General features: G+C 57.3%; 383 protein-coding genes, 3 tRNA genes, 2 other RNA genes, 1 pseudogene and 2 riboswitches (2 of these 391 running past the window's edge). Of the genes and pseudogenes, 186 read left to right on the top strand and 203 right to left on the bottom strand.

Annotated features, from left to right (window positions below; all coding sequences use genetic code 11):
- Nucleotides 1–2,586, top strand: partial view of an efflux RND transporter permease subunit gene (locus AM218_RS08400; protein ID WP_054413462.1) — the 3' portion only. The gene continues 522 nt to the left of window position 1, outside the view; the window shows 2,586 of its 3,108 coding nt (coding positions 523–3,108); the start codon falls outside the window, past its left edge; its stop codon occupies nt 2,584–2,586.
- 11 nt (nt 2,587–2,597) lie between these two features.
- Here the strand turns inward: AM218_RS08400 and AM218_RS08395 are convergent, their stop codons facing one another.
- Both AM218_RS08395 and AM218_RS08390 read right to left on the bottom strand, forming a co-directional pair.
- Complete coding sequence (locus tag AM218_RS08395) at nt 2,598–3,014, bottom strand: EamA family transporter (protein WP_054413461.1); 417 nt, start codon at nt 3,012–3,014, stop codon at nt 2,598–2,600.
- Between the two features lie 139 nt (nt 3,015–3,153).
- Nucleotides 3,154–6,924 (bottom strand): DUF8693 domain-containing protein, encoded by a 3,771-nt coding sequence (locus tag AM218_RS08390; protein ID WP_054413460.1) that lies wholly within the window; start codon nt 6,922–6,924, stop codon nt 3,154–3,156.
- Nucleotides 6,925–7,270: 346 nt separating this feature from the next.
- On the opposite strand from AM218_RS08390, the gene AM218_RS08385 reads away from it, so the two are divergent.
- From AM218_RS08385 to AM218_RS08355, 7 genes are all read left to right on the top strand, one after another.
- Nucleotides 7,271–7,921 (top strand): (2Fe-2S)-binding protein, encoded by a 651-nt coding sequence (locus AM218_RS08385; protein ID WP_054413459.1) that lies wholly within the window; start codon nt 7,271–7,273, stop codon nt 7,919–7,921.
- Nucleotides 7,918–8,898 carry an FAD binding domain-containing protein gene (locus AM218_RS08380; RefSeq protein ID WP_054413458.1) on the top strand — a complete coding sequence of 327 codons (981 nt, stop codon included), beginning with the start codon at nt 7,918–7,920 and terminating at the stop codon, nt 8,896–8,898. Before AM218_RS08385 ends, AM218_RS08380 begins: the two co-directional genes overlap by 4 nt.
- A gap of 78 nt (nt 8,899–8,976) precedes the next feature.
- On the top strand, nt 8,977–11,289 hold the full coding sequence (locus AM218_RS08375; RefSeq protein ID WP_054413457.1) for a xanthine dehydrogenase family protein molybdopterin-binding subunit: 2,313 nt from the start codon (nt 8,977–8,979) through the stop codon (nt 11,287–11,289).
- A 43-nt stretch (nt 11,290–11,332) separates the two neighbouring features.
- On the top strand, nt 11,333–12,520 hold the full coding sequence (locus tag AM218_RS08370; protein ID WP_054413456.1) for an XdhC family protein: 1,188 nt from the start codon (nt 11,333–11,335) through the stop codon (nt 12,518–12,520).
- Between the two features lie 139 nt (nt 12,521–12,659).
- Nucleotides 12,660–13,262, top strand: a complete 603-nt coding sequence (locus AM218_RS08365) for a nucleotidyltransferase family protein (protein ID WP_054413455.1) — start codon at nt 12,660–12,662, stop codon at nt 13,260–13,262.
- A gap of 76 nt (nt 13,263–13,338) precedes the next feature.
- Entirely contained in the window at nt 13,339–14,739 is a 1,401-nt protein-coding gene (locus AM218_RS08360) for an MFS transporter (protein WP_054413453.1), read from the top strand.
- A gap of 59 nt (nt 14,740–14,798) precedes the next feature.
- A complete protein-coding gene (locus AM218_RS08355; RefSeq protein WP_054413451.1) occupies nt 14,799–15,320 on the top strand; it encodes a DinB family protein in 522 nt (173 codons plus the stop codon).
- Between the two features lie 194 nt (nt 15,321–15,514).
- Here AM218_RS08355 and AM218_RS08350 read toward each other — a convergent pair whose 3' ends face one another.
- The 3 genes from AM218_RS08350 to AM218_RS08340 all read right to left on the bottom strand — a co-directional run bounded on the left by AM218_RS08350 (nt 15,515) and on the right by AM218_RS08340 (nt 18,514).
- Nucleotides 15,515–17,173, bottom strand: coding sequence for an amidohydrolase (locus AM218_RS08350; protein WP_054415428.1), 1,659 nt, complete (start codon nt 17,171–17,173; stop codon nt 15,515–15,517).
- 37 nt (nt 17,174–17,210) lie between these two features.
- Nucleotides 17,211–17,642 carry a hypothetical protein gene (locus AM218_RS08345; RefSeq protein ID WP_054413450.1) on the bottom strand — a complete coding sequence of 144 codons (432 nt, stop codon included), beginning with the start codon at nt 17,640–17,642 and terminating at the stop codon, nt 17,211–17,213.
- A gap of 98 nt (nt 17,643–17,740) precedes the next feature.
- Nucleotides 17,741–18,514, bottom strand: coding sequence for an AMP nucleosidase (locus AM218_RS08340; RefSeq protein WP_054413448.1), 774 nt, complete (start codon nt 18,512–18,514; stop codon nt 17,741–17,743).
- A 104-nt stretch (nt 18,515–18,618) separates the two neighbouring features.
- Here AM218_RS08340 and AM218_RS08335 point away from each other — a divergent pair, with 104 nt between their 5' ends.
- From AM218_RS08335 to AM218_RS08325, 3 genes are all read left to right on the top strand, one after another.
- Entirely contained in the window at nt 18,619–19,068 is a 450-nt protein-coding gene (locus AM218_RS08335; protein WP_054415426.1) for a type I restriction enzyme HsdR N-terminal domain-containing protein, read from the top strand.
- Between the two features lie 184 nt (nt 19,069–19,252).
- On the top strand, nt 19,253–21,139 hold the full coding sequence (locus tag AM218_RS08330) for a PAS domain-containing sensor histidine kinase (protein ID WP_054413446.1): 1,887 nt from the start codon (nt 19,253–19,255) through the stop codon (nt 21,137–21,139).
- A complete protein-coding gene (locus AM218_RS08325) occupies nt 21,120–21,521 on the top strand; it encodes a response regulator (RefSeq protein WP_197273932.1) in 402 nt (133 codons plus the stop codon). The genes AM218_RS08330 and AM218_RS08325 overlap by 20 nt, the downstream gene beginning before the upstream one ends.
- 27 nt (nt 21,522–21,548) lie before the next feature.
- Here the strand turns inward: AM218_RS08325 and AM218_RS08320 are convergent, their stop codons facing one another.
- The 4 genes from AM218_RS08320 to AM218_RS16935 all read right to left on the bottom strand — a co-directional run bounded on the left by AM218_RS08320 (nt 21,549) and on the right by AM218_RS16935 (nt 26,334).
- Nucleotides 21,549–23,501, bottom strand: a complete 1,953-nt coding sequence (locus tag AM218_RS08320) for an LTA synthase family protein (RefSeq protein ID WP_071843735.1) — start codon at nt 23,499–23,501, stop codon at nt 21,549–21,551.
- A gap of 13 nt (nt 23,502–23,514) precedes the next feature.
- Nucleotides 23,515–24,114: an SMI1/KNR4 family protein gene (locus AM218_RS08315; RefSeq protein WP_054413441.1), complete on the bottom strand. Its 600-nt coding sequence runs from the start codon at nt 24,112–24,114 to the stop codon at nt 23,515–23,517.
- A gap of 169 nt (nt 24,115–24,283) precedes the next feature.
- Nucleotides 24,284–25,411: an alanine dehydrogenase gene (ald, locus tag AM218_RS08310; RefSeq protein WP_054413439.1), complete on the bottom strand. Its 1,128-nt coding sequence runs from the start codon at nt 25,409–25,411 to the stop codon at nt 24,284–24,286.
- 149 nt (nt 25,412–25,560) lie between these two features.
- The gene (locus tag AM218_RS16935; protein WP_071843734.1) at nt 25,561–26,334 is read right to left on the bottom strand and encodes a DUF1573 domain-containing protein; all 774 of its coding nucleotides are present in this window, start codon (nt 26,332–26,334) and stop codon (nt 25,561–25,563) included.
- 273 nt (nt 26,335–26,607) lie between these two features.
- On the opposite strand from AM218_RS16935, the gene AM218_RS08300 reads away from it, so the two are divergent.
- A complete protein-coding gene (locus AM218_RS08300; protein ID WP_054413437.1) occupies nt 26,608–29,025 on the top strand; it encodes an alpha-ketoacid dehydrogenase subunit alpha/beta in 2,418 nt (805 codons plus the stop codon).
- A gap of 74 nt (nt 29,026–29,099) precedes the next feature.
- On the opposite strand, the gene AM218_RS08295 is transcribed toward AM218_RS08300, so the two are convergent.
- A complete protein-coding gene (locus AM218_RS08295; RefSeq protein WP_054413435.1) occupies nt 29,100–29,663 on the bottom strand; it encodes a hypothetical protein in 564 nt (187 codons plus the stop codon).
- 96 nt (nt 29,664–29,759) lie between these two features.
- On the opposite strand from AM218_RS08295, the gene AM218_RS08290 reads away from it, so the two are divergent.
- A complete protein-coding gene (locus AM218_RS08290; RefSeq protein WP_054413433.1) occupies nt 29,760–30,761 on the top strand; it encodes an acyl-CoA synthetase family protein in 1,002 nt (333 codons plus the stop codon).
- Between the two features lie 43 nt (nt 30,762–30,804).
- Nucleotides 30,805–32,415 carry an ArnT family glycosyltransferase gene (locus AM218_RS08285; RefSeq protein WP_157547584.1) on the top strand — a complete coding sequence of 537 codons (1,611 nt, stop codon included), beginning with the start codon at nt 30,805–30,807 and terminating at the stop codon, nt 32,413–32,415.
- A 96-nt stretch (nt 32,416–32,511) separates the two neighbouring features.
- Here the strand turns inward: AM218_RS08285 and AM218_RS08280 are convergent, their stop codons facing one another.
- The 9 genes from AM218_RS08280 to AM218_RS08245 all read right to left on the bottom strand — a co-directional run bounded on the left by AM218_RS08280 (nt 32,512) and on the right by AM218_RS08245 (nt 44,241).
- Nucleotides 32,512–33,738, bottom strand: a complete 1,227-nt coding sequence (locus AM218_RS08280; RefSeq protein WP_054413429.1) for a S8 family serine peptidase — start codon at nt 33,736–33,738, stop codon at nt 32,512–32,514.
- Between the two features lie 211 nt (nt 33,739–33,949).
- On the bottom strand, nt 33,950–35,107 hold the full coding sequence (locus AM218_RS08275) for a sigma-54-dependent transcriptional regulator (RefSeq protein WP_054413427.1): 1,158 nt from the start codon (nt 35,105–35,107) through the stop codon (nt 33,950–33,952).
- Nucleotides 35,108–35,417: 310 nt separating this feature from the next.
- Nucleotides 35,418–38,057 carry a cellulase family glycosylhydrolase gene (locus AM218_RS08270; protein WP_054413426.1) on the bottom strand — a complete coding sequence of 880 codons (2,640 nt, stop codon included), beginning with the start codon at nt 38,055–38,057 and terminating at the stop codon, nt 35,418–35,420.
- A gap of 76 nt (nt 38,058–38,133) precedes the next feature.
- Nucleotides 38,134–38,536, bottom strand: an RNA gene (gene rnpB / locus AM218_RS16220) — RNase P RNA component class A.
- On the bottom strand, nt 38,533–38,997 hold the full coding sequence (locus AM218_RS08265) for a hypothetical protein (protein WP_054413424.1): 465 nt from the start codon (nt 38,995–38,997) through the stop codon (nt 38,533–38,535). Before AM218_RS08265 ends, rnpB begins: the two co-directional genes overlap by 4 nt.
- Before the next feature lie 2 nt (nt 38,998–38,999).
- Nucleotides 39,000–40,862 carry a M1 family metallopeptidase gene (locus tag AM218_RS08260; RefSeq protein ID WP_054413422.1) on the bottom strand — a complete coding sequence of 621 codons (1,863 nt, stop codon included), beginning with the start codon at nt 40,860–40,862 and terminating at the stop codon, nt 39,000–39,002.
- A 200-nt stretch (nt 40,863–41,062) separates the two neighbouring features.
- Nucleotides 41,063–41,980 carry an alpha/beta fold hydrolase gene (locus tag AM218_RS08255; RefSeq protein WP_054413420.1) on the bottom strand — a complete coding sequence of 306 codons (918 nt, stop codon included), beginning with the start codon at nt 41,978–41,980 and terminating at the stop codon, nt 41,063–41,065.
- Between the two features lie 145 nt (nt 41,981–42,125).
- Nucleotides 42,126–43,226: a Smr/MutS family protein gene (locus AM218_RS08250; protein ID WP_054415424.1), complete on the bottom strand. Its 1,101-nt coding sequence runs from the start codon at nt 43,224–43,226 to the stop codon at nt 42,126–42,128.
- Between the two features lie 106 nt (nt 43,227–43,332).
- A complete protein-coding gene (locus AM218_RS08245; RefSeq protein ID WP_071843733.1) occupies nt 43,333–44,241 on the bottom strand; it encodes a DUF2279 domain-containing protein in 909 nt (302 codons plus the stop codon).
- Between the two features lie 191 nt (nt 44,242–44,432).
- On the opposite strand from AM218_RS08245, the gene AM218_RS08240 reads away from it, so the two are divergent.
- On the top strand, nt 44,433–47,309 hold the full coding sequence (locus AM218_RS08240) for an alpha-amylase family glycosyl hydrolase (RefSeq protein WP_071843732.1): 2,877 nt from the start codon (nt 44,433–44,435) through the stop codon (nt 47,307–47,309).
- An 86-nt stretch (nt 47,310–47,395) separates the two neighbouring features.
- On the opposite strand, the gene AM218_RS08235 is transcribed toward AM218_RS08240, so the two are convergent.
- Nucleotides 47,396–48,244 carry an N-acetylglucosamine kinase gene (locus AM218_RS08235; protein ID WP_054413417.1) on the bottom strand — a complete coding sequence of 283 codons (849 nt, stop codon included), beginning with the start codon at nt 48,242–48,244 and terminating at the stop codon, nt 47,396–47,398.
- A 724-nt stretch (nt 48,245–48,968) separates the two neighbouring features.
- Between AM218_RS08235 and AM218_RS08230 the strand changes: the two genes are divergently transcribed.
- The gene (locus tag AM218_RS08230) at nt 48,969–49,721 is read left to right on the top strand and encodes a T9SS type A sorting domain-containing protein (protein WP_197273931.1); all 753 of its coding nucleotides are present in this window, start codon (nt 48,969–48,971) and stop codon (nt 49,719–49,721) included.
- Nucleotides 49,722–49,796: 75 nt separating this feature from the next.
- On the opposite strand, the gene AM218_RS08225 is transcribed toward AM218_RS08230, so the two are convergent.
- From AM218_RS08225 to AM218_RS08215, 3 genes are all read right to left on the bottom strand, one after another.
- Entirely contained in the window at nt 49,797–50,849 is a 1,053-nt protein-coding gene (locus AM218_RS08225; RefSeq protein WP_054413415.1) for a SusE domain-containing protein, read from the bottom strand.
- A 111-nt stretch (nt 50,850–50,960) separates the two neighbouring features.
- Nucleotides 50,961–52,520: a RagB/SusD family nutrient uptake outer membrane protein gene (locus AM218_RS08220; RefSeq protein ID WP_231717464.1), complete on the bottom strand. Its 1,560-nt coding sequence runs from the start codon at nt 52,518–52,520 to the stop codon at nt 50,961–50,963.
- 47 nt (nt 52,521–52,567) lie between these two features.
- Complete coding sequence (locus AM218_RS08215) at nt 52,568–55,579, bottom strand: SusC/RagA family TonB-linked outer membrane protein (RefSeq protein WP_054413413.1); 3,012 nt, start codon at nt 55,577–55,579, stop codon at nt 52,568–52,570.
- A gap of 739 nt (nt 55,580–56,318) precedes the next feature.
- On the opposite strand from AM218_RS08215, the gene AM218_RS08210 reads away from it, so the two are divergent.
- The 12 genes from AM218_RS08210 (at nt 56,319) to AM218_RS08155 (ending at nt 68,730) form a co-directional block, all read left to right on the top strand.
- Entirely contained in the window at nt 56,319–56,909 is a 591-nt protein-coding gene (locus AM218_RS08210; RefSeq protein ID WP_157547583.1) for a hypothetical protein, read from the top strand.
- A gap of 47 nt (nt 56,910–56,956) precedes the next feature.
- Nucleotides 56,957–58,375, top strand: coding sequence for an alpha/beta hydrolase-fold protein (locus AM218_RS08205; protein WP_197273930.1), 1,419 nt, complete (start codon nt 56,957–56,959; stop codon nt 58,373–58,375).
- 289 nt (nt 58,376–58,664) lie between these two features.
- Nucleotides 58,665–60,080, top strand: coding sequence for an anthranilate synthase component I family protein (locus tag AM218_RS08200; protein ID WP_054413410.1), 1,416 nt, complete (start codon nt 58,665–58,667; stop codon nt 60,078–60,080).
- 66 nt (nt 60,081–60,146) lie between these two features.
- The gene (locus AM218_RS08195; RefSeq protein ID WP_054413409.1) at nt 60,147–60,716 is read left to right on the top strand and encodes an anthranilate synthase component II; all 570 of its coding nucleotides are present in this window, start codon (nt 60,147–60,149) and stop codon (nt 60,714–60,716) included.
- Between the two features lie 164 nt (nt 60,717–60,880).
- The gene (gene trpD, locus AM218_RS08190) at nt 60,881–61,873 is read left to right on the top strand and encodes an anthranilate phosphoribosyltransferase (RefSeq protein WP_054415420.1); all 993 of its coding nucleotides are present in this window, start codon (nt 60,881–60,883) and stop codon (nt 61,871–61,873) included.
- A gap of 131 nt (nt 61,874–62,004) precedes the next feature.
- Nucleotides 62,005–62,817 carry an indole-3-glycerol phosphate synthase TrpC gene (gene trpC / locus AM218_RS08185; protein ID WP_054413408.1) on the top strand — a complete coding sequence of 271 codons (813 nt, stop codon included), beginning with the start codon at nt 62,005–62,007 and terminating at the stop codon, nt 62,815–62,817.
- A complete protein-coding gene (locus AM218_RS08180) occupies nt 62,817–63,473 on the top strand; it encodes a phosphoribosylanthranilate isomerase (RefSeq protein ID WP_054413407.1) in 657 nt (218 codons plus the stop codon). Before trpC ends, AM218_RS08180 begins: the two co-directional genes overlap by 1 nt.
- Nucleotides 63,470–64,666, top strand: coding sequence for a tryptophan synthase subunit beta (gene trpB / locus AM218_RS08175; RefSeq protein WP_054413406.1), 1,197 nt, complete (start codon nt 63,470–63,472; stop codon nt 64,664–64,666). Before AM218_RS08180 ends, trpB begins: the two co-directional genes overlap by 4 nt.
- A gap of 122 nt (nt 64,667–64,788) precedes the next feature.
- Entirely contained in the window at nt 64,789–65,568 is a 780-nt protein-coding gene (trpA, locus tag AM218_RS08170) for a tryptophan synthase subunit alpha (RefSeq protein ID WP_054413405.1), read from the top strand.
- Nucleotides 65,569–65,717: 149 nt separating this feature from the next.
- Nucleotides 65,718–66,731 carry a 3-deoxy-7-phosphoheptulonate synthase gene (aroF, locus tag AM218_RS08165; protein WP_054413404.1) on the top strand — a complete coding sequence of 338 codons (1,014 nt, stop codon included), beginning with the start codon at nt 65,718–65,720 and terminating at the stop codon, nt 66,729–66,731.
- Nucleotides 66,732–66,994: 263 nt separating this feature from the next.
- Complete coding sequence (locus tag AM218_RS08160; RefSeq protein ID WP_054413403.1) at nt 66,995–67,738, top strand: phenylalanine 4-monooxygenase; 744 nt, start codon at nt 66,995–66,997, stop codon at nt 67,736–67,738.
- A gap of 215 nt (nt 67,739–67,953) precedes the next feature.
- Nucleotides 67,954–68,730 carry a phenylalanine 4-monooxygenase gene (locus AM218_RS08155; protein ID WP_071843731.1) on the top strand — a complete coding sequence of 259 codons (777 nt, stop codon included), beginning with the start codon at nt 67,954–67,956 and terminating at the stop codon, nt 68,728–68,730.
- 199 nt (nt 68,731–68,929) lie between these two features.
- Here AM218_RS08155 and AM218_RS08150 read toward each other — a convergent pair whose 3' ends face one another.
- The 6 genes from AM218_RS08150 to AM218_RS08125 all read right to left on the bottom strand — a co-directional run bounded on the left by AM218_RS08150 (nt 68,930) and on the right by AM218_RS08125 (nt 74,600).
- Nucleotides 68,930–69,403 carry an Mpo1 family 2-hydroxy fatty acid dioxygenase gene (locus tag AM218_RS08150; RefSeq protein WP_054413402.1) on the bottom strand — a complete coding sequence of 158 codons (474 nt, stop codon included), beginning with the start codon at nt 69,401–69,403 and terminating at the stop codon, nt 68,930–68,932.
- A gap of 130 nt (nt 69,404–69,533) precedes the next feature.
- Entirely contained in the window at nt 69,534–70,421 is an 888-nt protein-coding gene (locus AM218_RS08145) for a dienelactone hydrolase family protein (RefSeq protein WP_054413401.1), read from the bottom strand.
- A gap of 89 nt (nt 70,422–70,510) precedes the next feature.
- A complete protein-coding gene (locus AM218_RS08140) occupies nt 70,511–71,818 on the bottom strand; it encodes an ABC1 kinase family protein (RefSeq protein WP_054413400.1) in 1,308 nt (435 codons plus the stop codon).
- Between the two features lie 32 nt (nt 71,819–71,850).
- Nucleotides 71,851–72,480, bottom strand: coding sequence for a TetR/AcrR family transcriptional regulator (locus AM218_RS08135; RefSeq protein ID WP_054413399.1), 630 nt, complete (start codon nt 72,478–72,480; stop codon nt 71,851–71,853).
- Between the two features lie 47 nt (nt 72,481–72,527).
- The gene (locus AM218_RS08130) at nt 72,528–73,850 is read right to left on the bottom strand and encodes a cryptochrome/photolyase family protein (RefSeq protein WP_054413398.1); all 1,323 of its coding nucleotides are present in this window, start codon (nt 73,848–73,850) and stop codon (nt 72,528–72,530) included.
- Between the two features lie 36 nt (nt 73,851–73,886).
- On the bottom strand, nt 73,887–74,600 hold the full coding sequence (locus tag AM218_RS08125) for an SDR family NAD(P)-dependent oxidoreductase (protein WP_054413397.1): 714 nt from the start codon (nt 74,598–74,600) through the stop codon (nt 73,887–73,889).
- Nucleotides 74,601–74,800: 200 nt separating this feature from the next.
- On the opposite strand from AM218_RS08125, the gene AM218_RS08120 reads away from it, so the two are divergent.
- The 3 genes from AM218_RS08120 to AM218_RS08110 all read left to right on the top strand — a co-directional run bounded on the left by AM218_RS08120 (nt 74,801) and on the right by AM218_RS08110 (nt 80,872).
- Nucleotides 74,801–78,325, top strand: coding sequence for a pyruvate carboxylase (locus AM218_RS08120; protein WP_054413396.1), 3,525 nt, complete (start codon nt 74,801–74,803; stop codon nt 78,323–78,325).
- Nucleotides 78,326–78,470: 145 nt separating this feature from the next.
- Nucleotides 78,471–79,247, top strand: coding sequence for a hypothetical protein (locus tag AM218_RS08115; protein ID WP_157547581.1), 777 nt, complete (start codon nt 78,471–78,473; stop codon nt 79,245–79,247).
- Nucleotides 79,248–79,537: 290 nt separating this feature from the next.
- Nucleotides 79,538–80,872 carry a M20/M25/M40 family metallo-hydrolase gene (locus AM218_RS08110; RefSeq protein WP_054413394.1) on the top strand — a complete coding sequence of 445 codons (1,335 nt, stop codon included), beginning with the start codon at nt 79,538–79,540 and terminating at the stop codon, nt 80,870–80,872.
- 504 nt (nt 80,873–81,376) lie between these two features.
- Here the strand turns inward: AM218_RS08110 and AM218_RS08100 are convergent.
- Complete coding sequence (locus AM218_RS08100; RefSeq protein ID WP_054413392.1) at nt 81,377–82,195, bottom strand: transporter; 819 nt, start codon at nt 82,193–82,195, stop codon at nt 81,377–81,379.
- 214 nt (nt 82,196–82,409) lie between these two features.
- Nucleotides 82,410–82,673, bottom strand: a complete 264-nt coding sequence (locus tag AM218_RS08095) for a hypothetical protein (RefSeq protein ID WP_157547580.1) — start codon at nt 82,671–82,673, stop codon at nt 82,410–82,412.
- A gap of 439 nt (nt 82,674–83,112) precedes the next feature.
- Here AM218_RS08095 and AM218_RS08085 point away from each other — a divergent pair, with 439 nt between their 5' ends.
- Nucleotides 83,113–84,168 carry a cobalamin B12-binding domain-containing protein gene (locus AM218_RS08085; protein ID WP_054413389.1) on the top strand — a complete coding sequence of 352 codons (1,056 nt, stop codon included), beginning with the start codon at nt 83,113–83,115 and terminating at the stop codon, nt 84,166–84,168.
- 7 nt (nt 84,169–84,175) lie between these two features.
- On the opposite strand, the gene AM218_RS08080 is transcribed toward AM218_RS08085, so the two are convergent.
- A complete protein-coding gene (locus AM218_RS08080; RefSeq protein ID WP_054413388.1) occupies nt 84,176–84,514 on the bottom strand; it encodes a hypothetical protein in 339 nt (112 codons plus the stop codon).
- 76 nt (nt 84,515–84,590) lie between these two features.
- Here AM218_RS08080 and AM218_RS08075 point away from each other — a divergent pair, with 76 nt between their 5' ends.
- The 9 genes from AM218_RS08075 to AM218_RS08035 all read left to right on the top strand — a co-directional run bounded on the left by AM218_RS08075 (nt 84,591) and on the right by AM218_RS08035 (nt 95,944).
- On the top strand, nt 84,591–85,331 hold the full coding sequence (locus AM218_RS08075) for an electron transfer flavoprotein subunit beta/FixA family protein (protein WP_054413387.1): 741 nt from the start codon (nt 84,591–84,593) through the stop codon (nt 85,329–85,331).
- Nucleotides 85,332–85,454: 123 nt separating this feature from the next.
- A complete protein-coding gene (locus AM218_RS08070; protein WP_054413386.1) occupies nt 85,455–86,432 on the top strand; it encodes an electron transfer flavoprotein subunit alpha/FixB family protein in 978 nt (325 codons plus the stop codon).
- A gap of 182 nt (nt 86,433–86,614) precedes the next feature.
- On the top strand, nt 86,615–87,232 hold the full coding sequence (locus AM218_RS08065) for a bifunctional nuclease family protein (protein ID WP_044513275.1): 618 nt from the start codon (nt 86,615–86,617) through the stop codon (nt 87,230–87,232).
- 116 nt (nt 87,233–87,348) lie between these two features.
- Nucleotides 87,349–87,888 (top strand): YfiT family bacillithiol transferase, encoded by a 540-nt coding sequence (locus tag AM218_RS08060; protein WP_054413385.1) that lies wholly within the window; start codon nt 87,349–87,351, stop codon nt 87,886–87,888.
- A gap of 186 nt (nt 87,889–88,074) precedes the next feature.
- Nucleotides 88,075–88,743: a metallophosphoesterase gene (locus AM218_RS08055; RefSeq protein ID WP_197274039.1), complete on the top strand. Its 669-nt coding sequence runs from the start codon at nt 88,075–88,077 to the stop codon at nt 88,741–88,743.
- Between the two features lie 1,048 nt (nt 88,744–89,791).
- A complete protein-coding gene (locus AM218_RS08050) occupies nt 89,792–90,958 on the top strand; it encodes a serine/threonine-protein kinase (protein WP_082318128.1) in 1,167 nt (388 codons plus the stop codon).
- A 64-nt stretch (nt 90,959–91,022) separates the two neighbouring features.
- Nucleotides 91,023–93,419 carry an ABC transporter transmembrane domain-containing protein gene (locus tag AM218_RS08045; RefSeq protein ID WP_054413382.1) on the top strand — a complete coding sequence of 799 codons (2,397 nt, stop codon included), beginning with the start codon at nt 91,023–91,025 and terminating at the stop codon, nt 93,417–93,419.
- 1 nt (nt 93,420) lies between these two features.
- Nucleotides 93,421–94,623: an HlyD family secretion protein gene (locus AM218_RS08040; RefSeq protein ID WP_054413381.1), complete on the top strand. Its 1,203-nt coding sequence runs from the start codon at nt 93,421–93,423 to the stop codon at nt 94,621–94,623.
- Entirely contained in the window at nt 94,613–95,944 is a 1,332-nt protein-coding gene (locus AM218_RS08035) for a TolC family protein (protein WP_054413380.1), read from the top strand. The genes AM218_RS08040 and AM218_RS08035 overlap by 11 nt, the downstream gene beginning before the upstream one ends.
- Before the next feature lie 498 nt (nt 95,945–96,442).
- Here the strand turns inward: AM218_RS08035 and AM218_RS08030 are convergent, their stop codons facing one another.
- The gene (locus tag AM218_RS08030; RefSeq protein WP_054413379.1) at nt 96,443–97,252 is read right to left on the bottom strand and encodes an ABC transporter ATP-binding protein; all 810 of its coding nucleotides are present in this window, start codon (nt 97,250–97,252) and stop codon (nt 96,443–96,445) included.
- Nucleotides 97,253–97,343: 91 nt separating this feature from the next.
- Nucleotides 97,344–98,075, bottom strand: coding sequence for an MlaE family ABC transporter permease (locus AM218_RS08025; RefSeq protein ID WP_054413378.1), 732 nt, complete (start codon nt 98,073–98,075; stop codon nt 97,344–97,346).
- A 113-nt stretch (nt 98,076–98,188) separates the two neighbouring features.
- On the opposite strand from AM218_RS08025, the gene AM218_RS08020 reads away from it, so the two are divergent.
- Entirely contained in the window at nt 98,189–98,902 is a 714-nt protein-coding gene (locus AM218_RS08020) for an SDR family oxidoreductase (protein ID WP_054413377.1), read from the top strand.
- A gap of 50 nt (nt 98,903–98,952) precedes the next feature.
- On the opposite strand, the gene AM218_RS08015 is transcribed toward AM218_RS08020, so the two are convergent.
- Entirely contained in the window at nt 98,953–99,654 is a 702-nt protein-coding gene (locus AM218_RS08015) for a GIN domain-containing protein (RefSeq protein ID WP_197274038.1), read from the bottom strand.
- A 90-nt stretch (nt 99,655–99,744) separates the two neighbouring features.
- On the opposite strand from AM218_RS08015, the gene AM218_RS08010 reads away from it, so the two are divergent.
- The 4 genes from AM218_RS08010 (at nt 99,745) to gldG (ending at nt 104,092) form a co-directional block, all read left to right on the top strand.
- Nucleotides 99,745–100,440 carry an SDR family oxidoreductase gene (locus AM218_RS08010; RefSeq protein ID WP_054413375.1) on the top strand — a complete coding sequence of 232 codons (696 nt, stop codon included), beginning with the start codon at nt 99,745–99,747 and terminating at the stop codon, nt 100,438–100,440.
- Nucleotides 100,441–100,542: 102 nt separating this feature from the next.
- Nucleotides 100,543–101,451, top strand: a complete 909-nt coding sequence (gene gldA / locus AM218_RS08005) for a gliding motility-associated ABC transporter ATP-binding subunit GldA (RefSeq protein ID WP_054413374.1) — start codon at nt 100,543–100,545, stop codon at nt 101,449–101,451.
- Nucleotides 101,452–101,628: 177 nt separating this feature from the next.
- Nucleotides 101,629–102,354, top strand: a complete 726-nt coding sequence (gene gldF / locus AM218_RS08000) for a gliding motility-associated ABC transporter permease subunit GldF (protein ID WP_054413373.1) — start codon at nt 101,629–101,631, stop codon at nt 102,352–102,354.
- A 16-nt stretch (nt 102,355–102,370) separates the two neighbouring features.
- On the top strand, nt 102,371–104,092 hold the full coding sequence (gldG, locus tag AM218_RS07995; RefSeq protein WP_054413372.1) for a gliding motility-associated ABC transporter substrate-binding protein GldG: 1,722 nt from the start codon (nt 102,371–102,373) through the stop codon (nt 104,090–104,092).
- A gap of 209 nt (nt 104,093–104,301) precedes the next feature.
- Here gldG and AM218_RS07990 read toward each other — a convergent pair whose 3' ends face one another.
- On the bottom strand, nt 104,302–104,628 hold the full coding sequence (locus AM218_RS07990) for a thioredoxin domain-containing protein (protein ID WP_071843729.1): 327 nt from the start codon (nt 104,626–104,628) through the stop codon (nt 104,302–104,304).
- 167 nt (nt 104,629–104,795) lie between these two features.
- On the opposite strand from AM218_RS07990, the gene AM218_RS07985 reads away from it, so the two are divergent.
- The gene (locus tag AM218_RS07985; protein WP_054413370.1) at nt 104,796–106,409 is read left to right on the top strand and encodes a sensor histidine kinase; all 1,614 of its coding nucleotides are present in this window, start codon (nt 104,796–104,798) and stop codon (nt 106,407–106,409) included.
- Complete coding sequence (locus tag AM218_RS07980; protein ID WP_054413369.1) at nt 106,387–107,439, top strand: response regulator; 1,053 nt, start codon at nt 106,387–106,389, stop codon at nt 107,437–107,439. The genes AM218_RS07985 and AM218_RS07980 overlap by 23 nt, the downstream gene beginning before the upstream one ends.
- A gap of 11 nt (nt 107,440–107,450) precedes the next feature.
- Here AM218_RS07980 and AM218_RS07975 read toward each other — a convergent pair whose 3' ends face one another.
- Nucleotides 107,451–107,891: a BLUF domain-containing protein gene (locus tag AM218_RS07975; protein ID WP_071843879.1), complete on the bottom strand. Its 441-nt coding sequence runs from the start codon at nt 107,889–107,891 to the stop codon at nt 107,451–107,453.
- 219 nt (nt 107,892–108,110) lie between these two features.
- Here AM218_RS07975 and dnaN point away from each other — a divergent pair, with 219 nt between their 5' ends.
- Nucleotides 108,111–109,235 carry a DNA polymerase III subunit beta gene (dnaN, locus tag AM218_RS07970; RefSeq protein ID WP_054413367.1) on the top strand — a complete coding sequence of 375 codons (1,125 nt, stop codon included), beginning with the start codon at nt 108,111–108,113 and terminating at the stop codon, nt 109,233–109,235.
- A gap of 159 nt (nt 109,236–109,394) precedes the next feature.
- Nucleotides 109,395–109,733 carry a gliding motility protein GldC gene (gldC, locus tag AM218_RS07965; protein WP_054413366.1) on the top strand — a complete coding sequence of 113 codons (339 nt, stop codon included), beginning with the start codon at nt 109,395–109,397 and terminating at the stop codon, nt 109,731–109,733.
- A 70-nt stretch (nt 109,734–109,803) separates the two neighbouring features.
- Here gldC and AM218_RS07960 read toward each other — a convergent pair whose 3' ends face one another.
- The 5 genes from AM218_RS07960 to AM218_RS07940 form a co-directional block, all read right to left on the bottom strand.
- Complete coding sequence (locus tag AM218_RS07960; protein WP_157547578.1) at nt 109,804–110,343, bottom strand: DUF4890 domain-containing protein; 540 nt, start codon at nt 110,341–110,343, stop codon at nt 109,804–109,806.
- A gap of 179 nt (nt 110,344–110,522) precedes the next feature.
- The gene (gene dcd / locus AM218_RS07955; protein WP_054413364.1) at nt 110,523–111,059 is read right to left on the bottom strand and encodes a dCTP deaminase; all 537 of its coding nucleotides are present in this window, start codon (nt 111,057–111,059) and stop codon (nt 110,523–110,525) included.
- Between the two features lie 21 nt (nt 111,060–111,080).
- The gene (locus tag AM218_RS07950) at nt 111,081–111,941 is read right to left on the bottom strand and encodes a hypothetical protein (RefSeq protein ID WP_157547577.1); all 861 of its coding nucleotides are present in this window, start codon (nt 111,939–111,941) and stop codon (nt 111,081–111,083) included.
- A gap of 120 nt (nt 111,942–112,061) precedes the next feature.
- The gene (gene hemL, locus AM218_RS07945; protein ID WP_054413362.1) at nt 112,062–113,387 is read right to left on the bottom strand and encodes a glutamate-1-semialdehyde 2,1-aminomutase; all 1,326 of its coding nucleotides are present in this window, start codon (nt 113,385–113,387) and stop codon (nt 112,062–112,064) included.
- A 51-nt stretch (nt 113,388–113,438) separates the two neighbouring features.
- A complete protein-coding gene (locus tag AM218_RS07940) occupies nt 113,439–115,436 on the bottom strand; it encodes an ABC transporter substrate-binding protein (protein ID WP_082318125.1) in 1,998 nt (665 codons plus the stop codon).
- 51 nt (nt 115,437–115,487) lie between these two features.
- On the opposite strand from AM218_RS07940, the gene dgt reads away from it, so the two are divergent.
- Entirely contained in the window at nt 115,488–116,894 is a 1,407-nt protein-coding gene (gene dgt / locus AM218_RS07935; protein ID WP_054413360.1) for a dGTP triphosphohydrolase, read from the top strand.
- Here dgt and AM218_RS07930 read toward each other — a convergent pair.
- Both AM218_RS07930 and guaA read right to left on the bottom strand, forming a co-directional pair.
- Complete coding sequence (locus tag AM218_RS07930) at nt 116,891–117,586, bottom strand: type 1 glutamine amidotransferase (protein WP_054413359.1); 696 nt, start codon at nt 117,584–117,586, stop codon at nt 116,891–116,893. The two genes, dgt and AM218_RS07930, sit on opposite strands and share 4 nt — an antisense overlap.
- Nucleotides 117,587–117,801: 215 nt before the next feature.
- On the bottom strand, nt 117,802–119,334 hold the full coding sequence (guaA, locus tag AM218_RS07925) for a glutamine-hydrolyzing GMP synthase (RefSeq protein WP_054413358.1): 1,533 nt from the start codon (nt 119,332–119,334) through the stop codon (nt 117,802–117,804).
- Between the two features lie 289 nt (nt 119,335–119,623).
- Between guaA and AM218_RS07920 the strand changes: the two genes are divergently transcribed.
- From AM218_RS07920 to AM218_RS07900, 6 genes are all read left to right on the top strand, one after another.
- A complete protein-coding gene (locus AM218_RS07920; protein WP_054413357.1) occupies nt 119,624–120,151 on the top strand; it encodes a carboxypeptidase-like regulatory domain-containing protein in 528 nt (175 codons plus the stop codon).
- A 237-nt stretch (nt 120,152–120,388) separates the two neighbouring features.
- Nucleotides 120,389–120,485: signal recognition particle sRNA small type (gene ffs, locus AM218_RS16315), an RNA gene on the top strand.
- A gap of 83 nt (nt 120,486–120,568) precedes the next feature.
- The gene (gene fsa / locus AM218_RS07915) at nt 120,569–121,225 is read left to right on the top strand and encodes a fructose-6-phosphate aldolase (protein ID WP_054413356.1); all 657 of its coding nucleotides are present in this window, start codon (nt 120,569–120,571) and stop codon (nt 121,223–121,225) included.
- A gap of 101 nt (nt 121,226–121,326) precedes the next feature.
- Nucleotides 121,327–121,530 (top strand): hypothetical protein, encoded by a 204-nt coding sequence (locus tag AM218_RS07910; protein ID WP_054413355.1) that lies wholly within the window; start codon nt 121,327–121,329, stop codon nt 121,528–121,530.
- 89 nt (nt 121,531–121,619) lie between these two features.
- Nucleotides 121,620–122,327: a cell division ATP-binding protein FtsE gene (locus tag AM218_RS07905; protein WP_054415416.1), complete on the top strand. Its 708-nt coding sequence runs from the start codon at nt 121,620–121,622 to the stop codon at nt 122,325–122,327.
- A gap of 36 nt (nt 122,328–122,363) precedes the next feature.
- Nucleotides 122,364–123,275: a glycosyltransferase family 2 protein gene (locus AM218_RS07900; protein ID WP_054413354.1), complete on the top strand. Its 912-nt coding sequence runs from the start codon at nt 122,364–122,366 to the stop codon at nt 123,273–123,275.
- Between the two features lie 60 nt (nt 123,276–123,335).
- Here the strand turns inward: AM218_RS07900 and AM218_RS07895 are convergent, their stop codons facing one another.
- Nucleotides 123,336–124,193, bottom strand: a complete 858-nt coding sequence (locus AM218_RS07895) for a DUF6565 domain-containing protein (RefSeq protein ID WP_054413353.1) — start codon at nt 124,191–124,193, stop codon at nt 123,336–123,338.
- Between the two features lie 157 nt (nt 124,194–124,350).
- On the opposite strand from AM218_RS07895, the gene AM218_RS07890 reads away from it, so the two are divergent.
- The 7 genes from AM218_RS07890 to AM218_RS07860 all read left to right on the top strand — a co-directional run bounded on the left by AM218_RS07890 (nt 124,351) and on the right by AM218_RS07860 (nt 131,653).
- Nucleotides 124,351–125,496: a DegT/DnrJ/EryC1/StrS family aminotransferase gene (locus AM218_RS07890; protein WP_231717576.1), complete on the top strand. Its 1,146-nt coding sequence runs from the start codon at nt 124,351–124,353 to the stop codon at nt 125,494–125,496.
- Between the two features lie 73 nt (nt 125,497–125,569).
- Nucleotides 125,570–126,598: a Gfo/Idh/MocA family protein gene (locus tag AM218_RS07885; RefSeq protein WP_231717575.1), complete on the top strand. Its 1,029-nt coding sequence runs from the start codon at nt 125,570–125,572 to the stop codon at nt 126,596–126,598.
- Between the two features lie 141 nt (nt 126,599–126,739).
- Complete coding sequence (locus AM218_RS07880) at nt 126,740–127,192, top strand: hypothetical protein (protein ID WP_054413351.1); 453 nt, start codon at nt 126,740–126,742, stop codon at nt 127,190–127,192.
- 15 nt (nt 127,193–127,207) lie between these two features.
- The gene (locus tag AM218_RS07875) at nt 127,208–127,939 is read left to right on the top strand and encodes an EcsC family protein (protein WP_054413350.1); all 732 of its coding nucleotides are present in this window, start codon (nt 127,208–127,210) and stop codon (nt 127,937–127,939) included.
- A gap of 301 nt (nt 127,940–128,240) precedes the next feature.
- Nucleotides 128,241–128,567 carry a hypothetical protein gene (locus AM218_RS07870; RefSeq protein ID WP_157547576.1) on the top strand — a complete coding sequence of 109 codons (327 nt, stop codon included), beginning with the start codon at nt 128,241–128,243 and terminating at the stop codon, nt 128,565–128,567.
- Between the two features lie 198 nt (nt 128,568–128,765).
- Nucleotides 128,766–128,879: riboswitch (SAM riboswitch) on the top strand.
- A gap of 330 nt (nt 128,880–129,209) precedes the next feature.
- Complete coding sequence (locus AM218_RS07865) at nt 129,210–130,667, top strand: amino acid permease (RefSeq protein WP_054413348.1); 1,458 nt, start codon at nt 129,210–129,212, stop codon at nt 130,665–130,667.
- Between the two features lie 119 nt (nt 130,668–130,786).
- Nucleotides 130,787–131,653: a CPBP family intramembrane glutamic endopeptidase gene (locus tag AM218_RS07860; protein ID WP_082318123.1), complete on the top strand. Its 867-nt coding sequence runs from the start codon at nt 130,787–130,789 to the stop codon at nt 131,651–131,653.
- 117 nt (nt 131,654–131,770) lie between these two features.
- On the opposite strand, the gene AM218_RS17180 is transcribed toward AM218_RS07860, so the two are convergent.
- The 17 genes from AM218_RS17180 to pseB all read right to left on the bottom strand — a co-directional run bounded on the left by AM218_RS17180 (nt 131,771) and on the right by pseB (nt 152,959).
- A complete protein-coding gene (locus tag AM218_RS17180; protein ID WP_071843876.1) occupies nt 131,771–133,258 on the bottom strand; it encodes a TSUP family transporter in 1,488 nt (495 codons plus the stop codon).
- A gap of 93 nt (nt 133,259–133,351) precedes the next feature.
- Nucleotides 133,352–135,061: an NADPH-dependent assimilatory sulfite reductase hemoprotein subunit gene (locus AM218_RS07850; protein ID WP_054413345.1), complete on the bottom strand. Its 1,710-nt coding sequence runs from the start codon at nt 135,059–135,061 to the stop codon at nt 133,352–133,354.
- Nucleotides 135,062–135,110: 49 nt separating this feature from the next.
- Nucleotides 135,111–135,827 (bottom strand): DUF2490 domain-containing protein, encoded by a 717-nt coding sequence (locus AM218_RS07845; RefSeq protein ID WP_082318122.1) that lies wholly within the window; start codon nt 135,825–135,827, stop codon nt 135,111–135,113.
- A gap of 16 nt (nt 135,828–135,843) precedes the next feature.
- Nucleotides 135,844–137,685, bottom strand: a complete 1,842-nt coding sequence (locus AM218_RS07840) for an assimilatory sulfite reductase (NADPH) flavoprotein subunit (protein ID WP_054413343.1) — start codon at nt 137,683–137,685, stop codon at nt 135,844–135,846.
- A 52-nt stretch (nt 137,686–137,737) separates the two neighbouring features.
- Entirely contained in the window at nt 137,738–138,535 is a 798-nt protein-coding gene (gene cobA, locus AM218_RS07835; RefSeq protein ID WP_054413342.1) for a uroporphyrinogen-III C-methyltransferase, read from the bottom strand.
- Nucleotides 138,536–138,693: 158 nt separating this feature from the next.
- A complete protein-coding gene (locus AM218_RS07830; RefSeq protein ID WP_054413341.1) occupies nt 138,694–139,980 on the bottom strand; it encodes a sulfate adenylyltransferase subunit 1 in 1,287 nt (428 codons plus the stop codon).
- Between the two features lie 60 nt (nt 139,981–140,040).
- Complete coding sequence (cysD, locus tag AM218_RS07825; RefSeq protein WP_054413340.1) at nt 140,041–140,952, bottom strand: sulfate adenylyltransferase subunit CysD; 912 nt, start codon at nt 140,950–140,952, stop codon at nt 140,041–140,043.
- A 65-nt stretch (nt 140,953–141,017) separates the two neighbouring features.
- Entirely contained in the window at nt 141,018–141,839 is an 822-nt protein-coding gene (locus tag AM218_RS07820; protein ID WP_054413339.1) for a phosphoadenylyl-sulfate reductase, read from the bottom strand.
- A gap of 309 nt (nt 141,840–142,148) precedes the next feature.
- Nucleotides 142,149–142,240: riboswitch (SAM riboswitch) on the bottom strand.
- Between the two features lie 321 nt (nt 142,241–142,561).
- The gene (locus AM218_RS07815) at nt 142,562–144,043 is read right to left on the bottom strand and encodes a lipopolysaccharide biosynthesis protein (RefSeq protein WP_054413338.1); all 1,482 of its coding nucleotides are present in this window, start codon (nt 144,041–144,043) and stop codon (nt 142,562–142,564) included.
- Nucleotides 144,044–144,066: 23 nt separating this feature from the next.
- Nucleotides 144,067–145,443 carry a DUF7033 domain-containing protein gene (locus AM218_RS07810; RefSeq protein ID WP_157547575.1) on the bottom strand — a complete coding sequence of 459 codons (1,377 nt, stop codon included), beginning with the start codon at nt 145,441–145,443 and terminating at the stop codon, nt 144,067–144,069.
- Between the two features lie 5 nt (nt 145,444–145,448).
- The gene (locus AM218_RS07805; protein ID WP_231717574.1) at nt 145,449–146,750 is read right to left on the bottom strand and encodes a glycosyltransferase family protein; all 1,302 of its coding nucleotides are present in this window, start codon (nt 146,748–146,750) and stop codon (nt 145,449–145,451) included.
- The gene (gene pseI / locus AM218_RS07800; RefSeq protein ID WP_054413336.1) at nt 146,747–147,781 is read right to left on the bottom strand and encodes a pseudaminic acid synthase; all 1,035 of its coding nucleotides are present in this window, start codon (nt 147,779–147,781) and stop codon (nt 146,747–146,749) included. Before pseI ends, AM218_RS07805 begins: the two co-directional genes overlap by 4 nt.
- A 68-nt stretch (nt 147,782–147,849) precedes the next feature.
- Nucleotides 147,850–149,337 carry a UDP-2,4-diacetamido-2,4,6-trideoxy-beta-L-altropyranose hydrolase gene (gene pseG / locus AM218_RS07795; protein WP_054413335.1) on the bottom strand — a complete coding sequence of 496 codons (1,488 nt, stop codon included), beginning with the start codon at nt 149,335–149,337 and terminating at the stop codon, nt 147,850–147,852.
- Entirely contained in the window at nt 149,337–150,062 is a 726-nt protein-coding gene (locus AM218_RS07790; protein ID WP_054413334.1) for a cytidylyltransferase domain-containing protein, read from the bottom strand. The genes pseG and AM218_RS07790 overlap by 1 nt, the downstream gene beginning before the upstream one ends.
- Nucleotides 150,062–150,718, bottom strand: a complete 657-nt coding sequence (locus AM218_RS07785) for a pseudaminic acid biosynthesis-associated methylase (protein WP_054413333.1) — start codon at nt 150,716–150,718, stop codon at nt 150,062–150,064. Before AM218_RS07785 ends, AM218_RS07790 begins: the two co-directional genes overlap by 1 nt.
- On the bottom strand, nt 150,719–151,909 hold the full coding sequence (pseC, locus tag AM218_RS07780) for a UDP-4-amino-4,6-dideoxy-N-acetyl-beta-L-altrosamine transaminase (protein WP_054413332.1): 1,191 nt from the start codon (nt 151,907–151,909) through the stop codon (nt 150,719–150,721). It lies immediately after the preceding gene.
- A gap of 24 nt (nt 151,910–151,933) precedes the next feature.
- Nucleotides 151,934–152,959: a UDP-N-acetylglucosamine 4,6-dehydratase (inverting) gene (pseB, locus tag AM218_RS07775; protein ID WP_054413331.1), complete on the bottom strand. Its 1,026-nt coding sequence runs from the start codon at nt 152,957–152,959 to the stop codon at nt 151,934–151,936.
- Between the two features lie 225 nt (nt 152,960–153,184).
- Here pseB and AM218_RS07770 point away from each other — a divergent pair, with 225 nt between their 5' ends.
- Entirely contained in the window at nt 153,185–155,002 is a 1,818-nt protein-coding gene (locus AM218_RS07770; RefSeq protein ID WP_054413330.1) for a hypothetical protein, read from the top strand.
- Between the two features lie 173 nt (nt 155,003–155,175).
- Here AM218_RS07770 and AM218_RS07765 read toward each other — a convergent pair whose 3' ends face one another.
- Nucleotides 155,176–156,492, bottom strand: a complete 1,317-nt coding sequence (locus AM218_RS07765; protein WP_231717573.1) for a glycosyltransferase family 4 protein — start codon at nt 156,490–156,492, stop codon at nt 155,176–155,178.
- Nucleotides 156,493–156,637: 145 nt separating this feature from the next.
- On the opposite strand from AM218_RS07765, the gene ffh reads away from it, so the two are divergent.
- A complete protein-coding gene (ffh, locus tag AM218_RS07760; RefSeq protein WP_054413329.1) occupies nt 156,638–157,990 on the top strand; it encodes a signal recognition particle protein in 1,353 nt (450 codons plus the stop codon).
- Between the two features lie 178 nt (nt 157,991–158,168).
- Here the strand turns inward: ffh and AM218_RS07755 are convergent, their stop codons facing one another.
- Nucleotides 158,169–158,645, bottom strand: coding sequence for a nucleoside deaminase (locus AM218_RS07755; protein WP_054415407.1), 477 nt, complete (start codon nt 158,643–158,645; stop codon nt 158,169–158,171).
- Nucleotides 158,646–158,946: 301 nt separating this feature from the next.
- Nucleotides 158,947–159,330 carry a hypothetical protein gene (locus AM218_RS07750; RefSeq protein ID WP_054413328.1) on the bottom strand — a complete coding sequence of 128 codons (384 nt, stop codon included), beginning with the start codon at nt 159,328–159,330 and terminating at the stop codon, nt 158,947–158,949.
- Nucleotides 159,331–159,428: 98 nt separating this feature from the next.
- Here AM218_RS07750 and AM218_RS07745 point away from each other — a divergent pair, with 98 nt between their 5' ends.
- Entirely contained in the window at nt 159,429–160,151 is a 723-nt protein-coding gene (locus tag AM218_RS07745; RefSeq protein ID WP_054413327.1) for a class I SAM-dependent methyltransferase, read from the top strand.
- A 19-nt stretch (nt 160,152–160,170) separates the two neighbouring features.
- Nucleotides 160,171–160,629 (top strand): acyl-CoA thioesterase, encoded by a 459-nt coding sequence (locus tag AM218_RS07740; protein WP_054413326.1) that lies wholly within the window; start codon nt 160,171–160,173, stop codon nt 160,627–160,629.
- A gap of 14 nt (nt 160,630–160,643) precedes the next feature.
- Here the strand turns inward: AM218_RS07740 and AM218_RS07735 are convergent, their stop codons facing one another.
- The 3 genes from AM218_RS07735 to AM218_RS07725 all read right to left on the bottom strand — a co-directional run bounded on the left by AM218_RS07735 (nt 160,644) and on the right by AM218_RS07725 (nt 164,189).
- On the bottom strand, nt 160,644–161,195 hold the full coding sequence (locus AM218_RS07735; RefSeq protein ID WP_054413325.1) for a DinB family protein: 552 nt from the start codon (nt 161,193–161,195) through the stop codon (nt 160,644–160,646).
- Between the two features lie 174 nt (nt 161,196–161,369).
- On the bottom strand, nt 161,370–162,362 hold the full coding sequence (locus AM218_RS07730; RefSeq protein WP_262489785.1) for a pyruvate dehydrogenase complex E1 component subunit beta: 993 nt from the start codon (nt 162,360–162,362) through the stop codon (nt 161,370–161,372).
- Between the two features lie 99 nt (nt 162,363–162,461).
- On the bottom strand, nt 162,462–164,189 hold the full coding sequence (locus tag AM218_RS07725) for a tetratricopeptide repeat protein (RefSeq protein WP_054413323.1): 1,728 nt from the start codon (nt 164,187–164,189) through the stop codon (nt 162,462–162,464).
- Nucleotides 164,190–164,432: 243 nt separating this feature from the next.
- Between AM218_RS07725 and AM218_RS17205 the strand changes: the two are divergent.
- Nucleotides 164,433–164,543: pseudogene (locus AM218_RS17205) on the top strand (PspC family transcriptional regulator); the annotation flags it as partial.
- On the opposite strand, the gene AM218_RS07720 reads toward AM218_RS17205, so the two are convergent.
- The 13 genes from AM218_RS07720 to AM218_RS07660 form a co-directional block, all read right to left on the bottom strand.
- Nucleotides 164,544–165,692, bottom strand: a complete 1,149-nt coding sequence (locus tag AM218_RS07720) for a glycosyltransferase family 2 protein (RefSeq protein WP_071843726.1) — start codon at nt 165,690–165,692, stop codon at nt 164,544–164,546.
- Nucleotides 165,682–166,017, bottom strand: coding sequence for a YbaB/EbfC family nucleoid-associated protein (locus tag AM218_RS07715; RefSeq protein WP_044513373.1), 336 nt, complete (start codon nt 166,015–166,017; stop codon nt 165,682–165,684). Before AM218_RS07715 ends, AM218_RS07720 begins: the two co-directional genes overlap by 11 nt.
- 150 nt (nt 166,018–166,167) lie before the next feature.
- Entirely contained in the window at nt 166,168–168,102 is a 1,935-nt protein-coding gene (locus AM218_RS07710; RefSeq protein ID WP_157547573.1) for a T9SS type B sorting domain-containing protein, read from the bottom strand.
- Nucleotides 168,103–168,177: 75 nt separating this feature from the next.
- Nucleotides 168,178–169,674 (bottom strand): histidine ammonia-lyase, encoded by a 1,497-nt coding sequence (hutH, locus tag AM218_RS07705; RefSeq protein WP_054413321.1) that lies wholly within the window; start codon nt 169,672–169,674, stop codon nt 168,178–168,180.
- Between the two features lie 105 nt (nt 169,675–169,779).
- A complete protein-coding gene (hisS, locus tag AM218_RS07700) occupies nt 169,780–171,177 on the bottom strand; it encodes a histidine--tRNA ligase (RefSeq protein WP_054413320.1) in 1,398 nt (465 codons plus the stop codon).
- Between the two features lie 204 nt (nt 171,178–171,381).
- Entirely contained in the window at nt 171,382–171,735 is a 354-nt protein-coding gene (locus AM218_RS07695; protein WP_054413319.1) for a hypothetical protein, read from the bottom strand.
- Nucleotides 171,736–171,987: 252 nt separating this feature from the next.
- Nucleotides 171,988–172,626 (bottom strand): DUF2459 domain-containing protein, encoded by a 639-nt coding sequence (locus tag AM218_RS07690; RefSeq protein WP_054413318.1) that lies wholly within the window; start codon nt 172,624–172,626, stop codon nt 171,988–171,990.
- A gap of 148 nt (nt 172,627–172,774) precedes the next feature.
- Entirely contained in the window at nt 172,775–173,212 is a 438-nt protein-coding gene (locus AM218_RS07685) for a carboxypeptidase-like regulatory domain-containing protein (protein WP_054413317.1), read from the bottom strand.
- Between the two features lie 716 nt (nt 173,213–173,928).
- Nucleotides 173,929–176,334 carry a TonB-dependent receptor gene (locus AM218_RS07680; protein WP_054413316.1) on the bottom strand — a complete coding sequence of 802 codons (2,406 nt, stop codon included), beginning with the start codon at nt 176,332–176,334 and terminating at the stop codon, nt 173,929–173,931.
- 602 nt (nt 176,335–176,936) lie between these two features.
- Nucleotides 176,937–178,343, bottom strand: coding sequence for a toxin-antitoxin system YwqK family antitoxin (locus AM218_RS07675; RefSeq protein ID WP_054413315.1), 1,407 nt, complete (start codon nt 178,341–178,343; stop codon nt 176,937–176,939).
- A gap of 184 nt (nt 178,344–178,527) precedes the next feature.
- Nucleotides 178,528–179,709: an acetyl-CoA C-acyltransferase gene (locus AM218_RS07670; RefSeq protein ID WP_316937433.1), complete on the bottom strand. Its 1,182-nt coding sequence runs from the start codon at nt 179,707–179,709 to the stop codon at nt 178,528–178,530.
- Nucleotides 179,710–179,864: 155 nt separating this feature from the next.
- Nucleotides 179,865–180,857, bottom strand: a complete 993-nt coding sequence (locus AM218_RS07665; RefSeq protein WP_054413314.1) for a hypothetical protein — start codon at nt 180,855–180,857, stop codon at nt 179,865–179,867.
- Nucleotides 180,854–181,828: a vWA domain-containing protein gene (locus tag AM218_RS07660; RefSeq protein WP_054413313.1), complete on the bottom strand. Its 975-nt coding sequence runs from the start codon at nt 181,826–181,828 to the stop codon at nt 180,854–180,856. Before AM218_RS07660 ends, AM218_RS07665 begins: the two co-directional genes overlap by 4 nt.
- Before the next feature lie 156 nt (nt 181,829–181,984).
- Between AM218_RS07660 and AM218_RS07655 the strand changes: the two genes are divergently transcribed.
- The 3 genes from AM218_RS07655 to AM218_RS07645 all read left to right on the top strand — a co-directional run bounded on the left by AM218_RS07655 (nt 181,985) and on the right by AM218_RS07645 (nt 182,318).
- Nucleotides 181,985–182,072: transfer RNA gene (locus AM218_RS07655), tRNA-Ser, on the top strand.
- A 47-nt stretch (nt 182,073–182,119) separates the two neighbouring features.
- Nucleotides 182,120–182,193: transfer RNA gene (locus AM218_RS07650), tRNA-Pro, on the top strand.
- Nucleotides 182,194–182,244: 51 nt separating this feature from the next.
- Nucleotides 182,245–182,318 (top strand) — tRNA-Arg (locus AM218_RS07645).
- A gap of 166 nt (nt 182,319–182,484) precedes the next feature.
- Here the strand turns inward: AM218_RS07645 and AM218_RS07640 are convergent.
- From AM218_RS07640 to AM218_RS16745, 5 genes are all read right to left on the bottom strand, one after another.
- Complete coding sequence (locus AM218_RS07640) at nt 182,485–182,751, bottom strand: hypothetical protein (RefSeq protein ID WP_054413312.1); 267 nt, start codon at nt 182,749–182,751, stop codon at nt 182,485–182,487.
- 1,154 nt (nt 182,752–183,905) lie between these two features.
- Nucleotides 183,906–184,238, bottom strand: coding sequence for a KGG domain-containing protein (locus AM218_RS07635; protein ID WP_197274037.1), 333 nt, complete (start codon nt 184,236–184,238; stop codon nt 183,906–183,908).
- Between the two features lie 266 nt (nt 184,239–184,504).
- On the bottom strand, nt 184,505–185,167 hold the full coding sequence (locus AM218_RS07630) for a response regulator (RefSeq protein WP_054413311.1): 663 nt from the start codon (nt 185,165–185,167) through the stop codon (nt 184,505–184,507).
- Between the two features lie 112 nt (nt 185,168–185,279).
- Entirely contained in the window at nt 185,280–187,460 is a 2,181-nt protein-coding gene (locus AM218_RS07625; protein ID WP_054413310.1) for a PAS domain-containing sensor histidine kinase, read from the bottom strand.
- Between the two features lie 613 nt (nt 187,461–188,073).
- The gene (locus tag AM218_RS16745; protein WP_231717572.1) at nt 188,074–188,268 is read right to left on the bottom strand and encodes a hypothetical protein; all 195 of its coding nucleotides are present in this window, start codon (nt 188,266–188,268) and stop codon (nt 188,074–188,076) included.
- Nucleotides 188,269–188,580: 312 nt separating this feature from the next.
- Here AM218_RS16745 and gyrB point away from each other — a divergent pair, with 312 nt between their 5' ends.
- The 3 genes from gyrB (at nt 188,581) to ppk1 (ending at nt 193,386) form a co-directional block, all read left to right on the top strand.
- The gene (gene gyrB, locus AM218_RS07620; protein WP_054413309.1) at nt 188,581–190,557 is read left to right on the top strand and encodes a DNA topoisomerase (ATP-hydrolyzing) subunit B; all 1,977 of its coding nucleotides are present in this window, start codon (nt 188,581–188,583) and stop codon (nt 190,555–190,557) included.
- Nucleotides 190,558–190,644: 87 nt separating this feature from the next.
- Nucleotides 190,645–191,031 carry a RidA family protein gene (locus AM218_RS07615; RefSeq protein WP_054413308.1) on the top strand — a complete coding sequence of 129 codons (387 nt, stop codon included), beginning with the start codon at nt 190,645–190,647 and terminating at the stop codon, nt 191,029–191,031.
- 60 nt (nt 191,032–191,091) lie between these two features.
- Nucleotides 191,092–193,386, top strand: a complete 2,295-nt coding sequence (ppk1, locus tag AM218_RS07610; protein ID WP_082318120.1) for a polyphosphate kinase 1 — start codon at nt 191,092–191,094, stop codon at nt 193,384–193,386.
- Between the two features lie 85 nt (nt 193,387–193,471).
- On the opposite strand, the gene AM218_RS07605 is transcribed toward ppk1, so the two are convergent.
- Both AM218_RS07605 and AM218_RS07600 read right to left on the bottom strand, forming a co-directional pair.
- Nucleotides 193,472–194,470, bottom strand: coding sequence for a Ppx/GppA phosphatase family protein (locus AM218_RS07605; protein ID WP_054415401.1), 999 nt, complete (start codon nt 194,468–194,470; stop codon nt 193,472–193,474).
- Nucleotides 194,471–194,624: 154 nt separating this feature from the next.
- Nucleotides 194,625–198,347 carry a metallophosphoesterase family protein gene (locus AM218_RS07600; protein ID WP_054413307.1) on the bottom strand — a complete coding sequence of 1,241 codons (3,723 nt, stop codon included), beginning with the start codon at nt 198,345–198,347 and terminating at the stop codon, nt 194,625–194,627.
- 154 nt (nt 198,348–198,501) lie between these two features.
- On the opposite strand from AM218_RS07600, the gene AM218_RS07595 reads away from it, so the two are divergent.
- Nucleotides 198,502–200,055, top strand: a complete 1,554-nt coding sequence (locus AM218_RS07595) for an FAD-dependent monooxygenase (protein WP_082318119.1) — start codon at nt 198,502–198,504, stop codon at nt 200,053–200,055.
- On the opposite strand, the gene AM218_RS07590 is transcribed toward AM218_RS07595, so the two are convergent.
- The 4 genes from AM218_RS07590 to topA form a co-directional block, all read right to left on the bottom strand.
- Nucleotides 200,052–200,744, bottom strand: coding sequence for an SIR2 family NAD-dependent protein deacylase (locus AM218_RS07590; protein WP_054413305.1), 693 nt, complete (start codon nt 200,742–200,744; stop codon nt 200,052–200,054). The two genes, AM218_RS07595 and AM218_RS07590, sit on opposite strands and share 4 nt — an antisense overlap.
- Nucleotides 200,745–201,162: 418 nt before the next feature.
- Entirely contained in the window at nt 201,163–202,311 is a 1,149-nt protein-coding gene (locus AM218_RS07585; RefSeq protein ID WP_054413304.1) for a TlpA disulfide reductase family protein, read from the bottom strand.
- Between the two features lie 294 nt (nt 202,312–202,605).
- A complete protein-coding gene (locus AM218_RS07580) occupies nt 202,606–203,433 on the bottom strand; it encodes a DUF4846 domain-containing protein (RefSeq protein ID WP_231717571.1) in 828 nt (275 codons plus the stop codon).
- A gap of 329 nt (nt 203,434–203,762) precedes the next feature.
- Nucleotides 203,763–206,225 (bottom strand): type I DNA topoisomerase, encoded by a 2,463-nt coding sequence (topA, locus tag AM218_RS07575; protein WP_054413302.1) that lies wholly within the window; start codon nt 206,223–206,225, stop codon nt 203,763–203,765.
- Between the two features lie 360 nt (nt 206,226–206,585).
- Between topA and AM218_RS07570 the strand changes: the two genes are divergently transcribed.
- The 8 genes from AM218_RS07570 (at nt 206,586) to AM218_RS07535 (ending at nt 217,155) form a co-directional block, all read left to right on the top strand.
- Nucleotides 206,586–210,947, top strand: a complete 4,362-nt coding sequence (locus tag AM218_RS07570) for a methyl-accepting chemotaxis protein (protein WP_231717570.1) — start codon at nt 206,586–206,588, stop codon at nt 210,945–210,947.
- A gap of 61 nt (nt 210,948–211,008) precedes the next feature.
- A complete protein-coding gene (locus tag AM218_RS07565) occupies nt 211,009–211,548 on the top strand; it encodes a chemotaxis protein CheW (protein ID WP_054413301.1) in 540 nt (179 codons plus the stop codon).
- 51 nt (nt 211,549–211,599) lie between these two features.
- A complete protein-coding gene (locus AM218_RS07560) occupies nt 211,600–212,061 on the top strand; it encodes a response regulator (protein WP_231717569.1) in 462 nt (153 codons plus the stop codon).
- A 61-nt stretch (nt 212,062–212,122) separates the two neighbouring features.
- A complete protein-coding gene (locus tag AM218_RS07555; RefSeq protein WP_197274036.1) occupies nt 212,123–213,199 on the top strand; it encodes a chemotaxis protein CheB in 1,077 nt (358 codons plus the stop codon).
- Nucleotides 213,196–214,824 carry a chemotaxis protein CheA gene (locus tag AM218_RS07550; RefSeq protein ID WP_054413299.1) on the top strand — a complete coding sequence of 543 codons (1,629 nt, stop codon included), beginning with the start codon at nt 213,196–213,198 and terminating at the stop codon, nt 214,822–214,824. The genes AM218_RS07555 and AM218_RS07550 overlap by 4 nt, the downstream gene beginning before the upstream one ends.
- Nucleotides 214,825–214,883: 59 nt before the next feature.
- Nucleotides 214,884–215,522, top strand: coding sequence for a chemotaxis protein CheC (locus AM218_RS07545; RefSeq protein ID WP_231717567.1), 639 nt, complete (start codon nt 214,884–214,886; stop codon nt 215,520–215,522).
- Between the two features lie 39 nt (nt 215,523–215,561).
- Nucleotides 215,562–216,647, top strand: coding sequence for an agmatinase family protein (locus AM218_RS07540; RefSeq protein ID WP_054413298.1), 1,086 nt, complete (start codon nt 215,562–215,564; stop codon nt 216,645–216,647).
- A gap of 172 nt (nt 216,648–216,819) precedes the next feature.
- Entirely contained in the window at nt 216,820–217,155 is a 336-nt protein-coding gene (locus tag AM218_RS07535; protein ID WP_054413297.1) for a phage holin family protein, read from the top strand.
- Between the two features lie 71 nt (nt 217,156–217,226).
- On the opposite strand, the gene AM218_RS07530 is transcribed toward AM218_RS07535, so the two are convergent.
- The 4 genes from AM218_RS07530 to AM218_RS07515 form a co-directional block, all read right to left on the bottom strand.
- Nucleotides 217,227–218,078, bottom strand: coding sequence for a DUF4349 domain-containing protein (locus AM218_RS07530; protein WP_054413296.1), 852 nt, complete (start codon nt 218,076–218,078; stop codon nt 217,227–217,229).
- A 161-nt stretch (nt 218,079–218,239) separates the two neighbouring features.
- Entirely contained in the window at nt 218,240–219,544 is a 1,305-nt protein-coding gene (gene murA / locus AM218_RS07525) for a UDP-N-acetylglucosamine 1-carboxyvinyltransferase (protein ID WP_054413295.1), read from the bottom strand.
- An 87-nt stretch (nt 219,545–219,631) separates the two neighbouring features.
- On the bottom strand, nt 219,632–220,360 hold the full coding sequence (locus tag AM218_RS07520) for a DUF4290 domain-containing protein (RefSeq protein ID WP_054413294.1): 729 nt from the start codon (nt 220,358–220,360) through the stop codon (nt 219,632–219,634).
- 259 nt (nt 220,361–220,619) lie between these two features.
- Nucleotides 220,620–222,881 (bottom strand): ATP-dependent helicase, encoded by a 2,262-nt coding sequence (locus AM218_RS07515; protein ID WP_054413293.1) that lies wholly within the window; start codon nt 222,879–222,881, stop codon nt 220,620–220,622.
- Between the two features lie 173 nt (nt 222,882–223,054).
- On the opposite strand from AM218_RS07515, the gene AM218_RS07510 reads away from it, so the two are divergent.
- The gene (locus AM218_RS07510; protein ID WP_054413292.1) at nt 223,055–223,633 is read left to right on the top strand and encodes a DUF3109 family protein; all 579 of its coding nucleotides are present in this window, start codon (nt 223,055–223,057) and stop codon (nt 223,631–223,633) included.
- 306 nt (nt 223,634–223,939) lie between these two features.
- On the opposite strand, the gene AM218_RS07505 is transcribed toward AM218_RS07510, so the two are convergent.
- Nucleotides 223,940–224,164 carry a hypothetical protein gene (locus AM218_RS07505; RefSeq protein WP_054413291.1) on the bottom strand — a complete coding sequence of 75 codons (225 nt, stop codon included), beginning with the start codon at nt 224,162–224,164 and terminating at the stop codon, nt 223,940–223,942.
- Between the two features lie 198 nt (nt 224,165–224,362).
- Here AM218_RS07505 and AM218_RS07500 point away from each other — a divergent pair, with 198 nt between their 5' ends.
- Both AM218_RS07500 and AM218_RS07495 read left to right on the top strand, forming a co-directional pair.
- Nucleotides 224,363–224,728, top strand: coding sequence for a hypothetical protein (locus AM218_RS07500; protein ID WP_054413290.1), 366 nt, complete (start codon nt 224,363–224,365; stop codon nt 224,726–224,728).
- A 372-nt stretch (nt 224,729–225,100) separates the two neighbouring features.
- Entirely contained in the window at nt 225,101–225,817 is a 717-nt protein-coding gene (locus tag AM218_RS07495) for a carboxypeptidase-like regulatory domain-containing protein (protein ID WP_157547571.1), read from the top strand.
- Nucleotides 225,818–225,908: 91 nt separating this feature from the next.
- Here AM218_RS07495 and AM218_RS07490 read toward each other — a convergent pair whose 3' ends face one another.
- The 3 genes from AM218_RS07490 to AM218_RS07480 form a co-directional block, all read right to left on the bottom strand.
- Nucleotides 225,909–227,375, bottom strand: a complete 1,467-nt coding sequence (locus AM218_RS07490; RefSeq protein WP_054413288.1) for an APC family permease — start codon at nt 227,373–227,375, stop codon at nt 225,909–225,911.
- Nucleotides 227,376–227,999: 624 nt separating this feature from the next.
- A complete protein-coding gene (locus AM218_RS07485) occupies nt 228,000–229,442 on the bottom strand; it encodes a TlpA family protein disulfide reductase (RefSeq protein ID WP_082318116.1) in 1,443 nt (480 codons plus the stop codon).
- A gap of 553 nt (nt 229,443–229,995) precedes the next feature.
- Nucleotides 229,996–233,475: a class I SAM-dependent DNA methyltransferase gene (locus tag AM218_RS07480; protein WP_157547570.1), complete on the bottom strand. Its 3,480-nt coding sequence runs from the start codon at nt 233,473–233,475 to the stop codon at nt 229,996–229,998.
- Between the two features lie 186 nt (nt 233,476–233,661).
- Here AM218_RS07480 and AM218_RS07475 point away from each other — a divergent pair, with 186 nt between their 5' ends.
- The 3 genes from AM218_RS07475 to AM218_RS07465 all read left to right on the top strand — a co-directional run bounded on the left by AM218_RS07475 (nt 233,662) and on the right by AM218_RS07465 (nt 237,320).
- Nucleotides 233,662–234,738 (top strand): NHL repeat-containing protein, encoded by a 1,077-nt coding sequence (locus tag AM218_RS07475; protein WP_054413285.1) that lies wholly within the window; start codon nt 233,662–233,664, stop codon nt 234,736–234,738.
- 148 nt (nt 234,739–234,886) lie between these two features.
- Nucleotides 234,887–235,522 carry a flavin reductase family protein gene (locus AM218_RS07470; protein WP_054413284.1) on the top strand — a complete coding sequence of 212 codons (636 nt, stop codon included), beginning with the start codon at nt 234,887–234,889 and terminating at the stop codon, nt 235,520–235,522.
- Between the two features lie 589 nt (nt 235,523–236,111).
- Nucleotides 236,112–237,320, top strand: coding sequence for a porin (locus AM218_RS07465; protein WP_054413283.1), 1,209 nt, complete (start codon nt 236,112–236,114; stop codon nt 237,318–237,320).
- Between the two features lie 259 nt (nt 237,321–237,579).
- On the opposite strand, the gene AM218_RS07460 is transcribed toward AM218_RS07465, so the two are convergent.
- Nucleotides 237,580–238,656, bottom strand: a complete 1,077-nt coding sequence (locus AM218_RS07460) for a family 16 glycosylhydrolase (RefSeq protein WP_071843724.1) — start codon at nt 238,654–238,656, stop codon at nt 237,580–237,582.
- A gap of 957 nt (nt 238,657–239,613) precedes the next feature.
- Between AM218_RS07460 and AM218_RS07455 the strand changes: the two genes are divergently transcribed.
- On the top strand, nt 239,614–242,343 hold the full coding sequence (locus AM218_RS07455; RefSeq protein ID WP_054413282.1) for a hypothetical protein: 2,730 nt from the start codon (nt 239,614–239,616) through the stop codon (nt 242,341–242,343).
- Between the two features lie 187 nt (nt 242,344–242,530).
- Here AM218_RS07455 and corA read toward each other — a convergent pair whose 3' ends face one another.
- Nucleotides 242,531–243,727, bottom strand: a complete 1,197-nt coding sequence (gene corA, locus AM218_RS07450) for a magnesium/cobalt transporter CorA (protein WP_082318115.1) — start codon at nt 243,725–243,727, stop codon at nt 242,531–242,533.
- Nucleotides 243,728–243,810: 83 nt separating this feature from the next.
- Nucleotides 243,811–244,734, bottom strand: coding sequence for a hypothetical protein (locus AM218_RS07445; RefSeq protein ID WP_054413281.1), 924 nt, complete (start codon nt 244,732–244,734; stop codon nt 243,811–243,813).
- Nucleotides 244,735–244,882: 148 nt separating this feature from the next.
- Here AM218_RS07445 and AM218_RS07440 point away from each other — a divergent pair, with 148 nt between their 5' ends.
- From AM218_RS07440 to AM218_RS07430, 3 genes are read left to right on the top strand one after another with little or no spacing between them, the layout of a single operon-like run.
- Complete coding sequence (locus AM218_RS07440; RefSeq protein WP_054413280.1) at nt 244,883–245,911, top strand: GNAT family N-acetyltransferase; 1,029 nt, start codon at nt 244,883–244,885, stop codon at nt 245,909–245,911.
- A 15-nt stretch (nt 245,912–245,926) separates the two neighbouring features.
- Nucleotides 245,927–247,240 carry an MATE family efflux transporter gene (locus AM218_RS07435; protein WP_054413279.1) on the top strand — a complete coding sequence of 438 codons (1,314 nt, stop codon included), beginning with the start codon at nt 245,927–245,929 and terminating at the stop codon, nt 247,238–247,240.
- On the top strand, nt 247,237–248,184 hold the full coding sequence (locus AM218_RS07430; protein WP_054413278.1) for a glycosyltransferase family 2 protein: 948 nt from the start codon (nt 247,237–247,239) through the stop codon (nt 248,182–248,184). The genes AM218_RS07435 and AM218_RS07430 overlap by 4 nt, the downstream gene beginning before the upstream one ends.
- Here the strand turns inward: AM218_RS07430 and AM218_RS07425 are convergent.
- A complete protein-coding gene (locus AM218_RS07425) occupies nt 248,166–249,800 on the bottom strand; it encodes an ArnT family glycosyltransferase (RefSeq protein ID WP_054413277.1) in 1,635 nt (544 codons plus the stop codon). The genes AM218_RS07430 and AM218_RS07425 overlap by 19 nt on opposite strands.
- Before the next feature lie 191 nt (nt 249,801–249,991).
- Here AM218_RS07425 and AM218_RS07420 point away from each other — a divergent pair, with 191 nt between their 5' ends.
- Nucleotides 249,992–251,584 (top strand): hypothetical protein, encoded by a 1,593-nt coding sequence (locus tag AM218_RS07420; RefSeq protein ID WP_054413273.1) that lies wholly within the window; start codon nt 249,992–249,994, stop codon nt 251,582–251,584.
- Between the two features lie 129 nt (nt 251,585–251,713).
- Nucleotides 251,714–252,691, top strand: coding sequence for an acyl-ACP desaturase (locus tag AM218_RS07415; RefSeq protein ID WP_054413271.1), 978 nt, complete (start codon nt 251,714–251,716; stop codon nt 252,689–252,691).
- 94 nt (nt 252,692–252,785) lie between these two features.
- On the opposite strand, the gene AM218_RS07410 is transcribed toward AM218_RS07415, so the two are convergent.
- Entirely contained in the window at nt 252,786–253,406 is a 621-nt protein-coding gene (locus AM218_RS07410; protein WP_054413268.1) for a hypothetical protein, read from the bottom strand.
- Nucleotides 253,407–253,487: 81 nt separating this feature from the next.
- Complete coding sequence (locus tag AM218_RS07405) at nt 253,488–253,769, bottom strand: DUF427 domain-containing protein (protein ID WP_054413266.1); 282 nt, start codon at nt 253,767–253,769, stop codon at nt 253,488–253,490.
- Between the two features lie 140 nt (nt 253,770–253,909).
- Here AM218_RS07405 and AM218_RS07400 point away from each other — a divergent pair, with 140 nt between their 5' ends.
- Complete coding sequence (locus AM218_RS07400; RefSeq protein ID WP_054415395.1) at nt 253,910–255,016, top strand: vWA domain-containing protein; 1,107 nt, start codon at nt 253,910–253,912, stop codon at nt 255,014–255,016.
- A 92-nt stretch (nt 255,017–255,108) separates the two neighbouring features.
- Here the strand turns inward: AM218_RS07400 and AM218_RS07395 are convergent, their stop codons facing one another.
- Nucleotides 255,109–256,068: a cytochrome c gene (locus AM218_RS07395; RefSeq protein WP_054413263.1), complete on the bottom strand. Its 960-nt coding sequence runs from the start codon at nt 256,066–256,068 to the stop codon at nt 255,109–255,111.
- A gap of 277 nt (nt 256,069–256,345) precedes the next feature.
- The gene (locus tag AM218_RS07390; protein ID WP_054413261.1) at nt 256,346–257,320 is read right to left on the bottom strand and encodes a c-type cytochrome; all 975 of its coding nucleotides are present in this window, start codon (nt 257,318–257,320) and stop codon (nt 256,346–256,348) included.
- Between the two features lie 328 nt (nt 257,321–257,648).
- On the opposite strand from AM218_RS07390, the gene AM218_RS07385 reads away from it, so the two are divergent.
- Entirely contained in the window at nt 257,649–259,178 is a 1,530-nt protein-coding gene (locus AM218_RS07385; protein ID WP_054413259.1) for a sigma 54-interacting transcriptional regulator, read from the top strand.
- A 266-nt stretch (nt 259,179–259,444) separates the two neighbouring features.
- Here AM218_RS07385 and AM218_RS07380 read toward each other — a convergent pair whose 3' ends face one another.
- Entirely contained in the window at nt 259,445–259,906 is a 462-nt protein-coding gene (locus AM218_RS07380) for a peptidylprolyl isomerase (RefSeq protein ID WP_054413257.1), read from the bottom strand.
- Between the two features lie 179 nt (nt 259,907–260,085).
- On the opposite strand from AM218_RS07380, the gene AM218_RS07375 reads away from it, so the two are divergent.
- Entirely contained in the window at nt 260,086–260,712 is a 627-nt protein-coding gene (locus tag AM218_RS07375) for a fasciclin domain-containing protein (protein WP_082318114.1), read from the top strand.
- A gap of 59 nt (nt 260,713–260,771) precedes the next feature.
- Here the strand turns inward: AM218_RS07375 and AM218_RS07370 are convergent, their stop codons facing one another.
- The 8 genes from AM218_RS07370 to AM218_RS07335 all read right to left on the bottom strand — a co-directional run bounded on the left by AM218_RS07370 (nt 260,772) and on the right by AM218_RS07335 (nt 268,233).
- On the bottom strand, nt 260,772–261,671 hold the full coding sequence (locus tag AM218_RS07370) for an NAD(P)-dependent oxidoreductase (protein ID WP_054413255.1): 900 nt from the start codon (nt 261,669–261,671) through the stop codon (nt 260,772–260,774).
- 137 nt (nt 261,672–261,808) lie between these two features.
- Nucleotides 261,809–262,735: a ribosome small subunit-dependent GTPase A gene (rsgA, locus tag AM218_RS07365; protein WP_054413254.1), complete on the bottom strand. Its 927-nt coding sequence runs from the start codon at nt 262,733–262,735 to the stop codon at nt 261,809–261,811.
- A gap of 62 nt (nt 262,736–262,797) precedes the next feature.
- Nucleotides 262,798–264,057: a 3-deoxy-D-manno-octulosonic acid transferase gene (locus tag AM218_RS07360; RefSeq protein ID WP_054413251.1), complete on the bottom strand. Its 1,260-nt coding sequence runs from the start codon at nt 264,055–264,057 to the stop codon at nt 262,798–262,800.
- A 176-nt stretch (nt 264,058–264,233) separates the two neighbouring features.
- Nucleotides 264,234–264,872: a peroxiredoxin gene (locus tag AM218_RS07355; RefSeq protein WP_054413249.1), complete on the bottom strand. Its 639-nt coding sequence runs from the start codon at nt 264,870–264,872 to the stop codon at nt 264,234–264,236.
- A gap of 62 nt (nt 264,873–264,934) precedes the next feature.
- Nucleotides 264,935–265,411: a Fur family transcriptional regulator gene (locus AM218_RS07350; RefSeq protein ID WP_197274035.1), complete on the bottom strand. Its 477-nt coding sequence runs from the start codon at nt 265,409–265,411 to the stop codon at nt 264,935–264,937.
- Nucleotides 265,412–265,562: 151 nt separating this feature from the next.
- Nucleotides 265,563–266,336: an enoyl-CoA hydratase-related protein gene (locus tag AM218_RS07345; protein ID WP_054413245.1), complete on the bottom strand. Its 774-nt coding sequence runs from the start codon at nt 266,334–266,336 to the stop codon at nt 265,563–265,565.
- A 43-nt stretch (nt 266,337–266,379) separates the two neighbouring features.
- A complete protein-coding gene (locus AM218_RS07340) occupies nt 266,380–266,910 on the bottom strand; it encodes a GNAT family N-acetyltransferase (protein WP_082318112.1) in 531 nt (176 codons plus the stop codon).
- A gap of 12 nt (nt 266,911–266,922) precedes the next feature.
- Nucleotides 266,923–268,233, bottom strand: coding sequence for an aspartate kinase (locus AM218_RS07335; protein ID WP_054413241.1), 1,311 nt, complete (start codon nt 268,231–268,233; stop codon nt 266,923–266,925).
- 150 nt (nt 268,234–268,383) lie between these two features.
- Between AM218_RS07335 and fbp the strand changes: the two genes are divergently transcribed.
- On the top strand, nt 268,384–269,409 hold the full coding sequence (gene fbp / locus AM218_RS07330) for a class 1 fructose-bisphosphatase (protein ID WP_054413239.1): 1,026 nt from the start codon (nt 268,384–268,386) through the stop codon (nt 269,407–269,409).
- A gap of 84 nt (nt 269,410–269,493) precedes the next feature.
- Here fbp and AM218_RS07325 read toward each other — a convergent pair whose 3' ends face one another.
- From AM218_RS07325 to yihA, 3 genes are all read right to left on the bottom strand, one after another.
- Complete coding sequence (locus AM218_RS07325; protein WP_054415391.1) at nt 269,494–270,099, bottom strand: DUF5606 family protein; 606 nt, start codon at nt 270,097–270,099, stop codon at nt 269,494–269,496.
- Between the two features lie 26 nt (nt 270,100–270,125).
- Nucleotides 270,126–270,593: an energy transducer TonB gene (locus AM218_RS07320; RefSeq protein WP_082318306.1), complete on the bottom strand. Its 468-nt coding sequence runs from the start codon at nt 270,591–270,593 to the stop codon at nt 270,126–270,128.
- Between the two features lie 63 nt (nt 270,594–270,656).
- Nucleotides 270,657–271,274, bottom strand: coding sequence for a ribosome biogenesis GTP-binding protein YihA/YsxC (yihA, locus tag AM218_RS07315; protein ID WP_054413237.1), 618 nt, complete (start codon nt 271,272–271,274; stop codon nt 270,657–270,659).
- 454 nt (nt 271,275–271,728) lie between these two features.
- Between yihA and AM218_RS17025 the strand changes: the two genes are divergently transcribed.
- The 5 genes from AM218_RS17025 to AM218_RS07295 all read left to right on the top strand — a co-directional run bounded on the left by AM218_RS17025 (nt 271,729) and on the right by AM218_RS07295 (nt 276,527).
- On the top strand, nt 271,729–272,079 hold the full coding sequence (locus tag AM218_RS17025) for a tetratricopeptide repeat protein (RefSeq protein ID WP_231717566.1): 351 nt from the start codon (nt 271,729–271,731) through the stop codon (nt 272,077–272,079).
- 65 nt (nt 272,080–272,144) lie between these two features.
- Complete coding sequence (locus AM218_RS07310; RefSeq protein ID WP_071843719.1) at nt 272,145–274,160, top strand: OmpA family protein; 2,016 nt, start codon at nt 272,145–272,147, stop codon at nt 274,158–274,160.
- 126 nt (nt 274,161–274,286) lie between these two features.
- Complete coding sequence (gene ubiE / locus AM218_RS07305) at nt 274,287–275,015, top strand: bifunctional demethylmenaquinone methyltransferase/2-methoxy-6-polyprenyl-1,4-benzoquinol methylase UbiE (RefSeq protein WP_054413235.1); 729 nt, start codon at nt 274,287–274,289, stop codon at nt 275,013–275,015.
- Entirely contained in the window at nt 274,964–275,761 is a 798-nt protein-coding gene (gene porT / locus AM218_RS07300) for a type IX secretion/gliding motility protein PorT/SprT (RefSeq protein WP_054413233.1), read from the top strand. Before ubiE ends, porT begins: the two co-directional genes overlap by 52 nt.
- A gap of 7 nt (nt 275,762–275,768) precedes the next feature.
- A complete protein-coding gene (locus tag AM218_RS07295) occupies nt 275,769–276,527 on the top strand; it encodes an SDR family NAD(P)-dependent oxidoreductase (protein ID WP_054413231.1) in 759 nt (252 codons plus the stop codon).
- 59 nt (nt 276,528–276,586) lie between these two features.
- On the opposite strand, the gene AM218_RS07290 is transcribed toward AM218_RS07295, so the two are convergent.
- The gene (locus AM218_RS07290) at nt 276,587–277,264 is read right to left on the bottom strand and encodes an alpha/beta hydrolase (RefSeq protein WP_054413228.1); all 678 of its coding nucleotides are present in this window, start codon (nt 277,262–277,264) and stop codon (nt 276,587–276,589) included.
- An 8-nt stretch (nt 277,265–277,272) separates the two neighbouring features.
- Nucleotides 277,273–277,767, bottom strand: a complete 495-nt coding sequence (gene cdd / locus AM218_RS07285; protein WP_054413225.1) for a cytidine deaminase — start codon at nt 277,765–277,767, stop codon at nt 277,273–277,275.
- Between the two features lie 240 nt (nt 277,768–278,007).
- Between cdd and AM218_RS07280 the strand changes: the two genes are divergently transcribed.
- Nucleotides 278,008–279,354, top strand: a complete 1,347-nt coding sequence (locus AM218_RS07280; protein ID WP_054413223.1) for a saccharopine dehydrogenase family protein — start codon at nt 278,008–278,010, stop codon at nt 279,352–279,354.
- A gap of 13 nt (nt 279,355–279,367) precedes the next feature.
- Here the strand turns inward: AM218_RS07280 and AM218_RS07275 are convergent, their stop codons facing one another.
- The 5 genes from AM218_RS07275 to aroQ form a co-directional block, all read right to left on the bottom strand.
- Nucleotides 279,368–280,090 (bottom strand): tRNA1(Val) (adenine(37)-N6)-methyltransferase, encoded by a 723-nt coding sequence (locus AM218_RS07275; RefSeq protein WP_054413221.1) that lies wholly within the window; start codon nt 280,088–280,090, stop codon nt 279,368–279,370.
- Between the two features lie 66 nt (nt 280,091–280,156).
- Nucleotides 280,157–280,627 (bottom strand): ribonuclease HI, encoded by a 471-nt coding sequence (rnhA, locus tag AM218_RS07270; RefSeq protein ID WP_054413218.1) that lies wholly within the window; start codon nt 280,625–280,627, stop codon nt 280,157–280,159.
- A gap of 51 nt (nt 280,628–280,678) precedes the next feature.
- A complete protein-coding gene (locus AM218_RS07265; RefSeq protein ID WP_054413216.1) occupies nt 280,679–281,242 on the bottom strand; it encodes a MarC family protein in 564 nt (187 codons plus the stop codon).
- Between the two features lie 111 nt (nt 281,243–281,353).
- On the bottom strand, nt 281,354–282,415 hold the full coding sequence (locus tag AM218_RS07260) for an aminotransferase class V-fold PLP-dependent enzyme (protein WP_054413215.1): 1,062 nt from the start codon (nt 282,413–282,415) through the stop codon (nt 281,354–281,356).
- A gap of 107 nt (nt 282,416–282,522) precedes the next feature.
- Nucleotides 282,523–282,969, bottom strand: coding sequence for a type II 3-dehydroquinate dehydratase (aroQ, locus tag AM218_RS07255; protein WP_054413213.1), 447 nt, complete (start codon nt 282,967–282,969; stop codon nt 282,523–282,525).
- A gap of 162 nt (nt 282,970–283,131) precedes the next feature.
- On the opposite strand from aroQ, the gene xerD reads away from it, so the two are divergent.
- A complete protein-coding gene (xerD, locus tag AM218_RS07250; RefSeq protein WP_044513454.1) occupies nt 283,132–284,031 on the top strand; it encodes a site-specific tyrosine recombinase XerD in 900 nt (299 codons plus the stop codon).
- Here xerD and AM218_RS07245 read toward each other — a convergent pair.
- Nucleotides 284,028–284,468, bottom strand: a complete 441-nt coding sequence (locus AM218_RS07245) for an STAS/SEC14 domain-containing protein (protein ID WP_054413211.1) — start codon at nt 284,466–284,468, stop codon at nt 284,028–284,030. The genes xerD and AM218_RS07245 overlap by 4 nt on opposite strands.
- A gap of 120 nt (nt 284,469–284,588) precedes the next feature.
- On the opposite strand from AM218_RS07245, the gene AM218_RS07240 reads away from it, so the two are divergent.
- From AM218_RS07240 to AM218_RS07205, 8 genes are all read left to right on the top strand, one after another.
- Entirely contained in the window at nt 284,589–286,298 is a 1,710-nt protein-coding gene (locus AM218_RS07240) for a DUF6044 family protein (RefSeq protein WP_157547568.1), read from the top strand.
- Nucleotides 286,299–286,410: 112 nt separating this feature from the next.
- Nucleotides 286,411–289,287 carry an FtsK/SpoIIIE family DNA translocase gene (locus AM218_RS16500; protein ID WP_054413207.1) on the top strand — a complete coding sequence of 959 codons (2,877 nt, stop codon included), beginning with the start codon at nt 286,411–286,413 and terminating at the stop codon, nt 289,285–289,287.
- Between the two features lie 131 nt (nt 289,288–289,418).
- Nucleotides 289,419–290,063, top strand: coding sequence for an outer membrane lipoprotein periplasmic chaperone LolA1 (lolA1, locus tag AM218_RS07230; RefSeq protein ID WP_054413204.1), 645 nt, complete (start codon nt 289,419–289,421; stop codon nt 290,061–290,063).
- Between the two features lie 131 nt (nt 290,064–290,194).
- Nucleotides 290,195–291,502, top strand: coding sequence for a DUF2851 family protein (locus tag AM218_RS07225; RefSeq protein ID WP_054413202.1), 1,308 nt, complete (start codon nt 290,195–290,197; stop codon nt 291,500–291,502).
- A gap of 8 nt (nt 291,503–291,510) precedes the next feature.
- The gene (locus AM218_RS07220) at nt 291,511–292,770 is read left to right on the top strand and encodes a hypothetical protein (protein ID WP_231717565.1); all 1,260 of its coding nucleotides are present in this window, start codon (nt 291,511–291,513) and stop codon (nt 292,768–292,770) included.
- A 77-nt stretch (nt 292,771–292,847) separates the two neighbouring features.
- Complete coding sequence (locus tag AM218_RS07215) at nt 292,848–293,480, top strand: NeuD/PglB/VioB family sugar acetyltransferase (protein ID WP_054413199.1); 633 nt, start codon at nt 292,848–292,850, stop codon at nt 293,478–293,480.
- 82 nt (nt 293,481–293,562) lie between these two features.
- Entirely contained in the window at nt 293,563–294,519 is a 957-nt protein-coding gene (gene trhO / locus AM218_RS07210; RefSeq protein ID WP_054413198.1) for an oxygen-dependent tRNA uridine(34) hydroxylase TrhO, read from the top strand.
- Between the two features lie 173 nt (nt 294,520–294,692).
- Nucleotides 294,693–295,565, top strand: coding sequence for a nucleoside phosphorylase (locus tag AM218_RS07205; protein ID WP_054413196.1), 873 nt, complete (start codon nt 294,693–294,695; stop codon nt 295,563–295,565).
- A gap of 127 nt (nt 295,566–295,692) precedes the next feature.
- On the opposite strand, the gene AM218_RS07200 is transcribed toward AM218_RS07205, so the two are convergent.
- Entirely contained in the window at nt 295,693–295,992 is a 300-nt protein-coding gene (locus AM218_RS07200) for a hypothetical protein (RefSeq protein WP_054413193.1), read from the bottom strand.
- A gap of 126 nt (nt 295,993–296,118) precedes the next feature.
- The gene (locus tag AM218_RS07195) at nt 296,119–297,132 is read right to left on the bottom strand and encodes an acyl-CoA reductase (RefSeq protein WP_054413191.1); all 1,014 of its coding nucleotides are present in this window, start codon (nt 297,130–297,132) and stop codon (nt 296,119–296,121) included.
- A gap of 142 nt (nt 297,133–297,274) precedes the next feature.
- On the opposite strand from AM218_RS07195, the gene AM218_RS07190 reads away from it, so the two are divergent.
- The 3 genes from AM218_RS07190 to AM218_RS07180 all read left to right on the top strand — a co-directional run bounded on the left by AM218_RS07190 (nt 297,275) and on the right by AM218_RS07180 (nt 302,927).
- The gene (locus AM218_RS07190; RefSeq protein ID WP_054413189.1) at nt 297,275–297,628 is read left to right on the top strand and encodes a 4Fe-4S dicluster domain-containing protein; all 354 of its coding nucleotides are present in this window, start codon (nt 297,275–297,277) and stop codon (nt 297,626–297,628) included.
- 146 nt (nt 297,629–297,774) lie between these two features.
- On the top strand, nt 297,775–300,405 hold the full coding sequence (locus AM218_RS07185) for a valine--tRNA ligase (RefSeq protein WP_054413187.1): 2,631 nt from the start codon (nt 297,775–297,777) through the stop codon (nt 300,403–300,405).
- A gap of 410 nt (nt 300,406–300,815) precedes the next feature.
- Nucleotides 300,816–302,927: a S9 family peptidase gene (locus AM218_RS07180; RefSeq protein WP_054413185.1), complete on the top strand. Its 2,112-nt coding sequence runs from the start codon at nt 300,816–300,818 to the stop codon at nt 302,925–302,927.
- Between the two features lie 74 nt (nt 302,928–303,001).
- On the opposite strand, the gene AM218_RS07175 is transcribed toward AM218_RS07180, so the two are convergent.
- From AM218_RS07175 to AM218_RS07165, 3 genes are all read right to left on the bottom strand, one after another.
- Nucleotides 303,002–303,508 (bottom strand): hypothetical protein, encoded by a 507-nt coding sequence (locus AM218_RS07175; protein ID WP_157547567.1) that lies wholly within the window; start codon nt 303,506–303,508, stop codon nt 303,002–303,004.
- 81 nt (nt 303,509–303,589) lie between these two features.
- Nucleotides 303,590–304,972 (bottom strand): dihydrolipoamide acetyltransferase family protein, encoded by a 1,383-nt coding sequence (locus AM218_RS07170; protein WP_054413178.1) that lies wholly within the window; start codon nt 304,970–304,972, stop codon nt 303,590–303,592.
- Between the two features lie 213 nt (nt 304,973–305,185).
- Nucleotides 305,186–306,439, bottom strand: coding sequence for a competence/damage-inducible protein A (locus AM218_RS07165; protein ID WP_054413176.1), 1,254 nt, complete (start codon nt 306,437–306,439; stop codon nt 305,186–305,188).
- Between the two features lie 98 nt (nt 306,440–306,537).
- Between AM218_RS07165 and AM218_RS07160 the strand changes: the two genes are divergently transcribed.
- Nucleotides 306,538–307,305, top strand: coding sequence for a DUF4197 domain-containing protein (locus AM218_RS07160; protein ID WP_054413174.1), 768 nt, complete (start codon nt 306,538–306,540; stop codon nt 307,303–307,305).
- Between the two features lie 105 nt (nt 307,306–307,410).
- Here the strand turns inward: AM218_RS07160 and AM218_RS07155 are convergent, their stop codons facing one another.
- The 6 genes from AM218_RS07155 to AM218_RS07130 form a co-directional block, all read right to left on the bottom strand.
- Nucleotides 307,411–307,770, bottom strand: coding sequence for a hypothetical protein (locus tag AM218_RS07155; protein ID WP_054413172.1), 360 nt, complete (start codon nt 307,768–307,770; stop codon nt 307,411–307,413).
- 186 nt (nt 307,771–307,956) lie between these two features.
- Nucleotides 307,957–308,589: an ABC transporter ATP-binding protein gene (locus AM218_RS07150; protein ID WP_054413169.1), complete on the bottom strand. Its 633-nt coding sequence runs from the start codon at nt 308,587–308,589 to the stop codon at nt 307,957–307,959.
- On the bottom strand, nt 308,579–309,376 hold the full coding sequence (lpxA, locus tag AM218_RS07145; RefSeq protein WP_054413167.1) for an acyl-ACP--UDP-N-acetylglucosamine O-acyltransferase: 798 nt from the start codon (nt 309,374–309,376) through the stop codon (nt 308,579–308,581). Before lpxA ends, AM218_RS07150 begins: the two co-directional genes overlap by 11 nt.
- A 128-nt stretch (nt 309,377–309,504) precedes the next feature.
- Nucleotides 309,505–310,899, bottom strand: coding sequence for a bifunctional UDP-3-O-[3-hydroxymyristoyl] N-acetylglucosamine deacetylase/3-hydroxyacyl-ACP dehydratase (locus AM218_RS07140; RefSeq protein WP_054413165.1), 1,395 nt, complete (start codon nt 310,897–310,899; stop codon nt 309,505–309,507).
- Nucleotides 310,900–311,022: 123 nt separating this feature from the next.
- The gene (lpxD, locus tag AM218_RS07135; protein ID WP_054413163.1) at nt 311,023–312,063 is read right to left on the bottom strand and encodes a UDP-3-O-(3-hydroxymyristoyl)glucosamine N-acyltransferase; all 1,041 of its coding nucleotides are present in this window, start codon (nt 312,061–312,063) and stop codon (nt 311,023–311,025) included.
- A 97-nt stretch (nt 312,064–312,160) separates the two neighbouring features.
- Nucleotides 312,161–313,390: an HD domain-containing protein gene (locus AM218_RS07130; protein WP_054413162.1), complete on the bottom strand. Its 1,230-nt coding sequence runs from the start codon at nt 313,388–313,390 to the stop codon at nt 312,161–312,163.
- A gap of 388 nt (nt 313,391–313,778) precedes the next feature.
- Between AM218_RS07130 and porX the strand changes: the two genes are divergently transcribed.
- Nucleotides 313,779–315,344: a T9SS response regulator signal transducer PorX gene (porX, locus tag AM218_RS07125; RefSeq protein WP_054413159.1), complete on the top strand. Its 1,566-nt coding sequence runs from the start codon at nt 313,779–313,781 to the stop codon at nt 315,342–315,344.
- Nucleotides 315,345–315,405: 61 nt separating this feature from the next.
- Nucleotides 315,406–315,870 (top strand): hypothetical protein, encoded by a 465-nt coding sequence (locus AM218_RS07120; RefSeq protein WP_157547566.1) that lies wholly within the window; start codon nt 315,406–315,408, stop codon nt 315,868–315,870.
- A 68-nt stretch (nt 315,871–315,938) separates the two neighbouring features.
- On the opposite strand, the gene AM218_RS07115 is transcribed toward AM218_RS07120, so the two are convergent.
- The 6 genes from AM218_RS07115 to AM218_RS07090 all read right to left on the bottom strand — a co-directional run bounded on the left by AM218_RS07115 (nt 315,939) and on the right by AM218_RS07090 (nt 323,234).
- A complete protein-coding gene (locus tag AM218_RS07115) occupies nt 315,939–318,410 on the bottom strand; it encodes an outer membrane beta-barrel protein (protein WP_082318111.1) in 2,472 nt (823 codons plus the stop codon).
- 1 nt (nt 318,411) lies between these two features.
- On the bottom strand, nt 318,412–318,849 hold the full coding sequence (locus AM218_RS07110; RefSeq protein ID WP_054413155.1) for a MarR family winged helix-turn-helix transcriptional regulator: 438 nt from the start codon (nt 318,847–318,849) through the stop codon (nt 318,412–318,414).
- 197 nt (nt 318,850–319,046) lie between these two features.
- Nucleotides 319,047–320,291 (bottom strand): hypothetical protein, encoded by a 1,245-nt coding sequence (locus tag AM218_RS07105; protein WP_054413153.1) that lies wholly within the window; start codon nt 320,289–320,291, stop codon nt 319,047–319,049.
- A gap of 108 nt (nt 320,292–320,399) precedes the next feature.
- The gene (locus tag AM218_RS07100) at nt 320,400–321,656 is read right to left on the bottom strand and encodes a pyridoxal phosphate-dependent aminotransferase (protein ID WP_054413151.1); all 1,257 of its coding nucleotides are present in this window, start codon (nt 321,654–321,656) and stop codon (nt 320,400–320,402) included.
- A 91-nt stretch (nt 321,657–321,747) separates the two neighbouring features.
- On the bottom strand, nt 321,748–322,524 hold the full coding sequence (locus AM218_RS07095; RefSeq protein ID WP_054413149.1) for a molybdopterin-dependent oxidoreductase: 777 nt from the start codon (nt 322,522–322,524) through the stop codon (nt 321,748–321,750).
- Nucleotides 322,521–323,234 (bottom strand): cytochrome b/b6 domain-containing protein, encoded by a 714-nt coding sequence (locus tag AM218_RS07090; RefSeq protein WP_082318110.1) that lies wholly within the window; start codon nt 323,232–323,234, stop codon nt 322,521–322,523. The genes AM218_RS07095 and AM218_RS07090 overlap by 4 nt, the downstream gene beginning before the upstream one ends.
- Before the next feature lie 176 nt (nt 323,235–323,410).
- On the opposite strand from AM218_RS07090, the gene tsaE reads away from it, so the two are divergent.
- The 4 genes from tsaE to AM218_RS07070 all read left to right on the top strand — a co-directional run bounded on the left by tsaE (nt 323,411) and on the right by AM218_RS07070 (nt 326,711).
- Entirely contained in the window at nt 323,411–323,839 is a 429-nt protein-coding gene (gene tsaE / locus AM218_RS07085) for a tRNA (adenosine(37)-N6)-threonylcarbamoyltransferase complex ATPase subunit type 1 TsaE (protein ID WP_054413148.1), read from the top strand.
- Nucleotides 323,840–323,938: 99 nt separating this feature from the next.
- Nucleotides 323,939–325,165, top strand: a complete 1,227-nt coding sequence (locus AM218_RS07080; RefSeq protein WP_054413146.1) for an alanine dehydrogenase — start codon at nt 323,939–323,941, stop codon at nt 325,163–325,165.
- A 79-nt stretch (nt 325,166–325,244) separates the two neighbouring features.
- On the top strand, nt 325,245–325,772 hold the full coding sequence (locus tag AM218_RS16740; RefSeq protein ID WP_071843718.1) for a hypothetical protein: 528 nt from the start codon (nt 325,245–325,247) through the stop codon (nt 325,770–325,772).
- An 84-nt stretch (nt 325,773–325,856) separates the two neighbouring features.
- Nucleotides 325,857–326,711 (top strand): GNAT family N-acetyltransferase, encoded by an 855-nt coding sequence (locus AM218_RS07070; protein ID WP_054413141.1) that lies wholly within the window; start codon nt 325,857–325,859, stop codon nt 326,709–326,711.
- Nucleotides 326,712–327,061: 350 nt separating this feature from the next.
- On the opposite strand, the gene AM218_RS07065 is transcribed toward AM218_RS07070, so the two are convergent.
- Nucleotides 327,062–327,994 carry a flavin reductase family protein gene (locus tag AM218_RS07065; RefSeq protein WP_054413139.1) on the bottom strand — a complete coding sequence of 311 codons (933 nt, stop codon included), beginning with the start codon at nt 327,992–327,994 and terminating at the stop codon, nt 327,062–327,064.
- 87 nt (nt 327,995–328,081) lie between these two features.
- Here AM218_RS07065 and AM218_RS07060 point away from each other — a divergent pair, with 87 nt between their 5' ends.
- The 10 genes from AM218_RS07060 to acs all read left to right on the top strand — a co-directional run bounded on the left by AM218_RS07060 (nt 328,082) and on the right by acs (nt 341,799).
- Nucleotides 328,082–328,624 carry an RNA 2'-phosphotransferase gene (locus AM218_RS07060; RefSeq protein WP_054413137.1) on the top strand — a complete coding sequence of 181 codons (543 nt, stop codon included), beginning with the start codon at nt 328,082–328,084 and terminating at the stop codon, nt 328,622–328,624.
- 109 nt (nt 328,625–328,733) lie between these two features.
- Nucleotides 328,734–329,669 carry a M28 family peptidase gene (locus AM218_RS07055; RefSeq protein ID WP_082318109.1) on the top strand — a complete coding sequence of 312 codons (936 nt, stop codon included), beginning with the start codon at nt 328,734–328,736 and terminating at the stop codon, nt 329,667–329,669.
- 693 nt (nt 329,670–330,362) lie between these two features.
- On the top strand, nt 330,363–330,785 hold the full coding sequence (locus AM218_RS07050) for an IS1/IS1595 family N-terminal zinc-binding domain-containing protein (RefSeq protein ID WP_054413133.1): 423 nt from the start codon (nt 330,363–330,365) through the stop codon (nt 330,783–330,785).
- 141 nt (nt 330,786–330,926) lie between these two features.
- Nucleotides 330,927–332,453: a hypothetical protein gene (locus tag AM218_RS07045; RefSeq protein ID WP_231717564.1), complete on the top strand. Its 1,527-nt coding sequence runs from the start codon at nt 330,927–330,929 to the stop codon at nt 332,451–332,453.
- A gap of 112 nt (nt 332,454–332,565) precedes the next feature.
- Nucleotides 332,566–334,083: an MFS transporter gene (locus AM218_RS07040; RefSeq protein ID WP_082318108.1), complete on the top strand. Its 1,518-nt coding sequence runs from the start codon at nt 332,566–332,568 to the stop codon at nt 334,081–334,083.
- Between the two features lie 239 nt (nt 334,084–334,322).
- Entirely contained in the window at nt 334,323–334,538 is a 216-nt protein-coding gene (locus AM218_RS07035; protein ID WP_054413131.1) for a hypothetical protein, read from the top strand.
- Between the two features lie 19 nt (nt 334,539–334,557).
- A complete protein-coding gene (locus AM218_RS07030) occupies nt 334,558–337,326 on the top strand; it encodes a sensor histidine kinase (protein WP_054413129.1) in 2,769 nt (922 codons plus the stop codon).
- Nucleotides 337,327–337,413: 87 nt separating this feature from the next.
- Nucleotides 337,414–337,794, top strand: a complete 381-nt coding sequence (locus AM218_RS07025) for a response regulator transcription factor (RefSeq protein ID WP_054413126.1) — start codon at nt 337,414–337,416, stop codon at nt 337,792–337,794.
- A gap of 63 nt (nt 337,795–337,857) precedes the next feature.
- On the top strand, nt 337,858–339,795 hold the full coding sequence (locus AM218_RS07020; RefSeq protein WP_054413124.1) for a propionyl-CoA synthetase: 1,938 nt from the start codon (nt 337,858–337,860) through the stop codon (nt 339,793–339,795).
- 78 nt (nt 339,796–339,873) lie between these two features.
- Nucleotides 339,874–341,799 carry an acetate--CoA ligase gene (gene acs, locus AM218_RS07015; RefSeq protein WP_054413123.1) on the top strand — a complete coding sequence of 642 codons (1,926 nt, stop codon included), beginning with the start codon at nt 339,874–339,876 and terminating at the stop codon, nt 341,797–341,799.
- Between the two features lie 302 nt (nt 341,800–342,101).
- On the opposite strand, the gene fahA is transcribed toward acs, so the two are convergent.
- The gene (gene fahA / locus AM218_RS07010; RefSeq protein ID WP_197274034.1) at nt 342,102–343,388 is read right to left on the bottom strand and encodes a fumarylacetoacetase; all 1,287 of its coding nucleotides are present in this window, start codon (nt 343,386–343,388) and stop codon (nt 342,102–342,104) included.
- Nucleotides 343,389–343,646: 258 nt separating this feature from the next.
- Between fahA and AM218_RS07005 the strand changes: the two genes are divergently transcribed.
- Entirely contained in the window at nt 343,647–344,222 is a 576-nt protein-coding gene (locus AM218_RS07005) for a DUF4256 domain-containing protein (protein WP_054413120.1), read from the top strand.
- An 84-nt stretch (nt 344,223–344,306) separates the two neighbouring features.
- Here the strand turns inward: AM218_RS07005 and AM218_RS07000 are convergent, their stop codons facing one another.
- Together AM218_RS07000 and AM218_RS06995 are read right to left on the bottom strand one after the other, a co-directional pair.
- Nucleotides 344,307–344,603 carry a NifU family protein gene (locus AM218_RS07000; protein WP_054413118.1) on the bottom strand — a complete coding sequence of 99 codons (297 nt, stop codon included), beginning with the start codon at nt 344,601–344,603 and terminating at the stop codon, nt 344,307–344,309.
- 151 nt (nt 344,604–344,754) lie between these two features.
- Nucleotides 344,755–345,858 (bottom strand): Mrp/NBP35 family ATP-binding protein, encoded by a 1,104-nt coding sequence (locus AM218_RS06995; RefSeq protein WP_054413116.1) that lies wholly within the window; start codon nt 345,856–345,858, stop codon nt 344,755–344,757.
- A gap of 149 nt (nt 345,859–346,007) precedes the next feature.
- Here AM218_RS06995 and dnaG point away from each other — a divergent pair, with 149 nt between their 5' ends.
- The 12 genes from dnaG to AM218_RS06935 all read left to right on the top strand — a co-directional run bounded on the left by dnaG (nt 346,008) and on the right by AM218_RS06935 (nt 361,458).
- The gene (gene dnaG / locus AM218_RS06990) at nt 346,008–348,068 is read left to right on the top strand and encodes a DNA primase (protein WP_231717563.1); all 2,061 of its coding nucleotides are present in this window, start codon (nt 346,008–346,010) and stop codon (nt 348,066–348,068) included.
- A gap of 26 nt (nt 348,069–348,094) precedes the next feature.
- The gene (locus AM218_RS06985; RefSeq protein WP_054413113.1) at nt 348,095–349,156 is read left to right on the top strand and encodes a potassium channel family protein; all 1,062 of its coding nucleotides are present in this window, start codon (nt 348,095–348,097) and stop codon (nt 349,154–349,156) included.
- Between the two features lie 77 nt (nt 349,157–349,233).
- Entirely contained in the window at nt 349,234–350,445 is a 1,212-nt protein-coding gene (locus tag AM218_RS06980; RefSeq protein WP_157547565.1) for a glycosyltransferase family 4 protein, read from the top strand.
- Nucleotides 350,442–351,641 carry a glycosyltransferase gene (locus AM218_RS06975; RefSeq protein ID WP_054413109.1) on the top strand — a complete coding sequence of 400 codons (1,200 nt, stop codon included), beginning with the start codon at nt 350,442–350,444 and terminating at the stop codon, nt 351,639–351,641. Before AM218_RS06980 ends, AM218_RS06975 begins: the two co-directional genes overlap by 4 nt.
- A gap of 130 nt (nt 351,642–351,771) precedes the next feature.
- Nucleotides 351,772–352,575 (top strand): pyrroline-5-carboxylate reductase, encoded by an 804-nt coding sequence (gene proC, locus AM218_RS06970; protein WP_054415373.1) that lies wholly within the window; start codon nt 351,772–351,774, stop codon nt 352,573–352,575.
- Nucleotides 352,576–352,706: 131 nt separating this feature from the next.
- Nucleotides 352,707–353,921 carry a bifunctional 3,4-dihydroxy-2-butanone-4-phosphate synthase/GTP cyclohydrolase II gene (locus AM218_RS06965; RefSeq protein ID WP_054415372.1) on the top strand — a complete coding sequence of 405 codons (1,215 nt, stop codon included), beginning with the start codon at nt 352,707–352,709 and terminating at the stop codon, nt 353,919–353,921.
- Nucleotides 353,922–354,215: 294 nt separating this feature from the next.
- Entirely contained in the window at nt 354,216–354,890 is a 675-nt protein-coding gene (locus tag AM218_RS06960; RefSeq protein ID WP_054413108.1) for a TetR/AcrR family transcriptional regulator, read from the top strand.
- A 94-nt stretch (nt 354,891–354,984) separates the two neighbouring features.
- Entirely contained in the window at nt 354,985–356,715 is a 1,731-nt protein-coding gene (locus AM218_RS06955; protein WP_071843870.1) for a peptidase domain-containing ABC transporter, read from the top strand.
- 58 nt (nt 356,716–356,773) lie between these two features.
- Nucleotides 356,774–358,162 carry an HlyD family secretion protein gene (locus AM218_RS06950; RefSeq protein WP_054413104.1) on the top strand — a complete coding sequence of 463 codons (1,389 nt, stop codon included), beginning with the start codon at nt 356,774–356,776 and terminating at the stop codon, nt 358,160–358,162.
- A 32-nt stretch (nt 358,163–358,194) separates the two neighbouring features.
- Nucleotides 358,195–359,652 carry a TolC family protein gene (locus AM218_RS06945; RefSeq protein ID WP_197274033.1) on the top strand — a complete coding sequence of 486 codons (1,458 nt, stop codon included), beginning with the start codon at nt 358,195–358,197 and terminating at the stop codon, nt 359,650–359,652.
- 160 nt (nt 359,653–359,812) lie between these two features.
- Entirely contained in the window at nt 359,813–360,571 is a 759-nt protein-coding gene (locus AM218_RS06940; protein WP_054413100.1) for a hypothetical protein, read from the top strand.
- An 89-nt stretch (nt 360,572–360,660) separates the two neighbouring features.
- Nucleotides 360,661–361,458: a hypothetical protein gene (locus AM218_RS06935; RefSeq protein ID WP_157547563.1), complete on the top strand. Its 798-nt coding sequence runs from the start codon at nt 360,661–360,663 to the stop codon at nt 361,456–361,458.
- A 12-nt stretch (nt 361,459–361,470) separates the two neighbouring features.
- On the opposite strand, the gene AM218_RS06930 is transcribed toward AM218_RS06935, so the two are convergent.
- The 5 genes from AM218_RS06930 to AM218_RS06910 all read right to left on the bottom strand — a co-directional run bounded on the left by AM218_RS06930 (nt 361,471) and on the right by AM218_RS06910 (nt 366,488).
- A complete protein-coding gene (locus AM218_RS06930) occupies nt 361,471–362,238 on the bottom strand; it encodes a DUF2705 family protein (protein WP_054413095.1) in 768 nt (255 codons plus the stop codon).
- A gap of 25 nt (nt 362,239–362,263) precedes the next feature.
- Nucleotides 362,264–363,166 (bottom strand): ABC transporter ATP-binding protein, encoded by a 903-nt coding sequence (locus AM218_RS06925; protein WP_054413094.1) that lies wholly within the window; start codon nt 363,164–363,166, stop codon nt 362,264–362,266.
- A gap of 208 nt (nt 363,167–363,374) precedes the next feature.
- Nucleotides 363,375–365,144, bottom strand: coding sequence for a M14 family metallopeptidase (locus AM218_RS06920; RefSeq protein WP_054413092.1), 1,770 nt, complete (start codon nt 365,142–365,144; stop codon nt 363,375–363,377).
- Nucleotides 365,145–365,274: 130 nt separating this feature from the next.
- A complete protein-coding gene (locus AM218_RS06915) occupies nt 365,275–365,709 on the bottom strand; it encodes a DoxX family protein (RefSeq protein ID WP_054413090.1) in 435 nt (144 codons plus the stop codon).
- 104 nt (nt 365,710–365,813) lie between these two features.
- Nucleotides 365,814–366,488 (bottom strand): hypothetical protein, encoded by a 675-nt coding sequence (locus AM218_RS06910; protein WP_157547562.1) that lies wholly within the window; start codon nt 366,486–366,488, stop codon nt 365,814–365,816.
- A 107-nt stretch (nt 366,489–366,595) separates the two neighbouring features.
- On the opposite strand from AM218_RS06910, the gene surE reads away from it, so the two are divergent.
- The 4 genes from surE (at nt 366,596) to AM218_RS06890 (ending at nt 370,265) form a co-directional block, all read left to right on the top strand.
- Nucleotides 366,596–367,420, top strand: coding sequence for a 5'/3'-nucleotidase SurE (gene surE, locus AM218_RS06905; protein ID WP_054413086.1), 825 nt, complete (start codon nt 366,596–366,598; stop codon nt 367,418–367,420).
- Between the two features lie 198 nt (nt 367,421–367,618).
- Nucleotides 367,619–368,143 (top strand): histidine phosphatase family protein, encoded by a 525-nt coding sequence (locus AM218_RS06900; RefSeq protein WP_071843869.1) that lies wholly within the window; start codon nt 367,619–367,621, stop codon nt 368,141–368,143.
- Between the two features lie 110 nt (nt 368,144–368,253).
- Nucleotides 368,254–369,648 carry a M20/M25/M40 family metallo-hydrolase gene (locus tag AM218_RS06895; RefSeq protein ID WP_197274032.1) on the top strand — a complete coding sequence of 465 codons (1,395 nt, stop codon included), beginning with the start codon at nt 368,254–368,256 and terminating at the stop codon, nt 369,646–369,648.
- 71 nt (nt 369,649–369,719) lie between these two features.
- On the top strand, nt 369,720–370,265 hold the full coding sequence (locus tag AM218_RS06890) for a 2'-5' RNA ligase family protein (protein ID WP_082318106.1): 546 nt from the start codon (nt 369,720–369,722) through the stop codon (nt 370,263–370,265).
- A 63-nt stretch (nt 370,266–370,328) separates the two neighbouring features.
- Here the strand turns inward: AM218_RS06890 and AM218_RS06885 are convergent, their stop codons facing one another.
- Nucleotides 370,329–371,141 carry an OmpA family protein gene (locus AM218_RS06885; RefSeq protein WP_054413080.1) on the bottom strand — a complete coding sequence of 271 codons (813 nt, stop codon included), beginning with the start codon at nt 371,139–371,141 and terminating at the stop codon, nt 370,329–370,331.
- Nucleotides 371,142–371,331: 190 nt separating this feature from the next.
- On the opposite strand from AM218_RS06885, the gene AM218_RS06880 reads away from it, so the two are divergent.
- From AM218_RS06880 to AM218_RS06870, 3 genes are all read left to right on the top strand, one after another.
- Nucleotides 371,332–373,056 (top strand): S8 family serine peptidase, encoded by a 1,725-nt coding sequence (locus AM218_RS06880; protein WP_197274031.1) that lies wholly within the window; start codon nt 371,332–371,334, stop codon nt 373,054–373,056.
- Nucleotides 373,053–373,769: a hypothetical protein gene (locus AM218_RS06875; RefSeq protein ID WP_054413076.1), complete on the top strand. Its 717-nt coding sequence runs from the start codon at nt 373,053–373,055 to the stop codon at nt 373,767–373,769. Before AM218_RS06880 ends, AM218_RS06875 begins: the two co-directional genes overlap by 4 nt.
- Before the next feature lie 154 nt (nt 373,770–373,923).
- Nucleotides 373,924–374,523, top strand: coding sequence for a hypothetical protein (locus AM218_RS06870; protein WP_157547560.1), 600 nt, complete (start codon nt 373,924–373,926; stop codon nt 374,521–374,523).
- 81 nt (nt 374,524–374,604) lie between these two features.
- On the opposite strand, the gene AM218_RS06865 is transcribed toward AM218_RS06870, so the two are convergent.
- Nucleotides 374,605–375,966 (bottom strand): M23 family metallopeptidase, encoded by a 1,362-nt coding sequence (locus AM218_RS06865; protein ID WP_197274030.1) that lies wholly within the window; start codon nt 375,964–375,966, stop codon nt 374,605–374,607.
- 132 nt (nt 375,967–376,098) lie between these two features.
- Here AM218_RS06865 and AM218_RS06860 point away from each other — a divergent pair, with 132 nt between their 5' ends.
- The gene (locus tag AM218_RS06860) at nt 376,099–376,950 is read left to right on the top strand and encodes a hydroxymethylglutaryl-CoA lyase (RefSeq protein ID WP_054413070.1); all 852 of its coding nucleotides are present in this window, start codon (nt 376,099–376,101) and stop codon (nt 376,948–376,950) included.
- Nucleotides 376,951–377,067: 117 nt separating this feature from the next.
- On the opposite strand, the gene AM218_RS06855 is transcribed toward AM218_RS06860, so the two are convergent.
- Nucleotides 377,068–377,973 carry a cyanophycinase gene (locus AM218_RS06855; RefSeq protein ID WP_231717562.1) on the bottom strand — a complete coding sequence of 302 codons (906 nt, stop codon included), beginning with the start codon at nt 377,971–377,973 and terminating at the stop codon, nt 377,068–377,070.
- Between the two features lie 220 nt (nt 377,974–378,193).
- Here AM218_RS06855 and AM218_RS06850 point away from each other — a divergent pair, with 220 nt between their 5' ends.
- Complete coding sequence (locus AM218_RS06850) at nt 378,194–378,934, top strand: (Fe-S)-binding protein (RefSeq protein ID WP_054413066.1); 741 nt, start codon at nt 378,194–378,196, stop codon at nt 378,932–378,934.
- Between the two features lie 183 nt (nt 378,935–379,117).
- Here AM218_RS06850 and dapA read toward each other — a convergent pair whose 3' ends face one another.
- On the bottom strand, nt 379,118–380,029 hold the full coding sequence (gene dapA, locus AM218_RS06845; RefSeq protein ID WP_054413064.1) for a 4-hydroxy-tetrahydrodipicolinate synthase: 912 nt from the start codon (nt 380,027–380,029) through the stop codon (nt 379,118–379,120).
- 123 nt (nt 380,030–380,152) lie between these two features.
- Between dapA and AM218_RS06840 the strand changes: the two genes are divergently transcribed.
- Nucleotides 380,153–381,055 carry a polysaccharide deacetylase family protein gene (locus tag AM218_RS06840; protein ID WP_054413062.1) on the top strand — a complete coding sequence of 301 codons (903 nt, stop codon included), beginning with the start codon at nt 380,153–380,155 and terminating at the stop codon, nt 381,053–381,055.
- A 2-nt stretch (nt 381,056–381,057) separates the two neighbouring features.
- On the opposite strand, the gene AM218_RS16285 is transcribed toward AM218_RS06840, so the two are convergent.
- Nucleotides 381,058–383,592 carry a glycosyltransferase gene (locus AM218_RS16285; protein ID WP_071843717.1) on the bottom strand — a complete coding sequence of 845 codons (2,535 nt, stop codon included), beginning with the start codon at nt 383,590–383,592 and terminating at the stop codon, nt 381,058–381,060.
- A gap of 284 nt (nt 383,593–383,876) precedes the next feature.
- Here AM218_RS16285 and AM218_RS06830 point away from each other — a divergent pair, with 284 nt between their 5' ends.
- Nucleotides 383,877–385,190 carry a glycoside hydrolase family 2 TIM barrel-domain containing protein gene (locus tag AM218_RS06830; protein WP_197274029.1) on the top strand — a complete coding sequence of 438 codons (1,314 nt, stop codon included), beginning with the start codon at nt 383,877–383,879 and terminating at the stop codon, nt 385,188–385,190.
- 43 nt (nt 385,191–385,233) lie between these two features.
- Here the strand turns inward: AM218_RS06830 and AM218_RS06825 are convergent, their stop codons facing one another.
- The 3 genes from AM218_RS06825 to AM218_RS06815 form a co-directional block, all read right to left on the bottom strand.
- Nucleotides 385,234–385,635 carry a rhodanese-like domain-containing protein gene (locus AM218_RS06825; RefSeq protein WP_054413058.1) on the bottom strand — a complete coding sequence of 134 codons (402 nt, stop codon included), beginning with the start codon at nt 385,633–385,635 and terminating at the stop codon, nt 385,234–385,236.
- An 89-nt stretch (nt 385,636–385,724) separates the two neighbouring features.
- Nucleotides 385,725–387,857: an NAD-dependent DNA ligase LigA gene (gene ligA, locus AM218_RS06820; protein ID WP_071843716.1), complete on the bottom strand. Its 2,133-nt coding sequence runs from the start codon at nt 387,855–387,857 to the stop codon at nt 385,725–385,727.
- A 180-nt stretch (nt 387,858–388,037) separates the two neighbouring features.
- Complete coding sequence (locus AM218_RS06815) at nt 388,038–388,871, bottom strand: TapB family protein (RefSeq protein WP_054413056.1); 834 nt, start codon at nt 388,869–388,871, stop codon at nt 388,038–388,040.
- A 213-nt stretch (nt 388,872–389,084) separates the two neighbouring features.
- Between AM218_RS06815 and AM218_RS16735 the strand changes: the two genes are divergently transcribed.
- The 4 genes from AM218_RS16735 to AM218_RS06800 all read left to right on the top strand — a co-directional run bounded on the left by AM218_RS16735 (nt 389,085) and on the right by AM218_RS06800 (nt 392,584).
- Nucleotides 389,085–389,324 (top strand): hypothetical protein, encoded by a 240-nt coding sequence (locus AM218_RS16735; RefSeq protein ID WP_157547559.1) that lies wholly within the window; start codon nt 389,085–389,087, stop codon nt 389,322–389,324.
- Nucleotides 389,317–389,643: a hypothetical protein gene (locus AM218_RS06810; RefSeq protein WP_054413054.1), complete on the top strand. Its 327-nt coding sequence runs from the start codon at nt 389,317–389,319 to the stop codon at nt 389,641–389,643. Before AM218_RS16735 ends, AM218_RS06810 begins: the two co-directional genes overlap by 8 nt.
- A gap of 138 nt (nt 389,644–389,781) precedes the next feature.
- On the top strand, nt 389,782–390,426 hold the full coding sequence (locus tag AM218_RS06805; protein WP_054413052.1) for a cytochrome c oxidase subunit 3: 645 nt from the start codon (nt 389,782–389,784) through the stop codon (nt 390,424–390,426).
- A gap of 178 nt (nt 390,427–390,604) precedes the next feature.
- The gene (locus AM218_RS06800) at nt 390,605–392,584 is read left to right on the top strand and encodes a M1 family aminopeptidase (RefSeq protein WP_054413050.1); all 1,980 of its coding nucleotides are present in this window, start codon (nt 390,605–390,607) and stop codon (nt 392,582–392,584) included.
- 68 nt (nt 392,585–392,652) lie between these two features.
- Here the strand turns inward: AM218_RS06800 and AM218_RS06795 are convergent, their stop codons facing one another.
- Entirely contained in the window at nt 392,653–393,234 is a 582-nt protein-coding gene (locus AM218_RS06795; protein ID WP_157547558.1) for a hypothetical protein, read from the bottom strand.
- Between the two features lie 149 nt (nt 393,235–393,383).
- Between AM218_RS06795 and AM218_RS06790 the strand changes: the two genes are divergently transcribed.
- A complete protein-coding gene (locus tag AM218_RS06790) occupies nt 393,384–393,866 on the top strand; it encodes a hypothetical protein (RefSeq protein WP_054413046.1) in 483 nt (160 codons plus the stop codon).
- Between the two features lie 72 nt (nt 393,867–393,938).
- Here AM218_RS06790 and AM218_RS06785 read toward each other — a convergent pair whose 3' ends face one another.
- Both AM218_RS06785 and AM218_RS06780 read right to left on the bottom strand, forming a co-directional pair.
- Complete coding sequence (locus AM218_RS06785) at nt 393,939–394,379, bottom strand: DUF2147 domain-containing protein (RefSeq protein ID WP_054413044.1); 441 nt, start codon at nt 394,377–394,379, stop codon at nt 393,939–393,941.
- A 705-nt stretch (nt 394,380–395,084) separates the two neighbouring features.
- Nucleotides 395,085–395,684 (bottom strand): C40 family peptidase, encoded by a 600-nt coding sequence (locus tag AM218_RS06780; protein ID WP_054413042.1) that lies wholly within the window; start codon nt 395,682–395,684, stop codon nt 395,085–395,087.
- 181 nt (nt 395,685–395,865) lie between these two features.
- Here AM218_RS06780 and AM218_RS06775 point away from each other — a divergent pair, with 181 nt between their 5' ends.
- A complete protein-coding gene (locus AM218_RS06775; RefSeq protein WP_231717561.1) occupies nt 395,866–397,677 on the top strand; it encodes a M61 family metallopeptidase in 1,812 nt (603 codons plus the stop codon).
- Between the two features lie 396 nt (nt 397,678–398,073).
- Here the strand turns inward: AM218_RS06775 and AM218_RS06770 are convergent, their stop codons facing one another.
- The 11 genes from AM218_RS06770 to AM218_RS06725 all read right to left on the bottom strand — a co-directional run bounded on the left by AM218_RS06770 (nt 398,074) and on the right by AM218_RS06725 (nt 409,154).
- Nucleotides 398,074–400,023, bottom strand: coding sequence for a KUP/HAK/KT family potassium transporter (locus tag AM218_RS06770; protein ID WP_054413040.1), 1,950 nt, complete (start codon nt 400,021–400,023; stop codon nt 398,074–398,076).
- An 85-nt stretch (nt 400,024–400,108) separates the two neighbouring features.
- A complete protein-coding gene (locus tag AM218_RS06765; RefSeq protein WP_054413037.1) occupies nt 400,109–400,741 on the bottom strand; it encodes a hypothetical protein in 633 nt (210 codons plus the stop codon).
- Nucleotides 400,742–400,743: 2 nt separating this feature from the next.
- A complete protein-coding gene (bamJ, locus tag AM218_RS06760; protein WP_054413034.1) occupies nt 400,744–401,385 on the bottom strand; it encodes a BamJ family beta-barrel-assembly machinery protein in 642 nt (213 codons plus the stop codon).
- Nucleotides 401,386–401,591: 206 nt separating this feature from the next.
- Nucleotides 401,592–401,777 (bottom strand): hypothetical protein, encoded by a 186-nt coding sequence (locus AM218_RS16730; RefSeq protein ID WP_157547557.1) that lies wholly within the window; start codon nt 401,775–401,777, stop codon nt 401,592–401,594.
- 232 nt (nt 401,778–402,009) lie between these two features.
- Nucleotides 402,010–402,396 (bottom strand): DUF3037 domain-containing protein, encoded by a 387-nt coding sequence (locus AM218_RS06755; protein WP_054413032.1) that lies wholly within the window; start codon nt 402,394–402,396, stop codon nt 402,010–402,012.
- Nucleotides 402,374–403,174 carry a HipA family kinase gene (locus AM218_RS06750; RefSeq protein WP_054413030.1) on the bottom strand — a complete coding sequence of 267 codons (801 nt, stop codon included), beginning with the start codon at nt 403,172–403,174 and terminating at the stop codon, nt 402,374–402,376. Before AM218_RS06750 ends, AM218_RS06755 begins: the two co-directional genes overlap by 23 nt.
- A 174-nt stretch (nt 403,175–403,348) precedes the next feature.
- Nucleotides 403,349–404,218: an aldo/keto reductase gene (locus AM218_RS06745; protein ID WP_054413028.1), complete on the bottom strand. Its 870-nt coding sequence runs from the start codon at nt 404,216–404,218 to the stop codon at nt 403,349–403,351.
- Between the two features lie 155 nt (nt 404,219–404,373).
- Nucleotides 404,374–405,342 carry a hypothetical protein gene (locus AM218_RS06740; protein ID WP_054413026.1) on the bottom strand — a complete coding sequence of 323 codons (969 nt, stop codon included), beginning with the start codon at nt 405,340–405,342 and terminating at the stop codon, nt 404,374–404,376.
- Between the two features lie 228 nt (nt 405,343–405,570).
- Nucleotides 405,571–406,650, bottom strand: a complete 1,080-nt coding sequence (locus AM218_RS06735) for an OmpA family protein (RefSeq protein WP_054413024.1) — start codon at nt 406,648–406,650, stop codon at nt 405,571–405,573.
- Between the two features lie 72 nt (nt 406,651–406,722).
- Nucleotides 406,723–408,549 (bottom strand): peptidoglycan D,D-transpeptidase FtsI family protein, encoded by a 1,827-nt coding sequence (locus AM218_RS06730; RefSeq protein WP_082318103.1) that lies wholly within the window; start codon nt 408,547–408,549, stop codon nt 406,723–406,725.
- A gap of 56 nt (nt 408,550–408,605) precedes the next feature.
- The gene (locus AM218_RS06725; RefSeq protein ID WP_054413020.1) at nt 408,606–409,154 is read right to left on the bottom strand and encodes an REP-associated tyrosine transposase; all 549 of its coding nucleotides are present in this window, start codon (nt 409,152–409,154) and stop codon (nt 408,606–408,608) included.
- Nucleotides 409,155–409,462: 308 nt separating this feature from the next.
- Between AM218_RS06725 and AM218_RS06720 the strand changes: the two genes are divergently transcribed.
- Nucleotides 409,463–410,524 (top strand): RelA/SpoT domain-containing protein, encoded by a 1,062-nt coding sequence (locus AM218_RS06720; protein WP_054413018.1) that lies wholly within the window; start codon nt 409,463–409,465, stop codon nt 410,522–410,524.
- Between the two features lie 116 nt (nt 410,525–410,640).
- On the opposite strand, the gene AM218_RS06715 is transcribed toward AM218_RS06720, so the two are convergent.
- Both AM218_RS06715 and AM218_RS06705 read right to left on the bottom strand, forming a co-directional pair.
- Nucleotides 410,641–414,114 (bottom strand): methylmalonyl-CoA mutase family protein, encoded by a 3,474-nt coding sequence (locus AM218_RS06715; protein ID WP_054413015.1) that lies wholly within the window; start codon nt 414,112–414,114, stop codon nt 410,641–410,643.
- 305 nt (nt 414,115–414,419) lie between these two features.
- Nucleotides 414,420–414,788 carry a hypothetical protein gene (locus tag AM218_RS06705; protein WP_231717560.1) on the bottom strand — a complete coding sequence of 123 codons (369 nt, stop codon included), beginning with the start codon at nt 414,786–414,788 and terminating at the stop codon, nt 414,420–414,422.
- Between the two features lie 191 nt (nt 414,789–414,979).
- On the opposite strand from AM218_RS06705, the gene lepA reads away from it, so the two are divergent.
- From lepA to AM218_RS06670, 7 genes are all read left to right on the top strand, one after another.
- Nucleotides 414,980–416,767 carry a translation elongation factor 4 gene (gene lepA, locus AM218_RS06700; protein ID WP_054413009.1) on the top strand — a complete coding sequence of 596 codons (1,788 nt, stop codon included), beginning with the start codon at nt 414,980–414,982 and terminating at the stop codon, nt 416,765–416,767.
- Between the two features lie 79 nt (nt 416,768–416,846).
- Entirely contained in the window at nt 416,847–417,038 is a 192-nt protein-coding gene (locus tag AM218_RS06695; RefSeq protein WP_054413008.1) for a hypothetical protein, read from the top strand.
- A 23-nt stretch (nt 417,039–417,061) separates the two neighbouring features.
- The gene (locus tag AM218_RS06690; protein WP_054413007.1) at nt 417,062–417,973 is read left to right on the top strand and encodes a bifunctional 5,10-methylenetetrahydrofolate dehydrogenase/5,10-methenyltetrahydrofolate cyclohydrolase; all 912 of its coding nucleotides are present in this window, start codon (nt 417,062–417,064) and stop codon (nt 417,971–417,973) included.
- Between the two features lie 210 nt (nt 417,974–418,183).
- Nucleotides 418,184–418,765 (top strand): 7-carboxy-7-deazaguanine synthase QueE, encoded by a 582-nt coding sequence (locus AM218_RS06685; RefSeq protein ID WP_082318303.1) that lies wholly within the window; start codon nt 418,184–418,186, stop codon nt 418,763–418,765.
- A 9-nt stretch (nt 418,766–418,774) separates the two neighbouring features.
- Nucleotides 418,775–420,712 carry an OmpA family protein gene (locus AM218_RS06680; RefSeq protein ID WP_054413006.1) on the top strand — a complete coding sequence of 646 codons (1,938 nt, stop codon included), beginning with the start codon at nt 418,775–418,777 and terminating at the stop codon, nt 420,710–420,712.
- A gap of 319 nt (nt 420,713–421,031) precedes the next feature.
- Nucleotides 421,032–421,406 carry a hypothetical protein gene (locus tag AM218_RS06675; RefSeq protein ID WP_054413004.1) on the top strand — a complete coding sequence of 125 codons (375 nt, stop codon included), beginning with the start codon at nt 421,032–421,034 and terminating at the stop codon, nt 421,404–421,406.
- A 246-nt stretch (nt 421,407–421,652) separates the two neighbouring features.
- Nucleotides 421,653–422,045, top strand: coding sequence for a hypothetical protein (locus AM218_RS06670; protein ID WP_157547556.1), 393 nt, complete (start codon nt 421,653–421,655; stop codon nt 422,043–422,045).
- Nucleotides 422,046–422,097: 52 nt separating this feature from the next.
- Here AM218_RS06670 and AM218_RS06665 read toward each other — a convergent pair whose 3' ends face one another.
- The 9 genes from AM218_RS06665 to AM218_RS06625 all read right to left on the bottom strand — a co-directional run bounded on the left by AM218_RS06665 (nt 422,098) and on the right by AM218_RS06625 (nt 430,608).
- Nucleotides 422,098–423,384 carry a citrate synthase gene (locus AM218_RS06665; RefSeq protein ID WP_054413000.1) on the bottom strand — a complete coding sequence of 429 codons (1,287 nt, stop codon included), beginning with the start codon at nt 423,382–423,384 and terminating at the stop codon, nt 422,098–422,100.
- 202 nt (nt 423,385–423,586) lie between these two features.
- Nucleotides 423,587–424,978, bottom strand: a complete 1,392-nt coding sequence (mnmE, locus tag AM218_RS06660) for a tRNA uridine-5-carboxymethylaminomethyl(34) synthesis GTPase MnmE (protein ID WP_082318101.1) — start codon at nt 424,976–424,978, stop codon at nt 423,587–423,589.
- A 79-nt stretch (nt 424,979–425,057) separates the two neighbouring features.
- On the bottom strand, nt 425,058–425,717 hold the full coding sequence (locus tag AM218_RS06655; protein WP_054412998.1) for a metal-dependent transcriptional regulator: 660 nt from the start codon (nt 425,715–425,717) through the stop codon (nt 425,058–425,060).
- A gap of 121 nt (nt 425,718–425,838) precedes the next feature.
- A complete protein-coding gene (locus AM218_RS06650) occupies nt 425,839–426,849 on the bottom strand; it encodes a 3-oxoacyl-ACP synthase III family protein (RefSeq protein ID WP_054412996.1) in 1,011 nt (336 codons plus the stop codon).
- A 101-nt stretch (nt 426,850–426,950) separates the two neighbouring features.
- Nucleotides 426,951–428,096 (bottom strand): glycosyltransferase, encoded by a 1,146-nt coding sequence (locus AM218_RS06645; RefSeq protein ID WP_157547555.1) that lies wholly within the window; start codon nt 428,094–428,096, stop codon nt 426,951–426,953.
- A 128-nt stretch (nt 428,097–428,224) separates the two neighbouring features.
- Nucleotides 428,225–428,665 (bottom strand): CHRD domain-containing protein, encoded by a 441-nt coding sequence (locus AM218_RS06640; RefSeq protein WP_054412993.1) that lies wholly within the window; start codon nt 428,663–428,665, stop codon nt 428,225–428,227.
- Nucleotides 428,666–428,705: 40 nt separating this feature from the next.
- Nucleotides 428,706–429,632 (bottom strand): DUF5777 family beta-barrel protein, encoded by a 927-nt coding sequence (locus tag AM218_RS06635; protein WP_054412991.1) that lies wholly within the window; start codon nt 429,630–429,632, stop codon nt 428,706–428,708.
- An 11-nt stretch (nt 429,633–429,643) separates the two neighbouring features.
- Nucleotides 429,644–430,222 (bottom strand): YceI family protein, encoded by a 579-nt coding sequence (locus AM218_RS06630; protein WP_054412989.1) that lies wholly within the window; start codon nt 430,220–430,222, stop codon nt 429,644–429,646.
- Nucleotides 430,223–430,245: 23 nt separating this feature from the next.
- Complete coding sequence (locus AM218_RS06625; protein WP_054412987.1) at nt 430,246–430,608, bottom strand: hypothetical protein; 363 nt, start codon at nt 430,606–430,608, stop codon at nt 430,246–430,248.
- A gap of 301 nt (nt 430,609–430,909) precedes the next feature.
- On the opposite strand from AM218_RS06625, the gene AM218_RS06620 reads away from it, so the two are divergent.
- Complete coding sequence (locus tag AM218_RS06620; RefSeq protein ID WP_054412985.1) at nt 430,910–431,725, top strand: 2,3,4,5-tetrahydropyridine-2,6-dicarboxylate N-succinyltransferase; 816 nt, start codon at nt 430,910–430,912, stop codon at nt 431,723–431,725.
- A gap of 186 nt (nt 431,726–431,911) precedes the next feature.
- Here AM218_RS06620 and msrA read toward each other — a convergent pair whose 3' ends face one another.
- Nucleotides 431,912–432,442, bottom strand: coding sequence for a peptide-methionine (S)-S-oxide reductase MsrA (msrA, locus tag AM218_RS06615; protein WP_054412982.1), 531 nt, complete (start codon nt 432,440–432,442; stop codon nt 431,912–431,914).
- Nucleotides 432,443–432,658: 216 nt separating this feature from the next.
- Nucleotides 432,659–433,552 (bottom strand): 3-hydroxyacyl-CoA dehydrogenase family protein, encoded by an 894-nt coding sequence (locus tag AM218_RS06610; RefSeq protein ID WP_054412980.1) that lies wholly within the window; start codon nt 433,550–433,552, stop codon nt 432,659–432,661.
- A 336-nt stretch (nt 433,553–433,888) separates the two neighbouring features.
- Here AM218_RS06610 and AM218_RS16725 point away from each other — a divergent pair, with 336 nt between their 5' ends.
- Nucleotides 433,889–434,050 carry a lmo0937 family membrane protein gene (locus tag AM218_RS16725; RefSeq protein ID WP_157547554.1) on the top strand — a complete coding sequence of 54 codons (162 nt, stop codon included), beginning with the start codon at nt 433,889–433,891 and terminating at the stop codon, nt 434,048–434,050.
- A gap of 96 nt (nt 434,051–434,146) precedes the next feature.
- Here AM218_RS16725 and AM218_RS06605 read toward each other — a convergent pair whose 3' ends face one another.
- Nucleotides 434,147–434,932 carry a hypothetical protein gene (locus AM218_RS06605; protein WP_157547553.1) on the bottom strand — a complete coding sequence of 262 codons (786 nt, stop codon included), beginning with the start codon at nt 434,930–434,932 and terminating at the stop codon, nt 434,147–434,149.
- Nucleotides 434,933–434,947: 15 nt separating this feature from the next.
- A complete protein-coding gene (locus AM218_RS06600) occupies nt 434,948–436,570 on the bottom strand; it encodes an ABC-F family ATP-binding cassette domain-containing protein (protein ID WP_054412976.1) in 1,623 nt (540 codons plus the stop codon).
- Between the two features lie 343 nt (nt 436,571–436,913).
- Between AM218_RS06600 and AM218_RS06595 the strand changes: the two genes are divergently transcribed.
- Together AM218_RS06595 and AM218_RS06590 are read left to right on the top strand one after the other, a co-directional pair.
- Nucleotides 436,914–437,384 (top strand): DUF4199 domain-containing protein, encoded by a 471-nt coding sequence (locus AM218_RS06595; protein ID WP_054412974.1) that lies wholly within the window; start codon nt 436,914–436,916, stop codon nt 437,382–437,384.
- 228 nt (nt 437,385–437,612) lie between these two features.
- Nucleotides 437,613–438,017, top strand: a complete 405-nt coding sequence (locus AM218_RS06590; RefSeq protein WP_054412972.1) for a hypothetical protein — start codon at nt 437,613–437,615, stop codon at nt 438,015–438,017.
- Nucleotides 438,018–438,083: 66 nt separating this feature from the next.
- Here AM218_RS06590 and AM218_RS06585 read toward each other — a convergent pair whose 3' ends face one another.
- Nucleotides 438,084–438,479 (bottom strand): hypothetical protein, encoded by a 396-nt coding sequence (locus tag AM218_RS06585; protein ID WP_054412971.1) that lies wholly within the window; start codon nt 438,477–438,479, stop codon nt 438,084–438,086.
- A gap of 110 nt (nt 438,480–438,589) precedes the next feature.
- Between AM218_RS06585 and AM218_RS06580 the strand changes: the two genes are divergently transcribed.
- Complete coding sequence (locus tag AM218_RS06580; RefSeq protein ID WP_054412969.1) at nt 438,590–439,402, top strand: murein L,D-transpeptidase catalytic domain family protein; 813 nt, start codon at nt 438,590–438,592, stop codon at nt 439,400–439,402.
- Between the two features lie 88 nt (nt 439,403–439,490).
- On the opposite strand, the gene AM218_RS06575 is transcribed toward AM218_RS06580, so the two are convergent.
- Entirely contained in the window at nt 439,491–439,685 is a 195-nt protein-coding gene (locus tag AM218_RS06575) for a hypothetical protein (RefSeq protein ID WP_044513557.1), read from the bottom strand.
- A gap of 222 nt (nt 439,686–439,907) precedes the next feature.
- Here AM218_RS06575 and AM218_RS06570 point away from each other — a divergent pair, with 222 nt between their 5' ends.
- Nucleotides 439,908–440,720 carry a M48 family metallopeptidase gene (locus AM218_RS06570; protein WP_197274028.1) on the top strand — a complete coding sequence of 271 codons (813 nt, stop codon included), beginning with the start codon at nt 439,908–439,910 and terminating at the stop codon, nt 440,718–440,720.
- A gap of 109 nt (nt 440,721–440,829) precedes the next feature.
- On the top strand, nt 440,830–441,732 hold the full coding sequence (locus AM218_RS06565; RefSeq protein ID WP_054412967.1) for a diacylglycerol/lipid kinase family protein: 903 nt from the start codon (nt 440,830–440,832) through the stop codon (nt 441,730–441,732).
- Here the strand turns inward: AM218_RS06565 and AM218_RS06560 are convergent.
- Both AM218_RS06560 and AM218_RS06555 read right to left on the bottom strand, forming a co-directional pair.
- Nucleotides 441,680–442,936, bottom strand: a complete 1,257-nt coding sequence (locus AM218_RS06560; RefSeq protein WP_082318301.1) for a metallophosphoesterase family protein — start codon at nt 442,934–442,936, stop codon at nt 441,680–441,682. The two genes, AM218_RS06565 and AM218_RS06560, sit on opposite strands and share 53 nt — an antisense overlap.
- 70 nt (nt 442,937–443,006) lie before the next feature.
- Nucleotides 443,007–443,642 (bottom strand): LON peptidase substrate-binding domain-containing protein, encoded by a 636-nt coding sequence (locus AM218_RS06555; RefSeq protein WP_054412964.1) that lies wholly within the window; start codon nt 443,640–443,642, stop codon nt 443,007–443,009.
- 117 nt (nt 443,643–443,759) lie between these two features.
- Here AM218_RS06555 and mtgA point away from each other — a divergent pair, with 117 nt between their 5' ends.
- Both mtgA and AM218_RS06545 read left to right on the top strand, forming a co-directional pair.
- Nucleotides 443,760–444,497, top strand: a complete 738-nt coding sequence (gene mtgA, locus AM218_RS06550; protein ID WP_054412962.1) for a monofunctional biosynthetic peptidoglycan transglycosylase — start codon at nt 443,760–443,762, stop codon at nt 444,495–444,497.
- A gap of 95 nt (nt 444,498–444,592) precedes the next feature.
- Nucleotides 444,593–445,030, top strand: coding sequence for a YybH family protein (locus AM218_RS06545; protein WP_054412961.1), 438 nt, complete (start codon nt 444,593–444,595; stop codon nt 445,028–445,030).
- On the opposite strand, the gene AM218_RS06540 is transcribed toward AM218_RS06545, so the two are convergent.
- Nucleotides 445,027–446,229: an App1 family protein phosphatidate phosphatase gene (locus AM218_RS06540; protein ID WP_082318100.1), complete on the bottom strand. Its 1,203-nt coding sequence runs from the start codon at nt 446,227–446,229 to the stop codon at nt 445,027–445,029. The two genes, AM218_RS06545 and AM218_RS06540, sit on opposite strands and share 4 nt — an antisense overlap.
- Before the next feature lie 136 nt (nt 446,230–446,365).
- Nucleotides 446,366–447,178: a M48 family metalloprotease gene (locus AM218_RS06535; RefSeq protein WP_054412959.1), complete on the bottom strand. Its 813-nt coding sequence runs from the start codon at nt 447,176–447,178 to the stop codon at nt 446,366–446,368.
- A 362-nt stretch (nt 447,179–447,540) separates the two neighbouring features.
- Here AM218_RS06535 and AM218_RS06530 point away from each other — a divergent pair, with 362 nt between their 5' ends.
- Nucleotides 447,541–448,677, top strand: a complete 1,137-nt coding sequence (locus AM218_RS06530; protein ID WP_054412957.1) for a DNA topoisomerase IB — start codon at nt 447,541–447,543, stop codon at nt 448,675–448,677.
- 24 nt (nt 448,678–448,701) lie between these two features.
- Here the strand turns inward: AM218_RS06530 and AM218_RS06525 are convergent, their stop codons facing one another.
- Nucleotides 448,702–450,303, bottom strand: coding sequence for a hypothetical protein (locus AM218_RS06525; protein ID WP_054412956.1), 1,602 nt, complete (start codon nt 450,301–450,303; stop codon nt 448,702–448,704).
- Between the two features lie 246 nt (nt 450,304–450,549).
- On the opposite strand from AM218_RS06525, the gene AM218_RS06520 reads away from it, so the two are divergent.
- Nucleotides 450,550–452,064, top strand: coding sequence for a hypothetical protein (locus AM218_RS06520; RefSeq protein ID WP_157547552.1), 1,515 nt, complete (start codon nt 450,550–450,552; stop codon nt 452,062–452,064).
- Between the two features lie 12 nt (nt 452,065–452,076).
- Here the strand turns inward: AM218_RS06520 and AM218_RS06515 are convergent, their stop codons facing one another.
- The 5 genes from AM218_RS06515 to AM218_RS06495 form a co-directional block, all read right to left on the bottom strand.
- Complete coding sequence (locus AM218_RS06515; RefSeq protein ID WP_054412953.1) at nt 452,077–452,508, bottom strand: hypothetical protein; 432 nt, start codon at nt 452,506–452,508, stop codon at nt 452,077–452,079.
- Between the two features lie 68 nt (nt 452,509–452,576).
- On the bottom strand, nt 452,577–453,044 hold the full coding sequence (locus AM218_RS06510) for a hypothetical protein (protein WP_157547551.1): 468 nt from the start codon (nt 453,042–453,044) through the stop codon (nt 452,577–452,579).
- A 150-nt stretch (nt 453,045–453,194) separates the two neighbouring features.
- A complete protein-coding gene (locus tag AM218_RS06505; RefSeq protein WP_054412949.1) occupies nt 453,195–454,676 on the bottom strand; it encodes an exonuclease domain-containing protein in 1,482 nt (493 codons plus the stop codon).
- 174 nt (nt 454,677–454,850) lie between these two features.
- On the bottom strand, nt 454,851–455,324 hold the full coding sequence (locus AM218_RS06500; protein ID WP_054412947.1) for a ferritin-like domain-containing protein: 474 nt from the start codon (nt 455,322–455,324) through the stop codon (nt 454,851–454,853).
- 101 nt (nt 455,325–455,425) lie between these two features.
- Nucleotides 455,426–456,613, bottom strand: a complete 1,188-nt coding sequence (locus tag AM218_RS06495; RefSeq protein ID WP_082318098.1) for an AI-2E family transporter — start codon at nt 456,611–456,613, stop codon at nt 455,426–455,428.
- A 194-nt stretch (nt 456,614–456,807) separates the two neighbouring features.
- Between AM218_RS06495 and AM218_RS06490 the strand changes: the two genes are divergently transcribed.
- Entirely contained in the window at nt 456,808–458,727 is a 1,920-nt protein-coding gene (locus AM218_RS06490) for a DNA topoisomerase IV subunit B (protein ID WP_054415355.1), read from the top strand.
- Between the two features lie 352 nt (nt 458,728–459,079).
- A protein-coding gene (locus AM218_RS06485; RefSeq protein ID WP_231717590.1) for a DNA gyrase/topoisomerase IV subunit A crosses the window boundary here: on the top strand, nt 459,080–461,373 show its 5' portion. The gene runs 394 nt beyond the window's last position; the window shows 2,294 of its 2,688 coding nt (coding positions 1–2,294); it begins with the start codon at nt 459,080–459,082; its stop codon lies beyond the right edge, outside the window.

The raw sequence follows: 461,373 nt of genomic DNA, 5'->3' as shown, positions 1-461,373 counted from the left end.
CAGGGCGGGCGTACCAAGGAATACCAGGTTGAGCTGCAGCCCGATCAGCTGGCAGCGCTGGGCCTTTCGCCCTCCGATGTCAGCACCAGCCTGGGCCAGACCAACTTCGTACAGAGCAACGGCTACCTCACCGACTACCGCCGCCTGTACCTCACCGTAACCGATGCCTCTTTGGTGTCGAAGGCAGACATTGAAAATGTAGTGCTGCGTAATGATAACCGCCGCATTGTGCGCCTCGCGGATGTGGCCACGGTGCAGGTGGGCGAGCAGCCGGAATACACCCGCATCAACGCCAACGGTCACGCGGCCGTGCTGATTGCAGTGTCGCGGCAGCCCGATGCCAACGTGGTACAGGTATCCGAAGGCGTGAAGGCTAAGGTGAAGGCGCTGCAGGCCGGCCTGCCCCGCGGCATCCGGCTCAGCCCGTACTATGATCAGGCCGATTTTGTGTCGGAAGTGGTGCGCTCTGTGCAGGACTCGCTGTGGATTGGGCTAGCGCTGGCGCTGGTAGTTACGGGCCTGTTTCTGCGCTCCTGGCGGGCCACGCTCACCATTCTGCTGGCCATTCCCATTGCCCTGGCCCTCACGGTGGCGGTGCTGTATTTTGGCCTGGGCTATTCCTTCAACATCATGACGCTGGGCGCCCTGGCCGCCGCCATCGGGCTGATGATTGACGATGCCGTGGTGATGGTGGAGCAGCTGCACCGGGTAGGCGAGGAGCACCCGCGGGCTTCCGTTAATGAAATTGTGAGCCGCTCGGTGCAGCACCTGCTCCCGTCGCTCATCGGCTCTTCCCTGAGCACCATTGTTATATTCCTGCCGTTTGCGCTGCTTAGTGGGGTGGCGGGGGCCTACTTTAAGGTGCTGGCTACTACCATGGTGGTAGCCCTGCTCTGCTCGTTCGTGGTGGCGTGGCTGGGCTTGCCGGTGCTGTATCTGCTGCTTTCCCAGTTGGGTTTTGGGAAGAAGAAGGCAGTGGCGGCTGATACGGTATCAGTTGAAACGCAGGAGGAGATAGAGGAAATTGAAGAGCCGGGTTTGGTGGAGGTCCGGCACCACGAAATTCCGTGGGTGCGCTCGGTCATCCGGCATCCGCTCTGGAGTTTGATTGGAGTAGCGGTGCTGGTAACAGTGCTGGTGCTGGTGATTCCGCGCCTGGCCACTGGTTTCCTGCCCGAAATGGATGAGGGCGCCATCGTGCTCGACTACAACTCGCCGCCCGGCACTTCCCTGGAAGAAACCGACCGCATGTTGCGGCAAGCCGAAAAGCTGATTCTGCAGGTGCCGGAAGTAGCCAGCTACTCGCGCCGCACCGGTACACAAATGGGCTTTTTTATCACGGAGCCCAATACCGGTGATATCCTGATCCGCCTCAAAACCAGTCGTAAGCGCACCACCGATGAAGTGATTGACGACATCCGCCAGCGCATTGAAAGCACGCAACCGGCCCTCACCATTGACTTTGGTCAGGTAATTGGCGACATGCTGGGAGACCTGATGAGCACCGTGCAGCCCATTGAAATCAAAGTGTTCGGGCCCACGGCCGAAATCCGCTACGGGCTGGCAGAACAGGTAGCCGGCATCGTAGAGAAAACGGCCGGCACGGCCGATGTCTTCGACGGCATTGTGCGCATGGGCCCGGCCGTGGACGTGCGCCCCGACCCGCGCCGCCTGGCCCAGTTCGGCCTCACGGCTACGGATTTTCAGAGCCAGCTGCAAACCCAGCTGGCGGGCGTAGAGGCCGGGAGCGTGCTGGAAGGCGAGCAGCTGCTCACCATACGGCTGCGCTACCCGCGGGCGGCCCAGGCCTCGCTGCAGCAGGTGCGTGCCCAACCCATTTTCCTGCCCAACGGCCAGCGTCGGCGCCTAGATGAGCTGGCCGAAGTGCGGGTTTCGGCCGGCGAGGCGGAGCTGGAGCGCGAGAATCTGCAGGCCATGACGGCCGTAACGGCCCGCCTCAACGGCCGCGACCTGGGATCAGCCATGCAGGAAATCCGCCAGAAGCTGGACCGGCAGCTCAACCTGCCGCCCGGCTACTTTATCCAGTTTGGGGGCAGCTACGCCGAGCAGCAGCAGTCGTTTCAGGAGCTGCTGACCATTCTGGCTACGGCTTGCTTGCTGGTGTTTGCAGTGGGCCTGTTTCTGTTTAAAGATCTGAAAGCCGCCGGGCTGATTCTGCTGGTGGCGGTGCTGGGCCCGGCTGGGGGCAGCCTGGCCCTGTTTCTCACGAATACTCCCCTGAATGTAGGCTCCTACACCGGCCTGATTATGGTGGTGGGCATCATCGGCGAAAACGCCATTTTCACCCTACAGCAGTTTAATGATGCAAGGCGCGATTCCCCGGTGGAAGCGGCCATCGGCTATGCCATTGCGGCCCGCCTGCGCCCCAAGCTGATGACGGCACTGGCCGCCATTGCCGCGCTGCTGCCTTTGGCGTTAGGCATCGGGGCTGGCGCTCAGCTGCATCAGCCCCTGGCCATTGCCGTCATTGGGGGGCTGATTCTGGCCCTGCCCTTGCTGCTGGTCGTGCTACCTAGTCTGTTGCGGCTGGTCTATGCGAAAGCGGAGGTGCAGCCTGCCTTGTAGTAAGGGAAGGGCTACTGCCAGATCAAAACCAGGGTGCCCAGAATGATGAGCCCGGCGCCGAGGCCGCCCTGCCAGGTAAGCTTTTCGCCCAGAAACACCACGGAAAGTAGAATGGCTAAGGCCACACTCAGCTTATCTACCGGCGCTACTTTGGATACTTCTCCCAGCTGCAGGGCCCGGAAATAGAATACCCACGACAAGCCCGTGGCCACCCCGGACAGGACGAGGAACGTCCAGTTGGTGCGGGTAAGGCTGCCGAGCTGCTCCAGCCCGCCCCGGAAATACACAATGCCCCAGGCCAGCACCAGAATCACCACCGTGCGAATGGCCGTGGCCAGGTTCGAATCAACCCCCTTGATACCAATTTTGGCGAGTACCGCCGTGAGGGCCGCAAACAGGGCCGAGAGCAATGCATAAAGCCACCACATAGCAAGGGAGAAAGAAAGCCGAAAAGGATGCTGCCATAACGGGTTGCGGGCGTAGGGCGTTGTGCAGGCGGCCGGCACAAAAAACAGCTACCGCTGCCGGAGCTGGCAGACGGGGTGTTTTAGCAAAAGCTACGGAAAGTTATTCCAGGATGATGCGCTGGGTCATGCAGCCTTCTGCCACCGTAAGGCGTAGCAGATACACGCCCGGTGCCAGGCCCCGCAGCGGTAGCTGTTTTTCCCCGGCGGTACCCCTTGGGAAATGTCGTTGCATTACCTGCTGGCCCAGCGGATTAAATAACTGCACCTGCGCGCCCTGGCGCGCCAGCTCACGGCCCAGTTGCAGGCTCAGCTGGCCATGCGCCGGGTTGGGATATACGGCAACCTGACTGCGCAGCTGTTCCGGTAGTGTGGCCGTAATGGCATTGCGGGTGAACACCAACGAGAAGCGCGTCTGGTTGAGGCCGGCGGCCGCTACGGTGAAGCTGTAGGTAGGCAGGAGCTTGAGGTCTATATTTTTGCCCGTTTGCGCATCCCGCAGGTAGACAAAAGTGGTAGCGGGCATATTGAGCAGGTGCTTGGCCCGGAACAAATAGCTGCCGGCTTCGGGCGCGTTAACAGCCAGCGGTATTTCCACATCCGTGGCCCCCAGAGCCGGGCGCCCATCAATAGCCAGCTGCGCGGCCCCGGCTACGGAGGCCAGCTGCGGCACATCTGCTGCGGGCACTTTGTAGGCATCAAAAGTGCGGTCGAAACCAGCGGTAGCGCCCTGCTGGAAGTAGACAAACAGTGTATCGCCGATACCGTTGCGGCTGAGGCCCAGCTGCAGCAAGGGCCGGGTTTCCGTGACGGGCGGCGTAGAAGTGCGCGTTGCGAAAGTGGTAACGCGGGCCGCATTGGTAAACGAAACACTGCCCGGCGTGCCTGCCGCGCTAACGTGGGTCAGAAACCCTTCGCCGCTTTCAACAATGGGGCTGCCACCCACCCCGTTTACCGAGGCGCTATAAGCTCCGGATGGCTTCAGTACATACACGGCGGCATCCAGGCCGGTGGTAGCCGGGTACAGCTTGGTCCAGTCGATGGGCGAAGGATAGGGGTTGCCGAGCAGGTGCCAGCCTGCCTGCGGCTGCGTGCCCCGGGCCAGGTTGTTTACCGTGAGGGAGCCGTTGGTCAGGGTACCTACAAAATCCATGTTGCTGGCATTAGACCCAATGGTAGCCACGTAGCCTTTGCCCGGTGTGAGCACCTCGGTGGTGGCGGTGGGCGAGAACCAGCCTTTCCGAAAATCAGCAGCGCCGGTGCCCGTGCTGGTTACGCGGGCCTGGTCGTAGCGGAAAACGGTGGGGTAGGGCGTTACTTTGCTGGGGTCGGCAGCCGTGTTGTAAGCCGGGTTTACCACGGGCGTAAAGCCGGGCGTAGTCAGGTCGGCCACCGTGGCGCTTTGCACCGGCGAAGACAGGAAATGTTCGGTATCCGTGCCGTTGGGGTGGGCCGGCAAAAAATGCTGCACCACGGCAGAGCCCACTACAGTGCCGCCATTGTTGTACACCACCGCCGAGCCGGCGGCCGAGGAGCGCAGCGTGAGGGTTTTGCCGTTGGTCACCAGGTTCTGTTTCAGGCTCAGCAGTTGCAGCACGTTCAGCTCGCGGGTAAGCGTGAGTGGCGCCGTACCGCTCACCTGCAGGCTGCGTACCTGCTGGGGCAGGCCCAGGCCGGTAACCTGAGCGGCGCTGCCGTTATACACGTAGTTGGCGTTGGGGCTGAAGGTGAGGGTGGTGCCCCGTACACTGCCCGTGGTGCCGTTGGCTGAAATGCCCTCTGCTGCCCCAATTTCCAGGGTAGCGCCTTCCGCCAGGTTAAACGTGGTGGCACTGGCCAGGAAAGCGCCCGTCCGCAAAACTCCGCCTGCCTGTACCGTCATATTCTGAGCGGCCGTGAGCGGGCCCGTCAGGATGGCCGTGCCGGTGCGGGTTACGGTTACGTTGTTGTAGCTGCCCTGCACGTTCATCAGCCTGTCTACAATAAGGTCGCCCAGCGCCAGTGTTTTAAAGGCCATGGGGCCGGCTACCGGGCTATCTATTCCGGGTCCGCAGTTCTGGCGCACGTAGAACTGGTAGGTGGTATTGGGCGTCAGGCCGGTAACCGGCTTGCTGCTGGCGCCGGTTACGGTGAGCACCGTGCCGGTGCCCGGCGTAAAGCCCTGCTTGCCATACTCCACGCGGTAGGAGGCCACGGTGCCCGCCCCCGCCGACCAGTTGAGGGTAGCGCCAGAGGTGGTAATACCGGTTGTATTCAGGTTGGTAGGCACCGCGCACACCGCCGCGGTGGTGCTGAAGCTCTTGGGGCCCACCCGCACACTGGTCAGGCCATTGGAGCAGGTTTGCGTCACGTAGAAATCATACTGCGTGCCGGCAGTTAGTCCGGAAATGGTAGTAGGCGAGGTGCTGATGGTTTTCACGGTACCGGCGCCGGGTGTGAAGCCTTTTGCGCCATACTCCAGCTTAAAGGAAGCCCCGCCGGCGCTGGCGGTAAAACCCAACGTAGCAGTGGTGGCGGTCAGGTTGGTGGCCGTTAGGGCCGTTGGTGCGTCACATACCTTGGGGGTGGTCAGGCAGATGGTAAAAGTGCCCGTGGTTTCTGTCGTCGGGGAATCAGAGTAGGAATACACCCGCACGTAGTAGGTGGCGCCGGGGGTCAGGTTTTTGGCGCTAATGGAATCAGTGAGGCCGGCGCCGGCCTGGTCTTTGCAGCGCAGCTTGGTACCGGGACAGGCGCCCGAACGTAGCTCCAGGGCTATATCCAAGGCACTGTTAGGGTCCACGGAAATGCCTTGCGTAAAAGCCGCAGCTACAAAGGAGTACCACACGTCATCATCCGGCTTGCCGCAGGCCCCATCGTTGGGCAGGGTAGTCTGCGTAGCGCTGAAGAGCGTGCCGCTGGTGGGCTGGCAGGTGAGGCCCGGCGTCAGGCTGATAGCACTGGCGCAGTTATCATTCACGGGCGGCGCGTCGGGCTTATCGATGCAGATAGTAAACCGGGCATCGTTGCCCCCATACTGCGCATTAAAGTAGGAATACACCCGCACGTAATAGGTGGCTCCCGGCGTGAGGTTGGTGGCCGTCATGGCCTTATTATCCGAAGAGAACAGCGGCGTAAGCGCGCCGCAGCTGCCCCGGAAAAGCTGGTGCACCATATCGGTGCTGCCGGTGGGGTTTACCGTAATGATATGCTGCGTGGAGGTGGCCACAAACGAGTACCACACGTCATCGTTGGCTTTGCCGGTGGTAGCATCCGGGTCGGAGGGGGTGGCTCCGGCTACCGTGCCGGCCAGGCCGGTGCAGGTTTTGGCGGGCGTTACCACAACGGCACTGGCGCATTCATCATTGGCGGGCGCAGGCCCGGGGTTATTCAGGCAAATGGTGAAGGCGCCGCTGGCTGCCGTAGTCGGGCTGTTGTAGTAAGAATACACCCGCAGATAATAGGTAGCCCCAATGGTGAGGCCGGGCACCACCATCGTCTCAGGGTCTGAGGATTTGATGGCTACCAGGCTGCCGCAGGTGCCGGAAAATAGCTGCTGTACCAAATCAGAACCGCCGCTTGGCTGCAGGGTAATGGTGTGCTGGGCCGAGGTAGCCACAAACTTAAACCACACATCATCATCGGCCTGGCCTACGCTGGCAGCCGGGCCCGAGCCACTGGCCTCAAACAGCGTGGCCGACTGCGGCGAGCAGCTGCCAGTGGCCAGGATGGTTGTGGCGTTGGTGCACAAGTCGTTAACTGGTACTGCATAGGCGCTTGCGCTCAACAGGCAGGCCAGTAAAAGGAGCCAAACTCGGGTAGTCAGGCTGGTTGTTCGTGCGGCGGGCAGCCCGGTGCTGGCCTGGGGCATGCCGGCATAGTAAGCGTGTTTCATAGCAGGTAGTAGAAAAGATTGATAGAAAAGCAGCGGCTTCGGCGTAGCACCGTTATTAGGGAAGCAGGAAAAGCAGTACTGACAGGCACCGGGCAGGGAGTGGCCCGCCAACGGGCTGGGCTTCAATAGCATTTTCTTAGAATAGCGAGGCAAACATCGGAATCATTTTCAGGTAATTCCAGGGAATCACATCATCATGTGATCCTAAAAAATCATGGTATAGTCTGATGTAATAACCTTTTTCCTTCCTGAAGCTTTATTTTCTGGAACTCCCGGAATTCCTGCGTGGCGTCCTCTTTTTTGGCGAATGCCGTATCCTCTCTATCCGAAACCAGCCGCTTATTTTATGCACCCTGATTCTTTCGACCCTACGGGCAATGGCCTGCCGCCGGAGCAGCGCCCCAATGATGGCTCCCGCCGAACCTTTATCAAGCAGGCTTCCGGCATTCTGGGCCTGGCTGTAGCGCCGCCCTTCGTAAGCCAGGCGGAGCGGCTGGCCGCTTACACCAGCAAGGTGGAAGGCGCCACGGAAATGAAGCTGAAGGTGAACGGAGCCGTTCGCACCCTGCGCCTGGAGCCGCGGGTAACGCTGCTGGATGCCCTACGGGAAAATATGGGCCTCACGGGCTCCAAGAAAGGCTGCGACCAGGGCCAGTGCGGCGCCTGCACGGTGCTGATAGACGGCCGCCGCGTGAACAGCTGCCTCACGCTGGCCATCACCACCCAGGGCAAGGAAATTACCACCATCGAGGGCCTGGCGAAAGGGGAGGAGCTACACCCCATGCAGGCCGCTTTCCTCAAACACGACGGCTTCCAGTGTGGCTACTGCACCCCCGGTCAAATCTGCTCAGCCGTAGCCTGCGTCTTAGAAGGCCACACCAAAACCGACGCCGAAATTAAGGAGTGGATGAGCGGCAACCTGTGCCGCTGCGGCGCTTACCCCAACATTGTGGCCGCTATTAAGGAAGTAGCCGGGAAAGGAGCCAGCAAGTCATGAACAACTTCGCCTTTCAAACCGCGGCCTCGGCCAAACAGGCCACCGGCGCCTTCCGCGACGACAAGCAGGCCGCGTACCTGGCCGGCGGCACCACGCTGCTGGATCTGATGAAACTGTACGTGGTGCAGCCCAGTCAGCTCATCGATATCAACTCCTTGCCATATAAAGGCATTACTGAAACACCCGACGGCTTGCGTATCGGGGCTATGGAACGAATGAACGACGTGGGCGAAAACCCGCTGGTATTGCAGCAGTACCCGGCTGTGTCGGAGGCTTTGCTGCTCGCGGCCTCGCCGCAGCTGCGCAACATGGCCAGCATTGGCGGCAACCTGTTGCAACGCACCCGCTGCGGCTATTTCCGGGATACGTCCTTTCCCTGCAATAAGCGGGTGCCGGGCTCGGGCTGCCCCGCCATCAACGGTGAAAACCGCAACCACGCCATCCTGGGCACCAGCGAGCAGTGCATAGCCACGTACCCCGGCGACCTAGCCGTAGCCCTCATTGCCCTGGATGCCGTGCTGCACTTGGAAAGCGCCAAAGGCAAGTCCCGGCGAGTGCCGCTGCTAGACTTCTACCTCACGCCCGGCAGCACGCCCCAGCGCGAAACCACCCTGGAGCCCGGCGAGCTGATTACGGCCGTCACGGTGCCGGCCGCCGCGCACGCCCGCAAATCCAAATACCTGAAAGTCCGCGACCGGGCCAGCTACGCTTTTGCCCTGGTGTCGGCGGCGGTGGGGCTGGATGTGCAGGGCGGCATTATCCGCTCAGCCAGGGTGGCTTTGGGCAGCGTGGGCACCAAGCCCTGGCGGGCCCAGGCCGCCGAGCAGTTGCTGGTAGGCAAAGCACCCACGGAAGAGAACTTCCGGGCGGCCGCCGCGCTGGCGGTGCAGGGCGCTAAGCCCCAGAAGCACAACGCTTTTAAGGTAGAGCTGGCGCAAAATACACTGGTGCGGGCTCTGCAGGAAGTGGCTGGTTAAGGTGTTTAATAAAATGATAATCAGTAGGATGGGTGCGTTTGCTTCGCGACGTGCTTCAGATGCTAAAGGATTGATTACATGAGCAGTGAACCAAAGTTTTTTGAACAGCCCGCGGGCGGGGTAGTGGGTAAGCCCATGGACCGGGTAGATGGTCGGGCAAAGGTGACGGGCGCGGCCCAATACTCGGCGGAGTTTCCGCTGCCGGGCCTCACCTACGCCGTGCTGGTTACCAGTGCCGTAGCCAATGCCAAGGTGACGTTGGATTCCAACGAGGCCGGACGGGCACCGGGCGTACTGGCGGTATTCACCCACCAGACCATTCCGCCGCTGGCCGTACTGCCCAACAGTCCAGACAAGCCCAAAGGCTGGACACCGCCCATGAAGTACATGCCCCTCTCCAACAACGAGGTGCAGTACGCCAACCAGCCCATAGCCGTAGTAGTGGCTGATTCCCTGGAGCGCGCCCAGCATGCGGCCACCCTGGTGAAAGTAAGCTACCAGGCCGCCGAGCCCATTGCCAGCTTCCTGGACCCCAAAGCCAAGCTGTTTGACCCGCTGGCTATTCAGGATGGCAAAACGCCCGGGCGCACCGTGCGCGGCAATCCCAAGGCCGTATTTGCCCAGTCGGCGGTGCAGCACAAGGCCACCTATACGCACGCCATCAACCACCACAACCCCATGGAGCCCGGCGCCACCACGGCGGTGTGGGAAGGCAACCGCCTCACGGTGTACGATGCCACCCAGGGCATCACCCGCACCCAGACTTCCCTGGCCGCCACGTTTGGGCTGCCCCGTGACCAGGTGCGCGTGATTACCCAGTACCTGGGCGGGGGCTTTGGCTGCAAAGGTTCCTGCTGGCCGCACACGGTATTGGCCGCGCAGGTAGCGCGCGGGGTGGGGCGCCCGGTAAAGCTGGTACTTACCCGGCCCCAAATGTTTACTTCACTAGGCCACCGGGAAGACCAGACCCAAACCCTGCAGGTGGGCGCTACCAAAGAAGGTAAAATCACGGCCCTCATCCACGAAAAAACCTCTACTACTTCACCCTGGGATAATTACGCGGAGTCGAATAGCAAGATTATCGGGATGCTGTACGCCAGCCCCAACTTTGAGGCAACGTACCAGCTGGCCCGCGCCAATGTGATGCCCTCCACGTTTATGCGCGCGCCCGGTGAGGCGCCCGGCTCATTCGCCATTGAGTCTTCCCTGGATGACATTGCCTACCAGTTGGGCCTCGACCCCATTGAAATCCGGCTGCGGAACTATGCCGACAAAGACCCCAACGACGGCAAGGCGTGGTCGAGCAAAAGCCTGAAGGAGTGCTACGCCCGCGGCGCCGAGCTGTTTGGGTGGAGCAAGCGCAACCCCAAGCCGGGCCAGACCCGCGAGGGTCGCTACCTGGTGGGTATGGGCATGGCCACCGCCAGCTACCCGGTGCACAGCTCGCAGGGCACAGCCCGCGTCCGGCTGTTTGCTGATGGGCGCGCCGTAGTGCAGAGCGGCGCCACGGATCTGGGCACCGGCACTTACACCGTGATGACGCAAACCGCCGCCGATGTGCTGGGCCTGCCGCCGGAGCGCATCCGGTTTGAGCTGGGCGATACCACGCTGCCCACGGCGCCTAACTCCGGCGGCTCAGTGGCGGCAGGCACCGTGTCGTCGTCCATTTTTGTAGCTGCGCAAGATGTATGGCGCAAGGTAAAGGAGTTGGCTATCGGCGACAAAAAATCAGCTTTTTACCGGGCCAAGCCGGAGGATATTGTAGTAGAAGGCGGTAAGCTGATGCTGAAGAAAGACCGCAGCAAAGCGGAGCCATTTGCCGCCATTCTGGAGCGCGCCCGCCTCTCTGATATTGAAAGCACGGGCATGGGCCAGTACGGCGCGGGCTTTGAAGGTGACGATAAAACCACAGATCAGAACGGGCAGCCCAAAGAGTATTCCATGCACTCGTTTGGGGCGCATTTTTGCGAGGTGAAGGTAGACCCCGAGCTGGGCACTGTGCGCGTGACGCGCTGGGTAGGTGTGCACGGCGCCGGCCGCATCCTCAATGCCAAAACCGCCCGCAGCCAGATGATTGGCGGGGCCATTTTTGGCATTGGCTCCGCGCTGATGGAAGCCACCGAGCGCGACCAGAACTTTGCCCGCTACGTGAATTCCGACCTGGCCGGCTACCACGTACCCGTGCAGGCCGATATTCCAGACATGACCATTGAGTTTGTGGACGAAAAAGACCCTTACATCAATGCCATGGGCGTAAAAGGTATTGGCGAGTTGGGAATGGTGGGCGTGGCGGCAGCCGTGGCCAACGCTGTGTACCACGCCACGGGCAAGCGCATCCGCAGCCTGCCTATCACCCCGGACAAGATGCTGGAGGCTGCCCCCACGGTATAGCCCGCCCGTTTTTCATTCCAATAACTCAAAACTTAGTTTCTGCATGACGGAGCTGCAACGCCTGCTACAAGCCTACGATGCCTACCGGGCAGCGGGGCAGGCCTGCGCGCTGGCCTCGGTGGTGGCGGTGGCTGGCTCGGCCTACCGCCGCCCGGGCGCCCGCATGCTGGTGACAGACGACGGGCAGCTAACCGGCGCCATCAGCGGGGGCTGCCTGGAAGGAGATGCCCGCCAGCGGGCCCGCCGCACTATTCAGCAGGGCCGCCCCGCCCTCATCACCTACGATTCCACAGACCCCGATGACGACCTGCAGTTTGGGTCGGCGCTGGGGTGCCAGGGCGTGGTGCAGATCCTGCTGGAGCCCCTCGATTTCCAGAACCCCGATAACCCCATGGAGCTCCTGCGCCGCTGGGCTGCCGGCGAGGAAGAAGTGGGCGTGTTGGCTACCATCTATAGCGTGGAAGGCGCTGAAGGGGCCGCGCACGTTGGGCAGCGGCTTTTGCTGACCTCCAGCGGCCAGCTGACCGGCAACTTAGGAGTAGAAACTGCAGCATACGAAGCGGTACTGGCCGATGCCCGGGCGGCCTTGCAGGCCGGACAGCCGGCCACACGCCGCTATACGCTGGGTGCTGGTGGTATTCACGTTAGTCTGGAAGTACTGCGGCCTCCGGTTCGCCTTACGGTGTATGGGGCGGGCAATGATGTGCAGCCTTTGGTGCGGCTGGCGGCTGGTTTAGGCTGGCGGGTAGAAGTAGTGGATGGACGGCCGGCCCAGGCGCAGGCCGCGCGCTTTCCGGAGGCGGAATCAGTACGGGTACTACCTCTGGAGCAGGTGCCGCAACAGCCGGCCGCGGATAGCTTTGCGTTGCTGATGACGCACAATTACTACTATGATCTGGCGGTGCTGCGTCATCTGCTGCCCGGCCCGGCGCGCTACATAGGCCTGCTGGGACCCCGCAAGAAATACGAGCGGCTCCTATCAGACCTGCAGCAGGACTTTCCGGCGGCGGCGGGGCGGCTGGCGGGCCGGGTTTACAGTCCGGTTGGCCTGAATCTGGGCGCTGAAACGCCGGAAGAAATTGCCCTGTCCGTGGTGGCCGAAATTCAGGCGGTACTGGCCGGTCGCCCCGCCGGTTTCCTGCGGGATTCCCCACACCCTATTCACCCGCCCTTACAGGCCGATGCGCTGCATCTGGCGGATGGAAGGGTAGAGGCAGTATGCAGTCTATAGTCTGTTTCAATAGCTTTTATATCTGTCATCCTGAGCCCCGCGAAGGATCTTATCCTGCTGGAGAATTTATCGTCACAACAACTCGTTTTGGTGGGATAAGGTCCTTCGCGGGGCTCAGGACAACAATCAATTATATCCTATGCCTGCCATTCTGCTCCTTGCCGCCGGCTCTTCCTCCCGATTAGGGCAGCCCAAACAGCTCCTGCCTTACGCGGGTAAATCCTTGTTGCGGCGGGCAGCCGAAACGGCTGTTGCCGCCGACTTGGGCCCGGTAATAGTAGTGACGGGCGCTTTGCACGAGGAGCTGCTGCCGGAGCTGGACGGATTGCCCGTGACCGTAACGCACAATCTGGACTGGGCCCGGGGCATGGGCTCTTCCATAAAAGCGGGCCTTGTGGCCGCCGATGCCTTAGGCCCCGTTACCAGTGTGCTCATCATGCTCTGTGACCAGCCTCTCATCACTCCGGAGCTGCTGCGCTACCTGCAGCAGGCGCAGCAGCAAAGCCCATTGCCCATCATGGCTACGGCATACGCGGGCACCAGCGGGGTGCCGGTGCTGTTTGCCCCGCAAATGGTGCCGCTGTTGCGCGCCATGCCCGATGAAGCCGGCGCCCGGCAGCTTCTGCACCAGCATCCTGAATGGATTGCAACGGTGGCTTTTCCGGCGGCAGCCCTGGATGTAGACACCCCCGCGCAGTACGCCTGGCTGCTGCAACAGGCCCCAGCTGGCCCGGCGCATTGAACAACGCGCCTCCGGGAGAAAGCGCATGAGTAAAATCCCGCTATCTTGCCCGGTGTCATCCTCTCATTCTGCCTTCATGACTACTATTTCTGCCGCGTCGGCAGCTGCTCCGGTAGCAGTTCCCAAAAACAATAAGCGCATTACCAACGGCTGGACGATGTACGACTGGGCCAACTCAGTGTACCCGCTGGTTATCACCTCGTCCATCTTCCCCATTTACTGGAGCGGCGTAGTCAAATCTATTACGCACAGTGACAGTGGCAAGAGCCCCGTCGATTTTCTGGGGCTGCAGGTGCCGGGTTCTTCGTTGCTGACTTATGCTATTTCGGCGGCGTTTCTGCTCATTGCCCTGCTGAGTCCTTTCCTAACGTCGCTGGCAGATTATTCCGGGCGCAAGAAGCTGTTTCTGCAGTTTTTCTGCTACTTGGGGGCTGCTTCCTGTGCCGGCCTGTACTTTTTTACCGATAGTACGCTCACGGCCTCTACGTTCGTCTTTATTGCGGCTACGGTGGGCTTCTCGGGCTCCATCGTATTCTACAATTCCTACCTGCCGGATATTGCCTCCGAAGACCAGTACGACCGGCTTTCGGCCCGCGGCTTCTCCATGGGCTACATTGGCTCGGTTATTCTGCTGGTGATTTGCCTGGTTATCAATCAGTTTCATGATGCCGTAGGCGTTTCACAGGGGCAGGCCGCGCGCCTCTCGTTTCTGCTCACGGGTTTGTGGTGGGCCGGCTTTGCCCAGATTCCCTTTTTCACCCTGCCCAAAGACCCCGGTCGCGCTTTTGGTGCCTCCTCCGGCGACAGTGGCTGGGTGCTGAACGGCTTCCGGGAACTGGCTAAAGTTTGGAATCAGCTGCAGCACCTGCCCAACCTGAAGAAGTTTCTGCTGGCCTACTTCACTTACAATATGGGTGTGCAGACGGTAATGTACGTGGCCACGCTCTTCGGCACCGACGAGCTGCATCTGGACGACTCCTCCCTGATTATCACCATCCTGCTGCTGCAGGTAGTAGCTATTCTGGGCGCTTACCTGTTTGCGCGCTTGTCCGAAGCTATTGGAAATACCCGGGCGCTGAGCTGGTCGGTGGTAATCTGGGCCCTGATCTGCATTGCGGGCTACTTTGTGCAGGCGGGCTGGTCGTTCTACGCTTTGGCTTCCGTTATCGGGCTTACCATGGGCGGTATCCAGAGCCTTTCGCGCTCCACCTATTCCAAGATCATCCCCGAAAACACGCCCAACACGGCCTCCTTTTTCAGCTTTTTTGATGTGACCGAGAAGCTCAGCATTGTAATTGGCACCGCCGTATTTGGCGTCATTGCCCAAATCACCGGCTCCATGCGGTACAGCATTCTGGCGCTGATAGTGTTCTTTATCCTGGGTCTGTTTTTCCTGCTCCGGCTGCGGGGCCGGAAGCTGCGCGAAGTAAACGAGGCTGATCCACAGCTGGCTACCGGCCTGAGCTACGACCGGTAAAAACAGTAGGGCCTGGTCTGGTGTTGCTGCAGCACCTATCCATTCCACCCAATTCTTTTATGTCTACTACCTCAACCACTCCTTCCCTGCAATCGGCCCTGGGCCAGGAGCTCAAGCAGGAGCTTGCCATCACGCGCCGTCTGCTGGAGCGCGTGCCCACCGAGCAGTTTGACTGGCAGCCGCATCCCAAATCCATGAAGCTGGGCACGCTGGCCTCGCACATGGCCAACCTGGTCGGCTTCCTGGAAATATCGTTGCAGGGTGCAGAAACCAACATGGCGGCCTTAAAACGCCCGGACTCGCCCACCACCACCGACGAGCTGCTGCGCCACTTCGACGTTAACGCCGAAAGCATTCAGGCCGCTTTGTCGCAGGTAGATGATGCTACCTTCCACGATGTGTGGACGATGCGCAATAACGAAAAGGTAATCATGGCCATGCCCCGCACCATGGTGGCCCGCATTCTGGTGCTCAACCACCTGATTCATCACCGCGGCCAGCTCAGCGTGTACCTGCGCCTGCTGGACATTCCGGTGCCCGCCATCTACGGCGGCTCCGCCGACGAAGCGCCCCAGCGGTAGTAGCTTAAGGGCAAACCGGCCGTCAATCGGCTAATTAAAACGTGTCATCCTGAGCTTGCGAAGGACCTTCTCACAGCTAAACGGCAATCGTAACAACGATTCGTTTAAGCGTAAGAAGGTCCTTCGCAAGCTCAGGATGACACGTTTGTTTTTTTACTACTCCGTTTTCTGCGGATCTGCTCTGGAAGTTTATTCTACTTCTTCTCGAATACCTTTTCCCCCGCTATCCAGGTCTGCTGCACTTTGGCGTTGCGCAATTGCTCGTTTGGGGCCGTGAGCAAATCGGTTTTCATTACCACAAAGTCGGCCAGCATGCCGGGCTTGATTTGGCCTTTGCGCTTTTCCTCGAAGGCGGCGTGCGCGGCCCAGGTGGTCATGCCGCGCAGGGCATCCTCCCGGGAAATGGCGTTTTCCATTTGGAAGCCGCCCTTGGGGTAGTTTTTGGCGTCCTGCCGGGCCACGGCCGAGTGGAAGCCATAGAGCGGGTTGATGTCTTCCACCGGGAAATCGGAGCCCAGGGCCAGCTGGCCGTACTGCTTCAGCAACTCCTGGTAGGCATAAGCTGTTTTGATGCGTTGGGCGCCCAGACGCTCCCCGGCCCAGTACATATCGGAAGTGGCGTGGGTGGGCTGCACCGAGGGCACGATGCCGAACTGCCCGAACTTGGGCATGTCGGCCGGCGTGATGACCTGGGCGTGCTCGATGCGCCAGCGGCGGTCTTTCTGGCCCTTCAGCGCCTCGCCGTAGATGTTGAGGATAATGCGGTTGGCCGAGTCGCCGATGGCGTGGGTGTTCATCTGGAACCTGCTGGCCGCAATGTCCTTGGCCAAGGCGCGATATTCCTTTTCAGTCGACAGCAAGAAGCCAGTTTCCCTGGGCTTATCGGCATACGGTTTTACCAGGCAGGCCCCTCGGGAGCCCAGAGCTCCATCGGCGTACACTTTAAAGGAGTTTACCGTGAGCCGGTCCTGATGTACGGGGCCGTTTTTAAAGTAAAAATCCTTGTTGGCCTTGGTGGGATTCAGCATGGCGTAGAGGCGCAGCTTGAGCTTGCCCTGCTGCTGCAATGCTTCCATCTGGTCGATGTTTGGCTTGTCGAGGCCGGCATCGGCGAGGCTGGTGAGGCCCACGGCCACGCATTGCTGCTGGGCCAAGAGCAGAGCTTTGTCGGCTTCGGCCGGGGTAGGCTCCGGAATTTTAGCGGAAACCAGATCCACGGCATTATCCACCAGTAAACCAGTAAGCTTACCGTTGGCATCTTTGGTAATAACCCCGCCACTGATGGGCGTACGGGCCGTAATCCCCGCCAGATCCAGCGCCTTCTGATTCACCAGTGCCGCGTGCCCATCTACCCGGATGATAAACACCGGCGTATTGGGAAACAGCGCGTCCAGGGTGTCTTTGGAGGGAAATTGCTTGTTGGTCCAGTCGTTCTGGTCCCAGCCGCGGCCGGTTAGCCAGACGGCCTGGGGCTGCTCCTTGCGGTGCTGCTGCAGCTTGCTTACTACCTCGGCCCAGGAAGCAGTGCCTACCAGGTTGGCATCGCGCAGGCCCAGGGCGTAGCGGTAGAAGTGGCAGTGCGCATCGTAAAAGCCGGGGTACACAAACCGGCCCTTGGCGTCTATTTCCTGCGCCCCCTGGTATTTGTTGCGGATGTCATCGGCAGAGCCCACGGCCAGAAACCGGCCATCCTTCACGGCAAAAGCCTGAGCTTTGCTAAAAGCCGAGTCCACAGTGTATACCGTGGCGTTGTACACCACCAAATCGGCAGGCTGGCGGGTGGTGGAGGTAGACTGGCAGGCGGCGCTGCCAAGCAGGGCCAGAACGGGGAGGTAGCGGAGCAATCGGGTCATGCCGCGAAAGTACATAACTCCGCCGCATAAGGCGGCTTTAGCTGGTTACGGCATCGCGCAAAGCACACTGCTGCAGCCACTCCAGGGCCGCGGCTTCATCGGTAAACCGCTGCAGCTGGTAGGGGCGGCCATCTAACACGGAGAGGTGCGGAATGCTGGAATCGGTGAGGACGCCGGCCAGCTGGTGCGGCGCCATCAGGTAGGCCAGGTAGGTAGTGCGGCCCAAACGGGGCTGTACCTGCGGGTAAAACTTCTCCATCATCCAGGCCACATCGTTCCCATCTACAAAGGAACGACGGCGGATATCCACCAGCCAGTAGCGGCACTGGTGGTGCACGGCTTCATCCAGCAGTTGAGCATAGCCCCGGTGCATTTCAAACGGCATGACCGAGCGCATCCAGCGGCCTATGATAAACTGCAGGTCTGGACGGTACTCAATGGCCAGGTAGGAGGGGGCAGACGAAGGCATACGCACTGAAATTGGCTGCTACTGCCGTAAAAATAAGGAAGGCCACGGGGATTTGTCCCGTGGCCTCAAGAAATAATATACCGGAAAGTAAATATTCCTTATTCGAAGCGCATGTGTTTCACCGATTCGCCTGAGTTTTTCAGCTCCAGCAGCGAGTCGATGCCAATTTGCAGGTGAGCCGTTACGTAGTCGGTGGTCACTTTTTTGTCGCTCTCGGCCGTTTTCACGCCTTCGGGCGTCATGGGGTTGTCGCTCACCAGCAGCAGGGCGCCGTGGGGAATTTCATTCACGAAGCCCACCGTGAAAATGGTAGCCGTTTCCATATCGACGGCCATGGCCCGGATCTGGCGTAGATACTCCTTGAAGTTCTCGTCGTGCTCCCACACGCGGCGGTTGGTGGTGTACACTGTGCCGGTCCAATAGTCCTTCTCGTGCTTCTTGATCATGGAAGACACGGCGCGCTGCAAACGGAAGGAGGGCAGGGCCGGGATTTCTGCAGGCAGGTAGTCATCGGAAGTACCCTCGCCGCGAATGGCCGCGATGGGCAGGATCAGGTCGCCGAGCTTGGTTTTGTTTTTCAGGCCGCCGCACTTGCCCAGAAACAGGGCTGCTTTGGGCTTCACCGCCGAAATCAGGTCCATGACCGTGGCTGCCATGGGCGAGCCCATACCGAAGTTGATGATGGTGATGCCGTTGGCCGTAGCCGTTTGCATGGGCTTATCCAGGCCGCGCACCTCCACGCCAAACTGCTCGGCGAACATATTCACATAATTGATAAAGTTGGTAAGCAGGATATACTGACCAAATTCCTTTAAAGGTACCCCGGTATAGCGTGGCAGCCAGTTTTCTACAATGTCAGATTTTGATTTCATAGGCGAAGAATGTGGTGGGAATAGGTTGCAAAAAAGCCGTCGACCTTTACGAACGACGGCAGCCAGATGAAAAGCAAAACAGGGGGGCCGTACCTTTGGAGGTGATGCAAGAACTGAACCTGCCGCCTTTCGAATACAAAGTTACACAATCTGGCGTAAATTCGCTGATATGGGACGTTTTGCGCCGCAAAAACGTGGTGCTCACGCCCGAGGAATGGGTGCGCCAGCATGTGGTGCATTACCTGATCAACCACCTGGGCTACCCCAAAGGCTTACTGAGCCTGGAGCGCGGCCATCGCTACAACCAGCGCCAGAAACGCATTGATTTATGTGCTCTGGGCCCGGCCGGCCAACCGCTGCTGCTGGTAGAGTGCAAAGCGCCCTCCGTGCCTATTACGGCCGCGGTGGCCCAGCAGGCGGCGGTGTATAACCAAACCATTGGGGCCCCGCTGCTGCTGCTCACCAACGGCCTGCAGCACTTCTGCTGGCGCGTAAACTTTGAGGAGCGAACCAATGAGCGGCTCAGTGAAGTGCCGCCATATCCGGGGCTCTAACCGGGGCAAACTATCCACGGATAATTCGCGCCAATTTGCTTTATTAAGTAAACCGGCACCCGGCTTTAGGCGGGTGCCGCTGAGGTTGGCAGGCGCTGCAATGAAGTAGCGCGCCCAAACGGACTGGCAAAAGTTGCTGTGCTGGGGAAAAATGGTCAAAAGATGGTCATTAACAGGAAATGCCATGACGAAACAGGATCCTTCATCTGCCGGTCAATTCTTCGATTTCGAGAGTAGTGCAGAGGCCGTTTTTGCTTTAGATAAAGCGGGTAACTTCCAGTGGGCCAGTTCCCGCTTTTCCCGGCTGCTGGAGCAGCCGGCCGGGCAATTAACAGGCACCAGCCTGTTCCGGTACCTGCCGCCCGCCGAGGTGGAGCAGGCGCAGCAGCAGGTGCAGCGGGCAGCGGCCGGAGAGATAGTCTGCTACGAGGCCGGGCTGGTAGTGAATAACCGTTTCTTAATGGTAAGCTTACATCTGTTTCCCCAGTTGGCCGACCACCAGATTACTGGAGTGTATGGCTTTGCCAAACCCCTCACCGCTCACCAGCAGACCACCCATAAACTACGCGAGCGGGAGCATCAGCTCTCCGTTATTTTCGATACCATGGCCGATGTAACCTTTGTGCTGAATGTGGAACCCCAGGGCCGTTACCGGTTCACTTTCGTCAACAAAGCTTTTCAGAAAACAACCGGCCTGCCCCCGGAAAAAGTGGTGGGCAGCTACGTGCATGATATCATTCCGGAACCATCCCTCAGCCTGGTTTTAGAGAAATACAAACAGTCCGTTACCACGCTGCAGCGCGTAAGCTGGCTGGAAACCTCCGACTATCCCACGGGCCAGGTAACGGGCGAAGTCAGCGTGACGCCCGTGCTGGATGAGCGCGGCTCCTGCTCCCAGCTGGTCGGTATTGTGCACGATCTGACGGAGCAAAAAAAAGTAGAAGCCGCCCTGCAGCTCAGCAACGAGCGGTTTCAGTATGTATTGATGGCCACCTCCGAGGCTATTTATGACTGGGACATAGATACAGGGTACATTTATTGGGGTGAGGGACTGGAAACCCTGTTTGGCTATAAGCTTGACGAAAACCCCACCAACTTTAACCTGTGGTCTGCAAGCGTGCACCCCGATGACGTGGAGCCGGTGCTGGGCGGGCTGATGCAGGAGGTGAATGAAACCACCCACACGCTCTGGCAGGGCGAATACCGCTTCCGAAGAGAAAACGGCACCTGGGCAGTGGTTTTCGATAGAGGCTACATTGTGCGGGATGCGGATGGGCGGCCGCTGCGCATGATAGGCTCCATGCAGGACGTAACGGAGCGCCGGGAGGCCGAAGAGCGGCAGCGCCTGATGGCTGATAAGCTGTTGAAGCAAAACACTGACCTGCAGCAGTTTGCCTATATTGTGTCTCATAACCTGCGGGCACCGTTGGCCAATGCCATGGGGTATGTTGATTTGATGTCCCGGGTGGACAAGGGCTCCGAGGTGTTTGAAGCCTCCATGAAAAACATGCAGGCCAGCGTGCAGCAGCTGGATGAAATGCTGGCCGACGTAACCCGCATTCTGGCCGTGCGGGATAAACAGGGCGGCTACCGCCCTGAGCCCGTGGCCCTGGCGGCCGTATGCCGGCAGGCTTTGTTTGGGCTGGAAGAACCACTGCTGGAATGCGGCGGCGAGTTGATCTGTCACATCCCGCCGGAACTGGTAGTGCCGGGAAGCCGCGCCTATTTCCACAGCATCTTTCAGAATCTGATATCCAACGCCATTAAGTATCGCTCCGATGAGCGCCCCCTGCGCATTGAAATAAAAGCGGAGCACACCCCCGGCGAAGGCACAACCATCATCATCACCGATAATGGCTCGGGTTTTGACATGGAAAAAGCGGGCGAAGATATTTTTCAGCTCTACCGGCGCTTCCACACCAGTAAAAGAGGCCGGGGAATAGGCTTATTTCTGGTAAAATCCCATGTGCAATCCATGGGAGGTCAGATTACAGTTCGAAGCCAGATAAGCCAGGGTACCCAATTTATTCTTAATTTTAACCGCCATGCTGATGAAAACCTACCTGATTGACGACGACGACCTCGGCATTTACCTCACCGAGCAGCTGTTGCGGGCAGAAGGGTTTTCGAATTGCATTTCCACCTTCCAGTCGGCCACCGAAGCCTTAAATACCCTGGTGGGGGAAAAGAAAGTAGCGGCGCCCGATGTCGTGTTTCTGGACCTGAACATGCCCGTGATGAGTGGCTGGGACTTCCTGGATGCCCTGGCACCCTACCAGGACGAGCTGCGGGGCCGCTGCCACATCTACATTCTCACTTCGTCCCTGGCTTTGGCCGATATGGAAAAGGCCAAACAGTATGGCCTGGTAGCTGGCCTCATTCACAAGCCCATTGATAGTGAAGAAATCCGGGCTATCCATTCCCAGCTGGCTGGGGAGGCTGAAAATGGGTAAGAAGTACGAGCAGCTAACCTGCTCCAGCTATTGACTACCCTGTTTTGCTTTAGGATGCAGGTACAGCCGGTTGTCAATTAACCCATTAACGTAAAGCTGCACGCAGGCCTTCAGCTCGTTGCCGTACTGCCGGAGCTTTTGCGGATCGGGGTTCGGCAGCGGAACGGCGGGCAGTCGGTGGGTTTGATAGGGGTAAAGCCGGACCTGGTCATCGGCCGTTAGCTCCGTCACAAAGTCGGAGTGCACCAGAAACCACGAACCACCGCTCAGAAAAACTGCCCGGCCGGTATTGGTGCTATCAAAAACGGAGTAGCCAAAGGGGAGTAGCTTGCCCTGCGTGGGCACGTGTAGATAATCAAGCACAGTGGCGGGTACATCGGCCTGTTGCGTAATGCGGTGCACATTAGCTGCCGGCAAGGTCTGGCCGGGATGGAAAACCAGCAGGGGTGTTTTGTAGCTGCCCAGCGTGTTCTGGTAGCCGCGCCGGTCGGTTTGGGACGTGTGGTCGGCCAGCAGGATGAAAAGCGTATTCCGGTACCAGGGCTGCCGGCTGGCCGCTGCAAAAAACCGGCGCAGGGCAAAATCGGTATAGCCAATGGCGGCGTGAATGGGCAGCGTACCCTTGGGAAACCGCCCGCTGTATTGCGGCGGCACCGTGAAGGGCTCGTGTGAGGACAGCGTGAACAGCGTCGCAAAGAAAGGCTGCTTTTGCTGGCTGAGCTGCCGGCTGAAATACTGCAGGTAGGGCTCGTCAAAAATGCCCCAGTGCCCATCGTAATCGGGGCTTTGGCGGGCGCCGGGGTATTCGCTCAGGCCATAGTAGCGCTGTATGCCGGCCACCCCGGCAAAGGTATTAAAGCCCATGGAGCCATTCTCGGCGCCATGAAACACCGACGTCGTATAACCCTGCTTGCCCAGGATTTCGCCCAGTCCGTGCAGCTCGTTGGTCTGGAAGTTGGAGGTAATGAATGGGTTTTCCAGCAGGGCCGGCAGCCCCGCCAGCACGGCCGGCAAGGCCTCAATAGAGCGCCGGCCATTGGCATAATGCTCCCGAAAAAGCACCCCGCCGTGCGTCGCCAGCGAATCAAAGAAAGGCGTGTAGCCCCCACTGCCGCCATTTTCTACGCCGGTGTATTCCGAGGAGAAACTTTCTAGTAACAGTATTACTACGTTGTCGCGGCGCGGCGCTGCTTTAGCAGCCACGGCCGGCCGTACGCCCAATGCCTGCTGCAGTTCCATTTCAGAGGCAAAATACTGGCGGCGCTCCAGGTTCTCATATCCCAGGCTTTTGAGGAACGTGAAGGTGCTATTTAGGGCCAGGTGTCCCAGAATAGCAGGTTGCTGCGCGAAGGCTGCACCGGTGCGCAAGGGCTTCAGCTGCAGCCCACCCCGGATACCCAGCACGGTAAAGCCAGCTACCAGCAAGGCCTCCACCAGCAGCAGCCAACGCCTGCGGGCGGTTGAGCGGTTTTTGAAAGATGTTTTCTCGGCAGTGTCACTCTCCGGCTGCCTGCCTTTTGGCATAGGATAGAAGTACCACAGCGCCACCAGCAGCAACACAAACGGGAGCACCAGAAACCAGTAGTTCCCCACCAGCTGCCCGGCCTGCCGCTGTACATCGGCTCCAATGGTGGTTAGCTCATTGCTGGTGCGGCGGCCGATGAATTTGAAGTACTCCCAGTCCACAATGTTCAGGGCAATGCCCAGTGCATTCAGCAGCAGGTAGATACCCCACAAAAAGCGCTGCCACCCGCGCCCCAGCGCCGGAATCATTGATAGCACTACGAAAGGCAGATTCAGGAGCAGCAGTGCTGCAATATCAAACCGGAAACCGTGCCAGAAGGCCAGTGCTACCTGGCTCGCCGAGGCCTCTTGAAACGTATCGTAATTGAAAGCATAAAACCCCGCGCGCAGCAGCACATACACCCCCAGCAAGAGGGCAAACCGACGAAGCAGCAAACGCAGCGGGAGGGAAGGCATGAGGCAGAAAAAGCTATTCGGCCGGGCGGAAGCGGATGCGCTGCCCGCTGGGCAAATCCTTTATCTGCCGGTAGAAATCGGCCAGCCATTGCAGCCGCTCGGCCACCGTTTTGGGCTTGATGGTGGGCGTCTGCTTTTCAGTAGCCACGCACACCGGCGGGTACAGGCTCAGGAGCTGCCCGGGCTGCAGCACGCCGCCGCGCTGCTGAAAGCTGCGCAGGGGCTCCATGCCCAGGGCATCCAGCGGAAATTTCTCGGCCCCGAACAGGAAATGCTTGAAGTCGACTTCCAGGTCGGCCAGCTCCCCGGTTTCAGTATCCAGAAATAGGACCGCGTCGCCGCGCAGCAGAAACTGGTTGCCTACGCAGTCCTGCGCAAAGGGAATATCGGCTTCCTGCACGGTGTCATACACGCGCCAGAAGGCATGCAGACCCTGCCAGGCCTCGGCCAGGGAGTGCCACGCGGGCTCTGTAACGCAGCCCCGAATGTGCAGCCCGCCAAAGTAGGCTACCACGCCATTCTGCTCGCGCAAAAAAGCCTGCAGATAGGAGGGAAGCCGGGCAAACGTGACGAGGTCCGTCAGCTCGCCTCCGGTGTACATAATGCCCTTCATTTTCAATTAATTAGTAAATAGGAATTAGTAATGAAGAATTGGTTGAACCGGCTTTTGCATTGCTCTAAAGCAGTGGCTTTGCCGCAAAATTAAGAATTGGGCGTTCTGGCAGCTCCATGCCACCAAAACGCCCAATTCTTAATTGCTAATTCTTAATTACTAATTGTAGTTAAGCAACAGCCACTTCCATTACAGACTCTACCGACTCCAGGGGCAGGCCCCAGGCATCAGCAACGCCTTTATACACCACTTTGCCATTCACCACGTTCAGGCCGAGGCGCAGGGCTTCGTCGCGGCGGCAGGCTTCCTGCCAGCCCAGGTTGGCCAGCTTCACAGCGTATGGCAGCGTAGCGTTGGTCAGGGCCAGGGTAGAGGTGTAAGGCACTGCGCCGGGCATGTTGGCCACGCAGTAGTGCACAATATCGTCGATGATGAAGGTAGGATCTTCGTGGGTGGTAGGCTTGCAGGTTTCAATGCAGCCACCCTGGTCCACGGCCACGTCTACCAGCACGGTGCCGGCCTTCATGGTCTTCAGCATGTCGCGCGTGATGAGGTGGGGCGCTTTTGCACCCGGAATCAGGACCGCGCCAATAATGAGGTCGGCGGTTTTCACTGCGGCCCGGATGTTGTACTCGTTGGAGTACTGCGTTACCACGTTTTTGGGCATGAAGTCGTCCAGCTCGCGCAGACGGTTCAGGTTGATGTCCATTACGGTAACCTGAGCCCCCAGACCAGCGGCAATTTTAGCGGCCTGCGTGCCAACAATACCGGCACCCAGTACCAGCACTTCAGCTGGCTTTACGCCGGGTACGCCGCCCAGCAGAATGCCGCGGCCTTTCAGCGGCTTCTCCAGGTACTTGGCGCCTTCCTGCGGAGCCATGCGGCCGGCCACTTCGCTCATCGGGATGAGCAGGGGCAGGGCGCGGCTGGGCAGCTCTACGGTTTCGTAGGCCAGGCACACGGCTTTGCGCTCAATCATGGCGTGGGTCAGCTCCTCGCCGGAGGCAAAGTGGAAGTAGGTGAACAGCAGCTGATTTTCCTTGATGAGGGGATATTCCGAGGCAATCGGCTCCTTCACCTTCACAATCATTTCTGCCTTGCCATATACATCGGCAATAGTAGGCAGAATGGTAGCCCCGGCCTGCTCATATTCGGCGTCCTGGAAACCGCTGCCCAAGCCGGCAGTAGATTGCACGTATACCTCGTGGCCGTGCTTGCGGAATTCGGCTACGCCAGCGGGCGTCAGGCCCACGCGGTTTTCGTTGTTCTTAATTTCTTTCGGTACGCCGATGATCATGGCAGAAAGCTAAGGTGAGGGTGGGTGGAGAAATTTGCTGTTGAAAGCGGGGGCAAAGATAAGTCGGAATTAGATGTGGCGGCACGGTAAAAAAGAAACTGTCATCCGGAGCCCGCTCCGGATGACAGTTATCAGATGGTTTTGCCGGCTTACTTAAAAGGTACCGTGGAGTCACTTTCCTTCACCATGCTGCCGGCGTTCAGGTCCTTTACCACGTTGGCCTTCAGCTTCAGCTTGGTGTCGCCGTTCAGGTCGTTGGAGTTCAGGGTTACCTCATCGGCCATGGCGCCCAGCTTGCGCTGGCTGTAAATCAGCTCCAGCACGGCGCTTTGGCCCGGCTTAATAGGCGCGGGTGTGCTTTTCAAACCCACGCAGTTGCAGCTGCTGGCCAAAGCCCCCAGCACCAGGTCCGATTTGCCGGTGTTGCGCACCGTGAAGCGGGCAATTGGCTGTTGACCGGCTTCCATTTTGCCAAAATCATGCACGGTGCGGTCCAGCACCAGGCGCGGCGACTGCGCCAGCTGGGCCGGCGTCAGGGCCTTTTTCATTTCATCCTTAGCCAGCACCGTGCCCTGAATAGTGAGGGTTTTGCTGGGGGTAGCGGCGTTGCTGGTAATGGTGACGGTTTTGTTGAACACGCCCAGGTGGCCGGTGCTGTTGTACACGGCCTTCACCATGCCGCTTTTGCCGGGCAGCACGGGCGTTTTGGTCCAGTCCGGGGTGGTGCAGCCGCAGCTGGCCCGCACATCATTGATTACAATAGGCTGATTGCCGGTGTTCTTAAACCGAAACTCGTGGGTAGCCTGAGCACCTTCCGCCACTTTACCGAAGTCGTGCAGGTCTTTGTCGAAGGTGATTACGCCCTGTGCGCGGGCGCCCAACGTCAGCAACAGGGCAAACAGTAGTGTGCAAAGATGTTTCATGGCAGTATCAGCCCCAGGTGCGGGCTTTAGAGTGAGGTGAACAAGGAAGGCAGATGGCCGGCGCACCGGGTAGGCCCCCGGTTGAAATGGGCAGCCCGGCAGCGCGCTACTTCAAAGATAGCCAAAAACGCTTTGCGCCCGTACAGGGCAGGAAAAGACCGACGGTTGATGGTCGCGCCCAAATCCGTACTTTTGACCCGCCGACCGGATTAACCGCGGCCGCGGCGGCGCGTTTTTGCCGCACTCATTTCTTCCCCCGCCCACCCGACCCGTATGCCCACCCCTGCATCCGCCGAAATTACCGCTGCCGCTGCGCTCAGCAAAGAAGACCTGCTCCGCGACTATCGTCTGGGCTGGGAAAGCCGCCACGCCTCGCTGGCGGGCCGCAAGGAAGTATTCATGGGCAAAGCCAAATTTGGCATCTTCGGTGATGGCAAAGAGCTGCCCCAGCTGGCCATGGCCCGCGCCTTCCAGAACGGCGACTTCCGCTCCGGCTACTACCGCGACCAGACCTTTATGCTTGCCATTGGCGAGCTGACCCTGCAGCAGTACTTCGCCCAGCTCTACGCCCACCCCGACGTAGAGGCCGAGCCCGCCACCGGCGGCCGCGCCATGAACGGCCACTTTGCTACCCGCCTGCTGGATGAGGACGGCAACTTCAAGCCGCAGACCAACACCAAGAATTCCTCCGCCGATATTTCGCCCACCGCCGGCCAGATGCCGCGCCTGGTGGGACTGGCCTACGCCTCCAAGCTCTATCGCCAGAACCCGGAGCTGCATGACCGCACCGACTTTTCCATCAACGGCAATGAGGTAGCCTTTGGCACCATTGGCAACGCCAGCACCTCCGAGGGCATGTTCTTCGAGGCCCTGAATGCCGCCGGCGTGCTCCAGATTCCGATGCTGATGAGCGTGTGGGACGACCATTACGGCATTTCGGTGCCTGCCGAGTACCAGACCACCAAGCAGAACATCAGCGAAATTCTGATGGGCCTGCAGCGGGAGGGCGAAGGCCAGCAGGGCTTTGAAATTTTTGTGGTGCGCGGCTGGGACTACCCAGCCCTGGTAGACACCTACCAGCGCGCCGCCGAGATGTGCCGCACCCAGCACGTGCCCGTGCTCATTCACGTAACTGAAGTAACCCAGCCCCAGGGCCACAGCACCAGCGGCTCGCACGAGCGCTACAAGAGCAAAGACCGCCTCAGCTGGGAAGAAGCCCACGACTGCATGACCAAAATGCGTGAATGGATGCTCGCCGAAGGCCACGCCACGGAAGAGGAACTCACACAGATTGAGAATGAGAGCCGGGACTTAGTAAAGCAGGCCCGCGTAGCGGCCTGGGACGCTTTCTTCACGCCCATTAAGCAGGAGCGCGACGAAACCGTAGCCCTGCTGAATAAGCTGGTAGCCGAAACCGGCACCGAAAACAGCCTGCACGAGCTGGTAGAGCACCTGGAGCACAACACCACGCCCATTCGGGCTGATTTAGTGCGCACCGTGCGACGCGCCCTGCGCCAGGTACGCAGCCAGCGCAGCGGCGCCCGCCGCGAGCTGCAGAACTGGCTGGAGCAAGCCCTGGCCGAAAACGCCGACCGCTACAACTCCTACCTCTACAGCCAGAGCGAACAGGCTGTTGGCAACATTGAAGTGTTACCCGCTGAGTTTGCTGCCGATGCGCCGATTGTAGACGGCCGTGAGGTGCTGCAGGCCTGCTTCGAAGCCAACTTCCGCCGCGACCCCACCATCTTCGCTATTGGCGAGGACGTGGGCAAGATTGGCGACGTAAACCAGGCCTTTGCCGGCTTGCAGGACAAGTTCGGCGAGCTGCGCGTAACGGATACCGGCATTCGGGAGTGCACCATTGTGGGGCAGGGCATAGGCGCCGCCTTGCGCGGCCTACGCCCCATCACCGAAATCCAGTATCTGGACTACCTGCTTTACGCCATTCAGATTCTCAGTGATGACGTGGCCTGCCTGCAGTACCGTACCAAAGGCGGCCAGAAAGCGCCCCTGATTGTGCGCACCCGCGGCCACCGGCTGGAAGGCATCTGGCACTCCGGCTCACCCATTCAAATGATTCTGGGCTCTATCCGCGGCATGCACCTGTGCGTACCGCGCGACATGACCCAGGCGGCCGGTTTCTACAACACGCTGCTGCGCTCCGATGAGCCGGCCATTGTGATTGAGTGCCTAAACGGCTACCGCCTGAAAGAGCGGATTCCGCAGAACGTGGGCGAGTTTACCGTGCCCCTGGGCATGCCCGAAACCCTGCGCCCGGGTACTGATGTAACGGTAGTCACTTACGGCTCTATGTGCCGCATCGTGATGGATGCTGCCAAGCAGTTGGCCGAGGTGGGTATCTCCATTGAAGTTATCGATGTGCAGACCCTGCTGCCTTTCGACCTGGAGCACGTCATCACGGACAGCATCCGCAAGACCAACCGTGTGCTCTTCGCCGATGAAGATGTGCCTGGCGGCGCTACGGCCTACATGATGCAGCAAGTTTTGGATGAGCAGGATGCCTACCAGTACCTCGACTCCGCGCCGCGCTGCCTGGCCGCCCAGCCGCACCGCCCGCCCTACGGCTCCGATGGCGACTACTTCAGCAAGCCCAACGCGGAAGACGTCTTCGACGTGGTGTATGAGCTCATGCAGGAAACCGACCCCAAGCAGTTCCCGGCTATTTACTAAGCCACAAGAAAAAACGCCCACCCTTTCGACAGCCGAAGGGGTGGGCGTTTGCTTTGGAAACAAGTTGCGGCTCCTCAGGGAATGATGACAGAGGAAGTAGTCACCTTGTTGCTCTCGTGCAGGGCGCGGTCTACAATACTGACTTCAAACCGAACTTCGGAGCCGGAAGGGAAGGCCCCGCGGAAAAATGTCTGCGAAAAATTCAGGTCACCTTTGATAGGTTCTGACCGGTCTGAATTAGTCAGGCGTGGAAAGCGGCTGTCGTATGGAAACGCAAAATCAATGGGCCGGAATACACCATCTTCTCCTTTCAGTAAAGGCTGAAAGAAGTAGTTATTGTAGAAGCGGTTAGGTGTTCTGTTGGGGTCAGTGGAATTTGGATTGTACTGATTGTGAGGCGGGAGCGTGTCGGTAGGGCTCAGGCCCAGGTCACCGTCTCCATCCTTAAAGGATACTGTAACTGTGACGGAATCATAAACACCCGTTACCGGAGATTTACGCTGCAACTTTATTGCTTTGAACTCGATGCTAGGCGTATCCGGATAATCCGGGGGCGTGATACAGGCATTCAAGAGCAGCCCGCAGCTGAGAATCAGCCCTGAGAACTTTAAAAAGCGAAATGTAGCAGTGGTGGCCATACGAATAGAAATACCCTTTAATAGGCGGGAAAAGGTACGGATTCTCAACGAAGCACCCCGTACTTTGTTGCTTTCCCAAAACCCAGTTGTACGCTAATGAGTTTCCGCCAGCAGCATCTACAGGCGTTGGATAGTTTAACCCCGGCTTCTTTTAAAGATGCCGCGCTGGCGCTTTTCCGGCATCAGGCCGCGCATTGCTCGCCCTACCGGGAGTATCTGGCGCAGTTGGGCCGCCACCCGCAAGAGGTTCGGCAGCTCACCGACATTCCGTTTCTGCCCATTGAGTTCTTTAAAACCCACGAGGTGCGTACGCTGCCGCTGGAGTGGGAGCCCCAGGAATTGTATCTCAGCAGTGGCACCACGCTGCAGCAGCGCAGCCGGCATTTTGTGCGCGAACCGCAACTGTACCGGCACAATGCCGCCCGCATTTTTGAGCAGTATTACGGCCCGCTGACTGACTGGATTTTCCTGGCTTTGCTGCCTTCCTATCTGGAGCAGGGGCACTCCTCGTTGGTGGCCATGGTGGAGCATTTTGCGGCCGCCTCCGGGCAGCAGCAACCGGCTTTTTTCCTGCGCAATCATGCCGCGCTCCTTCAGGCGCTAAGTGAGGCGAAGCAAGTGCCCGGCCGCCGCATTATGCTCATCGGGGTATCGTATGCGCTGCTGGATCTGGTGGCTGAATATGCCGACGACGCGGCTTTGCAAAACCTCACGGTGCTGGAAACCGGCGGCATGAAAGGGCGTCGGCGCGAAATGATTCGGGAAGAATTGCATGGGGAATTGCAGCAGGCCTTTGGCCCGGCCGGCATTCATTCCGAATACGGCATGACGGAGCTGCTCTCCCAGGCCTACAGCCTCGGCGACGGCCGTTTCCACGCGCCCACGCAGCTGCGCATCCTCCTCCGCGACCCATCCGACCCTTTCTCCCTCAGCGAAATCCGCCCCGATGGCGCCATCAACGTAATAGACCTGGCCAACATAGACAGCTGCGCTTTCATCGAAACCAAGGACCTAGCCCGTATGCACCCCGATGGCTCTTTTGAAGTGCTGGGTAGAATGGATAATTCAGATATTCGCGGATGCAACCAGATGGCCTAACGCTACGCCTGTTTGCCTCTTCCCTCGCCACCGCCCGATTTTTATGCCCCCAGATTTGCAGAGTGACGCCTGGCGGATTTGGATAGTGGGCGGCTTCTTTGGGCTGCTGGTGCTGCTGGGCCTGCTGGTGCACAACGACTACGGTATTTCCACAGATGAGCCGGCCCACCACATGCACGGCATGGTGAACGTGAAGTACGTGGCTGACATGGTAGCCCCCGAGCTGGCCCGCCGTCAGCCTCAATATGCCCGGATTCCGCCCCTGCAAGGCTATTTCGATAACGGCCACGGCGTGCTGTTTGAAATACCGGTGAGCCTGCTGAGCCCACTACTAGCCCATGGCGACTCGGCCGTATACTACCGTATTCGCCACTTGCTGATCTTCCTGGTGTTTGTGGTTGGCGTGTGGGCGCTCTACCGGCTAGCGGAGCTGCGCTTCAGCAACTGGCGGTGGGGGTTGGTGGCGGCCAGTGCCCTGGTGCTCTCGCCCCGGCTGTTTGCGGAGGCTTTCTACAACGCCCAGGACGGCGTGTTTATGGCCCTTTTTGCAGTTGCCATGTTCACCCTGGTCCGGCTGACACAGCGGCCCACCGCCGGGCGGGTGCTACTCCACAGTATGGCCTGCGCCGCGGCCATTGATGTCCGTATTCTGGGTGTTCTGCTGGTGGCTTTCACGGTGGGGTGGCTGGGATGGCAGCTGATTTTTCCGGCCGAGCAGGGGCTGTCGCGCCGACGGTTGCTGCAGTATATTGGACTTTATCTGACTGCTACGGCCGTGGTGGTGGTAGCTGGCTGGCCGTATCTGTGGGAAAATCCGGTGGGCCATTTTTTGTATGCCTTCCAACGGCTGAGCCGCTACCCCTGGGAGGGCCGTAACTTTTACCTGGGCGAGCTGAAGCCCGGCAGTGCCACGCCCTGGCATTATGCACCCGTCTGGATTGCTATTACCACTCCCTGGCCTTATCTGGCAGCCGCGCTGGCCGGGCTGGTTATCTGGCTTAGAAACCTGATGCGCAGCCCCCGACAGTTAAGGAGCTGGGTGGGGCAGTTTGATGCCATGGTGGTAGCCTGGCTATTGGGGCCGTTGCTTATCGTCATTGTCCTTCACTCGGCGCTGTATAATGGCTGGCGACATATGTACTTCGTTTATCCGGCGCTGCTTCTGCTGGGCGTGGGCGGGGTGCGCGCCGTATTGTTTTGGGCCCGGCACCGCCCGGCAAGGCGTTTGGTGCAGTATGTGGTGGCGGGGAGCCTGCTGGCCGGCATGCTGCACACCGCCTACCGCATGGTGCAGGACCATCCACAGCAGCAGGTCTATTTTAGCCTGGTTCCTTCTGCCGTGGTAGCCAGGCAGTTCGACCGCGACTATTGGGGACTATCCTATCGGACGGGGCTGGAGTGGCTGCTGACCACTGATTCTTCGGCCCGCATCCGGGTTGGCTCTCCGCGCAGCGACCTGCTCTACCACAACTCCCTGATCCTGCCCGTTGCCCAGCGCCAACGCTTGCAGTTGGTGAGCCCGCCCTACGCGCCCGGTACCTACGTGCTGACCAATTACGCCCGCTATGGCCTGCAGGCCAGCGACACACTCGGCCGCAAGGTGTATGACCTGCACGTGCATGACTTGCCCACGCTCGGGATTTTTCGCCGCTGAGAGGCAGGCAAAACCCATATAAAAAAGCCTGACCAAATCCGGTCAGGCTTTTTTATGATTCTGTGTGTCACTGCTCTTTGGCAAGCGCCCTTATATCTACAAATGCGCAATCGGGTCAGGCTTGCCGTCGGGGTCTGCCTTCACGTAGCCGTTGCGGGTAAAGCTCTTGCCGCGCATCAGCAGTACCCCGGCCATATGTGGGGTAGCCATAGAAGTGCCACTCATGGTAGCGTACTGGCCGCCTTTGTAAGTAGATGTGATGCTCACGCCGGGCATGCAGTAGTCTACCGGCGGGTTGCCGAAGCAGGAGAACGAGGCCCAGGTATCCAGGTTGTTCATAGCTGAGATAGTGAATACATTGGCGTTGTTCACGCGGGCCGGGGAGTGCAAGGTGGCGCTTTTGGCATCGTTGCCGGCGGCCACGGCGAACAGGATGCCTTTGTTGGCGGCGCGGGTTACGGCGTCGTCCAGGGCCTGGGAAGTACCACCCCCCAGACTCATGTTGGCCACTTCACCGGCTTTGCCATTAGCCGACACATAGTCGATGCCGGCAATGACGCCGGAGGAGGTGCCGCTGCCATCGGCGGCCAGTACTTTAACGGCTACTACGGTAGCTCCAGAAGCCACGCCAATTACGCCTACCAGGTTGTTTTTGGCGGCAATGGTGCCGGCTACGTGGGTGCCGTGGCCGTTGCCATCATTGGCCGTGGTTGCATCGGTGCCGGAGGTGATGAACGTGCGGCTGCGGGTTTTGTCTACCGTCAGGTCAGGGTGGGTCAGGTCGATGCCTGTGTCGATAATCCAGGCTACTTTGCCCACGCCGCTGCCGTAGCCTACGCGCTTAATACCGTAGGGAATGGATTGTGTGGAGGTAGTGGTGGTAGTGCCGGTAGTTTGCTCTATGGTGATAACCTGGTCGGCTTCTACATAAGCTACGCTGGCATCCTGGGCCAGCTGGGCAGCTTCGTCGGCCGTTAGCTCAGCGGAGAAGCCGCGCAGGGCGTGTCCGTAGGCGCGGTCTACTTTCTCAGGCCGCAGGCCGCGCTTACGCAGCAGGCCTTGAGCCACTCCCTTCACCTTCTTGATTTTTTCCTCGTAGGCTTCGTTGCCCAGGGCCACGCTGCCGTCTTTCAGCACCACAATGTAGCGGCCGGGAATTACCTGGCCTACGGCTTTAGCATCGGCAGAAGCGCTAACGGTACCGGAAATAGCCGGCTCGGCGGGAGCTACGGTGTCTTTGGCGCAGCCGGCCAGCAAAGCTATGCTCAGCGTGGCCGCACTTACTACGGTTCCTACCCGGAAATTCAGCAAGGATTTCGACATGAAATGGGATTAGGGTGATAGAAAAACACTAATTCTGCACGGAATTAACCTCTACGTGGCCTCAGGCGCTTGAAAAGGTGCAATTCGCCATTTTGTTTTCTTCAGACAGCAACCTAATCCCAATGGTTCCGTAGCGCTTTCCTGAAAAAGCAAAACGCCCCTGCCGGTGGAAGGCAAGGGCGTTGGAAATCAAAGAATAAGCTTTAGTGATTTATTTGCCGGCATAGGCTTTGGCATCCTCCTCGGTTATGGTGTCGTCGCTCATGATAACCAGGCGCTCTACCACGTTGCGCAGCTCCCGGATGTTGCCGCGCCAGTCCAGACCCTGCAGGTACTTCAGGGCAGCGTCGTCTATTTTCTTGGGCTTGTTGCCGTAGTCGTTGGCAATGTCCTGCAGGAATTTCTGCACCAGCTCCGGAATGTCCTCGCGCCGCTCGTTGAGGGACGGTACTTTGATCAGGATAACGGAGAGGCGGTGGTAGAGGTCTTCGCGGAAGTTGCGCTCGGCAATTTCGTGCTGCAGGTCTTTGTTGGTAGCAGCCAGCACGCGCACGTTCACGGAAATTTCCTTTTCGCCGCCCACGCGGGTAATCTTGTTTTCCTGCAGAGCACGCAGCACTTTGGCCTGGGCCGAAAGGCTCATGTCGCCGATTTCGTCCAGGAACAGCGTGCCGCCATCGGCCTGCTCAAACTTGCCGATGCGCTGCTTTACCGCTGAGGTAAACGAGCCTTTCTCGTGCCCGAACAGCTCCGACTCAATCAGCTCCGAGGGAATAGCGGCGCAGTTTACCTCCACCAGGGGGCCGTTGTTCCGGTTGCTGAGCTCGTGCAGCTGCCGGGCCACCATTTCCTTACCCGCGCCGTTGGGGCCGGTAATAAGCACGCGGGCATCCGTAGGAGCCACCTTCTCAATAGCCTTGCGCACAGCTTCCAGGGCCTTGGAAGAGCCCACCATTTCGGAGCTCTTGGCCACTTTCTTCTTCAGCGTTTTGGTTTCGGCTACCAGCTTGGTGCGGTCCAGGGCGTTGCGCACGGTCACCAGCAGGCGGTTGAGGTCTGGTGGCTTTTGCAGGAAGTCGTAGGCGCCTTTCTTGGTGGCATCCACGGCCATTTCCACGTTGCCGTGGGCCGAGACCATGATGAAAGCGGCATCGGGGGCTACAATGCGGGCGCGCTCCAGCACCTCAATGCCATCCATCTTGGGCATTTTGATGTCGCAGAGCACTACATCGTACTTGTCTTTTATGAGCATATCCAGGCCGGTGGGGCCGTCCTCGGCCTGATCTACCTGGTAATTTTCGTATTCCAGAATCTCCTTGAGGGTATTCCGGATGGCTTTTTCGTCGTCAATTATGAGAATGCGGGGCATGTGCGGAGAAAGAGCGAATGAAGGAAATCAAAGTAACGAAAAGCCAGCCGCAAACAGGTGACTCTTCGCCGGAAACCCGGATGAATGTTAAAGAAGCTATTTAGGAATATGCCCAAAGTACTCCGGAACGTCATGTCGAGCGGAGCCGAGACATCTCGCGTGCTGACGTTGCTATACTAATTACCACACTAGCGAGATGTCTCGGCTACGCTCGACATGACGTTCTTTCGACCTCCTGAATAGTTTCAATGTAGTATGCTTACCAGCAGGTTCTACGCTTTTCAGGGAAAGAGTTGTGGCCTGCCAACTATCAGCGGAGCACTATCGATTCAAAATCCAGGAAAGGGCGGGCATCGGAGCCGGTGGCAGTACTGGGGTGAAGCAGCACCTGTAACACTTCTACTTCGGCAAGCGGCAGCGTGGCCGGGCCGGGAGCCTGGAAGGTGAAGGGCAGAAAGCCGGGGTAGGGGCGCGGCAATAGCACCTGGCTCCCCGGCTGGAAGGAGCTGAGCGGCACGCTTACTTCCTGCATATCAGCGCCTAGCTCTACGTTGGCCACGTAGGCGGCAGCATCCCGGGTAATAAGTACCAGTTGTACGCGGCCGGCGCCGGCGCCTTTCCGGCCCCGTACTACCAACTCCTTTATGTTAGCTAAGTCGCTGGCGCGGAGAGTCAGCCGGTCGCGGAAGTAGGTGCGGAGGAAGGCAATGGGGGCATTAGCAGGGGTGGTGGGGGCTGCCGCGCTGGTAGCGGGTGGGCTTTGCCTCAGGCGCAGGGCTATGGCGCCGGTTGGGGTGGTTACGTAATCGGCCCAGCCGCCACCGGTTATACCGCCGGCTTCTATCCTGGGCTGGTCCTGGGCGGCCTGGAACAGCGGCAGGGCGGCATCAGCTGCCACTATGGGCGCTTCCCAGTATTCCCGAGGCACAAAGTCCCAGTCTTTGGGCGAGCCGGTAAGGGGGCCGGGGAAAGTGGTGCTCTTGTCCTGGTGTTTTACTACCACCCAATAGCGCAGCAAGCCGGGGTACAGCTGCTCGGCTGGCACGGTAGCTTCGGCAGTGGTCAGGGTAAGGCGGCGCATGGGCAGCGTGCGGGTAGGGCCGTAGAAGTGCTGCGCCACCAGCAGCACGGAGTCAGCGGCCTCCACCCCCGCAATGGTAGCCTGCAGCGTAGCTGCCCGGCCAGCCTGCAGCTGCGCCGGGGCCGTGTGCACTACCTGCACCTGCTGGGTAGTGGGGGCTGGGGCCACAAACTCGCCCAGCTGGATGGCACCCAGCCTGGTTTGCGCGGTGAAGGAACCGGTGTTTTTGCCCCGGGTCGCTACCAGGTACACGCCTGGCTGCAGGCGCACGGTGCCGTTGCTGGCCTGAGCCTGCAAGGTGTTGCCCTGGTTCAGGCCGCGCACCATGAAATCTGCCCCTAAACCAGGCAGCGAAAGGCGCATGGGCTGGGTGTTCCAGAAGATGTGCGTGACGGTCTGGCGCAGGGAGGTTTTGTCAAACGGGTCGCGCACGGCAATGGCATCAGGCATCACTTCCAGCCGCCACACGCCGTTGGCCAGGCGGTCCAGAAAGTAAGCGCCGGTGCCTTCATAATTCACTACTGCCGAGGAGCCCGTGCCAGCTACGCGGCGCAGCGCTGCTGGTTTGCGTGGCCTGGTAGTAGTAGTGCCGGTGTACAGAAATTCCTCGTCAGCATTCAGCTCGCTCAGGCCGGCGCGGTAGCTCACCCGGAAGTTGTTGAACACGGAATCTTTGGGGAAGGCAGGAAATTGCTGGTCACGCTTTACCTGCCGGAAAACCCGGCCCGCAATCAGCAGGCTGATAGCTTTGGCTGGCGTGTAGGCTAGGTTCAGGTAGTGCGTCTGGTACTCGGTGTTGGCGTAGGCAATGGCCAGCGGATCGTAAGCAAACTGGGTGGCCCACTGGAAGCCTGCGCCCCGGAAGCTGCGCGCCATCATGGGGTACATCAGCGGCTGCAAAATATCACCGGATTCAAACTCATACACTAGGCGGGGCTTGCTGGTAAAGCGTGGGTCCTGGCGGTACGGAGTGGGGTACTGCTGTACATACGGCAAGGGGTTGCCGCGCAGCGTGTGCCCGTTTACCAGCCCCGAGGGGTACCACTGAAAGGTGAAGCCATCGACTGGGCTGCTGAGAATGGCGTTGGCCACCGCCGGGCTTTCGGCAATGTTGTAGAAGATGGGCTTGCGGTAACCGGTAGCCCGCATGGCTGCCACCATGCGCTGCACAAAGCTGCTTACTTCCGCTTCGGGCTGGCTGTAGTGTGGCTCGTTGCACACCTCGTAGGCAATGATGTCAGGGTCCTCGCGGTTGAGCTGCTTGGTGTAGGGGTTGCGGTGGTTGAGGAACTGCGTGAGGTAGTTTTCCTGAGCCTTAATGGCGCGCGGAATCCGGTAGGCTTTGTTCTTGGGATAAATGCTGGAGAAGCCCGTCATGGCCGTGTCGGGCTCGGGGTAGCCGTTGCCCCAGTAGGCAATGGGCGTAAGCAGGATTTTGATGTTGCGCTGCTTGAGCTTCTGAATCAGGTAATCAAAGAGGCGCAGGTGCTCGTTGTCCAGCAGGTTGCCGGCCGTGTCGGTTATTTCCACGTCCCAGACGTGCACCCGAAACGCATCAATGCCCAATCGGGAAAGGTGGTACACATCCTGGTCGATGGCCTGCTCCAGATTTACGCCCAGCTTTTTGTGCGCGCGGTAGGAGTAGGCAAAGGGCGTGGTGTAGTTCACCCCAAACAGGGCTACTTCCTGCCGGCTGCCCTGCCAGCGAATGACCCCGGCGGGGTCAATATAAATATCGGCGGTAGCGGGTGGGGCTTTTTGGGCGTAGGCTTTGGGCAGACCCAGGGTCAGAAAAAGGCCAGCCAGTAGATAGAATAGATAACTTTTACGGGGAAGGCCAACCGACCTGGAAGGGAATAAATAATTCATGAGCGAAAGCTACGCGAAGAAACACTGGGCTACAACGCAGAACGGCCGCCGCAGGATTGTGCGACGGCCGTTTGCTGTGGGTGATGAGTCTATAAGCCGGGTTTTGTCCGCGTTGCCGCGGCCCCACCATTTATCTAGGCCAGTCCTCGCGGAAAGGCTCCATCAACCTACCCGCTGGCGCCGGACGAGCCGCCCGGTGCAGGCCCGAAGGCCCACGTACCAGCTTATTTGGTCTTTCAACCCCTGAGGTTTACCCAGCCGACACGGTTGCCCGGCCGCTGGTGCGCTCTTACCGCACCTTTTCACCCTTACCGGCGGCCCCGAGGGGCCACGTAGGCGGTAGTTTTCTGTGGCACTGGCTGTCCTGGCTTGCTTTACGCTCACCAGTCCTTCCCGTTAGGAAGCAGGGTGCTCTGCGTTGCCCGGACTTTCCTCGTCGCCCTACTTGCGTAAGGCGCCGCGGTGGGGCGACCCATCACGGGGCAAAGGTACTAGTTTGGAGCTTGAAATTTTTGAAGCTCTTCTTTTTGGAAAGCCTGTCTAGCTCTTTAGCCATATCACTGAAATCTTCAACAATGGGGCTACATTGATTTATCCAAGAGCTATCAATTAGAAATAAATATTTGCCCCCTTTCACTAGAACTGATAGGTCATCATAGCGGGGTGTACTTTTCAATTGAATTGTATCTGGGCTGATACCTCGCCATATTCTATCAGGCAATTTATAGGTATTAACTTTTATTGAGTCATGAGAAAGGTCGCTTTTTTCTTTTGTCGTTGATACATTCAATAAAGTGGCTGAAAATATCATTGAAGCGGACTCAACATCATGCTTCAAATAATTAACAGAGTAAGGAATGCAAGTGGTGAATTTTTGGGGTTGATAGGAGCTTAGACTAAAAACCAAGAACAAAATTTGAGGGAAGAGCAAAACACTCATAATTACTTCCCCTCCCACAAATTATCCTTCGGGTTGCTGTCCGGCACCAGTGTAGCACCCATCTTCACCTTCGTCACCACTTTATCCGAAGGCACAGGAATAGTGACGGTCTTTGCGCCGGTTTCCCACACGGCAATGGTGCGGTGAATTTGCTGAGTGGAGTTATCGGCAAACGTTACGGTTAGGTCTACCGGCACGGGCTTGGTGCCTTTGGCTTCCACTACAATCTGGGACTCATTGCCTTGCTTGGTTACGCTGGCAATGGCCAAGTCGGGGTAGCCACCATCGAAGAACCAGCGCTGCCAGAACCAGTTGAGGTTGCGGCCGGCCCCGGCGTTCATGGAGTTGAAGAAATCGTAGGGCATGGGGTGCTTGCCGTTCCAGTTGCGGATGTAGGTGTGCAGCGCCTTCGTGAACAGTTCATCGCCCAGCAAATCCTTTACATACAGATAGCCCAGGCCGGGCTTGGGGTAGGAGTTGAGGAAAAACGGGGTGCCATTTTGCTGGGTCGTCAGCGTCACGATGGGCATATCCTGCTCCGTATGGGCGGCGCGGGCGTAGGGGGCAATGCCGTAGTCGTCGTCCAGGGTGGGGTCAATCATTTTGGAGATAATCCACTCGCCGATGGTGGCCCAGCCTTCGTCCATCCAGCCGTACTTGGTTTCGTTGATGCCCATGTAGAACGGGAACATCGTGTGGAATATCTCGTGGTCGGTGAGGGTAATGGCGTCGGCGCGGGATTCGGTGGGGTTGTCGTTCACCATCATGGGGTACTCCATCTGGTCGAGGCCATCGAAAATGGTTTCGTGGGAGTAGGGGAAGGGCCACTTGGGGAAGTCGTAGCTCATGGCCTGCACCGTTTTACGGGCGAAGTGAATCACCTCCTCGTAGTCCTTGTGCTTGGTGTTGTACACGGCATCTACACGGGTGCGGCGCTTGGTAGCGGGGTCCACTACCAGGCTGGTAGATTGCCACACGTAATGGTCGGCGGTGGCAAACACAAAGTCCGTGACGTTTTGCGCCTCAAACTGCCAGGTGTTGGTGGCGTTCTGGGCGGTGATGTCGCGGCGGTTGGCGTCAGCCTGGGTAATGATGCTGATAATGCCGTCTTTCTTCTCGGCGTCGCGCAGGCGCTTGGCGTACTTTTTCTGGAGGACCTGGTCGGTGTTTTTCAGGTCGCCGGTGGCCCACACTACAAAGTTTTTGGGCACCGTAATGGCGGCTTTGAAGTTGCTGAAGTCGTTGTAGAACTCCTGCGAGCCGATGTAGGGCAGACGGTTCCAGCCATCAATGTCGTCGTACACCGTGATGCGTGGAAAGAAGTACGCCACGAAATGCGCGCCTTCCTCCACCTCGCCGGTCCGCATGTGCGAGCCTTTGTTGAGCGTGTAGGAGTAGCTGAGAGCCACGCGGGCCGTTTGCCCCGGCGCCAGTGGCTTAATGCTCACGGGCATATTGGTGGCATCAATCTTCAACTTGGCTACATCTTCGGCCTCGCCATTGACGCTCATTTGGGCAATTTTTACTCCATCGTGCAGGTCTTCCGGCTTCACCGAAGAGGTGCGCGGCGCACCTTTCTGGTAATAGTTGGGGTATAGCTTAAACCAGATCTGCCGCAGTGAGTCGGGGCTGTTGTTCACGTAGGCAATATCCACCGTGCCCTGCACCAGGCGGGTGGCAGGGTCGAAGTTGATATTGAGGGTATAGTCGGCGGTGTTTTGCCAGTATTTGGGGCCGGGTTTACCGTCTTCGGCGCGGGTGCCTTTCTGGTAGGTGGCCTGCAGATTGCGCGGGATAGGCAAAGCTTGCTGGGCAAGAACGGGGGCGCTAGCCAACAGCAGCGCGGCAAGAAGCTTCAGAGTCATAAAAGGCAGAAGGTTTCTGCAAAGTAACACCCTGCACCTTTAGGCCTGATATGGATTATACTTTCTACCAAAACCACTCTGTCATCCTGAGCCCAGCGAAGGACCTCCTCACGTTGGAACGAGTCGTTGTTACGATAGTCGTTCTGCGGTGAGAAGGTCCTTCGCTGGGCTCAGGATGACTAATGTAATGATGCGGGAGGTTATAAAATGGATGTTGTAGAAGCTTGCTGCATTTGCGCACATATCTGCCGCAAAATCTCCTCCCAATGCTTCAGATACAGCATGTGGCCTTCGCCGGACAGCATCGTCATGTGGGTATGTGGGATGCGCTCCGTGAGGTAATGCAGGCTTTCCGGGGGCCAGATGGTGTCGGCGGTGCCGTGCCAGATAGTGGTGGGAGCGGTAATGGCCGATAGGGAAAAGGAGAGTGGCTGACAGATGGCCCGACTATCGAAATATACGCCCTGCCCCTCGTGGTTGAAGCCCTGCACGGCGGCGTCGCGCAGCAGGGCTCGGTTGGTGGGTTCAAAGCCCACTACTTGTTCTGGTGGGCCGAAGATGAGCTTCAAAAATTCGTCAATGGTAGCCTCGGGGTCGGTGTGCCACTTCTCGCTGATTTCGGCGAAGGCCAACTTGCCCAGCGAAGGCAAGTATTCGTTGGCGTAGCGCACGGCCTTCCAGCCTACTGTGAAGTCCTCATAAGCTGCCGGGTCGCCGAAGGGCAGAATCGTGCTCAGCAGATGCAGCGTATCTACCCGCGGGGGATAAAGCGCGGCCAGTGCCAGTGCGTGCAGCCCACCCGCCGACCAGCCCGTAACCCCCAGCCGCCCCGGCACCCGTAACGCCTCCACCGCATACACCACATCGGCCGCGAACGAAGCCAGCGTCAGGTTCTCATCCACATCCGACTGGCCTGCGCCCGGCCGGTCGGGTGCCAGCACCTGTAGTCCCAACTCCGCCAGCAACTCCGCACACCCCGGCACCGATAGTCCGGATGATGCGTAGCCATGGTGGAAAATAACCGCCGGGTGCGCCGGATTGCCATAGCGCGTAAGGCCCAGCCGGCGGCCATCGGGCAGGATAACGGTAAACGGTTGGGCGGTGGTAGGAATAGGCATTAAGTAAGAAATCGATAAAAAAATATCATCCTGAACTATGCGAAGGACCTTATTACGCTAAAATGACTCGTGGGTACGATTGTCGTTCTAACGTAAAAAGGTCCTTCGCACAGCTCAGGATGACAGAATTTTGAAGGGACTTAGCTTACTTCAAGCGTACCAGAGTAGCGCCGTAGCCGAATTTCTCCTTGCGGGCATCTTCAAAAAACTTGATGTCGCGGTTGCGGCTCAGGAGCTTGTGGATTTCCTTGCGCAAGGTGCCGTTGCCGGCGCCGTGGATGAAGACAATTTCGTGCATGTTGGTGGCCAGGGCCCGGCTCAGGGCATCTTCAAACGCATCCAGCTGCAGCTTTAGCATGGCGGTGTTGGAGAGGCCTTCGGCACCCTCGGGGCGCAGGGCTTCAATGTGCAGGTCCAGCTCATGCGGCGGGGCTACCAGGGACTTGGCGGGCTCCGGGATAGGTGCTACAGCAGCAGGCTTTGCGGGAGCATCACCGGAAAGCTGCTGTTTCAGAGCTTCGGCCAGCTTTTCGGGCGGCAGGGCCAGGGCTGCGGCAGGTTTTTCATCCAGCTGAAACAGGTAGGCTTCGCGCTGGAGCAGTGGGGCCTGCTGTCGGCTCTTGTAGAACGTAGCCGCCTTGAAGGCCACGCGCTTGGTGAGTAGCTCAAACGCCGAAGCGCCGTTTACCTGATGCGGCAGCACCTGCAGCACATAGGCGGGCCACTGTTCAAAATCCTTCAGGTGCAGGTGCGCCAATGGCTTGCTGGCCTGCTTGGGGCCCAGCTTGTCGGCCACCAGCCCGCGGTAGGGGCGGTCAGGGCGCTCCTCGCCGCAGGTGAACAGCACATCGGCCTCCGTATTATTCAGCAGCTGAACTGAAAGCAACTCCGGGGCCTGGTGCGTAAGCGCCAGGTAAAGTCCTTTCTGAGCAGCGGGCAGCGGGGCCGGAGCCTTGGGCGTAGCAGGCTGCTCGGTTCCATTGCTGGCCGGGGCCGTAGCGGGCGCGCTGGCCGGCCGGGCGGCCGCTGGCTTGGTGCCTTTTCCCATCTGGCCGGGTTTGAGAACAGGAGCGGTGCGGTCGAAAGCTTTGTTTTCTTCGGCGGCCACCACTACCACCTCGCGGCGCAGTACGGGAATGGTAAAATCGTTATCAATAGCTACTTCTACCAGGTCGTTGTCGAGGATGCGGGTAATAATGCCCTCTTCACGGCCGGTCAGTAGGCGGACTCTGTCTCCTACGTTCATATCAAAAAAGAAAAAAATCAGATGCAATAGGTACAACAAAGGTAACGCGCAAAAAACGCCCGCGGTTGAGCCGGGCATCAGCAACGCTCCTTTTAAACGGGCACGGCTACCAGTACAGCCCGTGCAGTACCATACCGTGCCGCTTGTTATACTCCAAAGCGGGGGCGGGGAGATGAAAAATACTGGCCACGTAGAATACCCGGCGCAGGAGCTTGCTGCGCGTGGGAATACGACGCAAATCAACATCCAGGGAGAGGTAGTACTGGCGGTAGGGGTGCAGGCCCAGGGCGGCGTTGGCATCCGCATCGTTGTACACCATTTGCTGGGCGCCGTAGCCCAGAGCGGGCTGCAGCCAGCGCGGCCAGCGGCTGGTGGCGGGCAGCCAGGCTCTGATATCGGCGCACAGCCAGTAGGTTTGGCCGTTGTAGTCTTTCAGGTGCTTTTCGGCCAGGCTGTGGCCCAGTACATTGGGGCGCAGGCCGGCGTAGCGGGTGGTATGAAAGGAGTACTTGGGCATGAGGCGCACCTCCTGCCAGGCCAGCTGCTGGGCCAGCACCCCCGCCGTGCCCAGAAAATTGGCCGCTAAGTCGGTAGCGGAAGCGCCGTATTGCGGGTCGCGGCCATCCAGCAACTCAATGGGGCTTTGCAGCAGAAAGCCCACCATGCTGCCGTACCAGATGGCTTTTTTGGCCGGCACGCCAGACCACTGCAGCATGTCTACGGCTCCACGGCTTTCGTGAAAGGCACCCCAGAAGTGGCCGGCTTTGTCCATCTGCTTCCACTCCGGTAAATCATTGAACCAGTGCAGGCTGGTGCGGGGCCCGGTGTACCAGCCTTCGCTGAGCAGGTAGAGCGTGCCGGCGTAGGCCGCCGTGCCCGCGCCCAGCAAAATGGGCAACCTTTTAGATGAAACAGGCTTTAGCGTATCGGGGGTAGCCAGCGGCACCTGCGCGGTGGTGCACAAAGCCGAAAGCAGCAGCAGGCATATACCAAAAGCACGCGTGCACCACGCCATAACACCTCATTTTGCCGGCACTACAGGGTACAGGCATCTCCCAAAACTACAATAAAACCGCCTCTGTCCTTTGGTCGCCGGGCTCAGCCGTGGTATCTTTAAGATTCAGAACCCTGCGTTTACGACGAATTTTCGCTGTTTTCGTCTGCTTCGCGAAATCTTCTTCTGTTTTTCCACTCAACTTCTGTTTAATGAAATCACTTCGACTTCTTATGCTCTGGCTGGTCAGCCTGGCTACGGTGCCTGTAGTGCAGGCTCAGGTAGTTACTGCGCAGTCTCCCTTCTTCACGGCCGATGATCAGGTCACGCTGACGTTTGATGCCACCAAAGGTGACGCCGGCCTGAAAGGCTTTACCGGAGATGTATATGCCTGGACGGGTGTTATAACCGATAAAAGCACCAGCACCTCCGACTGGAAATATGTGATTGGTAAGGCATGGACGCCGCCCATTACAAAGGAGAAAATGACGCGTAGCGCCACTAACCCCGACTTGTATACCATCACCTTCACGCCGCGTACCTTCTATGGGGTGCCAACGGCCGAGAAAATGCTGAAGCTGGCCATGCTGTTCCGCAGCACCGACGGCACCAAATCGGGCCGTGATACGGGCGGTAAGGATATTTTTGTGGATGTGGCGCAAACGTCTGCGCTGTCTGTGCGCATCACCAGCCCCACCACGGGCGTGTTCATCAATAAAAACGCCAGTGTAAGCGTATCGGGCACGGCCTCGGCCGCTTCTACGCTCACGCTTACCCTGAATGGGACCCAAGTAGATCAGAAAACCAGCGCTACCATCCTGACCAAGGATGTAACCCTGACCCAGGAAGGCAGCAATGTGCTGAAGCTGACGGCTACCAACGGTGGCACTACGGCCACAGACGAAGTAACTGTGTTTGTAAGCCCGGCTACTACCGTGGCCGCGCTGCCGGCCGGCGCCAAAAAAGATGGGGTAACCTATTTAAATGGAGGTACTTCCGTTATCCTGAGTTTGACGGCTCCCAACAAGACCAATGCCTACGTGCTCGGTGACTTCAACAACTGGCTGCCGGACACCAAGTACCAGATGAGCAAGACCAGCGCCACCGACGACATGAACACGCGCTGGTGGGTGAAGATTGACGGCCTCACTGCCGGGCAGGAATATGCCTATCAGTATCTGGTAGATGGCCTGCGCATAGCCGACCCCTACACTGAAAAAGTGCTGGACCCCAACAACGACCAGTACATTCCGGCCGTTACGTACCCCAATCTGAAGGCCTATCCCACGGGCAAAACCACCGGTATCGTATCGGTACTGCAGACCAACCAGACGGCTTACGCCTGGCAGGTAACCAACTTTGCCCGCCCCAAGAAAACGGACATGGTGGTGTATGAACTGTTGGTGCGCGATTTTGTAGCCCGCCATGATTACAAAACGGTAACCGATTCCCTGGACTATCTCAAGCGCCTGGGCGTGAACGTGCTGGAGCTGCTGCCGGTAAATGAGTTTGAAGGCAACGAAAGCTGGGGCTATAACCCATCATTCTTCTTTGCCCCGGACAAGTACTACGGCACGAAGAACGACCTGAAAAAGCTGGTGGACGAAGCCCACAAGCGCGGCATTGCCGTGGTGCTGGATATGGTACTGAACCATTCCTTCGGCCAGAGCCCCATGGTGCAGCTGTACAGCAGCAACAGCCCCTGGTTCAACGCTACGCCTACGCACCCTTATAACGTGGGTACTGACTTCAACCATGAAAGTGAGTATACCCGCTATTTCTCCAAGGAGGTAATCAAATTCTGGCTGCAGGAGTATCACATTGATGGCTACCGCTACGATCTGGCCGGCGGCTTTAGCCAAGTGCAGAAAACGGAAGCTACCTATGAGTCGGTTTTTGACCAGTCACGGGTGAATATCTGGAAAGACTACTATGCCACGCAGCAGGCTGCCAGCGCCGGCTCTTACGCCATTCTGGAAACCTTTGTGGCCAACGAAGAAGCCAAAGCACTGTCGGCAGCTGGTTTGATGCTGTGGGGCAAGATGACGGGCAACTACAACGAGGCCACCATGGGCTACCACGACGGCGGTAAATCTGACCTGAGCTATGGCTATTACAAGCAGCGCGGGTTTACGGAGCCTAACCTGGTGACATACATGGAAAGCCACGACGAGGACCGCCTGATGTATAAGAACCTGCGTTTTGGTAACAGCTCCGGCTCTTACTCCGTGAAAAACCTGAATACGGCCCTGGCCCGTCAGGAAGCGGCGGCCGCCTTCTTCTTTACTGTGCCCGGCCCTCGCATGATCTGGCAGTTTGGCGAAGTAGGCTACGACAAAGGCATCTTTATGTGCCCCGACGGCACCTACCCAGGTGATGATGGCACTGATCCTAAAAACTACGGGAAAGACCAGAGCTGCAAGCTCAGCAACAAGCCAGCCCTGTGGGACTACTACGACAACGCCAACCGTCGTCGCCTATACGATGTGTACCGCAGCCTGATTCAGCTGAAAAAGGACGAGCCGGTGTTTGAAAACTTCACTGCCTTCACGCAGGACGTGAGCGGCGCCGTAAAAACCATTCACCTGAACAACTCCGACCAGAACGTTACGGTGCTGGGCAACTTCGATGTGAAATCGGCGACGGTGAACCCCAAGTTCCAGAAAGCCGGCACCTGGTACAACTACCTGGATGGCACCAGCCTGAAAATCAAAAACACGGATAGCACCTTTACGCTGGCTCCCGGCCAGTACTTCGTGTACCTGTCGAAGAAAGTAGCCAAGCCGGCTGGTACGGTGCTGGCTACCCGTAATGAGCGGGCCGCTATGGCGCTGGGTTATTCAGTAGTACCAAACCCCACCAATGCGCAAGCGCTGCTGCGCTACACGCTGCCCCAGGCTACGGTAGTGCGCGTAACGGTGCAGAACCTGCTGGGGGCTACGGTTCGTACGCTGCCCACCACGGGCAAGCAGGCAGCCGGAGCCCATGAGCGGCTGTTGCCGGTAGAAAACCTGGCCAATGGTATTTACCTGGTTCGGCTGCAGGCCGGCGAGCTGCAGGTAACCACCCGCCTGCAGGTGCAGCACTAAGCTACCCCGCAGATGCCCACAAAAAAGGCCGCTTCCCATTGGGGAGCGGCCTTTTTTATATGGTATGTTTCTGGAAACTACCTGCCCTACTTGGTCAGTACGGTGTGGTAGTGAACCAGGTCATCGATAGGGGAGCGGATGATTTTGCCCACTTCCATGCCATGGCTTTTGGCTACCTGCTCCAGCACGTCCCGGAAGTTGTAGCCCACGGAGCCTACGCAGTTGAAGGAGTAGTTCTGGAAGTTGGGGTAATGCGTTACCAGGTTCCGGAAGAACGTTTCAAAGCCATCCAGCACAATCTCGCGGCAGTAGCTGATGTTGTTGTGGTCGTAGGCAAACTTGCTGAACGAGGCCAGGAAGCGGTTGGGCAGGGGCTGGTTGTAGAGGCGGTCAAAGATTTCCTCGTTGGTCAGGCCATACTGGTCTTTGAAGGCGTCCTGCAGACCATCGGGCAGGTAGCCGCGCATGAAGTCGCGTAGCAGGCGCTTGCCGATGAACGAGCCGCTGCCTTCATCGCCCAGGAAATAACCCAGCGAATCAATGTTTAGCTCTACGTCTTTGCCATTGTACAGGCAGGTGTTAGTGCCGGTACCCAAAATAGCAGCAAAGCCAATATCACGGCCCAACAGGGCCCGTGCTGCGGCCAGCAAATCGTGGCCCACATACACCTTTGAGCTGGCGAAGACCTGCCGCATGGCGCGTTCTACAATTTCTACTTTCTCGGGTACTGAGCAGCCGGCGCCGTAATAATATACTTCCGTCACTTCCGCGCGGGGCAGCGTGTCGGGCAGGCTCTTCTCCAAAGAGGCTACAATACCGGGCGTATCAATAAAATACGGGTTGTAGCCTTCCGTGTTGAAATAGATTTTGGTGCCTTCATTGTCAATCAGGCACCAGTTGGTTTTGGTAGAGCCGCCGTCGGCAATAATGATCATATGGGAAGGTTTGGACGTTTGCAGAAGTAGAGGAGGGGTAAAGATAACAGGACCGGAAAATTTATAACCGCAGTAGCTGAATTAGATTGTACAGATACCCTGATTTTCCAGTAGAGGGGCTTTCCGTTTCGTTTGTACATAATGATGGAAGGTTGTAACCTTTTTCTCGATAAGTTGCTAAAGCATAATCATAAAGCCTGCAAGCATATGCGCCAGGATTGTTAGATTTCGACCAGTAGCTCTCTGCCTTGATTTCTCATGTCCTGGCATTACCGATTCTGGCTCCTGCAACGTTGCCTCTGGCTTTTCCCGAATATTAAATTTTCCATTACCACCTTTTCATTTTTCATGTACTAAACCTTTACCCAATCCAATGAAAAAATTACTTACCCTAGCTGCGGCAGGCGCCTTAGCCTCCTCAGCCCTAACCGCACAAGCCCAGGTTGTATTAGACGGCCGGGTGCTAGCAACGGAGAACTACACGAAAATTGGAGAGTATACCAGCACCGTGCGTGGCTTCGGGCCTCATGGCTTGGCTGCACTCTACGCAAAAACCACGAGTACTAAATTGTACATTGCCCTTACCGGTGCTCTGGAGACTAATGGTAACTCTTTTCAGATTTATCTGAATATACCTGGCAAAGTTGGTGTAGCCTCTGGTACTGCATTACCCGCTAGTAACATTACAGGCACTTCCTTTCAGGCTGCTAAGCCGATAATGGAAATGGAAGTTGACTATGCTTTTGGGGTGAAAGGGGGGACTACTGCTTCCACCGGCAGTATTATCGACTACACCCGTTTAGTTGGCACCGGTGCCGATGCCAAAGCCACAGATCAAGTAATTGGAGACTTGCCTAACCTAGGTACAGTAGTAACAGTACCGGCAGCTACCACTGGTAATTTGAATAAAACCAGAATGGCTTTTCTCAACGTCAACTTGCTCACTGCTCATACCGGAACCGAAGGGTTGGAAATAGAACTGGATAAAGCTGACTTAGGCATTGCCAATGATGCCGTAATACAGCTATTCGCTGCTCAGAACAACGGCGACGGCGGCTTCTTTTCCTCTGATGTTATTCCTGAAGTGACAGGAAATACTGCCCCTCAAACCCCTCCAATAGGCACTAATAATGAAGGTAACCTAGGTACTAATCCCAATTTTACTACGCTTCCGGGAACCCAGGTTATTAACTATACGGCAACCATTACGGCTAACCGGGCCGCAGTAGCCCGCACCCTCGGCTTTGGTGTTTACCCAAACCCCGCCCGCGAGGCCAAAGTTGTTTACACGGTAAGCGGGCGGCAGAATGTAGCCCTGGAAGTGGTGAACCTGCTGGGCCAGCGCGTACGCACCCTGTCGGCGGCTGCTCAAACCGGTCCGCAGGAGTACAAGCTCTCGGATCTGCGTGCAGGCACTTATCTGGTGAAGCTGCGCGTAGGTGACCAGCTAACTAGCCAGAAAGTGGTGATTGACTAATTGCATAGCTGAATTAAAACAAAAAAGCCCCGCTGCTCAGCAGCGGGGCTTTTTATATGGTATAAGGCGAAGTGATTATTGCTTCGCTAAGGAATAGCTGTAGTTACCCTTGCCTTTGCTTAGGTCCAGCGTAATAGTATAGGTGCCAGCAGTCTCAATTTTGATGTTTTTGCCATCATAGTCGGGCATGCCATTAGGCTCGTTGTCACCGAAGTTCTTGTCGGCATCCCAGCTGTTGGTACGGAATTTCATCTCACCAGCTTTCAGCGCGGTAGTAATGGTCCATACACCTTTGGTTGCGTCATAGGTCATGGGCGTATCGCTGTTCCAGTCGTTAGCAGTAGCCGATCCAATGATGCCCCAGGAAGTCTTGAGCAGGGAATAGCTATTGGTATTCAGGTTTACAATGATTCTGTAATACCCGGCATCTGGAATCATCAGGTCACTGCCCTTGGGCTTCAGACCAAAGGCGCTACCATCACTACCATAGTCATTATCCCAGTTACGGGCCGGCGTAAACTTGAAACCACCAGCTTCGGTGAAGTTCACGTAACCTTCATAAACCTTGTCATCAGCTGGCGAAGCCAACAGAGGAGCCGTTTGTGGGCTCCAGCCCTGATGGTTACCTGGCACATAAAGCGCCGGATAGGTAATGAAAGAAAGATAAGGAGAACCTGCCAGCGTAGTAGAAGCCGACATCATGGCCTTCACAGGGTTTACGGGTGCGTTTGTTGCCAGATTAGAAACAACCCGTACCTCCACCTGCGAATCAGTACCCGGAGTTAAACCAAGCGCCAGCATAGCAGCGTTGATTTCGCTTACTGTGAAGGTTTTTGTCAGGCTGCTGCCAGCATTGTAGTTATACGGCTTGGCAAACTTGTTGTCCTTTTTGTCAAACTGGATAGTATACGTCTGGGCAGCCGCATAACCATAAGTGGCGGGTTTCCAGGTATACGTTACCGCAGGCGAGCCGGCATTTTCCTGCACCAGCGAAACACTGGCTACAGAAGCCGTGAGCGTAGGAGCATCACCGGGCTGTGCCGTTACTTGTACTTCATCCTTCTCGCAGGAAGAAAAAAGAAAGACGGCTGCACAGACCCCTATTAATTGGGTAAGCCAATTTTTCATGTTTGCAGATTGTTAAAACGAATGTGGGATGGGGAAAAATTTTCTCTAACTGGGTGTTGAACAGCAACTCAACTGCGCTTTGTTCAACACCCAGTTAGAAAAATTATCCGATTAATAACCTGGGTTTTGCTTCAGGTTGGGGTTGGCTATCAGGTCAGTAGTAGGAATTGGGAACAGCACACGGAAATTCTCCACGGCAGCACCCTCTTTCACACCACCTTTGAAAGGCCATACATATTCGCCACCGGTGTATTTACCGAAGCGGATCAAGTCCGTACGACGGTGACCTTCCCAGTACAGCTCACGACCACGCTCGTCCAGAATATCCTCCAGGTCAACTGAAGCCAGAGGAGTAGCACCGGCACGCTCACGAACCGTGTTTACTGCATCAAGCGCAGTACGGCCACCCACGGGAGCACCACCACGCAGAACAGCTTCCGCATACATCAGATAATCATCGGCCAGACGGAACATGGGGAAGTCCGTATCGGGGAAATTGCCTTCCGTATCGGAACCCTGAGCGCCGGTTGAAGTCACGTTCTTATACTTCGTAACAGCATAGCCATCCGTGAAGGTGAAGATATCGTTGATTTCCTTCTTCTGACCAGGCGTATAAAATAAGGCGCGCTCATCGGTGCTTGCAGCCTCACCGGGGAACAGCTCCACCAGGTTTTTCTTGGTGCGGTTACCGCCCCAGCCACCATTAATACCAAACTCAGCTGGGCTCATGCTACCACCTACTGCCGCATGTACCAGGAACGTCATGCCACCATAGGTTTTGGTGTGCAGGCCATCAAACGCTACCGGGAAAATAACTTCGTCACGGGCAGCCGTTTTGTCGTTATCAGCCAGGAAAAGCTCCTGATAGTTAGGAGCCAGAGTATACGTGTTAGCGTCAAGCACTTTAGCAGCGTAGATAGCCGCATCGTTGTTGCGCTCTTTGCCGGTGTATACCTGGGCATTCAGATACAGCTTGGAAAGCAGCATCCAGGCAGCCGCCTTATCGGCACGGGCATATACCGCTTTGGGAGCCAGCAACTCGCCGTCAATTGCCTTCAGCTCCTTCTCGATGTAATCGAAAACAAACTGGCGCGTCTGCTGCGGCGGAGGCGTGTTGCCTACGGTCGAAGTTTCATCAGCGAAAGGAATGTTACCGAACATGTCGATACCATGCCAGTAGCTGAGGGCACGCAGGAAGCGGGCCTCGGCGCGGTAGGTTCTGATCTTCGCCTGCTCGGTTTCCGAAATGCCACGCTCGTTCAGCTTTTCCGGCGTGGTCTGCCGGATGAACTCGTTGCAGAGGGAAATCTGATAGAAGATACGGTCATAAATGGCCCGTACAAACTCGTTGTTGGCATTCCAGGTCAGCTTGTTGTAGTCGGGAAGGTTGCCGTCGTTCCAGCCAATGATAGCTTCATCCGTGGTCAATTCCTGGGCACCCCAGTACTGACGCAGATAGTTGGAGAAGCCTTCATCAATACCGGTAATGTCGGGCAGGCCGGCCGGGCCTTCCTGGCCGCTTACGGCCAGTGTGGCGTACAGACGCGCCAGTACCTGCTGAATCTGGGCGGGGTCGCGGTAAACAACTTCCGTGTTCGTCAGGAAGTCCGGCGACTGGTCCAGCTCATTCACGCACGACGTGAGCGGTGAAAGAGAGGCAGCAAGTAGCATAGCTACTCCTATACTGCGTACAAATTTATTTTTCATGATGGGATTTTTTAGAAGCCGATGTTCAGACCAAGCGTGAACGTGCGGGGACGCGGATAGATAGTGTTGTCGATGCCGTTAAATACCTCCGGGTCAAGACCTTTATAGTTCGTTACCACGAATGCATTCTGAACAGACAGCGAGAGATTTATGTTCGCCTTGTCCTGGGCAATTTTGCCCACATTATAGCCAAGTGTAATGTTCTCCATGCGCAGGAAAGAAGCATTCTCGATGTAGTAATCCGAGAAGTACTGCGCCGTGCTGAACTTAGAATCCAGAACCTCTGGGGTAGTGTTGTTCAGGAAGCCGGTAGAACCCTGCGTGAAGGTGGAAGCGGACCGCAGGTTGTTGTACACATAGTTGTCAAGGCTGGAGCGCATAGTGAAGGCCAGGCTGGCCTTACCGTAGCTCACGTTAGAGCCAAAGCCCAGCAGCCACTTCGGACGTGAGGACTTATAACGGTAGCGGTCCAGGTTGTTAACAATACCGTCGTTGTTACGGTCTACATATACACCTTCCAGGGGCTTGCCATCCGTGCCGTATACCTGCTGGTATACATAGAATGATTGAGCAGGGAAGCCTACCGTGTTTACCTGAACCTGGTTGCCGGTACCACCACCAATTGCATCACCGGTAAGGTTACCAACGGAGTTGGCTACCTCCACGCTGTTGAGGCGGGTAATTTCATTCTCATTGTAGTTACCGTTGGCGTTCAACGACCAGTTGAATTTGTCGCCGCGTACTACGTCTACGTTCAGTACGGCTTCTACACCGCGGTTTGTCAGGCTACCTACGTTGAAGTTACCTTCGTTCGAGAGGTTGGCCAAGGCAGCTACCTGAATGAAGTTGAGCAGGTCTTTGGTGTCACGCTTGTAAACGTCTACCGAACCCGACAAACGGTTGTCCATGAAACCGTAGTCCAAACCTACGTTGTAGGTAGTAGTAGTTTCCCACTTCAGGCCTGCGTTATAGAAACCGGCACGGCTGGTAGTAATGAACTGGTTGCCCAGCTGATACTGCGCCGTGTTGCGGCTAGGCGTGTAAAGCGCCTGGTAGCCATACAAGCCGGAGTAGTTGGTGCCCTGGCCCAGGTCCTGCTGACCGGTCTGGCCGTAGCCGAAACGCAGTTTCAGGTCAGAAATAGCCGAAGAGCTGGCGAGGAAGTCCTCACCCTTGATGCGCCAGGCGAAGGCACCGGAAGGGAAGTAGCCCCAACGGTTGTTTTCTGGAAAGCGCGAAGAACCGTCAGCCCGGAAGGTACCGGTGAACAGGTACTTGTCCTTGATGTTGTAGTTGGCACGGCCGTAGAACGACAGCAGGCGGTAGCCCGGATCATAGTAGTCCTTACCGCTGATGGGCATGGTAGCAGGAGTGAAAACCTCTCCGGTTACGGTACGGTCATCAAATACGAAAGTCTTGTAGTCGAAAGCCTGGTAGGAGTGACCGGCCAGTAGTTCCAGACGACCAACACCCACTTCCTTGTCGTACTTCAGATAAGCTTCCAACAGCTTGTTGTCGTTGTCGGCAGCGTATTGGTTGCTCTGGCCTTTGCCCAGACGCGCACCTACGAAGGTAGCCGAGTTAGGAGCTACGTATACGGTACCGCGGCCACGCTGAATGTCGTAACCCAGGTTCAGGTTAGCGCTCAGACCATCAATATAAGGCAGGCGATAGTCCAGCTGAATATTGCCAATGCTACGCTTTACCGTGCTCCGGTCGCGGCGCTGATTGATCAGACCAACCGGGTTGCGGGGAGCCAGCGTGTTCACGTTGCCATCCTTATCCAGGAACTGGAAGTAGCCGCCGTACTTAGCCAAACGAGGGTCGTTGGAGTAAACAGGTTGGGTCGGGTCAAAGAAAACAGCAGACGAAACAGCGCTACCGGCCGAGAAGTTGTTGTCAATCCAGGAGCCTTTCAGGTTCAGGGAAACACGCAGCTTGTTGTCCAGCAGCATAGGCGTGAGGCTGATAGCACCCGTGTAGCGCTTCAGGTCGTTGTTCAGCAGCAGGCCTTCCTGGTCCAGGTAGCCACCCGAAACGCGGAAAGGAACGGCACCTGCAGAGCCACCAATGCTGATGTTGTTGTCGGTGGTATTGGCCGTGCGGAAAATCTCCTTCTGCCAATCGGTGTTGGCGTTGCCCACAATCGTTTTCTGCTCTGCGTTGCCGCGGGCGTTAACTAGGGCGCGGTACTCGGGGCCGTTCAGCACGTCCACGAATTTGGTAGCCTCCGAAATAGAGTTCTGGGAGCTAACAGTTACCGAAAGCTTCTCTCCCGAAACACCACGCTTGGTGGTAACTAGGATAACGCCGTTCGATGCACGCGAACCGTAGATAGCCGTAGCCGAAGCATCTTTCAGCACCGTAATGCTTTCGATGTCGTTCGGGTTAATCATCGACAGGGCGTTGGGCGCACCAGAAATGCTCTGGTTGTCAACGGGAACACCATCAATGATAATCAGAGGGTCGTTGGAGGCAGACAGCGAAGAGCCACCGCGGATGCGGATAGAAGAAGCCGTGCCCGGAGCACCACCACCGGTGGTAATCTGCAGACCAGCCACTTTACCCTGCACCAGCTGCTCGGGGTTAGTAACCTGACCTTTTACGAATTGCTTCTCCGAAATCTGCTCCACCGCACCCGTCAGGTCCTGCTTACGCGCAGTGCCGTAACCGATAACAACAGCTTCATTCAGCAGGGTGGTGTTTTCAGCGAGGTTAACGTCCACGGCGGTGTTTTGCCCGGCCTGAACCGTTACGTTACGGCGCGTAGTGGTAAAACCTACGAAGGAAGTAATAACCACATGCGGGCCAGCCGGAATGTTCTGAATAGAGAACTGACCATCCGAGTTAGTTGAGGTGCCCAGGGAGGTGCCTTCAATAAGCACTGTTACGCCTGGCAGCCCTTGGGCCTTTTCGTCCACTACCCGCCCACTAATGGAGCCGGTTTGGGCGAATGCGCTGGTAAAACCAGTGCACAAGAACAACAGCAGAAACAGTAGTTTCGGCAGATAATGGTGTTTCATTAAGAAAGGGGTTGAGTGTAAGGGAAAAAAAGTTGCATATCTCATCAGTTGAGTAGAGCGTCTGGTATCCTAGATAAGTACTATTTTTTTGGAAGAGTACTGATATTTAGACATCCTATTCTCCTGCCTCCGGGTTCAGATTTGTTAAGAATCTTCGCAAGATAAAGTTTTGAAAGGCACAAAAACAATGTCAGGCCTTCTTAGGCTCTGTATTGTAATAAGTCTATTTTGCCGGCGAAATTTCGCTGTTCCTCAATCGTTTGCTGTTCAGTCAGTCAGTTCTCACTTTCCGCCAAAGTAAAACCAGCCCCAGTCCCCAAGATTTTTCTGCTGCCTGCAGGTATCAGAATCTTGAAATTTATTCGTTTATAATGCCTGGGGCTTGATTTTATGATTGTTCACGTAGCCATAAAGGTAAGGTGTCTTCCCTAGTAAGCATAGGAGCAGCAGAGCTAACTTCCGGAGCGAAAAAGAAGGCAAAAGCGGGAGTAAATCCGATTTTGAAGCCCCTGAAGCAGGAGATTTTTTATCTGCATCTGGCAGATCAAAGGCCGGGGTTGGGTCGTTTTTAGAAATAACGGCTAAATCAGCCCTTAATAAGCGGCAGTCCAAAACCGACTTCTAAGCAAGGCAAAAACAGTGGGGGCAGGGCTCCGGTAAGCCGGTTCCCGCACTCCAGGGTATTATTATAGCATAAAGGATATACAGGATGCGGTTGGTTTGTGTAGCTTCGCATAGTATGAAACGTATTTTGTTCGCTCTTTTCGTGGGGGCGTTGCTTTCTGGTTTGGGAGCTATGGCTCAGGGGCGGGCAGGAGCCCGGGGTGGAAAAGCAGCCCCGGCACCCCGTATGCAAACCGTGCGGCTGGACGACCCGGTTCTGGTATTTTACCGCGAAAAGCCTCCCGGCAATGCGGCCCAGCAGCTGGTTATGGATGCCAAGGTGCTGCCCCAACTGGCCAAACTTAGCTTTGAGGAGCTACTTAACCGGCCCGATATCTACTTCGACGGCATTGACAGCCGGGAACTGCCGGGCTCCGCCAAAAACAAGGATAAACTACGCCTGGTAGGCTCCTATGGCCTGTCCAACTCCAAGCGCCAGCCGGCCGGTGATGGCCGCAGTCAGTATGTGCGCCTGCGCAAACCCAAGCAGGGCGTATTTTATGTTTTTCTGGATGATGCCAGCCAGTACCGCTCCCTGGTAAATGATGGGCATGGGGGCTCCCGGGTAGATTTCCAGGCCAATGTGCTGCCCGGAATCGACTCCGTGCGGGCCGTATATGTGCTGCGGCTTCTGGACCCCGCGCAACGCGGCGCCAGCATTCGGTGACCTTGCCCCAGAACTTATCCGGCCTATTGCCTGCCCAAATTATGCGTATGAATCCCCTATTGGCCCTTTCGGCCCTATTGCTCATGGTATCCAGCGCGCAAGCGCAGGTTACTTTTAAGCTTACCGTCGTTCCCGCCAGCACCCCCGCCAATGATATTATTTATCTAGCGGGCTCTTTTAATGGCTGGAACCCCGGCAGCACCGCCCTGGCGAAGAACCCGGATGGCACCTATCAGATAACCCTGCCTAAAAGCACCGGCGCCATAGAGTTTAAGCTTACCCGGGGCTCCTGGGACAAAGCCGAAACCGATGCCAGGAACAACGACGTAGCCAACCGCACTTATACCTTTGGGGCCGCCCCCGCCACAGTAGAGCTGCAGGTACAGAACTGGAAAGACCTGGGGGGCGGCACTGCCGCCTGCGCCAGCACCGCCCTGCAACCCAATGTGCAGGTAGTCAGCGCCAACTTTGCTATGCCCGAGTTGAACGGCCGCACCCGCCGCGTCCTGATTTATTTGCCTAATGATTATGCTACCACCGCGCGCCGCTACCCGGTGCTGTACCTGCACGATGGGCAGAATGTGTTTGATAAATGCACCAGCTACTCCGGGGAGTGGGGCGTAGATGAAGCCCTGAGCCAATTGCAGCAGGCGGGCCAGGATCCAACGGGCGCAATCGTGGTAGCCGTGGATAACGGGGACAATTCCCGCCTGGATGAATACTCGCCCTGGCGCAATGTAAAGTATAAGGCCGGAGGAGAAGGGGATAAGTATGTCGATTTTATGGCCCAGACCCTGAAGCCTTACATTGATGCTCATTTCCGCACCCTCACGGGCCGCGAGTATACCGGCCTGGCCGGTAGCAGCATGGGCGGATTGATTTCCGTTTACGCCGCTCTGAAGTACCCGGAGATATACAGCAAAGTGGGGGTGTTTTCGCCGGCTTTCTGGTTTGTCAAAGACCCACTGTTTGAATACGTGCGCAAAACCGGCTATAAACGGCCTACCAAGTTCTACTTCACATCTGGGACCACCGAAGACGAAACCATGGTGCCGCTCATGGCCGCTATGCGCGACTCCTTACAAAAGCTGGGCTTCGCTGCCGCTGATATGAGCTTCAAGCCCCTGGAAGATGGAAAGCATGCGGAGTGGTTCTGGAAGCGGGAGTTTCCGGCGGCGTACCAGTGGCTGTTTCCGGCGGCAATGCCTACCGCTACAAAGAGTAGCCGGCCAGCGCTGGCTTTCAGCGCCTATCCTAACCCTGCTCAGCAACAGCTGGCCATTCAGCTGCCCGCTACCGTGAAAGACGCCAAAGTGGAAATTCTGGATGGTACCGGCCGCCAGATAGCCAAGGCCAAAGTGCGGAGCGGCGGCACAGTAGATGTTAGCCGATTGGCCAAAGGCTGGTACGTGCTGCGCGTAGCGGCGGGCAAGGAGGTTGGCTCCCAGGCTTTTATGAAGCAGTAGCGTTCTGATTAAAATTTTGGCCTGAAAAGCACTTTCTGCTTGCTTCGTAAAAAGGCAGGCTTACCTTTGCACCCGCAGCCCCTCAGGCTGTCTTTTCTCTGATGACAACTCAATTGACTTTGCAGGCATGGTGGTGGCCCCTCGGAATCTCCGGACGGGACAACCTGTGCGTGCGTTAGAGTTGTATAGTAGCAACTTCGCATCGACCTAACAGAAAGCCCGGCCATCCCGCCGGGCTTTTTTATTGCTGCCCGGCGTTGGAGCCTTCTCTCAACCACCAACCCCGCATATGCAAACCTTCCAGCTTACCACCCGTTTCCAGCGCGTACTGGCCGATACCGTAACCCCCGTAGGCCTCTACCTGCGCCTCCGCGACCGGTACCCCAACTGCCTGCTGCTGGAAAGTTCCGACTACCACGGCCAGCAGAACGCCTTCAGCTACCTGGCTTTTGACCCGCTGGCCAGGTTTGAGCTGCGCGGCGGCGAACTGGCCCTGAGCTTCCCCGACGATACCACCCACACCGAAACGCTGGCTGAGCCCCGGCAGGCGCTGGCACGGCTGCAGCAGTTCTCCAACAGCTTCCAGACCGAAGAAACCGGCCACGACTTCATCACCGGCGGACTGTTCGGGTACATTGGCTACGAGGCCGTGCAATACTTCGAGGATCTGGAGCTGAACACCAAAAAGCTGCCGGCCGGCGAAATTCCGGATATCCTGTACAGCACCTACCGCTACGTTATTGCCGTTAATCACTTCCGCAATGAGCTGTTTGTATTTGAGCACACTCTGGCCGGCGAGCCGGCGGATGAAAGCGGCCTTACGCGCCTGGTAAACCTGATTCGCAACCCTTCGCTGCCGGATTTCAAGTTTCAGGCCGTAGGGGAGGAGCAGACCAACCAGACCGACGAGGAGTTTCTTCAAGTGCTGGCGCAGGGGCAGCAGCACTGCCGCCGCGGCAACGTGTTCCAGATAGTATTGTCGCGCCGCTTTCAGCAGGGTTTTTCGGGGGATGAGTTCAACGTGTACCGCGCCCTGCGTTCCATCAATCCCTCCCCGTACCTGTTTTACTTCGACTACGGCTCCTTCAAGATTTTCGGCTCCTCGCCCGAAACCCAACTGCTGGTGAAAGGCCGCCAGGCCAGCCTTTACCCCATTGCCGGCACCTTCCGCCGCACCGGCCACGATGCCGAAGACGCCGCCCTGGCCCAGAAGCTGGCCGATGACCCTAAGGAAAATGCCGAGCACGTGATGCTGGTAGACCTGGCCCGCAATGACCTAGCCCGCCACGGCGACAAAGTGGAAGTAAAGGTGTTCCGCGAAATTCAGTTTTACTCCCACGTCATTCACCTTGTAAGTGAAGTAACGGCCCAACTGGCCCCCAAGGCCAGCTCCCTGCAGGTGGTAGCCGATACCTTCCCGGCCGGCACCCTTTCCGGGGCCCCCAAGCACCGCGCCATGCAGCTTATTGATGGCCTGGAACCCACCGCCCGCGGCTACTACGGCGGCGCCATTGGCCACCTGGGCTTCAACGGCGACTTCAACCACGCCATCATGATTCGCTCTTTCCTGAGCACGGCCAATCAGCTCTACTTCCAGGCCGGGGCCGGGGTAGTGGCCGCCTCAGATATCAACTCCGAGCTGCAGGAAGTGCATCACAAGCTGGCCGCTCTGCGCAAAGCCCTGGAAGAAGCCGAGCTGGTATAATACTGCGTAGCGTCATGCTTCGGTCAGCCCGGCAGGACGTTCAAAAAATCAAAAGCCTACCCGATTATGAAACTCCTCGTTCTCGATAATTACGACTCCTTCACCTACAACCTCGTGCAGGTACTGCGGGAGCTGGGGCACACCGATAACGTCACCATCATCCGCAACGATAAGCTGACAGTGGAAGACGTGGCCGCATACGATGCCATCCTCCTTTCCCCCGGCCCAGGTCTGCCTTCCGAAGCCGGCCTGATGCCGGAAATCATTCGCCAGTACGCGCCCACAAAACGCATTTTAGGTGTATGCCTGGGGCACCAGGGCCTGGCCGAGAGCTTTGGCGGTGAGCTGTACAATCTGCCGCAGGTGCTGCATGGCCTGGCCACCGAAGCAGAAGTGGTAGCCGAAGACAGAATGTTCGCCGGCCTGCCCGCGCGCTTCAAAGTGGGCCGCTACCATTCCTGGAGCGTACGGCCCGAGTCAGTGCCCGATACGCTGGAAGTCACCGCGCTGGACGAAAACGGCCAGGTCCTGGCCTTCCGCCACCGCGAGTATGACGTGCGCGGCGTGCAGTTCCACCCCGAGTCTATTCTCACGGAGCACGGCCACCAGATGCTACGCAACTGGCTAACTTCATAAAAGGCCGTCATGTCGAGCGAAGTCGAGACATCTCGCTAGTGTGGTAAATAGTGATTAGCACTGCACCATCAGCACGCGAGATGTCTCGACTACGCTCGACATGACGCATAGGTGAAAAAAATCAGCGTAATCCCCTTTTAATCCGCATCATCTGCGGTTTGATTTTGAAACAGATACTCAATCAATTATTTGATCAGCAGCTGCTCTCGCATGGTGAGGCGCGGGAAGCCATGCTGCGCATCGGTCAGGGCGAAGCCAACGGGTCGGAAATGGCGGCCTTCATGACGGTGTACCGCATGCGCCCCATTTCGGTGCCGGAGCTGGCGGGCTTCCGCGACGCGCTGCTCAGCCTGAGCCGCGACCCGGAGCTGGGCACCCGCGACACAGTAGACATTGTAGGCACCGGCGGCGACGGCAAAGACACGCTGAACATCAGCACGCTGGCCTGCTTTGTGGTGGCCGGCGCGGGCTATAAAGTAACCAAGCACGGCAACATCGGGGTATCCTCGGTGTGCGGCTCTTCGGATGTGCTGGCACAGCTGGGCGTAGGGTTTGGGGCCAGTAATGAAGTACTGCAGCGTCAGCTGGAGCGGGCTAATATCTGCTTTCTGCATGCGCCATCCTTCCACCCGGCCATGCGCCACGCGGGTCCGGTGCGGCGGGAGTTGGGGGTGCGCACCTTCTTTAATATTCTGGGGCCGCTCGTAAATCCGGCCCGGCCTAAGTTTCAGGTGGCGGGCACTTTCAGCCTGGAACTGCTGCGGTTGTATAACTACTTATTGCAGCAAACTGATACCCGCTATGCCGTGGTGCACGCGCTGGATGGCTACGATGAACTCTCCTTAACTGCCACCGCCAAACTGGCCACGCCGTTAGGGGAGCGGCTGGTAACGGCAGCTGATTTCGGGCTGGCTACCACCCTGCCCGCGGAACTGGCCGGCGGCCGGACAGCCGCCGAATCGGCGCAGCTGTTTCTGGATGTGCTGGAAGGCCGGGCTACCCGCGCCCAGCGCGACGTGGTAACGGTCAACGCCGCCCTCGCCATTGGCTGCCTGGAACCTGACTTCAGCCTCGCCGCTGCCTTAGCCGCGGCGCAGGAGTCCTTGGACTCCGGCCGCGCCCGCCAGGCACTGCGTGAGCTGGTAGCCGCGCAGTAAATCAGTCATAAAAAAACAAAACTGTCATCCTGAGCTTGCGAAGGACCTTCTCACAACAGAACGACCATTGCGCTTACGCAAGAAGATAGCCCTAAATACTTAATCAAACAGAGCCCAGAGTTCATACAACCATGACCATTCTCGATAAAATCATTGCCCACAAACGGCAGGAAGTAGCTACCCGTCAGGGCCTAGTGCCCGCCAAATTGCTGGAGCAAAGTCTCTATATGAATGCCCAGCCGCTGAGCCTGCGCCGCTACCTGCAGCGCGACGATCTGAGCGGCATCATTGCCGAATTCAAGCGGAAGTCGCCGAGCAAAGGCGTGATTAATGCGCATGCCCCGGTAGAGCGTACCACGCTGGGCTACATGCAGGCCGGGGCTTCTGCCTTGTCTATTCTCACAGATACCGAGTTTTTCGGCGGCAAAAATGAGGACCTGACCACGGCCCGCCGCTACAATTTCTGCCCCATCCTGCGCAAGGATTTCGTGGTGGATGAGTATCAAATTCTGGAAGCCAAAAGCATTGGGGCTGATGCCGTGCTGCTGATTGCGGCTGTGCTCACCCCGGAAGAAGTGCTGCGCCTGGGCCGCCTGGCCAAAAGCCTGGGACTGGAAGTGCTGCTCGAAATCCACAACGCCGAAGAGCTGGACCGCACCCTGCACCCCGATGCCGTGAGCCTGGTGGGCGTGAACAACCGCAACCTGCACGACTTCTCCGTGAGCCTGGATACTTCCGGCGAGCTGGCCCAGCGCATTCCTGAAGAGTTTGTAAAAGTGACGGAAAGCGGGCTGACTTCGGCCGCCGAGATTGAAGCCCTGCGCGCCGTGGGCTACCGGGGTTTCCTCATCGGCGAAACGTTCATGCGCAACAGTCGGCCGGAGAAAGCCTGCGCCGCGCTGGTTCAGCAATTGCGCCACACCGAGGCCGTAACGCTACTCTAATGAGCCTTCGCCTGAAAGTTTGCGGCATGGCGCGGCCCGATAACCTGCGCACGGTGGCCGCGCTGGCCCCCGATTTTCTGGGCTTCATCTTCTACTCCAAGTCCAGGCGCTTTGCGGGCACCAATCTGCAGCCGGCTGACACGGCGGCTTTGCCCGCCGGGATTCAGAAAGTGGGGGTGTTTGTAAATGAAGAGCTGGAAGTGATGCAGGCCCGGGTACAGGAATTTAACCTGGACCTGGTGCAGCTGCACGGCGCCGAAACACCCAAAACCTGCGCCGCGCTGCAAGCCGTGGGCATCCCCGTCAGCAAAGCTTTTGCGGTAGGCGAGAGGTTCGACTTTTCGGTGCTGACGCCTTACGTGGGCCACGTTACCTACTTCCTTTTCGATACGGCCGGGGCTCAGCCCGGCGGCAACGGCACCCCCTTCAACTGGCAGCTGCTGGAACAATACCACCTGCCGGTACCTTATTTCCTGGCCGGGGGGCTGGCGCTGGAACATGCCGCCGAATTACGCAACCTCTGCCTGCCGGGCTTGTTTGCACTGGACCTGAACAGTCGGTTTGAAACCGAGCCCGGCGTGAAAGATGCCGGGCAGCTGCAGCAACTATTCCACGAAATCCGGACGCCTGGCGTCGCAACCTCCATACCGTCATGAAACCAACCTACCAGCAACCCACAGAGCGCGGCTACTATGGCCAGTTTGGCGGAGCTTTCATCCCTGAAATGCTCTACCCCAACGTAGAGGAGCTGCGCCAGCAATACCTCGATATTCTGGCCGAGCCGGAGTTTCAGGAGGAATACCAGATGCTGCTCCGGGACTATGTAGGTCGCCCCACGCCGCTGTTTGAGGCCAAGCGCTTATCGGAGAAATATAATACCCGCGTTTTCCTGAAGCGGGAGGACCTGTGCCACACCGGCGCCCACAAAATTAATAATACTGTGGGCCAGATTCTGCTGGCCAAACGTCTGGGCAAAACCCGCATTATTGCCGAAACCGGCGCGGGCCAGCACGGCGTGGCCACTGCCACGGTGTGTGCCCTCATGGGGATGCAGTGCATCGTGTATATGGGCGAGGTGGACATGGAGCGGCAGAAGCCCAACGTGTACCGCATGCGCCTGCTGGGGGCTGAGGTGCGCGCCGCCATGAGCGGCAGCCGCACGCTGAAAGATGCCACCAACGAGGCCATCCGGGACTGGATTTCCAACCCCGTGGATACGCACTACATCATTGGCTCCGTAGTAGGTCCGCACCCGTACCCCGATCTGGTGGCGCGGCTGCAGGCAATCATCAGCGAGGAGATGCGCAAGCAGCTGCTGGAAAAAACCGGCTCCGAGCTGCCGCAGTACGTGGTGGCCTGTGTGGGCGGGGGCTCCAACGCGGCGGGTGCTTTCTACCATTTTCTGGAAGAGCCTTCGGTGCAGCTGGTAGCAGTGGAAGCGGCGGGTCATGGTATTTATTCCGGCCACTCGGCGGCTACCTCGGTGCTGGGTACGCCGGGCGTTATTCACGGTGCCCGCACGCTTCTGATGCAGGATGAGGAAGGCCAGATTACCGAGCCGTATTCCATTTCGGCGGGGCTTGATTACCCGGGAATTGGCCCCCTGCACGCTTTCCTGGCCGATGCCGGCCGGGCCCGGTTTATCAGCATTGAAGACGAGGATGCCCTGCGTGCCGTCTCGGAGCTGAGCCGCCTGGAAGGCATTATCCCGGCCCTGGAAACAGCGCATGCCCTAGCCGCGCTGGACCAGTTGGGCGCCGGCCCCGATGACGTGGTGGTGGTAAACCTCTCCGGCCGCGGCGACAAAGACCTGGAAACTTACCTGAAGTACGCCGATACTATTCTGTAACCACTCACAACATCTGTCATCCTGACGAAGGAAGGACCTTATCACGTCAGGTCACGGCCGCACGCTATTGTTCACGCGAGACAAGGTCCTTCGCCAAGCTCAGGATGACAGAAAGAATTACAATGAATCGAATAAAAAACGTCTTCGATAAAAAGCAGAAAGGCCTGCTCAATATCTATTTCACGGCCGGCTACCCCACGCTGGATTCCACGGTGCCGCTGCTTACGGCCCTGACCACGGCCGGCGCAGACCTGATTGAAATCGGGATGCCTTTTTCTGACCCCCTGGCCGATGGTCCCGTCATTCAGCAGAGCAGCTCTGTGGCGCTGAAAAACGGCATGAACCTGCGGGTGCTGTTTCGCCAGCTGGCTGATATCCGGAGCCACGTGCCTGATACGCCAATTCTGCTCATGGGCTACCTGAACCCGGTGATGCAATTTGGGGTGGAAAACTTCTGCCGGGAAGCAGCGGCGGTGGGAGTGGACGGCATCATTCTGCCCGACCTGCCCCTGGACGACTACGTGGCCGAATACCAGGAAATCTTCCAGCGCTATAACATGCGCCCGGTTTTCCTCATCACGCCGCAAACCGCCCCTGAGCGCATCCGCCGCATCGATGACCTGACGGATTCCTTCCTCTACCTGGTATCCGGCCCTGGCACTACGGGTGGGGCCAATACCCAGGCCGAAGGGGTGCAGGATGCTTATTTTCAGCGCATCGAAGACATGAAGCTGCGCAACCCGCGCTTAATCGGTTTCGGCATCGGCGACAAATCTTCCTTCCAGCATGCCTGCCAGTTTGCCGAAGGCGCCATCATCGGCTCCGCCCTGATCCGCGCCCTCGATGACACCGAAGATGCCCCGGCCGCTGCCAGCCGCTTTGTGCAGTCGGTGCTTCAGTAATTCCCTATTACTCCTGTCATCCTGAGCTCAGCGAAGGATCTTCTCACGCAAGCACGAGTCGTTGTTACGATGGTCGTTCAACATGCAGAAGGTCCTTCGCAAGTTCAGGATGACAGATTGATTTTCCTTCTTGGTTTTCTTTTCTCCCGATGATCATCCAACTCGAACCCAATATTTCAGCCGCTGCTCAGGCGGATATTGAAGCCCGCATTCAGGCGCTCAAATACAAAGTAACCGATGTAAAAACCCAGCGCGCCCACTACCTGGTGGCTATCGGCAAAGCCGATATCGACCTGCGCGCCATCGGGCAGCTGCCGGGCATCCTCGATATTCATCGGGTATCCGACGACTACAAGCTGGTGAGCCGCAAATGGCGCGTGCGCCCCACCGTGCTGGACCTCGGCGACGGTGTGCGGATAGGAGAGGGGAGCCTCACGCTGGCCGCCGGCCCGTGCAGCATTGAGAGCGAAGCCCAGATGGAGCTGATTATGCAGCACCTGGTGGATAATGACGTGCGGATCATGCGTGGCGGCGTGTTTAAGCCCCGTTCCTCACCGTACTCTTTCCGCGGTTTGGGCATGGATGGCCTGAAGCTATTTCACCAGATGGCCCGGGCCCGCGGCATCAAGATTGTGACGGAGGTAATGCAGGTGTCGCAGGTAGAGGAGATGCACGATTACGTGGATGTGTTCCAGGTAGGCGCGCGCAACACCCAGAACTTCAACCTACTGGATGCCCTGGGCGGCGTAGATAAGCCCGTGATGATTAAGCGCGGAATTTCCGGCACCATTGAAGAGCTGCTCTCTTCGGCGGAATACGTGTTTTCCGGGGGCAATGAAAAGCTGATTCTCTGCGAGCGGGGCATCCGTACATTTGAAACGGCCTCGCGCAATACGCTGGATCTGAACGCCGTGCCCATCCTGAAAGAGAAAACCCATCTGCCCGTTATTGTAGACCCGTCGCACGGCATTGGCATTCGAGAGCATGTGGCCCCCATGGCCTTGGCCGGCGTAATGGCTGGTGCTGATGGCATCATCTACGAAGCGCACGAAAAGCCGGAAGAAGCCGCCTCCGATGGGCAGCAGACGCTGAACTTCGCGGAGTCGGAGCGCCTGATCCGGAACCTGCGCCGGGTGTATGCCCTGCGGCAGGAGCTGGAGTAACGGGCTTATTTTGAGCTGGAAGGGCTGTTTTAGCCTTCTCGAAAAAATAATTCCCTGTTTCAGATACAAGTAATTAGCTGTTGCCTATATATTTGCAATCAGTATGCAGAACCAATCCGTGAAATGCTTTTATCTAACCCCGATTCGCAATATGCGAAACGGAGTTGGGCTGCATTGCCGGTACGGAAGCTAAGAGCGCTACATGCTACTTACTCGCTGAAAACCTCAAAAGCCCGACTCCTTCCAGGAGCCGGGCTTTTTTTATGTCCAATACGATGTTCGCGCAACACTACGACCAGTACACTGCTCAGGACCAATTAGTATGGAAGGTTCTGTTCGACCGCCAGACTGCGCTGCTGCACAAGCGGGCCTGCTCCGCCTTTGCGCAGGGTCTCAAGCGCATTGGCTTTCACCGCAACGCCATTCCTAAGTTTGAAGAAGTGAACGAGCGGCTGCAAGCCTACACGGGTTGGGAGCTGGTAGCGGTGCCCGGTATGGTAGATGATGCCCCCTTCTTTGCCTTGCTGGCCGAGAAGAAGTTTCCCGCCACTACCTGGATCCGGCCCATGCGGCAGTTCGACTTCATTGAGGAAGCCGACCTGTTTCATGATGTCTTCGGGCACGTGCCGTTGCTGACGGACGCGGCGTTTGCCAACTTCCTCCACTTCCTGGGCCACGTAGCCCGCCTGCACCTGAACGATGTGCAGGGGTTGCAGCGCCTGCGCGCGCTCTACTGGTTCACAGTAGAATTTGGGTTGGTGATGGAAGAAGGCAAGCCGCGCATCTACGGGGCGGGTCTGCTTTCCTCGGCCGGCGAAACGCACCACTGCGTAGACGATGAAACCATCCGCCGCGACTTCGACCTTGCTTCCGTATTGCATACGCCTTTCACGGAAGTACGCTTTCAGGAGCAGTATTTTGTGCTCCCTAATTGGGAGCAGCTCACGGAAAGTGTAGCTGAGCTGGCCGCCCTGCTCTCTACCAACTGGCAGCTGAAAACCGTCTAGCGGCTTGTTTATTCCGGTTTCACCAATATCTTTACTTCCATGATTCGGTTTGTTACCCGCTATTACGCCTACGCTTATTACGCTCCCGCCAGGAGCGGAGCGGCTACGGCGTGTCAGCGAGGTTAAGCACTCACCTCCGACATGCTTCTCAAGCCTGCTTCCGCTCAGCGGAGGCAGGCTTTTTCTTTTTTCGCTCTTCTCTTTTTTAATTTTTTATGATGACTTCTTCCTCCGATTTTCTGCTTTCCGATACCGCCACCGCGCTGGCCGCGCTGCCGCTCATGGAGCAGCAATACGCCCACTACACCGCCGCCGACCAGCACGTGTGGCAATTGCTGTTCGACCGGCAGTCGGCGCTGCTGCCGGGGCGGGCGGCCGAGCCTTTCTTGGAAGGGCTGCGGCAGATAGGTTTTCACCGCCATGCCATTCCGGATTTTGCAGAGGTAAACCCGCGCCTGCGGGCCCTTACCGGCTGGGAATTGGTAGTAGTGCCGGGCATTGTGGATGATGCCGTTTTCTTTGGCCTGCTGGCTGATAAGAAATTCCCCGCTACCACGTGGCTGCGCAAGCTGGAGCAGCTGGATTACCTGGAAGAGCCCGACATGTTCCATGACGTGTTTGGCCATGTACCGCTGTTGATGAACCCGGAGTTTGCCTGCTTCCTGCAAGAGCTGGGTGAAGCCGCGGTGCAGCAATTTGAGCGTTGGCCCGCCACCCTGGAGCTGTTCACGCGCCTATACTGGTTTACCGCCGAGTTTGGCCTGCTGCGCCAGCCCGACGGGCTGCGCATCTACGGGGCCGGCCTGCTATCCTCACATGGAGAAGTGAAGTTCAGCCTCAGCGAAAAACCCACCCGCCTGGAGTTCAGCCTGGATGGGGTACTTACCACGCCCTTCGAGAAAGACCACTTTCAGGAGCTGTACTTCGTGCTGGAAAGCATGGACCAGCTGGCCGAAAGCCTGGTTCAACTTAAGGCCCGTTTAGCGCAATAAGCCAGAGCTATCCCCCCCACTAAATTTCCTGTCATCCTGAGTAAAGCGAAGGACCTTATCACGCTAGAACGAGTCGTTGTGACGATTATCGTTTCAGTGTGAGAAGGTCCTTCGCTTTACTCATGATGACAGTAAGGGTTTATATGACAGGCGTTTTAATGAGAGGGCGAAGGAAGCAGATACTTTGCCAGCTTTCATATTAATACTGCCATCCCAGTCGCCGGTATACAAAGTGCAGCAGCCACAGCGGGCCAATGAGCAGAAATTGCAGATCCTTCAGAAAGCTGGGCTTTTTGCCTTCTACTTTATGCCCCCAGAATTGTCCCACCCAGGCCAGCACGAAGATGATGAGGCTGATGGTCCAGAGCGGTAAACCAGATTCGGCATCAATCAGCCGGATGCCCATTGCCATTACTACAGTAATCAGCACCATGCCAATGGCCAGCGGCACGGAGAGCCGGAAATAATACACCACGGCCAGTACCATTACTACCGTAGCCAGGTTCAGCCACGGACTAAGTGCATGCACCCCCGCCGGCATAGGTACCGACCATAACAACCCCAAAAGGGAAAACATTATCAGCGGCACGCATATCCAGTGCACCAGCTTGTTGGTAGGGTTTTGGTGGCTTTCACCATATTCGGCCAATAAAGCATTCAAGGTGGTGGACATAGCGGGGAGGGATAGAGCAGTTTTGTTTAAAAATAGGCGTTTCACAATTCCTATAAAAGCAACACGCCTTCCCGGAATCCGGGAAGGCGTGTGCAAGGGTAATTTGAAATTTGAAAGTTGCCGCAGAGCGTTAGCCTTTCAGCTTGAAGTTTTTGCGCAGGTAAGCTACCGTCAGCGCGTGGGCGTCCTCGGCGTATTCCTGGCTGTATTTGGGGTTGGAGGGGTTGGCGAAGGCGTGGTCGGCATTGTAGTTTTTAATGGTCACCTTCTTCTTGGCCGTTGCCATGTCGCGTACAAATTCGGCCACTACCGTGGGGGAAATCCACTGATCCTGGGCGGCAAAAATGCCCAGAACATCGGTGTTCAGCGTTTTGAGGCGGTCTACGCTTTTCTCCGGCATGCCGTAGTACATCACGCAGCCTACCGCTTTGGGGCCGGCCAGCAGGGCCGTTTGCAATGACCAGCCACCACCGAAGCACCAGCCAACGCTGGCAATCTGCGCTTTGGGGCCGGCATGCAGGATAGCACCTTTAATAATGGCCTCGGCGCGGGCCGTTTGCACAGCCTGCATCAGCTTGCCGGCTTCATCTGCCGTTTCCGCCACTTTGCCATCATAAAGGTCGAGGGCAATAACGTTGACGCCTTTCAGCTCAGTGGCAAAGCGGGCGGCTTCCTTCTTGATGTAGTCGTTCAGGCCCCACCACTCGTGGATCACAAACAGATACTTATCGGAGCGCACGTTGCTTTTGATTTCGAAGCCGCGGGCAGTCTGGCCGTCGGTGGTTTTGAATTCAATCATCTCGCCGGGGCCCTGGTACTCATAGGGCAGGGGAGCATCGTGGCCGCCGGAGAATTCCTCGTTGGTGGCCAGCATGGCAAAGGCTTCAGTGGCTTGCTGGTTGGCCGCCGGCTTGGCGCAGCAGCTCATAACCGGTTTGGCGGCCGTGGTAGAAGTCTGCGCGGAGGCCAGGGTGGCTGTGCCCAGCAGCGCCAGGCAAAGCGTCCAGATTTTTTTCATGGAAAAAAGGAGAGTGGATTGTGAATAAGTAGTTAAGCGAAAACAGGTAAAAATGTTAGGCGGGGGTCTGTTAGAGGCTGATTATCCGTTTAGCGGGTGCGTACCCGCGCCCGTAGCTCGGTCAGGAAAGCATACAGCCCCACGTAGGTTCTGTTCAAGTAAATGAAATGCTCGGAGCCGCGCGGTTCCCGCTGCTGGCGCAGCTCAGGCTGCTGCATCAGGTCGTCGCCCAAGGCATAAAGTGCCTGCATATAGGCCGGGTCGCCGAAATCAAAGGTATCCTCCCGGAAAGGGCGGCCTACCAACTCCAGCGAGGCCTGCATCGTGCTGACGTAAAACGCCCGCTTGGCGGCGGTGTCTTCCGGACGCACCACGCCGGCTTCCTGCAGCAGGGACGTGAGCAAGGCCGGATCAGTGAGGGTTTCCGGGGCCAGCAGCGCCGTGAAGAGCCGGTGTACTTCGGCAGGAATTTCCTTTACGCAGCCAAAGTCCAGCACACCCAAGGTGCCGCCTTCATCAGTTCGGAGTAGGAAGTTGCCTGGATGCGGGTCGGCGTGCACCTGGCGCAATTCGTTAAGCTGATACATGTAGAAGTCCCAGAGTGCCTGACCCAGCTGGTTGCGCACTTCCTGCGCTGGAGCCGTGGCCAGAAACTCTTTCAAATGCTGACCCGGCAGCCAGTCCATGGTGAGGATGCGGGTCGAAGAAAGCTCGGGGTAGTAGCGCGCAAACTCCAGGTGGGGCAAGTGGGCACAGGCGGCCGCAATTTCTTGGCCCCGCCGCAGCTCCAGCGCATAATCGGTTTCCTCCAGTAGGCGCGTTTCCACTTCCTGCAGGTAAGGCCGCACGGTGGCTTCATCCAGCCCCAGAATACGAAGGGCAATGGGCTTCACCAGCCGGATATCTGAGCGGATGCTGTCGGCCACGCCGGGGTACTGCACTTTCACAGCCAGCTCCCGGCCTTCCTGGCGGGCAAAGTGCACCTGACCAATGCTGGCGGCCTGCCGGGCATTGATGTCGAACTCCTCAAACACCTCAAAAGGCGACTTCCCGAATGCATCCCGAAACGCCTTTACTACCAGCGGGCCGGACAGGGGCGGGGTTTGGTACTGGGCCTGGGCAAACTGGTCGGCATAGGCCGCGGGCAGAATGTTCTTTTCCATGGCCAGCATCTGGGCCACTTTCAGCACTGAGCCTTTCATCTCGCTCAGCGTACCGTAGAGCTCAGCGGCATTTGCCTCATGCAAATCCTGGGTGGTGCTTTCGGCGCCAACTGCCCGCTTGGCGTAGTGCTTCACGTAGTTGGCACCCACATTAAAGCCGGTTTTAGCGAAGCGCGCCGCCCGCGCCACTTTGGTAGTAGGCAGGGAGTCGAGGGACTTGGAGGTTTCTTCCATGAGCTTGAAACGAGAATAAGCAGGAAGACAAGCTAGCGGCGCACCAGAAAACGCACGAAATCCAGGGCGGAATCCAGGGTGTTGCGGCCTACCAGGTCGAAGCTCAGCGTTACGGCTTTTTCCACGGCGGCATCGGTGCGCGCAAAATCCACGGTATCATCTTTGGCGAAGAAGCCCAGCACAAACAGCATCTGCTGCCAGAAGGCGCGCGGGTACTGATCCTGAATGATGGGGCGGGCGGCTACTTCCTCCGTGCGGCGTCCTTCGCGCAGAATCTCCGTCACAAAGGCCTCAAACTCTTGCCGGAAATCATCGAGCACACGGGGCGTGAGGCCGGGCATACGGTGCAGGGAGCGGCGCAACGACTGCAGGGCATAGCTGCGGTTGCGCTTCAGAATCTCAAGTAGCGTGTAGTAGAAGCTGAGCAGCTTTTCGCGGCTGCCGTACTGCGCCCACACCGGCTCTTTCTCGGCCGTAGCAAGAGCCTGACGGCCAAAATCGGCCCACAGCTCCCGGTCAATGGCGTCGAAGTTGGCGTAGAAGCGGTAGAATTCCTGCTCCGGCAGGCCCAGCTTTTGCGTGAGCTTGTACACCGAGGCCGGCGGGCTGCCTTTGCGCAGTACGTAATCGAGGTAGGCTTGTTTGATGCGCTCCTTTTCCATAGTATGTCTATAACCGTGCGGGGCCTGCTTGGTTCCGGCTTTGGGGTTTACTCCATGGCTTTATAGGCCGTGCGCAGGGTAGTAATGGCCCGTTCGCGGGCAAATTTGTGGTCTACAATGGGTTTGGGGTATTCGCAAGTGCCAAACTCGGGTATCCATTGCCACACGTAGGCGAAGGTGGGGTCGTACTGTTCCTGCTGGCTTTGGGGGCTGTATACCCGGAACCAGGGGGCGGCCACGGCGCCGGTGCCGGCCATCCATTGCCAGTTGCCCACGTTCTGGGCCAGGTCGTAGTCCAGCAGCTTATCGGCGAAGTACCGCTCGCCCCAGCGCCAGTCAATGAGCAGGTGCTTCACCAGAAAGCCCGCGGCAGCAATGCGGGCCCGGTTGGGCATATAGCCGGTTTGGTTGAGCTCCCGCATACCGGCATCAACCAGCGGGTAGCCCGTGCGGCCTTCGCACCAGGCGGTAAACTCCGCTTCGTTGTTGCGGTAGGGCACGCGGCGCAGGCGCGGGTCGTAGCTTTCGGTGGCGGAGAAGGGAAAGTGCCAGAGCAGCATCATGAAGTAGTCGCGCCAGATCAGCTCGCCCAGCAGTTTGGGATTCAGCTCCCGGGCCTGCCGCATCAACTCCCGCACGCTCAGGGTGCCAAACCGCAGGTGCACCGAGCGGCGCGTGCTGCTATTCACCAGGCCGGGCTTGTCGCGGGTGTTATGGTAGTTGCGCACCAGGGCCTCCGCGGGCAGCTCGGCGGCGGGCACAAACTGCTCGAAAGGAATAAAGCCCATATCCGCCAAGGTCGGGCGGGCCGGCGTGGCGGGCAAGGCTTGCAGGTTCCCGGTCTGAAAAAGCTCGGCCGTGGGGTAGGGGGCTAAGTGCTCGTCGCGCAGCGCGGCCTGCCAGGCTTTGCTGTAGGCCCCAAACACTTTGGAGGGCGTGCCGGACTTGCTGAGAATCTCATTCTTGGCAAAGATTACCTGGTCCTTAAACGCGCGAAACTCCACCCCGCGGGCCTTCAGCAGTTCCGCCACGGCGGTGTCCCGGGCAGTGGCGTAGGGCTCGTAATCCTCGTTGGTATACACGGCGGCTACGTCCAGCTGCTGCAGCAATTGCTCAAAAACCTCCAATGGCTGGCCGTGGTAGGCTAGGAAAGTGCCCCCGGCTTGTTCCGTTTGCCGGGCCAGGCGCTCCACTTCCTGGTAGATAAACGTGACGCGCGCATCGCGGCGGCTGGGCAGGTTGTCCAGAATATCCCGGTCGTAGATGAACAGGGGCACTACCGGGTAGCCACTTTGCAGCGCCGCCGTGAGGCCCGCGTTATCATGCTGGCGCAGGTCGCGCCGATGCCAGAACAATACGATTTTAGCCATGCGCTGCGAGCGTAGATATCAGCGAAAAATACGGCATTACTTCAGGCGGCCCATACCACCATCTACCGGCAGTACCTGTCCGGTAATAAAGGAGCCGTGGTCGGAGAGGAGGAAAGTAGCCATATAGGCCAGGTCCTGGGGCTGACCCACGCGCTGCAGCGGGTGGCGCTTGGCGCTGGCCTCGGCTTTTTCCGGGGTGTTGAGCAGCGCCGCGGCCAAGGGCGTATCCGTAAGGGAAGGAGCAATGGCATTCACCCGAATGCCGCTGCCCGCATACTCGGAAGCTAGGGAGCGGGCCAGGCCTTCTACCGCCGCTTTGGAGGTGGCAATGCTGGCATGGAAAGCCATGCCGGTTTCGGCGGCTACCGTGCTGAACAGTACAATGGAAGCGCCGGAAGCCTTCTTCAGCCGCTTCATGGTAGCCTGCAGTACCTGCACCGCACCCAGCACGTTGAGCTCAAAATCAGCCCGAAAATCATCCATCGGAATGCGCTCAAACGGGCGGAGCTTGATGCTGCCGGGGCAGTACACCACGCCATGCAGCACCTCGGGTAGGCCATCCAGCGCGACACCAATGGGCTTGGTAACATCCAGCTCGAGGAACGTGGTATTCAGCTCGGCCAGCTCGGGAGAAAGGTGGCGGGAGGCCGTAAATAAATTGGCGTTTAACTGGTGCAGCAGGCGGGCCGTAGCCAGCCCGATACCCGAAGAAGCGCCCACAAGCAGGATGTTTTTATCCGCGAATTCCATGTGTGGAAGGTGAATGGAGAAAGGTCCTCTGCAAACTGCGGTTGGCAGAGAAGGTTTGCGCGTTTTTTACTTTATTCAAGAATCAGCAGGAGTATGCTCTTGGCGAAAAATAGCATTCCAGCAAAAATTCGCTAATACTTCGCGCGCCATTCCGTAGCTTGCAGCACCTTCCCTGTTCCACCCAAACCCCACGTTCCAAGATGAATATCCGCAAACTGCTGGTCGCCAACCGGGGCGAAATTGCCATTCGTGTATTGCGGGCGGCAACTGAGCTGGGCATTACCACGGTAGCTATTTATACCTACGAGGACCGCTACTCCCTGCACCGCTACAAGGCTGATGAAGCTTACCAGGTGGGCCGCGACGATGACCCTTTAAAGCCGTATCTGGACATTGAAGGAATTATTCGGACGGCTAAGGAGAATGGGGTGGATGCTATTCATCCGGGTTATGGCTTTCTGAGCGAAAATGCCACCCTGGCCCGCCGCTGCGGCGAGGAAGGCATCATCTTTGTGGGCCCGCGTTCCGAGGTGATGGAGGCGTTGGGGGATAAGGTAGCCGCGAAAAAAGTGGCAATGGCATGCCAGGTGCCCATCATTGAGAGCAGCATTCAGGACCTGACCACGTTTGAAATAGCGCAGGAAGAAGCCCACCGCATCGGCTACCCCGTGATGCTGAAAGCAGCTTCCGGCGGGGGCGGGCGCGGCATGCGCATCATTCGCGACGACGAGCAGATGGAGCGGGGCTTTTACGAAGCCCGCAATGAGGCCCTGAAAGCTTTCGGCGACGACACCGTGTTCCTGGAGAAGTTTGTGGAGCAGCCCAAGCACATTGAGGTGCAGCTGGTAGCCGATAACCACGGCGGGCTCACGCACCTCTATGAGCGGGACTGTTCCGTGCAGCGCCGCTACCAGAAAGTGGTGGAAGTGGCGCCCTCGCTCAACCTGCCCGACCACATGAGGGAGCTACTGTACGAGTATGCCCTGCGCCTGGGTCGGGCCGTGAATTACAACAACGTGGGCACCGTGGAATTCCTGGTGAACCCCGAATTAGACCGGATTTACTTTATCGAGGTAAACCCCCGCATTCAGGTAGAGCACACCGTAACCGAAATGATTACGGGCATCGACCTGATTAAAACCCAGCTGCACATTGCCGACGGCCGCCACCTCAGCGACCCGGAAATTGGCCTGGGCCCGGAGGTGAAGCCCCTGAAAATTGGCTATGCCATTCAGTGCCGCATCACTACCGAAGACCCTGAGCAGGACTTCAAGCCCGATTATGGTACCATTACCGCCTACCGCTCGGCGGGCGGTTTTGGCATCCGGCTGGATCAGGGCTCGGTGTATACCGGCGTGAAAGTGTCGCCGTTTTTCGACTCCCTCTTGGTGAAGGTATCCACCCACGCGCCCACGCTGCAGGACGCCGCTACCAAGATGGCCCGCACCCTGGATGAGTTCCGGATACGGGGTGTGAGCACCAACATTCAGTTTCTGCAGAACATCATTGCGCACCCGGTTTTCATGGCCGGCGAAGCCAATGTAGACTTCATCAAAGACCATCCGGAGCTCTTCAAATTTAAGCCGCGCCTAGACCGGGCCACCAAGGTGCTCAGCTTCCTGGGCGACGTAATTGTGAACGGCCACCCCGATGTGAGAGGGCTTATTGACGCCAAGCGGGACTTGCGCAAGCCGCGCCTGCCCGAGGTGAACCCGGCCACTGGCTGGCGCATGGCGCTGGATGCCCCAACTACTGTGGCGCCTGCCGGCAATGGGCAGATTGTGGCGCACAACGCGGCCTTCCCGCCCGGCACCAAGCAGAAGCTCACCGAGCTGGGGCCGCAGGAATTTGCCAAATGGCTGCGCGCCGAAAAGCATATTCACTACACCGATACCACCCTGCGCGACGCGCACCAGAGCCTGCTGGCCACGCGCATGCGCACCTTTGATATGCTGAAGGTGGCCGAAAGCTACGCCCGCATGCACCCCCAGACGTTTTCGCTGGAGTGCTGGGGCGGGGCCACTTTTGATGTGGCCCTGCGCTTCCTGCACGAAGACCCCTGGGAGCGGCTGGCCAAGCTGCGCCAGGCCGTGCCCAACATTCTGCTGCAAATGCTTATTCGCGGGGCCAATGGCGTGGGCTACAAAGCCTACCCCGATAACCTCACGGAACGCTTTGTGCAGCAGGCCGCGGAAACCGGTATCGACGTGTTCCGCATCTTCGACTCCCTGAACTGGATGCCGGGCATGGAAGCCTGCATTGGATTTGTGCGCAACAAAACCCAGAGCTTGGCTGAGGCCAGCATCTGCTACACCGGCGACATTTTAGACCCCAAGCGCAACCGGAAATACTCCCTGGAATACTACCTGCGCCTGGCCAAACAGATTGAGGACGCCGGTGCGCATATTCTGTGTATCAAGGACATGGCCGGGCTGCTGAAGCCGTACGCGGCCAAAGAGTTGGTTACGGCCCTGCGCGAAACTATCAGCCTGCCCATTCACCTGCACACGCACGATACTTCTTCCCTGCAGGCCGCCACTTATCTGAAAGCGGTAGAGGCCGGCGTAGATGTTATTGACGTGGCCCTGGGTAGCCTCTCAGGCCTAACCTCGCAGCCCAACTTTAACTCCGTTGTGGAGATGCTGCGCGGGCAGCCGCGCCACCGCGAGTTCGACCAACGCTCCCTCAACGAATTCTCGAACTACTGGGAAGCCGTGCGGGAGCATTACTATCCGTTTGAGTCGGGGTTGAAGGCGGGTACTTCCGAGGTATTTCAGCACGAAATTCCGGGCGGGCAGTACTCCAACCTGCGCCCTCAGGCCGCTTCCCTAGGTTTGCTGGACAAATTCGAAACCGTGAAAACCACCTTTGCCGATGTCAACCAGCTGTTCGGCGACATCATCAAAGTAACGCCTTCTTCCAAGGTGGTAGGGGACATGGCTTTATTCCTGGTTTCCAACAACCTGACGACGGACGATGTGCTGGAAAAAGGCCCGAGCCTGAGCTTCCCGGAATCGGTGCGGGAGCTGTTCCGTGGGGACATCGGGCAGCCCGAAGGCGGCTGGCCCAAAGACGTGCAGAAGGCTATTCTGAAAGACGAGCAGCCCTTCACCGACCGTCCCAACGAGCACCTTGCACCCATTGACTTTGATGCCGAGTGGCAAAAGTTTGAGGAGAAATTTGGCCAGCGCGGCAAGTTTACGGATCTGCTTTCCTGGCTGCTTTACCCCAAAGTGTTTGAGCAGTACTGGGCGCATCAGCAGCAGTACGGCGAAGTATCGGTTATTCCCACGCGGGTGTTTTTCTACGGCCTGCAGCCGGGGGAGGAAACCATCATTGATATTGCCCGGGGCAAAAGCATCATTGTGGGGCTGCAAAGCATCGGGCCGGTAAACGAGGACGGCTGCCGCACCATTTTCTTTTCCCTCAACGGCCAGACCCGCAACCTGGAAATCAGGGATACCAGCGTGGAGGTGAAGCGCGTGCAAAACCCCAAAGCCGATAAAGCCAACCCCCGCCAGATTGGCGCGCCCTTGCAGGGGCTGCTGTCCAAAGTGCTGGTGAAGGATGGGCAGCAGGTGAAGCGCAATGCGCCGCTGTTCATTATTGAAGCCATGAAAATGGAAACCACTATCACCGCTTCGGAGGACACCACGGTTCAGGCCGTAAACCTGCCTGAGGGTACCCTGGTACACGCCGATGATTTGGTGGTGACGCTGGGCTAAGGCATACAGGAGGCTATTGTCTCAAAACAGGACGTCCCTGCAGGCATTGCCTGCAGGGACGTCCTGTTTTGCAGGATTTTTACGTACTTACTCACGGAATGCTTATCGGAAGCATATCAGTAAAAACAAGTGCAATATTGGCCTTATGAAGAAGTGGGTTAAATCCGTTTTCCCGAAAGTGGCAGGTAGCCTGGCTTTGTTGCTTGCGGCAGCTCAGTCGCCGGCCTTGGCCCAGCAAGTGTCCAGCAACCCTTTGGCTGAGCAGGAAAATCTGCGCGTGCTGGGTGCCAACGGCCTCAATAATATAGTGATGGTGAAAAACAAACTATATGAGGGTGTAAAGGGTACCCCGTATTTTTTGCCGGCCTGGAGCACGGGCGACATTCTGCTGTCCACTAAACAGCGCGTTACTAACGTGCCGCTGAAGTATGATGTGTACAGCCGTCAGATCATGGCGCGCCGCCCCAAAGGAGACTCCGTCTGGGTGGATCAGGGCCGTATTGTGGAATTCACTCTGCAGGACGCCCGGGCTTTGCCGGGACAGCCGGCTATCCACATTTTTCGGCTTTTCGCCAATTTACCCAACCAGCCCAACCGGCCGGAGTTTCTGGAGGTGTTGCATCCTACCGGCCCCTACGTGCTGCTGAAGCGGCCAGTGAAGACACTATATAAGGCCAGCACCCAGCAGGCCTACAGCGCCGACCGCCCCTATGATGAGCTGGTAGATACGCCGGAATATTATCTGCTGAACCCCCAGGGGACCATGACCCTGGTGAAGCCCTCCCAGAAAGCACTACTGGCCGCGGTGCCCGCCCAATGGGCAGAGCCACTACGCGCCCAGCTGAAAAAAGCCAACCTTCGCACCGAGGACGACTTGTTTAATGCGGTATCACAATTAAATCTGCTGGCCTCGAAAAAATAACGCAGGCTGCCGGACTATCACAAAAGACAAACCCCGCTGGTATTTTCCCGCAGGGTTTGTTTTTTATGCTTGGCCTCATCTGTGCCACTGTTGAATTATCAAAAGAAAATGACGGCCAGCTTCACGCTCCAAACAGGCAGATAAGCGCATAATAATGCCTGAAATAGTTTAAATACAGCGTTTAGAAACACATTTGCTCCGGCCTTTGAATCAAAAACCGGAGGGGGTAGAAAAAGGGATAATGCCGCTATAAAGAGCAGCTTCCTGCTGTAAAATATCTACCTTGTGTTATGAAATCCATTATTTTCATACTTGTATTTGCGTGTTCTGCTTTCACCGGTCTGGGGCAGAAAAAGACCAAAGCCGGAGAAGCGGCCGTCATTTCGGCGGCCACGGTAGAGCGGGTGGCGAAAACGCTGTCTGCTGATGCTATGCAGGGCCGGTCCGGTCAGATAGGGGGAGTGTTGGCCGCCAAATTTCTGGCTGCTGAGTTCACCCGGATTGGCATAGAAAAATTTCCCGGCCTTACCACCTTCGAGCAAACCTTTACGGCCTACGAAACCCGCACCACTGCGCTTTATGTGCTACTGAACAACGTGCCGGTGGCCAAGGAAAAAACGGTGCTGGTTTCCGGCCAGCCCCACCTGAACTGGGCCGAGGATGATGACCCCGCGCCCCGCGTTATTGTGCTGGGGGCAGAGGCTAATTTTAGTAAAGCAATTCGGCCCCTGCTGGAGCCCACCGAAAACACCGTTGTCTTCATAGACCCGGCCCACGAAGAATCCTTTAAGAAGCTTAGTCGTCATCTGAAAGGCGGTCAGCTGCAGTCACAAAAGCCAGGGCCGTTTTCTACGGTGCTGGCGGTGGTAGCCGTAGGCAACAACCCTATTCACTACCGGGTTGCCGCTAATACTACGGTGCGGCCCGTGGAGATGCGCAACGTGGTAGGCGTTTTGCCGGGCCTGAACCCGGAGCGGGCCGATGAAACTGTAGTATTCTCCGCACACTATGACCACCTGGGTTTTTTACCCGCCGTAGCCGGCGACTCTATTGCCAATGGGGCCGATGACGATGCCAGCGGTACCTCCGCCGTGGTAGCCCTGGCCGAATATTTCAAGAAGCGAAATGACAATGCCCGTACGCTGGTGTTTGTTGCCTTCACCGCCGAGGAAATAGGCGGCTTTGGCTCGCAATACTTCTCCCGGCAGCTTCCGCCCCAAAAGGTGGCCGCCATGTTCAACATTGAAATGATAGGCAAGCCCGCCAAGTTTGGCCCTAAAACGGCGTTTATAACGGGATACGATAAGTCGGACTTTGGCAAAATCCTGCAGCGCAATCTGGCCGGCAGTCCTTTCCGCTTCGAGCCCGACCCATACCCCGAGCAGCAGCTATTTTACCGCTCCGATAATGCCACCCTGGCCCGTCTGGGCGTGCCGGCCCATACCATCAGCACCGACCAGATTCCGACCGATAAGCTCTACCACACCGTAGATGATGAAGTAGAAAGCTTGGACCTGAACAACATGGCGGCTGTTATTTCAGCCATTGCCCAAAGTGCCACCAGTATAGTAGCCGGGCAGGATACGCCCACGCGCATTACCAACGCGGGCAGTATCGTACGCTAAGCCCTGACCCTGAACGGCCTAGCGAGGTATCCCGGGCTGACTGCCGGCCGGGGTAGAATCCGGCGTATCTTTTCTTTCGGTAGCCTGCATTTGCTCCCGTATGGGTAGGCTTTCACTGCTGTCGGATAAACCTCCTTCGAGCAGCGTCTCCGGCTTAACCCCGGCAATAGAATTAGTGAAAATCCGGGGCATAGCGGGCTCAGGGTCGCCGAGGCCGGTAACGGTACGGGAGGGGTTGTCGTGTTTAGACTGGGCCCGCAGGGTAGCGTGCGCTGCTAAAAGGAGTGAGAATAGTAATAGGAGACGGTAAATATTCTTCATTGCTGACTTTATTAACTATTATAGAATTGATAAAACAAAACTAGGGATGCTGTCGGCTATTTCCTAACAATTAGTCTTTAAAGAAGAATTATTTTTATAAAAACTATAAAAATAAAAAAATCCCAGGGGTTCTTATTCAAGAACCCCTGGGAGCAGGAATGAGCGCAAAAATAAGTGAATGAGCTAGTTAGGTAGGCGTAGGCTTACGCCCGCCCCTAATTGCAGGCCGCCACCGGGGGCGTTAAACTGATGTCCGGCGTTGGCATCTACCCGGAAACCAGGCACCGGGCGCCAATACACCCCTGTTGTTACGCCTGGCTGCCAGGTTTGACGGCCCAGCACATAGGCTTCCGAAAAGAAGCCAAAATGGTTGCTTAAAGGCCCGTTCAGCGCCAGGGACCCCAGGTATTGTCCGCGTTTGGTGTCAGCGGCCCTAAACCCTTTTTGGGTAAACCCAAAGTTGCCCTCCAGGCCATACCGGTCCCCAATCATCTGTGAAATCAGCAGGCGTGCGGAAGGCTCATAGGTTTTGGCGGGAAAAGACGCGTCGCCGTTACGAAGCGTCATCTCGGCCAGCACTACTACCTGTGAGCGGGCATTCTGCACGGTAGAGGCCAAAAACTTAGCGCCTACCGTTAGCGGGGCAAAGCCAGCTACCGCGAGTGTAGTGGGGGTTTCCAGGGTAGAGGGCCGGGGCTGGGCATGCAGATAGTTCTGCGTGGCCCGAAGCTCGATGTGGTTGAAGAAGCCCACCCGCAGTGTGGCCGAAGACATGGTCCGTCTGGCCCCAAACCTACCGGTAGCTGGTAGCTGACTCATGCCGGCATCCAGCTGCACCTGGCCCGGGTAGAGCATGTTAGTGGTGATGGTGACACCCGGCCGGTCAGGGCGGATGTTTCGCACGAATGGCGAGTCAGTTAATTCGTCGCCCGATGTTTGGGCCAAGGTGCGGGTAGCGGTGCCTGTCAGCACGGCCAGCCCCAGCAGAATGGTCTTACGCATGGAAACGGGACAACCAAACTGCTCCTAAAGTTCAGTTTGGCCTGCGCAAAACTTTGGCTTTACGTCTTAACCAAGAGCAAGGTTGCAAACTGAAGCACTTTTTTTCAGATCCTTCGTGCTCAATTCCCAGCATATTTTGCTCCAAAAAAAAGCTGTTATTCCCGACTGCACCCTGCAGTGAGGAACAACAGCACCACTAAGCACCAGCTGCCGGCTACATGCTGGAGGACTCCGCTTTGTTGGCGAAACGCTGCAGAATAAATTCCGCATCGTCGGGGATGCCCGTAAGCAGGCGGCGCTCGGCGGCCTCGCACCAGTTGCGCAACAGCGCGGGGTCATTGCGCTGGTAGCGAAGCCGGTCGGGGTGAGTTGCCAGCCACGTATTAACAAAGTTGTGGGCCTGCTGATAATTGAAGGGTTGCATGTGCTGCCGCCAAGGCAGGAAGGTATGCTGCCCGGGCGGTTGTATAAGATACATAGTAATGATTTTAATGTCAATGAATTAAAGATGATGCATCCGGGGGTAATTGCTGAAAAGCATCAGCCCCTGAAGCTTCTCAAATGGGCAGATTCAATGAGCCGAGTAGCGGAACAAAGGGAGGCTGGGCTCGGACAGCCAATCATAATTTTCGGAAATCTGATTAAGGTTCTCCGGCCTTTTATCTGCCGCGTATGGAAACATGGCTGCATAACTGACTCCTAAATCTTTACGTATTCCTTGGGCCGTTATTGAATCTTAAAAATCATAAAGCCAAGACTATTCCGGTGATTTAGCCGTACCTGTCTTTAAGAGCCTGAAGAGGAGAGGAAACTGCCCGCAAAAGCAAGGCTTAGAAAGGAATTAGATGTGATTATAGGAATATTAATATGGTTTGTACAGGTTTTGGGAAACGCAATGATTTCGTAATTTTCGCCGCATGAGTGCCAAGCTTGCCCAAAAAACTGCCCGTACCCTCATCGAGACTACCGATGAAGTAGCCCACACTGCCCTTCGTGCCTATCAGGTGGCCGCCAATGGTAGTGCTACATTAGATGAAGCCGAGAAGCTGACCGAAATCCAGAATCAGATTTACCCGCTGGCCCTGGCCATTCAGATGGATAGTGCGCCGTTGTTTGATACCCATATCGAACAATTGCGCAAGCAGGACAGTAGCCCCGCCCGCGACCAGGAGCTGACTTCGCAGCTGGTTGCCCTGAAACAGGTGCTTTCCCAGCGCCTGCCCATTACGGCCTATATCCTGGCTGCCAAATACCTGAACGATGCCATTGGCTACCTGAGTGAGTCATTGCCATTGGTAGAGCAGACGCAGGTAACCTTTCCCATGGCTGATAATCCGCTGGGCGGGCTGGCCCAACGCTACCTGGCGGCCCTGATGGCCGCCGACCGGCAGGCCGCCATTCAGCTGATTGTAGAAGAAGCCCGCCGCGGCACCGATATTCATACCATTTATGAGCACGTGTTTGTGCCCGTGCAGTGGGAAGTAGGGGAGCGGTGGCACAACCGCACCATTAATATAGCACAGGAGCATTTTTGCACAGCCACCACCGAGCTGGCGGCCGCGCAGCTCTACCAGTTCCGGCAAATGCTGCCCCGCAACGGCCGCATGGCCGTAGTGACCACCGTAGCCGGCGACCTGCACGGCATGGGCGCCCGCATCATTGCCGACTATCTGGAGATGGAAGGCTGGAAAATCTACTACCTGGGTGTAAACACGCCCACGGAAAGCCTGCTGCACCTGCTGCAGGATCTGCAGCCCGATTTGCTGGCTATGGCGGCCTCCATGCCGCAGCACATTCCCGTAGTGCGTGAGCTGGTAGCTGCCAAGCAGCAAAACCTGCAGCTCAGCCAAATAAAGGTGCTGGTAGGCGGCGCCGCGTTCAGCACCGACCCGGAGCTTTGGAAAACTACCGGGGCCGATGCCTTTGCCGCTACCCCCGCCGCCGCCGTAGCCTGGGCGAAAGCAGTTTTTTAAGTCGGGCTTAGTCGTCTTCGTAATCCAGGCCCAGTACGTGGTTCAGGGCGCCCTGCAGCTCGCTGGCGGCATGCAGCTGGCCGGCGCGGCGGCTTACCTGCAGGCCCAGGCGGTAAACCTTTTCAGCTTCTTCCGGCTTTTCCAGCTGCTCCAGCAGCTTACCGGCGTGATAATACGTACCCACATAATCCGGGTGCTCATCCAGTAGTTTCTGGTAGAAGCCCAGCGCTTTCTGTGGATCAGTGGGGCGATACTCCGTGGCCAGCGCGTATATCGTGAAAGGGTCGTTGGGGTCGTCCTGATAAAAGGCGAGGAGTTGCTGCAGGCGGCTTGACGCGGTTTCCATAGGGAGTGAGTTTTCAGTATCTTCGCCCCAAATTTGGGGTTTTCCCGTAGTTATCCCTCCATATAAGCAGCCGTAGATGAAGTTTCTCGTTTGCATCAGCAACGTCCCCGACACGACCACCAAAATCACCTTCACCCCCGATAACAAGGAATTCAACAAAGCAGGGGTGCAATTCGTGATTAACCCTTGGGATGAATATGCCCTCACCCGTGCCATTGAGCTCAAAGAAGCGCAGGGCAGCGGCACCGTAACCGTGCTGAACGTAGGCGAGGCCGATACCGAGCCCAATATCCGCAAGGCGCTGGCCATTGGGGCCGACGACGCCATCCGCGTGAATGCTCATCCCAAGGATGCTTATTTCGTGGCGCAGCAGATTGCCAGCGTAGCCAAAGAAGGCGGCTACGATGTTATTCTGATGGGTAAGGAAAGCATCGACTACAACGGCTTCCAGGTGCACGGCATGGTAGGTGAGATGCTGGGCATCCCCACCGTAGCCCCGGCCATGAAGCTGGATATGAACGGCAACACCGCCACGCTGGAGCGCGAAATTGAAGGCGGCAAAGAAATTGTGGAGGTAAATACGCCTTTCGTGGCCTCGTGCCAGCAGCCCATGTGTGAGCCCCGCATTCCCAACATGCGCGGTATCATGACGGCCCGCACCAAGCCCCTGAAGGTTATTGAGCCCGTAGGCGAAGGTGCCCGCACCGAGGTAGCCGAGTATGCGCTGCCCCCCAAGAAGCAAGGCGTAAAGCTTATCCCCGCTGAAAGTGCCGGCGACCTGATCAAGCTCCTCCGCAACGAAGCCAAAGTCATCTAAACTTCGAATTATAAATTTTGAAGTTTGGCCTCTTTCTATTGTTAAACTTGCTGTAAGTCAGTTGGTTTAACTATTGAAACTGAACAATGGCTTCAGAAGGATGAATTCATAATTCCAGGAAATATGTCCGTACTCGTAGTAGTAGAATGTGATAACGGCGAAGTGAAAAAATCTTCGCTGGAAGTGGCTTCTTACGGGAGCCAGGTAGCCCAGATGCTCGGTACTTCCGCCACGGCCATTGCCGTAGGTGAGGCTACCGAAGCCAATCTGGCCAAGCTGGGAGAGCAAGGCATCAGCAAAGTGCTGTATGACGCCGAGCCCCGCCTGAAGGATTTCGTGAATGGTGCTTACACCAAGCTCATTGCCGCCGCCGCGCAGCAGGAAGACGCCAAAGTAATTATCCTGGCTAACTCCAACATTGGCGCGGCCGTTGGCTCGCGCCTGTCGGTGCGGTTGCAGGCCAGCCTGGCTACCAACGTGGTAGAGCTGCCCCAGATCAATGGTGGTCAGTTCCTGGTAAAGCGCGGCGCCTTCTCGGGCAAAGCCTTTGCCGACGTTACCCTGCAGGGTGAGCGGAAAATTATTGCCGTTAAGAAAAACTCTATTGAGCCGCTGCACGAAGCCGGTAAAACCGCTCCGGTTGTATCGTTCTCGGCCCAGCTTTCCGATGCTGACTTTGCCGATGCGCCCAAGCAGGTAATCATGCAGGACCAGGCCGGCGGCATTCTGCTGCCCGAAGCGGACCGTGTGGTATCCGGTGGCCGCGGCATGAAGGGCCCCGAAAACTGGCACCTCATTGAGGACCTAGCCAAGGCCTTGGGAGCGGCTACTGCCTGCTCCAAGCCGGTTTCCGACGTAGACTGGCGCCCTCACCACGAGCACGTGGGCCAGACGGGCATCACCGTTTCGCCCAACCTGTACATTGCCTGCGGTATTTCGGGCGCTATTCAGCACCTAGCCGGGGTAAACTCCAGCAAGGTAATTGTGGTTATCAACAAAGACCCCGAAGCCCCGTTCTTCAAAGCCGCTGATTATGGCATTGTAGGCGACGTATTCGATGTTCTGCCCAAACTGACCCAGGCTGTTAAAGAGCTGGGCTAGGTTTTAGGAGTTTAGGGTCTTGGGAAAAACCTGTTTCTAAGTAAACGGGTTTTCCCAGGGCCCTAAGTCTTTTTCAGGTTTTGTTAGTACAGGGGCGGAGCCTTTCTTTTCTTTGCACGTATCATCTACTCAGGCCTGCCCCCACATCCTTAAGACCCTACGTCCTCAAGACCCCAACAACCTTGAAAAAAATACAGCTCGAAATTCTGGGCCTTTCCTCCAGCCAGTCGCAATCCGGCTCGTTTGCCCTTATTCTGGGGGAGAAGACCGGCAACCGGCGGCTGCCGATTATCATCGGCATGTTTGAAGCCCAGAGTATTGCTATCCAGATAGAGAAAATCAGCCCCAACCGCCCGCTCACCCACGATTTGTTTAAGTCGTTTGCCGAGCACGTGCACGTGGTTATTCTGGAAGTAGTGATATCTGACCTGAAGGAAGGCGTATTCTACTCCAAGATTGTGTGCTCTGATGGGGCCAGTACCTTTGAGCTGGACGCCCGCCCTTCTGATGCCATTGCCATTGGTCTGCGTTTCGGCGTGCCGATTTACACCGTAGAAAGCGTGCTGAGCGAAGCCGGGATTATCCTTTCTGACCTCGACGAAACCGGCGAGGATACGGATGAGGACGACGAGGATGAGGACGATGACACCGGCACCCGGCCTACCCCCACGGAGCCGCGTGAGCCCACCGGGCAGGTTTCTCTGGATGAGCTGACTAAAATGCTGGCCCAGGCCCTCGAGAAAGAAGACTACGAAAAAGCCGCTAAAATTCGCGACGAACTCAATAAGCGGAAAGACTAATAGGCTTCCTGCATTTCCCGGCAATGGCTTCCTATAGAGGAAGCCATTGCTGTTTTAGGTTGATTCCCATCTTGAGGCAACCTTGTAACTTACCGCCCGCAACTGTTCTTTCGCTTATGTCTGAAACCGACCTTCGCTATCCTATTGGCCAGGCAGAACTACCTGCCGGCCCGCTTTCCTCAGGCGCCCGCATGGCTCTGATGGCCCAACTAGCTATGCTGCCCGACCAGGTACGCGCCGCCGCCGCTGGCCTGACGCCGGAACAGCTGAATACCCCGTACCGCCCGGGAGGCTGGACGGTGCGCCAGGTACTGCACCACCTGCCCGATTCCCACATGAATGCTTATATGCGTTTCCGGCTGGCTCTCACCGAAGATGTGCCCACTATTAAGCCCTATGATGAAGGTGCCTGGTCGGAGCTGCCAGATGTAGCGGCCACCTCCGTAGGCGTATCCCTGTCCCTGCTGAATGCCCTGCACTCACGCTGGACTACGCTCCTGCGCCAGCTAACTGAGGAGCAGTGGGCCCGCTGCTTCTACCATCCCGGCTCCCAAAAGGAATTCACCTTGGATCAGGCTCTGGCCATGTATGCCTGGCACGGGCGGCACCACCTGGCGCACATTTCCAGCCTGCGCGATAGGGAAGGGTGGTGGTAAAAGCTTCAGCATATACGTTGCAAGAAGTCAAAGGAAAGCACCGTGCAAAAGGAGCAGGCAGCTGTATACCCCGAGAAGCAGTGCCTTGCCCTTAAGCAGCATGAAACAATAATCCCGGCTTAAAGCCTCTCCGATACTGGTACCCGCTTTTTCTGTAATACCGTACAGATAAGCATGGAAACGTATGTGATAGGGGACATACATGGTGCTTATCGGGCCCTACAACAGGTGCTGGACCGCAGCCCTTTTCGTCTGGGCATTGACCGTCTGATCCAGCTGGGAGATGTGGCGGACGGCTGGCCTGAAACGCCGGCTTGCGTGGAGCGGCTGCTCAGTATTCCTAACAGCATTTGGCTGCAGGGCAACCACGACTGGTGGGCGGCTGAGTGGCTGGCCACTCAGCCGCCGGTAGAGGCCGTCAACAAAGCGTGGTATCGGCAGGGGGGGCAGGCTACTCTGGAGGCGTATCAGCAGCGGCCAAAGGAGGACCTGGGGCGCCACTTTTCCGCTTTCTTTGGCGAGCAGCGGCCTTACTTCGAAGACGAGCATAACAACCTCTACGTGCATGCCGGCTACGATCCGGCTGAGCCTATTGGGGCGCAGGACCCTTATGACCTGGTTTGGTCGCGGAGGCTGTGGAGGGAGGAGCAGGAGGCCCTGGGATACGAAGAATGCTTTATCGGCCATACACCTACCTGGAGCTGGAGCCAGGTGCCCTGTCAGCGGGCCAACGTGTGGAACCTGGATCAGGGCGCCGGCTTTTCCGGCCGCTTAAGTATGATGAATGTGCGCACCAAGGAGTTTGTACAGAGTGATATTGTAACTGAACTCTACCCAGGCATCCAAGGCCGCTGATTGACAGAGGAGCCTGTTGGGCTATTATAAAGCTGCATCCTGCTGGTGACTGTGATACACATTGGTAAGTGGGTGCAAGTCTTTGTGAATCAGACTGATTTAATAATTAACGCGGCAATAATTTAACTAAATCTTTGATTGCCTAATGAAACAAAAATAATTGTTGAGATTTTATAAAATTTCGGGAATTTAAAATCTAAAAACTTTATAAAAACATATCTTATATTAATAATTTAAAAATAATTAAAGCTCGACTAATTCTGCTATATTCTTTAATCTATAACGGCGGATTTAAGGTTTGCTTTAAAAGCTTTGTGTAATACTTACTAAGTAAAATCATATAAAATAATACTTAATTTATATTAAATTTAATTGGAATAATTATAAATTAAATAAACATGTTTATAAAAATTAGAAATTTCAACTCTGGCTTCTGTATCTTAGCAGACGCAGCTGCCAAAATATTTTTTTCACCTACTTAACCCTAATAACCATGCTTACTTTAGAAAACCTCGTGTCTGAGTTGCAAGTGCAGGAAGTAGAGTTAATTGTTGGCGGCCATCGTCGCCGCCGCTGGCATAGCAAGAGCTCTAGCTCTAGCTCCACCACTAGCTCAAGCAGCCACCGTCGTCGTCGTCGCCATTGCTAAGTTCGGAGCAATGCCCTAATGCTGCCTGACTAAAGATATGGCATGAGGGTGTTGGTAATTATTGATCATTATAAGGTGTGTTTTGTTTTGGTAATTAAACAAAAGCTGGAGAGTCCAGCGTAATTCTGTCTTTTCAGCTTTTGTTTAATTTTCCTTGAGCTGGATGAATTAAGTAGACCCCATATTATATAAACGTACTTTAGGAAAGAATAGAAAAATATAAGCCCAGCGAGGAATCAAAATTAGTGCTGCGCAGACTTGCGCAACGGTGGGGCTTATAGGCTTGCGCCCGGGCCACTTTTCCGCTACTACTTCCCAATTGTCTGACGATGAGCAGCAGTAGCTGCCAGGGTTGCTTATGCCGCTTCAATTACAATTATCTTCCAATCTTCTGCTTTTATGATAGACCAACGATTCTACCTTTCGCAAGGAGTTAGCGTGCTGGAACACGAAGAGGAATTTTATATCGAAACATTTAAACACGAGTATAAAATAAACCGGACAATTGCCACTTTCATCGGCCTTCTGGATAAACCTAAAACGGCTCAGGAGTTGGTTAGCGGCCTGCAAGCTCTGATTGAGGGCGCCAGTACGGCCGTAGTGGAGCCATTGGTAGCCAAATTTCTGAAAGACCTGCACCGGCTGGAAGTTGTGCGAAAAGAGGGCGAAGCGGAAATAACTCCTCTGCCACCGGCTTACGAAGCCGGCGCGCACCTTGGGCAGTATCTCATTACCGATTTACTGATGCAGCACAATAAGGTGCAGCTCTACCGCGCCACCGATGAAGAATCCGGTCAGGCGGTGGTGCTGAAAATGTTTTCCCATAAACCGGAGAGCATCCGCCGCAATACCCGGCTGGATGACGCCTTTGAAGAGTTCCGGCAAGAGTTTGATATCATGCGTTCCTTGCCGGCGCACCCAAGCATCTGCGCACTGCATGCCTATCATACTCAGCCATATCACTACGCTGTTCTTGAATATCTGCCGGGAGAATCATTGTCGGAGGCAGTGCGGAGCGGCAGCATTCAGGAGGCTGATAAAACGCTATTGGCTACGCAGATTCTGGCGGCATTGGCACATCTCCATACCCACGGTATTGTGCACGGCGACATTCACGCCCGCAACTTTATGGTGAATAAGGACCGCGCCACCATGATTGACTTTGGTTTTTCGTATCGGGTGGGCGTTTCTGATCGGGAGCAGTGCATCTGTGGTGGGGGCGTACCTACTTATATGCCTCCGGAGCGCATCCGGTATCACAATTACAAGTTCAGTAAGCAGGCCGCCGACTTCCGGGCGGAAGTGTACCAGATTGCCCTCGTGATTTTCAAGCTCTATCACACGGGGCTGCCCTTTACGGGCGAAACCTGGCTGGAGCGCGCCGCCTCCATTGCCAGCTATGATTTCAGCCAGCATTTCAGCGCCTCCGTGCCGCACGAGCAGGTTTTGTTGCGCGCGCTGGAGAAAGACCCGGCCGCGCGCTATGCCTCTGGCCAGGAGCTATTAAGCACGTGGCAGCACGCCCTGGCCGTTGAAAGCGCGGCTGCAATGGCGGAAGCTACCTAGCAAAATCCTCTGGGAAGACGCGGAAGCCAATTGCGACATACTATCCATTCTTATCCTGAATTATATGGTGGACTGTCAGCTAAAAAACAATGATTGTGGTGTAAGCGCGGTAAAAACCATCTTCAATATTTTCGATCAGGATATTAGTCGAAAGTATATCCAGCAGAACATCTTTTTAGATGAACAGGGGTCTAGCCTGACCGACTTACAGAATTTCCTGCAGCAGCATGAGTTTACCACTCGTTTGCGGGTGCTGGATGTGCATTATCTGCAAGCTACGCCCGCGGCCTGGCAGGAACTGCTGCCGTTTATTATGCCCATTGTGCACGAGGATGGGCTGCACTATGTAGTGGTAGATAAAGTAAAAGGCGACAAGCTGCGCGTACTGGACCCCGCCCGGGCCAATGAGTATTATGTGACGCTACCCGAGCTGAAGAACATGGCTTACTTCAGCAAGAGCTATTGGGACCTGGTGCAAATGGAGCAAAAGCTCATGGTGCTCTGCAATCAGGAATTAGCGCCCTACCATGTCAGAATTGAACAAGCCTTAACCACCAACGACGCCAGTACGCTCTTTAATAAGCTCTCTTATTTCTCTTATCTCAAAGAGAATTTTGGGCTGAAGGATCCCGAAGCCGAGCAAAAATTTCTGCACGACCTGCTCTTTAATCAGGAGGCCGGAGCGCTGCCCAAGCATTTCCGGGCGCTGCAGCAGGAAGAAACCCGCATGATGCTCCGGACGCCCCTGGTATTAACCGTGGCACCCCAACCGGAGAAGCCCCGGCAGGAGCCCCTTCAGCCGGCCGGCGTGCGGCCTGAGCAGAGCCCTTATCTGACCCTGCTGCAGGATCTGGGCCAGAACCGCCGCATTTGGTATATCTACATTTTCGTGGCCTTGTTTTCGGCCATGACGGCCCAACTGTCGGTTTTCATTAACCAGATCCTTATTGACTATATCCTGCCATCCTATCAGCTGAACACCCTGGTGGTATTTGCCATTGGGCTGGGGGTTTTCAAACTCTTTGATCTGGTAACCCGGCTCAATGTGTCCTTTGTGGGAGTACACATGGGGAATATCCTGGATAAGTACTTTCTGACCCGCTTTGATGAAAAGCTAAACCAATATTCCCTTCCCTACATCCAGTCCTTCAAGCGGGGAGACCTCACCGAAAGGATGAGTGATGCCTTTAGGCTAAAGACCTTTTTCCTGCGCTTTTTCACCAGCATTATTGTCGATGTATGCGTGTCGCTCTATTCGCTGGCCATCCTCTTTTATATCGATGCCAAGCTGACGCTGATTATCTGCTTTGTAATGGCGGTGTTTTATGTATGGTTTCGCGTGGTAACGCCCATACTCAAGAAAAATGAGCGCCTGCGCTTTTTGCGCAAATCCGAATTCTTCACCCGCATGATTGAGAAGCTGGACGGCATTCAGGTTCTGAAATCATTTCGCATTGAGGAGATATACTCCCGGAAGCTGCTGCAGATTGTAGATCAGTTGCTGAAGGTGCAGCTGAGGAATAAGTATGTGGACTTACTGAACAGCGCGGTGGTGTCCATCATTACCATGGCGGCCTCCCTGCTGATTATTATCATCCTGACTAAAAAGGCCATTGCGGCCAATGAAATTTCCCTGGGGCAAATTATTACCTATATAGCCCTCTCCGAAAGGGTGTTTTCTGCGCTGCGCGGTATCCTGTCCGAGAATCTGGAACTGCAGGAAAACGAGGTGGTTTTGCGGCGCTATCTGGATTTTGAAGAAACTCCCCGGCCGGCGGCTGCCGGCGGCATAGAGGACTTTTCAATAACCAGCCTGGAGCTGCAAAACCTGGAATTTGGCTATAATCCGCAGCATTTAGTCTTACAAAACGTCTCCCTGAAGGCGGTGCTGGGCGATAAGATCCGCATTGAAGGCCAAAATGGCTCGGGCAAGTCCACGCTGAGCAAAGTGCTGACCGGCCTTTATGAGCCAACCAAAGGCCGGATGCTGCTCAACGAGACAGACCGCCGCTTCTTCGACCCGGAAAAAGTAAAGGAAAAGCTGCTGCTGGTCACTAACGAAGATATTTTATTCAACGATAGTATCGAGTATAACATAGCTTTTGGCCGCAAGGTGTCGCCGGCCCGCATTATGAAGATGGCCAAGAAGATAGGCCTGTATGATTTCATAGCCACCAAAGAGGAGGGACTGGGCTTCCTCATCAATGAAAACGGGCGTAACCTCTCCACGGGGCAGCGCAAAAAGGTGCTGCTGCTGCGGGCCCTTTTCTCTACGGCCGATGTGCTGATTCTGGACGAAGTTCTTTCCGGAATTGACGCGGCCTCGCGCGTGCAGATTGAGGGTTTGTTGGATGAGTTTACCAATAAAATCCTGATTGTGATTTCACACGAGACGATAGACTATATCCATTTCACTAAGCACTATCACCTGGAGCATGGAACATTTGTCGCACCGGCCTAACATGGCTATCAGGCTGATTCAAATGTTTTGCGGCCTGTTGGTTGGCTTTCTGGTCCTGGGCGTGGGGCTGTTATGCTTTCTTAAAATCAACGAAACCATTGATTTTAAGGAGGGCGCCATTTACTCCCGTAACCCGCAATCCGTCATTCGGACGCCCATTGATGTGCGGGTGCTGAAGGTGTTTGCGCGTGAAGGCGACAACGTGCAGAAGGGGGATACCCTGTTCATTCTGGAAAACAAACGGGTGGAATACGACTATGCCACTACCCAGCAGGAGGTTGGTCTGACCGCTAAAAAGCTTGCGGTAGCGGAGCGCATGCTGGCCTATACCCGGGAGCGGCGCGCGGCTATTGAGCGGCAGCGCACCTTACTCAAACAGATATATGCCTCCGACTGCGAACAAAACAAACGCGAGCTGCGCGCCCTGGCGGCGGCCCGGCGCTTTGCCGAACAGCAAAGCGCCATTAGCCGCGACCAATACCGGACTGATTCTATTCTCTACAAACGCCAGGCGCTTTCCCGCCTGGATGCGGTAGAATCGAAAAGCCGGAGCCTTATCAAACGGAAGGAGGCTGCTGACAGCAAGGCCGCCTATGTGGAGAAACAGGCATATCAGACAACGCTGCAGCACAACTTTCAGCAGCAGCTTACCAGCCTTGAAATAGATCTTAACTCGCTGCATCAGGACGAGCAAAGTAAGCAGCGGGAGCTGCTGGATCTTCGCTCTCAGCTGGCCGGCATGCGTAACTCGGCCGTGGTTTTAGGCGATGCTGCCAACCAGCTCATTGTGCGGGCGCCCGTAGCCGGCCACATTATTAACCTCTACAACAGCCAGCAAAAAACGGAGCTGTTGGATCGGAATCAGCCGCTGGCAGTTATTGCGCCTAATCAGGAGCAGTTCTACGCCAAAGTGATATTACCCGAGCGGGAGCTGGCCTACGTGCGTCTGGGCCAACCCGTTAATCTTAAGATCAATGCCTATTACCACTATCAATACGGCGCCGTTCACGGGCGGGTGGCTTTCATTTCCTCGGCCAATGTAAATGACCAGTTTTTCACCATTGTTCAAATCACCGGCAAACCTCGCTTCCCTTTGAAAGCGGGCTATAAGCTGAAAGGGGAAATCATTACCAGTAAGTACACGCTGTTTCGGTACACGGTTAAAAAGCTATTTGATAAAATCGATACTTACAATGAAGCCTGATTATGCCTCTCATTTAGCCTTGCTGGTGCTGCTCCTGGCTATTGCCTGCCCCGGGAGAGGGCAGGATCGGCTTTCGTATGCGGAATGTATAGACCGGGCCTTTCAACAGAACCTGCAGCTCAAAAGGGCGCAGCTTGATATGGAAGTTGCCGGGGTGCAGCTCAAGCGTCAAAAAGCGGAGCTGCTGCCGGTTCTCAATGCCTCCTTAAATAGCAACAAGGTGGTGGGGCGCAGTATTGATCCGCTCACCAATGAGTACATTAATGAGCAATTCAGATATCATAATGGCACGGTAAATTCCTCTGTTTATCTATTTGAAGGGTTCAAAACCGCGCATGCTATCAAAGCAGCCAAGCAGGAAGTTGCGCAGAATACCTACCAGGTACAGGCCATAAAAAATGACATTATGGTGGATGTAGCGCTGGTCTATATTCGCATCAACTACCTCATGGAGCTGATCCAAAGCCGGGAGCAGCAAGTAGAAGCAAGCACGCGGCTGGTGGCGCTGACGAAGCTAAAGCTGAATGCCGGCCGAGTGCCGGCCAGTGCGTTGTTTAAGCTGTTGTCGCAGCAGGCTTCGGAGCAGTTAGAGCTGGTTAACAGTAAAAATGAGCTGACACTGGCTTACCTGGACCTATGGCAGCTTATTAATGCCAAACCCTCCGATAATATCATGATCAGCTCATTATCGGATACCGATTTATCGGATATAGATTTCCATCGTCCTGCTGCGCAGCAGGTGGAACAGGCCATTGAAGCACAACCCGCGCTAGCCTCTAAACGACATAATGCGGCCCGGCTTTACCATCAGATAGGGATGGCCCGCTCAAGTAAATTTCCCACCCTGCAGTTAGCTGGCAACCTGGACTCGGAGTATAGCAATACCGGCGACGGCTACGATTTCCGGAGTCAGCTAAACAACAACATGAAGTTTGAAATGGGGCTGTCCTTATCGCTCCCGCTGTTCAACAGCTTTCGAAATAATATGCTGATCCGGGAAAGCCGACTGCGTTATCAACAGGGTTTATTGGATACCGATATAGAGCGCAACCGGTTAACTAAAGTGGTACAACAAGCCATTGCCGATGCAGAGGCGGCTCGCCAAAGCTGGAAGGCGGCCCGCAAAGCAGAGGAGTTTGCCCGTAAAAGTTACGAGGCCGATAATTTAAAGTATGAATACGGCACCATTTCCGTTTTTGAGCTGAATCAAACGAAAGTGGTTTTTTTGAATGCCCAAACAGACTTATTTAAAGCAAAGTACGAGTTGATTTTGCGCACCAGACTAGTAGATTTTTACCAGGGCCTGCCACTGAATCTTTAATGGGTAATCCATTAAATCGATTAGGAAAAGGCAAGTAAAGTGTCCATTATGCCACTGGACTAAGTCTTTCAGAAAGTAGAATATGCGTGTTTTTCTTTTGTTTATTGGGGTATGTGTATGAACGGTGCTGCTCCTGTTTGTCTGGTCTGCGTGGGGGCCTCCGGCCTGGATTGGTTGGCGTAATGAACGGAATTCATACCGGATAAAGCTGGGCATGCCGCAAAAACAAGCCTTGGCTATTATGGGCACCGCAGAAGAGAAAGGCTCTTGCATTGATTCAATACATACCTGTTATACCTACCGGACTCACCCTTTCGCTTCGGATGATATCTGCCTCACCATTGGCCCTGACAGCGTTGTCACAGGCATCAGCCATGGGGACTAAAGAGTAACTGTTCGTATAAAGTAGCCGCAAAAAAAAAGCCCCTGACGCCAGCTGGTGTGTCAAGGGCTTTTTATCTGGATGAAGCAGGCTGAAAACCGGCCTATTTAGCTAAGCTATACTTCCGAAAGGGGTTCGTTGGCCAGAGCCTCCATACCACCGTCGCTGGTTTCTTCTACTTTCTTGGCGGCACGCACCAGGCTGCTACTGAAAATGAATTCGCGGAGCTCCGGTACCTGGGCATTCAGGATTTCGTCCTTGTTGCCGTCCCAGAGCTTTAAGCCTTTGTGCAGGAAGATGATATGGTCGCCAATTTCCACCACGGAGTTCATGTCGTGGGTGATGACGACGGTGGTGATTTTATACTCGTGGGTGATTTCATGAATCAGCTCGTCAATCTTAATGCTGGTAGCGGGGTCGAGGCCGGAGTTAGGCTCGTCGCAGAACAGGTAGGTGCAGTTGGGGGCAATGGCGCGGGCAATGCCCACGCGCTTTTTCATGCCGCCGGAAATTTCAGAGGGCATTTTGTTGCCGGCGTTTTCCAGGCCCACGCGCTTCAGGCAAAACTCCACCCGGTCCCGGCGCTCTTCTTTAGACATTTCCGGGGTGAGCATCTTCAGCGGAAACTCCGTGTTTTCATACACCGTCATGGAGTCGAAGAGGGCACCGCCCTGGAACAGCATGCCAATCTTGCGGCGGATTTCCTGCCGGATCTGCACCTTGTTGTTGGTGAAGATGGTGCCATCGAAGGTGATGCTGCCAATGTCGGGCTGCATAAGCCCTACAATGCATTGCAGCAGTACGCTTTTGCCGGTGCCGGAACCACCCAGCACCAGGTTGCATTTGCCCGTTTCGAACGTGCAGGTAATTCCCTTCAACACTTGGTTGCCATTGAAGGATTTCTGGACGTTATGAACTTCAATCATGAGAGAGGTAGCAGTGAACGGTGGGCTATGAGCGGCTTGTGGTTGTCAGATATCAGCAGGCTTCTAACCTAAACCAATACCGGCCATCCACTTATAAAAGCAAGGCGGCCAATACGTAGTCGGCAATCAGAATGGCAATAATGGAGTTGGTTACAGCCCCAGTGCTGGCGGCACCTACTTCCAGGGCACCGCCCTTGGTGTAGTAGCCTTTATAAGCAGAAATGGCGGAAACCAGAAAGGCAAAAACCACCGACTTAATCAGCGCGAAGGTGATGTTGTAAGGAATAAAGTCAGTGCGAATACCACCAATATATTCCTGCGCCGACATAGCACCCGACAGCGTGCCGGCCAGATAGCCACCAAAGATGGAAAGCCCCATGGCCATAATCACCAGCAGCGGAAACATCAGAATAGCGGCTACTACCTTCGGCAAAACCAGATAGGAAGCAGAGTTGATGCCCATTACTTCCAATGCATCAACCTGTTCGGTGATGCGCATGGTTCCCAAACCGCCCGCAATGCTGGAACCTACCTTGCCCGCCAGCACAATGCTGGTAATGGTGGGGGCCAGCTCCAGAATGGTCATTTCGCGCACCATAAACCCGATGGTGGATTTAGGAATAAGCGGGTTGGTGAGGTTATAAGCAATCTGCACGCAGGTTACGGCCCCAATAAAGGCCGAAACAATGGCTACAATGAAGATGGAGTCAACCCCAATCAGAATGGCCTCATCCAGCGTACGGGCCCAAAGCACTTTTACCCGCTCTTTGCGGGTAAGCATACTTTGCATGAAGAGAATAAAGGAGCCGAAGGTTTTGACCATACAATGTGAAACTATAGCAGAAAAGCGGAAACTTGCGCGAAGCTGGCGGCAGCAGGGGAGTTGCCCGTAGCGGTTGGCTCCCCTTACGTAAAACCGATTCAACTAGTAAAGGAATGCAAAAATTAATCGTAGTCACGGGTGGCACCAAAGGAATTGGCCGTGCCGTAGTGGAACGCTTTGCGCAGGCGGGCCATACCGTAGTAACCTGTGCCCGCTCGGCGGCCGATCTGCTGGTACTCAGTGATACTATGGCCCAGAAGTATCCGGATGTGAGCGTGTACACGCTGGCCGCCGATTTGAGCCGCCCCCGCGACACCGCCCGCTTTATTGATTTTGTGCGCAGCCTGGAAGGGGAGGTGGAAGTGCTGGTGAACAACACCGGTGGCTTTGAGCCCGGCCGCCTGCAGGACGAGCCCACCGATGGCTCCCAGCTGCGCCGCATGATTGACGTGAACCTGTACAGCGCCTACGATGTAACGCAGGGCCTGCTGCCGGCTATGATAGCGCGCCGCGGCGGCCATATCTTCAATATGTGCTCCACGGCCAGCATTACGGCCTATACCAACGGCGGCTCTTATTGCATTGCCAAATTTGCCTTGTATGGCATGACGAAAGTGCTGCGCGCCGAGCTGCGGGAGCACAACATCCGGGTAACGGCCGTGCTGCCGGGCGCCACGCTCACCAACAGCTGGGAAGGCACCGACCTGCCCCCCGAACGGTTTATGTGCCCCGAGGACGTAGCCGACGCTATTTTTGCCGCCTACTCCCTGTCACCCCGCGCGGTGGTAGAAGAGATTCTGATTCGTCCGCAGCTAGGGGATATCTAGCGGGCCGTGGTTGTGGCACAGTTTCCCTGCTAAAACAGCCGGCGCGGGCTCTACTCCATTTTTACTACTTTTCCTTTGCCGGTTACTGAAATATCTACCTTCCGGGGGGTGCCAAAGTAGAAGATAGTGCCCGCGCCGGCGTGGTAGCCAAATAATTGCTCCGTTACCAGCAGATGCGCATCACCGGCGGTGGCGCGGTTAATCTTTACAAAGCTGTAGCGCGTGGTCAGGTCTTTGGCATATACGGAGCCCAGCCCGCCCAGGGTTAAGTGCAGCGAATCGGTGCGGCCGGTAATGCGGATGTCGCCCAGCTCATATAGATCCAGCCAGAGGTAGCGGCTGTCCACCTGCAGATCGAAGTCGCCGGCGCCTACCAGGTGGCAAAAAAACTTTTCCGCGTGAAAAGTACCCTGGGTGCGTACCGTGTTCTGGCCTTTCTGGAAAAGGTTGAGCAGGGTGGGGAGATGCACAGTTACCTCGCGCGGAACATCATAGCGGCGCACCCAGTTGCAGCGGCTGGTATTCCGAATGGTGAGGCTGCCGTCCTGCTCAGTCAGCTCCAGGTCTTCCTGCAGGTTCTGGCCGGTGCGTACTTCCGCAAACGTGGCTGTATCCTGCACCAAGGTCACATCCACGTTATCGAAAACCGTGAGCGTGTGGATGGGAGCCAGCTCCCGGCGGGTGGTGGTTACCTTACCTGTGCTTTTAAAGCAGTCCAGCTCATGGTCGGGCTTGCAGCCGGACAGCAACACCAGGGCAAGGGTCAGCGTTAGCCAACTACTGAAAAGCGCCGTAGAGGCTCTATCTTGCGGCCGAAACGCAACCCGAAACATCTTTACACCATGGACCTGATTGGCAAGGTAGCTATTCTCACGGGGGTCAGCAAAGGAATTGGTCTGGCTACGGCCGAGGCCCTGCTGGCGCATGGTGCCATTGTGGCGGGCTGGGGCCGCACGGCACCCAAACACCTGAACCACGAGCGTTTTCACTTCTTTAAGTGCGATGTGCGCAAAGAAGCGTCCGTGATAAAAGCTTACGCCGACACCCGCGAAAAGCTGGGCGACGAAGTACACGTGCTGGTAAACAACGCCGGCCTGGGCGTAGCCGGCCCGGTAGATGGCTTCGATTCGGAAGACTGGCACCTCATGTTTGATACAAACGTGCACGGCATGTTCTACTGCACCAAAGCCGTGCTGCCGCAAATGCGCGAGCAGCAGCTGGGCCACATCATCAATATATCTTCCATTGCCGGTCAGCAGGGCATCGAGAAAATGGCCGGCTACTGCGCCACCAAATTCGCGGTGAAGGGCTTCTCGCAGTCCTTGTTTAAGGAGGTGCGGAATGATGGCATTAAGGTAACATGCCTGTATCCGGGCTCAGTGCAGACTAATTTCTTCGATGAAATTCCCGGCACCGAGGCCAACGCCTCCATGATGCAGCCCGAGGACATTGCCGCCACCATTGTGCACGCCATTGAAACGCCCTTCAACTTCCACATTGTGGATATTGAAATGCGCCCGTTACAACCCAAGAAATAGCCGTAGCGCGAAGCTCCAGCTTCGCGTATCGTTGGCCGATTCGCACCCGAGCCGGCCAACCTCAGCAACGATGCGCGAAGCTGGAGCTTCGCGCTACCCCTTATGGTAGAAGTTCAACACCTGACCAAGCTTTTCGGAACCCAGGCCGCCGTCAACGACATTTCGTTTAGCGTGGGCAAGGGCGAGATTCTGGGCTTTCTGGGGCCGAACGGGGCCGGCAAAAGCACCACCATGAAAATTGCCACCGGCTACCTGCCGCCCACCAGCGGCACCGTGCGCGTGGCTGATTTCGACGTGGTAGAGCACCCGCTGGAAGTGCGCCGCCGCGTGGGCTACCTGCCCGAGCACAACCCGCTCTACCTGGATATGTACGTGCACGAGTACCTCGATTTTATCGGCTCGGTGCACGGTCTGAAAGGGCAGGAGCGCCGGCGCCGTGTGCAGCTAATGGTAGACCGGGTAGGGCTGGGCCGCGAGCAGAACAAGCTGATTGGAGCCCTAAGCAAAGGCTACCGCCAGCGCGTGGGTCTGGCGCAGGCCCTGGTGCACGATCCGCAGGTACTCATCTTGGATGAACCCACTACCGGCCTCGACCCCAACCAGATTGGCGAAATCCGCCAGCTTATCCGCGAGCTGGGCCAGGACAAAACCGTCATCTTCAGCACCCACATTCTACCCGAGGTACAGGCCCTCTGCGACCGGGTAGTCATCATCAGCCGCGGCCAACTGGTAGCCGACTCGCCGGTGCGGGAGCTGGGTGCTTTGGCCCAGGGCGAAACCATTATCCGCGCCGAGTTTGAAGGCCCGATTGACGCGGAAGTGCTGCGCCGTCTGCCGGAAGTAAAAGCAGTAGAGCCCGGCCCCGGCAACACCTGGCGCATCCGCACCGCCGGCACCACCGACCAGCGCGGTGCCATTTCCCGCCTCGCCGCCCAGCAAGGCTGGATTCTGCTGGGCCTGCGCCAGGAAGAACAGTCCCTGGAGCAGGTGTTCGGCGAACTGACAAAGTGATAATTAGAACGTCATGTCGAGCGCAGTCGAGACATCTCGCGTGCTGACGTTGTGGTGCTAATCACTATTTACCACACTAGCGAGATGTCTCGACTGCGCTCGACATGACATTTCTTACATAATGCTCCTTCTCGCATCTGCGAAATCAGTTTAACATCAGCGTAAATCAGTGATTTAATGCTCGCCATCCTTCGCAAAGAATTTAACGCCTTCCTCAACTCGCCCGTGGCCTATGTGGTCATTGGGGTGTTTCTGGTGGCTACCGGCCTGTTCGTGTGGGTATTTCCCGACAGCTCCGTGCTCGACTACGGCTTCGCCGACCTGCAGACGCTCTTCAACCTGGCCCCCTGGATTTTTCTGTTCCTGATTCCGGCTATTACCATGCGCACGTTTGCGGAGGAGAAGAAAGCCGGCACCATTGAGCTGTTGCTCACGCGCCCACTCACCGATGGGCAGCTGGTAGGAGGGAAGTACCTGGCCTGCCTGCTGCTGGCGCTGCTGGCGCTGGTGCCCACGCTGCTGTATTACTTCTCCGTGTATCAGCTGGGCAACCCCGTTGGTAATATTGACTCGGCAGCGTTTGCCGGTTCTTTCCTCGGGCTGGCGCTGCTGGCGGCGGTGTTTGCGGCCATTGGCGTGCTGGCTTCGGCCCTCACCCGCGACCAGATTATTGCCTTTCTGGTGGCCGTGGTGGGCTGCTTTCTGGTGTATTCCGGGTTTGATTCGCTGGCTTCCCTGTTTGATGGGTCACTGGCCTACTACATCGGGCAGTTCGGCATTGCCGCGCACTACCGCGACATGAGCAAAGGCCTCGTAGACTCCCGCGACCTGCTCTATTTCTTCTCCATCGTGGCCCTGATGCTGGTTTCTACCCGCCTCGTGCTGCGCAGCCGCAACTGGTAACCGGACTTTCTGACGCATGGAAACTACTCCCAACGCCCTGCCCGCGCCCGTTGCCTCGGTTAAATCCCGCAAACAGCAGGACCTGCTCCGGTTCGGCCTGTTTGTGCTGGCCCTATTTGTCCTCAATTTCATTGCCCAGCTGTATTTCTTCCGCCTCGATTTAACCGAGGACAAGCGCTACAGCATGGCCCCGGCCACCAAGCAGCTGCTGGAGCAGATGCCCGAGCCCGTGACCGTAACGGTGTACCTGGCCGGCGACTTCCCGCCCGCCTTCCGCCGCCTGCAGCAGGCCACCCGCGAAACGCTGGACGAAATGCAGATCCACGCCGGCTCCAAGCTGCGCTATGTTTTCGTCGATCCTGCGGCCGCTTCTTCCGAGGAAGCCCGCAACAAGGAATACCAGCGCCTCATCCAGAAAGGGCTGAACCCCACTAACCTGGGAGCCAATGAAAACGGCAAGCGCGTCGAGAAAATCATCTTCCCCTGGGCCACCATTACCGTGGGCAGCAAAGAGCAGAACGTGCTGCTGCTGCGCGGCAACCAAGCCGCCGCGCCCGATGTGCGCCTCAACCAAAGCATTGAGGGCTTAGAGTACGAAATGGCCAGCGCCATTCGGCGGCTGCAGCCCAGCACCCGCAAAGTAATTGGTATAGTAGAAGGCCACGGCGAGCTGGATAACCTGCAAATGGCCGATATGATTGGCTCCCTGCAGCGCGACTACAACGTGTACCGCGTGGACCTGAGCAAGGTGCCCAGCCTCAAGCCGCTGGCCGCCGTTATCATCGCCAAGCCCCAGCGCCCCTATACCGAGGCTGAGAAGTTTAAGCTGGATGAGTACATCACCCAGGGCGGCCGGACCATGTTTTTCGTGGATATGATGCGCGTGAACCTGGACAGCGCCAACCGCGGCGGCATGCTCTCATTCCCTATCGAGCTGAACCTCACGGACCTGCTTTTCAAGTACGGCGCCCGCTTCAACGGCGACCTGATCCTGGATATCAACTCCGGGCTTATCCCCTTGGTAACGGGCGTTACCGGCAATAAACCGCAGGTAGAGCCCATGCCGTGGCAGTTTTACCCCATCGTCAACTCCTTCAGTCCGCACCCCATTACCCGCAACCTGGATGCGGTGTACTTCAAGTTTGTGGGCACTATTGATACGGTGAAGGCCGTGGGCATCCGCAAAACGCCGCTCATGTTCACCTCCCGCTACACCCGCGTGCTGCCCGCGCCGGTGCCCGTAAACCTGAACGATGCCCGCCTGCCGCCCGACCCCAAACTCTACACCAGCGGCCCCAAGCCCGTGGGCTACCTGCTGGAAGGCCAGTTCCGCTCCCTGTTCGCCAATCGTACCAAGCCCGGTACCAGCGAGTTTCAGCCCGCGCAAATTGCCAATGCCCGCCCCGGAAAGATTCTGCTGATATCGGATGGGGACTTTGTTCGCAATGATGTGGACACTAAAACCGGCCGCCCCCTGCGCCTGGGCTACGACCGAATGGCCACCACCGAATTCGCCAACCGTGAGCTGGTGCAAAACGCCACCGACTACCTCTTGGATGAAACCGGCCTGATAGCCGTGCGCGGCAAAGAAATTACCCTGCGCCCCCTGGATAAAGTGAAAGTAAACGAGGAAAAGCGCACTTGGCAGCTGCTGAATATCTGCGCGCCGCTGGTGTTGTTAGCCTTGTTTGGGGTAGTGCGGGCGTGGCTGCGCAAGCGGAAGTATGCCTCGTTTTAGTATAAATTATTTTTCAAATCCTGAAGCAGTTCAGGAAGTCTCCAGAACGTCATGCAGAGCGGAGCGAAGCATCTCGCTAGTGTGGTAAACCCATGCGAAGCGGTAGAGATGCTTCGGCTGCGCTCAGCATGACGTTCTGACAAGGATGATATGATTTCCTATACAACTTCAGTGTTATGTTGCCTTGGTAATATGCTGGCTGAATTAGTTTAGCCCTCCAACTTACTCAGCAGTAACGGCACAATAGTGTCGCCTTCCGGCAGGCCCTGCTGCCGCCAGAGCTCAATGCCGCGACGCACCAGCACAAAGGAGGGAAGCTGCGAGGCATGGAAGCTGCTGACCACCGCCGGATGACTGGCCCCGTCAATTTTAAGTACCCGAATGGCCGAGCCGAGCCGGCCCTGCAGCAGATCAAGGGCAGTAGTGATACTCGCCGCTTTTTGCTTGCCTTCGCTGTTCAGGGCCGGCGGCAGCAGCACCAGCAGAACTGGCGCATCAGGCGACGAAGGCAGCAATTGGGATTGGGAGACAGTCATGAGCGGTAAGAAAAATTGTTGGCGTAAAATTGCCAGTCTGGCGTATCTATGACCATGATATTTATCAGCTTGCCGCTCGCTATTTGTCATATTCGTTGGATTATTGACGAAATTTGACTGAAGCGCCCTTTTTCGATTCGTCCTTTGCACCGTATCCTGGCTAATTCATGCCCAACGATCCTTTCAAAAGCGCCCTGAATGACATTCTGATTAATCAGGCGGAGGAGTTCATTGGTATCTATGATGATGCCACCGCCCGTTTTACCCGCGTAAACCCTGCCGGAGCACATTTGTTGGGCTACGCCTCAGAAGCTGCTTTTTTAGAGGCTATAGATTATGCTCCGCGGCTACCAGCCCTGCCGCCCGAGTATTGGGCAACCCTGCTTTCAGAGGCACGCCAGGGGGGACGTACGGAGGTAGAGGCAGATATAAGCCGGCAGAACGGTGAAGTGTTCTGGGGCAGGTTGCAGCTCACGCATTTTGAAGTGGAAGGATGCTCCAGCTTTCTGGTGCGCCTGAGCGAACAAGAGCGCCTGCACCAGGCCGAGCGAGAGCTGGCCCACAGTGAGCGGCGCTTTGAGGCGGTATTTTCCAACGCCACAATCGGTATCATCGTCTGCGACCGGCAGGGCAGCATTATATCCGCCAACCGCCACTCCCAACAGCTGTTTGGCTACGCCGATAATGAGCTGGTGGGCCAGAAGATAGAAGTGCTGGTGCCCAACGCCATTGGCCGCCAGCACCAGAAGCTGCGCGAGTCCTTCAATGCCCACCCCTCCGTGCGGGCCATGGGCCAGCACAGCGGCGACCTGCAGGCCCAGCGCAAAGACGGCTCCGTGTTTCCGGTAGAAGTGAGCCTGAGCTATTTTTATGAGGAGCAGGACCTGTATGTGGTTTCCTACATTCTGGATATCACCTTCAAGAAAAACGCCGAGCAGGCCCTGATTAATGAGCGCCAGCGGGTAGAACGCCTCAATACCGAGCTGGAGCAGAAAGTAGCCGACCGCACCCACGCCCTGCTCAACACCCTGGAACAGCTGGAGCAGCGCTCCGAAGAGCTAACCATTGCGCTGGCCGCCGAGCAGGAGCTGGGCGAGCTGAAGTCGCGCTTTGTGTCCATGGCCTCGCACGAGTTCCGCACGCCGCTCACGGCCGTACTCACCTCGGCCACGCTCATTGAAAAGTACCCCGGCGGCGACCAGCAGGATAAGCGCCTGAAGCATCTGCAGCGCATCCGGTCCTCGGTAAACCACCTGAACGATATTCTGGAGGAGTTCCTGTCGGTAGGCAAAATTGAGGAAGGCAAGATAGAAACCCGCCCGGCCCGGCTGGATATGGCCGTGCTGCTCGCCGATACTGTTACCGATGTGCAGGGCATGCTGAAAGCCGGCCAGTCCATAGATAAGCAGGTAAGCTGCCGGGAGCATGTCTGGCTGGATCCTTCCCTGATGCGGAAGATTCTGGTGAACCTGCTGTCCAACGCTATTAAATATTCCGGCGAAAACTCCGTGGTTACGGTGCGCGCCGAGTGTAGCCAGGGCCAGTTGATCCTCTCGGTGCAGGATCAGGGCGTGGGCATTTCGGCGGATGATCAGGAGCACCTGTTTGAGCGGTTTTTCCGGGCCCGCAACGTCACCAATATTCCCGGTACGGGCCTGGGATTGTATATTATTGCTAAATATCTGGAGCTGATGCGGGGGACTATCTCCCTGGAAAGCCAGCTACAGGAAGGTACCACCGTCACTATCACCATTCCCTATGACCACCATTCTGCTGATTGAGGATAACGACTTCATCCGGGAAAACACCGCCGAGATTCTGGAGCTGGCCGGCTACACTGTAGTTACCGCCGAAAACGGGAAGGTAGGCGTGGAGCAGGCCCTGGCTGCCCGCCCGGATTTGGTGATTTGTGATATTATGATGCCCGTGCTGGACGGCTACGGGGTGCTGCAGATTTTCAACCAGAACCCGCAGCTTTCAGGGGTGCCCTTCATCTTCCTCACGGCCAAAACTGAGCGCACCGACATGCGCCGCGGCATGGAGCTGGGGGCCGACGATTACCTCACCAAGCCCTTTGACGATACCGAGCTGCTGAGCGCTATTACCAGCCGCCTGAAGCGCTTCCAGCACCTCAAGCCCGACTACGACCTGCAAGGGGAGGGCCTGCACGAGTTCCTGCAGGATGCCCGCACCGTAGGCAACATGGAAAGCCTCACCACCGACCGCAAAGTGTACCAGGTGCGTAAAAAGCAGGATATTTATTCTGAAGGCGACGAGCCTACGCGCCTATACTTCGTAAAATCGGGCCGCATCAAAACCATCCGGACCACGCCCGCCGGCAAGGAGCTGATAACCGGCATCTACAACCCCGGCGACTTTTTTGGGTACATGGCCCTGCTGGAGCAAACCCGCCACACAGACTCCGCCGTGGCCGTGGATGACTCCGCGCTGGTGTATATCCCTAAAGAAGATTTCACCCAACTGCTGCTGCGCAATGCCGAGGTGAGCAAGCACTTCATCCGGTTGCTGGCCGGCCGCGTGAGCGAGCGGGAGCAGCAGCTGCTGGGCATGGCCTACAACTCCATCCGCCGCCGCGTGGCCGATACGTTGCTGCAGATGCACGAGCAGTTGGGCAGCGAGCAGGAAACCCCCATTCAGCTCTCCCGCGACGATATGGCCGCCGTGGTGGGCACTGCATCAGAGTCGCTGATCCGGACGCTGAGTGAGTTTAAGCACGATGGGCTGATTGAGATGAATGGCAAAGGCATTCGGGTGCTGCAGCCCGAAAAGCTGCGGCGGGCCAACTGGTAGGGCGCTTCACCTCACAGGCGCAGCATTTCCTTCCGCACAAATGTGGTCAGTACCTCGTGCAGCGAGTCCTTGCCTTGTTCCGGCATGGTAGCCAGATGTTTTGTTTGCAGCGGGTTAAAGTAGCCGGCCAGCCGCTCGTAGTTGGTGGGCTGAATGGCCAGAAACCCCATTGACCACTCTGCAAAACTACGGTTCGCCAAGGGGCCATCCGCCAGCTTCACCACATTCAGGTGCCGATGATCCTTCTGAATTCTCTCAAAAATGGAATAAACTTCCTGCTGACTGCCTTCCAATACCTGCAGAATGTAGCCCTGGCTGTAGAGCAATACACCCGTTAGCTCATGGGCCGTGTTCCAGGCTCGGGATTTGGTAAGCAAGGCAAGCAGCTCCGGCTCCGTGAATTCCTTGGTAGCGGTACTCTGGTACACCACATGGTATAAGGTATGATTCATGGCGGTGGTAAGGGCGAGGCCTGTGGGCAAGGCTAGGCGGGTGGGGAAGTGCAAATAAACATTAGTTTTTTACCTATACAACCTCAAGTAATAACCCCCTTTCAATCTGGCCCTAAGCTAATTACTGATTCCGCCGGGGGCTTTTGAATCAGGCTGGAAAAGCCGCCGTCGTTTCCTATCTTTGTCCTCTTCCAAACACGCCAGACAACCCGCCACTTTATGAAGTTTATCGTCTCGTCTTCCGCCTTGCTCAAGCAGCTGCAGAGCATCAATGGCGTGGTCACGAACAACCCCGTAGTGCCCATTCTGGAGAACTTTCTCTTTGAGATTGAGGACGGCAAGCTGACGATTACGGCCTCCGACCTGGAAACCAGCATGATGACCGAGCTGCCCGTGGAAGCCCGCGAAAGCGGCCGCATTGCCGCCCCCGCCCGCATTCTGCTGGATACCCTCAAAAACCTGCCCGACCAGCCCGTTACCTTCACGCTGGACGAGGAAACCTACACCATCGAAATCAGCTCGGCCAACGGCCGCTACAAGCTGGCTGGCGAAAACGCCACCGATTTCCCCCGTGTGCCGGTGGTGAAAGGCTCGGCTCCCATCGAAATTCCGTCGTCGTCGTTGGCCCGCGCCATTAACAAGACCATCTTTGCGGTAAGCACCGACGAGCTGCGCCCCGCCATGACGGGCATTCTGGTGCAGCTGGCTGATAATCAGGTAACTTTTGTGGCTACCGATGGCCACCGCCTGTTGCGCTACCGCCGCCAGGATGTGGGGGCCGGCCAAACGGCTAACCTCATCATTCCGCGCAAAGCCTTCAACCTGCTCAAAAATGCACTGCCCTCCGAGGCTACGCCGGTGCGCGTGGAGTTCAACCACTCCAACGCTTTCTTCTCCTTCAACCAGATGCGCCTCGTGTGCCGCCTGATTGATGAGCGCTACCCCGACTACGAAAACGTTATTCCGGTCAGCAACCCCAACAAGCTCATCATCGACCGGGCCGCGCTGCTGAACTCGGTGAAGCGCATTGCCATCTACTCCAACAAAACCACTCACCAGGTGCGCCTGCGTCTGGCGGGCTCGGAGCTCACCATTTCGGCCGAAGACCTCGACTTCAGCAACGAAGCCAACGAAAAGCTGGCCTGCCAGTACGATGGCGAAGACATGGAAATTGGCTTCAACGCCAAGTTCCTCATCGAAATGCTTTCGAATATCGACTCCGAGGAAATTACCCTGGAGCTGAGCACGCCAAACCGTGCCGGCCTGCTCATGCCCACCATTGCCGACGAAAACGAAAGCATTCTGATGCTGGTGATGCCGGTAATGCTGAACAACTACGTGTAGTAGCTGTTGAGGCTACTTAATTATATTTTTTGGTACGTCATGTCGAGCGTAGTCGAGACATCTCGCTAGTGTGGTAAACAGTGATTAGCACTGCAACATCAGCACGCGAGATGACTCGACTACGCTCGACATGACGTTCTTTTTCCACTCTTACTTCCGATGAAAAAATCTGAAATCCGCTTCAGCATTGCCCTCGACGACCAGAAAGTGCCCGAGGCCATCAGCTGGACTGCCACCGATGCCGGCCCTGATATTCACTTTGCCAAAGCCATTAACGTTTCTATCTGGGACCGGGACCAGGACGGCACCATGAAAATCGACCTCTGGACCAAGGATATGCCCGTTGATGCCATGAAGTATTTCATTGTGGATACCATTGGCTCTATGGCCGAAACCATCCTGACGGCTACCAACGATACCGTAATGGCCACCAAAATGCGTGAGCTGTGCGCCGAGCTTTCCAAGCACATCGACCAGGAGCAGAAAACGCAGAAGTAGTAGTGCAGCAACCATAAAAAAGCCCCGCCTGATTTCTCAGGCGGGGCTTTTTTATGAAGTAAAGGCTGGCTTAACGGCCTCGCACAGTGCTGGCCGGGGTGCTACGACCTTGCGGGCGGCTAGGCGCAATAACGGAGCCTTTGCTGCTGGCGGGCAGCGGCTCCTGCACCGATTTTACGAGCATGATATTGCTGGAACGAGCCGCATAATCTTTATCATACTTATAGAACACGGATCGGGAATCGTAGTAGTTCGTGTACTGATCAGTAGATAGTACCGAGGCCAGCTCCTTGTCCCGTTCTTTGCAGACGCCTTTGCACTGCTCATCAATGAGCTTCTGGTTGCCGGCGTGCTTCTGCTCAATAGCAGCCATTTTAGCCACTTTATCCTCGTTAATGGTGCGCAGGCGGGAAGCCTGGTAGCCATTCAAACGCAGCTGGCGCACCATCTGGTCGGAGAGGCGGTCGGCCCGGAACTCTACGGCGGCCATGTTCAGGCGCGGAGAGGAGCGGAGATTATCCTGCGTGGTGGTTATAAACGATTTCTGCTGGGCCTGGGCACCAATGGTAGTGGCCAGGAGCAAAGCGGCAATGGCAAGTGTATTACGCATGGTCAAAGTTCGTTAGCTGTGGTCAATTCTCTACCAAAAGCAGCACCTGGGCTGGTGCAGTTTCCGATAAATTACTTTTCCTTAACGAAAAACTGTGCCAAGGAGTTCTGCCCGATGAGCTTTGACCAGCCTATGGCTTCTACCAACGCCCCCGGAAAGTAGACTAAACTGCCCGGCGGCTACCAGGTGTTCTTCCACATCATAGACTCCACCGGCTTGTCGGTGCGGTCGTTGTACTTGGCGTTGGCCTTGCGGTTGTAGAAGGTCTGCACATCGCCCTGCACTACAAAGTAAATCAGCTGGCCAATGGGCATGCCGGCATACACCCGCACGGGCATAGAAACGCTGATTTCCAGCGTCCAGGTGTTGCAGAAACCAATGTCGCCTTTGCCTGCAGTGGCATGAATATCAATCCCCAGGCGGCCGACGCTGCTTTTGCCTTCCAGGAAGGGTACGTGGGCGTGGCTCTCGGTATATTCCTCCGTTACGCCCAGGTAGAGGGTGCCGGGCTCCAGCACAAAGCCTTCCTCCGGGATTTCAAAGGTCTGAATCTGGTTGTGCTGGCGGGCATCCAGCACGGCGTCGCGGTAGGTGGCCAGGTAGCGGCCCAGGTGCACGTCGTAGGAATTGGTGCCGAGGCAGGTCCGATCATACGGCTGGATGACAATATTGCCCCGCTCAATCTCGGCGAGAATCTGCTGATCGGTGAGAATCATGGCTGACTGTTGATGTAATACTTACGCTTGTTCTTCTTCCTCTTCGTAGCGGTCCTCGCGCAGGCCGGATTTCTTGCGCGGCGCCACGGTTTCTTCCGCTTCCGGCTCCTCGTCGCCATAAGACGTTAAGGCATCCAGGCGGCCACGCAACTCCGGAATTGTCACCAGGGTAAGGCGTCCCACCAGGAAAAGGGAGGTGCCGGCCAGCATCAGCGTCAGATAGTCGAGCCAGCCATACTGTGAAGGGGCTGCCTGCGGGCTGGCGGCCGGGGAGGTTACGGTAGTGGTGGTAGTGGTTTCCTCCGGCTGGGGCGTAGCGTCCTCCAACGGAGCTGCTACGGTGGCTTCGGCATCTACATCGGCGGGCGGCACGGCAGCCCCATCCACGGTGGTTTCGTCGGGAGCAGGGTCTTCAGAGGCGTTAAACTGCGCTGTGGCCTGCTTTATTTCCCGCTGGAGTGACCGGATGAGCGCCACCCGCTCGTCGCGGGGGAGGTTGTGAATGAAAAACTCAAAGTTGCGGTCCAGCACAATGCTGTTCAGCTGCTTTTCAAATTCGGCCAGATCGGTGCGGCCTTTACCGAAGCGGGCTTTGTAGCGCTCGGCTACGCCGTTGTAATTCTGGAACAGCGTGTGCAGGTCGTCGCGGCCGGGAAAGTCGTCGAAAGCGCGCCGGTCTTTGGCTGTGCGCAGGTTCACCGGGAATTTGCGCCGCGTAAACGACTTGTCGTACACGGTTTCCATGGTGCGGAAATTCAGCTCGTCTACGGTGCGGTCGAAGAGGCGCTTGTTGTCAGCGGCCGGTCCGTTCAGCTGCGCCCATAGCAGGGAAGGCAGCAGAATCAGCAAAAAAACCGGGAAAAGAAAGCGGAAACGAGGCATAAGACGAAGCGGATTTGCCCGCAAAGGTAACCGGTTGCTGTCGTGGTTGGGAGCCATAGCAAAAAAACTGTCATCCCCAGCGTGGCTAAGGATGACAGTTTCAGAAGTGCCGCAGGAAAATTACAGCCCGTGGGCTTCTATCAGCGACTCGCGGCAGGCCGTCAGGTAGCGGTCGGCCAGCTCATCGGTAATAGATGTGGAAACAAACAGGGCCTCAAACTGCGCCGGCGCCAGATACATGCCGCGGTGCAGCATGGCCCGGAAATAGCGGCCAAAGGCCTCGGTGTCGGAGGTTTTGGCGCTGGCCAGGTCTGTTACGGGCTGCGCCGTGAAAAACAGGCTGAACATAGAGCCCACCTGGTTAACGGTGTAGTTCAGGCCCAGGTCGGCGGCAATCTGCCGGGTGCCGTCCGCAATGCGGGTGCTGATGCGGTTTAGCTCCGTATATAGCTCCGGGTGCTGCTGCAGGTAAGTGAGCTGGGCAATGCCGGCGGCGGTAGCAATGGGGTTGCCGGAGAGCGTACCGGCCTGGTACACTTTGCCTGCGGGCGCCACATTGTCCATAATATCCTGACGGCCGCCGTACGCGCCCACCGGCATACCACCGCCAATGATTTTGCCCAGCGTGGTCATGTCCGGCTTGATGCCATAGAGCTCCTGCGCGCCGCCGGGGGCCAGGCGGAAGCCCGTCATCACCTCATCAAAAATGAACACAATGCCGTGCTCGGTGCACAGCTCGCGCAGGCCCTGCAGGAAACCTTCGGCGGGCTCTACCAGGCCCATATTGCCGACCACGGGCTCAATGATGATGGCGGCAATCTGGTTGGGGTTGGCGGCAATGGCCCGGGCCACGGCTTCCAGGTCGTTGTAAGGCACGGTGAGGGTGTCTTTGGCAACGCCTTCGGTCACGCCAGGCGAGTCGGGCGCGCCCAGGGTAAGGGCGCCGGAGCCGGCGGCAATCAGGAAGGAGTCGCCGTGGCCGTGGTAGCAGCCTTCAAACTTGAGGATCTTGTCGCGGCCGGTATAGCCGCGCGCCACCCGAATGGCCGACATGGTAGCCTCGGTGCCGGAATTCACCAGCCGGACCTTCTCAATGCTGGGCACCATCTGCTTGATGAGCTCGGCCATTTCTACCTCGCGCTGCGTGGGCGCCCCGAAGGAAAGCGAGTTGGGAATGGCCTGCTGCACGGCATCCAGCACAATTTGCGGGGCGTGGCCCAGAATCATAGGACCCCAGGAGTTGATGAAATCGAGGTACTGGTTGCCGTCCACATCGGTCAGCCAGGCGCCTTTGGCCGACTTCATGAACACCGGATGGCCGCCCACGGCGCGGAAGGCGCGTACCGGCGAGTTGACCCCGCCGGGAATATGCTGCTTGGCCCGTTCGAATAACGCGTTGCTGGTAGAAAGCGTGAGCTCAGGAGCCGGAGAAACAGAAGGGTTCATATCAATAGTTAATGCAGGTTGCAAAAGAAAGCGGGCAGGAAGCAGGGAAAGCTAGCGGCCATCCACCGGGTTCAGGACTTCCACCTCCATGCGCTCCAGCTTGGTGATGGGCACATACTGGTTGTCGTGGCCGCCAGCGGGGTAGCCGATACCCTGAAACAACGTGCCCGATACCGGCCCGGAATTGGCCAGCTGGTTCTGGAAGGTAGAGCCATACTCGTGGAGGCGGGAGCCAAAGTAGTATAACAGCTCAAACCCAATACTGGAAAAAACGGAGGGCGGCAAATGCTGCTGCTGCAGGTAAAGCTGGCGGAAGCGCCGCACGCCAGGCGCCGTTTTGTCCAGGAAGTGCGGATACACAAAGTAGACGTCGCGCGCATCCAGCTGCCCCAACGAAACCCTGGGATTTTCGAGCCAGGAAGCAAACGTAATCAGCGGGAGCCGGGCGCCCTGGCTTTGCAGCAGGCTCAGCGTGTAAGGCCCAGCTTTCCGTCCTTCGGTGGCCATCACCAGGTGGCCCACGGTTTTCAGGTCAATGCCCGCAAAGCCCTGGGCCATGGACTCGTCTACATCTGAATTGATGCGGCGCAGTACCTGAACTTTGCCGCCCAGCGCCTCATAGGTAGTCTTATACGTCTCGCCGAAGGCCTTTTCGTCCTTACTGTCTTCATACAAAACCACGGCGGTGCGGCCGGGGAAGTTGTTGTAGGCAAATTGCGCCGCCTGCCGGGCCTGGGTCACGGAGCTGGGCTCGTAGAGGTAGTGCCAGGGGTTATCCAGCACCAGCTCGGCATCCTGTGATAATGGGTTGATGGTGATAATCTGATGCTCGCGGGCATACCGGGCCAGCAGCTTGCTGCCCGATTTATACACCGGGCCCACAATCATATCCATAGCGGCCAGCTCGGGCAGGGCCAGCAGGCGCTTAAGCTGCAGGGTATCTGAGCCGGTATCGTAGGCAAACAGCTGCAGGGGTCGGCCTTCGCGCTGCAGGGAATCCTGGGCCAGGCGCATGCCGGCGTACAGGTCCGTTACGAACTGGAGCTTGCGCTGCTTTTCCCAGCTGGGGTCATTCAACTCGAAGGGGAGGAGTACGGCCACATTGTAGCTGCTCTTTTTGAGGGGGCGCACGCGCGGCGCATAGCGGGCGCGGTCGAGGGAGAACTGGGAAATGAGCTGTTCCAGCTGGGCCTTGTCGGCCTCGGTATACCAGCCGCCCAGTACCAGCTTATCGGCATAGGCGGTGGCCAGCGTGGCATCCTGCGGGTAGCGGCGCACCATATTCTGAAACAGGGCTTTGTCTTTGATGCGCGGCAGGTAGGTGGCCTTCAGCGCCGTTCGCTCAGCCTCCAGCTTGCCGGCCGGAATCTGCCCCAATACGCGCAGGGCGTTGTCTACTTCGCCCTGCTCAAAGGAAATCTGGCCCTGCAGAAAATAGGCCTCGGCCAAAGCCGGCCAGGAAGGGTACTCGCTGCGCAGCAGGTTCAGCATCTGCTCGGCTTCCGCCCATTTCTTCGCCCGGGTAGCCGCTACGGCATACAGATAAGCCGCCTCCGGCGCATGCTTAAACTTGGCCGCCGGCACGGTAAGGGGTTGCAGCTCCTGCATGGCCAGCTCGTAGCGGCCCTGCTCAATCAGCAGCTTGCCGTTTTGGTAGCGGGTGTTTTGGTCCGTGGAGCGCAGGTTGCCTGGCAGGGGCGGCTTGGTGCTGACGGGCCGGGCCGGCGTAGCGGCCGGCTTTTTAGCTGCGCTTGGTTTAGCGGGAGTAGTGGGGGCCTTACTGGTTGCGGTGGGGGTACCGGGTTTATTGCCGGGAATGTCTTTTCGAACGGTAGATGGCTGAGCTTGTGCCGTGAAGGCCAGCCAAAACCCAATACCTAAGCTCGCGAACCGCAACGTCATAAAATGCCTCATGGGAGGACCGGAATGAAAGGATGAATCAACGGTAAACAGCTCGTCGATTAAAAGTGCCGGACAAAGGTACGTAGTATGCTGCAGGAAGATGGTGGGGGCGGGGCCTTGCTCAAAGTGGCCGGGAGCGGATGTCATATTTTCACCTTAGCTGAATACCTGTATTTTGCGGGGTAACTTCCCCGCTACATGCATCTTACTTCCTCTGCTTCGCCAGCTATGTCGTGGCAGCGCCTGCTGGCGCGCCGCCGCTACCCCGACCAGCCCCAGCTGCACCTGGTGGCGGATACGCCCGTGGTGCGCGGCGCCTTTGTGGCCGACTACGACCGGGTAGTGTTCAGCTCCGCCTTCCGGCGGCTGCAGCGCAAAACGCAGGTAATGCCCTTGCCGGAAACCGATTTTGTGCACACCCGCCTCACTCATTCCCTGGAAACGGCATGCGTGGGCCGCTCCCTGGGGCGGCTTAGCGGGCGGCGGCTGATGGAAGCCGATGCCGACCTGGCCGCCGCGCTGCCCACCCTGGACCAGGATTTCGGCGACATTGTAGCCGCCGCCTGCCTCAGTCATGATATCGGCAACCCGCCTTTTGGTCACTCCGGCGAGGATGCCATTTCGGCCTACTTCACCAGCCGGGAAGCCGAGCGGTTTATCACCGGCCTTTCCGCCGCGCAGCAGGCCGATCTGCAGCATTTTGAGGGCAATGCCGCCGGGTTTCGGGTGCTCACGCATACGTACCCGGCGCACAGCACCGGCACAGCGGGATTAGGGCTTACCTATGCTGTGCTGGGTGCCTTTACCAAGTATCCGCGGCCTTCGATAGTAGAAACCAAAGCACAGACGGGTGGAACCAGCGAGAAAAAGTACGGCTACTTTCAGTGCGAGAAAGGCCGCTTCCGGCATGTGGCCGACGAGCTGGGCCTGCTGCCGAAAGGGGAGGAGGGAGCCGGCTTTTACCACCGCCACCCGCTGGCGTTTCTGGTAGAAGCCGCCGACGACCTCTGCTACCGCATCATCGATTTTGAAGACGGCCTTAAACTGGGCCTCATCGACCACAACCACGGCCTGAAGCTGCTGCGCTGCATGCTCAACGACCCGCCCACCCGCCAGGCCAGCGTGCAGTGGCACGACTGGCGCGAGGAGCTGGGTTACATCCGCGCCCGCCTCATTGGCAAGCTGGTAGATGAAATATCTCAACGCTTTGCGGAGCACGTGCCCGCCATGCTCACGGGCCAGTATGACCAGCCGCTGGTAAAAGAGCTGGAGTGCTGGCACGAGTTGCAGGAAGTGCAGATGCTGTCCGTAGAAAAGCTCTACCGCAGCCGCCCGGTGCTGGAGATTGAAGCCGCCGGTTTCGAAGTGCTTGGCGGCCTGCTCGATGCCTTTCTGCACGCTACTTTTGATGCCCAGCGGAGCCACCGCAGCCGCAAGCTCCTGGACTTGCTGCCCATGCAATACCGCGCCCTGGGTCCGCAGGCAGAGTTGCCGGCTTACGAACAGATTGTGCTGCTCACAGATTTTATTGGCGGCTTATCAGACCAGAATGCCCTGGCGCTGTACCGGACTATTAAGGGTATTGATCTGCCGAAGGGCTTTTAGGAGCTGGCCCACGCATTCAGTAAGCTGTGCAGAAATTGATGACTGGCGGCCAGATGATGCTTGCCGGATCCTATGGCACTGGCTGATTGCACCCACTGCCCAGGCACAAGGTCCGCCGCTTCATGCGCCAGCATAGCTTCTAGGATATTCTCCGTGACTTCCGGATGAAATTGCAGGCCAATAATCCGCTGTTGCCAGCTAAAAGCCTGGTTGGCGCAGGCGGCGGAAGAGGCCAGCAGCCGGGCACCGGACGGCAGGGAAAATACTTCCCCATGCCAATGCAGCGGAGTAAGCGTTGAGGGTAGATTGGGGGCGGCGGGAAACGGTTTGGCCGTCTGGTGAAAATGAATCGGGAAGAAACCTATTTCCGCAGCAGGCGCATCAGTTACCGTAGCGCCCAGCGCTTCGGCAATAAGCTGGGCTCCCAGGCAAATACCCAGAACAGGATACCTTGCTACTATTGCCTGTCGGATGAATTGCTTTTCCTCCGATAACCAAGGCAAAGAGCCAGCATCGTGTACGCTCATACTTCCGCCTAGCACAACCAGCGCATCAAGCTCCTCCAGCCTGGGAAGGACCGGTTGCGCGGCATGAAAATGCGTGTAGGTGACCGAATATCCGTGCTCTGCGGCCCAGTGGGTAATGTAGCCCGGGCCTTCGAAGGAAATATGCTGAAGGATGTGTAAACGCATAGAGGCTAGCGCAAATTGGGTAATTCAAGATATAGCAACCCCATCACAGTATGCGGCTTGGGTGTCCTGGCTTTTAGGGCGCACTGGGTTAAGGCTTTTGATGGTCAATGTACTGCCGTGAATTGGGTTCATCAGCCTGCCATCATAATATGCTGTCATAAAACAAGCCGTTCCAGACAGCTGAAACGGCTTGTTTTTAAGATAAAGCCCAGAGGCTATTCCCACTCAATAGTGGCCGGGGGCTTAGAGCTGATATCATACACCACGCGGTTGATGCCGCGTACCTGGTTGATGATTTTGTTGCTGACGTCGGCCAGAAACTCGTAGGGGAGGTGGGCCCAGTCGGCCGTCATGCCGTCTACGCTGGTCACGGCGCGCAGGGCTACTACCTGCTCATAGGTGCGCTCATCGCCCATAACGCCCACGCTTTGGATGGGGAGCAGCATCACGCCGGCCTGCCATACCTGGTCGTAGAGGCCGTATTCTTTCAGGCCGTTGATGAAGATGGCGTCGGCGCGTTGCAGCAGGTCTACTTTGGCGGGGGTAATGTCGCCGAGGATGCGTATGCCCAGGCCGGGGCCGGGGAAGGGGTGGCGGTGCAGAATGTTCACCGGCAGCTCCAGCGTGTGGCCTACTTCGCGCACCTCATCCTTAAACAAAGCCCGCAGCGGCTCCACAATGCGCAGATTCATTTTCTCCGGCAGGCCGCCCACGTTGTGGTGGCTCTTGATGGTGACGGCCGGACCCTTCACCGACACCGACTCAATCACATCGGGATAAATGGTGCCCTGGGCCAGCCAGCGGGCACCTTCTACTTTCTGGGCTTCCCGATCGAACACCTCAATAAAGGTGCGGCCAATGGCTTTGCGCTTCAGTTCGGGGTCGGTGAGGCCTTTCAGGGCTTCGTAGAATTCCGGGGAGGCATCTACGCCACGCACATTCAGGCCCAGGTCTTTATAGGAGTGCAGCACCTGCTCGTACTCATCTTTGCGCAGCAGGCCATTGTTCACGAAGATGCCGTGCAGGCGCTTGCCAATGGCTTTGTGCAGCAGCAAGGCCGCTACCGAAGAGTCAACGCCGCCGGACAAGCCCAGAATCACCTGGTCCTCCTCGCCAATGGTGCGCTGCAGGGTTTCCACCATGCTGTCCACGAAGTGCTCCGGCGTCCAGCTCTGGTCCAGCCCGCAAATGCTTACTACAAAGTTCTGCAGCAGCGTTTTGCCATCAGTAGAGTGCGTTACTTCAGGGTGAAACTGAATACCATACGTGTCCTGACCCTGGATATGGAAGGCGGCCACGGCTACTTCCGGCGTGCCCGCAATGATGTCGAAACCGGCCGGCAGCGTCTTAATGGTGTCGCCGTGCGACATCCAGACCTGCGACTCCGTAGGCACACCGTGCAGCAGGGGAGAGTCGTGGTGCACGTGGGTGAGGCGGGCGCGGCCGTACTCGCGGATGGTGGCCGGCAGCACTTCGCCGCCGTTTTGCTGCGCCAGCAGCTGTGCGCCGTAGCACACGCCCAGCACCGGCACATGGCCCAGGTACTTGCTGAGGTCGGGGTTGGGTGCTTCCGGGTCGCGCACGGAGCAGGGCGAGCCCGAAAGCACAACGCCCCGGATGTCCTCAGTGAGGTCCGGGGCGTGATTATACGGATGAATTTCGCAGTAGACGTTCAATTCCCGGATGCGCCGGGCAATGAGCTGCGTGTACTGCGACCCAAAATCGAGAATCAGAATCTGTTGAGGCATGGGCAAAGGTAAGACCACCCCGCCTGCCGACAAAACACATTTAAAGAAAGCTATTCTTCGGAGGGCAAAGTAAAATTAGAAACCATAGATGTCACAAATTGACTATATAATGCAGGAGTATAAATGAAAATAGTACCATGTATATAGTTATTATACTGGATATAAAGGCGTAAAATACAATGTATTGTAATTGTCTTATAGGTCACAATTGAGTCACAATATGCCTTTTGTTGCCTGCTATTATCGTGCACCTTTGTCACAGTACCGCTCACTCAAACCCCGTGCTGTCATGCGTTACCTCTCCTCTTCGCTGGCATTCCTGACCTGGCTGACGCCAGCAGTTCTATTTGCCCAGGAACAACCTCAGGTCTCTGTAACGCCTGCCACTGCGCTGATTGCAGTGCAGATGATGCATCAGCCCACTCCAACTACCGAAGTACAGGCGGAAGAGCTGGCTCCACTCACCACGCCGGCTGCGGCGGCTCCCCAGGCGGCCCTCGCAGAAGAAGTGAAAACTCCCACCTCTACGGAAGTAGCGGCTGCCAGCCAGCCGGAAATGGTGGTTTTGAAAGGCAAAGTGCTGAATGAAGAAAGCCAGCCACTAGTAGGCGCTACCGTGTATGTGAAAGGCGCTGCCATAGCGGCCAGCACCAATGCCGATGGCGAGTATACTATTAAAGTACCGGCCGGTATCAACTCCTTACTGTTTAGCTACATGGGCTATGCTGATAAAGAGCTGAATGCCAGTAATAACCTCCCGCTGAACGTGTATCTGGAAGCTGCGGCTGCTGCCCGTAGCAAAGCCCGGGTAAAATAATATCCCATCCTCCGCTCCACCCCGACCTCTCTCTCTGCGCTATGAAAACAAAAAAAGAAGGAACGCCCAGGCGTTCCTTCTTTTTTTGTTAGTGAAGCAGGTAAAAAGGGTGGGGTGCTGATTTTTTTGTCAGCCGTTGCCGCTTGAGTGCTAGGTGGTTTGCTGTGCCAGGATGCCCTTAACAGGCAAAGAATGCAGAATTATTGCGCGGCCCACGAAAACCTGCGTATATTTGCAACGGCGAATCAGTACGACCAGCTCCCGCTGAACTCCCCCAGGACCGGAAGGTAGCAAGGGTAGGTGGTTGAGCGGTGCGATATTGGTTCGCTTTTTTTTGTCCATGCCCCAACGAAACCGCGCGGTGCGTTTGCCCGCAATCGGTTAGCTTTGGGGCATTGTTGTTTCCAATCTACCCGCATGAAATTCTTCATTGATACCGCCAACCTGAAGGAAATTCAGGAAGCCGTAGAGCTAGGTGTGCTCGACGGTGTAACCACCAACCCCTCGCTGATGGCCAAAGAGGGCATTAAAGGCACTGATGCCGTGATGTCGCACTACCGCCAGATCTGCGAAATGGTAGACGGCGACGTGTCGGCCGAAGTAATTGCCACCGACTACGAAGGCATTATCCGGGAAGGAGAGGCCCTGGCTGAGCTGCACCCCAACATCGTAGTGAAGGTGCCCATGATCCGGGACGGCGTGAAAGCCATCAAGTATTTCTCGGAGAAAGGCATCAAAACCAACTGCACGCTGATTTTCTCAGCCGGGCAGGCGCTGCTGGCCGCTAAGGCCGGTGCTACTTACGTGTCGCCTTTCGTGGGTCGTCTGGATGACATCGGAGCTGATGGCATGCAGCTTATTCAGCAGATTGTGGACATTTTCTCCAACTACGGCTATCCTACGCAGGTGCTGGCTGCCTCCGTGCGCCACGTGCCGCACCTGATTCAGTGCGCTGAGCTGGGCGCCGATGTGGCTACCTGCCCGCTGAGCGTAATTACCGGTTTGCTGCACCACCCGCTTACCGACAAAGGCCTGGCCACGTTCCTGGCCGACCACAAGCGCGTAAACGAATAATCTTTTCTGCCTGCTGATTGTATGCATTCTGAATGACGAAGAAGCGCGCTGGCGTTTTTCCGCATTCAGAATGCATTCAGTCAGATTAGCCAAGCACAGCGGTGTATATCATTAAAGTAAAAGGCAAGGCCAAGATTCCAGACTACATCCAGCTGCGGGATGAGAACTTCGTGCTCATAGCTTATTTCCGGGCCGACCGCCCCCTGAAAGATTTGCACCGCTACGGGCTGGAAGGCAAAGAAATTGCACTGGCCGGCGTTATTGAGGGCTTGGAGTTCGGTAAATTGCAAAAGCTGGAAGTATAGCGGCGGCCATTTGCCGCGCTTAGCTTCCGGTACTCTGGTTTTTTGAATTGTTGAACGAGCGGAGCCGTGCTTCGCGCTATCTTGCTTTTATGCCCACCGCTGCCAACCCGGTTATTGAGCTGCACGATGCCTACATTATGCAGGACGTGAACACCGTGCTGCAGAAAGTATCGTTTGCCCTGGATAAGGGTGAATTTGCGTACCTGGTAGGCCGTACCGGCTCGGGCAAAAGCTCATTGCTGAAAACCATTTACGCCGACCTGCCCCTGGGCGTGGGCGCCGGTACCGTAGCCGGATTTGCCCTGCCGCGCCTCAGCAGCGGCAAAGTACCCATGCTGCGCCGCAAGCTGGGCATCATCTTTCAGGACTTTCAGCTGCTCTTCGACCGCACCGTGGCCGATAACCTGCTATTTGTGCTGAACGCCACCGGCTGGAAAGGCAAGTCCCTGAAAAAGCAGCGCATCTCCGACGTACTCATGCGTGTGGGGCTGTCCAACGCCGGCAGCAAAATGCCGCACCAGCTTTCCGGCGGCGAGCAGCAGCGGGTAGTTATTGCCCGGGCCCTGCTCAACGAGCCTCTGCTGCTGCTGGCCGATGAGCCCACCGGCAACCTGGACCCTGACGTGACGGACAGTATTATGCGCCTGTTCATGGAAATCAACAATGCCGGCACCGCCGTGCTCATGGCCACGCACAATTATCAGCTAATCAAAAATTACCCCAAGCGCGTGCTCCAATGCAAGGACGGCCAGTTGCTGGACTCCACCGTGCTGCCCATGGAGCTGAGTGGCAACTAGCCCCGGGCTTTCTCTTTTCTGACCTTTCGCATTGCCATGCCCGGCCTGTCGGTTTTGCTGCCCATTTATTGCCGGGACGTAACCCCGCTGGTGCAGGCGCTGGTACAACAGGCCGCCAGATGGCCCGGGCCGGTAGAAATCCTTTGTTTTGATGACGCCTCCGATGAGGCTACGCGCCGGCTAAACCGCCCCGTAGCTGCCTGGCCAGGCGTTATTTATCGGGAGCTGCCGCGCAATGTGGGCCGGTCGGCTATTCGCAACCAGCTGGCCGCCGCGGCCCGGCACCCCTGGCTGCTGCTGCTGGATAACAACATCTCCCTGCCTCAGGCTGACTTTCTTGCCCGCTATGCCGCCTGTCTCGGCACGGCACCTGTAGTAGTAGGCGGTACGGTGTACGCCAAAACTGCGCCTGCCGCGCCGGAGCAGCGGCTGCGCTGGCAACACGGCCGGCTGCGGGAAGCCCGCCCGGCCCGGGTGCGGCAGCAACAGCCGTATGAGTCGTTTATCCTGAAAAATGTGCTGCTGGAGTCCGCCGTATTCCGACGGTTTGGGTTGGATGAAGCCCTGATGCACTACGGCCACGAGGATAGCAAGCTGGGCTGGCAGCTGCAGCAAGCGGGCATTGCCGTGCATCATGTAGATAACCCCGTGCTACATGATGGCCTGGAGTGTGCTGCCCATTTTCTGGAGAAAGCCCAGCAGGCCGCGCGCAATCTGGTCTACCTGTATCAAACCGAAGGGTGGGGCACCGGCACCAGGCTATTACAGACAGCCCTGTGGCTATGGCGCTTAGGGCTGGCCGGGCTGTATCAGGCGGGGTTTGGGCTGATTTACCAAAGGGTGCAACAAGCGCTGCTTTCCGGGACTCCTGACCTGCGGCAGCTGGATGCGCTCAAACTGTACTGGGCGTTGCAGGAGCTACAGCGCCTGCGCATCGGCAAAAAATAAAGCGCCAGCCTGGAGGAAGGCTGGCGCTTGTTGTTGCAATGGTTTAGTAACCGGGGTGGGTTAGTCGTTGTCGGTATTTTTTACTTCGCTCTTGACTTCTTTGTAGGCGCCTTTCACGGCGTTGCCCACTTTGCTGCCTACTTTTTTGGCGCCCTGGCCTACATCTTTACCTACTTCCTTGGCTCCGCCGGCTACATCTTTGGCCGCGCCACCAACGGCGCCGGCACCTTCTGCCACGCGGGCTTCAGTCTTATCAAACGACTTGAAGGCGGCGTACTTGGCCTTTTCCTTGGCAATTTCCTCGCGGTCGGCGGTGGATACCTGGTCTTTGATGGCGTCATAGCGCTCATCCAAGGTGCGCCAGTCGGCATTTACGTTGCGCCAGTCGTCGATATCGTAACGGTTCTCGTTGGCTTTTACCATGGCCGTGAAGGCCTCGTATTTAGCACGCACGTTCTGGGGCGTTACGGCCGCATACTCGCTGGTCATGGGCTTGTAGTACTTGCCCATTTTCACGGTAGTAGTTGTGGCGGTGGTACCGGTGGCCGAAGCCCGGTTTTTCCAGGCCATGTCGCGCTTGTCGTAAGCGGTAGTGTAGCGGGTGCGCAGCTGCTCAATTTCCTGACGGCGGGCGTCATCATACTGATCCGCATACTTATCAACGGCCGCCACTTTGGCATCGAAGTCTGACTTCAGCTGGGTGGTTTCCTGATTGAAGTCGGCTTCGGTTTCGTTGGCAGCGTTTTCAGCGCGGGTTTCGGCGTCAGTTACAAACGTTTTGAAGTCGTTATAGGCCTGTTCGCCTTCCTGCGAAACCTCCTTTTGTTCAGAGCGGGTGCAGCTGCTGTGCGTAAACGACACGCCGCCGGCTAATAGAATAGCAGCCAGCGCGTTTATAGTGAAGGTTTTCTTTATCATGGTAGTTGGGAAAAGATAAGGGAGAAACAAGAGTACTTGAGGGAGAGAGTATCCTTTCGCTGCTTAACGCAGGCTTTCAGGGCGGGGTTACGCTGGGCTTCCGCCCCGGGTTTCGCGCCTCCTTCTATCTTTGATGCCGCCCTGTTATTCTGCCTGCTTGTCCATTCCTGCTTTTACGCCCCCCATACTAATGCTGGACCTGGCGGCCCAGCACGCGCCCCTGCGCGCCGAGCTGGATGCCGCGCTGCGGCAATGCCTGGATGAAAGCGCTTTTATTCAGGGCCCGGCGGTTGCAGAATTTGTGCAGGAGCTAAGTCAGTACCTGGGCGGCCCGCACGTGGTACCCTGCGCCAATGGTACCGATGCCCTTCAGCTGGCCCTTATGAGCTTGCGCCTGCCCCAGGGAAGTGAAGTGCTGGTTCCTGCTTTTACCTATGTAGCTACGCTGGAAGCTGCCGCCTTGCTGGGGCTGGTACCAGTGCCGGTTGATGTGCTGCCAACCACCTTCGGGCTGGATCCGCATGCCGTGGAGGCCGCTATTACGCCGCGCACCGGGGCCATAGTAGCAGTGCATTTATTTGGACAGTGCGCCGATTTAGAAAGCCTGCGCCGTCTTGCCGACCACCATAACCTGGCGCTTATCGAAGACAATGCCCAGTCGCTGGGCGCTACGTTCACTACCAGCACCGGGGAAACCTGGGCGGCCGGCACCGTAGGAGAGGTGGGCACCACCTCGTTTTTCCCCAGTAAAAACCTGGGTGCTATGGGGGACGGGGGCGCCCTGTTCACCCACGATTCCAGCCGGGCCGAGCTGCTGCGCCAACTGGCCAACCACGGGCAAACGCGCAAGTACCACCACGAGCACATCGGCCTCAATTCCCGGCTTGATACCCTGCAGGCGGCCCTGCTGCGCGTGAAGCTGCGGCACCTGGAGCAGTGGACGGCCGCGCGCCAGCACATAGCAGCCCGGTATGATGCCGCTTTTGCCGGCATAGCGGGCCTGCTGGTGCCCGCCCGCGACCCTCGCAGCACGCACGTGTTCCACCAGTACACCGTTCAGCTAACGGACCCTACCCGCCGCGATGTGCTGCAAAAGCACCTGGCCGCCCTGGGAGTTCCCAGCGTGGTATACTACCCCTTGCCGGTGCACCGGCAGCCTGCTTATCATTACTTAGGCTACCAGGCCGGGCAGTTTCCCGTGGCTGAGCGGCTGTGCCAGAAGGTGTTATCGGTGCCCATTCATCCTACCCTCGCGCCGGAACAGGTGGCTTTCATAGGGGAGGCAGTGAGAAGCTTTTTCTAAATAGCGCCTGTCTGTGAAAGCAAAGCCATTCCGATAGCCCGGATTTACGCTGTTCCCGCTACATTCGCCTATTGTGAATGATTCCGCCCTTCCCGCCATTCGGTTTGTAATTTGTGGTGTAGGCCATATTGGCCGGCGGCACGCGGCGCTGGTTTCCCGGCAGCCCGGTGCCCGGCTGGTGGCCCTGATTGATGCGCAGCAGGAGCTGGCGCCCGGCTTGGCAGCCGAATTTCCCGGGGTGCCTTTCTTTACTTCGCTAGATCAGTACCTGCTTTCCGGACCCGGCGCTGATGTACTGACTGTGGCGACGCCCAATTACTTGCACGCGCCCCAGGCTATGCAGGGGCTGCACGCCGGCTTGCATGTACTGGTGGAAAAGCCCATTGCCCTGCGCACCACCGATGCGGAAGCCATTGTGCGCACGGCCGAGGCCACGGGCCGGCTGGTATTTGGGGTGATGCAGAACCGCTACTCCCCGCCCACCGCCTGGCTAAAGCAGGTTTATGATGAAGGCCGCCTGGGGCAGATATATCTGGTACAGCTCAACTGCTTCTGGAACCGCGACGCCCAGTACTACCGCCCCGGCGGTTGGCGGGGCACGCTGGCCCAGGATGGCGGCACGCTCTTCACCCAGTTCAGCCACTTCGTGGATTTGCTCTACTGGGTATTCGGCGACATTACTAATATATCTGCCCGCTTCCGCGACTTTAACCACCAGCAAATCACCGAGTTTGAAGACTCCGGCCTGATTACCTTTGATTTAGTGCGCGGCGGCAGCGGTACGCTGCAATACAGCACCGCCGTTTGGGGCCAAAACCTGGAAAGCTCCCTCACGGTGGTAGCCGAGCACGGCAGCCTCCGCCTTGGTGGCCAATACATGGATAAACTGGAGTACTGCCACCTGCGGAATTATCAGCGGCCAGAGTTGCCGCCCACCAATCCTGCCAATGATTACGGACCTTACCGGGGCAGCGCCGCCAATCATGTGCAGGTGATTGAAAATGTGATAAATACCTTTCGAAACCGATGCGCGGCAACCACCAATGCGCTGGATGGGCTAAAAGTAGTAGAGATAATTGAGCGGGTATATCAGTTAAAATAACCTCTGTTTAATGCTTCATTTCAAAAGCAGCTTTAAACCGTTTTATCTAATACTTCTGGTAGAATGCTGCTTGTTCTGCGTTAACTTTCTTACCCTGTTTAAGGCTGTCATAATTGACATTTGGCAGAATGAGACTTCATTATGCCGCTTATTCGTAGCCTGTTTTTTGTGGCTTGGTTTCTGGCAGCAATATGGGCGGCCTCAGAAATACTTTTTCTGAGCCACGTTCTTTTAACTGAGGGCAGTCTGGTTTTTCAAAGAGGGCTATTTGTTACACGAAGAATTTCCTTCCATACTATCATTCGTCTGAACACGAAAGAAGAGAAAATAGAATATTCTGCCCTGACCTCCTGGCAGAACAGCCTGCTGTATAGCGGCGAAAAACTAAGAATCAGTACTGAAGGCCATGAAGTAGTAATCCACTCTATATGGCTGAAGGATAATTTGACTTTCAGAAATAAATTAAGACAGTTAGCGGTTAATACTACGGTACATTGCTCTGGCAAATTCAACGAAAGAACAAGCCATTTTGCGTTACTGATTAGTGGCCTGTTTATTCTGGTAATGAGCTACGTAAATTTATTTGGTAAGTAAAATTCACCCATACACATGACCTCCGCTACTGCGCAAGCTTACTCCGAGCTAAAAACCTGGCAAAAACGCATGCAGGAGAAACCCTCGCTGCTTAACCGTTTAGCCCGGCGTGTGCAGGCCAAAATGAATGCGCTGCTGCCGGAGAAAGTGCATCTGGCTCTTACCGCGGCTATTAAGCAAATGGTGCGGGGGGTGTTGTTTGGCTCCATGCAAATGACGCGAAAACCCCTGGCCGAAAGTAGCCTGACTGAGCGGGAAGAGCTGATTCGTACGCGCATCCGGTACTACCGGAATACGGCCGCCGCCGAAGGGGCCGTAACCGGAGCCGGCGGCTTTCTATTAGGCCTGGCTGATTTTCCCTTACTGCTCAGCCTGAAGCTGAAGCTGCTCTTTGATATTGCCGCGCTTTACGGTCATGATGTGCGCGACTATACCGAACGGCTGTACCTGCTTCATATTTTCCAACTGGCCTTTAGCAGCCAGCAGACGCGCAATGAAGTGTACCAGCGCATAGCCAATTGGGAAACCTACCGCCTTACCCTGCCCACCGACGTGAATGAGTTCGACTGGCGCACCTTTCAGCAGGAGTACCGCGACTATATTGACCTGGCTAAAATGGCCCAGCTAATTCCTGTTATTGGGGCGGCGGTAGGGGCAGTGGCTAATTATCGGTTATTGGTGCAGTTGGGAGAAACTGCCATACAGTGCTACCGCCTGCGCTGGTTTGCAGTCAATAAACCTGAATAGATAACGCCCTGCTGGGTGTGATAAAGCTTCCTGTATAGCGGGGTATAGAAATCAGGGAAAGTATTGCGGAGGAAAAAGCGAAGCTATATGGTATGCTTATGGTAGGTGCCTGCTTATTTTATTAATAAAAAAAGTCATAACTCACTAACGGGTACCTTCTTGTTTAACTTTTATATAGGGTGCTTTATATTTATATCAACACAATTAACTCAAAAGCAAAAACTACTCGAAAAGAAGGTGGTTTCCCTGCTGATTAAAAATTATTAGCCGGGAATAGAATGTTGAATATTTTCTGTTAGGTTTGTATATAGTTTACCAAGAGAAAAATTATTTTTTCCTTCGTTTCTTTATTCCCACCTTATTTTCTTTACACATGGCATTTGATTTCGGTCAACTCGAAAACGCCCTCAACGCCGCTAAGAATAGCGAAATCGTGAAAAAAGATCTGCGCAAAGCAGTTCGCAGCGTTTCTTCGGCTATTACTGCACTCCAGGAAGCTGTTTCCCAAATGGAAACGGTTCTGGCAGATGACTACCAGCCGGCTCCTAAAGAGCGTAAGCCCCGCGTAGCCAGCACCGGTGGTGCAAAGCGTGGCCGCAAGCCTAAAAACGCCCAGCCAGCCAGCTAATTCCTGGTTCTGAGCTCAAGAAGGAGCGCCCCTGACTATCTGGTCAGGGGCGCTCCTTTTTTATTTATCCATCTGCTAAACGTTAATTTCAATTATAGAAAGTGCTATTGTGAGGGGTTTCTTTAAAGGTGTTTGTTTGCAAACCCATTAATCCGGTTTTACCTTTGAGGCATCAATTCTTTCTAGCCCAAAGGATTGTTTTTATACAGAGACGCTGAGAGAAAGGCTCTACGATGCGTCGGCAACCTCCGCCAATGGCCGGAACGGTGCCCAACCGAAGGTCAGTGAAGCTTCTTCCTGACAATATAAAAACAACACACCGTGGACTTTTTCCCCCGCTTTCCTGCCCCGCTTTTTGCTTCTCCCGCCTTCCAGCGCGTGCCTTTCCGTGCCGCCTGTTGTTGCGCCGGATGTTGTTGCTGTTAACCAGCATAAGCGCCATCCTTTCATAGGATAAGTGCCCTGAAGTTCAACTTCTCTTTTTCCTTTTCGGATTTCTGGCCTGCCTGGTTACGGAAGTGAGGTAACGCCCCATGGTTATGCGTGGCTCTCGCGGTCCCTTTCGTCACTGGCTACCCCCAGAAATCAATTAACCCTACGTGTTCCGAAGGCTTGACTCCGGCTGACACGACTACCCGATTTATGCTTAAAAAATCACTCGAACTGCTGCGGCAGGAAGCGGCCGAAACCGGCGCGCATACCTTAAAACGAAGCCTGAACGGCTTCAATCTGATTGCCATTGGCATTGGGGTAATTATCGGAGCGGGCTTGTTCTCGCTCACCGGCATTGCAGCCGCCAATAATGCCGGTCCGGCCGTTACTCTGTCGTTTATAGTGGCGGCCGTGGGCTGTGCTTTTTCGGCCTTGTGCTACGCTGAGTTTGCCTCCATGGTGCCGGTTTCCGGCTCTGCCTATACCTATGCCTATGCTACCATGGGCGAGCTGTTTGCCTGGATTATTGGCTGGGATTTGGTCCTGGAATATTCCGTGGGCGCGGCTACGGTAGCCATTAGCTGGTCGCAGTACCTGTTGAAATTCCTGAGCAAGTATGGCATTCATCTGCCGCCCCAGTTGGTGATGTCGCCGTTTGAAACGGCGGCTTTGGCCGATGGCAGCACGGTGCATGGCTTTGTGAATATTCCGGCCATGCTCATTGTGCTGGCTATCACGCTCATCATCATTCGCGGTACGGCGGGCTCGGCGTGGTTTAATGCGCTGGTAGTTACCCTGAAGGTGGCCGTAGTGCTGGTGTTCATTGCCCTGGGCTGGCAGTATATCGATCCGGCCAACTATCAACCTTACATTCCGCAGAATACCGGCGTGTTCGGGGAGTTTGGCTGGAGCGGTATTCTGCGGGGCGCGGGCGTGGTGTTCTTCGTGTTTATTGGCTTTGATATTGTGGCCACCATGGCCCAGGAAACCAAGAATCCGCAGAAGAATATGCCCATCGGCATTATCGGGTCCCTGCTGATCTGCACGGTGTTGTTTGTGCTGTTTGGCCACGTAATGACGGGTTTGGCCAACTACACGGAGTTTAAAAACAGCGCCGCGCCGGTAGCCATTGCCATTGAAAAAACGCCCTATGCCTGGCTGTCCTCGGCCGTTATTCTGGCTATTATCATCGGCTACACATCCGTTATTCTGGTGGATTTGCTGGGGCAGAGCCGGGTATTTTTCTCCATGGCGAAGGACGGGCTGCTGCCGCCGGTGTTCTCGCGCATTCACGAGCGGTTCCGCACGCCGCTGCAGTCTAATCTGCTGCTGGGGTTGTTTATTTCTGTGTTCGCGGGCTTTGTACCGATTTCAGTGGTCGGTGAAATGACGTCCATTGGCACGCTGCTGGCTTTCGTGATGGTGTGCATCGGCATTCTCATCATGCGCAAGAAAGAGCCCGATGCCCCGCGCGGCTTCCGCACGCCCTGGGTGCCGCTGGTGCCTATTCTGGGTATCGTCACCTGCCTGATTATGATGCTTTCCCTGCCGCTGGACACCTGGATTCGCCTGTTTGTATGGTTGGCCATTGGGTTGGCTATTTACTTCGGCTACGGCAAAAAGCATAGCAAACTGGGCCTGAAAGCAAAGGCCAGGCAAACAGCATAGCAACGCCGATAGTATGGACTAAACAGGCCGGGGCATCCGCTCCGGCCTGTTCTATTTTGTTTGATGGCTATCAGTAGCTTTGACCTCCCTTTATTTTTACTAATCTATTTTATCATCGAATGGAAACAACTGTATTGGAGCGGCCTATAGGAGTTTCTGATCAGCCGGCTTATCCAACCATTAGGGAAAGCTGGGCCTTTGTTGGCTGGTATCTGCTGGTAGTATTTGGAGTGGGCGTGCCACTCTTTCTATTGGGTGAAACAGTATTCTCATTTTCCCGATCTGTCACGGTCGTGGTAATAACCATTGCCGCTAATCTGAGCTTGTTAAGCATATTGCGCTGGCGGGCCGGCACGCGCTGGTTGCCCATTCGCCTACAAGGCCAGGAAAGCGCTTCGCTGTATGCGGTAATGCCTGTACTGATATTGACTGCCATACTGGTACTTTCTCTTCTGGATTTGCTGCACCTGCCCAATTGGGCAGATAAAACCTTCCAAAACCTGGCAAACACCCCGGTGTTGGCTTTCGTGATGCTATGCGTGGCGGCGCCGGTTCTGGAAGAGCTACTATTTCGGGGCGTATTGCTGCCGGGGTTGTTGCGAAATTACCCCCAGCGGCCCTGGGTGGCCATTGGCCAATCGGCGCTGGTGTTTGGCATTATTCACGGTAACCCGGCGCAACTGGTAGGAGCAGGACTGTTAGGCTTGCTATTGGGGTGGCTGTACTACCGGACCAGCTCACTAGGAATATGCATAGTCGTCCACGCACTCAATAATTTTGTAGCCTTTCTGGGTATGGTGGTGGGTGGCAAAGAACTGGTAGACAAATCGATAGTGGATATATTCGAATCCTGGTGGGTATATGCCGGGGTAGTGGCGCTGAGCGCGCTGGTGCTGTACTGGCTGCTGCGCCGGATATGGTTTATGACAGAGCCAGTGGTTACTGTGTCCTTACCTGAGGAAGCTGGTCAGGCCGCTTTGCTGTAGATAAAATTGTTGTAGATAAAGCGGATTCGTTGAACAGCACAAAGCCCCGTCGTGGAAACGACGGGGCTTTGTGCTGAAACACCCAGGGTTAAGTATATCCGCTGCCGGCAGCCCAGGCTACAGCAGCAGTTTACGCAACGACCACATACTCCACACAATCACCATCAGGCCCACGCCCACAAACATCCAGCGCACGGGAATGCGGCCGGACAAGCGGGCGGCCAGCGGAGCCGCGGCCACGCCACCCACAATCAGCCCTAGAATAATCTGCCAGTGCGAAATGCCAATGGTGGCAAAAAAGGTAACGGCGCTGGCAAACGTGACAAAGAACTCCGTGACGCTTACCGAGCCGATAACATACTGCGGCGTGCGCCCGCCGGCAATGAGCGTGCTGGTAACCAGCGGGCCCCAGCCGCCACCGCCAAACGAATCTAAAAAACCGCCGGCGGCCGCCAGCACCCCGAGCTGCTTATGCTTTTTACGCGGGCCGGGTTTGGAAAAGGCTTTGGAAATAATGCGCAGACCCAGCAGCAGCAGGTACACGGAAAGAAATGGCTTTACATACTGGGCATATTCGTCTCCAAACTTAGACAGCAGTAATGCCCCCACAATAGCGCCCAGCACCCCCGGAATCAACAGCACTTTAAACAGCTTGCGGTTCACGTTGCCGAAGCGGTAGTGATGGTAGCCCGAGGCGCCGCTGGCAAACATTTCGGCGGTATGAATGCTCGAACTAACGGCCGCCGGCGAAATATTGAGCGTCATCAGGCTGATGGCGGTAACTACTCCGTAGCCCATTCCCAGCAGTCCGTCAATGAGTTGCGCGCCAAACCCAATGGCTACAAAAATGTAGAACGTTTGGGAGGACGTAGCCATATCCCACACCTGCTGCCACGTAAAGTAGTAGGAGAGGATGTTGAAAATCAGCATCACTGCGAAGGACAGCAACGAGCCCGTAGCAATGTGCCGCCACCGCGCCGCTGCCGGCGACTCATACGCCGGCCCGCCGGCCAGCTCCGCCGTCACCTCATTCAACGACTTCACTTTCCGGGCGAAGTCGCCGCCTACTTTCTCCCGAATCACCGTCATGTGCTGCAGCACGTCGTGCAACTCGTGGGGTAGGGCATGGGTCAGCATTTCGCGCAGGCGCTTGGCAATCGTCGGCGACTTACCGTTGGTGCTGATGGCAATTTTCAAGTCGCCTTTCTGCACAATGGAGCCCATGTAAAAGTCGCAGGCCTCGGGGGTGTCGGCTACGTTGCACAGCAGGCGCTGGCGGGTGGCATCGGCTTTAATGCTTAGGTTGAGACCTTTATCGTTGGTGGCCACAATCACCAGGTCATGGCCTACCAGGTCGGTGGGGTGGTAGGGCTTTTCGCGCAGCTGTACAGAGGGGTGCTGCGCGGCCAAGCGCTGCAGTTCTGGTGAAAACCAGGTAGCCACCACCGTTACCGCGGCGCCGGGACTGTTCGCCAGCATGGCCGAGAGCTTCTCAAAGCCAACGGCGCCCCCACCAACCAGCAGGACATGCAGCTGCTCCAGCTTCAGAAACACCGGAAACAGCCGGTTGGTACCGGACAGCGGCGGCGGTTCTGGCTGGGGCATGGGATTATTAGAGGAGAGAGGCATTTTGGTTGTGTTCAGTGGAGAGAGGAGAGCAGAAATCAGGCAGCCGAATGGAAGACTGCAAAAGCGGACTTACTGATGAAAATCGAGTCCGTGGGTGGTGGGCTGTACATAGCCCTTACGTATCACAAAATCCCCAAACGACTCCTGGGGTTGGCGGTGTTGGGCGTAGTCGGCCAACAGAGGCGTAAGCTCCTGCACAATGCCGTCTTCATCCAACATTTCCTTGTAGAGCTTGTTCAGCCGCTCCCCGTTGAAAGCGGCGCCGAGGTACAGGTTGTAGCGCCCAACCGCGCGGCCCACCAACCCGATTTCGCCCAGGTAGGGGCGGGCGCAGCCATTAGGACAGCCCGTCATCCGCAGCAGAATATCATCCTGGCTAAGGCCTTGCTGGCGAATGACTTGCTCTAATCTATTTAAAAGTTTTGGAAGATACCGCTCGGCCTCGGCAAAAGCCAGGCTGCAGGTATTAAGCGCCACGCAGGCCAAAGCACCCCGCCGCAGGCCGGTGTGTACCTCGTTGGCCTCCACCGGCACGCCGTTTTCCGAGAGTGTGGCCTGAATGCTGAGCTGATGCTCGGGGGCTACGTTGGCCAGAATCAGGTTCTGGTTGCCAGTGAGGCGGAAGTCGCCGGTATGGAAACGGGCAATGTCGCGCAGGGCGGTTTTCAGGCGGCTGTTTTCCGTGTCCTGAATGCGGCCGCCCTCCACAAATAGTGTCAGATGCCGCGCCCCATTCGGACCTGTATTCCACCCGAAAGCGTCGCCTGATGAGCGAAAGGTATAAGGACGGGCAGGGTCCAGGTCGAAACCCAGGCGGCGGTTCAGCTCCTCTTTAAATACGTCCAGCCCTACACGGTCCAGAGTGTATTTGAGGCGGGAGAATTTGCGGTTTTCGCGGTTGCCCCAGTCTCGCTGAATGGTCACAATTTTCTCGCACACCTCCACTACTTTCCCCGCCGGAATGTACCCAATGATGTCGGCCAGGCGCGGGTAGGTGTCGGGCATACCAAAGGTCATGCCCATGCCGCCGCCCACCGCTACATTGAAGCCCAGCAGCTCGCCGTTTTCCTCAATGGCAATCAGGCCCAGGTCGTTGGCGAAGATGTCGGTGTCGTTGTAGGGCGGTACGGCCAGCGCAATCTTGAACTTGCGGGGCAGGTAGGTTTTGCCGTAAATCGGCTCCGCATCTTCCTCGCCTTCATTCGGCGCGCTGCTGTAGGTCGATTCCCCATCGAGCCATAATTCCCAGTAGGCGGAGGTGCGCGGTGTGAGGTACGCCCCAATGGCTTTGGTGATGTCATATACCTGCTCGTGCACCCGCGACTGGTACGGGTTGGGGTTGAACATGACGTTGCGGTTCACGTCGCCGCAGCCCGCAATGCTGCCCAGCAGCACGTCATTAAAGCCCTGAATGGTTTCTTTCAGATTGCGCTTCAACACGCCGTGCAGCTGAAAGGCCTGGCGGGTGGTGAGCTTGAGCGTGTGGTTGCCGTAGGTATCGGCCAGCTCATCCATGCGCAGCCACTGCGCCGAGGTGGCCACGCCGCCGGGTACGCGCACCCTTATCATAAAGGAATACAGCGGTTCCAGCTTCTGGCGTTTTCGCTCACTGTCCAGGTCGCGGTCCGTCTGCTGGTAGGAGCCGTGGAATTTGATCAGGTGGGTATCGTCGGGGAAGAGGGCGCCGGTAATGGGGTTTAGCACGCTCTCGGCCAGGGTGCCGCGCAGGTAGTTGCTGGCATCCTTCACGTGTTCTACTTCGGAGAGTTTCTGCGACATATTGCGGGAAGCCGGGCTACTGAAGCAAAGGAGCTCAGTTACCGTTTGGCTATGATTTTGGGGTAGAGGAGGAGGAAAAGTCCAGATCCTTGGAAAGGGTGAGGCGCAGGGCGTCGCGCTGGTAGTACTCGGCGCGGTGGAAACGGCGCTGATAGATATGCAGGTAGCCTAACTCAGCGGCCAGGCCGGACCGCACTTGGAACTCCGCGGCGGCATACACCCGGTTCTGATCGAAGCTATCGGTATTCAGCATCAGCTCATCTGCCGCGCGCAGCTTCCAGCGCGGCGTAGTTTGCCAGTCGGCTTGCACCCGGTAGCGCACCCGCTGCCGAAAGTCCCACGCCTCGGTCCGTTGCCCTTCCGCTGCCGTGGCCAGCCAGCGCTGCTCCACCCGCAGGCGGTTGTGCAGGCGAACATTGGTGCTGATCGGAATGGTGTAGGTAGCTTCTTCAAACACCCGCCATTCCGGCAAGACCAAGTCGCTGGTTTGCGGCTGGCGCGAATACGTGCCGCCCAGTGCCAACTCCAGCGGTAGGGCTATGCGGTAATGCAGATGCTGGTGGGCAATCAGCTGCCATTGCTTGTCGGGGCGGACATAGCGCCGCTCATCCAGCTCAATGTGCCACGTCCAGCGGGGTGCCAGTTTCACCCGGAGGTAGGACCGCAGCCAATAGCCCTGCTGGTGTGAGGTTACGGGAGCCGTCTGGGCCCAGCCCGACTGCGCGGCTAAGCAACCTACCAACAAGAAATAACGAGCAAACGACATCGGGAAGGCTGAGGGGTTAGTACACGTCTTCGAGGTAGCGGCGCTGCTTGCGGAGCTGTTTTACATACTCTGCGGCATACTCGGCATTCCGGCCGCTTTCCTGCGCTACAATGGTTAATAGCGCCTGGCGCACATCAGCCGCCATGCGGTTTTTGTCTCCGCACACGTAGAAGTAGCTGCCATTTTCGAGTTGGTCGTACACCCGCCGGCTTTGCTGCAGCAAGCGGTGCTGGATGTAGAGCTTCTCCTGCTGGTCGCGGGAAAAAGCCACGTCCAGGCGGTGGAGGGTACCGTGCTTGAGGTGCTGCTGCCACTCGGTCTGGTAGAGGAAATCGGTGGTGAAGTGCGGGTTGCCGAAGACCAGCCAGTTCTGTCCGGTGGCATTGGTTTCGGCCCGCTCTTCCACAAAGGCCCGGAAGGGTGCTATGCCCGTGCCGGCCCCTACCATGATGATATCTGCCGCGGAATCCTGGGGAAGCTTGAAGTACTCGTTGCGGTCTACCCACACCCGGGCAGTATCGCCCACGGTCAGCATATCGGCCTGGTAAGCGGAGCAGGCGCCGTGCTTGCGACGGCCGTGGGCCTCGTAGCGCACCGCCCCTACGGTGAGGTGTACTTCTTCGGGGTGCGCCAGCAGGGAGCTGGCAATGGAATAAGCCCGCGCCGGCAGAGGCCGCAGCACCGCCGCCAGGTGCTGCGCCGAAAGCTCCACTGGAAACTCGCGCAGCAAATCGGCCACATCACGGCCGTATAGGTAAGCAGGTAGTTGGGTTTTGTCCGCGAGGATTTCGCGGAGTTTGGGATGTTTCGGGGCCACGGCGGCGTAGCGCTCCAGCACGTCGCGCGTCAGTACCGATATTTCCAGGCGCTCCGTCAGCGCAGCTTGTAAGTCCAGCTCGATGCCGTTGAGTTGCACCGGGGCGCTGGTATCCAGGCAGCCGGCCAGTACTACTTCCCGCACCAATTGGGCCTGGTTTACGGGCTGTACCATCAGGGCGTCGCCGGCTTCATACTGAATACCGGAGCCGGCCAGAGAAAACTCCAGATGGTAGGTTTCCTTGGCTGAGCCGCGGCCGTTCAACTGAATTTTCTCCAGCAGCTCCGCGGCAAATGGGTTATGGCTGGTGTATTCTACCCGCTCTTCCAGTTCCGTTTCGCGGGCCGCTAGCAGGGGCTGCGGCGTCCGGGTTACATTCGCGGAAACCTGGTTGATAACGGGCGCGGTAGCAGCCACCGATTGGGCAATTACTTCCAGCACCTGACTGGCCCAGCGTTTGGTTTCGGCTTCAAACTCCACGTCGCAATCTACCCGCTCCACCAGCCGCTTGGCACCCAGCTCGGCCAGGCGCTGGTCGAACTCAAAGCCGGTTTGGCAGAACTGCAGGTAGCTTTTGTCCCCGAGGGCCAGCACGGCATAGCGCAGCTCGGGCAGCCGGGGGGCGCGGTTGCTGAGCAGGAATTGGTGCAGCTCTTCGGCCGCAATGGGTGGGTCGCCTTCGCCCTGGGTGCTGACTACTACCAGCAACTGCCGCTCATTTTTCAGCTCCTTGGTGGGGTAGTCGTTCATGTCGCGCACTGTTACCTGCAGGCCGCGCTGCCGGGCAGCATCAACCACCAGACCCGCCGCTTTCTTGCTGTTGCCGGTTTGCGAGCCGAACAGGATAGTAAGCGTAGCAGTGTCCGCCGCGGGAGCAGCGGCTGCGGCAGTTTGGCTGAATGGCAAGCTGCCCGCATCACCCGCGGCCCGACCATAAAAATAGCCGCTCAGCCAGAGTAGCTGCTGGTCGCTGAGGCCGGTAGAGAACTGCTGCAACGTAGCCTCATCAAAGCCGATAGGAAGCGTGATAGAAGATGACATAGCGGGAAGGGTTCAGGTTAGGGCCGGAAGTTGGGCTCCCGGAACAGTCAAATCAGGCTACTTCCGCGTAGGCGGTTGCCGTAGCAAACCCAGCGTTAGGCAGCACAGTACGTAGGATTTCAGGCGTGGCAAGCCGGGTTACTTCGCCAATGATGATAATGGCCGGGGCGCCAATACCGGCCGCCAGAGCGCGGGCCGGCAACTCGGCCACCGGCCCGGTCACTACCTGGGCATTAGGCAGGGTGCCGTTCTGGATAATGGCGGCCGGCGTATCGGCCTGCCCGTTTTCACTGAACAAACGCACAATGTTTTCCAGCTCACCCAGGCCCATCAGGATGACCGTGGTAGTGCGGGACCGGGCGGCTTCCATCACACTGGCCGCCAGCTCGCCGCTGGCGGTGGTGGCCGTTATCACCCGAAACCCTTCGCTGGCCCCGCGGTGCGTAACCGGAATGCCCACGCTGCCCGCCGCCGCTACCGCGCTGCTGATGCCGGGCACGTAGGCCGTGGTCAGGCCATGGGCTTCGGCAAAGAGCATTTCCTCCCGGCCCCGGCCAAACACAAATGGGTCGCCGCCTTTCAGCCGCACCACGTGGCCGTACCGGTGGGCGCACTCCACAATCAGGGCGTTGATTTCGTCCTGCGAGTGGCTGCGCATGCCCCGGCGCTTGCCCACGGGAATTAGCATTGCTTCCGGCCGGGTATGCTGCAGCAGTGCCCGGTTGGCCAGGGCATCGTAGAGTACCACATCGGCCTCGCCCAGCACCCGCGCCCCCTTGAGCGTAAGTAGCTCCGGGTCGCCGGGGCCGGCACCGAGGACCGTCAGACGGGGTTGGATTGGAAGTGACATAGCAGAGGAGAAAGGGAGGAAGAGCTGGCTGTCATGTCAAGTGTTGTCGAGACATCTCGCGTGCTGATTTTGCAGTGCTAATCACTATTCACCACACTAGCGAGATGTCTCGACTTCGCTCGACATGACGCTCTTTTCAACCCAAACTGTTTATCGTTTTAGATCGAAAAGGCAACCGGCGGCGACGTTGGCGCCGTGAAGTAGTTGGCATTGGCTTCGCCGATGAGGCCGGCCGCTACCGTGTCGCCGCTCAATTCATCTACCAGAATGAAAGAGCCGGTGGTGCGGTTCTGGTGGTAATTGTCCACGGCCAGCGGAACGGCCGTTTTCAGGCGCACCCGCACGATGTCGTTGAGCTGGGCTGAGTCGGTGGCGGCGCGGGCAAAGGTGTGCACGTTTACTTTGTGCAGGATGGCCGGAACGGCCGCTTTCACCAGCGCCGAATGATGCTGCAGCAACAACTTGCGGCCGGGCCACAGGGGCTGCTCACTCATCCAGCACAGCGTCGCTTCCAGCTCCCGCGTCAGGGTGGGCTCGTCGTGCAGCGGGACAATGGTGTCGCCGCGGCTCACGTCCACGTCATCGCGCAGCCGAATGACCACGGCCTGCGGCGCCGTGGCCGTTTCCACTTTCTGCTGGCTTACTTCAATAGCTTCAATGGTTGATTCCTGCTCCGAAGGCAGGATGCGCACTTTGTCGCCGCGGCGGTACTGGCCGCTCAGCACCTGGCCGGCATAGCCGCGGTAGTCGGGCAGCTCCGGCGTTTGCGGGCGAATAACATACTGCACCTGGAAGCGGGGAGCGGCGGCCACTTCCACCGCGCCGGGCACACTTTCCAGATGTTCCAGCAGGCTGGGGCCCGCGTACCACGGCAGTTGCCGGGAGCGGGTTACCACGTTGTCGCCGTTCAGGGCGCTTAGCGGAATGGCCGTGGCTTTGGGCAGCTGGAAGTGGTCGGTGAGGGCGGCGTAGTCGGCGGAAATCTGGTTGAATATCGTCTCATCATACTGCACCAGATCCATCTTGTTCACGGCCAGCACAAAGTGCTGGATGCCCAGGAGCGCGGCAATAAGCGTGTGGCGGCGCGTTTGCTCAATCACACCCTGGCGCGCATCCACCAGCACTATGGCCATGTCGGCGTTGCTGGCGCCCGTCACCATGTTGCGGGTGTACTGCACGTGGCCGGGCGCATCGGTAATGATGAACTTGCGACGGGGCGTGGTGAAGTACTTGTAGGCGACGTCAATCGTGATGCCCTGTTCCCGCTCGGCACGCAGGCCGTCCGTCAGCAGGGCCAGATCCACTACGCCGTTGGAAGCCTGGCGCTTTTCCAGCGCGGCCAGTACATCTAGGGAAACAGATTCAGAATCGTAGAGCAGGCGGCCAATCAAAGTGCTTTTGCCGTCGTCGACGCTGCCGCAGGTGATAAATCGGAGAAGGTCCATATTGGGGAAGCGTGCCAGGAGGCAGCCGGTAAATAGTAGTTTGAAAAGAACTGCCAGAGGCTAGAAATAGCCGTTGCGCTTCCGGTCTTCCATGCCGGCTTCCGAGATGTTGTCGTCGAGGCGGGTAGCGCCCCGCTCACTTACTTTAGCCAGCAACAGATCTTCAATAATGTCCTCCACGGTGGCCGCGTCGCTCTCCACGGCGGCAGTACAGGTGGAGTCGCCCACGGTGCGGAAGCGCACCTGACGGGTCACAATTTCATCGTCCTGATCCAGCCGGATGTGCTCCGTGAGGCCCAGCAGCTGGCCGGAGGGAAGCACCACACAGGTGCGCTCATGGCCGAAATAAATATCGGGGAGGGCAATGTTTTCGCGCTGGATATAGCGCCACACGTCCAGCTCCGTCCAGTTGGAAATGGGGAATACGCGCACGTTTTCGCCCTTCTGAATGCGGCCGTTGTAGATGTTCCACAGCTCGGGGCGCTGGCGCTTGGGGTCCCACTGGCCGAACTCGTCGCGCACGGAGAAGATGCGCTCCTTGGCTCGGGCCTTCTCTTCGTCGCGGCGGGCACCACCAATGCAGGCATCAAACTCAAACTCCTCAATAGTCTCCAGCAGGGTATAAGTCTGCAGCGGATTGCGGCTGGGGTATTTGCCGCCGGGCTCGCGCAGACGCTGCCGCTTGATGGTTTCCTCCACGCTGCGCACAATCAGCTTCTCTCCCAGCTGTTCGGCCAGCGCATCGCGGTAAGTCAGCACCTCGGGGAAGTTGTGGCCGGTATCCACGTGCACCAGCGGAAAAGGAAACCGACCGGGCCGAAAGGCTTTTTCTGCCAGACGCGTAAGCACAATGGAATCTTTGCCACCGGAAAACAGCAGCGCGGGCCGCTCAAACTGGCCGGCCACTTCCCGAAGAATATGAATGGCTTCGGCTTCCAGCCGGTCGAGATAATCGAAAGTTGGGGTACTCATGAGAAGGATAATAATTTGTCATGCAGAGGCGCAGCCGAAGCATCTCGCGTGCTGATGTTGAAAGGCTATTCAGACGTCAGCACGCGAGATGCTTCGCTGTGCTCTGCATGACGTTCTGAGTGCATCGGTTCTACCACCGGGTCGGGGCCATTGTGCGCGGCTGTGGTGTGCAGCCCGCATTCTTTGGCCGATAAGTCTTCCCACCACCAGCGGCCGGCGCGGAAGTCTTCGCCGGGGCCAATGGCGCGGGTGCAGGGCGCGCAGCCAATGCTGACGAAGCCCTGCTGGTGCAGTGTATTCACCGGAATGCTGTGCTGCTGGGTGAAAGCCACCGCCTCCTCCCAGGTCCAGTCGAACAGGGGGTGAACTTTGACGAGGTTGTGCGCGGCGTCCCACTCCACGGGGTCCATGGTCTGGCGGTTCTGGGACTGTTCGGCCCGAATGCCGGTTACCCATGCCTGCTTCCCGGCTAAGGCCCGATTCAAAGGCTCTACTTTGCGGATAAAGCAGCATTCCTTGCGGTTGTCCACGCTCTCGTAGAACGAGTTTGGCCCCTTTTCCAGGAGCAGATTTTGCACGCCGGCCTGCTGCGGGAAGAACACCTCAATGGGCTTCTGATACTTGAGCAGCGTCTTGTTCCAGGTAGCGTAGGTTTCCTGGAAATTGCGGCCGGTATCCAGCGTAAACACCTGAATGGGCAGGTCGAACTCAAAAATCAGGTGGCTGATAATCTGGTCTTCCAGCCCGAAGGAGGTGGAAAACACGGCCTGCCCGGGAAAGTATTGGGCCACGAGGCGCAGCCGCTCCAGAGCCGAAGCCTGAATCAGCCGGGGGCGCAGGTCGTCCAGCAAGGCAAGAACGGCCGGCGCAGCATTTACTGCGGACATAACAGGAAAAGGAAGGGGAGAACCGGGCAGCAAGCCCATGTTCCGGCCAAACAATGGCCCCGGCAGCGGGCGGCGTTACAGCGCAACGACGCGTAGTGCCCGGCGAGGCAGAAGGCGGGGTGTACAGCTACGGAGCACTAAGCGCACAAGCGCATCAGCGGGCCTTCAGAAGCACACAACCAGAAAAGCGGGAGGGGCGTGGTGCTAACAACAACAGGGCATACCCATCATGGCACAACACCCATGCTGTACAGCAGAGGCGGTGGCGGATGTGGTAGCGGAGTTGAGGAAGCGTTTCACAGTTTGTTGTTTTTATATGTTCAGGACTTGGCACCGTTTCGGATGGTCCGCTGGTTGCCGGCGCTTCGTAGAGCCTGTCTCTCCACGCCTCTGTATAAAAACAATCCTTTGGTAAAGAATTGATGCCCCAAAGTTAGGAGGCGAAATTTTATACTTCCAAATTTTATTTTTTCAGTTGCTGCTGAAAAGGAACGGATCAGCGGCTGTTTCAGGAATATAATGCTGGCCTAAAGTATAAAATAAAATATCCTGAAATTGTAGTTGACAGAACCATTATATCAAACTTGATATTTTGCTGGAAAAGTGGTCTTAAGTCACTTTATGGCAATAAATATTACTTGAGAGCAGCCTTAAAAATAAGAAAATGAACAAATAAAAAAATCAGGCTATGAGAAGTCTGATTCATGAAATGCTTCAATTTCTTAAGTCTTAAACCGGGTGCCTATTTTTTGCAAGAAGGGGAGGGCTTCCGGGGCTGAATTTGTCAGTAAAAGCAGGCCAACATATACCACAGTCAGCACACCGGAGCGGAGCAGCATCGTCAGAAACGGGGTGCCCAAATCTGGCATCAGCCAGCCACAAACTCCGGCAATAGCTGCTAAAAAGACGATGAGGGGAATGCGCCAGGTGAAGGGCTGCATGCGGTAGCTATACCACACAAACCAAGTGCGGGCCACATTAATACTGGTGAGGGAAAGCAGCGCGGCCAGGGCCGCCCCGGTAAGTCCCAGGGCTGGAATCAGCAGCAAATTGAGGCCCACCGTGACCAGCGCCAGGGAGATATTGAAGATTAAATCGTAGCGGTAGCGCGGGGACGTTACCACAATCAGCCCATTTACGCCCGTAATGCTGTCGAATAGCCGGCCCATGAGGAGGAGCAGCACGGCTGTGGTGCCAATGGCGTACTCGGGACGGTGAATAAGGTGGTAGATGAAATCCAGATTGAGGCTGATGCCCAGCGCCAGCCAGCAGCCCAGCGTAGTGAGCAGGCGCGTGGTATTGCGGTAGAAATCGGCCATGCGGGACTGGTCGTTTTCCTTCCAGTACTCGGCCAGCAGGGGGAAGGCAATTTTGCTGAGGGCCCGCCACGGAATAGTGAGGGCGGTGCTGATGTTGATGGCAATGGCATAAACGCCGGCCGCGGCCAGGTTTATTTTGGAGCCCAGCATCAGGGAATCCACCGTCATTATCACGGTGCCCGAAATATTGGAAAGCAGCGCAAAAGCCCCAAAGTTTACCAGCTCACGCACCGGCCGCACGCGGAATACCGCCCTGGTAGGCCGCAGATGCAGCTCCCCGATATAAGCCAGATAACCCGTGAGCAAAAGCGTAATCAGGCTGTTGACCCCAATGTAGGCCAGCACAAACTGGTGGAAAGTCAGGTAGCCGGTTCCGAATAAAAAGGCGGCGCCCGCAATGAGTATCCGCAGGAGAATTTCCTGCAGAAAGGAAGAAAACGCCGTGTGGTACAGCCCTTTCAGGTAGGCATCCTGCAGGGAGTATAGCAGCGTAAAAAAGGCCAGCGCAATGCCCCAGAGGTAATAAGGTCCCAGCAGGCCGGCATCGTGCGAATACAAACTCAGAATGACCGGCTGGCCCAACACGTAGAGGGCGGTAACCACCGCAAAGCCCACCAGGGGCAAGCCCAGCAGCAACGGCAAAAAACCGTGGTGGCGGTTTTCGGCGTCGCGGAAGTATGGGAAAAACCGGATGCCCATACTGGCAAACCCCACCGCCGATAGCTGCGCAAAAATGGTGGCAATGGACACCAGTACCTGCGTCAGTCCCAGCTGGCTGGGCGCCAGAAACCGCGGCAGCAGCAGCGTAGTATTCACAAAGCCCAGGGCCAGCCCAAGGTAAGAAATCAGGGTATTGCGCAGTCCCTGCCGCTGAACGATGCCCAAGTTGTTGGTTGCTTAGTAGTCTTCTATGAATTCTGTCGAGCGTGTATAGCAGTCAGAATTTCTGAACCGTTTACATATGCCGCGTTATGGCTGCGAAGGTACTCCATCAATTCGTGGAACTGACGTGGGCCGTTGTGCTTGTTAGCCGGGTCGAAATTCTCATTATGCCACAGCACCGTGCACACGCCGCCAAACCGTTCAATTTCCTGCAGCATGGGAGTTAAAGCGGGTAAGATTTCCTCCGGTGCCAGCTGTAAATAATTGGGATGGTGGAGCGTAGCGTCCATCACATTCAGCGGAATTTCGAGAAAATCTGCGGCCTTGCCGAGGGCAAAATTGAAGGGCTGAAAAGGCAGGCAGTAGGAGTTGCGGAAGCCAAAATGCTCGGCAAAGCCGAGCGTCGTGTCAAAAGCAAAAAGCAACTCATCTACTAACGCGGGTGTGGTCCGGGGCTCCCAACTCAGGTAGTGAAAGCGCAGTCCCTGGCCCGTGGGGCCAAAGTGACAAATTTGCTCTGCATCATAGTGCAGTTTATTGGCATTGGTAGAGGTGCCAATACTGCCGTGCAACTCTATACTAGTTCCGGCTTGCAGTACATTGTTTAGTAATGAACGCACCTGATGATACCGGTAGTCGGCATTAGGCGTCCCATTCGCGGCCTTCCGGTGCTCTGGCAAAAAGAAAAACGTGCTTTTAGCACCGTGAGCGGAAACGGTCTGCTGCACGTGGGCCAGATTGTCCCAAGCATCCGGCCGGGTAAAGTGTCGCCACATTTTACGTCCGAAACTCAGTAGATCGAATCGTCGCAGAGCCGCTTTCGCTGGCGCTTTCCACGCGCTGTACAGGTTATCAATATCGTGTGTGATGAAGGCGGCCCAGGCGGCCCCACCAGCCCAACGGCGCGTCTGTAACGGCTGGCCCGTTACGTGTTCAATTGCCGTTTTGAGGATATCGAAGTAATAGTTAACGACGGGCGTGTCTACGAACCCATAACGATACTGAACACTGGCTGAAAATGGAAAACGCCCGTGCTGGTCCCGTTCGTCAGAGAAATATTCCTGCCAGCCGCTTAGCAGGTAAAAAGCGGCGGAGATAAGGTCTACGCCAATAAGGGCCTTGCCTGACTTTAGCGTAAGGAGGGGCTCTTCCGGGAAACAGTCAAAGAAAAACGGGAGCATCTGGTGACGCCATTCCCGCCGCGTAGGCGTAGGTGGATAGGGGTTTTGCCCCTCGAAGAAACCCCGGTCGCCTCGCATCAACTGAATTGCATTCGTCTCTTCGTAGCCGATGGAAACGGTGACCATAGGTTCATAAGCCTGCTGAAAATGCCGCAGAACATACGCCAGTCGGGTTTCGGTGGATACAGGCGCCGGGTTTAGGGGAGGAAGGGCAGCAGACATACCGCTTAAGCTACATTTTCCAGCCAACCCGCCAGAATCCGCAGAGCCCGCTCCTGGCTATGCCCTTCGTCGGAAGTGCCCAGAGTGGCGTTGTAATAGGCAGCCCGTAGGTAAAGATCCGTGTGTTTGTGCTGGTGCAGTTGCCGCAAGAGTTTTTCCAACTCTGGTAGGGTGGCTGCGCGCTCTATCAGGCCCCGGGAGACATAGCCGTAATAATCATCGGGGAGCTGCTGGCCGAAGCGGTAGTAAATACTGGCCACGTTCAGCAGCACGGCTTCCAGATGGGTGGAAGTGTCGGCGGCAATCAGGGCGTCCTGGCGCTGGAGGAAGGCAAACACGCCCTCGGTGCGGGCATCGGAAAATTGCAACGCAGGCAGTTGCCGCCCCAGGTCCTGAAAGTTGCGCGTGTCGCTGGGGTGGGCGCGCAAAGTAAAGGTGAGTTCCGGGAAAGCGGGCAGCAGTGCCTGCAGCAGGCCGGCAATAGCATCCAACGGGTCGTGAATGTTGCAGGCTACGCCCACGCGCAACACGCGGGGACTGGTGTTTCGTTGATGCAAAAAGCCGTCGGCTTTAGGCATTCCTACCAGTTCTACCTGGCCCGCCACGGGGCCGCACTGGCGGTATTTGTCCAGGGCATCCTGACCTTCCAGCAAACTTAAATCGAAGCCCAACGGCGGGAAATAGGGGCTCACGCTGGCGTGCTGCACGTAGGTGGTGGGTACTCCTTCGGCCTGGCAAGCCAGCAGTAGGGCCCGGGTATCGTCGTTGTGGTCGTTGGCGAAAACCACGGCCCGCGGGCGGTAGTGGCGCAACGCCCGCCGATACACTTCATAATAGCCTACGGCGTAAAAAATGAGGTCGAAAAACCGCAGCGCCAGCTTGCCTTCGCGCCGCCAAAGCCCCAGCAAAACGCCGGGGAATTGCCAGTAGTACAAAAGCTTGCGGCGCAACGACAACCGGTTTACCTGCTGCTGATAACGCCCAATCTGTTTCTGCTGCCCGGCTACGAATACACTATCCTGCCGCGCCTCCCGGATAAAGCGCAAAGAATCATAGTTATTGGCGCTGACTACATACAGCCAAACCGCCCCGTGCAATTTCTCCGGGTTACGAATGGGCTGTACAATATTTCCCATAAGCCGCAGCACAGTATAGCCCGCCACCCGCAGGAGCCGCCGGCCGACACCGGCGGGCGAAATGCCCGCCAGCGCCGCCTCCGACATACCTGCGAATAGCGGCGTAAACCGCAGCTGCAGAATGTCGCGCAGCCGCTCCGTGCGGGAAAGCGCGGCTGGCTTTACACTCATAGCAAATCCCAAGTGAGGGGTGTGCCTGCCGGTAGACTCTGGCGGGCAGGCTTGCCCAGCAGCTGCTCATAGTAGCGTGGTGGCAAACCCAGACCAGGGCGCACCACCCGCAGATTTTCAGCGGTAAATAGCTCGCCGGCTTTAATGTCCTGGGCCACGTAAACGGAGCGTTTGTAGAGGCGGCTTTTCTCCTCGGCCCGCTGCACGCCATATTGAATCTGGCCCAGCGCCTGCCAGGCGCGCTCCGTTTCCGTCACCAGGGCGGCTACTTCTTCCGGCTCCAGCGAAAAAGCTGAGTCTACGCCACCATCGGCGCGGCGCAGGGTCACGTGCTTTTCCACTACGCAGGCCCCCAGGGCTACAGCAGCCACAGCGGCGCCTACGCCCATGGTGTGGTCGGAGAGGCCGATGGGGCACGCCGGGAACATCTGCTGCAGGTGAGGGATGGTGCGCAGGTTGGTGTTTTGGGGCGTGGCGGGGTAGGTGCTGGTGCACTTCAGCAAAATCAGGTCCCGGCAGCCGGCATCGCGCAGCACCTGCACGCCTTCCGCTACCTCGGCCAGGGTGCTTGCGCCAGTACTCATAATAACGGGCTTGCCGGTAGCGGCAACTTTCCGCAACAGAGGCCAGTCAGTATTTTCGAAGGAGGCAATTTTGTAGGCCGGCACGTCCAGCGTTTCCAAGAAATCAACGGCCGACTCGTCAAACGGGGAGCTGAAGGCCAGCATACCATGCTGTGTGGCCCGCTCAAATAGCGGCTGGTGCCACTCCCAAGGCGTGTAGGCTTCCTGATACAGCTCGTGCAGCTCGCGCCCGAACCACAGGGAGTTGGGGTCATCAATCCGATACGCGCCGGGCAGCGTCATGGTATCGGCGGTGTAGGTTTGCAGCTTGATGGCGTGGGCTCCGGCGGCGGCTACAGCATCCACAATGGCGAGGCCGCGCTCCAGATTTTGGTTGTGGTTGCCGCTGAGCTCAGCAATGATAAAGGGCGGCTGGTCGGGGCCAATAAGGCGGGAGCCAATCTGCATAATCGAAAACTACGAAGAGAGTGGGGCGGAAGCAAAGCGAAAGGAAGACAGCCGATAGTCAGCCGTCCTTAATTCACCCAGACAAAGGTAACTGAATCGGGCTGGCTGCTATTCGCTTCAGAAAGCAGCTGAAAGCCGGCCCGCCGGAATGCCCGGATAGATGCCTCATTCCGTTGCTGCACGTGGCCCAGCACCCTGCGTAGCGCGGGCCGTTCCTGCAGCACCCGCCGGGTGCCTTCCACCAGCAGCTGCGGGGCTAGGCCCTGGCCGCGGTAAGCGGCATCAAGCAGGTAGCTGAGCGTGGCATCTTCGCCTTCCAGACTAAACCGGATCAGGCCAATGGGCTGCTTGGAATCCTTGTCCTCGGCAATCAACAGCAAATGCTGTGGGTACCCCAGACGGGCTGTCAGCCACTGCTCATGCTCAGAGGGAGAAACCGGATTGGAGTTGAAAGAAAACTGCCGAACGGTGGGGTCGTTGGTCCAGGCAAGCAACTGGGCAGAATCGGCGGCCACTACTGGCCGCAGCTGGAAAGCAGATTGGGGAAGGAGCAGGGCCGTGAATTCCTGCTGCAGGCGGTGGGAAATCTGCCCATCAAACCAATGGCCCTGCTGCTGGCGGAGACGGTCAGCTATCCGGTCGGCTTCCGGTGAGGTGAGTACATTGGTTATGCTGGGATAGGGCAGGGCCATGCCTTCACCGCGCAGAAACCGGTCGATGTTCTGTTGATTATCAGCTACGGGCAGCAAAAACAGCAGGCCTCCACCGGCAGCGCAATACTCATAGCTCACGGTGCTAGGGGAGCACACCGCCGCGCCGCACTGCTGCATGAGCAGGCACAGCTCGGCTGCTGGCAGGTTACGGTGCAGCGTGATGCGCGGGTGGGTTTGGGCCCAATGGGTAAGCACCTCCCAACCTGCGAAGGCACTGCCTACTACCACATGCACCCGCTGCACGCTGCTTAGGGCCAGTAGCTCATCGGCTACGCGCTGGGTCTGGTGGGTGGGGTCAGCGCCGCCGAGGCACACCAGCACGGTATCGGAATCAGCAGTGCGTTCTGGTAGAGTGACTTCCCGAAAAGCCTGGCGGAGTGGGGCGTAGTGCGGCCCCAGCAGCAGCCGGGTGTGAGGGTTCTCCAACTCGTAGCTCGTGGGGGAAACGCCGCCGGCCGGGTTTAGCACCAAATCAGCCAGCTGCGGAAAAGCAAGCAAATCGTCAACATACACCAGCCGGGCTACCGCAGGGCGCACTGCTTGCTGGAAGCTATGCCCGAAGCCATAGCCATCCAGAACCAGTACATCCGTGGGCTGGAGCAGATTTTGGGTCAGCCAGGCCGGCTCGCCATCATAGGGCATGGGCGGCACTTCTACCACTTCCTCACACACCATTCGCAGCTGCTCTAACACGGCATCAGCCGGCTCCTGAATGGCAAAAACACAGGTAAACTGTTCGCTAAGTATTTCTCCCAAAGCCAGCAGCCGCATCACGTGGCCCAGCCCAATGCGCGGATTGCCATCGGCACGGAGAATGAGGCGGGGGCGGGCGGCAGTGGACATCAGACCTTCTTTTGCTCTACGTGGGCGTTGAGGGCTACCAATTCCGGGTGCACATCCAGCAGCGCAATCAGTTCATCTGCCGAAAGGGAAGCGGCATGGTACTCTTCAATCAAAATACGAATCAGCTCGAAATCCTCCGCGGTATCTACCGTCAGCCGGTATTCCTTCCGGTCTTCGGGGCGGCGGATATGCGCGAAGCGCACCTGGCCGGAGCGGTTCTGGTTGATGTACGGCGTAACATGTTCCCGTTCGCCGGGCAGGGTAGCGTTTTGGAAAGCTTCGGTTAGCAGCTCGCGGGAGAATATTTCGAAATCGAAGCCCCGGGGGAAGGTGCGCTCCAGTACGTTGGAGAGGTAGAGTCTGGGGTCATTCTGCCCTAGGTATTCTGCCACGCCCTGGGCTACCAGCGCACCATCCAGCAGGGGGCAGTCGGAGGTGACGCGCACAATCACGTCGAGGTCGTGTTCCTGGGCGCACTGGTAATAGCGGCCGAGCACGTCGTTTTCGTCGCCGCGGGTGCAGGGTAGGTTGTACTGCTGAGCAAAGGCCGCCAGTGGGTCGTCGGTGGCGTTGGTGGTGGTAGCCAGGTACAGGGGTAGGCCGCTCTGGCGCAGGCGCTCTACGTGGTAGTGCAGCAGCGGGTGGCTGCCCACGGGGCGCAGCACCTTGCCTGGCAGGCGGGTGCTGGTCATGCGCGCCTGCGAAATCACGCCCACCTTGCGCATTACCCGGCTACTTTTTCCAGCAGGTACATGCTGTCCACGTTGCCCTGCTCATTTGTGGTTTGATAAGGGTACAGCTCCTGCTTTACCAGGCGCAGCTCCGGGAACTGCTCCAGGAAGAGCTTGGCGTAATCGGCCTTCCACAAAAAGCCTTCGTTGTCACGGTATGGAATGGTGGTCAGCTCAGGACTGTAGTACTCAAAACCCCAGATGTAGCGGCGCGAGCAGCGCACCATCTCGGCCATGATGCGGGGCAGGTCGGCCGGAGCAATGTGGATGAGCACGCCGTTGGTGCACACCACATCAAAGAACTCATCCTTAAAAGGAATATCGAAGCCGCTGCCCTGCACAATGTTTACGTGCCGGGTAAATTCCTTGGCCCGCTCCACCGCATACGGCTGCAGCTCCACGCCATACAGCTGCTGAAAGCCCATATGCTGCAAACCCGCCAGCTGCATGCCCGTATTGCAGCCCACTTCCAGAATACGGCTTTCCCGGGCCAGAGTGCCCAGAAAGTCAGCATTCATTTCGGTTTTGGTGAGGCCCCAGGTGGTGCGGTAAAACTCGTCCCAATCAGCCAGGGGACGGGAGTTGCGGTCAGTGTACTCGCGGCCGAACTCGCCGGACCAGAAATTCTCTTGGGTAGTATGAGCAGCCATTTAGTTGCTTGTTGCTTCTGATTGAGTAGTGACGAACTCCTGCACGCAGTCAATAACATACTGCTGCTCTTCGTCAGTCAGGCTCGGGAACATGGGAATGCTGAGGCAGTGCGCGTAGTATTGCTCGGCTAAGGGGAAGTCGCCGGGTTTCCAGCCCAAGCCCTGGTAGTAGGGCATGGTGTGCACCGGGATGTAGTGCACCTGCGCAAAAATCTGCCGGGTGCGCAGGAAATCATAGAGGCCTTTGCGGTCCGCTACCTGAATGATATACAAGTGATACGCATGACCAGCTATGCCGGGAGCCAGCACCTGCACTCCATCAACTGACGCAAACGCGGCATCGTAGCGGGCGGCCAGCTCGCGGCGGCGGGCTAAGCCGGCATCGGCCCGCTGCAGCTGCGAGATACCTAGGGCCGTGAGCATATCGGGCATGCGGTAGTTGTAGCCCAGCTCCTGCATCTCCATGTACCAGCCACCCTCGTTACGGGTCATCTGGGCAGGGTCTTTGGTGATGCCGTGGGTGCGCAGCTTCAGCAGCTCCTGGTACAGGTCCTCGCGGTTAGTGGTAATCATGCCGCCTTCGCCGGTGGCAATGTGCTTCACGGGGTGAAAGCTGAAAATGGCCAAGTCGGCGTACTGCCCGCTGCCGCACAGCTGCTGCTCGCCCTTAGAATCGGTGAAAGAGCCGCCCGGGGCGTGGCAAGCATCTTCAATCATCCACAGGCCAAACTCGTTACAGAGCTGGCGGGCTTTCTCCAGATTCACGGGCAGACCCGCAAAATCAACCGGAATAAGGCCGTGAAAATAACCTTTGGGGTGGCTTTCCAGCAGACGGCGCACGGCCTGTAAATCAATCAGGGCCGTGGTGGGGTCGATATCGGCAAAATGCACCTCACCACCGCAGTACAGCACACAGTTGGCGGAGGCCGCAAAGGTGATGGGCGTGGTAATTACCCGCTGGCCCGGCTGCACCCCCAGCGCCAGTGCGCACAGGTGCAGCGCCGCCGTGCCGTTGCTCACCGCCACCGCATAGCGCGCCCCAATGTAGGCCGCGAATTTCTCCTCAAACTCGGCCACTTTGGGCCCCTGAGTCAGAAAGTCAGAAAGCAGCGTTTCGGTTACGGCCTGCACATCCTCGGGAGTAATGTGCTGCCGGCCGTAGGGTATGGGGCGGGTGGGTTGAAACGACATAGCGGAAAAGCCTAAGCGGGAAACTTAGCAGTCATGCGTGAATTCCTGGTCCACGTGCAGGCGAATCTCCTCCCGGATTTCTTCCACCGACAGCCAGTGGTCGTTGTTGGCGGAGTTGTAGTGGAAGCCCAGCGGGGTACGCTTGCCGCCGAAATGCGCAATGAATTTGTCGATATCCCACTGCGGAGTAGCAGGGAGAATGACGTAGTAGCGGTCCAGCTCCACGGTGCTCAGCGCATCGGTTTCGGTAATCATTTCCTCGTGTAGCTTCTCACCGGGCCGGATGCCTACAATCTCCTGTCGGCACTGCGGCCCAATGGCCTCGGCCACATCCGTGATTTTGTAGGAAGGAATCTTGGGTACGAAAATCTCGCCGCCCCAGGAGTGCTCCAGCGCATACAGCACCAGATCCACGCCTTCTTCCAGGGAAATGTTGAAGCGCGTCATGTCCGGGTGCGTAATGGGCAAAACCCCGTCCTTGCGACGCTGCAGGAAAAACGGCACTACTGAGCCGCGGGAGCCAATTACATTGCCGTAGCGCACAACAGAGAACCGCAGGTCGCGGGCCCCTTTCATGTTGTTGGCGGCTACAAACAGCTTATCCGAGCAGAGCTTGGTGGCACCGTACAGGTTAATAGGTGCCGCCGCTTTATCGGTAGAAAGTGCAACTACTTCCTGCACACCACAATCCAGCGCAGCGTTAATGACGTTTTCGGCGCCGAAGATGTTGGTCTTGATACACTCCATCGGGTTGTACTCGGCGGCGGGTACCTGCTTGAGGGCCGCGGCGTGCACAATGATGTCAATTCCCTCGCAGGCACGCTTCATGCGCTCTGCATCGCGCACATCACCAATGAAATAGCGAATAGCAGGATACTTGCTGTGCGGAAAGGTCTGCGACATTTCGAACTGCTTCAGCTCGTCGCGGGAGTAGACCACCAGGCGTTTCACCTGCGGATACTTTTCCAGTACCGTCCGAACGAACTGCTTGCCGAAAGAACCGGTGCCACCGGTTACCAGAATGGATTTATGATTGAGGTCGAGGGCCATGCGAGGAAAACAAGGCCGGCAAACGGGCCGGCCGGGTAAGGAGGGCAAAAGTAGGCATTCCGGGACGAGCTTGTGTACTTTTGTGTTCCGTACTTATCGTCCTGCGTCGGCGAAGGACATTATCCTGTTGGAAGACCCGCTTTGAGAGGATTCCTAATAAGACAAGGACCTTCGACAACGTAGGATAACCGCCGGTTATTTGTTCTACTGCTATCTGCTTTTTGTATGCCCGAACCCGTCAAAGTCGTTATCTGGGATCTGGACGATACGTTCTGGCGCGGCACCCTCTCTGAAGGGGCTATTGAAGCGCTGGAAGAAAATCTTGATTTGGTGCGGGCCACGGCGGCCCGCGGCATCGTGCATACTATCGTCTCCAAAAACGACTTTGCTGCTGCCGAGGCCCAACTCATCGAGTTGGGTATTCGCGACTTGTTCGTGTTTCCGCAAATCAGTTGGCAGCCCAAAGGCCCCATTATTAAGGAGCTACTGGAACAGATGCAGCTGCGGGCGCCCAACGCGCTGTTTCTCGATGATAACCCCATCAACCGGGCCGAAGCGCAATTCTATAACCCCGAGCTGCAGGTAGCCGACCCCGCCGACTTGGCCACGCTGGCCACGCTGCTCCGCGCCAGCGGCAAGCCTGATCCTGGCCTCTCGCGCTTGGAGCAATACAAATTGCTAGAGCGCCAGCAGCAGGCCCGCTCTACTTATCAGGATAACCTGGCCTTTCTGCGCGATTCGCAGGTGCGTATCCGTTTTCGCGAAGGCCTGGCCGTTCTGCCGGACCTCGACCGGATTGAGGAACTTATTAACCGCTCCAACCAGCTCAACTTTACCAAGCGCCGCGTCAAAAAAGAGGAGTTGCAAGCGGGTTTCACGGATGCCACCCGCCGGTGGGGCACCGTGCGCGTGCAGGACCGATTCGGCGAATATGGGCTGATAGGCGTGTACTGTCTGAACCTGGCCAACCATACGCTGGAGCAGCTGGTGTTTTCCTGCCGCATCCTGCATTTGGGCGTAGAGCAGTTTACCTACGCCTGGCTGGGCTTCCCCCAACTGGAAGCGCAGGGGGAAGTAGCCACGGAGCTCAACCAAACAGACCGGCCCGACTGGATAACCCTGGACGCTGACGACTCTGCCGCCTTCCCAGTCGGTTCAGAAAAAGTAGCAGCCACGAAGCTGCGCGTCTTGCTGAAAGGCGGCTGCGACCTGGGCCAGCTCACCCCATTTTTGCAGGCGTTTGATCTGGCAGTGGAAGAGGAGTTCAACTACGTGAATGAGCATCAGATTCCGGTTCACGTAGAGCACACCGCCCTGCTGGAAGGAGGCCGCGAATGGCCTGAAGCGGAGCAGAAGCGCCTGGCAGCCACCTTACCCTTTCTGGGTGAAGAAGCTTTCCAAACCCGGCTCTGGAACGAAGCCTATGATGTGCTGGTATATAGCCCCTTGATGGACTACACCCAGGATTTGTACCGCGAAAAGTCAACCGGCTATCTGATTCCCTTCGGCGGCTATAACAACCTGATTGCCGCTGACCCAGCCACCCAGGCGGCGAAGTTTGCCAAACGTCGTTTTCGCGGAATGGACGAAGCCTTCTTACAGCGCTTCCGGCAGAAATTCACTTACGAAGGCCAGCTCAGCCCCGAAAATTTTACGGCCAACCTGCGTTGGCTGCGGGCCCATGTGCCAGCGTACGTACCCATTTTCTTTCTCAACGGTACCGAAATAGAAGTGCCCGGCTCGGGCGAAACAGGCGCCAAAGCGCGCCACATTCAAATGAATAAGGCCCTGGCTGATTTTGCTGCTCAGGCTGATAACTGTTTTGTGCTCGATGTCCGGGATTTTGTGCGCACACCCGCCGATGTCACCAACAACCTGCGCCACTACCAGCGCCAGCACTACCGCACGCTGGCCCAGCGCGTGGCAGAGGCCATTGGCCAATGGCACGGCCGCCAGCTGGAACGCTCCAATTGGGTAGATTTAAAAGCCCGGGCCGTGAGTCTGGTGCCTGCCAAGCTACGCGGGCTGTGGCAGAAGCTTTAAATCAATTCGAACCCCTCTACCATAATACTCTGTCATCCTGAGCTTGCGAAGGACCTTCTCACCTAAGAACGACTAACGGAACAACGGCTCGTTCCAAAGGGAGAAGGTCCTTCGCTTTGCTTAGGATGACAAAAGTGCGAGAAGGCAGAAGTAAGGGAAAGGCTTTTGAAGGCTCATGATGACACTGGGGCTTTAATCAGTTTAGCCAGCTGCTTGGTGAGGGCACGGCGGGAGTAGCGGGTGTGCGTAAGCCTGGGCAGATCGAGGCTGGAGTTGGCGCGCCATAGCTCGCAGAGGTTGTTCAGGTGCTCCAGCATAGCACCGTAGGCATCATAGGGCAGCACGCGGCCGGCCCCGCATTCATCCAGCAGGTTGGCCGCATCAGAATCACAGGGGCCGATACAGATAATGGGCTTGTTGGCAGCCAGGTATTCAAATACTTTACCCGGCAGAATACCCAGATTATGCGGCACATCGGGAATGGCCATCAACAGCACCGTACTGCGCAGTAAATAGCTCACTGACTCATCGTGGGGCACAAAAGAAATCAGCTCGGTACGCTCGGTGAGGTCATTTTCTTCCAGCTGCCGGCGCACTCCATCCGATACTTTCCCCACGAAGCGCAGGCGCAGCGGCACATCCGGGTTCTGGCGGGCGCACTCATCCATCGCGCTCAGAAACAGCTCAATGTGGTAAGTCTCGGTGATGGTGCCGGTGTGCGTGATGAGCAAGGCATCGGCGGGTGGGGTGGAGGGCTCCCGGAAGTCACTTTCATCGTAGCCGTTGGGCAACACATGAAATTTCTCGCTGGAGAGGCTGGGCGACTTGCCCAGAAACAGGCGCTTGGTGTCGGGACTGGTGACTAGCACGGCATCGGCCTGCTCCAGCACCTGGCGCTCGTAACGGGCATCCAGCCAGCGGGCCAGGGGCGTTTGGTTCAGCTCATGGTGGTAGTAGATATCGGTCCACGGGTCGCGTAAATCGGCTAGCCAGCGCAGATTGTAGCGCTTTTTAAGCTCCAGGCCGATCAGCTGGGTGGAGTGGGGTGGGCTGCTGGTCAGCACGGCATCAAACCGCTCGCCCTTAGCATACAGCTCTGCCACGGCGCGCAATACATGGCGGTTCCAGCCCCGGCGCGGGTCCGGAATGAACACGTTGCCCCGCACAAACTTGAAAAACCGCTGCGTCAGGCTGGTTTTGCTTTCGTTGGCGAAGCCGCCATACGGAATCTGCTGGCGGCCCGTAAGCTTTTTGTAGCTGCCAAACGGCTCCGAGGTATCGGTGCGCAGCACGCGGACGGAGGGCGGAATATCGGCTGCCAATGACAAATCCAGCACCGGATAGGCACCTTTTTCGGGGTCTACGGTTATCACCGTAGGCTCTACGTCGAAGCTGGGCAGGTGCTTCACAAACTTCAGGCTGCGCTGCACGCCGGCCCCGCCGGAGGGCGGCCAGTAATAGGTAATCACAAGCAGGCGCAGCGTAGACACGGGCAATGGAAAGCAAAGGTGAAGCCGCGAAGGTAAGCAGTAGTCGGCTTTCGGGGTTTTCTGGTTATTTTTGGGAAAAATTGGCCGATGCGGAGCTTTTCTTTGAAAGCAGCAGCGGTAGAAATCAGCGCAAATCCGCGATTCAATGTTCGATAACCTCAGTACCAAGTTAGATAAGGCCTTCAAAACGCTGAAAGGCCAGGGCAGCATCACCGAAATCAACGTAGCCGCCACGGTGAAGGAAATCCGCCGGGCGCTGGTGGATGCCGACGTGAACTACAAGGTGGCCAAAGACGTCACCGACAAGATTAAGGAAGAGGCCATGGGCCGCGACGTGCTCATCAGCGTGTCGCCGGGTCAGCTGCTCACCAAAATCGTGTACGATGAGCTGACCCAACTCATGGGCGGCGAAAAGCAGGATATCGTTATCAAAGGCGACCCGGCCGTGGTGCTGTTGTCGGGTCTGCAGGGCTCGGGTAAGACTACCTTCGCCGGTAAGCTGGCCAGCTTCATCAAAAAGCAGAACCGCACGGTGCTGCTGGTGGCCTGCGACGTATACCGCCCCGCCGCAATTGACCAGCTGAAAGTGCTGGGCGAGCAGATTGGCGTGGAGGTGTACTCCGAAGTGGAGAACAAAAACCCCGTTCAGATTGCGCAGAACGCCATTGAGTTTGCCAAGAAGAACAACAAGAAAGTAGTCATCATTGACACCGCCGGTCGCCTAGCCGTGGACGAACAGATGATGCGCGAGATTGAGGCCGTAAAGCGTGCCATCAACCCCTCGGAAACGCTGTTTGTGGTCGATTCCATGACGGGTCAGGACGCTGTAAACACGGCCAAGACCTTCAACGACCGGCTCAACTTCGACGGCGTGGTGCTCACCAAGCTCGACGGTGACTCCCGTGGTGGTGCGGCCCTGTCCATTCGCGCCGTGGTAGAGAAACCCATCAAATTCATCTCCACAGGTGAAAAGATGGAGGCGCTGGACATGTTCTACCCTGACCGGATGGCCCAGCGTATTCTGGGCATGGGCGACGTTATTTCGCTGGTAGAGCGCGCCCAACAGCAGTTCGACGAGGAGGAAGCCAAGCGCATCAACCAGAAAATCCGCAAAAACCAGTTCAACTTCGATGACTTCCTCTCCCAGCTGGAGCAGATCAAGAAAATGGGCAACCTGAAGGACCTGGTGGGCATGATTCCCGGCATGAGCAAGGCCATCAAGGAAGTGGATATCGATGATGATGCTTTCAAGCCAATTGAGGCCATTATCAAGAGCATGACCCCAGCAGAGCGCGCCCAGCCCGAGTTGCTGAATGGCTCGCGCCGTCGTCGCCTGGCTAAAGGCTCCGGCACCGATATTCAGCAGGTAAACAACCTGATGAAGCAGTTTGAGGATATGCGCAAAGTGATGCGCACCATGAACAAAATGAGCCAGAGCAAAGGCGGCATGCTGCAAATGGCCCGCATGATGGGCATGCGCGGCGGCGGAATGCGCTAAATCACGGATTCGTCGGATTTTTTCGGATGCTCCGGATTTTGTAAACGATAAATTTCCAACGAAAAAGCCTCGCAAACTGCGAGGCTTTTTCGTTGGACTGGCTTGGGATCAATTCAATCCGTAGAATCTGTGATCCACAAAATCCGGAGCATCCGAAAAAATCTGACGAATCGGTGATTTAGTATTCCGTCTTACTCTCGTGTTGCTGCCAGGCCTGAAAGCCGGCCAGCGCTTCCTCGCGCAGCAATTGCTGCATGGGAATCTGGCGGTCGGGGAGGGGCTTTTCGAGTTCGTCGTAGATGAACTGGTCATCGAAGCCAATGGCGGCCGCATCCTGCTTGGTGTTGCCGTAGAACACGCGGCGCGGACGGGCCCAGTAAATGGCGCCCAGGCACATGGGGCACGGCTCGCAGGAAGTGTACAGGTCGCAGTCGTCGAGCTGGAAGGTGCCCAGCGTGGTGCAGGCTTTCCGAATGGCGTCTACCTCGGCGTGGCAGGTGGGGTCGTTGGTACTGGTAACCTGGTTGAAGCCCCGGGCGATAATCTGGCCGTCTTTCACAATAACGGCTCCAAACGGGCCGCCAAAACCGGCTTGCATCTTCTCTATTGAGAGGCGAATGGCCTCCCGCATAAACTCAGGATTGGGCTCTTGCATCATGGTTCTAATTAAGGGTGCAAGGTAGCCACGCCGAGTTTAAGGAGAAACTGTTGGCAAACGGTAGAGCTTGTAAATACCAGCTAAAACGCTTCAGAAAGCTTTTTCCAGTTAAGTGAGGATTCGTACTCAGCACATCGGGCTGCTGTAAACAATAAATATTTTACAGTTTTTTTAAACCTCATCAACTATGGCACCTTAATTGCTTTTTCTTCCTCGAAAGAATAGTTTTTTAGGTGTTTTGGTTGTGTGAAAGGGACGATACTATGTATCGTCCTTTTTTGTGCCTGATAGGGTAGCCCTATTGCACCACCCGCAGAATGTACTCGTCCTCGCCCTCGGGCAGCGGTTTTTTCTCGTTGCGGAAGGCCCCCACACGGCTGGGGCCGTAGCCCAGGTTTACTTTCACCCATTCATCGCGCACGGGCAGCATTCCAATAATTTCCCGGCGCAGGATGGCCAGGTCAGCCTGCAGATTTTCAACCGCATTTTCCACTTCATCTGCCTGCTGATCGAAGGAGCCGGCGGCAGAGCGCTGTTCAAACTCCTCCGGTACGGGTTGGCCTTCCCGGGTGTGGGCGGCTACAATGGCTTTCTGCAAGTCTTCTTTGGCGCTGAGGTAAGCTTCTACTTTCTCTTCCAGCGGAAGGAGGGCAGGGTCGAGGTAATCTAGATTAACGGACATGGCGAAAAGGCAAAAGGGAGGAATGCTGATGTCAACGAAGAGCCGGCGCGAAAGGATACGGTGCCCACTTTGGTCGTCAACCTTTCTATCTTCGCCCCATGTCTGCTACTGCTTCTCCCGACCCCCTGGGCCACGCCCTGCTTGCTTACCTCCACAACACCGATCCGAAGGCGGCGCTGGTGGTGCATTCCAACGTAGCCGATGACGAAGAGCTGCCGGCCCAGTACTTCTTTCGCAGCCTCTGGGAGATGCCGGAACTGGAGCGCACCGCCCTGGAGGAGTGCCGTGGCCGTATTCTGGATCTGGGCGCCGGGGCCGGCTGCCACGCCCTGGAGCTGCAAAGCCGCGGCTTTCAGGTAAAAGCCGTGGACGTATCGCCCGGGGCGGTGCAGGTAATGGAGGAGCGGGGCGTGCGCGAAGTAGCCTGCCACGATCTGTTCTCGGTGCCGGCCGCGCACTACGATACCATTCTGATGCTTATGAACGGCCTGGGCCTAGTAGGCACTCTGGATGGGCTGGAGCAGTTTCTGGCGTATGCGCGCACCCTGCTACTACCGGGCGGCCAGATTCTGGCTACTTCCTCCGATATAGCTTATCTGTTTGAGGACGAAGACGGTGCCCTGGTATTCAACCTGAACGGCCCCTACCACGGGGAGGTAGAATACCGCATGACGTATAAAGGCGAAACCGGCGCACCTTTTCACTGGCTTTTTGCCGGCGCCGGCATTGTGCAGGACTACGCGGAGGCCGCCGGTTACGAGGTGGAATTTGTGGCCGAGGACGAACAAGAACAGTACTTAGTGCGTCTAACCGTGCGCTAGCCGTATTAAACTACCGTTCATGACAGACTTCGCGAAAACCTACACCGTCCGTTGGGCCGACCTCGACCCCAACATCCACATGCGCCACTCGGCCTACACCGATTATGCCGCGCAGGTGCGCCTGGAGTACCTGGCCGAACATGGCTTTACCATGGCGCAATTTGCCAAGCTGGCCATTGGCCCCATTCTGTTTCGGGAAGACACCCGCTTCTTCAAGGAAGTGGGTTTGAGCGAGGTAATTCGCGTTACGGCCGAGCTGGCAGGCATCAACGAAGATGGCACCCGCTGGCGCATTGTGCACAGCATTTACAAAGCCGACGACCGGCTAGCCGCCACCGTAACCGTAGATGGCGCCTGGCTGGATTTGCGCGCCCGAAAGCTGGCAGTACCGCCGGTAGAAATAACCGCCGTTATGCGGCAGCTTTCCCGCCACGCTTCCTACGCCGACATCGTTCGAAAAAGCGAGGAAAAGGTCTAAGGCTGACTGCTACTCTACTTGACGGCTTTCTGAGCTACCTGCTTGGTAATGCGCTCCATCTGCTTTTGGTGATGCAGGATATGATCCAGCATGAAGTCCATGGTCTGGGTGATGGTGAGCATGCCGGAGCGGGGGTGCTTAAAAATGGCCCGGTCCATAAGTTTGCCGGGGTATTCGTTCAGCGTACGCTCCATACGGCGGCGGGTGGCTTCCCACTCAGCACGAAGCTCCGCCAGCGGCGGAACTGTTTCCGGGGTTAGCTTGGTAAGCGAAGTGGGCGCTTTAAAGCGGGTAAACGGCAGGCGCAGCAGCACCCGCAGCAGCCGTGACTTCAGAAACGAAGCCACCCCGCCTTTTTGCAATCCTTCGGCCTGCAATACTTTTTTCTCCACATACAGCCCAATACCCGTTTCGGCTACTACCAAATGCTGCACTACCTGGGCCGCCGACCAATGGCCCGGACCCGGCGACTGGTATGCCTGCTCTCCCAAAACGGCTGCCGAAGCCAGCAGGCGGTTTGTAGCCTGTTCCAACTGCTCAAAGCGTAAGTGTAAGCGGTGATTCATAAAAGGGCGGGGGTGATGGATAGGGATGCGTAAACTACAAATTTGGGCCCAAATCAAAGGATAATCCTCCTGCGCGGGGAACCCATTCCATAGCTAACGTCGCTTCTGCGAAATCAAACAAAAAGCCCCGCCGGAAAACACCAGCGGGGCTTTTTGTTAGTGGAATGCGGAAAGCTAGGCTTTCTGATAAGTTACTTCCTTAACAGCCGCTACGGTGCGGGCCACATTGGGCAGCGAGGCCTCAATGAGGGTAGGCGCATAGGGCAGGGGCACGTCCTGGCAGGTAATGCGCACTACGGGGGCATCGAGGTAGTCAAAGGCGCGGCGCTGTACCATGTAGGCCAGCTCCGAGCTGATGCTGGCCAGGGGCCATGCTTCTTCTACCACCACCATGCGGTTGGTTTTCTTTACTGATTCAATCAGGGTGTCGTAGTCGATAGGACGTACCGAGCGCAGGTCGATTACTTCGGCGTTGATGCCGTCTTTCGCCAGCTCATCGGCCGCAGCCAAAGCTACTTTCATCATTTTGCCGAAGCTCACCAGCGTCACACTGTCGCCCTGACGCACTACGTTGGCTTTGCCAATCGGAATCAGGTACTCTTCTTCCGGCACTTCGCCTTTGTCGCCGTACATCAGCTCCGACTCCATGAAAATCACCGGGTCGGCGTCGCGGATGGCGGATTTCAGCAGGCCTTTGGCATCGTAAGGGGTGGAGGGAACCACCACTTTCAGGCCGGGGCAGTTGGCGTACCAGTTCTCGAAGTTCTGCGAGTGCTGCGAGGAAAGCATGCCGGCGTTGCCGGTAGGGCCACGGAAAACGATAGGGCAGGAGTACTGACCACCCGACATCGAATAAATCTTGGCCGCCGAGTTAATCACCTGGTCAATAGCTACCAGGGAGAAGTTGAAGGTCATGAACTCGATGATGGGCAGCAGGCCGTTGATGGCCGCGCCTACCCCAATGCCGGCAAAGCCCAGCTCAGCAATAGGCGTATCAATTACGCGCTCCGGGCCGAATTCGTCGAGCATGCCCTGGCTTACTTTGTAAGCGCCGTTATACTCAGCTACTTCTTCGCCCATAAGAAATACGCGCGGGTCGCGGCGCATTTCTTCAGACATGGCTTCACGCAGGGCTTCCCGGAATTGGATGGTCCGCATAGTCGTCAGTTGACAGAAAGTCGAAAAATCAGAATGAAAAAAGCCGGAGGATTTCCGGCCCGTAAAGCTACAACGCTCAGACGGGACGGGCAAATGCCGGAGGCAACACTACTTCAAGGCCTCCACAAACGTTTTGCTGGCGACAAAATCCCGGAACTCCAGGTCTTCCACGGCCCGCTGGGCAAACTGGCGGTCCAACTGCACGGCCCGGCGCAGGTGTAGTCCCATTTGCGCTTCGTCTTTCTGACGGGCTGCTACCAGGGCCAGGCAATAGTACGCCATAGCATCGTTGGGCTTCAGGGTGAGGGCTTCCTGGTAAATCTGGGCTGCGCCTTCGTAGTTCTCCTTCAGCAGGTAAATCAGCGCGCGGTTCATGGTATTCTGGTAGGATTTGTCGCTGAAGCTGAGGCTGCGCAGGGCATCATCGGGCTGACCAACTTCAATTTCCAGCGCAGCTTTATCGGCAAATACCTTGTTCAGAATAGGGCGGGGGCCGCCCAGCTTAATGGCGTAGTCGTAGTTCTGCAGGGCCTCCAGCTTGTCGCCGGCGCGGTGGTAAGCGGTGGCGGTGCGGTAGAAGGTGAGGGCCGTGGGGTTGCGGTGTGCGGCCAGGGTAAAGTTAGTAGCGGCCCGGCGCTGATAGGCCCGCTTCACGCGCAGATTCACTTCCTTTTCGGCCCGGGCAGCCAGCACTACGCCCAGGTTATGGTAGGCTTCCCAGCGGCCCGTGGTGGCAATGGCCATTTCATAGATGCGCTGCTTTTCGGCCAGCAGCGGCGTGAGCGTGGCCGAATACCGCAGCTCCTCGGGCGTCAGCGCATCGGCTTCCATCTGCTTCTCCACAATCTTTTTGGAGAGCAGGTAGATTTCTGATTCGTAGCGTTTGGGGGCGCTGTACTTCACGGCCACCGTGCCAAAGCGCATTACCGGGTAAATGTATTGCTCCAGATAATCGAAGAAGGAAAGCTGGTGCAGCTGCAGCTCCCGCTCAGCAAACGTCCCTTCTGATTCGTTCAGAATGGTGAGCACCGAGTCTATCTGCGCCGGCTGCAGCGCCGACTCCTGCACCTTGTTCACGAACAAGTCCCAACGGTTGCGGTAGGCGCGGGTGTCAAATTGAATAGCTTTCACCGAGTTCAGATAGGAGCTGACGTCGACGCGGTTTTTATAGTACTTCACCAGGGCCTGCACGCGCTGGTCGGCCAGGTGCGGGTTTTTGGTTTCGGCCGGCTCCGGCGAGTTGCCGGCCACCACCATCACCAGCTCGGTTTTCTGATTGGCTTCGATGAATTCTTCCAGCGCGGCCACGTTGGTGCCCAGATAATTGCGGATTTTGCTTTCGCCGGTATCAAAAAAGAACGGCAACACGCGGGTGCCGCCCCCTTCCAGGCTGGCCGTTTCCGGCAGGTAAGGTATAAGTGTATCCTGGCGTACCACCAGCCGGCTGGTGGTGACGATGCCGCGGGCTATCTGGAAAGGCTTGCCGGTGCGCACTTTGCCACCCTTTCGCAACTGGCGGGCTTCGGGAGTGGCCAGCAGCTGGCCCGGGTTTTTGCGGGGCGTAAAGGGAAACGAAAACTGCCTGGTTGCTACCAGCTGGTCTTTGCGGTCCTCATCGTACACGTACTCGCCGGATACAAAGCTGAGGCGGCCCACGGTGTCTTCCCGCAGTCCATTATCGTAGCGGTAGCTAAGGTTCAGGTTGTAGGCTTTCCCCTTGCGCAGGTGCGCTGCGGGTACTTTCGCCTTCACCTCAAACAGAACATTTTCGCCGTTGGTGTCCAGCACCGAAGGCTGAACGGTAATTTGTTGACCCTCACCCGCAACCTTCATCATCCGGGTAAGCGTACAACCCGACAAGGTGACGCCAAGAGTGGCCGCTAGAATAAGTGGTACAATGCGCACAGATAGGCTGATCATGTATTGAAAACGTGGTAGGCTAATTTCAGACAACAAACGAAAAACTCCTGATAAGGGGCGTATCTTGGGGCAAAATGCCGGGAGAAGTTGCGCCATACGGCGTATCTTGTTACCTTAGACCGGGTTAGCCACTAAAGGCAGCTGTTGATAGTAAGGGCTATGAGACGACTAACCGACTTTATTGAAAAGCAAAGCTTCGGCGTTTGCAATGCGCTGGGCGAGCGGCTAGGGTTTTCTACCAGCAGTGTGCGCCTCTCGTTTGTGTACGCCTCATTCTTCACGTTTGGCTCCCCCGTGGTGCTCTACTTCGCGCTGGCGTTCTGGATGAACGTGCGCCAGGCTTTGCGCCGGCAGCGCAGCACCGTCTGGGATTTGTAGCTCCGCAAACGTCCGCTTTCCCTGTACAAAATATGCCCATACCAGACTGCCCTGGTAGGTGCCGGCCCGTTGGGCTACGGAAAGGTGTGGCCGGGCCGCCCGGCGCTGAGTTTTCCAATAGGAAAGCTTCCTGAGCACGTCCCGGTGTGCCCGTAGTACCGCTTTAAAATCCCCAGTAGCCCCCTGGGTCAGAAACCGGGCAGCAGCCACCCAGTCCAGTAACAGGCGTTGCACCATGGTGCTGGTTAGCTCTGTCGGCGCCGTGTTCTTGTACACCAAGGCCAGCCCGTTGCGGAAGTTGAGGTATGTTTTGCGCGGGTTGCTTTTGTGCAATGTGCCCCCGCCCACGTGGTAAACGGTGCTGCCGCCTTGGTACCAGACTTCATGGCCCGCATTCTGCAGGCGCCAGCACAGGTCAATTTCCTCCATGTGGGCAAAGAACTCCGGCTCCAGGCCGCCCAGCGCGTGCCAGGCGCTGGCGCGCACCATCATGCAGGCGCCGGAGGCCCAGGCTACCGGTCGGGCATCGTTGTACTGACCGTGGTCTTCCTCCAGGGTATCAAACAGGCGCCCCCGGCAGAAGGGGTAGCCCAGCCGGTCGAGGTAGCCCCCGCCGGCGCCGGCATATTCAAAATGCGTGGGCTGTAGCTGGGCCAGGATTTTGGGCTGACAGGCAGCCGCGGCCGGCCGCTCTTCCAGCAGCTGGCGCAGGGGGCGCAGCCAGCCCGGGGTTACGGCCACATCCGAATTCAGCAGCACATAGTACCGGAAATTCAGCTGGCGCAACGCCTGGTTGTAGCCTTCACAGAAACCGAGGTTGGTAGCGTGTACCAGCACCCGAACGGATGGGAACTGCACCCGCAGCCAGGCCACCGACTCATCGGTAGAAGCATTATCTGCTACTACAATGGTGGCTCCATCGGCCTGCGCCACTACCTCCGGCAGAAACTGCTGCAGCCAGCGCAAGCCATTCCAGTTCAGAATAACGACGGCTACATCAGCGCAGGATCCTACATTATCTGCGGGCTGACTAGAGGCCAAGGTTGCCGAAATCGAGGCCGGGAATGTTGGGCAGCAGGCCGGAGGTTTTGTTCTTGAGCTCTTCCTTGGCTTTTTCGCCTACTTCTTCCAGGGCTTTGTTCACGGCGGCTACCACCAGGTCGGCCATCATGTCGCGGTCGGGGCCGGAGAGCAGGCTTTCATCGATATCCAGCTTCAGTACGCGGCGCTGGCCATTCACCGTAGCCTTCACTAGGCCCCCGCCCGATTCGGCGGTAACCGTGAGGTGCTGCAGTTCGTCCTGCGCCTGCTTCATTTTATCTTGGAGCTCTTTTACCTTCCCCATCATGCCCATCATATCAAACATATGCTTCTCGTTTAGTTGCGTGGTTGTGTGTATTCTTAGATACCAGCCAGGTGCAGCCGGTTGCCTGCTTTAACGCGCAAAGGTAGTTCATGGTACCCGCCCGCCATAAATGAGCTGCTACACCCGCTTAGTGTCGCAGACAACCAGCCGTTAGCGCAGAATGGTGACGGAGCCTGTTTGGACAAAAGGCTGCCCCATTTCATCAGCGGCTTCAAACCGATATACGTACACGCCCGGCACTGGGGTAGCTCCCTTGATGCGCCCATCCCAACGCTGTGCCGGACTGGTGGAAGTAAACACTTCCTGCCCGTTTCGGTCCCGGATAACCAGCCGGTAGGTGGTAATGAACCGTCCTTTTATCTCTAATACATCGTTCAGACCATCCCCGTTGGGCGTAAAGGCCGTGGGAAGCACCACCCGTAAAGGCCGCGTCACGGATACTACATTGGAATAGCTGCGCCCGCCACCGGGCGCAGTGGCTTCCAGCCGGTAACGCAACACCTGCCGGTCCGTGGGTGGAGTCAGATCAACATACGTGAATCCAGAAACCGTTTGGGTACGCAAAACCTGTCCGGCGGGGCCCAGTAGCAGTAGTTGGTAAGTGGCCGTAGCAGCACCATTAAGCGCCGACCACCGCAGCTGCACGGCATCGGTATTATCTTTTGTAGGCGTTGCTTCCAGAATAACCGGGCATACCGACGCGCTAGCTACAGATGTATTACCACAAGGGTCCTGGAACCGGGCGGTGTAGCAGGGAGGCGTATCGACGGATAACAGCGCCAAGGAATCCAGCAGCTTACCGGAGGCGGTGCCCACCACAGTGCTGGTGCCATCCTGCAGGCGCGTGTACACCACCGAGCTACCCGGAGAAACAGGGTCGGTGGTCGTTAGCTCTACCCGGTTGCGTAAATCAAACGAGGCCAGAATAACGGGAGCGGGGGGAGTTTGGGTGGAAGCGGTTTTTAGCGTCCGGGCATCAGAAACAGAAGTCACGCCGTTGCTGCTTGCAGTTATGCGGTAAGTGTACTCCATGCCGCATACCACGTCTTTATCCAGGTAGGTGCCGCTGGTGCCAGCGCCCGTGCGAGCCAGCAGCGTGCCGTTGCGGGTAATTTCAAAGCCGGTGGCTGCTGCCCCGGTAGTCCAGCGCAGCTCGTTGCGGCCATCGGCGGAGGTAGCGGAAAGCTGCACGGTACAGCCTGTGGCAGAAACATACCGGGTGCCGGTAGACTGGCAGGCATCGGTGAGGCGCAGACGGTAGCAACCGGGCAGAGTAGCAGCGGGCAGCGTTAGGCTGGTGCTGGACGCCGGGATATTCGCCACCTGCCGAAAACCACCCGGACTGGCTGCATCTGCCACTTCCAGCACATATTGATATTCTGCTTGCAGGGTGCCCCATTGAAATTCCAGGGAGCTTCCCTGCACCGTTAGCTGCTTAAGCTGGGGTATCTGGGGCGCTGCGGCGGGCGTGAAGCTGATGGTGCGGGTGCCGCTGCACAAAGAGGCCGCCGCATAGCTGCCCTGCACGGTAACAGAGTTAGTGCCGTTGGGAACGGCATAGGTAGTGGTGCCCGCGCTGGCAGGCTGCGGTGTGCCATTGCCCAACTGCACGGTAAACCGGTCATAGGTGCGGTCGGTAATGGATACCTGCACAAAGCCGGGGGCACAGGTTGCCACGGTGAAAACCGGTTCCGGAGCAGCATATACCCGCAGGGTGCGCGAGTAGATAATGCCCGTGCCAGGTACCAGCAGGTTAGGGGTGTTTTGGGTGATGACGATATTGCCCGGGGTAGCAGGAACCGTTAGCGTGGTCACAGTATCCCCTTCGGCAAAGCTGCAGACGGTGGCCGTGGAAAGCCGGTAGTAGGTTTTTCGGGGGTCGAGGGGGCGTCCGCTGCAGTCCCGCAGGCGGATGCGCTGGCCCGTGCACAAGGCCGTTACCGGCTGCCGGGTATCGGCATCATACACCCGGAAACAGGCGCCGGAGTTAGGCGTGTCGGTACAGGGAGCCTGCGCATGGGCGGGCCACTGGGCCAGCAGCAGGGCCCAGAGCAGCACAAAATATGGGGTAAAAAGCTTCACCATGGGCATAACGCGGCCGGCACGGAGGCAGTATAGCAGCGGCCGCAAAAGCGGAAGGTAAGAGACGAAGGGCAAATTCTAGCGCCACTCGTAGGTGCGCACAAAGGCCGCGGCCGCGTGCAGGTCGGGGTAGAGCACCCGGTCGTGCCCGTTGAAGGGTACTTTCTGGCGGAAAGCCTCTACTACCTGCTCCAGCTGCGGGGAGGTGCGGGCCGGGCGGCGGAAGGCCAGGGCCTGGGCGGCGTTCAGCAGCTCAATGCCCAAAACCTGCTCCGTATTCTGGATAACGCGCAGGCCCTTGGTAGCGGCGTTGGCGCCCATGCTCACGTGGTCTTCCTGCCCGTTGCTGCTTACAATGCTGTCAACGGAAGCCGGAGTGCACAGCTGTTTGCTTTGGCTTACGATGCTGGCGGCGGTGTATTGCGGAATCATGAAGCCCGAGTTGAGGCCAGGCTCGGCCACCAGGAAGGGCGGCAGGCCGCGCTGCCCGGAAATCAGCTGATAGGTACGGCGCTCTGAGATGCTGCCCAGCTCGGCTACGGCAATGGCCATAAAATCAAGCGCCAAAGCCAGCGGCTGCCCGTGGAAGTTGCCACCGGAAAGAATAGTGTCGTCCTCGGGGAAGATGTTGGGGTTGTCGGTTACGGCGTTGCACTCCGTTTCCATCACCTGGGCCACGTAGGCCAGGGCGTCGCGGGAGGCGCCGTGCACCTGGGGCTGGCAGCGGAAGGAGTAGGGGTCCTGCACGGCCTTTTTGGGCTGCTGCTGCAGCTCGCTGCCCGCCAGCAATTCCCGAATGCGCGCAGCCACCGTGAGCTGCCCGGCGTGCGGCCGAATCTGGTGCAGCCGGACATCAAACGGCTCCGGCCGCCCATCAAACGCTTCCAACGACAGGGCCCCAATCACATCCGCGGCCTGGGCCAGGCGCTGGGCGCGCATCAGGCTGTGTACCCCGTAAGCCAGCATAAACTGGGTGCCATTCAGCAATGCCAGGCCTTCTTTGGCGCCCAACCGCACCGGTTCCCAGCTGAATAAGTGCAGCGCATCGGCGGCCTGCAGGCGGTAGCCCTGGTAGTTTACTTCTCCCAAACCCAGCAGCGGCAGGCACAAATGCGCCAGCGGAGCCAGGTCGCCGCTGGCACCCAAGGAACCCTGCTGGTAAACCACCGGCAGAATGTCGCGGTTATAGAAATCGAGCAGGCGCTGCACCGTGGCCACCTGCACGCCGCTGTGCCCGTAGCTGAGGCTCTGGGCTTTCAGCAGCAGCATCAGCTTCACCAGCTCACTAGGCACTTCCTCGCCCGTGCCGCAGGCGTGCGACATCATCAGATTCACCTGCAGCTGCTCCCGGTCGGCGGGCGGAATGCTTTTATCGCAGAGCGCTCCAAAGCCGGTATTGATGCCATAAATGGGGGCATCTGAATGCTCCAGCCGCTCCCGCAGGTAGGTGTGGCAGCTTTCGATGCGCTGGCGGGCTTCGTCGCTGAGGACTACGCGGCGGCCGCTGGCTACCAGCTGGCCCAGTTCCTGGAGGGTGAAATGGTGGGAGGGAGTAAGCGAAAAATCAGCAGACATGGGTGGGGGAGAACGGGGAAGCGCAGAAAAACTGGCGGGCCTGAGTGGGGAGGAGGCCCGCCGGTTTCAAAGTTGGGTAATTCAAACGGAGTTTTTGGTACCGGGCTAGTTACCGTTCGTCAGGAGTTGGATGACATCTTCCAGGGAGAGCTGCTGCTCCTGCCCGGTGCGCAGGTCTTTCAGCTTAAACTGCCGGGCGGCGCGCTCCTCCGAGCCCTGCAGCAGCACAAAAGGAATGCCTTTGGCATCGGCGTACTTAAACTGCTTGGCCAGCTTGGTGCTTTCTGGGTACAGCTCGCTGGGCACGTTGGCCTCGCGCAGCTGGCGCAGCACTGGCAGCATCCCGGCCATGGAGTCGGCATCGAAATTGGCCACCAGGCAGCGGGTGATGGCGGCCGCGCCTTCCGGGAACAGGTTCAGCTCGTCCAGGCAGTCGTAGAGGCGGTCTACGCCGAAGGAGAAGCCCACGCCGGATACGCCCGGCAGGCCAAAAGAGCCCGTGAGGTTATCGTAGCGGCCGCCGCCACTCACGCTGCCCATGTTCACGTTGTTGATCTTGATTTCGAAGATGCAGCCCGTGTAGTAGCTCAGCCCGCGGGCCAACGTGGGGTCAAATTCGAGGTGGTCGAACTGGGTGAAGCCGAAGCCTTGCAGTATCTCCTGCACCTGGCGCAGTTCCTGCAGACCTTTGTACTGGCCATCGGCCTCGGTGGGCACGCCGGCCTGCGCAAAGGCTGCCTGCAGGCGCTGCAGCTTTTCGCCAAAACCACCTTCCACTGTTAGCAGCTGAAACAGAGTATCAATGGCGCCGGCCGAGAAACCGCGCTCCAACAGCTCATTGCTTACGCCTTCCCGACCAATTTTGTCCAGCTTATCAATTGCTACAAACAGGTCGGTTTCGGTGCCTTCGCCGCTCAGAGCCTGGTAAAAGGCACCCAGTACGCGGCGGTGGTTTATTTTAATGGTGTGCTCAGTAAGGCCCAGCGTGTTCAGCACCTCGCTCATCATCAGCACAATTTCCGCCTCGCAGAGCAGAGAATCGGTGCCTACCACGTCGGCGTCGCACTGGTAGAACTCGCGGTAGCGGCCCCGCTGGGGGCGGTCGGCGCGCCACACCGGCTGAATCTGGTAGCGCTTGAAGGGGAAAGTGAGCGTGCCCCGGTTCATGACCACGTAGCGCGCAAAGGGCACGGTGAGGTCGTAGCGCAGGCCTTTTTCGGCAATTTTGGGCAGGATTTTTTTGGAGCCGGCCGCCAGGTCATCGGCGGTAACGTCTTTGGCGAAATCACCGGAGTTCACAATCTTAAACAGCAGCTGATCACCTTCGTCGCCGTATTTCCCCGTGAGCACCGATAGGTTTTCCATGGTCGGCGTTTCGAGCGGGGCATAGCCGAACTTCTCGAACACGGGCCGGATAACGCCGAATATATAGTTGCGGCGGGCCACCACGGCCGGGCCAAAATCACGGGTACCTTTAGGAATGCTGGGTTTCTGAACGCTCATCGTCTCGTCTCAGGATGCGAAAATTTGCCCGCGAAGGTACTCGCTAATTGCCGCAATCTGGTAGCGTTGCCGCGGGTAATGCAGGACAGCCCTTTTAGACTAGCCGCTCTGCAGCCAGGAAGCTGCCAGCCGGCAAAGCCCACAAAAAAGCCCGGGTAACTAACCGCCCGGGCTTCTCTTCTGGCTTAAGGGCTGCTATGGGTTTTAGCCCAGGGAGCCGTTGAAATATATGCCGTGGGCATCGAGCAGGTTGGCCGCCAAAGCCGGCCGCTGAGTAGGTGCAATGCCGCTAAAATAATTTAGTGCCGATTCCGGCAGGTGGCAAAGCACCAGCTCCCGGCTCTGCTGGCGCAAATGGAAATCATAAGCCAGCAGCAGGTCAATGGCTTCAATGGGTATCTCTTTCAGTAAGCTGCAGTCAACCCAAATAAGGCGCCGGCCACTCCGGGTAGCCCGGTGCAGGCCACGCGCCAGCTTATGCTCGGGAGCATCGGTTGTTTCCGGAGCTACAATGAGCAGGTAGCTATCCGGGAGTAATTCACGCTGTACATCTAGCATGGCCCTTTAACGTAAGCGCCATGAGAAAAGTGACAGTTAGGTTTGTAATTTCTGGATTATATATGTACATATGTTTTAACTAATATATAGTTAAAAAACATTATATATCAGCTATTTAAGTACAGAAAATGAAATTAAAAGAGGAGGTGAATCAGTGATAGTAAAATATAAATCATAATAATAAAGTTATATTTTATTTATGTTAAAACCAACTAATAATTTTAGATATAGGCTGGCAGTACTTCTCCCTGGCTAAGGGGAAAGTCGCCTTGCCCGGCGTAGCTGATACAGCACTGAAAAGGCGAAAGGAGCTTTCCAGGCTGCCCGCACACCAGCCGAACTGAGGGTCCGGTTGGTCCAGTCGTTACAGGTATGAAAAGCATGGTAGCGGCCGCTGCCCTGAAAGAAAACGTCCTGTGCGGTGCTGCGCCGGGGCGGCGTGGTGGCCGCGGCAAAAGTTGACCGCAGCCCGGCGCACAGCTGGCGGTATTCATCCTCCGAAATATGCAGGCTGATTACCCGGCGCGCAGGTTGCGGCGCCCCAGGGTAAAAGGAAACATGCACCAAGGTAGGAGCCGGCAGCAAAGCGCGCAGAATAATGCCCGGCCCGGGGAATCGGCCGCCGTAGGAGGCGCGGTAAAAGCCTTCGTTGCCCCAGCCAAAGCCGATGTACTGATTGGAGGTAAACTGCTGGCTCAGGCTGGTATCCTGTAAGCTCAGGAGCCAGTCCTGCCCGGTGCGCGGCTCCCGCAGGGGTACGATAATCTCAGTGTGAAACCCATTGGACACCACATAAACCGGAATGCCTTGGGGCGTTTCCCGGAACTGGTGGTTGCGCGGTACCAGAGTGCCCGTGAGCAGGAAAAGCAGAAAAGCCAGGGCCGCCGTCATGCCTATAAACCTAGCATACTTTCCACCGAAAACCCTATGCGCAGTTTGAATAGGGGGAAACGCAGGCCGCCCGCCGTGGGGTTTCGCGAGGGAAACACCAGGACGGGCGGCAGAGATGCCTGAGTGGGCGGAACGCCGGAAGGGAAGCTTAGGAGCCCTGACGGGTTGCTACCGGGGCTTTAACAGCCATTGCTTCAGGTTTCACGTGAGCATCTTTCCGGAACTGGCTGGCATATACCGGCTGCAGCGCTACGTTGCCCATGGCAATGCGGGTAGTAAGCCCATTCACCACAAAAGCAGGGTTGTGCTGGCGGAAGCCCAGTACCGTAGTGGTTACTTTGTATTTGCCGAAAGGAACCTTATCTACGCTAAAAGAGCCATCGGCATTGGTGGAAACCGTGCGGATAAGGGCGTTGTCTTCGGCACGCAGAATAGCTACTGTGGCGCTGGGAATGGGCTCGTTGGTCTCAGCATCACGGATAACGCCCGAAACTTTGCCGTTGTAGAAAGTGAGGGCCGATACCTGCAGGCCAGTAAGTGCCAGGATGATGCCCAAAGAAATGCGGTTCAAAAAGGAGGTTTTCATAGCTCAGAAAGGACAAAGAATGGAAGTGCGTGATAGGGCTGAAGAGTGCCGAAGCAGCCGCGGTTCCGCTGGGCGGGCTCCGCAGCCCTGTTGTTAGTGACAAGTTTTGCCGGCCAGTGCGGGACAGAAGCCCTTGGTTACCAACCGAACTATTCCAGCCCGAAGGCCGGGGCCCAGTCTCTGCCGTGACAGGTGTCAGCAGCGAGGGTGGGCTTGAAGTACAGATCAAAGATAATATTTAGTACTATGTTTTGCAAGGTACCTTTGATATTTTTTTTCTGCTTCTGTTTTTTACCCGTTCCAGAGGGGATGAAGTGGAGGAACGATGAGTATAAATCTGGGAAAGGAAGGAGGGAACAGGGTTTTAGTCTGCTAAAGCCGATTGGCTTTCTGTGGTATTAGATGAGCAACCGATGGGGAGGGTTGCCTGAAAACAGAAAAATATTTCTTCGAATCTTTCTGTCCAGCTGGCGGGTTGATTTCCCGCGCCCAAGGAGCAGGCCGCTGATGGTAGAACGCTCATCTCTGGTTTTTTATTGAGAAGTAGTTGCACAAAAGTACAGCTGGCTTCCCGGCGCGTCAACCGCATATTGATGTGATACAGGTGATTATCCGCTGAACGCCCCATGGGGACCAGCTGCTAAAAGCCCATAAGCATAGTGCCCCGGCTGGTTTATTACCGGCCGGGGCACTTTTGGGATTAATCACGCTGAAAATTAGCCACCGAAGCCGCCACCACCATTCTGCAGCTGCTCAATTTTCTTGGGGGGCTTGGTAGCCCCTATGTACCAGGTGAAGCCCAGCCAGCCCACGCGGGTTTCGTTTTTATAGCGTGCCGTGGTTTGCAAAGTCTCCGTGTCAATCTCGGAGCGGCTTACCTGGGTGTCAAACAAATCAGATACGCGCAGTGTGAGGGCGGCGCGGTCTTGGAACAGGCGCTGGCGCACGGCCACATCCAGGCCGCCGTAAGCCAGCTGCCGGCCCTGGGCCGTGAGCGTGGCCGAGCGCCAGGAGCCGGTGAGCTGTACATCCAGGGAGGGGCGGGGCGTGAAGCTGTTGTTCAGCCGCAGGGTGCCTGCCAGCGCGCTGCGCTGCTTGTCAACGGAAGCATTGCTGGCAATCTGGCTGCGGTAGAGGGAGCCGGTGAGGCCCACGCGCCACCATTTGGCCAGGGGCTGGTTCCAAGTCATTTCGGCTCCCAGGTTGGTGGTGCGGCCCACGTTGCGGTAAGTCTCGGCGGTTACAATGCCGGCCTGGTTCAGGCGCGTAGCCGTGGTATCAATGGTGCGGATGCGCTGAATCACATCATCCGTGAAACGGCCGAATAAAGTACCCGTGAGGGCAGTGCCATTGCTTAGGTTCAGCTGCTGGCCCAGCTCTACGTTATGGCTGAATTCAGCGCGCAGCGAGGGGTTGCCTAAGCGGTAGTTGCGGGCATCCTGGAAAAGCTGGAAGGGCAATTGCTGCATAAAGTTGGGCCGATTGATGCGGCGGGCATAGCTCAGCTGCAGGCGGTTCTGGCCGGGCTCCTTGCCCAGCTCCCGGCTAAGGGTGGCGGAAGGGAAAAAGCTCAGATAGTCCAGTTTCACCTGGCCCTGACCACCCTGCACGGCACCCGATAGATTGGTGTATTCGGCCCGCAGGCCGCCCTGCACGTTATAGTTTTTGCCCAGGGGGCGCTGGTAAGTCACATAACCCGCCGGCAGCACTTCCCGGAAGTCGTACTGAATGGCGCGGGCGGGGTTTAGCACGAAGTCGTTGGGACGGTCGGTGGGCGCGGTGAGCTGGTCGGCGGAGCCATCGTTCCAGGTGGTCTGCACCTTCAGGCCGGTTTCGAGGCGGCTTTTGCCATCGGCCAGGGGCCGCACATAATCCAGCGTGCCATAGGCAATAGTAGCATTCACGGCAAACTCCTGACGCTGCGAAGGCGCGTCGCTCAGCCGTTGCGTGAACGGTACATCGGCCGTTATCTTGACCCAACCGGCATTAGAGGACAGCTCCCGTCCTTTTTGCTCTTTCCATGTCCGGCGGTAAGAGGCATCGGCATTCCATACCAGCACATCCACATCTACTGCCTGCTGCCCCAGCTGGTTGGGCTGCTGCTCGTTGTTAATGGCTGTAGTCAGCGTTTGCTTGTTCAGATTCCGCTCACCTTCCATGGAGGGCGACAGGCTGAAGCTCAGGTTCTGCTCCTCATTCAGATCATACTCCACGCCCAGGTTGAGGGAGTGATTCATGCGCCGCTCAACGCCAGAGCCCTCCTGGCTGGTGCGTATGGTTTCGCCAGTGGGCAGCAAAGCCGTTTGCGTGCCGCGAGACTTGTCCGAGAAGCGCTGGTCGCGGCCGTTGTAGCTGAAGTTCCAGTTGGCCGCTCCCTGGCGGCGATTCAGGCTAAAGGTGGGAGCATACTTCTCCCCGTTGCCTACCACCAGCCCCACCTGCCCGTTTATACCGTTTTTGCGCTCTTTCTTGGTGATAATATTAATCACACCCGCCCCAGAGGCATCATACTTGGCCGAGGGGTTGGTGATGATTTCGACCTGCGAAATGCGCGAGGCCGGTATCTGGTCCAGCTTGGAGCCGCTGCCGCCGTTGCTCGTGCCGCTGGGCTTGCCGTCAATCAGAATAGTGAGGTTGGAGGAGCCGCGCAGGCTGATGGTGCCATTGGCATCCACCGCCACCGAGGGTACATTCTGCAGCACGTTAACTGCAGTGCCGCCCACGCTACTCAGATCCTTTTCCACGTTGATGACGCGCTTGCCCAACTCGTTTTGCACCGTTTCCTTCTGGCCCGTCACCGTCACCCCTTTCAGCTGGGTTACGATTGGGTTCAGTGCCAGCGTGCCCAACTGCAGGGACGGCGCTTCCGCGGCCAGCACTATGGTGCGCTTAATAGGCTGATAGCCGATAACTGTAGCGCGCAGCATATAACGTCCCAGCGCCACTTTCTCCAGCAGGAAAGCGCCATCTTCGGTGGTTTGCGCCCCGGTTACCAGCGTAGAGTCCTGGGCCCGCAGCAATACCACGTTCACAAACGGCAAAGCCTGCTTTGTGGCCTGGTCCATCAGTTTGCCCGAAACTGAGCCAGTATTCTGAGCGCGCAGACCCAGTGGAAAGAACATAAGCAGGAGCCCCAGGCACCAAAGTGCCCGGCCAGGGAGAAGTTGTGTTTTCATAAGTCAGAAAGGGAGTGGAGGGTAGAAACAGGCAATAAGGGGCTGTCCCAGTCGGCCGCGGTACCGCTGGAGCCCCGTACAGGGGTTCTAAAACTCAGAAGGGAAAGGAAGCTCTGGCGGTTAGCCCGGGCTGCAGCCAGCGGCTGCGGATGTTACCTCGGCGGCATGTCTCCCGTTTGGAAACTGGTCTACCTCAATGCTATAGTGAAGTTGATGGAACAAATATAGGATACAGTACTTTGTGACGCAAGGTACTGTATTGAAAAATTTTGCTAATCAGTATAATAATCTGTTAAGTTGTTGATTGACAAATAGTTGATTTTTGTGCTACCGCCGTGCGCTGAAAAATCAGAAACCTATTTTCCTGCTGCTGTTCTAGTTTTTGCAAGCATCATGCAGTGCGGAGATGCCTGCGGTGACAGAGTATAGAAGGCAGGCTCCGGCTGGCGTAGGTCAGATGAATGCCTCCTGCAAAGGGTTGCCTGAGTGCATAAAAAAAGCGGGCCTCCCCAGGAGGCCCGCTTACGAGGCAGAGGAAATGCTCCGGTTTATTTGGTGCCCGGGGTTACTACCTGCCCATTGCGGTAGGTTTTCTTTTCCTTCACGGTTTTGCCATCTGGCCCAAAATACGTCCAGAGGCCGGTTTCCCGGTCGTTGCGGAAGGAGCCGGTTACTTCCAGGGTGCCATCTTCGCGCAGCTGTTTGTAGGCACCCAGGCGAAGACCTTTCACATAGGTGGTTTCCGCTTTCAGCTTGCCCGAGGCATAGTATTCCTGCTTCAGGCCGGTGGCGTGGCCGTTTTCATTGGTTACCCGGCTCTCCACGGTACCCGTGGGGTAGTAAGAAAGCTGTTCTCCGCTCAAGCGGCCATTTACATAGCTGGTCTGGGTTTTTACCTGTTTGGTGCCGGGGTAGAAAGTGCGCCAGGTGCCGGCGGGCTGTCCGTTTTTAAACTGCTGCTCTTCGCGCACGGAGCCATCTTCCTGGTACATGGTCAGCTTCCGGTCGCGGGCCTGGTTGGCGTACTCAATTTCCTGCTCCAGCTTGCCGGAGGGATAGAAGTTCTGGGTACTGCCGGTGAGGACCCCGTTGCGGTAGTTCATCTTGCTTTTCACCGCCCCGCTTTCGTAGTAGGCCTTGGCCGGGCCATCCAGGTTGGAAGTAGGAGTGGAGAGGGCTGCCGTGTTTTTGGTCATATCATCGCCCAGCGGGTTTTTCACGGCCCGGTTGGCCTGCGCGGCCGCTACGTACGTGCCCTCGGTGCGGAGTTTTCCGGAAGGGTAGTAGCTCTTGTAAGAGCCCCGGCCTGTTTTGTCCGTCAGCACCTCGGTTTCTACCTGGCCGTTATCATAATAGGTTTTGTAGGAGCCGGTGAGCAGGCCACCGCGGTAGGTAGCTTCGCTCTGCAGCTGGCCGTTGGGGTGGTAGGTTTTCACCGGCCCGCTGGCCTGGCCATTGACATAAGTGATTTCCGACCGGGGCTTGCCCGAGGGGTACAGCTCCTGCACCACGCCGCTGGGCTGGCCCTTGGCAAGCGTGGTTTTCAACTTCACCTCGCCGTTGGGATGATAGTAGGTAAGCGTGCCGGAAGGCTGGTCGTTCTCATAAGTGCCCTCTTGGGCCAGCTGCCCGGTTTTATAATACGTTTTGAAAGGGCCCTGCCGCTGCCCTTGCTGGTAGGTGACCTCCAGCCGGGGCTTGCCGGTTTCAAAGAACTCCACGTAGGCACTGTCGCGCTTACCGGCTGTAAAGCGGGTTTGCGCCTCCAGCTTGCCCGAGCGGTAAAACCGCTTGTACGGACCCTCCATAACGGTATCGGCCCCTACCGTTGCCGAGTACACCTCCCGGATACGCTGGCGGGAAGAATCCTGATAGGTGATGATTCGGCGGAGCTTCTGGGCCTGTGCTGCCGTTGTAGAGAGCACCAGCAGGAAAGCAAAGGCAAGTAGTTTCATAGCCGCAAGAACGGAGGAAATAGAAAAGTATTTTTCAAGCTGTGCCTGGCCGAGTTAGTCCGTAGGGCCAGTCAGATTTAGAATGAAAACAAAAGCCCTGCCGCAAAAATTGCCGCAGGGCTTTTAACGCCGAAGATGAAAGCACGATATGCCGGACTATCCGCTCAGGCAGTGGAATTCAGGGTTAGATTTTCTCCAGTACAATGCTGCTGGCGCCACCGCCGCCGTTGCAAATACCTGTTACGCCAATCTTGCCGCCTTCATTCTGCAGCACGTTCAGCAGGGTAGTAACGATGCGCGCGCCGGAAGCCCCCAGTGGGTGGCCCAACGATACGGCACCGCCGTACACGTTTACCTTAGTGCCTTCCAGATTCAGTAGCTTGTTGTTAGCCAACGAAACCACGGAGAAAGCCTCATTGATTTCGTAGAAATCAACGTCTTTAGCATCTAGACCAGCATTTTTCAGCGCCTTTGGAATAGCCAGGGAAGGGGTGGTCGTAAACCACTCGGGTGCCTGCTCCGCATCGGCGAAGCCCCGGATAATAGCCAGCGGCTTAATGCCCAGCTGCTCGGCTTTTTCGCGGCTCATCAGCAGCACGGCGGCGGCGCCGTCGTTCAGGGTAGAGGCGTTGGCTGCCGTTACCGAGCCTTCTTTCGTGAAGGCAGGCTTCAGGGTAGCAAACTTGGCGAAGTCGGCTTTGGTGTACTCCTCGTCGTCTTCCACCACCGTGGATTTGCCGCGCACGGTTACCGTTACGGGCACAATCTCATCCTTCTTTTTGCCGGCTTTGGCCGCGTTGGCGCTGCGGGTGTACGACTCCTGCGCAAAAGCATCCTGCTCTTCGCGGGTAATGTTCATTTCCTTGGCCGTGTTATCGGCCGCGTTGCCCATGGCGTAGTCGTGGTAAGGGTCCCACAGACCGTCGCGCACCAGGCCATCAATCATCTGGCCGTGGCCGTACTTGGCGCCAAAACGGGCTTTATCCAGGTAGTAAGGCACATTCGACATGCTCTCCATGCCGCCAGCCAGAATCACATCGGCCTGACCCAGCATGATGGCCTGGGAGGCATACATAATGGCTTTGCTGCCGGAAGCGCATACTTTATTCACGGTAGTGCACTCTACGGTATCGGGCAGGCCGGCTTTCTTGGCGGCCTGGCGTGCCGGAGCCTGGCCCAGGTTGGCCGAAATAACGTTGCCCATGATAACCTGCTGCACTTCTTTCGGATCGACGCCGGCTTTCTCCAGCGCGCCTTTCAGGGCAATAGCGCCCAGATCAGTAGCCGAGAGGGAAGCCAGGCTGCCGCCAAAAGAACCGATGGGCGTACGCACCGCAGCAACGATTACTACTTCTTTAATTTGCATATAGAGGGTTGGGTGGGGGTGAGGGAATGCCGGAAAGGCCGCGTGGGCTCTTCCGGCGGATAAAAGTACGCTTCTGCGTCGGCTTAGCCAACGCACCCGATTACAAGCACCTGCGCCAGGGCATTTTTGGGCTATTTAATGGAAGCCGATACCAGCTACCAGGCTGGTTTATCCGAGGACGCTTTCGGGGGTGCTTTGCGGGGCAGCTGCTGAATATACTGCTGCTCAGTGGCGCGCAGTGCGTCCAGAATCTGCCGGGCCTGCGCGGGGTTTAGCTGCATTTGCTGGAGGCGCGCCCGCTGGGTTTTCATTTGAGCGGCGTCAGTGGCGGCATTTTCCGTGCCTGCCCCTCTATTTGCGCCTGGCGCGTCAGAGGAGCTGAGCCCGCGGGTATTGCCTGGCTGCTGGCCCTGGGCCATTTGCTTTTCGGGGCCCGCGCCGGGTTTCACGCTGCCATCGGCACCGGTTCCCGCCGGGTTGCCGGGCTGCTGCGCCTTAGGCTGGCCTTGCGCGTTGGGGCGGGACTGGGGCGGCTGGTCCGGGTTATCCGGCTGGTTTTCGTCATTCGCTTCGCCCGGCCGGTCCTGGCCCGGCTTCGGCTTGGATTGCTGGCTGGGCTCTTTGTCGTCGGCTTTCTTGTCGGCGGGTGGTTTTGGCTTGGGGGACTCCGGCTTATCGGTCTGCGGGGGCGGAATCGTAGGGTCGGGCTGGCGTTTCAGGAACCGGCTAACTATTTCGTAGTTGTAGCGGGCCGCGGCATTGGTAGGGTTGGCCACCAGCGCCAGCCGCAGGAGGCGCACGGCTTGGGCATAATCGCCCCGTTGCGCGCTCAGCACGCCCAACTGCTGATGCGCCACGCTGCGCACTCGGGGTACCGGGCTGGTTAATAGCCGACCGTAGTAGGCGCGGGCGGCCGGAAGCTGCTCGGCCCGGTTACTGGCATGGGCCAGGTTCAGGAGAATAGCTTCCGTAGGGCGAGAGGCTTTTTCGGCCACAAGGGCCTTTCGAAACTCCTGCGCAGCCCGCGCAAAATTCTGCTGGGCATAGGCCTGCGTACCGGCCCGCACGGCTTCGTTACGGTCGTGCACCCAGGTAAGGCCGCGCCAGCCCCCCAGCAGTACCAGCAGAAAAAGCAGCGTGGCTCTCATGGGCGAATCACTCTCACCGTTACTATTACATCCAGCATCATGAAAGCCAACGCCAGCAGGAGCGGGTATCGATACCGGTTATCGGCCACGGAAACCGTGCGTACCTGTTCTGCCTTGCCTTCTACGCGGTTCAGCGCATTTACCAGCTGCGGAAACTCATTGCGCTGGTCGCTCAGCTCAAAGTATTGCCCCTCGGCCTGCGCAGCCAGCCGGCGGAGCACCGTGGGCTGCAATTGGGTTACGGCATCCCGGCCTTTGGCATCCCGCACAAAGCCGCCGCCCGCCCTGGGAATGCGGCTGCCTTCTGTGGTGCCTACTCCCACGGTAAACAAATGCACCCCGGTGCGCGACAACTCCCGCAGCACGGGCTCCAGGTTCTCGCCAAAATCCTCACCGTCGCTCACCAGCACCAGCGTTAGCGCGCGGGGCGGGGCTCCCTGGGCCCGCGGATTGGCGGTAAAGCGCCTTAGGGCCAGCTGCAGCGCCGGTGCCAGATCCGTGCTGCCCCCGGGCACCAGATTGGTTTGCAGGGTAGAGAGGAAAAGCTGCAACGCGCCTTGGTCGTAGGTAAGGGGGCACTGCACATAAGCCGTATTAGAAAATACGATGAGCCCGATCCGGTCGGCCTGAAAGCGGCTGACCAGGCGGGAAAGCTCGGCCCGGGCTTTCTGTAGGCGGGTAGGGGCTACATCCGGCGCATCCATGGAGCGCGACAAGTCCACCAGCAGCCATACATCCTTGCCAGCTGTGCGCACTGCTTGCTTGGTCACGCCATAGGCGGGCCCCAGCAGTGCTATCAGCAGCAATGCAAAGTAAGTCAGGCGCAAAGGTAGTTTCCACGCCAGCCGCCAGCCCCGCTGCCCAAAGGGCGCAGCCAGTCGGCGGGTGCGCAGGACAAATCCGGTGTAGAGTACTACCACTAAAACGATGGCTACCACCTCCGGCCACCCCCAGGGATAGGCCCAATTCATATATGTACTGAGGTAAGCTGCACCATTGCGACAAATATAACAGCCTGATTGTGGCCGCAGAAGGAATATCTGAGGTAGATATTTTCAACCAAAGTATTGGTTTCTGTTACCTAGTCGTATATTTGTGCACTCTTTAACCGGAAGAGACTCATATCTGGAGAGATGGGTGAGTGGCTGAAACCAGTAGTTTGCTAAACTGCCGTAGCTCTAAAGGCTACCGGGGGTTCGAATCCCCCTCTCTCCGCACCATGTGTAGTTCAGGATTCCCACACCAGGGTTCTGAATTTTTTTCGGGGTGTAGCGTAGCCCGGTATCGCGCCTGCTTTGGGAGCAGGAGGCCGCAGGTTCGAATCCTGCCACCCCGACCCTTCGAATAGCCGTCAGCCCACCTTTGGGGCGGGCGGCTATTTGTTTTTGACCCCGTAGCTCAGCTGGATAGAGCAGCTGCCTTCTAAGCAGCCGGTCTTTGGTTCGAATCCAAACGGGGCCACGCCATTAAAAAAGCCACTTAGCTTATTTGCTGAGTGGTTTTTTTGTTGATCGTGCCCACGGTGGTACCCACAATGAACCCCGAATACGCCAAGGTAGTAAGGTAGATGTGCAGTAGATTCCGTACTCGTTTAGATGCCGAATACAGGCCGATAAGCTGGGAGTAATTAGCGGGTAAACTTCTCGCGGCGGACCGTGGCAGCCAGGGCCTGGGTGTCTGCTTCAGACGGGTTATACAACGCCATCAGGTCTTCCAGGCTTTGTTCGCCATCAATATAGCCTTGCAGGGCGTCCAGCACTATGGGGCTGGGGGCGGCTCCGGCTATGGTAGCAATGGCTACTCCCCACGTAACGTGGCTCTGCCGCTTGAGGCGCGCCTGGCGCTCGGCAGGGGGCAGATCGGGTGGAAAAGGAGTGAATTCAGGAGAAGCCATTTACTAGGGTAAAAGACGAGTCCGGCTTCTACGTGCCGACTACGCTTCAGGTTGTATGCTGCCGCCCGTGCGCATTCTGGACAGTAAGGCCTTTAATAAGGCAATATCAGGCTTCCCCGGATTAAGCACTAAACATATTTGAAGCCGTGCTCCGGTGACTATTCTGGTGTTAGCCCGAAGGAGATAAGAGGCCTGAAATTAGTAATCAGCCAACAAAAAAGCCTGGCTAACCCGCAATGTGTCAGTTGCGACTTAACCAGGCTTTTCTTCTAAATCATAAAGTGTTGCTTGGATAATTAACACATAAATATGCTGTAGAATAAGTAAGTAGGAGAGAGATTAATACAAGGGCTGATGCTTCTTCATCAGCTATACAACTCCATCCAGTTAAGCACATTCAGGCATTGGCAGCTCATAAAATCATTTGTGGATGAATTACCTGTAGCGCGTACCTAATGTGAACCAGGAAGAACAGCCGGCAAATGATTTGCCGACGCCGGGAGATCCATAGAAATAGGGTACTGTATTAAGCTCTAACACTCTCTTATCTTATTACATAAATATGCGGGAGGTAAAACAGAAAGCGGGTCAGGCTACCGCAAAACCAATGCCGAAACAGGCTTAGAAGTGGCAGCAGCATAAGGTAAATAAAATACTTCCCCAAACAGCCAGGCGGTACCGCCGGTACGCATCCGAATCAGGGAATACGTGTTAACGGCCCCCGATACAGAGTCAATCAATTGCAGGAGTAGCCGACCACTATTTAAGGCCTGCTGAAACCGCTGGGAGTGGGATCCTTCCGTGGCGGTACCGGGGAGAAAGCAGCGCCCCACACGGGCAGCTTCTAGTAAAGGCGGAGTTTCTTCTATTTGCTGCCAAATACCAGCAGTTGGCTTTTCTTCGCGGCAACCCCGCACGGGACGTGTGATTTGCCACTGTACTAGGCAACGATTGCCGGCAAAAACGGCTAAATAAAGTAAGCTGCCGGAGGTGGGACAAGCATACCAGGCATAGCGAAGAAACTGCATGAATAACTTATGAGAAAGAATTAGGAAAGCCCTGGGACGAAATCCCGGGGCTTTCCCCCTTGGGATTGAGCGTACATGCTATGCTGGTTCGGTAGTTGAGGCTTTAAAGGCAACGGTAGCTTTTAACTAGCGTCCGCCACCTTGGCTGCTGCCACCTTGTCTTCCACTGCTGCCGTGGTTGCCACCACCATGGCTGGCCATACCGCCTTTACGGCCGGCTTCGCGGGCTTCTGCTGAAGTCCATTCGTGGCCACGGCCACTTTCGTGCGAGGCCTTACCGCCTTCACTGGCGATGCGCCGCTGCTCTTCGGGGTCCATGGCGGCAAAGCCGCGGTTACTGCTGCCTTTGTTGCTGTTATTATGGCCATTACCACCACTGCTTGCCATGCCGCCTTTGCGGCTGGCTGCGGCATGCTGCTCAGAACTGCCGCCGCGCTTATTTCCTTTTGAGTTTGGCATGATAAAAAGGGATTTAAGGTGGAAAAACTTGTCTTACCTTAACGCCTTTCTTTCTCCGAATGGTTGCTCTTTTAGGTAGTAAAATGCCTCATTATAAGCAAAATACCGACTTTTACTGAGGCTGGACAGCGGGTTTTAGCTCATCATCAGGATAAATACGGACCTGAGCAGTGGCTGCGGAAAGTATCCCGTTATATAATAAATATACCTCACCAAAAGGGCCCTATTCCCAGCTTAACAAAACCTATTGCCAGACCAGAAATGGGTTACTCGGCCTTATCGTGCCGAATGATACCTTGTTCCATGGCATACCGGATGAGGGCCGCCGTGTTCTTTACTTTCGTTTTTTCAATCAGGTTTTGCCGGTGAGTTTCAATGGTGCGCCGGCTGGTGAAGAGTTTTTCGGCAATTTCATTGGTCGTCATGCCTTCGGCAATGAGCTGCAATACTTCCCGTTCCCGGAATGAGAGGCCTCCGGGCTTTTTTTCTTCTTCAGGGGTACTGGCTTCCATGGTCAGCACTTTGCGCAGCATGGTCAGGCCTACTTCACTGCACAGAAACTGCTTGCCGGCTGCCACGGTATGAATGGCCACAATAATTTCTCCCCGGTCGGCATTCTTCAGCACGTAGCCCTGGGCGCCGGCTTCCAGCAGCTGCCCAATGCTGCGTTCGTGGCTGATCATGGAGAGAACCAGAATCCGAACATCGGGAAACTCTTCCCGCAGGCGGGTAGTGGTTGCCAGGCCATCCAGTACGGGCATGTTCATATCCAGCAATACCACATCAGTGGGGATAGTGGGAAGCAGTTCTAAAAGCTCCTGCCCATTATTGGCTTCGCCTACTACCTCCAGCGAGGGCTCGGTGCTTAAAACAGCCCGCAGCCCTTCCCGAACAATAGTGTGGTCATCAACCAAAAATATCCTGATCATGGCAGTAGGTGAAAATAGGCGACTAAAGCTTAATGCCTGCGGGGAAACCGCGGTAGAATTGGCTGATATACTCATGTACGGTAGAAAGCGTGACCAGGGCGGCCTAAAAGGATTAAGAGATAATGGTAGCAAGGGGGTATAAAGGCCCGGTCAGCGGCACCTCAATGCGAATACTGGTACCGTGTTCCGAGGTAGAATCAATGTGCAGGGTGCCATTAAGCAGGTTTACTCGATCATGTAGTGTGCGCAGGCCAATGCCCTTGGCTTTGGTTTGCTCGGGAGTAAAACCGCGCCCGTTATCGGTAACTTCCAGAATAATATTGTCCTGCTCCATGCGCACGTGCATCCAGGCCTCCGTGGCATCGGCGTGTTTCACAATGTTGTTGGCCAGCTCCTGCGCCATGCGGTATATAGCCAGCTGCAGGGTGAGGTGCATTGCCGTGGGCAAGGCGGCTACCCAGCAGTGCATGCGTAGCTGGCGGTTGCTGTAATCGTGGCAGATGTCGCGCAGCACGGCTTCCAGTCCCAGCTCTTTGAGGGCGGTAGGGGTAAGCTGATGGGAGAGCGTGCGGGTTTGGGAAATAGCCGAAGACAGCAGATGCACGGTCTTGTGCTTGAGCTCGGTGAAGCGGGCAGCGGGAAGGGGTTGTTCCAGTTGATTCAGGTGCAGCTTGGTGGCATATAAGAGCTGGCCCAGGCCATTGTGCAGGTCTTCGGCAATGCGACGGCGCTCGGTTTCCTGGGCCTCCAGTACGGCATTTACCAAGTGTTGCTGCTGGGCCAGCTTGTTGGCCTCGGCCTGCTTACGGGCCGTAATATCCTCGGCGCTGGTTACGAGGAGGTCCCCGATTCGGCGCGCAGTTATCCGAAACCAGCTCTGCCCTGCTTCGCCCTGATAAGACTGCTCCATATCCAGCAACTCGCCGGTTTTCATCACGCGTTTAAAGTGGTCGAAAACTCCGTTTTTGCGGACGCCGGGGTGCATTTCTGCGTAGCGCATGCCCACCAGGTTTTTGTGGGGCTGCAGGTCGCGGGTGGCTTTGTTAACCACTATGTACACAAAGTCCATCAGCGCGGCGCCCTCATACACGGCCTGCAGCACCGCAAACGCCATGGTCGAAACATCGAAGGCGTTTTGCAGCAGCTCCTGGCTTTCCCGCAGCTGCAGCTCAGTTTGTTTGCGCTCGGTGATATCAGTAGTAGTAATCACTACGCCATCCTCCAGCTTTACCAGAGACAGATTATACCAGCCATTAAACTGCTCGTGCCGGTACTCAATATCGAACTGGGCCGGCACGCCGGTTTCCATAACGGCTACAAAGCGCTGAAAAAGCCCGGTGGGAATGACAGACGGATTATGTTCCAGCAGTGTTTTGCCAATAACCTGCCCCAAAGACTGCAGGCTGAGCGAGTTTAGTACCCGCCACTCGAAATCAATGATGGTACCCTGCTTGTCCCGCACCGCTTGCATCACCTGAATCATGTTGCGGGAGCTATCCAGAATGGCCTGCAGAAACTGCTGGCTTTGCTGAATCTCGACCTCGGCCTGCTTTAGCTCCGTAATCTCGCGGGCAATGGCCAGTACCGTATCTACCTTTCCGTCTACAAACTCGGGGACCAGCCGGGAGAAATAATGCTTGGTATCGGTAGCGGTTGCCACGCTGTTGTAGTGCTCCTGGGCCTCCTGGCTGTCAAAAGTGCGGCGCAGGCTGGCCATCCAGGGCCCGGCAATGTAGCCGGGATGCCCCATTTCCAGGTTGGTTTTGCCCAGCAACGAAAGCAGCGGCTGCCCAGACTTTTCTACCAGGGCTTTGTTGGCGTACACCAGTCGCAGGTTCCGGTCCCAGCGCGTAATTACATCCGGGGTGTTATTGGTAAGGGTGCGGTACTGGATTTCCTGCTGCTTAAAGTCCGTAACATCGTGGGCATATACCAGGAGGCCCCCGGCATAGGGAGCCGTTGAAACCTGGAGCCACAGTTTACGGTGAGGAAGCTGAAACTGGCCTTCCAAACGGCTGCCCTGCGCAATGGCCTCTTGCAGGCACTGCAGCAGCTCAGCGGGAAATTCGGCCGGTAGGTTTTGCCAAAGCTGCCGACCCATAAATTCAGCCGCAGGAATACCCCATAACTCTTCCGCCTTGGCGTTGATGAGCGTAAACGCCCCGGCGGCATCCAACGCAAATACCCCCCAGGGCATGGTGCTGCACAACTGTACCATGCCATCCGGCGGAAGCCCGTGGCCCGGTGCCGCTACGGCGTTGTCTGAACCAAAGGGGCGGCCATCCTGCTGCATGGTTTCAGGAAAAGGGAAGAAAAGGGGTATCAAGCCTTGAAGTTCCTACTTTCTCGGCACGAATAACATGGGGCCGGCAGAAGGCCGTGCTGGTGTAAAAACCAGAGAGAAAGACCTTACCTAAACCTCAACAGTAATCAACAGCCAACCCCGCGCTAAAACCTTAATTTTTAACGTTCTGCCACTTTATGTTAGTGAGGGTATACGTGTTTTTATCAAGAAATAAGAGTGTAACTGCGGAAAACCCGTAGCTCAAAAAACCGTGTTTTCCGCAGGCGCAAACCCCCGTGTTTTTTTCCTCGCCAATGGTAATCAGGACTGCTTTGCACCTGTTTGTTACTAACTGCGCCTAGGCTGGCAGCAGGCTTATAACTCCAGCCGGAGGGCGCCTCAGAAGTACTAACCCTGCTTTTGAGGCGGATTCGATAGTGCAGGAAGGCATAGGAGAAGTATCGGTTGCTTGCCAGTGGTAGACCCGGCTGAGTGGAGGGTAACAGGCATTCCGGACAGCCAATAAAATGACCGCCTCTTTATGCACACCGCTGTATTGATTGTAGCCTCTCCGCCGAAATTGAGCCTTCGCTTATTCTCGTGTTGAGCCTATCGTTGGCGTCTAGAAAATGGAGCCCATGGCCTCGCAGGCGCTAACCCAGGCGGTCGGAAAGTTAGGGTCCTCCGCGTCCGCGGAGGAACGGGCGGCGGGATGGGAGTTGTGTGAGGCAGGTGCCGGGGGAGGAGGCGTAGAGGTAACGCGCTGGCCACTGGTATTGGGTGTGGCCCAAACCCCGGGCTGTGGAGAAACAGGCATCTGCTGAGGTTTCATGGCTGCCGGAATAAGGTGTCCTTTAAGATAAGGAATTTTCGGCTTTCCATCAACTTCGGTAAGTAAAGTTAAATGGTTGAGGAGGAGCTTGTAACTATCAAAAAAGAGAGGAGGAATAGCACTTCTGCCAGAAGGTGGTTTTCTTGCTTTTCTCCCCAAAGCATCCGGAAAAGCCCAAGGGTTTTAGTGAGAAGCCCCATGAGGGAAAACAGGATTGGCAGGGGTTTTTTCTGGCAAAAACCGGATAAAATCGGTATCTTTGTTTAGTAATAAATAGTGCTGAACTAAGCGCCCCACATGAGCGAAACGAAAGAGAAAAAAGGCCCCTCCGAGTACTCCGCGGATAGCATTCAGGTTCTGGAAGGGCTCGAGGCCGTACGTAAGCGGCCGTCCATGTACATTGGCGATACTGGCGTCAAGGGTCTGCACCATCTGGTGTGGGAAGTGGTTGATAACTCCATCGATGAAGCCTTGGCCGGCCACTGTGACCGGATTGAAGTAACCATCAACGAAAACAACTCCATTACCGTCCGCGACAACGGCCGCGGTATCCCCGTTGATTTCCACCACAAAGAAGGCCGCTCGGCCCTGGAGGTGGTCATGACGGTGCTGCACGCCGGTGGCAAGTTCGATAAGGACTCCTACAAGGTGTCCGGCGGCTTGCACGGCGTAGGCGTGAGCTGCGTAAACGCGCTCAGCAAAGACCTGAAAGTAATTGTGCGCCGCAATGGCCACATCTACGAGCAGGATTATAAAATTGGTGTGCCTCAGTACCCGGTAAAGCAAATCGGTGATACCGATGAGCATGGTACCCAGGTAGAGTTCATGCCGGATGATACCATCTTCAGCGAGAGTGTTTACAAGTACGAAACCATTGCTAACCGCCTGCGGGAGCTGTCGTACCTGAACAAAGGCATCCGTATTCTGCTCACCGACCGCCGCGAGACCAACGACGACGGCTCCTATCTGTTTGAGGAGTTTTACTCCGTAGGCGGCCTGAGCGAGTTTGTGCAGTACCTGGACAACAGCCGTAACGTGCTGATGCCTGCCCCCATTCACGTGATAAGCGAGAAAGGCGGCACGCCCGTAGAAGTGGCCCTGGAGTACAACGACTCTTATCAGGAGCACATCTTCAGCTACGTAAACAACATCAATACCATTGAAGGTGGTACGCACGTAGCCGGTTTCCGCTCCGCCCTTACCCGCACGCTGAAAGCCTACGCCGATAAATCCGGCTTGCTGGAAAAGGCCAAGGTAGAGGTGCAGGGTGATGACTTCCGCGAAGGCCTTACCGCTGTTATTTCGGTGAAGGTGCAGGAACCGCAGTTTGAAGGCCAGACGAAAACCAAGCTGGGCAACTCCGATGTGAGCGGGGCAGTAAACCAGGCCGTAGGCGAAATCCTGAACCAGTACTTGGAGGAAAACCCCAAGGAAGCCCGCATTATTGTGGAGAAGGTAATTCTGGCCGCCAAAGCCCGTGTTGCCGCCCGCAAAGCCCGCGAGATGGTGCAGCGTAAATCGGTGCTGGGCTCTACCAGCCTGCCCGGTAAGCTGGCCGACTGCTCGGAATCTGACCCCGCTATCTGCGAGTTGTACCTGGTGGAAGGTGACTCCGCCGGTGGCACTGCCAAACAGGGTCGTAACCGCGCTTTCCAGGCCATTTTGCCACTACGTGGTAAAATCCTGAACGTAGAAAAAGCGCAGGAGCACCGCATCTACGAAAACGAGGAAATCCGGAACATGATTACGGCCCTTGGCGTGAGCTTCGAAAAGAAGACCGACGAGGACGATGGTAGCACCTCCCGTTCCCTGAACATGGACAAGCTGCGCTACCACAAAATCATCATCATGACCGACGCCGACATCGACGGCTCGCACATCCGGACGCTGATTCTGACCTTCTTCTTCCGCTACATGCGGGAGCTGATCGACAATGGCTACATCTACATTGCCCTGCCGCCCCTGTACCTGGTGAAGCGTGGCAAAGAAGAGCGCTATTGCTGGACCGAAGAGGAGCGGATGGCCGCGCAGGAAGAACTAGGCCGCGGTAAGCCGGAAACGGTGAACGTGCAGCGCTACAAAGGCCTGGGCGAGATGAATGCCGAGCAGCTCTGGACAACGACCATGCAGCCGGACACCCGCTCGTTGAAGCGTGTGGACGTAGAATCGGGCGTGGAAGCTGACCACCTGTTCTCCATGCTGATGGGCGACGAAGTGCCGCCCCGCCGCGAGTTCATCGAGAAAAACGCCAAATACGCCAAGCTGGATGTATAAGCTGCCTTCCGTTCCTTATTGGATCTGACAAAAGAAAGCTCGCCCCGGCGAGCTTTTTTTTGTCGGTATGCCGACCATTATTTCGCTATGACAACATCCCGACAACTCATTTCTTCCGGTGCTCCGTGGGAGGCAGTAGTAGGCTATTCCCGGGCCGTGCGGGTGGGCAACGTGGTGGAAGTGTCCGGCACCACCGCGCAGGATGGTGACTCCGTAGCCGGCGGCGACGCCTACCGGCAAACCGTGCGTATTCTGGAAAAAATTGCGGCGGCACTAACCCAGGCCGGCGCTACGTTGCAGGATGTAGTGCGCACCCGCATCTACGTCACCGATATTTCGGAGTGGGAAGCGGTAGGCCGCGCCCATGCTGAGGTATTCAGCCGGATTCGCCCGGCTACCAGCATGGTGGAGGTGCGCGCCCTGATTGATTCGCGCTTGTTGGTCGAAATTGAGGCCACTGCTATTATTTCCTGACCTGCATATGCGCCGGGGAGGCCGCCACGTACGTATCTTACCCCGGTTTTTTACTCCGCTATGAAAATCTTCAAATCCGCCGACCTCATCCGGAAAAGTAAATACATCAGCCGCGACCTGAGCTGGCTGCGGTTTAACTACCGCGTGCTGGATCAGGCCAAGGACACCAGCAAGTCGGTGTTCGACCGGCTGCGGTTCCTGAGCATCACCAGCAGCAACCTCGATGAGTTCTTCATGATTCGGGTGGGCTCGCTGTATAACTATATTGACTACGGCAAGGAGCGGGTAGACTACTCCGGGCTGCGGGAGCTGCCGTTCCGGCGCAAACTGCTGGACTTTGCGCACCGTTTTGTCAACGACCAGTCGCTGACCTATCTGCACGAGCTGAAGCCAAATTTCGAGAAGAATGGCTTCAACATTCTGCGCATGGATGAGCTCACAGAGCTGGAGCTGAAGAAAGCCGAGGGCTACTTCAAGCACACGCTCTACCCGCTGCTCACGCCCATGGTATACGACTCCTACCACGGCTTCCCGCTGATGATGAACCAGATGCTCATCTTTGGGGTAGTCACGCGTACGGGCCCGGATACCGATGCGGAGAAAGGGCAGGAGCGCCTCACGTTTGTGCAGATTCCGCAGAACCTCTCGCGCTTCTTTGAGCTCACGCGCAAAGACAAAGTCATCTTTGTGCCCATTGAGGAAATTGTGCGGGAAAACCTGCCCAAGCTGTTCCGCAACATTGATATCGTATCGGCCAATCTGTTCCGCATCACCCGCAACGGCGACTTTACGCTAGAAGAATCGGAAGACATTGACGTCGACTTCATCAAGGAAATTCAGGTGGGCCTCAAAACCCGCAAGAAGGGCCGCGTAGTACGCCTGGAAGTGGAGCGCGACGCCTCGCCGGTGCTGATGAACGTGCTTAAGGAGCGCTGGAAAATTGATAACGGCAACGTCTTCGTCATCAGCGCACTGATGGATATGCGGGGCTTCCTGCAGATTCTCAAGCACCCCAACCTGCGCGGCAAAAGCAGCAAACAGCCCTCGCCGGTTACGCCGCTTAGCCTGCCCGAAGGCGCCGAGGACAACCTTTTCGAATACCTGAAGCACCACGATGTGCTGCTGAACCACCCCTACAACAGCATTGAGCCGGTGGTACGCCTGCTGGAGCAGGCCGCCGAAGACCCGCACGTGCTGGGCATCAAGCAAACCATCTACCGCCTCGCCGATGATTCCCGCGTGACAGCGGCGCTGCTGAAGGCGGCGGAAAACGGCAAGCACGTTTCGGTGCTGTTTGAGGTGAAGGCCCGCTTTGATGAGGAGCGCAACATCCGGGAAGGCGGCCGTCTGGAAAAGGCGGGCTGCTTTGTCATCTATGGCGTGTCGAAATACAAGACGCACACCAAGATGCTGATGATCATCCGGAAGGAGGGCGACAAGGTGACGCGCTACGTGCACATCGGCTCCGGCAACTACAACGAGCAAACCAGCAAGATTTACACCGATGTGAGCCTGCTGACCACCAACGAGGTGTATGGCCACGATGTATCGGAGTTCTTCAACGTAATTACCGGTCACTCCCAGCCCGATAACTACGAGTACCTGATTACGGCGCCCAAGGACATGCGCCAGCAGCTCATTCACCTGATTCGGGAGGAAGGCAAGAATGCCAAAAAAGGCATTCCGAGCGGCATCGTGATGAAGATGAACTCCCTGGAAGACAAGGAGGTAATTGACGAGCTGTACAAAGCCTCCAAAGCCGGGGTTCCTATTCGGCTGGTGGTGCGGGGCATCTGTTGCCTGCGCCCGGGCCGCCCCGGCCTGAGCGACAATATTGAGGTGCGCAGCATTGTGGGCGAGTACCTGGAACACGCCCGCCTATTCTACTTCCACCACGCCGGCAATCCGCTGATGTATGCTGGTTCCGCCGATATCATGGTGCGCTCCTTCGACCGCCGCATTGAGGCGCTCTTCAGTATTGTAAATCCGCAGCTGAAGCGCGAGGCCATCAACATCCTCTACTTCAACCTGCGCGACAACCAGAACACCTACCTCATGCGCGAGGACGGGGCCTACGTGCGCCGCCAGCCCGGCCTAGATGAGCCCGTGTTTAACGTGCACAAGGAGTTCTATCACAAAAACTACAGCCTGGTAGATGAAGGAGGACTGTATCAGGACTACCTCACGCCCAAAGCCATAGCCAACACCGTGGTAGAGGAAGCCACGCCACCCGTCACGGCCTCCGACGAAGACTCCGAGGACGTAGTGGTGGAATGTCTGACGCCCATTGATACCGGTGAAGTGGAGGATGCGGAAACCGTAGAAACTCCCGGGACTACTCCTACCTGCGCGTAGCTGGCAAGTTCCTCGTAAACGATAAAGCCCCGCCCGATTCAAATCGGGCGGGGCTTTCTATTTTGGATGAAAGAGAAGCAGCGTTTTAGCTGGCTTCGTCGTTGTCGCGGCTTTGCACGGTGAGCTTGGGCTTAGGACCCTTGCGGAGCAGGGCTGAGGGCTCAATCTCATCGAAATGCTCTTCGAACAGGGACTGGAGCATGCCGTCTTTCAGGCCGATATCCGGGACCAGCATGGTATGGATGTTGGCCCATTCCATGGCCGCCAGGTAAATGTGGCCGGCGGGCACAATCACATCGGCGCGGTCGGGGTTCAGCATGGCTACGTTCACCCGCTCATCCATGCTCATGCTGGTGAGGTGGTCCAGCACGGTGGCAATGCGGGCGCGGGTAACGGGCTTGTCCAACTGGGGCTGGGCCATGCTGTAGAGCTTATTGATGTTGCCGCCCGTGCCAATGGCGCGCGTTACGTGGAAGCGACGGGCGTTTTCCGTTACCCAGTCTTCCATGCGCTTCCAGGTGCCGTTCAGGGCATCGGTATCCAGGCCGGATTCTTCCTGCTGCATGCGCCGGATAGAGCCTACCTCAAAGGACTGGGAGGCTACTTTGCGCCGGTCGTGGTAGATGTTGAACTCGGTGCTGCCTCCGCCTACATCTATGTGCAGGTAGTGCTTTTTATCTTCCAGCAGCTGCTCGATGACGCGGTTGATGAAGGCGGCTTCGGCCTGGCCGTCAATCACCTGTACCTTCATGCCCAGCTCGCGCTCAATCCGGTCGGCTACTTCCTGGCCGTTTTTGGCGGTGCGCATGGCGGAGGTGGCGCATATCAGGTAATGATTCGGGGCCACATCGTGCACCTCCATCAGCAGCTTGAGTGCGTGCAGCAGCTTTACAAACTTGTCCTGCCGGGGCTGGGAAATATTGCCCGAGGCGAAAACATCTTCGCCTAAGCGCAAAGGGTAGCGCACATATTCCACCCGCTTAAGCCGGTACCGGTCGCCGTAGTGGAGCACCGCCGAAATCTGACACCGTACGGCATTGGATCCAATATCAATAGCGGCCAGTTTCAGGAGCGGATACTGCATGAAGTAGGGGTAGAATGAATAGGGAAAATCAAAGATAGTTGATTGTGTTTTCTCCACTAGCAGCTATTCTCGATATACGCTGCTGCTATTCCATGCAAAAAGCCGCGGCGGGTTCACCCGGCCGCGGCTTTTTACAAACAATTGCTAGGCGGGTCTACTGATCAATATTGAAGCCGAGGCCAAATTGCAACAGGGCGCTTTCCTCCTTTGAAACCTGATAGGAAACGGACAACGCCAGCTGCTCAGATACGGGTGCTACGTAAAAGCCTGCCCCGTAGCCCGTATGCCAGCCGCCCGGTGAGTCGCCTTTGTAGTACACGCGGCCCCGGTCATAGAGCCCGAATAAGCCATAGTAGAACGGCAGAATGGAGTTGCTGCTGCGGCCCAGGGCTAGGCGCACCTCCGTGTTCAGGTACAGGCTGGCGTCGCCGGTGAAGCGGTTGCGAACGTAGCCGCGCAGGTTTTCGCGCTGACCCAGCAGTGCATATTTGTAGAAAGGAATGTCATCCTGGCTGCCGTAGTTTTTCGCGCCGCCCCCTTTTATCACCAGCGTAACGGGAATGGCAATGCGGGCGGTGGTATAGAACTCGCCGAAGGCCTGCGTAAGCCCGAAGTATGACTTGCTGCGGTTCAGCTGCCGGTAGCTGTCGTGCCGGGCCAGCAGCCGCACACCCCGCCGGGCATAGGTTTTCCGGTCGCGCAAATCCAAGTCTACCAACGCATTCAGGCCCACCAGGCGCTGGAAAGCGGTATTGGGGGTAGGCGTGTCAGAGTTTGGCTCCTGCTGCAGCTGGCCCAGGTAGCTGTTGCCGGCAAAATTGGTGGTGTACTGCTCATAGGTGGGACCAAAACGCACCAGGCTCCGATGCAGGAAAGTGTGCTCCGTGAAGGCATTGGCCGTAAAGCCTTTGTAGCGGGCCTTGTAGAAATTATCATTGTAAAGCCCGTCATTCTTCACGGTGTTATTACCCAGCCCAAAGAAATTGTAGAACTGGAAATAGTTGCCGTACTCCGTTCGAAGCCCGATATCCCACTTCTTGATGGCGTAGCGGTACCGGGAATTAAGCGCCACCTGAAAGTTGCCGTTGCTGGAGCCCTGAATATCGATGCCATACAGGTTCTTGAAGCCGGGCTTACGGAACCCCTGGTGCACTACATCGAACCCGACGCCAATTCCAAAACCGTCGCTCTGGTTGAAGATGAGCGTGGCCCGCGGGTTGTAACCATCATACTCAAAGGCTTCCCGGTCGTAGCGGTTGATGCCTTGCTTGTTGGAGGTGCGGTTATCGGTTTCGGAGCTGGCCTGCAGCTGGGTTTCCGGCACGTCATACACCTTGGTGAGGGTACGCAGACCCTGCACCTGGGAGTTATCGGTAATCCGGTCTTTGCCGTCGCCGCCAATGATGCGCACCAGAATGCTTTTGGGGGCGGAGCCGGTTACGGTAAAAATGTCCTGTTCATCGAGCCCGTACAGCGCAATTTCCTCGGTTTCTCCGCGCTTGAAGGTGCGGTCGAACAATGGCTCGCCTTCGGGAGCATCCGTGCCTTTGGCCTTATCAAACATGCGCACCCGCACGTTGCCGTCGGGCAGGCGGTCCACCTGAAATACCTCGCTTTTGTTGGAGCCTACTACGTCCACGCGCTTGGCCAGCATCAGATAATATTCATCCAAAGCCTTTGGCAATTCCTGAATGCGGGATTTCAGCTTGCGGTTGATTTCCTGCCCGGAAAGCGGCTGAATCTCGGCCGGAAACTGGGCCGTTGCCTGGTCGATGGCGGCCGGGGTAATTTTCTCCTGCAGGTAGTGGCCAATGTCCTGCCACTGCTCCCGCGTGAGAGACTGCAGCAGGAAACGGTCCAGGTGGCGAGCAGGCCAGTTCAGGCTTTCCAAATCGTGAAATTTGGCCTGGAAATCCTCAATGCTGGGCACGGCCCATTCCCGGTTAGCCGTCCACGTCAGCAGGCCATTCCACAGGGTAAAGCTCTGGTCCCGGTCGCGGGGAATGGGTTTGTAAATAGTTACGCCATCCTGCTTATAGCCCGCCCATTTCCAGTTGTCTTCGTGCTTGCCAAAGTCGGCAACCAGCATATCAAAGGCGCGGGCGCGGCCCAGGGCCTGCGCATCTACGCGGCTGTCGTGGTCTTTATAAAGCTGCCGAATGAAGCTGAAAGACCGGCGGATATCATTGGCCCCGCCAAACCCCGGCGTATTGGATTTCGGGTCCCAGGGGTCATCTTCCAGCGTGCCCAGCAGGCCGGCGTATTCCTCGCGGTAGGGGCCCAGCTGCTGGTTATCGGGCAGCACAAACAGGCGGGGCCGCGCGTGCAGAATATCAGTCTGATCAAGCAGGGAGCTGATAGCCAGCGCCGAGTAGGGGTGAGCCGTGGGGGTGATGTCGCGGAGCACATCACCGGCAATGGATTTGCGCAGCTCGGGCGGCAGAATCTTGGTAACGTCTTTATCTACGGACCGGAACACATATTCCGTGCTATCGGCCGCTATCAGCTTGAGGGAAGTGGTTTGCCGGCCACCGCCCCGGCCATACGGGAACAGGCCACCTTTTTCTGTGCTTAGATTAAGCGTGGGTACCTGCACCGGCTGGGCCCAGGTAGTCCGGTACAGCCGCCCCAGGAAGAAATTACGGGCGGCGCCATCCTTGTATTCCGGTCCGGCCGCTACGGTTACCGTGAGCTGAAAAGGGGCATCGGGTTTAGCCGCCGCCACGCGCGGCGAGGCGCCGGGGCATTCTGAAATAAAGGAATTAACCGGCACCTTAGGCAGGCGAGGCTCCGTGCAGGCCGATTGAAAAACCGTAGCAGAAAAGGCTTCCCGGGCGGTTTCGGCAGTAGGGCCAAAGGTGTAGAACACGGTCTTCACCGTGCCATCGGCAAAGTATTGAATCTTGGAGAAGCCTTGTTCGGCCTTATTATACAGGGCTTGGGCATTGGCGCCCACGTGTTGGGATTCCGTGAAGCTGCCGGCAATAAGCTGGTAGTTTGCCTGCTGCTGAATCTGGTTGAGCTGCAGACTGTACTCGTGCGAGGAAGCGTAAATAACGCCGGGGTTTTCGCGCAGGGTGCTGAGCATTTCCTTGCGGAAATCCTGGTAGGCCGGGTAGGCCATGTCGCGGGGGGTGCCTATGTTCTGGCGGAAGGCGGCGTAGAGCGTGCCAAATACCGGCGGCAGCAGGTGACGGGAGAGTGGCATGCGACCCCCATAGATACCGTTGCTGATAATGGGCTGATGACCTACCAGCAGCACATTGGTGCCCTTGGTATCAGTGAGAATATCCTGAAGCTGTTCGCGGAATTCTTCCCTGGTCAGGGTTTTGCACTCCGTGTCGGGGGCTTCGGGCCGGTCATAAGGGTGCGTCCACCAGGGCGAGTTAATGGCTACCAGCCGCACCAGCGGGGCCACATCAATTACCTCCGGGCCGGGGCAGCCGCCCGTAGGCGCAAAGGCGTTCTGGCCGGGCAGCTTGCTTTCAATGTATTTCTCCAGGCGCCGCACCCGCTTCAGGCCATCGGGGCCGGAATTTGCCCAGTCTTTATCCCCGGGTATAAAATAGAGCTTGCCGTTGGGCAGGCCGCTCACCAGCGCAATCAGGGCATCGGCGCGGGCGGTTTGGGCCGAGGCGCTATCCTGCTTGCTGCCCATACCATCCGGACCTACAATATCGCCCAGATGTACTACGGTGAAGGGGCCGGATTCCTGTTCCAGCGTGTGCCTAAGAGCCTGCAGATGCGCCGGGGAGGGAGCCGTGGTAGCGGTATTGCCCAGCAGATAAACCGTATGCGCCGGCCCTGGCGTTTGGGCATACAATGGGGTACTTATAAGCAGACCGGCCAGCAGCCAGAAAGAGGAGATTTTTCGCATAGAGCGTGGAGTGAATGCTCACATACGTAGTATCGGTGCAAAAGTATTCACCCCATAATCCAGTTAATTGACGCAGCCCGGTTTCAGTTGGAGCCCAGGGAATAACAATTGCATATTTTGCCAATATTGAGCTCCATCCCTCCCCAAAAATCCTATGAATATTCCGCTACCCGATAGGCCCGTGCTGGTGGTTGGGGCCGGCCCTACCGGCCTGATGCTGGCGCTGGAGCTGGTGCGCCACGGCATTGCCCCCAGAATTATTGACGCCCGGCCGGGGCCGTCTCCACTAAGCCGAGCCCTGGTGGTGCATGCCCGCACGCTGGAGCTGCTGGACCGGCACGGTCTGGCGGAGGCTTTTGGGCGGCAGGGGCAGCTGGTAGCAGGCCTAAACCTGCGGATAAGGGGTCGGGTGGTAGCACATGTGCCGCTGGGCCGGATAGGAGCCACCCTTAGCCCGTTTCCTTACCTGCTCATTGTCTCGCAAGACCAGACGGAGCGACTATTGCGCGAAGCATTGGCCGCGCAGGGAATACAGGTGGAGTGGCATACCGAGCTGACCTCGCTGCAGATTAATCCCCCGCCGGAGGAAGGCGTTACGGTACAGCTGCATCAGGAAACCCAGCCGGAAACCGCTCATTTTCGCTTTTTGGCGGGCTGTGATGGCGCCAACTCCGCTACCCGCCGGGCCTTGGATATCAAATTTCCGGGCGGCACCTACAAGCAGGTGTTCTTTGTAGCCGATACCCGGGTTTCGGGGCTGACCGGCAACCACGACAAGGAGCGGTATTTACAGGTGGCCGTGCAACCGGAGGCATTTTATGCCTTTTTCCCTATGCAGGAGCAGCGCACACGCATTATTGGGGTATTGCCGGATGGAGTAGCGCCGGAAGCCGCCACTTTTGAAGATGTGCGGCCCCGGCTGGAAACCTCGGAGAAGGTAAAAGTGGACGAGGTATTCTGGTTTTCCACCTACAAAGTCCATCATCGGGTAGCGGCCAGTTTTCAGCAGGGCCCGGTTTTTCTGGCCGGCGATGCTGCCCACGTGCATAGTCCGGCGGGTGGGCAGGGCATGAACACCGGCATGGGCGATGCCGTGAATCTGGGCTGGAAACTGGCGGCCGTGCTGCGCGGCGCATCCTCCAGCGCCTTGCTGCCAACGTATTCCCTGGAGCGGATTCCCTTTGCCCAGAAGCTGGTGGCCACCACCGACCGCGCCTTTTCCGTGGCAACGCGCCCTTCTAAAGCAGCCAACTTTGGGCGGTTACGGATTCTGCCCATTCTACTGCCATTGCTGGCTCGGCTTCCATTCATGCGGCAGTTGGTATTCCGTACTGTTTCTCAAATCAGCATTGCCTATCCTGATTCGCCCTTAAGCGTGGGGGCTGCTTCCCATGTTGATGCGGGCGAAAGGCTGCCCTGGCAGGCCGATGGGCGTTTTGAGGCACTGCGCCCAGCGGGCTGGCATCTATTCACGGTAGCGGAACCCTCAACTGAAATAAAGGAATGGGCCAGCCTGCGGGAGCTTCCCCTCACCGTTATCCGACCTATGCCCGCTGAAACGCCCGGCACCGTTTACCTGCTGCGCCCCGATGGTTACCTGGGCCTGGTAGCGCCTCAGTTTGAAGAAACCCAGTTTACGGCCTACGCTGACCAGTGGGGCGTAGGGAAAGCGCCCTTCCGGGTGCTGTCGGTGGGGGCCATGCGCTAGAGTTCTGCCAAGAGCTGTGCGGCCAGCCGGGGCACGCCGGTGGTGGCGGGCTCGGTTATAAAATGCAGGTTGCGGCGCGCCGTAAGCGGCGGCTGGTGCGGGTCAATTATGTAGAGTGGGCAATTGGTAGGGGCGTAGTGCACTAGGTTAGCGGCCGGATATACCTGCAGGGAAGTCCCGATTACCGCAAAAACGTCGGCGGTGGCGGCTTCTTCCATGGCGCGCTCCATGAGCGGCACGGCCTCCCCAAACCACACAATGTTGGGGCGCAGCTGCGAGCCTTTCTCACACAGCTCGCCCAGCTCAATCCGGTCCGAAGTCATAGGGTAAACCAGCTCTTCGTGCCGGGAGCTGCGGGCTTCAAACAGCTTGCCATGCAAATGAATAACGTGGCTGCTACCGGCCCGCTCGTGCAGCTCATCCACATTCTGTGTGATGATAACCACTTCGTAGGCTTGCTCCAGAGCCACCAAGGCTTTATGGCCCGCGTTAGGCTGGGCCGCCCGGGCCGCTGCGCGCCGCTGATTATAAAAATCGAGCACCAGTTCCGGGTTGCGCGCCCAGCCTTCCGGCGAAGCCACATCCTCCACGCGGTGCCCTTCCCACAGCCCATCAAAACCCCGGAATGTAGCCAGCCCGCTTTCCGCCGAAATACCGGCCCCGGTAAGGGCTACCAGTTTCTTTTTCATATACTCGATGTAATTTTTTGCTATTAAAAACAATCTTAGTAACGATACATAGTATAGGGAAGAGAATTATATCTAGTTCTAGACTCTTATCATAATGTACGTTATAAGCGGGATTTCGGAATAGTGGTGGTTTTTGCCCCATTGCCCCTATCCAATGAATGTGGTACTTTTCCGGTCGGGGCCTTGTTTGCGTTGCTGACTTTCGACCAAGGCCACCTCGGTCAGTGCAAAGTTCTTTGCGTGACGGGCGGCTTAGGCTGGGTCGAGTCGCCGCCTTTGACACTCCTAAAGCATCATGGCGTGAAAGCCCTTTTTTCAAGATGGGCATTAGACCAGTGATACCTAAAGTGCTGAGTTTTCACAAGCTTAATACTAAAAGACTAGCCAACTTCCGGCGTTAACTGTTTTGGCTGGCTTCCTACTTCAATAGCCGCGCCAGTGCCTCCGGCAGCGCGTCGCCGCGCAGGTTCAGGGCGATAATTTTACCCGTGGGGTCTACCAGGACATTCTGCGGAATGAACGTAATGGAATAGGCGGTGGCTGCCTGGCTGTGCCAGCCTTTCAGCTCGGCTACCTGCGTCCAAGGCAGCTGGTCAGCCTCAATGGCTTTCAGCCATTTGGCCCGGTCCCGAGCCTCGTCGAGCGAGACGCTGAGCACGTCGAAGTTCTTGGCTTTGTAGGCGTGGTAGGATTTCACCAGGTTGGGGTTTTCGGCACGGCAGGGGCCACACCACGAGGCCCAGAAGTCGACCAGCACGTACTTGCCGCGGTAGTCGCTGAGCGATACGGACCGGCCGTCGGGCGTGGTTTGGGTGAAGTCGGGGGCCAGTTGCCCTACCTGCAGGGCCGTATTTGCTTTCGACTCGGGCTTGAGGCCCAGCGCGTTCTGCCGGATGGTCCGCCGGAGCTCCTTGGCCCGCGGATTGTTGAACACTTCGGGTGACAGGGTTGGGAGCAGGGCCAGCACCAGCGCGGCGTTCTTTGGATCTCGGCTCATCGGGTTCAGGACCGTCAGGCTGATGAACGACGTAGGGTGGGCGCGGACGAAAACAGAATCCAGGCGGGTGCGCTCTTGCAGCAATGCCGCGCGCCGGGCCTGCAGGCCCGGCCGGAAGGCCGGCGACTCCTGCTGCGCCGGCGTAGCGGCCTGCCGCTCCTTCTCCAGCGCCTTGAGTTGCTTGTCTACCGGTTCATGAGACGCCCATAATTCCTGCCAGGCGTCGGTCAGCGGCGAGCCGCCCACCTGCGAGTTCCTGAGCGAATCGGGGCTGGTGAAGACGAGCGTGCCTAGTTCGAGCCAAAAGACCGCCTTGTGATCTGACATATCGTCCCTATGCCGCCGCATAGTGAGATATGCTTTCGTGGGTTCATCCACAGTACCCTTTAGTTTGAAGCGCCCGTTCTTGACCAGCGCAGAATCTGACATACTCCCACCACGCAAATACACGTAGGTCGGCTTGCCGCGGTACGTATCCGAACCCAGGCGCCCCTTCAGCATGAAGGGAATAGGCGTTTGCGCAGCGGCTAGGCTTGGTACCAGCAGCAGCAGGAGCAAGTAGTTCTTCATGGGGAATCAATGGAAGAATTTAAACTTTTGCAAGCATGGAGAAGACGACTAAACGAGGTGCTCTTACCAGCGAAGCGCCGAAAACACTCTAATACCTTTATTTCCTACGTGCTTACTCAACTGCCGCGGCTGTGTTGCTGCCCAGCTTGGCGTGTGTGCTGCTGGGCCACTTGGCGTTGCGCTGCCTACTCCAACTGCGGGTTGAGTTCTTTTACCAGCCGATTTGCTTTGACTTGATGACTAAAGTAAGTCGTCATATTGATAAACCCTTAAGGCAAATTATAGTCTGCCACGTTACTCAAAGCGGCCCAGCTCCTCCCGCCGGAACGTCCATTCCGGGGTACTGACATGGGCCGCCTGCGGGTCAAGCAGAAACCAGGCTCCCAGCCCGGTTTCATCCCACACATTTTCCAGCACGTGCATCTGCTGCGCGGGCATATAGCTTTGCGCCAGCAGCGCTGCCCGCCGCCCGGTTTCGGGCTGCACGGCCACGTCCAGCACCAGCACCGCGTGGCCCGGCGAACCGCCCCGGATTAAAATGTCGCCGGGCTGCACCTGGGCCAGCGGCATGGGCCGCAGTTCCTGGCTAAGGGAAAGGGTGCCGGCATACGTAAAAATCTGGTCCAGGTAGCGGCGCAGAACGGCGTGGGTGGGCTGCTCCACCGCCTTGGGCGCGGGTTGCGCGCTATTGCCGCTTATGCGAAAACCAGTGCCCGAGTACCAATCCTGAAACCGGATGTCGTCGCCGCTGGTCAGGTGAAAATGCACTTGATTGGGGTCCTGGCTGAATTGATATTCGGCCCGCAGGCGGATAACGGCATCGGCGCACTGCTGCAGGTCGCGGGTGCCTACGTCCAGGTCCAGCACAGCGGCATGTACATCCTGCCGGTCTTTGAGGTGGCCGTTGTAAAGCTTAACCGGAGTGCCGGCGGGCAGCAGCGGCAGGTAGCGCAGCCAGTTCCCGAAGGAGCCCGGCATAAGCTCCACCCGCTGGTAGCCTTTGGGGGGAAGAATGCGTGCGGCTACGGTCTGGCGGGGGTTATAGCGGCCGGCCGCCAGCCACGGATAAGTGTTCCGGCTGCCCTCCGCCAAATCCGGAGTTGGTGGAGCGGAGGCGGCCATCGTTTCAGATTCTGCCTTAGGACTGGAGCAGCAGAAGAGCAGGATGAGAAACGGAAAGGCAGCTTTCATCAAGATAAAAAATCGAATTAGGCATAGGATAGAGGCAACAAGAACGCCAATTCGGGATAAGTATTTTACGCCTTAAACCAAAAGAAGCCCCGGCCTTTTATGGCCAGGGCTTCTTTTTAAAAGAACAAATAAACCTTTGTCATCCTGAGCTCTGCGAAGGACCTTCTCACGCTAGAACATTAGTCGAAAAAACAACTCGTTCAGGCGTAACAAGGTCCTTCGCAGAGCTCAGGATGACACTTGTGTTTTTACGCCTGTCTCTACTTAGGCTTACCAGCAGCTTTCGTTGCGGCAGGTTTTTTGGCCGCCGGCTTTTTAGCGGCGGGTTTCTTGGCGGCGGCCTTTTTCACCGGCGTATCGGTCTTTTCGCTGGCGGCCGGAGCGGCTTTCTTGGCAAAGCGGCCGCCTTTGGCGGGCTTGTCGGGGGTAGCCTCTGCCAGCTCCAGGCAGCGTTCCAGCGTCAGATCCGCCGGCTCTTCGCCCTTCGGAATCTTTACATTTTTCTTGCCCACCACAATGTAGGGACCGAAGCGGCCATTGAGAACCTGCACGTCTTCGCGGCCGGGGAACTCCTTAATCAGGCGTTCCGCGTCGGTTTTGCGCTTGTTTTCAATGAGAGCTACGGCTTCGTCGGCAGTGATGGTGTGCGGATCCTGCTCCTTAGTGAGGGAGTAGAACTTGCTGTCGTGGCGGATGTACGGACCAAAGCGGCCGAGGGCGGCCGTCATGTCCTTGTCCTCAAACTGCCCCACGTTGCGCGGCAGCTTAAACAGCTCCAAGGCATCTTCCAGCGTGATATTCTCGATAAACTGGCCTTTGCGCAGGCTGGCGTACACGGCCTTTTCACCCTCCGGTGCACCTTCTTTGGGCTCAATCTGCACGTAAGGCCCAAAGCGGCCCAGGCGGGCCGTCAGCTTCTGGCCGGTTTCCGGGTGCAGGCCGATAACGCGGGTAGAGCCCAGCGTGCTGCGCTCAATATCCTGGCCGCGCTCCACGGTTTCGTGGAAAGTGCCATAGAACCCGGCAATCATCTTTTCCCACTGCTCATGGCCGTTGGCAATCTGGTCGAATTCGTCTTCCACCTTGGCCGTAAACTTATAGTCTACAATCACGGGGAAATGCTCCACCAGAAAGTCGTTTACCACCATGGCCGTATCCGTGGGGAACAGCTTGGCTTTGTCGGCCCCGTAGGTTTCCGTTTTCACTTCGGTTTTTACCGTGTCGCCATCCAGCGTCAGCACATGGAACTTGCGCTCCTTGCCCTCCCGGGTGTCTTTTTCCACGTAGCCGCGCTTCTGAATGGTGCTGATAGTAGGGGCATAGGTAGAAGGACGACCAATGCCCATTTCCTCCAGTTTTTTCACCAGCGAAGCTTCCGTGTAGCGGGCAGTCGGCGAAGCGTAGCGCTCCGTAGCGCGCAGCTGCTGCAGCGGCAGCACCTGGCCCACTGAAATTGGCGGCAAACCGCGTGAAAACGACGACTCGCCATCCTGCTCATCCTCGTCCTTCGACTCACTGTACGCCTTCAGAAAGCCCTCAAACGTAATGACTTCGCCGGTAGCCGTGAGCGTAACGCCCGGCTGCGTGCTGATGCCAATGGTGGCTACGGTACGCTCCACGGTGGCATCGGCCATCTGAGAAGCCATAGCCCGTTTGCGGATCAAATCATACAGGCGCTGCTCCGCCGAATCGGAGCCGGCCTTGGCCAGCGCAAAATCCGTGGGGCGAATGGCTTCGTGGGCTTCCTGCGCGGAGGCGGATTTAGTCTTAAACTGACGGGTGTGCGCATATTCAGTACCGTAGGCCCGCGTAATCTCCTCCTTGGCCGCTGCTATGGCGTCCTGCGAGAGGTTCAGAGAGTCGGTACGCATGTAGCTGATTCTACCTGCTTCATACAGCTTCTGGGCCACGCTCATGGTCTGCGCTACCGAGAAGCCCAGCTTGCGCGAGGCTTCCTGCTGCAGGGTAGAAGTGGTAAACGGTGGCGCCGGTGTGCGTTTGCCCGGCTTCTTCTCCAGGTTCTCAATGCGGTAGGCGGCGCCAACGCAGCGCGCCAGGAAGGCCTCGGCCTCTTCGCGGGTTTTGTAGCGGGTGGGCAGCTCGGCCTCCAATACGGCGCCCTGGCCGGCATCAAATTTGGCTACTACGCGGTAGGCCGAAGAGGTTTTGAACTGGTTGATTTCCCGTTCCCGCTCCACCACCAGTCGCACGGCCACACTTTGCACACGGCCCGCTGAAAGGCCGGCTTTCACCTTTTTCCAGAGCACCGGGCTCAACTCAAAGCCTACCAGGCGGTCCAGCACGCGGCGGGCCTGCTGGGCATTTACCAGATTCAGGTCGATTTCCCGGGGATTGGCAATGGCGTTGAGAATGGCATTTTTCGTGATTTCACGGAAAACAATGCGCTTGGTCTTGGCCTCCGTCAGGTTCAGCGTCTCGGAAAGATGCCAGGAAATGGCTTCGCCCTCCCGGTCATCGTCACTTGCTAACCACACCATTTCGGCTTCCTTGGCTAGCTTTTTCAGCTGGGAGATGATTTCCCGCTTATCAGGTGAGACTACGTAGGTGGGTTTGAAGCCGTTGGCAATATCAATAGCATTATTGTCCTTGGGCAGGTCGCGGACGTGCCCAAAGCTGGATTTGACGATAAAGTCCTTGCCCAAGTACCCTTCAATGGTTTTGGCTTTGGCAGGAGACTCTACTATGACTAGGTTCTTAACCATATGATGTAAAAGCAGGGCGGGATGCTGGGCGTGTTTCGGTAGAGAAACGAGAAGCAGCGCAAAGGAGTTGAATTTTGCCGCAAAGATGCTGGAATATTCCGGTCTTATTTTTAAAGCTCTATATAAAACAGGAGTGATAGCAATACACCAGTACGGGGTACTAGGTTCTTAAACGCTGATAAATAGGGCAGAAGCCTTTAAAACAGATCAGCAGAAAAGAAAAAGAAAGGAGCCGCCAGTAATCAGCAGTAGAGTATTACTTCTTAGTTGTTAACTTTGTCAGTACTGCGCTTAGCTTTTAGCCGCACAGTAACCTTTGCATCGCCTATTTTTATCTGGCTCGCTACCACCCGCTCCTTTATGGCATCCGGCAAAAATTCACGTTCCTCTTCTACTACGGCAAGCCCCGCGCAGCCTGCCGCCGCTGACCAGGCAACGGCAGCTGTCACCACCCGTCGGGGTGGTGCCCCAGCTTCCTCCGAACCTATTGTTCAGCTCAGTACCCCTGGGAGCAACAGTACCCGCAAGCGCGGGGTTGCCCGCGGCATTACCGATGAGCAGGATCCGGAGTACGTTAACGAGCAGCTGAACCGCGTGCTCTACGCCCTCGATGCCTTTAAGAAAGGGGACGTATCGGTACGCCTGACCAAGCAGAACGACGACATCTTCGCCGAAATTGCCGAAGCCTACAACTCCATGGTGGAGATGATTGGCGGGGTAGGAGGCGAGGTATCGCGCATTTCCAAGGTGGCCGGGGTGGAAGGCAACCTGAAGGCGCGGGCCTCGGCTGAGAATGCCGCCGGTTTCTGGCGCGACATGATCAACAATATCAACGGCCTGGTGGATAGCATTGCCGTGCCGGTATTGGAAGTAGGCAAAGTACTGAAGAACATCAGCAAGGGGAATCTGGATGAGTCCTTCCAGATTCCAGTGTCGGGTGACTTCAAGGTGATGGCCGAAACCATCAACAAAACCATCGACAACCTGAACGTATTCGCGGGGGAAGTAACCCGGGTGGCGCAGGAAGTAGGTACGGAAGGAAAGCTGGGTGGCCAGGCCTCCGTACCAAACGTGGGTGGTATCTGGAAAGAGCTGACAGACAACGTAAACAACATGGCCTCGAACCTGACCTCTCAGGTACGAGATATTGCCAACGTAGCAACCGCCGTGGCAAAGGGTGACCTCACCCAGAAGATTACGGTAGATGTAAAGGGGGAACTGCTGCAACTGAAGCAGAACCTGAACCAAATGGTGGACTCGCTCAACCTCTTCGCCGGCGAGGTAACTCGTGTGGCACAGGAGGTAGGTACTGAGGGTAAACTGGGCGGTCAGGCCAGCGTGCCAAACGTAGGCGGGGTTTGGAAGGACCTCACCGACAACGTAAACAACATGGCCAGCAACCTGACTTCTCAGGTGCGGGACATTGCCAACGTAGCAACCGCCGTAGCAAAAGGCGACTTGTCGCAGAAAATCACCGTTGACGTTAAAGGGGAGCTTCTCCAACTGAAGCAGAACCTGAACCAGATGGTGGACTCGCTCAACCTGTTTGCCGGCGAAGTAACCCGCGTGGCGCAGGAGGTAGGTACGGAAGGACGCCTTGGTGGTCAGGCCGTGGTACCGAATGTAGGCGGCGTATGGAAAGAGCTGACGGACAACGTAAATAACATGGCCAGCAACCTGACTTCTCAGGTGCGAGATATTGCCAACGTAGCTACTGCGGTAGCCCGCGGCGACCTAAGCCAGAAGATTACGGTAGATGTAAAGGGCGAGCTTCTGCAACTGAAGCAGAACCTGAACCAAATGGTGGACTCGCTCAACCTCTTCGCCGGCGAGGTAACTCGTGTGGCACTGGAAGTAGGGGCCGAAGGAAAACTGGGTGGTCAGGCATCGGTGCCCAACGTGGCCGGGGTTTGGAAGGAGCTGACAGACAATGTAAACTACATGGCCTCGAACTTAACGAGCCAGGTACGGGACATTGCCAACGTGGCAACGGCCGTAGCCCGCGGTGACTTGAGCCAGAAGATGACGGTGAACGTGAAGGGCGAAATCCTGGAGCTCAAGAATATCTTGAACCAGATGGTGGACTCCCTGAACATCTTCGCCGGCGAGGTAACTCGTGTGGCAAGGGAAGTTGGTACGGAAGGAAAGCTGGGCGGCCAGGCCAACGTGCCCCGCGTAGGTGGTACCTGGAAAGAGCTGACGGACAACGTAAACACGATGGCCTCCAACCTGACCTCTCAGGTACGAGACATTGCTAACGTAGCAACCGCGGTAGCAAAGGGTGACCTGACCCAGAAAATCACGGTAGATGTAAAAGGCGAGCTGCTGGATCTGAAGAACATTCTGAACCAGATGGTGGACTCCCTGAACATCTTCGCTGGCGAGGTAACTCGTGTGGCAAGGGAAGTAGGTACCGAGGGTATTCTGGGCGGTCAGGCCAACGTGCCAAACGTTTCGGGTACTTGGAAGGACTTGACCGACAACGTAAATACAATGGCCAGCAACCTGACCTCTCAGGTGCGGGACATTGCTAACGTGGCAACCGCGGTAGCCCGCGGTGACTTGTCGCAGAAAATCAAAGTAGATGTAAAAGGCGAGCTGCTCCAGTTGAAGGAAAACCTCAACCAGATGGTGGACTCCCTGAACACGTTCGGTGACGAAGTAACCCGCGTGGCCCGCGAAGTAGGCACCGAGGGTAAACTGGGTGGCCAGGCCGTAGTACCTAACGTACGCGGTACCTGGAAAGACCTCACCGACAACGTAAATACCATGGCCGCCTCGCTTACCTCTCAGGTACGGGACATTGCCAACGTAACCACCGCGGTAGCCCGCGGCGACCTAAGCCAGAAAGTTTCGGTAGATGTTAAAGGCGAGCTGCTCGACCTGAAAGACAACATCAACCGAATGGTGGACTCCCTGAACATCTTCGCCGGCGAGGTAACCCGTGTGGCGCAGGAAGTAGGAACGGAAGGCCGCCTCGGTGGCCAGGCCAATGTGCCAAGCGTAAGCGGCGTTTGGAAAGACCTCACCGACAACGTAAACACCATGGCCTCCAACCTGACCACTCAGGTACGGGGCATTGTGAAAGTAGTAACGGCGGTATCCAAAGGTGACTTGACCCAAAAGCTGACTCTGGAAGCCAAAGGCGAAGTGGCCGAGCTAGCCGACACCATTAACCGAATGGTGGATGACCTGAACCGACTGGCAGTAGAAGTTAGCCGCGTGGCCAAAGTGGCCGGTGTGGAAGGCAAGCTGACAGAACGGGCTACGGTAGGCGGCGTATCGGGCAGCTGGAAAGAACTGGTAGACACGCTCAACGCCCTGCTGGAATCCATTGCCTCACCGGTACTGGAAGTATCGCGCGTGGTGCGAGCCATCTCGGAAGGTGACCTGACCCAGCGCGTGGAAGTACCCACCGCCGGCGACATCCTGGCCATGTCCGACGCTCTTAACCTTGCCGTTGAAAACCTGAACGAGCTGCTGGGCGAAATCAACGATTCCTCGCTGGTAGTAGGAACTTCCTCGGAAGAAATGGCCGGTAAAGGTCAGGAAATGAGCCGGGTTACGGTTGATGTGGCTTTGGCCATGCAGCAGATGGCAGAAGGTGCTCAGAACCAGGCATTGAAAACAGACCAAGCCTTTAAGCTGATTGAAGAAATCATGCAGGCCACCAAGGAAACGGCCGGCAAAGCTGACGTGGTAAACAAATCGGCTATCCTGGGTGAGCAAACCTCGCAGCTGGGTCTGAAAACGGTGGCCGAGGTGGTAAAGAACATGGAGGAAATCTCCAACGCGGCTGCGCAAACGGCCCGTACCATTGAAGTACTGAGTACCCGTTCGGGAGAAATCAGCAAGTCGCTGGGTGTTATCACGGACATTGCCTCGCAAACCAACCTGCTGGCACTGAACGCGGCCATCGAAGCAGCCCGTGCCGGGGAAGCCGGCCGTGGTTTTGCCGTAGTAGCCGAAGAAATCCGGAAACTGGCCGAAGGCTCCCGCAAATCGGCCAACGAAATTGCCACGCTGGTAGAGGATGTTAAGAAAGACACCATCTCTGCCGCAACCGCTATTTCAACCATGGAAGGCCGGGTACTGAAAGGCAAGAACGCTACGTTTGAAGCATCCAGCGCCTTTAAGAACATTGCCACTTCCAGCGGTGAAACGCTGCGCACCTCCCGCGACATTCTCACAGCTACCGAGATTCAGAAAACCTCGATTGGCGACGTAGTAAAGTACGTAGAGGAAGTAGTAGCCATTGCCGAGCAAACGGCATCTGGTACGCAGCAAGTGGCTGGCACTGCCAAGCAGCTGTCGTCTTCCATGCAGGAGCTCACGGCTTCCAGCCAGAAGCTGACCGACATTGCGGATGACCTGCAGGTAGGTCTGTCGGCCTTCCAGCTGATTGAGTACGTGGAGCCTGAGCCCGCCCCGGTACTGCGCCGCACCGTTCGTCGGATTGAACAGCCCGTTGCCAAAGTAGAAGCTCCGGTGCGCACACGCCACATGGCGCGCGCTACGGCTCCGGTACCTGCTCCGGCCACGGTGAAGCGGGAGCGGACAGCCGCCCGGCCCCGGCCGGAGGCACCGGCCCCCGCAGCTCCACGGCAGGCCGTGGTAAAAGCCGAGCCTTCCAATAATGGCAAGGCAAAAGCAGCAGCGGCCAAGGAGGCCAAAGCAGCTCCCGCTCAGGCAGGCAAAGGCAAAAAATCAACGTCTAAATAAACCCGGATTCCTACGCTGCGCCTCTCATACGGCGGCAGCGTAGGTTTTCCTGTTTTCAGCTATGGTTCAAACAGAAAGCAGCGGCGAACGGAAGCCCATTGTGCAGGAAGCACTGGTGCAGCTGATTGTTTTCCGCCTAGGCACCGAGGAGTACGGCGTACGCATTGAGCAGGTGAAGGAGGTAACCATTACCCCGGATATTGCGCGCATGCCCAAAACCCCGGCCTTCGTGAAAGGCATTGCCAATCTGCGCGGCGACATCATTGCTATTATTGACCTGGAAGAGCGTTTTGGCCTGCGCCGGGGCAAAGGTGACCTCAGCACGGGTATTACCTACACACTGGCCATCGAAGCCCACGACTATACCATTGGTATTGTGGTGCGCGAGGTGCCCCAGCCGCTTTCCTTGCCGGTTTCTGCCATAGAGCGGGCCCCGGAGTTCCTGCAGGACAGCAACATTCAGGAGAAGTATATCGAGGGAATTGCCCGATTCGACAACCGCATCATTATTGTACTGGACATGATGAAGCTGCTGACCCCATCGGAAATCATGCAATTAAACCCCCGGGCGGAATCTTCTACCGCACGCAGCCGTACCTAGGCCTACACGTTTTCCGCCCATTTCATTTTCTGACCGACTTACCCCAACTATATGAAAAACCGCATCCTCATCGTGGACGACTCGTTCTACATGCGCACGATGCTTAAGAATATGCTTACCGACGCCGGTTACGACGTGGTAGGCGAGGCAGCCAACGGCCAGCAAGCGCTGGAAATGGCCGCCGCCACCCGCCCTGACCTCATCACGCTGGACGTTATCCTGCCAGATAATACCGGTCTGGATGTGCTGAAAGGCATTCGGCAGGAGCAGCCCAACGTGCGCATTGTAATGTGCAGCGCCGTGGGCCAGGAGGTGATTGTAAACGAAGCGCTGGAAAGCGGCGCCGTGGCTTACATTGTGAAGCCCTTCTCCGAGGAAAAAGTACTGGAAATTGTAGGCACCATGCTGCAGCAGGCTGATAGCGAAGCTGAAACTGCCGCCGATGCTCCGGCATCCGACGCTACGGACACCGCCGCATCCGATACTTCGTCTGAGTCTACACCCCAGGCGTAGTCTTTTTCTTCTGGCCACGCATAGCCGTGGCGCAGCTTTCGCTTATTCCTCTCTTTTTTTCGTGTCCCGTATCACCGAACCTTTAGCTATTCTGCTCGGCGAACTTCCTGGCCTTACCCGGCTGGCGTTGGCAAAGCTGTTGGCTGCTACCCCCCACGTGCGGGTAGTAGGCTCAGCGCTGAGTGGCGAGGATCTGGTGCGGAAAGCCCGCGCCCTCCGGCCGGATCTGGTTATTGCCGGGGAATCTGTTTTGCCGGGTCTGGACCAGCTGGCCACCCACAGCCCCGTACCGGTGCTGCTGTATGCCAATGCGGTTCCATTGCCTAGTCTGATGCGGGAAGCAGCCCGCTGGGGCGTGTATGATTATCTGACTCCGTTGCTGCCCGAAGACCACCCGCTGGCGGCTGCGCAGCACTCAGAGCTACGGCGCAAAGTGCAGATGATACGCCCCAAACAGCTAATATCCCGCCTCGGGAAAACGGCCACTTCCATCTTTGCTCCCCCGCGGGGAATCATTGTTCTGGGAGGCTCCACAGGGGGCGCCAGCGCCGTAGAGAGAGTAGTACGAGGCCTCACACCCAATCTGAAGCAAGCTGTCCTGGTAGCTGTGCACCTGCCGGCGCAGTTCACAAACTCGTTTGTAGAGCGCCTGCGTCGCATTTCTCCCTTGCCCGTTGACGCTGCCTGCGCCGGCTCCCGGCTGGAAGCCGGCCGGATTCTGGTGGCGCCCGGTGGGCACAATATGGTGGTGCAGCCGGTAACGGGCGGCCCCTGGCTGGCCTGGCAAATGGAGTTTGCCGCCGATTCAGCCACTACTTCCGATGTTCCTTCCGTTGATATGCTCATGTCCTCGGCGGCCCGCGCCATGGGGCGCAAGGTAATAGGCGTAGTCCTGAGTGGGCTGGGGCGCGACGGAGCGTTGGGGGCGCAAACGGTGCAGCAGCATGGCGGTATGGTTATCGCGCAGGATGAATCCTCGGCTGCTGTTTTCAGTATGCCGAAGGCTGTAATCCAGGGTGGATTTGCCTCGCAGGTGCTGCCGGTACACGAAATTTCCGACTTTATCAGCCGCTATTTGTCGCCGGTAGTTACGCCGCGTCCTAGCCGGTATTCCTTATCTCAGGCCACCAACTTATGAGGTCACGCGAGCAGGAGTACCGCGAAATATTTATGGCTGAGGCGCTCGAATACTACGACGCCATGAGCCGCCACATCAGTGAGCTGGAGAAAAACCCGCAAAGCGAACAGGCGCTGAACGAGTTGTTCCGCCTGATGCACAACCTAAAGGCCAATGCCCGCGCCATGGGCTTTATGGATCTGGGGGAAGTGGCTCACCAGATGGAAACCATCTTTGGGTTGATCCGGAGCAGGGAAAAGGAGTTTTCCGGCTCTATCACCAACGTATTGTTCTCCGGCATTGATACCATTGGGGCCATGGTTCGCGCTATCGGCGAAAACCAAGAACTGCCCAATGCCGAGACGCTGCTGGATAACCTGGACCGCCTGGTACGCGGGGAGGCGCCTATCCTCACCGATGAAGACATAGCCGTTGATGACTCCCGCAAGCTGGAGCTGTCTGACCTCGTCTATATCCAGATAAAAAAGCTTGATCACCTGCTGAACCTGGTAGGGGAGCTGATTATTGACCGGGACCGAATCTTTACGCTGGGGCAGGAAATTGGTAATCCGGCCCTGCAATCGGCAGCGGCGCACCTGTTCCGCATCGCCGATGAACTGCAGTACAGCGTAATGGATGCCCGCCTGGTAAACGTCGGCTCGCTGTTCAACAAGTTTCCCCGCGTGGTGCGCGACGTGGCTACCACCGAGCATAAGGAAGTCAACCTGAGCATCAGCGGCCAGGACATCCAGATTGACCGCAACATTCTGCAGATCATCACGGACTCCTTGCTGCACCTGGTGCGCAACGCCATTGGGCACGGCATTGAAACGCCGGAGGAGCGCACCAAGGCCGGTAAGCCCCCCATGGGCGAGCTAGCCTTGGAAGCGGCCATTGAGCGCGACGACGTGCTGATTCAGGTGCGCGACGACGGCCGGGGTATTGATGTAGAAAAAGTAAGAAGCAAAGCCGTTTCGCGCGGGTTGATTAACGCCCAGACCGCGGCCTCTCTAAGTGCCCCGGCGGTGCGCGCGCTGCTTTTTGAGCCCGGTTTTTCCATGGCCGAGGAAGTAACCGAAATATCCGGCCGGGGCGTGGGCCTAGATGTGGTTAAACTGGCCATCGACTCGATGGGCGGGCAATTGCGCGTCGATTCTGAGTTGGGCAAAGGCACCACGTTTACCCTGGTGCTGCCTACTTCCATTGCCGTGAAAGGAGCTTTGCTCTTTGAACTGGAAGAACGCAGCTACGCGCTGCTGCTCATGCACATTGACTCCGTTGTATCGCTCTGGCCTGAGGAACTCCACGTAGTGGGAGGGATGCTGCTGGCCGAGGTGCAGGGCGAAAACGTGCCGGTAGTGAGCCTGCGCCAACTGCTGCATGGGGGGGATGAAAACCTGCCCGCCGCCGATACGGAAGAGCTCATCGGACGGCAGGATATCATCATCGTCAACTACAACAACCGCCGGCTGGGCCTTATCGTCGACCGGTTTTTGCGCCAGCAAAACATTGTGATTAAACCCATGACGCAACCCCTCGATACAATTGATTTGTTTGGGGGAGTTACGCTGCTGGGTAACGGGCAGGTATGCCTTGTGTTAGATGTTCCGGCACTAACGCGGGTATTCCTGGCTAAACGACCTTAACCTACGTATTGCAGATGCCGCTGCCCTTATATCAGGGCAATGGTTAACCGAATGATAGTATGGAGTTGCACATGACGGAACTGGAGCGAGATATCATCCGTGAGATTCTCAACATCGGCCTGGCTCGGGCGGCAGATTCGTTTGCCGTAATTGCCCAGGAGAAAGTACTCTTGGAGGTGCCCAACCTGGATTTGATGCCGTTGGAGAGTATGGTGGATCTGGTACGCAAGTATGAGAACACGCATAAAATCATCCAGTCCGACATTCGGGGGGATTTTCATGGTACTACGCTGATGCTCTTCTCGGGGCAGCATGTGCAGCGGCTGTCAAAAGTCTGTCTTCGTCTGGATGTTCCGGAATCAGTGGAGGTGGATGCCATGCAGGAATCGTTGTTGCTGGAGATGAGTAACATCATCACGGGGGCACTGGTAACGCAGCTGGCCAATATTCTGAAGGCCAATGTGTACGGCGCGCCGCCGGTTTCCCCCAGCGGGGATATTGCCAATTCCCTGCAAGGCCTCATTATTCACAATCCGGGCTGGAAGCCGCTCATCTTCTCCGTTATTACGCAGTTCTCGGACCAGAATAACTCCGTAGAGCTGCCCCTGATGCTGTTTTTTGACCGCGACACCTTCGTCAAGATTCTCGAAATCATTCGCACTTATAATTTCCTGGGCGGCCCCAACCCGACGGAGTAAACGTCTGCCGGGGTCGTTGTACACACGTTTTTCCCTCCTATGTCTACATCCGCTCTCGATAAAAAACTGGCCAGCTTCGACCCCAATGGGGTAGGTGATGCTTCCGGCGGCATTTTTGGTTTGCCCTTCACCCTGGAAGAAGCCCAACTGGTAATAGTGCCCGTGCCGTGGGAAGTTACGGTATCGTACCAGGCGGGTACGGCGCAGGGCCCGGCCGCCATCCGCGACGCCTCCATGCAGGTGGATCTGTATGATCTGGACGTAGCAGACGCCTGGCGTCTGGGCATTGCCATGGAGGATGAAGATGCCTCTTGGGCGCAGCAAAGCAATGAGCTTCGGGTGCAGGCTGCCGATTACATCAGCTGGCTGGAAGAAGGCCAGCCGGCCGCCGACGCCGCCAGGCACGCCAGTGTGCAAACCAAGGTAACCGCCAAAGGCAAGGAACTGCGGGACTGGCTCAAGCAAAAAACCGGCGCTTATCTGGATGCGGGCAAAGCTGTAGTTGTGCTTGGCGGCGACCACAGCACCCCACTGGGCTACATGCACGCGCTGGCCGAGCGCCACGAGGAGTTCGGTATTCTGCAGATTGATGCCCACTGCGACCTGCGCCCCGCCTACGAAGGCTTTGAGTACTCGCACGCCTCCATCATGTACAATGCCCTGAACCTGCCCCAGGTGAAGAAGCTGGTGCAGGTAGGCATCCGCGACCTGTGTCAGCAGGAAGCCGACCTGATTGCGCAGTCCGGGGGCCGGGTGGTGATGTTCCATCATCGTTTCCTGCGCGACGAGATGTACGCCAAAAAATCCTGGAAGAAGATGTGCGGCAAAATTATTGCCCAGCTGCCCCAGAAGGTGTATCTGAGCTTTGATATTGATGGTCTCGACCCCAAGCTGTGCCCCGGCACCGGTACGCCCGTGCCCGGCGGCCTGGAGTTTGAGGAAGCCCTGTACCTGATCCGGACCATTGTGCGCTCCGGCCGCACCATCATTGGCTGCGACCTGAACGAGGTAGCGCCTGGCGAAACTGACTGGGATGGCAACGTGGGTGCCCGTCTGCTGTATCAGATGTGCAACTGGATGGCCGTTTCGCAGGGCTTGCTGAAAGCAACCGGTATGCCGTCATAAGCTGATATTCCCCGATAAATAAAAAGACCTGTTCCGGCACCCGGAGCAGGTCTTTTTATTTAGGGATACTGCCTCCGGGAATAACCCAAACCGGGCGGAAAGAGTACATTAGCCCGGCGCTATATCCCGCGCTGGTATTCTACCCTCTCTCCACATTTTAACCTTTAAGCATATGGGCTTTATACTCAAGTTCTTGCTGACTGCTATTATCACCTACGTGCTGGCCAGGTTCCTGCCCGGGGCGCATCTGGCGGGTTTCTCTGATGCTATTCTGCTGGTACTGGTGCTGGCCGTATTGAACGCGGTGGTGAAGCCCATTCTCAAGATTCTGGGCTTTCCTATCACCATTATCACCCTGGGCCTGTTCCTGCTGGTTATCAACGCCGTTATCGTACTGTTGGCCGACTGGATTCTGCCCGGCTTTAAGGTAGATGGCTTCCTGTCAGCCTTACTGTTCAGCGTGGTGCTGTCGCTGGTAACGGCTGTTATTGATATGGTCATTGACTAAGGAAGAATCCTCGCAAATGCCGAAGTGGCGCCTAACTCCATTTGAGTTAGGCGCCACTTCAGTTTTTACTACTATCCATTTAGCCATGCCTTGCGGCGGTGCCAAAGCCAGAAGCCAATAGAGCCAAATACCCATAACGGCCAAATCGTAACCAAGCCTACCAGGAGGGAGGCGAGCAATTGCCAACCACCATAAAAAGCTTCCACCACCCGGCTGCTCCAGGAAACCACCGGTGCATCCGGAATAGTCTCCGCAATGGGTTGATAGAGACTTACCGTGATGGTGGAATACGCTACGGCATCATTTAGGGCTTTCAGGCGACTTTCCGTTGCTTCTATCTCTTCCCGCACCTCACTGATTTTCTCTTCAACTTGCAGTACTTCCTTGATGCTCTTTACATTGGCTAAAAGACCAACGTATCGGGCTTCAACGGCCCGCTTGGTTCGTAAGCGCGCGGCTATATCAGCATGTTCGGCTGTTACGTCATCAGTGTTTAACTTTTTCTCTTCCACGGTACCCAGCTTACAAATAGTAGCCAGTAGAGCCTGAAAGCGGGCAGGCTCCACCCGAATCGTCATGTCGGTGCGCCATTGCCCGTTCTCGCGGTTTTCGGTGGCCGCACTTACAAAACCGCCTGTCTGTACGAGACTATCCAGCCGTGCAGTGGCCTGACGCAGATTATCCGTTTTTACTCGTACTTCTGCGTGGTAAACCAGTAGCTGGGCCGTTGGGGCAACGGCCATTTCGGGTTTTAAAGGAGTGGCCTCAGCGCTTTCGCTCTTGCTATTTTCCTCTGCGCTAAACCCGTCTGCAGATGTACTGGTGGGGGTATTGTCTGCTGCCCCCGACTCATTGCTTTCTTGCTCGCTGCAACTGGCGCATAGCAAGACCAATCCTAGAAAAACATTCAGGTGAAGTTTCATGACCGTAAGGATTAAGTGAAAATCTGGCTGCGCAGCCGCTTCCCTTTATGCCAATGTAAGGCTACGGTAACCCATAGGCACAAAAAAACACCCGGCGTGAACCGGGCGCTTTTTTATGGCTAGTGAGTAAAACCAGCTGAATCTTCTCTATTGTATTGAGCTTACAGGCGGCGAATCTGGGCGCCCAGTGCCTGCAGGCGCTCATCAATGTACTGATAGCCGCGGTCAATCTGCTCCACGTTTTCAATTACGCTGCGGCCATCGGCGGAAAGCGCCGCAATGAGCAGCGCTACCCCGGCCCGGATATCCGGCGAGGTCATGGTGATGCCGCGCAGCTTGGTGCGCTGGTCCAGCCCGATAACGGTGGCGCGGTGCGGGTCGCAGAGAATAATCTGGGCCCCCATGTCAATGAGCTTGTCTACGAAGAACAGGCGGGACTCAAACATCTTCTGGTGAATGAGCACGGTGCCCTGGGCCTGGGTGGCCACTACCAGCACAATGCTGAGCAGATCGGGCGTGAAGCCGGGCCAGGTGTGGTCGGAAACCGTCAGAATGCTGCCATCCAGGTAAGTGGCAATTTCATAGTGGGCCTGCGCCGGAATATGAATATCGTCGCCGCGGAATTCCATTTGAATGCCCAGCTTGCGGAAGGTGTCGGGGATAAGGCCCAACTCCGCAATCTGACAGTCTTTAATCGTGATTTCGGAGCCCGTCATGGCGGCCAAGCCGATGAAAGAGCCGATTTCAATCATATCGGGAAGCATGCGGTGCTCGGTGCCACCCAGGCTTTCCACGCCTTCCACGGTCAGCAGGTTGGAGCAGATGCCGTTGATTTTAGCGCCCATGCGCACCAGCATTTTGCAAAGCTGCTGCAGATACGGCTCACAGGCCGCATTGTAGATGGTGGTAACGCCTTCAGCCAGTACGGCCGCCATGACAATATTGGCGGTGCCCGTTACCGAGGCTTCATCCAACAGCATGTGGGTGCCGCGCAGGCCGTTTTCGGCCGTAATGCGGTAGAAGTCGTGGCCATCCATGGTGAGCTTGCCGCCCAGCTTCTCCAGGCCCAGGAAGTGCGTATCCATGGGCCGGCGGCCAATTTTGTCGCCGCCTGGCTTAGGCAGCTGGCACTTGCCAAAGCGCGCCAGCATAGGACCCAGAATCATAACCGAACCACGCAGGGCGCGGCCCTGGGCCACAAATTCCGCAGAATTCAGGTAGTCCACGTTTACCGCATCCGCCTGGAAGCGGTACGTGTCGGGGGCCAGCTGCTCCACTTTCACGCCCATATCGCGCAGCAGCTCAATGAGCTTGTTGACGTCGCGGATGTTGGGAATGTTGGAAATGGTGACGGGCTCCGCCGTGAGCAGAACAGCACAAAGTATTTGCAGTGCTTCGTTTTTTGCGCCCTGTGGCACAATTTCACCCTTCAGCGGTTTCCCGCCGATTACTTCAAAAGAGGCCATAAAAAAAGACGGCTACTAGCTGTCAGCAGGAAGCCGCAAGCTGTTGGTAATAGGAATTAGAGAGGTAAGCCAGCGCTTACGGTAAAATTACTGTGGGGGCTGCTGAGGCTCCTGGCGGTTTTTCTTGCCGCCCCGGCGCTGCTTGTCGCGGCGGTTATTGTTGCCTCCGCCACCGGAGCCACGGCGCATTTCGCGGTCCGGCCGCTCTTGCCGCTCTTGGCGGGGCTGGGGTACAATGAAAGGGGCCGGGCGGCCACTGGTGGCCATTTCAAACAGATTCTGGGATTCTACCTGCGCGGCATCCAGCTCCAGCTTGCCGCCGGAAAGGTCTTTCAGGTGCTTCAGGATGGTGATATCCTTGGCGTTTTCCTTGTTATGGGTGCGGTACAGGAACTTCATGGTGCGGCCAATGGTAATGGCTGCCTGTTCCCGCTCGGTGGCATCTTCCAACGACATGGCCTTCTCAATCATCTGCTCCACGGCGCGGCCATAGGCTTTCAGCTTGGGCGCCTGCCGCGGATAGGGCAGGGGCTTGGGCTCCTTCATCAACTGGCTGAGGCCATGCAGTGGGAAAGGCGCGTCAATGTCCAGATCCTCATCCGCCATTTCGTAGAGGTGGTTCCACACCTTCTGCTGGGCATCGGGCTGGTCGCGGAGGGCGGGCTGCAGGCGGAAAATGAGCTGCACAATCTGATGGGCGCGTTTTGTGCGCTCGTCACGGTCGACAATGTCGCGCAGGCCCTGCACCAGTTGAAAGGTGCTTTGGCCGTATTCGCGCTGCAGCAGCTCGTGTTTATGAAGAGAAGGTAATGCCATAGGGGGTAATGCGAGGCCAAAAATACAATGGCTGATCTGATTAATTAGGTATGCCGGGTAAATGCCGCCGCGAAAAACAGCAGGTTTTTAAAAACAAAAACAACCTGTCATTCCGAGCAGCGCGAGGAATCTGAATTCCCGGAAAGGAATCAATAGCCAGATTCCTCGCGCTGCTCGGAATGACAGATTCTATACAAGCGCTTTGGTTATTTACAAAGAGCTGCAACTTACGCTTTCCGGCGACGAAGGGCTACATCAGCTAGCCCAGTACCCGCAATTTCGCAAAACTCAGCAATAACGTTTTCTCGCCTACTTCTTCAAAGTGGATAATGGCCTTGGTAGAGCCGGCCTGGGTTTCCAGCTGGGTTACCTTGCCAAAGCCAAACTTAGGATGCTCCACGCGCTGCCCGGTTTGCAGGTTGCTGGTATCCGAGGGCTGAAAATCAGAAGGCGCTACGTACTTGGTGGCTACGGTTTTGCGTGGGGCCGGCGGAATCAGGTTGCTGCGACGCTCAAACACGTGCCCGAAGGGGGAGTCGCCCGCGCCGGGGCCGGAACCCGGTCCCGCTGAGAACTTGAAGTCCACGTACTGCGGGTCGATTTCGTCCAGAAAGCGGCTTTTCTCGCAGCTGCGCAGGTTGCCCCACTGGTAGCGGGAGGTAGCGTAGCTCAGCGTCAGCTTTTTCTCGGCCCGCGTAATAGCCACGTAGAACAAGCGGCGCTCTTCTTCCAGATCAGCCCGCGAGGTAATCATCATCTGGCTGGGGAAGAGGTTTTCCTCCATGCCTACGATGTAGACGTTGCGAAACTCCAGGCCCTTGGCCGAGTGAATCGTCATCAGCGTCACGGATTCGCCTTCGTCCTTGGCGTCTTTCAGGTCGGAGTCCGTTACCAGGGCAATGTCCTGCAGGAAGGCGCCCAGGGTCTTGTCCTCGCGCTCGGCATCCTCAGTGTACGCCTTGATACCGTTCAGTAGTTCCTGAATGTTCTCGTAGCGGGAGAGGCCTTCAATGCTCTTATCGGCATACAACTCCTCAATCATGCCCGAGTTCTTGGCAATGAACTTGGCCGCCTCAAAAGCATCTTCCTTGCCTGCCACGGCCGTGTAGCTCTTGATTTTCTCGGCGAAGTCTACCACCGGGTTAGACACGCGGGTGGGCAGGAACTGGTCGGCGTTGGCTACCACTTCCCAGATGGTGTGGTTGGACTCCTCGGCCGCGTTAATCAGCTTGCTGATTGTGGTATCCCCGATGCCGCGCTTGGGGTAGTTAATCACGCGGCGCAGGGCCTGCTCATCATTCGGGTTTACCGTGAGGCGCAGATAGGCTACCAAATCCTTGATTTCCTTGCGCTGGTAGAAGCTCAGACCCCCAATGATTTTGTACTTGATGTTGAGCTTGCGCAGGGCTTCTTCCATGGCCCGGCTCTGGGCGTTGGTGCGGTACAGAATGGCAAAGTCATCGAAGGAAAGATGCTGGTTCATCTTGTCCTCGTAGATGCTGTTGGCCACCAGCTTGCCTTCTTCGTTGTCGGAAGCGGCTTTCAGTACCTCAATCAGCGGGCCTTCCTCGTTGTCGGAGAAAACGTCTTTGCGCAGCTGGGCCTGGTTGTTTTTGATGACGGAGTTGGCCGCCTTAACAATGTTCTTGGTAGAGCGGTAGTTCTGCTCCAGCTTGAACACCTGCAGCTCCGGGTAGTCTTTCTCGAAGTTGAGGATGTTCTGAATATCGGCGCCCCGGAAGGCGTAGATGCTCTGCGCATCATCACCCACCACGCAAATATTCCGGTCTTTGGCGGCCAGCTTGCGCGTGATGAGGTACTGGGAATAGTTGGTGTCCTGGTACTCGTCCACCATCACATACTTAAAGATGTGCTGGTACTTGTTGAGTACATCCGGATGGTCTTTGAACAGCACATTGGTGTTGAACAGCAGATCATCGAAGTCCATAGCGCCGGCCTTGAAGCAGCGCTGCTGGTATTGCTGGTAGATAGCGCCAATCTTGGGCCGCAAAGCTGCCTCGTCGTCCTGCCGGATAACGGGGTCATTCACGTACTGATTGACGGAAATGAGCTTGTTTTTGGCGGCAGAAATGCGCCCCAGCACCATGGCGGGCTTGTAAAGCTTATCGTCCAGCTCCAGTTCTTTCACAATCTGGCCCAGCAGGGTTTTGGAGTCCTGCGTGTCATAGATAGTGAAGGAGCGGGGGAAGCCGATTTTGTCAGCCTCGGAGCGCAGAATACGGGCGAAGATGCTGTGGAAGGTACCCATCCACACGTTTTTCGCTTCCGGGCCTACCACCTTCTCAATACGGGCGCGCATTTCTTTGGCGGCCTTGTTGGTGAAGGTGAGGGCCAGGATATTAAACGGATCCACGCCTTTTTCCAGCAGGTGTGCTATGCGGTAAGTCAGCACCCGCGTTTTGCCGGAGCCCGCACCGGCTATAATCATGCAAGGGCCTTCGGTGTGGAGCACCGCCGCCGCCTGCGACTGATTCAGTAATTTATGATAATCTAGTGCCATTCGGTAAACTAAGCGTGTTGGCTTATTAGCAAAGGTACGGCTTTCGGTTGGGGCTAGGAAACACCTTATCTTTGCAATTCGTTTTTCTCGCAGTGGTTTGCGGAGAGTAGTGCAAGGAGGTTGCAGTGCTGTTCTACAACGGAAGCACTGGGAGCCATTGTCAGGCAACAACCATGATTATCATTCAGAATACCGTCATTTCCGATGACGTTCGGGACAACTTCTTTGTCTGCAACCTGGAGGCCTGCAAAGGTGCCTGCTGCGTGGAGGGCGACCTGGGCGCGCCCCTGGAAGAAAGGGAGTTAAAGATTCTCGAAACCGAATACGAAGCCATCAAGCCCTTCCTTACCGATGCCGGCCGCGCCGCCATTGAGCAGCAGGGCCTTTACATCAAAGACTGGGAAGGCGACTACAGCACCACCACCATCAACGACCGGGAGTGTGCCTACGCGCTGTACGATGAGCGCGGCATTCTGAAGTGCGGCATTGAGCAGGCCTACCTGGCTGGCGCTACCTCGTTCAAAAAGCCCATCAGCTGCCACCTATACCCCATCCGCATCAGCAAGTATGATGGGTTCGAGGCCCTGAACTATGACCGGTGGGGCATCTGTAATCCGGCGTGCTCGTTCGGGGCCAACCTGGGGGTGCGTGTGTATCAGTTTCTGAAAGATCCACTGATCCGCAAATACGGCGAGGACTGGTACGCGGAGCTGGTGCAGGAAATCGAGAACCCGACGCCTGAGGCATCTTAAGAATAAAAAGGCCAGCTATATAGCTGGCCTTTTTATTCTTAAGTAAAACTGAACGTCATGCTGAGCGGAGTCGAAGCATCTCGCTAGTGTGGTAAATAGTTTGATTACTACCCCAACATCAGCACGCGAGATGTCTCGACTGCGCTCGACATGACGGGCTATTTCCCAACAACGTCAGCACGCGAGATGCTTCGACTCCGCTCAGCATGACGTCCCGTGTTAGTTAACGTTCCGTGTTAAGCTGACTAAAGATATCAGCCCGGCAGCTTCCTCGCATGCGCTGGTTTGTCGGGCTTCCTGATACGATTAATGGTGATGATGGCCGGAATCGGGCTTGCCGAACAGGTTGAGCAGGGAGCCGGCCACATACAGCACCAGCCAGCAGATATACAGCCAGTTGAAGCCTTCCAGAGTGCGGTGCACGAAAAAATGGAGAATCAGGTGGGCCGCCAGCGTCATGATCAGGCCGGTTACGGCTATAAACTGGTAGCTGTTGAGGGCGCTGGGGCGGTAAAGCTTGGAGAAATCCACGTGCGGAAAAATAAGTAGTTAGAAGGGTAACGTAGGGCGGCACCCCCGAAGTTCGGGGTGGGGTGGCAGTCCGGGTTGGCTGGCCCGCGCGGGCGTTGGCAGACACCAAAGGTAGCAGGCCACCCGGGCTGGTCCTCAACTCAGGGGGGCAGAATGCGTAGGAAACAGAGAAGCATTCATTCTCAACCGCACAGCAGTATGGCTACCGAAGATAAAAATCCAGAAAACAACACCCGAAAAAACGAACAGTTGGAAAACGAGCGGGACTACAAAGCCGACCAAAGCAACGGTAAAGTAGTAGGCGACCCCTCCGCCCGGCGCCACGTAGGCGCCCGCGGCTATTCCCAGCGCTCCGACCAGAAAGACCAGCTGGAAAACCTGCACATTGGCGGCGACGAAACCCACCCCGCTGGCGGCAACGAGCACGAAAACGCCGGCGAAACGGCCTCGGGTCCCGGTTTTCAGAAAGAAGGCAGCGTAGATATGGGCAACCCCATCCGTACCCGCGACCAGGATTTTGGCGAAGATGCCCCCAGCGGCCCGGCCCGCCCGGCCCACGATTAGCCTAAATAAGTACCTAAAAAACGTCCGGCTCACATCTGAGCCGGACGTTTTTGTTTGGGCGGCTGCCAGAGGTTGACCCCGATGCCTGGAATAGGATAAGTTCGTTATAACCGCCAAAAACAGCGTACGCACCGGCGCAGAACGGGCTACAAGAGTGCCGATAATTGTCAGTGAATTTTCGCAACGCTTAAAATGGCACTGTTTCCGCTCAAAAGAAGGGATGTCAGGGTTTTAAGAGCCTGATGCTAGGATTTTACCTGTATAAGCGAATATATTTAGGGAGCCGTTTCCCCAGCTACTTTCCATTAGCACCGGCGGCGCCCCTTCTCTTTGCTTTACAAACTCACCACCTAACCTCTTGCTACTTTTCTTATGAGCACAGATCCAAACGCATACGACTCTGATAACTCGGAATCTTCCTGGGAAGCAGAAGAAAAATCATTGTCGGCGGGGAATACCCGGCTGGCCATTATTGTAGGCGCTATAGTCCTGTTGGGCGGATTTGGTTATGCCATGATGCCGGGCGGAAAAGCCAGCAATGGCGCTACTTCCATGATGAGCTCCGTCATGCTGGATGGCGAAGCCACCGTGACCGGAGCGGCCGCCAAACCAGAAGTAGCTCCTGCTACAGAAGAAGAAACGGCCAAAGCCGATGCTGCTGAAGCTGCCGCTACCAAAGCCGCCACGGCTACTCCGGCTGCTGCGGCTGCCAAGCGCGCCACGCCGGCCGCTACCGCTAATGCCGCTATTGCGCCCATTGCGGCCACGTCCGTAACGGCACCGGTAGAAGCTGCCCCAGCTCCGGCCCCTGCCGTAGTAGCCGAAGCCCCCTCCACCACCAACCTGACCGGCCGCGTGCTGGACGAGGAAGGACAGCCGCTGGCCGGCGCCACCATCTTCCTGAAAGGCTCCCGCAAAATTGCCAGCGCCGATGCCAATGGCAACTATACCATTGAAGTACCCACGGGCGAAAACACCCTCACTTACGGCTACGGCGGCTACCAGGACCAGGTAATGCGCGTGCGCACCGGCCAGTCCGGCAACGTAACGCTGCTGCCCAAGGAAGGCACCCGCCGCCGCAAGCGCTAAACCATGGAGAAACGATACGCCTGAATACAAAAAAGGGCTGCAGATACTCTGCAGCCCTTTTTTATGTGCTTCCGGTAAGCCGGTGAAGGCGCTAGGCCGACCTGGCGAAGCGGCGGCCAAACAGAAAGTAAACCGGGATGCCCAGTGCCACCAGCAGCAGGCCGTAGCGCGAGTACTCGGCCGTATCAGGGGCCAGCAGCAGGATAATGCAGAAGGTAGAGGCCAGCAGCACGTAAATGCCGGGTACCACCGGGTAACCCCAGGCGCGGTAAGGGCGCGGCGCCTCGGGGCGGGTGCGGCGCAGCACGAAAATCCCGATGATGGTGATGACGTAAAACAGGATAACCGAGAACATCACGTAGTTCAGCAGCTGCCCGTAAGAGCCGCTCAGGCAGAGCAGGCTGGCCCAGAGGCACTGCACCCACAAGGCGCGGGCCGGTACGCCGGCCGCGTTCAGGCGGGCCAGACCGGAGAAGAACAAACCATCCTTGGCCATGGCGTAGTAAGCGCGGGCACCGCTTAGAATGATGCCGTTGTTGGCGCCAAAGGTGCTGAGCATGATAAGTACCGCCATAACAATGGCTCCGGCCGGGCCCAGCACGTGCTCGGCTACGGCCGTGGCCACCCGGTCATCGGTGGCGTACTGAATGCCGCGGCCGGCCAGGGTGGTGGCATCCGGCGAGCCTACCAAGGGCAGGGACAGCAGATACACCACGTTTACCAGAATGTAGAGAGCCGTAACAATAGCAGTACCGATGGCCATGCTGCGCACCAGAGTGCGCTCGGGGTTCACAATTTCCTCGCCCGCAAAACCAATGTTGTTCCAGGAGTCAGAGGAGAACAGGGAGCCGGTCATGGCCATGCCAATGGCGATAACCAGGCCGGTCATGTCCAGGGGCAGGGGGGCGGCTGATACACCGGGGGCGGGGTAGCGCATGGCCGTCCACATATCGGTGAAGTTGGCCTGCACGGCTTCGGCGTTGAGACCCAGAGTGATGCCCCCGATGATGAGCAGCGCCAGGGCAATGAGCTTGGTAGAGCCCAACACGTTCTGAATGAGCTTGCCGGTGCGCACGCCTTGGGCGTTGAGGGCCGTAATGGCTATAATGAGTATGATGGCCAGCAGCTGCACGCTGCTGAAGGCAAACGGGCCGATGTTGAACAGCACATTCTTCACACTGAACCAGGGCACCAGCACGCCGGTAAACTTGGCAAAGGCCACGGCCACGGCGGCAATTACGCCGGTCTGAATCACGAGAAACAACGTCCAGCCGTACAGGAAGGCCGTGAGGCGCCCGAAAGCTTCCCGCAGATACACGTACTGCCCGCCCACTTTCGGGAACATGGAGGCCAGCTCGCCGTAGCTCACGGCGCCAGCCAGGGTAATAACGCCGGTAATCAGCCACACCACCAGCAGCCACCCCGCCGAGCCCACCTGCCGGGCAATATCCGCGGAAACAATGAAAATGCCGGAGCCAATCATGCTGCCGGTTACAATCATTATGGCATCAAAAAGCGTGATGGCGCGCTGAAACTGTCCTTGTTGTTCTTCGGGCATAAAGGAGGAGAGTAGAAGTTTGGCCGGAAGATAGGAGGGAAATAGGATAGAAAGTGAGGATGGGGCATAATGAAGCATCAGCACGTGCCAAACCTTGCTATCAAGGAAGCCGTGCTATGCTTTTTCCAGGAGAGTTTGGGGTGGATGCTTACAGGTTGCAAGAGCGGTAGCTATGCAGCAGAGTATTCTGCGCATCCGACAGAGGGCTGTGTAACCAGCGACATGACGCTGTTAGGAAAACAGAACGTCATGTCGAGCATAGCCGAGACATCTCGCGTGGGGTCGTTGTAGTGCTACTGTCATGCTGAGCTTGCCGAAGCATCTCTCCCGCTTCGCCTGTCATCCTGAGCAACGCGAAGGACCTTCTCACGAAAGAACGAGTCGTTGTTACGATAATCGTTCAGCCTTGAGAAGGTCCTTCGCGTTGCTCAGGATGACAGAAAGGGTGGCAACGTCAGCACGCGAGATGTCTCGGCTACGCTCGACATGACGGTTTAGAAAGAGTGTTTTAAGCTGACGATTATCGCTCTAACGGGAGAAGATCCTTCGCTCGGCTCAGGATGACAGGGGATTTGGGCGTTACTAAGTGGCGTTGCCTTCTTCCGTGCGACGGTTTGCGGCAAGCTAGCGTAGTTGCAGGGCCGCTTCCAGCGCGGTTACGGCCGGCTGACCGGCAGACGGCCTGGGGGCGCCGGCCTGCAGCAGGCGCCCGTCGCGGCCGATGATGTAGTAGGCAGGGAAGCTGAACACCTGGTAGTTCTCTGCATCAGTGGAGCCCGTGGAGCGGAGGTGCACGCTGCCGGGGCCGGTCAGCTGCTTATCGGCCAGCACCCGCTGCCATTTGTCCTCCTTGTCGCCTACGGATATGTACACAAACACCACGTCGCGGCCGGCAAACTGCTGGCGCAGGCGCAGGCTGGCGGGCATTTCCTGCAGGCACGGCGGGCACCAGGTACCCCAGAAATCCAGGTACACTACTTTGCCCCGCAGGTCGTGGAGGGACACGGTTTTGCCGGTATTATCCTGCAGCGTGAAGTTGGGGGCCGCCAGGCCAGGCTGCACGTTTTGGCGCTTCTCAATCTGGCGGCGAAGCTGCTGGCTGGCCGATGAGTCGCGGTTTTCGGCGCGGAATGTGGGGTAGGCGGCCAGTACGCCCGGCAGCGTTTTCTCCAACTGATAGCTCAGCAGCAGGTACATGGCCTGGTCGCGGGTGGGGGTGCGGCCCAGCTCCCGAGTGGCCAGGTCATACATTTGCCGGGCCTGGGCCGGGTCGGCGGTGAGCGAGTCGGTGGGCAACAGGCGCAGGCGGTAGTTTATCAGTAGCATCATGGCCGTGGAGTTTTCATCCTGGTCGCCGCTCATTTGCTCATAAAGCGTAGAAAGCGGCAGGCCCTGCAGAAAATCGTAGTAGTTGGCGGGCAGCGCGGCGGGTTTGCGGTTCACGCCCAGGTAATAAGCCGGGTAATCCATCAGGCTATTGGCCCACCGGATGGTAATGCGCCGGGTTGCCTCGCTCCGGAAATCCGGGGAGAGCTTGTGCTTTTTGGCGTACGCCTGCAGAAAGTCGAGCCGCGCCTGACGGAAGGCATCGGCGCGCTGGCGCATTTGCTCGGGCGTGGTGGTGGCCGTCAGGAGCATGTTGGGGCTGGGCACGGGGCTCTTCTGGCCAAACTCAAACGTGTAGAGCGACTGCGCCAAGTAGTTGTTGGCCTCGGCGCCGCGCCCGGTGTAGCGCACCGTCTCATCGAAACGCGGAAAATCAAGCGTCAGCTGCAGTTTGTCGCCGGGGCTGAAGTAGAGGCTGGTGTGCTGGCGCCCTACTTCCACCATGCCCGCGGTAGGAGCGGTTAAATCCGGTATTTCCACCCGGAAGTCGCCGTTGGGGCTAAGGGCGGCTTTGGCTTTTTTGAACTGACTGTACCACACCCGCACCGTGTCGGCGGTGGTGGGGGCATGGTCTATGTGGCCCTGCACCACGGTTATGCGCGGCGCCTGGGGTGGCGTGGCCGGGCCCAGCAGCAGGGGCATTACAGCACTAAGAAGGAAAGCAGAAAGGGATAAGAGCATAGGGTACAGATGAACAGCAAAGATAAGTCCGGCTACAAGACCCGCTACCGGGGCCGGGCGTTGCAAACACGTGGGAGGAAGCCAGGCTATAGGCGTTAGAATTAGAAGCTAGTTTCCCTCCACAGATAAGGAGGGGCTAGGGGTGGTTGATAATCATTGTTTACCCCAACCAAACGTCATGCTGAGCGTCAGCGAAGCATCTCGCGTGCTGAGGTTGCCACCCTATCTGTCATCCTGAGCTTGCGAAGGACCTTATCACGCTAGAACGAGTCGTTGTTATGCAAGTCGTGCAGGTGTGATAAGGTCCTTCGCAAGCTCAGGATGACAGGCGAAGAGGGAGAGATGCTTGCCTACGGCGACCTTCGGTTCGACTCCGCTCAGCATGACCGTTAGCACCACAACGTCAGCACGCGAGATGCTTCGCTGACGCTCTGCATGACGTTCCTAATAAACAACGATTATCAACCACCCCTAACCCCTCCTCAGCTGAGGAGGGGAACTAGCTTTCTAGCTTTTTAGTCCCTGCCTCTCAGCTTCTGGCCTCTGTTTTTCCTTACGCCATGTAGCCTTCTTCTGTGTGGCGGATTAGGCTGAGGGCGGCTAGGGTTTCCAGCAGGGGTTGGGCTTTTTCGGGTTTGAGGCGCTTGAAGCGGGCGGCTACCTGGGCGGCGGTTTGGGGCTGGGCGGCTTGCTGGAGGGCGTCGCGGAGGGCCTGCATTTGCGGGGCCAGCTCCGTGGGCCAGGGCTGCTGGGCTTCGTTCACCGATTGACCACCCCGGCCTTCGGCCACCCCTCCCTGGTTTGCGCCGTTCTTCGTGCTTTCGACAGCGGGCAGGGCCATTTCGGTTTGCACGGTTTCGGGGGCCTGGTAGGCGGGGCGCAGGTAGCGGATTTGGCCGGCCTTTTCTTCCTGGGCGCGCTCGTGGTTAAGGCGCACGAGGCGTTGCAGGATGTCGGCTTCGGGCAGGGTGGCGGGCCAGCTGTAGGCGTCGGCTACGGCGGCATCCAGCTGCTGGTGCAGGCTGAGGACCACGGAGGCGAGGCCCTGCTGGTTCACGGTCTGGTCTTTGGGGGTGAGGGGCTGGTTGGCGCGCAGCTTCTCCACCACGTTGTAGAGGTCGGTGAGGGTGAGGCTGGGGTGCTGGGCCTGCTGGCGCTTGCGGTGGGCGTCGAGCTGTTCGGCCAACTCGCGGATGCGGGCCTGCTGCGCGGGCGTGGCGGCGGGGAAGGGGAATTTTAGGTAACAGTCACTGTGGTTGTAAGTAGCATCATTACCAACACCTAGCCAGCCACCTGCAGCAGCAGCCCAAGCAGTATGAATACGACTTGACAATACTCCTAATTCGAGCGCGTCATCAAGGGCGAAAACGACAAGCTTTTGGTCGGCAAGTGTATTGCCGGGAAGGAAGCTAAAGATGCGGTGACGCGCCGTGCGAGTAGTGACTATGAAACGAGACAAACCTGCAAGAGCCGGACGTAATTCGGAACGAGGACGACCGAATTGCCACCAATTTTCCCGTGTGCTTTTGTCTTGAGTTTGGTCACGTTCGGGTTTAACTCTTTCGTAAACGTGCTGATAAACTTGAGGAAAACGTTCCAATACATTTTCCGGCTTTAGCCCAAATAAATCGATGACCAAATAGCCCCTTGATTTCTGGGCTAGGTCACGGCCATTGATATATGGACGGATATGTTGCTCAAGGCCCTGCTGCGTGCCGAGTCCTAAAGCTGCTGCTTCATCAGGTGTCACCATGAAGCCTGCTCCATACAGGCCTACGCCTACGTTTGTTAAGCCAATATTGGCTTTCAGTGACTTAGCAGTATTTAAATCAGCACCCACTGTTAAATCAGCGTTGATTTTACCCTCTTGTGCTACTAGTTCAACATCACTGCTACCATCATCTTGGGGCTTCTCATTTTCAACATTAAATAATGTGCCGGGCACATCACCAGACATTGCCGCAGTCATAGCAATACGAACAGAAGCTCCATTCGCAGCATCAACCCAAGGATGGTCAGAGATGGCAAAAATTAAGGAAAGTGGTTTGGCTGAATCCTCTAAGAAAGGCTGCGTAATGCGACGGTTGAAGCTCTGGGTAATTGAGTTTGTTGTGATAAAGCCAAAACGTTCTGTCTGGTTGGTTTGAACTGCCCGAGCCGCATTATACCACCAGTACATCACCAAATCAGCAGATTCAGGAACAATGCCTTTATATGCTTTGCGAAGCGCTTCTACATAACCGTCACCCAAAGAATTACGCATTGCCTTGTCTCCTAAGAACGGCGGATTGCCCACAATGAAGTCAGCTTCGGGCCACTCGGCGGGCTGGGGGTTGGGGTAGTCCAGCACGGGCGTGCGGGCGGTTTCATCGGGCACGGGCTGGCCCGTGGCGGGGTGCAGGCGAGTGGTGCCGTCCCAGCGCGTCACGGGCTGGCCGTGGGCGTCGAGGCGGGGCGTGGGCGCATCGTGGCGCAGGGCGGCGTCCTGCTGGCGAATGTTCTGGTACTCATCCAGCAGCGGCTCGGAGAGCTGGGTGATGCCGTGGGTGCGCAGGTGCCACTGCAGGTAGCCGATGCGCAGCACCACGTCGGCAATGGCAGCGGCGCGCGGGTTCAGCTCCAGGCCCAGCAGCTGCCGGGGCGAGACGGTGGTGCCCCCGCCCAAATCGAGCAGGCCGCTGTGCCCAAAGGCGTTGATGGCGGCCAGCACTTCGCCCTCCAGGCGCTTGAGGTGCTCCAGGGTAACGTAGAGGAAGTTGCCGGAGCCGCAGGCGGGGTCCAGAATGCGCAGGGAGGTGAGGCGGGTGAGGAAGCGCACCAGCTCCTGGCGGGCCTCGCGGGGCTGGTCTTCCTCCAGGCGGCGGGCGCTGGCGGCCTGGGCGGCCGTCCACTCCCGGCGCAGGGGCTCCAGCACGGTGGGCAGCACCAGGCGCTCTACGTAGCGGCGCGGGGTGTAGTGGGCGCCCAGGCTGTGGCGCTCTTTGGGGTCGAGGGCGCGCTCCAGCAGGGTACCGAAGATGGCGGGCTCCACCTCGGTCCAGTCGGCTTCGGCGGCTTTCAGCAGCAGGGCCATCTGGTCGGGGGAGAGGGGCAGGGCGGTGGCATCGTGAAAGAGCTTGCCGTTGAAGCGGCGCAGCCGGGCCTTGAGGTCGGGGGAGAAGCCGCCGGTATCCATGGTGCGCCAGAGGCCGGCGAGAGCATCGGGCAGAAACTCGCGCATTTCCGGGGTGGAGTAGGTGCGCAGCATGCCCGTGAAGGAGTGCTTGGGAATCAGCCCCACGTCCTCGGAAAACATAGTGAACAGGCAGCGCATCAGGAACTGGGCCACTACCTCGGGCGCGTGCCCGGCCCGCTCCAGCTGCGCCGATACGCCGGCCAGGTAGCCGGCCAGCTCCCGCGTAACGCGGGCGGCGCGGCGGGAGGGGTCCAGCTCGCGGGGCTCCTGCCAGATGTTGCGCAGCAGGGTGCGGGTGCCTTCATCGGCCAGGGCCGAGAGCGGCAGCCGGAAGCGGGCCTGGTCGGGGAAGGGCACAAAGGAGTCGCCGACGCCGGCAAAGTTGGCGTACACATCAATGCAGTAGCCCACGTCTACCACCAGCACAAACAGGGGGCGGGGCTCCTCGGCGGGCAGGGCGCGCACGTAGCCAAGGGCCTGCTGGCGGGCGGCCTGCATCATTTGCTCCCACTTCACGGAGCCGCGCAGGGCGTGGCCCTTGCGGCGCTTTTCGGGGCTGAAACCCAGCTCGGCCCGCTCGGCTTTCTGCTGGGCGTCGGGGGTATCGGTGCCTTGTTTGGTTTCCAGGATAAAGCAGCCGCGCTTGTAGAGGTCGATGCGGCCGGTGCTCTTTTTGGCGCCGTTGCGGAACTCTACGGCGCGCTCCAGCACGTACTGGTCCTGGGTGGGCAGGTCGGTGGTAGGCTCGGGGCGGGGCACCTGCAGCAGGTCGCAGAGGTCCTGCAGGAAAAGGCCGTAGTTGGCACGCTCGGCGCCGCCGGCCGGGCGCCAGCGGGCTTCAAAATCGGGGTAATTCACGGAGGATAATAGCAGAGAGTAAATCGGGGCCGGGAAGATAAGGGACTATTGTGCATAACCGCACTGGCGCGGCGCTACTGCTCAAAAGAAGCCTTTCCGGCTGAAGGCATGCCGGTGTGGCGGCGCTTAAATCGGGCAGGTTTATAGTGGGGTATGTACCTTCGTGCCTGTATTCTTTGCTACGCTATGTTTCGCGCACCCACCGTTTTTCTGCTGGCTCTTACTTTGTTTGTTTCAGCAGGGTGCGAAAAGGAAAGCCCGCGTCGTTACGGCTATACCGTCAGCACGCTGGCGGGCAGCACCGAAATGGGTTATCTGGATGGGGTGGGAACTGCTGCCCGTTTTGATGGTGCCAGAGGCATTGCTCTGGATGCGAAAGGCAATATCTATGTTGCCGAGATTCGCAACCATCGAATCCGAAAAATAACGCCCCAGGGAGTGGTTACCACGGTGGCCGGGAGTGGGCCCAAGGGAAAAGGCAGCGGGGGGTATGCCGACGGGCTCGGTGCTACCGCTCAATTTCATGACCCCCAGGGGGTGGCGGTTGATGCGCAGGGCAACATATATGTAACCGATGGCTTGAATTACCGCATCCGCAAAATCAGCCCGGCAGGTATGGTTTCTACGTTGGCCGGTTCCGGCGAAATTGGCTACATCGATGGTAATGCCTCCGTGGCGGCTTTTGAGGCGCTGGGCACCCTAGTGCTAGACAAGCTGGGCAATTTGTATGTGGCCGATGGACACAACTATGTCATTCGGAAAGTGACCCCCACCGGCGAGGTGACCACCTTTGCGGGTTCCGGCGTGGCCGGCTACGCCGATGGCCCCGGGCAGACGGCTAAGTTTGAATATTTTGAAGGGCTGACGATAGATGCCCAAGGGCACATTTATGTAGCCGATAGACAGAACAACCGGATTCGGCGGGTAAGTCCGGATGGTATGGTTACCACGGTGGCCGGCTCCGACGAAGTGGGTTTTTTTGATGGGCTGAAGGGAGAAGCTGCCTTTTCAGGGCCTACTGGTATTGCCGTGGATGCGGAGGGCACGCTGTACGTTGCCGATATGGAAAACCAGGCCATCCGCAAAATCAGCCCGGCGGGGGTAGTCAGTACCATAGCCGGCACCGGCGTGCCCGGCATTACCAATGGCCGCGCCACCCAGGCCGAGTTCGATTATCCTTTCAGCATAACCAGTGACGCCCAAGGCACGCTATACGTCACGCAGCAGTTGGGAACCCTCATCCGCAAGATCCAGCGAAATTAGCTTTCGTGGTTTAATCGGCACTTTGGTATGGCCCGGCACCCCGGTTGGTTGTTTTTGTGATGGTGGGGCTGTGCTGGCCTGAACAAAGCACGGGGTAGAATGGTCTGGGTAGCGGGCCGCTGCTGTTGGCTGCCGTCTGCCTCCGCGTATGCTTCATTTCACCGCCGCCGACATCCACGCTTTCGAAAAAATATACCGCCTGAACCTGGTGAACGGGCTGCCGGGCTTTAAACCCGCCAACCTCATTGGCACGGCGGCGCCCACGGGTCATACCAACCTGGCCGTGTTCAGCTCGGCCCTGCACCTGGGCTCCGACCCGCCCTTGCTGGGCCTGGTAACGCGGCCCGCCACCGTGCCCCGGCACACCTACCAGAACATCCAGAGCAGCGGCTGCTACACCATTAACCACGTGCCGGTGGCGCTGGCCGCCCAGGCCCACTACACCTCCGCCAACTTTGCCGAGGAGGTATCGGAGTTTGAAGCCTGCGGATTTACGCCCCTGTACCGCGACGATTTTCCGGCCCCTTATGTAGCCGAGAGTTTTCTCAGCATGGGCCTGCGCCTGCGCGAGGAGCTGCCCATCTCCAACGGCACGGTGCTGCTGGTAGGCACCGTAGAGCACGTGTATCTTTCCAAGGCCGGCCTTCGCCCGGATGGCACCCTGGACCTGGTAACGCTGGGCAGCGCCTGCATTTCCGGCCTGGATGCCTACCACGCGGCAACCGAGCCCACCCGCTTCGGCTATGCCCGGGTAAACCAGCCGCCCGCGCCGCTGGAGGAGTAGTTGGGGGTGGGGTGAAGTTGAGGTTGTTGAAGTTGGAAAAGCACGGTCATGTCGAGCGAAGTCGAGACATCTCGCGTGGGGGGGGGCGTTGCAATAGTATACCACCCTTTCTGTCATCCTGAGCTTGCGAAGGACCTTCTCACCAATGAACGATTATCGTAACAACGACTCATGCTAGCGTGAGAAGGTCCTTCGCAAGCTCAGGATGACAGGCGAAGAGGGTGGGATGCTTTGCTTTGTTGACCTTAAGTTCGGCTACGCTCAGCATGACAATAGTTTGGCAACGTCAGCACGCGAGATGTCTCGACTTCGCTCGACATGCCCGTGCTTTCCCAACTTCAACAAGCTCCGCAGGACGTTCTAGTGACTTCCTGCTGCGCCGCATCATCCGGTTTAATGAAGGTAGATGGCGCGGTAGCATTCTTTACCTTAGGTACACTATGCCGCCTTATCTGATGCTGCCTGGCCGGTGGATGCTACGCTGCCTACACGCCGGACAAAGCTTCGCCGCCTCAATTCAATAAATAATGAAGGCGAAAGCAGTAGAATAGACTTATCCGCTATAGCTTTATGTTAACATTACTATTCTATGAAGAAACTGTTAACCATTCTGTTGGCTGTGGCCTCCGGATATGCGCACGGCCAAGTGGCCGACACCGTTGCTCCTGCACCCGTGGCGCCCAAAAAGTGGTCCGAAACCTTCAGTATCCGGGGCTACGTGCAGGCGCGCTACAACCGTCTCTTCGAAACAAACCCCGATCTGAACTGTGAGCAGTGCGACAAATCCTGGGGCAATAATGGCGGGTTTTCGCTCCGGCGCATCCGCATAATCTTCTACGGGCAGCTGCACGAGCGGGTATACTTCTACATACAGCCGGACTTTGCCAGCACCATCAGCGGCAGTACCTCCCTGAACATTGGCCTGCTCCGCGACGCCTACATGGACCTGGGCCTTGACAAAGCCAGCCAGTTCAGGGTGCGGTTGGGGCAAAGTAAAGTGCCTTTTGGTTTCGAGAATATGCAGTCCAGCCAGAACCGCCTGGCTCTGGACCGCAATGACGCACTCAACAGCGCCCTTTCCAACGAGCGGGACCTGGGGGCCTTTTTCTACTGGGCCCCTACAGCCGTGCGCCATACGTTCAGTAAGCTGGTGAAGGATGGCCTGAAAGGCTCCGGCGACTATGGCGTACTGGGGCTGGGCCTCTATAACGGGCAAACTGCCAACCGGCCGGAACTCAATAATCAGCGCCACGTGGTGGCCCGCCTCACCTATCCGCTGGCAGTAGGCCAGCAAATTATTGAGCCCTCGCTGCAAGCCTATTCCGGCAAATACGTGGTGGGGAGAGACCAGCTGTCGGCGGGCGTGAAATACCGCCCCGATTTAAATTACCCTGACCAGCGGGTGGCCGCTACGTTTGTGCTGTATCCGCAGCCGTTTGGGGTGCAGGCCGAATATAATTTTGGACGCGGCCCGGAATTCAACCCGCGCACCGACAGCATTGAAACCCAAAAGCTGCAGGGAGGCTACGTGCTGCTGAATTATAGGATGCTCTACAAGAAACAGCAGTTCTACCCGTTCCTGCGGCTGCAGTATTATGATGGCGGCAAAAAACACGAGCGGGATGCGCGCAGCTATACCGTGCACGAAGCCGAATTGGGGATGGAATGGCAGCCCGTCAGCAGCTTTGAGCTGGTAACGATGTACACGCTTTCATCCCGCCGCTTTGAGGATTTTCAAAAGCCCGATAACAAACAGCGGGGTGGCTTGCTGCGCCTGCAGGCGCAGCTCAATTTTTAAGTCTGGAGTAGCCGAATGCTTGTCGCTGGCTGCCGGCTGGAGCTATGCCGGCTTTTCTGCTTCGCAGGAAGACCTCAGGAAACCAGGTAGATAGCAGCGTGCTTATCTTCCTCCTGTTATGGCTGGCAGCACTGCCCAAGGCGGATAAGAATGTCGGCCCCTAAGCGGTAGTTTAAGCAAGCATATTGTATAAAAAAACAGCGTTACCTGGCCCGGCCAGGTAACGCTGTTTTGTATAAGAAGTACGGTAACGTTTAGGCTACAGCACCACCAGCTTTTTGCTGATTTTGGTGGTCCCGTCTGTTACCTGCAGCTGGTACACCCCTGCTTGCAGAGCGGCCTCCTGTTGCACGTTCAGGCTTTCAGCCGAGGTGGTTTTGCGCCAAACCTGCCGGCCCTGCATATCCAGCACGCGGATGTTCACGGTGGGGGCTGCGGCCGTACGGCGGCTCAGGCGCAGCAGCATGGGCTGGCCGGCTGCCTGTGGGTTGGGGTACAGCTCGGCGGCCAGGGCGGCGGGGGCTGCTTTTGCGGCACTGGTAGAAGTGGCCGGCTGCACCAGGGCAGTAGTGGTAGTGCTCTGCTGGTATACCCGCACATAGTCAACGTACATGGTAGCGGGCAGCTTGGTGCCGTCTACGGTCTGGCCGGGCCAGTTGCCGCCCACCGCCAGGTTCAGGAGCAGATAAAACGGGCGGTGAAACTCCTCGGTGCTGCCGGTATTGTTGGCAATCAGTATCTCGTGGTACTGCACGCCATCCACAAACCACCGGATGTAGGAGGCATCCCACTCAATGGAATACACGTGGTAGTCGGCGGGGGTGGTGGCCACGTTGCCGCCGTACTGGGCATGCGTGCCGTTGCTGTCCCAGTGCGTGGTGCCATACACCAGATTTTCGGTGTTGATGTGCTCCACTACGTCAATTTCGCCGCAGGCCGGCCACGTAACGGTGCTGCTGTTGGCGCCCAGCATCCAGAACGCAGGCCAGAGGCCCTGGCCCAGGGGCATCTTAATCCGGGCTTCTATTTTGCCATACTGGAACTCCTTCAGGCCCTTGGTTTTCAGGCGGGCAGAGGTATAGGAATTAGCGCCCACCCGTTCTTTTTTGGCCGTGATGAGCAGGTTGCCATTGACTACCGTGGCATTAGCGGCCTTGTAATACTGCTTTTCATTGTTGCCCCAGCCGCCGCCGCCGGTATCAAACGTCCAGGCCGAGCTGATGCCGCTCGTAAACTCATCGGCCCAGACCAACGAATAGGTTTGCGCGGAAGCTGTGCCGCCAGTAAGAAACAACAGCCACAGAATGGCCCAGATGGACAGAGTACTTTTTTTCATAGTGGGATGGAATTGGGGATTGGGGAAGGGAATCAGAAGGCGGAAACGCCGCCACGCGTAAAAATCAGGGCCGGGGTAGCCTGCGGGTGTTTGGGAAAAAGCCAGGCGGCGTGGGGGAGAGGCAGTGCCGGGTATCTTTATAATGCCTTTCCCAGGGGGACCTGCGGCGTCCGCCAAGACAGCCACTGAGCAGGAAAAACCAGGCGCCGAAGCCGGGAAATTATCTTCGCCGAAACCTAATTTACTGGCCCTTACGGCAAAGAATCAAGTTTTGTAACAGCCTATAGCGACAGGCAGACGCAGCAACTCAGCCGCTGTACACACTTGCTGCACACGTAAAACCAAGGGTAATCTGTTACCGCGCCGCAAGGCCTAGCGGCTGGTGGCCGGGGAGGATTACGGTTAAAAAACACGCAGAATTTTAGCTGATGACAAGCTTTTGTACCGGTTTTGGGTGCGGTGGCAGCGCAGAAACTGATGTTAGAAGCGGAATAAGCCAAGCTTTATGAGCAGTAGGCTTTCAGGGCGTTTACCCTGCTTTGACTGTGTTGCTGAGCGGAGCGGAGTCGAGTCGTATCGAGTCGAATGAATGATTAGGCGAAGCATCACGCCCAAAACCATCTGTCATCCTGAGCTTGCGAAGGACCTTCTCACGTTTGAACGAGTCGTTGTGACGATTATCGTTCTGCGGTGAGAAGGTCCTTCGGCTGTCGCCTCAGGATGACAGATAGGGTGGTATACCCTTTCAGCCGAAGCACGCGAGATGCTTCGGCTCTGCCTCTGCAGGACCATAGCCTGGCAATGTCAGCAGCACATTCTATTGCCTTCCCGTCTATATAAAAACAGGCTGAAACAGGGCCCGGATTTCCCGGCCCGGGCTGCCGCGCAAAACCTTCCGGCTGCTACCGCCGAATAGCTACCTTTGCCGCCTTCCGCTTTCCACCCTGGCTGTGTTGCATGTCCAATAAGTTACTGGCGTTTCTGGTCGGGCTGCTGCTCTTATCGGCCCTGGCCTCTTATGTATACTACCGGCGCACGGTGGCCCGGGTGCCCGTGGATGCTTGGGCCCTGGTGCCCGATGATGCCGTATTTGTAATTGCCACCCGCGACCATCCCACGCTGGTGCGCCACCTCAAGGAAACCCAGCTGTGGGACAACCTCACGGCGCTGCCCTATTTCCAGCAGTTTGAGGAAAATGCCGTACTGCTGGACAGCCTCACCAGCAGCCGCAACAACCTGCTGCGCTTTCTGGGCCGCAAAACGGTGCTGGTTTCCGTGCACGTAACCGGCCCCGGCTCTTTTGATCTGCTGTATCAGGTGCCGCTAAACAGCGTGCGCGAGTTCCGGCAGGTGCGGGGCGCGGCCGAAGCTCTGGGACGCCTGCCGCGCTTTGTGGTGCAAACCCGTGAGTTTCATAACCAGGTTATTACCGATATCCGGGAGAAGGGCACCGGTGCGGGCGTTACTTATTTCAACTACCGCAACCACCTGATTGCCAGCGCCAGCCCGCTGCTGATTGAGAAGGTTATTGCCCGCATCGAGCACGAAGGCCAGCCCTCCGTAGCCGCCGATTTTCATAACATTGATTATCAAAAGCTGAAGGGCGTAGATGCTACCCTGCTGGTAAACTACCGGCAGCTGCCGCCTTTCCTGAACCTGTTTTTCCGGCCCGAGCTGCGCCCCAGCATGGAAATGCTGACCGGGCTGGGTAAAAACGGCCTGCTGGAAATGCAGTTGGCCGGCAACAAAGTCGTTTTCAACGGCTTCACGAACCCCGAAACCACCCGCGACGCCCTGCACCTGCGCCTGCGGGGCCAGGTGCCCCAGCGCCTGCGCATGGCCGATATTCTTTCCATGCGCACGGCCGTGCTGCTGCACTTGGGCATTCAGCAGCCCGCCACGCTCCGCCAGCCCATGCCCGCCCTGCCCGATGCCGCCGCCAACACGGCGCTGGACTCCGTGGCGGCGCTGCTGGATGGCGAAGTGGCCCTGTGCTACCTGGCATCGGCCTCGGCCCGGCAGCCTCCGGCCCGCATTGCTCTGGCCCACACCGCCGATGCCCGGCGCATGGCCGTGGCGCTGGGCCGCCTGCGCCGTGCCGCCGGGGGCAGCCCTTCCTTTGAGCGGGTGGGGCCGTATCAGATTTATCAGGTAGGCATTGATGAGGTGCCGGCTCGCCTGCTGGGCCCGCTTTTCCGGGGCTTTGGCGCCGGGGTTGTGGTGCAGGCCGGCAGCTTTGTAGCCTTTGCCCAAACCTCCGCCGAGCTGCGCCCCTGGCTGCAGGATGTGGTAGCCGGCCAGGTGTGGGCCCGGTCGCCCACCCAGGTGGCTTTTCTGGAAGAGATGCAGCCGCTGGCTCGCCTCAGCGTGATTATGGACGCCCAGAACAGCTGGAACGTACTGCTGCGCGCCCTCAAGGAAGACCGCCGCGCCGGCCTGCTGCGCAACGAAACCTTGTTTAAGCGCTTTCCGCAGCTTGCCCTGCAGCTGGTGCCGCCGGCCGATAGTGAGCAGGAGAAAGGCGCCCAGTATTTTACCCAGCTGCTGCTCCGACACCCGGCCGTAAACAACGTGGCCCAGGGCGCGGTGGCCGCCGAGGATGGGGGCACCCTCACCTTCAGATCCGCTCTGCTTACGCCGCCCCTGCTGGTGAACATTGCCAATGCCCGCACGCCCGGCGTGCTGGTGCAGGACAGCCTGCGGGTGCTGCACTACATCACCCCGGAAAATGTGGCTACCTGGTCTGATACCCTCAGCGGCCCCGTGGTGGGGCCCGTGCACCGCCTGCCCGTAGCCGATGCCTCGGGCTTTCTGCTGGCTTCCACCAACCAGCTATACCTCTTCGATCCGCAGGGCCGCCTGGCGCCGCACTTCCCCCTCAACCTGCCCGATTCGGTGCAGGTAAGCTCCCTCACACCTTCGCCCCAGAGCCGGGGCGGCGCCACGCGGCTGCTGGTAGGGGGCGGCGGTGGCAACTTCTTCCTCTTCGATACCAACGGCAATGCCTTCCCCAACTGGCAGCCCAAGCGCCTGGAGTTTTCGCCGGCCGCGCCGCCGCACTATCTCAGCGTAGCCGGCTCCGATGTGATTGTAGTGCTGCTGGAAAACGGCTATATCTTCGCCTTTGATAAGCAGGGCGGTACTTACCCGGGCTTCCCCATTAGCGTGGGGGCGCGGCTGCACACGGCGGCTTTCGTGGAAGCCGGGCCCACGCTGCAGCGCACCCGCCTGACGGTGGTAACGCAGCAGGGCGAGCGGGTGCAGTTTAACCTGAGCGGCTACGTGCTCAACCGCAGCCGCATCAGCACCTGGAGCCGGGGCTGCACCTTCCGCATTATCCCGGATCAGGAGAAGCGCTCCTATGTGGTGGTGCGGCAGGAAGCCAATGGCCTCCTTACCCTGTTTGATGCCGCCGGGCGCCGCGTTCTGGAGCGCCGCTTCACCACCTCCGGCGAAAAGCCAGTGCAATTCTTTGATTTTGGTACGGGCCGTCGGCTTTTCACTATCACGGAGCCGGGCCCCAACCAGGTGTATCTCTATAATTCCAAAGGTAAGCAACTGGGTGGACGCTCCTATACCAGCACCACCCCCGCTATAGGGGCCCGGTTTGATACCGGCACCAACAGCTGGATTCTCTACCGCACAGAAGGCCGCGCCCTGCGCCGCACCAGCGTAACGGCGGAGTAACGGGTTTAAGTGAGTGTCATTGCGAGGCACGAAGCAATCCGTCCTCTCCGCAGCCATACACTCCTTTCTACCAGAAAGCCCTTGACGCGTGCAGTACGTCAAGGGCTTTCTGGTTTTTTGAGGGTTCAGTACATTTTAGAGGACGGATTGCTTCGCTTTGCTCGCAATGACACATCAGTGTCCCGTATTACGACAGCCAGCCTTTGCGGTAAAAGTACACCAGCTGCACCACCACTACCATCAGCAGGATGCCCAGGAGAATAGGGTAGCCCAGCGGGTGGTATAGCTCGGGCATGTTGAGGTAATTGATGCCGCCGTGCGGGTTTTCGCGCTGGAAGTTCATGCCGTAGAGGCCCACCACGAAGCTGAGGGGGATGAAAATACTGCTGATGATGGTCAGCACTTTCATCACTTCATTCATGCGGTTGCTTTGGTCGGAGAGGTAAAGCTCCACCAGGCTGTTCACGGATTCCTTATAGCTCTCGGCCAGGTCAAGGGCCTGCACGGAGTGGTCGTAGCAGTCCCGGTAAAACACCTTCATTTCCTCCGGCATCACGTCGTCGGGCAGGCGCAGGATTTCCATGATTTTGTCGCGCTCGGGGTACACCAGCCGGCGGAAGCGCACAATATCTTTCTTGATCTGCAGGATGCGGCCCAGCAGGCGGCGGTCGGCGCGTTTGGAGCGGAAGATGAGCTCTTCCAGATGCTCGATATAGTCGCCAATGGCGGCCATGGTGGGGAAGTAGTGGTCGAGGACGACGTCCGTTAAGCTATAGGCCAGGTAAAGCGGCGGTCGGCGCATAATCTGGCTGCGGCCGGAGCGGATGCGCTGGCGCACGGAGTCTAGGCAGTCATCGTAATCATCCTGAAAAGACAGCACATAGTTGGGGCCGGTGAACAGGGAAAGCTGGTCGTCGTCGATTTCCAGATTATCGGTGAACTCCGTCATGCGGGAAACCATAAACAGGCGTCCCTCATCAAACTCCTCCACTTTGGCGCGCTGGTAGTCGCCCAGCACGTCTTCCATCTGCAGCGGGTGCAGCTCAAAGTCGTCCATAATGCGCTCCATCAGGGGAAGGTCGTCGTACCCGCGCACGTCTATCCAGTGGCGCAGGTGAGGGTTGCGCTCAAAGTAGTCTATCAGCTCATCGTAACTGGCATATTCCCGCTCCTCAAAAACTTCGGCATCATAAGAAATCATAAACAGCCGGGGCTTGAATGAATTCTCATGAATCACGAGGCTGCCCGGCCGCTGGCCTACTACCTGGCGCCGGGCCTGCCTGGTCGCCTCCTTGTCGGAAATGCTGCTGGGATTTACTTCAGCCTCCGACTCCGCAGCCGGTAGTGGGATAGTAGCTTCGCCGAGGGGCGGGATAGAAGACATAGCGCTAAGGAGCAGGCGGGAGAAACAAAGGAAAGCGGCGCGAAACCGAATATGCTACGGAAGCTACCATAAAAAGTAACGCCTCAGGCTCCTGCCGCCGCCAGCACCTCCTGGTAGGAGAGCAGTAACAGGGCCACCAGGGCCGTGAGCAGGCCCAGCTGCCCGGTACGCCCCAGCCGCTCGCGGAACAGCACATAGCCGCCCAGCGCCCCCAGCAGAATGGTGCCGATGTTGGCCAGCGGGTATACAAAGGCCCCATCGTTGCCAAACGCCCCCAAGGCCCGAATTAGAAAATAGACGGAGAAGAAGTTCAGAATCCCCAGCACAACACCCGCCGGAATGCTGCGCCATTGTATGGTTTCCACGTTAGCCAGCAGCCGGCCCGCCAGCACAACCAGCCCCACCACAGCCGCCGTGCCAAACAGCAGAATGGGGAACAGGGCCTGATGCTCCGGCGTGGGCAGCAGCCGGGAGCTGGCGTAGTTCAGGAGTGTGTCGCCGGAGCCGCTGGCCAGGAATGCCAGCACAGGCAGTACCCAGGTGTCGGTGCGCGCTACCTGGGCGCCCCGGCTGCCCGCCGTGGCTGGGGCGGGCTTCCATACGGTGAGAATGATAGCCACTACCGCCAGCGCAATGCCCACATAGTTGAGCGCGGTATACGGCCGCTGGGCCTGCCGCAGCACTACCAGATTAAATGCCACCGGCAGCACCAGTGACATCTTGGTAGCCACCGCGGCCGCACTAACGCTAACCCGCTGGGTGGTGAGGGCCACCAGGTAAAAAGTGGCAATGAAGAGCGCGCCCAGCACTACTGCCGCCACCAGCCAGGCGCCACCCGTTTGCAGCAGGGCCAGGGAAGGGGAGCCGCTCATCAGCCAGCCCACGACCGTGCAGGTCAGGTAATTCACTGCCAACGCCTGAAACGTAGGAATTCGCAAGAGCCCGAAATACTTAAACGTGAAAACAATGGTGCCCGAAAAGAGCACGTAAATCAGAAGCGCGAGCATAAAGACCAGTAGAGAAGAAGTATCATCAGCCAACCATTGATTGAAGCCAGGATTTGCAGATCAGCGCCGATAGAAACGGAAAAGTTGGTCCGCAAAGCTACGGGGTGGCCCCGGGCCGCCGCGTTTTTTTTACTTTCGCCCTCCATCCATGCCTACTGCGTTGCGTGAAACTGCTGCTTCTGATGATTTCCTGGTGTTGCCGGTAGCAGGCGGACGCTTTACCGTGCGGTGGCAGTCAGGCACCGGCGCGGCCCCCGGCCTGCCGCTGGCCTTCGACCCTTTCCTGTTTCTGCGGCCCGCCCACCTGGCTTTGCAGCCGGCCCCGGCCGTACGGCTTCTGTTCTGGCTGGAGGACCAGCGCCGCCAGCAGACAGTAGCCTTGTTTCCGGTATTTGAGGCACATGCTTCGGGCCACAGTATCTCCCCTTATCAGGCCCCGTTCGGAGGCATTCAACTGGCTGATTCGGTTTCAGCAGAAGTGCTGCAGGCCTTTCTGGCGGCTGTGCTGGCCGAGCTGCAAACCCTAAAAATACCGCTCACACGCCTAAAGTGCTACCCTGGCGCTTATGATCCCGCGGCGGTTCCTTTGCTGGGGCAGGCCCTCACCAGCCTGGGTTTCCGGGCGGTAGAGGCCGAGGTCAATCATCATTTGCCGCTGAGTGCATCGTTTGAAGCCCGCCTGCATCCTTCTGAGCAGCGGCGCCTGCGCAAGTGTCAGCGGGCCGGGATGCAGTTTGAGCAGGAGCCGCCCTTGCTGCTGCCGCTGGCCTATGAGTTTTTGGCGCGCTGCCGGCAGGAAAAAGCGCAGGCGCTGTCCCTGCCCCTGGAGCGACTGCAGGAGCTGTTCAGGCAATTCCCGAGAGAATTTTTTCTGTTTTCCGTGCGCGATGCGCAGGGCAACTGGGCTGCCCTCACGGTGGCTATTCGTATTAACGAGCAGGTGCTGTATAACTTTTACCCGGCCAGTCCGCTGGCTTATAATGCCTTTAGCCCGGTAGTGCTGCTGAATGCCGGTCTGCACGCCTTTGGTCGCGCCAATGGCATGCGTTTGCTGGATCTGGGTACTTCCATGCTGCCGGGGGGTAGTCCCAATTTTCCGCTGTTGCGGTTTAAAGAGCATCTGGGAGGCGTCGTTAGCCAGAAATTTACGTTTGAGGCAGCGGCCTCGCAGCCGTAGCCACCTTTTTGCACATTGAACCCCGCCATCCCTTCTCCGCCCGCTTCACAGCCCGAAACCCGCAACGCGGTACTGGGGCGTTTTTTGCGCGGCTCCCTGGGGTCGGGGGTGGCGGTGCTGGCCCGGGCGGGCGGAGCGTTGCTGCTCAATAAGCTGCTGGCTCTCTACGGCGGGCCCGGTGGGCTTACGCTGCTGGCCCATTTCCAGAACCTAATGGCCATGTTCACCACCCTGCCCAACGACGGCGTGCATGTGGGCATGGTGAAATACCTGGCACCGTTGCGGGCGGGCTCGGCCCGTTTCCGGCTGTGGCTGGGGGCTGGCATCGTAGTAAATGCGGCCGTGCTGGCGTTAGGCGCTGCGTTGCTGCTGCTGGGCCGTGGGCCCCTGGCGGGCGTGTTTCAGCCTTCTGTAGGCTGGGTGCTGCTGTTTACGCTGGGCATTGGCCTGCTAACCGGTCATGCGTTTCTGGTGTCGGTGCTGCTGGCGGCCGGGCGGTTGCGGGCCTATGTGTGGCTCACAGTGCTGTTGAGCGGGCTGGGGGTAGTGGCCGTGGGCGGGGCGTTGGCGGCCAGCTGGCCGGTGCGCTGGGCGTTGTTGGTTTACCTGCTGGCGCAGGGCGGCACGGTGCTGGTTTCTCTGGTGGTGGCAGGTCGCGCCGGCCTGCTGCCCAGGCTCCGTGGGCGCATCAGCCCCGCGGCCCTACGCGCCCTGAGTCACTTCCTGCTGATGGCCCTCAGCCTACTGCTGTTCAGCAAAGCTGTTGATTTTGTGATGCGCTCCGTCATGATTCGGTATTTCTCCCTGGCCCAGACGGATTTATGGCAGGCCGTGGCCAAGCTCTCGGATAACTACACCATGGTGTTTTCGGCAGTGATGGGCAGTGTGTTTTACCCCCGGCTGGCGGCCCTGATTCATCAGCCTATGGCCCTGCGTACCTACATGCGCACGGTGCTGCTGTTGCTGGCGCCGGTGCTGGCCCTGGGGCTGGGGGCTTTATTTCTGATGCGCCACTGGCTGTTACCGCTGCTATTTGAGCAGCATTTTGCCGCCGCCGCTCCCCTCATGGGCCCGCAGCTGCTAGGCGACTGGGCCAAATTCCTGACCTGGACGCTGCTGTTTCTGCTTTCGGCGCGGGCGCAGGTGGGGCGTTATGTAGCGGTGCAGGCCGGCTCGGCGGTGCTGTATGCCGTGCTGCTGGCGGTGTTGCTGCCCCGGTTCGGGCTGCTGGGCGCCCCGCTGGCCCACGCCGTACGGTTTGGCCTACTGCTGGTAGGTACTGCCATCGGTTTTCGGAATTACTGGCTGCCTACTTCTTCTCCTGTATGATGCCCGCTGCTGATCCTGCGCTGCCGCTGGTAACCATTGTGGCAATTTGCCACAACCACGCACCCTTTCTTCGTGAAGCCCTGGATTCTATCCTGGCCCAGACTTATCCGCAGGTGCAGGTGCTGCTCGTAGATAACGCCAGTACCGATGGCAGCGCGGCCATTCTGCAGGAATATGCGGACTGCAACCCCATGTGGCAGCTGCAGCTGCATCCTCAAAACATAGGGCTTTGCCGGGCTTTCAATGAAGCGTATCGAAGCTCCGGGGGTGAATTTCTGATTGATTTTGCCACGGATGATGTGCTGCTGCCGGACCGTATTGCCCGGCAGGTAGCTTTTTTTCAGCAGTTGCCCGCCACTGCCGGTATGGTGTACTCCAACGCCGAGCTGATTGACGAGCAGGGCCGCCACCTACGCTACCACATCCGGCAGCGCCACGGGAAACCTTTCCCCGCGCCGACTTCCGGGTGGGTTTTTGCCGAGGTGCTGCGCCGCTACTTCATCAGCACCCCCACCATGATGATGCGCCGCACCACCCTGGACGAGCTGCACGGCTATGATGAAACTTTGTACTATGAGGACTTCGATTTCTGGGTGCGGGCCTCCCGCCACTGGCAATTCTACTTTCTCGATACCGTAACCACCCGCAAGCGGCAGCACGGCCGGGCCATGTCGCGCGGCGCCTACCGTCCCGGCGACCCGCACCTGCTCTCTACGCTGACCATCTGCCATAAAGCCTGGGCCCTATGCCAGACCGAGGAAGAGCGGGATGCCCTGGCCATTCGGGTGCGGTGGGAAATGCGGCAGGCCGCCCGCTGGGGTAGCTACGGCGCGGCCGCGGCTTACTTTGCGCTCCTTCAGCAAACCGGCCGCGTCACTATGTTGGACCAACTGGTAGGCCGGGCGGCATGGCTGCTAAGCCGCCTTCAGGGAAAAACCTGGTAAAGGTGCACCTTTCCCTTTTGGGCTACCAGTTGCCGGTGCGGAAACCACGCCAACACCTGCGACTCCGAGTAACGGATAAGCTGCCGGGTAAGCTCCGGGTTGGTGAGCGTACTGCCGTTGACCAAAAGCCAGGCCGACTGGCCCGGTTTTATGGGTAGGGAGTCGGCGCTTTCATAGCGCCGGTAAACCAGGGCCGGAGGCGGAGTGAATCCGTAGTAAAAATCGGCCTTTTCCAGCAGGTGTTCATCTACAAAAACTACGCCTTTGGTGGTAGCTGGTAGATATTGCTTTATGAGGGCCTGCTGATCAAAAAAGGAAAAGGCGCTGGGTTTGGCCATAAAATACAGGGGCCGAATAGCCAGCACCGCCGCTATGGCCAGCACCATTACCGCCGGCAGGCGGGAGCGAAGCCTGTCAGAATATCGCCCCGACCGTAGCACCAAAAACAAACCCGCAAAGCAAATGGCAGTGCCTGCGTACACCACCGCGCCGCTGTTGTGCAGCCAGAGCGCGCAGCCCAGCAAGCCTAGTGCCAGCCACCCCGCATAGCGGTAATTCCTAAGGGCCTCGCGCAGCCCAAAACCGGCCGCCAGGCACAGGGGAGGCAGGAGCGGAGTCATCATGCGCGGGGTGAGGGTAATGGGGTTGTACTGCGCCAGGGAGGTGCTGCCCCACCAAAAGCAGGCCACCGAGCTGAGGGCAAGCCACAACCAGAAGCGGGCTTCCGGGTGCTTGCGGGCGGTACTGAATGCAGCAACCAGCGCCAGCAGCATTGCTACGCCCATGCCCGAACTGATGAAGCTGGCCAGGGGCTGCCACGTTAGCCGGGCCAGCAACTGGCCGCGCTGGCTGCCCAGATAGTTCTTCGGCTGAAAATACACGTTGGCCTGCTCAATGCGGTGCAGGCGGTAGAGAGCGTCGCCAGTATGGGCGTAGTAAAAGCTCAGGTAGCCGATTAGCAAGAATACACCCATGCCCACCGCCGCCAGCCAGAACCGTTGGTGCTGCCGACGTAGCAGGTCCACCAGCAGCAGGCTCAGATAAAATGGCAGGTAAAACACAATGGTTTCCTTCGCCAGAAAAGCGGCCAGCGTTAAGGCCGCAAATCCTATTCCCCAAAGTGCCGGGTGCTGCTGCCCGTTGCGCCGGCCCCACAGCAGCGCCGCAGCGCTGGCCACGGCCCCGAACATCAGAATATTATCGGGATAGAGAAAGTTGGAGAGCGTGAGCATGAAATAGTGCAGCCCCAGCAGTACCATGGCGCCGGCCGCTACTACCGGCTCCCGGCGGCGGTATAAAGCCCAGCAGAAAACCACGCTGCCCAGCGTGCAGAGCAGCGGCCACAGCGTAGTGGTATAGATGCCCACGCCAAACAGGCGGTACAGCAAGGCCACCGGTGCAAAAACCAGCAGCCGTTCCCGAAACGGCTCGGCCAGCAGGTGCCGGGCATCGGGGTTTACCTGAAAAGTGCCCGTGGCCAGCTCATGGGCCAGTCGGGCATAGTGGTAGTCATCGTAGTCGTAGAGGCCTTCGTGGGTGAAGAAGAAATAAGCTACTATGAAAACCACCACGCTCAGCAGCGTCCAAGCGGCCAGGCGCGGGGAGGAGTCCTTCATAGTACAAAACAAGGGGTTTATCTGGTAGGCGCAGGGTTACTTTTGTTGGTATCACTGAAAAAGACAAAAAAACCTGCAACTTCGCCACATCATACTAGGCAGCATGCCGCTGCTGTATCCAAAAAATCCCTTTTTCAAGTTAGATGATAAAGAGGTGGCCTCGCATCTGGCACTGTCTGGTATTGCCCGCCTTGCTGCTGGTACTTACCGGAGTGGTGCTAGGTTTCTACTATGAGACAAACGATGATCTGGCCATCATCCAATTACTGCGCGGCAATACGGCGGCCACTCCGGTAACCAACCTGCACCTGTATTTTCATGGCTTAGCCTGGGTGCTGGCCGGACTGTTCCGGCTGTTGCCCAACGTGCCGTGGTATGGCGTGCTGCTATACGGCTTGCTGTATGCGGCCACGGCGCTAACCTTTGCCGTCCTCGACCGACTGGTGCGGCACCGGGTGGCGCCTGGGCTGGTTACGCTGCTGCTGGTGCTGTTTTACTCCATGGCCTGGGTAGAGCATGCCATGTGGTTTAATTATATGCGGGTGCCTTTGCTGCTGGCCGGGGCGGGGCTGCTGTATGCCGCCCAGCGCCCGGAGCAGTTCAGCGCCCGCATCATCGGCATTGTAGCGTTTGGCCTTAGCTGGCTTATACGTCCCAGCGCGGCCGATCTGGCTTTGCTGCTGGTGGTGCCCGGCGTGCTGTGGCTGGGCGGGCGACGCGCTGTGCCAGTGCTGGCGGCCGCCGTAGCCTGGGCGCTGATAGGAGGGCTGGCTGCCGGCCTGCTGCGTGGCCCTGAGGCCAGCACCTTTCGCACCCTGGATGTCCTCAAATCCAACGTCAACGATTACCAGCTTTACCGCCCCATGCCGCGCACCCCCGCCGATAGCCTAGGCGTGCAGGAGGTGGAGCAGTGGCTGTTGGGAGATTCTGTCCTGATAAACGAAGCCTTTTTCTCCCGGGTCTACGTGCCCGATGCCCGGTATTTCACCCAGGAAGTACTGCCCCAAAAGCTCCTGCTTACGGCCAGCCAGCTGGTGCTCAACTACTTTCCCGTGCTGTTCCTGATTCTGGCCCTGCAGGTATGGGTAGCCACCAGCGCGCGCATGGCCGGCCGCGGCCGGTTCTGGCTATTGCAGGTGGCTTTCCTGGTTCTGTTGTTTGGATTAGGCAGTATGCTGAAGCTGCCCTCCCGGCTGGCGCTGCCGGTGCTGGACCTCTGGGTACTGACCAATCTGGTGTTTCTGCTGCGCGATTCGCGCCGGCCCGTAAACCACGAAATCCTGAGCTTCCTGTTGGTGCTGCTGCTGGCCGCTGCCCCTTATGGCTACAAGCTCTGGCACCGGCAAACCACGCTGACGGCCGAGCAGCTGCGCGGCCGCCGGGCGCTGGCGCGGTTTCGGCGCCTTACCTACCCGGCCTCGGTAGTGGTGACGGATGCCGTAAACACCACTTATAAGTCGCAGAACCCGCTGCGGGTGCATACCATTGGTAGCGCTTACCTGAAAACGTGCCTGAACCTCACGGGCTGGCCCACCCTAGACCCTTCCCAGCCCCGCTTGCGGCAGCGCCTCACCGGCACCCGCGACTTCACCGAGAGCCTGCGGGTGCTGGCCCGGCGCCGGGCGGCCGTAAAATGGTATCTTACTCCTGGCACCGCCCGGCTCCTTAATCAGCACCTGGCCTGGCGGCAGCAAAAAGGCCAGCCCCGGCTAAGCCTGCGCACCCGCCAGCCCGGTCCGGAAAAAAATGAGCTGCCCCGGCTGTATATTCCCGTGTTTGAATAGCCTTATAAGTGAAAACAAGGAAAAATGCCAAAATTTTATAGTCGCTCTTAAACGTGCCACACGTAAGTGCTGAAAAGCGAATCTTTACATTTGACGCTTGATTCTGAACCCCTTTTTCCACCACGCCACATGATTGCGACCCTCACTTCCCGCGGGGAAGTACTTCAGCACATCGAACCATTTTTGCGGGAGAACATGGGTTCTTTCCTCAAGAAGGTAGATGAAAGCTGGCAGCCTTCCGACTTTCTGCCCGACCCCCGCCACGATACATTCTTTGATGAAGTAAAGGAGCTGCGGGAGCGTGCCAAGGAGCTGAGCTACGATCTGATGGCTGTACTCATTGGCGATACCATCACCGAAGAAGCCCTGCCTAACTACGAGGCCTGGTTTCATCAGCTCGATGATTTGGGCCGGGACCCCAACAATGGGTGGGCGCAATGGATCCGGGGCTGGACAGCCGAGGAAAACCGCCACGGCGACCTGCTCAACCGCTACCTATACCTTTCCGGCCGCGTAAACATGCGTGAGTTTGAGGTCAGCACCCACTACCTGATTGCCGACGGTTTTGACCTGGGCACTGCCCACGACCCCTACCGCGCCTTTATTTACACCAGCTATCAGGAAGCCGCCACCAACCTCTCGCACCGCCGGGTAGGCACGCTGGCCCGCAAAGCCGGGGATGCCTCGCTATCCAAGCTCTGCGGTATGATTGCCGGCGACGAATCCCGCCACGCCCGCGTGTATCAGACGTTTGTGGAGAAAGTCTTCGAAGTTGACCCATCAGAAATGATGCTGGCCTTTGAGGATATGATGCGCAAAAAGATTGTGATGCCCGCGCACTACATGCGCGAAATGGGCGTGGAAATGGGCAAAACCTTCGGTCACTTCACCGATGCTGCCCAGCGCCTTGGGGTATACACCAGCCAGGACTACACCGATATTCTGGAAGGCCTCATTTCTACCTGGAAAGTTAGCCAAATCACCGGCCTAAATGGTCAGGCGGAAAAGGCCCGGGACTATATTATGGCCCTGCCTGCCCGCCTGCGCCGCGTATCAGAGCGCATGCCGGTGCCCAAACTGGAATACCGCTTTAAGTGGATTGACTAACCAAGCTTAGTCGCCTACAAAAAATCCCCGCTTTCTTCTGATAGGAGAAGGCGGGGATTTTTGATGCCAGATATATACGCCAGGCTGCTTGCGCTTAGGGATTGATGCTGTTCTCGAAAGCTATCTGCTTGAAAACCAAACTCATCTTGGGTAGCTGATAGTGGATAGTACGGGTGCCGCCGCTGGGGCAGCAGTTGGCATCTTCTTCCTGGTATACCGGGAAGTGCCGCAGCACCTGCTGGCCTACCACCTCAAAGGTATCGTGGCCCTGGTAGCCTTTGGCGGCTGGCCCGCCCAAGTTGGGCAGCGTAACGGCCCGGCGGCCCTGGTTTTGGTACTCAAAGCCCAGCAGCTGCCCGTAGGAGCCGCTGCCGGCGTCGCTCACAAAGATCAATAGCTCAGGAAAGTCGTTCTGGTTAAGGTTGGTAACCACCACATCTGATACCCGGCCTTCCAGCTGCTGGGTGGTGGTGGCTAGGGTGCGGCCCTTTTTCTCCGTGTGCAAACTCAGCTGCTGCTGAGCACCTTCGCCGGTGGTTTGCACCAGAAACCGGAAGTCGCTATGCCGAATCTCTTTCCGGAAGGTTACCGCCGAGGCCGGGGCTGCCGGCGTGGTTGTAGCACGCAACTGCGCCGGATCGGCGGTTTCAGTAGTGGTGCGGGAAGAGTCGCAGGCTGCCAGCGCCACCAGCAGGGGTAAGACGAGCTTTTTCATAGCAAACAGGCTAAGGAGCCCACGAAAAAGCCGGCCCTCTAGCTAGGTAGTACCCGGAAAATGACGCAGAGGTTGCCCGATTTACGGTACTATCTGCACACCTTTCCAGAATGCCACGCGCCCTTTAATGTGCTGCGCGGCCTCTGAGGGGGTAGGATAGTACCAGGCAGCATCCTTGTTCAGCTCTCCCTCAATCCGCAGGGAATAATAGCTGGCGCGCCCCTTCCAGGGGCAGGAGGTGCCGGCAATGCTGTCCTCGAAATATTCCTTTTTCAGGGCTTCAGCGGGGAAATAATGGTTGTTTTCTACCACTACGGTGTCGTCGCTCTCGGCTACTACCGTATTGTTCCAGATGGCTTTCATAGCTTGGTGTTCGGTTTAGGATGGTTGGGCTGTTGCCGCGAAGTGATAGGCCGGCAGATACCTTTCTACAAAGTATCATTCACCGGCAACTAAAAACTAACTTCTCCGATTAGTTGTTCTCAGGGCTCATTGACTTTGTTATGGCTTCAGGTTTTCGTTTCCGGGATTTTGTGCCCGAGGACTTACCCGATAAAGGGTTTGAGTCGCTACTAAAGATATTTATGCAGCTCATCACTATTACCAGTGGTGATGTAGGCGAAGCGCTGTCCTGGCTCTCGGAGCTGGATAAGCAATACGGGCTGACGGAGGATGGCTATGGCATTGGCGACTTCATTGAGGACCTGAAAAAGAAGGGCTACATCGATGATGACCCGCAAAAACAAGGTGCCTTCAACATCACGGGCAAAAGCGAGCAGAAAATCCGGAAGTCGGCGCTGGAGGAAATATTCGGCAAGCTCAAGAAATCGGGGCAGGGCAACCACCGCACGCCCCACACCGGGCAGGGCGACGAGCAAAGCACCGACATGCGCGAGTTCCGCTTTGGCGACTCCCTGGACCAGATTTCCATGACGGAAAGCATCCGCAACGCCCAGCTCAACCACGGCCTGAGCGGCGGGGACTTCATGCTGACCGAAGGCGACCTGGAAGTGCGCGAGAATGAGCACAAGAGCCAGACCAGCACCGTGCTCATGATTGACATTTCGCACTCCATGATACTGTACGGCGAGGACCGGATTACGCCCGCCAAAAAAGTGGCCATGGCCCTGGCCGAACTGGTGAAGCAGAAGTACCCCAAAGACTTCCTGGATGTGCTGGTTTTCGGCAACGATGCCTGGCAGATTGAGGTGAAGGATTTGCCGTACCTGCAGGTAGGCCCCTATCACACCAACACCGTGGCTGGTCTGGAGCTGGCCCTGGATCTGCTGCGCAAGCGCAAAACGCCCAACAAGCAGATTTTCATGATTACCGACGGCAAGCCTACCTGCCTGAAGGAAGGCAACAGCTACTACAAAAACTCCTTTGGGCTCGACCGTAAGGTCGTTAACAAAACCCTGAACCTGGCCGCCGCCGCCCGCCGCCTGAAAGTGCCCATCACCACCTTCATGATTGCCTCTGATCCGTATCTGCAGCAGTTTGTGGAGGAGTTTACGCAGGTAAACCAGGGTAAGGCTTACTACAGCTCTCTGAAAGGCCTGGGCCATTTGATCTTTGAAGACTACAAGCGCAACCGGCGCAAGTCGGTGTAATTGAAGTCAAAAATGCCGTCATGCTGAACATATGGCGCATTAAGCCAGGGACCGAAGCATGACGGGCTTCGGTTTGCCTTCCTCAATCTGCCTTACTTGTTTGGTACGACGCCATCTTCCGGCGTTGCATTTTTGATTCTGGGAACGGTTTTCAGGTAAGCCCACAAGGCGTGTACTTCCTCGTCGGTGAGGGTAGAGAACTTGGGCATTGGGCCGTGAAGGATGCCGGAGGGTGCCATCCCAAATTTCACTGCTTTGCTGAATTGTTCTTCGCTCCATTTACCGAGGCCTGTAATGGGGTCCATGGTGATGTTGCGGCTGATGCGAACATTGAGGTCATCGTCGAGCATTTTGTCGCCGCCACCCAAATAGCCTTTTGATAGTTCAGGGTTGGATTCGTTGTTGGTATTCAAGCTTTTCGAATGGCAGAAGTAGCACTGGTAGCGGGCAATGACCAGATACCGGCCCAGGGCTACCGGCCTGGACGCGGGGGGCGCATCGGCGAGGTGCTTGACCGGCGGAATTGGCTTTAGCGCGGTGGTCATAAGCGACTTGGCCAGCGGGGACAGTTTCTGAGGAGGGCTGGCCTGGGCGGTGGCTCGGGTCAGTGGGTTGTCAGCCCGCAGAAAGGCCACAATGCTGGCGGCGTCTTCGTCGGAGAGATAGGCAAAGCGCGGCATGCCCAAGCGCGGGCGGCCATCTGGGCCGGCCCCCGTGCGCAGCAGGGTCACCACTTGCTGGTCGGTCCACTGCCCGATGCCGAATTGAGGGTGTTTCGTAATATTAGCCGAATGCAAGTTGCCCAGGTCGGTACCCAGGTCGGGCATGGGCCGGCCTGATAGCGTCTTGGTGGACGGGTTGCGGTGGCAGTGCACGCACATCAGCGCAACTATTTTCTCGCCTTGCAGCACGCGTTTCGGGGTGCTGGGCCGCACCGCTGTCGGCGCTTGTTGGGTAGGGTTGCCTCGTTTGTTTATCAGTGCGGCGAAGCCAGCCACTGCCAGCAACAGCATGCCAATTACCAGACCGAGGATATGCAGGGGCTTTTTCATGTTCTCGCGAAATAATAGGGGGGATTTAGTAGCGAGTTGTATATAAAAAAGCATAATAAATATCAATAAATAAATAGTCGAGTTTGAGGTATTATAGTAGTTGGGAGACACTCTTAACGCATTGCTTATTACAGCTCCCTGAAAGGCTTGGGTCATTTAATATTTGAAGACTACAAGCGCAACCGCCGGAAATCGGTGTGGCTAATATTCACGATCAACAAAAAGCCCCGGTATAAAAACGCCGGGGCTTTTTGTTGATCGTGAATAGAAAAGATAATTAGTTGTTGGCTGCTACCCCCACGCCATCCTCTAGCGTAGCATTCTTGAGTTTTGGCACCGTGTGCAGGTAAGCGTAAATTGCCCGGGCTTCCTGCGGCGACATCAGCGTGAATTTGGGCATGGGCAGTTTCAGGAGGCCGTTCGGGGACTGCCCGTAGCGCACGGCCTGCACAAACTGGGCCTCGGTCCAGTCGCCAATGCCGGTTTCATCATCACAGGTGATGTTGCGGCTCACAATCTCCTCGCCGGTTGGGGTCAGTAGCTTATTGCCGCCCGCCAGGTAGCCTTCTGATTTTTCGGGAACCAGGGCGTTGTTGGTTTTGAAATCCTTGGAGTGGCAGTCGTAGCACTTGTAGCGGCCCACCACCAGGTAGCGGCCGTAGGCTACCCCATCCGTGGTATCGGGGTCCAGTACGGGCTTGGTGGGTACGGGCGTAGGTTTCATGACGGTGTTCACCAGCATTTTGCCCACGAAAGAAGGCTCCTGCTCATGCGTGGGAACGGGTTTGGGCTGCACCAGGGCATGGTTGGAGCGTAGAAACGCAATAACGCTGTTCACATCCTCATCCGACATATGCACGAAGTTGGGCATCACCATCCGGAAGCGGCCGTCGCGGCCAATGCCGGTGCGGAACAAACCCACCAGCTCGGCATCGGTCCAGGCGCCTATGCCGTGCGCTTTGTCCTGCGTGATGTTAGCGGAATAGAGCTTCCCGAATTCTGCGGGCAAATCATTCAGGAACTTGCCGGTCAGGGCGTTGGTGTTGCGGTCCAGGTGGCAGTCGGCGCACATGGCTGTTACAATTTTTTCGCCCTGCAGCACCCGCGCCGGCGTAATGGCCACGGGCTGTACGGGAATTTTAGGAGTATCATACGTGGGAACACCCCGGGCCTGCACCCATACCACAAACCCCAGGATAGCCAGCACCCCAATAGCCAGCACTCCGCCCAGAAGTTTGAATATTTTCTTCATAAAATGACATAATAAAGACACAGCTGCAAGTATATGCTATTAGGTAAGCTTAGGCTAATCAACTAGTAGTCTGCGGTATCACATAATGATGTGATAGAAAGTGCTTTTTTGGGCTGGAGTAGGTTGGCTTTAGGGAAAGCCGATGACTTAAAGCAGATATTGTGCAAAGCCCAGGCGCTAAATCGGGCCCTGGTGGCCAAATAGCAAAACAGGTGTGCTTTCCGCCCGAACCAACCGCCCCGCTTACTAGTTATACCAGTACTCCAGCCGCCCGCATTCTATTGCACGTATTGCGGTGTATAAAGCAGGCCGGTAACTAATCCTCCGTATGACTCAACCCGATATCCGCACCCTCGGTGCCCTGAAGAAATCCGGCTACCAGCCCCGCACCGTTAAGCAAGAACTGCGCGATAACCTCATTCAAAAGCTGCGCAACAAAGAAGAGGTGTTTCCTGGCATTTATGGCTACGATGAAACCGTAATTCCGGACCTGCAGCGCGCCATCCTGGCTGGTCACCACATAAACCTACTGGGCTTGCGCGGGCAGGCCAAAACCCGCATTGCCCGCCTGCTGGTAAACCTGCTGGATGAGTACGTGCCCGTAGTGGCTGGCTCCGAGCTCAACGACGACCCGCTGCAGCCGCTGTCCGTCTTCGCTAAAAACCTCATTGCCGAAAAAGGCGACGAAACCCCCGTAACCTGGCTGCACCGCGACGAGCGCTACACCGAAAAGCTGGCAACGCCCGATGTATCCGTGGCGGACCTTATCGGCGACGCCGACCCCATAAAAGCGGCCACCCTGAAGCTGCCGTACTCCGATGAGCGGGTGATTCACTTTGGCCTGATTCCGCGGGCGCACCGCGGCATTTTCGTGATTAACGAGCTGCCCGACTTGCAGGCCCGCATCCAGGTGTCGTTGTTCAACATCCTGCAGGAAGGCGACATCCAGATTCGCGGCTTTAAAGTGCGCCTGCCCTTGGATATTCAGTTTGTATTCACGGCTAACCCCGAGGACTATACCAACAGGGGCTCCATTGTAACGCCGCTCAAGGACCGGATCGACGCCCAGATTATCACGCACTATCCCAAGAGCATCGAAATCGGTAAGCGCATCACCAAGCAGGAAGCCCGCATTAAAGAGGAGCAGAAAGGTATGGTGACCAGCAATGAAATCATGCACGATTTGGTGGAGCAGGTGGCCGTGGAAGCCCGCGGCTCGGAGTTCGTGGATGCCAAATCCGGCGTTTCCGCGCGTCTTACCATCTCGGCTTACGAGCAGGTGGTGGCCGGGGCCGAGCGCCGCGCCCTCATCAACGGCGAAAAGAATACCTATGTCCGCGTAGCCGACTTTATCTCGGCAGTGCCCGCCATTACAGGTAAGGTGGAGCTGGTGTATGAAGGCGAGCAGGAGGGAGCCGGCATTGTGGCCGAGAAGCTGATGGGTAAAGCCATCCGTACGCTGTTCCTGAGCTACTTCCCCGACCCGGATAAGGCTAAGAAGCTGAAAGGCCGTCCGTCGCCCTATAAAGCGGTGCAGGAGTGGTTTGGCACCGGTCACACCGTGGATATTCTGCACGATGCCTCCACCAAGGACTACCGCGCCGCCCTGGATCAGGTACCCGGCCTGCGCGACATCGTAACCGAGCTGCATCCCAAGGAGGATAAGGAAACCACCTACTTCCTGATGGAATTCCTTCTCCACGGCCTGTCGGAGTACAGCCTGATTTCCCGCAACCGCCTCACCGCGGGGGCCCAATTTAAAGACCTGCTTTCATCCATGTTCACCATGCCCAGCTTTGGCGAGGGTGATGATGACGAGGACGAAGACGAGCGTCCCCAGCGCGGCCGTCGCCGGTAAAACAGCGCCGCATAACTCAACGAAAAAGCCAGCCCGATGAAGGCTGGCTTTTTTCTTTTTCTGAAGCTCTATAGAATGCCTCTAAAACGTCATGTCGAGCGCAGTCGAGACATCTCGCTAGTGTGGTATACCCTAAGTTACGAAGCAGTAGCGATGCTTCGGCTCCGCTCAGCAGGACTGGTTTCAATAGGCCCAAAATTCTAACATAAAAAAGCCCCTGCCCATATGACCAGAGGCTTTTTTATGTTTTCGAATCAGGTAGTGAACTACGCTTCTTCGCTTACCACAATTTTCTCAATTGTGTCGTTGGCTTTAATCTGGTCGATGATGTCGATGCCTTCTACCACTTTGCCGAACACGGTGTGGTTGCGGTCGAGGTGGGCGGTGTTCTGCCGGTCGTGCACAATGAAGAACTGCGAGCCACCAGTGTTGCGGCCGGCGTGGGCCATGCTCAGCGCGCCGCGCTCGTGGTACTGGTTTTCACCATCCACCTCGCACTTAATCTGGTAGCCGGGGCCACCGGTGCCAGGCGTGCCTTTAGCGCCGTCGCGGGAGTTAGGGCAGCCGCCCTGAATCACGAAGTTTGGAATAACGCGGTGGAATTTCAGACCGTCGTAAAAGCCTTTCTTGGCCAGATCGGTGAAGTTCTTAACCGTGTTGGGAGCGTCCTTTTCGTAGAACTCCACTTTCATAACACCTTTATTGGTGTGGATTTCGGCGGTTTTCATTCGGATGGGGTAAGTGGATGAACAGAGAAAGTGGCCAAATAGCCAACAAGAGGCAAAGGTAGCCAATTTGCTATGGTGAACATCCGGACCCCTCATTGGTTTCGTAAGGACTTCACCGCCGCCAAAACGCGGCACGCTGCCATTCTTCCATCCACCCAAAAAAACTATTCCCGCATTTCATGAAAAAGACCCTACGTACCACCTCCCTGGCCCTGTTTGCCGCGGCCCTTTCCCTTGGCCTGGCCAGCTGCGGTGACCAGAAAACCACCGAAACCACCGAAACCAACACCACTGCCCCCATGGTGGACTCAGCGGCCATGATGACGGACTCGGCCCGCATGGGCAAGACCGGTGGAATAGAAGTAGGCGGCGCCATGATGACGCCCGATAAAGACATTGTAGACAACGCCGTAAACTCCAAGGACCACACCACGCTGGTGGCCGCCGTGAAAGCCGCCGGGCTGGTAGAAACCCTGAAGAGCGCCGGTCCTTTCACCGTATTTGCGCCCACAAATGCAGCGTTCAACGAGCTGCCAAACGGGGCATTAGCGGGCTTACTGAAGCCGGAAAGCAAGGATAAGCTGGCGAGCGTGCTGAAATACCACGTTATTGCCGGCCGCATTATGGCCGCCGACCTGCGCGACGGCCAGGAACTGACCACCGTGAACGGTGAAAAAGTAAAAGTGACCGTGAAAGACGGACAGGTAATGATCAATAATGCTACCGTCACTATTCCGGACGTGGTATCCAGCAACGGCATTACCCATGTAATAAACCAGGTGCTGCTGCCACCAGCTGCTAAATAAGCAAGTGCTTTCAGTATCTAAGTAAAAAGGCCCGCCCCGTAAAGAGCAGGCCTTTTTACTTAAGCCACGGCCGGACGACTCAACCCGGCTTCTTCCGAAACCCGCCGGGCAAACGACGTCCAGTCTTCGTCGCCGGCGGTGCGGGCCACGGTGGTGGTGAGGTGGTTGAGCACGATGTTGGCAATGGGCATGGGTACGCCGTGGTCCTGGGCCTCCTGCATGACCAGGTCCAGGTCTTTGCGCAGGATGTGGGGCGCGGCCCCCAGGGGTTTATAGTCTTCGGTAGCCACCATGTGGCCGTAGCTTTTATAAATGGGGCTGTTGAAGATGGTGCCCGTCATGATTTCATAAATCTGCTGCCGGCTCACGCCGCTTTTTTCCGCCAGGGTAAAGGCTTCGGCCATGGCCTCAATGGCGGCGCCCAGCATAAAGTTGCCGCACAGCTTCACCGTACTGGCCGCGCCCGGGTCTTCGCCCACATCGTATTGCCCCTGGCTGATGGCCGGCCACAAGGGGGCTAGGCGGCTCTTGGCAGCTGCCGGACCAGACACGCACACCCAAAGATTAGCGGCCGCCACGGCATCGGGCTTGCCAAATACCGGCGCGGCTACCAAGGTGGTGCCGTGCTCCTCGTGCAGGCGGGCCAGCATCTGGTTGGTGGCAGGGGCCACCGTGCTGCAGGAGGCGTGAATGGAGCCCGGTACCATAGCCGGCAAAAAACCATCTATGCCCAGGGCCAGGCTCTGGAGTGCGGTGTCGCCCGTAACCATGGTAAACACCACTTCGGCTTGCTTTACGGCCTCGGCCGGGCTGGCCGCTAACTGGGCGCCCAAAGCCACTAAGGGCTCTGTTTTTTCTGTGGTGCGGTTATAAACTGTAAGCTGATGACCTGCCTGTAACAGATTGGCGGCCATAGCCTGACCCATGTGGCCCAGGCCCAGAAGTGCAAGTTGTGCCATAAGATTCGCGTTTCAGAGGGAAACGTAAATCAGTATGGCCAAGGGCATATTTATCCCTTATAGAATTTGGCTGCCCACCAATTCTACTGATTAGAAACGTATATGAGAGGGGGCACTGGGTGCGCTTTATGCGCTGATTATCTCCGGTTGTCCTCGCCGGCCAGCATGCTGAGGTAGCTGTCGTAGCGGGGCAGGGCAATGCGGCCTTTCTCCACGGCTTCGCGCACGGCGCAGCCGGGCTCATGCACGTGCTGGCAGTTGTGGTAACGGCACTGATTGAGCAGGGCGCGCATCTCAGGAAAGTAGTGGGCCAACTCGCCGGGCTTCATGTCTACCAGCCCCAGCTCTTTAATGCCGGGGGTATCAATGAGGTAGGTGCCAGGGCGCACTTCCAGCATTTCGGCAAAAGTTGTGGTGTGCACACCCTTGTCGGAAAACTGGCTGATTTCGGCCGTTTTCAAATCTAAATCCGGTACCAACGCATTAATAAGCGTGCTTTTGCCTACGCCCGAGTGGCCCGATAGCAGCGTGACTTTGCCTTCCAGCAGCGCTTTAATCTCCGCTACCCCCTCGCCGGTGTGTGCTGAGCAGCGCAACCCCGGGTAGCCGGTGCGCTTGTACATATTCAGAATCTGCTCCTGATAATGGGCCAGCTCTTCGTCGTATAAATCGGTTTTGTTGAAGATGAGCGTTACGGGAATGTGATAAGCCTCCGCCGTTACCAGAAACCGGTCGATAAATCCAAACGAGGTAGCTGGCGAAACCAGCGTGACTACCAGCAGGGCCTGATCCAGATTGGCGGCTACAATGTGCGAGTGCTCACTTTTGTGCACCGAGCGCCGGATAATATAATTCCGGCGCGGCTCGATGTGATGAATAACCCCGGCGCCTTCGGTTTGTTCTTCTACCGTGAAATCTACCTGGTCACCTACAGCCAGCGGGTTGCTTACTTTCAGGCCCTGGTTCTTGAACTTGCCCCGCAGGCGGCAGCGGTGCAGCTTACGGGTGCCGGCCTCCCGCACGATATACCACGAGCCCGTTGATTTGACGATGGTTCCGGTCATGGGAGTAAAATGGAGAAGGGGTAAAGCGGATAAGAGGTATAGGAAGCAAAAAAGCCACCAACTCAGGAAGACTTTTCTTTTACGTTGCTCTCCAGCCAGGTCATGATTTTGCGCGTGGCCCCGCTGTGGTCGTGCACATAATCCAGGCTCACGTCCTGCATCTTCAGGCGGCGGTCTTCGCTGTGAAAAAGCGGGCCAAACGTTTTAAGCAGCTCTTCAGCTGAGTGCACCGGGAAAGCACAGCCCATAGCCACCAGGTCTTTTGCTTCCTGAAACTTCTGATACGTAGGCCCGAAGAACAGCGGCAGACCAAAAGCGGCGGCTTCCAGCGTGTTGTGCAAGCCCTTGCCAAAGGCCCCACCTACGTACGCAAAATGGCCAAAACGGTACAGCTGACTGAGCAGTCCCACGTTATCCATCAGTAACACGCGCGCTTCGGCTACCGTTTCCGGGCGGGCCTGCGAGTAGCGTACCACCCCGCCCGGCAGGGCTTCTTCCACCAGCCGCAGATTGGTTTCGCTGATTTCGTGCGGGGCCACAATAAAACGCAGCTCCTGGGCATACTGGCGCAGCAAGGGCGTGAGCACGGGCATATCTTCCGGCCAGCTGCTGCCAATGATGAACACCGGCGCCCAGTCATCCACAAACGCATCTACCAAGGGCAGCTGGCGGGGCTGGGCCGAGGCCGTTTGCACCACCGTATCAAAGCGGGTGTCGCCGGCTACGCTGTTTTGGGTGAGGCCAATGCTGCGCAGGAGCGCTACGGAGGTCTCGTTTTGGGTGAAGATGTGCGTAAAACGGCTCAGCGCCTTACGGAAGAAGCCGCCCCAGGGCTTGAAAAAAGCCTGCTCCGGCCGAAAAATAGCTGACACACAGATGGAGGGAACCTGCCGCCGCTGCAGCTCCGTGAGGAAGTGGTACCAGAACTCGTACTTCACAAAAACCGCCAGCCGGGGCTGCACCGCATCCAGAAAGGCCTGGGCATTATGGGCAGTATCAAGCGGCAGATAGAAAACGTAAGCGGCGCCGGGCCACGTGCGGCGCACGGTATAGCCGGAGGGCGAAAAGAACGTCAGGATAATTTTGTGGTCCGGGTGGCGGGCTGTGTAGGCCTCCATCAGGGGGCGGCCCTGCTCAAACTCGCCCAGCGAAGCACAGTGAAACCAGACCAGAGGCGCCGTTTCATGGCGTAGCGCTTCCTGAATCCGGGGCAATAATCCACGCCTTCCTTCCACCCACTGCGCCGCTTTGGGCACAAAAGGAGCCACCAGCTGCAGCAGCAGCGCGTAGAGGTGTAAGGCCAGAGAATACAGAAAACGCAATGGGCGGAGCTTGGAAAGTTCTTCTTAAGTCTAAAACCGGGTTTTCGTTGGGCGAAAAAAACCTTGGGGCCTGCAAAAGTAGGCGTTTCCCACCCCGGAAACGAAAAAGCCCCGACCAATTGGCCAGGGCTTTTTTAAAGTAAGGCTGGAGCGCTTACGCCCGCAGCCCTGTAGGACTAGTGTGCTGCCTGCTTGCCGAGGTAGTTAGCCACTCCTTCACGGGTAGCTTCCATGGCCTCTTTGCCTTCTTCCCAGTTAGCGGGGCATACTTCGCCCTTCTTCTCGAAATACTGCAGGGCATCTACCATGCGCATGGCTTCATCAATGCTGCGGCCCAGCGGACCATCGTTTACTACCTGGTGGCGCACAATGCCGTCCTTGTCAATCAGGAACAGGCCGCGGTACGCCAGGGGCGAGCCTACGAAGGTCATTTCGCCGGCTTCCGTGTAGTCATAGTGACCACCCAGTACATCGTAGTTAGAGGCAATGGTTTTGGTAGCGTCAGCCACCAGGGGGTAGGTTACACCGGAAATACCGCCGTTGTCGCGCGGGGTTTGCAGCCAGGCAAAGTGCGAGAAGTGGGTATCCGTAGAGCAGCCGACAATGGCTACGCCTTTTGCTTCAAAATCAGCCAGACGGTCCTGGAATGCAATGATTTCAGTAGGGCAAACGAAGGTGAAGTCAGCAGGGTAGAAATAGAAAATAACGTGCTTTTTGCCCAGGTAACGGTCCAGGGAGAAATCTTCTTCAAATTCGCCATCGATAACGGCGGTAGCTTTAAACGAAGGGGCACGCTTGCCAACAAGAACTGCCATAGTGGGGCTTGAATTATTTGGAGTGAAAAAAGAAAGTCGAAAACAGGAGGGAGAAGAAAGCCTTAGTCATTGCGCGGCGCATCGAGGCGGGAGCCGGTAATGTGCAGTGAAAAGGAGGTAGGCTGGAAGTTTTTGAGCCCGCGGGTGGCGAAGAAGTCCCGGATCAGGGCGTCCAGCTGCGGGTCGCAGTAATCAATAATTTCCTGCGTATCAGTGCAGAACAGATGATGGTGCGCCGAGCAGTCGGCATCGTAGCGGCGCGAGGTGCCATCGGCCGCGGCTACCCGCTTGGTAAGGCCGGCCGCCACAAAGCTATCCAGCGCCTTATACACGGTGCCCAGAGAGATAGACGGCGAAACTGCCACTACCGAGCGGTGCACCTGCTCGGCGGTAGGGTGGCCGCTGAGCTGCATCAGGCTCTCCAGAATGAGGATGCGCTGCTGCGTGGCGCGCAGGCCCGCCTGCCCCAACAGCTCACGCAGGCGTGACTGGCTGGGCGGGGTAGAATGCAAGGGCGCGTTGTCAACTGAATTGCTCACCAGATAAGAATGATTCTCCGCAAAGGTATGCCTATAAGCCGCAAGCCCGCAAAATTGTTTCATTCCTCGGCGGAATAAGCAAAAGGCAGCCACCGAAGCGGCTGCCTTTCAGCATGCTAATACAGTCTGGTAATCAGGCTGATTTCCTGACTTAGCGACCTTTGAAATCGGCTTTGCGTTTTTCTACGAAGGCCGCCATGCCTTCTTTCTGGTCTTCGGAAGCAAACGTCATGTAGAAGTTTTTGCGCTCAAAGTGCAGACCTTCATCCAGGTGGGTTTCAAATGCCCGGTTCACCGATTCCTTCGCCAGGCGCGCCGCTACCGGCGACATTTCCGCAATACTGGCAGCCAGCCGGAATGCTTCCTCCAGATACTGGCCTACGGGCACCACGCGGTTTACCAGCCCGTGCTTTTCGGCTTCCTGCGCCGAAATGGGTTTGCCGGTGAGCACCATTTCCATGGCCCGGGCTTTGCCCAGGGCGCGCGTAAGGCGCTGGGTGCCGCCCGCGCCCGGCATGGTGCCAATCCGGATTTCCGGCTGCCCGAACTGGGCGGTTTCGGAGGCCACAATCATGTCGCAGGTCATGGCCAGCTCGCAGCCCCCGCCCAGCGCAAACCCCGATACCGCGGCAATTAGGGGCTTATGGGTTTTGCGGATCTGGTCCCAGGTGCTGAACTGGTCAATGGTCAGCATATCAATAGCGGTGCGGCCCGCCATCTGCTTGATATCGGCACCGGCAGCAAAGGCGCGCTCATTGCCGGTGAGCACAATCACGCGCACGGCATCATTGGTGCACAGGTCTTTCAGGGCGGCGGCTACTTCCTGCATCAGCTGCAGATTCAGCGCATTCAGCTCTTTGGGGCGGTTTAGCTGAATCAGGGCCACATGCGGCCGGGCCTCGGGGGTTACGGTTATAAATTCCATGGGGAGAGGGAGACTTAAAAATCGGGAAGACAAAAACGAAGAACTACACGGAATAATCAGACTTTAACAGGCGCCATTGCCACACCAAACCATCCTCGGGGTCCTCCAGTACCTGCTGAAAAGTGAAGCCCGTTTTAGCCAGCACCTGAGTGGAATAGTTGATGCTGGGGAGCGTGTGGGCCAGCACCTGCGAAATTTCCGGGTGTTCAAAAGCAAACTGAATCATGCCGCGGGTAGCTTCGGTGGCATAACCCTGCTGCCGAAAATGCGGTGCTATACTGTAGCCCAGCTCTACTGTGCCGTGGGTGGGTAGGCCTTTGAAGCCGCCCACGCCCACCAGCTGCTGATGTTCTGCGTGAATAAAAAAATACAGCCACCAATCGGCTGCTTCCGGATGCTCTGTCAGAAACTGCGCGGCTTGCGGCACCACCTCCCACACCAGGTCCTGCTGCAGCCAGTCTAAGTGGGGCGCCACGTGTAGCAGCTGGGCTAACGCTGGCAGATCTGGCTGAAGCATGGCCGCAAAATGCTCTGGTCGGCAGGGAAGCAGTTGCAGGCGAGGAGTGGTTATCATGGTAGCGGCCGCTTACTTCACTTCTTCCTTCACGGCGCTGCGGCACACAAACTGGAAGGTTTGGCGAGTGCGCTGCTCCAGGAGCAATTCCCGGCCTTCCGTAAGCTGCTGAACGCTGGCGGCATCATAATTCTTGATGGTGTACAGCTCCAGCCCGGTGTTGTAATGGATGGTAAACTGCTCGTAGAGCATGTCCAGGAGCTGCTCCAGCCGGTAGGCGGAAAAATCAGTGCACACAGAGAAGCTGATGGCAGAGTTCTGCATCAGATGAATTTTCAGCCGCACCTGCGCCAGCGCCCCAAAAATGACTTCCAGGTTTTCTTCCGAGATAAACGTGAGGTCCTTCGACTCAAAAGAAACCAGACACTGCCCGGTTTTGCGGATAAAGGCCGGGGGCAGGGACTCATGCCGGCAGTCATGAATTTTGGTGCCCTCCGCCGTAGGGTCCAGAAACGACTTTACATACAGCGGAATGCGGCGCACGGCCAGCGGCTTAATGGTTTTGGGGTGAATGACGGACGCCCCGTAGTAAGCCATTTCAATGGTTTCCTGGTAGCTGATTTCCGGGAAACGGATGGTATTGGCAAAGATCTTGGGGTCGGCGTTTAGCAAGCCGGCCACGTCTTTCCAGATGGTAACGGACTCCGCGTGCAGACAATGTGCGAAAATGGCAGCGGAAAAATCGGAGCCTTCGCGGCCCAGCGTGGTGGTCTGGCCGCTGGGGGTGCCGCCCAGAAAGCCCTGGGTAACCACGGGGCCCTTTTGGAGCAGATCCGGCACCACGGCGCGGATGTTGCGCTCGGTGGTAGGCCAGTCCAGGCGGCCTTCGCGCCACATATAATCGGTGCGCACCAGGGGGCGGCAGTCCAGCCATTCGGCTTCAAGGGCCCGCGCTACAATCAGAGTGGCCAGCAGCTCGCCAAAGCTCACTATCTGGTCGTACTGCCGGTCATATTCTCCCCGGACCAGAGTGGCCAGCTGGCCGCTGAGCTGCTCCAGCAGCCCAGGCAGGGTAACGGTGCCGGGCACGGCGGCCGCCACGGCTTCCTGCTCCCGCCAGGCGTCGCCAAACAGCTCATCGGCCACGGTGTAGTGAAAGTCGCGCAGAGCGCGCAGCTGCTCCTGGTAGTCCAGGGCAGAATAAGCCCGGTGAAAGATATCCTCCAGCGCATTCGTGGTTTTATCCATGGCCGATACCACAATCAGCAATTGCCCATCGGTACCAAAGCGGCGCACTATTTCCACCAGATTGCGAATAGCGGCGGCATTGCGCACGGAGGCGCCTCCAAACTTATAAACCTTAAGCGCGTGCTGTTCCTGCATATACAATGATATAAAAGCGGGCGTCACTACCGCCCTGCGTAACAGGAGGGAAGGACCGGGAGAGGAGGTCAAAAGTAGGAAGCGCCCGCCAGATGTGGCGAAAAACGATAAATTTGTCCACCCGAATACCCCCACCCACTTTCCCACCCAATGGACCACAACAAACTCGCGCTACCCGTCGGTACTACTCTGGACCGGTTTATTATGCGCAAACAGGAAGACTTCCCTTATGCTACCGGGGAGCTTTCCCAGCTGCTGCGTGATATTGCCCTGGCCGCCAAAATCGTAAACCGAGAAATCAACCGCTCCGGCCTCATTGATATTGCCGGCGCTTATGGCAACCGCAACGTGCAGGGCGAAGACCAGCAGAAGCTGGACGTTATTGCTAACATTCGCTTTATCCGGGCGCTGCGCAACGGCGGCGAGGTTTGCACCATTATTTCCGAAGAAGACGACGAGAAGATCCAGACCGGCAACGTGCAGGGTAAATATGTGGTGGCCATTGACCCGCTGGATGGCTCCTCCAATATTGACGTGAACGTCAGCATCGGCACTATTTTCAGCATCTACCGGCGCGTATCACCCACCGGCAACGAGGGCACCGACCAGGACTGCCTGCAGGCCGGGACGCATCAGGTGGCCGCCGGCTACGTTATTTATGGCTCCAGCACCATGCTGGTGTATACCACTGGCAACGGGGTAAACGGCTTCACCTACGAGCCTTCTTTGGGGGAGTTCTTCCTGTCGCACCCCCACATCACCTCGCCTAAAACCGGCACGGTATACTCTATTAATGAGGGTATTTCCGAAGATTTCCCGGAAGGGGTGAAAGCCTTTGTGGCCCATTGTAAGGAGCAGCATTTCTCGGCCCGCTACATCGGCTCTCTGGTGGCTGATTTTCACCGCAACTTGCTGAAGGGCGGGATTTATATGTACCCGGCCACCCGCAAAGTGAAGAACGGCAAGCTGCGCCTGGCCTATGAGTGCAACCCGCTGGCCTTTATTGTGGAGCAGGCCGGTGGCAAAGCCAGCAACGGCTTTATGCGCACCATGGAAATACAGCCCATCGGCATGCACGACCGGTGCCCGTTGTTCATTGGCTCTACCGAACTGGTAGAAAAAGCCGAAGAATTTATGGCCCAGTACGCCAACGCCGATACCGAGGCAGTCAAATAGCTTACCCGATTATCGTAATAAGAAAAAAAGGCCGCTCTGTAATCAGAGCGGCCTTTTTTTATGGGCTAGGAAAAGAAAATAAATCTATTCCGATTTCTTTTTGCCACGACTTTTGGCGGTAGCTTCCGTGGCGGCCTCCGGGTTGGTAGGCTCGTCGGTTTCAGTGGCTGAGGAGATAACGCCGGCAGTGCTCAGGGCATCATCCGCGGTAGCCTTGCTGGCTTTGGTGCCGGCTTTTTTCTCCGTTTTAGCTTCAGCTTCTTCCGCAGGGGCTTCCTCGGTGGCTTCTTCTTCCGCTAAGTAAGGCAGCGTAGCGCTTACCAGGCGGTACCAGGTAACGAGCTTTTTGATGTCTGACATGTACACCCGCTCCCGGTCGTAATCGGGAATAATGGTTTCCATGAACTTGGTCAGGTCCCGGTCGTCCGACTTGTTGGTAAAGGGAAAATCGGCGCCGTAGTGCTGCTGAATCCGGTCAAATACCTCCGTTAGGGGCACGGTCTGGTCCAGGTCTTCGGTATAAATGGAAATTTCGTGGAGCAGCGACACCTTGTTGCGGGCCGAGGCAACAGAACGCGTGGCACGCTCATCCAGCGTTTCCACAATAACACCAGCACGGGTGGGGCGTACCAGGCGGTAGAGGCCTGGCATGCCGCTAATGGCAGCAATTTCCTTCAGGTCGTAGGGCATAAAAAAGCAGTTAGTACGGGGCAAAGTTACTCAGCGGCGGCTTGTCCGGGGACTGGCAGCTTAAATGAGATGGGCAAGCTGGTCAGAATAGCGTAGTCCGGCTTCTTGAATTTAAGCAGATGCACCAAGCGCAGCGCCTCTTCGCCGCAGCCACCACCAATCTGCTTTACCAGCTTCACGCCGGACAGCGTGCCGTCGGTGTTCAGGGTAAAGCTCACGATGCAGGTGCCCTGGATGCGGTTGCGCCGGGCCATGAGCGGGTATTTCATTTCTTTTTCAATGAAGGCATACATGGCCTCCTGGCCTCCTTCATAGTACTCGGCTACCGGAATGACTTTGCCGCCGCGCACCGGATTTTGCGCCGTGGCTACGGCAGCATCTACCTCAGTCTGGGTAGCCGGGCCGGGACCTTTGGATTTTACCTTCACCGATTGGGCGAAAGCAGGCGTCAGGGTACAAATGCCCAAAGCCAGAACAAGCAAGTGTTTTTTCATGTCGCTAAAAAAGAGAGAGTAAGTCAATAACGCTAAAAACAGAAAGGGCATTTAAGCGTCAATTTACGCATTATCCGTGGTAGGCGCAGCGTTCAGGTTTACTTCCTCAATAAAGGCCAGAATCTCTTCCCGTCCCATTTTCTCGGTAGCGGAAGTAACAAAGTACTGCGGCAGTTCGTCCCAGGTTTCGCGCAGCTTTTCAATATAAGCCACTACATTTTGGTGGGTGCGTGAACCCGATTGCTTGTCGGATTTCGTAAAGGCCAGTACAAAAGGCACGCCCATATTTCCCAGCCGGTCAATAAATTCCAGATCGGAGGCAATAGGAGCGTGGCGCGAGTCAATTAATACGAATACGCAAGCCAGATTTTCCCGCTCCCGTAAATAAAAGTTGATCATCTTTTCCCACTTGGCGCGGGAGTCTTTGCTAACCTTGGCATAGCCGTAGCCGGGTAAGTCTACCAGATACCACGCATCATTTATAATGAAATGATTGATAAGCTGAGTTTTACCCGGCAGCGAAGAGGTTTTGGCTAATCCGCGGTGGTCCGTCAGCATATTAATCAGCGACGACTTGCCCACGTTGGAGCGCCCGATAAAAGCATATTCCGGCAAAGTAGGTGCGGGGCACTGGTCTACGCGGGTATTGCTGGTCAGAAATTTTGCCGTACGAATAAGCATAGTTGGAAAAGACGCTGAAAGCACAAAGATACGGCAAACCAAATGGGCTGCTGGAAGTAAATTTTTTCTTGGATTTTATTGGAGTTTACAAAGAGGCCTTATATTTGCGCAGTTTAGCATGAATCGAAATATAGTACGGAAGCCGAAAAAACATGGCTTCTGATTGTTTTCCTCATATTTGACTATTTCTATACTTAAGAAAGAGTATAGAAGTATGGACGTATAATAAAGTTTCTATCTTTGCCCGAAACGGTCTTTTTTTTTGGCAAGAATTCTCCGAAAATACCCTCTGTAAAAGCTCTTTAACGTCGGCAATTTTTAGCCAGTTTGATGCTAGTTGCTAACCTTAAATAGCCTTTTCAGTATAACAGGGCAATTAAAAAACGCCCTCTGCGTTCGGCAGAGGATTTTTCCCTCAGAGAACTTCCGTCTTATTCCCAAACTCTCCTCCCAAATGGACAACGTAGTCAGAAGGTTATTAAAAGTTTCTTGCGCCTTCGCCCTTGCCACTGCGGTGGCCCAGCCCACGCTGGCCCAAAGCACCCGCAAGCAGCTAAAGACTGCAAACAAGCTCTTCGACTTAGAAAACTATCGGGCTGCTATTCCTTATTACGAACAGGTATTGGCCAAGGACCCCAACAATGCTTTGGCACTGTTCCGGGCCGGTATTTCCTATATGTCTTTTGACAAGGAGAAGGCCAGCGACTACATCTACAAAGCCCAGCGGCTTAAGCCTAAGGTTTCAAAGGATGTAGAATACTGGCTGGGCCGTGTGGACCACCTTACAACTTTGATGAGGCAGTAGCACACTACCAGGCTTACAATGCAACCCTGAAGAAGAAGGATACGCGCAAAGCCGAACTGGCTCAATTGATTCAGCACAGCAAAAACGCTAAAGTGTTATTCAACAGCCCCAAGGACATCTTTGTAAAGAACCTGGGCCCCACGATTAATACTCCCTTCTCCGAGCACAGCCCGGTTATTTCTTCCGACGACAAGATACTGTTATTCACCTCGCGGGGTGAGAACGTAACGGGTGCTAATACATCCGCAGAAGGTGCCAAGAAAGGCGAGGGTAACCTGGCCTCCGATGGCGAGTACTACGAGGATATCTTTGAAGCGGAGCGCATTGACGACGAGAACTGGTCTAAGCCCCGTTCTTTGAGCGGTGTACTCAACGGCAAGGGCCACGATGCTTCTATTCAGGTGTTCGATAACGACACCAAGATGCTGATGTACCGCCAAGACAAAGCCGGCGACATTTACTACTCCGAAAAAGCGGGTGGTGACTGGACCGAGCCTAAGCGCCTGAATGATAACATCAACTCCAACCAGTTTGAGTCGGATGCTTACATCACGCCCGATGGTCTGACGATTTATTTCTCTACCGGGAAATATTCGGAAGATGGTACGCTTGATATCTACTACGCCACCCGCCAGCCCGGCGGTGATTGGGGTGCGGCCAAATCCGTAGGCAGCAACATCAACACCAAGTACGACGACGACAGCCCCTTCCTGAGCAAGGATGGCAAAACGATGTACTTCTCTTCCCGGGGTCGTAACACCATGGGTGGCTACGACATCTTCAAGTCGGAGTACGATTCTATTGGTCGTCGTTGGGGCCAGGCCGAGAACATGGGCTACCCCGTAAACACGCCCGATGATGATAGCTACTATCGTTTGAGCCCGGATGGCAGCTATGCTTATCTGTCGTCGTACCGCATTGGCGGCTACGGTGAAAAAGATATCTACACCATCAACTACATCAAGAATGCCATCATCCGCGGTAAGGTAATATCCTCCCGCGACAGTGTGACGGTTATTCCGGGTGTGGAACTGGTGTTCAGCGGCACGCAGGCGGATAAAACTGCCCTGAGCTACCGCGACGTAACCAAGCCTGATTCCGGCAACTATGAGGTAACCGTCCTGTCGGGCCGTACTTACCAGGTAGCGGTTTCCAAAGACGGTAAGAACATTACCACCGAGGAGTTTGCCGTACCGGTTGCCACGAAGGATTCTACGGTTATCGAGAAGAACTTCTATGTGCCGTACATGGACACCACGAGTGCCGGTATGTTTGCCTTCAAGAAGATTTACTTCGATACGGACAAGTATAACCTGCGCCCGGAATCAGTTACGGAGCTGAACAACATCGGCCGTATCCTGAAAGCCAACCCCGGCCTGAATATTTCCATCGAGGGTAACTGCGACTCCCGCAACACCGACGAGTACAACATGGTACTGGGTCAGAACCGCGCTGATGCTGCTTACAACTACCTGAAGCGCAACGGTATTGGCGAAACCCGCATGGTGACGACCAGCTATGGTGAGCGTCGTCCGGCTGCTCCTAACGATTCTCCCGAGAACATGCAGCTGAACCGTCGGGTTGAGTTCCGCGTGATTCTGAAAGAAGGCGAGTCGATGGATAAAATGAAAGTAACGCAGCCAGCAGCTCCGGCAGCCGGTGCCAAGCGTACCACTACTACCGGGACTACTCGCACAACGGGAACTGGTTCTACCGGTACCAGCACTGGTAATCAGCTGGTACCCGGCAAGAGCAAAGTGAAGATGGCCGATGGCACCAAGGTGAAAACCAAGGTGGACGAGGACAGCGACAAAGTGAAAGTGAAAACCGAAGGCCCTAACGGCGAAGAGTCGAAAACCGTCATCAAAGAAGGTGAAATCGACTCCAAAGTGAAGGATGCAGAAGGTAAGACCAAGCTGCAGGTAGAAGGCGCTACGCCCGCTAACCTGACGCCTACTACTACCCCCGCCACGGATTCCACTCAAATGGCTCCGATGACGACTCCTGCCACGGACTCGACGCGTACTGCTCCGGCAAACATGAATGCAACGCCTACTGACACCACTACGGTAAAGCCGTAAGTACCTCAGACACTTGCCTTAAAAAGGGTCGGGCATTAAGCCCGACCCTTTTTTTTCAACATAATTGCGGGTGTGGCGTTATGTTTGGGCAATTCGGCCCCCTTTTTTTCGTTCAGCTCCCGAAGTATGTCCGTAGTTCCCTATAAAGATGATGCCGCCGGCAAGAAGTCGCAGGTAGCAAACATGTTCAACAGCATTGCTGGTAAGTATGACTTTCTCAACCACTTTCTGAGTGCCGGCACCGATATCTACTGGCGTCGCAAAGCAGTGGACGAGCTGAAGCAGCTGCGGCCGGCGCGCATTCTGGATATTGCCACGGGCACGGCCGATTTTGCCATTGAGACGCTCCGGGCGGCCACCAAAGATGCCCAGATTACGGGCGTTGATATCTCCGAAGGCATGCTGGAAGTAGGGCGCCGGAAGCTGGTCGCCAAAGGCCTAGCCAACCGCATTCAGCTGGAGCTGGGCGATTCAGAAAACCTGCCTTTCCCGGATAATTCCTTCGATGCCGTCACGGCTTCCTTTGGGGTACGTAACTTCGAGAACCTGCCCAAAGGTCTGGCCGAAATGTACCGGGTACTGCGCCCCGGCGGCAAGCTGGTGATTCTGGAATTCTCCAAGCCCACGGCTTTCCCCATGAAGCAGGCCTACAATTTTTATTTCCGGCACATTCTTCCCGTTTTCGGAAAGCTGATTTCCAAAGACCGCGCGGCCTATACCTACCTGCCCGAGTCGGTGCAGGCATTTCCGGATGGGCGCGATTTCCTGAATATCCTCACGCAAGTAGGATTTACTCATACTGCATGGCAACCCCTCACGTTCGGCATCAGCTCTATCTATACCGCCACCAAATAACCTGCTGGGCTCTGGCTGCTGCCAGTCTGCTGGCTTTCACAAATCCGGCCCAGGCACAAAGCCCCACCCGGGCCAAGCGCGGCCGGGGCGGCCAGGTAAAGTCCATCACCGTAAACAACCTGCCGGCCTATGATCAGAAATGGTTTCATGGCGGCTTTCAGTTGAACGCCAGTGCCACGCGCTACCGCATAGAGCAGTCTTCGCGAATTAATGCGCGGGAGGTTTCTTCCAATGCGCTGGTGGCGCCCAGCTTTGGCATCAACTTTATTGGGGATGCCCGTTTAGCCGATTTTTTTACCCTACGATTTACCCCAGGCGTATCATTTGCCACGCGGCGCATTGAGTATAAGGCCCTCAATTACTCGCCTAAAAGCGAGGATGATCCGGAAGAAATCAAGACCCAGGAAGTAGGAGGTACCATTCTGGAATTTCCGCTGCTGTTAAAGTTTCACTCGGAGCGCCGGCGCAACACCCGCATGTATGTAGTAGCCGGTGCGAAAGGCAGCTACAACGTTACCAACCGCCGCCAGGACCCCGAAACCAGCTACCTGCGCACTGATAACATCGACTACTCTCTGGAGTATGGTGTTGGGCTGGATATGTTTTATCCGTTCTTTAAGTTTGCGCCGGAACTACGCTTCTCCCACGGCTTGCCCAATGTGCTGCAGCCCGGCGAAGATGTATACAGCCGTAACCTGCAGCGTTTGCGCACGAATGCCGTAACGCTGTATCTGAATTTTGAATAACTCCTTTATGGCAGGAATTGCACTGATTACCGGCGCTTCATCAGGTATTGGGCGGGCTACCGCCGTAGCGCTGGCGCGCGTGGGCTATTCGTTGGTTATCACCGGGCGGCGCCGGGAGCGGCTGGAAGCACTGGTGAAGGAGCTGGCCCCTACGAAGGTTCACATACTCACTTTCGATGTGCGGGACCGGGCAGAGGTAGAAACAGCCATAGAAAGCCTGCCGGAAGAGTTCCGGGCAGTTGATGTGCTGGTAAACAACGCCGGCAATGCCCACGGCCTGGCACCCATTGAAAAAGGTGACCCCAAAGACTGGGACCAGATGATGGATGGCAACGTGAAAGGCTTGCTCTATGTAACGCACGCCATATTGCCGGGCATGACGGAGCGCAAGCGGGGCCACATCATCAACATCGGTTCTATTGCCGGCCACGAGGTGTATGCCAACGGGAATGTATACTGTGCGTCCAAAGCGGCCGTAGCTGCCCTGAGCAAAGCCATGCGGCTGGATTTATTGCCTTACAACATCCGGGTGGCCGAGGTAAACCCCGGTCTGGTTGCCACCGAGTTTTCGGAGGTGCGCTTTAAAGGCGACACCGACCGGGCGGCCACGGTGTACCAGGGCTACGAGCCCCTGCGGCCCGAAGACATAGCCGACCTGATTCAGTTTATGGTAACGCGCCCAGCCCACGTAAATATTGCCGAGGTACTGATCCTGCCTTCCGCGCAGGCCTCAGCTACCTTGGTTAAAAAAGAACTGCTGAGCTAATGCCCCAGCACCAAACAAAAAGGCCCCGCTACTTAGTAGCGGGGCCTTTTTGTTTGGTGCTAAATAGAGGGGTTTTTATCGGCGGCATGAAGCTGCCGTAGCACAGCGGCATTCAGCTCGTGCTTGCCATCAAAGGAAATAACCTGTGGCGTTGCGCCCAGCTTCTGCAGAAAAGCCTGCTGAGCTTCCAGGTCAGAAGCCGAAATGAACTCATCCCGGGTGCCGCAAACCAAGGAAAGAGGCACCCGCTGGGCTAAATGGGAGGCTACCGTAAAATCAACATCCGGCGGGAAAGCCCCGGCCCATAGGACCAACCGTTGGGGCCGAAAGGTGGCCTGCGCCAACCACCGGCTAACCGTAGCAGCACCCTGTGAAAATCCCAGCACGGTAATTTGCACATCAGCCGCACATTCCACCAGTACCGTTTCGGCCAGCTGATTGAGGTAGCTGATGTAGTCCGCTATTTCAGCCGTGCGGTCTTCCTTGGTCATCCAAGAGGCGCCGATGCGGCCACTGGTACCCTGCAGATAGAAGCGCGAGAGGCCTTCCGGCGCCACCACAACCAGGGTAGGGTCGGCGTCGGTGAGTGGGGTGAAGTGGCGAATGAAATACGCGCCCAATTGCCCGTAGCCGTGGCAGACTACCCACAGATGGCGGGTGTTTTCTGATAGCTCACCGGCCTGGTAATAGCGGGCGGAGCGGGTAACCGTAAGCCGGCGTTCCTGGGCGGTGGGCATAGCGGCTGCTAGGAGCGCGGGGGCAGGTCGTTGGCAGAAAAAGCGAAGGGCAGCAGGTCGCTCATGCTTTGAAAGCGGTAAATGCTGCCATCGGGGCCGGGCAGAAGCAACGGAATAGGTTGGCCCTGGCGGTGCTCGTACTCGGCCATTACCTGCCGGCAGGCGCCGCAGGAAGTTACGGCTACAAAGTCACCGTTTGCGGGCCGGGCGGCTACGGCCATGGCCTTTATGCGGCGCTTGGGCTGGCTGGCGGCTAGACCAAACAGGGCGGTGCGCTCAGCGCAAAGCCCGGAAGGAAAGGCAGCATTTTCCTGATTAGTACCCTGAAAAAGGGTGCCGTCATCCAGCAGTAGGGCGGCGCCCACATGAAAGTGGGAATACGGCGCGTACGCATCGTTGGTGGCGGTGCGGGCCGCCTGCCAGGTAGCAGCTTCGGCGGAAGAAAGTTCGGCTTCAGAGGCAAGTACCTCTACTGAGATGGTCAGGTGAAGCGGGTGGGCCATGGGCAGGCAAAAAAAACGTGCCGAAGCCAGATAGTGGCCCCGGTTGAGTAAGGGGCGGTGAATGTACTACATTTCCTGCTGACTTAATTGCGCCTGATGAATTAATGCCAATCCCCAATACAGGATATGGCGTGCCTGGGTCTTCAATTATGAAGCTCATAGGGATTAGCCAATATAAAAACCGCCGGATTGGGTAGATTTTAGTAGCATTGGCCATTATTTCCCACCCTGTTGTTTGGTATGACGCGCATTCTGCTTCTGGGGGCTGGCCGCTCCGCTTCCTCGCTCATTCAATACCTGTTACGCTATGCCCCCCTGGAAAACTGGCAGGTGAGCATTGCGGATGTCAACCCGGCGCATCTGGACCCGGTGCTGGCAACGCACAGCGCCTATGCGCAGGCTATTTCCTTTGATGTGGCCGAGGTAGAGCAGCTGGACGTGTTGGTGCCTGCGGCGGATATTGTTATTTCCATGCTGCCGGCGCTGTTTCACCCTCTGGTGGCCCAGGCTTGCGTGCGGTATGGCCGGCATTTGGTAACGGCCAGCTATGTGAGCCCCGAAATCCGGATGATGGAAGAAGATGCCCAGGCGGCCGGCGTGGCCCTGGTGATGGAATGCGGCCTGGACCCCGGCTTAGACCATATGTCGGCGATGCGGGCGCTAACCGAAATCCGCGAGCAGGGCGGGGAGCTTACTTCCTTTAAATCTTACTGCGGCGGGCTGATGGCCCCGGACTCCGAGGGCGCTAACCCCTGGAAATACAAGTTCACCTGGAACCCCCGCAATGTGGTATTGGCCGGGCAGAGCACCGCGAAATACCTGGAAAACGGCCACCCGCGCTTTATTCCCTACCAGCAGCTCTTTGCCCGCACCGAAATGCTGACCCTGCCGGGCTACGGCGATTTTGAAGGCTATGCCAACCGTGACTCGCTGAGCTACCGCCAGCCCTACGGCCTAGACAACATTCCCACCATTTTGCGCGGTACCCTGCGACGCCCGGGCTACTGCGCCGCCTGGCATGCCCTGGTGCGCCTGGGCCTCACCGATGACACCGTGCACCTGGGCAACTCCGCTGCCATGACGTGGCAGGAACTGATAGAAGCCTACCTACCCGCTGCCACCTCCAACAGCCTGCCTGAGCGGGTTGCTGCCTATCTGAATCTGCCGCCTCAGGGCGAAGAAATGACCCTGCTCACGTGGCTGGGCCTGTTTACCGACCGTACGCTGGACCTGCCGGATGCCACCCCTGCGCAACTGCTGGAGCGCCTCCTCACCGAGAAATGGCAGCTGGCCGCCGGCGACCATGACATGATTGTGATGCAGCATCTGTTCGATTTCACCCTGCATGGCCGGCAGCATCGGCGCACTTCATCGTTGGTGGTGCTGGGCGATGATGCTACCCACACGGCCATGGCCAAAACCGTGGGCCTGCCGGTAGGCATGGTGGTGCGCCGTCTGGCGAAGGGCCTGCTGCACCAGCGCGGAATCGTAATTCCAACGCACCCCGATATCTACGAACCCATTCTGGATGAGCTGGCGGCCGACTACAACATCCGGTTCGAGGAGCACGAATACGCTTTAAACTAACGCGGCGGGCTTCTTAAAAAGCCAGATAAAAATCGCGCAGCAATTCCCGGAACTCAGTGGAGTAGCCTTCGTCGGTACTTTGGTGAATAGCCAAGGCCTGCGTAGCTACCAGGCCGGCACTTTGGCCGAAGGTGGTGATGTGCCGCAGGGCTTTGCTGCCGGGGCGATGATGCAGGGTGATGCGGTGGCTGGGGTATAAGCCGGCCACTGCTGCTTCCCGTTCCAGATGCTGCATTTCCGGGGGAGGCAGCAGTATGGTGAGCTGCCCGCCGGGAGTGAGTAGCTTGGCCGCGCTGGCGCACAACGTGGAGAAGGGGAGGGTATCCGGGGTGGTATGCCGGGCCGTGGTCCGCGCCGCATCCGGCGACTGGAGCGAGTGCCGGAAGAAAGGCGGATTGCAGATGATATGATCAAAGAGGCCCGGGGCGGTGACCACATATTGCTGCAGACTGAGAACATGTATGCGCAGGCGGCTGGCCCAGGGCGAAGCCGCCGCGTTTGCGGCGGCCTGGTTGGCGGCCAGACTATCCAGCTCCACGGCTTCAATGAAAGCCTCAGGTGCCCGCTGGGCAGTCATGAGGGCCAGCAGGCCTGTGCCGGTACCAATATCCAGAATACGCTTCGCCGTAGCCAGGGGAGCGGTTGCGCCCAGTACGCAGGCATCGGTACACACTTTCATGGCGCAGGCGCCCTGCTCCACGCGGAAGTGCTTGAACTGAAACCAGGAGTTGGCCACGGAAAGGAACGGTATTAAAGAATGAGGCGCAGCTATCAGTAATAGCTGCTTGCGCTTGGCGCTGCTTTAAGATGCCCGGCGGGCCTCAATCAGCTCGTAGCCTTCATCAATGAGAAGCGGGCCCTGGGTGGCGCTGCGCACGGCCAGCTGGTCGCAACGCTCGTTTTCGGCGTGGCCATTGTGGCCGCGCACCCAACGGAACTGCACTTTACGCTGGCGGTAAATTTTCAGGAAGCGGCGCCAGAGGTCTTCGTTGGCTTTTTTGCCGAAATCGGGCTTCTTTTCCCAGCCAAACACCCAGCGCTTTTCTACCGAGTCGACCACGTATTTAGAGTCGGTGACCACCAAAATGGGAATGTCCGGGCGCGTTATGGCCTCCAGTCCCACTATAATGGCCAGCAGCTCCATGCGGTTGTTGGTGGTGAGGCGGAAGCCCTGGCTCAGCTCTTTTTCGTGGTGGCCATAGCGCAGAATAGCGCCGTAGCCGCCGGGCCCCGGGTTGCCGCGGGAAGAGCCATCGGTAAATAAATGAATCAAAAGGAAAGTGAAATTATAGGCAAGCGCCAGCCGGGCGCTTGCCAGGAGAAGTTAGAAGTTCTGTTTGAACAGCTTGATGGCAATTGCCAGCAGAATCACGCCAAATACGCGGCGCAGAATGTCTTCGCCGGCTTTGCCCAGCTTACGCTCAATCCAGTGGCTGCTCTTGAGCACCAGGTACACAAACACCAGGTTGGCTACAATGCCTACCAGCACGTTGGGCAGAGAGTACACGGCCCGCAGGGAAAGCAGCGTGGTCATGGTGCCGGCCCCCACGATGAGGGGAAACGCCAGGGGAACAATGGAGCCCGTACCGCCGGCCGTGGGGTTGTGCTTGAAGATTTCAACCCCCAGAATCATTTCCATGCCGATGAGGAAAATGATGATGGAGCCCGCCAAGGCAAACGACTGCAGATCAACACTGAACAACGCCAGAATGCTTTGCCCCAGAAACAGAAACACCACCATCAGCACCCCCGCCACCAGGGTGGCTAGCTCCGATTTAATGCGTCCCTCGCGCTGCCGGATCTGAATGATAATCGGGATGGAGCCCAAAATATCAATGATGGCAAACAGGGTAAGCGTGACGGAAGTAATTTCCTTGAGGCTGAACATAGGGTGAGATGGTGAACTAGTTAAGTGGTGCGTTACAGGGAAGGATAGCCAAGCTGAGGTGTTTACACCAACCAGTCAACTCACCATTTCCTCAGTTCACCATCTCACTGTTTAAGCGAAGTCCTTGGCGAAAAACTGCACCAGCTGCTCAAAGGCGGCGTCGGGAATGGCAGGGAAGTTGGCGATGCGCAGGCTGTTTGGTTTCCAGCTGCCATAGCCGTTGCCGAGCTGCAGGCCCTGGGTAAGGGCCCGGCGTTTAACTTCATCAATCAGGGCGGGCGGGCCTTGCAGCGCTACCACGGTGGTGGAGCGGGTTTCGGGGTTTTGCACCAGCGGGCGCAGCTGGGTAGCCTGATCGAAGTAGTCGTAGAGCTTGTTGGCGCGGTCGGTGAGGTGCTGGTGCACGGCCTTGATAGGCGGACGGTCCTGCAGCATGCGGCTCAGCAGGTAAATGCCCAGCACGTTGGGCGTGTGCGTGGTCTGGAAGTTGAGCATCTTCTCATACTGCGAAGCCAGGCTGTTATAGTGTGCCCGCTCGTTGATGTGCCGCAGGCGGTCCAGGGCCCGGGGCGAGAGCAGCATCACCGACAAGCCTGCCGGCAGCCCAAAGCACTTCTGCACCGAGGCAAACCAGATATCGGCCTTGATGTACTTCATCTGAATGCCGGCCAGCGAAGACGTGGCATCTACCGCCAGCAACGCATTGCCAATCCGGTTATAGAGGTTCAGAATAAAACCGTCGCGCAGCTGTGTGGCGTTGCTGGTTTCGTTCTGGGTGATGCACACCAGGTCCGTCTGGCTGTCGAGGGGCAGATTGGTGATGTTGGGCAGGTCATCGAGGCCAAACTGCATGCCCTGGGAGGCGGGGCGCAGGGCTTTGGCGTAGTCATACCACTTCTCGCCGAAGGCCCCGTTGTACAGGTGCAGGCTTTTGGTGGGCGTGAGGCTTTGAGTGAGGACTTCCCAGCATTCCGTAGCCGAGCTCATGAAGAACACGGTGTAGTCCTGCGGAACGTTGAGGCGGGTTTTCAGGTCCGTCACGGTCTGGCGCATCAGGCCGGTGAACCGCTCGCCCCGGTGCGGGGCCGAGAGCCAGCCTTCATCATAGGCATCCTGCAGGTACTGCCGCACCTGCGGATAAACCTGCGAAGGGCCAGGGTTGAATGTATACATAGAATAGGTGAGTCAGGAGGAAAGGAGAGAGGCTGCAAAGGTAAGCGGCCCAACCCGGCAATGCGAGTAAAACGAGCTGCGGCCCGTTATAGCATTCCGGCCGGAAACTATACTTTAAACCCCATGCGCTTGGGGCGCAGGCCATCAAAATACTGCAGCGCCAGGCGGTAGCTGTCCAGCTTAAAGCCACTGATGCTGCCCACGCAATGCCGGCCAAGGAGGCTTTTCTGGCGGAACTCCTCGCGGGCGTGCAGGTTGCTCAGGTGTACTTCCACCACGGGAGTATGAATGGCGGCCACGGCATCGGCCAGGGCAACGCTGGTGTGCGTGTAGCCGCCGGCGTTCAGCACCACGCCGTGGTAGGTAAAGCCTACTTCGTGTAGCTTATCAATCAGCTGGCCTTCGTGGTTGCTTTGGAAATGCTCCAGCGTCAGGTTGGGGAAGGCCTCAATCAGCTCGGGCAGGTAGTCTTCGAAAGAGCGGGTACCGTAGATGCCCGGCTCGCGCCGGCCCAGCAGGTTGAGGTTGGGACCGTTGAGAAGGAGAATTTGCATGGGAGAGGCGTAGGGACTTGGAGCGGCAGAACTGTAGCTTTGTAAGCCACAAGAACTGCCATGAGGTGGCCCAAGTTACGGGGTGGCCGCAGCTTTTATACCTGCCGGGGCCGCAAATACCCAAAATACTCTTCCTAAACTCCTAAGCTCCACGTTTATCCCGTGAACTGGTCTATCTACCTAAAACAATTCGAAGGCTATTTGCGGCTGGAAAAATCCCTTTCCGGCAACAGCATTGAAGCCTACGCGCGGGATGCAGCCAAGCTGCGCCAGTTCCTGGAAAGCCGGCAGCTCACTACCGCGCCCCAGCAGGTAACCACCCCTCAGCTGCGCCAGTTTCTGGCCTGGCTGGGCGAGCTGGGCATGAGCGCCACCTCGCAGGCCCGCACCCTCTCGGGCCTGAAGGCCTTCTATAGCTTCCTCATCATGGAAGACCAGCTCAGCATAGACCCCACCGACACGCTGGAAGCCCCCAAAACCGGCCGCAAGCTGCCCGATACGCTCAGCTACGAGGAAATAGTACAGCTGCTGGAGGCCATTGATATGAGCACCAACGAAGGCACCCGCACCCGGGCGCTGCTGGAAGTGCTGTACTCCTCCGGCCTGCGCGTGAGCGAGCTGACGGAGCTGCGCCTTTCCAATGTGTATGCCGACCAGGGCTTTTTGCGCGTCACCGGCAAGGGCAATAAGGAGCGCCTGGTGCCCATTGGGCGCGATGCCCTGAAGCACCTGGGTTTCTACCTCAGCGGTGTGCGCTGCCACCAGGATATTCAGCCCGGCCACGAGGATATGGTGTTTCTGAACAAGCGCGGGACCAAGCTTTCCCGCGTCACCATCTTCACCACCATTAAAACGCTGGCCGAAAAAGCGGGCATCCGCAAAACCATCAGCCCGCACACCTTTCGCCATTCCTTTGCCACCCACCTGATAGAAGGCGGCGCCGATTTACGCGCCGTGCAGGAAATGCTGGGGCATGAGAGCATCACCACCACGGAAATCTACACCCACCTGGACCGCGACTATCTAAAGCAGGTTATTACGGAGTTTCACCCGCGCAGCTAGCGGCGGGGCAGGGTAGTGGCATCCAGTTCCCGGCAATGCTGCAGCCAGTCCTGGGCCTGCGCTACATCATCAAACAGCTGCAGGTCAAAGTAAGGGCTGAAGTTGTGCTGCATGGCTATTTCCATGATAATGTGATAGGTATCCGGATGCGTGACGTGGGCCATGTGCCGCAGACCGTAGGTGGTAGCAATGGGGGCCCAGTGCTGCTCTATCCAGTGCAGGGTTTCAAACCACATAACCATCACGCGGCTATTGTCATTGAGCACGCACGATGGCCGCAACTCCCGCAATACTTCCAGGGTTTTTTGGGCGCCCTGCTTGGCTTCATCGGCCCCTAAAGACCCCTCCCAGGTTACCACCACGCAGTCGGCGGCGGGCTCATAGCTGATAGTGCAAAAACGGGGCTGGGCGGGCGAGCTGAGTTCCTGAATAATCATTCGGTTGGGATAAAGGCACGGGGCCTGTGCCTGGTATAAATCTTTTTGTTCTACGGGCACCACAATAGATTAGGGCATTGCCGCGCCCTACTTTTGCGGCGGTTTACGCTTAAAACAATAATGCTGGTCCGCCGTCTGACATCTTCGCCGCTTCTACTGGCACTTCTGGGCCTGCTTCTGCTTTTGATTCCGTTTCTGCTGGCCGGCTCGCACAGCTACCTGTTAATAGATGATAATCTGGATGCCGAGCTTTCAGTTCCCTATCTGCTGGCTAGAACGGGTACGGCCCTGAATTATCAGGCTTCAGCCATCATACCGCAGGTTATGAACGGGCTGCCGCGCAATGCCCTGCGGCCGGGGCTGAGCGTTACGGTGCTGATGTTTGAGCTGTTGCCCCCGTTGCCGGCTTACCTGATTCATATGGCCCTGGTGCGGCTGGCAGGCTTGCTGAGCATGTATGCCTTGCTGCGTTTTTGGCTGCTGCCCCAGCCGGACCAGCGCCCACTGGCCGCAGGGGTTGCCCTGGCCTGGGCCCTGCTCCCTATTTATTCTATCTATGGATTATCGGTACTAGGGCAGCCGGCCGTGCTGCTGGCGGTGCGGGCACTACAGCAGCGCCGCGCAGGCCTTTGGCCCTGGTTGGTAGTGCTGGCTTTCCCCTTTTGGTCGATGATGGTGCTGGCCGGGCTGTTTATTTTGGCGGGGCTGAGCGCGTGGCTATTTTACTCCGACTACCGGAGCCGCCAGGTTAGCTGGCGGGCCTGGGCAGGCATCGGAGTTCTGACCATCAGCTACGTAGTGGTGGAATATCCGCTTCTATCGGCTTTGCTGCAGCACCAGTTTATCCCGCACCGGCTGGAGTTTAATTTCGCGCAGTTAGCACCGCACACGTTGCCGGGACAGCTGCGGAGCACCCTGCAGCAGTTTCTGATGGGGCAGTACCATAGCAGCCTGTTTTTTCGGGGCCTGATGCTGATGACGGTTTTGCTCGCCGGCTGGCAAGCCCGCTGCAAGGCCACCTTTTTTCCATTCCGCACTGTCATCAGCCTGCTCTTGATTATTGCCGCGCTGGCTGTTTTCTGCGGGTTTTACCCGGCCTTTTTAGCCTTGGTGCAGCCCTTGGTTCCCCCGTTGCGGACCTTCAATCTTACCCGCTTTAGCTTCCTTACGCCGCTGCTTTGGTTTGTAGTGTGGGCAATTGCCCTGCGCGCGCTGCCGGCCGGGCGTAGCCGCGCTGCCCTGGTTGCCTTGCAGTTGGTATTAGGGCTGGCCATGAACCGCGAATGGACGCTAACGGTGCGGGAGCTGCTGGGCCGCCCTGCCCCGCACGAGCCCAGCTACCAGCGCTTTGTGGCCCCGGAGCTTTTTGCACGAATTCAAGCGGATATCCGGCAGAACACCGGGCAGGATCCGGCGCAGTATAGGGTGGCGTGTCTGGGTCTGCCGCCGTCTGTGGCGCAGCTCAACGGTTTTTATACCCTGGATAGCTACCAGAACAACTACCCGCTACCCTACAAGCATGCCTTCCGGCCCATTATAGCCGGCGAGCTGGCCAAAGACCCGCAGCTGCGCGCCTATTTTGATGCCTGGGGAAACCGCTGCTACCTGTTTGCCGCCGAGCTGGGCAAGAACTTCCGGGTAGCGGCCAGCCAGCACGCGCCCATTCAGCACTTTGCGTTCAATGCAAAGGCCTTTCAGCGCCTGGGTGGGCGCTACATTCTCTCTGCGGTAGCCCTGGCGCATCCTGGGCAATCCGGCCTTCGCCTCCGCGGCGAATACACCAATCAGGAGGCCTACTGGCACCTGTACGTGTATGAAGTAGCGCCTTAAGCAATTGCAAAAAAGCCGCGCCGGACGGCTTAAAAAGTATGGCTTACCGGAGGAAAAAAACACCGAATTCCCGCCGGAAAACCTGTAGATTTGACTTTTCGGTGTGTGAATAATGGCTAAAAATACATACAAGCAACCCGCTGCGCCGGTTTCGCGGGCTTCCAATGAACCTCGTCCGGCCCGCAACCAGCCCCGGCCGGCCGCCGAGGCGCCGCGTGAAGAACGACGCACTGCTCCCAAGGCCGCCAAAGCGCCCAAGGCGCCGCGCCAACCCCTGAAGCTCCCTTCTTTCCAGGGCGTGTTCAGCTTCCTGCGCGACCGGCGCTTTCAGCTGTTCCTGGGCTTTTTCTTTCTGCTGACCTCTATCTACCTCACCATTGCCTTTCTCTCGTTCCTGCTGACCGGGCACGCCGACCAAAGCGTAGTGCAAAGCGTGGATAGCACCTCGGTGAAGGAAGCCGGGCAGGAGTCGGGCAACTGGCTGGGCCTGCTGGGTGCCGTGGTGGCGCAGGTGCTGATTTACAAGGGTTTTGGCGTGGCCGCCTTTGCCGTAATTCCCATTGTATTCTTCCTGGGTTATAAAATTGTCTTCCGCCGGCAGGATGTATCCATCAGCTATGTGCTGGCACTCTGCCTGTTTGTCATGGGCTGGCTGAGCGTGCTGATGGGCTACGTCGTCCTCACCCTGGAAACGCCCGACGCCGACCCCGCCCTCGCGCACAGCCTCGACTTCCTGAGTGGCGGCATTGGCTATGAGGTGGCCCTGTGGCTCGACAGCCTCATTGGCTGGGGCACGGTTTTGCTGCTGGCATTTCTGCTGATTTCGTTCGTGGTTTTCTTCTTCAACGTCACCTCCCTCAACCTGCGCCGAAGCACGGAAGGGGAGGAGGCCGACGATGCCAGCAAGCCCGCGGATGCTCCCTTGTACGAGCGCGCCGTAACGGCCTTTAACCCTGCCGCCAACGGCGCTTCTTCCTCTTTTGAAGAGGATGAGGAGGAAGAGGAGGCGCTCGGTATGACGCTGAAGCGCGTTGGTACGCCCGCAACTCCCGCTGCCAGCCCCACTGAACCCGAGCCGGAAGAGGAAATAGATGAGCCGGTTGTGACCACCGGGTCCGTAGCTGGGCCCGCATTTAATGTAGCCCCCGCGGCTGCTATGCCCTTAAGCGTAGCACCTGCGGCCGCAGCCACCAGCGCGGTAGCCAGTGCTGCCCTGAAGGCCGGTGGTATGGCGGCTGGCCCCAGTTTCTCTATTGAGGCCCCCGCCGACCCCGAGCCCGTGGCCGCCCGAGTGCCCACCCCGTTGTCTATGGCTGATCTGGCCGATGACAACGCCCCGTTACCCGCCCGCCGCGAAGTAGCTGCCAAGCCGGCCCTGCAGATTGAGGACTCCAAGGAGCTCGACCCCGCTGCCGGCGCCGATATGGCCACCATTGCCGACGAGGATGAGGACATGGAAACCATGCCCGCCGTGAACTACGACCCTACGCTGGACCTCTCGCGCTACCAGTATCCCACGCTGGAGCTTCTCAACGACTACGGCGTGGCCAAGGCCCAGGTAAGCAAGGAGGAGCTGGAAGCCAATAAGGACCGCATTGTAGAGACGCTGGGCCATTACGGTATCAACATTGCCAGCATCAAAGCCACTATCGGCCCCACGGTTACACTCTATGAAATTGTGCCCGATGCCGGCGTGCGCATCTCCAAAATCAAGAGTCTTGAAGATGATATTGCCCTGAGTCTGGCTGCCTTGGGTATCCGGATTATTGCTCCCATTCCTGGCAAAGGCACCATTGGTATTGAGGTGCCAAATACCAAGAAGGAGATGGTAAGCATCCGCTCGGTGTTTAGCACTGAGAAGTTTGCGCACACGGAAATGGATCTACCCATTGCCTTTGGCCGCACCATTACCAACGAAGTTTTTGTGGTGGATCTGGCCAAGATGCCTCACTTGCTCATGGCCGGTGCCACGGGTCAGGGTAAGTCAGTGGGTCTGAACGTTATTCTGGCTTCGCTGCTGTACAAGCGCCACCCGGCCCAGTTAAAATTCGTGCTCGTCGATCCGAAAAAGGTGGAACTGAGCATCTTCAATAAGATTGAGCGCCATTTCCTGGCCAAGCTGCCTGATACCGACGAGGCCATCATCACCGATACCAAGAAGGTGGTGAACACGCTGAACTCCTTGTGCATGGAAATGGACCGGCGCTACGACCTGCTGAAGGATGCCGGTTGCCGCAACCTGAAGGAGTACAACCGCAAGTTCATTGAGCGCCGCCTCAACCCGAAGAAGGGCCACCGCTTCATGCCTTTCATCGTGCTGGTAATTGACGAGCTGGCCGACCTGATGATGACGGCCGGCAAGGAAGTGGAAACGCCTATTGCGCGCCTGGCCCAGCTGGCCCGCGCTATCGGCATTCACTTGATTGTAGCTACGCAGCGCCCTTCGGTAAACGTTATTACGGGTATCATCAAGGCCAACTTCCCCTGCCGGATTTCCTTTAAAGTGACCAGCAAAATCGACTCCCGCACCATTCTGGATGCCGGCGGTGCCGACCAGCTGGTGGGGCAGGGCGACATGCTGATTTCGCAGGGCTCCGATATCATCCGGGTGCAGTGCGCCTTCATCGATACGCCGGAGGTTGACCGCCTCTGCGACTACATCGGCGAGCAGCAGGGTTACCCCGATGCCTACCTGCTGCCCGAAGTGGTAGGGGAAAGCGGCAGTGGCAGCGGCGACGCGGAAGATTTCGACCCGTCTACCCGTGACAGTATGTTTGAGGAAGCGGCCCGCGTTATTGTCACGCACCAGCAGGGGAGTACCTCGCTGCTGCAGCGCCGCCTGAAGCTGGGCTACAACCGCGCCGGGCGGTTAATTGACCAATTGGAGCACGCCGGCATTGTGGGCCCGTTTGAGGGCAGCAAAGCCCGCGAGGTTTTAATTCCCGATGAATACAGTTTGGAACAGTTGTTGAATAGCCTGCCCAAGTAAGAAATCAGAAACAGCAACAGAACGTAGAACTTCGCGGCTGTTTTTTGATGTTGAGCGATTCGCAAGGAAACTCTCGGCCCGGTTCTTGGTTCTTATTGCTTAGCTCTGATTTCACATCTTCTTTCTTCTAAATGAAAAAATTCTTGTCTCTGCTGCTCCTGTCCGCTACTGCTGTGCAGATTGGTTACGCGCAGCAGGATCCGAAAGCCGGCAAAATTCTGGACCAGATGAGTGCCAAATACCAGGCGCTTAATGGCTTTAAAGCTGCTTTCACGCAAACCCTGGAAAACCCTACGGCTAAGGTGAAAGAAAACCTGAGCGGCGACATTACGGTGAGTGGCACCAAGTTCCGGCTGAAAATGAATGGCCAGGAGGTCATCAACAACGGCCAGACCATGTGGACCTACATGAAGTCGGAAAACGAGGTAAATATCTCGGACTACGATCCGGAAGACCAGGATATCTCGCCCTCCCAGATTTATACGCTCTATAAAAAGGGCTATAAGTACTCCTACGTGCAGGAATCCAAGGAAAACGGGGAGGCAGTGGATGTTATTGAGCTGTCGCCCGAGGACCGCAACAATTCCGTGTACAAAGTGCGCCTGAATGTCAGCAAGAAGGACCGCTCGGTGAAAAGCTGGAAGATGTTCAAGAAGAACGGCAACCGCTATACCTTCACCATCAAGAAGTTCCAGCCTAACCCACCCCTGGATGCCACTACTTTCTCCTTCGATAAAGCCAAGTACAAAGGCGTGAAGGTGATTGACCTGCGCTAAGCGAATCTAAATTTTTAGATCGGCCCGTTTCCGTTTGCACGGAGGCGGGCCGTTTTGGTTTTTACCAATAAATTGAAGCCACTAGTAGATTATATTTTCCTTCTTTGTGTATTGGTAGCGTGGCAATTTCTATGCGGGAAGACTTTCTCCATTACGTCTGGCAACAGCAGTATTTCGACAAACAAAATCTGCTCACTGAAACCGGCGAGCTGCTGACGGTACTGCACCCCGGCTTTCATAACACCGATGCCGGCCCCGATTTTCTAAATGCCCGCCTGCAGTTGGGGGAGGTGGAGTGGAACGGCGCCGTAGAAATTCATCTGCGCGCTTCCGACTGGCACCGCCACCAACACCAGACCGACGCGCGTTACGACCAGGTAATCCTACACGTGGTGCTCACCGCCGACCAGCCCGTGCTCCGCACCGATGGTACGCCTATTCCCACGCTGGCCTTGGCAGGGCGTATTCCCCTAGAGATGCTGCACACCTATCAGCAGCTCCAGACCGCACCACCTGCTACTTTACCATGCGCGCCTTTCTTAACCAAGATTCCAGAAATCACGCGTCTGTCTATGGTAGACCGGGCGCTGCTGGAGCGCATGGAACGCAAATCGGCTACCGTGCAACTGCTACACCAGCAACTGGATAACGACTGGGAGGCCACGGCTTGGCATGTGCTGGCGGCCGGCTTCGGCTTCCGCAAAAACACCGAGCCGCTGGCCCGGCTGGCTAAGGCGTTGCCGTTGCGCATTCTCCGCCGTCACCGCCACAATTTGCTGCAAACGGAAGCCCTGCTGTTTGGGCAGGCCGGTTTTCTATCGGCTGCCAACGAAAAGGCAGAAGATATAGCCGATGAATATGTTCAAATGCTACGGGCGGAATACGAATTCCTGCGCCATAAATATGACCTTGAGAATACAGGCCTGAAGGAGCACGAGTGGAATTTTCTGCGCATGCGCCCGGCCAATTTCCCTACTGCACGTCTGGCGCAGCTGGCCGCGCTGCTGCATGCCCGGCCTTTGTTGTTTGATGCGCTGCTCTCCGCGCAAAATGTGGCCGTGCTGGAGCAGTTCTTCAGTAACGAAAGCTCAGTGTACTGGCGTACCCATTACCGCCCTGGTCGCGCCGGCAAAGTGCCGGCGCTGGGCCGCAGCAGTATGCATCTGTTGATTACCAATGTGGTGGTGCCCCTGCGCGTAGCGTATGCCCGCTCAGTAGGGCAGACGGAGCAGGTAGAAGCTGCCTTACAATTACTCACGGAACTACCCGCCGAAAAAAACCATGTGCTGGCCCTCTATGAGGGTCTGCCTTTCACCCACCGCACCGCCGCCGACTCTCAGGGCCTCCTGATGCTGGCTACCGCGTATTGCCAGCCCCTACGCTGCGTAGAATGCGCCATTGGCAGCCGTATTCTGCGGCATAACTCGGCGTTGAAGTGAGAGTTGCGGTGGCTATCCTGCTGAATGCGGGAGTATTAAGCGCATTGATATTCTGGCTGCAGAAACAGCGTCAGGAGCCCCGCATTGGTCGGCTGCTATGGCCATTGCTTGCGCTGAAACTTGTGGTGGGTCTGCTCTCCGTGTATCGTATGTCGGATGATGCGGAATATTTCCAGGAATGGTCGGTCTTAATGACGCAGCAAGCCTGGGCCGATCCGCAAGCCTGGGTAGCAACGCTGGGCGCAGAAACCTTCCGGTTTCAGGGGGAAGCACTGATTTTCCATGGCTTCTCGAATACTTTCTTTTTTATAAAGCTCCTGTCTTTGTTAAATCTGATGACTGGCGGCATAGCGTGGATCAATGCTTTGTACCTATCCTTATTCAGTTTTATTGGATGCTGGCAGCTGGCCAAAGTAGTGGGGCAATTATTTCCCGCCACGCCTCCTTTAGCTGCTCCACTTGCTTTCTTGGCTTGGCCTAGTGTAGTGTTCTGGTCGGCGGGGATAACCAAGGAAGCCGTGCTTTTAGGTAGCCTGGCCTGGCTGGCTGCGTGGGTACTGCAGAAAGGCTATGGCAACCGCCCGGTGCGGTGGTATTCTGTGGTGGGAGGAGTCGTGTTGATATGGTTAGCATTCAAGATGCGGTTTTTCTTTGCCGTGTTCCTGTTTCTGGCCCTCGCCTTTCTCTTATTGATTCGGGTGCTGCAGAGGATGAAGCTTCAGCTGTCTAACTGGATGCAGCTCGGCCTGTTGCTGGTACTGTTTGCTGGGGGAGCCTGGTTTGCGGGAATGATCAGCCCGGTTTTCCGAGCCAATAAATTCACCAGCCAGCTTATCTACAGCTATGCTGAGCTTGAAAAAATATCCCAAGACAAGCCGCATCTACATTATCAAAACCTGAAACCAACGCTCGGTAGCATTGCAAGCTATGCCCCGCTGGCCGCTCTGAATGCGGTGGTGCGGCCCTTACCGGGGGAGAGTTGGGAACTGAAATATGTGGTCAGCGGGATAGAAAATCTGGCGTTTATTTCCCTTCTGCTCCTGAGTGTATGGGCCGTTATGCGGGGACGGGCCGGTAAGCTGCCTTTCACTGTGGTGCTGGCTTTTGGATTCTACTGTTTCATGCTGGCGGCTCTCATTGGCCTGACAACCCCCAACCTGGGCACGCTCAGTCGGTACCGCGTGGCGTTTCTGCCATTCCTGGTCTTTTTACTGCTGCAAAACGACTACGTAGCGCGCTGGTTACAGGTACCGCGCTGGCTGCGGTAGCTTGGCAGGCGGGCAAAAGGGCCGTATCTTTGTGGTTTAGACCCTATCGGCGGCCTGCTCCCGGCCGTCTGCCCCGCATGGAAAATCCTGTAATCATTCTTGGTGCCCAACTGGTTGGCACTGCCGCGCTCGACGCTTTTCTCAGCAACGATGTAGTAGTGTATTGCCTGCTCGATGACGATGCCAAACTGCAAAACACGGAACTCAACGACGTGCCCGTAATGGGCAACACCCAGGACCCTGAGCTGCTGAAGCTGCTGGGTAAAAAGTGTGAAGTGTTCGTGGCGACCGAAGACGTCGCCAGCCGGCGCAGCCTCACCAGCATGCTGCAAGGCGAGTACAGCGTAGCCAGCGTCAATGCCATTCATGCCCGCGCCAGTGTATCAGAGTTTGCCTGGTTGGGCCACGGCATTCTGGTAGGCCCCAATGCCGTGATTACCAGCCGGACCAGGGTGGGTGATGGCTGCATTATTGGCGCTAATGCCGTTGTGGATGTGAAAGCGCAGGTAGGCGACTATGTCCAAATAGGCGCTGGTGCCATCCTGAATTCCGAAGTAGAAGTAGGCGATAATGCCTTCATTGGTGCCGGGGCCGTAGTGGTAGCCGGTGTGAAAATTGGCGCCAAAGCCCGCGTTGGTGCTGGCTCCGTAGTAGTAGCAGACGTTCCGGCCGGACAAACCGTTTTCGGTAACCCCGCCGCTAAAGTTTAACGATGCAGGCAAGGGGTGAGGCCGTAGCCAAAGCGCATTCGCTCATACTTTCCGCCTGTATAATGCCTAATTGAAAATAAGAATGGACTACCTCGTTCTGCTGTATTACTGCTATACGCCCCTCGAGAATCCGGAGCAGTTTCGGGAAGAGCACCACCGCCTGTGCCTGAGCCTGAATCTGCGCGGCCGCATTATTGTGGCGGCCGAAGGACTAAACGGCACCGTATCCGGTACCATTGCCGATTGTGAGGAGTACATGCGTGTGGTAAAAGCTGATGCCCGCTTTGCCTCGCTGGAGTTCAAAATAGAGCCCGCGCCCGCCCATACTTTCCAGAAGCTGCACGTGCGCGTGAAGCCGGAAATTGTGAACGTAGGCCTGCCCCATATTAAGCCCTTCGAGCGCACCGGCGTGCATTTGTCGCCCACCGAGTTCCGCGACCTGAAAGACCAGGACGATGTAGTGGTGCTGGACGTGCGCTCAGATTACGAGTACCAGCTGGGCCGTTTCAAAAACGCCGTGACGCTTGATATCGAGAACTTCCGCGAGTTTCCGGAGAAGGTGCAGGAGCTAGAGCAGTACAAGGGCAAGAAAATCCTGACGTACTGCACCGGCGGCATTAAGTGCGAAAAAGCCAGCGCCTTCCTGCTCGACCAGGGTTTTGAAAACGTGTACCAGCTGCACGGCGGCATTATCAAATACGGTCTGGAAGCCGGCGGCGAGGATTTCGACGGCAAGTGCTACGTGTTCGATGGTCGGGTAGCGGTGGACGTGAACAGCGTGAACCCAACGCTTATTTCCGAATGCCACCACTGCCATACGCCCTCCGGGCGGATGATAAACTGCGCCAACCCGCACTGTAACCTGCACGTAGCCATGTGCGAAACCTGTGGCCAGCAGTTGGATGGGGCCTGCTCCGAAGCCTGTCGGCAACACCCGGACAAGCGCCCTTATGACGGCACCGGTGCCTATCCTAAAAATAGTAATCATTACAGCCCCGAGCAGGGCCTGCTTTCGTATCGCCCCCCGGCTCTGAGCTAACGTATTCCGGTTTTTCCGGTATCCTGCGCCGGCCCGGCACGTATTATCCCGGGCCGGCGCAGGATTTGTTTTTCTGTTCCCGTACCTTTTCCCTGTTCTGCGCCTGTGCTGCTTTCCGCGGCGGGTGCTGCGCTTCCCTACTGATTCCCCATACTTTCCCCAGTTTCTCTCCCATGCCCATTCCCGCCTCAGAGCTGATCCTAAACCGTGACGGCAGCATCTACCACCTTAATCTGCTCCCCGATCATTTGTCGGATACCATCATCACGGTAGGCGACCCGGAGCGGGTACCCATGGTAAGTCAGCATTTCGACTCCATTGAGACCCAGATTCATAAGCGCGAGTTTGTGACGCACGTGGGCAACTACATGGGCAAGCGCATCACGGTCATTTCCACCGGCATGGGCACCGATAACATCGACATTCTGCTTAATGAGCTGGATGCTCTGGTGAACATTGACTTCGTAACCCGTGAGCCCCGCTCATTGGAGGAGCGTATTTCCCTGCGCATTGTGCGCATCGGTACCAGCGGCGCTTTGCAGGAAGATGTACCGCTGGGCTCGCACCTCGTTACCGAGCACGGCGTGGGTCTGGACTCGTTGATGCAGTTTTACCCCCTGGTGGAAACCGGGCTGGAGGTAGAAGTAGCCACCGGCATTCAGCAGGCGCTGGGCCTGGCTTACCGCCCCTACTGCGTGCGCGGCTCCGATCTGATGCGCGAGCAGCTGGGCGCTGGCATGATTGTCGGCAATACACTCACCTGCCCCGGTTTCTATGGCCCGCAGGGCCGCGTGCTGCGGCTGGATCTGCGCCTGCCGGATCTGATTCAGCAGTTCCAGGGCTTCCGCCACCACAGCGCCGAAGGGGAGTTCCGCCTGACCAACTTCGAGATGGAAACCGCCGGCTACTACGCCCTGGGCCGCATGCTTGGCCACGAAGTTGTATCGCTGAACGCCATTGTAGCAAACCGAGCCACGGGCGAGTTTGCGACCAACTCCGAAGTGGTGATCAACGACCTCATTGCCCAAACGCTCAACCGGCTGTAAGCGGCAACGGGCCATGCCGCCATGGTCACAGCCAGCTGAAGAATAATTATTCGGTTAAAAAGAAGCCTCGCCGGTTCTCCGGCGAGGCTTCTTTTTGTACCCTGTCTGTTTGCGGCGAAGGAAGCCTTTAATAGAAATCAAAGCCCAATACCGCGCGTAACGGAATTGAGGCGCCGGATTTCAGCGTGAGGTATTCTGCATCAGCGGCCCAGACCGTGGTATATACCCGTTTTACACTGCCATCGGCGGTTTGAAAGTAGATATCTACTTTGCCGTGGTAGCCATTGCCCAGGGTAGAAGCCCGTTCCGCTTCGTGCTGGCGCCATAGCCTGTCGGCGGGCAGGGAAAGCACATCCTCGTGTGAAAAGTGCAGGCCTTCTATCTGCTCTTTGTTGATGATTTCGGAAGATTGTTCAAGAGTCAGCATAGGTGTGATGGGGTTAGCGCGTGACTCTGTTAATATGCTGATAAAATCCGAAAAGTGCTATGCGTAACCAGCTATAAATTACTGACTCTCTTGCGGTTCTCAATAAACTGCAAGCAGGTGATTTCTTCAGACAATTTCCGCCAGGAAAGCCATAGTATCTACGCCATCGGCGTAATCGGAAACGGCGGGCTCCTGGGCGCGGCCGAAGGCAAAGCTGCCGGCATACAAGCCCCCGGCTGAAACAATGCATTGGGTCTGGGTGGCCACGTCCGTGAGCTTATCGGCCAGGTCTACTTCGTGCTGGTAGGCCTGGTAATGCACTACGGAAATAGGGGAGACCAGCTGCGGATTCTCAGTTACCAGCAGAAAGCCCGAGTCGAAATGCGCGACGCGGTTGACCAGCATAATGCTCTTGTTGTAGTCGTAGTTATTCTGGTATTTGTGGTGGTTGAGCACGTGGTTCCAGGGCTCCAGGGAGTCTAGCAGGTCCGTAAATTGATAGCCCACGGGCACATACAGCTTGCTCACGTTGCGGCAGCCCAGGCCATAGTACCGGAACAGATCAGCACCCAGCAAACCCAGATCGTGCACCGATTCGCGGCCGGTGAGCACGGCCAGGCTGGTACGATTGCGGCGGATAATATGGGGCTTCTTGCCGAAGTAGTAGTCGAAGTAGCGGGCCGTGTTGTCGGAGCCGGTGGCAATAAAGGCATCGGCCGCGTTCAGGCGCTCCATAAACTGCAGGCTGTCGGCAAAGCGCGGCTCCAGTTTAAGTAACTCATCGGCTATCCACTGCATCAGAATGGTGTCTTCCTTGCTGGGCTTAGCCAGGAGCTTATGGCCGCTGAGCAGCACGCACAGCAAATCATGAAAGCCCACCAGCGGAATATTCCCGGCCATCACCACGCCAATGTTGCGCGGGGTTTCGGGCTCCGGTGGGTAGCGGGCGGTCCAGTGGCGCAGGGGCTCTTCATCCAAAAGGTGGGCAATGCCGTTTATAGCGGCAGTTACGTTGGGTTTATCAAACCAGGCGTTCTGGTTGCGCGCCCGCGCGGCCAGGTCGGTAATTTTATCTTCGGAAAGCTGTTGCAGGCGCTGGCCCAGGGCTACAAAGGCAGCGAGGCGTTCGGAATGAGTCATCGGGACGGAAAGGGAAGAAAAGCGTAATCAGCAAAAAACTCGCAAGAGTAACGGTTAGTTTCTACTTTTGCCTGCCAAACTGTTGCCGGCGGGCGCATGTTGCTGAAATACACGCTACCACCTAACGCTAAAACCTACGGCTATGGCCATCATGATAACCGACGAGTGCATCAACTGTGGTGCCTGCGAACCGGAATGTCCTAATAACGCTATTTACGAAGGCGGTGCGCAGTGGCGCTGGGCCGATGGCACTGCTTTGAAAGAAGTAACCGTGGACGGTGGCGAGACTGTCTCGGGCACCGCCCCGCAAACGCCCGTTTCCGACGAGTACTACTATATCGTCTCGGACAAGTGCACGGAGTGCGTGGGTTTCCACGAGGAGCCCCAGTGCGCCGCCGTCTGCCCCGTAGACTGCTGCGTCGATGACCCCGACTACCGCGAATCGCAGGACGCTTTGCTGAAAAAGAAAGAATGGCTGCACGCTGAGGCGAGCTAAGCCATTTGATTTTTCAACAAAAAGCCTGCTCCACCCGAGCAGGCTTTTTTGTAATTGCCCCTCGACATGACGGTGGTCTTGCCCATATTTCCCGGCCCCGCCCGAAATGCCTACTTTTGCCCCTTAAACCTGATTTCCCGCCGCTGATGTCAATCGCCAAGACCTATACCCCCGCCGACGTTGAAGCCAAATGGTACCAGCGCTGGCAGGAGCAGGGCTTCTTCAAAGCCAAGCCCAATCCGCGCAAGCCTGCTTACTCAGTAGTGATTCCGCCGCCTAACGTAACGGGCGTGCTGCACATGGGGCACATGCTGAACAATACCATTCAGGATGTGCTGGTGCGCCGGGCGCGCATGCAGGGCAAGGAAGCGTGCTGGGTGCCCGGCACCGACCACGCCTCCATTGCTACCGAAGCCAAGGTTGTTGCGCTGCTGAAGGAGAAAGGCATTGATAAGAAAGACCTCACCCGCGAGCAGTTCCTGACCCACGCCTGGGACTGGAAGGAGAAGTACGGCGGCATCATTCTGGAACAGCTGAAAAAGCTGGGCGCCAGCTGCGACTGGGACCGGACGCGCTTCACCATGGAGCCCGAGCTGACCGAAGCCGTCCTGCGCGTATTCGTGGATTTGTACCGCAAGGGCCAGATTTACCGCGGCATCCGCATGGTGAACTGGGACCCCATGGGCGGCACCGCTTTGAGCGACGAGGAAGTAATTCCGAAGGACACCATGGCCAAGATGTACCACCTCAAATATGAGGTAGTAGGGCAGCCGGGCCAGTTCCTGACGGTTGCTACCTCGCGTCCGGAAACCATTATGGCCGACGTGGCCGTGGCCGTAAACCCCCACGACCCGCGCTACACCCACCTGCACGGCGCCAAAGTGCGCATTCCGCTGCTGCGCCGCGAAATTCCGGTGATTCTGGACGAGTACGTAACTATTGACTTTGGTACCGGCGCGCTGAAAGTAACTCCCGCGCACGACCTGAACGACTACGAGCTGGGCCTCAAGCACAACCTGCCCGTTATCGATATCCTGAACAACGACGGCTCGCTGAATGAAAAGGCGCAGCTGTACGTGGGGCAGGACCGTTTTGCCGCCCGCCGTAACATTGTAAAGGACCTGGAAGATGCTGGCCAGCTGGACAAGGTAGAGGAGTACGCCAGCGTGCTGCAAACCTCCGAGCGCACCGGGGCGGTTATTGAGCCGCGCCTGAGCCTGCAGTGGTTCTGCAAGATGGACCAGATGGCCAAAAAGGCTCTGGAGGTAGTGGAGAATGACGAAATCAGGCTGCACCCGCCCAAGTTTAAGAACATGTACCGGGTGTGGATGGAGAACGTGCACGACTGGTGCATTTCCCGCCAGCTGTGGTGGGGCCAGCGCATTCCGGCCTACTACCTGCCCGATGGCACCTTTGTAGTAGCCCTGAACGAGGAAGAAGCCGTGCAGCAGGCCCGCGTACAAAGCGGCAACCAGGACCTCACGGCCGCCGACCTGCGCCAGGAAGAAGACGTGCTGGATACCTGGTTCTCCGCCTGGCTCTGGCCCATTTCGGTGTTCGATGGCTTCAAAGACCCCGACAATGCTGACATCAACTATTTCTACCCGACCGATGACCTAGTAACCGCCCCCGAAATTCTGTTTTTCTGGGTGGCGCGCATGATCATGGCCGGACTGGAATACCGCAAGGAAGTACCGTTCCGCAACGTGTACCTCACCGGCATTGTGCGCGATGCGCAGGGCCGCAAAATGAGCAAAAGCCTCGGCAATTCGCCCGATCCGCTGGACCTCATTGCCCAGTACGGCGCCGATGGCGTGCGTACCGGCATGCTGTTCTCCTCGCCGGCCGGCAACGATTTGCTGTTCGATATCAAGCTGGTAGAGCAGGGCCGCAACTTCACCAACAAGCTCTGGAATGCCTTCCGCCTCACCAAGGGCTGGGAAGTAGATGCCGCGCTGCCCTTCCCCAATGCCAAAGCCGTGGAATGGTTCTCGGCCAAGCTGCAGGCCTCCCTGGCCGAGATGGACGAACACTTCGAGAAGTTCCGCATGAGCGACGCGCTGATGACGGTGTACAAGCTGGTGTGGGACGACTTCTGCTCGGTGTACCTGGAGATGATCAAGCCCGCGTACCTGGCGCCCATTGATGCCGAGACGCTGCGCCACACCAACAGCTTCCTGGAAATTCTGCTGAAGCTGCTGCACCCGTTCATGCCCTTCATCACGGAAGAAATCTGGCACGAGCTGGCTGAGCGCGGCCCCAAGGACTACCTCTGCGTAGCGCCCTGGCCCAAGCAGCAGCCCGTGGCCGGCAGCCCGGAGGTAATTGCCCGCATGGAAAAGGCCCTGGACATCGTGGCCGGTATCCGCAACATCCGGAACCAGAAAGGCCTCGGCCCCAACAAGCCACTCACCCTGGCCGCCAAAACCGACGACGTAGCGCTGCTGCAGAGCTACGACGCCATCATCCGGAAGCTGGGGGCCCTGAGTGATATCAGCTTCGTAGAGGCCGCTCCGGCTGCCGCTGTAGGCTTCGTATCCGGTGGGGCGGAGTTCTTCGTGCCGCTGGAAGGTCAGATTGACCTAGGGGCGGAAAAGGAGCGTTTGGCCAAAGAGCTGGAGTACGCTCAGGGCTTCCGGGACTCCGTGCTGAAGAAGCTCGGCAACGATAAGTTTGTGCAGAACGCCAAGGCCGACCTGGTAGAGCGGGAGCGGCAGAAGCTGGCCGACGCCGAAGCCAAGATTACGGCCCTGGAGCAAAGCATGGCCGCTCTGTAAAGCGGTTAGATTTCTGGAATAACTTAAAAAGAGCTGCACCACGGTGCCGCTCTTTTTGTTTGTGCACTTTCTAATTCGACAGCTGTTTAGGAAGTTAATAGAACGTCATGTCGAGCGTAGTCGAGACATCTCGCTAGTGTGGTAAATAGTAATGCAACGTCAGCACGCGAGATGTCTCGACTACGCTCGACATGACGTTCTTTTTCCTTTTCTTTTCCAACTACGACCCCATGCGAGATGCTTCGCTGCACTCTGCATGACTAGTAAGCTTGTTACTGCTTCCCTTAATTTCTTAATCCTCGAATAGGATAGTATAAGCTGTGGCTGGTTGTATAACGGAAAGTTGTGGGCTGACAGGCAGTAACGTACCTTTCCTTCGTCACTTTTATACCCATTAGCTTTTACTCCTGATGAAGAAATCGACCCCCTTATTGGTAGGTGCTTATGCCGTGGCACTGGGTGCGGCCCAGGCGCAAACCGCGGTGCCGCCCGTTGCCGCCATCAAGCCCAAACAGCTCACCATGCTGGGCAACACGCGCACCGACAATTACTACTGGCTGAATGAGCGCAGCAACCCGGAAGTCATCAGCTACCTCGAGGCCGAAAACGCCTACTTCGACCAGGTAATGGCACCCGTAAAAGGGCTGGAGGAAAAGCTGTACGCCGAAATCAAGGGCCGCATTCAGGAGAAGGATGAGTCGGTGCCGTACCGCGACAATGGCTATTACTATTACACCCGCTTTGAGGAAGGCGCCGAATATCCCATTTACTGCCGCAAGAAAGGCTCGGTAAAAGCCCCTGAGGAAGTGTTGCTGAACGCCAACGTGCTGGGCAAAGGCAAGCCTTACTATCAGATTGGCGGCTGGGAAGTGAGCGACAATAACCAGCTGCTGGCTTTCAGCGAAGACACCGTAAGCCGGCGCTTATACACGCTACGGTTTAAAGATCTGAAAACGGGTAAGCTTTATCCGGAAGCCATTCCAAACACGGGTGGCGAGGCTGTGTGGGCCGCCGACAACAAAACCGTATTCTATACCCGCAAGGACGTTACCACGCTGCTACCCTACCAGGTGTACCGGCACACGCTGGGCTCCGACCCCAAGCAGGACGCGCTGGTGTACGAGGAGAAAGACAACACCTACTCCATGGACCTGAGCCGCTCCAAGTCCCGGAAATACATTGGGGTGCAGCTGCACAGCACGCTGTCCTCGGAGTTCCGCTACCTGGAAGCCGCCAACCCCACCGGGGAGCTGAAAGTATTCTGGCCCCGCGAGAAAGACCATTTGTACGAGGTGGAGCACATGGGCGACAAGTTCTACGTGCGCACCAACTGGCAGTCGCCTAACTACCGGTTGGTGGAAACGCCCATTACCAACACGGCCAAATCGGCGTGGAAAGAGCTGGTGCCGCACCGCAAAGACGTGTTTCTGGAGAACATGGAGCTGTTCCGCAACTACCTGGTGCTGGGCGAGCGGAAGGAAGGCCTGCTGCAGCTCAGCGTGCGCGACTGGAAAAGCGGCAAGCAGCATTACCTCAACTTTGGCGAGCCAGCCTACACTGCGGCCATCAGCGTAAACCGGGAGTTTGATACGCCGGTGCTGCGCTATACCTACACCTCCCTGACCACGCCCGCTTCCACTTACGATTATGACATGGTTACCCACAAGAAAACCCTGCTGAAAGAGCAGAAGGTGCTGGGTGGGTTCAAAAAGGAAGATTACGTAACGGAACGTATCTACGCCACGGCCGCCGATGGTACGCGCATTCCGATATCGGTGGTGTATAAGAAAGGCTTTAAGAAGGACGGGAAAGCGCCCATGCTGCAGTACGCGTATGGATCCTATGGTATTTCCACCAACCCAGCCTTCAGCCCCGCGCGGCTGAGTTTGCTGAATCGGGGCTTTGCTTTTGCCATTTGCCATATCCGGGGCGGGCAGGAAATGGGCCGCGAGTGGTACGAGGCGGGTAAGCTGCTCAGGAAGAAGAACACCTTCACCGATTTCACCGATTGTTCCAAGTATCTCATTCAGCAGAAGTATACCTCACCGGCCACGCTGTTTGCCCAGGGCGGCAGCGCCGGTGGCCTGTTGATGGGTGCTGTAGTGAACATGCACCCGGAACTGTACAAAGGTGTGCTGGCCGGCGTGCCGTTCGTGGATGTGGTGACTACCATGCTGGACGCCAGCCTGCCCCTGACCACCAGCGAATACGACGAGTGGGGCAACCCCAACCAGAAGGAGTACTACGACTATATGCTGTCCTACTCGCCCTATGACAACATAAAGGCCCAGGCCTATCCCAACATGCTGGTCACCACCGGCCTCCACGACTCACAGGTGCAATACTTTGAGCCGGCCAAGTGGGTAGCCAAGCTGCGCGCCATGAAAACCGATAAGAACCTGCTGCTCCTGCACACGGATATGGCCGCCGGCCACGGCGGTGCTTCCGGCCGGTTTAAGTCTATCCATGACGTAGCCCGGCAGTATGCCTTCATGTTCCTGCTGCTAGGTATTAAAGCGTAAGTCAGCTTTTACCCAAAACAGAACGGCCCCGCTAAGCAGCGGGGCCGTTCTGTTTTAAAGGGCCTTTACGCCGGTTACTCCAGCACGTAGTCTACCCGCTGCCAGGAAATCTGCTGCGGACCTTTGGCTTCGTAGCGGAGCAGCATCTGGCCGGCGCTGTGGCCATCATCGAAAGTAGCCAGGGCATAATGGTCGCTCAGCACGCTCACTTCCCGGATCTTCATGGTGCCGCCCACTTTGCCTTCGGCAGGCAGCAGGCGCTGCTGCTGGCGCTCCAGGCTGGTGCGCAGCATGGTGGCCGGGTTGCCCAGGCCGCGGCGTACCAGGCGGCTCAATTGGGCCGTGGTGAGCAGGTCGCGGGGTTCGGCACTGGTTACTTCTGCAGGGGCTTCCGCTGGCTTAGCTGCTGGCTCGGAGTCGCCCTTGGATTTCATCTGCAGCTGAAAGTTTACCTGCTGACAGTCGGCAAAGCGTTTGTCGGAGAGCTGCAGGGCCTGTTCCAGCCGGGTGGTCTGGTAATACAAAAACACGATGAGCCCCAGGGAAATAACCAAGGCAAAAACCGGCAATATTCTTTTCATAATACGCTGAAAGTTAAAAAGAAAAGCCCGTCAGTATGACGGGCTTCTTGAGGAGCAACGCGCCATAAAACGCGGGTTGTGTTAGATAGATGTGTTGGGGTCAAACTGCTCCAGGTAATCAGCTACGCGACGCACAAACATGCCACCCAGCGAGCCATCTACCACACGGTGGTCATAGCTGTGTGAGAGGAACATAAAGTGACGCACGCCAATCAAGTCGCCTTGGGGCGTTTCAATTACCGCTGGCTTTTTCTTGATGGCGCCCACGGCCATAATGGCTACCTGCGGCTGCATAATGATGGGCGTGCCCATCACGTTACCGAAGGAACCCACGTTGCTGAGCGTGTAGGTGCCGCCATCCAGATCCTCGGGCTTCAGCTTGTTGGCCCGGGCCCGGGTGGCCAGGTCGTTCACCTTTTTGCTCAGGCCGTTCAGGTTCAGCTGGTCGGCGTTGTGAATCACGGGCACAATGAGGTTGCCGGAGGGCAGGGCCACCGCTACGCCAATGTTGATGTCGCGCTTCTTGATGATGTAGTCGCCATCAATGGAAACGTTGATCATGGGGAAGTCCTGGATGGCGCGGGCCACCGCCTGAATGAAGATAGGCGTGAAAGTGAGGTTCTCGCCCTCGCGCTTCTTGTAGGCGTCTTTGTGCTTGTTGCGCCAGTTCACTAGCTCCGTCACATCAGCCTCCACAAATGAGGTAACGTGGGGGGAAATCCGCTTGGAGTCTACCATACGCTGCGCAATCATCTTGCGCATGCGGTCCATTTCAATCAACTCCTGGCCACCGCTCACGGACGGTGCGGGCTTGGAAGCGGTAACGGCTGGCGCGGCTGCCTTAGGCGCTTCAGCGGCGGGCTGGTGAGCTGCCTGGGGCTGAGCTACCGGCTGCTGGGCCGGAGTAGCTGCCGCGGCTGCTGGCTGGGCAACGGGCTTCTGGCCCGAAGCCACATAGTCCAGAATATCCTTCTTCGTTACGCGGTTTTCCTTGCCGGTACCGGGAATGTATTCCAGGTCAGCCATCGAAATGCCTTCTTCGCGGGCAATGCTGAGCACCAGCGGGGAGTAGAAGCGACCCGGCTGGGCTACGCTCAGGCGCTGGTCGGCCTGCGGATCAAAAGGCTCGGGGAGGTAGGGAACTTCAGCGGCCGCTACGGAAGCACCGTTGATGGCCGGAGCCGCTACGGCGGCAGCGGGGGCCGAAGCGCCGGCGCTGGCGGCATCCGTTTCCAGAATGGCTATGGGAGCCCCAACGGCTACTACCTGGCCTTCCTGCACCAGAATTTCCTGCAAAACACCGGCATAAATGGCGGGTACTTCGGTATCTACTTTGTCCGTAGCTACTTCCAGCACCGATTCGTCCTGCTCAATGGTGTCGCCTACCTGTTTGAGCCATTTCAGGACGGTGCCTTCCATAATGCTTTCGCCCATCTTGGGCATCACCATTTCCACTCGTGCCATGCGTATTTTGGGAATTTGGGTTGTTGGGTGTTGAGGGTCGGGAAACTAGTTGATTGCCTGGGCAGGTAAAAGGGTGGGTGCCCAAAAATCGTGGCAAAGGTAGGCTTTTTGCCGGCTCAGGAAGAAGGACCGCATGCGAAGATTCGCCCCCGGCTGAAAACCAGTGGAGAAAGGCCCCAAAGCTGCCTTGCTAAACGGTGGTTGCCTCCGGCCCTACATGGGCAGATTCGTGCGAAGCATATCCAGCAGGACCGTGGTGGTGTATTCAATGTTCAGCTGGCGGCCGCGGTTAAAGCTCAGTAGCCGGCTCACGGTGCGGTGGGCATCGGCGTAGGCAATCCAGATGGTGCCCACCGGTTTTTCGGGGGTGCCGCCATCGGGCCCGGCTATGCCGCTGGTGGCAATGGCTACATCTACCTTCAGGTGCTGGCGCAGGCCTTCGGCCATTTCGCGTACCACCGTTTCGCTGACTGCGCCATGTGTAGTCAGGCTTTCAGGATTGATATTCAAGTCATTGATCTTGATAGTATTATCGTAGGCAATAATGCTTCCTTTAAAATAGGTGGAGCTGCCGGGTACGCTGGTCAGCTTATGCGCCACGAAGCCGCCGGTGCAGCTTTCGGCGGTGCCTATGGTCAAGCCTCTTTCGCGCAGCAGCTCGCCCACGGCTGCTTCTAGGGTTACTTCGCCTTCGGCAAAAATGTGCTGGCCCAGCTTCTCACGCAGAGCGGGTAAGAGGGCGCGCATCCGCTCCCGCAGGTTGGGCTGGCCATCGTCGGTGCCGGTGAGGCGCAGGCGCACGCCGCCTACGTAGGGAAGGTAAGCCAACCGGATATTAGCCGGTAGGGCATCTTCCCAATCCGCAATACGCTCGGCCAAAAAGGACTCGCCCAGACCCACCGTCTGAATCACGACGTGCTCGATGGCGGGGGTATGGAAATGCTCCTTGAGCTTGGGTAGCACAATGTCCGTCATCATGCGCTTCATTTCAAAGGGCACGCCGGGCATAGAAACGAACACCACGCCGCGGTCCTCGAACCACATGCCCGGCGCCGTGCCCATCACATTCCGAATGGGCGTGCAGCTGGCGGGGAGGAAGGCCTGCTGGCGGTTTACTTCCAGCATGGGGCGGTTGTAGCGGGCAAAAATAGCTTCCACATCCCGCAGAGAAGGCTCATGTAGCACCAGCTCGGTCCCGAAGTAATCCGTCAGAATATGCTTGGTGAGGTCATCTTTGGTAGGGCCTAGGCCGCCCGTAATCAGCACCAGCGAAGCCCGCTGCCGGGCGGCATCCAGGGCCTGTACAATCTCCTCTGCCCGATCTGAGACGCTGGAAATCTGCCGCACCCGTATTCCCAGCTTCCCTAATTCCTGCCCCAGAAAGGCCGAGTTGGTGTCGATGACCTGACCATATAACAGTTCGTCGCCAATCGTAATGATTTCGGCATTAGGTACTTGGTGCGTCATAGGGTAGAGGAGTGTTTTTTTCTGAATTTTGGTCCGGTTTGTGCCAAAAGGCTTTTGCGTCCTTCCGGGCACCTAACCATACTTTGCCGGTTCGAGTTATGAAAAAGATTCACTATTCACTGCTGCTGGCCCTTTTTTTAGGGATAAATGTAGCGGCATCCGCTCAAATAAGGCTGTCCGATCTGGGCCGTATACTGGGTTCGGCGTCGAAAGTTAAAACCAAGACTAAAACCACCACCACCCAGACCAGCGGCGGCAGCGTTACGCAGACGGAGGCCGCCAAAGGCCTGCAGGAAGCCCTGGTGCAGGGCATCAGCAAAGGAGCCGATCAGGCCTCGCAGACGGATGGCTTCTACCTGAATCGCCTGATCCGCATTCCTTTCCCTCCCGATGCCCAGCGCGTGGCCAACACCATGCGGCGTATTGGCCTGGGAGCGGAGGTTGATAAATTTGAGCTGTCCCTGAACCGGGGCGCGGAAGACGCAGCCAAAAGCGCGAAGCCTATCTTTATTTCAGCAATCAAAAGCCTCACATTTAAAGATGTGTGGGGCATTCTGACGGGCCAGAAAGACGCGGCTACCCAGTACCTGAAGCGCACTACCTCCGAACAGCTGACCACGGCTTTTCAGCCCATCATTCAGCAATCCTTAGACAAAGTAAGCGCCACCCGGTACTACACCGACCTGACCACGCGCTACAACCAGATTCCCTTTGTGAAGCCCGTGAATACGGACCTGAACCAATACGCCACGGGCAAAGCCATTGATGGCCTGTTCACGCTTATTGCGCAGGAAGAAGCCAACATCCGGGAAAACCCCGTGGCCCGCACCACGGAGCTGCTGAAGCGCGTATTTGGCCGCAAATAGGTGGATGGTTGGACAAGCCATAGAAATACAAAAAGCCCCGCTGGTGTAAACCGGCGGGGCTTTTTTATGAATTTCAATCAGCCAACTACTGCCAACCAGTCTGTTTTAATAGTCATCATCATCGTAGCGGCCTTTGCTTTTACTACGGCTGCTAAAGGTGTCGTCATCGTCGAGGTCGTCGCTGAGGTCATCGTCGTCATCGTCGCCGAAGCGGGAGAAGCCGCTGCTGCCATCGGGGTCTTCGGCGGCTTCAGCGGTGGTGTATTCATCCTCCGTCATGTTGGCCAGGTCCAGCGCCTCATCATGAGAGGAGCCGGTGTCCCGCCACATCAGGTAGTCGGCGTACTTGGCTGAGAGGCGGTCTTCGGAGGTGCCGCGGGTTTTGCTGCCGCCGGTTTTGGCGAAAGTATCCAGCTCGTCGTCATCGTCGAGGAAGTCGCCGTCGAGGTCGTCGTATTGTCTCATGGCCGGGTAAGGGCGGTAAAGGGTGAAATATAGCTAGCGAAAAAAGGCGCGTGCCGCTGCGAAGATACGGACTAAGCAGATTTCAGTTAGCTGGAAAACCGAAAAACAGGGCTACAACTTTTGGGCATGGCGGTTGGTTCCCGCCGCCATGCAAAGTGCCAAAACTATTTGTAAGCCGCCAAGAAACTAGCGCGCCGCTTGGGCGCCGAAGTCCGTAATCAGCAGCTGCTCGGTGCAGAAGGCATATTCTTCCGGCACATTGGAGCTCACCAGCACCAGCCGGCCGGCCAGGGTGGCGGCCACGTGCTCCTGATACCAGGCTACGCCGGTGCGGTCCAGGTTGGTGGTGGGCTCGTCCAGCAGCAGGAGCGGGGCGTGGCTGTACAGGGCCAGGGCCAGCTTGAGGCGCTGCTTCATGCCGGAGGAAAAGTCGCGCACCAGCTTGTGGCGGGATTTTTCCAGGTACATCAGCTCAATTAATTGGTCGGTGCTGATGCCGGGGCGCAGGGGCTTAAAGCGGGTGTGAAAGTGCAGCAGCTCGGTTAGGGTCAGCTCCTCAATCAACTCCAGGTAAGGCGCGCAATACGCCAGAAAGGGCGGTATTTCCTCCACTGGTACGTTGCGGCCCAGGTAGGAATAGGTGAGCGTGCCTTCGGAGGAAAGCAGTTGCCCGGAAAGCGTGTTGAGCAGGGTGCTCTTGCCGGCGCCGTTGGGGCCCAGAATAGCCGTGGCCGTGCCAGGCGCAAAACGGTGCGTCAGGCCCCGGAAAATCCACTCCCGGTGGAAGCGCTTACCCAGCCCAATGGCCTCAATCTGCACTGGAGCTGCCGCGCGTATAGCCTTTGATAACTCCGCGGCCCGAGTTGCGAATGAAGTTCACTACCTCATCCCGCTCCGGCGAGGGGGCCAGCTCCAGTTCAATCTTCTCCAGCGCATCGTTGTTGTTCAGCCCGCTCAGGAAGAGCAAACGGTAGAACTGCTGAATCTCGCTGATCTGCAGATCCGAGAAGCCCCGGCGCCGCAGCCCAATGGAGTTGATGCCGCTGTACGTGAGCGGCTCACGGCCTACTTTCACGAAGGGCGGTACGTCTTTCCGCACCAAAGAGCCCCCCGATACCATAGCATGCTGCCCCACGCGCACAAACTGGTGCACCGCCGATGAGCCGCCAATTATGGCGTATTCACCAATCTCTACGTGCCCGGCCACCTGCACCGTGTTGGCCAGAATGCAGTGGTCGCCAATAATACAGTCGTGGGCAATGTGCACGTAGGCCATAAGCAGGCAGTTGGCGCCTACAATAGTCTTCAGCCGGTCGGTAGTGCCGCGGTTCACCGTCACGCACTCCCGAATCACGGTATTGTCGCCGATGTGGGCGGTGGTTCTTTCGCCGGCAAACTTCAAATCCTGGGGAATGGCGGAGATAACCGCGCCCGGGAAAATCTTGCAGTTCTTGCCAATGCGGGCCCCGGCCATAATAGTAACGTTGGGCCCAATCCAGGTGCCTTCCCCGATTTCAACGTCCTTATCGATAGTAGTGAAGGGCTCCACTACCACGTTCTGGGCAATTTTCGCTTCGGGGTGAATATAGGCGAGCGGCTGGTTCATTCGAGAGGGAATTCTGAATTATGAATGTTGCGCTATGACGGCAGAAACGAACGAGGAAATGACCGGGTCAGATTGCCCGGCGTGTCGATTCGTTTTGATAGCATAGGTCAACAGGCAGAATTAAAAAGTTAAGCGTCTTTGCGGACGATGGCCGCACTCATTTCGGCTTCCATGACCACCTTGCCATTCACAAAGGCTTGGCCTTTCATTTTGGCAATACCACGCTTAATGGGAGCTAACAGCTCACACTTGAAAAGGATGGTATCGCCGGGCAATACTTTCTTGCGGAAGCGGCAGTTTTCGATGCCCAGGAAATAGGTCCAGTAGTTCTCGGGGTCGGTTACAGTGTTTAGCACCAGAATGCCGCCGGTCTGGGCCATGGCCTCAATCTGCAGCACGCCGGGCATCACGGGGTTGCCGGGGAAGTGGCCCTGGAAGAAGGGCTCGTTCATCGTCACGTTTTTCACGCTTGTTACTGTAGAGGCATCGAGGTGAATAATCTTGTCGATGAGCAGGAAAGGGTAGCGGTGGGGCAGGGTGGCGGCAATCTTGTTGATATCCATCACGGGCGGGCGCGAGGGGTCGTAGCTCGGCACCGGTGAGGAATCAGCCTCCTGCATTTTCTTCTTGATCTTCTTGGCGAAGGCTACGTTGGCCGCGTGCCCAGGGCGGGCCGCCAGAATCTGGCCTTTCAGCGGGCGGCCTACCAGCGCCAGGTCGCCAATCAGGTCGAGGAGCTTGTGGCGGGCGGGCTCGTTTTTGTGGCGCAGGTCCACGTTGTTCAGAATGCCTTCCTTCTTCACGGCCACTTTGGGCTTGCCCAGCATGGTAGCCAGGTCGCTCAGCTCATCTTCGCTTACTACCCGGTCTACCACCACAATGGCATTGCTCAGGTCGCCGCCTTTGATGAGGTTCTGCTTGTAGAGAGCTTCCAACTCGTGCAGGAAGCAGAAGGTGCGGGAGGAGGCAATTTCCGAGGCGAACTGGGAAATATCCGTCAGGGAAGCGTGCTGCGAGCCCAGCACCGGCGAGTTGTAGTCTACCATTACCGTGACGCGGTACGTGTTCAGGGGCAGACCGGCAATTTCCACGGCGCGGGCGTTGTCCACGAACCGGATTTCATCGGGAATCTCGAAGTAGTTGCGCAGCGCGTTCTGCTCTTCCAGGCCCACTTCCTGCAGGGGCTTGATGAACTCGTAGCTGGAACCATCCATGATGGGCGGCTCGGGGCCGTCCAGTTGAATCAGCACGTTATCAATCTGCAAACCCACCAGCGCAGCCAGCGTGTGCTCCACGGTATTCACGCGGGCACCATTCTGCTCAATGGTAGTGCCCCGGGAGAGGTCTACCACGTTATCTACGTCGGCATCCACAATGGGCTGGCCGGGCAAATCGATACGCTGAAACTTATACCCGTGGTTGATAGGGGCCGGGCAGAAGGTCATGGTGGCCACTACGCCGGTGTGCAGGCCAATGCCGCTTACCGTTACAGGGGCTTTGATGGTGTGTTGCTTATCGTTCATGGAGGGTAGCTAAAGCGCTAAGCTTCAAGCTGCAGACAGTAGATAACGAAGAAAATCAGAGATACAGAAAAGCCGCCAGTTGCAGCATACAGCCTACAGCTGGCGGCTTTTGTGAGCACAAAGCTAGGACTTTTCCGGTGCTGTTTGCTGCCGTTCCAGCACATCCAGCCGCCGCTCCAGATCGGGCAGGCGGCGGAAAATGGCGTTTGCCCGCAGACTATCGCGCAGATTGAAGGCTGGTGAGCCCTGCAGAAACACGCCTTCTTCCTTAATAGACTTGCCCACGCCCGACTGCGCCGTCACCGTAGTGCGGTTGGCCAGGGTAAGGTGCCCGGCCAGCCCGGCCTGGCCGGCCAGCACGCAGAAATCACCAATTTTAGTGGAACCGGAAATACCCGTTTGCGAGGCTACCACTGTGTGGCGGCCAATTTCCACGTTGTGGGCTATCTGCACCAGGTTATCTACTTTGCTGCCCTCCCGGATGATGGTAGAGCCCATGGTGGCGCAGTCAATGGTAGCGTTGGCGCCAATGCTGACGTTGTCTTCCAGCACTACATTACCAATCTGCGGAATGGTGCGGTAGGAGCCATCGGGCTGGGGGGCGAAACCAAATCCATCGGAGCCAATAACGGCGCCGGCATGCACGGTGCAGCGGGCACCAATAACGGTTTCAGAGTAAATCTTGGCCCCGGCATACAGAATGGTGCCCGCCCCAATTTTCACCCGGTCGCCGATGTAGACGTGGGGGAAGATGACCACGTCGGGCCCAATCTCGCAGTCATGCCCGATGTAAGAGAAGGCGCCGCGGTAATGGTTCTCGCCGATGGTGGAGTTGGGACCCATGAAGGCGGGCTCCTCCACGCCCCGGCGGCCAGTGCGCGAAGCCTGCTGGTAGAACTCCAGCAGAGTGGTAAAGCTGGTATACGGGTCGTCTACGCGGATAAGCGTGGCGGCCACGGGGTGCCGCAGCTCCAGCGTACGACTCACAATGACGGCCGAAGCTCCGGTGGTGTAGAGCTGGGGTTCGTATTTGGGGTTTGACAGAAAGGTAAGGGAGCCTTCCCGGCCTTCTTCAATTTTTGCCAGCCGATCAATGCGGAGTGCGGCGTCACCTTCGACGTCGCCCCGCAGCACCTCTGCTACTTGGCCTACCGTGAATTCCATAGGAAAGCAAAAGTAGGCAAATATTCAGTTGCCCGTTAGGTGTGGTGGGTAGCTAACCGTTGAGTTCTATGGTAAATACAAATGGGCTACGGCCAGCTTACAAAATCTCCTTGGGGTAGCAGATATAATGCTTTTCCACCCGCTGGCCCAGCGCTTTAATATTAGGCAGGTCGGAGGCTTCGGCTACGTTTATCACGCTGCCGCGCTTGGTGAGCACGTCAATCGTGTCCTGGCCATCGGCATCGTAGGCGTTGTTGCTGATGCGGCCGGTGAGCATAAGCTGGGCGGCAGAGGCCGGGGGCAGCTGGAAATGCTCGGCAATCAGCTCCACAATGCCCAGCTGGAAATCTTCGTCAAACGGCTCGGTTTGCAGCTGAATCTTGAACAGGTGCCGGTCCAGCATGCTTTGGGCCAGGTAGTTCAGCACCTTATCGGGGTGGTCGGCCCAGAGCTTAATGGCGCTCCACACGTCGGTATCGTCCAGGCGGGTAAAGCGGCGCAGAATGGTGTCATCGGCCTCAAACTCCTTTTGGCTGACGTTGCGGGAGAGAAAGAAATGCAAATTGGGCGTGGCCGGCACCTCTACGCCGGAGCGCACCAAGTCCCGGGCGTGCTGCATGATGCGGATAATCATCTGCTCGGCCGAGGTAACCGTTTTGTGCAGGTACACCTGCCAGTACATCAGGCGGCGACTCACCAGGAAGTTCTCGATGCTGTACACGGCTTTTTCTTCCAGCACCAGCCGCTCGTCCACCACCGTCAGCATTTTGATAAGGCGGTCGGCGCCGGGGCGGCCTTCCTGCACGCCGGTGTAGAAAGAGTCACGGTTTAGATAATCGAGGCGGTCCATGTCCAGCTGGCTGCTCACCAGCTGATGGAAGAACGGGCGGGAATAGGTGCCCCGGAAGATTTCAATGGCCAGATCCAGCGCCCCGTTAAACTCCACGTTCAGCTTGCGCATCAGGTGCAGGCTAAGCTCCTCGTGGTGCACTTCATGGAAAATGCTGCGCTCCAGGGCGTGGGAGAGGGGCCCGTGGCCGATATCATGCAGCAGAATGGCGGCCATGGCGGCCTCACCTTCTTTCGCCGAAATTTTGATGCCCTTGTCCTTGAGCGTGCGCAGGGCCAGCGTCATGAGGTGCATAGCACCCAGCGCGTGGTGGAAGCGCGTATGCAGGGCGCCCGGGTATACAAAGGCGGTAAGGCCGAGCTGCTGAATGCGCCGCAGCCGCTGAAAGTAGGAATGCTCAATCAGGTCGAACAACAACTCGGTGGGGATGGTGACAAAGCCGTACACCGGGTCGTTGAAGATTTTCTTTTTATTCATTGGGTGATGATTGGGCGAAAGTAGCGCGAAGCTCCGGCTTCGCGTACGAGCAAAGCAAGTATTCAGGCGTCTGCAAACGTCAGCACTCGCTCCGCTCGTACGCGAAGCCGGAGCTTCGCGCTACAGGCTTGCGGCGTCCGACTCAACTATTTTCGGCTTCTTTACGGCGAAGATGGCACTGCTCCGGCAGTTGATCCGAATTTTTCAAAACCTAAAGTCGAGGATTGGGAGTAAAGCTACTTACGAAACTTCAGTTGCAACCTAGCCGCAGGCATTTGTCTCTTTCCGGAGCCAAGCACCCGCACCAGGCTGCCTTTTATAGAAGCTCGTGTAACCGCTTCGCCAGCTGCCCGTTGGCGGTATAGCATCTAACCCTAGAACCCCATCCATGCAACGTTACAGCATCCTCTGGGCCGACGACGAAATCGACCTGCTGAAACCCCACATTCTCTTTCTACAGGACAAAGGCTACGACGTAACCGGCGTGAACAGTGGCGCCGATGCCATTGAGCAGATTCAGGAACAGAACTACGACATCGTATTTCTGGACGAGAATATGCCCGGCCTCACCGGCTTGGAAACCCTCTCCGAAATCAAGACCATTAAGCCTACCGTGCCCGTGGTTATGATTACCAAGAGCGAGGAAGAGCATATCATGGAAGAGGCCATCGGCTCCAAAATTGCCGATTACCTTATCAAGCCCGTGAATCCTAACCAGATTCTGCTGGCCGTAAAGAAGGTGCTGGACAACAAGCGCCTGGTGTCTGAAAAGACCAACACCGGCTACCAGCGCGACTTCCGCCAGCTGGGCATGCAGCTCTCCGACCGCCTCTCGGCGCAGGAGTGGGCTGATGTGTACAAGAAGCTGGTGTACTGGGAGCTGGAAATCAATGAGACTGAAGGCAAAAGTATGGCCGAGGTCTTCAACATGCAGAAGGACGAGGCCAACTCCTACTTCGGCCGCTTCATCACGGAGAACTACGAAGACTGGGTGAACGGCGACAAGGATGCCCCGCTCATGTCGCATCAGCTCTTTAAGGAGCGCGTGTTCCCGCTGCTGAAGGAAACCGGCGACACGCCCGTGTACTTCCTGCTGATTGACAACCTGCGCTACGACCAGTGGAAGGTGCTGGAGCCCATTATTGCCGAAATGTTCACGGTAGACTCCGAGGAAACCTACTACAGCATTCTGCCCACCACCACGGCCTACGCCCGTAACGCCATTTTCTCAGGCATGATGCCCGGCGAAATCCAGAAGAAATATCCCAACCTATGGGTGTGGGACGATGACGACGAAGGTAAAAACATGAACGAGGCCGAGTTCATGGAAATCATGTTCCAGACGGCCAACCAGAAGCACAAGTTCAGCTACCACAAGGTAACCAACCTGCAGGCCGGCAAGGATTTGCTGGGCAAGATGTCCAACCTGCACAACAACTATAAGCTGAACGCCATTGTCTACAATTTCGTGGACATGCTCTCCCACGCCCGCACCGACATGGCCATGATTCGGGAGCTGGCCGCCGATGAATCGGCGTACCGCAGCATCACCCGCTCCTGGTTCCTGCACTCGCCGCTGTATGAGATGCTGCAGGTTATTGCCGAGAAAAAGGGCAAGCTCATCATCACCACCGACCACGGCACCATCCGCGTAAAACGCCCCTACAAAATTGTGGGCGACCGGAACACCAACACCAACCTGCGCTACAAGCACGGCAAAAACCTAGGCTTCGATGAAAGCCGTGACGTATTTGTGGTGCGCAAGCCGGAGCGTGTATTTCTGCCCCGCGAAAACGTAAGCACCGCCTACGTCTTCACCGTCGGCGACTATTTCTTCGCCTACCCCAACAACTACAACTACTACGTGAACTACTACAAGGACACGTTTCAGCACGGCGGCATCTCCCTGGAGGAATGCATTATCCCGTATGTAACGCTGAGCCCGAAGGGGTAGAAGAGCTCAAAAACGTAATGACCGACAGTACGCAAGTGCTGTCGGTCTTTTTTATTAAACAATGAAAATTACGTGGCCTTTTGCCCTTTTAGCGCTAAGTCTGGTTTTACTAGTTGGATGCGACCAGTGCAGCGACATAGAGCCAATGGATGACTCCCTTCGGTTTGTAGTGCTGGACCAGCAAGGCCATAATCTAATCGGCACCGGGGCTGGGCAGTACCACCCGGATTCGGTCAGGCTGCTGGTAGCCGGAACTGCCAATTATTCCACGGTAGAGCAATCTGAAATTTACGAGGGGGGCTATGGGGTAAGTTTGTCCCCGAACAGGCAAGCGTTTAATTCCCATGATGATGTACGGGCTTATTTACAGCTGACTTCCAGGGATACCGATACCCTGGATATTACATACCGCATAAAGGAAGGAAAGTGCTTTGATCTTGTAGAGTATAACAGGTTGTTCTACAACGGAAACCGCATGGCAGGTAGAAACGATTTTGGAGTTCCGATCATGCGTAAGAAAAGATAACTTTCAGGTTCAAAAAGAAAGCGCGACCAGGTTTCTGGTCGCGCTTTCTTTTTGGCTAAGAGTGTAGCTTACTGCCCGCCAGCCCGGCGCTTTTCATCCTCCGCGCCGTCACTGCGCTTCCGCGAAGGAGCCAGCTTCTCATTGCCGAAGCGGTAGTTAAAGGAAAGCGTCACCATGCGCGAGTCGAGGCGCTGGTAGAACCGCTCCACGTAGTTGTCGTAGGACGAGGTTGCGCGCGTTTTGCTAGTGAACAGAATATCAGAAGCATTCAGCTTGATGGTGCCTTTCCGGTCCAGCACGCTTTTCTGCACTCCGGCCGCCAGCTGGCCGTTAGGCCGCACATCCAGGAAACCGTACTGCTCCCGCGACTGGTAGCTGGCATTCAAATCGGCGCTCCAGCCTTTGCCAAGTACCACGCTGCTGTTGGTGCTGAGCGTGAAGGCCGGGCGACCCTTATCCAGCGCGGTACCGGCCAGGTTGCCCACAAATCGGCTGTAGTAGAACACCGCGTTAGTGTACAGCTGCCAGCCTTTTATGGGCTCAAAGGGCGCCGTGAGCGTGAGGGCATAATAATACTGCTTGCCCAGGTTCACCTGCGTGGAAACTACGGTGCTGTCGGTTTCGGGCTGCACCACTCCAATCATGGGGTCTTTGGTGATGCTGTAGCTCAGCCCGGTGCTGAATTTTTGCAGCAGCGTATGAGTCAGCTCCACATTGTAGCTGGTTTGCGGGCGCAGATTAGGGTTGCCGGAGCCCGAGGTGGTGGGGTCGATGATGTAGCGGAAGGGATTCAGCTGGCTGTAGTTAGGCCGGTCTATGCGCCGGCTCATGGACAGTGAAACCTCGTTCTTCTCGTTGATAGTCTGCTTTAGCGCCGCGCTGGGGAACAGCTGGAAATAGTTGCGGTCGAAATGAGCGTTGTTCACCACCTGCTGCCCGGTAGCGTTGGTCTGCTCGCCGCGCAGGCCCGCCTGAATATTCAGCTTCGCGAAGCTGTAATTCACGTTCACATAGGCGGCCAAAATTTCCTCGTCGTACTTAAACCGGTTCGTCAGGTTGGGGTCCACGGTGGTTTCTCCGGCCACCGTGTTGGTGTACAACACATCATTATCAGAGGTAACCTGGCTGGCCTTGGCCCCGGCTTCCAGTCGCGTTTGCTTGGAGAGCGGATGCACATAATCCACCTTCGCCGATTGAATGGTGAGCTCCCCGGTTTGGTTGCCCTGCAGCAGGTAATCCTGGCCGCGTTCTGAGGCATCAAACTGTGTGGAAAGGTCCTGCAGACGGCGGGCGTCATAGCGGGCGTAGTCCACATCGGCCGTCAGCTCGCGGCTGCCGCTGGAGTCGTTGGCGAAGGTGTGTTTGAAGTTAACGTTGGCCGCTTTGTTAGGCGAGTGAAAGTTTCGGTGGCTTTCCGCGTTGTAGGCCGTAATCAGCTGGCCATTGGCATCGTACAAAGAGGTGCGGTTGAGGCCGCGCTGCTTGGGGCTGCGGCTGTCCAGCCCGCTCACCACCACGCCCAGCACCGTGTTTTCCGTCAGGTTGTAGTCCAGGCCGCCTTTCCAGCTGTGAGTTTGCGTGCCCAGGCGCATGCGGTTGGTCTGGTCGCTGCTGCCGGTGAGGGTGCGCTGCCCGTCGCTGTTGGCGTAAAAGTCGCGGTGAATGTCCAGCTTGGCCATGCCCTGGCGGTCGGCATAGTTATAAGACCCAAACAGGTTTACCTTTTTCTGCCGGTAGTTCATGGAGAGGCCGCCATTCCACTTGGTATATTGGCTTCGGCTGATGCTCAGGTTGGCGGTGCCATTCGTGCCCTGGCGTTGGTCTTTTTTCAGGTTGATGGCAATGATACCGGCCCCGCCTTGGGCATCGTACTTGGTGGGTGGGTTGGTAATCAGTTCAATGCTTTTCAGCTGCTCGGCAGGCAGCGACTTCAGGTATTCAGCCAGCTCTGAGCCTGTCATGGGCTGGCGCTTGCCGTCAATAAGGACTAAAAGACCCTGTTTGCCGCGCAGGGCCAGATTATCGTTGCCATCTACCGTTACGCCGGGCGAGCGACGCAGCACGTCCAGCGTGGTATTGCCGGCCGCCAGCGTGCTGCCTTCCACGTTCACCACGGTGCGGTCGGCCTGGCGCTCATACAAGGGTTTCTGACCCACTACTACTACTTCCTTCAGGGTGGTAGCCCCACTCACCTGCAGCGTAATAGTAGGTAGGGCAACCGGGCTGCCCGCCACGTCAAAAGGCTTGGTCCAGGCCCGCTGAAAGCCCAACTGGGCCACCGAAACCAGGTAGCGCCCGGCCGCTGGCTCCTCCAGGCGGAAGGCCCCTTTATCGTCGCTGAACTCCGATTTCACCACCACAGAATCGGCGGCTCGGTGCAGCGTTACGGTGGCAAATTCTACGGCGGCGCCTTTGGCATCCAGCAGGGCACCACTTACCCCGGCGGGCGTTTGGGCAGCAGCGCTTTGCCAGGACCACCCCAGCAGGAGGCCGGCCAGCGCCAGGCCCCGACCGGAAAAGAGAGGAAATTTTGTTTTCATGTTAGTGAGAGGAGAGAGTGGAACAGTTGGCGGAGATGCGGTCAAGCACATGTCGAAGCAGCGTCAGGTCGTCTTCAGAAATGCCCTTTAAGGCTATTTGGCGGTTGTTTAACACAATGGGCTCCACGGCGGCCAGCGTTTTTTCACCGGCGGCTGTCACGCGCAGGCGGCTGCGGCGCCCGTCGCCGGGCAGGGCTTCGGACGTGAGCAGCCCGTGGTTAAGAAGCAGGCGGATAATGCGTGCCACCGAGGCCTGGTCCTTGAAAACCTGCTCGGCAATTTCCATCTGGGTCACATCATCTTTCTCCCGAATGACCTGCAGCACCAGCCACTGATCGACGGTAATGGCAATGCCAGCACGGTCAATGTTGGCCTGCGCCAGCTTGCGGTACTGCCGGATGGCCTTATCAATAGAGTAAAAAATGACGTTTCTGAGCATGGTAGAAAAATGGAGTTGCCCACAAGACCTATGATATGTTATAGAAGTTGCCTAAGGCGCCAAATATTTTTTGTTACAGGAGGAAAAATGACCCAAGCGCAGCAATAAGTCGTTTTGATCAGCACTAAAAACAAAAACCCCGCGGCCTTTCCAGTGGAGGGAAAAGCCGCGGGGCTGAGAAAGAGAGTAGGTTTTACCTAGCTTTTGCTGGATTTCAGGAAAGATTTAGCCTGCTTGTAAGCATCAGAATCGGGGTCGGCTTTGGCCAGCACCACTTGGTAGTAGCGGCGGGCAGCCATGACATCTTTGTCCAGCAGGGCCATGGAAGCCAGATTGGCATTCGCCGAGACGTAGAAGCCGCCTTTGGTATCATCGGCCATTTCGGCAAAGACAATGCACCGCTGAAAGTACTCCTTAGCCTTGTCGGCGTCGCGGTACTTACCCTGCATAATGGCCCCCATGATGTAGGCGGCATACTTGCCGCTGATACCCTCGTAGCCGGGCATGCCGCGGTTTATCTTATCCAGAATATCCTGGCTTACCCGCTCACATTCGGCCATTTTCTGGGTCCGGAAGCACACTAGGTTATAGAACCGCTGGAAGTAGGCATTATCCGGAAATTCGGTAGAAAGCTGGCGGGCTAGTTTCCAGGCGGCCGGCAGGTCTTCCTCATCGTTATAGAGCACCTTCAGCAGGAAAAACTGCGCCTCGCCGCTGGTATAAAACCCGTTGGTTGCCACGTGCCGCAGCTGCTCCAGCCCCAGCTTGCGGTTGCCTTTCGGGAAAAATAGCAGCACTGGCCGCAGCAGTGGGTACTTCTCGTGAATCCAGACGGCGTAGTAGTTCATCAGGGCCTGCCCAAACAGGAACTCCGGGCTCAGGCTGTTGGCCTCCTGGCTAATTTTTAGGTAGTTAAGGGCGCGCCGGCTGCTGAGTACGGCCCGGCGCCAGTTGCGGCGCTCGGCATTCAGACGGGCATCAAACCCATAAGCCGCCGAGAGAAAAAAGGCCGCTTCATAGTTGGTGTCGTCGGCATCAAACTGCCGCTCCCCATACACAATGGCGGTGTCCATGTAAGCCAAGAACACTTTGTCGAAGCGGGTGTCGCGGGCGTTGCTGGGTACCATTTTCCACCAGGTGCTCAGGCCCAGGAGAAAGTAGGGCATGGGGTGCTGGGGGTAGCGGCGGCGCAGGGAGCGAAACTGCTTTTCGGCCCGGTCAAACTTGAAATTGTAGAGGTTATGCACGGCCCCGTCCAGCTCCATCTGAATGTCCTTGTTGAGCAACAGCCAGCCGCGCCCGTTCACCGCTTCCGGCACTATCTCCACATCGGCCATTTCTACGTGGCGCATGGGAGGAATGCGGATGGAATCTGCCTTTTGCTGGGTATAACCCAGCAGCGGCAGCAAAAGCAGATAAAAGAGTAGTAGCGGTTTTCTCATAGAAGGACCTGCACCTGCAGATACCGGGAAATATGGGATGGGGAAGATAGGGATATAAAACCGGCTGGCCGGGGCCATAGCAGACCCAGCCAGCCGGCGTAATTTTTTCTAGCGTAGTGCGTCCAGAGCGGCGCGCAGGCGCGGCAAGGCGGCTTCCATCGATTCCAAGGAAGCACCACCCACGGACATCCGGAACCAGGGAGCCGTATCCGAGGTACCAAAGGCACTGAACGGTACCAGGGCCAGTCCGGCTTCGGCAATCAGGTAGGAAGTGAGTTCTTTGGTAGAAGCCAGCACGCGGCCATCGGGCGTGGTTTTGCCCAATACATCCAGCTTGGCCGTGAGGTAGATGGCGCCCATGGGCACAATGGCATCCACGGGGTAACCGTCGGCTTTCAGGTTCTGCAGGCCCTGATATAAGGCTTCCAGGCTCCGCTGGATTTTCTCCTTAAAGACGGCCACAAACTGGGAAACCGCCGGTCCGTTTTGGAGATAGTGGGCCGTGGCCACCTGCTCGGCTTTAGGCGCCCAGGCTCCTACGTGGCCCAGAATGGCTTTCATTTTATCAATCACCATGGTGGGGCCGAAGGCATAGCCCACGCGCACGCCGGTGGCGGCAAAGCACTTGGAAATACCGTCGATGTACACCACGTAGTCGCGCAGCTCGGGGCGCAGGTTTACCGGGTCGTAGTGCTTGGTCTGGCCGAAGGTGAGCATCCAGTAGATCTGGTCGTACAGGATGTAGAGCGGCTTTTCGCCGGGGGCGCGGCGCTTGTTTTCGGCTATGACCAGGTCGCAGATGGCTTCCAGGTTTTCGCGGGAGAAAACGGTGCCCGTGGGGTTCAGCGGGGAGCAGAGGGCCAGCAGGGTAGCGCCAGCCAGGTGCGGGGCCACTTCTTCCGCCGTGGGCATGAAGTTGTTTTCGGGGCTGGTTTCCAGCATCACCGGCTGCGCACCGGACAGGTGGCAGTAGTGGTTGTTGTTCCAGGAAGGAATCGGGAACACCACCTTGTCGCCGGGGTCGATGAGGGCCAGATAGGTGGCGTAAATGAGCGGGCGGGAGCCGCCGGCTACCAGCACATCATTGGGAGAGTAGCTGAGGCCCAGGTGCTCCTGCGTGAAAGCCGTGGCGGCCTGGCGCAGCTCGGCTATACCGTTGGCAGGGGGGTAGTTGGTATGCCCGGCCTGGTACGCCTGGGTAATTTCAGCTTCAAGTTCCTGCGGGATGGGGTAAATGCTGGGGTCGAAGTCGCCAATGGTGAGGTTGCAGATTTGCGCCCCCTTTTTGATCATTTCATTGACTTCATTACCAATTTTGATGATTTCGGAGCCAATGAGGCTGCCTGCCATCCGGGAAACTTGCATAGTACGAGAGGGTTGCTACGAATTCGGGCACAAATATAGAAGCCTTGACGCCGTGTTGCCCGATGGAAACAAAATTCGGCGGCCAGGGAAACTATAAACCGGCGTACCAGTCGTAGCCCCGCACGGCCCAATAATCACGGGGTTGCTGACGCTGAAACCGGATGGTGCCGATGCGCTTGATGTTCTTGATGCCGTACTTCACCGGCGAAACCAGTCGGAGGGGCGCCCCGTGCTCCGGGGTAAGCGGCTTGCCGTTCATTTCGTAGCAGAGCAGGGTTTGCGGATGCAGGGCGCTGGCCATATCAAACCCCACATAATACTGCTCATCGGGCGTGACCAGGCTCACAAAGGGCAGCTGCTGCCCAGCAGGGCCGGCCAGCGGGTAGCGGGCCACAAAATCGGCGAAGCGGGCGCCGGCCCAGTGCACCACGGTGCTCCAGCCTTCAATGCACTTCAGGTCGGTGGTCATTTCCACGCGCGGCAGGGCTTTGATATCGTCCAGGGTAAATTCCTGGGTTTGGGGCTGGCCGCTGGGGCTTATGCCTTCTACCCGTAGCTTCCAGGCGGCGGTATCCAGTGGGGTGCGCAGGCCGGCTTTGCCGTTCACGCGCGGCATACGGGCCCGGTTGCGGGGGAATACCGGCGCTAGGTGGGCATTGCTGAAATAAGCCTCGGAAAGCTGCTGATTGGCTTCCAGCACCCGGCGCAGGGGCCACGGGATGCCGTCCTCATCGGGGCGCGTGGCCAGCCAGCGCCAGCCGCCCAGGGCCGCCAGTGCGGAAATGCCTGCGGTGAGAAAAGCCCGGCGGGAGCGGCGCTGCAGTTCCTCGTCATCAACCGGCCGGGGGGTGTTATCAGCAGTGCTCATACAGCAGAGGATGGAGGGGATGTAACATCAGATGCGGCAGAAGCCTGGCCCGGCGCGGGGGCTTTTACCACCTCAAACCCGGTTACCATAGCCCAGAAATTATTCCAGCCCGCCCGCATTACCTGGGTCACGTGCATCAGAAAAAACAGCACGTAGCCAATGGTAAGGGTGAAATGCTCGATGCGGGCCCACTCGTAGCCGCCCAGGGCAGTGGTAAGCCAGGAAAACTGCGTAGGCCGGAAAATAGCCAGGCCCGTGAGCAGGGAGCCGGCTCCCATCAGCACCACTCCGGTGTAGGCAAGCTGCTGGGCCCCATTGAACTTGCGCGCCGGCAGCGGCTCTTTCCGGATGCCCAGATCATGCAGTACCACCTGCCAGGCTTCCCGGAACGAGTGGCGGGAGGGCAGCAGGTAGCGCCACTCACCCGAAAACAGGGTGTAGGCTACGTACAGCAGGCCATTCAGGGCAAATACCCACATCAAGACAAAATGCCAGCTCATGCCCTGGGCCAGCTTGTGGTCCATGGTAAAGGCCTCGTAGAAAGACTGCGGGAAGAACTTCAGCAGGGTAGTGCGGCCCCAGCCAATGCGGTACACGTCGTTGGCCCAGTAAATCCAGAGGCCGCTCCAGATCATGAGGGCCAGCACCGGAAAGTTGATCCAGTGAAACCAGCGAATAGCCAGCGGGTGCTTTTCCTGAATGTATTTCATGATGAAGGGAAGAACCGAAAGATACGGCGCCGTCGGCAAGGAAAAGAACCTTCCGTCGCCGGCAGGCCGCCGCACTATTAACGGGACCCAATAGCCTCCCGGATTGTTTTACGGCCGCGAATTGGGCCCGGGAGCCAGGCTTCCGTAAACTTGCAGCTGCAACCAGCCAGTGCGTTATGCCGCTCCAGATTGATATTCCCTCCCTTGCCGCGCTGCCCGCCGCCGCCGCTCAGCTCCGCGAAGCCCTCGGCAACCATACCATTATCCTGTTTGAGGGCGAGATGGGCGCCGGCAAAACTACTTTCATTAAAGCACTCTGCGAAAATATGGGGGTGCAGGACGATATCAGCAGCCCCACTTTCTCCCTGGTAAACGAGTACCGCAACGGCCGGAATCAGCCCATTTACCACTTCGATTTCTACCGGATAGATGACCCCGCCGATGCCTTGCGCATGGGCGCATTGGAGTACTTCGATTCTGGCTATCTTTGCCTGATAGAGTGGCCCAGCCGGGTGGAAACCCTGCTGCCACCTTACCGGTTGCTCGTTACGCTAGTTGTAACGGGGCCGGACTCACGGCAATTAATAGTTACTGAGGTAGAATGACGTGTTGATTATCGGGTGCTGGGCGGATGTTGTGATGGGTGAACCGATGATTAGAGGCTTCTTCTGCCCTGGTAATTCTTAATTATTAATCTGAATAGAATGCCCGACGCAGTGCCCCCCGGATTTGAGTCGCTGGCTACCAGCCGCGCTTACTTCACCCAGGAATCCATGCTGGCTGTGGAAACGCGGCGGCGCAAGCTGTTTATCGGGCTGCCGCGCGAAACCTCCCTGCAGGAAAACCGCATCTGCCTGACGCCGGAAGCCGTGAAGCACCTGGTAGAAGCCGGCCACGACATCATCATGGAAAGCGGGGCCGGGGAGCCCAGCAAGTACTCCGACCACGACTATTCCGAAGCCGGGGCATCCATTGCCTACACCGCCAAAGAGGTGTTTGAGGCTGATTTGGTGCTGAAAGTAGCCCCGCCCACCGCCATTGAAATTGATTACCTGCGTGCCGGTCAAACGCTTATGTCGGCCCTGCAGTTCGGCTCCCTCACCGCCGACTACATTACCTCCATCCTCCGCAAGAAAATTAACGCCATCAGCTTTGAGCTGATCAAGGACCCCTCGGGCGCCAAGCCGGTGGTGCGGGCCATGAGCGAAATTGCGGGCTCCACGGTCATGCTGGTAGCCGCCGAGTATCTGGCCCGTTCCAGCGAGGGCAAAGGCGTTATCCTGGGCGGAATTACGGGCGTGCCGCCTTCCCAGGTAGTGATTCTGGGGGCCGGTACCGTGGCCGAATACGCCGCCCGCGCCGCCACCGGGCTGGGCGCTGAGGTGAAGGTGTTCGACAACCACCTCTACAAACTGCGGCGCCTCAAGCAAAACCTGGGTACCCAACTCTACACTAGCACCCTGGACACCTTCGTGCTCAGCCAGCAGATCCGCCGCGCCGACGTGGTCATTGGTGCCCTAAATGCCGAGGAAGGCCGCGTACCCTTCATGGTATCCGAGGAAGTGGTGGCTTCTATGTCGCCGGGCTCCGTGATAATTGATGTGAGCATTGACCAGGGCGGCTGCTTTGAAACCAGCGAGATTACCACCCACAGCAAGCCCGTGTTCCGCAAGTACGACGTGGTGCATTACTGCGTGCCCAACATTGCCTCCCGGGTACCGCGCACCGCTACCAATGCGCTAAGCAACATTTTTACGCCCATTCTGCAGGAAATCAGTGAGCACGGCGGCATAAATGAGGTGCTGTTCACCAACGAGCATTTCCGCTCCGGCGTGTACGCCTACAAAGGCTCCCTCACCAACTCCACCATCGCCAAGAAATTTAATATGCGCTACAAGGAGCTGGGGCTGATGATTGCCGTGCGGAATTAAAAACCGTATTTAATTGAATTAGCTTGTATAATAAGTTTCCTGCTTTAATTATCCATTTCATTCAATAGCCTTTCCTTAAATGGAGCATAGTTACTCCTTGCCTTCTTCTGAGTTTTATTTATCGATTGAAGAACAGCGTTATATTAATAATAATAAGTTTGTTCTGCTTTGTGTTGCCACTTTTGGGGCATATAGTTTATGGTGGCAGTATAAAACGTGGCGGTTCTTTAAGCAGCTTCACCAATCGGATATATGGCCCGTCCCGCGGGCTATATTTAGTTTGATAACTGTTTACCAACTGCTGAAAGATATCAGACAGTTTGCGGAGCCCACCTACGATACCAGCTCATTTAATCCTGGAGGCTTGGCTACTGGTTATATAATCATTTCACTTTTCAGCCGCTTGCCAGATCCATTCTGGATTATTGCTGTGGGAGCCTTTGGTTTTCTGGTGTCAGCTCATCAGTTGTTCAATACTGCTTTATATCAGAGAAAGGAAATTTTTGCAACAGAGCAAAGGCAATTCAGTAGCCGGCAAATTGTTCTATTGGTGCTAGGAGGCATTTGTTGGTTAATGAATATTTTGGCCTTGATGGAAGGCATTTAATAGGCGTTCATATTTCAAGAAGCGACAAACAGGCAACCCTTGCCGGCTTAATGGTGTCTGTGGCGATAAATTAACCCGCTACGCATGTCTACACCGGTAGCCGCCAGAAACCTCACCGCCCGCCCCGTACTGGAATTCCCTTCGGCCCAGGTGGCGGAGGCTATGAACCGCTCATTTGAGGAGTATTTCGTGCCGATGCACTTTGATGCAGCCTCGTTTGAGCGTCGTTTCCGCGGGGAACATCTGGACCCGGCCGCCAGCCGGTTGTGGTTTCAGGGAGAAGCGTTGGTAGGCGTAGTGTTTATTTCCCGCCGGGGCTGGCAGAGCCGGGTGGCGGCCATGGGTTTGGTGAGAGAATTCCGCCACCAGGGGCTGGGCAAGATCATGCTGCAAACGGCCCTGGAAGAGGCCCGCGCCCGCGGCGACCAGTCTATGCTGCTGGAGGTATTTACCGTTAATGAGCCTGCCATACGGTTATATGAACGTCTGGGCTTTGTGCGTATTCGGGAGTTGCCGGGCTTCCGTCGGGAGGTAAGCGCACCAACTCCCGCGTCGGAAAAGCTCATCGAAATAGACCCCCTGCAGCTGGCGCAGCAAGTTCAGGTGCATGGCGACGCCAACCTGCCCTGGATGCTGGCGCCTGAAACGCTTGCGGCGGTAACGCGGCCCAGCAGGGCGTTCCGGCTGCTGGAACACGCCTACGCGCTGGTACGCCCGGAAGCAGATAAGGCGGTAGTACTTTGCTTGCTGGTAGCGCCGGCCAGCCGCCGGCAGGGCTGGGGTACCCGCCTGGTGCGGGCATTGGAAGCTGATTTTGGGAACCAACCGTTGGTATTCCCGCCCTTGGTTCCGCAAGCAGCCGGAACAGCCTTATTGGAAAGCTGTGGCTGGCAGCGCGCCCCGTTGGCTCTCTACGAAATGAGCTGCTCACTGAATTAGGTAAACGCAGAAATTGGGACAGGGAATACCGGCTTTTGGTCCAGATAAGAACGTCATTCCGAGCATGTGGCGCATCAAGCCAGGATCGAGGAATCTTGCGTGCTGATGTTGCCAAAGTAACGGTCATGCTGAGCCCAGCCGAAGCCTCTCGCTAGAGTGGTATACCTTGGCAACATCAGCACGCGAGATGTCTCGACAAGCTCGACATGACGTTCTTTTTCCCAACAAGGTCAGCACGCGAGATGCTTCGCCTTCGGCTCTGCATGACACGATTTTTGGCTGTCTGCCTGCATAACCCTAACCCGTCTGGCTGAAAAAATAAACCGCCGTATGGCGTTCTGTTTGGCCGGTTATGCTACCGGCGCGGCTAGTAGCAACACTTTCCAGGCATCCGGCAGCTGCCCGTTTTCCAGCAGCTTTTTCCCCAGCAGCATGAGCTGTTGGTGCTGCTCCGTGGGGTTGTTGCGGTATTTGTTGAGGGTGTAGCTTACTAATGGCTCCTGGCGGAACTCGGCAACGGCCTCGGGGGTGGGTATGGCTTCGGCCTCAATATTGGCCAGGCGCCCCAGGTTGTTGCCCGTCAGCAGATGGGAATGGCGGATGTGCTCCGGCAACTGATCAATGCCGATGCCTTTGTTGCGGTTGGGCTTGGGCACTTCGAAGAGGCTTTCCGGCGTCACGCGCGAGTACCAGTCGCCGCCCAGGCGGGCCACGGCTTCAAACTTATGCGGGTCTACGCCCGGGCCGTTTTCCAGCAAAATATCCTCGCGGTAGTGGGCCTGCACCACGCGGCAGATAACCAGGTTGCCGCCGCCGTTGGAGTCGCCCACCGGAATTACCTGCTCCACCACGCACTCAAAGGAAACCGGGCACTCCGCCACGCGCGGTGGGCGCACCACATCCGATTTCAGCTCCGTGAGCCCGGCTTTGTGAAACTCATTCACGCCCCGCTCATACTCGGTGGAGGCCAAGGACATCTGCTCCACCAGGGCATAGTCACAGATGTTGACCACGCACTCCGGTACTTCGTCGCGCACGTTGTAGAGGGTATGCTTTTGGGTGTTGTCGCGCACGCGGTTGGCGGGGGAGAAAATGAGCGTGGGCGGGTTGGAGCTGAACACGTTGAAGAAGCTGAACGGACTCAGATTTACCTCCCCATCCAGGGAAATAGTGCTCACGAAGGCAATAGGCCGCGGGGCAATGGCGCTGAGCATCCATTGGTGCCAGTCGGTTTTGGATAGTGTGCCGGGCGTGATGGTGCGGAACGGGGTGGGAGTGGACATAGTGGGGAGAAGGTGAAGCAGCAATGAGGGGCCTAAAGAACAACGTAGTACTTTCAAGCCCACAAATATGATACAATACCCATTGCTATGCAGAACCAGGCCTTAAGTAAGACGCTGAGCTACGTATTGCGGCACAAACCCGAGGAGCTGGGCCTGGAGCTGGATGCGCAGGGCTGGGTGAGCGTAGCGGATCTGCTGGCCGCTTTGCAAACCCGGAACCCCGAAGTAACCCTGGACCAGCTTCGGGAAGTGGTGGCCACAAACGAGAAAAAGCGTTTTGCTTTTTCAGCCGATGAGCAGTTGATCCGGGCAAATCAGGGCCATTCGGTGGCGGTGGATTTAGCTTTGGAAGCGGTGGTGCCACCGGAAGTGCTGTACCATGGCACGGCCACCCGTTTTCTGGCTTCTATTCGGGAGAGCGGGCTGCAGCGGGGCTCCCGGCAGCATGTGCACCTCTCCTCAGATGCGGAAACGGCCACCGCCGTAGGTCGCCGCCATGGCCGGCCGGTGGTGCTAACCGTGCAGGCCGGAAAGCTGCACCGCGCGGGGGCATCATTTTATTTATCCGAAAACGGGGTCTGGCTCACCCTCTCTGTATCCCCTGAATTTATTGACGAAGCCGGGGTATAGGCTGATCTTTTAAAGTAAAATACCCCGTTCCTGGGTCAACTTGCCATTATCAGTCAGAATTCAGGCTGGGCTTGCTACATAAGGCTTCTTCTACTTTGCCTCCATCTATATGCTGCTTCGATTTGGGTGTACGGTTTGTTTCTGGCTATTGATTATCACCTATGCCTCGGCCCAGCAACCCAGTGCAATGGCTGATACGGCGCTCCTGCACCGCCACTTAGTAGCTCTCACTACCACCCCAGAGCCGCGTAACCATCTACACCTGGCCAGCTTAAATCAAGCGGCGGAATATATTAAGGCCGGGCTGGCGGCGGCAGGGGCCCGACCAACCGAGCAGCCATACGAGGTAAACGGACGCACCTACCGCAACATATTGGGCAGCTTTGGCCCAGTGGAGGGGCCGCGACTTATTATTGGGGCGCATTATGATGTATGCGGCGAGCAGCCCGGCGCCGATGATAATGGTACCGGCGTAGCAGCCCTGCTGGAAGTAGCCCGCCTGCTGGGTCGGCAGCCTGCCTTACCCTACCGGGTAGATGTGGTGGCCTACACGCTGGAAGAACCCCCGTTTTTTCGAACCCCACAGATGGGTAGCTACGTGCACGCCCAGAGCCTGCACAAAGCCGGGGTGACCGTGCGCGGTATGGTGGCACTGGAAATGCTGGGCTATTACGACGACCAGAAAGGAACCCAGGATTACCCGGTAGCACCTTTAAAATGGATATATGGCAGTAGAGGGAACTACGTAACTGTGGCCCGGAAAATTGGCGACGGGCGTTTTGCCCGTCAGTTTGCGCGGCATTACAAGGCGGCGGCCACACTGCCGGTAAAGCGGTTCACGGCCCCTGTCTGGCTGCCCGGCATCGACTTTTCCGACCATCTTAACTACTGGCACTTTGGCTACCCGGCCGTACTCCTGACTGATACCGCCTTCTACCGCAATAAGCACTACCACGAACCCACCGATACCCCTGACCGGTTGGACATGCGCCGTTTGAGCCTGGCTGTAGACGCCTTGCTGGCGGTAGTGCTCCGTCAAAACTAGCAACAGTGGTTTTCACGGATGCTCAGACAAGGTGCCTACCCAAACCCAGCCCGTTTGCACCAGTAAGTGTTCTTGGTCTTCCGATGTCTGAGAGGTACGGTGGGGGCGTTGCAGCATTTTCGCCGGCCAACCTTCCGGATAATCTTGAGCATCCAGTAACTCTTCCCAGGTAAAAGTGCGCCAGGTGAGCTTATCGGCGCCGGGCAGCTGCTGATATTCCGCTGGTAATGGAGGTCCTTCCAAGACCGGCTCCCAAAAATACCCTCATATCTCTCTATGCGTTCCTGCCGGCCAGCCACCACCTGGGAGTTATGCGCAAAAGCAGAAGATACCAGCCAGATAGCCAGATAATAGGGCTCCGATTGCCCGGAAAGCGCCGTTTGCCAGTGGGAAAAAGTTAACAGCAGGTGTTGAGCCGCCTGTTGGCGTACCCACCGCGGAGGTGGTGGCTGATGACCATGCCAGGGCCCCAACCACAGCCTGGCATAATCGTACTGCCGACTTTGCCAACCGGCCAAAGAAAGCCCGGCCGGGCTTTCACACCTTTTCCGTAACCAACGGCTATGGCGCCTTAGGCCTCTAATTTTCTTCATTCTCCGGCAAGGGTCTGGGTAATCAGCTGGTTTTTGCTAATTTATTATATCTTTACTAAATAGGTATAGCTCTTTTACCTCTTTTCGCTCCATCGTCCTAATGGCCCAGCTTCGTTGTCCTAAGTGTGAATCGGTAGAGGCCACTAAAAGCGGCGTGGTGGGCGGCCGGCAGCGGTATAAGTGCAAAAACTGCGGCTACCATTATTCAGTGGCCAAAACCGGCAAGGAGACAAATCCTTACTACGTTATTAAAGCGTTGCAGCTGTATGTGGAAGGCGTGAGCTACCGCGAAATTGAGCGTTTACTGGGTGTAAGCCACGTTTCCGTCATGAACTGGGTGAAAAAATACGGCGTGAAAGCGCCCCGGCAGACGGAGTATCATCCTACCTATAAAATTCTGAACCAGAAGGAGCTGGCCGAGTATTTCATGAAACCAGAAAACCTGAAAGGTGCCGGTTTGATAGTGACGGAGCTGGGCGATAAGTACATGATGATACGGTGGGAGCGGTTTAGGCAGGGGTAGGGCTATAGGGTTTAGCGGAAGTATAGCAAGGGCGTGACTTCTGGGTGGGGATTTTCCTACTTGGGCCAATCGAGCCGGGTAGCGTTGCCCAGTTACGGTGTGTGCCCCTTATCAACCACCTCCCCAACCCACCCTAATTCTATGCGAAACGCCCGTTACGCCCTGACTATCAGTGCGCTCTTGGCCGCGGCCGGAGCTTCGGCACAAGTAGTGCCACCATCACCCGGGCAGCCGGCGCCAGCGCCCGCCGCCCCGGCAGTGCCACCCACGCCACCGGCGCCCACCAAATCAACTCCTTATGGCGCGGGCATGAAGTTCAATCTGTCGCCCGATGGGTCTAAGTATCTGCGGGTTATGTCGTGGCACCAGGTGTACACGCGTTACACGGAGAATAACAAAGGTACCCTACGGGCGCCGGGCAAAACTCAAAAGGGCCAGATTGATTTTGGCCTGCGCCGCTCCCGCCTGGTGCTGCTCGCGCAGCTGAATCCGCGCTTCGTCATTTATACCCACTTTGGTATCAACAACCAGAACGCCGTAGGGGGTGGTATCACGCCAACCGTTGACGGCAAGAAGCCTCAGTTCTTTATTCACGAGGCCGTAACGGAGTACAAAGTGAATAAATACCTGAGCTTGGGAGGTGGCCTGCACTACCTGAACGGCATTTCCCGGCTTACCAGCGCCAGTACTACCAGCATTATGCCGATAGACTTACCGCTGACCAATTTCCCAACCATTGAGGCTACTGACCAGTTTGCCCGCTGGCTGGGCGTTTATGCGAAAGGGCGCATCAACAAACTCGACTACCGCTTCTCCGTCAGCGACCCTTTCCTGACAAACGTGACCAGCACCCCGCTTAGCCTGGGCATCAGTAGCACCAACGGCGACGGAGTGACCACGAATACCGGAACCAACATTGCCGCTTACAGCCCCCAGAATACCACGCACGTGTATCAGGGCTATGTGAGCTATAACTTTCTGGAGCCCGAAGCCAACCTGCTGCCCTACTTCACGGGCACATACCTCGGGGCTAAGCGCGTATTTAGTGTAGGCGCCGGCTTCCTCTATAATAAAGACGCCATGTACTCGCGCCCTACGTCGAGCGTGGTGACGGTGACCCCGGCCGTTTTGGCGGACCCGTTTGGTCAGATTGCAACGAATAAGCACAGCCTGAAGATGTTCGGGGTAGATGCTTTCTACGATGTGCCCCTGGATACGGCCTCGCGCACAGCCCTCACCCTGTACGGCGTGTACTACAACTATAACATGGGGCCGAACCATGTCCGCTTCATCGGCCCCGAAAACCCCGGCTATGGCGCCGCGCCCACCCGTGGTAACGCGGTGCCGCAGTCGGGCACGGGTGGGTCGTTTTATGGCCAGGTAGGCTACCTGCTGCCCCAGCGCCTGTTAGGCCCCAAAGCCCGCCTGCAGCCTTATGTGGCTTACCTGCATAGCAACTACGAGGGTCTGCACTTCAGCAATGGCGATACTAAGGCCGTGAATGTCTACGATGCCGGCGTAAACGTGCTGCTCGATGGCCACAACGCCAAAGTAACCCTGAACTACCGCGCCCGGCCCGATTTTGAAGGCTACGTGCCCAGCACGGGCAACTTCAATAGCCTGGACTACAAGCCCGAAGTCACGCTGCAGACCCAGATTTTCCTGTAGGCATTTGGCTGGTATAGAGTTGACAGGAATAACGTCCCCAACAACTACCCTTGTTAACCAGCCCCCGACAACTGGTCGCTAAAATCTCACCAAAAAAAGCCCACCAACTCCCATGAGCGAAAATATTCCCCAGCGCAACGCGGCGGCCTATGCCAGCCCTGCGCCCCTGGGCGGCACCGCCACCAACGATGCCGTAGCCCACGATAACAACACCGTTTCCAAGAGTAAAATCTGGCAGGTGATTACCGCCTCCTCGGTAGGCACCGTCATTGAGTGGTACGACTTCTACATTTTCGGCTCCCTGGCCGCCATCATCGGGCCGGTGCTGTTTGGTACCTCCGGTAAGATTGAGGATACCATTCTGGGCACGCTGGCCGTGTTTGGCGCTGGTTTCATTGTGCGGCCCTTCGGGGCGCTGTTCTTCGGGCGCATCGGCGACATGATTGGGCGCAAGTACACGTTCCTGCTCACGCTCCTGATTATGGGCGGGGCCACTTTCGTTACGGGCCTTATTCCGAGCTACGATAAAATTGGCATTGCTGCGCCCATTATTGTGACGCTGCTGCGCCTGCTGCAGGGCCTGGCCCTGGGCGGCGAGTACGGTGGTGCCACCACGTATGTGGCCGAGCACTCCCCGGACCACAAGCGCGGCTACTACACCAGCTTTATTCAGATTACGGCCACGGCCGGCCTGTTTCTGAGCATTCTGGTTATCATCGTTACCCGCAAAACCATGGGGGAGGAAGCCTTCAAAGAGTGGGGCTGGCGCATTCCGTTCCTGCTTTCCGGCCTGTTGGTAATTGCCTCGTACTACATCCGCCGCAAGCTGCACGAGTCGCCGCTGTTTGCCAAGGCGAAGTCGGAAGGCAAAACCAGCACCAACCCGCTGCGGGAATCGTTTGTAAACCCCGTAAACCGTCGTCTGGTGCTTATCTCGCTGTTTGGCGCTACCATGGGCCAGGGTGTAGTGTGGTATACCGGCCAGTTCTACGCGTACTCCTTCATGCTGAATACCCTGAAAGTGGACCTGGTAGATGCCAGTCTGGTGCTGTGCGCCGCCCTGCTGCTGGCCACGCCTTTCTTCGTGTACTTCGGCTCCCTTTCCGACCGGATTGGCCGCAAGAAAATAATCATGATGGGCCTGCTCTGCGGTGCGCTCTTCACGGTGCCTATCTTCTATGGCCTGAAGCAGTTTGCCGGCCCCCTAACGGAAGTAACCGCCGCCACGGTAGATGCCACCGGCAAAGCCGTACCGGCCGTAATGAAGGCCCTGCAACCCAATCTGGTAGCCATGACGGCCCTGGTGTTCTGCCTGGTGCTGTTCGTGACGATGGCTTACGGACCTATTGCTGCCTATCTGGTTGAGCTGTTCCCTACCAAGGTGCGCTACACTTCGCTCTCGTTGCCTTACCACATCGGCAACGGCGTATTTGGCGGCTTTGTGCCCTTTATTGCCACGGCGCTTACCCTGCGGGCCGCTGCTTCTGATACGCCCTTCATTAAGGAGCATAGCACTCTGGCCGGGTTGGTCTATCCGGTGGGTATTGCCTTCATCTGCTGGATTATCGGCACCATGCTGATGAAAGATGTGCGCAACGTGAAGCTGATTGAAGAAAACCCCTCGGCCTAAGAAACAGGCCGGGATTCCGGCTTCTTTACCGGCCATGCAATTGCCTGATTTGGTGAGTGAAGTCCGTCGGGCCGGTGGTTCGGCGGACTTTGCATAACAGGGCTTTTGCTGCAAGTGGCACGCTCTGGCAAAAGCAGGCAAACTGCCTGAGTAAGATAGAAACGCTAGCTTAGGTACACGCCCGGCTCTGCGGGCGGTGGCAGAAGGCCGGCAGAATTGAAAATCAAGCCCCAAGAAGTATGTCCATCTCACCTCAGGAGCGGCCGGAGCAACGGCGCGGGCAGCGGCTGCTGTTTGTGTCTTTGCTGTTTGCGGTGCTGCTCAACTTTCCTTTCCTGGCAGTTTTTGACCACCACATGCTGCTGGGCGGGGTTCCGGTGTTGTACCTGTACGTGTTGCTGATATGGGCCACACTGGTGCTGCTGACCGGCTGGCTGGTACGGGCAAAGAATTAAAAAGCACTTCGCATACCCCATGTCTACTCTGCTCATCATCGGCTTTTCCTTCGGCTACCTGGCCCTGCTATTCGGGGTGGCGTATGCGGCGGAGCGTAGGTCGGCGGCCCGCCGCAGCCTGGTGAGCAACCCCTATGTATACGCCCTGAGCATGGCCGTATACTGCACCGCCTGGACGTACTATGGCTCGGTGGGGCGGGCCGCCCACTTCGGGCTGGAGTTTGTAGGAATTTACCTGGGTCCCACGCTTATGGCCCCGGCTGCCTGGCTGGTTCTGCGAAAAATAATCCGCATCTGCCGGCAGCAGCGCCTCACCTCCATTGCCGATTTTATCTCGGCCCGCTACGGCAAAAGCGCTTGGCTGGGAGCCCTGGTTACGGTGGTTTGTGTGCTGGGGGTTGTGCCTTATATATCACTGCAAATCAAAGCAATAGCTGCCTCTTTCGATATCATGACTGGAGGTGGTGGAACGCTGCTGGCGGATGGCTGGCTGGCGGGCTCCTCGGCGTTTTTTACCACCGTGGCGCTGGCCTTCTTTACCATCATTTTCGGGGTACGGTCTATTGAAGCTACCGAGCGGCATGAGGGCATGGTGCTGGCCGTAGCCCTGGAAAGCATGGTGAAACTGGTGGCGTTTCTGGCGGCCGGTTTGTTCGTAACGTACGGTTTGTTTAATGGCTTTGCCGATGTGTTTGAGCGGGCCGCGGCCGTGCCCGATTTGCGCCGGTTGTTCACGCTGGAAGGCGCCGGCACCAGCGGAGCGCAGTGGTTCACGCTGCTGCTGCTCAGCATGGCCGCCATTCTGCTGCTGCCCCGTCAGTTTCAGGTATCGGTGGTAGAAAATGTGAACGAGGACCACCTGCGCAAAGCCATGTGGCTGTTTCCGCTCTACCTCATTATTATTAACCTGTTTGTGCTGCCCCTTGCCTTTGGCGGCCGCCTGCTGGACCCCGCCGGTAAACTGGACGCCGACACCTTCGTGCTGGCCCTGCCGCTGCAGGCCGGCAAGCCCTGGCTGGCCCTGCTGATTTACCTGGGCGGCTTATCGGCAGCCTCTTCCATGATAATCGTGGAAACCATTGCGCTCAGCGTAATGATGAGCAACCACCTGCTCATGCCCTTGCTGGTGCGCATTCCGGCCGCCCGGGCTGAAGGGCCCCGCTGGTTTGCCTACCTGGGGCAGGTGGCCCTGCACAGCCGCCGCCTGGCCGTGGTGCTGGTGCTGCTGCTGGCCTATGGCTACTATGTGGAGGTAGGGCATTTGCTGCCGCTGGTAAACATTGGGCTGGTGTCGTTTGCGGCAGTAGCGCAGTTTGTGCCGGTGGTGCTGGGCGGGTTGTACTGGAAAGGGGGCACCCGGCAGGGAGCCAGCGCCGGTATTCTGGCCGGCTTTATCATCTGGTTTTTTACGCTGGTGATGCCCACCATGGTAGGCCCCAGTCTGCTGCCCAACTCATTGATAACCGAGGGCCTGTTTGGCCTACGGGTGTTGCGCCCATTCGCGCTGTTTGGCCTGAATGGCCTCGATTATCTCTCGCACGGGCTGTTCTGGAGCTGGTTTTTTAATATCGGCTGCTACGTGGGCGTGTCGTTGATGCGGGCACCTTCCGCGCTGGAGCAGCGCCAGGCCGATATTTTCGTGGACATCTTCCGGAACGGAGCCCTGTTTGAAGGCCCGGCCGGCTGGCAGGGCGCCGCGCCCTTGCCTGATGTGCGGGCCCTGCTCTCTGGCTTTCTGGGAAAGAAGCGCGCCAATCAGGCCCTGCGGGCCTTTCAAACCCGTTTCCCGGATGCCCACGCTACCGAATCCGTGGCGCCGCCCCAGGCCGACCCACGCCTGCTGGCTTATGCCGAAAAGCTACTGGCCGGCTCCATTGGCCCGGCCTCGGCCCGCATGCTGCTGCGCTCTTCCGTGGGGGTAGAGGATATCAGCTTTGATAACGTGGTGGGTATTTTGAAGGAAAGCCAGCAACTGCTGGAAGCCAACCGCCAGCTGCAAAAGCAGCAGCGCCAGCTCCAGCGCCTCACCGGCGAGCTGCAGGCCGCCTACGACCAGCTGCAGGAGCTGGACCAGCACAAAGACGAGTTCCTGTACACCGTAACCCACGAGCTCCGCACTCCGCTCACCAGCATCCGGGCCCTGGCCGAAATCCTGTCTGATAACCCGGATCTGGAGGAAGAAGAGCGTCACCGCTTTCTGCATACCATCACCCGGGAGTCGGAGCGCCTGAGCCGGCTGATTACGCTGGTGCTGGATCTGGAGAAGTATGAGTCGGGTATGGCCACGCTGGACAAAGCCCCCGTGAATGTGGCCGAAGTTATCAGCGACGCTCTGGATGCCGTGGGGCAGCTCCTGCGCGACAAGCACATACACCTGGATGTGCGGGTGCCGCCGGGCCTGCCCACACTCTTCGGCGACCGGGACCGGCTCATGCAGGTGCTGGTAAACCTGCTTTCCAATGCCGTGAAATCCTGCCGCGCCGATGGCACCGGCCGCATTGAGGTGGAGGTAAGCGCGCCGGCCGCCGCGCTGCGCATCAGTGTCCGCGACAATGGCAAAGGCATCGACCCGGAGTTTCATCAGCTCATCTTTGACAAGTTTTTTCAGGCCCGCCACCAGACCATGCGCAAGCCCGAAGGCTCGGGCTTGGGCCTGGCCATCACCAAAAAAATTGTGGAGCTCCACGCCGGCCGTATCTGGGTGGAAAGTCAGCCCGGCCAGGGCGCCACTTTTGCCGTGGAGCTGCCCGTAGGTGAGGTACCGGGGCAATACGCCCCGCCCGCCTGAACGCATTTCTGACCCTGTAAGCTGAAAACCTCACCCCACCATTTCGCCGCCAACGGCCCATTTTCTTACCACTAGCTTCCCTTCGTCATGCCGACGACCCCACATATTCTCATTGTCGACGACGAGCCCAACATCGTCATGTCTCTGGAATTTCTGATGCGCAAAAGCGGCTACCAGGTCAGCATTGCCCGCAATGGCACTGAGGCGCTGGATGCCGTGGACCGCACCGCTTTTAACGTGGTACTGCTGGATGTGATGATGCCCGACGTGGACGGCTATCAGGTATGCCGCTACCTGCGCCAGCGCCCCGACCGGGCCGGCACCCGCGTCATTTTCCTTTCCGCAAAAAGTAAAGATTCCGATATTCAGAAAGGCTATGATGCCGGCGCCGACCTCTACATTCCCAAGCCCTTCAGTACGCGCCAGCTCATGGAGAAAGTAAAGGAGATGCTTCAGGCGCCCGCCTGAAGGCAGCTTTTACCCCGTTGCCAGTAACCCGATTTCCGCTCACTTCCCTGTTTCTCACTCGCCATGAAACCCACTTCCTACGCGGCTGCCTACGCCGCCAGCCTGGCCGATCCGGACGCCTTCTGGGCCGAGCAGGCCCGGCATATTCAGTGGTTTCAGAAGCCGCCCCGGCCTGTGCTCACCAAGGATACTGATACGGGCTTCTACCACTGGTTTCAGGACGGGAAGCTGAACACGGCCTATTTGTGCCTGGATTACCACGTAGCCAACGGCCGCGCCGACCAGGTAGCGCTTATTTATGACTCGCCGGTGACCAGCACCGTAAGCCGCTACACCTACCGCGAGCTGCTGGACCTCACGGCCCGCTTGGCCGGTGGCCTGCGGGCACTGGGGGTGGAGAAAGGGGATAGGGTTATCATCTACATGCCCAACATGCCAGAAGCCGTGGTGGCTATGCTGGCCTGCGCGCGGCTGGGCGCCATTCATTCGGTGGTATTTGGTGGTTTTGCGCCCCATGAGCTGGCCATGCGCATTGATGATGCCCAGCCTAACCTCATCATCTGCGCCTCAGCGGGAATTGAGATTGACAAGGTCATTCCCTACAAGCCCCTGGTAGATGAAGCCATCCGGCAGGCCACCTACCAGCCCGACCACGTGGTGGTACTGCAGCGCGACTGTGCCACCGCGGAGCTGCATGCCCCCCACGACGTTGACTACCAACAGCTGCTGCAGGCCGAGCCGGTAGAAGCCGTGCCCGTGGATGCCACCGACCTGTTGTATATTCTCTATACCAGCGGCACCACCGGCAAGCCCAAAGGCGTAGTGCGGGACCACGGCGGCCACGCCGTGGCTCTCAAGTACAGTATGTCGGCTGTTTATGGCATGCAGCCCGGCGAGACGTTCTGGGCCGCCTCGGATATTGGCTGGGCCGTGGGCCACAGCTACATTGTATATGGGCCGCTGCTGCACGGCTGCACCACCGTGCTGTTTGAAGGCAAGCCCGTACGTACGCCCGATGCCGGCACGTTCTGGCGCGTGGTGCAGGACCATCAGGTGCGGGTGCTGTTCACGGCGCCCACCGCCATCCGGGCCATCAAGAAGGAAGACCATGAAGGGGCGCTGGCCCGCCAATACAACCTAAGCAGCCTGCGCTACCTTTTCCTGGCCGGCGAGCGGTGCGACCCCGCCACCTACAACTGGGCCGGCCAGACTTTGGGCGTGCCGGTGGTAGACCACTGGTGGCAAACGGAATCGGGCTGGCCTATGCTGGCTACCATGGTAGGCCTGGCGGATGTGCCCCCACCACGCGCCGGCTCAGCGGGCCACCCCGTGCCCGGCTACGATGTGCAGATTCTGGACGAAGCCGGCCAGCGCGTGCCGGCGGGCACTACCGGCCTAGTAGCCGTGAAGCTGCCCCTGCCGCCCGGCTGCCTGCCCACCCTGTGGCGCAATGATGCCCGTTTTCAGCACGGCTACCTGACGACTTTTCCGGGGTATTATTTTTCCGGTGATGGGGGCTATCAGGATGAAGAAGGCTACCTCTACATTATGGGCCGGGTAGATGATGTCATCAACGTGGCCGGCCACCGCCTGAGCACTGGCGAGATGGAAGAGCTGCTGGCCGCCCATCCGGCCGTGGCCGAGTGCGCTGTGCTGGGCATTGCCTGCGAGCTGCGCGGGCAGGTACCCGTGGGGCTGGTGGTGCTGAAAGATGGCCAGACTATCAGCGAGGAGCAGCTGGAAAAGGAGCTGGTGCAGCGCATCCGGGAGCAAATTGGCGCCGTGGCCTGCTTCCGGCAGGCGGCCGTAGTGAAGCGCCTGCCCAAAACCCGCTCCGGTAAAATACTGCGTAAAACCCTGCGCCACCTGGCCGATGGCGACGACTTTACGGTGCCTTCCACCATCGACGACCCCGCCATTCTGGACGAAATTCGGCAGGTGATGAGTCGCCACAAAATGGGCCTGGCCTTTGATAAGCCCGAAACCCGGCTGTCATCCTAAGCAAAGCCCGGCGCTTGTTGGCTTCAGAATACAGTAAGAAATATTTGACATCGAACAACTCCCTAAACCACCATTCCCATGCCTGAAAATCCCACGAAACACGCCCGTATCCGCACGCTGGAAGAATATCACGATGCCTACCAACGCAGCGTTGAAAACCCGGAAGCCTTTTGGGCCGGGGTAGCCGAGCCGTTTAGCTGGCGGCGCAAGTGGGATAAAGTATTTGTCTCCGATATGACCGGCGGGCATAATGAGTGGTTTTCCGGGGCCCGCCTCAACATCACCGAGAATTGCCTGGACCGCCACCTGGCTTCCCGCGGCAACAAGCTGGCTATCATCTACGAGCCCAACGACACCAAGACGCGCCACCTGCGCCTGACCTACCGGGAGCTGCACCAGGAGGTCTGCAAATTTGCCAACGTGCTGCACAACAACGGCGTGGAGAAGGGCGACCGGGTGTGCCTGTACATGCCCATGATTCCGCAGCTGGCCATTGCCGTGCTGGCCTGCGCCCGCATCGGCGCCGTGCACTCCGTCATCTTTGCCGGCTTCTCCGCCACCGCCATTGCCGACCGGGTAAATGATGCCCAGGCCACCGTGGTGCTTACCGCCGATGGCCTGAACCGCGGCGCCAAGCAGATTCCGGTGAAGCGCGTGGTAGATGAAGCCCTGGAGCATTGCCCCAGCGTACGCCGCGTGATTGTGGTGGAGCACCTGGGCTGGCCCGTGCACATGCACGAGGGCCGCGACGTATGGTACCACGAAGAAGCCAAAGACGTAGCCAAAACCTGCCCCGCCGAGGAAATGGACGCCGAAGACCCGCTGTTCATTCTCTATACCAGCGGCAGTACCGGCAAGCCCAAAGGCGTAGTGCACAGCACCGCCGGCTACATGGTGTGGGCCGACTACACCTTCCGGAACGTGTTCCAGATGGAAGAAAACGATGTGTACTGGTGCACCGCCGACATTGGCTGGGTAACCGGCCACACCTATCTGCTCTACGGCCCCCTGCTTTCCGGCAGCACCTCGCTCATGTTCGAAGGCATACCCACGTATCCCGATGCCGGCCGTTTCTGGGAAGTTATTGACAAGCACTCCGTCAGCGTGTTCTACACCGCGCCCACTGCCATCCGCAGCCTGATGGCCGCTCCGCTGGACAACGTGCTCAGCTACTCCCTGGATTCCCTGCGCGTGCTGGGCTCCGTGGGCGAGCCAATCAACGAGGAGGCCTGGTACTGGTACTACCAGCACGTGGGCAAAGAGCGGTGCCCCATTGTAGATACCTGGTGGCAGACGGAAACCGGTGGCATCATGATTTCGGCGCTGGCCGGCATCACGCCCAGCAAGCCTACCCACGCGGGCCTGCCCTTGCCCGGTGTGCAGCCGGTGCTGCTCACCCAGGAAGGCCAGGAAATTGAAGGCAATGAGGAAGAAGGCTACCTGGCCATCAAGCACAGCTGGCCCGGCATCATCCGCACCACCTACGGCGACCATGAGCGGGCCCGCCAGACCTACTTCGGCCCGTACCCCGGCTACTATTTCACCGGCGACGGCGCCCGCCGCGACGCCGACGGCCTGTACCGCATCATTGGTCGGGTAGATGACGTAATTAATGTGTCGGGCCACCGCTTCGGCACGGCTGAAATCGAAAATGCCATCAACCAAAACCCGCACGTCGTGGAAAGCGCCGTGGTGGGCTACCCGCACGATGTAAAGGGCCAGGGAATCTATGCCTACGTCATCTGCCGCGAAGGCGTGCCGGGTAAAACACCCGAGAAGGACCACATCGAGGCCAGCATCATTGAAACCATCGTGGCGGAAATCGGCAAAATTGCCAAGCCTGATAAAATTCAGATTGTATCCGGGCTGCCCAAAACCCGTTCCGGCAAAATCATGCGCCGCATTCTGCGCAAAGTGGCCGAGGGCGACATCTCCAACCTTGGCGACACCTCCACTTTGCTGGACCCGCAGGTAGTGGATGAAATTATTGAGGGTAAGAAATAAGCGCTTGCACAAACAGCAAAAAGCCCGCCTCCGGTATCGGAAGCGGGTTTTTTACTGTTTGATTATGGGTTAACACAACCATAACCGTCATGCTGAGCGCAGCCGAAGCATCTCGCGTGCTTATGTTGTAGTGCTAACTATTTACCACACTAGCGAGATGCTTCGACTGCGCTCAGCATGACGTTCTTTTTTTTAACATGACTGCCTTTTTCCAGCAACCTCAGCACGCGAGATGCTTCGACCTGCCTCTGCATGACGCAGGGTGAACAGGGTAATGCCCTGTCTTGAAGGGATTTGGGGGGCTACAATGCCGGGGCTGGTAGTACCGTGCCGCGCACTTCGCCGAAGCCGATGCGCAGGCCGTCTTTTTTGGCGTAGCCTCGCATAATTACTGTGTCGCCGTCCTGGAGGAACTTGCGCTCCGAGCCATCGGGGAGGTGCAGAGGCTTGGTGCCGCGCCAGGAAAGCTCCAGCATAGAGCCATAAGAATCGGGGGTGGCGCCGCTGATGGTACCGGAGGCGTACAGGTCGCCTACCTCGATGGGGCAGCCGTTGCTGGCGTGGTGGGCCAGCTGCTGGGCCATGTTCCAGTACATGTACCGGAAGTTGGAATGGCAGATAACGGTTTCAGGGCCGTCTTTGGGCTGCAGCAGTACTTCCAGCTGAATATCGAAATTATGGTCGCCATCGAGCTGCAGGTAGGGCAGGGGCTGGGGCTTCTGTTCGGGGCCACTCACGCGGAAGGGTTCCAGCGCATCCATGGTTACCACCCACGGCGATACGCTGCTGCCGAAGTTCTTGCCCAGAAACGGGCCCAGGGGCACGTATTCCCAGCTCTGAATGTCGCGGGCGCTCCAGTCGTTGAACAGCAGTAGGCCAAAGATGTGGTCTTCGGCTTCGGCTACCGGAATGGTTTCGCCCATGGTAGTGCCGTCGCCTACTACAAAGGCCACTTCCAGCTCAAAATCCAACTGCTGGGAGGGGCCGAAGGTAGGAGCCACGGCATCGGGGGCTTTGCGCTGGCCGTTGGGCCGGCGGATGGGCGTGCCACTGACTACAATGCTGCTGGTGCGGCCGTGGTAGCCAATAGGAATATGGCGCCAGTTGGGCAGCAGGGCGTTGGCTGGGTCCCGGAACATGGTGCCCACATTGGTGGCATGCTCAATGCTGCTGTAAAAATCGGTGTAATTATGGGGCTTGATGGGGCGCAGCATACGCACTTCGCGCTGGCGCAGCAGGCAGTTGCGCATGGCCTCCTCATTATCGCGCAGGGTGGGGTTATCGTGCCGCAATAGCTCGCTGATGCGCTGGCGCACGGCCCGCCACACGGGCTGGCCCAGGCGAATAAAGGCATTGAGCGTGCGCCGCCGGAATACTTTGGGCTGCGCTGCCCCCAGGCCCAGATCATCGAAAAACCCATACTGCGCTACGGCATACAAGTCCAGCACGTACTCTCCAATGGCCACGCCCACGCGGGTGCCGCGCTCATCCGTTTCAAACACGCCAAACGGCAGGTTCTGAATCGGGAAGTCGCTGTGGGGCGGAATATCAATCCAGGAATGCAGGGTCGTGTCGTTCGGGTTGGCCATAGCGGGGAGAATAGGTTGGCCACAAATGTAGGGTAAGCTGCCAAATGATGAATGGGAGCCGGTTGTAGTGTTGGTTAGGTTAGTCAAGTTACGGCTACTACATTGAGCCGCCCAGGCTGAAATTTATAACGGTTACTGGTGTGCGAGTTTCACTAACGGATATTATACTAGCACTAGAAAGATTCCCGCTATTCAAGCTTAAAGTGACAGCGGAAATTCTTTGCTTAGCTTTCTGTTTAACTGAGATAATATCAAAGCATGGGCAAAATTAAAGGCAATAAAACGGAGCTATCCTTAGAACAACGCGAAGAAATTCTCGGGGCATTGAAAGCCCGTTTTGAGAAAAACATAAACCGTCATAAAGGGCTCAAATGGGCCAACATAGAAGCGCGACTGCTAGCCCAGACTGAAAAAATATGGTCACTCCAGCAGATGGAAAACACTGGAGGTGAACCGGACGTTGTGGGCCAGGATGAAAAGTCAGGAGAATATATCTTTTATGACTGTTCAACGGAAAGCCCTAATGGTCGCAGGAGTATTTGTTACGACCAGGCAGGTCTGGACTCAAGAAAAGAGCACAAACCAGAAAACAACGCTATTGATATGGCTGCTGCCATGGGCATTGAGCTTTTAACTGAAGTGCAGTATCGGGAGCTGCAGAAAACTGGAAATTTTGATACAAAAACATCGAGCTGGCTGCAAACACCTTCGGAGATTAGAAAACTCGGCGGTGCCCTCTTTGCTGAATTCCGCTATGGCACTGTATTCATGTATCACAATGGAGCACAATCTTACTATGGGGGCCGGGCATTTCGAGGCTCTTTAAGAGTTTAACTATTAAAAAATTATAAAACACCAAGCCCCGCTCTCACCGAAACCGGTAAAAGCGGGGCTTGGCGCCTAAAAGCAAAAAGGAAACTAGCGCACCTGACCGGCGGGCTGCTCCTGCATAGGCGTGGTATTAATGGCTTCTACCGACCGAATTTCCGGTACGGCTTTCTTCACCGATTCTTCCACGCCGGCTTTCAGCGTCATCGGCGACATGGGGCAGGTGCCGCACGCGCCCATCAGCTCCAGCTGCAGCACCATATCATCGGTGATGTTGAGGATGCGCACATTGCCGCCATCGGCCGCCAGGTAAGGACGGATGGTATCCAGGGCCTGTTCGATGCGCGGCAGGAGGGGATGGTCGACTACGGCAGGAGAATAGCTCATAGATAAAAAAGGTAACGCTGCGGGAGAAATCAAAACAGAGGAATAAGCAGCGGAAGCGTACGTAAAGGTAAGGCTTTGGGCAGAGTAAGTGAGCAACAAACAGCGCGGCAGCAAAGTTGCCGCCGTGCTGCCTATGCGGCAGCGCGACAGGCTAGGCCTTCATTTCCACTATCTGCGTGCGCGGCGCAATGGCGTTGCGGATGGATACCTGCCGGGCCAGCTCTTCGGCCAGCTGGGCAAACACCTCGGCCGAAGGGGTGCCAGGCTCCAGAATAGCCGGGGTGCCCTGGTCGCCATTCTCGCGGATGCTTTGCACCAGCGGAATGTGGCCCAGAAGCGGTACCTGGTGCTTATCGGCCAGGCGCTGGCCGCCACCTTCCCCAAAGATGAAGTACTTGTTTTCGGGCAACTCGGCGGGGGTAAACCAGGCCATATTCTCCACTATGCCCAGAATGGGCACGTTAATCTGGGGCAGGCGGAACATCTGCATGCCTTTCTCGGCATCGGCCAGGGCCACTTTCTGCGGGGTGGTTACAATGAGCGCGCCGGTTACGGGCACGGTCTGCACCATGGTCAGGTGAATGTCGGAGGTTCCGGGAGGCATGTCCAGGAGCAGGTAGTCCAGCTCGCCCCAGTCTACTTCCGTGATAAACTGCTTCAGCGCCGACGAGGCCATGGGGCCGCGCCACACAATAGCCGACTCAGCCGGGGCCAGGAAGCCAATGCTCATCAGCTTCACCCCAAACTTCTCAATGGGCTGAATCAGGTTTTTGCCTTCCGGCGACTGGTACACGTGGGGGCGGGCATCTTCCACGCCAAACATCAGCGGCATGCTGGGGCCGGAAATATCGGCGTCTACCAGGCCCACTTTGGCGCCGGTTTTGGCCAGCGCAATGGCAAGATTAGCTGTAACGGTGCTTTTGCCCACGCCGCCTTTACCGGAGGCAATGGCAATGATATTCTTCACGCCAGGCAGCAGGTCGCGGTTCTGGCGCATGCTGGTCACCCGGGAGGTCATGCTGATTTTTACGTCGGCCTCTTTGTCCACCATGGTATGAATGGCGCGCACGCATGCATTGTGAATCAGCTCTTTCAGGGGGCAGGCGGGGGTGGTGAGCACCACCGTGAAGGAAACCGTTTTGCCTTCAATTGCCACGTCCTCAATCATGTTCAGCGTGACGAGGTCTTTGCCCAGATCGGGCTCTTCCACGTAGCTGAGGGCTTTTAGGACGTCTTCTTTGGTTATCGTAGCCATTATATTCAGAAAGGAAATACGAATGCGGAGTGCAAAGATAACCCGGAAATGCGGGCGGTGGTTTGCAAAAGGCGCAGGGGTAAATTTTCGGGGAAGGCAGGGGGCAAAATCCCAATCCCTCTGTTATCATCGTACCTTCGCCGTCCAGCTTGTACCACCTGTTGCCCCGCATTCCCTTGGCCCGCATCCCCAAAGAAACCATTGACCAGATTCTGCACCACGCCGACATCGTAGAAGTCGTCGGCGACTTCGTTTCCCTGAAGCGGAAAGGTCAGAATATGTGGGCCTGCTGCCCGTTTCACCACGAAAAGTCGCCGAGCTTTTCGGTAGCGCCGGCCAAGGGCCTGTATAAGTGCTTTGGCTGCGGCAAGGCGGGGGGCGTCATTCAGTTTATCATGGATATTGAGGGCACCAGCTACGTGGAGGCCCTGAAATACCTGGCAAAAAAGTACGGTATTGATGTTCAGGAGGAAGAAAAAACCCCCGAGCAGCAGCTGGCCCAGAACGACAAAGACTCCCAGTTTATTGTCTCCAACTGGGCTAAGGACCACTACCACAAGCTGCTGCTGCACCACGAGGAAGGCCAGAGCATTGGCCTGAGCTACCTGCGCCAGCGCGGCCTGAACCAGAATACCATTCAGACGTTTGAGCTGGGCTACTCCCTCGACCTCTGGGACGACCTGCTGAAAGCCGCCGAGCGGGACGGCTACGACAAGAAATATCTTGAGAAAACCGGCCTCACCATCGTTAAGGAAGACGAGCAGGGCAAAGACACCGGACGCCGCTACGACCGGTTCCGGGGCCGCGTGATGTTCCCGATTCACAACGTTTCGGGGCGCGTGGTGGGTTTTGGGGCGCGCACGCTCAAGGCCAACGATAAGACGGCCAAGTACCTCAACTCGCCGGAGTCGGAAATCTACCATAAGTCGGATGTGCTCTACGGCCTGTACCAGAGCCGGCAGGCCATTCGCACCGAGGAGCAGTGCTACCTGGTAGAGGGCTACCTGGATGTGCTGAGCCTGCACCAGGGCGGCATCAAAAACGTGGTGGCCTCCTCGGGTACTTCCCTCACCGAAGGCCAGATCCGCCTGATTAAGCGCTATTCCGATAACGTAACGGTACTGTATGACGGCGACGCAGCCGGCATCCGGGCCTCCCTGCGCGGGATTGACATGCTGCTGGAAGGCGGCCTGAACGTGCGCGTGGTGCTGTTCCCGGACGGCGACGACCCCGACAGCTACATCCGCAAAGTTGGCGACCAGCGCTTTAAAGAACACCTGGAAACCGCCAGCCAGGACTTCATCACCTTCAAAACCAAGTTGGTAGCCAAAGAAGCAGCCCACGACCCGGTGAAGAAGGCCGAAGCCATTCGGGAAGTGCTGCAAAGCATTGCCAAAGTGCCTGACCCTATTAAACGGCAGGTGTTTTTGCAGCAAACCAGCAACACCTTCGGCATTGATGAGCAGGTGCTCATCACCGAATACAACAAGCTGGTCAAGAATGCCACCCAGAAAGCCGTGCCTTCGCCGGGCAGCGCGCCCACGGGGTTAGGGCAGCAGCCACCGGCTGCCACACAACGGGCCCTTTCGCCGGAGGAAGAAGCCGAGGCGCTGATGTACGGCGCCACGCCCGACGAGCTAGGCAGCGCCGCCACGCCCGGCCGCGACGAGCTGGAACCCATTGGTGACGTGCTGCAAACCTGTGAGCGGGAGATTGTGCGCCTGCTGGTACTCTACGCGCCCCAGCCCCTCTCCGAGGATGTAGCCGTGGCCCAGTACCTGATAGCCCAGCTGGAAGAAACTCCGCTGCGCACCCCGCTCTACGCCGATGTGCTGCACTGGTGCCAGCAGGAAATGGAGCAGGGCCGCTGGCCTGAGGTGCGCAACCTCATTCAACACCACCGCTCCGATATCCGCGCCCTCATTGGTGACCTGGCCACCGAAAAGCACGAGCTCAGCCCCAACTGGACCACCCACCAGATACACGTGCCGCGCGAGCTGGACCTCATTCAGCAGGCCTGCGACAATGCCATTTTGCGCCTGAAAAAGGAAGTGGTGCAGCGTGAGCTGAATAAGCTGCAGCTGGAGCTGCGCCTGACTCAGGACCCCGCCGCCGTAGACCGGATTCTGGAAAACCTCATGCTTTACAAGCGCTTGGACAATGAGCTGGCCGCCCATTTAGGCACCGTTATTCCGCGCAACATTGCATAGAAGCGCCATGCACCTAACTTAGCTCCGTGCGCTTAAACCAAATCCAATATTCGCCGGTGCCGCCTTCCGTCTGGAAGCGGGCCAACCTGAGCCGGTTTATCATAGCGCTGGTCGTTACGGGCATTAGCCTGTGTACCGGCGTGAGCGGGTTCATGTACTTTGGCGGCTACAATCTGTTCGATGCCTTTTACATGACCATGATTACCGTGTCTACGGTAGGCTTTGGCGAGCTGCATAGCATGGATCAGAGTGGGCGCCTGTTTGTCTCGTTTTATATCTTTTTCAACTTGCTGGTAGTGGCCTACCTGGTGTCGGTCCTCACTACTTATATCTTCGACGGCGAGCTGCGTAACATCTTCCATATGTTCAAAACCGACCAGGAAATCCGCCGTTTCAGCGGGCACGTGATTGTGTGCGGCTTTGGCCGCAACGGCAGCAAAGCCTACCATGAGCTGCGTAGCAACGGCGCCCGCGTGGTGGTAATTGAGCAAAATCAGAAGCTGATGCGTGACCGGCTGGAGGCTGGTATGGGGGAGGTGCCGGCCGTGTTTGGCGATGCTACCTCCGATGAAACCCTGCTGGCGGCCGGAATTGAGCGCGCCGCGGCCCTTATCACGGCCCTGCCCAAAGACTCCGACAACGTATTTGTGGCCCTCACGGCCCGGGAGCTGAACCCCAAAATCAAGATTATTGCCCGCGCCAGCCTGAAATCCAGCGAGGCCAAGCTATTGCGCGCCGGCGCCGACTCCGTGGTGATGCCCGATGAAATAGGTGGCTCGCACATGGCCAACCTGGTGGTGCGCCCCGAGGTAATCCGGTTTCTGGAGATGATATCGGGCCTGGGGCCCGATAAGCTGCGCCTGGAAGAGCTGCGCTATGCGGGCGTGCGCCGGGAGTTTCAGGGCAAAAGCATCCGGGAGCTGGATATTCGCTCCCGCAGCGGCGCTACGGTTATCGGCCTGAAGCTCAGCTCCGGGGAGTTTGTGGTGAGCCCCAGCGCCGACCTGCGCCCCGGCCCCGGCGACGTGCTGCTGCTGCTGGGAACGGAAACTCAGATTAAGCTGCTGGAGCAGCAGTTTCTGCCCTAAGCCCGGCGCTACTTGCGACGGGAAGTGTAGCTTTGCAGCAGCTTAGGTTTCGATATTTTTGCTAGCTGCTTGACTCTGTGCGCATTCTGCAACTCTGTCCGCGTGTTCCGTTTCCGCCGCATGATGGGGGCGCTATTGCCATGTATGATGTGGCGGCCGGCTTGGCCCGTGCCGGCCACGAGGTAACGGTGCTGGCCATAAATACGCCCAAGCATTTCCAGCCCGGCCACGTGCTGGAGCACCTGCCCGGGGTGCGGCTCCGCACCGTGCCGGTAGATACCCGCCTCTCGCCCTGGAAAGCGCTGCGCAACCTGGCTTTCGGGCAGGTGCCCTATAATGTGGAGCGGTTTATCAGCCCGGCTTACACGGCAGCTTTGCGCCAGCTGCTGCTCTCGGAGTCCTTTGATATCGTTCAGATAGAAGGCACGTTTGTGGCCTGGTACGTGGATGAGGTGCGGTCAGCGGCCCCCACGGTGCCCGTGGTGCTGCGGGCGCACAACCTGGAGCACGGCATCTGGGAGATGCTGGCCAGCCGGGAAACCAACCCGGCCAAGCGCTGGTACCTGAGCCACCTGGCGGCCGGTCTGCGCCGCTTTGAGCAAACGTATCTGCCCCGCTTTGATGCCATTGCGGCCATTACCGAGCCCGACCAGCGCCGCCTGCGGGAGCTTCGCTGCCCGGAGCCCATTGCGTTTATCCCGGCCGGCGTAGATCTGCAGCGTTTCCAGCGCAATAAGGCCATCCATGCCCGGCCGCGCACGCTGTTCATGATCAGCTCCCTGAACTGGCTGCCCAACCAGGAGGGACTGGATTGGTTTCTGAGTCAGGTGTGGCCGCGCATTACCGACCGGCTGCCCGACCTGGAGCTGCACCTGGCGGGCAAAGACATGCCCGAGCGCTACCAGCAGCTAAGTTTGTCCCGGGTGGTGGTGCATGGCTTTGTAGAATCCGCCGCCGAGTTTATGCAGCAGTATGAGCTGATGCTGGTGCCGCTTCTTTCCGGGGGCGGCATGCGGGTCAAAATCATTGAAGGAATGGCCCTGGGCAAGTGCATTCTCAGCACCGGCGTGGGCTCCGAAGGCATTTACTGCCAGAACAACAAAGACATCATTCTCTGCGACGACCCGGAAGAATGGGTAGAGCGCATTGAGCGGTATTATCACGGAGATTTATGCCACGATAAGATGGGCGAGGAGGCCACTGCCACCGCCCACCGCCTCTACGACAACCGCCGCATTATTGAGCGGTTCGAGGAGCTGTACCGCTCGCTAAGCCTGCAGCCGGCATGATCAGCACCGTGGCCGCTGTGGTTTTCTGGCTGAGTCTGCTGCTGGTAGCGCATACCTACGTGCTGTTTCCCTGGCTGCTGGCGCGGCAGGCCCGGGGGCGCCGGCAAAATGCGCAGGTATTTGCGGCTGATGCTGCTGACCTGCCCGCCGTAGACATCCTGCTGGCCGTGCACAACGAGGAGCAGGTCATTGAGGAGAAAATCCACTCCACCTTTGCCACCACCTACCCGCTGGACCGGCTCACCTTTTACATCGGCTCCGATAACTCTACTGACCGGACCCCGGCCTTGGTGGCGCGCCTGCAGCAGGAATACCCGCAAATCCGGTTCCGGCCTTTTTCGCAGCGCACCGGCAAACCCGGCGTTATGGAGGCGCTTTCCCAAGAAGCCACCGCCCCGGTGCTGGTTCTTACCGATGCCAACGTGTTTTTTGCCCCCGATACGCTCTACCAGCTGGTCAGGCATTTCTATAACCCGGCTATTGGCCTGGTGGGCGGCAATATCCTGAACCCTGAGCACCGAGAAGAAGGTATTTCGGGTCAGGAAAAAGCGTACCTGGAGCGCGAAAACCTTATTAAGTACCAGGAAGGCGTGGTGTGGGGCGCTATGATAGGTGCCTTTGGGGGCTGCTTTGCCGTGCGCCGCGCTGCCTACCAACCTGCCCCGGCCCACTTCCTCGTCGACGACTTCTACATATCCCTTGCGGTGCTGCGTGCGGGCTACCAGGCCATTAATGAACTGCAGGCTGTGTGCTACGAAGATGTATCAGACCGGCTGCCGGAAGAATTCCGGCGCAAGGCGCGCATCTCGGCCGGCAATTTTCAGAACCTGCGGGTGTTCCGGGGGCTGCTCTGGCCGCTGTGGTCGGGGCGGGCGTATGCCTTCTGGTCGCACAAGGTGCTGCGCTGGTTCACGCCCTTGCTGCTGCTTCTGATGCTGGTGGCCAACGGGGTGCTGGTAGCGCAGGGCGCCGGCTGGTTTTATCAGCTAACGCTGCTGGGCCAGCTTGGCCTGCCGCTGCTGATGGTGCTGGACTGGGTGCTGCGCAAAGCCGGGCAGCACAACCGGCTACTGCGCTTTATTACGCATTTTTACAGCATGAATGCGGCCTTGCTGGTTGGGTTCTGGCGCTTTATGCGCGGCATCAAAACCACTGTGTGGCAACCCACCCAACGCTTTCAGCAGGCCACCAGGTAGTTTTCCGGCGGTTTGTAGCTATTTGCTGGCTTCTGATTGTTCCTGCTTCATAGTGTAGGGTTCATGCAGAATCCTTCCTGGCCCTGAACAGGCCGCTAAAACTAAAATCTGACCATCCAACATGAAACAACTGCGGATTGCTATTGTGGGGTGCGGCAACATGGGGCTGGCCTTTGCCAAATCCTTTCTGCACTACAACCTGGTGGAGCCGCAGGACCTGCTCCTCATTGGCCGCCACGCCGCTCACTGCCACCTGTTGCGTCAGGCCCATCCGGCCTTATCCACCGGCCTGCTGGATGCCCAGGTCAGCACCTGCGACGTAGTTCTGATTGCCATAAAGCCTCAGGATTTTGGTGCCATGGCCGGGGAGCTGGCGGCCATATTGCGGCCGGAACAGGTGGTACTTTCCATTATGGCCGGCATTCCCATTGCCCGCCTGCAGCGGGAGCTGGGCCACGCCCAGGTGCTGCGCGCCATGCCCAATACTCCCGCTTTGCTGGGTATGGGCATCACGGGCTTCTCGGCAGCGCCGGAAGTAGAGCGCCTGCGCCTGCATCAGATAGAAAATCTGCTGAATGCCACCGGGCGGTCAATTTTTCTGGAAGATGAAAGCCTGCTGGATGCCGTGACGGCCCTGAGCGGCAGCGGCCCGGCTTACTTTTATTTTCTGGTGAAGGGCATGATAGAAGCCGGCCGGCAGATGGGTTTTTCCGAGTCGGTGGCGGCCCTGCTGGTAAAGCAGACCATGCTGGGCTCCTACCATTTGCTCAATAACTCGGAGAAAAACCTGGATGAGCTGATTGCCAACGTGGCTTCCAAAGGCGGCACTACCGAGGCCGCCCTGCGCCGCTTTGCCCAGGGAAACCTCACCGAAACCCTGATTGCCGGCATCCAGGCGGCCCGGCAGCGGGCCACGGAGCTGGCCGCCGAATAGCCGCCCCGCTGCCCCGCAGCTACGAAAATAAACCAACCTTGGGCCGGCTGCGGCCAGAGGCGTAACTTCGCGCCGCCGTTGCGGTTTACATGCCGGGCGTGCCTTTCTTTTTCCCGCCCAACACAGCCAGTATGCTTGATTCGATTGAAGATGCCATTGCCGACATCCGCGCCGGTAAAGTGGTGATTGTAGTAGACGACGAGGACCGCGAAAACGAAGGCGACTTTATCTGTGCCGCCCGCTGCGCCACTCCCGAAATTGTGAACTTCATGGCCACCCACGGCCGCGGCCTGGTGTGCGCCCCGCTGCTGGAAGACCGTTGTGAGCAGCTGGGTCTGGAGTTGATGGTAGGCCGCAACACGGCCCTGCACGCCACGCCCTTCACGGTTTCCATTGACCTGCTGAAGAACGGCGTTACCACCGGTATTTCTGCCTCCGACCGCAGCAAAACCATCCTCGCCCTCATCGACCCAGATACCAAGCCCGAGGAGCTGGGTAAACCCGGCCATATTTTCCCTCTCAAAGCCCGCAAAGAAGGCGTGCTGCGCCGCGCCGGCCACACTGAGGCGGCCATAGACCTGGCCCGTCTGGCCGGGTTTGAGCCCGCCGGCGTGCTGGTAGAGATTCTGAAGGAAGACGGCGAAATGGCCCGCCTGCCCGAGCTGCGGGAAGTAGCGAAAAAGTGGGACCTGAAGCTGATTTCGGTGCAGGACCTCATCAAGTACCGCCTGGAGAAAGAAAGCCTCATCACCCGCGAAATATCGGTGCAACTGCCCACCGAATGGGGCGATTTTGACCTGTATGCCTACACCCAGCGCTCTAACGGGGCCCAGCACCTGGCCTTGGTGAAAGGCGACCTGACCCCCGGCGAGCCGGTGCTGGTGCGCGTGCACTCCAGCTGCGTTACCGGCGACATCTTCGGCTCCTGCCGTTGCGACTGCGGCCCCCAGCTGCACCATGCCATGCAGCAGATTGAAAAGGCCGGCAAAGGCGTATTGGTGTATATGAACCAGGAGGGCCGCGGCATTGGCCTGCTCAACAAGCTGAAGGCCTACAAGTTGCAGGAGCAGGGCCGCGACACCGTGGAAGCCAACATTGAGCTGGGCTTTGGGATGGATGAGCGCGACTACGGCGTGGGCGCGCAAATCCTGCGCGACCTGGGCATCAGCAAAATGCACCTGCTCACCAACAACCCTCGCAAGCGCACCGGCCTCATCGGCTACGGCCTAGAAATAGTAGATACTGTGGCTATTGAAATTGAGCCCAATGTGCATAACCAAAGCTACCTCACCACCAAGCGCGATAAGCTGGGCCATACCATTCTCAGCAAGCTGCGTCCGGCTTAGCCGTTAATCAACCGCCGGTGAGGCCCGGAAACCAGCAGGTTTCTTCCTGTCTCGCTGGTGCAACTTCTACTAGCTAATCCAACAAAAAAAGGCCACTCCTGCACGGGGTGGCTTTTTTGTTGGGTTCTGGTTGTTTTTCAGGAATGCTTGAAATGTTGCTTCAAAGCAAAATTAATATTTGTAATAGTATTACTATCTAGTAAAGAAGTTTTTCTATATTTGCGGCCGAAGCTCCTGCCAGCCTATAGCGAAGATAGGCCCTGAAAGTAAAGCCCCTTTTTACACACAAGCCTCATGAGCACCGCACTGCGCATTGACCTGAACAAGAACCTGTACCTGCGCGACCCGCAGGATACCGACCTGGGCCGCCGCCTGGTGGCGGAGAGCGTGCTGTTGATTGATGAAATTGGCTTTGAGCAGTTTACCTTCAAAAAGCTGGCGGCGCGCATGGAGTCCACGGAAGCTTCTCTGTACCGCTACTTTGAGAACAAGCACCGGCTGCTGGTGTATCTGATGTCGTGGTACTGGGCCTGGCTGCGCTTCCAGATTCGGTTTCATACCCACAACGTGGCCAGTGCGCCGGAGCGCATGCGGCTTATCCTGGGCATTCTCACCCGGGCCCACCACGATGACCCCGCCACCACTCAGCTGGATGAAGCCGCACTTTACCGCCTGGTGATAAACGAGGCCTCCAAAGCCTACCTCACGCACGGCGTAGACGAAGACAACAAGGTGGGGCTGTTCCGCGAATACAAACAGTTGGTGGCTGATATCACCCTGGTAGTAAAAGATATAAATCCGGATTATGCTTTTCCACACGCTTTGGTAAGTACCCTGCTGGAGGCCGCCCGCAAGCAGCTGTTCTTTGCCCGGCACCTACCTTCTCTCACGGATGCCGACCCGCAGCAGGCCGCAGAAAAGGAGATTTATGCATTTCTGGAATCCCTGGTTTTTGGCGTGCTGAGTTGAGCAACCGGCACAAGCTTCAATCCGGGATTGTTGTAGTACCTGCTCGCAACCGGCAGGAACGGATGCTTCCCATTTACCCTCATTTTTGAAGACCATGGCAGACCAAACCGAAGCGAGACTAACGCCCGGCCAACGGATGTTCCGGTTGCTGGCCGCCGAACGCCGGGATATCACCTACCTGTACATCTATGCCGCGCTGGCCGGCCTCATCAGCCTCACGCTGCCGCTGGGGGTACAGTCCGTTATCGGGTTTGTGAGCAGTGGTGATGTAAGTACTTCCCTGGTGGTGCTCATCAGCTTTATTGTGGTGGGTACGTTTCTGGTGGGGGCGCTCCAGGTTATGCAGCTGTACCTGGTGGAGTTTATCCAGCAGCGTCTGTTTGCCCGCGTCAGCTTTGACTTTGCCGTGCGGCTGCCCCGGGTGCGCACCGAGGCGCTGAACGGCCAGTACCTGCCCGAGCTCATGAACCGCCTGCTCGACACACCCACCCTGCAAAAAGGCCTGGCTACCCTGTTGGTGGAGTTTTCGGCCGCCGCCCTGCAAATTCTATTCGGGCTTATTCTGCTGGCATTCTATCACCCCATTTTCATTGCTTTCGGGGTGCTGCTGGTACTGGTACTGGGGCTGCTGCTGCGCCTCACCAGCCCCAAAGGACTAAGCACCAGCTTGCAGGAATCGAAATACAAGTATAAAGTAGTGGCCTGGCTGGAAGACATTGCCCGTACGGCGCAAACCTTTCGGTACCCGCCGCGGGAGGAGCTGGCTTACAACCGCACCGATGAGCTGGTGGGTAGTTACCTCACGGCCCGCCAGCAGCATTTCAAGGTGCTGCTCACGCAATACTTCGGTTTTGTCGCCTTTAAAACGCTCATCACGGCGGCTTTGCTAATTATAGGTTGCTGGCTGCTGATAAACAAGCAGTTGAACATTGGGCAGTTTGTGGCCGCCGAAATTGTGATAATCCTCATCATATCGGCGGTGGAGAAGGTGTTAATCAAGCTGGATGTGGTGTATGATGCCCTGACCTCCATTGATAAAATTGGCCAAGTGCTGGACCTGCCGGTAATACCCCCGCGGGCCGGTTCGGAAATGCCCCTGCCCACGGGGCGCTGCGGGCTGCAGCTGGAACTACGGGATCTGGGCTACCAATACCCGGGAAGTAAAAAAGTGACCCTGCAGGAGGTAACCCTGAGCCTGAGTGCCGGCGAGCATCTAGGCCTGACGGGCCACGATGGCAGCGGAAAAAGCACCTTGCTGCGGATGCTGGCCGGGCAGCTCATTGATTTTTCAGGCGTGGTGGCGTGTGATGGGCTGGCTATGCAGGACCTATCGGCTGCTACCATTGGCCTGCACATTGGGGATAATATCTCGCACCAGAACCTGTTTGAGGGCACTGTGCTGGAGAATATAACCCTGGGTCAGGCCGGTATCTCCCCTGAGGATGTAGCCTGGAGCCTGGAGCTGGTGGGCCTGCGCGAGCAGGTGTACAGCCGGCTGGGCGGGCTGCAGGCGCCGCTGGGCATTGGTAGCCCCCTGGCCGATAGCTTCCGCCAGAAGCTGCTGCTAGCACGGGCCCTGGTGCGCCGACCCCGCCTGTTGCTGCTCGATAGTTTCCTGCCCGGCGTAGAGCCTATGGAGCGGCTGCGCATTCTCACGCGGGTGCTGGCCCCGGAACATTGCTGGACCGTGGTGCTGGCCACCAACGAGCTGCGCGAGCTGGCCCTGTGCCCGCGCCTGGCTTTCATGCGCGCCGGCCGCGTGTTGGCTGACGGGCCCTTTGCGGAGATGTCGAAACGGCCGGAACTACAATCGTTGCTGGCATAAATAGCCGCCCTGCCACCGGCGAGATAGTACTACTCACACAAGCTTAGACTTACCCCCAATGCCTTTCGCTGAAAATCCCCTGGATGAAACCAACCCGGCGGTAGCGCGCTTCCGCTCGTTTGCCCGGGTGCAAACGCCCACCATGGGGCGCACGCTGGCCCGCTGGGTAGGGGCGCTGGGGGTATTGGTGCTGCTGGCCGGGTTTCTGCCCTGGACGCAGAACATCCGCTCCTACGGCCAATTGACCACTCTGCGCCCCCAGGACCGCCCGCAAACCGTGCCCAGTACCATTGCCGGGCGTATTGCCCGCTGGCACGTGCGGGAAGGCCAGCTGGTAAAAAAGGGCGATACGCTGGTTGAAATCACTGAAATCAAGGAGAAATATTTCGACCCCCAGCTGCTACAGCGCACCCGGGAGCAGCTGCAGGCTAAAATTTCGGCCCTGGAAGAAAACCGGGGTAAAACGGTGGCCCTGGGCTCTCAGCAGCAGGCCCTGCGCAGCGGTTTGCGCATCAGCCTGGACAAAGCCCGCAACAAAGTAAACCAGACGCGCCTCAAGCTGAACTCTGACCAGGCCGAGCTGCGCGCCGCCAACAACGACCTGGAAATTGCGCGCCAGCAGCTCACGCGCCAGGAGGCCCTTTACAAACAGGGATTAAAAAGCCTGACGGAGCTGGAACAGCGCCGCCTTAAGTTCCAGGAAAGCACCGCCAAGCAGCAGTCCGCCGAGAACAAAGTGGGGGCCAGCCAGCAGGAGCTGCTCAATGCCCAGCTGGAGCTGTCCTCGCTGCAGGCCGAATACCAAGATAAGCTGGCCAAGTCAGAATCGGACCGGCGCTCGGCCGTGGCGTATCAGTTTGATAGTGAAGGCCAGATTGCCAAGCTGCGCAATGAGCTGGCTAACCTCAGCATCAGAGCCGGCTACTACTATATTCAGGCCCCGCAGGATGGCTACGTGGTGCGGGCCCTGAAAGAGGGCCTGGGCGAGATGGTAAAGGAAGGCGAGCCGATTGTGACGGTGATGCCCCAAACCCCGGCCCTAGCCGCCGAGCTGTACGTGAAGCCCATGGACATTCCCCTGCTCACCGTTGGGCGCAAGGTGCGGCTGCAGTTTGATGGCTGGCCCGCGCTTGTGTTCAGCGGCTGGCCGGGCTCCAGCTTTGGTACGTTTGGGGGCCGCGTGGCCGTCATTGATAATATTGGCTCCCAGGGGCAGTACCGCATTCTGGTTACCCCCGATCCGGACCTGGAGCCTTGGCCACAACCCCTGCGGGTAGGCTCCGGCGTGTACGGCTGGGCCCTGCTGGATGATGTGCCAATCTGGTATGAGCTGTGGCGGCAGCTGAACGGCTTTCCGCCCAATTTTGTGGGCAGCCCGGTGGCAGAGGCCAAGGCTGGCAAGTCCGCCAAAGCCGCCGATAGCGGGGGAGAGGAGGAAGGCAAATGAAACAACTGAAGTGTGCCTTTTTGCTGGGTATTATGTTGGTTTCCCTGCCCGGGCGCGCCCAGGTAGCCGGCAACTGGCCGCCGGCCGGTATGCCGGAAGTAGTGGAATCCCGCCCCGTCGACTCAGCCCAAATATTCACCCTGCCGGACCTACTGACTTACGTGGCGCTGCGCCACCCCGTGGCCCGCAAAGCCGGCCTGCTGCCGGAGCGCGCCCTGCAGGAGGTGCGCTACGCCCGCGGCCTTTTCGACCCCACCGCCACCAGCAAATACTACGGCAAGACCTTCAGCGGCAAAGAATATTTTCATGACTGGGACGCCCAGCTGCGCATTCCGGTGTGGTATGGCCTGGATGTGAAAGCGGGCTTCGACCGGGGCGTAGGACCCTACATCAATCCGGAAAGCAGCACTTCGCCCGCGGGCCTGAGCTACGTGGGTATTTCGGTGCCGCTGGGGCAGGGCTTGCTCATGGATGAGCGCCGGGCCGCGGTGCGGCAGGCCCAGGCCCTGCAGGGCCTGGCCGAGGCAGAACGGCGCAGCGCCCTCAACAAATTGCTGCTTCAGGCCACCAAAGACTACTGGGACTGGAGCCTGAGCTACCAGCGCCTGCAGCTGCTGACCCAGAATACCGACCTGGCCCTTATCCGCCTGCAGGCCATCCGGCAGCGCGTACAACTCGGCGACCTGGCCGCTATTGATTCCGTGGAGGCCCTCACAGAGCTGCAGAACCGGCAGGCAGTGCTCAGTCAGGCCCGGGTGCAATTCCGGAACGCCACGCTGCTGCTCAGCAACTACCTCTGGGACGAGCTGCAGCAGCCCCGCGAGCTGCCGGCCACGGCCCGCCCCCAGCTGCTGCCCGGCCCCACCGAGTGGCGTCCCCTTTCGGCTGATTCGGTGTGGGCTCTGGCCCAGGTAGCCGGGCAGGTGCATCCGGAGCTGCAGAAAAACCAGGCCAAGCTAAACCAGCTGGGCGTGGAGCGCCGCGTGCTTGCCAACAAGCTGTTGCCCAAGCTTTCCGTGGAGTATAACCTGCTGCAGGCCGGGCAGCCCTTCAATCCGGAAAAGCCCGCCAGCCTCAGCGGCACCTACCTCGAAAACAACTACAAGCTGGGTCTGAGCTTTGCGTATCCGTTGCTGCTGCGCCAGGAGCGGGCCAAAATCCAGCTAAACCGCCTCAAGCTGCAGGAAACCCAGCTGGATCTGCAGCAGAATACCCGCGACATTCAGACCGGAGTACAAACCGCCGCCAACGACTGGGAAGCCCTGCGCGAGCAGCTGGCCCTGCAGGAGCAGGTAGTGCGCAATGCCAGCCGCCTGCGCGAGGGCGAGCAGACACGCTTCGAAAACGGGGAAAGCTCCGTGTTCCTGCTCAACTCCCGGGAAGCCAGCCTGGTGCTGGCGCGCGTAAAACTGGCCGAGCTGCAGGCCAAATACGCCCAAACGCAAGCTACCCTGCGCTGGGCGGCGGGCGGGGCGCCGGGGCAGCCGTAAAGCATCCGTTTGCAGCAGGAAAGTATAGACCGTTAGAAATGGAAGTGGAGTGTTGTAAACGGCCACAACCTCCCTATATTTCACGACTATGACTATTCTAAGGCAATTAGATCTAAAGGTTCTGGCAATTGGATTGCTATATTTTATCTGTCCATCAAAAGTGAAGGCGCAGCCCAGTTATGTACAGCACTTTGCGGCGGCTACGGTACTGCTGGCTGACGGCGACACTATTCGGGGGCCACTGATTTTGCACCACAATGAGGATGTTATCCGCATCACCATGCCGGATAAGACGGTGCGCACATTCTCACCTATTGCGGTAAAATCTTTTACAGTGAAGGGAGAGGTAGATAATAACCTGACCGAAAATCAAGCCTATCCCGAAAAAAAGCCCCATCCCGATGATTTATCCATGAGGCAAATCGGCTACGCAAACAGTAGCGGGTACTCCTTCAATAGCCGGTCGAGTTACAAACAGGCGCTTCCTCTGTGGCTTACCCGGTTGGATACGTTGCACGTAAAGGTGTACCGCACCTACCGCTGGAACCGCAGCCAGGCGAATTCCAAGTTTACATTACCGGTATTCTTTGAGCAGCTCAGCAATGGGCCTGTATGCCTGTTGCGTCGTCAGGAGTTGGAGAAGCGCGTGATTCGTGCCTATAGTAATTCCAGCACCTACAATCAGGAAACCAGATTTTACCGACCGGTGAAGGATCTGCTGTACCTGGGTACGCCGCAAGGGGAGGTAGTGCCGTTGCGTAAACCCAAAAAGGACCTGCTGGGCTTCTATCATACCAAAAGCCGCCAAATTCAGCAGTATGCCCGGCAAAACAAGCTGGACTTCTCCTTTTCACGGGAGCTTGCTTTGATCGTGGACTATGCCAACTCCATCAGTGCTCCCGAGCCTGCCCAAGAATAGTAAAAGGCACTGCGTATGGGTCTGACTTTGTCCGCCTTATAGTCCTTGGAAAAGGCTCTGAAAATCCATATATTTCTAAGGCAATGACTATGAAACGGCACGGTTTATCCTGGATTTTGCTGAGTGGACTGCTCACGGCGCTGGTACCTGCCGCGCAGGCTCAGCGCAGCTTTGTGCAGGAGTTTGCGGGCGCCACGGTGCTCCTGGCCAATGGCGACACCATTCGGGGGCCTTTGATTCTGCACCGGAGCGAAGACGTGATTCGCATCACGCGGCCGGATCAGACCGTCAGCACGTTGTCGCCGGTAGCGGTGAAGGCCTTTGCGGTAAAGGCAGAAGTGGGGAATAACCTGCCCGCCTACCGCTACGATGATTTTTACGATGCCCGCAACGGCTACTTCTACGGAAACCCGCCGCTATATACGCCCGCTGTTGCCATGCGCCGTAACCAGCGGGATACCACCCGGACGCGCATATTTCGCACCTACCGCTGGAACCGCGACCAGGACTATTCGGACTTTAAGTCGCCGGCCTTTTTTGAGCAGCTGAGCGCGGGCCCCACGCTCTTGCTGCGCCGCCAGGAACTGGTAGAGCGCAACGTAGTAGATCCGTATAACCGGGGCCTCAGCCGCGGTATGTATGGCCCGCCCGGTACGCGCTACGGTAGCCTGACGGAAATCAAAGACATGCTGTACCTAGCTACTCTGCAGGGCGAAATTGTGCCCCTGCGCAACCCCAAAAAAGACCTGCTGAACTACTTCCGAACGTTTAGCCGCCAGATAGAGCAGTATGCTAAGCAGAACAAGCTCAATTTTGGGGTGCCCCGGGAGCTGGCCTACATCGTGAACTACGCCAACTCGCTGCAACCCCGGCCTGCCATGCCTTAAGCGGGCGGAAAACTATAAATCCCGGTTACGAAGCAGCAGGTAGCTCAGGCCCCAGAACAAGGCAATGTAAGCCAGGGCAAAAGGCACTGCCTGCGCCGGCGTAAGAGCCCCGGTGGGCCCGGTTACCGTGGTTAAAAGCTCCTGGCCGGGAGTAGGTGTGAGGCTGCCCAGCAGCTTAGCCGGGAAGTAGCGGTCCAACTCATCGGGCAGCTGGGAGCGAAGCAGGGGCTCAGCAATCCACATATACACCAGAAAGGAAATGATGGCCGCGCCGCTTTTGCGCACCAGAAAGGCCAGCAAAGCCGCCAAGCTCAGGTAGCCCAGGGCCTGCAGCGCATATAGGGCTACCGCGCTCAAATCGGCGGTAATAGCGCCGGGAGCGGGCTGGGGGCCGCGCGTGAGGCCAAAGAAAAGGCCCACAGCCAGCACTACCAGCGTGGCATACACCACCAGCGCCCCGGCCACGCCCAGCTTAGCCTGCACCAGCTCGGCGCGGGAAAGCCCGTCAATCACCTGCTGCCGAAACGTGCGGAATTGAAACTCATCGGTAATCAGAATGATGAGCAGAATGCCCAGCAGCAGGTTGAAGTAGCTGGCCACGTAGCCCAATCGGCTCCAGAGCTCAGGAAAGGCGTACAGGGAGTTGCCGATGGGCTTTCCATTGATAACGGTGCCGCCGCTCATGGCCACAAAGCCCGTTAGCAGCAGGGCAAACAGCAGCAGGATAATCCAGACGGTGCGATAGGGAAGAATTTTGCGGAGTTCGGCGCGAAACAGCACGGCAAAGAGTGTTGAAGTAGAAGGATTACTGTGCCTGCGTGAGGGCCAGGAACTGGGTTTCCAGGCTGCGCTGGCGCATTTCCAGACCGGCCAGTACAATGCCCTGCTCAAACAGGGCCCGGTTTAAAGCGGCCGGGTCATAGCCCTCGGCCAGCTGGGCGCTGAGGCGTCCGTCAGCTTCCGGCTGCACGTCGTTAACCCAGGGAAGCTGGGCCAGGGCGTGCGGCAGGGCGGTGGCAGGAGTGCCGGCCGCGGGGCGCAACACCACCCGGTCGGCGGTGGCCAGAATGTCGGCTACACGGCCGGCGGCGCGCAGCTCGCCCCGATGCAGCACGGCCACATGGGTGCATACTTTCTCAATCTCATCAAGCAGGTGACTGGCAATTATGATGGTTTTACCTTCGGCCGCCAGCCGCTGAATGAGGGTCCGTACTTCGGCAATGCCCTGCGGATCCAGGCCGTTGGTGGGCTCGTCCAGCACCAGCACCTCGGGTCGGCTGAGCAGGGTTGCAGCCAGGGCCAGGCGCTGCTTCATGCCCAGGGAGTAGGCAGAAAAAGCATCATGCTGACGGGCCAGCAGGCCCACGGCTTCCAGCGCATCATCAATGGCCCCATCTTCGGCGTGCTTCACGGCGGCCACTACCTTCAGGTTCTGGCGGGCCGTGAGGTAGGGAAAGAAGTTTGGCGTTTCCAGCATGGCCCCCACGCGCCGCTTGCTGGCTGAGGATATGGGCTGCCCGAACCAGCGCACCGTGCCGCTGCTGGCATTGAGCACGCCCAGCGCCAGCCCCAGCGTGGTGGTTTTGCCGCTGCCATTCGGCCCCAGCAAGCCATACACGCTGCCCGCCTCTACGGTCAGCGTGAGCCCCCGAAGCGCCTGCGTGCGACCGTAGTTTTTTGATAGATTATTTAACTCGAGGACAGCCATTCTTTTGGATGAGAGCTGGATTGAAATAGGTAATGGAAAGACCGTGCTGCTGAGCGCAGTCGAAGCATCTCTACCGCTTCGTTGCCAAGGTATACCACACTAGCGAGATGCTTCGCCTCCGCTCGACATGACAGTTACTGTGGCAACGTCAGCACGCGAGATGCTTCGGCTGACGCCTCTGCATGACGGACAATTGCAGCAAGACGTTTTATTCCTCCTTCAGTATGCCTTTTAACGCGGCACCCTGCCAGCGCAGTACGGGGTAGCGCAGGTGAGAAGGCTCGTAGTAGGGCGACTGGCGGTAGATGAAGTCCAGCTGCGCGGCAGCGCTTTTGGCGAAGGCCGGGTCGGCCTGACGCTTGGCTTCCAGCTGGGCTTTGAGGGCGGGGTTTTTCGCCAGCATTTCTGCGGCCAGGTCTTCAAATACATAGTCAGAGAAATACTCTTTCTGCTGCAGGATGCTGTCGAAGAAGCCCCAGGCAAAAAACGAATCGGTGGCCTGCGGCTCCAGCGTTTCAACCAGATAACGGGCGGCGGGCTGATCGAGCCAGGCTACGTAGTCGCCGGTGTGGAAGGCCAGGGCCTGCTGTTGTGTTTTTACCTGCACCTGAGAGTGAAGGTAATGGCCTTCGTAGGGCCGGGGTGCCGTTTTGTAATCAGCAATGGAATAAATTTCGCCTGTCAGGGTGGTGTCGCGCGTGAGGCGTTGCAGGCGCACGTGGCTGAGACGCAGGCGGTCCAGCACTTCGCCCCAGGCTTGGGGAATCACATAAGCCTGCGGACGGGTTACCGTTACAGTGGGCCGGAAGGTGTTGTAATAAGGGATAGGGCGCTTATATGGGGCTTTGTGGTCGTAATAAAGGCGGGGCAGGTTGCTTACCTGGCTGGTTTTCGTTTTGCCCTCGTAGCCCCGGAACTCAAACTTGGTAGCCTGGGTGGTGTCCAGCTGCCAGGCCAGCGGGAAAGAGGTTTGCACGGCGGTTTGCTGCGCGGCGGTCTGGCGGGCCTGCGCAATGGTGGCCGCATCGCGGTGCACGGTGTGTATCAGCACATCCAGGAAGTCGTAGGTGACGCGCACGCGAGGCGCAAAGGCCTTCCACATGTGCGTTTCCGTCACAAACCCGATGGTGTTGAATAGCGTGGTGTAGCCGGTGGAATAGCGCGGCGTTTCCAGAAAGCCTACCAGCCCGCGGGCATCGGGGGTGCGGCCCTCAAAATCTACGTAGGGCGTGAGGGGCCACTTGCGCTTGCTCATATCCCCGTACAGGGCGGGCAGCAGCTGCTTTTCCATATAGTTGCTCAGGGCCGGGTGCAGCTTGTCTTTCTGCGTGGCAATGAGCGTCATGGTGTATTGGTAGTCGGCGCCGTTGGAGGTGTGCGTATCCACAAACACATCGGGCTGCCAGCGCTGAAACAGCTGGGCAAAGGAGCGGGCGTTGCGCGAGTCCTGCTTGATGTAATCCCGGTTCAGGTCGAGGTTGCGGGCGTTGCCGCGGAAGCCATATTCCTGCGGCCCGTTCTGGTTGGCGCGGGAGGAAGTGCCCCGGTTCAGCATTCCATCCACATTGTAAGCCGGAATGATAACCAGCGTGACGTTTTCCAACTGGCGGCGTAGCTCTTTTTTCTGCACGTAGTCGCGCGCAAGCATCATAGAGGCATCAATGCCTTCCGGCTCGCCGGGGTGAATACCGTTCTGGATGAGAATAACCCGCCGGTTTTTCTGATGCACGGAAGCGGGGTCGGCGTCGCCATCCAGGGAAATGACCACCTCATGCAGCGGGCGGCCCACATCGGTGGGGCCGGCTTCGCGCATCGTTATTTCAGAATAGGCAGCATCCAGCCGCTTGTAGTAGTCGATGCACTGCTGGTAGGTGGTTGTGGTGTTGCCGTTGCCTTTCTCGAAGGGCGTGCGCCAATCGGGGGCCGGAGCAGCGGGGGAGGTGCCCAGCAGGGCCGTAGTAAGTAGGAGCAGAAACATGAAAAGCCGGGGCAGGAGGGTGGTTTAGAAATGGAAACTCCGGCGCTTCCCGCTGCGGGGGCGTTCTGGGTAGAAGCGCTCCGGAGCGGGAAGCGCCGGAGGGAATCCGGAAAGTTGCTTCGGGGAAAAATTAGTAGCGCAGGCGGGGCGGCGGAAACAGCATCTGATCTACGCTGTAGCGGCCCGGGCCCGCGAAAAACAAACCGGCAAACAGGAAAGTAGCTTCCAGAGCGTGGGAGTAATCATTAAAGCCCTGGCCCTGGCTGAGGTGGCTGATAACCGCCATAATCATGGTGCCCAGCAAAAACAGGCAGGCCACCCGAAAAAACAGCCCCAACGCCAGCAGCTGCCCGCCTACGGCCTCGGCCACGGCGGCCAGAAAGCCCCAAAAGGCGGGCGCAAAATGAATACCCAGCAGGCCCATCACCCCCCCCACTTTTTCCCAGGTTTCAGGGCCTCCTATCAGTTTGGGATACCCATGCACCGTAAACATCACCCCAATTCCTACGCGCAGCAGCAGTAGGCCGAAGTCGTGAAAACGGTAAAAGTTCTGCAAGGCTTTCATAGCAGCAATGGCCGGATAAGTAGCGTAGTGGTTAGGAAAAAAGGGCTTGTGAGGTTGCCAAAGTACAGGAATTATAGCGGAATGCAACGCCCAGGCCCAACGCACTACCGGAAAAGTAATACCCCCTTGATTTTAGTGGCGTCGGGCACATCCGTCGGGCGCCGCACCGGGGCGTTTGGGTTGGGCAGGGTACTGGCGTCCAGCAGCCAGGAAATCTGGGCAGCCTCCGATACAGCCACCAGGCCCATGTCGCCGCGCTCCACAAACTGAATGCCGTAGGCCTGGCGCGCCTGGCCATACGTAGAGCCCACACCCACGCCGCCCTGCGCGGCGCGGTAGCGGGCATCGTGCAGCTGAATGCGCCATATCCGGTAGCCTTCTTCCTCATCACCTACCAGCTCCAGAATAGTGGGCGGTGCCTCCGGGTGGTCCGGGTTACGCAGCTCATACACCGGGTACTCAATGCCTTCCAACTGGCGGGTAGTTTTCTTCAGCATGGCCTTGGGCACCCGGTCCAGCAGCGCGGCTTCCGTCATGTTCAGCCGAATGAAGTTGCGCCCTACGGTGCCTTTATCAAAGATGTAATAGCGCTGCTCCGCCGTATCCGGCGCGGCCGCCGGCACCGCTGGAGGAGTAGGCTGGGCTGCTGCCGGGGCGGGAGTAGAAACAGCAGGCGGCCCCGAGGCAGGCGTACCGGTCGGGGTAGAGGGGCCTTCGCAGGCAGACAGCAGACTGGCCAACGCCAGGCCGCAAAGCAGACGGGGAAGAGTATTTTGCACGCCGCAACATACGCACCTTGCAGCAAGTTGTTAGCGTGCTCCCGGCACCTACGCCAGCCCGCAACTCCCTACCTTTACGGTCTGTTTTATTCTAATTCTCTGATCCTGTGACTGCACATACCCGCAAACCGCTGATTCTGATTTCCAACGACGACGGCATTACGGCCCCCGGCATTGCGACGCTGGTGCGGGTAATGCGCCGCATTGGCGAGGTGGTAGTGGTGGCGCCCGACTCGCCCCAGTCGGGCATGGGCCACGCCATTACCATTGGCAACCCCCTGCGTCTGGATGCCAGCACCATTTTCGATGATGAAGGCGTGGAAGCCTACGAGTGCAGCGGCACCCCCGCCGACTGCGTGAAGTTGGCCAAGCACCACGTGCTGAAAGACCGCCAGCCCGATCTGGTGGTGTCCGGCATCAACCACGGCTCCAACTCCTCCGTGAACGTGCTGTATTCCGGCACTATGTCGGCGGCTATTGAAGCGGCTATTGAAGGGCTGCCGGCCATTGGCTTTTCCCTCTGCGACTACGGCCACGATGCCGACTTTACCCACGCCGAGCCCTGGATTGAGCACATTGCCCGCCAGGCTCTGAAACACGGCATTCCGGTGGGCACGGCCCTCAACGTAAACATTCCCAAAAAATCGGAAGAGGCGCTGGCCGGTATCCGGCTGTGCCGCCAGGCCCGCGCTAAGTGGCAGGAAAAATTCGACCTGCGCATCGACCCGCACAAGCGTCCTTACTATTGGCTGATTGGTTCCTTTGTGAACCTGGACCAGGGCGAGGATACCGATGAGTGGGCCCTGTCTAACAACTACATTTCCGTTGTAGCCTGCCAGTTTGATCTGACGGCCTTGCACGGCCTCACCGAAATGAATGCCAGCTGGGACCTGAGCCCCGACCACGCTACGCTGGCCAAGCGCCACGCGTAGAGAATCAGCATTCTGACTATCGATTGAAAAACGCCTCTTCGTCTAGGCGGCTAAGCCAGTTTGTCCTTTGGGAATTCAAACGAGTTTTAGCTGCCCTGACGATGAGGCGTTTTCATGTATTTTAAAGTAACCAGCGACAGCCGCCAGATTCCGCAGTTTCAGCCTAACTTTCCGCCAGAAACTTCTTTCCCTCTGCATATGCAAGCATTTCTTCGCTCTTTCCTTTTGCTGGTCGTGCTGCTGGCCAGCGCCTGTACTTCCAAACTGGCCCCTACCACCGTGTACATTGTACGGCACGCGGAAAAGGACCTTACCCCCGGCCTGGCGGACCCACCCTTAACGCCCGAGGGAGAGCAGCGTGCCCTGGCCCTGCGCGACTCGCTGCTGAACCGCAACGTGGCGGCCATTTTTACCACCAATACCACCCGCACCCGGGCCACCGCTGCCCCGCTGGCCGCCGCCCGCAGCCTTACTCCGGAAGTATATGATGCCAAGCAGCTGCCAGCCCTGGCCACGCGCATCCGTAAAGATTATGCGGGCCGCACGGTACTCATCGTAGGCCATTCCAACACGCTGCTGGAAACCGTGGAAGCCTTAGGCGCTGAGCGCCCCGTACCGGCTATCGGTGATTTGCAATATGATTATTTACTGGAGGTGCAGGTGCCCCGAAAGGAGAAGGACCGTCCTAAGGCCTTAGCCCGGCGGTTTGGCGCCACCCGATAGGCTTTTGTGCACTGCTGGTGCAGCCCGGCTGTCGTTTTCTTGTACTTTAGCCGGCCAACCTTCTATAGGGTTGGTAGCTTCTGTTTTATCTCCATTTCTTTCTCCTGAATATGCGTTTTCCCATGAGCCGGGGCTTACTGGCAGGTTTGCTGGCTGCTGCCGCTACTTTGCCCGCCGCTGCCCAGTCTGCCGAAACCAAAACCGATTCACTCACCATCCGTCGCCTCTACGACGAAGCCCTGCTGCGGGGGCAGAGCTACGAAAATCTCCGCACACTCACCGGCACCATCGGGGGCCGGTTAAGCGGCTCGGTGCAGGCAGAAAAGGCAGTGCAGTGGGGCAAAGAGGTAATGGAAAAGATGGGCCTGGACCGGGTGTATCTGCAGGAAGTTATGGTGCCGCACTGGGAGCGGGGAGCCAGGGAAAAAGCCGAAGCCAAGCCCGCTAAAGGCAAAGGCACTGCTTTCAACGTATGCGCTCTTGGCGGCTCAGTGGGTACTAATGGCAAGCTGAAAGCCCAGGTAGTGGAAGTGCGCACCTGGGAGGAACTGGCCGCCCTGCCCGACGACAAAGTGCGCGGCAAGCTGGTGTTCTTCAACCGGCCCATGAACCCCACCTACGTGGAAACCGGCCATGCCTACGGCGAGGCCGGCGACCAGCGCCGCAAAGGCGCCATTGAAGCCGCCAAGCGCGGCGCTGTGGGTGCCCTAGTGCGCAGCCTCTCCCTGGCCCACGACGACTACCCACACACCGGCACCATGAGCTACGACGACAAGGTGACCAAAGTGCCCGCCGCCGCGCTCAGCACCAACGGCGCCGACCAGCTCAGCGCCCTGCTCAAAGCAAACCCCACGCTCACCTTCGAGCTGGAAATGAGCTGCCGCCAGCTGCCCGAGGTGAAATCCTACAACGTGGTAGGCGAAATCAAAGGCTCTAAATACCCCAATGAAATTATTGCCGTAGGCGGCCACCTCGATTCCTGGGACCTGGGCCAAGGTGCGCACGATGATGGCACCGGCTGCGTGCAAAGCATGGAAGTGCTGCGCTTACTGAAAGCCACCGGCCAGCGCCCCGAGCGCACCATCCGGGCAGTGCTGTTTATGAATGAGGAAAACGGCAACCGTGGCGGCATCAAATATGCTGAACTGGCCAAAACGGCCGGCGAAAAGCACTTGGCGGCCATGGAGTCTGATGGCGGTGGATTTACCCCACGCGGTTTCTCCGTTGAAGGCACGCCGGCAATGCTGCAGCGCCTGCAGCAGTGGCAGCCCCTGTTCCGCACCTACGGCAGCGGGGAAATTACCGCCGGCCACGGCGGTACCGATATCGGCCCCTTGAAAGACCAGGCGCAGGTGCTCATCGGCTACGACTGTGACTCCCAGCGCTATTTCGACATCCACCATACCGCCGCCGATACCTTTGATAAAGTAAACCGCCGGGAGCTGGAGCTGGGCAACGCCAGCATGGCCGCGCTGGTGTACCTGCTCAGCAAATACGGATTGTAATTTTTCCGGAGCGAAAGGAGGAATTGAGCACACACTTTACGTATGCTCAATTCCTCCTTTCTATTTTATCCATGATGTACTTGGTAGCTGTGCTGGCCCCGGAGCCGGTGTATAGCGCTGTTTGGGCCATGAAGCAGGAAGTGCACGAGCAAACGGGCAGCCGTAATGCCGTGCGCCTGCCCCCGCACATCACCCTTCTTCCGCCGTGGCATCAGCCCCCAGACAAGGAGGAGGGCCTGGTGGCCTGCCTGCGGGGCGTGGCACAACAGCTGCCGGCGTTTCCGGCCGAGGTGCAGGATTTTGACTGGTTCGGGCACCGCACCCTGTTTGTGCGGGTTCTGCCCCATCCTCTGTGGCAGGTTTTACAACAAGAGCTGGAGACGCAGTGCGCGGCCTGGCTGCCCAAGGCAGCCAAAGATTCGCGCCCGTTCACGCCCCACATGACGCTGGCCACCCGCGACCTGCCGGCCAAGCTGGTGCCCCGGCTGCGGGAGCAGTTTGCCCAGCGGCACTACCAGGCGGCCTTCCCGGTGCAGAACATCACCCTGTTCCGGCACGATGGGCAGCACTGGCAACCGATTCATACTTTCCCCTTTGGCGGAGGAGAAACGCTTTAATGACAGCATAAAAAAAGCCCGGCACGCCGGGCTTTTTTTATGCTGATGCTGTGGTAGGTTGAGTTAATTCTGCTCCAGAATCTGGAACAACTCGTCCAGCTTGGGGGTCAGAATGATTTCCGTGCGCCGGTTCAGCGCTTTGTTGGTCGGGTTGTCGTTGGCGGCTACCGGCACGTACTGCGAGCGGCCCGAGGGCGTCACCTGCGTAGAGCTCAGGCCGGATTGCGTCAGGATGCGCGTGATTTCCGTGGCACGCAGCACGCTCAGGTCCCAGTTGTCCTTCATGCCGGCCGTGCCGCGGGCAATGGGCACATTATCGGTGTGGCCTTCCACCAGCACATTCACATCCTGATTGCCTTTCAGGGCTGCCGCCAGCTTCTTGAGGGCTTCCTGGCCTTTGGGGTCTACTTTGGTAGAGCCCGATTTGAACAGCAGCTGCTCAGAAAGAGAAACGTATACTTTGCCATTTTTGAGATTTACCTGCAGGTCGTTGGCATTAAAGCCTAACAGCGCATCGGCTACTTTCTGACGCAGGGCTTTCACGGCTTGGTCTTTCTGCTCCAGAATGCGCTGCATTTCGGCAATGCGCGCTTCCTTGGTGCGCAGGTCGGCTGAAAGGGCCGAGTTGGCCTGCTGGGCGCCGCTCAGGTTTTCATTCAACTGATTTACCTGCTGATTCTTGTTGCTCAAATTGTTGCGCAGCTCTTCTTCGGTGCGGGTTTTTTCCTGTTCCAGGGCTGCTTTAGAAGCCTGCAGGTCAGAGTTCTGCTGTTGCAGGGCTTTGTACTTTTTCGTCGATACGCAGGAAGAGGTGCCAATTAACAGGCTGGCACCCAGCATAGAGGCAAGCACAGAATGGGGGAGGCGGTAGGACATAGAGACTAGGGGGTAAGTGAAAATGGTATGCGTGCTTTAAAAACGAACCGAAGCGCTCGACAGTTGCGCAACGCCCCGCCCGCCTTGCCGCGACGGGCAGCGGCTGTCTGAAAATTTGCGGAAATACAGGCCATACGTGTACCTTCAGCCCGCTTTGCTGGGGCAGTGGTTTATCATGAGAATACCGGGTATGCGTAAGAGAATGGCCCCACGGTGGGCAGTGGTGCTGCTGAGTATGTGCTTATTGCCCTGGCCCTCAGCTGCACAATCCATAAACCCGTCCTCGGCGCCTTACTGGGTTTTTCTGCGCGATAAGCGGGCCATGCAGCTGAACCCGCAGCAGTACTTTACCGCCCCGGCCCAACTGCGCCGCCAGCGCCAGCACCTGCCCGCCGCCGACAGCACCGACTTCCCCGTGCGTCCCGACTATGTGCAGGCCCTGCGCAGCACCGTAGATTCCGTTACTTCGGTCAGCCGCTGGTTTAATGCCGTGGCCTGCTGGGCTACCCCGGCCCAGATAGCGCAGGTGCGCCGCCTGCCCGGCGTGCGGGAAGTAGTGGCCCGTTACAACGCTACGCCTGATCTGCTGCCTGCCCGCCGGAAAGCCGCCGTGGCCGCCGAGCCGCTCAGTGAGGAAGACCTGCAACTGGCCCGCCGGCAAACCAGCGCTCTGGGTAGTCCGGCTTTGCACCAGGCCCAACTAAATGGTCATGGTATGCGCATTGCCATTTTTGATGTGGGTTTTCGGGGTGTTGACGCCCATCCGGCTTTTCAGAAGCTACTGAAGGGCCATCAGATAACCGATACCTGGGATTTTATCCGCCAGAAGCCGCAGGTATATGCCTACGGCGACCACGGCACGGAGGTGCTTTCCTGCCTGGCAGGCCAGTTCAATGACAGCACTTCGCTCGGGCTGGCTCCGGCCGCTGAATATCTGCTGGCCCGCACCGAACGGGAGCACAGCGAGCGGTACAGTGAGGAAGAAGCCTGGCTGGCCGCCGTGGAATGGGCCGATAAACACGGTGCCGACATCATCAACTCCTCCCTGGGCTACACCGATAGGCGCTATTTCCGGGAGCAGATGGATGGGCGCACCAGTCTGGTGGCCCGTGCTGCCGCTCTGGCCGTGCGCAAGGGCATGCTGGTGGTATGCTCGGCCGGCAACGATGGCGACAACCAGAGCTGGGGCGTAATAGGCACCCCCGCCGACAACGACTCCGTGCTGGCGGTAGGGGGCCTCGACCCGGCTACCTGGCTCCCCGTCGATTTTACTTCGCGGGGACCCACGGCCAAGCGCCGCCTCAAACCCAACGTAGCGGCCTTTGGCATTGCCATTACCGCCCGCCCTGCGGGCGGCTTTGAGCGCAACGAAGGCACTTCCTTTTCCAGCCCCCTGGTAGCCGGCTTTGCCGCCTGCATCTGGCAGCGGCAGCGCGGCCTCACGGCCATGCAGCTCTTTCAGCAGATTGAGAAATCGGCCACGCTGTACCCTTACTTTGATTATGCGCAGGGGTACGGCAGCCCGCAGGCCGCCTACTTTCTGCGGCCGCATGAGCAGGCCACCCGGCCCACCTTTGATTTTGTGCGGCAAGAAAACGGCCTTTTGCAGCTGATACTGCGCCCCGAAGCCAGCGCGCAGCCCGCGCAAACGCTGCCCCTGCAGCTGGATGAGCCCAACCGCCCGCTGGCTGCCCTGCCGCCGCTGCCGCTCAACGCAAAAACAAGTTTGCCGCTGGCAGCTCCCGCCTATGTATACCTGCACGTGGCTGATGCGCGCGGTGTCCTGCGCCGGTACGAAGTGCGCGAAGTAACCCAGCGCTACGTGGCCAGCTGGGCCCTGAGCACGCTGCAACCCGGCGACCAGGTACGGGCATCCTACAAAGGCTACACCCAGGCTTACACTGTTTCCCAATGAATGGACGTAGCTTTTTACTGACAGCGCTGCTGATAGCCGGGGTGGCCACCAGTACCCGGGCCCAGCGGGTGCTGGCGTTTAATGAGGTTAGCTCGGATACCGTGGTGCAGCTTACCGGGCCAAACCGCGCCTATTTCCAGCATTTCTACGCCGGCTATAATGCCTTGGTAGGCCAAAATCAGGCGGGGGCGCCCATCAAGTATAGTAGCTCGGGGGAGATTATGCTGGGCTGGCGGCAGAAATGGCGCTTCTCGCAGCAACTGGCTTTGGGAGCCGATTTGCAGACAGTGCGCCTGCGCGCCAACCTGCTCCAGACCGATGCGAAAATGGTGCCCAACAGCCTCCGGCACGAGCGGGAAAGCCTCACGTGGCAGCAACTGCAGCTGGGCGGATTTGTACGCCTGAACATTGGTCACCGTGGCAACGTGATAGGGCGGTATCTGGATGTGGGTGGCTGGGGTGGCTGGGCTTTCGCTACTACGCACGCTTACCGGGATGAGCCCGCTACTGGTCCTGCCAAAGTGCTAAAAGTATCTGAGCATGATTTGAGCTACGCCCAGCGCTGGCAGTATGGCCTGAGCGCGCGCGTAGGCTCTTCGCGCTATGCCCTGGTGGTGCGCCGGCGGTTATCGTCCCTGTATAAGGGCCGGGAGGCGGAGGCGTGGCCGGAACTGCCCGGATGGAGTGCTGGCCTGGAGATTGGTTTGCTTTAGTTGGCAGGTTGCTTAACTTCCGGCCCATTCCCGCGTAGAAGCCGTTAAAACCCGCTCAGCGGAGTTTCTCTGCCTACTTGTGTTTCCCGGGCGCCCCATAGATGGCTTGCCCGCGCAGGTATTACCACCTTGCCCGACGTTGTTTCTCATTAAAATGAAAAAACTATTCCTCCCTGTTGTCTTTGCTGCTTTGCTCGTGCAGTCGTCCTGTATTACTACAGAGCGCGAATCAGCATCGTCCAAAAACCCCGACCGGGTGTTTACGCCTACGCCCGAAGGCCAACGTGCCCGCCTTACCTCGAAGAGCATTCTGAATAGTGTGCGCACCACGCATCATTTCTCTGATACCAAGAACAAGGATAATTTTGTACTTCTGCTGCAAGGCACCAAAATTCTCAATAGTCAGGCCCGTTTTATAATCACGAGCAGCAAAGGCGATACGCTTCGGAATGAAGTGATTCCTGCCCTGGCCCTGCTGGATGAGCGGGAACTGGAAGACCCACAAGCCGCCACCGTGCGCGACAAGGAAATTGGTATTCTGAAGGGAATGAACAATTTCTTCCGCGAAGACCGTTTCACGTCCCCGGCTATTCCGCGCTCCATGACAACGGCCCCCGTAGCTGACCAGGAAGCCTGGCAGGCGGTGCGGGATGACAACAAATCCGTTGGCTTCGACTACATTACCTCCGGCGGCCGTGAGCGGCGCATTGCCTTCGCCCGCAAGCTGAACAAGGCAGTGATTGTAGCCGAATAAGCTTTCTGCTGCCAGCTGCCATAAAACAAAAGCTCCCGCCTTTCTGGTGGGAGCTTTTGTTTTATGGCAGCTGGAGAAACACTACGTGCTCGATTTTTTAGGAGTCGAAAGTAGCCAGCCCACCTCCCCATTTTGGCTGCGCACCAGCCGATACAGGCCGTACTCGCCCAGGACCGCCACCGTACTGCGGGCGGGTAGGGAATCCAGCTGCGGGGCGCCCAGAAATGGTTGAGCCAGTAGGTCAGTTATGGCGGGCAGGGTTTCGCGGCGCAGGGGCTCCAGGGTAGCGTTGGTTGCCTGCACGGGCAGGTAGCCAATGCCTCCGCCCGGATATTCCACGCGGTACCAGTCAGCCTGCGCACCCAGCACAAAGAGGGCCGTGTGCCGGGGGATTTTAGTGAGTACATCGGCTTTGAAGGAAGGGCTGCGGCGCAGGTCCGCGGATTTCTCGCGCACGCGCACCCACTGGCCCGGCCGGTTGGGTCCACTGCGGGGCGCTTGCGGTTCGGCGTCGGGGCGGCGTACATACGGGAAGGGGTCTACCGCGCCGCGGCCTGAGCGGTAAATACCAAAGTGCAGATGCGGCACCGTGGTGCGGGCATTGCCGGTATTGCCAATCAGGCCCAGCGTATCGCCCAGGCGTACTTTCTGGCCCAACTGCACCAGCTGCCGGTCCAGGTGCGCATAGTAGAGATGCTGGCCGTGCTCAGCATCGGCCAGCCAGACCACCTTGCCGCCGACGGGCGTTTCCATAACGCGGGTAATGTAGCCGGCCGCCGCCGCTATGGCCGGCGTGCCCCGGCCGGCAAAAATATCAATGCCTTCGTGGCTGCGGGCGCCCTGGTCACGGTCGGCGCCCCAGAAGGAGCCTACGGCGGCGTCGGTTTTGCCCTGCACCGGAAAGCCCAGGGAAGGCGCCCGCTGAATGCGCAGGGTATAGCGGCCGGTACGCAGCAACTCGGGCTGCACGCGCAGCAGGTGCTGCTGGTCGTCCTGGGCCACGTAGCTGAAGGCCAGGTTGGCCGTATCGGCGGAAGCCAGGAGCGTGGGCGTGCTACGGTCAGGGCGCAGCTCAAAGGCATCGAGGAAAACGTGGGCCTGGGTGGCGACGGCCAGGGTCAGGCTTACGCGCACGGTTTCGCCGGCGCGCACGGCGTAGCGGTAGGAGGCGGCCGTAGCGCGCTCGGCCCGGAAATAGCCGGTTTCTTCAAACGGCAGCGTGACCACCAGCGAATCCCGCAGGGCCTGGTCGGCGGCGGCCAGCCAGTCGCGGCCCAGGGCGGTACGGTCCAGACCGGCCTGGCGCAGGCGGCGGGCGTATGCTTCGTGCGGGCTGGTGGGCTGATTAAAAATACCTTGTAGGGTTTGCTGTTTACCACAGGAAGTGAAAAGCAGCGCGGCCAGCAAAACGTAGGTAATTCGGGTAAGAAAGGTCGGTAGCAAGATATCCTCGTATAAAGTCAACCAGAAAAACCCTGCCCGGCTGCCTTAGGTTCGCTTTTCCTGATGAGGGAAGCTTCCGGGTCTTTGGCGGGCTTTTCTACCTTTGCCTTCCACCCATTTTATCTGCTCCCGATGAAGCTTGTTGAATGCCCCCGCGACGCAATGCAAGGCTGGCCAGAGTTTATTCCTACCGCCCGCAAAACCGAATACCTCAACGCCCTGTTGCGCGTGGGCTTTGACACGCTGGATTTCGGCTCGTTTGTTTCGCCCAAGGCCATTCCGCAGCTAGCCGATACCGCGGAGGTGCTGGAGGGATTGGATTTAAGCCAGTCGGGCACGCGGCTGCTGGCCATTGTGGCTAACCTGCGCGGGGCCGAAGCCGCCGCGCATTACCCCCAGATCCGCTATATCGGCTTTCCGCTCTCGGTTTCAGAAACCTTTCAGCAGCGCAACACCAACAAAAGCATTGCGCAGGCCCTGGATGAGGTGGCCGCCATTCAGGAAGTATGCGCCCGCACCGGGCAGGAGCAGGTGGTGTACCTGAGCATGGGTTTCGGCAACCCCTACGGTGACCCCTGGAGCCCCGCCGTTCTGGGCGAGTTCACGCAGAAGCTGGATGCCCTGAAAGTAGACATTGTGGCGCTTTCTGATACCATTGGGGCCTCAACGCCCGCCACCATTGCCCCGCCCTTTCAGGAATTGACGGCGGCGTTTTCCCATATAGAATTCGGCGCCCACCTGCATACCACCCCCGATACCTGGCAGGAAAAAGTACAGGCCGCCTACAACGCCGGCTGTCGCCGGTTCGATGGGGCCCTGGGTGGCTATGGTGGCTGCCCCATGGCGGCCGATACCCTTACCGGCAACATGCCGATGGAAAACCTGATTGGCTTCGCCGCCGCCCACGGCGAAGATTTGCGCCTGCATATGGATGCCCTGTTGGAAGCCCAGAAACTCAATCAGGAAATTTTTGGCGGGCATTAGCGGGTATTTCCCGGAGCAGCGCAAAAACTGCTGAAAGCCTTCCGGTAACTGCAACGCCCCTGTTCAGCTATTCTGGCTGAACAGGGGCGTTGCATTGCAATTGCTGCTTGGGTTACTTTAAGCGTACATGCGGGGCTCTATAGGAAGAGTGAAATGCTCACCGCAACTGAGCATGTGCAGGCGCAGGCCCCGCAGCGTGAAGGGGGTATTGGGGGCAATTTCATGGATGTTGGTGGACGAGCAGTGCTTGGCATCCAAAATCATAACCAGGCCACTGCCGATAATTTCCAGGTCGCGGCCGTTGGTGACCAGCACCGCTGTGTCTTCCTCTATGCCCAGTCCTATGCAGGCGGGGTTGGTGGCCAGTATCTGGGCCATGCGAACCATGCGGCCGCGGGCCACAAAATGGGTGTCCACAGCTACGTCATGCAGCAGCTCCAGCCCGGTGGTAATATGGATTTCGCCTTTCAGCATGCCGGCATCGTCTCGGCCCTGGTAAATCATGGGCGTCGACATGGCGGTGGCGCCGGCACTGGTGCCGGCTACCAGCAGCCCGTCGTGGGCGTAGCGCTTTTTCAGGCACTTCTGCAATTCCGTGCCGCCTAGCAGGGCCGTCAGGCGGAGCTGGTCGCCGCCGGTGAAGAGTACGGCGCCGGCTTTCTCCAGCAGTGCAATTATTTTGGGGTTGTTGGCTTCTTCGCGGGTTCGCACGTCCAATATTTCTACATTGGGCGCATCCAGCCGGCCAAAGGCTTTTACATAGGCTTGCGCTGAATCTTTGGGAGAGCCTGAGGCCGTGGGAATGAGTACAATAGGCCCCCGGGAACTGGTTTCGTCTACCAGCCGCTGCAGTATCGCCATGGAAGTGAAGTTCCGGTTTTCAGCCTCTATTTTCTCTTCCTTTGTGCTCTCATCTCCCTTGCTTTCATGCCCGCCAATGAGCAGCAGCTTGCCTTTAGGAGTGGGGCAGGCGTGCGTGCCGGGCAGCATATGTGTAGTATGCGGTTTGGGTTTAGTGGCCATGGGAGGGATAGGGAAAGATAACAATTGGCACTAAGACAAAAGCTGGTTTTACGCCGGAATGGGGGAGATGTTAAGCGGGAAAAATTATTTACCAGCGGTGGCAAGCCATGATTCAGAAGATAGCCAGTTAATTATGAATTTGTGCCCCCATGTGAGTGCCGGCCTTCCTGCCCGGATGAGTATCTTGGTGCCCTGATTCCGCCTGTTCAACTTCGCCTCTATGCCTGCCGTCGACCTGTTTATTCCGTGCTTTGTGGACCAGATTTTCCCCCAAACCGCCATGAATATGGTGAAGGTGCTGGAAGCCGTGGGGTGTGAGGTGCACTATAATGCCAACCAGACCTGCTGCGGCCAGCCAGCCTACAACGCCGGCTACAAAGCTGAAAGCTGCACCGTGGCCCGCAAGTTTCTCAATGACTTTCCGCCCTCCGCTGATTCCAATGAGCGGTATATCGTGAGCCCCTCGGCCTCCTGCGTGGGCATGGTGCGCAACGCCTACGCCGAGCTGTTTGAAGGCACCCCTGACCAGGCCCGCTACTTTGGTTTGCAGCGCCGCATTTTTGAAATGACGGAGTTTCTGGTGGATGTACTCGGCATCACGGAAATTCCCGGGGCCGTGCTGCCCGGCAAATACACCTACCACGATTCCTGCTCCGCGCTTCGCGAATGCGGTATTCGGGAGGCGCCGCGCCAGCTGCTGGATGCGGTGCAGGGCCTGGAACGCATTGAAATGGCGGAAACCGAAACCTGCTGCGGCTTCGGGGGCACGTTTGCCGTAAAGTTTGAAGCCATTTCCGTAGCCATGGCCGAGCAGAAAGTGGAACACGCCCTGGCTACCGGCGCCGAGTACCTCATCAGCACCGATACCAGCTGCCTGATGCACCTCGATGCCTACATTCGCCGCCAGCAGAAGCCCATCAAAACCATGCACGTAGCCGATGTGCTGGCCAGCGGCTGGTAATTTTAGCTGAGGCATACGTGTTATTGCGAGGCACCAAGCAAGCCGTCCTCTGAAACGCAGCAAGCCCTGATAAATAAAAAGCCCTTGACGTACTGTACGTCAAGGGCTTTCTGGTAGAAGTTAGTGTCTGATGTCGTTGAGGACGGATGGCTTCGTGCCTCGCAATGACACGTGCCTTTATCCTTACAGCAGCTTCTGGATTCGTTCTTTCAAACCGGCGGTGGCTTCCATGAGTGGCAGGCGCACGGCACCGGAGCATAAGCCCAGACCCTCCAGGGCGGCTTTCACACCCACCGGGTTGCTTTCCTCATACATCAGCGGGTTGATATCGAGGAAGCCAAAGAGCAGCTTGCTGGCGGCCGCGTAGTTGCCGGCCAGGGCCTGCCGCACCATATCGGTGAAGCGGTGGGGGAAGGCATTGGCCAGCACAGAAATAACACCTTCGGCCCCAAAAGAAATCATGGAGGTAGTAAGGGTGTCTTCGCCGCTGATCAGCATGAAGTTTTTGGGCTTGCCGGCCGCAATAGCCATGCACTGCTCCAGGTTGCCGCTGGCTTCTTTGATGCCGATGATATTGGGGTGCTGCGCCAGCCGCAGGGTGGTGGCCGCCGTCATGTTGGACATGGTGCGGCCGGGCACGTTATACAATATAATGGGCAGGGGGGAGGCTTCGGCCAGACGCAGATAATGCTGCACAATACCTGCCTGCGAGGGTTTGTTGTAGGCGGGGCTCACCGAAAGAATAGCCGACACACCGGCCAGGTCGGTGGTGCGTAGCTGTTCTTCTACCGCCACGGTATTGTTGCCTCCGATGCCATATACCAGGGGTACGCGGCCTTTGGTCTGCTGGCGAACCACGTCCAGAATGCCTTTGCGTTCCTCCTCCGTCAGCGTCGGCGACTCGGCAGTGGTGCCGTTGATTACGAGGTATTCCACCCCGCCTTCAATAGTGAAATCTATGAGGCGGCGCAGCGCGGCGTAGTCAATGGAATAGCCTGGGGCAGCGGTGAAGGGAGTAACCAGGGCCACGCCCGTGCCCCGCAGAGCGGTGCGCAGGGTGCTACCGGAAGGAAGACGTACATCAAGTTTGTCCATGCGGCAAATAAGCTGTTGATTTGTAAAGTGGACGAGCCGGGACGAAGGTACTGAAAGCCCGGGCTTCCTCGCTTTTTTCCTTCCAAATGGCCGGGCCGCAATGGCAGGCCGCTTTTCGCTTACATGTTTCGTTTTCGTACCCCGCTTTTCCTGGCTTCGGCCACTTTCGCTGCCGGCCTCTCGCTCAGCAGCTGTGAAACCAAACCGGCAGCCGCTACGGAGCAACCCGTAAGCACGCCCGCCGCTGATACCACCGCGGCCGCCAGCGCCGCCGCCACCCAGGCCCCGGCACCCGACCCCAGCAGCATTCCGGCCAGCAAAATTGCCGATGCGGCCGCCATTACGGCCCGCCCGCAGGTGCCCATTCTGTGCTACCACCAAATCCGGGACTGGCGCGCCAAGGACTCCAAAGCCGCCAAAGATTACATTGTGCCGGTAGCCGAGTTCAAAAAGCAGATTAAAATGCTGGCCGACAGCGGCTACCATACCATTCTGCCCGACCAGCTGTATGCCTACCTGACCACCGGCGCCAAGCTGCCCAGCAAGCCCGTCATGCTCACCTTCGACGACACCGACCTGGACCAGTTTACCATTGCCAAGCCTGAGATGGATAAGCACGGCTTCAAGGGCGTGTTTTTCGTGATGACGGTGAGCCTCGGCCGGCCCAACTACATGACCAAGGCTATGGTAAAGCAGCTTTCTGATGAAGGCCACGTTATCGGCTCGCACACCTGGGACCACCACAACGTGAAGAAATATCAGGGTCAGGACTGGGTAACGCAAATCGAGAAGCCCACCAAAACGCTGGAAGAAATTACCGGCAAAGACATCAAGTACTTCGCCTTCCCCTTCGGCCTCTGGAACACGCAGGCCATTCCCGAACTGAAGAAGCGCGGCATGGTAGCGGCCTTCGTGCTGGCGGAAAAGCGGGACCAGCAGGATCCGCTCTTCACCATCCGCCGTATTATTGCCAGCGGCTACTGGAGCCCCCGCACCCTGCACAACAGCATGGTGAACAGCTTTTAAATTTAAAACGGAGTAACACGAACACTGGCCAGGCGCTTATCTACCCGGGTAGGGCGGCTTAAGCTGGCTTTCTGTTCTAAGGGAGCAGTGGTATTGGGCAATTTCTTGCCGAATACCACTGCTTTTATTTCAGGGTACCGGTACGTGAGCCGCTCAATCTGGCTGGCGGGCATTTCAATGGCGGAGGCTGGCAGAATCACCATCACCGGCGTCTGGTGAAACTCGGCGCGGGTGGCTACCTGGTGCCGGAAAGAGGCATAGGTAGCCGTGGGGCGCTTAGCACCGCTTACCGGGGTGCCATCAATGCAAAGCCAGTCAACGGAAGCAATGCCCGGGTAATAGGCCGCCAGCGAATCGGAGGCGGGGGGCGTCCAGACCCATATGGTTTTCTCCACGCCGGCTTGCCGCAGCCCATCCACCAGCTTTTGCCAGGCCCGGCGGTAGCCCCGGGCACTATGGGCCTGAATCTGGGGGCGGAACATCAGCGGGCGGGGGAAGCGGGACAACACCCGCACTTTCGCCAGCCAGGCTGTATCCTTCAGGGCCCCCTCGGGCACTGCCCAGCTGAGCATGGGCATTTGGCCGGCCCGCAGGTAGCTGGCAAGCTGTTGAGGAGAAACAGTAGGAAAAGCCGAGGCCGGAAAATCGAGGCCAATTATTTCCGTAGCCAAAGGGAAATCTCCCTGGATTAAGGTCTTAGGCACAAAGGAATAGTAGCTGGCCAGCGTGGTCGGGTCTGCGGGGGCGCTTAGTATATGGCCGGTGCGTACCTGGTCATCACCCGTAAGCAGCCACAGCTCACTGTTATAGCGCTGGCGCTGGAGCATCCAGCTGGCCACTTTCCACTGCCCGGCAACTCCCAAAAATACCAGAAACAAGGCCAGCGGAACCGCTACCCTGCTGAACGACGGCAACAGGCTCAGGTGAATCCAGGCGTATAGCTGCTGCACGCGCCAGGAAATAGCCCGGGCCGGCCGCCTGGTATCTAAAAGGGTTTTCAGCTTCCTGAGCAGTGCCTGCTGGCCCATTAGAACGGCCGAAATCATGATGCCCGCGTTCAGGGCGGCCAGGCCCGCCAGCATCCAGCCATAGGCATCGTGCATCAGGCGCAGCCCATAGCCTGCTAGGGCCAGGGAGGCTACCAGCATCAGAATGTTAGGCAGGGCTATGCGCCATTCGTTGCGCTCTTCCCCCTCTTTGGGGGTGGGAATGTAGGGTACTTTTACATTAAGCAGCGTGTACAGAAATCCCAGCGAATAAATCCACCAGGTGCCTACCCGCAGCAGGCCCCCGGTGAGGTGCAGGCCCGCTTCGTGCGGCTCCCGCAGCCAGCGCTGCGCCGAGAGCCGGATAAGCAGGCTAACGCCCATCAGGGGCATCATGTGCGCCACAAAGCTGGCAATGGATACGTGCCAGGGGAATTTGCTTAGCCAGAGCCCAGCCAAGGGCACAAATAAGTCGATGAGGGCTACAATGCCGGACAGAAAATAGAAAGGCAGGGTGAAGTAGTGCAGCCGCTGCCTCCAGGTAAAGCGGGAAAACAGGCGCGGGTATACGTGAAAAAGCAAGTCAAAGCAACCCCTCGACCATTTCAGCTGCTGGGAGTAGTAAGCGCCCAGCGTGGAAGGCGCTAATCCCCGGCTTACTACCACCGGGGCATACACTGATTTCCAGCCCTGGGCATGCAGGCGCATGGCCGTGTGCATGTCCTCGGTCAGCCCGGCGGCGTGACCACCGATGGAATCCAGGGCTGCGCGCCGGAAGGTGCAGTTAGCGCCAATGGCCTGGGCCGTGCCGTAGCTGTTCATGCCCATCATCAGGGGCCCGTAGAAATGGTAGGTCTGCTCGGCCGCGCCCCGCGCTACCAGGCTTTCCTGCTGATTGCCGTAGGCCTGCACCACCTGCACAAAGCCAATTTCCGGATTCTCAAAATAGGCCATCACCTTGTCCAGAAAATCGGGGGTGGGGGCATGGTCGGGGTCCAGTACCACGCAAAACTCCCCGGTGGCCTGGCGCAGGGCGTTATTGATGTTGCCGGCCTTGGCATCTACTTTCACCTTCCGCGTAACGTGCACCACGCCCAGCAGCTCGCATACCTGGCGCAGGTAGGGGTCGTTGCCTTCGTCGCAGAGGTAGCTGGTGTGCGGGTAGGTAATGGCCTGCATGGCTTCCAGCGTATGCACAATCATGTCCCGCGGCTCGCCGGGGCAGGCGGTTGTTAGAACATCCACAGTGCGCTTACGGGCCGGAGCAGGCGGTAAAATGGGCTCCCGCACGTTTACATAGTGGTACCACTCATGCCCCAGCCGCAGCAGCTTAAAGCCAACGGAGAACACCAATAGCCAAAAAAGCGGGGCGTAGCCTATGTGGTCGGGGTTAGCAAACCAGTACACAAACTGCCCCAGGCAGAGTACGCCCAGGAAAACCAGCCAGCGCATTTGGCGCGTGCCCGCCACCAGCCGGTACTGAATCTGGCTGGCTGATTCTGGGGCAGAGGCAGCTTGAGCAATAGGTGCGGTGGAGGAAAGGTCGAGCATAAATATTTCCGGATATCTATTGAGCCTAACCAAGTGAATCCTCAGTTAACACAGAATATTAACCTGATGTCTTATGGGTCTAATATAGAAAAGAGATACTACTTAACTAATATTAAATATAATTAATTAAGGTAATTATTTTACTATCTTAGATGGATGTTCTGATGATTACTACTTAAGTACAGAAGATTCATAAATATATACAAGTAAGTTTTATGGGTTTTTACTACGCTTCGTCATCTCCTTACCACCTAAAAATCTGGGTTTACCTGGTTTTGGTGGGCATGCTGCCACTAGATGCCTGCCAGCGTACGTCGGCTTCCTCAGAAGCCAACATGGCGCGGGGAGTCCCGGCAGGGGTGATTCCCGTGCAGGTGGTACAGCAGCAAGGCCAGGCGCAGCTACTCCGGGGCGGCAAACCCTATTATATAAAAGGGGCCGCCGGCCTGCAGTACTACGAGGCGATCCGGCAGGCCGGGGGAAATTCCGTGCGGCTCTGGACCACGGATTTTGCCGATACTTTAATGGACGCCGCGCAGCAGAATAACCTTTCCGTTATGCTGGGCATCTGGCTGGAGCGGGAGCAGGAAGGGTTTGATTACTATGATGAGCAGCAGGTGCTGCGCCAGCGCGAGTACGTGCGCAAGCAGGTTCTGCGGTATCGTCGGCATCCGGCCCTGCTCATGTGGAACCTGGGCAATGAAATGGATCTGAATGCCAAGAACCCGAAGGTTTATGAGGCCATCAACGACCTAGCCGAAATTGTGCATGAGCTGGATCCTTACCACCCGGTAACGACCACGCTTTCCGGCAACCTAGGCATGATCCGGAACGTGAAGGCCTGGTGCCCGGCTATTGATATCCTTTCCGTGAATGCCTTTGGCAGCCTGGAAGTACTGCCCGAGGATTTGCGCGGCTATGGCTGGACCAAGCCCTACATTGTATCAGAGTATGGCGGTTTGGGCTACTGGGAATCACCGGCCACCACCTGGATGGCCCCGCTGGAGCAATCCAGCACCAACAGAGCCGAAAACCTGCGCAAAGCCTACGTGGGCACTATTCAGGCGGCCCGCGCTCAGTGCATTGGCGCCTACGCGTTTTACTGGGGGCAGAAGTTTGAGTTCACCAACACCTGGTTTGGCTTGTTCACGCCGGAAGGCGAAAAAACAGCTATGGTGGATGTGCTGCAGGAATTATGGTCTGGCCATAAACCGGCCAACACCTCCCCTCGGCTGGAGTGGCTGGTGCTGAACAAGCAGCAGGATTCTAGCAGTGTAAGCATCCCGGTGGGTTCCCGGGTCATGGCTTACGTAGGCGCCACCGATGCGGAAGGAGACGCACTTACGGCCCGCTGGGAAATACGACCAGATAAGCAAATCAATGAGCGGTACGAGGAGCGAAGTACGCCTACAGAGCCGCTGCCCAATGCAATCCGCCAAGCTACCGGGCTGCAGGCCGAGGTTATTGCTCCGCGCACCCCGGGTTATTACCGGCTTAGCGTCATCGTTTCCGATGGCAAAGGCAGCGCCGCCATGGCCAACCTGCCGTTTATGGTTACAGCCCGGCCGTGCCCCAGGGTGGTAGCCAGCCTTCGGTAAGAGTTTGAGCTGGTTTCGGGAAGGCACAGATGCTGGTGCCCGGTTACTCCGTTTTCGCGCCGGCTTCTTTCAGTTTAGGATACGCCCCGGCATTTACTACGTGGCGCAACCCATGCTCCCGCATCAGAATAGATGCCTTGCTGCTGCGGTTTCCGCTGGCGCAATACACCAGATAGGTTTGCGCCGTATCCAGCTGCGCCAACTGGTTTACAAAATCCGGCGACTTCACATCCAGGTTCTGCGCCCCCCGCACGTGGCCGGCATTGAACTCCTCGGGGGTGCGCACATCCAGCACCTTTACTTTATGCTTTTTCACCAGCTTCACGGCTGCTCGGGGTGCAATATCAGCCGGGGGCGGCAACGTGCCCTGAGCCAGTACGGACCCAAAAACAAAGCCCGCCGGCAGGAGCAAAAGCAGCAGTTTGTGCGAAAGGGAGGTGCGCATAGTCTGGGAAATGGTAAGGTGGATACTAAAGGAACAAGGGCCGTACGCGGAAAAGTGCCGCCCGTAACTAGTAGTAACTTACTACGCTATTAAAACAAACTGCCTTGCATGCCGGTGCCTTTTGCCGGCGAAGAAGATGCGGGCAAAGTCGGCTCAGCGGTGGTTGGCAGGGCAGGCACTTCCGCCGCCTCAGCTTCCTCATCGGGCAGCATGGCCAGCAGGTCGTTTTCGCTGATGATGGGTACTTTCAGCTCGGTGGCTTTCTCGCGCTTGGCCGGGCCCATTTTGTCGCCGGCTACCAGGTAGCTCAGCTTTTTGGAGATGGAGCCCGTCAGCTTGCCGCCGTGCTGCTGAATAAGCTGCTGCAGCTCGTCGCGGCTGTAACGCTCAAAAACACCCGATAACACAAAGGTGAGGCCTTCCAGCCGGTTGCTTTTAGCCTGGGGGGCTTCGCCGGTGAGGGCCAGCTGCACGCCGGCCGCGCGCAGGCGCTCAATCAGGTGGCGGTTATCGGCCTCCTGAAACCACGCCGCCACTGATTCGGCAATTACGCCGCCCACTTCCGGCACGGCCGCCAGATCCAGCACGGAAGCAGCGGCAATGGCTTCAATAGAGCGGTAATGCGCGGCAAGCTTTTCAGCCACGGTTTCGCCTACGTAGCGGATGCCCAATCCAAACAGCACCCGATCAAAAGGCACCGTTTTGCTTTGCTCCAGGCCCGTGAGCAGGCGTTGTACCGATTTCTCCCCCATACGCTCCAAGTGGGCCAACTCGGTGGCATGGGCAGGAAGGTCGTAGAGGCTGGCGGCATCCGTCACCAGGCCCAGGTCAAACAGGCGGCTGACGGTTTCCGCGCCCAGCCCATCAATATTCAGCGCCTTGCGCGATACAAAGTGCTCCAGCTTGGCTTTGCGCTGGGGCGGGCAGCCGCGCTCATTGGGGCAGCGGAAATGCGCTTCCCCTTCGGGCCGGATCAGGCGCGTGCCGCAGGCGGGGCATTCCGTGGGGTACACAATGGGCACGCTGTCGGCGGGGCGGGCAGAAAGGTCTACGCCCGTAATCTTGGGAATGATTTCGCCGCCTTTCTCCACAAAAACCATGTCGCCCAGGCGCAGGTCAAGGGCGGCTATCTGGTTGGCATTGTGCACCGAGGCCCTCTTTACCACGGTTCCGGCCAGCGGTACGGGGTTCAGCAGGGCCACCGGGGTAACAGCGCCCGTGCGGCCAATCTGATACTGAATTTGGTTTAAGCGCGTGCGGGCCGCCTCGGGGGGATATTTATAGGCAATGGCCCAGCGGGGGCTTTTGGCCGTGTAGCCCAACATTTCCTGCTGGCGCAGATCGTCCACTTTTATCACAATGCCATCGGTAGCCACCGGCAAGGAAAAACGCTGCTTTTCCCACTGATGAATAAACGCCAGCACTTCTTCTATGGAAGAGCAGCGCCGCCAAGTGTCGGATACGGGCAGGCCCCAGCTTTGCATGGCCTCCAGGGCCGCGCTGTGGGTGGGAAAGTCCCGGTGGTTGCTGAGGAAGTTGTAGGCGTAAAAGCGCAGCCGGCGGGCGGCTACCAGCGCTGAGTTTTGGAGCTTCAGCGCACCGCTGGCGGCGTTGCGGGGGTTGGCCAGCAGGGCTTCGCCGTTGGCTTCCCGCTCGGCGTTCAGCTCCTCAAATACCGGCAGGGGCATAAATATCTCCCCCCGTACCTCAAATTCCTTCGGCTGATTTGGGGCTGGCTGCAGATGCAGCGGCAGGTTTTTGATGGTGCGCACATTGCTGGTCACCACGTCGCCGCGGGTACCGTCGCCGCGGGTTACGCCCTGGCTGAGCTGCCCATCAGTATACGTCAGGCTCATGGCGATGCCATCAAACTTCAGCTCGCAGACATACGTCACATCGGAGCCTTCCAGGCCCCGGCGTACCCGCTCATCAAAATCACGCAGGTCGGCCTCCGAATACGTGTTGCCCAACGACAGCATGGGGTGCTTATGCACGGCCGTAGGAAACTGCTTGGTAATAGTGCCGCCCACACGCTGGGTGGGGGAGTTAGGCAGGGCCAGCGCGGGGTATTGCTTTTCCAGCTGCTGCAGATCGGCCAGCATCTGGTCGAACTCCTGATCCGATACCTCCGAAACATCCCGCTGGTAATACTGGTAGTTGAGATGATGCAGGCGTTCGGTAAGGATTTTTATCTGAAGCTGGATAGCGCTGAAATCGGACATGCGAAAGGCGTAATTACGGGGGCAGGGGCAGCAGGCGCTACTAGGCGGCCTGCCAAACAATACTGCAAGCTAAAACATGCAGCCCGGACGTGCATAAAAAAGCGTGGCCCGTTACAGAAACCGGCCACACATTGTCAATAGAAGTTTCAATGTAGCCAGGTCCAGAGCCGCGGCCGGCGCTTAGCGCAGCTGCCGGGAGGCCAGCACCTGGGTTTGCTGCAGCTTGTGGCTTTTGTCATACACCTCCGTGCGAACGATGCCAACTGTAGGCGAATAATAGTCGACGGCATACGTGATGGTGCGCCGGATGATATCGGGCTTGGGCTTGATGGCCGATTCCCGCTCCGATTCTACTTTGTAGCACCGGAAAGTGCCCGCCGGCGTGGTTATGTTTTGCGGGCCGCCCACCACGCGGCGGTTCCGGACGGTGGTGTATACTTTGGCAATATCTACCGCCGAGCTATGCACATCAACCAGAATGCCGCCCTGGGGCAGGCTACTGCCCGCCTGCGCCTGGTGCGGCCAGGCCAGAGAGGTGGGCGTATATTCGAAATACCGGTCGCGGAAGGATTTCAGGTTATTGTAGTCCATCTCCTGCATGCCATCGGTAAAGGCCGTGTCGCGCTGACAATGGAAGGTGAGGTCCTGCTGCCGGATCAGCTGGTTATCGGGGCCATAAAAGCCGCTTTTCAGCAGCACGGTATTTATTTTCAGCTCGCTCTTTTTATCGGTTTTGGTTTCCAGCATCACCACGCGGTTCCGGATTTCGCCCTGAGGTTTTCCGTTGGTATCGGCCAGCTTATAAATCAGCTCCATTTTATCATAGAGCCCAAAAGGGTGGGCACAGTCTGGTGCATTAGGCGTGGGGGCGGCCGCGCTGGTCGGGGGGGTAGCCGCTGTATTGGCTGCCGGGGTTACGACTTCCGGGCGGGCCGAAGTAACCGGCCGGGAGCAGGCCGCCAAGGCCATAAACGGCAGCAGATGCCAGGAAAGAAAGGAAAAAGTACGGTGCATAAAGCGTGACAAAGGGCAGAGCACCAAGTGGTGCCTGCGCCCACATACGCAAGCCCGGTTTTTTGGATAGGGCCCGCCGCATAACTTAGCCGCCGAAGTTGCGTTTGCCAGCGGAGAGCGGTAGTTTTCGCCCTTGCCGGGCGGCGCTGTCCTCAACAAACTGTCATCGGCATCCACACTTTGCTCTCACGGGCATCACCTTACTCTTTTCACATGGCTGATTCTTCCTCCTCCGCTAACTGGGCCGATACGGCTGCCTCTCTGTTGACCAAGCTTTCAGGTGGGGTAGAGATGAACCTGGCCTTCGACCAGATGGAAGTACAGGTACCGAATATGCAGAACCCGGGCGCTGCCCCCAGCACGTGGCGCATCAATGGCTCCGTGCGCATCCGTACCCGCGGCGAAAGCCCCGCGACCCCCGTGGTTAACCAGACGCCTAAGCAGCTTGGTTAGCGGGCTGGACCTGGAAGCCCGGCTGGTTATTTCCCATAATGGTGATGATATTCAGATTGCCGCTTCCGGCACCTATCTGATTGTGAATATTCCCAGTCAGCGGGTGCTCGATGAGCTGACCAGCAGCAATGGACCGGAAAAACCCAAAGACCCGGGTGCGCCCAATGCACTGCAGCAGCTAAATATGCTGGCTTTGCAGCTGGGCCTGGTGCTGGACCTGCGCGTGGCCGGCAAAACCTATGTCACCTTCGGCACGGGGCGTACTCCCAAGATAACCTTCAATGCAGTTTTGGGTAAAATCGGCTCTTTTTTTCGCTAACAATTAGTCGCGCATTTGCTGTCCTGAACTTGGCTTTTTCCGTATCTTGGAAGATGTATCTGATCTGGCAGTGAGGGGGTTTCGGGCGAAACTAAAGCTTGCTGGATTGGTTAGCCAATAGCAATCAGCCCCAGCGCCATGAACTCCGATAAAGAACGCAAAGACAAGGTAGGAGCAGGCCGGCCCACCTCCACCTTTACCCGCATGGAGCGGGTACCGCCCCTCCTGATGCTCCTGTACCTGGGCATGGCGGGAATCGGGGTTTTGTTTTTGATTTTACTGGGGGCCTACATCCATACCCGCGTGCAGAGCGGGCTGCCCACCGGGCTGTACAGCTTCCCGCGCTTTTTCTCCCTAAGCACCATTGTGCTGCTTAGCAGCAGCTACACTCTGGGGCAGGCCGCCCGCCTATACCGCGAAGACGATATCCGTAATCTGGCGCGCTGCCTGGGGGCCACGTTTATCCTGGGGCTCATTTTTGCCGGCTTGCAGGTAATGGGCTGGCGCGAGCTGATGAACCAGGGGGTTTACTTCCGGGGCGATGCCAGCGGCACGTATGTTTACCTGATTTCGGCCCTTCACGTAGCGCACCTGCTGGCCGGCATGCTCTTTATGTCGGGCCTCTTTCTGCGGGTGCTGCATATTTCCAGGGATGGGGTTCGCACGCTGCTCTTCATCCGCAACCCTTACCGGCGCATGCAATTGCGCATGCTCAGTATGTACTGGCACTTCATGGGTGTTTTGTGGGTGCTCATGTTTACCGTGTTCCTGTTCTTTTATTAGGGCTTAGGAAGGGTTAGGTTTTAGGGCTTAGGCTGAAGAGTTGATGCAATCGTGGCAACAATCTGACTCCTGAATTTCGCCATAGGAGAAAAACTGTATTCGTTTATTCGTTAAGCAGAGGCTGATTGCCGGCTCCTGACTACCTTGCCGCTTTAATCCCGGTATAGGAGTCATTTGTATGATGAAGAGGCTAGTGGGGGCTTGGGCAGCCTGTTTTATCAGTTTTCTGAGCCAGGCACAACAGCCCTCGGCCGCACTGCTTTCTGCCGCTGACCAATGCGCCGCCGCGCGCACCCAGTATGCCCGGGCGCGGCCGGCTACCACGGTGGGCCACCGGGAAAAAATGGACCGGTACGATGTTAACTACTACAAGCTGGACCTGGCCCTGGAGAATAATTCCCGGCAGGTGAGCGGCTCGGCGTGGTTGCGGGCGCGGGCCGGCCGGCAGCCCCTGGATTCGGTAGCCTTCGAGCTGTTTGAAACCTATACCATAGACTCTGTGCTGGTGAACGGGCAAAAAAGCCCCGGCCTGCACCGCCGCTCCGGCGACGTAACTGCCAAACTCCCGCAGCCCGTAGCTGCCGGTCAGCTGTTTGATATGGTGGTTTACTATCAGGGCACTGCTCCCAACGGTGGCTCGGCGGCCATTGGCAATGCTCTGGATACTAGTGTGGAGCCAAGCACCGGCATAAGTGTGACGTGGAGCCTGAGCGAGCCTTTCCACGCCTACGAGTGGTTTCCCTGCAAGCAGGTTCTCACCGATAAAGCTGATTCCTCGGATGTTTGGGTTACTACCGCGCGCCAGAATAAAGTTGGCTCCAACGGGCTGTTGGAGCGCATCACGCCGCTTCCCAACGATAAGCACCGTTATGAGTGGAAGTCGCGCTACCCCATAGCTTACTACCTCATTTCCGTGGCCGTGGCCCCATATCTGGAATATACCACCAGCGTAACCTTAGTGAATGGTCCTACTATTCCTATTGTCAATTATCTCTATAACCAGGCAGCTTTAAATACATTCCAAACAGAAATTGACCGCACCCCGGTCTTTATCAATAATTTCTCCCAGCTGGTGGGACCTTATCCGTTTGCCCGCGAGAAATACGGCCACGCCATGGCGCCCATCGGTGGCGGAATGGAGCACCAGACGATGACCACTCAGAGTAGCTTCACTTTCAACCTCACAGCCCACGAGCTGTTCCACCAGTGGTTTGGTGATAATGTTACCTGTGCTTCCTGGACGGATATCTGGCTGAATGAGGGCTTTGCTTCCTATGGCGAATACCTGTCCCAGGCTAAATTTAATCCGGGAGGAGAGCGGGGGTGGATGGATGAGGCCCACCGGCGCGTGATGTTCGACAACAATAAGCAGGTTATTCCGGGCGGCTCCGTGCAGGTGCTGGATACCACCAATGTAAGCCGCATCTTCAGCTCCCGGCTCACCTACAAAAAAGGAGCAGCGGTAGTGCATATGCTGCGCTACCTGCTGCATGATGACACTAAGTTTTTTGCTGCCCTGCGCATGTACCAGGCAACCTACTCGGGCGGCACGGCCCGCACCCGGGACCTGCAGCGCATTTTTGAAGCCGCCGCCGGCACCTCTCTTGATTACTTTTTTCAGCAGTGGTTTGTGGGCGAAGGCTTTCCCACGTTTAAAGTGCAGTGGAGTCAGCAAGGCAACAATGTGCAGCTACAGACCACCGAAACTGCTTCCATGCCCAGCGTAACGTCCTTTTTTCGGACCGAGTTGGATTACCGCATCATCACCACTACCGGCGCCCAAACCGTGCGGCTCTGGCAGAACGAGCCCCTCATGCTGGCTGTCGTGCCCGTAACCGGAACCGTGCTCAGCGTGGAGCTGGACCCGGACCAATGGGTACTCAACAACGTGGAAATCAGCCAGCGCACAGAACCCATTGTATTGCCGGAGGTAGCCGCCTATCCCAATCCCTGCGCTGAGTATCTGGAGCTGGCTTATTTACCGGAACCCAGCGCTGTAGCCGAAGTGCGCGACGCCCTTGGGCGCAAGGTGCAGGAGCAAAATATTTTAGGTACACCTGGGCAGCTTAACACTAGCTCCTTGGCCTCGGGCCTTTATCATCTCCAGCTTACTTTCCCCTCCGGCGAAGTACGCCGCTTGCGCTTCGTACGCCGGTAAGATAAGATAGCAGGCTGATTTGGCGGCAGTGGTGAAAGTAGGAGGAATGCCATATTCTGGTGGCAGGGCTACTTCTTATAGTAGGCTTTTATCCGGTTTTGAATAAACTCGTCGGCGGGCGGCTGATTGAATATCTTCCCCAGCAGCTCATCAAATGAATGGGCAGGGGTGAAGATGCTGTCGTCGAACGGATTGCTGAAAAAGCGGATAAATCCTGGCTGATTATTGATGCAGACTAAATCCACGGTTACGTTGCCGTAGTGCTGCTGGCAACGGCCGGTAGCCGTGCACGTCTTCGGCTTTGGCTTCAGGAAATGCTTATAAATCGTTTCGCGGTAGCGGGGGTGCTCGGCCGTGCGCTGGTCGGAGGTAGAGAGGTTATAGCCCAGCTCCTGGGTTTGCTCGGCAATGAAGTCAAACAGGTGCTGAAAGTTGCCGGGCCCAATGCTGGGGTCGTAGAATAACAACAGGCCTTGGCGGCCGCTTTCCCGCAGCAATTGCACGCGGAAGCCCTGGCCGGTTACGTTGGTCTTTTTAAAGTGATAGGCTTTGAAATAAGGCCCCAGCCAGTTCAGGTACACCTGCTCGGCTACCCATTGGGTATGCCGCCGCCGCTGCGCCGGAGTGCGCATGAGCGGGCGCCAGGCCATGCTGTCAGCAGATGGCTTGGAACGGGAAGCAAGGGCACGTTTAAGAAAATCGAACAAGAAGAGTAAAAAATCAGTACCCCGGAAAAACACGGTGCCATCCAAATAGTTTACAATTACCGCCTCCTCCAAAGTCCTTTACTGAATTGACTATGAAGATGATGAGAATTGCCGTGCAAAGCCCCAGCCAATTAAAAAAGGCATTACTAGCTGAGTGTCTGCGCATTCAGCAGGAGAAAGCCGACAATGCCCGGCAGGCCATGCAAGATGTTCAGGAAAGTGCCAACGAGCATCAGGGTTCCATTGAAGATAAGTTTGAGTCTTTCCGGGAGGCGTGCCATATCCAGCGGGAGTTGTTTGGGCACCAGCTGGAAGAAGCCGAGCGCGGCCTGGTAGTATTGCAGCGCCTGCGCGATGCGCACGTGCTGGCCGGAGTGCCCGGGCTGGGCTCAGTAGTGGAAACCGACGCGCACACGTACTTTATTTCCGTGAGCATAGGGGAGTTTAAGGTGGATGGCAAAACCTACTGTGCCATTTCCGCCTTTTCGCCCTTATTCCTGGCCATGGCCAATCACCGCGTCGGCGACACTTTCAAATTCCGGGGGCGCAGCTACCACATTAAAGCAGTGTACTAGAATCGGGGACATGACCCCAAAAAGAAACGACGCCCGAAATTGGGCGTCGTTTCTTTTTAGGGTCAGGAGCGACTAGCGTACCCGGGTCCAGGTCTGGGAGCGACCAATCAGCGAAAAGCCGATGTAGCCTTTTACTTCCATGGTGTTCGGGCTGAGTATTTTCATGTAGCAGGAGTAGGTTTTGCCGCTCTCCGGATCATAGATTTTACCATCGTCCCACTTGTTATCTTCATCGTACTCAAAGTCCTGCATGAAGACCAGGCCTAAGCGGGGGCGTGACCGGAGCTTGGGGTCCGGATTTTGGGAATCGGTTTTGGGCTTACCGGTTTTGGGGTCGTTTGGCACCGTTAGCGAGACAATACGCCCACACAGCTTTTTACCACATTGGTAAATCTCAAACGTAGCCTTCTTCTCAGCATTGGTCCACACCCCCAGAGGTGATAGTTTTTGCGCGGAGGCCATGGAAGCAAGTCCCAGCACGAGGGCCAGACAGAGAAACAGAGCTTTTTTCATTGAAATAGATGGAAAGAAGGGTTTGAGTGGAAAATATAGGCAAAGTCTGGAGAATGTCAATATCGGAAGACGAATGCTGTGCACCCCAAAGGCAAGGATAGTACCAATGATTGGCCGCCGGTTTTTTAAGCCGAAAAAAAAGCGGCTGATTGTCAGTGTTATGTCATTAAAATTGGACTACCCGGTTAAAAAAAGCCTTTTCCATTTTGAACCTTCAGGCCGAGTTTTAACTTTACCAACCGTAGCGAGTGCTACAACTCCCCCAAGCAGCCCTAAGGTGCTGGGTAGCGCGGGAAGAGGTATGTTGGATGTAAAGAAAGGAGGTACAAAATGTCTAGTAGTCCCAAACAAATCCTGCCAAGCCTGTCGAATGTAGTACGCTTCACCGCCGTACGCGCTTAACAACAGCTTTCGCGCGGAACCTCTGTTAGCCCCTCAGGGCGGGTTCCCGCATTCTGGCAAGGTCTTACTCGAAGGATGACGGGGCTGAACCCCAGACTCGTCGCTTGGTAAGATTTGAAGGATTAGATGCCCGGTTAGCCCAGCAGCCTGTATAACAGGACTGCATAGGCTACCCGGGCATCGTTCGTTTAGACCAGTGGTGAAAGGGTGATATAGGGTGTTGACATTCTGTGGGCGCCACCTACGCGCATGGCGCCAAGGGAGCGTTAAACGCGTCATCTCACTACTTCTCCATTTCACCTTTTACAGCACGCGGCGGATGGCCATAAAGCGGCGCTCATAATCGGTCTTCTCCACCGTGCTGATCTTTACTCCGGATTCCTTTCTGGCCGAAGAGGAATGAATGAAACGCAGCGGCTCGCCGGGGTTAGAAATGACAATGCCAGCGTGGCCAGGGGTAGTAGAGGTGGTGGCCGTACCGGTGAAAACTACAATGTCGCCGGGGCGGGCACTCCTGCGGGGCACTTCGCGGCCGGTATTAATGAGCAGGGCCGTAGAGTGTGGCACCGGAACCCCGAAGCGGGCAAAAACATAATTGACAAAGCCGGAGCAGTCAAAACCGGTTTCGGGCGTGGCGCCGGCATAGCAGTAGTTGGTGCCCAACTGGCGCATGGCAAACCGGATGACGCTGTCGGCACGGGCCACAACGGGGGCGGCAGGAGCATCTACTTTCCATACCGCGGAGCGGGCCGGCGTGCGGTTGGCCTTTTCAGCAGGGCGCAGAACGGTTTCAGCCGGCTCGTTATCCATCAGCGCCAGGGGGGCTGCCTGCTGGCGGTTACGGATTGTGACACCAATGATGAAAGCCGCAATAACAAAAAAGCTTAGCCAGACATAACGCATGAAATTGCAGAACCTTCCGGAATATAAGCGGAAAGGTATTCTCCTAACGGCTGTACCGGGGTGGGGGTTCCGGTGGGGCTAATGGGCCGCCGGCGCTTCTCTACTTAATTTTCACCAGTATCTTGCAACTCCTGGCGGATAGCTGTGTCCGCTACCCAGCTTTTCTCACTTACTCTTTTCCATGCTTCACCACCGTTTCCGTTTCCTTCTGGCAGGTCTGCTGTTATGGCTTACCGTTCAGGCCGCTCCCGCGTGGGCCGCGCCCAAGCTGCAATATACGCTGCTCATGCCGGCTCCCCAGACGCACTATTTTGAAGTTGATATGCGCCTCTCGGGCTTCCGCAAGGCTTATACCGATGTGAAAATGCCAGTCTGGGCGCCCGGCTCTTACCTGGTGCGGGAATTCTCTAAAAACGTAGAAAGCCTGGCGGCCAAAGCCGGCTCTACGGAGCTGCGCACCGAAAAAATTGATAAGAACACCTGGCGCATATATCACCCCAAAGCCCAGGATTTTGTGGTGCATTACCGGGTATATGCCTTCGAGCTATCCGTGCGCACCAGCTTTATTGATGCCTCACACGGCTACCTGAACGGCTCCAGCGTGTTTATGTACCCCGCCGAGGAAAAGGCATTGGCCAGCACTCTCACGGTAGTGCCTGCCAACGGCTGGACGCAGGTTACCACCAGCCTGAAGCCGGTAGCCGGTGGCGCCCCCTTCACGTTCCGCTCTGCTTCCTATGATGAGCTGGCCGATTCGCCCATTGAGATTGGTACCCACCAGGTGCTGCAGTTTGAGGCCAACGGCACCCCGCACACCATTGCCATGTACGGCAACCCCCGCTTTGATGAGCAGCGCCTGCTCACGGACATGAAGCGCGTGTGCGAAGAAGCCCACCGGGTGGTAGGCAAAAACCCCCTGGACCGCTACGTATTCATCATTCATAACATTGACCGGGGCACCGGCGGCCTGGAGCACCTGTTCTCCACCACGCTGTCCGTATCGCGCAATGCTTATTCTTCGGAAGCCAGCTACCTGAACTTCCTGGGCCTGGTGGCCCACGAGTACTTCCATCTCTGGAACGTTAAGCGCATTCGTCCGGTAGCCCTGGGCCCCTTTGATTACGACCACGAAAACTACACCCACATGCTGTGGGTGAGCGAAGGCGGCACAGAGTATTTCTCTAACCTGATTACCCAGCGGGCCGGTTTCTACACGCCCCAGCGCTACCTCGATGCCCTGGCCAACGGCATTTCCCGTGTAGAGAATACGCCCGGCAACAAAGTGCAGTCGGCCGCGGAGTCGAGCTTTGATGCCTGGATTAAGTATTACCGTCCCAACGAGAATTCCAGCAACACCGGCATCAGCTACTATGATAAAGGCGAGCTGATTGGGGCCATGCTGGATCTGATGATCATCAATGAAACCAAAGGCGAGAAGAATCTGGACGATGTGATGCGCTACCTCTACGAGCGGTATTACCAGCAGCTGGGCCGCGGCTTCACCGATGCCGAGTACCAGGATGCCGTAGCCAAAGTAGCCGGCCGCCGCTATGATGATTTCTTCCGCGAGAGTGTGTACGGCACCAAAACGCTGGATTATGCCACTAACCTGGGCTATGCCGGCCTGCAGCTGAGCGCCACACCCTCTTCCGGCGAAGGCGTGCTGGGTGCTAACGTAAGCACCACCGGCGGCAAGTACACCGTAACCAGCGTAGTGCGCAACGGCAGCGCCTGGCAGGGCGGCCTGAGCGTAAACGACGAACTGCTGGCCATGGACGGCATCCGCCTCACCGACGACCCCAACAAGCTGCTCACTGCCCGCGCCCCCGGCACGCCCATCCGCCTGCTCATCGTGCGCGACGGCCAGACCCGCGAGCTGATCCTGCCGCTGCTGCCCATCGCCACGCAGAAATACCGCATCGAAATGATGCCTAACGCCACCGAAGCCCAGCAGAAAGTTCTGCGCAAGTGGCTGCCAGAGCGCAAAGCCTAGTCAAGGCATTCAGATATAAAAAGCCGCCCGGTCATTTGCTCGGGCGGCTTTTATGTTTTCAAAAGCGAAAGAGGTTAAGGTGAAGTGAACATCAATCTGAGAACTGCGAAGCCTCCAGCAAACGACCAGTGTTGAAACAGGACGGTCATGCTGAGCGCAGTCGAAGCATCTCGCGTGCTGATGTTGTGGTAGTAATCATTGTATACCCCACTAGCGAGATGCTTCGACTGCGCTCAGCATGACGTTCTTTTCCCATTTCTTTACCAACAGAGTCAGCACGCGAGATGCTTCGGCTCTGCCTCTGCATAACGGGTAGGATAGAGCTGCATCTTAAAACCAAAACTCCCCGCCTGGAACAAACCAGGCGGGGAGTTTTGCTTGCTGAACAGCCAGCAGTTAGTACACGCGTTCCAGGGAAACTTCCCGTACCGGGGCAATAACCAGCGGCACCTTTTCCACTTTCACGGAGCTGGTATCCAGCCCGAAGTACTTGTCTTCGGAGGCAATGAACTGCTTGATGTAGAAGTAGGCCTGCATTACCAGGCGCTCTACCCAGGGGAAGTCGTTTTCAACCGAGAGGAACTTCTCCAGCACCACAAAGCGGAAGTCGCCGGTCACGTGCTGCTTGCTCAGGGACTCGTAGCGGGAGGTGATATCCACTTCCTTGTTGCGCACCAGGTCCTCAATTACTTTGCGGAAGTAGAGGTTGATTTTCTGCTCCACCCGGAAGCCCAGGCGGAAGGTAATGCGGAAGGCATCATCGGGGGCCAGCTCCACCACTTTGTACTCCATGGTGTAGGGCTGGTCGGTGGTGTCTACGTGCACAAACCAGTAGATATCGGCCCGCTTGGGGCGCTTCTGGAAGATGGAGTAGATGATTTTGGACTCGATTTCCGTTTGCCGCTCGGCCGAGGTCATGAACACCAGGTGCGTGGAGTACTTCGGCACGGTTTCGTCGGCGCTCAGCTGTTTCAGCGCGTCCATGTAGGGGTCTATCTTCACAAACTCCGTGAGGCGGCGCTTGATGTAGAAAGCCCGCAGCCACACATACATCACCGAAATCAGAACTAGGCTGATAGCCACGGATACCCAGCCGCCGTGCGGAAACTTGATGAGGTTAGCCACAAGGAAGGCGCCCTCAATGGCGCCATACAGCAGCAGGAAAAGCGCTACCAGCCCGGCAGGCACCCGCTTCGTCCGCAGCCACATGGAAAGCAGCAGCGTGGTCATGAGCATGGTAATGGTAATAGCCAGACCATAGGCCGCTTCCATTGCACTCGACTCCCGGAAATACAGTACCACCGCAATACAGCCCAGCAGCAGCAGGCGGTTCATGCTGGGCACGTAGAGCTGGCCCTTCACATCGGTAGGGTAGTTAAGGCGTACTTTAGGCCACATATTCAGCCGAATGGCTTCTGCTACCAGCGTAAACGAGCCTGTAATCAGGGCCTGGGAAGCAATGATGGCCGCAATGGTGGCAATACCAATACCAATCAGCAGAAACCAGGAAGGCATCAGCTCATAGAAAGGGTTGCGGCCGTCCAGGTGCTGACCAACCTGCGTCATCAGCCAGGCGCCCTGCCCAAAGTAATTGAGCAGCAGGCACAGCTTCACAAATCCCCAGCTGATGCGGATGTTGCCTTTGCCGCAGTGGCCCAGATCGGAGTATAAGGCCTCGGCCCCGGTAGTACACAAAAACACGGCGCCCAGCAGCCAGAAACCGCCCGGCGTGTTCACCAGCAGGTTGTAGGCATAGTAGGGGTTGGCCGCTTTCAGAATTTCCGGGTGCTGAGAGATGCTGTAAATGCCAAGCGCCGCCAGCATGGAAAACCACAGGAACATGATAGGGCCAAAAGCCTTGCCTACAATCTGTGTTCCGAAGCTTTGCAGGAAAAACAGCCCGCACAGAATAGCAATTACGATGTAGACAATGGTGGTTTGCTGCAGATGCGGATACACCGTTTTAAGTCCCTCAATAGCCGAGGAAACCGAAATGGGCGGGGTAATAATACCATCGGCCAGCAAAGAAGCGCCCCCCACAATAGCCACCGCCGAGAGCCAGGTACCACGACGGCGCACCAGGGCGTACAGGGAGAAAATACCGCCTTCCCCGTTGTTATCCGCGTTGAGGGTCAGCAGCACATACTTGATGGTAGTTTGCAGTGTAAGCGTCCACAGCACGCAGGAGATGCCCCCATATACCAAATCCTGGGTAATGGTTTCCGGCACAATGGCCTTCATCACGTACAGGGGTGAGGTACCAATATCCCCGTAAATAATGCCGAGCGCAATAAGCAGGCCCGCCGTAGATATGGCTGTGTGCTGGTGCTGGTGTTTGGCGTCCATGAAAATGGTGAAAAGGAGATATTTGCTGCTGCGCTTTTAGAGCGGCTAAAGGTAAGGCAAAAGAAAAAACAATAGCCTGGCAGACTTACTGACCCGCTTCCGAAGTGTCTTCATCGGAAGGCTGCCCCGCCGAAAATGCCTGGAACAGGATGGCAGCCTGCTCATCATGGCGCTGCTGAATGCGCCGGTTTACCTGGCCAGCCAGTGTTTGCCACGGGGCCAGCTCACCGGAAAGGGTATAGTACAAATCTTCCTGGCCCAGCCGCAGAATGCGCAGGCGCTTGGCACCCCGGTGCCCAATAAGCAGCAGGAGGGCTCCCACCGTCATGCCCATGGCGGCGGGCATGGTGCGCAGCCAGTTTTGCAGAAAGGCCATGGTGAAAATAGCCAGTGTGAGGCCGCCCAGCAGGTACCAGAGCAGCCAGCGCACCGGTTTTACTTCAATGGCCTCCAGCTCCAGCAGACTGAACACCCGCCCATCAACCTTCAGCGTGGTAGCCGTAAGCTCCAGCCGGCCATCTTCGCTGCGCATGGTAGGCACGGCGGGAGCGGGTGGCGGCACAGGCGGCAAGGGTTCGTCCATCACGGGAGGGAGGGTAGTGTTAAGGGCCGGCCGGGGGGTGGTAAAAGCCGGCACCGGGCCGCTGGCGCTACGGCTGCCCGCGCTCCAGGTGGGCACGGCAGTCGAAGAGGTTTCCAGCGGCCCGGTGTCAGGCATCGTTAGTTATTTACTTTCAGCAGCTCCACGTCGAAGATGAGCGTGGAGTCGGGGCCGATGTCGCGGCCGGCGCCGCGCTTGCCATAGGCCAGCTCCGAGGGAATGTACAGGCGCCATTTAGAGCCTTCGGGCATCAGCTGCAGCGCTTCTGTCCAGCCGGCAATTACGCCGTTTACGGGGAAGGTAGCGGGCTGGCCGCGCTGGTAGCTGCTGTCAAACACATTACCATTAATGAGCGTACCGTGGTAGTGCGTAGTAACCGACGAGCTGAGCGAAGGCTTCTTGCCCGAGCCCTCCTTCAGCACCTCGTACTGCAGGCCGCTGGGCAGCGTGTGCACTCCGGCTTTGTCTTTGTTGGCGGCCAGGAAAGCCAGCCCTTCGGCCTGGTTGTCGCTGCCACTGGCAGCGCCGGCAGTGCTGGCGCCGTCCTCGTCGGCTTCCAGGGCTTCCATCTGCTGCTGCAGCTGGCCCATGGCTTCTTTCATCTGGTCCTGGGTGAGGCGGCTGGGCTCACCGGCCATGCCTTCCTTCATGCTGGCGGCCAGCACATCAATATCCAGATCCAGGCCCTGCTGGGCGAAGTTGCGGGCCAGGTCGCGGCCAATGATGTAGCTGATTTGGTCTTTTAAGCTGTTGAGGTTCATAAGGGTAGGGGACAGAGAATGTGAAACGGCTGTGATACGCCTACTACGTACCATACCGTGAAGTACCGAAATCAAATGAGAATGGATGTGCTTTTCTTCCGCAGGGTCAGGAAAACACTGAGAATGAGCCGCAAAATCACGGCCTGAGGCATAAAAAAGCCCTGCCACCAGGTGGCAGGGCTTTTTCGTTCAGTTATACGGGCCGGTTAGCAGTAATAGCAGCTATCCTCTCCCCGCAGGTCAAAATTCAAATCAAGGTCTTTTAGTTGGGCCGACAGGTAACGGAATGAACCCAGGCCACCCAACAGCAACAACGACGAAAATGCGGTGGTCTTTTTCATATCAACTTCTCTCTTACTGGTTTGTGCAGGCAAAGATACGGAGATATTCATAAAATGTTATGCAAGCATACTTAATCAAAGTGTTAAATAATTGGGTAAAGGCCGTCATTTCGATAGAACAACGGTTCTGACCGTCATGCTGAGCAGGATCCAAGTATCTCTACTGCTTGGTTGGGTTTACTACACTACCAAGGTGCTTCGGCTGCGCTCAGCATGACGTTACTTTCCTACAATGTTACATTTCAGACGCGGCGTGGCGCTCAGTCGGGGGCTTTGCCCGCCACTACTCCACCAGCTGCGCATACAGGCGGTTCAAAGTATCGGCGGCATTCTCGCACAGGCCGGGGTGCACCGGCGACGTTTGCACAATCGTGCTGCGCTGGGCCGTGAGCCAACGGAAACGGGAGGCAATGGGCAACTGACCAATAGGGCCGCCTTCCCGGCGGCCCTGGCAGATTCGCTCAAACGCCCGCAAGCGTTGGGCCAGGTCCTGCAGGTCCAGCTCGGCGCAGCCAAAGGCGCGCAGGCGGGCTTCCGGTACTGCGCACCGCACCTGCAGAAAACCTTCGGAGGCACAGTACACGATAACGCCCACGTTGAGGAACTCCTCACGCTCTACGCGGGGCACCACGCGCAGAACGGCGTACTCAAATAAGTGCTTGGCGGGCATGCTGCGCTTCCTGAACAAAGGTTTCTGATGCGGACAGGCGGGCTTCCAGGAAGCGCACGTAATTCTGGCGCTGCTCCTCCGCCGTGAGCGTGGTGGACTGATCTGAGGTCAGCCACTCGTCGGGCACCAGGGCCAGAATGGACTGGAGCACGTCGGGGGTGAGCAGGGCGCGGCTGGCGGCGTCCACGGCTTCCAGCTCGCTGGCCTGGGGCAGGAGCACGTGGTCTTTCACCTGCGGAAAGGCGCGGCGCGTGTTCTGGGCCCAGTCGGGGCCGGTGTGGTGCACGTAGAGGGCGGCGCCGTGGTCAATGAGCCACAGTTCACGGTGCCACATCAGCATATTGGTGTTGCGGGCAGTGCGGTCTACGTTCAGCGTGAGGCAGTCCAGCCACACAATTTGAGAAGCCAGCCCGGGCTCAATAGTATTCACCAAAGGGTCGTAGGTGATGGCGCCGGAAAGGTAGTGCAGGGCCAGATTGAGGCCGGTGCTGAAGCGCAGCAGGTCCTGAATTTCCTCGTCGGGCTCGGTGCGGCCAAAGGCTTCATCCAGCCGCATGAACACCAGCTCCGGCATGCGCAGGCCCAGGGCCCGGGCCAGCTCGCCCACAATCAGCTCGGCAATTAGCGCCTTCAGGCCCTGGCCCGCCCCCCGAAACTTAACGACGTAGAGAAAACCGTCATCGGCCTCCACAAGGCCCGGCAGGGAGCCGCCTTCGCGCAGCGGCGTAACGTAGCGCGTCACGTCAACGGTTCTAAGGGAAAGGTCAGGTACGGGCATGTAGCATGGGAATAGGGCATGAGGCGCACAAATAACCTACAATTCCGGCAGTTTGCCGAAGAGTAGAAAGAATGGTGAAAAGGGGCTGACGGTGCATGATGCGAAATGGATTGGCTACCATTCCGGCCTATGTCTCCGGCAATCAGCCGACGACCTTTTTTCAAGGCATCAAGGCTAGCCCAGGTATGCCATATCTTCCGGACTCAGGCGAACATCTACGGAAGCCAGATTCTCCCGCAAATGCGCCAGCGAAGAAGTGCCCGGAATGGGCAACAGCCACGGCGACTTATGCAGCAGCCAGGCCAGGTTTACCTGGGCCTCGGAGGCGTTGTGCTTGCGGGCCATGTCAGCCATTTTCGTGTCAGCTTTAGGCAGCGAGTTGATCAGCGAAAAATAGGGGATAAGCGGAATGGCGTGCTGCTCGCACAGGTCCAGCACTTCCTCGCCGCCCCGGTTCTCCCCGTAGGGTAGTTTTAAGGTGGTGCGCTGCCCGTGGCCGTACATATTTTCCACGGTAGCAATAGGGCCCATCTTCAACCCGGTTTCCAGTTCTTCCCGGCTCACGTTGCTCAGCCCCACGTGCTGGATCAGGCCTTCCTGCTGCATCTCAAACATGGCACCCAACGACTCATCAAACGGCACCTCGTGGTGGCCCATGGTGCGCAGATGCACCAGCTGAATCTGTTCCTGCTTAAGAGTGCGCAGGTTATTTTCGATGCTGGTGCGCAGGTTTTCGGGCCGGATGAAGGGTGCCCAGCTTTTATCGGGCCGGCGGGTGGCGCCTACTTTGGTGCAAATCACCAGGTCGGAAGCATATGGGTGCAGGGCTTCCTGAATCAGGCGGTTGGTCACGTCCTCGCCGTAGTAGTCGGCGGTGTCCAGGAAGTTCACGCCCGCCTCCAGGGCGGTCCGGAGAATCTGCAGCGCCTCGGCGCGGTTAGCGGGCTCGCCCCAAATTTCCGGGCCGGTGAGGCGCATAGTGCCGTAGCCCAGGCGGGAGACAGTGAGTGGTTGGGTAGAGTTTTGGGCGATGGTAATGGTCATAAAGAGAAGCTGGTGGTAAGATGCTGATGCGGAACAGAACAAATAACTCCGGAAATGTGCTGGGGTTAGGTAACGCAGCCTCGGGTGCCTGAGATACAAAACGGCCCTCTCCTGATGTAGGAACGGGCCGTTGTAAGTGCTGATCCAGAAAACAACTATTCGTCGTCGGTAGACGGGCCCGACTGCTGGAGGCCGCCACCGCCCAGCATAATGGCCAACGACTTCATACCGATTTGCAGCTCGTCTTTGGCATAGTCCAGAATGGGGGTGTTGGCTTTAATCTGCAGGTCCTGGGGCGTTATGGTCTTGAGCTGCACACTGGCAAACTCATACACCATCTTCTGCCGACGTTCCTTATCAAAGTAAACCACCAGCCTGGTGATGCCATACTTTTCCTTGACGTACACAGGGTGAGCGAAATTCAGCATGTGCGGAATCTGCACCGATGTCCAGACATCCAGGGCTACCGGCTTCTGGCTCATCTCGCCGGGGTTGTCGGTATTAGTGGCAGGGGCCGCAGCGCCTGGTTTCAGGGTGTAAGTGGCTTTCTGGCTGGGGTAACCGGCTATCAGGCTGGTTTCGGTGGAGGTCTTCAGCGTATAGTCTTCTTCCGTCACCACAATGCTCTGCCAGCTCTTTTTCAGGGAAGTGGCGTTGTAGGTGTAAGCTACCCGCTCGGGGCTGGCCTGGGCGGCCAGAAGGAACAGACCGGTGTTTTTAGCCCCGTCGAAGTAGTTTTCAAGATGATAGGACAGGCCATCGGTGCTTACGCGGGCTTCCTGGCCACGGAAGTAGATAGTGCCTTTGCGGGGCAGCATCATGGCGCCCATCACCAGGGCCGGATTTATCTTTTCCGCTTCGGCCTGAAACTGCTGCTGCTCGGCCGGCGTCATGCGCATGGCCAGCTGTTGCATCTGCGCCTGCACATTACCCTTGGTGGGGTCAATCTGACTCAGCAGTTTATCATAAGGATTGCCCGGCAGCGATACCCTGGTGGTAATAATGCCCTGTGTGAAATTAGCCGGCGCCCCCGGCGCAACAGCGGAAGGAGTAGAGAAGCCAGCGGCAGTTAGCAGCGCTGCAACTGGTACCAGGGCAAAGGCAAACGGATGACGGATACGCATGAGCGGATAGAAGGAGGAAAAAGACACTATCTGACTTCATTGCCTAAGGAGGGGAAGATGAAATCGGGGTCAATCTATATAGATAAATCGTAATACCTGTTCAGTTTCTTCCGGCTATCATCTAGAAGTATATGGGCTTAGTACAACGGCAAATGGTAGCTAACGCAGATTAAACTACGCGGCGAAGGGTAGCCCGTAGGATTAATCGTGGAAGTACCACGCTGATTTTCAATCACGCATTTCCTCTACTTCCACGCGCCGGTTGCGGGCATCGGGTGAGGGAAACAGGGGGTGCGCCCCGCCGTACCCGATGGTGCTGATGCGCGCCGGGTCGATGCCCGCTCTCAACAAAAAGGCCTTTACCGTGGCAGCTCGTTTTTCCGATAGAGCCAGGTTTTTCTGGTCTTCGCCAACCTGGTCGGTGTGGCCTGCCACCCGGATTTTGAGCGCAGGACGGGCACGCAGCTCCCGGACCAGCTGATGCAGGGAGGCCTCGCCCGCCGGCAACAGCTCCGCCGTGCCAAGGAAGAACAACACTTTCGGTAACACCACGGGGGTAGTAGTTACCAACGGAGCAGCGGCGGGCAGCTTTTTGCCGGCAGCCGGGGCCGGCTGCTTTGCCGGCGGGCGAACAGCTAATGGCGTTTTGGGCGCACTTTTGGGCGGGACTACCTGAATAGTAACTGCCACCGGCGTTTGCTGCGAAGTGGGATAATACCCCTGTGTAAGGTAAAACGTAGTGGTTTTAGTAAGGCTGGTGCGGAAAGTGCCCCCTCGGTTTACCGGCTGGTTTAGCTCCGCATCGGCGTACCATTGCACCTCACGGCCCGTCACGTGTATGGTGGTGGGCTTGCCCGCCGGCACCGTAGCCGCCGATTTTAGCTTGATGCGGTAAAGGGTAAACTTGCCGAAGTCGCAGGTGCCGACGGGCCGATAGGTGGCCCGGCCGGTCAGTTTTTCTTCGGCCGCGTCGTAGGTGAAAGTGACGGCGCCCTGGCACCAGTAGTTATCCGGGTCGCGGAATCGTTGATACAAAACCCGCGTTTCAGTTATCTGGAGCTGGGTGCCTGCCTGGGTGCCCTGTATCTGGAAGGATACTGACGAGCCGGGGTCGTGCAGAATTTCCTGGTACAGTACTCCAAACATGGTCTTGCTCTCGCCATACTGCAGGCGCAGCACTGTAGGCCACGCCATACCCGGCTGACCAGTTTCACTTTCCGCCCCCTGCCACACGCCCGCCAACGACTGGCCTTTTACTTCACTGGCCAGCAACACTGCCAGCAGGCTAACATATAACGCTCTAAACATTCCTCTCACAAATAATTTCGTGAAAATAGGCGCAGAAGCTTAAATGCCGCGGATTAACCTCGGGCGTGCCGCTTACTCCTCGCGCCGGGCCTCTTTCTGAATGCGGCCTTCCCACCGTTTGCGGCGCGGAGCTACGCTGCCGCGCAGGTATTTTTCCATTACCAGTACGGCACAGGGAGCGGCGGCCTCGGCCCCAAACCCGGCATTTTCAATATAAACCGCCACGGCTATTTTGGGATGATCAGCGGGGGCAAAGCCCACGAAGGCCGCGTGGTCGTCGCCCTGGTCGTTTTGCACCGTGCCGGTTTTGCCGGCTACCGTTATGCCCACGTCGGCCAGGCTGGAGCTGGCGGCCGTACCGCCGCGCATTACAGCCACCATACCCGGAATCAACGCCGCAAAGTTTGCACTATCAATGAGCGTGTGGTGCTTTACCCGGAAGCGGTGCAGCGGCCCACTTTCCCCAATGCCCCGCACCAGGTGGGGCGTGTAGTACCAGCCCCGGTTGGCAATAATAGCCGCCATATTAGCCATTTGCAGGCCCGTCAGGTTGATTTCGCCCTGCCCGATGCTGAGCGAGTAAATGGAGCGGTATGTCCAGCTGCGGGTGCGGCGGGCTTTGTCGTAATACGCCGGGGTGGGCAGGAAGCCGGGGCCTTCGCGCGGCATGTCCACGCCCAGCACCGAATCCAGACCGAACGAGCGGGCGTAGCGGCGCCACTCGGCCAGGTTATAATGGCGGGCAGCCGACGAGTCCGTGGCCAGACTATCGGGCACGCGGTTAATGAGGTTGCCCATCACCTGGTAGAAATAGGGGTTGCAGCTGTACTTCAGGCCGGCCGTCAGGTTTTTTGCCCGGGGGTGCTCGTGCACGCAGCTCACCAGCGACTGGTCGCAGCGGAACCCGGTGTTGGGGCTGATGGCACCCATCTGCAAGGCTATGGCAGCATTCACCAACTTGAACACTGAGCCGGGTGGGTTGGCCAGCATGGCCGGCCGGTTCAGCAGCGGCATGTCTTCATGCTCCAGCAGTTTGGCGCGCACCCCGGCCTGGTCGGGCGCGGTGATGGTGGCCGACTGGTACACGGGCGCTGAAACGAAGGCCAGGATTTCCCCGGTGCGCGGGTCCAGGGCCACGAGGTAGCCCTTGCGGCCGCCCAGCAGCTTTTCGGCGTAGGCTTGCAGCTTCACATCAATTGTCAGGTGCAGGTCCTGGCCTTGCTGAAAGGCGGTATCCTTCGCCCAGGTGCCGTGCTGCTTGCCCTTGGCATCTACCAGTGGGTGCAGGTAGCCGCGGTGCCCGTTGAGTAGGCCGTTGTAGTAGGTTTCTACGCCACCGTTGCGCAGGCGGTAGAAGCGGCCGCGACCGGTGCGCCGGGCCTGACGGAGAAAGGGCTGGGCCTCGGCGCTCAGGTAGCCCAGCACCGGGGCTCCCGCCTTAGTAGTGTAAATGCGCTGGCGGCGCTCGGTCAGGGTAAGTCGGGGCACCGTGGCGCTGCTATCCCGGCGCACCCGCTCGGCTTCGGCTGCTGTGAGGGTGAGCTGAACCGGATAGCCGGCCGGGGCTTCGGTGTAGGGCAGGGCATCGGCAATGCGTCGCCGCACGGTTAGGGAGTCCCAGCCCAGCAGCTGGCCCAGCGCCAGGGTATCAAGCGGGGGGCGGCGCGGAAGTTTCAGCAGAAACTGGGGGCGGGTGTCTACCAGCACGGAGTCGTACCGGTCGAGGACGCGGCCCCGCTGCGGTAGGTCAGGCATAATTACACGACGGGCAGTGTAGCGTACGCGCACATCCTGATCCTGCGTGGGTCCGCCGGTTTGCTGGTCGGGGGAGGAGCAGGCGGCCGCCACTACGAGCAGGGCTAGTAGACTCTTAACCCAACAAATGGAAGCTGTACGCATGAGGTAAAGCTAGGCAATTGTTGGGCTTCGGACAGCGCGGTACTATACGGAACGTTTTAACTGATGAAAAGCACGTCCAACAAACCAGGTCGCCCGGCATAGTTACGGGCGCTACTGTAAAGAAAATCTTCCGGTGCATCCACGAATCCTGCGGCCACGGGGTTGCGGTGCAGATACTCAAGCCGCTGGCGTCGGAGTTCGTTGGAAGGAAGCTCTATTGGGTGGCTGTTCTGTTGCCAGAACTGATAATGCTCGTTATGCGAGTTACGTTGCCCGGCTCGCTCAAATAGCCACAGCATCCATTCCCGCCGGCTTTCCTGTTCATTTTCCTGAATGGCCTTCAGAATAGTTTTGGAGGTATGGCGCTTCAAATCGCGCAGGATGGACGAAAGGTTGGCGGTTTCACTACTTATAATGAGATGGGCATGGTTAGTCATCAGGCACCAGGCATATAGTTCCAGTCCTTTGTGCTGCTGACAGTAGCGCAGGCTCTCCACGAAAATATCATTGTACAGGCGCCGCGTGAATACGTCTATCCAGTTGACGGTAGCAAAGCTGACGAAATAGAGCTGCTGCGAATCGTGAATCTTATACTTCTCACTCATGCCCCAAGATGCACGACTGGCGCGAGTTTCGCGCAACCAGGTACTGGCGCGAGTTTAGGCGTAGCCGTAACTCGTGCCGAACATGCCGGGAGGCTGTGCCTCCCCCGCCTGAACGACAACGCCGCCCGGATTTCTCCAGGCGACACGGTTCCGGTTTGCCGCGTTGCAGCAGTGGGGGTACAACCTCCACCTTAAAGGCTGGTCACGAGTTATGCTTCGCTAAACTCGCGCCAGTTGGGGGTTACATAAATAAAAATAGCATGCGGCTTGCATGCGTTATATATTCAACTCGTCAAATAGAATATAAAATGGCCTATTACTCAAAACCAGAATACTCACGTCGAGAGGTGAATCGTGCTGGAGAAATTCTTATTTCAGACGATGCGACGTTAGCTGAAAAGGATAATGCTCTATTAATCATTAATAACTGGAGGACTTCTCACAACTTTCCTTTGAATACATTTCAAAAAAGGTTGCGACGAACCGCAAAAAGCATCAATAATGACAGTCTAGTTGCTCAACGGATTAAGCGCCTTGCCTCGATTAAATTAAAATTGGAGCGGTTCCCCGGCATGAACATGGCGCAAATCCAAGATATAGGTGGCTGCCGCGCCATTTTAAAAGATGTAACTGAAGTTGATAAGCTTGTAAATATTTATAAACATGGAAGTAGGGGCATAAAGCACAAAATTCATAAAGAGCAAGATTATATAGATAGCCCTAAGCCATCGGGGTATAGGGGTATTCATTTAATATATAAATATCGAAGTGACAAGGATAAGGATTATGATGACATGCGCATCGAAATTCAAGTCCGAACATTGATGCAACATGCCTGGGCAACTGCTGTCGAGATAGTAGGTACGTTTATAAAGCAATCCTTGAAGTCCAGCCAAGGGGAAGAAGATTGGCTGCGTTTCTTTGCTTTGATGGGCTCAGCAATGGCTATTTCTGAAGGAAAGCCAACTGTCCCCGATACCCCAGATGATATCAAGCAACTCCGGCAAGAAATAACAAGATTAGCAAACAAATTAGATGTGGTGGGCCATCTGACAACATTTAGAAAATCTATAGAAGTTTTGGGAGGAGAGCGTCGCCTTTCTAACGCTCATTATTACCTTATAGAATTAGACCCTGCGGCTGGACGAGTGATAATAAAGTCCTATGCGCAAACGCAGCTAGCCACCGCTTCAGCAGATTATCTGCTTCTTGAAAAAAGAATTGCAAATGACACCCGTGACGCAGTTTTGGTTTCAGCCGACTCCGTTGAAGCGCTTAAGCTTGCCTTCCCCAACTACTATCTTGACGCCGACTTTTTTTTGGAACAACTTCGCCAATTTACCACCACAGGACAACTTTCTCTTTTTTAATATATTGATTATCTAAGCGCGTTTGTCCCAAACGGCCCATCATCAAAAAAAGCCCGCAACTTGCGGGCTTTTTTTGATGATGGGCAACAAATAGATATATGATTACCGATTATCACCTACATATTCCGGCGATACTGACCACCCACCTCAAACAAAGCATTGGTCACCTGACCAAGCGAGCAGAACTTCACCGTTTCCATCAACTCATCAAACAGGTTGCCATTCGCTACGGCTACTTGCTGTAGCTGCTTTAGGCGCTGCTCGGCAGTGCCCTCGTTGCGGGCGTGCAGGGTCTGGAGCTGCGTGATTTGGAACTGCTTTTCCTCCTCCGTGGCGCGGATTACCTCGGCCGGGATGACCGTGGGGGAGCCTTTGGAGGAGAGGAAGGTATTCACGCCAATGATGGGGAATTCGCCGGTGTGCTTCAGGGTCTCGTAGTAAAGGCTTTCCTCCTGAATTTTGCCGCGCTGGTACATGGTTTCCATGGCGCCCAGCACGCCGCCGCGCTCCGTGATGCGGTCAAACTCCAGCAGCACGGCTTCTTCCACCAGGTCCGTCAGCTCCTCAATGATGAAGGAACCCTGCAGCGGGTTTTCGTTTTTGGCCAGACCCAGCTCCCGGTTGATGATGAGCTGAATAGCCATGGCCCGGCGCACCGATTCCTCGGTGGGCGTGGTAATGGCCTCATCGTAGGCGTTGGTATGCAGGGAGTTGCAGTTGTCGTAAATGGCGTAGAGGGCCTGCAGCGTGGTGCGGATATCGTTGAAGTCGATTTCCTGGGCGTGCAGGCTCCGGCCGCTGGTCTGGATGTGGTATTTCAACATCTGCGAGCGGGCATCGGCGTTGTACTTCAGCTTCATGGCCTTGGCCCAGATACGGCGCGCCACGCGGCCAATTACCGCGTACTCGGGGTCGATACCGTTGGAGAAGAAGAACGACAGGTTGGGCGCGAAGTCATTCACGCTCATGCCGCGGCTCACGTAGTACTCCACAAACGTGAAGCCGTTGCTGAGCGTGAGGGCCAGTTGCGTAATGGGGTTGGCGCCCGCCTCGGCAATGTGGTAGCCGGAAATAGACACCGAGTAGAAGTTACGGACCTTCTCCTTAATGAAGTATTCCTGCACGTCGCCCATCAGGCGCAGGGCAAACTCCGTGGAGAAGATGCAGGTGTTCTGGGCCTGGTCTTCCTTCAGGATATCGGCCTGCACGGTGCCGCGCACCTGCGCCAGGGTGCGAGTTTTGATGGTGTGGTACACGTCGGCGGGCAGCACCTGGTCGCCGGTTACGCCCAGCAGCATCAGGCCGAGGCCGTCGTTGCCGGCCGGCAGCTCGCCCTGGTAAATGGGGCGGCCCACGCCTTTCTCAGCGTAGATCTGGTCAATCTTCTGGCTGACCTCGTCTTCCAGCCCGTGCTCCTTTATATACAGCTCGCACTGCTGATCAATGGCGGCATTCATGTAGAACGCGGCAATGGTGGCAGCCGGACCGTTGATGGTCATAGACACCGACGTCATCGGGTTGGCCAGGTTAAAGCCGGAATACAGCTTCTTGGCATCATCGAGGCAGCACACGCTTACACCGGCATTGCCAATTTTGCCATAGATGTCGGGCCGGTGGTCGGGGTCCTCGCCGTACAGCGTCACGGAGTCGAAAGCCGTGCTCAGGCGCTTGGCCGGCAGGCCCGCCGATACATAGTGGAAGCGGCGGTTGGTGCGCTCGGGGCCGCCTTCGCCGGCAAACATGCGGGTGGGGTCTTCGCCTTCGCGCTTGAAGGGGAAAACGCCGGCCGTGTAGGGGAACTCACCGGGCACGTTTTCCTGCAGCTGCCATTTCAGCAAATCGCCCCAGGCCGTGTAGCGCGGCAGGCTTACTTTCGGAATCTGGAGGTGGGAGAGGCTTTCGGTGTGCGTTTTGATGCGGATTTCCTTGTCGCGCACCTTAAAGATGAACTCCGGGTCGCGGTAGGATTTTACCTTTTGCGGCCAGGTCTCCAGGAGCTTCCAATTTTGCCCATCCAAACGGAGCTTGACCTCCTCGAAGGTGCTCTCCAGGCCGGCCACGAGTGCTCCTGATCCGAGTCCATTGCCGCTGCTCCCGGTGCCAGATCCTCCAACGGAGGTGTTTCCGAGGCTTTGGACGGCTCCGATGGCTTGCCGGATTCCGAAGAGCTGCTGAGCAGTGTCAGCTTGTTTTTGAACCCACTGGTCATACTGGCGGTTGGTTTCGGCTATTTCTGAGAGGTAACGCGTGCGGTGAGGCGGAATGATGTAGATCTTCTCCGAGTCCTCTTTGCTGGTTTCGAGGTGAGAGGCAAACGGCACACCCGTTTTAGCTTCTACCGTAGCCAGAATAGCACGGTAGAGGCGGTTCATGCCGGGGTCGTTGAACTGGGAGGCAATGGTTCCGAACACGGGCATCTCATCCAGCGGCTGGTTCCAGAGCTGGTGGTTGCGCTGGTATTGCTTGCGCACGTCGCGCAGGGCATCCAGGGCGCCGCGCTTGTCAAACTTATTGAGGGCAATAACGTCGGCAAAATCAAGCATGTCGATTTTCTCCAGCTGCGTGGCCGCGCCGTACTCGGGCGTCATCACATACAGGCTGGCATCGGAGTGCTCAATAATTTCGGTATCGGACTGACCAATGCCGGAGGTTTCGAGAATGATGAGGTCGAAGTCGGCGGCGCGTACCACATCCACGGCATCCTGCACATACTTGCTCAGGGCCAGGTTGCTCTGGCGCGTGGCCAGGCTGCGCATATACACCCGTGGCGAGTTAATGGCATTCATCCGGATCCGGTCGCCGAGCAGGGCGCCGCCGGTCTTCCGCTTGCTGGGGTCTACGGAAATAATGGCAATGGTCTTGTCCGGGAAGTCGAGCAGGAAGCGGCGCACCAGCTCATCTACCAGGGAAGACTTACCGGCCCCGCCGGTGCCGGTGATGCCCAGAATAGGGGCTTTCTTAACGGAAGAAGCAGGATTCACGCGCTGGTCGGCGCCGCCCTCGGCCTGCTGGAAATCGGAAATCAGCTGGCCTTTCACCCGCTCAAACTCCTGGGGGAAGTTCTCGGCGGCAGAAATCAGGCGGCCAATGCTGCGGGCATCTTTCTCTTTTACGTGCTCTACTTCGCCGTTCAGATGCTGGCCGGTGGGGAAGTCAGACTGCTTGAGCAGGTCGTTAATCATGCCCTGCAGGCCCATGGCGCGGCCGTCGTCGGGGGAGTAGATGCGCGTGATGCCGTGCTTCTGCAGCTCCGCAATTTCGGTGGGCAGAATTACGCCGCCGCCGCCGCCAAATATCTTCACATGGCCCGCCCCGCGCTCCTTGAGCAGGTCGTGCATGTACTTAAAGTATTCGTTGTGGCCGCCCTGGTAGGAGGTAATGGCAATGGCCTGGGCATCTTCCTGAATGGCGCAGTCTACAATTTCCTGCACCGAGCGGTTGTGGCCCAGGTGAATAACCTCGGCGCCGCTGCTCTGGATAATGCGGCGCATGATATTGATGGCGGCATCGTGCCCATCAAACAGGGCCGCAGCCGTTACAATGCGGATGTGGTTCTGAGGCTTATACGGAGCTACGGGAGCTGGATGCATAGCACGGGGGAGTTGGGTGGAATTATAGGGAGCGAAGGTAAGAAAAAAGCCCCGGCAGGTAAGGCCGGGGCTGATTTGGGAGCGGGAAGAAGAGAATATCTAATTAAGAAGCGGTTTCTACACTATGCGGTCATGTCGAGCGAAGTCGAGACATCTCGCGTGCTGATGTTGTAATGCTACTTGTCATGCTGAGCGCAGCCGAAGCATCTCGCCCGCTTCGTTGCGAGGGTATACCACACTAGCGAGATGTCTCGACTTCGCTCGACATGACCGGAGTTTATAATACTTACAAGATGATTTTACCTTCATCCTGTTGCTTCCTGGTTTCTACTTCGCCCCTTTCTTTCCAGCGCCTGCAGCAGCTCATCAGCGGCCTTTTCAATATCGGCGTACCCTTGCTGGGCGGCGCGCTCTTTGGCGGCAATCAGGCCGTCGCGGTGCACGGTTTTAAAGTCGCCGAAGGGGAAGTTATAGCGGCCTTTGGTGTCTTCGCCTTTGCTTTTATCGATGCCCAGGTGCCATTGGCCATACTCGGCTATTTCGTGCTTGTCCAAAAACTTATTTTCGGCGCTGCTGTCAGGGTTGTGCTGCCCCCAATGGCCCTGGTCGTTCTTGAGTTTGCCGTCCTGAATCAGCTGTTTGGCAAATTTCACGGCTTCGTTATTTAACTGCATACTCATAATGGTAAGGGGTAAAAGGGTAGGAGTAATACAAATAAGCTGGTAGTGATACGCCGGCAGGGGGGAGAAGTTGAGCCTGTATACCTGCGGTCGGTTTATCCGGGAAGCGGCCAGCGGCAAACGAGCCGGTTTTAGCATTTTCAGCCCCTTTTGACTACCTTTGCCACTGGAAAAAACCGCCTCTAGTGAAGAACATCCGCAATTTCTGCATCATCGCCCACATCGACCACGGCAAAAGCACGCTGGCCGACCGCCTGCTGGAATTTACCAGCACCGTGGCCAAGCGGGACATGCAAGCCCAGCTGCTCGACAACATGGACCTGGAGCGGGAGCGGGGCATCACCATCAAGAGCCACGCTATTCAGATGCAGTTTCCCTATAAAGGTGAAATCTACACGCTGAACCTGATTGATACCCCCGGCCACGTTGACTTCAGCTACGAAGTAAGCCGCAGCATTGCCGCCTGCGAAGGCGCCCTGCTGATTGTGGATGCCTCCCAGGGCATCGAAGCCCAGACGATTTCCAACCTGTATCTGGCCATTGGCGCCGATCTGGAAATTATTCCGGTGCTCAACAAAATAGACCTGCCGCACGCCATGCCGGAGGAGGTTACCGATGAAATCGTCGACCTAATCGGCTGTGCTCCGGAAGATATTATTCATGCCTCCGGCAAAACCGGCATCGGCATCGAAGACATTCTGCACGCTATCTGCGAGCGGGTGCCCGCCCCCAAAGGCGACCCGGAAGCTCCGTTGCAGGCCCTGATTTTTGACTCGGTATTCAACTCCTACCGGGGCATCGAAGTCCTGTTCCGCATCAAGAACGGCACCATGCGCAAGGGCGACAAGCTCCGCTTCATGGCTACCGGCAAGGAATACGGCGCCGATGAAATTGGTATCCTGGGCCTGAACCAGGAGCCCCGTCAGGAAATGAGTGCCGGCAACGTAGGCTACCTGATTTCCGGTATTAAAGAAGCCCGCGAAGTAAAAGTAGGTGATACCATCACCCACGTAGCCCGGCCCACGCCGGATGCCATTCAGGGCTTTGCCGATGTGAAGCCCATGGTATTTGCCGGTATCTACCCCGTAGAAACCAGCGAGTACGAAGAGCTGCGCGGCGCCATGGAAAAGCTGCAGCTGAACGACGCCTCCCTGGTGTGGGAGCCCGAAACCTCTGTAGCGCTGGGCTTTGGCTTCCGTTGCGGCTTCCTGGGCATGCTGCACATGGAAATTGTGCAGGAGCGCCTGGAGCGGGAGTTCAACATGACGGTGATTACCACCGTGCCCTCGGTGCAGTTCCACGCTATTGGTACCAAGGACCAGCTCCTGACCATCAATGCGCCCTCCGAAATGCCTGATCCTAACATGATCAAGCTGATTGAGGAACCCTACATCAAGGCCCAGATTATCACGGCATCGGAATACGTAGGGGCCATCATCACGCTGTGCATGGACAAGCGCGGTATCATCAAAGGCCAGAGCTACCTCACTTCCGAGCGGGTGGAGCTGTCGTTTGAGCTGCCGCTGTCGGAAATTGTATTCGACTTCTTTGATAAGCTCAAAACCCTCTCGCGGGGCTATGCCTCCCTGGACTATGAGCTGATTGGTTTCCGCGCCGCCGATATGGTGAAGCTGGACATCATGCTGAACGGGGAGAAGGTAGATGCTTTGTCGGCTATTGTACACCGTAGCAAGAGCTACGAGTGGGGCCGCCGCCTCTGCGAAAAGCTCCGGGAGCTGCTGCCCCGTCAGCAGTTTGAAATTGCTATTCAGGCCAGTATTGGTCAGAAGATCATTTCGCGCGAAACCGTGAAGGCTTTGCGTAAAAACGTAATTGCCAAGTGCTACGGCGGTGACATCAGCCGGAAGCGCAAGCTGCTGGAAAAACAAAAAGAAGGTAAGAAGCGGATGCGCCAGGTGGGCTCCGTTGAAATACCCCAGGAAGCCTTTTTGGCCGTCCTTAAAATCGATTAATATCAGAAACGCGTCCCCGTCGGACGCGTTTTTTTTGCGGTGCAAGGTGCATTTCAACAAACCCTAAACAGTAAACATTATGATGAATTGCCCCGAAGTTGCCCGCAAACTCACCAAGAACTGCTCCAGTGAAGGACAGCTCCTGAAAATTCTCGCCCACGCCAAGAAAAGCTACGCCTGGCGCGACGAATGGCCTACCCTGCAGGTTGATATCCAGACCGAAGGCGCCGCTTCCATCAGCCGGAATCAGCTTAGCACCACCTCTGCATAAAACCTTCTAACTACCCCATCAGCATGACCATAGCCCCCGAAGCCACTTCCTACCGCCTCATTGACGGCAAGCAGACTGCCGAGGCCATTAAAGAGGAAATTGCTGCTGAAGTACAGGCGCTGAAAGCCGCCGGCCACAAAGTGCCGCATCTGGCCGCCGTTCTGGTGGGCCACGATGGCGGCTCGGAAACCTATGTGCGCAACAAAGTGCTGGCCTGTGAGCGGGTAGGGTTCGAAAGCACCCTCATCCGCTACGAGGATGACATTACGGAAGCCGAGCTGCTGGCCAAAGTGGAGGAGCTGAACCAGGACGCCAACATTGATGGCTTCATTGTTCAGCTGCCCCTGCCGCGCCACATCTCCGCCGAGAAGGTGATTGAAGCCATCCGCCCGGAAAAGGATGTGGATGGTTTTCACCCCATGAACATCGGCCGGATGGTAGCCGGCCTGCCGGCTTTGCTGCCCGCTACGCCCTCGGGTATTGTGGAGCTGCTACGCCGCTATGAGCTGCCAACCGATGGCAAGCACTGCGTAATTATTGGGCGTAGCAATATTGTAGGTACTCCGGTTAGTATCTTGCTGGCTAAGAACTTAGACCCGGGTAACTGCACGGTTACTTTATGCCATTCGCATACCCAAAACCTGGCCGAGATTACCCGCACGGCAGATATTCTGGTAGCAGCTCTGGGCCGTCCGGAGTTTGTTCGGGCGGATATGGTGAAGCCGGGAGCCGTGGTGATTGATGTGGGTACCTCCCGGGTGGAAGATGCTACCAAGAAGTCGGGCTATACCCTCAAGGGGGATGTGTGCTTTGCCGAGGTAGCACCGCTGAGCTCCTACATCACGCCGGTGCCTGGTGGAGTGGGTCCCATGACCATTGCTATGTTACTGCAAAACACCCTGAAAGCCGCCAAACAGGAGGTGTATACACGGTAGAATCCAATTTTGAACGACTGTAGCTTTCATTTACAGTCGAATTTTACTACTTTTAAGGTCGGGCTCTGGAAATGGAACCGGCTGGCATGCCAGGCTGGTTTCCATTCGGGAACCGGCCTTTTTTGTTTTGCCTGCATTGTGACTCACTCCTTTTCTTCTCTGCCCGTCCTGAATTCTCTGCACCCGGTAGCCGGTGTGGCCCTGCCCCTTATGGAACAGTTTTATACTATTCAGGGTGAGGGATATAACGCTGGCCGTGCGGCCTATTTCCTGCGCCTGGGTGGCTGTGACGTGGGCTGCCATTGGTGCGATGTAAAAGAATCCTGGGATGCCGACCAGCATCCGCGGGTGACTATTGCTGATATGGTGATGTCTGCTACGGCTAATGCCGGCCGCAACGTGGTAATTACCGGCGGCGAGCCGCTGATGCACGACCTGACCTCCCTGACCACGGCCCTGAAGGAAGCCGGCTGCCATAACTGGATAGAAACCTCTGGTGCTTACCCGCTTACCGGTACCTGGGACTGGATCTGTGTGTCTCCCAAGAAGTTTAAAGCCCCGCTGCCGGAAGTGGTAGCCCAGGCCCACGAGCTGAAAGTGGTTATTTTCAATAAGAGCGACTTTGCCTGGGCCGAGCAGCACGCCGCAATGGCCGGGCCGCACACGCGCCTGTACCTGCAGCCGGAGTGGAGCAAAGCGGCTACCATGACGCCGCTCATCATTGAGTATGTGAAGGAGCACCCCCAGTGGCAGATTTCCCTGCAGACGCACAAGTACCTCGATATTCCGTAACCATCCGTTATGCGCTGTTTTTGCCTGCTTTTGCTTTTTGGGCTGTTCCTGATGGGCAGTGTTTCGCCGCTCAGGGCGCAAACCAAGCTTTCCTCCACCAATTCGAAAGCGCTGAACCTGTTTGAAAAAGCACAAGGCCAGGCAAAAAACCGGGACTTCGCAAAGGCCATTGAAACCTTAGGCGTATTAAATCAGAAGTTTCCCTCCCTGGGCGAACCGTATTTGTTGAAAGGCTCCCTGCAGAAGGCGCTGGGAGATAATCGAGGCGCTTTTGAATCTTACCGCACCGGCTTACAGCTTTTGCCTTTTACCCCTGCCCGTTCGCTGGACTACTTTGCCCTGGGCGAGCTGGCCCTCACGTACGGCGAGTATGCGGTGGCCGCAGAGAACTATAACCGCTACCTGAAAACGGCTATAAATGGCCATCGGGCAATACCAAAAGCCCTTCGCCAGCTCAAAAACTGCGAGTTTGCGCAGGCTGCCATGGCCCGGCCAGTAGGCTCCGCGCCGCAGCGCATGCCTGAGCCTTTGAATACCTTTCGGTTTCAGTATTTCCCTTCCCTTACCGCTGATAACCGGTTTCTGCTCTTTACCGGCCGTACCACGGCCCAGAGCGACGAGGACCTGTACCTGAGCCAGCAAAACCCTGATGGCACCATGGGCCCGCCCATTCCCATTTCAACCGCCATTAATACCGAGCTGAACGAGGGTGCCGGCACCATTTCCGGCGACGGCAAAACTCTGGTGTTTGCTTCCTGCGACCGGCCGGGCTCAGTGGGCAACTGCGACCTGTATATCTCCCGGCGCACCGGCAATGCCTGGAGCAAACCCCGCAACCTGGGCCGCGCCGTGAATTCCGCCAACTGGGACTCCCAGCCAGCTTTGTCTGCTGATGGCCGCACCCTATATTTCACCTCTGACCGCCGCGGTGGGCAAGGTCTGGAAGATATCTACGTCACCTCTTTGCAAACTGATGGTACCTGGAGCGCAGCCCGCAACCTGGGAGCACCCGTGAACACGGCCGGCAAAGACATGGCCCCATTCATTCATGCCAGTGGCAGCACCCTGTATTATGTTACGGATGGGCTGGTAGGCATGGGCGGCCTCGATATCTACAAGTGCACCATCGAGAACGGCAAGTGGTCGGAGCCCATGAACCTGGGCTACCCGCTGAACACCCACGAGAATGAAGCCTCCCTGTACATTGCCTCCGATAACGTGCGGGGCTTTTGCTCCCGTACCCGGCCCGCCGAGGCCGGCGTAATGGAGCGCGACCGGGCCGTAGATCTGTTCTCGTTTGAAGTACCCAAAGAAGTTCGCTCCCGCGAGGCCAGTACCTACACGCAGGGGCGTGTGTTTGATGCCACCACCAAAAAGCCTTTGCAGGCCGATGTACAGCTCTATGATCTGGTCACAAACCAGCTGGTGCAATACGTTACCTCCGACCCTATTAATGGCGACTATACCGTAGTGCTGAATGAGGGCCGGCAGTACGCCATGTATGCGGCCGCCGATGGCTACCTGCTGAAGAGCCTCAGCTTCGACTACACCAATAAACACACCTTCGACCCGCTGACCCTGGATATGTACCTGGAGCCCGTGAAAACCGGCCGCACTATGGTGCTGAATAACCTGTTCTTTGAAACCAACGAGTATAAGCTAAAGCCCACTTCCCGCACGGAGCTGGACCGGCTTATTCAGTTCATGCGGCAGTACAAAGACGTACAGGTACAAATTGCCGGCCACACGGATGATGTGGGGGCCGATGCCGATAATGAGAAGCTCTCCCTGAACCGGGCCCGCTCAGTATATAGCTACCTAGTAGCCAATGGCATTGCGGCCAGCCGCCTGCGCTACAAAGGCTATGGGGAAAACAAGCCCCTGGTGGCAAATGATTCAGAGAGCAACCGCCAGCAAAACCGCCGGATTGAGTTCGAAATCCTATAAACGCATTTAAAGTAATAGTTGCAGTAACCCTGATAGTTGTTCTATCAGGGTTTTTTGTTGTCTTATATAAAGAATATTAGAGTATACTAATGCTTTTAGGTGAGAGAATTAAAGATCTGATAATGAGGTTATTAATATATGATAAAAAAAGTATTGCAGGAGTATAGTTATAAAAATTCTTTTTATTATTAAATATTATGCTATATTTGTTTCGGCTGGTTCCTTAAGAATCTGCTAAAACCAGAAGCTTTATCTTGTTGGTCTTTTTCTCTCACGTGTCTTGTACAATTCTCTCCTCACCGTTCAACCTTCACCCTTTATGAAAAACCTCTTCATGTGCGCCTGTCTCCTGATAGGCACTCAGGCATTTGCTTCCAATAATGGCAAGGCCGTAGCGCCAGATCATGGAGCTGCCGTTAGTGCCCGGGCTACCGCACTCACCCGCACTATGGCCCAGACGGTGCAGCTGGACGAAGGCCAGTATCTGAAAATTAAGCAGCTGAATACCCGCATGCTGACGGCTGTGGATGATTTGAAAGCCCGCTTCTCTGCCGATCCGGAGCTGCTGGATCAACACATGGCAGAAGCTCAGTTCCGGTATGAGATGGAACTCACCGCTCTGTTGCGCCCCCGGCAGATAGCCGTTTATCATGCAGCCCGGGAGAACATGACGGCGCTTAGCATCACCCGCTAAACGGCCCAAACACAGCCTTAAAATGAGCCCGCCAAAAGCGGGCTTTTTTTATGCTCTAAGGTGAAGAGTTTGCTATGGGGTAGGCGGCTGCTATACAATAAAAAATTATTTAAGTAATATATTGGATAAGCTAGATTTATATTTATTTTTATAAAAAATATAACTACATCAAAGCGTTAGCATTACCTGGTGATGCCGATAGTGTGTAGTTAGGTAGTTTATATCCCTTTCATCAGCCCCTTCACCATGAAAAGAAATCTACTCCAGGTGTTATTAGCAATGGGGCTGTGTGGTTACCTCAGCAGCTGCGTTACGCCTTCCACCAAAGCAAGCCTGCCGGATTTTGCAACGTCGCTCACCCGGCAAATGGCCGATAAGGCCCACTTGACCGAAGGGCAGTATGACCGGGTTAGAAAGCTGCATATACAGCAGCTGGCGGAGGTGAAGCGCTTAAAGAAGCAACTGGCCCATCAGCCTATTCTGCTGCAGAACCGGCTGGAGGAAGTGCGCAGCCAGTATGAATGGGAGCTGGCCACTATTCTGTCACCGGAGCAGCTGGCCAGTCTGGAGCCTTATCAGAATGAGTTGACGGCCCAGCTGGTTGAAAGTCCTAACCAGGGAATTGCCAAAAACCTATAAAAAAAGCCGGCCTGATACCAGGCCGGCTTTTTAATGCTTCAATAGTTCGATACTAGCGCTGGTCGATGCCAACATAATTACGCTCGGTTTCGCCGGTGTAGATCTGACGCGGACGGCCAATAGGCTCCTTGTTCTCGCGCATTTCTTTCCACTGGGCAATCCAGCCGGGCAGACGGCCCAGGGCAAACATTACCGTGAACATCTCAGTAGGAATACCGATGGCCCGGTAGATGATGCCAGAGTAGAAGTCTACGTTCGGGTACAGCTTCCGCTCAATGAAGTACTCATCGGTGAGAGCAGCCTGCTCCAGCTCCTGGGCAATCTTCAGCAGCGGGTCATCAATGCCGAGGGCAGCCAGCACTTCGTCGGCGGCCTTTTTGATGATTTTGGCGCGTGGGTCGAAGTTCTTGTACACGCGGTGGCCAAAGCCCATCAGACGGAACGAATCGTTCTTGTCCTTGGCTTTCGCAATGAACTTGCTGGTGTCGCCACCGTCTTTCTGAATGGCCTGCAGCATCTCCAGCACCTCCTGGTTGGCACCGCCGTGCAGCGGGCCCCACAGGGCGTTGATACCGGCCGAAACCGAGCCGTAAAGCGAAGCGTTGGCCGAGCCTACGAGGCGCACGGTAGAGGTAGAGCAGTTCTGCTCGTGGTCGGCGTGCAGGATGAGCAGCTTGTTGAGGGCGCTAACAATCCGGGGGTCGATTTCATACTTCTCCGTGGGGAAGCTGAACATCATGTACAGGAAGTTAGAGCAATAGTCGAGGTCGTTGCGCGGATAATTCAGCGGGTGACCCATGTTGTTTTTGTACGTCCAGGCCGCAATGGTGGAAATTTTGGCCATGAGACGAATAACATTCAGGTCAATTTCTTCCTTGCTCAGGTCTGGCGCTACGCTCTCGGGGTAGAAAGCCGTAAGCGAGCAGATCAGGCTGCTCAGAATAGCCATGGGGTGCGCCGCCGACGGGAAACCGTCGAAAATCTTGCGCACATCTTCGTGCACCAGCGTATGCTTGGTAATCTGGTGGCTGAAATCGTCCAGCTCGGCCTGGGTAGGCAGCTTGCCGTAAATCAGCAGGTAGGCTACTTCAATAAAGCTCGACTGCTCAGCCAACTGCTCAATAGGATAGCCGCGGTAGCGCAGAATGCCTTCTTCGCCATCGAGGAACGTAATGGCGCTTTTGGTGGCGCCGGTATTTTTATAGCCCGAGTCAAGGGTCACGTAACCGGTCAGGTCACGCAGCTTGGCGATATCAATTGCCTTTTCGTGCTCGGTGCCTTCAATAACGGGGAAAGGGTAGGATTTCCCGTCGAGGATAATCTCAGCAGACTCTGCCATAAGCGTGAATTTGGGTGGATGCGGGGCGAAACTAAAGAATTACCGGCAAGCCGGAAAGCCCGGTGGTTTGTTGCACGTTATACTACAAACCAGCCCGGTGGTTGTTCGGCGAAGGTTGCAAAAATATTCGCTATGCCGACAATTCAGGCATTGTTGAGCTGATTCTGTAAATATTTCCGCAAAAAGGCGGCCCGGTACTACGCTATTTGCCAATGCAGAACTGGGTGAAAATGCTGGTTAGCAGGTCGTCAGAGGATATTTCGCCGGTTATTTCGCCTAATGATGCCAAGGCCCGCCGCAGGTCCGCCGCCAGCAGCTCCGTACCCTGATTGTTGGCTAAGCCCTGCAGCACGGCGTCCAAAGAGTCGAGGGAGGCTTCCAGGCTGCGGGCGTGGCGCAGATTGGTTACAATGGTGGCCGTGCCGGTACGGTCCAGGCCCGCGCCGCGCACTTTTTGCAGCAGCGCTTCCTGTAGCTCATCCAGGCCAGCCCCGGTAGCCGCGGCTATGGGCAGCACGTAGGGCAGGTGCCCAAAGGCGGCTATAGCGTCCGGGGAGGCTATATCGGCTTTGTTGGCTACGGCCAGCACGGGTATCCGTTCCTGGGGGTTCAGCGCCTGCAGTTCGGCCGTCAGCTCCTCGGGGGTAGTGGTAGCCAGATCAAACAGATAAATCAGCAGGGCGGCCTTCTGCACGCGCTGTAGCGTGCGCTCCACGCCAATGGACTCCACCACATCGGTGGTTTCGCGCAGGCCGGCCGTATCTACAAACCGGAACCGGATACCCTCAATGCTTACTTCATCCTCAATAAAGTCGCGGGTGGTGCCCGGCACGGCCGATACAATGGCGCGCTCCTCATTCAGCAGCGCATTGAGCAGGGTAGATTTACCGGCGTTGGGCTTACCGGCAATAACGGTGGTGACGCCATTTTTGATAACGTTGCCGAGCTCAAAGGAGCGCAGCAACTGCCGGATGATGGTTTGCAGTTCCTGCAGCAGGCGCAGCATGCCGGTGCGGTCAGCAAACTCCACGTCTTCTTCGCCAAAATCCAGCTCCAGCTCCAGCAGGGCGGCAAACTGCACCAGGCGGGCCCGCAGTGCTTTCAGCTCCTGGGAAAAGCCGCCGCGCATCTGCTGCATGGCCACCTGGTGCGAAAGGGCCGAATCGGCGGCAATCAGGTCGGCTACGGCTTCGGCCTGGGCCAAGTCGAAGGCGCCATTCAGGAATGCGCGCTTGGTAAACTCGCCGGCTTCGGCCAGGCGTGCGCCTTTGCGGGTAAGCAACGTCAGCAGCTCCTGTACAATGTAGTCGGAGCCGTGGCAGCTGATTTCCACTACGTCTTCGCGGGTGTAGGAGTGTGGGGCCCGAAACAGGGAAACCACCACCTCATCCAGAATGCGGCCTTGGTCGCGCACGGTGCCAAAGTGCAGGGTGTGCGAAGGCTGGGCGGCCAGGTTCTTCCCGGCAAACACCTCATCGGTCAGGGCAACGGCCTGCGGCCCGGAGAGGCGCACCAGCGCAATGGCACCCGCGCCGGGCGGCGTGGACAGCGCCACAATGGTATCAGAAAGCGAAGGAGGCAACAGGCTGGCCACGGCAGGAAGAATAGAAAATCAGAAGGCAAAGATAGCAAAGCCCACGCGGCGCCACTGGCAGGAAACCCCGGTGCTGCGCCTAACCGGCCACGTACAAATTACGGCTCACCTCCGCAGAAAGCAGCTGAATGGATATATTGTTTATCTTAATTTGCAGGGAGTTATCGAAGTGTATCTTATCTACTACTTCAAGGTAGCAACCCAGGCGCAAACCAATCTTATCCAGGTACTGCAGAAACGGGACAGTTGTGTTTCCTACTGCCACCACGGTGCCATGCTCGCCGGCGCGCAGGTCGGCAACCAGGCGGTGGCGGGGGTGATTCACGGATCCGTCTTCGGCGGGTATCGGGTCGCCGTGGGGGTCGGTTTGCGGAAAGCCCAGGTATTCATCCAGGCGGCGGATGAGCAAGGGGGACTGCAGGTGCTCCATTTCCTCGGCCACATCGTGCACCTCATCCCATGTGAAGCCCAGCTTCTCCACCAGGAAAACTTCCCATAGCCGGTGCTTCCGAATGGTGAGCAAGGCCAGCCGGCGGCCCTCCTCCGAAAGCGAAACCCCGCGGTAGCGCTGGTAGTGCAGCAAGCCTTTTTCGCCCAGCCGCCGGAGCATATCCGTCACGGAAGCGGGCCGCGTCTGCAGGGCCTCGGCAATGCTGTTGGTGCTAACATCGGTGCCCGGCGCTGCTTCCGACAGCTTATAGATGGCCTTCAGGTAATTTTCCTCGGTGAAGCTTGGCAAGTTCTTGTGGTATGATGGGCGCTCAGGCGTGGACAAAGGTCTGAAAAAAAGCGAGGCAGGCGAAAAACACCGGCCTCGCTTTGAAATGTAATGAGTAGCAGCCGGTATCAGCCGCCAAAGGCTACCAGCGAATCAGGGCCGAGGCCCAGGTGAAACCGGATCCGAACGCTGCCAGGCAAACCAGGTCGCAGCGCTTGATGCGGCCTTCCTGTACGGCTTCGCTCAGGGCAATAGGCACGGATGCGGCCGTGGTGTTGCCGTAACGCTGCACGTTGCTGTACACTTTCTCATCCGGCAAGCCCATTTTCTGCTGCACGTATTGCGTGATGCGCAGGTTAGCCTGGTGCGGAATCAGCATGTCAATGTCAGCAGGCTGATAGCCGTTCTGGTCGAGGGCTTCTTTAATAACCTGCGGGAAACGGACGACAGCGTGCTTAAACACGTTCTGCCCATTCATGTAAGGGTACATGTCCGCGGGGTTATCGATGGCGCGCTGCACGCGGTTCTCGAAGTTAGAGCCGGGCTCTTTCACAATCAACTCCTCCGCATACTCGCCCTGCGAGTGCAGGTGGGTGCTCAGAATGCCGCGGCCTTCCTCCGTGGTGGGGCGCAGCACTACCGCGCCGGCACCATCCCCAAAAATAACCGAAACGGCCCGCCCGCGGGTAGACTTATCCAAACCGGAAGAGTGAATCTCAGAGCCTACCACCAGTACCGTGTCGTACATGCCGGTTTTGATGAACTGATCAGCCACCGACAGGGCGTAGATAAAGCCGGAGCACTGGTTGCGTACATCCAGGGCCGGAATAGTAGCTTTAATGCCCAACTCCCGCTGCATCAGCACCCCCGAACCCGGGAAAACATAGTCGGGAGAAAGAGTAGCGAAAACAATCAGCTGTACATCATCGGGCGTGAGGCCGGCCATTTCCAGTGCTTTGCGCGAGGCATTGGCACCCATGTTGGCCGTGGTGTCTTTGCCTTCCACAAACCAGCGCCGCTCCCGGATGCCGGTGCGCTCCTGAATCCACTCATCAGTGGTTTCCATGATTTGGGTGATGTCGGCGTTGGTGACAACCCGGTCGGGCACGTAGTGGCCTACGCCGGCAATTTCTGAATGTCGGAGAGTGTTCATAAAAGGGAGTGGGATTTGCGGGGCGGGGAAGGGCGAAGGTGTGAAACGAATGTAAAGAATTTCGCCTATCTGCCCCGTAAACGGGGCGCAAAGGTCGGTAGTTACTCTATAGTTTCCACTATTGACCACAATTTAGCGCCTTCCAAGGACCAAAAAGCATCGGATGGAACGCCAGCAGGATAAAAAACACCGCCTAACAGCTGGCTTCGCACTTCTATGGCCGCCGAGGCATCAGTGAAATCGGTCACAATCCCTGCCTGGTATTTGGTAACCAGCGTGCGCCACAACGCATTGTTGGGGATAACAACGGGTAGGCCCAGGGCCAGGTATTCAAACAGCTTGGTAGGAATGCAGCGCCAAGAGCTGGGGTGTGGCTGATACGGTAGCAGGCCCACCTGACTGCGGCTAATAGCTTCTACAATCTGAGCGTGGGGAACGGGCGTAGCGCCGCCCACCAACGTTACCGCGCCGGCTGTGGCGGCCACGGCTGCCTGCAACCGCTGCAGCACTTCGGGTTGCTGGCAGTAGCCAATAATCGTCAGGTGGGCTTCTGGCCAAACGGTGCGCAGGCTCGTGGCAAAGGCAATGGCATCAAACACCCCATTCAGCTCGGAGATAGTGCCGGTGTACAACAGCTCCAGCGGCTGGCCGGGCGCCAGCTTAACGGGCGTGACACGCGGCAGCACCGCACCCAAGGGCTGATATTTGTTTTCCAGTACGGTTGTTTGTTCCGGTCGGGCAAAGGGAAGCTCTTCGGCGTAGCTGCGTTCGGCCAGAATAAGGCGGGCGGCATAGCGGGCCGCCAAGGTTTCCAGTCCGCGCACGCCCGCTGCCAGCAAGCCGCGCAGCCAGGCCGGATATACTCGCTGGGTCCGGATGTTGAGCGCATAGTTCTCCCGCACATCATAAAGGAAGCGCCGGTTGGGCCCCAGGGCCTGCCACAGCAGGGTGAGCGGCAATAGCTCCGGAGCATGCACCACACATAAATCAGGCTGCAGTTGTTGCAAAAGCCGCCAGTACCGGCCCTGCGCCTTTAGCCGGGCAAAACTCAGGCGGGTGCTGGCCAGCAGCACATGTGTGTGCAGGTTGCTGGGGGCATCGGCAGGCGTGTGTGCGGCACGCCCGGCTACGTTTACCTGCATAGCGGGCCGCTGGGCCAGGGTGCGGCCAAACTTCTCATACATGCGCGTGTCGTCCAGTGGCTTGAGCACCGACGCCAGTAAAATCGTGCGGATTCGGCTGGACAAGGGGGAAACGGGTAAAATAGAAACGAGACGGGCGGACGAAAAAGGCGGTAATACCAGCCGGTAAGATACACGAAAACCACCTTGCCTGGCAGACAAGGTGGTTTTGCTGGAGTTTACTTCCCGGTGAATTACTTCACCATGATGTTGCCGCGGATTTCGCCGCCGGGGTTGGCAGTGGTATGGAAGTTCACGTAGAAATTGCCCTTCAGCAATTCTGCAGCATCAGCTTCCGAGAGCGTAGCGGTGCCCGTGATAGGCGAGGTGAGGCTGGTGAATTCTACCACTACCGGGCCATTGGCGCCCGGAGCCGCGCTATGAATATGTCCGCCACCAGGCGTAATGCCCTGGTATGTGACGGTGTAGGTGAGCTTGCGGCTCATCTTATCATAAGTGCCCGTGAAATTGCCGGAGCCGGCAGATGTAACGGCGGGCACTTCCTGCTGGCCATTAATCGCGGCTTCCAGGTTGGCTGTGCTGGGAGCGGCATCGTCATCATCTTTTTTGCAGCCGGTAAAGGCTACGGCGCCCATCAGCAACACCGCCAACAGAGAAGAAGAAAGCTTTTTCATAAAAAGGTAAACGGTTAAAAATAGGGGAAAGAGAAAAGGATTATTTGCGGAATTTGTCCTGGGACCGCAGCGTGAAGTTGCGGTTCACGTTGAAGCCGAAATACAGGTCGCCTTTAAAGAAATTGCCCTGGGTGTTGGCCACAAAGAACTTCTCAATCATGCCCTGAGAGTTAGTCACGTGCAGCTGGAACACGTGGCCTCCGGTTTCTATATCAAAGCCGACGGCCAGGGAGTTGCGCACTTCGTTGGGCTTGTTGGAGGGCACCAGGTAGTAGTATTCCAGATTGAGGGAGGTGCGCTTGGTGAGCTTCTGGCGGCCGCCAAAACCAATGGCGTACACATCATGCTGGTCCTGCTCGGAGGCCACCAGGTTGCGGTGAATCAGCGTGGGCATGAGCTGCAGGGAGAGCTCCGGGCTGAACTTGCGCGCTATCAGTGCCTGGTAGGCGTAGGTCATACGCCGCGTGAGGGTGCGCTCTACCAGGTCGTTGTATTTGAGGGTGGTGAGAGCCGAGCTGGCAAACAGCGTGATGGATACCGGCATAGGATGGGCGCCGGTGGTCTGGCGCAGGGCCTTGTATTTGACAAAGCTGTCGAGGGTTTTTTCCAGCGAGCTGCGCCCAATGCCGACCGTGAGCCGGTCCGTGAGGCCATATTCCAGGCCCAGCCGAATGGAGGCCTGGTCCAGCCCGAAGAAGTTGTAGGCGCCGCTGTTCAGGGTGCCAAAGCGGTGCGAAATCAGAAATACCATGGTGCCCTGCCCGGGTGTTTGAATGGTATGGCCGTTGATGAGGCGCGAGCTTTTGAAGGTGGCATCCACCACGGAGGAGCCGGTGGCAGGCGGGGTTTGCTCTTCCAGCTGGTTCAGCAAATCATCCTGGGCCTGGGCCGGCGTGGCCATCAGAGCGCCCAGTACAAGCAGGAGTGTGCCCAAGGTGCGGGGCAGACGAAAGTAGAGTTTACGCATAGCGTAATAGGTTAAGGTTGGGCAAGAGTAACAGGAGAGATAGGGTCGCAGGCCATCGACACCCGGATGGTGACTACTTTGCCAATATGCTCGCGCACCAGCAGGGGCACGTCAATGGCGTAGTCGGCGGGAGCTACGCTGAACAGGGTGTGTACCAGCAAGCGGCCGCTTGCTATTTCCAGCGAGCCGGTAGTTTGCACCCGGCGGGTAACGCCGTGCATGGTCAGGTCGCCTTCCACATTCACCCGCTGTGCTCCGCCTTTGTGCAGCTGGTCCACATTCAGGTTGGTCACGCGCCCTTTAAAAGTGGCTTTCGGGAAGCGGTCCGACTCCATGTAGTTCTCGTTGAAGTGCTCCTGCATCAGGGTGCGCTTGAACTCGAAGGAGCGGATGGGAATGGCAAAAGCCACCTGCGTTGTTTGCATGTCCAGCAAAGCGGCTCCCTGATTGGTTTTGGCCTCAATGTCTTCCATGATGCTCACGGAAAAGAAGCTCACCGATCCGGTACGGGTAGAATAGCGTTGGGCGGAGGCCGAAGAAGAAACCCCCAATAGCAACGCCATGCACAGCCAGGAGTAGCAGTGTTTCATGGGTGCGGGAAAAGAGGAACGAGTTAGTTCTGAGGTGCGCCGGCATCTACCCACTTCTGCAGCAGGGCAATGTCGCAGGCAGAAATCTTAGCGCCGTTTTTTGGCATGGGGTCATACCCCGGCGCGTGCGATACCACCCCCATCAGCTGGCCAGTAGAGGCGCGCTGGCTGAGCTCGGTATAGTCTTCTAGATTTACATTGCCAGTGCGCAGGGCCGCGCTGTGGCAGCTCAGGCAGTTGCGGGCCAGCAGAGGCTGAATGTTCTGCGAGTAAGTGACCAGGTCGGGCGTAACGCATACCGGCTTCGGGTCGCTTACCTTGTCGGCCACATCGTAGGCGCAACCAGAAAGCAGCAGGGCAAGGATTGAGAAAGAGTAGCGGTTCATTGCAAAGGCGGGCAGGATAGTAGGGCGCGGCAGCAGGATAAATCCTGATTTTCACTACCTACGCGGTGATTTAGGTAACTGGATTTACTGGAAGAAAAATTTGTAATAAATTCTCCTGATTGGACTTTAAACCCCTTTGCTGTACTAAAGATGTAGCTACATCATTTTGTTCTGATTTTTGTAAAAAAAAGTTCCATAATTATTCTTGCGCCTTTTTTGCGGCGAGATATTTTGCTGGTTATTTCAGGCATCGGGCAACAAGAACTAGCTTTGCCGCCCATTCACTCTGACCCTTTTTTGCATGACTGATCTGCAAACCATAATAGAAGCAGCCTGGAACGACCGCAGCCTGCTGCAACAATCCGCCACCACCGATGCCATTCACCACGTGATAGAAGAGCTGGACAAAGGCCGCCTGCGTGTGGCCCAGCCCGTGGCAGATGAGTGGCAGGTGAACGACTGGGTAAAAAAGGCCGTCATCCTGTATTTCCCCATCCGCCAGATGGAAACCATCGAAGTCGGCCCCTTTGAGTTCCGCGACAAAATGCGCCTCAAAACCGACTATGAGCAGCAGGGCGTGCGCGTAGTGCCGCCCGCCGTAGCCCGCTACGGTGCCTACCTGGCGCCCGGCGTTATCATGATGCCCAGCTACGTGAACATTGGCGCCTGGGTAGGCGAGGGGACCATGGTAGATACCTGGGCCACTGTTGGCTCCTGCGCCCAGATTGGGGCCGGCGTACACCTGAGCGGTGGCGTAGGAATTGGCGGCGTGCTGGAGCCCGTGCAGGCCGCCCCGGTTATTATTGAAGATGGCGCTTTCATTGGCTCCCGCAGCATTCTGGTTGAAGGCTGCCGCGTAGGCAAAGAGGCTGTCATCGGGGCGGGCGTTACTATCACCGGCAGCACCAAAATCATCGACGTAACTGGCACCGAGCCCAGAGAATACAAAGGCTTTGTGCCTGCCCGCTCCGTGGTTATTCCTGGCTCATACGCCAAGCAATTCGCGGCCGGCGAATACCACGTGCCCTGCGCCCTTATCATCGGTCAGCGCAAGCCCAGCACGGATCTAAAAACGTCATTGAACGATGCACTGCGGGAGCATGGCGTAGCCGTATAAATCACGGATTTTCCCGGCTTTGACGGATTCGTCGGATTTTGTAGTCGGTTATCGATTATGACTTCTTTAACATGACATCATTCCATAGCCAACAAAAAAAGCCTCGCAGACTGTGAGGCTTTTTTTGTTGATGTTTACTTGTCTACGAAATCCGATGAATCCGTCAAAGCCGGGAAAATCCGTGATTTAGGCTTTTAGCTTTTCGCCAAATACCGCTTTCACCTTGTCTACCTTCGGTTTTACCACAAACTGGCAATAAGGCTGTGAGCCGTTCAGGTTGTAGTAGTTCTGGTGATAGTTCTCGGCAGGGTAGAACACCTTCAGGGGCTCTATTTCCGTCACAATAGGGCTTTCGAAGGCATGCGCCTCATTCAGCTTTTGCTTGTAAGCCTCGGCCAGGCGTTTCTGCTCCTCGTTGTGATAGTAAATGCCGGAGCGGTATTGCGTGCCCACATCATTGCCCTGGCGGTTGAGGGTGGTAGGGTCGTGGGTTTTCCAGAAAACCTCCAGCAACTCCTCAAAGCTGATCTGGGCCGGGTCAAAGGTAATTTGGGTTACCTCGTTATGGCCGGTCAGGCCGCTGCACACCTCTTTATAAGTTGGGTTAGGAATGCGGCCCCCAGTGTAGCCCGATACCACCTTTTCTACTCCTTTCAAATTCTGAAAAACGGCTTCTACGCACCAGAAGCACCCGGCGCCAAATGTTGCTTGTTCCATTCTATATCTATGTAGCTGAAATGTAAAGAGCGGGCCTGAAATCTGCCATGCTTGGTGCGTGATGCACGGGCGGCAAATTCAGGCTTTGCTACCTAAACACGCAAACCCTACTCTAAGGTTTGCCCGGCCTATACATCCATACATGCAGAAGGCCCCGCTACCAACGGGGCCTTCTGATTTGAAACCGATACCAGCGCCAGCCAGCTGGCCGGTAGACTAGCTTTTCTTGAACCGGTCAGCCAGCACCAGTTCTTTGGTGCCGTGCGTCCAGGAGTAGAAGCCTTCACCCGATTTGGCGCCCAGGCGGCCGGCCATCACCATGTTCACCAGCAGGGGGCAGGGAGCGTATTTAGGGTTGCCCAGGCCGTCGTGCAGTACCCGTAGAATAGCCAGGCATACATCCAGGCCAATAAAGTCGGCGAGCTGCAGGGGGCCCATGGGGTGCGCCATGCCCAGCTTCATTACCGTGTCAATCTCCTCTACGCCCGCCACGCCTTCAAACAAGGTATAAATGGCCTCGTTGATCATCGGCATCAGAATGCGGTTGGCCACAAAGCCGGGGTAGTCATTTACCTCCGTGGGGGTTTTGCCCAGCTGCCGCGAGAGGTCCATTACCTTTTGCGTAACAGCATTGGAAGTAGCATACCCGCGGATAACCTCCACCAGCTTCATCACCGGCACCGGGTTCATGAAGTGCATGCCAATAACCTGCTCCGGGCGCTTGGTTACGGCCGCAATCTTAGTAATAGAGATAGAAGAGGTGTTAGAGGCCAGAATAGCGCCTTGGGGCGCGTGCTGGTCCAGGTCGCGGAAGATTTGCAGCTTCAGCTCCACGTTTTCCGTGGCGGCTTCCACTACCAGCTCCACGTTGCGCACGCCATCGGCCACCGAGGTATAGGTGGTGATGTTGCCCAGCGTGGTGGTTTTGTCAGCCTCGCTGAGGGCGCCTTTAGCTACCTGGCGGTCCAGGTTTTTGGAGATAGTACCCAGCGCCCGGTCCAGCGCGGCCTGGTTTATATCAATAAGAGCAACCGGAAAACCGTGCTGTGCAAACACGTGGGCAATGCCATTGCCCATAGTGCCGGAGCCAATAACGGCAACATTCATCATGGAGGAGTGGGGATTTTGGGTGGGTATTGGAAAGGAAAATGCCCTTCCGGGGCCACAAAGCTAACCCGAAATCCTACGCACCCAACCCGCAGGACCCGCGCAGACGTAGGGTTTATTAAAAATTGATTAAACCCTGAATTGTTTGTAAATGCCTGCTTTTTAGCCTGTTTAAGATATATATAGAATTATTACTGAATATTTTTCTGCCTCAATTATATCCTTTTACCCATAGCCCCGTACAAATCCGCATATCATCCTTAAAGCACATTTTCATCCGGAAAAAGTGCCTAATGATGGTGGTTCTCTCCCTTCCACTTCCAACCACATTTTATCATCATGGGAAATCTCCTGTATATCATCGCGGTGATTCTGATCATCATCTGGGCCCTTGGCTTCCTTGGCTTCAACAGCTTCGGCATGGGTAACCTGATCCACATCCTGCTGGTTATTGCCATTATCGCCGTAGTGCTGCGTTTGATTCGCGGCGGCACGGTGTAACCGAAACAATCGGTTATATCGGCTTATCTTCGGATATGCCCCAACAAAAAAGGCCGCTCATCTGAGCGGCCTTTTTTGTGGTTTATAGTGGTTGGTCTATTTCAGATCAAACAGGAAGTTGAACCGGATTTCCGGCTGGCCATAGGGCGAATTCCGGTTGCCGGCATTGTCAATACCATCGTTGAAGTTATACAGGACCACAATATCGGCCGCCGCCCGGTTGCCGAAACGGGTACGGTAACCACCCCCGGCTAAAGGAGTATTGGCGGTGGTAGATTGTGTGTACACCCGGCCATTTACATCGGTTGCTTTGCCTTTAAGGCGGGTTACCTCGTACTCAGCGTGCAAAAAGAATTCTTTATACACGATGAGCTGAGCAAAGGCTTTGAGGCCTAAGTTATTATACACAATCCGCTTAGGGTAACCGTATGCCTGCTGATTGAAACTGGAGTAATTCTGCTGGATATACGAATAACTGAGGCCCGGCCCAATGGCGAAACGCTCGGAAACCCGGTAGCCAATAGCCGGCGCAATACTCGCGTTAAACTGCCCGTCGCCGTAGTAGCTATTGTACCCCAGCCCGAAGTTGGTGTACAGGAAATACTTGCTCTGGGGGGCTTCCGCCGCTTTGGGCTGCGGCGGAAGTTCTAACCCGGAAGGACTATTCTGACTAGGCTGAGGATATTGCTCCGTGGGGGCCGGTACGGGCACCTGCTGCTGAGGCTGCGGTTGTGGCTGCGGCGCTTGCGTAGGCGCCGCGGGCGGGGCTGTGTTCAGCTGGGGCTTTACCGTGCGGGTACTATCCGTACGCTGGGCCTGAACCGAGGGAGCCGCAAGCAGCACAAAGCCGCCGCACATAGCCGTAAGCAGAAGATGTTTCATAACCGGATAACGGGCTTAGGATACAAGTTGATACATGCGCTGACGCTGCACCTTAATGTTATCATCGGCCAGATACTCTTCATAATGCATGCGGCGGTCGATGATGCCATCGGGCGTCAGCTCAATAATACGATTTGCTACGGTTTCCACCACCTGTAAGTCGTGGGAGGCAAAGATCAGCGAGCCATTAAACTCCTGCAGGGAGTTGTTCAGGGCCGTGATGCTTTCCAGGTCCAAGTGGTTCGTGGGGTCGTCCATTACCAACACGTTGCCGCCTTCCATCATCATTTTGGACAGCATGCAGCGCACCTTCTCGCCACCGCTCAGCACGTTGGATTTCTTCTGCGACTCTTCACCGGAGAACAGCATGCGGCCCAGGAAGCCCCGGATAAAGGATTCGTCCTTCTCCACGCTGTACTGGCGCAGCCAGTCCACCAGGTTCAGGTCAGTGTCAAAGAACTTCTCGTTTTCCTTGGGGAAATAGCTGGGCGTGATGGTGGTACCCCACTTAAAGGTGCCGGTTTTGGGCTGGGTCTGCTCAAACAGGATGTCGAAGAGGAGAGAAGCGGCCCGGTCATCGCGGCTGATGATGGCCACTTTGTCTTTCTTATCGAGGGAGAAAGACACGTTGCGGAAAATCGTCTGCCCGTCTACCGAGGCGCTCAGGTTTTCTACCGTGAGCAGCTGGTTGCCGGCTTCGCGTTCAGGCTTGAAGGCTATGTAAGGGTACTTGCGCGAGGAAGGCTTGATTTCTTCCAGGGTAAGCTTCTGCAGCAGTTTCTGGCGCGAAGTAGCCTGCTTGGACTTGGAAGCGTTGGCCGAGAAGCGGCGCACAAATTCTTCCAGTTCCTTGCGCTTGTCTTCGGTCTTCTTGTTGATATCCTGGCGCTGGCGCAAAGCCAGCTGCGACGACTCGTACCAGAACGAGTAGTTGCCGGGGTACATGGTGATTTTAGAGAAGTCCAGATCGGCCATGTAGTTACACACGGCATCCAGGAAGTGGCGGTCGTGGCTGACCACGATAACCGTGTTCTGGAACGAATCGAGGAAGTTTTCCAGCCACAGCACGGTTTCCGCGTCCAGGCCGTTGGTGGGTTCGTCCAGCAGCAGTACGTCGGGGTTGCCAAACAGAGCCTGCGCCAGCAGCACGCGCACCTTGTCGGAGGTGCCCAGGTCGCCCATCAGGGTAAAATGCTTGTCTTCGCCAATGCCCAGGCCGGAAAGCAGCTCAGCGGCTTCATACTCGGCATTCCAGCCTTCCAGGTCGGCAAACTCGCCTTCCAGCACGGCGGCCCGCTCGCCGTCGGCGTCGGAGAAGTCGGCTTTAGCGTAAAGGGCGTCTTTTTCCTCCATCACCTTCCACAGGCGCGTGTGGCCCATAATCACGGTCTGGAGCACGGGGGAGGCATCGTAGGCAAACTGGTTCTGCTTCAGTACCGACAAACGCGCCCCCTTCGGCATATCCACCGAGCCCGTGTTGGGCTCAATCTCGCCGGAAAGAATCTTCAGAAAGGTAGACTTACCCGCACCGTTAGCCCCAATGAGGCCATACACGTTGCCGGGCATGAATTTGATGGTTACATCTTCAAACAATACGCGCTTTCCATAGCGCAAGCTCACATTGGTGGTACTGATCATATAATGGGAAAGACTAAAAGCAGAAAAATGGACCGGTGAGCCTGCTGGCGCTTAACGGCCCGCAAAGGTACGAAAAATTGCCCGCAGAAGAGCTAACAAGCCCAGCTTCAGGTCCTAAGAAACACGGCTTCCCTCTTTTTTGCTCCCTCACTGTCAGGTGTTTGCTAACCGCCCGTGTTTCAGGCGGCTACCGCCGAAAATTCTGGGTCGATGACACAACAACCACACAGTGAAAGTAGTATAGTAAAAAGCCTTTATTGCCAGCGCTCCATTGCCCGGAATAGGTGAGGTATCGGTGGCAGGCGCGTTTTCATAACCCTTCCATCTGTTTACACTTCCTGTTATGAGCGATGTTCGGATTACACCGGAAAACAATGGGGTTCGGTATGGCCTGTACACGGCCGCGGCTATGTTGATTTACTTCCTCATTGCCACCTTGCTGGGGTACGCCGACCGGATTGAGCTGAGCTACCTGAATGCGCTTATTCTGGCCGTGGGTATCTGTGCCGCTATTGCCCGCTTTAAGCGCGCCCGCGATGGGCGCATTGCTTACCTGCATGGCTTTGGAACGGGTATTCTCACCGCTATTGTGGCCTCCGTAGCGTTTGGCTTCTGCTTTATAATTTACGTCATTATCAACCCAAACCTGATGGAGCAGCTGCGGGCCAGCGACTTATTCGGCTTTGACTTATCGGTGACCATAGCTTTCCTGGCCATTATCCTGCAGGGGGCCATGTCAGGGGTCATTATTTCCCTGATTGCCATGCAGTATTTCAAAAGCCCCGACCACATGCCTATGGAAGGAGTGGAGTAGGGCTACGGTCGGCTTACTCTTGAAACCGCTTCCGGTCCGGGAGCGGTTTTTTTATGGATTGAGCGAGTCAATTCGTGAAAATAAAATATGGTTTAACCTTTTTAATTTTAAATTTTATTTATATTTTTAGTTGTCCGCTCAAGGATGAGTTTAGGAACTTATCTGCCCGCCAGACTCGTTAGGAAGCACCTATTGCATCCAAATTTTTCTGCTCTTTTTACCACCGTTATGAAGGCCCTATTGTTTTTTCTGGCGCTGATGTGGAGCGCTGCCGGCCAGGTTTCGGCCCAATCCAGCGACCGGCTCGCGGAGCTGCCCACACCCGCCAATAACCGGATGCTACACCTGCGGGCCATTATCCTGACCCGGGACATGAGCCGCACACTACAGCTGAATGCCAGCCAGTATGAGCGGCTGCGCGTTATCAACCAGGCGCGCCTGGCCCGCCAGGATGAGATTCTGTGGCTGTATCAGGATGATCCGGAGCAGCAGCGGGCCCGGCTATCGGAGCTGGACCTGTACTATGAGCAGCAGTGCCGCCGCATTCTGACGCCGGCTCAGCTGGATCAGTTTATTCAGGTACAGCAACCCGCCGAGCCCGAAACCGACCCCCATGAAAATGGCCTCGGATAATCACACGCACTTAAAATAAAAAAGGCGGCTCCCTATCGGAGCCGCCTTTTTTATTGTCCCCAATGGCTACTGAGCAGGCGCCGTTGGAATAATGACTTCCGAAACCCGGCCCAGGGGGTCAAAGCGGAGCGTGAGCTGCGCGCTGTTGCCTGCCGGGCGGTTGGGGGCACACTGAGCGCCCGGCTGCACATAATAAAAATATACTTTCTCCGTTTGGGTGGAAAGCTCCAGCCGATCTGGCCGGCCCAGGAGCTGCTCCACGGCGGCCGTGCGGGCTCCGTAGAGCTTTTCCCGTCCTTTCTCCAGCGCCGCCAATTGGGCGCGCCGCTGGTCCTGGCAGGCAAAAGCATCGTTGCGCCAGGCAGCCGCATCAAAACCGGCAATGGCTGAAATATCGTGTCCGCAACTGCTAAGCAGAAAGGTACCCGGAATCACAAAAGCAAAAATATATCGATAGGCCATAGGGAACCAAGAACAGTTTCCCCGACGTTGGGGAGCCATCCGGCGCTAAAATACTATTTTTGTATTCCTTGCGTTGACTCCTAACTCTGACTTCCGAAGCTCTGCCGTTTATGCGCTCCATGCCCACTGTCTTCGCCAGCCTGTTTTTCTCGCTGCTTACGCTTTCCACCTCCGTATCGGTTACGGCTACTGAAACAGCTGCCTACAAGCCTTCCCGGGGTAATAAAGGCGAGCTGAGCGACGCCCGCCGGATGATGTACTTGGCCGCTTTTGAAGAGGATGTGGTGCGCAGCTATGTTGCCGCACGCTTAACGACAACTGGCCTGCAGCCCGCAGTATACCGCAAAGCATTGTTAGGATATTACAATTTACAGCAGCGCAACCCTTCCTCACCGTTGCGCCCGGTCCTCACTATTATCGATTTCAGCCGGCCCAGCTCCCAGAAGCGCCTGTGGGTAATTGACCTCGAGCACAACCGCCTGCTGCATCATACCCTGGTAGCGCACGGCAAGAATACCGGCGAAAACATGGCCCGCACTTTCTCCAACCGGCCCGGCTCGGAAATGAGCAGCGTAGGCTTTTTTATCACCGGCCCTACCTACACCGGCAAACATGGCCTTTCGCTGAAGCTGCGCGGGATGGATGCGGCATACAATTCCAATGTAACGGACCGGGCCGTGGTGGTGCACGGCGCCGACTATGTAAGCGAGCAGTTTGTGCGGCAGCACGGCCGCCTGGGCCGCAGCCAGGGTTGCCCGGCCTTACCGGCTAATCAGTCTTCGGCCATTATTCAGGACATTAAGCGGGGCACGGTTATTTATGCCCATGCGCCGGAGCAAGTGGAGTACAGCTCCAACTGGCTCACCATTGATTCGGCCCTTTCCTTTTTTGCGCAGCAGCGGGGTCTGGCCACCGGCAGCTAATCAGTGATTAGCTGAAATGAAAATAAAAAAGCCCCTGACACTGCGTCAGGGGCTTTTTTATGAATGTATAATGGGCTTGGTAGCCAGGCTAAGCCCGGTCTCCGGTGGCTTTTACCAGGTTGATACCGGCAAAGAAGAAAATCAGGCCGATTACAAAGGGAACAATAGAGTTAAGCTTACCGAGGGCTACTCCGGCAATTTGCAGGAAACCCAGCGCGCCGTAAATAATGCCCACAATTCCCAGAATTGTGAGGATAGCGCCAAATGTGCGTTTCTGGTTCATATGCTGCTTCGTGTTTTGTTAAAGAAGGAGAGAGGATATACCGGAGGGAATCCGGCACTAGGGTAAGCCTGATACGATAACGGTAAGAATTTGGCTGTCTGTGGGCCCTGAAAATGCGCCGTAGCCCCGGGCAACCCTGTTGCAGGCTTCTCGTTACACTGGGCATAACCGCACTTTAGGTATGTGCGGCATCCACTTTTTCGACATTCATCACCACCCATCATGAGAGGAAGCTTTCGATATCTGATAGCCCTGGTTGTTGCAGGGTTTTCATTTATTACCTACTACTGCAACCGGCAAACCAACCCCGTAACCGGCGAGGAGCAACACGTGAATCTGAGTACGGAGGATGAAATTGCCCTCGGCCTTAAAGCAGCACCGGAAATGGCGCAACAATACGGCGGCCTGCACCCCGATAAGCAGGCACAGGAGGCAGTCAGCCGCATTGGGCAGGCTATTGTGCAAGGGTCGCCGGCCTCCCGCTCGCCCTACAAGTTCAACTTCTATCTGCTGGCCGATGAGCAGACCATTAACGCCTTTGCGCTGCCCGGCGGGCAGATTTTCCTGACGGCGGGGCTGCTCAAAAATCTGAAATCAGAAGGCCAGGTGGCCGGCGTGCTGGCGCACGAGGTGGGCCACGTAATTCAGCGCCACTCCGCGGAGCAGTTGGCCAAAACGCAGCTCACCCAGGGCTTGGCCGGCGCCGCCGGCATTGCTGCCTACGACCCCGACCGCCCCGGCGGGTCCATTGCTAACGCGGCCATTGCCGCCGCAATTGCCAAGGTGGTTTCCCTGCGCTTTAGCCGGGAAGATGAGCTGGAAGCCGACCGGGTTGGCGTAGACTATGTGAGTGATGCCGGCTACGACCCCCGCGCCATGCTGCAGGTAATGCAGGTGCTGGAGCAGGCCGGCGGCGGTGGCAGCGGCCCCGAGTTCATGCAGACCCACCCAAACCCCGGCAACCGGGAGCAGGAGATTCAGCAGGAAATTAAGGAGCACTTCCCCAGTGGCGTGCCCGCAGGCCTCAAGCCCTAGAATCAACCCATATCCCACAGCGGCCGACCTTCTGGGTTGGCCGTTTTGGTTTACGGGCATGGCCTGATCTGACTACCTTTGCTTTCTGTACCTTTTTAGTTGATTTCCCGTGCTATTCAAGTCCGTGCTGTTTGTGCTCAATCCCATTTCCGGGGATATTGAAAAGGAAGGACTGGAGCAGAAAATTACTGCCTACTGCATGGAGCATGGCCGCGAAGCCAGCTTCTTCCATACCAGCGGTCAGAACGACCTGGCGGCACTGCGCCAGCACCTACAGCAGCACCAGCCAGAGGCTGTATTTGCCGCTGGTGGCGACGGCACCGTGAGCCTGGTAGCTGAAGACCTGACCGGCACCGACACCCTGCTGGGTATTCTGCCCCTGGGCTCCGGCAACGGCCTGTCCAAAGACCTGCAGATTCCGCAGGACCCGGAGCTGGCCCTGCGCCTGATCTGGGAGCATGAGGTGCGGGTAATAGATACGCTACGGGTAGGCGGGCACTTCTCCGCGCACCTGGCCGATCTGGGATTTAACGCGCTGGTAGTAGAGCGCTTTACCAGCGGCGATACCCGTGGCCCCGGCGCCTACGTGCGTATTGCCATGCAGGAATACCTGAGCTATGAGCCGGCCGAGTTTGTGGTTGAAACTGACCATGAATCCTTTAAAGGAAAAGCCTTTATGCTGACGGTGGCCAACGCCAACACGTTCGGCAGCAATGTGGTCATCAACCCCGACCGCCGCATGGACGATGGGCAGTTTGAAATCTGTGTGATTGAGCCCTTCCCGGCCGCCGCCGCCCCCGGTATCCTCTACCGCTTGTATACCGACAGCTTTGACGCTTCCGTGTATACGCACCGCCTGAGCTGCCGCTGGGCCCGGGTGTGGGTCCCAGGCCAAACCGAGGCTCTGGTGCAGATTGATGGGGAGCCCATGAGCCTGCCAACCCCCATTTACATTGAAATTATTCCGCGGAGCCTGCGTGTACTGACGCCTGTGCCGGCGGAACATATATAGGCAACACCCCGGCGGCCAGAAGCTGCCAGCGGAATGGCTCCTGGGCTTCGGTTGAATTATCTATGGAAGAGCCGGGCTCCAGCGTGCGAAGCCACACCTCCCCATTAGCGTAGTACTCCAGGGCAAAAAAACCTTTGTGCTCGTGCGTGAAGGCGGCCTGGCCCCCGGGCTGTACGAAAGCAGTTTTGCTACCCGAGCCACTCACCAGGTAATGACTCCCGTAGCGTTGAAAATACTGCAGGTTGTGGTCATGGCCAGCGGCGTAAACCAGGTTGGGGAACTGACGCAGCACGCGCAGCAAACGCCGCCGCATGTGGCGGTAGCGCGGATGCGCCATATCTTCCTCGGCCCCAATCAGGGTGCGGTAGAGGGGGAACAGAGAGCCCAGAACAGGCAGGGGAATGTAGGCTTTCTTGTGCAGCGCCGTCAGCGGAAACATGTGCTGGCGGGTAGTGAAATTGCCGCCGTGCTGGGCATTAGAATACAAGGGATGATGCCCGGCCACAATAATGCGCTGGTGCTGATTTTCCCGGAGAATATGCAACAACTGCTGAAAGGGCGTACGCTCATCGGAAGAGCAGCCATCCGGCACGCCCTCGGGGCGGCGGCCATGCTGCACCCACCACTGGGTGTTTAAAACCACTAATAACAGGCCGGGAGCCAGCTGCAAGGTTACCGGGCCCTGGCACCCGTGGGGCGGCAGGTAGTGCGCCTGGGGCAGCCATTGAGCTACCAGTTCCTCCTGCCGGAGCAGGTATTCATAACCGTCGGGGCGGCCTTTGTTCCAGTCGTGGTTGCCGCTGAGGTACACCACTTTGCCATCGTAGCCTTTAAATACTTCCAGCTGGCTGGCGAGGCGCCGCTCGGCGGCGGGCCGCCCGGGGGTTTGCTGAGGCGGAATACCGGTGGGGTACACATTATCGCCCAGCACGACTACCCCGCTGGCGGGGCCGGCGGTTTGCACCCAGTTATGCAACAGGCGCAATACCGGGTCGGTGCCATCGGTGGCTACAGCGCCCATATCACCCACCAGCGCCACGCGGTATAGGGGTTCAGTAGGAGGAAGGTGTTGCTCCCAGCCACGGAACAGGTGGCTTACATAAGGCCGCCGCCGAAACCGGCGCTCCTGGCGGAAGCGTGCCAGCAGCCACACCAGCAACAGCGTGACAACGGCCAGGAACACATAAGCAGCAACTGATTGCACAGCAATAAGGAATAAGTACAAAGGCTATACGCAGCCGGCCCGGTGCGCGGCTGGTCCGGGAGATATCCGGCTAGAAATTAGGCGCCGTAAGGTTCTTGAAATGCCCGTTCAGCTTGACACGCTCCTTCAAACGCTCGGTTTCCAGTACCACGGGCACAATCTGCTCCAGGTGTTCCAGCAGTATCTCCTGCCGCTCATGCTCACTGGTAGAGCTCAGCAGCTGGTATTCCTGCTCCGTGCTAAAGCCCACATGGTGGCCAACATCATAGGTGCGATACCCGGCCGGCAAATCCATAAACAAGCGGTGGAGGCCCAGCGCCTGGTACAGCTGCTTAATGTAAACCGTAATGCGTGTTTTCAGGAATTCGTCGGGGGCGGGGTCATCTACCAGGTCTTCCACTTTACCGGCGGCGTAGAGCTTGCCCGGGGCCTGGCGGTAGAAATCCCGCACACGGAAAAGCCCCAGCGCCTCGGTGCGGATATCCATTTCGCCATTCGGATATACTTTCTCCACGTCCAGCAGCCGCATCTCCGTGCCCAGCTCCTGCACCCGGCTATCCAGGTACGGAGTAATGCCGAAGGTGAGGTTTTCCTGCAGGCAGTCGTGTACCAGCTCCCGGTAGCGGGGCTCGAAAATGTGGAGGTTGAGCTTTTCGCCCGGAAAAACAACCAGATTCAGCGGAAAAAGGGGAAGCAGGCGAGGCATAGGAAGGCAGCGGTGAAGAAGAAGCGAAAAGTACGTAAACCTGCAGCGGCTCCGGTAAATGCGCTAATTTCGCCCCAAGGGTACTTTGCGTGCCGGAGAATAGTAAACCGACGGACCTTGACTGAGTTTTCAAATAAATGGCGGCAGGCCCTGCGTATCGGCCTGCAGGTAGGAGCATCCATACTGTTGACCACGGTGGTGTGGGTATTGCTGTACCGCTGGGTGGCGCCCCCGGCCACCTGGCTGATGCTGGAGCGCCGGGCCCACCGCCCCGCCGGCAACTACCAGGGTCTGGTAGACGACCGGGAAATCCGCTACTCCTTTGTATCAATGGAGGAAGTGTCGCCGCAGGTGCCGTTGGCGCTGGTGGCGGCCGAGGATCAGCGTTTCCTGCAGCACCATGGGTTTGATATGGATGCCATTACCCAGGCTGCCAAGCGCAATATGGGCGACGGCAAGCGCCTGGTGGGCGGCAGCACCATCACCCAGCAGGTAGCCAAGAATGTATTTCTGTGGAATGGCCGGAGCTACCTGCGCAAAGGCGCCGAAGCCTATTTTACCGTGCTGATTGAGGTGCTATGGAGCAAGCGCCGCATTCTGGAAATGTATCTGAACGTGGCGGAAATGGGCGACTGTACCTTCGGGGTAGAAGCCGCCGCGCAGCGCTACTTCCATAAATCAGCTTCCCAGCTGAGCAAAGCCGAGGCGGCACTGCTGGCCGGTATTCTGCCCAACCCGTTGCGCTTTCGGGCCAGCAACCCCGGTCCGGCGGCCCGGGCCAAGCAATACCGCGTGATGCGCAATATGCGCCGCCTAGGCGGGACGCGGTTTGTGCAGCAGGTGCTGGAAGAGTAACCGCCGTTGGCTTTAGGAGCGAGGCTTCGGCCCCGTGGGAAGTCAAAAGAGTAGTAGTTTTCGATATCGATGATATAACCCCCAAGTCCGGCCTCATGAAGAATCGTGTACTGCTTTTTGCCTTGCTGCTCTGTTTCTTTTCAGCCTGCGTAGCCAGCCGCCCAGCGGCCATGCGACAGGATATTGAGAAAGTGCTCAGCACCCAAACCGCCGCCTGGAACCGGGGCGACGTAGCCGGCTTTATGCAAGGCTACTGGCAGTCTGATTCCCTGGTGTTCATTGGCCAAAAAGGCCTCACCTACGGCTGGCAGCCTACGCTGGATAACTACCGCCGCAGCTACCCCGATGCCGCGGCTATGGGCCAGCTCACGTTTTCCAACCTGCACATTCAGCCCCTGAGCAGCACGGCCGCCCACGTAATTGGCAAGTGGCACCTGGCCCGCCCCAACCTCGGCGACTTGGAAGGCCATTTCCTGCTGGTGATGCGCCGCCTGAATGGCCACTGGGTTATTGTGGCCGACCACTCCAGCTAGTCCTTCTCCACAGTAGGCGCTGGTTTGGTGCCGCCCTGGTTCTGCGCCTCGGTGGGGTCCTCGGAGGTGGCCTGATCCTTCTCCTTTTCTTCCTGCACGGCCGCAATGGTTTCGGTGAAGATGAGGCCGGCGCTGGCGGCATGCTTGGCGGCCTGCACGGTGTCCTTCACCAGGAGCATTTCCACCTTGTCGCCCCGCAACTCTTCGGATACTTTCTCTACAATAGCGGCGCGGTCGGGGCGCTCTACATCCCGGATGTAAATGGCCAGGATGCGGCCCGGGTGCCGGCGTACCACCTCGCGGTAAATATTGGCGTCTTCCTGCCCGCTGTCGCCTACCAGCACAAAGGGCAGGGTAGGATAGGTCAGCAGCAGGTTGTCAATCTCATGTAGCTTGTGGCTGTGATGCGAGGAAGCCACGCCGGGCTGCTTGCCCGCCAGGACCATATCGCGCAGCAGAATAGGACCGGCCGGAATTTCGTTGAGCTCCAGAAAGTCGTCCAGCAGGTCGTATAAATTCCAGGGGCTGCTGCTTACGTAGAAGAAGGGGTTGTTGCGCTTGCCGTTACGGCCCAGCTGCAGCGCCCGGTAGAACTCGGCCACGCCCTCAAACGGCATGCGCGAACGGGCATTGCGCAGCAGCACGATGCGCGCCATACGCAGCAAATCGGTAGCGGACGTCTGTATAACGGTATCGTCCAGGTCGCTGATAATGCCATATTCGGCATCGGGTGGGGGAATGAGCACCCGGGCCGTGGCGCTGAGGCCAGCCACCGGCGCCGGAATGCTGGCGGGCGGGGCCACCAGGCGGATATCCACCGGGTACCATAGATAGTTTTCCGGCTCGCGCAGGCTTTTAGGCGCCAGATTCAGGGTGAAATACCCTTCCTCATCCGTTACAATGGTGTGGGAGGTGCCGTCGCCGGGCTCAATGCTCAGCTGGGCGCCCGGTATTTCGGTGCTTTCGAAGCGCTGGTACATATTCACCAGGTTGCGCCACCGGGAGTCTGTATCGGTGGGTTCCGCCAAGGATTTATCGGCCAGCATTCTGCCTTTCACATACAGGCGCTCCGGCGTGCCATAGCTGCGGTAGGGCACCAGTTGCAAAGGGTCCAACAGGCCCAGGCGGATGCGCGCGGCCAGCGCCACGTCGTCAATATGCTCGGCCAGGTTGCCAATACGGTTCAGAAAGGAGGCCATTCGAAGAATATTCAGGGGTTACGATAAACCCGATACGGAAAGCAGCAAAGCCGGGGTTGCAAAAAAAGGACTGGCGAACCGCGCTATGCAGTCCGCCAGTCCTTTAGAGTTAGGCAAATGAGGGGGGCAGGCCGCCTTACAGGATGCGCTTCAGCTCCTCAAAGTTATTGTTGTCTACGGTGCGGCCCTTGCAGTTCAGCTGGGTGGCTTTGGCCTCAATAGCCTCAATACGGCTGCCGGGGTCGGGGTGGGTGCTCAGGAATTCCGGCTGGCTAGCGGAACCTTCGGCTTGCGCCTTAATGAAGAAGCCGGCGGCGCCGTCGCAGGCATAAATGGTCTTGTTCAGGTACACCACGGAGTAGTCGTCGGCTTCCCGCTCATAGTCGCGGCTGAACTTCAGCTGACCCAGACCGGCGGCTATTTCGGCCAGCTGGTTAGGGTTTTCGCCCAGCACCAGGCTCAGCAGCACCGAAATGCCGTATTGTTGCTGCAGGGATTTGGAGGTGTGGCGGCGGTCGGCGTGGGCAATTTCGTGGCCCAGCACGCCGGCCAGCTGGCTTTCATTATCCAGGAACTTAATCAGGCCAGTGTACACGTAAATGTGGCCGCCGGGCGTAGCAAAAGCATTCTGGATATTGTCGTCTTTGATGATTTTGACATCCCAGGGAAACTCGTTGCGGTAGGTCAGCTCACCGGAGTTCAGCACGCGGTTAACTACGCCGTCCAGCAGCTGGTAGGCGCGCTGATTTTTTGTGTCGGTGCGGGCCAGTAGCTGGCCTTTGGCTGCATACGTGGAGTCGGTTTGATGAGCTACTTTCTCACCCAGGGTCTTGTCATCTTCCACGGAGAAAAACAGCCGGTCGCCGTTGGCATCCTTCGTGCAGGACGATGCCCCCATGGAAAATACCAGAGCCAGCAACAAATAAGGGGTACGCAATAATCGACGCATGATGCAATAGGAAAAGGAGAATGATAGGGACAGTTCGGAGGCGCTGATGAAAAAACGGTGCCAGAAACAACGGCCTACGATACGGCCGGCTGTGGCGCCATGTTGCCAAAAACCGGTTTTCGACGCCTGTGGCGGCGCAGTAGGCTGATTCTCCGGCTGGTAATTTTTATGCGGCTGGCATAGGAAGGGCTGAATTCAGGCTCATCGTCAGCTTAAAAAAGGGAATACGCTGACTGCCGGCATTACCGCAATGAGCCAGGGGCTGGCCTCTGTAAAACCAGCCTCCGTTACTTTTCAGGGCTGTTTGCGTACAGCAGGAACCGCGCTATCTATTTCTTCCTGCCCGGTTTTATCCTTAGCTCATGCCTACAACTGATGCCCAACCCCGGCTGAAAATCAAAAAGAAGTACCTCCTGGCCGAGGAAGAAGCCCATGTACTTTATAAAAACCCGGCCCGGCAGGCAGAACTGGCCGGGCTGCGCTATTACAACGATACTCACCCCGGCCTCACGCGCCGCACTACCCGGGCGGGCAATTTTACTTACCACGATGCCAGGGGCCAGAAAATAACGGAGGAGAAAACGCTGGCCCGCATCAACGGCTTCGTGATTCCCCCGGCCTGGACGGATATTTGGATAGCACCCACCGCCACGGCCCACCTGCAGGTAACCGGGCGCGATGCCAAAGGCCGCAAGCAGTATATCTACCATCCGGCCTGGGACCACGCGCGCAGCTTCACCAAGTTCAGCCGGCTGCAGGCATTTGGCGAGAAGCTGGCCGACCTGCGCCAACAGCTACACAAGGACCTGGCTCGCCCGCAGCTAGATAAGCGCAAGGTTATTGCCCTGGTGCTTTCCCTCATGGACCAGTCTTTCATCCGCATCGGCAGCCGGGAATACGCCCGCAAAAACAAAAGCTACGGCCTCACCACCCTCCGCGACCGGCACGTGCAGGTGGCCGGGGCTGAGGTGCGGTTTAAGTTTGTGGGCAAGAAAGGTGTGGCGCACGATGTCCTGATTCAGGACCGGAAGCTGGCCCGCCTGGTGCAGAAGTGCAAGGAAATTCCCGGCCAGCACCTTTTTCAGTACTACGACAGCGAAGGCAACCGCGTGGAAGTAGAATCAGGGGACGTGAACGGCTACCTGCGGGAGGTTACCGGCCTGAGCCTCTCGGCCAAAGACTTCCGCACCTGGGGCGGCACCGTAAAAATGGTGGAATGCCTGGAGGCCGTGCTGAACGAGCATCCGGAGTTTCCCAAGCCCAGAACCCTGAAGCATGCCGTGAAGGAAGTGGCCCAGAACCTGGGGAATACCCCCACAGTGTGCTCCAAATACTATATCCACCCTCAGGTGGTAGACCTGTTTAACTCCGATAAGCTCCTGGACTACCTGCGCCGCCACGACGCCGACCCCGCCGAAAGTGACCTGCTCACGCCCACCGAGCACATGGTGCTGCACATGCTGCAGGAACTGGGCCCAGCCGCTGCCGGCGGCAAATAACCTCGTTACAAAAAGCAAAACTAGTTAAGAGCCTTCCCGATCATAGGCGTGCATCTTAACGCCTTTGGTGGTCTTATCACGGGTGCTGGGGCCTTTGGTCAACTCATTATCCCGCTTGGTGTCGTAGTAGAAAGTCTTCTTGCCCCAGCCCCGCACCCTCGATTTATCAATAACTACATCAGGCTTAGGGCCGCCATAGATGTCTATCCGGATGCCGCGGTTCACCTCTCCGCTGAGCTCAAAAACGTCCTGGCCACCCAGACCATGCAGGGTCAGGCGTTGGGTTTCATCGGTGCGGAAGGTGCGCTGGTAGCACAGGCTGTCGGCGCGGTACTTATCCTCTTTATCGGTGATGCGGTACATGCTCACGCGGGTGGTAGTGTCGCTGAGGCGCTCCACCAGAAACCGCTCTGGCTTGTCGGTGCCGGGAATGGTGACGTGTTTGGCCAGCAGCTTGTAAAAGGTATTGGCGGCCTGGGGTAAGGCCGCCCGCCGGGCCTGCAGGGCCTGCTGCGTGTGCTGGCCTTCCAGTGCATACACCGGCGGAGGAAAGCGGTGAAGTGCGGTAGTTATCACGGCATCGGTGAGGTGCTGCTGCAGGTAGGCGGCCTGCTGCTGAAACTGGCTCCGCGTTACAGCATGCAGGGCGCGGGCATCAATAAACCGGGCATTTTTCACCAGTCCCTCAATGTCTTCATACCGCGGCTTAAACGTGCGGAACTTGCGTATTGCCCAGCGCCGGCTGGCCAGGTAGGGCAGCAGACCATCATCAAAGCGGTAAAAAACCTGGTCCCGGTCTTTAGGTACGGGCTGATAACGGGTGCGGCCCTTCTCTTCATAAACAGCCCATTGCCACTGGCCTTCGTGCCTGTCCCAGTCGCCCAGCCAGATATCAAAAAGGCGGGCCCGGGCAAACTGTACTTCATCTATCTGATGTGTGGGGTCGTCGTAACGCTTTTCCAGCATATCCTCGGAGTCTACCAAATCAGTGGCCTTCCCGAATGATGGGTCGAGGTTTTCCTTGCCATCCTGCCTTTCTTCCAGCAAGGTAACTTTGCCCTGAAACCGCTTGGAAAAGGGCCCCAGGGTGGTATCGGAGGCGGCTATGTAAAAAGGCAGGGGGGTGGTATGCAGCAGCCCGGCCGCCTGGGCCAGCGGCGGTACTACAAAGGCCGCATACGGGTTGCCGGCCGAGGTCTGGTCGCGCACCAGGGTAAGCAGAAAAGTTTTCCGCATCACCTTGGGTAAGGTTTTAAAAGGGTCTTTATCTAAAGTGCGCAGCACATAGCTGCGGCCATTGGCGGCATCCAGCGTGAGGCTGGATGTTTGAAATCCGCCGCCCATCTTGCCTGGCTTCAGGGTGGTGCCCGGCACGGCCGTGCGCAGGCCCAGCACGGGCATAGCTACGGGCATGGCCCACACGGGGCGGTAGTGCTTGCCCAGCAGGGCATTGTGCAGCGCCCCCCGCTGGTAGTGGCGGCCGGCCGTAACCCAGGCACTATCCGGCCCAAGCGGGCGCAGGCTGGCGGCATTGGGTACCCGCGCATCCGGCTGAAAATAGGGCTGGCGTGCGCAGCCCATCAACACCAAAAAAGAAAACAGAGAAACGCGGTAGGTAAATGGCATAGAAGGCGAAAAACGCAGTTGGTATCCTCTAACGCAACTTTCGCCGAAAAGTAAACCTCAGCAGTGGGCACAACCGCCGTGCCCGTGTTACGGTATACACTCAGCGGCCATTTCATCTGCTGCTTTTCTCGCTTCAAATCTACATTTGTGTTTGCTGCCAATTCAGGGCTTCGGCCGTTGTTTCATAGCCTTTTGTTTCTGGGGCTGCCCCTGGCGGCCTGCACTTCCCCGTCTGCCAGGGCTGAGGTGTCTTCTGTGATGCCGGGTGATTCAGTTGTAATGGTGGCCGCTGGACCGCAATATGCGCGTAGCGCCCTGCATCAGTTTTTCTGGGGCCGGCACTACCGTAAGGTATGGGCGCAGCCGGTGCGGGTGCCGGTTATCAGCCTGCGCACCGTAATGCCCGGCGGGCTAACGCCTTTGCAGGCCGGCGGCAGCTTCCAGACCAAAAACCTGCGGCTGGTAGACGCGCAGGGCCGGGAGTTTGTGCTGCGCTCCGTGGATAAGGATGCCACCAAAGCCTTACCTGAGCGGCTGCAGAAGGGCCCGATAGGGCGCCTGATGAAAGATCAGACCAGCGTAATTCACCCCTACGGCGCTTACATTGTGCCCACGCTGGCCCAGGCGGCCGGCGTATTTCACACTAACCCCCGGCTGGTTTATGTAGGCGATGATCCGGCGCTGGGCTCATTCCGGAAGGAATACGCCAATGCCCTTTATCTGCTGGAGGAGCGCCCGGAAGGCAACCAGAGCACGGTAGCCAGCTTTGGCCGCTCTGCCCGGGTGGAAAGCTCCCGCAAAGTATTTACCCAGTTACTATACCATGCCAACCACCGCGTGGCTGCCCGCCAGTACCTGCGCGCCCGCCTGTTTGATATGTATTTAGGCGATTGGAGCCGGCGCGAAGACCAGTGGCGCTGGGCCAGCTTTCCTACCCCAGACGGGGGAGTGCGCTACGAAGCCATTCCGCGCGACCGGGACCATGCCTTTTTTAAGTTTGATGACGGGCTAATGACGCACATTGTGGCCTGGGTGAAAAGCAATTACCAGAGCTTTCACGAGGACATTCGCCTCTCCGACGTAGAGGGCCTGAATAAAGCGGCCCTGCCCATGGATAAGTCGCTGCTGGTGTACCTGAGCCGGCAGGACGTGCAGGAAGTAGCCGATTCCCTGCGGCAGCACCTCACCAATGAGGTAATTGACCGCGCCATTGCCCAGTGGCCGCCGGAAATCCTAGCTTTATCGCAGGAGGAGTTCCAGCGAAAGCTTCGCCACCGCCGCGACCAGCTGCCCGCCGTGGCTACTAAATTTTATGAGCTGCTGGCCCAGGAGGTAGAAGTGCCGGGCACCGATGAGCCGGAGCGTTTTGTGCTGGAACCGGCCGGCGCTGACCAAATACGCCTGAGCGTCTATCGGCGGCTCCCGGCCAATACGATTTCCGTGGATAGCTTAATAGGACGGCGCACCATCCGGGCCAATGAAACCCGCTCCCTCAGGCTTTTTGGCTTAGGAGGTAATGATGTTTTGGAAGTGCGCGGCAACCTGGATTTCGATAAGCCTATCGGTTTTTATGATGGCGCCGGCCAGGACAAGCTACAAGTTGCTGCAGCTACCCAGCTGGACAAAACCCGCATTACGCTGTACGACAGCGGCGACGGCAATGTATTTATAGCCCCTAAAAGCGTGGAGGTATCCAGCTACCAGCCCACTGCCCGGGATTTTGATGCCGCTGGCTGGCTGCTGCGGCACCGGCTTTACTAAGGCGCTGGCAGGTTAAAGCGAGCAAACCCAACGCACAGCTACCCCTTCATCAATAAAAACCTGCAAGCGGTAGGGCTGGGCGGTAGCCTGTGCCTGCAGCACAGCGTTTTTTAGATCAGGTACCGTATTAATTGCCTCCTGGCGCGCCGGGGCTATCAGGTAGGCTATCTGCAGAGTGCCGGGCAGCTCAGCGGCTACCATCGGCAAGAGTTGGTTGGCCACCCAGGTGGAGGGCACTGCATCCAGCTCCAGGCGGCGGCGCACATCAATCAGCCAGCGCGTGGCCCCAACGGCCCGCGCTGCCTCGCGGGCAGCCTGAAAGCCGGCCTGCAACTCGTTAAATGTTACATCCCGCAGCCACCGTAGCGCCAGCAGTTGTAAATCCGGACGGAAGGTAATGGTCAGGTAATCGGAGTTGAAGCCTGGGGCAGGAGTAGTGGGCATTGAAATTAATGCGCTGCGAAGGCAGCCGTAACGGCATTAGAAGTAAGTCTGGGCGAGGTGCCCTGTGCTTACAGACCGGCCCGGTGATCAGACAGGCCGGGGTTTGGGATGGAGTGTAATGGTTGCCCGGGAATAAGCTGCCCTCCCATAACCCAGTTGCGGGCCGCTGCCCGGTTGGCAAAATATCCGGTACTAAGGGGGGCCAACTGACCGGCCCGCTCCAGTAACTCCACCACCCCCGAGCGGATTGACTGGCTGCGGGATTCTACAATGGCCATGTGGGTGATATCTAGCTGAATAAACTGCGCAAACCATACCGTCCGGACCCAGATTTCATCTTCCAGGCTGATGCCCGGCATCTGTCGCAGATTGCTGATCCAAGCCCGCACATGGTATTCGCGGGCCAGCTCCAGCCCAATCTGCAAACCCGTGCGCAACTCTTCGCTGGTTGGTGGCCTTAACCATTCAGATTCCAGCGCGTGCGCGAAGCCATCATAATGAACGCGCAGATACGTGGTGTTGTAAAGTACCGACATAACCAGGGCAATTAGGTGTAGGGACCAACCAGACCGGAGTTGGCACAGGAAGATACCGTTTTTTTGCGGGCTCTCACTTGCCTTATTGAAAACAGACCAAGGATACCCAAAGGCTTTGAAAGGTTGCTTTACCGGTTGATTAATAAATCATTACCGAAACACCTTCACCTTGTCTTTATGCTTGGTGCGCAGGTACTGCCGGATAATCTGCTGCACGTCCTTATTGTCGTTGTAGCGGGTAATAGCCAGCTTAAAATCATCGAGGCGGCGGGCCGTGAAGGTTTCATCCACGTAGCCAAACCCCAGATAGCGCCCGTTCTCTACCACCACCAGGCTTTTCTCATCCTCGCGCCGGCCCTGGCCCATCACCACGAACGAGCCGTGCTCGTAGGTGAACGACTCAATGGCTTCCTCTACGCGCAGGTTGTATTCTTCCGGGGGCTCAAGGCCCAGGCAGGCGCCCTTGCAGCGGTGCACCTGGTAGTCAAAGCAGGAGCCCTGGGTTTTATACAAGTCGCAGAGCTTCTGGCAGAGGTTGAACTTGGATACTTTATGGAATAGAAAGCCTTTGGCTTTGTACTGGTTGCCCAGGGCAATCAGCGGATGGGATTCGGCGTGGTCATCGGCGCGGCCGTAGTACAAATGCTTATAGCCCTGCTCATCGGTGCGCAGGAAAATGCCCGCCGGAAACACCGAGCGCCGCTGCTGGCGGTTATACAGCGGTTTCATGCGCTTGATTTCGTGCGACTCATACAACAGCGCCACCAGCTCCGAGCCCGTCAGCTCCCAGGTAATGTCCGATATCGAATTCTTGAACTCAATGCTCTTGCGCGACTTGTAATCGACGGCGAAGTGCTGCTGAATGCGCTTGTAGATGTTGATGCTCTTGCCCACATAAATTACCTCCCCCTGCTCATTATGGAAGTAATACACCCCCGCCGACTGGGGTAGCGCGGCTACCTTCTGGGGGGTGATGTTGGGCGGCAGCAGCGCCGTTTTAATGGCATCCTGCACAGCTTTCACTTTGCGGGGCGAGGGCTGCTTGGCGGCGGGGCGGTTGCCGGCCGGGGCAGATATATCCAGGGCCGCCAGGGTATCGGCGGGGCTAATGGTGGGGTTCGTAAGGGCGTCTTCCTGCTGCGTAATCTTCAGCAGCCGGTCGAAGAGAATGGCCGTAGCGGCGGCGTCGCCGGCGGCGCGGTGGCGGCCGTTAAGCGGAATGCCAATGTTCTGGCACAGCTTGCCCAGGCTGTAGCTGGGCTGCCCCGGTATCAGGGAGCGGCTCAGGCGCACGGTGCACAGCGTTTTGCGCGAGTAGTTAAAGCCTAAGTCAGCAAACTCCTTTTTCATAAAGGAGTAATCGAAGCGCACGTTGTGGGCCACAAACACGCAGCCCTCCGTCATTTCCACCACTTTGCGCGCCACCTCATGAAACTTGGGCGCATCCCGCACCATATCATCGGTAATGCCCGTGAGCTGGGAGATGAAGAAGGGGATAGGCCGCCCAGGATTTAGCAGCGTATCAAACTGATCCACCACTTTTTCACCATCATGAATGAAGATGGCTATTTCCGTAATCCGGTCCTGGGCAGGCTGTCCGCCGGTTGTTTCAAGGTCAATAATGGCGTACAAAAGCGGCGCGGTATCAGGTAATGAACAATGCTAAGCAGATTGGTAACAAAGATAACCCATCCAAAGGTTGCAGCCATTTTTGTTCGATATCAGCGGCGGTAATTAACTAACCGTAAAGCAAAAAAGCCCACCCAAGGGGCAGGCTTTTTATATTCAGCTTTGAAAGTGAACCGCTTATTTAACGCGGCCTTTTTGCTGGGTCACCCAGTTTTTAGCCGACAGGATGTCGCCGTGCTGTTTTTGAATCACGCTGCGGGCTTCAACGGGCAAATCACTGGAGCGCAGAGCCGTTTCGTAGGCCTGCAGGGCCGTGGCATCACCGGTTTCGCACTCACCCAGAATGGCGGAGTCGTTGTGGCCCGTCACGGCTGATTTAATGTTGATCCAGCCCCGGTGCAGGGCGGCGGCGGCGTCCGTCAAAGCCCCTTCCACGGTGCCTTCTTGTTTGGTGTTAACGCCCCACTGGCGGGCTTTCTGTTCCAGCTCAGAAGCAAACTTGGCGCGCTGCTGGCTGAACTTGCTCAACTCAGAGCGCAGCTGGGGGTCGGTTACGCCCTCAGCGGCTTCTTGGTAGCCTTTGGTAGCAGTTTTATTTATTTCAACCAGGTCATTAAAGGCCCGGGCGGCAGGTGCAGTTAAGGCTGACATAAGCATGAATAGTTAAGTGAGTAGATAAATAAAAAAGCACGCCCGGCAGGCATAATCCTGCGCGAAGCGTGCTTTGTTATACTGGCTGGCTTAGGTGCGGGTTACGATTCCTGTCCCTTAATACGGTGCCAAAGTCGGGTAAAGAAGCCCGGCTCGCCGCCGGCCACACTCTTGATATTATCCTCACCTTCGGCAATATCGCCCAGCAAGAAGCCCCAGGGCTCCGTGATTTTGCTGGCATCCAGAATCACTTTCACTACCGCAATCAGCGGAATGCTCAGAATCATGCCCGGGGTGCCCCACAACTCTGCCCCCAGCACCAGCGCAATAATGGCGGCCATGGGGTTGATGCTTACCTGGGAGCCGGTAATCATAGGCGTGATAAAATTGCCCTCCAGAAACTGCACAATGGCAAAAACGCCTACCACGGCGGCCGCGTGCAGCGGGGAGCCGGTTTCCACCAGCGTAATAATGGCTGGCACGCTGGCTCCAATCATAATGCCGATGTAGGGAATAACGGCCAGCACCGAGGCGAAAATGGCGAAGAAGATGGCAAACTTCACCTGCAAAGCCAGCAGCCCGATGCCATTCAGAATAGCCACTACCACAATCACCTTAAACAGCCCGGAAATGTAGGCCTGCACCACCGTCTGAATATTATCCACGGTATTGAGCACGGTGGTGCGCTTATCCGGCGACACAAACCGGAACATAAACTGGCGCAGATGGTCGCGGTAGTACAGAAAGCAGAAGATGTAGATGGGCACCTGCAGCAGGTTGCTGACTACCGCCGAGGTGGTCTTAAACGTGGTGTTGAGGTAGCTGCCGCTGTCCTTTTTCAGGGACTTCATGGTAGATTGCTTCAGCTCCTCGTCCGAAATAGGGTCGATGCCGAAGCGCTGGCTGGCCCAGTCCTGAAACTGGTGGAAAACCTGGAAGAGCTTTTCCTGCAGCTTGGGTAGCTCACTCTTAAACTGCGTCAGCTGCGAGGCAAAGCCCAAGATAATGCCGGCAAACAGCAGGGCCATCAGCAACAGGCACATAATAATAGCCAGAATGCGGGGCACGCCGCGCCCCTCCAGCCACCGGCTGATGGGCAGCAGCAACAGCGTAAACAAGGCCGAAAAGAGCAGGGGAAGGAGTACATCATCCAGCACTTTGAGCGAATACACCGTGAGCACTGCGGCAATCAGCAGAAAAGCATACTGCACAATGGGAGTCTGCCTGACCTCCGAAGTAGGCTTGTGCGCAGTGCTGGGCAAGCGGGGTTGGGTAGAGGGAGGAAGCATTTGCTAAGTTTATTGGGATGGCAAAAGGAGGTTGGAGAAGAGTTTAAAGCTTATTTTGCCCTTTATGCAGGAACTTTTACTAAAAAAGTGAAGTTCGGAAGAGTTGAATTTGCTAAAAAATATAGCTTGCATGAAACGCGGAAAAACTCAATTTTCTGCGTTATTTTACCTCAAATTTGAATTCTGATTACCACATGGCAGCCGAAGAACTCACTCCCAGCACTACCCCCGACCACGGCTACAATGAGGATAGTATCCGCTCCCTGGACTGGCGCGAGCATATCCGTCTGCGGCCCGGCATGTACATCGGCAAGCTCGGCGACGGGTCTGCCTACGATGACGGTATCTACGTGCTGGTAAAGGAAGTGATTGATAACTCGATTGATGAGCACGTGATGGGTCACGGCCGCACTATCGATATCAAGATTTCCGACCACCGGGTGCAGGTGCGCGACTACGGCCGGGGCATTCCGCTGGGTAAGGTAGTAGATGTTGTCAGCAAGATTAACACGGGCGGTAAGTACGACAGCAAAGTTTTTCAGAAATCTGTGGGCTTGAACGGCGTGGGTACCAAAGCGGTTAACGCCCTGAGCAATTATTTTTTGGTGCAGAGCGTCCGCGAGGGCATCATGAAGTCGGCGGAGTTTAGTCAGGGTCAGTTGGTGCAGGACCCCAAGCCCCAGAAAACCAGCCAGCGTAACGGCACGCAAATCACCTTCCAGCCCGACGACACCATTTTCCGCAACTACCGCTTTATCCCGGAGTTTCTGGAAAGCCAGATCTGGAACTACGTGTACCTGAACGCGGGCCTCACCATCAACTTCAACGGCCAGAAGTTCTATTCTGAAAACGGCCTCTTGGACCTGCTGGCCCGCAAAGCCGACCCGGAGAGCCTGCGCTACCCCATTATTCACCTGAAGGGCGAGGATATTGAGCTGGCCCTCACGCACGGCAACGACTACGGTGAGGAGTACTACAGCTTCGTAAACGGCCAGTACACCACCCAGGGCGGTACCCACCTGGCCGCCTTCCGCGAGGCGGTGGTGAAAACCATCCGGGAGTTCTATAAGAAGGAGTTTGATGCCGCCGACATTCGCGGCTCCATTGTGGCCGCTATTTCGGTGCGTGTGCAGGAGCCCGTGTTTGAAAGTCAGACCAAAACCAAGCTGGGCTCCATGAACATGGGCCCCGACGGCCCCACGGTGCGTGGCTTCATTCTGGACTACGTTAAGGAGCACCTCGATAACTATCTGCACAAAAACCCGGCAACGGCCGAAGCCCTGCTCAAACGCATTATGCAGAGTGAGCGGGAGCGGAAGGACATGGCCGGCGTAAAAAAGCTGGCCAACCAGCGCGCCAAAAAAGCCAACCTGCACAACCGCAAGCTGCGCGACTGCCGCTTCCACCTGGGCGAAGGCAAGCCCGGCCAGGGAGAGCTGGCCACCTTGTTCATTACCGAGGGCGACTCCGCTTCGGGCTCCATCACCAAGAGCCGCAACGTGGAAACGGAAGCCGTTTTCTCCCTGCGTGGCAAGCCCCTGAACTGCTTCGGGCTGAAGAAGAAGATTGTGTATGAAAACGAGGAGCTGAACCTGCTGCAGCACGCCCTCAACATCGAAGAAGGCATTGAAAACCTGCGCTACAACCGCGTGGTTATTGCTACCGATGCCGATGTGGACGGTATGCACATCCGCCTGTTGCTGCTTACGTTCTTCCTGCAGTTCTTCCCGGATCTGGTCCGCAACGGGCACGTTTATATCCTGGAAACGCCGCTGTTCCGGGTGCGGAACAAGAAAACCACCATTTACTGCTACAACGAGCAGGAAAAGCAGCAGGCCATGCGCCAGCTGGGCCGCAACCCCGAAATCACCCGCTTTAAAGGCCTGGGTGAAATCTCGCCCGAAGAATTCGGTAAATTCATTGGCGAGAATATTCGCCTGGAACCCGTCATCTTGCAGTCGGAGCGCAGCATTCACCAGGTGCTCACTTACTACATGGGCAAAAACACCCCCGACCGTCAGAACTTCATCATCGACAACCTGCGTCTGGAAAAAGACCTGGTAACTTCTGATGTGCTGCCCGTGGAAGAAGTAGCTGAAGCCGATTTAGCGTAATTTTTAAACCTTCTGCTTTGCCAAAAAGCCGGCAGGAGAGAGGTACAAGAACAATAACCGTGGCAAGCGCCACAACCCTACTGTGTCAGAAGAGACAAACCCCCACGACGACCCCAGCCAGGAAGAGCAGCCCAACAACTTGTTCGGCGCCGGCGACTCCTTTGAGTTTGGGGCCGCGTCCAACCCTTCGGCTGAAGACGCTTCATCCGAAGATGAAGAGCAACTGGTCGTAAGTGAAACAGGCGAGCTGGTGCCGGAATCGGCGCTGGAAGCCGACGACACCGCGGAGCCGGAAGCAGAGGAAGAAACCGAAGAGAACACCAAATTCGCCCCCGGCGAGGCCGTGCACGATATGTCTTCCGTGCGCGGCATGTACCAGAACTGGTTTCTGGACTACGCCAGCTACGTCATTTTGGAGCGGGCTGTGCCCGCCATTGAGGATGGCCTGAAGCCCGTACAGCGCCGGATTCTGCATGCCATGAAGGAAATGGACGATGGCCGCTTCAACAAAGTAGCCAACGTCATCGGCCAGACCATGCAGTACCACCCCCACGGCGACGCCTCCATCGGCGACGCCATGGTGAACCTGGGCCAGAAAGACCTGCTGATTGAAACCCAGGGTAACTGGGGCGACATCCGCACCGGCGACGGCGCAGCTGCTCCCCGTTACATTGAAGCCCGCCTGAGCAAGTTTGCCTTGGATGTGGTGTTCAACCCCGATACCACCGAGTGGCAGATGAGCTACGACGGCCGCAAGCGCGAACCGACTACCCTGCCCGTGAAGTTTCCCTTGCTGCTGGCGCAGGGCGTGGAAGGCATTGCCGTGGGTTTGAGCACCAAGATCATGCCCCACAACTTCCGCGAGCTGTGCAAAGCCAGCATCGACGTGCTGAAGGGTCGTGACATCCAGCTGTTCCCCGACTTCCCGACGGGCGGCCTGTGCGACGTTACCAACTACAACGGGGGCTTGCGCGGGGCGAAAATCCGCCTGCGCGCCACCATTGAGAAGGCCGACAAGACCATGCTCATCATTCGCGACATTCCCTACGGCACCACCACCACGGCGCTGATGGAAAGCATCGTGAAGGCCTCGGAAGCGAACAAAATCAAGATCAAAAAGGTAGTCGATAACACGGCGGCCGAAGTGGAAATCCAGGTGCACCTGCCCACGGGCGTGTCGCCGGATCTGACCATGGATGCGCTCTACGCCTTCACCGATTGCGAAATCAGCATCTCGCCCAACACCTGCGTTATCATTGAGGACAAGCCCCGCTTTGTGGGCGTGGAGGACATGCTGCGCCTGAGCACCCAGAAAACGGTGCGGCTGCTGGAGCGGGAGCTGGAAATCAGGGAAAATGAGCTGCAGGAAAAGTGGCACTCGGCCTCCTTGGAGAAGATTTTCATCGAGAACCGCATCTACCGCAAAATTGAGGAATGCGAGACCTGGGCCGAAATCCTGGAGACCATTGATAAGGGGCTGAAGAAGTTTGTGCGCGTGCAAGGGGAGAAGGCTAAGGCCGACGACCAGCGCATTGTACTGCGCCGTGCCATTACGGAAGACGACCTCACCCGCCTGACGGAAATCCGCATCAAGCGTATTTCCAAGTTCGATGGGTTTAAGGCCGATGAGTACATTCAGCGCCTGGAAGCCGAGCTGGCGGAAGTTGCCGACCACATGGCCAACCTCACCCGCTACGCCATCAACTATTTCGAAGGGCTGCTGAAGAAGTACGGCGCGGGCCGCGAGCGGAAAACCCAGCTCCGCACTTTTGATGTGGTAACGGCCCAGAAAGTAGCCGTGGCCAACCAGAAGCTCTACGTCAACCGCAAGGATGGCTTTGTGGGCTACGGCCTCAAAAAGGACGAGCTGGTAGAATACATCTGCGACTGCTCCGACTTGGACGACATCATTGCCATTAAGCGCGACGGCACATTCATGGTAACGCGCATTGCCGAAAAGACCTTCGTGGGCAAGGATATTCTGCACGCCGGCGTCTACAACAAGAACGACGACCGGCTGGTGTACAACATGATTTACCAGGATGGCGCCTCCGGCATCAGCTTTGCCAAGCGCTTCCTGGTAACCGGCATCACCCGCGACAAATCCTACGACCTGACCAAAGGCACCAAGGGCACCAAAACGCTTTACCTCACCGCCAACCCCAACTCGGAGTCGGAAATTGTGAGTATTCAGCTTTCGGACAAAGCCCCGGCCCGCGTGAAGCAGTTTGATTTCGATTTTGCCGAGCTGGCCATCAAAGGCAAGGGCTCCATGGGCAACATCGTCACCAAGCAGCCCATCAAGAAAATCACCCAGAAAAGCCTCGGCGACTCCACGCTGGGTGGCCGCGAAGTGTTCTTTGATAGTGTGGTGGGCCGCCTGAACACCGCCGGCCACGGCCGCTACCTCGGCACCTTCGATACTGATAACACGGTGCTGGTGGTGTATAAGGATGGCAGCTACGAGCTGAAGTCACCGGACCCGGCGCTCCATTTTGACGTGCCCAACATCGTGCTGCTCCGCAAACTGGAGCCCGATACGGTGCTAAGCGCGGTGTATATGGATGGCGAGACGAAAATCCACTACGTGAAGCGGTTTAAGATTGAAACCAGCACGCTGGAAAAGCGCTTTATCTTCATCTCCGA

This window comes from Hymenobacter sp. DG25A (assembly GCF_001280305.1).
GTDB lineage: Bacteria > Bacteroidota > Bacteroidia > Cytophagales > Hymenobacteraceae > Hymenobacter.
Note: the sequence above shows the minus strand (reverse complement) of the source record. Positions and strands in the feature narration are given on the sequence as shown.

Bases quoted from the DNA above. Each gene is read 5' to 3' on its own strand.
- AM218_RS06855 (WP_231717562.1), bottom strand. From the start codon at position 377,973: ATGGCCACTAAACCCAAACCGCATACTACACATATGCTGCCCGGCACG.
- AM218_RS08080 (WP_054413388.1), bottom strand. From the start codon at position 84,514: ATGGAAACCGCGTCAAGCCGCCTGCAGCAACTCCTCGCCTTTTATCAG.
- AM218_RS07980 (WP_054413369.1), top strand. From the start codon at position 106,387: ATGACCACCATTCTGCTGATTGAGGATAACGACTTCATCCGGGAAAAC.
- AM218_RS07195 (WP_054413191.1), bottom strand. From the start codon at position 297,132: ATGACTCATTCCGAACGCCTCGCTGCCTTTGTAGCCCTGGGCCAGCGC.
- AM218_RS07295 (WP_054413231.1), top strand. From the start codon at position 275,769: ATGGCAGGAATTGCACTGATTACCGGCGCTTCATCAGGTATTGGGCGG.
- AM218_RS07475 (WP_054413285.1), top strand. From the start codon at position 233,662: ATGTTTCGCGCACCCACCGTTTTTCTGCTGGCTCTTACTTTGTTTGTT.
- AM218_RS08115 (WP_157547581.1), top strand. From the start codon at position 78,471: ATGAAGAAGTGGGTTAAATCCGTTTTCCCGAAAGTGGCAGGTAGCCTG.
- AM218_RS07170 (WP_054413178.1), bottom strand. From the start codon at position 304,972: ATGGCACGAGTGGAAATGGTGATGCCCAAGATGGGCGAAAGCATTATG.
- hutH (WP_054413321.1), bottom strand. From the start codon at position 169,674: ATGTCTGCTGATTTTTCGCTTACTCCCTCCCACCATTTCACCCTCCAG.
- AM218_RS07065 (WP_054413139.1), bottom strand. From the start codon at position 327,994: ATGTCCACTCCCACCCCGTTCCGCACCATCACGCCCGGCACACTATCC.
- AM218_RS08045 (WP_054413382.1), top strand. From the start codon at position 91,023: ATGGTGGACTGTCAGCTAAAAAACAATGATTGTGGTGTAAGCGCGGTA.
- trpA (WP_054413405.1), top strand. From the start codon at position 64,789: ATGAATCGAATAAAAAACGTCTTCGATAAAAAGCAGAAAGGCCTGCTC.
- AM218_RS07670 (WP_316937433.1), bottom strand. From the start codon at position 179,709: ATGCAAATTAAAGAAGTAGTAATCGTTGCTGCGGTGCGTACGCCCATC.
- hisS (WP_054413320.1), bottom strand. From the start codon at position 171,177: ATGAGCGTTCAGAAACCCAGCATTCCTAAAGGTACCCGTGATTTTGGC.
- AM218_RS07560 (WP_231717569.1), top strand. From the start codon at position 211,600: ATGAAAAACCGCATCCTCATCGTGGACGACTCGTTCTACATGCGCACG.
- murA (WP_054413295.1), bottom strand. From the start codon at position 219,544: ATGGCCTCTTTTGAAGTAATCGGCGGGAAACCGCTGAAGGGTGAAATT.
- fbp (WP_054413239.1), top strand. From the start codon at position 268,384: ATGGACCACAACAAACTCGCGCTACCCGTCGGTACTACTCTGGACCGG.
- AM218_RS08220 (WP_231717464.1), bottom strand. From the start codon at position 52,520: ATGCTACTTGCTGCCTCTCTTTCACCGCTCACGTCGTGCGTGAATGAG.
- AM218_RS06830 (WP_197274029.1), top strand. From the start codon at position 383,877: ATGCTGCCACTAGATGCCTGCCAGCGTACGTCGGCTTCCTCAGAAGCC.
- AM218_RS08140 (WP_054413400.1), bottom strand. From the start codon at position 71,818: ATGGAAGAAACCTCCAAGTCCCTCGACTCCCTGCCTACTACCAAAGTG.
- AM218_RS16725 (WP_157547554.1), top strand. From the start codon at position 433,889: ATGGGAAATCTCCTGTATATCATCGCGGTGATTCTGATCATCATCTGG.
- AM218_RS08320 (WP_071843735.1), bottom strand. From the start codon at position 23,501: ATGCCTTCCCTCCCGCTGCGTTTGCTGCTTCGTCGGTTTGCCCTCTTG.
- AM218_RS07415 (WP_054413271.1), top strand. From the start codon at position 251,714: ATGATTGCGACCCTCACTTCCCGCGGGGAAGTACTTCAGCACATCGAA.
- AM218_RS07790 (WP_054413334.1), bottom strand. From the start codon at position 150,062: ATGCGCAAGGTGGGCGTGATTTCGCAGGCGCGCATGACCAGCACCCGC.
- AM218_RS07550 (WP_054413299.1), top strand. From the start codon at position 213,196: ATGAGGTCACGCGAGCAGGAGTACCGCGAAATATTTATGGCTGAGGCG.
- AM218_RS08150 (WP_054413402.1), bottom strand. From the start codon at position 69,403: ATGTCCACCACCTTGAATGCTTTATTGGCCGAATATGGTGAAAGCCAC.
- AM218_RS08075 (WP_054413387.1), top strand. From the start codon at position 84,591: ATGAAGTTTCTCGTTTGCATCAGCAACGTCCCCGACACGACCACCAAA.
- AM218_RS07905 (WP_054415416.1), top strand. From the start codon at position 121,620: ATGCCCACCGCTGCCAACCCGGTTATTGAGCTGCACGATGCCTACATT.
- AM218_RS06870 (WP_157547560.1), top strand. From the start codon at position 373,924: ATGAAAAAACTATTCCTCCCTGTTGTCTTTGCTGCTTTGCTCGTGCAG.
- AM218_RS16285 (WP_071843717.1), bottom strand. From the start codon at position 383,592: ATGCTCGACCTTTCCTCCACCGCACCTATTGCTCAAGCTGCCTCTGCC.
- AM218_RS06795 (WP_157547558.1), bottom strand. From the start codon at position 393,234: ATGGCCTGGCGCCCGCTCATGCGCACTCCGGCGCAGCGGCGGCGGCAT.
- AM218_RS08340 (WP_054413448.1), bottom strand. From the start codon at position 18,514: ATGAAATCAAAATCTGACATTGTAGAAAACTGGCTGCCACGCTATACC.
- AM218_RS07770 (WP_054413330.1), top strand. From the start codon at position 153,185: ATGCCCGAACCCGTCAAAGTCGTTATCTGGGATCTGGACGATACGTTC.
- AM218_RS07895 (WP_054413353.1), bottom strand. From the start codon at position 124,193: ATGATAAAGAAAACCTTCACTATAAACGCGCTGGCTGCTATTCTATTA.
- AM218_RS07530 (WP_054413296.1), bottom strand. From the start codon at position 218,078: ATGAAACTTCACCTGAATGTTTTTCTAGGATTGGTCTTGCTATGCGCC.
- AM218_RS07570 (WP_231717570.1), top strand. From the start codon at position 206,586: ATGGCATCCGGCAAAAATTCACGTTCCTCTTCTACTACGGCAAGCCCC.
- AM218_RS08050 (WP_082318128.1), top strand. From the start codon at position 89,792: ATGATAGACCAACGATTCTACCTTTCGCAAGGAGTTAGCGTGCTGGAA.
- AM218_RS06950 (WP_054413104.1), top strand. From the start codon at position 356,774: ATGCCTTTCGCTGAAAATCCCCTGGATGAAACCAACCCGGCGGTAGCG.
- AM218_RS07445 (WP_054413281.1), bottom strand. From the start codon at position 244,734: ATGCTCGCGCTTCTGATTTACGTGCTCTTTTCGGGCACCATTGTTTTC.
- AM218_RS08360 (WP_054413453.1), top strand. From the start codon at position 13,339: ATGACTACTATTTCTGCCGCGTCGGCAGCTGCTCCGGTAGCAGTTCCC.
- gyrB (WP_054413309.1), top strand. From the start codon at position 188,581: ATGAGCGAAACGAAAGAGAAAAAAGGCCCCTCCGAGTACTCCGCGGAT.
- AM218_RS07500 (WP_054413290.1), top strand. From the start codon at position 224,363: ATGGCTACCGAAGATAAAAATCCAGAAAACAACACCCGAAAAAACGAA.
- AM218_RS07205 (WP_054413196.1), top strand. From the start codon at position 294,693: ATGCCCATTCCCGCCTCAGAGCTGATCCTAAACCGTGACGGCAGCATC.
- AM218_RS07050 (WP_054413133.1), top strand. From the start codon at position 330,363: ATGGCCCAGCTTCGTTGTCCTAAGTGTGAATCGGTAGAGGCCACTAAA.
- AM218_RS08290 (WP_054413433.1), top strand. From the start codon at position 29,760: ATGAGTTTCCGCCAGCAGCATCTACAGGCGTTGGATAGTTTAACCCCG.
- AM218_RS07735 (WP_054413325.1), bottom strand. From the start codon at position 161,195: ATGAATCACCGCTTACACTTACGCTTTGAGCAGTTGGAACAGGCTACA.
- AM218_RS17180 (WP_071843876.1), bottom strand. From the start codon at position 133,258: ATGCCCCAGCCAGAACCGCCGCCGCTGTCCGGTACCAACCGGCTGTTT.
- AM218_RS07395 (WP_054413263.1), bottom strand. From the start codon at position 256,068: ATGAAAAAGCCCCTGCATATCCTCGGTCTGGTAATTGGCATGCTGTTG.
- AM218_RS07375 (WP_082318114.1), top strand. From the start codon at position 260,086: ATGAAAAAGACCCTACGTACCACCTCCCTGGCCCTGTTTGCCGCGGCC.
- AM218_RS06770 (WP_054413040.1), bottom strand. From the start codon at position 400,023: ATGGACGCCAAACACCAGCACCAGCACACAGCCATATCTACGGCGGGC.
- AM218_RS07605 (WP_054415401.1), bottom strand. From the start codon at position 194,470: ATGCAGTATCCGCTCCTGAAACTGGCCGCTATTGATATTGGATCCAAT.
- AM218_RS07290 (WP_054413228.1), bottom strand. From the start codon at position 277,264: ATGCCCACCGCCCAGGAACGCCGGCTTACGGTTACCCGCTCCGCCCGC.
- AM218_RS07715 (WP_044513373.1), bottom strand. From the start codon at position 166,017: ATGTTTGATATGATGGGCATGATGGGGAAGGTAAAAGAGCTCCAAGAT.
- AM218_RS07380 (WP_054413257.1), bottom strand. From the start codon at position 259,906: ATGAAAACCGCCGAAATCCACACCAATAAAGGTGTTATGAAAGTGGAG.
- AM218_RS06945 (WP_197274033.1), top strand. From the start codon at position 358,195: ATGTTGGTTTCCCTGCCCGGGCGCGCCCAGGTAGCCGGCAACTGGCCG.
- AM218_RS08195 (WP_054413409.1), top strand. From the start codon at position 60,147: ATGAAACTCCTCGTTCTCGATAATTACGACTCCTTCACCTACAACCTC.
- AM218_RS07440 (WP_054413280.1), top strand. From the start codon at position 244,883: ATGCCTACTGCGTTGCGTGAAACTGCTGCTTCTGATGATTTCCTGGTG.
- AM218_RS06890 (WP_082318106.1), top strand. From the start codon at position 369,720: ATGATGTACTTGGTAGCTGTGCTGGCCCCGGAGCCGGTGTATAGCGCT.
- AM218_RS08355 (WP_054413451.1), top strand. From the start codon at position 14,799: ATGTCTACTACCTCAACCACTCCTTCCCTGCAATCGGCCCTGGGCCAG.
- AM218_RS06670 (WP_157547556.1), top strand. From the start codon at position 421,653: ATGAAAAGAAATCTACTCCAGGTGTTATTAGCAATGGGGCTGTGTGGT.
- AM218_RS07875 (WP_054413350.1), top strand. From the start codon at position 127,208: ATGACCTCCGCTACTGCGCAAGCTTACTCCGAGCTAAAAACCTGGCAA.
- AM218_RS07030 (WP_054413129.1), top strand. From the start codon at position 334,558: ATGTCTACTCTGCTCATCATCGGCTTTTCCTTCGGCTACCTGGCCCTG.
- AM218_RS08255 (WP_054413420.1), bottom strand. From the start codon at position 41,980: ATGCCTATTCCTACCACCGCCCAACCGTTTACCGTTATCCTGCCCGAT.
- AM218_RS08300 (WP_054413437.1), top strand. From the start codon at position 26,608: ATGCCCACCCCTGCATCCGCCGAAATTACCGCTGCCGCTGCGCTCAGC.
- AM218_RS07745 (WP_054413327.1), top strand. From the start codon at position 159,429: ATGTCTGCTACTGCTTCTCCCGACCCCCTGGGCCACGCCCTGCTTGCT.
- AM218_RS06535 (WP_054412959.1), bottom strand. From the start codon at position 447,178: ATGCGTCGATTATTGCGTACCCCTTATTTGTTGCTGGCTCTGGTATTT.
- AM218_RS07000 (WP_054413118.1), bottom strand. From the start codon at position 344,603: ATGAGCTATTCTCCTGCCGTAGTCGACCATCCCCTCCTGCCGCGCATC.
- AM218_RS08085 (WP_054413389.1), top strand. From the start codon at position 83,113: ATGAGTGCCAAGCTTGCCCAAAAAACTGCCCGTACCCTCATCGAGACT.
- cdd (WP_054413225.1), bottom strand. From the start codon at position 277,767: ATGGCCCACCCGCTTCACCTGACCATCTCAGTAGAGGTACTTGCCTCT.
- AM218_RS07155 (WP_054413172.1), bottom strand. From the start codon at position 307,770: ATGAGACAATACGACGACCTCGACGGCGACTTCCTCGACGATGACGAC.
- AM218_RS07860 (WP_082318123.1), top strand. From the start codon at position 130,787: ATGGAAACAACTGTATTGGAGCGGCCTATAGGAGTTTCTGATCAGCCG.
- AM218_RS07100 (WP_054413151.1), bottom strand. From the start codon at position 321,656: ATGCAAGTTTCCCGGATGGCAGGCAGCCTCATTGGCTCCGAAATCATC.
- AM218_RS06805 (WP_054413052.1), top strand. From the start codon at position 389,782: ATGAACTCCGATAAAGAACGCAAAGACAAGGTAGGAGCAGGCCGGCCC.
- AM218_RS08245 (WP_071843733.1), bottom strand. From the start codon at position 44,241: ATGGCGTGGTGCACGCGTGCTTTTGGTATATGCCTGCTGCTGCTTTCG.
- AM218_RS06610 (WP_054412980.1), bottom strand. From the start codon at position 433,552: ATGATGAATGTTGCCGTTATTGGCTCCGGCACTATGGGCAATGGCATT.
- AM218_RS16935 (WP_071843734.1), bottom strand. From the start codon at position 26,334: ATGAAACATCTTTGCACACTACTGTTTGCCCTGTTGCTGACGTTGGGC.
- AM218_RS07580 (WP_231717571.1), bottom strand. From the start codon at position 203,433: ATGGCCGCCTCCGCTCCACCAACTCCGGATTTGGCGGAGGGCAGCCGG.
- AM218_RS07390 (WP_054413261.1), bottom strand. From the start codon at position 257,320: ATGAAGAAAATATTCAAACTTCTGGGCGGAGTGCTGGCTATTGGGGTG.
- AM218_RS07540 (WP_054413298.1), top strand. From the start codon at position 215,562: ATGTCTACATCCGCTCTCGATAAAAAACTGGCCAGCTTCGACCCCAAT.
- AM218_RS07240 (WP_157547568.1), top strand. From the start codon at position 284,589: ATGCTGGTCCGCCGTCTGACATCTTCGCCGCTTCTACTGGCACTTCTG.
- AM218_RS07660 (WP_054413313.1), bottom strand. From the start codon at position 181,828: ATGAATTGGGCCTATCCCTGGGGGTGGCCGGAGGTGGTAGCCATCGTT.
- AM218_RS07045 (WP_231717564.1), top strand. From the start codon at position 330,927: ATGCGAAACGCCCGTTACGCCCTGACTATCAGTGCGCTCTTGGCCGCG.
- AM218_RS06630 (WP_054412989.1), bottom strand. From the start codon at position 430,222: ATGAAACACTGCTACTCCTGGCTGTGCATGGCGTTGCTATTGGGGGTT.
- AM218_RS08260 (WP_054413422.1), bottom strand. From the start codon at position 40,862: ATGACTCTGAAGCTTCTTGCCGCGCTGCTGTTGGCTAGCGCCCCCGTT.
- AM218_RS07515 (WP_054413293.1), bottom strand. From the start codon at position 222,881: ATGGCACTAGATTATCATAAATTACTGAATCAGTCGCAGGCGGCGGCG.
- AM218_RS07615 (WP_054413308.1), top strand. From the start codon at position 190,645: ATGACAACATCCCGACAACTCATTTCTTCCGGTGCTCCGTGGGAGGCA.
- pseB (WP_054413331.1), bottom strand. From the start codon at position 152,959: ATGGCCCTCGACCTCAATCATAAATCCATTCTGGTAACCGGTGGCACC.
- AM218_RS08205 (WP_197273930.1), top strand. From the start codon at position 56,957: ATGAATCCCCTATTGGCCCTTTCGGCCCTATTGCTCATGGTATCCAGC.
- AM218_RS07665 (WP_054413314.1), bottom strand. From the start codon at position 180,857: ATGAGAGCCACGCTGCTTTTTCTGCTGGTACTGCTGGGGGGCTGGCGC.
- AM218_RS08345 (WP_054413450.1), bottom strand. From the start codon at position 17,642: ATGCCTTCGTCTGCCCCCTCCTACCTGGCCATTGAGTACCGTCCAGAC.
- AM218_RS08365 (WP_054413455.1), top strand. From the start codon at position 12,660: ATGCCTGCCATTCTGCTCCTTGCCGCCGGCTCTTCCTCCCGATTAGGG.
- AM218_RS06730 (WP_082318103.1), bottom strand. From the start codon at position 408,549: ATGCGTACAGCTTCCATTTGTTGGGTTAAGAGTCTACTAGCCCTGCTC.
- AM218_RS06775 (WP_231717561.1), top strand. From the start codon at position 395,866: ATGCTTCACCACCGTTTCCGTTTCCTTCTGGCAGGTCTGCTGTTATGG.
- AM218_RS06880 (WP_197274031.1), top strand. From the start codon at position 371,332: ATGCGTAAGAGAATGGCCCCACGGTGGGCAGTGGTGCTGCTGAGTATG.
- AM218_RS08160 (WP_054413403.1), top strand. From the start codon at position 66,995: ATGTCCAATACGATGTTCGCGCAACACTACGACCAGTACACTGCTCAG.
- porT (WP_054413233.1), top strand. From the start codon at position 274,964: ATGGCAACCCCTCACGTTCGGCATCAGCTCTATCTATACCGCCACCAA.
- trhO (WP_054413198.1), top strand. From the start codon at position 293,563: ATGGACTACCTCGTTCTGCTGTATTACTGCTATACGCCCCTCGAGAAT.
- pseI (WP_054413336.1), bottom strand. From the start codon at position 147,781: ATGCAGATTGGCTCCCGCCTTATTGGCCCCGACCAGCCGCCCTTTATC.
- AM218_RS07865 (WP_054413348.1), top strand. From the start codon at position 129,210: ATGCTTAAAAAATCACTCGAACTGCTGCGGCAGGAAGCGGCCGAAACC.
- AM218_RS07140 (WP_054413165.1), bottom strand. From the start codon at position 310,899: ATGAACGATAAGCAACACACCATCAAAGCCCCTGTAACGGTAAGCGGC.
- AM218_RS07470 (WP_054413284.1), top strand. From the start codon at position 234,887: ATGCTTCATTTCACCGCCGCCGACATCCACGCTTTCGAAAAAATATAC.
- AM218_RS06705 (WP_231717560.1), bottom strand. From the start codon at position 414,788: ATGCAGTTAAATAACGAAGCCGTGAAATTTGCCAAACAGCTGATTCAG.
- AM218_RS07685 (WP_054413317.1), bottom strand. From the start codon at position 173,212: ATGAAAACCTCCTTTTTGAACCGCATTTCTTTGGGCATCATCCTGGCA.
- AM218_RS08155 (WP_071843731.1), top strand. From the start codon at position 67,954: ATGATGACTTCTTCCTCCGATTTTCTGCTTTCCGATACCGCCACCGCG.
- pseC (WP_054413332.1), bottom strand. From the start codon at position 151,909: ATGTCGTTTCAACCCACCCGCCCCATACCCTACGGCCGGCAGCACATT.
- acs (WP_054413123.1), top strand. From the start codon at position 339,874: ATGCCTGAAAATCCCACGAAACACGCCCGTATCCGCACGCTGGAAGAA.
- AM218_RS16735 (WP_157547559.1), top strand. From the start codon at position 389,085: ATGGCTGATTCTTCCTCCTCCGCTAACTGGGCCGATACGGCTGCCTCT.
- fsa (WP_054413356.1), top strand. From the start codon at position 120,569: ATGAAATTCTTCATTGATACCGCCAACCTGAAGGAAATTCAGGAAGCC.
- AM218_RS07465 (WP_054413283.1), top strand. From the start codon at position 236,112: ATGAAGAAACTGTTAACCATTCTGTTGGCTGTGGCCTCCGGATATGCG.
- AM218_RS07430 (WP_054413278.1), top strand. From the start codon at position 247,237: ATGATGCCCGCTGCTGATCCTGCGCTGCCGCTGGTAACCATTGTGGCA.
- AM218_RS07185 (WP_054413187.1), top strand. From the start codon at position 297,775: ATGTCAATCGCCAAGACCTATACCCCCGCCGACGTTGAAGCCAAATGG.
- ald (WP_054413439.1), bottom strand. From the start codon at position 25,411: ATGATCATCGGCGTACCGAAAGAAATTAAGAACAACGAAAACCGCGTG.
- AM218_RS06715 (WP_054413015.1), bottom strand. From the start codon at position 414,114: ATGCATCCAGCTCCCGTAGCTCCGTATAAGCCTCAGAACCACATCCGC.
- AM218_RS08135 (WP_054413399.1), bottom strand. From the start codon at position 72,480: ATGGAAAAGGAGCGCATCAAACAAGCCTACCTCGATTACGTACTGCGC.
- AM218_RS06675 (WP_054413004.1), top strand. From the start codon at position 421,032: ATGAAAAACCTCTTCATGTGCGCCTGTCTCCTGATAGGCACTCAGGCA.
- AM218_RS06735 (WP_054413024.1), bottom strand. From the start codon at position 406,650: ATGTTTAGAGCGTTATATGTTAGCCTGCTGGCAGTGTTGCTGGCCAGT.
- ffh (WP_054413329.1), top strand. From the start codon at position 156,638: ATGTTCGATAACCTCAGTACCAAGTTAGATAAGGCCTTCAAAACGCTG.
- AM218_RS07520 (WP_054413294.1), bottom strand. From the start codon at position 220,360: ATGGCATTACCTTCTCTTCATAAACACGAGCTGCTGCAGCGCGAATAC.
- AM218_RS06695 (WP_054413008.1), top strand. From the start codon at position 416,847: ATGATGAATTGCCCCGAAGTTGCCCGCAAACTCACCAAGAACTGCTCC.
- AM218_RS07345 (WP_054413245.1), bottom strand. From the start codon at position 266,336: ATGGAATTTATAACCGTAACCCCCGAGGCCCGGCCGCATGTGGCCCTG.
- AM218_RS08295 (WP_054413435.1), bottom strand. From the start codon at position 29,663: ATGGCCACCACTGCTACATTTCGCTTTTTAAAGTTCTCAGGGCTGATT.
- AM218_RS07325 (WP_054415391.1), bottom strand. From the start codon at position 270,099: ATGCCCTACGACCTGAAGGAAATTGCTGCCATTAGCGGCATGCCAGGC.
- AM218_RS08025 (WP_054413378.1), bottom strand. From the start codon at position 98,075: ATGGTCAAAACCTTCGGCTCCTTTATTCTCTTCATGCAAAGTATGCTT.
- AM218_RS06540 (WP_082318100.1), bottom strand. From the start codon at position 446,229: ATGGCCTCCTTTCTGAACCGTATTGGCAACCTGGCCGAGCATATTGAC.
- topA (WP_054413302.1), bottom strand. From the start codon at position 206,225: ATGGTTAAGAACCTAGTCATAGTAGAGTCTCCTGCCAAAGCCAAAACC.
- gldC (WP_054413366.1), top strand. From the start codon at position 109,395: ATGAAAAAATCTGAAATCCGCTTCAGCATTGCCCTCGACGACCAGAAA.
- AM218_RS07405 (WP_054413266.1), bottom strand. From the start codon at position 253,769: ATGAAAGCCATCTGGAACAATACGGTAGTAGCCGAGAGCGACGACACC.
- AM218_RS07055 (WP_082318109.1), top strand. From the start codon at position 328,734: ATGCTGCTTCGATTTGGGTGTACGGTTTGTTTCTGGCTATTGATTATC.
- AM218_RS08040 (WP_054413381.1), top strand. From the start codon at position 93,421: ATGGCTATCAGGCTGATTCAAATGTTTTGCGGCCTGTTGGTTGGCTTT.
- AM218_RS07930 (WP_054413359.1), bottom strand. From the start codon at position 117,586: ATGCGTTTACACATCCTTCAGCATATTTCCTTCGAAGGCCCGGGCTAC.
- AM218_RS07070 (WP_054413141.1), top strand. From the start codon at position 325,857: ATGTCTACACCGGTAGCCGCCAGAAACCTCACCGCCCGCCCCGTACTG.
- AM218_RS07990 (WP_071843729.1), bottom strand. From the start codon at position 104,628: ATGACTGTCTCCCAATCCCAATTGCTGCCTTCGTCGCCTGATGCGCCA.
- AM218_RS07080 (WP_054413146.1), top strand. From the start codon at position 323,939: ATGCCCGACGCAGTGCCCCCCGGATTTGAGTCGCTGGCTACCAGCCGC.
- AM218_RS08020 (WP_054413377.1), top strand. From the start codon at position 98,189: ATGCAAAAATTAATCGTAGTCACGGGTGGCACCAAAGGAATTGGCCGT.
- AM218_RS07675 (WP_054413315.1), bottom strand. From the start codon at position 178,343: ATGAAACTACTTGCCTTTGCTTTCCTGCTGGTGCTCTCTACAACGGCA.
- AM218_RS06625 (WP_054412987.1), bottom strand. From the start codon at position 430,608: ATGAACCGCTACTCTTTCTCAATCCTTGCCCTGCTGCTTTCTGGTTGC.
- AM218_RS16745 (WP_231717572.1), bottom strand. From the start codon at position 188,268: ATGCCTGTTTCTCCACAGCCCGGGGTTTGGGCCACACCCAATACCAGT.
- AM218_RS08100 (WP_054413392.1), bottom strand. From the start codon at position 82,195: ATGCGTAAGACCATTCTGCTGGGGCTGGCCGTGCTGACAGGCACCGCT.
- AM218_RS07160 (WP_054413174.1), top strand. From the start codon at position 306,538: ATGAAAAAGATTCACTATTCACTGCTGCTGGCCCTTTTTTTAGGGATA.
- AM218_RS07630 (WP_054413311.1), bottom strand. From the start codon at position 185,167: ATGATCAGGATATTTTTGGTTGATGACCACACTATTGTTCGGGAAGGG.
- AM218_RS16730 (WP_157547557.1), bottom strand. From the start codon at position 401,777: ATGAATATCTCCGTATCTTTGCCTGCACAAACCAGTAAGAGAGAAGTT.
- AM218_RS07690 (WP_054413318.1), bottom strand. From the start codon at position 172,626: ATGACGGCGGCCCTGGCTTTTCTGCTTTTCCTGCTCACGGGCACTCTG.
- AM218_RS08395 (WP_054413461.1), bottom strand. From the start codon at position 3,014: ATGTGGTGGCTTTATGCATTGCTCTCGGCCCTGTTTGCGGCCCTCACG.
- gldA (WP_054413374.1), top strand. From the start codon at position 100,543: ATGGTAGAAGTTCAACACCTGACCAAGCTTTTCGGAACCCAGGCCGCC.
- dapA (WP_054413064.1), bottom strand. From the start codon at position 380,029: ATGGACAAACTTGATGTACGTCTTCCTTCCGGTAGCACCCTGCGCACC.
- AM218_RS06530 (WP_054412957.1), top strand. From the start codon at position 447,541: ATGCCTACAACTGATGCCCAACCCCGGCTGAAAATCAAAAAGAAGTAC.
- AM218_RS06515 (WP_054412953.1), bottom strand. From the start codon at position 452,508: ATGCCCACTACTCCTGCCCCAGGCTTCAACTCCGATTACCTGACCATT.
- AM218_RS06995 (WP_054413116.1), bottom strand. From the start codon at position 345,858: ATGGCTACGATAACCAAAGAAGACGTCCTAAAAGCCCTCAGCTACGTG.
- AM218_RS06920 (WP_054413092.1), bottom strand. From the start codon at position 365,144: ATGTTTCTGCTCCTACTTACTACGGCCCTGCTGGGCACCTCCCCCGCT.
- AM218_RS06555 (WP_054412964.1), bottom strand. From the start codon at position 443,642: ATGCCTCGCCTGCTTCCCCTTTTTCCGCTGAATCTGGTTGTTTTTCCG.
- AM218_RS08125 (WP_054413397.1), bottom strand. From the start codon at position 74,600: ATGGAATTCGCGGATAAAAACATCCTGCTTGTGGGCGCTTCTTCGGGT.
- AM218_RS07005 (WP_054413120.1), top strand. From the start codon at position 343,647: ATGGGCAAAATTAAAGGCAATAAAACGGAGCTATCCTTAGAACAACGC.
- AM218_RS06580 (WP_054412969.1), top strand. From the start codon at position 438,590: ATGCGCTCCATGCCCACTGTCTTCGCCAGCCTGTTTTTCTCGCTGCTT.
- AM218_RS07840 (WP_054413343.1), bottom strand. From the start codon at position 137,685: ATGTCATCTTCTATCACGCTTCCTATCGGCTTTGATGAGGCTACGTTG.
- AM218_RS08285 (WP_157547584.1), top strand. From the start codon at position 30,805: ATGCCCCCAGATTTGCAGAGTGACGCCTGGCGGATTTGGATAGTGGGC.
- AM218_RS06725 (WP_054413020.1), bottom strand. From the start codon at position 409,154: ATGAGTGAGAAGTATAAGATTCACGATTCGCAGCAGCTCTATTTCGTC.
- AM218_RS08130 (WP_054413398.1), bottom strand. From the start codon at position 73,850: ATGGCTAAAATCGTATTGTTCTGGCATCGGCGCGACCTGCGCCAGCAT.
- AM218_RS07635 (WP_197274037.1), bottom strand. From the start codon at position 184,238: ATGCCAAACTCAAAAGGAAATAAGCGCGGCGGCAGTTCTGAGCAGCAT.
- msrA (WP_054412982.1), bottom strand. From the start codon at position 432,442: ATGGAACAAGCAACATTTGGCGCCGGGTGCTTCTGGTGCGTAGAAGCC.
- AM218_RS06850 (WP_054413066.1), top strand. From the start codon at position 378,194: ATGCCTGCCGTCGACCTGTTTATTCCGTGCTTTGTGGACCAGATTTTC.
- AM218_RS06755 (WP_054413032.1), bottom strand. From the start codon at position 402,396: ATGCCCGCCAAGCACTTATTTGAGTACGCCGTTCTGCGCGTGGTGCCC.
- AM218_RS07535 (WP_054413297.1), top strand. From the start codon at position 216,820: ATGGGCTTTATACTCAAGTTCTTGCTGACTGCTATTATCACCTACGTG.
- porX (WP_054413159.1), top strand. From the start codon at position 313,779: ATGCAACGTTACAGCATCCTCTGGGCCGACGACGAAATCGACCTGCTG.
- AM218_RS06525 (WP_054412956.1), bottom strand. From the start codon at position 450,303: ATGCCATTTACCTACCGCGTTTCTCTGTTTTCTTTTTTGGTGTTGATG.
- AM218_RS17025 (WP_231717566.1), top strand. From the start codon at position 271,729: ATGGACAACGTAGTCAGAAGGTTATTAAAAGTTTCTTGCGCCTTCGCC.
- AM218_RS07280 (WP_054413223.1), top strand. From the start codon at position 278,008: ATGACGCGCATTCTGCTTCTGGGGGCTGGCCGCTCCGCTTCCTCGCTC.
- AM218_RS07340 (WP_082318112.1), bottom strand. From the start codon at position 266,910: ATGATAACCACTCCTCGCCTGCAACTGCTTCCCTGCCGACCAGAGCAT.
- AM218_RS06600 (WP_054412976.1), bottom strand. From the start codon at position 436,570: ATGATCAGTACCACCAATGTGAGCTTGCGCTATGGAAAGCGCGTATTG.
- AM218_RS06960 (WP_054413108.1), top strand. From the start codon at position 354,216: ATGAGCACCGCACTGCGCATTGACCTGAACAAGAACCTGTACCTGCGC.
- AM218_RS07755 (WP_054415407.1), bottom strand. From the start codon at position 158,645: ATGCAAGAGCCCAATCCTGAGTTTATGCGGGAGGCCATTCGCCTCTCA.
- AM218_RS08180 (WP_054413407.1), top strand. From the start codon at position 62,817: ATGAGCCTTCGCCTGAAAGTTTGCGGCATGGCGCGGCCCGATAACCTG.
- AM218_RS06860 (WP_054413070.1), top strand. From the start codon at position 376,099: ATGAAGCTTGTTGAATGCCCCCGCGACGCAATGCAAGGCTGGCCAGAG.
- AM218_RS07180 (WP_054413185.1), top strand. From the start codon at position 300,816: ATGAAGAAATCGACCCCCTTATTGGTAGGTGCTTATGCCGTGGCACTG.
- AM218_RS06680 (WP_054413006.1), top strand. From the start codon at position 418,775: ATGCGCTGTTTTTGCCTGCTTTTGCTTTTTGGGCTGTTCCTGATGGGC.
- AM218_RS06490 (WP_054415355.1), top strand. From the start codon at position 456,808: ATGGCAGCCGAAGAACTCACTCCCAGCACTACCCCCGACCACGGCTAC.
- AM218_RS07190 (WP_054413189.1), top strand. From the start codon at position 297,275: ATGGCCATCATGATAACCGACGAGTGCATCAACTGTGGTGCCTGCGAA.
- lpxD (WP_054413163.1), bottom strand. From the start codon at position 312,063: ATGGAATTCACGGTAGGCCAAGTAGCAGAGGTGCTGCGGGGCGACGTC.
- AM218_RS08030 (WP_054413379.1), bottom strand. From the start codon at position 97,252: ATGATTGAAGTTCATAACGTCCAGAAATCCTTCAATGGCAACCAAGTG.
- AM218_RS07355 (WP_054413249.1), bottom strand. From the start codon at position 264,872: ATGGCAGTTCTTGTTGGCAAGCGTGCCCCTTCGTTTAAAGCTACCGCC.
- ppk1 (WP_082318120.1), top strand. From the start codon at position 191,092: ATGAAAATCTTCAAATCCGCCGACCTCATCCGGAAAAGTAAATACATC.
- AM218_RS06895 (WP_197274032.1), top strand. From the start codon at position 368,254: ATGCGTTTTCCCATGAGCCGGGGCTTACTGGCAGGTTTGCTGGCTGCT.
- hemL (WP_054413362.1), bottom strand. From the start codon at position 113,387: ATGAACCCTTCTGTTTCTCCGGCTCCTGAGCTCACGCTTTCTACCAGC.
- AM218_RS07090 (WP_082318110.1), bottom strand. From the start codon at position 323,234: ATGAAATACATTCAGGAAAAGCACCCGCTGGCTATTCGCTGGTTTCAC.
- AM218_RS07320 (WP_082318306.1), bottom strand. From the start codon at position 270,593: ATGAAAAAACACTTGCTTGTTCTGGCTTTGGGCATTTGTACCCTGACG.
- AM218_RS07335 (WP_054413241.1), bottom strand. From the start codon at position 268,233: ATGCAGGAACAGCACGCGCTTAAGGTTTATAAGTTTGGAGGCGCCTCC.
- AM218_RS07880 (WP_054413351.1), top strand. From the start codon at position 126,740: ATGCCGCTTATTCGTAGCCTGTTTTTTGTGGCTTGGTTTCTGGCAGCA.
- AM218_RS08380 (WP_054413458.1), top strand. From the start codon at position 7,918: ATGAACAACTTCGCCTTTCAAACCGCGGCCTCGGCCAAACAGGCCACC.
- AM218_RS06780 (WP_054413042.1), bottom strand. From the start codon at position 395,684: ATGCGTTATGTCTGGCTAAGCTTTTTTGTTATTGCGGCTTTCATCATT.
- cobA (WP_054413342.1), bottom strand. From the start codon at position 138,535: ATGTCACTTCCAATCCAACCCCGTCTGACGGTCCTCGGTGCCGGCCCC.
- AM218_RS07740 (WP_054413326.1), top strand. From the start codon at position 160,171: ATGACAGACTTCGCGAAAACCTACACCGTCCGTTGGGCCGACCTCGAC.
- AM218_RS08010 (WP_054413375.1), top strand. From the start codon at position 99,745: ATGGACCTGATTGGCAAGGTAGCTATTCTCACGGGGGTCAGCAAAGGA.
- AM218_RS06620 (WP_054412985.1), top strand. From the start codon at position 430,910: ATGACTGATCTGCAAACCATAATAGAAGCAGCCTGGAACGACCGCAGC.
- AM218_RS06750 (WP_054413030.1), bottom strand. From the start codon at position 403,174: ATGCCCGTACCTGACCTTTCCCTTAGAACCGTTGACGTGACGCGCTAC.
- AM218_RS08350 (WP_054415428.1), bottom strand. From the start codon at position 17,173: ATGACCCGATTGCTCCGCTACCTCCCCGTTCTGGCCCTGCTTGGCAGC.
- AM218_RS07020 (WP_054413124.1), top strand. From the start codon at position 337,858: ATGAAACCCACTTCCTACGCGGCTGCCTACGCCGCCAGCCTGGCCGAT.
- AM218_RS07710 (WP_157547573.1), bottom strand. From the start codon at position 168,102: ATGGTGAAGCTTTTTACCCCATATTTTGTGCTGCTCTGGGCCCTGCTG.
- AM218_RS07215 (WP_054413199.1), top strand. From the start codon at position 292,848: ATGGAAAATCCTGTAATCATTCTTGGTGCCCAACTGGTTGGCACTGCC.
- AM218_RS07600 (WP_054413307.1), bottom strand. From the start codon at position 198,347: ATGCGAAAAATCTCCTCTTTCTGGCTGCTGGCCGGTCTGCTTATAAGT.
- AM218_RS06640 (WP_054412993.1), bottom strand. From the start codon at position 428,665: ATGAAAAAGCTTTCTTCTTCTCTGTTGGCGGTGTTGCTGATGGGCGCC.
- AM218_RS08335 (WP_054415426.1), top strand. From the start codon at position 18,619: ATGCAAGAACTGAACCTGCCGCCTTTCGAATACAAAGTTACACAATCT.
- AM218_RS07120 (WP_157547566.1), top strand. From the start codon at position 315,406: ATGAAAATTACGTGGCCTTTTGCCCTTTTAGCGCTAAGTCTGGTTTTA.
- AM218_RS08110 (WP_054413394.1), top strand. From the start codon at position 79,538: ATGAAATCCATTATTTTCATACTTGTATTTGCGTGTTCTGCTTTCACC.
- AM218_RS07485 (WP_082318116.1), bottom strand. From the start codon at position 229,442: ATGCTCTTATCCCTTTCTGCTTTCCTTCTTAGTGCTGTAATGCCCCTG.
- AM218_RS06570 (WP_197274028.1), top strand. From the start codon at position 439,908: ATGAGAGGAAGCTTTCGATATCTGATAGCCCTGGTTGTTGCAGGGTTT.
- AM218_RS06915 (WP_054413090.1), bottom strand. From the start codon at position 365,709: ATGAAAGCCTTGCAGAACTTTTACCGTTTTCACGACTTCGGCCTACTG.
- AM218_RS07460 (WP_071843724.1), bottom strand. From the start codon at position 238,656: ATGAAAAAAAGTACTCTGTCCATCTGGGCCATTCTGTGGCTGTTGTTT.
- AM218_RS06575 (WP_044513557.1), bottom strand. From the start codon at position 439,685: ATGAACCAGAAACGCACATTTGGCGCTATCCTCACAATTCTGGGAATT.
- AM218_RS06650 (WP_054412996.1), bottom strand. From the start codon at position 426,849: ATGAACACTCTCCGACATTCAGAAATTGCCGGCGTAGGCCACTACGTG.
- AM218_RS07845 (WP_082318122.1), bottom strand. From the start codon at position 135,827: ATGTCGTTTGCTCGTTATTTCTTGTTGGTAGGTTGCTTAGCCGCGCAG.
- AM218_RS07095 (WP_054413149.1), bottom strand. From the start codon at position 322,524: ATGAGCACTGCTGATAACACCCCCCGGCCGGTTGATGACGAGGAACTG.
- AM218_RS07455 (WP_054413282.1), top strand. From the start codon at position 239,614: ATGTCCAATAAGTTACTGGCGTTTCTGGTCGGGCTGCTGCTCTTATCG.
- AM218_RS07115 (WP_082318111.1), bottom strand. From the start codon at position 318,410: ATGAAAACAAAATTTCCTCTCTTTTCCGGTCGGGGCCTGGCGCTGGCC.
- AM218_RS07425 (WP_054413277.1), bottom strand. From the start codon at position 249,800: ATGAAGGACTCCTCCCCGCGCCTGGCCGCTTGGACGCTGCTGAGCGTG.
- AM218_RS07975 (WP_071843879.1), bottom strand. From the start codon at position 107,891: ATGAATCATACCTTATACCATGTGGTGTACCAGAGTACCGCTACCAAG.
- yihA (WP_054413237.1), bottom strand. From the start codon at position 271,274: ATGCTTATTCGTACGGCAAAATTTCTGACCAGCAATACCCGCGTAGAC.
- AM218_RS08275 (WP_054413427.1), bottom strand. From the start codon at position 35,107: ATGCCCCGCATTCTCATAATTGACGACGAAAAAGCCATCCGGAATACC.
- AM218_RS07680 (WP_054413316.1), bottom strand. From the start codon at position 176,334: ATGTTCTTTCCACTGGGTCTGCGCGCTCAGAATACTGGCTCAGTTTCG.
- fahA (WP_197274034.1), bottom strand. From the start codon at position 343,388: ATGGCCAACCCGAACGACACGACCCTGCATTCCTGGATTGATATTCCG.
- AM218_RS08370 (WP_054413456.1), top strand. From the start codon at position 11,333: ATGACGGAGCTGCAACGCCTGCTACAAGCCTACGATGCCTACCGGGCA.
- guaA (WP_054413358.1), bottom strand. From the start codon at position 119,334: ATGCCTCAACAGATTCTGATTCTCGATTTTGGGTCGCAGTACACGCAG.
- dgt (WP_054413360.1), top strand. From the start codon at position 115,488: ATGCATCTTACTTCCTCTGCTTCGCCAGCTATGTCGTGGCAGCGCCTG.
- lpxA (WP_054413167.1), bottom strand. From the start codon at position 309,376: ATGAACCAGCCGCTCGCCTATATTCACCCCGAAGCGAAAATTGCCCAG.
- rsgA (WP_054413254.1), bottom strand. From the start codon at position 262,735: ATGACCGGAACCATCGTCAAATCAACGGGCTCGTGGTATATCGTGCGG.
- AM218_RS06875 (WP_054413076.1), top strand. From the start codon at position 373,053: ATGAATGGACGTAGCTTTTTACTGACAGCGCTGCTGATAGCCGGGGTG.
- gldG (WP_054413372.1), top strand. From the start codon at position 102,371: ATGGAAACTACTCCCAACGCCCTGCCCGCGCCCGTTGCCTCGGTTAAA.
- AM218_RS07940 (WP_082318125.1), bottom strand. From the start codon at position 115,436: ATGACATCCGCTCCCGGCCACTTTGAGCAAGGCCCCGCCCCCACCATC.
- AM218_RS16740 (WP_071843718.1), top strand. From the start codon at position 325,245: ATGGAGCATAGTTACTCCTTGCCTTCTTCTGAGTTTTATTTATCGATT.
- lolA1 (WP_054413204.1), top strand. From the start codon at position 289,419: ATGAAAAAATTCTTGTCTCTGCTGCTCCTGTCCGCTACTGCTGTGCAG.
- AM218_RS08390 (WP_054413460.1), bottom strand. From the start codon at position 6,924: ATGAAACACGCTTACTATGCCGGCATGCCCCAGGCCAGCACCGGGCTG.
- AM218_RS07545 (WP_231717567.1), top strand. From the start codon at position 214,884: ATGGAGTTGCACATGACGGAACTGGAGCGAGATATCATCCGTGAGATT.
- AM218_RS07410 (WP_054413268.1), bottom strand. From the start codon at position 253,406: ATGAAAAAGCTCGTCTTACCCCTGCTGGTGGCGCTGGCAGCCTGCGAC.
- AM218_RS06885 (WP_054413080.1), bottom strand. From the start codon at position 371,141: ATGTCCTACCGCCTCCCCCATTCTGTGCTTGCCTCTATGCTGGGTGCC.
- AM218_RS06975 (WP_054413109.1), top strand. From the start codon at position 350,442: ATGATCAGCACCGTGGCCGCTGTGGTTTTCTGGCTGAGTCTGCTGCTG.
- AM218_RS06825 (WP_054413058.1), bottom strand. From the start codon at position 385,635: ATGCGCACCTCCCTTTCGCACAAACTGCTGCTTTTGCTCCTGCCGGCG.
- ubiE (WP_054413235.1), top strand. From the start codon at position 274,287: ATGTCCGTAGTTCCCTATAAAGATGATGCCGCCGGCAAGAAGTCGCAG.
- AM218_RS07370 (WP_054413255.1), bottom strand. From the start codon at position 261,671: ATGGCACAACTTGCACTTCTGGGCCTGGGCCACATGGGTCAGGCTATG.
- AM218_RS08095 (WP_157547580.1), bottom strand. From the start codon at position 82,673: ATGTATCTTATACAACCGCCCGGGCAGCATACCTTCCTGCCTTGGCGG.
- AM218_RS07805 (WP_231717574.1), bottom strand. From the start codon at position 146,750: ATGAGTGTAAAGCCAGCCGCGCTTTCCCGCACGGAGCGGCTGCGCGAC.
- AM218_RS08235 (WP_054413417.1), bottom strand. From the start codon at position 48,244: ATGATCATTATTGCCGACGGCGGCTCTACCAAAACCAACTGGTGCCTG.
- AM218_RS08385 (WP_054413459.1), top strand. From the start codon at position 7,271: ATGCACCCTGATTCTTTCGACCCTACGGGCAATGGCCTGCCGCCGGAG.
- AM218_RS08280 (WP_054413429.1), bottom strand. From the start codon at position 33,738: ATGTCGAAATCCTTGCTGAATTTCCGGGTAGGAACCGTAGTAAGTGCG.
- AM218_RS07490 (WP_054413288.1), bottom strand. From the start codon at position 227,375: ATGCCCGAAGAACAACAAGGACAGTTTCAGCGCGCCATCACGCTTTTT.
- AM218_RS07260 (WP_054413215.1), bottom strand. From the start codon at position 282,415: ATGTATACATTCAACCCTGGCCCTTCGCAGGTTTATCCGCAGGTGCGG.
- AM218_RS07060 (WP_054413137.1), top strand. From the start codon at position 328,082: ATGCAGAACCAGGCCTTAAGTAAGACGCTGAGCTACGTATTGCGGCAC.
- AM218_RS07385 (WP_054413259.1), top strand. From the start codon at position 257,649: ATGACTCAACCCGATATCCGCACCCTCGGTGCCCTGAAGAAATCCGGC.
- AM218_RS06665 (WP_054413000.1), bottom strand. From the start codon at position 423,384: ATGGCAGAGTCTGCTGAGATTATCCTCGACGGGAAATCCTACCCTTTC.
- AM218_RS07985 (WP_054413370.1), top strand. From the start codon at position 104,796: ATGCCCAACGATCCTTTCAAAAGCGCCCTGAATGACATTCTGATTAAT.
- AM218_RS06925 (WP_054413094.1), bottom strand. From the start codon at position 363,166: ATGGCTGTCCTCGAGTTAAATAATCTATCAAAAAACTACGGTCGCACG.
- AM218_RS07200 (WP_054413193.1), bottom strand. From the start codon at position 295,992: ATGCTGACTCTTGAACAATCTTCCGAAATCATCAACAAAGAGCAGATA.
- AM218_RS07130 (WP_054413162.1), bottom strand. From the start codon at position 313,390: ATGAATAAAAAGAAAATCTTCAACGACCCGGTGTACGGCTTTGTCACC.
- AM218_RS08330 (WP_054413446.1), top strand. From the start codon at position 19,253: ATGACGAAACAGGATCCTTCATCTGCCGGTCAATTCTTCGATTTCGAG.
- AM218_RS07830 (WP_054413341.1), bottom strand. From the start codon at position 139,980: ATGGACCTTCTCCGATTTATCACCTGCGGCAGCGTCGACGACGGCAAA.
- AM218_RS07495 (WP_157547571.1), top strand. From the start codon at position 225,101: ATGAGCACAGATCCAAACGCATACGACTCTGATAACTCGGAATCTTCC.
- AM218_RS08265 (WP_054413424.1), bottom strand. From the start codon at position 38,997: ATGAGTGTTTTGCTCTTCCCTCAAATTTTGTTCTTGGTTTTTAGTCTA.
- AM218_RS06785 (WP_054413044.1), bottom strand. From the start codon at position 394,379: ATGAAAAAAGCTCTGTTTCTCTGTCTGGCCCTCGTGCTGGGACTTGCT.
- AM218_RS07040 (WP_082318108.1), top strand. From the start codon at position 332,566: ATGAGCGAAAATATTCCCCAGCGCAACGCGGCGGCCTATGCCAGCCCT.
- AM218_RS07625 (WP_054413310.1), bottom strand. From the start codon at position 187,460: ATGCAGCAGGATGGCCGCCCCTTTGGTTCAGACAACGCCGTAGCGGCA.
- AM218_RS08070 (WP_054413386.1), top strand. From the start codon at position 85,455: ATGTCCGTACTCGTAGTAGTAGAATGTGATAACGGCGAAGTGAAAAAA.
- AM218_RS08375 (WP_054413457.1), top strand. From the start codon at position 8,977: ATGAGCAGTGAACCAAAGTTTTTTGAACAGCCCGCGGGCGGGGTAGTG.
- AM218_RS07105 (WP_054413153.1), bottom strand. From the start codon at position 320,291: ATGAGAAAACCGCTACTACTCTTTTATCTGCTTTTGCTGCCGCTGCTG.
- AM218_RS07810 (WP_157547575.1), bottom strand. From the start codon at position 145,443: ATGTCTGCTGCCCTTCCTCCCCTAAACCCGGCGCCTGTATCCACCGAA.
- AM218_RS07900 (WP_054413354.1), top strand. From the start codon at position 122,364: ATGCCCGGCCTGTCGGTTTTGCTGCCCATTTATTGCCGGGACGTAACC.
- AM218_RS07695 (WP_054413319.1), bottom strand. From the start codon at position 171,735: ATGCTAGATGTACAGCGTGAATTACTCCCGGATAGCTACCTGCTCATT.
- AM218_RS06495 (WP_082318098.1), bottom strand. From the start codon at position 456,613: ATGCTTCCTCCCTCTACCCAACCCCGCTTGCCCAGCACTGCGCACAAG.
- AM218_RS07595 (WP_082318119.1), top strand. From the start codon at position 198,502: ATGAATATTCCGCTACCCGATAGGCCCGTGCTGGTGGTTGGGGCCGGC.
- AM218_RS06955 (WP_071843870.1), top strand. From the start codon at position 354,985: ATGGCAGACCAAACCGAAGCGAGACTAACGCCCGGCCAACGGATGTTC.
- AM218_RS08210 (WP_157547583.1), top strand. From the start codon at position 56,319: ATGAAACGTATTTTGTTCGCTCTTTTCGTGGGGGCGTTGCTTTCTGGT.
- AM218_RS06790 (WP_054413046.1), top strand. From the start codon at position 393,384: ATGAAGATGATGAGAATTGCCGTGCAAAGCCCCAGCCAATTAAAAAAG.
- AM218_RS06605 (WP_157547553.1), bottom strand. From the start codon at position 434,932: ATGAAACATCTTCTGCTTACGGCTATGTGCGGCGGCTTTGTGCTGCTT.
- AM218_RS07850 (WP_054413345.1), bottom strand. From the start codon at position 135,061: ATGTCGCAGAAACTCTCCGAAGTAGAACACGTGAAGGATGCCAGCAAC.
- AM218_RS07640 (WP_054413312.1), bottom strand. From the start codon at position 182,751: ATGGCTTCTCCTGAATTCACTCCTTTTCCACCCGATCTGCCCCCTGCC.
- AM218_RS06595 (WP_054412974.1), top strand. From the start codon at position 436,914: ATGAGCGATGTTCGGATTACACCGGAAAACAATGGGGTTCGGTATGGC.
- AM218_RS07920 (WP_054413357.1), top strand. From the start codon at position 119,624: ATGCGTTACCTCTCCTCTTCGCTGGCATTCCTGACCTGGCTGACGCCA.
- AM218_RS07245 (WP_054413211.1), bottom strand. From the start codon at position 284,468: ATGATTATTCAGGAACTCAGCTCGCCCGCCCAGCCCCGTTTTTGCACT.
- AM218_RS06590 (WP_054412972.1), top strand. From the start codon at position 437,613: ATGAAGGCCCTATTGTTTTTTCTGGCGCTGATGTGGAGCGCTGCCGGC.
- AM218_RS06935 (WP_157547563.1), top strand. From the start codon at position 360,661: ATGAAACGGCACGGTTTATCCTGGATTTTGCTGAGTGGACTGCTCACG.
- AM218_RS08120 (WP_054413396.1), top strand. From the start codon at position 74,801: ATGAATATCCGCAAACTGCTGGTCGCCAACCGGGGCGAAATTGCCATT.
- AM218_RS07165 (WP_054413176.1), bottom strand. From the start codon at position 306,439: ATGACGCACCAAGTACCTAATGCCGAAATCATTACGATTGGCGACGAA.
- bamJ (WP_054413034.1), bottom strand. From the start codon at position 401,385: ATGAACCTCAACAGCTTAAAAGACCAAATCAGCTACATCATTGGCCGC.
- AM218_RS07225 (WP_054413202.1), top strand. From the start codon at position 290,195: ATGCGGGAAGACTTTCTCCATTACGTCTGGCAACAGCAGTATTTCGAC.
- AM218_RS07025 (WP_054413126.1), top strand. From the start codon at position 337,414: ATGCCGACGACCCCACATATTCTCATTGTCGACGACGAGCCCAACATC.
- AM218_RS08145 (WP_054413401.1), bottom strand. From the start codon at position 70,421: ATGAAAAAAATCTGGACGCTTTGCCTGGCGCTGCTGGGCACAGCCACC.
- AM218_RS08230 (WP_197273931.1), top strand. From the start codon at position 48,969: ATGGAAGTTGACTATGCTTTTGGGGTGAAAGGGGGGACTACTGCTTCC.
- AM218_RS07400 (WP_054415395.1), top strand. From the start codon at position 253,910: ATGGCTTCAGGTTTTCGTTTCCGGGATTTTGTGCCCGAGGACTTACCC.
- AM218_RS07110 (WP_054413155.1), bottom strand. From the start codon at position 318,849: ATGCTCAGAAACGTCATTTTTTACTCTATTGATAAGGCCATCCGGCAG.
- AM218_RS08200 (WP_054413410.1), top strand. From the start codon at position 58,665: ATGCAAACCTTCCAGCTTACCACCCGTTTCCAGCGCGTACTGGCCGAT.
- AM218_RS07585 (WP_054413304.1), bottom strand. From the start codon at position 202,311: ATGAAGAACTACTTGCTCCTGCTGCTGCTGGTACCAAGCCTAGCCGCT.
- AM218_RS07565 (WP_054413301.1), top strand. From the start codon at position 211,009: ATGGTTCAAACAGAAAGCAGCGGCGAACGGAAGCCCATTGTGCAGGAA.
- aroQ (WP_054413213.1), bottom strand. From the start codon at position 282,969: ATGCAAATTCTCCTTCTCAACGGTCCCAACCTCAACCTGCTGGGCCGG.
- AM218_RS07950 (WP_157547577.1), bottom strand. From the start codon at position 111,941: ATGCCTCGTTTCCGCTTTCTTTTCCCGGTTTTTTTGCTGATTCTGCTG.
- dcd (WP_054413364.1), bottom strand. From the start codon at position 111,059: ATGATTCTCACCGATCAGCAGATTCTCGCCGAGATTGAGCGGGGCAAT.
- trpC (WP_054413408.1), top strand. From the start codon at position 62,005: ATGACCATTCTCGATAAAATCATTGCCCACAAACGGCAGGAAGTAGCT.
- AM218_RS06585 (WP_054412971.1), bottom strand. From the start codon at position 438,479: ATGGCCTATCGATATATTTTTGCTTTTGTGATTCCGGGTACCTTTCTG.
- pseG (WP_054413335.1), bottom strand. From the start codon at position 149,337: ATGTCCACTGCCGCCCGCCCCCGCCTCATTCTCCGTGCCGATGGCAAT.
- AM218_RS07265 (WP_054413216.1), bottom strand. From the start codon at position 281,242: ATGTTCAGCCTCAAGGAAATTACTTCCGTCACGCTTACCCTGTTTGCC.
- dnaN (WP_054413367.1), top strand. From the start codon at position 108,111: ATGAAGTTTATCGTCTCGTCTTCCGCCTTGCTCAAGCAGCTGCAGAGC.
- ligA (WP_071843716.1), bottom strand. From the start codon at position 387,857: ATGTCCGATTTCAGCGCTATCCAGCTTCAGATAAAAATCCTTACCGAA.
- tsaE (WP_054413148.1), top strand. From the start codon at position 323,411: ATGCCGCTCCAGATTGATATTCCCTCCCTTGCCGCGCTGCCCGCCGCC.
- AM218_RS06815 (WP_054413056.1), bottom strand. From the start codon at position 388,871: ATGCACCGTACTTTTTCCTTTCTTTCCTGGCATCTGCTGCCGTTTATG.
- AM218_RS06740 (WP_054413026.1), bottom strand. From the start codon at position 405,342: ATGCGTATCCGTCATCCGTTTGCCTTTGCCCTGGTACCAGTTGCAGCG.
- AM218_RS07820 (WP_054413339.1), bottom strand. From the start codon at position 141,839: ATGTCCGCAGTAAATGCTGCGCCGGCCGTTCTTGCCTTGCTGGACGAC.
- AM218_RS08240 (WP_071843732.1), top strand. From the start codon at position 44,433: ATGAAATCACTTCGACTTCTTATGCTCTGGCTGGTCAGCCTGGCTACG.
- AM218_RS06745 (WP_054413028.1), bottom strand. From the start codon at position 404,218: ATGACCATTACCATCGCCCAAAACTCTACCCAACCACTCACTGTCTCC.
- AM218_RS07785 (WP_054413333.1), bottom strand. From the start codon at position 150,718: ATGGCTGCTCATACTACCCAAGAGAATTTCTGGTCCGGCGAGTTCGGC.
- AM218_RS06900 (WP_071843869.1), top strand. From the start codon at position 367,619: ATGCAAGCATTTCTTCGCTCTTTCCTTTTGCTGGTCGTGCTGCTGGCC.
- AM218_RS07750 (WP_054413328.1), bottom strand. From the start codon at position 159,330: ATGTCCGTTAATCTAGATTACCTCGACCCTGCCCTCCTTCCGCTGGAA.
- AM218_RS08225 (WP_054413415.1), bottom strand. From the start codon at position 50,849: ATGAAAAATTGGCTTACCCAATTAATAGGGGTCTGTGCAGCCGTCTTT.
- AM218_RS07725 (WP_054413323.1), bottom strand. From the start codon at position 164,189: ATGATGAAGGTTGCGGGTGAGGGTCAACAAATTACCGTTCAGCCTTCG.
- AM218_RS08315 (WP_054413441.1), bottom strand. From the start codon at position 24,114: ATGAAGGGCATTATGTACACCGGAGGCGAGCTGACGGACCTCGTCACG.
- AM218_RS06965 (WP_054415372.1), top strand. From the start codon at position 352,707: ATGCTTGATTCGATTGAAGATGCCATTGCCGACATCCGCGCCGGTAAA.
- AM218_RS07960 (WP_157547578.1), bottom strand. From the start codon at position 110,343: ATGCGTAATACACTTGCCATTGCCGCTTTGCTCCTGGCCACTACCATT.
- AM218_RS06685 (WP_082318303.1), top strand. From the start codon at position 418,184: ATGGAACAGTTTTATACTATTCAGGGTGAGGGATATAACGCTGGCCGT.
- gldF (WP_054413373.1), top strand. From the start codon at position 101,629: ATGCTCGCCATCCTTCGCAAAGAATTTAACGCCTTCCTCAACTCGCCC.
- AM218_RS06840 (WP_054413062.1), top strand. From the start codon at position 380,153: ATGTTTCGTTTTCGTACCCCGCTTTTCCTGGCTTCGGCCACTTTCGCT.
- AM218_RS08060 (WP_054413385.1), top strand. From the start codon at position 87,349: ATGTCTGAAACCGACCTTCGCTATCCTATTGGCCAGGCAGAACTACCT.
- AM218_RS08035 (WP_054413380.1), top strand. From the start codon at position 94,613: ATGAAGCCTGATTATGCCTCTCATTTAGCCTTGCTGGTGCTGCTCCTG.
- AM218_RS06800 (WP_054413050.1), top strand. From the start codon at position 390,605: ATGATGAAGAGGCTAGTGGGGGCTTGGGCAGCCTGTTTTATCAGTTTT.
- cysD (WP_054413340.1), bottom strand. From the start codon at position 140,952: ATGAGTACCCCAACTTTCGATTATCTCGACCGGCTGGAAGCCGAAGCC.
- trpB (WP_054413406.1), top strand. From the start codon at position 63,470: ATGAAACCAACCTACCAGCAACCCACAGAGCGCGGCTACTATGGCCAG.
- AM218_RS06500 (WP_054412947.1), bottom strand. From the start codon at position 455,324: ATGTCAGCCTTAACTGCACCTGCCGCCCGGGCCTTTAATGACCTGGTT.
- AM218_RS06720 (WP_054413018.1), top strand. From the start codon at position 409,463: ATGGCCTATTACTCAAAACCAGAATACTCACGTCGAGAGGTGAATCGT.
- AM218_RS06690 (WP_054413007.1), top strand. From the start codon at position 417,062: ATGACCATAGCCCCCGAAGCCACTTCCTACCGCCTCATTGACGGCAAG.
- AM218_RS08215 (WP_054413413.1), bottom strand. From the start codon at position 55,579: ATGAAACACCATTATCTGCCGAAACTACTGTTTCTGCTGTTGTTCTTG.
- AM218_RS06635 (WP_054412991.1), bottom strand. From the start codon at position 429,632: ATGCGTAAACTCTACTTTCGTCTGCCCCGCACCTTGGGCACACTCCTG.
- AM218_RS06765 (WP_054413037.1), bottom strand. From the start codon at position 400,741: ATGCCTGACACCGGGCCGCTGGAAACCTCTTCGACTGCCGTGCCCACC.
- AM218_RS07035 (WP_054413131.1), top strand. From the start codon at position 334,323: ATGTCCATCTCACCTCAGGAGCGGCCGGAGCAACGGCGCGGGCAGCGG.
- AM218_RS06545 (WP_054412961.1), top strand. From the start codon at position 444,593: ATGAAGAATCGTGTACTGCTTTTTGCCTTGCTGCTCTGTTTCTTTTCA.
- AM218_RS08250 (WP_054415424.1), bottom strand. From the start codon at position 43,226: ATGAACGTAGGAGACAGAGTCCGCCTACTGACCGGCCGTGAAGAGGGC.
- AM218_RS08270 (WP_054413426.1), bottom strand. From the start codon at position 38,057: ATGAATTATTTATTCCCTTCCAGGTCGGTTGGCCTTCCCCGTAAAAGT.
- AM218_RS08325 (WP_197273932.1), top strand. From the start codon at position 21,120: ATGAAAACCTACCTGATTGACGACGACGACCTCGGCATTTACCTCACC.
- AM218_RS07510 (WP_054413292.1), top strand. From the start codon at position 223,055: ATGATTATCATTCAGAATACCGTCATTTCCGATGACGTTCGGGACAAC.
- AM218_RS07175 (WP_157547567.1), bottom strand. From the start codon at position 303,508: ATGAAAAGAATATTGCCGGTTTTTGCCTTGGTTATTTCCCTGGGGCTC.
- AM218_RS07590 (WP_054413305.1), bottom strand. From the start codon at position 200,744: ATGAAAAAGAAACTGGTAGCCCTTACCGGGGCCGGTATTTCGGCGGAA.
- corA (WP_082318115.1), bottom strand. From the start codon at position 243,727: ATGTCTTCTATCCCGCCCCTCGGCGAAGCTACTATCCCACTACCGGCT.
- aroF (WP_054413404.1), top strand. From the start codon at position 65,718: ATGATCATCCAACTCGAACCCAATATTTCAGCCGCTGCTCAGGCGGAT.
- AM218_RS06510 (WP_157547551.1), bottom strand. From the start codon at position 453,044: ATGTCGGTACTTTACAACACCACGTATCTGCGCGTTCATTATGATGGC.
- AM218_RS16500 (WP_054413207.1), top strand. From the start codon at position 286,411: ATGGCTAAAAATACATACAAGCAACCCGCTGCGCCGGTTTCGCGGGCT.